The organism is Streptomyces sp. NBC_00086, assembly GCF_026343255.1.
In the GTDB taxonomy this organism is placed as follows: Bacteria; Actinomycetota; Actinomycetes; order Streptomycetales; family Streptomycetaceae; genus Streptomyces.
In genome coordinates, this window is sequence record NZ_JAPELZ010000001.1 from 7621376 (window position 1) to 8080902 (window position 459527).

The 459527-nt window shown below is 72.7% G+C and carries 394 protein-coding genes and 8 pseudogenes (2 of these 402 running past the window's edge); 195 read left to right on the forward strand and 207 right to left on the reverse strand.

The annotated features are described in order from the left end of the window. A protein-coding gene (locus OG276_RS34495; RefSeq protein WP_266911507.1) for a GNAT family N-acetyltransferase crosses the window boundary here: on the forward strand, positions 1 to 405 show its 3' portion. Its footprint begins 465 nt before the window's first position; only the last 405 of its 870 coding nucleotides appear in the window; the start codon falls outside the window, past its left edge; its stop codon occupies positions 403 to 405. Positions 406 to 552: 147 nt separating this feature from the next. Here the strand turns inward: OG276_RS34495 and OG276_RS34500 are convergent, their stop codons facing one another. From OG276_RS34500 to OG276_RS34510, 3 genes are all read right to left on the reverse strand, one after another. Continuing rightward, positions 553 to 996, reverse strand: a complete 444-nt coding sequence (locus OG276_RS34500; RefSeq protein WP_266911509.1) for a subtilase-type protease inhibitor — start codon at positions 994 to 996, stop codon at positions 553 to 555. Between the two features lie 184 nt (positions 997 to 1180). Next, positions 1181 to 1639, reverse strand: a complete 459-nt coding sequence (locus OG276_RS34505; protein WP_266911511.1) for a cyclic nucleotide-binding domain-containing protein — start codon at positions 1637 to 1639, stop codon at positions 1181 to 1183. 162 nt (positions 1640 to 1801) lie between these two features. Then, on the reverse strand, positions 1802 to 2104 hold the full coding sequence (locus OG276_RS34510; protein ID WP_266911513.1) for a hypothetical protein: 303 nt from the start codon (positions 2102 to 2104) through the stop codon (positions 1802 to 1804). Positions 2105 to 2671: 567 nt separating this feature from the next. On the opposite strand from OG276_RS34510, the gene OG276_RS34515 reads away from it, so the two are divergent. Then, positions 2672 to 5404 (forward strand): DNRLRE domain-containing protein, encoded by a 2733-nt coding sequence (locus OG276_RS34515; protein WP_266911515.1) that lies wholly within the window; start codon positions 2672 to 2674, stop codon positions 5402 to 5404. 139 nt (positions 5405 to 5543) lie between these two features. On the opposite strand, the gene OG276_RS34520 is transcribed toward OG276_RS34515, so the two are convergent. Then, the gene (locus OG276_RS34520; RefSeq protein WP_266911517.1) at positions 5544 to 6032 is read right to left on the reverse strand and encodes a DUF3224 domain-containing protein; all 489 of its coding nucleotides are present in this window, start codon (positions 6030 to 6032) and stop codon (positions 5544 to 5546) included. A 108-nt stretch (positions 6033 to 6140) separates the two neighbouring features. Here OG276_RS34520 and OG276_RS34525 point away from each other — a divergent pair, with 108 nt between their 5' ends. Continuing rightward, positions 6141 to 7199 carry a YafY family protein gene (locus OG276_RS34525; protein WP_266913360.1) on the forward strand — a complete coding sequence of 353 codons (1059 nt, stop codon included), beginning with the start codon at positions 6141 to 6143 and terminating at the stop codon, positions 7197 to 7199. Between the two features lie 187 nt (positions 7200 to 7386). Here OG276_RS34525 and OG276_RS34530 read toward each other — a convergent pair whose 3' ends face one another. Together OG276_RS34530 and OG276_RS34535 are read right to left on the reverse strand one after the other, a co-directional pair. After that, positions 7387 to 7779: a S26 family signal peptidase gene (locus tag OG276_RS34530; protein WP_266911519.1), complete on the reverse strand. Its 393-nt coding sequence runs from the start codon at positions 7777 to 7779 to the stop codon at positions 7387 to 7389. Between the two features lie 59 nt (positions 7780 to 7838). After that, entirely contained in the window at positions 7839 to 8309 is a 471-nt protein-coding gene (locus OG276_RS34535) for a hypothetical protein (protein WP_266911521.1), read from the reverse strand. 103 nt (positions 8310 to 8412) lie between these two features. Here OG276_RS34535 and OG276_RS34540 point away from each other — a divergent pair, with 103 nt between their 5' ends. Then, entirely contained in the window at positions 8413 to 8754 is a 342-nt protein-coding gene (locus OG276_RS34540; protein WP_323182391.1) for a hypothetical protein, read from the forward strand. Here OG276_RS34540 and OG276_RS34545 read toward each other — a convergent pair. The 3 genes from OG276_RS34545 to OG276_RS34555 form a co-directional block, all read right to left on the reverse strand. Continuing rightward, positions 8721 to 9266: an adenylate kinase gene (locus OG276_RS34545; RefSeq protein ID WP_266911523.1), complete on the reverse strand. Its 546-nt coding sequence runs from the start codon at positions 9264 to 9266 to the stop codon at positions 8721 to 8723. The two genes, OG276_RS34540 and OG276_RS34545, sit on opposite strands and share 34 nt — an antisense overlap. Before the next feature lie 31 nt (positions 9267 to 9297). After that, on the reverse strand, positions 9298 to 10134 hold the full coding sequence (locus OG276_RS34550; protein ID WP_266911525.1) for a MerR family transcriptional regulator: 837 nt from the start codon (positions 10132 to 10134) through the stop codon (positions 9298 to 9300). 192 nt (positions 10135 to 10326) lie between these two features. Next, positions 10327 to 10839 carry a hypothetical protein gene (locus OG276_RS34555; RefSeq protein ID WP_266911527.1) on the reverse strand — a complete coding sequence of 171 codons (513 nt, stop codon included), beginning with the start codon at positions 10837 to 10839 and terminating at the stop codon, positions 10327 to 10329. A gap of 385 nt (positions 10840 to 11224) precedes the next feature. Between OG276_RS34555 and OG276_RS34560 the strand changes: the two genes are divergently transcribed. From OG276_RS34560 to OG276_RS34570, 3 genes are all read left to right on the forward strand, one after another. Next, complete coding sequence (locus tag OG276_RS34560; RefSeq protein WP_266911529.1) at positions 11225 to 12628, forward strand: MFS transporter; 1404 nt, start codon at positions 11225 to 11227, stop codon at positions 12626 to 12628. A 306-nt stretch (positions 12629 to 12934) separates the two neighbouring features. Next, positions 12935 to 13273, forward strand: coding sequence for a hypothetical protein (locus tag OG276_RS34565; protein ID WP_266911531.1), 339 nt, complete (start codon positions 12935 to 12937; stop codon positions 13271 to 13273). A 95-nt stretch (positions 13274 to 13368) separates the two neighbouring features. Beyond that, positions 13369 to 14130: a peptidoglycan-binding protein gene (locus OG276_RS34570; RefSeq protein WP_266911533.1), complete on the forward strand. Its 762-nt coding sequence runs from the start codon at positions 13369 to 13371 to the stop codon at positions 14128 to 14130. A 158-nt stretch (positions 14131 to 14288) separates the two neighbouring features. On the opposite strand, the gene OG276_RS34575 is transcribed toward OG276_RS34570, so the two are convergent. Then, positions 14289 to 15032: an SDR family oxidoreductase gene (locus OG276_RS34575; RefSeq protein WP_266911535.1), complete on the reverse strand. Its 744-nt coding sequence runs from the start codon at positions 15030 to 15032 to the stop codon at positions 14289 to 14291. Between the two features lie 219 nt (positions 15033 to 15251). Here OG276_RS34575 and OG276_RS34580 point away from each other — a divergent pair, with 219 nt between their 5' ends. The 4 genes and pseudogenes from OG276_RS34580 to OG276_RS34595 all read left to right on the forward strand — a co-directional run bounded on the left by OG276_RS34580 (position 15252) and on the right by OG276_RS34595 (position 18438). Further along, positions 15252 to 15866 (forward strand): transcriptional regulator, encoded by a 615-nt coding sequence (locus tag OG276_RS34580; protein WP_266911537.1) that lies wholly within the window; start codon positions 15252 to 15254, stop codon positions 15864 to 15866. 11 nt (positions 15867 to 15877) lie between these two features. After that, positions 15878 to 17110, forward strand: a complete 1233-nt coding sequence (locus OG276_RS34585) for an MFS transporter (protein ID WP_266913364.1) — start codon at positions 15878 to 15880, stop codon at positions 17108 to 17110. Between the two features lie 10 nt (positions 17111 to 17120). Beyond that, a pseudogene (locus OG276_RS34590) lies at positions 17121 to 17333 on the forward strand (fibronectin type III-like domain-contianing protein); the annotation flags it as partial. Positions 17334 to 17367: 34 nt separating this feature from the next. Next, entirely contained in the window at positions 17368 to 18438 is a 1071-nt protein-coding gene (locus OG276_RS34595; RefSeq protein WP_266911539.1) for a LacI family DNA-binding transcriptional regulator, read from the forward strand. 140 nt (positions 18439 to 18578) lie between these two features. On the opposite strand, the gene OG276_RS34600 is transcribed toward OG276_RS34595, so the two are convergent. Continuing rightward, positions 18579 to 19094 carry a putative immunity protein gene (locus OG276_RS34600; protein ID WP_266911541.1) on the reverse strand — a complete coding sequence of 172 codons (516 nt, stop codon included), beginning with the start codon at positions 19092 to 19094 and terminating at the stop codon, positions 18579 to 18581. Positions 19095 to 19225: 131 nt separating this feature from the next. Then, the gene (locus tag OG276_RS34605; protein ID WP_266911543.1) at positions 19226 to 20545 is read right to left on the reverse strand and encodes an ROK family transcriptional regulator; all 1320 of its coding nucleotides are present in this window, start codon (positions 20543 to 20545) and stop codon (positions 19226 to 19228) included. Between the two features lie 297 nt (positions 20546 to 20842). Between OG276_RS34605 and OG276_RS34610 the strand changes: the two genes are divergently transcribed. Beyond that, positions 20843 to 21760, forward strand: coding sequence for an NADP-dependent oxidoreductase (locus tag OG276_RS34610; RefSeq protein ID WP_266913366.1), 918 nt, complete (start codon positions 20843 to 20845; stop codon positions 21758 to 21760). 102 nt (positions 21761 to 21862) lie between these two features. Here the strand turns inward: OG276_RS34610 and OG276_RS34615 are convergent. From OG276_RS34615 to OG276_RS34650, 8 genes and pseudogenes are all read right to left on the reverse strand, one after another. Continuing rightward, positions 21863 to 23583 (reverse strand): annotated as a pseudogene (locus tag OG276_RS34615) (discoidin domain-containing protein). A gap of 53 nt (positions 23584 to 23636) precedes the next feature. After that, positions 23637 to 24710, reverse strand: coding sequence for a DUF1996 domain-containing protein (locus tag OG276_RS34620; protein WP_266911545.1), 1074 nt, complete (start codon positions 24708 to 24710; stop codon positions 23637 to 23639). A 123-nt stretch (positions 24711 to 24833) separates the two neighbouring features. Further along, a complete protein-coding gene (locus tag OG276_RS34625; protein ID WP_266911547.1) occupies positions 24834 to 27023 on the reverse strand; it encodes a discoidin domain-containing protein in 2190 nt (729 codons plus the stop codon). A gap of 325 nt (positions 27024 to 27348) precedes the next feature. Further along, positions 27349 to 30306 carry a poly(A) polymerase gene (locus OG276_RS34630; protein WP_266911549.1) on the reverse strand — a complete coding sequence of 986 codons (2958 nt, stop codon included), beginning with the start codon at positions 30304 to 30306 and terminating at the stop codon, positions 27349 to 27351. Then, positions 30306 to 32234, reverse strand: coding sequence for an RNA ligase family protein (locus OG276_RS34635; protein WP_266911551.1), 1929 nt, complete (start codon positions 32232 to 32234; stop codon positions 30306 to 30308). The genes OG276_RS34630 and OG276_RS34635 overlap by 1 nt, the downstream gene beginning before the upstream one ends. A 91-nt stretch (positions 32235 to 32325) precedes the next feature. After that, positions 32326 to 32991, reverse strand: a complete 666-nt coding sequence (locus OG276_RS34640) for an NAD(P)-dependent oxidoreductase (protein WP_266911553.1) — start codon at positions 32989 to 32991, stop codon at positions 32326 to 32328. 194 nt (positions 32992 to 33185) lie between these two features. Beyond that, complete coding sequence (locus tag OG276_RS34645) at positions 33186 to 33668, reverse strand: hypothetical protein (RefSeq protein ID WP_266911555.1); 483 nt, start codon at positions 33666 to 33668, stop codon at positions 33186 to 33188. Positions 33669 to 33773: 105 nt separating this feature from the next. Beyond that, a complete protein-coding gene (locus OG276_RS34650; RefSeq protein WP_266911557.1) occupies positions 33774 to 35519 on the reverse strand; it encodes a VanW family protein in 1746 nt (581 codons plus the stop codon). 287 nt (positions 35520 to 35806) lie between these two features. On the opposite strand from OG276_RS34650, the gene OG276_RS34655 reads away from it, so the two are divergent. Together OG276_RS34655 and OG276_RS34660 are read left to right on the forward strand one after the other, a co-directional pair. Continuing rightward, positions 35807 to 36976 (forward strand): NUDIX domain-containing protein, encoded by a 1170-nt coding sequence (locus OG276_RS34655; RefSeq protein ID WP_266911559.1) that lies wholly within the window; start codon positions 35807 to 35809, stop codon positions 36974 to 36976. A 54-nt stretch (positions 36977 to 37030) separates the two neighbouring features. After that, the gene (locus OG276_RS34660; RefSeq protein WP_266911561.1) at positions 37031 to 37561 is read left to right on the forward strand and encodes an SRPBCC family protein; all 531 of its coding nucleotides are present in this window, start codon (positions 37031 to 37033) and stop codon (positions 37559 to 37561) included. An 8-nt stretch (positions 37562 to 37569) separates the two neighbouring features. On the opposite strand, the gene OG276_RS34665 is transcribed toward OG276_RS34660, so the two are convergent. Then, on the reverse strand, positions 37570 to 38640 hold the full coding sequence (locus OG276_RS34665) for a hypothetical protein (protein ID WP_266911563.1): 1071 nt from the start codon (positions 38638 to 38640) through the stop codon (positions 37570 to 37572). 204 nt (positions 38641 to 38844) lie between these two features. Here OG276_RS34665 and OG276_RS34670 point away from each other — a divergent pair, with 204 nt between their 5' ends. Next, positions 38845 to 39372 carry a hypothetical protein gene (locus tag OG276_RS34670; protein ID WP_266911565.1) on the forward strand — a complete coding sequence of 176 codons (528 nt, stop codon included), beginning with the start codon at positions 38845 to 38847 and terminating at the stop codon, positions 39370 to 39372. Positions 39373 to 39478: 106 nt separating this feature from the next. Here the strand turns inward: OG276_RS34670 and OG276_RS34675 are convergent, their stop codons facing one another. Together OG276_RS34675 and OG276_RS34680 are read right to left on the reverse strand one after the other, a co-directional pair. Then, on the reverse strand, positions 39479 to 40858 hold the full coding sequence (locus OG276_RS34675; protein ID WP_266911567.1) for a DEAD/DEAH box helicase: 1380 nt from the start codon (positions 40856 to 40858) through the stop codon (positions 39479 to 39481). Positions 40859 to 41060: 202 nt separating this feature from the next. After that, positions 41061 to 41555: a MarR family transcriptional regulator gene (locus OG276_RS34680; protein ID WP_266911569.1), complete on the reverse strand. Its 495-nt coding sequence runs from the start codon at positions 41553 to 41555 to the stop codon at positions 41061 to 41063. Between the two features lie 105 nt (positions 41556 to 41660). On the opposite strand from OG276_RS34680, the gene OG276_RS34685 reads away from it, so the two are divergent. Continuing rightward, complete coding sequence (locus OG276_RS34685; protein WP_266911571.1) at positions 41661 to 42029, forward strand: HGxxPAAW family protein; 369 nt, start codon at positions 41661 to 41663, stop codon at positions 42027 to 42029. On the opposite strand, the gene OG276_RS34690 is transcribed toward OG276_RS34685, so the two are convergent. Further along, positions 41947 to 42996 carry a 2-oxoglutarate and iron-dependent oxygenase domain-containing protein gene (locus tag OG276_RS34690; protein WP_266911573.1) on the reverse strand — a complete coding sequence of 350 codons (1050 nt, stop codon included), beginning with the start codon at positions 42994 to 42996 and terminating at the stop codon, positions 41947 to 41949. The genes OG276_RS34685 and OG276_RS34690 overlap by 83 nt on opposite strands. A gap of 223 nt (positions 42997 to 43219) precedes the next feature. On the opposite strand from OG276_RS34690, the gene OG276_RS34695 reads away from it, so the two are divergent. The 3 genes from OG276_RS34695 (at position 43220) to OG276_RS34705 (ending at position 44593) form a co-directional block, all read left to right on the forward strand. Then, positions 43220 to 43423, forward strand: a complete 204-nt coding sequence (locus OG276_RS34695) for a cold-shock protein (protein WP_266911575.1) — start codon at positions 43220 to 43222, stop codon at positions 43421 to 43423. Positions 43424 to 43550: 127 nt separating this feature from the next. Beyond that, positions 43551 to 44072, forward strand: coding sequence for a kinase (locus OG276_RS34700; RefSeq protein WP_266913368.1), 522 nt, complete (start codon positions 43551 to 43553; stop codon positions 44070 to 44072). A 5-nt stretch (positions 44073 to 44077) separates the two neighbouring features. After that, positions 44078 to 44593 carry a hypothetical protein gene (locus OG276_RS34705; RefSeq protein WP_266911577.1) on the forward strand — a complete coding sequence of 172 codons (516 nt, stop codon included), beginning with the start codon at positions 44078 to 44080 and terminating at the stop codon, positions 44591 to 44593. A gap of 46 nt (positions 44594 to 44639) precedes the next feature. Here the strand turns inward: OG276_RS34705 and OG276_RS34710 are convergent, their stop codons facing one another. Both OG276_RS34710 and OG276_RS34715 read right to left on the reverse strand, forming a co-directional pair. Continuing rightward, positions 44640 to 45296, reverse strand: a complete 657-nt coding sequence (locus OG276_RS34710) for a TetR/AcrR family transcriptional regulator (protein WP_266911579.1) — start codon at positions 45294 to 45296, stop codon at positions 44640 to 44642. Continuing rightward, complete coding sequence (locus OG276_RS34715; RefSeq protein ID WP_266911581.1) at positions 45293 to 45646, reverse strand: DUF1304 domain-containing protein; 354 nt, start codon at positions 45644 to 45646, stop codon at positions 45293 to 45295. Before OG276_RS34715 ends, OG276_RS34710 begins: the two co-directional genes overlap by 4 nt. 112 nt (positions 45647 to 45758) lie before the next feature. Between OG276_RS34715 and OG276_RS34720 the strand changes: the two genes are divergently transcribed. Both OG276_RS34720 and OG276_RS34725 read left to right on the forward strand, forming a co-directional pair. Beyond that, complete coding sequence (locus OG276_RS34720; RefSeq protein WP_266911583.1) at positions 45759 to 46793, forward strand: BtrH N-terminal domain-containing protein; 1035 nt, start codon at positions 45759 to 45761, stop codon at positions 46791 to 46793. Positions 46794 to 46926: 133 nt separating this feature from the next. After that, complete coding sequence (locus tag OG276_RS34725; RefSeq protein WP_266911585.1) at positions 46927 to 48672, forward strand: sodium:proton antiporter; 1746 nt, start codon at positions 46927 to 46929, stop codon at positions 48670 to 48672. A gap of 17 nt (positions 48673 to 48689) precedes the next feature. On the opposite strand, the gene OG276_RS34730 is transcribed toward OG276_RS34725, so the two are convergent. After that, positions 48690 to 49028 carry a co-chaperone YbbN gene (locus OG276_RS34730; RefSeq protein ID WP_266911587.1) on the reverse strand — a complete coding sequence of 113 codons (339 nt, stop codon included), beginning with the start codon at positions 49026 to 49028 and terminating at the stop codon, positions 48690 to 48692. A 101-nt stretch (positions 49029 to 49129) separates the two neighbouring features. On the opposite strand from OG276_RS34730, the gene OG276_RS34735 reads away from it, so the two are divergent. Continuing rightward, positions 49130 to 49399, forward strand: a complete 270-nt coding sequence (locus tag OG276_RS34735) for a hypothetical protein (protein WP_266911589.1) — start codon at positions 49130 to 49132, stop codon at positions 49397 to 49399. Between the two features lie 81 nt (positions 49400 to 49480). Here the strand turns inward: OG276_RS34735 and OG276_RS34740 are convergent, their stop codons facing one another. Beyond that, the gene (locus OG276_RS34740) at positions 49481 to 49855 is read right to left on the reverse strand and encodes a hypothetical protein (protein ID WP_266911591.1); all 375 of its coding nucleotides are present in this window, start codon (positions 49853 to 49855) and stop codon (positions 49481 to 49483) included. A 204-nt stretch (positions 49856 to 50059) separates the two neighbouring features. Here OG276_RS34740 and OG276_RS34745 point away from each other — a divergent pair, with 204 nt between their 5' ends. Together OG276_RS34745 and OG276_RS34750 are read left to right on the forward strand one after the other, a co-directional pair. Then, the gene (locus OG276_RS34745) at positions 50060 to 50419 is read left to right on the forward strand and encodes a YciI family protein (protein ID WP_266875698.1); all 360 of its coding nucleotides are present in this window, start codon (positions 50060 to 50062) and stop codon (positions 50417 to 50419) included. A gap of 66 nt (positions 50420 to 50485) precedes the next feature. Next, positions 50486 to 51715, forward strand: a complete 1230-nt coding sequence (locus OG276_RS34750) for an RNA polymerase sigma factor (protein ID WP_266911593.1) — start codon at positions 50486 to 50488, stop codon at positions 51713 to 51715. Positions 51716 to 51743: 28 nt separating this feature from the next. Here OG276_RS34750 and OG276_RS34755 read toward each other — a convergent pair whose 3' ends face one another. The 4 genes from OG276_RS34755 to OG276_RS34770 form a co-directional block, all read right to left on the reverse strand. Beyond that, the gene (locus tag OG276_RS34755; protein ID WP_266911595.1) at positions 51744 to 53228 is read right to left on the reverse strand and encodes a condensation domain-containing protein; all 1485 of its coding nucleotides are present in this window, start codon (positions 53226 to 53228) and stop codon (positions 51744 to 51746) included. A 755-nt stretch (positions 53229 to 53983) separates the two neighbouring features. Further along, positions 53984 to 54982, reverse strand: a complete 999-nt coding sequence (locus tag OG276_RS34760) for an ABC transporter ATP-binding protein (RefSeq protein WP_266911597.1) — start codon at positions 54980 to 54982, stop codon at positions 53984 to 53986. After that, the gene (locus OG276_RS34765) at positions 54979 to 57783 is read right to left on the reverse strand and encodes a hypothetical protein (RefSeq protein ID WP_266911598.1); all 2805 of its coding nucleotides are present in this window, start codon (positions 57781 to 57783) and stop codon (positions 54979 to 54981) included. The genes OG276_RS34760 and OG276_RS34765 overlap by 4 nt, the downstream gene beginning before the upstream one ends. Next, positions 57780 to 61121, reverse strand: a complete 3342-nt coding sequence (locus tag OG276_RS34770) for an FtsX-like permease family protein (RefSeq protein WP_266911600.1) — start codon at positions 61119 to 61121, stop codon at positions 57780 to 57782. Before OG276_RS34770 ends, OG276_RS34765 begins: the two co-directional genes overlap by 4 nt. Before the next feature lie 349 nt (positions 61122 to 61470). Here OG276_RS34770 and OG276_RS34775 point away from each other — a divergent pair, with 349 nt between their 5' ends. Next, positions 61471 to 62184 (forward strand): ABC transporter ATP-binding protein, encoded by a 714-nt coding sequence (locus OG276_RS34775; RefSeq protein WP_266911602.1) that lies wholly within the window; start codon positions 61471 to 61473, stop codon positions 62182 to 62184. A gap of 120 nt (positions 62185 to 62304) precedes the next feature. Here OG276_RS34775 and OG276_RS34780 read toward each other — a convergent pair whose 3' ends face one another. Beyond that, entirely contained in the window at positions 62305 to 64617 is a 2313-nt protein-coding gene (locus OG276_RS34780) for an FtsX-like permease family protein (protein WP_266911603.1), read from the reverse strand. Continuing rightward, positions 64614 to 65459 carry an ABC transporter ATP-binding protein gene (locus OG276_RS34785; protein WP_266911605.1) on the reverse strand — a complete coding sequence of 282 codons (846 nt, stop codon included), beginning with the start codon at positions 65457 to 65459 and terminating at the stop codon, positions 64614 to 64616. The genes OG276_RS34780 and OG276_RS34785 overlap by 4 nt, the downstream gene beginning before the upstream one ends. A gap of 186 nt (positions 65460 to 65645) precedes the next feature. Between OG276_RS34785 and OG276_RS34790 the strand changes: the two genes are divergently transcribed. Next, complete coding sequence (locus tag OG276_RS34790) at positions 65646 to 66560, forward strand: sensor histidine kinase (protein WP_266911607.1); 915 nt, start codon at positions 65646 to 65648, stop codon at positions 66558 to 66560. Next, the gene (locus tag OG276_RS34795; protein WP_266911609.1) at positions 66557 to 67282 is read left to right on the forward strand and encodes a response regulator transcription factor; all 726 of its coding nucleotides are present in this window, start codon (positions 66557 to 66559) and stop codon (positions 67280 to 67282) included. Before OG276_RS34790 ends, OG276_RS34795 begins: the two co-directional genes overlap by 4 nt. Positions 67283 to 67328: 46 nt before the next feature. Here the strand turns inward: OG276_RS34795 and OG276_RS34800 are convergent, their stop codons facing one another. The 4 genes from OG276_RS34800 to OG276_RS34815 all read right to left on the reverse strand — a co-directional run bounded on the left by OG276_RS34800 (position 67329) and on the right by OG276_RS34815 (position 71985). Next, positions 67329 to 67832 carry a GNAT family N-acetyltransferase gene (locus OG276_RS34800; RefSeq protein ID WP_266911611.1) on the reverse strand — a complete coding sequence of 168 codons (504 nt, stop codon included), beginning with the start codon at positions 67830 to 67832 and terminating at the stop codon, positions 67329 to 67331. A gap of 66 nt (positions 67833 to 67898) precedes the next feature. Continuing rightward, a complete protein-coding gene (locus tag OG276_RS34805; protein ID WP_266911613.1) occupies positions 67899 to 69815 on the reverse strand; it encodes a GAF domain-containing protein in 1917 nt (638 codons plus the stop codon). A 91-nt stretch (positions 69816 to 69906) separates the two neighbouring features. Further along, entirely contained in the window at positions 69907 to 71298 is a 1392-nt protein-coding gene (locus tag OG276_RS34810) for an MFS transporter (RefSeq protein WP_266911614.1), read from the reverse strand. 276 nt (positions 71299 to 71574) lie between these two features. Continuing rightward, positions 71575 to 71985 (reverse strand): NUDIX hydrolase, encoded by a 411-nt coding sequence (locus tag OG276_RS34815; RefSeq protein WP_266913370.1) that lies wholly within the window; start codon positions 71983 to 71985, stop codon positions 71575 to 71577. Positions 71986 to 72647: 662 nt separating this feature from the next. Here OG276_RS34815 and OG276_RS34820 point away from each other — a divergent pair. The 4 genes from OG276_RS34820 to OG276_RS34835 all read left to right on the forward strand — a co-directional run bounded on the left by OG276_RS34820 (position 72648) and on the right by OG276_RS34835 (position 76809). Beyond that, positions 72648 to 73619, forward strand: coding sequence for an endonuclease/exonuclease/phosphatase family protein (locus OG276_RS34820; protein ID WP_266913372.1), 972 nt, complete (start codon positions 72648 to 72650; stop codon positions 73617 to 73619). Between the two features lie 50 nt (positions 73620 to 73669). After that, positions 73670 to 74455, forward strand: coding sequence for a two-component system response regulator CseB (cseB, locus tag OG276_RS34825; RefSeq protein WP_266911616.1), 786 nt, complete (start codon positions 73670 to 73672; stop codon positions 74453 to 74455). A 15-nt stretch (positions 74456 to 74470) separates the two neighbouring features. After that, positions 74471 to 75721 carry a HAMP domain-containing sensor histidine kinase gene (locus OG276_RS34830; protein ID WP_266911618.1) on the forward strand — a complete coding sequence of 417 codons (1251 nt, stop codon included), beginning with the start codon at positions 74471 to 74473 and terminating at the stop codon, positions 75719 to 75721. Positions 75722 to 75843: 122 nt separating this feature from the next. Further along, positions 75844 to 76809 (forward strand): D-alanyl-D-alanine carboxypeptidase family protein, encoded by a 966-nt coding sequence (locus OG276_RS34835; RefSeq protein WP_266911620.1) that lies wholly within the window; start codon positions 75844 to 75846, stop codon positions 76807 to 76809. Between the two features lie 363 nt (positions 76810 to 77172). Here OG276_RS34835 and OG276_RS34840 read toward each other — a convergent pair whose 3' ends face one another. Together OG276_RS34840 and OG276_RS34845 are read right to left on the reverse strand one after the other, a co-directional pair. Continuing rightward, positions 77173 to 78369 (reverse strand): PP2C family protein-serine/threonine phosphatase, encoded by a 1197-nt coding sequence (locus tag OG276_RS34840; protein WP_266911622.1) that lies wholly within the window; start codon positions 78367 to 78369, stop codon positions 77173 to 77175. After that, positions 78366 to 79958, reverse strand: coding sequence for an ATP-binding protein (locus OG276_RS34845; RefSeq protein ID WP_266911624.1), 1593 nt, complete (start codon positions 79956 to 79958; stop codon positions 78366 to 78368). Before OG276_RS34845 ends, OG276_RS34840 begins: the two co-directional genes overlap by 4 nt. A gap of 120 nt (positions 79959 to 80078) precedes the next feature. Here OG276_RS34845 and OG276_RS34850 point away from each other — a divergent pair, with 120 nt between their 5' ends. Beyond that, positions 80079 to 80852, forward strand: a complete 774-nt coding sequence (locus OG276_RS34850; RefSeq protein WP_266911626.1) for a response regulator — start codon at positions 80079 to 80081, stop codon at positions 80850 to 80852. Between the two features lie 136 nt (positions 80853 to 80988). Here OG276_RS34850 and OG276_RS34855 read toward each other — a convergent pair whose 3' ends face one another. Together OG276_RS34855 and OG276_RS34860 are read right to left on the reverse strand one after the other, a co-directional pair. Then, positions 80989 to 81498, reverse strand: coding sequence for a DUF4383 domain-containing protein (locus tag OG276_RS34855; protein ID WP_266911628.1), 510 nt, complete (start codon positions 81496 to 81498; stop codon positions 80989 to 80991). 277 nt (positions 81499 to 81775) lie between these two features. Further along, a complete protein-coding gene (locus tag OG276_RS34860) occupies positions 81776 to 83008 on the reverse strand; it encodes a pre-peptidase C-terminal domain-containing protein (protein WP_266911630.1) in 1233 nt (410 codons plus the stop codon). A gap of 558 nt (positions 83009 to 83566) precedes the next feature. Between OG276_RS34860 and OG276_RS34865 the strand changes: the two genes are divergently transcribed. The 6 genes from OG276_RS34865 to OG276_RS34890 all read left to right on the forward strand — a co-directional run bounded on the left by OG276_RS34865 (position 83567) and on the right by OG276_RS34890 (position 89924). Continuing rightward, complete coding sequence (locus tag OG276_RS34865) at positions 83567 to 84520, forward strand: ABC transporter substrate-binding protein (protein ID WP_266911632.1); 954 nt, start codon at positions 83567 to 83569, stop codon at positions 84518 to 84520. A gap of 2 nt (positions 84521 to 84522) precedes the next feature. Further along, positions 84523 to 85485: an amino acid ABC transporter permease gene (locus OG276_RS34870; protein ID WP_266911634.1), complete on the forward strand. Its 963-nt coding sequence runs from the start codon at positions 84523 to 84525 to the stop codon at positions 85483 to 85485. A gap of 8 nt (positions 85486 to 85493) precedes the next feature. After that, positions 85494 to 86246 (forward strand): amino acid ABC transporter ATP-binding protein, encoded by a 753-nt coding sequence (locus OG276_RS34875; protein WP_266913374.1) that lies wholly within the window; start codon positions 85494 to 85496, stop codon positions 86244 to 86246. Further along, positions 86243 to 87457 (forward strand): M20 family metallopeptidase, encoded by a 1215-nt coding sequence (locus OG276_RS34880; RefSeq protein WP_266911636.1) that lies wholly within the window; start codon positions 86243 to 86245, stop codon positions 87455 to 87457. The genes OG276_RS34875 and OG276_RS34880 overlap by 4 nt, the downstream gene beginning before the upstream one ends. Before the next feature lie 170 nt (positions 87458 to 87627). Next, complete coding sequence (locus OG276_RS34885; protein WP_266911638.1) at positions 87628 to 88917, forward strand: cyanophycinase; 1290 nt, start codon at positions 87628 to 87630, stop codon at positions 88915 to 88917. Positions 88918 to 89054: 137 nt separating this feature from the next. Then, positions 89055 to 89924, forward strand: a complete 870-nt coding sequence (locus tag OG276_RS34890; RefSeq protein WP_266911640.1) for a MurR/RpiR family transcriptional regulator — start codon at positions 89055 to 89057, stop codon at positions 89922 to 89924. A gap of 62 nt (positions 89925 to 89986) precedes the next feature. Here the strand turns inward: OG276_RS34890 and OG276_RS34895 are convergent, their stop codons facing one another. Beyond that, entirely contained in the window at positions 89987 to 91309 is a 1323-nt protein-coding gene (locus tag OG276_RS34895; protein ID WP_266911642.1) for a glycosyltransferase, read from the reverse strand. A 157-nt stretch (positions 91310 to 91466) separates the two neighbouring features. Between OG276_RS34895 and OG276_RS34900 the strand changes: the two genes are divergently transcribed. The 4 genes from OG276_RS34900 to OG276_RS34915 all read left to right on the forward strand — a co-directional run bounded on the left by OG276_RS34900 (position 91467) and on the right by OG276_RS34915 (position 96497). Further along, entirely contained in the window at positions 91467 to 93506 is a 2040-nt protein-coding gene (locus OG276_RS34900) for a glycosyltransferase (RefSeq protein ID WP_266911644.1), read from the forward strand. A 210-nt stretch (positions 93507 to 93716) separates the two neighbouring features. Then, positions 93717 to 94148: an SRPBCC family protein gene (locus OG276_RS34905; protein WP_323182392.1), complete on the forward strand. Its 432-nt coding sequence runs from the start codon at positions 93717 to 93719 to the stop codon at positions 94146 to 94148. 164 nt (positions 94149 to 94312) lie between these two features. After that, a complete protein-coding gene (locus OG276_RS34910) occupies positions 94313 to 94891 on the forward strand; it encodes a fasciclin domain-containing protein (protein ID WP_266911647.1) in 579 nt (192 codons plus the stop codon). A gap of 100 nt (positions 94892 to 94991) precedes the next feature. Beyond that, entirely contained in the window at positions 94992 to 96497 is a 1506-nt protein-coding gene (locus OG276_RS34915) for a cryptochrome/photolyase family protein (protein ID WP_266911649.1), read from the forward strand. 47 nt (positions 96498 to 96544) lie between these two features. On the opposite strand, the gene OG276_RS34920 is transcribed toward OG276_RS34915, so the two are convergent. From OG276_RS34920 to OG276_RS34935, 4 genes and pseudogenes are all read right to left on the reverse strand, one after another. Further along, positions 96545 to 96775, reverse strand: coding sequence for a UBP-type zinc finger domain-containing protein (locus OG276_RS34920; protein ID WP_323182418.1), 231 nt, complete (start codon positions 96773 to 96775; stop codon positions 96545 to 96547). A 194-nt stretch (positions 96776 to 96969) separates the two neighbouring features. Continuing rightward, a complete protein-coding gene (locus OG276_RS34925) occupies positions 96970 to 97710 on the reverse strand; it encodes an SDR family oxidoreductase (RefSeq protein WP_323182393.1) in 741 nt (246 codons plus the stop codon). 27 nt (positions 97711 to 97737) lie between these two features. After that, the gene (locus OG276_RS34930; protein ID WP_266911653.1) at positions 97738 to 97917 is read right to left on the reverse strand and encodes a hypothetical protein; all 180 of its coding nucleotides are present in this window, start codon (positions 97915 to 97917) and stop codon (positions 97738 to 97740) included. Positions 97918 to 98198: 281 nt separating this feature from the next. After that, positions 98199 to 98381 (reverse strand): annotated as a pseudogene (locus OG276_RS34935) (hypothetical protein); the annotation flags it as partial. A gap of 137 nt (positions 98382 to 98518) precedes the next feature. Between OG276_RS34935 and OG276_RS34940 the strand changes: the two are divergent. Further along, positions 98519 to 99142: a GPP34 family phosphoprotein gene (locus OG276_RS34940; RefSeq protein WP_266911655.1), complete on the forward strand. Its 624-nt coding sequence runs from the start codon at positions 98519 to 98521 to the stop codon at positions 99140 to 99142. Positions 99143 to 99232: 90 nt separating this feature from the next. On the opposite strand, the gene OG276_RS34945 is transcribed toward OG276_RS34940, so the two are convergent. After that, a complete protein-coding gene (locus OG276_RS34945; protein WP_266911657.1) occupies positions 99233 to 99622 on the reverse strand; it encodes an ATP-binding protein in 390 nt (129 codons plus the stop codon). Positions 99623 to 99806: 184 nt separating this feature from the next. Further along, positions 99807 to 99980: a hypothetical protein gene (locus tag OG276_RS34950; RefSeq protein ID WP_266911659.1), complete on the reverse strand. Its 174-nt coding sequence runs from the start codon at positions 99978 to 99980 to the stop codon at positions 99807 to 99809. A gap of 288 nt (positions 99981 to 100268) precedes the next feature. Between OG276_RS34950 and OG276_RS34955 the strand changes: the two genes are divergently transcribed. The 3 genes from OG276_RS34955 to OG276_RS34965 all read left to right on the forward strand — a co-directional run bounded on the left by OG276_RS34955 (position 100269) and on the right by OG276_RS34965 (position 101461). Next, on the forward strand, positions 100269 to 100832 hold the full coding sequence (locus OG276_RS34955; RefSeq protein ID WP_266911661.1) for a hypothetical protein: 564 nt from the start codon (positions 100269 to 100271) through the stop codon (positions 100830 to 100832). After that, positions 100829 to 101155: a GNAT family N-acetyltransferase gene (locus tag OG276_RS34960; RefSeq protein ID WP_266911663.1), complete on the forward strand. Its 327-nt coding sequence runs from the start codon at positions 100829 to 100831 to the stop codon at positions 101153 to 101155. The genes OG276_RS34955 and OG276_RS34960 overlap by 4 nt, the downstream gene beginning before the upstream one ends. Positions 101156 to 101320: 165 nt before the next feature. Beyond that, a complete protein-coding gene (locus tag OG276_RS34965; protein ID WP_266911665.1) occupies positions 101321 to 101461 on the forward strand; it encodes a hypothetical protein in 141 nt (46 codons plus the stop codon). A gap of 7 nt (positions 101462 to 101468) precedes the next feature. Here OG276_RS34965 and OG276_RS34970 read toward each other — a convergent pair whose 3' ends face one another. Together OG276_RS34970 and OG276_RS34975 are read right to left on the reverse strand one after the other, a co-directional pair. Continuing rightward, entirely contained in the window at positions 101469 to 103262 is a 1794-nt protein-coding gene (locus OG276_RS34970) for a cellulase family glycosylhydrolase (protein WP_266913378.1), read from the reverse strand. A 155-nt stretch (positions 103263 to 103417) separates the two neighbouring features. Next, entirely contained in the window at positions 103418 to 103900 is a 483-nt protein-coding gene (locus OG276_RS34975) for a hypothetical protein (RefSeq protein WP_266911667.1), read from the reverse strand. Positions 103901 to 104436: 536 nt separating this feature from the next. Here OG276_RS34975 and OG276_RS34980 point away from each other — a divergent pair. From OG276_RS34980 to OG276_RS34990, 3 genes are all read left to right on the forward strand, one after another. Further along, on the forward strand, positions 104437 to 105372 hold the full coding sequence (locus tag OG276_RS34980) for a terpene synthase family protein (protein ID WP_266911669.1): 936 nt from the start codon (positions 104437 to 104439) through the stop codon (positions 105370 to 105372). A gap of 14 nt (positions 105373 to 105386) precedes the next feature. Next, the gene (locus OG276_RS34985) at positions 105387 to 106790 is read left to right on the forward strand and encodes a cytochrome P450 (RefSeq protein WP_266911671.1); all 1404 of its coding nucleotides are present in this window, start codon (positions 105387 to 105389) and stop codon (positions 106788 to 106790) included. 69 nt (positions 106791 to 106859) lie between these two features. Next, on the forward strand, positions 106860 to 109760 hold the full coding sequence (locus OG276_RS34990; RefSeq protein WP_266911673.1) for an AAA family ATPase: 2901 nt from the start codon (positions 106860 to 106862) through the stop codon (positions 109758 to 109760). Between the two features lie 154 nt (positions 109761 to 109914). On the opposite strand, the gene OG276_RS34995 is transcribed toward OG276_RS34990, so the two are convergent. Continuing rightward, a complete protein-coding gene (locus OG276_RS34995; protein ID WP_266911675.1) occupies positions 109915 to 111027 on the reverse strand; it encodes an AI-2E family transporter in 1113 nt (370 codons plus the stop codon). A gap of 108 nt (positions 111028 to 111135) precedes the next feature. Between OG276_RS34995 and OG276_RS35000 the strand changes: the two genes are divergently transcribed. Continuing rightward, complete coding sequence (locus OG276_RS35000; RefSeq protein ID WP_266911677.1) at positions 111136 to 111969, forward strand: DUF1206 domain-containing protein; 834 nt, start codon at positions 111136 to 111138, stop codon at positions 111967 to 111969. 222 nt (positions 111970 to 112191) lie between these two features. After that, positions 112192 to 113415: a phosphatidylserine/phosphatidylglycerophosphate/cardiolipin synthase family protein gene (locus OG276_RS35005; RefSeq protein ID WP_266911679.1), complete on the forward strand. Its 1224-nt coding sequence runs from the start codon at positions 112192 to 112194 to the stop codon at positions 113413 to 113415. Positions 113416 to 113418: 3 nt separating this feature from the next. Here the strand turns inward: OG276_RS35005 and OG276_RS35010 are convergent, their stop codons facing one another. Further along, a complete protein-coding gene (locus OG276_RS35010) occupies positions 113419 to 114558 on the reverse strand; it encodes a CdaR family transcriptional regulator (protein WP_266911681.1) in 1140 nt (379 codons plus the stop codon). Between the two features lie 87 nt (positions 114559 to 114645). On the opposite strand from OG276_RS35010, the gene OG276_RS35015 reads away from it, so the two are divergent. Further along, positions 114646 to 115701: a ferredoxin reductase gene (locus OG276_RS35015; protein ID WP_266911683.1), complete on the forward strand. Its 1056-nt coding sequence runs from the start codon at positions 114646 to 114648 to the stop codon at positions 115699 to 115701. Positions 115702 to 115709: 8 nt separating this feature from the next. Continuing rightward, positions 115710 to 116828, forward strand: a complete 1119-nt coding sequence (locus tag OG276_RS35020) for an acyl-CoA desaturase (protein ID WP_266911685.1) — start codon at positions 115710 to 115712, stop codon at positions 116826 to 116828. A 54-nt stretch (positions 116829 to 116882) separates the two neighbouring features. On the opposite strand, the gene OG276_RS35025 is transcribed toward OG276_RS35020, so the two are convergent. Next, positions 116883 to 117509, reverse strand: a complete 627-nt coding sequence (locus OG276_RS35025; protein WP_266911687.1) for a CBS domain-containing protein — start codon at positions 117507 to 117509, stop codon at positions 116883 to 116885. Positions 117510 to 117730: 221 nt separating this feature from the next. Here OG276_RS35025 and OG276_RS35030 point away from each other — a divergent pair, with 221 nt between their 5' ends. Beyond that, complete coding sequence (locus OG276_RS35030; RefSeq protein ID WP_266911689.1) at positions 117731 to 119446, forward strand: GAF domain-containing sensor histidine kinase; 1716 nt, start codon at positions 117731 to 117733, stop codon at positions 119444 to 119446. A 9-nt stretch (positions 119447 to 119455) separates the two neighbouring features. Here the strand turns inward: OG276_RS35030 and OG276_RS35035 are convergent, their stop codons facing one another. From OG276_RS35035 to OG276_RS35065, 7 genes are all read right to left on the reverse strand, one after another. Further along, positions 119456 to 120145, reverse strand: coding sequence for a response regulator transcription factor (locus OG276_RS35035; protein ID WP_266911691.1), 690 nt, complete (start codon positions 120143 to 120145; stop codon positions 119456 to 119458). Between the two features lie 44 nt (positions 120146 to 120189). Next, on the reverse strand, positions 120190 to 120675 hold the full coding sequence (locus tag OG276_RS35040) for a Crp/Fnr family transcriptional regulator (RefSeq protein ID WP_266911693.1): 486 nt from the start codon (positions 120673 to 120675) through the stop codon (positions 120190 to 120192). 115 nt (positions 120676 to 120790) lie between these two features. Continuing rightward, positions 120791 to 123154 (reverse strand): phosphoketolase, encoded by a 2364-nt coding sequence (locus tag OG276_RS35045; RefSeq protein WP_266911695.1) that lies wholly within the window; start codon positions 123152 to 123154, stop codon positions 120791 to 120793. 323 nt (positions 123155 to 123477) lie between these two features. After that, a complete protein-coding gene (locus tag OG276_RS35050; RefSeq protein WP_266911697.1) occupies positions 123478 to 124710 on the reverse strand; it encodes an alpha/beta hydrolase family protein in 1233 nt (410 codons plus the stop codon). Further along, entirely contained in the window at positions 124692 to 125876 is a 1185-nt protein-coding gene (locus tag OG276_RS35055; protein ID WP_266911699.1) for a serine hydrolase, read from the reverse strand. The genes OG276_RS35050 and OG276_RS35055 overlap by 19 nt, the downstream gene beginning before the upstream one ends. Before the next feature lie 98 nt (positions 125877 to 125974). Continuing rightward, positions 125975 to 126445 carry an RICIN domain-containing protein gene (locus tag OG276_RS35060; protein ID WP_266911701.1) on the reverse strand — a complete coding sequence of 157 codons (471 nt, stop codon included), beginning with the start codon at positions 126443 to 126445 and terminating at the stop codon, positions 125975 to 125977. A 190-nt stretch (positions 126446 to 126635) separates the two neighbouring features. Continuing rightward, a complete protein-coding gene (locus tag OG276_RS35065) occupies positions 126636 to 128177 on the reverse strand; it encodes a hypothetical protein (protein WP_266911703.1) in 1542 nt (513 codons plus the stop codon). 430 nt (positions 128178 to 128607) lie between these two features. On the opposite strand from OG276_RS35065, the gene OG276_RS35070 reads away from it, so the two are divergent. The 5 genes from OG276_RS35070 (at position 128608) to OG276_RS35090 (ending at position 135943) form a co-directional block, all read left to right on the forward strand. After that, positions 128608 to 129594, forward strand: coding sequence for an alpha/beta hydrolase family protein (locus OG276_RS35070; protein ID WP_266911705.1), 987 nt, complete (start codon positions 128608 to 128610; stop codon positions 129592 to 129594). Between the two features lie 17 nt (positions 129595 to 129611). After that, positions 129612 to 131168, forward strand: coding sequence for a peptidoglycan DD-metalloendopeptidase family protein (locus tag OG276_RS35075; RefSeq protein ID WP_266911707.1), 1557 nt, complete (start codon positions 129612 to 129614; stop codon positions 131166 to 131168). Positions 131169 to 131195: 27 nt separating this feature from the next. After that, a complete protein-coding gene (locus OG276_RS35080) occupies positions 131196 to 133223 on the forward strand; it encodes a family 43 glycosylhydrolase (protein ID WP_266911709.1) in 2028 nt (675 codons plus the stop codon). Between the two features lie 474 nt (positions 133224 to 133697). After that, positions 133698 to 134507, forward strand: a complete 810-nt coding sequence (locus tag OG276_RS35085) for a serine/threonine protein kinase (RefSeq protein ID WP_266911711.1) — start codon at positions 133698 to 133700, stop codon at positions 134505 to 134507. Beyond that, on the forward strand, positions 134504 to 135943 hold the full coding sequence (locus OG276_RS35090) for a serine/threonine-protein kinase (RefSeq protein WP_266911713.1): 1440 nt from the start codon (positions 134504 to 134506) through the stop codon (positions 135941 to 135943). Before OG276_RS35085 ends, OG276_RS35090 begins: the two co-directional genes overlap by 4 nt. Positions 135944 to 135995: 52 nt before the next feature. Here OG276_RS35090 and OG276_RS35095 read toward each other — a convergent pair whose 3' ends face one another. Then, positions 135996 to 136598 carry a hypothetical protein gene (locus OG276_RS35095; protein WP_266911715.1) on the reverse strand — a complete coding sequence of 201 codons (603 nt, stop codon included), beginning with the start codon at positions 136596 to 136598 and terminating at the stop codon, positions 135996 to 135998. 87 nt (positions 136599 to 136685) lie between these two features. After that, complete coding sequence (locus OG276_RS35100) at positions 136686 to 138734, reverse strand: RICIN domain-containing protein (protein ID WP_266911717.1); 2049 nt, start codon at positions 138732 to 138734, stop codon at positions 136686 to 136688. Positions 138735 to 139316: 582 nt separating this feature from the next. Between OG276_RS35100 and OG276_RS35105 the strand changes: the two genes are divergently transcribed. The 4 genes from OG276_RS35105 to OG276_RS35120 all read left to right on the forward strand — a co-directional run bounded on the left by OG276_RS35105 (position 139317) and on the right by OG276_RS35120 (position 142286). Continuing rightward, positions 139317 to 139691 carry an ATP-binding protein gene (locus tag OG276_RS35105; RefSeq protein ID WP_266911719.1) on the forward strand — a complete coding sequence of 125 codons (375 nt, stop codon included), beginning with the start codon at positions 139317 to 139319 and terminating at the stop codon, positions 139689 to 139691. 164 nt (positions 139692 to 139855) lie between these two features. Next, on the forward strand, positions 139856 to 140665 hold the full coding sequence (locus OG276_RS35110; protein ID WP_266911721.1) for an alpha/beta fold hydrolase: 810 nt from the start codon (positions 139856 to 139858) through the stop codon (positions 140663 to 140665). Continuing rightward, positions 140665 to 141930, forward strand: coding sequence for a PP2C family protein-serine/threonine phosphatase (locus OG276_RS35115; protein ID WP_266913380.1), 1266 nt, complete (start codon positions 140665 to 140667; stop codon positions 141928 to 141930). The genes OG276_RS35110 and OG276_RS35115 overlap by 1 nt, the downstream gene beginning before the upstream one ends. Continuing rightward, positions 141927 to 142286: an STAS domain-containing protein gene (locus OG276_RS35120; RefSeq protein ID WP_266911723.1), complete on the forward strand. Its 360-nt coding sequence runs from the start codon at positions 141927 to 141929 to the stop codon at positions 142284 to 142286. The genes OG276_RS35115 and OG276_RS35120 overlap by 4 nt, the downstream gene beginning before the upstream one ends. 34 nt (positions 142287 to 142320) lie before the next feature. Here the strand turns inward: OG276_RS35120 and OG276_RS35125 are convergent, their stop codons facing one another. Further along, a complete protein-coding gene (locus OG276_RS35125; protein WP_266911725.1) occupies positions 142321 to 143442 on the reverse strand; it encodes a glutamate--cysteine ligase in 1122 nt (373 codons plus the stop codon). A gap of 187 nt (positions 143443 to 143629) precedes the next feature. Here OG276_RS35125 and OG276_RS35130 point away from each other — a divergent pair, with 187 nt between their 5' ends. After that, entirely contained in the window at positions 143630 to 144952 is a 1323-nt protein-coding gene (locus OG276_RS35130) for an MFS transporter (RefSeq protein ID WP_266911727.1), read from the forward strand. 35 nt (positions 144953 to 144987) lie between these two features. Continuing rightward, positions 144988 to 146205: an anhydro-N-acetylmuramic acid kinase gene (locus OG276_RS35135; protein ID WP_266913382.1), complete on the forward strand. Its 1218-nt coding sequence runs from the start codon at positions 144988 to 144990 to the stop codon at positions 146203 to 146205. Between the two features lie 45 nt (positions 146206 to 146250). On the opposite strand, the gene OG276_RS35140 is transcribed toward OG276_RS35135, so the two are convergent. Further along, positions 146251 to 147138: a SigB/SigF/SigG family RNA polymerase sigma factor gene (locus OG276_RS35140; protein WP_266911729.1), complete on the reverse strand. Its 888-nt coding sequence runs from the start codon at positions 147136 to 147138 to the stop codon at positions 146251 to 146253. 460 nt (positions 147139 to 147598) lie between these two features. Continuing rightward, positions 147599 to 148081, reverse strand: a complete 483-nt coding sequence (locus OG276_RS35145) for a flavin reductase family protein (RefSeq protein ID WP_266913384.1) — start codon at positions 148079 to 148081, stop codon at positions 147599 to 147601. Between the two features lie 165 nt (positions 148082 to 148246). On the opposite strand from OG276_RS35145, the gene OG276_RS35150 reads away from it, so the two are divergent. The 6 genes and pseudogenes from OG276_RS35150 to OG276_RS35175 form a co-directional block, all read left to right on the forward strand. Beyond that, positions 148247 to 148402, forward strand: a complete 156-nt coding sequence (locus tag OG276_RS35150) for a DUF6131 family protein (protein WP_204357835.1) — start codon at positions 148247 to 148249, stop codon at positions 148400 to 148402. A gap of 6 nt (positions 148403 to 148408) precedes the next feature. Further along, entirely contained in the window at positions 148409 to 149476 is a 1068-nt protein-coding gene (locus OG276_RS35155) for an acyl-CoA desaturase (protein ID WP_266911732.1), read from the forward strand. A gap of 4 nt (positions 149477 to 149480) precedes the next feature. Next, entirely contained in the window at positions 149481 to 150857 is a 1377-nt protein-coding gene (locus OG276_RS35160; RefSeq protein WP_266911734.1) for a mycothione reductase, read from the forward strand. A gap of 152 nt (positions 150858 to 151009) precedes the next feature. After that, a complete protein-coding gene (locus OG276_RS35165) occupies positions 151010 to 151171 on the forward strand; it encodes a hydrophobic protein (protein WP_266911736.1) in 162 nt (53 codons plus the stop codon). A 92-nt stretch (positions 151172 to 151263) separates the two neighbouring features. Further along, positions 151264 to 151632 carry a PRC-barrel domain containing protein gene (locus OG276_RS35170; protein ID WP_266911738.1) on the forward strand — a complete coding sequence of 123 codons (369 nt, stop codon included), beginning with the start codon at positions 151264 to 151266 and terminating at the stop codon, positions 151630 to 151632. A gap of 151 nt (positions 151633 to 151783) precedes the next feature. Next, positions 151784 to 152023, forward strand: a pseudogene (locus tag OG276_RS35175) (DUF6296 family protein); the annotation flags it as partial. A 66-nt stretch (positions 152024 to 152089) separates the two neighbouring features. Here OG276_RS35175 and OG276_RS35180 read toward each other — a convergent pair. Then, a complete protein-coding gene (locus tag OG276_RS35180) occupies positions 152090 to 152872 on the reverse strand; it encodes a YhjD/YihY/BrkB family envelope integrity protein (protein WP_266911742.1) in 783 nt (260 codons plus the stop codon). Between the two features lie 474 nt (positions 152873 to 153346). Here OG276_RS35180 and OG276_RS35185 point away from each other — a divergent pair, with 474 nt between their 5' ends. Further along, positions 153347 to 153649, forward strand: coding sequence for a hypothetical protein (locus tag OG276_RS35185; RefSeq protein WP_266911744.1), 303 nt, complete (start codon positions 153347 to 153349; stop codon positions 153647 to 153649). Here OG276_RS35185 and OG276_RS35190 read toward each other — a convergent pair. Then, positions 153606 to 154112, reverse strand: a complete 507-nt coding sequence (locus tag OG276_RS35190; protein WP_266911746.1) for a MarR family winged helix-turn-helix transcriptional regulator — start codon at positions 154110 to 154112, stop codon at positions 153606 to 153608. The genes OG276_RS35185 and OG276_RS35190 overlap by 44 nt on opposite strands. A 99-nt stretch (positions 154113 to 154211) precedes the next feature. Here OG276_RS35190 and OG276_RS35195 point away from each other — a divergent pair, with 99 nt between their 5' ends. Next, positions 154212 to 155708 carry an MFS transporter gene (locus tag OG276_RS35195; protein WP_266911748.1) on the forward strand — a complete coding sequence of 499 codons (1497 nt, stop codon included), beginning with the start codon at positions 154212 to 154214 and terminating at the stop codon, positions 155706 to 155708. 176 nt (positions 155709 to 155884) lie between these two features. Here OG276_RS35195 and rpsR read toward each other — a convergent pair whose 3' ends face one another. The 4 genes from rpsR to rpmG are packed head-to-tail and all read right to left on the reverse strand — an operon-like array spanning position 155885 to position 157768. Continuing rightward, a complete protein-coding gene (gene rpsR / locus OG276_RS35200; protein WP_266911750.1) occupies positions 155885 to 156124 on the reverse strand; it encodes a 30S ribosomal protein S18 in 240 nt (79 codons plus the stop codon). Positions 156125 to 156173: 49 nt separating this feature from the next. Further along, on the reverse strand, positions 156174 to 157316 hold the full coding sequence (locus OG276_RS35205; RefSeq protein WP_266911752.1) for a GTP-binding protein: 1143 nt from the start codon (positions 157314 to 157316) through the stop codon (positions 156174 to 156176). After that, on the reverse strand, positions 157313 to 157561 hold the full coding sequence (locus OG276_RS35210) for a type B 50S ribosomal protein L31 (protein ID WP_266911754.1): 249 nt from the start codon (positions 157559 to 157561) through the stop codon (positions 157313 to 157315). Before OG276_RS35210 ends, OG276_RS35205 begins: the two co-directional genes overlap by 4 nt. A gap of 42 nt (positions 157562 to 157603) precedes the next feature. Continuing rightward, positions 157604 to 157768 (reverse strand): 50S ribosomal protein L33, encoded by a 165-nt coding sequence (gene rpmG, locus OG276_RS35215; RefSeq protein ID WP_266911756.1) that lies wholly within the window; start codon positions 157766 to 157768, stop codon positions 157604 to 157606. A 69-nt stretch (positions 157769 to 157837) separates the two neighbouring features. On the opposite strand from rpmG, the gene rpmB reads away from it, so the two are divergent. The 5 genes from rpmB to OG276_RS35245 all read left to right on the forward strand — a co-directional run bounded on the left by rpmB (position 157838) and on the right by OG276_RS35245 (position 162516). Further along, positions 157838 to 158074 (forward strand): 50S ribosomal protein L28, encoded by a 237-nt coding sequence (gene rpmB / locus OG276_RS35220; protein WP_266911758.1) that lies wholly within the window; start codon positions 157838 to 157840, stop codon positions 158072 to 158074. Beyond that, the gene (gene rpsN, locus OG276_RS35225) at positions 158074 to 158379 is read left to right on the forward strand and encodes a 30S ribosomal protein S14 (RefSeq protein ID WP_266911760.1); all 306 of its coding nucleotides are present in this window, start codon (positions 158074 to 158076) and stop codon (positions 158377 to 158379) included. Before rpmB ends, rpsN begins: the two co-directional genes overlap by 1 nt. Positions 158380 to 158786: 407 nt before the next feature. Then, on the forward strand, positions 158787 to 161153 hold the full coding sequence (locus OG276_RS40895; protein ID WP_323182394.1) for a pectinesterase family protein: 2367 nt from the start codon (positions 158787 to 158789) through the stop codon (positions 161151 to 161153). 125 nt (positions 161154 to 161278) lie between these two features. Then, positions 161279 to 161806 (forward strand): SigE family RNA polymerase sigma factor, encoded by a 528-nt coding sequence (locus tag OG276_RS35240; protein WP_266911762.1) that lies wholly within the window; start codon positions 161279 to 161281, stop codon positions 161804 to 161806. After that, positions 161803 to 162516, forward strand: coding sequence for a hypothetical protein (locus OG276_RS35245; protein ID WP_266911764.1), 714 nt, complete (start codon positions 161803 to 161805; stop codon positions 162514 to 162516). The genes OG276_RS35240 and OG276_RS35245 overlap by 4 nt, the downstream gene beginning before the upstream one ends. 86 nt (positions 162517 to 162602) lie before the next feature. Here OG276_RS35245 and OG276_RS35250 read toward each other — a convergent pair whose 3' ends face one another. Together OG276_RS35250 and OG276_RS35255 are read right to left on the reverse strand one after the other, a co-directional pair. Beyond that, positions 162603 to 163154, reverse strand: a complete 552-nt coding sequence (locus OG276_RS35250; RefSeq protein ID WP_266911766.1) for a YceI family protein — start codon at positions 163152 to 163154, stop codon at positions 162603 to 162605. 164 nt (positions 163155 to 163318) lie between these two features. Continuing rightward, a complete protein-coding gene (locus OG276_RS35255) occupies positions 163319 to 164059 on the reverse strand; it encodes a hypothetical protein (RefSeq protein WP_266911768.1) in 741 nt (246 codons plus the stop codon). Positions 164060 to 164407: 348 nt separating this feature from the next. On the opposite strand from OG276_RS35255, the gene OG276_RS35260 reads away from it, so the two are divergent. After that, the gene (locus OG276_RS35260; RefSeq protein ID WP_266911770.1) at positions 164408 to 165745 is read left to right on the forward strand and encodes a serine hydrolase; all 1338 of its coding nucleotides are present in this window, start codon (positions 164408 to 164410) and stop codon (positions 165743 to 165745) included. Positions 165746 to 165773: 28 nt separating this feature from the next. On the opposite strand, the gene OG276_RS35265 is transcribed toward OG276_RS35260, so the two are convergent. Together OG276_RS35265 and OG276_RS35270 are read right to left on the reverse strand one after the other, a co-directional pair. Continuing rightward, positions 165774 to 167105 carry a chloride channel protein gene (locus tag OG276_RS35265; protein ID WP_266911772.1) on the reverse strand — a complete coding sequence of 444 codons (1332 nt, stop codon included), beginning with the start codon at positions 167103 to 167105 and terminating at the stop codon, positions 165774 to 165776. Further along, entirely contained in the window at positions 167102 to 167659 is a 558-nt protein-coding gene (locus tag OG276_RS35270; RefSeq protein ID WP_266911774.1) for a potassium channel family protein, read from the reverse strand. Before OG276_RS35270 ends, OG276_RS35265 begins: the two co-directional genes overlap by 4 nt. 705 nt (positions 167660 to 168364) lie before the next feature. On the opposite strand from OG276_RS35270, the gene OG276_RS35275 reads away from it, so the two are divergent. The 3 genes from OG276_RS35275 to OG276_RS35285 all read left to right on the forward strand — a co-directional run bounded on the left by OG276_RS35275 (position 168365) and on the right by OG276_RS35285 (position 172140). Next, a complete protein-coding gene (locus tag OG276_RS35275; protein WP_266911776.1) occupies positions 168365 to 169210 on the forward strand; it encodes a YhjD/YihY/BrkB family envelope integrity protein in 846 nt (281 codons plus the stop codon). Between the two features lie 111 nt (positions 169211 to 169321). Next, entirely contained in the window at positions 169322 to 170638 is a 1317-nt protein-coding gene (locus tag OG276_RS35280) for a hypothetical protein (protein WP_266911778.1), read from the forward strand. A 161-nt stretch (positions 170639 to 170799) separates the two neighbouring features. Further along, a complete protein-coding gene (locus OG276_RS35285) occupies positions 170800 to 172140 on the forward strand; it encodes a DUF2252 domain-containing protein (RefSeq protein WP_266911780.1) in 1341 nt (446 codons plus the stop codon). A 48-nt stretch (positions 172141 to 172188) separates the two neighbouring features. Here the strand turns inward: OG276_RS35285 and OG276_RS35290 are convergent, their stop codons facing one another. Beyond that, positions 172189 to 173811, reverse strand: coding sequence for an arabinogalactan endo-1,4-beta-galactosidase (locus tag OG276_RS35290; RefSeq protein WP_266911782.1), 1623 nt, complete (start codon positions 173809 to 173811; stop codon positions 172189 to 172191). 64 nt (positions 173812 to 173875) lie between these two features. Then, positions 173876 to 175897 (reverse strand): beta-galactosidase, encoded by a 2022-nt coding sequence (locus OG276_RS35295; RefSeq protein ID WP_266911784.1) that lies wholly within the window; start codon positions 175895 to 175897, stop codon positions 173876 to 173878. A gap of 226 nt (positions 175898 to 176123) precedes the next feature. Here OG276_RS35295 and OG276_RS35300 point away from each other — a divergent pair, with 226 nt between their 5' ends. The 4 genes from OG276_RS35300 to OG276_RS35315 are packed head-to-tail and all read left to right on the forward strand — an operon-like array spanning position 176124 to position 180364. Continuing rightward, positions 176124 to 177443, forward strand: a complete 1320-nt coding sequence (locus OG276_RS35300; protein ID WP_266913388.1) for an ABC transporter substrate-binding protein — start codon at positions 176124 to 176126, stop codon at positions 177441 to 177443. Then, entirely contained in the window at positions 177440 to 178372 is a 933-nt protein-coding gene (locus OG276_RS35305; RefSeq protein WP_266911786.1) for a carbohydrate ABC transporter permease, read from the forward strand. The genes OG276_RS35300 and OG276_RS35305 overlap by 4 nt, the downstream gene beginning before the upstream one ends. Beyond that, positions 178369 to 179310, forward strand: a complete 942-nt coding sequence (locus tag OG276_RS35310) for a carbohydrate ABC transporter permease (RefSeq protein WP_266911788.1) — start codon at positions 178369 to 178371, stop codon at positions 179308 to 179310. The genes OG276_RS35305 and OG276_RS35310 overlap by 4 nt, the downstream gene beginning before the upstream one ends. A 28-nt stretch (positions 179311 to 179338) precedes the next feature. Next, positions 179339 to 180364, forward strand: a complete 1026-nt coding sequence (locus OG276_RS35315; protein ID WP_266911790.1) for a LacI family DNA-binding transcriptional regulator — start codon at positions 179339 to 179341, stop codon at positions 180362 to 180364. 32 nt (positions 180365 to 180396) lie between these two features. Here the strand turns inward: OG276_RS35315 and OG276_RS35320 are convergent, their stop codons facing one another. Continuing rightward, positions 180397 to 181164, reverse strand: coding sequence for a hypothetical protein (locus OG276_RS35320; RefSeq protein WP_266911792.1), 768 nt, complete (start codon positions 181162 to 181164; stop codon positions 180397 to 180399). A gap of 165 nt (positions 181165 to 181329) precedes the next feature. Here OG276_RS35320 and OG276_RS35325 point away from each other — a divergent pair, with 165 nt between their 5' ends. Together OG276_RS35325 and OG276_RS35330 are read left to right on the forward strand one after the other, a co-directional pair. Further along, on the forward strand, positions 181330 to 182211 hold the full coding sequence (locus tag OG276_RS35325; protein WP_266911794.1) for an intradiol ring-cleavage dioxygenase: 882 nt from the start codon (positions 181330 to 181332) through the stop codon (positions 182209 to 182211). A gap of 154 nt (positions 182212 to 182365) precedes the next feature. After that, positions 182366 to 183265, forward strand: coding sequence for a serine hydrolase (locus OG276_RS35330; protein WP_266911796.1), 900 nt, complete (start codon positions 182366 to 182368; stop codon positions 183263 to 183265). Between the two features lie 76 nt (positions 183266 to 183341). Here the strand turns inward: OG276_RS35330 and OG276_RS35335 are convergent, their stop codons facing one another. Then, complete coding sequence (locus OG276_RS35335) at positions 183342 to 183824, reverse strand: MarR family winged helix-turn-helix transcriptional regulator (protein WP_266911798.1); 483 nt, start codon at positions 183822 to 183824, stop codon at positions 183342 to 183344. A 113-nt stretch (positions 183825 to 183937) separates the two neighbouring features. On the opposite strand from OG276_RS35335, the gene OG276_RS35340 reads away from it, so the two are divergent. Both OG276_RS35340 and OG276_RS35345 read left to right on the forward strand, forming a co-directional pair. Further along, complete coding sequence (locus OG276_RS35340; protein ID WP_266911800.1) at positions 183938 to 184249, forward strand: DUF1330 domain-containing protein; 312 nt, start codon at positions 183938 to 183940, stop codon at positions 184247 to 184249. 137 nt (positions 184250 to 184386) lie between these two features. Further along, positions 184387 to 184908, forward strand: a complete 522-nt coding sequence (locus tag OG276_RS35345; RefSeq protein WP_266911802.1) for a cupin domain-containing protein — start codon at positions 184387 to 184389, stop codon at positions 184906 to 184908. Between the two features lie 84 nt (positions 184909 to 184992). On the opposite strand, the gene OG276_RS35350 is transcribed toward OG276_RS35345, so the two are convergent. From OG276_RS35350 to OG276_RS35360, 3 genes are all read right to left on the reverse strand, one after another. Further along, the gene (locus OG276_RS35350) at positions 184993 to 185499 is read right to left on the reverse strand and encodes a DinB family protein (RefSeq protein WP_266911804.1); all 507 of its coding nucleotides are present in this window, start codon (positions 185497 to 185499) and stop codon (positions 184993 to 184995) included. Between the two features lie 98 nt (positions 185500 to 185597). Further along, entirely contained in the window at positions 185598 to 186203 is a 606-nt protein-coding gene (locus OG276_RS35355; protein WP_266911806.1) for a hypothetical protein, read from the reverse strand. A gap of 265 nt (positions 186204 to 186468) precedes the next feature. Further along, positions 186469 to 187161: a hypothetical protein gene (locus OG276_RS35360; RefSeq protein WP_266911808.1), complete on the reverse strand. Its 693-nt coding sequence runs from the start codon at positions 187159 to 187161 to the stop codon at positions 186469 to 186471. Between the two features lie 241 nt (positions 187162 to 187402). Here OG276_RS35360 and OG276_RS35365 point away from each other — a divergent pair. The 3 genes and pseudogenes from OG276_RS35365 to OG276_RS35375 form a co-directional block, all read left to right on the forward strand. After that, a pseudogene (locus OG276_RS35365) lies at positions 187403 to 188374 on the forward strand (glycosyl hydrolase); the annotation flags it as partial. Positions 188375 to 188461: 87 nt separating this feature from the next. Then, positions 188462 to 188881 (forward strand): DUF5990 family protein, encoded by a 420-nt coding sequence (locus OG276_RS35370; protein ID WP_266911810.1) that lies wholly within the window; start codon positions 188462 to 188464, stop codon positions 188879 to 188881. 276 nt (positions 188882 to 189157) lie between these two features. Beyond that, positions 189158 to 190375, forward strand: a complete 1218-nt coding sequence (locus OG276_RS35375) for an acetylhydrolase (RefSeq protein ID WP_266911812.1) — start codon at positions 189158 to 189160, stop codon at positions 190373 to 190375. A 44-nt stretch (positions 190376 to 190419) separates the two neighbouring features. Here OG276_RS35375 and OG276_RS35380 read toward each other — a convergent pair whose 3' ends face one another. From OG276_RS35380 to OG276_RS35405, 6 genes are all read right to left on the reverse strand, one after another. Further along, positions 190420 to 192477, reverse strand: a complete 2058-nt coding sequence (locus tag OG276_RS35380; RefSeq protein WP_266911814.1) for a glycosyl hydrolase family 8 — start codon at positions 192475 to 192477, stop codon at positions 190420 to 190422. Between the two features lie 512 nt (positions 192478 to 192989). Next, complete coding sequence (locus OG276_RS35385) at positions 192990 to 193337, reverse strand: VOC family protein (protein WP_266911816.1); 348 nt, start codon at positions 193335 to 193337, stop codon at positions 192990 to 192992. A 49-nt stretch (positions 193338 to 193386) separates the two neighbouring features. Next, positions 193387 to 194670, reverse strand: coding sequence for a 3-phosphoshikimate 1-carboxyvinyltransferase (gene aroA, locus OG276_RS35390; RefSeq protein ID WP_266911818.1), 1284 nt, complete (start codon positions 194668 to 194670; stop codon positions 193387 to 193389). Between the two features lie 138 nt (positions 194671 to 194808). Further along, positions 194809 to 198777, reverse strand: coding sequence for an AAA domain-containing protein (locus OG276_RS35395; RefSeq protein WP_266911820.1), 3969 nt, complete (start codon positions 198775 to 198777; stop codon positions 194809 to 194811). A gap of 184 nt (positions 198778 to 198961) precedes the next feature. Beyond that, positions 198962 to 200686, reverse strand: a complete 1725-nt coding sequence (locus tag OG276_RS35400; RefSeq protein WP_266913390.1) for a methyltransferase — start codon at positions 200684 to 200686, stop codon at positions 198962 to 198964. A gap of 195 nt (positions 200687 to 200881) precedes the next feature. After that, positions 200882 to 202096, reverse strand: coding sequence for a 4-hydroxybenzoate 3-monooxygenase (locus tag OG276_RS35405; RefSeq protein WP_266911822.1), 1215 nt, complete (start codon positions 202094 to 202096; stop codon positions 200882 to 200884). 668 nt (positions 202097 to 202764) lie between these two features. On the opposite strand from OG276_RS35405, the gene OG276_RS35410 reads away from it, so the two are divergent. From OG276_RS35410 to OG276_RS35425, 4 genes are all read left to right on the forward strand, one after another. Beyond that, positions 202765 to 203127, forward strand: coding sequence for a transglycosylase family protein (locus OG276_RS35410; RefSeq protein ID WP_323182395.1), 363 nt, complete (start codon positions 202765 to 202767; stop codon positions 203125 to 203127). Positions 203128 to 203777: 650 nt separating this feature from the next. Further along, complete coding sequence (locus OG276_RS35415; protein WP_266911824.1) at positions 203778 to 204206, forward strand: hypothetical protein; 429 nt, start codon at positions 203778 to 203780, stop codon at positions 204204 to 204206. Positions 204207 to 204582: 376 nt separating this feature from the next. Continuing rightward, positions 204583 to 205392 carry a polysaccharide deacetylase family protein gene (locus OG276_RS35420; RefSeq protein ID WP_266911826.1) on the forward strand — a complete coding sequence of 270 codons (810 nt, stop codon included), beginning with the start codon at positions 204583 to 204585 and terminating at the stop codon, positions 205390 to 205392. Between the two features lie 466 nt (positions 205393 to 205858). Then, positions 205859 to 206596, forward strand: coding sequence for a CAP domain-containing protein (locus tag OG276_RS35425; protein ID WP_266911828.1), 738 nt, complete (start codon positions 205859 to 205861; stop codon positions 206594 to 206596). Positions 206597 to 206686: 90 nt separating this feature from the next. Here the strand turns inward: OG276_RS35425 and OG276_RS35430 are convergent, their stop codons facing one another. From OG276_RS35430 to OG276_RS35470, 9 genes are all read right to left on the reverse strand, one after another. Beyond that, complete coding sequence (locus tag OG276_RS35430) at positions 206687 to 209917, reverse strand: AMP-binding protein (protein WP_266911830.1); 3231 nt, start codon at positions 209915 to 209917, stop codon at positions 206687 to 206689. Then, positions 209877 to 213242 (reverse strand): amino acid adenylation domain-containing protein, encoded by a 3366-nt coding sequence (locus OG276_RS35435; protein ID WP_266911832.1) that lies wholly within the window; start codon positions 213240 to 213242, stop codon positions 209877 to 209879. Before OG276_RS35435 ends, OG276_RS35430 begins: the two co-directional genes overlap by 41 nt. Further along, positions 213239 to 218986: a non-ribosomal peptide synthetase gene (locus OG276_RS35440; protein ID WP_266911834.1), complete on the reverse strand. Its 5748-nt coding sequence runs from the start codon at positions 218984 to 218986 to the stop codon at positions 213239 to 213241. Before OG276_RS35440 ends, OG276_RS35435 begins: the two co-directional genes overlap by 4 nt. Before the next feature lie 135 nt (positions 218987 to 219121). Further along, positions 219122 to 222223 carry an amino acid adenylation domain-containing protein gene (locus tag OG276_RS35445; protein WP_266911836.1) on the reverse strand — a complete coding sequence of 1034 codons (3102 nt, stop codon included), beginning with the start codon at positions 222221 to 222223 and terminating at the stop codon, positions 219122 to 219124. 899 nt (positions 222224 to 223122) lie between these two features. Beyond that, on the reverse strand, positions 223123 to 223656 hold the full coding sequence (locus OG276_RS35450) for a hypothetical protein (RefSeq protein ID WP_266911838.1): 534 nt from the start codon (positions 223654 to 223656) through the stop codon (positions 223123 to 223125). Positions 223657 to 223658: 2 nt separating this feature from the next. Then, positions 223659 to 224201 (reverse strand): hypothetical protein, encoded by a 543-nt coding sequence (locus OG276_RS35455; RefSeq protein ID WP_266911840.1) that lies wholly within the window; start codon positions 224199 to 224201, stop codon positions 223659 to 223661. 98 nt (positions 224202 to 224299) lie between these two features. Beyond that, positions 224300 to 225079 (reverse strand): PIG-L deacetylase family protein, encoded by a 780-nt coding sequence (locus OG276_RS35460; protein WP_266911842.1) that lies wholly within the window; start codon positions 225077 to 225079, stop codon positions 224300 to 224302. Between the two features lie 105 nt (positions 225080 to 225184). Continuing rightward, the gene (locus OG276_RS35465; RefSeq protein WP_266911844.1) at positions 225185 to 227074 is read right to left on the reverse strand and encodes an ABC transporter ATP-binding protein; all 1890 of its coding nucleotides are present in this window, start codon (positions 227072 to 227074) and stop codon (positions 225185 to 225187) included. Positions 227075 to 227459: 385 nt separating this feature from the next. After that, entirely contained in the window at positions 227460 to 228725 is a 1266-nt protein-coding gene (locus OG276_RS35470; protein WP_266911846.1) for a peptidoglycan-binding protein, read from the reverse strand. A gap of 358 nt (positions 228726 to 229083) precedes the next feature. On the opposite strand from OG276_RS35470, the gene OG276_RS35475 reads away from it, so the two are divergent. Further along, a complete protein-coding gene (locus OG276_RS35475; RefSeq protein ID WP_266911848.1) occupies positions 229084 to 229542 on the forward strand; it encodes a GNAT family N-acetyltransferase in 459 nt (152 codons plus the stop codon). 158 nt (positions 229543 to 229700) lie between these two features. On the opposite strand, the gene OG276_RS35480 is transcribed toward OG276_RS35475, so the two are convergent. From OG276_RS35480 to OG276_RS35525, 10 genes are all read right to left on the reverse strand, one after another. After that, entirely contained in the window at positions 229701 to 230114 is a 414-nt protein-coding gene (locus OG276_RS35480) for a rodlin (RefSeq protein ID WP_266911850.1), read from the reverse strand. A 177-nt stretch (positions 230115 to 230291) separates the two neighbouring features. Further along, positions 230292 to 231323, reverse strand: a complete 1032-nt coding sequence (locus OG276_RS35485) for a phosphotransferase family protein (protein WP_266911852.1) — start codon at positions 231321 to 231323, stop codon at positions 230292 to 230294. Positions 231324 to 231502: 179 nt separating this feature from the next. Beyond that, a complete protein-coding gene (locus OG276_RS35490; RefSeq protein ID WP_266911854.1) occupies positions 231503 to 233290 on the reverse strand; it encodes a S8 family serine peptidase in 1788 nt (595 codons plus the stop codon). A 147-nt stretch (positions 233291 to 233437) separates the two neighbouring features. After that, complete coding sequence (locus OG276_RS35495; protein ID WP_266911856.1) at positions 233438 to 236224, reverse strand: AAA family ATPase; 2787 nt, start codon at positions 236222 to 236224, stop codon at positions 233438 to 233440. A 104-nt stretch (positions 236225 to 236328) separates the two neighbouring features. Further along, positions 236329 to 237231 carry an ectoine hydroxylase gene (thpD, locus tag OG276_RS35500; RefSeq protein ID WP_266911858.1) on the reverse strand — a complete coding sequence of 301 codons (903 nt, stop codon included), beginning with the start codon at positions 237229 to 237231 and terminating at the stop codon, positions 236329 to 236331. Between the two features lie 73 nt (positions 237232 to 237304). Continuing rightward, on the reverse strand, positions 237305 to 237721 hold the full coding sequence (locus tag OG276_RS35505) for an ectoine synthase (RefSeq protein WP_266911860.1): 417 nt from the start codon (positions 237719 to 237721) through the stop codon (positions 237305 to 237307). 35 nt (positions 237722 to 237756) lie between these two features. Beyond that, on the reverse strand, positions 237757 to 239025 hold the full coding sequence (gene ectB / locus OG276_RS35510; protein WP_266911862.1) for a diaminobutyrate--2-oxoglutarate transaminase: 1269 nt from the start codon (positions 239023 to 239025) through the stop codon (positions 237757 to 237759). A 107-nt stretch (positions 239026 to 239132) separates the two neighbouring features. Further along, positions 239133 to 239693 (reverse strand): diaminobutyrate acetyltransferase, encoded by a 561-nt coding sequence (gene ectA, locus OG276_RS35515; RefSeq protein ID WP_266911864.1) that lies wholly within the window; start codon positions 239691 to 239693, stop codon positions 239133 to 239135. Between the two features lie 327 nt (positions 239694 to 240020). Then, the gene (locus tag OG276_RS35520; protein ID WP_266911866.1) at positions 240021 to 241496 is read right to left on the reverse strand and encodes a branched-chain amino acid ABC transporter substrate-binding protein; all 1476 of its coding nucleotides are present in this window, start codon (positions 241494 to 241496) and stop codon (positions 240021 to 240023) included. A gap of 4 nt (positions 241497 to 241500) precedes the next feature. Continuing rightward, entirely contained in the window at positions 241501 to 243501 is a 2001-nt protein-coding gene (locus OG276_RS35525; RefSeq protein ID WP_266911868.1) for a hypothetical protein, read from the reverse strand. Positions 243502 to 243750: 249 nt separating this feature from the next. On the opposite strand from OG276_RS35525, the gene OG276_RS35530 reads away from it, so the two are divergent. Further along, positions 243751 to 244383 (forward strand): pyridoxamine 5'-phosphate oxidase family protein, encoded by a 633-nt coding sequence (locus OG276_RS35530; RefSeq protein ID WP_266911870.1) that lies wholly within the window; start codon positions 243751 to 243753, stop codon positions 244381 to 244383. 59 nt (positions 244384 to 244442) lie between these two features. Here OG276_RS35530 and OG276_RS35535 read toward each other — a convergent pair whose 3' ends face one another. The 3 genes from OG276_RS35535 to OG276_RS35545 form a co-directional block, all read right to left on the reverse strand. Then, positions 244443 to 245663: a lipase family protein gene (locus tag OG276_RS35535; RefSeq protein ID WP_266911872.1), complete on the reverse strand. Its 1221-nt coding sequence runs from the start codon at positions 245661 to 245663 to the stop codon at positions 244443 to 244445. Between the two features lie 187 nt (positions 245664 to 245850). Further along, positions 245851 to 246516, reverse strand: coding sequence for a TetR/AcrR family transcriptional regulator (locus OG276_RS35540; protein WP_266911874.1), 666 nt, complete (start codon positions 246514 to 246516; stop codon positions 245851 to 245853). A gap of 204 nt (positions 246517 to 246720) precedes the next feature. After that, a complete protein-coding gene (locus OG276_RS35545) occupies positions 246721 to 247251 on the reverse strand; it encodes a DoxX family protein (RefSeq protein ID WP_266911876.1) in 531 nt (176 codons plus the stop codon). 243 nt (positions 247252 to 247494) lie between these two features. Between OG276_RS35545 and OG276_RS35550 the strand changes: the two genes are divergently transcribed. Beyond that, positions 247495 to 247971, forward strand: coding sequence for a hypothetical protein (locus OG276_RS35550; protein ID WP_266911878.1), 477 nt, complete (start codon positions 247495 to 247497; stop codon positions 247969 to 247971). 22 nt (positions 247972 to 247993) lie between these two features. Here OG276_RS35550 and OG276_RS35555 read toward each other — a convergent pair whose 3' ends face one another. Next, positions 247994 to 248365, reverse strand: a complete 372-nt coding sequence (locus tag OG276_RS35555) for a hypothetical protein (RefSeq protein ID WP_266911880.1) — start codon at positions 248363 to 248365, stop codon at positions 247994 to 247996. A 93-nt stretch (positions 248366 to 248458) separates the two neighbouring features. After that, complete coding sequence (locus OG276_RS35560; protein ID WP_266911882.1) at positions 248459 to 250108, reverse strand: phospholipase D-like domain-containing protein; 1650 nt, start codon at positions 250106 to 250108, stop codon at positions 248459 to 248461. 225 nt (positions 250109 to 250333) lie between these two features. Between OG276_RS35560 and OG276_RS35565 the strand changes: the two genes are divergently transcribed. From OG276_RS35565 to OG276_RS35580, 4 genes are all read left to right on the forward strand, one after another. Then, positions 250334 to 250507 (forward strand): CsbD family protein, encoded by a 174-nt coding sequence (locus OG276_RS35565; protein ID WP_266911884.1) that lies wholly within the window; start codon positions 250334 to 250336, stop codon positions 250505 to 250507. A 304-nt stretch (positions 250508 to 250811) separates the two neighbouring features. Then, a complete protein-coding gene (locus OG276_RS35570; protein WP_266911886.1) occupies positions 250812 to 251840 on the forward strand; it encodes a D-alanyl-D-alanine carboxypeptidase family protein in 1029 nt (342 codons plus the stop codon). Positions 251841 to 251881: 41 nt separating this feature from the next. Beyond that, positions 251882 to 252076 carry a hypothetical protein gene (locus OG276_RS35575; RefSeq protein WP_266911888.1) on the forward strand — a complete coding sequence of 65 codons (195 nt, stop codon included), beginning with the start codon at positions 251882 to 251884 and terminating at the stop codon, positions 252074 to 252076. 400 nt (positions 252077 to 252476) lie between these two features. Beyond that, the gene (locus OG276_RS35580; RefSeq protein WP_266911890.1) at positions 252477 to 252965 is read left to right on the forward strand and encodes a DUF6328 family protein; all 489 of its coding nucleotides are present in this window, start codon (positions 252477 to 252479) and stop codon (positions 252963 to 252965) included. Here the strand turns inward: OG276_RS35580 and OG276_RS35585 are convergent. The 17 genes from OG276_RS35585 to OG276_RS35665 all read right to left on the reverse strand — a co-directional run bounded on the left by OG276_RS35585 (position 252947) and on the right by OG276_RS35665 (position 271036). Beyond that, positions 252947 to 253504, reverse strand: coding sequence for a DUF5133 domain-containing protein (locus OG276_RS35585; protein WP_266911892.1), 558 nt, complete (start codon positions 253502 to 253504; stop codon positions 252947 to 252949). The two genes, OG276_RS35580 and OG276_RS35585, sit on opposite strands and share 19 nt — an antisense overlap. 224 nt (positions 253505 to 253728) lie before the next feature. Continuing rightward, the gene (locus OG276_RS35590) at positions 253729 to 254577 is read right to left on the reverse strand and encodes a class II glutamine amidotransferase (protein WP_266911894.1); all 849 of its coding nucleotides are present in this window, start codon (positions 254575 to 254577) and stop codon (positions 253729 to 253731) included. Positions 254578 to 254718: 141 nt separating this feature from the next. Then, on the reverse strand, positions 254719 to 255813 hold the full coding sequence (hypE, locus tag OG276_RS35595) for a hydrogenase expression/formation protein HypE (RefSeq protein WP_323182396.1): 1095 nt from the start codon (positions 255811 to 255813) through the stop codon (positions 254719 to 254721). Then, entirely contained in the window at positions 255806 to 256948 is a 1143-nt protein-coding gene (hypD, locus tag OG276_RS35600) for a hydrogenase formation protein HypD (protein WP_266911896.1), read from the reverse strand. The genes hypE and hypD overlap by 8 nt, the downstream gene beginning before the upstream one ends. Beyond that, entirely contained in the window at positions 256945 to 257250 is a 306-nt protein-coding gene (locus OG276_RS35605) for a HypC/HybG/HupF family hydrogenase formation chaperone (protein WP_266911898.1), read from the reverse strand. Before OG276_RS35605 ends, hypD begins: the two co-directional genes overlap by 4 nt. Then, entirely contained in the window at positions 257219 to 259630 is a 2412-nt protein-coding gene (hypF, locus tag OG276_RS35610) for a carbamoyltransferase HypF (RefSeq protein WP_266911900.1), read from the reverse strand. The genes OG276_RS35605 and hypF overlap by 32 nt, the downstream gene beginning before the upstream one ends. After that, positions 259630 to 260544 (reverse strand): hydrogenase nickel incorporation protein HypB, encoded by a 915-nt coding sequence (gene hypB, locus OG276_RS35615; protein WP_266911902.1) that lies wholly within the window; start codon positions 260542 to 260544, stop codon positions 259630 to 259632. Before hypB ends, hypF begins: the two co-directional genes overlap by 1 nt. Positions 260545 to 260547: 3 nt before the next feature. Then, complete coding sequence (locus OG276_RS35620) at positions 260548 to 260961, reverse strand: hydrogenase maturation nickel metallochaperone HypA (protein WP_266911904.1); 414 nt, start codon at positions 260959 to 260961, stop codon at positions 260548 to 260550. Positions 260962 to 261193: 232 nt separating this feature from the next. Then, complete coding sequence (locus OG276_RS35625) at positions 261194 to 261736, reverse strand: hydrogenase maturation protease (protein WP_266911906.1); 543 nt, start codon at positions 261734 to 261736, stop codon at positions 261194 to 261196. After that, complete coding sequence (locus OG276_RS35630) at positions 261733 to 263145, reverse strand: hypothetical protein (protein ID WP_266911908.1); 1413 nt, start codon at positions 263143 to 263145, stop codon at positions 261733 to 261735. The genes OG276_RS35625 and OG276_RS35630 overlap by 4 nt, the downstream gene beginning before the upstream one ends. After that, positions 263142 to 263834: a DUF6084 family protein gene (locus OG276_RS35635; RefSeq protein WP_266911910.1), complete on the reverse strand. Its 693-nt coding sequence runs from the start codon at positions 263832 to 263834 to the stop codon at positions 263142 to 263144. Before OG276_RS35635 ends, OG276_RS35630 begins: the two co-directional genes overlap by 4 nt. Beyond that, positions 263831 to 264517 carry a DUF5947 family protein gene (locus OG276_RS35640; RefSeq protein ID WP_266911912.1) on the reverse strand — a complete coding sequence of 229 codons (687 nt, stop codon included), beginning with the start codon at positions 264515 to 264517 and terminating at the stop codon, positions 263831 to 263833. Before OG276_RS35640 ends, OG276_RS35635 begins: the two co-directional genes overlap by 4 nt. After that, positions 264514 to 265056 (reverse strand): hypothetical protein, encoded by a 543-nt coding sequence (locus OG276_RS35645; protein WP_266911914.1) that lies wholly within the window; start codon positions 265054 to 265056, stop codon positions 264514 to 264516. The genes OG276_RS35640 and OG276_RS35645 overlap by 4 nt, the downstream gene beginning before the upstream one ends. Then, on the reverse strand, positions 265053 to 266837 hold the full coding sequence (locus OG276_RS35650) for a nickel-dependent hydrogenase large subunit (RefSeq protein WP_266911916.1): 1785 nt from the start codon (positions 266835 to 266837) through the stop codon (positions 265053 to 265055). The genes OG276_RS35645 and OG276_RS35650 overlap by 4 nt, the downstream gene beginning before the upstream one ends. A 72-nt stretch (positions 266838 to 266909) precedes the next feature. Beyond that, positions 266910 to 267983: a hydrogenase expression protein HypE gene (locus tag OG276_RS35655; protein WP_266911918.1), complete on the reverse strand. Its 1074-nt coding sequence runs from the start codon at positions 267981 to 267983 to the stop codon at positions 266910 to 266912. Between the two features lie 98 nt (positions 267984 to 268081). Next, the gene (locus tag OG276_RS35660) at positions 268082 to 269920 is read right to left on the reverse strand and encodes an enoyl-CoA hydratase-related protein (RefSeq protein WP_266911920.1); all 1839 of its coding nucleotides are present in this window, start codon (positions 269918 to 269920) and stop codon (positions 268082 to 268084) included. A gap of 756 nt (positions 269921 to 270676) precedes the next feature. Continuing rightward, on the reverse strand, positions 270677 to 271036 hold the full coding sequence (locus OG276_RS35665) for a PRC-barrel domain-containing protein (protein WP_266911922.1): 360 nt from the start codon (positions 271034 to 271036) through the stop codon (positions 270677 to 270679). Between the two features lie 229 nt (positions 271037 to 271265). Here OG276_RS35665 and OG276_RS35670 point away from each other — a divergent pair, with 229 nt between their 5' ends. The 5 genes from OG276_RS35670 to OG276_RS35690 all read left to right on the forward strand — a co-directional run bounded on the left by OG276_RS35670 (position 271266) and on the right by OG276_RS35690 (position 276543). Continuing rightward, positions 271266 to 271508, forward strand: coding sequence for a hypothetical protein (locus tag OG276_RS35670; protein WP_266911924.1), 243 nt, complete (start codon positions 271266 to 271268; stop codon positions 271506 to 271508). Between the two features lie 54 nt (positions 271509 to 271562). Continuing rightward, the gene (locus OG276_RS35675) at positions 271563 to 274016 is read left to right on the forward strand and encodes a SpoIIE family protein phosphatase (RefSeq protein WP_266911926.1); all 2454 of its coding nucleotides are present in this window, start codon (positions 271563 to 271565) and stop codon (positions 274014 to 274016) included. A gap of 163 nt (positions 274017 to 274179) precedes the next feature. Then, positions 274180 to 275025, forward strand: coding sequence for a SigB/SigF/SigG family RNA polymerase sigma factor (locus OG276_RS35680; protein WP_266913396.1), 846 nt, complete (start codon positions 274180 to 274182; stop codon positions 275023 to 275025). A 194-nt stretch (positions 275026 to 275219) separates the two neighbouring features. Beyond that, entirely contained in the window at positions 275220 to 275942 is a 723-nt protein-coding gene (locus tag OG276_RS35685) for a hypothetical protein (protein WP_266911928.1), read from the forward strand. Beyond that, entirely contained in the window at positions 275929 to 276543 is a 615-nt protein-coding gene (locus OG276_RS35690; protein ID WP_266911930.1) for a Fic family protein, read from the forward strand. The genes OG276_RS35685 and OG276_RS35690 overlap by 14 nt, the downstream gene beginning before the upstream one ends. A 5-nt stretch (positions 276544 to 276548) precedes the next feature. Here the strand turns inward: OG276_RS35690 and OG276_RS35695 are convergent, their stop codons facing one another. From OG276_RS35695 to OG276_RS35710, 4 genes are all read right to left on the reverse strand, one after another. After that, positions 276549 to 277094 (reverse strand): ATP-binding protein, encoded by a 546-nt coding sequence (locus tag OG276_RS35695; protein ID WP_266911932.1) that lies wholly within the window; start codon positions 277092 to 277094, stop codon positions 276549 to 276551. A gap of 22 nt (positions 277095 to 277116) precedes the next feature. Then, positions 277117 to 277473, reverse strand: coding sequence for an STAS domain-containing protein (locus OG276_RS35700; protein ID WP_266911934.1), 357 nt, complete (start codon positions 277471 to 277473; stop codon positions 277117 to 277119). A gap of 64 nt (positions 277474 to 277537) precedes the next feature. Beyond that, positions 277538 to 277900: an STAS domain-containing protein gene (locus OG276_RS35705; protein WP_266911936.1), complete on the reverse strand. Its 363-nt coding sequence runs from the start codon at positions 277898 to 277900 to the stop codon at positions 277538 to 277540. 2 nt (positions 277901 to 277902) lie between these two features. Beyond that, entirely contained in the window at positions 277903 to 278082 is a 180-nt protein-coding gene (locus tag OG276_RS35710; RefSeq protein WP_266911937.1) for a CsbD family protein, read from the reverse strand. Between the two features lie 183 nt (positions 278083 to 278265). Here OG276_RS35710 and OG276_RS35715 point away from each other — a divergent pair, with 183 nt between their 5' ends. Next, complete coding sequence (locus tag OG276_RS35715) at positions 278266 to 278589, forward strand: plasmid stabilization protein (RefSeq protein WP_266911939.1); 324 nt, start codon at positions 278266 to 278268, stop codon at positions 278587 to 278589. Positions 278590 to 278712: 123 nt separating this feature from the next. Here OG276_RS35715 and OG276_RS35720 read toward each other — a convergent pair whose 3' ends face one another. Both OG276_RS35720 and OG276_RS35725 read right to left on the reverse strand, forming a co-directional pair. Continuing rightward, positions 278713 to 278952 carry a DUF6213 family protein gene (locus OG276_RS35720; RefSeq protein ID WP_266911941.1) on the reverse strand — a complete coding sequence of 80 codons (240 nt, stop codon included), beginning with the start codon at positions 278950 to 278952 and terminating at the stop codon, positions 278713 to 278715. Between the two features lie 37 nt (positions 278953 to 278989). Further along, positions 278990 to 279145, reverse strand: a complete 156-nt coding sequence (locus OG276_RS35725; protein WP_266911943.1) for a DUF6131 family protein — start codon at positions 279143 to 279145, stop codon at positions 278990 to 278992. 364 nt (positions 279146 to 279509) lie between these two features. Between OG276_RS35725 and OG276_RS35730 the strand changes: the two genes are divergently transcribed. Further along, positions 279510 to 280841, forward strand: coding sequence for an MFS transporter (locus tag OG276_RS35730; protein ID WP_266911945.1), 1332 nt, complete (start codon positions 279510 to 279512; stop codon positions 280839 to 280841). Between the two features lie 40 nt (positions 280842 to 280881). Here OG276_RS35730 and OG276_RS35735 read toward each other — a convergent pair whose 3' ends face one another. Together OG276_RS35735 and OG276_RS35740 are read right to left on the reverse strand one after the other, a co-directional pair. Then, a complete protein-coding gene (locus tag OG276_RS35735; protein WP_266911947.1) occupies positions 280882 to 281298 on the reverse strand; it encodes a GNAT family N-acetyltransferase in 417 nt (138 codons plus the stop codon). 274 nt (positions 281299 to 281572) lie between these two features. Then, positions 281573 to 282058, reverse strand: coding sequence for a hypothetical protein (locus OG276_RS35740; protein ID WP_266911949.1), 486 nt, complete (start codon positions 282056 to 282058; stop codon positions 281573 to 281575). A 50-nt stretch (positions 282059 to 282108) separates the two neighbouring features. Here OG276_RS35740 and OG276_RS35745 point away from each other — a divergent pair, with 50 nt between their 5' ends. Then, the gene (locus tag OG276_RS35745; protein WP_266911951.1) at positions 282109 to 282237 is read left to right on the forward strand and encodes a hypothetical protein; all 129 of its coding nucleotides are present in this window, start codon (positions 282109 to 282111) and stop codon (positions 282235 to 282237) included. A 27-nt stretch (positions 282238 to 282264) separates the two neighbouring features. On the opposite strand, the gene OG276_RS35750 is transcribed toward OG276_RS35745, so the two are convergent. Together OG276_RS35750 and OG276_RS35755 are read right to left on the reverse strand one after the other, a co-directional pair. Further along, entirely contained in the window at positions 282265 to 283563 is a 1299-nt protein-coding gene (locus OG276_RS35750; protein ID WP_266911953.1) for a putative Ig domain-containing protein, read from the reverse strand. A 133-nt stretch (positions 283564 to 283696) separates the two neighbouring features. Next, the gene (locus OG276_RS35755; RefSeq protein ID WP_266911955.1) at positions 283697 to 284590 is read right to left on the reverse strand and encodes a LysR family transcriptional regulator; all 894 of its coding nucleotides are present in this window, start codon (positions 284588 to 284590) and stop codon (positions 283697 to 283699) included. Positions 284591 to 285086: 496 nt separating this feature from the next. Between OG276_RS35755 and OG276_RS35760 the strand changes: the two genes are divergently transcribed. The 9 genes from OG276_RS35760 to OG276_RS35805 all read left to right on the forward strand — a co-directional run bounded on the left by OG276_RS35760 (position 285087) and on the right by OG276_RS35805 (position 306470). Then, a complete protein-coding gene (locus OG276_RS35760; RefSeq protein ID WP_266911957.1) occupies positions 285087 to 293609 on the forward strand; it encodes a type I polyketide synthase in 8523 nt (2840 codons plus the stop codon). A 115-nt stretch (positions 293610 to 293724) separates the two neighbouring features. Continuing rightward, positions 293725 to 298272, forward strand: coding sequence for a type I polyketide synthase (locus OG276_RS35765; protein ID WP_266911959.1), 4548 nt, complete (start codon positions 293725 to 293727; stop codon positions 298270 to 298272). After that, entirely contained in the window at positions 298262 to 298612 is a 351-nt protein-coding gene (locus tag OG276_RS35770; protein WP_266911961.1) for an acyl carrier protein, read from the forward strand. Before OG276_RS35765 ends, OG276_RS35770 begins: the two co-directional genes overlap by 11 nt. A gap of 6 nt (positions 298613 to 298618) precedes the next feature. Continuing rightward, positions 298619 to 299494: an alpha/beta fold hydrolase gene (locus OG276_RS35775; protein WP_266911963.1), complete on the forward strand. Its 876-nt coding sequence runs from the start codon at positions 298619 to 298621 to the stop codon at positions 299492 to 299494. Beyond that, positions 299491 to 300666 carry a glycosyltransferase gene (locus OG276_RS35780; RefSeq protein ID WP_266911965.1) on the forward strand — a complete coding sequence of 392 codons (1176 nt, stop codon included), beginning with the start codon at positions 299491 to 299493 and terminating at the stop codon, positions 300664 to 300666. Before OG276_RS35775 ends, OG276_RS35780 begins: the two co-directional genes overlap by 4 nt. Next, positions 300663 to 302720: a class I SAM-dependent methyltransferase gene (locus OG276_RS35785; protein WP_266911967.1), complete on the forward strand. Its 2058-nt coding sequence runs from the start codon at positions 300663 to 300665 to the stop codon at positions 302718 to 302720. The genes OG276_RS35780 and OG276_RS35785 overlap by 4 nt, the downstream gene beginning before the upstream one ends. After that, positions 302717 to 303769, forward strand: coding sequence for a galactokinase (locus OG276_RS35790; protein ID WP_266911969.1), 1053 nt, complete (start codon positions 302717 to 302719; stop codon positions 303767 to 303769). Before OG276_RS35785 ends, OG276_RS35790 begins: the two co-directional genes overlap by 4 nt. Before the next feature lie 77 nt (positions 303770 to 303846). Beyond that, complete coding sequence (locus tag OG276_RS35795) at positions 303847 to 305154, forward strand: alkaline phosphatase family protein (protein ID WP_323182397.1); 1308 nt, start codon at positions 303847 to 303849, stop codon at positions 305152 to 305154. A 47-nt stretch (positions 305155 to 305201) separates the two neighbouring features. Next, on the forward strand, positions 305202 to 306470 hold the full coding sequence (locus tag OG276_RS35805) for an MFS transporter (RefSeq protein WP_266911971.1): 1269 nt from the start codon (positions 305202 to 305204) through the stop codon (positions 306468 to 306470). A 10-nt stretch (positions 306471 to 306480) separates the two neighbouring features. Here the strand turns inward: OG276_RS35805 and OG276_RS35810 are convergent, their stop codons facing one another. Next, positions 306481 to 307773 (reverse strand): MFS transporter, encoded by a 1293-nt coding sequence (locus OG276_RS35810; protein ID WP_266911973.1) that lies wholly within the window; start codon positions 307771 to 307773, stop codon positions 306481 to 306483. Between the two features lie 94 nt (positions 307774 to 307867). Here OG276_RS35810 and OG276_RS35815 point away from each other — a divergent pair, with 94 nt between their 5' ends. After that, positions 307868 to 309937 (forward strand): prolyl oligopeptidase family protein, encoded by a 2070-nt coding sequence (locus tag OG276_RS35815; RefSeq protein WP_266911975.1) that lies wholly within the window; start codon positions 307868 to 307870, stop codon positions 309935 to 309937. Between the two features lie 87 nt (positions 309938 to 310024). Here the strand turns inward: OG276_RS35815 and OG276_RS35820 are convergent, their stop codons facing one another. Next, positions 310025 to 310411: a peptidoglycan-binding protein gene (locus tag OG276_RS35820; RefSeq protein WP_266911977.1), complete on the reverse strand. Its 387-nt coding sequence runs from the start codon at positions 310409 to 310411 to the stop codon at positions 310025 to 310027. 265 nt (positions 310412 to 310676) lie between these two features. On the opposite strand from OG276_RS35820, the gene OG276_RS35825 reads away from it, so the two are divergent. Together OG276_RS35825 and OG276_RS35830 are read left to right on the forward strand one after the other, a co-directional pair. Beyond that, entirely contained in the window at positions 310677 to 311465 is a 789-nt protein-coding gene (locus tag OG276_RS35825; protein WP_266911979.1) for a helix-turn-helix domain-containing protein, read from the forward strand. Then, positions 311462 to 312406, forward strand: coding sequence for an XRE family transcriptional regulator (locus OG276_RS35830; protein ID WP_266911981.1), 945 nt, complete (start codon positions 311462 to 311464; stop codon positions 312404 to 312406). The genes OG276_RS35825 and OG276_RS35830 overlap by 4 nt, the downstream gene beginning before the upstream one ends. A 95-nt stretch (positions 312407 to 312501) precedes the next feature. Here the strand turns inward: OG276_RS35830 and OG276_RS35835 are convergent, their stop codons facing one another. Continuing rightward, positions 312502 to 313206 (reverse strand): TetR/AcrR family transcriptional regulator, encoded by a 705-nt coding sequence (locus OG276_RS35835; RefSeq protein WP_266911983.1) that lies wholly within the window; start codon positions 313204 to 313206, stop codon positions 312502 to 312504. A 129-nt stretch (positions 313207 to 313335) separates the two neighbouring features. Here OG276_RS35835 and OG276_RS35840 point away from each other — a divergent pair, with 129 nt between their 5' ends. The 11 genes from OG276_RS35840 to OG276_RS35890 all read left to right on the forward strand — a co-directional run bounded on the left by OG276_RS35840 (position 313336) and on the right by OG276_RS35890 (position 325037). Further along, the gene (locus OG276_RS35840) at positions 313336 to 315018 is read left to right on the forward strand and encodes an amidohydrolase (RefSeq protein WP_266911985.1); all 1683 of its coding nucleotides are present in this window, start codon (positions 313336 to 313338) and stop codon (positions 315016 to 315018) included. A gap of 88 nt (positions 315019 to 315106) precedes the next feature. Next, positions 315107 to 316789, forward strand: a complete 1683-nt coding sequence (locus tag OG276_RS35845; RefSeq protein ID WP_266911987.1) for an ABC transporter substrate-binding protein — start codon at positions 315107 to 315109, stop codon at positions 316787 to 316789. Continuing rightward, complete coding sequence (locus OG276_RS35850) at positions 316786 to 317766, forward strand: ABC transporter permease (RefSeq protein ID WP_266911989.1); 981 nt, start codon at positions 316786 to 316788, stop codon at positions 317764 to 317766. The genes OG276_RS35845 and OG276_RS35850 overlap by 4 nt, the downstream gene beginning before the upstream one ends. Beyond that, the gene (locus OG276_RS35855) at positions 317763 to 318671 is read left to right on the forward strand and encodes an ABC transporter permease (protein WP_266911991.1); all 909 of its coding nucleotides are present in this window, start codon (positions 317763 to 317765) and stop codon (positions 318669 to 318671) included. The genes OG276_RS35850 and OG276_RS35855 overlap by 4 nt, the downstream gene beginning before the upstream one ends. Continuing rightward, on the forward strand, positions 318668 to 319642 hold the full coding sequence (locus tag OG276_RS35860; protein ID WP_266911993.1) for an ABC transporter ATP-binding protein: 975 nt from the start codon (positions 318668 to 318670) through the stop codon (positions 319640 to 319642). Before OG276_RS35855 ends, OG276_RS35860 begins: the two co-directional genes overlap by 4 nt. Before the next feature lie 77 nt (positions 319643 to 319719). Then, positions 319720 to 320520 (forward strand): ABC transporter ATP-binding protein, encoded by an 801-nt coding sequence (locus OG276_RS35865; RefSeq protein WP_266911995.1) that lies wholly within the window; start codon positions 319720 to 319722, stop codon positions 320518 to 320520. A gap of 328 nt (positions 320521 to 320848) precedes the next feature. After that, positions 320849 to 321649, forward strand: a complete 801-nt coding sequence (locus OG276_RS35870) for an ABC transporter substrate-binding protein (RefSeq protein ID WP_266913400.1) — start codon at positions 320849 to 320851, stop codon at positions 321647 to 321649. Continuing rightward, positions 321646 to 322446 carry an amino acid ABC transporter permease gene (locus OG276_RS35875; protein WP_266911997.1) on the forward strand — a complete coding sequence of 267 codons (801 nt, stop codon included), beginning with the start codon at positions 321646 to 321648 and terminating at the stop codon, positions 322444 to 322446. Before OG276_RS35870 ends, OG276_RS35875 begins: the two co-directional genes overlap by 4 nt. A gap of 28 nt (positions 322447 to 322474) precedes the next feature. Next, on the forward strand, positions 322475 to 323287 hold the full coding sequence (locus OG276_RS35880; RefSeq protein WP_266911999.1) for an amino acid ABC transporter ATP-binding protein: 813 nt from the start codon (positions 322475 to 322477) through the stop codon (positions 323285 to 323287). A 212-nt stretch (positions 323288 to 323499) separates the two neighbouring features. Beyond that, on the forward strand, positions 323500 to 324627 hold the full coding sequence (locus OG276_RS35885; RefSeq protein ID WP_266912001.1) for a mechanosensitive ion channel family protein: 1128 nt from the start codon (positions 323500 to 323502) through the stop codon (positions 324625 to 324627). 158 nt (positions 324628 to 324785) lie between these two features. After that, entirely contained in the window at positions 324786 to 325037 is a 252-nt protein-coding gene (locus OG276_RS35890; RefSeq protein WP_250740005.1) for an EF-hand domain-containing protein, read from the forward strand. A 29-nt stretch (positions 325038 to 325066) separates the two neighbouring features. Here OG276_RS35890 and OG276_RS35895 read toward each other — a convergent pair whose 3' ends face one another. The 4 genes from OG276_RS35895 to OG276_RS35910 form a co-directional block, all read right to left on the reverse strand. Further along, on the reverse strand, positions 325067 to 326305 hold the full coding sequence (locus tag OG276_RS35895; RefSeq protein ID WP_266912005.1) for a cytochrome P450: 1239 nt from the start codon (positions 326303 to 326305) through the stop codon (positions 325067 to 325069). Positions 326306 to 326329: 24 nt separating this feature from the next. After that, positions 326330 to 327724, reverse strand: coding sequence for an NAD(P)/FAD-dependent oxidoreductase (locus OG276_RS35900; protein WP_266912007.1), 1395 nt, complete (start codon positions 327722 to 327724; stop codon positions 326330 to 326332). Continuing rightward, entirely contained in the window at positions 327717 to 327983 is a 267-nt protein-coding gene (locus tag OG276_RS35905; RefSeq protein ID WP_266913402.1) for a ferredoxin, read from the reverse strand. Before OG276_RS35905 ends, OG276_RS35900 begins: the two co-directional genes overlap by 8 nt. A 108-nt stretch (positions 327984 to 328091) precedes the next feature. After that, positions 328092 to 328748 (reverse strand): hypothetical protein, encoded by a 657-nt coding sequence (locus tag OG276_RS35910; protein ID WP_266912009.1) that lies wholly within the window; start codon positions 328746 to 328748, stop codon positions 328092 to 328094. A gap of 135 nt (positions 328749 to 328883) precedes the next feature. Between OG276_RS35910 and OG276_RS35915 the strand changes: the two genes are divergently transcribed. Genes OG276_RS35915 through OG276_RS35925 form a run of 3 tightly spaced genes read left to right on the forward strand, consistent with a single transcriptional unit; the run spans position 328884 to position 330555 of the window. Continuing rightward, positions 328884 to 329351, forward strand: a complete 468-nt coding sequence (locus tag OG276_RS35915; RefSeq protein ID WP_266912011.1) for a hypothetical protein — start codon at positions 328884 to 328886, stop codon at positions 329349 to 329351. After that, the gene (locus OG276_RS35920) at positions 329345 to 329587 is read left to right on the forward strand and encodes a helix-turn-helix transcriptional regulator (RefSeq protein ID WP_266912013.1); all 243 of its coding nucleotides are present in this window, start codon (positions 329345 to 329347) and stop codon (positions 329585 to 329587) included. The genes OG276_RS35915 and OG276_RS35920 overlap by 7 nt, the downstream gene beginning before the upstream one ends. Further along, positions 329584 to 330555: an NAD(P)-dependent alcohol dehydrogenase gene (locus OG276_RS35925; protein ID WP_266912015.1), complete on the forward strand. Its 972-nt coding sequence runs from the start codon at positions 329584 to 329586 to the stop codon at positions 330553 to 330555. The genes OG276_RS35920 and OG276_RS35925 overlap by 4 nt, the downstream gene beginning before the upstream one ends. A 185-nt stretch (positions 330556 to 330740) precedes the next feature. Here OG276_RS35925 and OG276_RS35930 read toward each other — a convergent pair. The 6 genes and pseudogenes from OG276_RS35930 to OG276_RS35955 all read right to left on the reverse strand — a co-directional run. Beyond that, positions 330741 to 331388: pseudogene (locus tag OG276_RS35930) on the reverse strand (VanW family protein); the annotation flags it as partial. A 328-nt stretch (positions 331389 to 331716) separates the two neighbouring features. Further along, the gene (locus tag OG276_RS35935; protein ID WP_266912017.1) at positions 331717 to 332964 is read right to left on the reverse strand and encodes an MFS transporter; all 1248 of its coding nucleotides are present in this window, start codon (positions 332962 to 332964) and stop codon (positions 331717 to 331719) included. After that, positions 332961 to 334346, reverse strand: a complete 1386-nt coding sequence (locus OG276_RS35940; RefSeq protein WP_266912019.1) for a GH1 family beta-glucosidase — start codon at positions 334344 to 334346, stop codon at positions 332961 to 332963. The genes OG276_RS35935 and OG276_RS35940 overlap by 4 nt, the downstream gene beginning before the upstream one ends. Positions 334347 to 334427: 81 nt before the next feature. After that, entirely contained in the window at positions 334428 to 334997 is a 570-nt protein-coding gene (locus tag OG276_RS35945; RefSeq protein ID WP_266912021.1) for a DUF305 domain-containing protein, read from the reverse strand. Then, a complete protein-coding gene (locus tag OG276_RS35950) occupies positions 334973 to 336343 on the reverse strand; it encodes a DUF1996 domain-containing protein (protein ID WP_266912023.1) in 1371 nt (456 codons plus the stop codon). Before OG276_RS35950 ends, OG276_RS35945 begins: the two co-directional genes overlap by 25 nt. 93 nt (positions 336344 to 336436) lie before the next feature. Beyond that, the gene (locus tag OG276_RS35955; RefSeq protein ID WP_266912025.1) at positions 336437 to 338152 is read right to left on the reverse strand and encodes a discoidin domain-containing protein; all 1716 of its coding nucleotides are present in this window, start codon (positions 338150 to 338152) and stop codon (positions 336437 to 336439) included. Positions 338153 to 338525: 373 nt separating this feature from the next. Here OG276_RS35955 and OG276_RS35960 point away from each other — a divergent pair, with 373 nt between their 5' ends. After that, positions 338526 to 339518, forward strand: a complete 993-nt coding sequence (locus tag OG276_RS35960) for a LacI family DNA-binding transcriptional regulator (RefSeq protein ID WP_266912027.1) — start codon at positions 338526 to 338528, stop codon at positions 339516 to 339518. Positions 339519 to 339530: 12 nt separating this feature from the next. Here OG276_RS35960 and OG276_RS35965 read toward each other — a convergent pair whose 3' ends face one another. The 9 genes and pseudogenes from OG276_RS35965 to OG276_RS36005 all read right to left on the reverse strand — a co-directional run bounded on the left by OG276_RS35965 (position 339531) and on the right by OG276_RS36005 (position 349659). Next, on the reverse strand, positions 339531 to 340370 hold the full coding sequence (locus OG276_RS35965) for a PaaX family transcriptional regulator C-terminal domain-containing protein (RefSeq protein WP_266912029.1): 840 nt from the start codon (positions 340368 to 340370) through the stop codon (positions 339531 to 339533). Between the two features lie 63 nt (positions 340371 to 340433). Then, complete coding sequence (locus tag OG276_RS35970; protein ID WP_266913404.1) at positions 340434 to 341177, reverse strand: Asp/Glu racemase; 744 nt, start codon at positions 341175 to 341177, stop codon at positions 340434 to 340436. A gap of 106 nt (positions 341178 to 341283) precedes the next feature. Further along, complete coding sequence (locus OG276_RS35975; protein ID WP_266912031.1) at positions 341284 to 342198, reverse strand: fumarylacetoacetate hydrolase family protein; 915 nt, start codon at positions 342196 to 342198, stop codon at positions 341284 to 341286. A gap of 125 nt (positions 342199 to 342323) precedes the next feature. Further along, positions 342324 to 343436, reverse strand: a complete 1113-nt coding sequence (locus OG276_RS35980) for a cupin domain-containing protein (protein ID WP_266912033.1) — start codon at positions 343434 to 343436, stop codon at positions 342324 to 342326. Further along, positions 343433 to 344455: a carbon-nitrogen hydrolase family protein gene (locus tag OG276_RS35985; protein ID WP_266912035.1), complete on the reverse strand. Its 1023-nt coding sequence runs from the start codon at positions 344453 to 344455 to the stop codon at positions 343433 to 343435. The genes OG276_RS35980 and OG276_RS35985 overlap by 4 nt, the downstream gene beginning before the upstream one ends. 20 nt (positions 344456 to 344475) lie before the next feature. Continuing rightward, complete coding sequence (locus OG276_RS35990) at positions 344476 to 346767, reverse strand: FAD-dependent monooxygenase (RefSeq protein ID WP_266912037.1); 2292 nt, start codon at positions 346765 to 346767, stop codon at positions 344476 to 344478. Beyond that, positions 346758 to 347234: a thioesterase family protein gene (locus OG276_RS35995; protein WP_266913406.1), complete on the reverse strand. Its 477-nt coding sequence runs from the start codon at positions 347232 to 347234 to the stop codon at positions 346758 to 346760. Before OG276_RS35995 ends, OG276_RS35990 begins: the two co-directional genes overlap by 10 nt. An 87-nt stretch (positions 347235 to 347321) precedes the next feature. Further along, positions 347322 to 348974 (reverse strand): annotated as a pseudogene (locus OG276_RS36000) (AMP-binding protein); the annotation flags it as partial. 193 nt (positions 348975 to 349167) lie between these two features. Continuing rightward, the gene (locus OG276_RS36005) at positions 349168 to 349659 is read right to left on the reverse strand and encodes an ATP-binding protein (protein ID WP_266912039.1); all 492 of its coding nucleotides are present in this window, start codon (positions 349657 to 349659) and stop codon (positions 349168 to 349170) included. Positions 349660 to 349969: 310 nt separating this feature from the next. Here OG276_RS36005 and OG276_RS36010 point away from each other — a divergent pair, with 310 nt between their 5' ends. Beyond that, positions 349970 to 350929: an alpha/beta hydrolase gene (locus OG276_RS36010; protein ID WP_266912041.1), complete on the forward strand. Its 960-nt coding sequence runs from the start codon at positions 349970 to 349972 to the stop codon at positions 350927 to 350929. Between the two features lie 390 nt (positions 350930 to 351319). On the opposite strand, the gene OG276_RS36015 is transcribed toward OG276_RS36010, so the two are convergent. Then, positions 351320 to 352327: a LacI family DNA-binding transcriptional regulator gene (locus tag OG276_RS36015; RefSeq protein WP_266912043.1), complete on the reverse strand. Its 1008-nt coding sequence runs from the start codon at positions 352325 to 352327 to the stop codon at positions 351320 to 351322. A 114-nt stretch (positions 352328 to 352441) separates the two neighbouring features. After that, positions 352442 to 354019 (reverse strand): carboxylesterase/lipase family protein, encoded by a 1578-nt coding sequence (locus tag OG276_RS36020; RefSeq protein WP_266912045.1) that lies wholly within the window; start codon positions 354017 to 354019, stop codon positions 352442 to 352444. Positions 354020 to 354266: 247 nt separating this feature from the next. Between OG276_RS36020 and OG276_RS36025 the strand changes: the two genes are divergently transcribed. Both OG276_RS36025 and OG276_RS36030 read left to right on the forward strand, forming a co-directional pair. Further along, a complete protein-coding gene (locus OG276_RS36025) occupies positions 354267 to 355160 on the forward strand; it encodes a PQQ-binding-like beta-propeller repeat protein (RefSeq protein WP_266912047.1) in 894 nt (297 codons plus the stop codon). Between the two features lie 32 nt (positions 355161 to 355192). Beyond that, complete coding sequence (locus tag OG276_RS36030) at positions 355193 to 355549, forward strand: hypothetical protein (RefSeq protein ID WP_266912049.1); 357 nt, start codon at positions 355193 to 355195, stop codon at positions 355547 to 355549. Positions 355550 to 355646: 97 nt separating this feature from the next. Here the strand turns inward: OG276_RS36030 and OG276_RS36035 are convergent, their stop codons facing one another. Next, the gene (locus OG276_RS36035; RefSeq protein ID WP_266912051.1) at positions 355647 to 356369 is read right to left on the reverse strand and encodes a phosphatase PAP2 family protein; all 723 of its coding nucleotides are present in this window, start codon (positions 356367 to 356369) and stop codon (positions 355647 to 355649) included. Between the two features lie 851 nt (positions 356370 to 357220). Here OG276_RS36035 and OG276_RS36040 point away from each other — a divergent pair. From OG276_RS36040 to OG276_RS36060, 5 genes are all read left to right on the forward strand, one after another. Then, a complete protein-coding gene (locus tag OG276_RS36040) occupies positions 357221 to 358474 on the forward strand; it encodes an MFS transporter (RefSeq protein ID WP_266912053.1) in 1254 nt (417 codons plus the stop codon). Between the two features lie 230 nt (positions 358475 to 358704). Then, positions 358705 to 359631: a 5'/3'-nucleotidase SurE gene (gene surE, locus OG276_RS36045; protein ID WP_266912055.1), complete on the forward strand. Its 927-nt coding sequence runs from the start codon at positions 358705 to 358707 to the stop codon at positions 359629 to 359631. Positions 359632 to 359735: 104 nt separating this feature from the next. Next, positions 359736 to 361385, forward strand: a complete 1650-nt coding sequence (locus OG276_RS36050; RefSeq protein WP_266912057.1) for a carboxylesterase/lipase family protein — start codon at positions 359736 to 359738, stop codon at positions 361383 to 361385. 468 nt (positions 361386 to 361853) lie between these two features. Beyond that, a complete protein-coding gene (locus OG276_RS36055; protein ID WP_266912059.1) occupies positions 361854 to 363245 on the forward strand; it encodes a hypothetical protein in 1392 nt (463 codons plus the stop codon). 17 nt (positions 363246 to 363262) lie between these two features. Further along, positions 363263 to 364720 (forward strand): hypothetical protein, encoded by a 1458-nt coding sequence (locus OG276_RS36060; RefSeq protein ID WP_266912061.1) that lies wholly within the window; start codon positions 363263 to 363265, stop codon positions 364718 to 364720. A 36-nt stretch (positions 364721 to 364756) separates the two neighbouring features. On the opposite strand, the gene OG276_RS36065 is transcribed toward OG276_RS36060, so the two are convergent. Next, complete coding sequence (locus tag OG276_RS36065; RefSeq protein ID WP_266912063.1) at positions 364757 to 365539, reverse strand: lysophospholipid acyltransferase family protein; 783 nt, start codon at positions 365537 to 365539, stop codon at positions 364757 to 364759. A gap of 75 nt (positions 365540 to 365614) precedes the next feature. On the opposite strand from OG276_RS36065, the gene OG276_RS36070 reads away from it, so the two are divergent. Further along, positions 365615 to 365902, forward strand: coding sequence for an acyl carrier protein (locus tag OG276_RS36070; protein ID WP_266912064.1), 288 nt, complete (start codon positions 365615 to 365617; stop codon positions 365900 to 365902). Positions 365903 to 365940: 38 nt separating this feature from the next. On the opposite strand, the gene OG276_RS36075 is transcribed toward OG276_RS36070, so the two are convergent. Next, positions 365941 to 366876 carry an ion transporter gene (locus tag OG276_RS36075; RefSeq protein WP_266912065.1) on the reverse strand — a complete coding sequence of 312 codons (936 nt, stop codon included), beginning with the start codon at positions 366874 to 366876 and terminating at the stop codon, positions 365941 to 365943. A gap of 209 nt (positions 366877 to 367085) precedes the next feature. On the opposite strand from OG276_RS36075, the gene OG276_RS36080 reads away from it, so the two are divergent. After that, positions 367086 to 368414, forward strand: coding sequence for a CoA transferase (locus OG276_RS36080; protein ID WP_266912067.1), 1329 nt, complete (start codon positions 367086 to 367088; stop codon positions 368412 to 368414). 135 nt (positions 368415 to 368549) lie between these two features. Here OG276_RS36080 and OG276_RS36085 read toward each other — a convergent pair whose 3' ends face one another. Continuing rightward, positions 368550 to 370574 (reverse strand): putative Ig domain-containing protein, encoded by a 2025-nt coding sequence (locus OG276_RS36085; RefSeq protein WP_266912069.1) that lies wholly within the window; start codon positions 370572 to 370574, stop codon positions 368550 to 368552. A 587-nt stretch (positions 370575 to 371161) separates the two neighbouring features. Here OG276_RS36085 and OG276_RS36090 point away from each other — a divergent pair. Further along, on the forward strand, positions 371162 to 374002 hold the full coding sequence (locus OG276_RS36090) for a LuxR family transcriptional regulator (protein WP_266912071.1): 2841 nt from the start codon (positions 371162 to 371164) through the stop codon (positions 374000 to 374002). 136 nt (positions 374003 to 374138) lie between these two features. Here OG276_RS36090 and OG276_RS36095 read toward each other — a convergent pair whose 3' ends face one another. The 3 genes from OG276_RS36095 to OG276_RS36105 form a co-directional block, all read right to left on the reverse strand. Beyond that, on the reverse strand, positions 374139 to 375584 hold the full coding sequence (locus tag OG276_RS36095; RefSeq protein ID WP_266912073.1) for a glyceraldehyde-3-phosphate dehydrogenase: 1446 nt from the start codon (positions 375582 to 375584) through the stop codon (positions 374139 to 374141). An 81-nt stretch (positions 375585 to 375665) separates the two neighbouring features. Beyond that, positions 375666 to 376325, reverse strand: a complete 660-nt coding sequence (locus tag OG276_RS36100; RefSeq protein ID WP_266913408.1) for an NADPH-dependent FMN reductase — start codon at positions 376323 to 376325, stop codon at positions 375666 to 375668. 131 nt (positions 376326 to 376456) lie between these two features. Further along, entirely contained in the window at positions 376457 to 377224 is a 768-nt protein-coding gene (locus OG276_RS36105; protein WP_266912075.1) for a 3-hydroxybutyrate dehydrogenase, read from the reverse strand. A gap of 162 nt (positions 377225 to 377386) precedes the next feature. Between OG276_RS36105 and OG276_RS36110 the strand changes: the two genes are divergently transcribed. Continuing rightward, on the forward strand, positions 377387 to 378100 hold the full coding sequence (locus OG276_RS36110; RefSeq protein WP_266912078.1) for a hypothetical protein: 714 nt from the start codon (positions 377387 to 377389) through the stop codon (positions 378098 to 378100). 71 nt (positions 378101 to 378171) lie between these two features. Here the strand turns inward: OG276_RS36110 and OG276_RS36115 are convergent, their stop codons facing one another. After that, positions 378172 to 379146 carry a LysR family transcriptional regulator gene (locus OG276_RS36115; protein WP_266912080.1) on the reverse strand — a complete coding sequence of 325 codons (975 nt, stop codon included), beginning with the start codon at positions 379144 to 379146 and terminating at the stop codon, positions 378172 to 378174. Between the two features lie 71 nt (positions 379147 to 379217). Here OG276_RS36115 and OG276_RS36120 point away from each other — a divergent pair, with 71 nt between their 5' ends. Further along, positions 379218 to 380054, forward strand: coding sequence for an NAD-dependent epimerase/dehydratase family protein (locus tag OG276_RS36120; RefSeq protein WP_266912082.1), 837 nt, complete (start codon positions 379218 to 379220; stop codon positions 380052 to 380054). Between the two features lie 83 nt (positions 380055 to 380137). Here OG276_RS36120 and OG276_RS36125 read toward each other — a convergent pair. Beyond that, positions 380138 to 380884, reverse strand: a pseudogene (locus tag OG276_RS36125) (class I SAM-dependent methyltransferase); the annotation flags it as partial. 99 nt (positions 380885 to 380983) lie between these two features. Next, positions 380984 to 381730 (reverse strand): GntR family transcriptional regulator, encoded by a 747-nt coding sequence (locus OG276_RS36130; RefSeq protein ID WP_266912086.1) that lies wholly within the window; start codon positions 381728 to 381730, stop codon positions 380984 to 380986. Between the two features lie 294 nt (positions 381731 to 382024). Here OG276_RS36130 and OG276_RS36135 point away from each other — a divergent pair, with 294 nt between their 5' ends. From OG276_RS36135 to OG276_RS36155, 5 genes are read left to right on the forward strand one after another with little or no spacing between them, the layout of a single operon-like run. Further along, a complete protein-coding gene (locus OG276_RS36135; protein ID WP_266913410.1) occupies positions 382025 to 383158 on the forward strand; it encodes an ABC transporter substrate-binding protein in 1134 nt (377 codons plus the stop codon). Further along, on the forward strand, positions 383158 to 384066 hold the full coding sequence (locus OG276_RS36140; RefSeq protein ID WP_266912088.1) for an ABC transporter permease subunit: 909 nt from the start codon (positions 383158 to 383160) through the stop codon (positions 384064 to 384066). The genes OG276_RS36135 and OG276_RS36140 overlap by 1 nt, the downstream gene beginning before the upstream one ends. Continuing rightward, entirely contained in the window at positions 384054 to 385097 is a 1044-nt protein-coding gene (locus OG276_RS36145; RefSeq protein ID WP_266912090.1) for an ABC transporter permease, read from the forward strand. The genes OG276_RS36140 and OG276_RS36145 overlap by 13 nt, the downstream gene beginning before the upstream one ends. A 5-nt stretch (positions 385098 to 385102) precedes the next feature. Next, the gene (locus OG276_RS36150; protein ID WP_266912092.1) at positions 385103 to 386236 is read left to right on the forward strand and encodes an ABC transporter ATP-binding protein; all 1134 of its coding nucleotides are present in this window, start codon (positions 385103 to 385105) and stop codon (positions 386234 to 386236) included. Next, the gene (locus OG276_RS36155) at positions 386233 to 386898 is read left to right on the forward strand and encodes an HAD family phosphatase (RefSeq protein WP_266912094.1); all 666 of its coding nucleotides are present in this window, start codon (positions 386233 to 386235) and stop codon (positions 386896 to 386898) included. The genes OG276_RS36150 and OG276_RS36155 overlap by 4 nt, the downstream gene beginning before the upstream one ends. Positions 386899 to 387001: 103 nt before the next feature. On the opposite strand, the gene OG276_RS36160 is transcribed toward OG276_RS36155, so the two are convergent. The 3 genes from OG276_RS36160 to OG276_RS36170 form a co-directional block, all read right to left on the reverse strand. Then, positions 387002 to 387625 carry an HD domain-containing protein gene (locus OG276_RS36160; protein ID WP_266912096.1) on the reverse strand — a complete coding sequence of 208 codons (624 nt, stop codon included), beginning with the start codon at positions 387623 to 387625 and terminating at the stop codon, positions 387002 to 387004. A 79-nt stretch (positions 387626 to 387704) separates the two neighbouring features. Next, a complete protein-coding gene (locus tag OG276_RS36165; RefSeq protein ID WP_266912098.1) occupies positions 387705 to 388196 on the reverse strand; it encodes a hypothetical protein in 492 nt (163 codons plus the stop codon). Positions 388197 to 388260: 64 nt separating this feature from the next. Then, complete coding sequence (locus OG276_RS36170; protein WP_266912100.1) at positions 388261 to 388647, reverse strand: cupin domain-containing protein; 387 nt, start codon at positions 388645 to 388647, stop codon at positions 388261 to 388263. A gap of 176 nt (positions 388648 to 388823) precedes the next feature. Between OG276_RS36170 and OG276_RS36175 the strand changes: the two genes are divergently transcribed. Next, positions 388824 to 389594, forward strand: coding sequence for a GntR family transcriptional regulator (locus tag OG276_RS36175; protein ID WP_266912102.1), 771 nt, complete (start codon positions 388824 to 388826; stop codon positions 389592 to 389594). A 22-nt stretch (positions 389595 to 389616) separates the two neighbouring features. On the opposite strand, the gene OG276_RS36180 is transcribed toward OG276_RS36175, so the two are convergent. Both OG276_RS36180 and OG276_RS36185 read right to left on the reverse strand, forming a co-directional pair. Next, entirely contained in the window at positions 389617 to 390210 is a 594-nt protein-coding gene (locus OG276_RS36180; protein ID WP_266912104.1) for a phosphonate degradation HD-domain oxygenase, read from the reverse strand. Next, complete coding sequence (locus tag OG276_RS36185) at positions 390207 to 391316, reverse strand: TauD/TfdA family dioxygenase (protein WP_266912106.1); 1110 nt, start codon at positions 391314 to 391316, stop codon at positions 390207 to 390209. The genes OG276_RS36180 and OG276_RS36185 overlap by 4 nt, the downstream gene beginning before the upstream one ends. A 335-nt stretch (positions 391317 to 391651) precedes the next feature. Between OG276_RS36185 and OG276_RS36190 the strand changes: the two genes are divergently transcribed. Then, entirely contained in the window at positions 391652 to 392725 is a 1074-nt protein-coding gene (locus OG276_RS36190) for a DUF2330 domain-containing protein (protein WP_266913412.1), read from the forward strand. 18 nt (positions 392726 to 392743) lie between these two features. On the opposite strand, the gene OG276_RS36195 is transcribed toward OG276_RS36190, so the two are convergent. Continuing rightward, positions 392744 to 393493 (reverse strand): phosphatase PAP2 family protein, encoded by a 750-nt coding sequence (locus OG276_RS36195; protein WP_266912108.1) that lies wholly within the window; start codon positions 393491 to 393493, stop codon positions 392744 to 392746. A 200-nt stretch (positions 393494 to 393693) separates the two neighbouring features. Further along, complete coding sequence (locus OG276_RS36200) at positions 393694 to 394746, reverse strand: zinc-dependent alcohol dehydrogenase family protein (RefSeq protein WP_266912110.1); 1053 nt, start codon at positions 394744 to 394746, stop codon at positions 393694 to 393696. Positions 394747 to 394873: 127 nt separating this feature from the next. Between OG276_RS36200 and OG276_RS36205 the strand changes: the two genes are divergently transcribed. Together OG276_RS36205 and OG276_RS36210 are read left to right on the forward strand one after the other, a co-directional pair. Next, the gene (locus tag OG276_RS36205) at positions 394874 to 395011 is read left to right on the forward strand and encodes a hypothetical protein (RefSeq protein ID WP_266912112.1); all 138 of its coding nucleotides are present in this window, start codon (positions 394874 to 394876) and stop codon (positions 395009 to 395011) included. 50 nt (positions 395012 to 395061) lie between these two features. Beyond that, the gene (locus OG276_RS36210; protein ID WP_266912114.1) at positions 395062 to 395445 is read left to right on the forward strand and encodes a VOC family protein; all 384 of its coding nucleotides are present in this window, start codon (positions 395062 to 395064) and stop codon (positions 395443 to 395445) included. 66 nt (positions 395446 to 395511) lie between these two features. Here OG276_RS36210 and OG276_RS36215 read toward each other — a convergent pair whose 3' ends face one another. The 3 genes from OG276_RS36215 to OG276_RS36225 form a co-directional block, all read right to left on the reverse strand. After that, positions 395512 to 396219 (reverse strand): DUF4232 domain-containing protein, encoded by a 708-nt coding sequence (locus OG276_RS36215; protein WP_266912116.1) that lies wholly within the window; start codon positions 396217 to 396219, stop codon positions 395512 to 395514. 274 nt (positions 396220 to 396493) lie between these two features. Then, positions 396494 to 397279: a RimK family alpha-L-glutamate ligase gene (locus tag OG276_RS36220; protein ID WP_266912118.1), complete on the reverse strand. Its 786-nt coding sequence runs from the start codon at positions 397277 to 397279 to the stop codon at positions 396494 to 396496. Beyond that, complete coding sequence (locus tag OG276_RS36225; RefSeq protein WP_266912120.1) at positions 397276 to 398241, reverse strand: RimK family alpha-L-glutamate ligase; 966 nt, start codon at positions 398239 to 398241, stop codon at positions 397276 to 397278. The genes OG276_RS36220 and OG276_RS36225 overlap by 4 nt, the downstream gene beginning before the upstream one ends. Positions 398242 to 398685: 444 nt before the next feature. On the opposite strand from OG276_RS36225, the gene OG276_RS36230 reads away from it, so the two are divergent. The 7 genes from OG276_RS36230 (at position 398686) to OG276_RS36260 (ending at position 405111) form a co-directional block, all read left to right on the forward strand. After that, positions 398686 to 400377 (forward strand): sensor histidine kinase KdpD, encoded by a 1692-nt coding sequence (locus tag OG276_RS36230; RefSeq protein WP_266912122.1) that lies wholly within the window; start codon positions 398686 to 398688, stop codon positions 400375 to 400377. After that, complete coding sequence (locus OG276_RS36235; RefSeq protein WP_112451677.1) at positions 400374 to 400775, forward strand: roadblock/LC7 domain-containing protein; 402 nt, start codon at positions 400374 to 400376, stop codon at positions 400773 to 400775. The genes OG276_RS36230 and OG276_RS36235 overlap by 4 nt, the downstream gene beginning before the upstream one ends. Continuing rightward, entirely contained in the window at positions 400772 to 401134 is a 363-nt protein-coding gene (locus OG276_RS36240) for a DUF742 domain-containing protein (protein ID WP_266912125.1), read from the forward strand. Before OG276_RS36235 ends, OG276_RS36240 begins: the two co-directional genes overlap by 4 nt. Before the next feature lie 37 nt (positions 401135 to 401171). After that, a complete protein-coding gene (locus tag OG276_RS36245) occupies positions 401172 to 401822 on the forward strand; it encodes an ATP/GTP-binding protein (RefSeq protein WP_266913414.1) in 651 nt (216 codons plus the stop codon). Continuing rightward, on the forward strand, positions 401819 to 403057 hold the full coding sequence (locus OG276_RS36250; RefSeq protein WP_266912127.1) for a cytochrome P450: 1239 nt from the start codon (positions 401819 to 401821) through the stop codon (positions 403055 to 403057). The genes OG276_RS36245 and OG276_RS36250 overlap by 4 nt, the downstream gene beginning before the upstream one ends. Beyond that, positions 403054 to 404289, forward strand: coding sequence for a cytochrome P450 (locus tag OG276_RS36255; RefSeq protein ID WP_266912129.1), 1236 nt, complete (start codon positions 403054 to 403056; stop codon positions 404287 to 404289). Before OG276_RS36250 ends, OG276_RS36255 begins: the two co-directional genes overlap by 4 nt. Before the next feature lie 90 nt (positions 404290 to 404379). Further along, positions 404380 to 405111, forward strand: a complete 732-nt coding sequence (locus tag OG276_RS36260; protein ID WP_266912131.1) for a hypothetical protein — start codon at positions 404380 to 404382, stop codon at positions 405109 to 405111. Positions 405112 to 405502: 391 nt separating this feature from the next. On the opposite strand, the gene OG276_RS36265 is transcribed toward OG276_RS36260, so the two are convergent. The 3 genes from OG276_RS36265 to OG276_RS36275 all read right to left on the reverse strand — a co-directional run bounded on the left by OG276_RS36265 (position 405503) and on the right by OG276_RS36275 (position 407916). Continuing rightward, positions 405503 to 406225: a zf-HC2 domain-containing protein gene (locus tag OG276_RS36265; RefSeq protein ID WP_266912133.1), complete on the reverse strand. Its 723-nt coding sequence runs from the start codon at positions 406223 to 406225 to the stop codon at positions 405503 to 405505. Then, positions 406222 to 406803: a sigma-70 family RNA polymerase sigma factor gene (locus OG276_RS36270; protein ID WP_266912135.1), complete on the reverse strand. Its 582-nt coding sequence runs from the start codon at positions 406801 to 406803 to the stop codon at positions 406222 to 406224. The genes OG276_RS36265 and OG276_RS36270 overlap by 4 nt, the downstream gene beginning before the upstream one ends. A 114-nt stretch (positions 406804 to 406917) precedes the next feature. Continuing rightward, positions 406918 to 407916, reverse strand: coding sequence for a DUF1996 domain-containing protein (locus OG276_RS36275; protein WP_266912137.1), 999 nt, complete (start codon positions 407914 to 407916; stop codon positions 406918 to 406920). Positions 407917 to 408135: 219 nt separating this feature from the next. On the opposite strand from OG276_RS36275, the gene OG276_RS36280 reads away from it, so the two are divergent. After that, complete coding sequence (locus OG276_RS36280; RefSeq protein WP_266912139.1) at positions 408136 to 409416, forward strand: tetratricopeptide repeat protein; 1281 nt, start codon at positions 408136 to 408138, stop codon at positions 409414 to 409416. Positions 409417 to 409431: 15 nt separating this feature from the next. Here the strand turns inward: OG276_RS36280 and OG276_RS36285 are convergent, their stop codons facing one another. Continuing rightward, positions 409432 to 409734, reverse strand: coding sequence for a putative quinol monooxygenase (locus OG276_RS36285; protein ID WP_266912141.1), 303 nt, complete (start codon positions 409732 to 409734; stop codon positions 409432 to 409434). Between the two features lie 107 nt (positions 409735 to 409841). On the opposite strand from OG276_RS36285, the gene OG276_RS36290 reads away from it, so the two are divergent. After that, positions 409842 to 410594 carry a DUF1838 family protein gene (locus tag OG276_RS36290; RefSeq protein WP_266912143.1) on the forward strand — a complete coding sequence of 251 codons (753 nt, stop codon included), beginning with the start codon at positions 409842 to 409844 and terminating at the stop codon, positions 410592 to 410594. A gap of 75 nt (positions 410595 to 410669) precedes the next feature. Here the strand turns inward: OG276_RS36290 and pip are convergent, their stop codons facing one another. Next, positions 410670 to 411629, reverse strand: a complete 960-nt coding sequence (pip, locus tag OG276_RS36295) for a prolyl aminopeptidase (RefSeq protein ID WP_266912145.1) — start codon at positions 411627 to 411629, stop codon at positions 410670 to 410672. Positions 411630 to 412063: 434 nt separating this feature from the next. Between pip and OG276_RS36300 the strand changes: the two genes are divergently transcribed. Beyond that, positions 412064 to 413830, forward strand: a complete 1767-nt coding sequence (locus OG276_RS36300; protein WP_266913416.1) for a S8 family serine peptidase — start codon at positions 412064 to 412066, stop codon at positions 413828 to 413830. 250 nt (positions 413831 to 414080) lie between these two features. Further along, entirely contained in the window at positions 414081 to 416852 is a 2772-nt protein-coding gene (locus OG276_RS36305; RefSeq protein ID WP_266912147.1) for a LuxR family transcriptional regulator, read from the forward strand. A gap of 21 nt (positions 416853 to 416873) precedes the next feature. Here OG276_RS36305 and OG276_RS36310 read toward each other — a convergent pair whose 3' ends face one another. The 4 genes from OG276_RS36310 to OG276_RS36325 all read right to left on the reverse strand — a co-directional run bounded on the left by OG276_RS36310 (position 416874) and on the right by OG276_RS36325 (position 419491). Further along, positions 416874 to 417794, reverse strand: a complete 921-nt coding sequence (locus tag OG276_RS36310; RefSeq protein ID WP_266913418.1) for a glycoside hydrolase family 19 protein — start codon at positions 417792 to 417794, stop codon at positions 416874 to 416876. A 173-nt stretch (positions 417795 to 417967) separates the two neighbouring features. Further along, entirely contained in the window at positions 417968 to 418378 is a 411-nt protein-coding gene (locus tag OG276_RS36315; protein WP_266912149.1) for a rodlin, read from the reverse strand. 330 nt (positions 418379 to 418708) lie between these two features. After that, the gene (locus tag OG276_RS36320; protein WP_243333056.1) at positions 418709 to 418900 is read right to left on the reverse strand and encodes a DUF5302 domain-containing protein; all 192 of its coding nucleotides are present in this window, start codon (positions 418898 to 418900) and stop codon (positions 418709 to 418711) included. Between the two features lie 147 nt (positions 418901 to 419047). After that, the gene (locus OG276_RS36325; protein ID WP_266912151.1) at positions 419048 to 419491 is read right to left on the reverse strand and encodes a MarR family winged helix-turn-helix transcriptional regulator; all 444 of its coding nucleotides are present in this window, start codon (positions 419489 to 419491) and stop codon (positions 419048 to 419050) included. Positions 419492 to 419634: 143 nt separating this feature from the next. Between OG276_RS36325 and OG276_RS36330 the strand changes: the two genes are divergently transcribed. From OG276_RS36330 to OG276_RS36340, 3 genes are all read left to right on the forward strand, one after another. After that, positions 419635 to 421182 carry an MFS transporter gene (locus tag OG276_RS36330; RefSeq protein ID WP_266912153.1) on the forward strand — a complete coding sequence of 516 codons (1548 nt, stop codon included), beginning with the start codon at positions 419635 to 419637 and terminating at the stop codon, positions 421180 to 421182. 274 nt (positions 421183 to 421456) lie between these two features. Then, a complete protein-coding gene (locus OG276_RS36335) occupies positions 421457 to 422059 on the forward strand; it encodes a HutD family protein (RefSeq protein WP_266912155.1) in 603 nt (200 codons plus the stop codon). 352 nt (positions 422060 to 422411) lie between these two features. Continuing rightward, complete coding sequence (locus OG276_RS36340; RefSeq protein ID WP_266912157.1) at positions 422412 to 425807, forward strand: CARDB domain-containing protein; 3396 nt, start codon at positions 422412 to 422414, stop codon at positions 425805 to 425807. Between the two features lie 12 nt (positions 425808 to 425819). Here OG276_RS36340 and OG276_RS36345 read toward each other — a convergent pair whose 3' ends face one another. Further along, positions 425820 to 427703 (reverse strand): glyoxal oxidase, encoded by a 1884-nt coding sequence (locus tag OG276_RS36345; RefSeq protein WP_266912159.1) that lies wholly within the window; start codon positions 427701 to 427703, stop codon positions 425820 to 425822. Between the two features lie 277 nt (positions 427704 to 427980). On the opposite strand from OG276_RS36345, the gene OG276_RS36350 reads away from it, so the two are divergent. Further along, entirely contained in the window at positions 427981 to 428589 is a 609-nt protein-coding gene (locus tag OG276_RS36350) for a DUF4360 domain-containing protein (RefSeq protein WP_266913420.1), read from the forward strand. Positions 428590 to 428634: 45 nt separating this feature from the next. Here OG276_RS36350 and OG276_RS36355 read toward each other — a convergent pair whose 3' ends face one another. Further along, positions 428635 to 428994 (reverse strand): DUF6204 family protein, encoded by a 360-nt coding sequence (locus tag OG276_RS36355; RefSeq protein ID WP_266912161.1) that lies wholly within the window; start codon positions 428992 to 428994, stop codon positions 428635 to 428637. Positions 428995 to 429278: 284 nt separating this feature from the next. Here OG276_RS36355 and OG276_RS36360 point away from each other — a divergent pair, with 284 nt between their 5' ends. Next, on the forward strand, positions 429279 to 429488 hold the full coding sequence (locus OG276_RS36360; protein WP_266912163.1) for an acyl-CoA carboxylase epsilon subunit: 210 nt from the start codon (positions 429279 to 429281) through the stop codon (positions 429486 to 429488). 95 nt (positions 429489 to 429583) lie between these two features. Here OG276_RS36360 and OG276_RS36365 read toward each other — a convergent pair whose 3' ends face one another. Then, positions 429584 to 431224: an FAD-dependent monooxygenase gene (locus OG276_RS36365; protein WP_266912165.1), complete on the reverse strand. Its 1641-nt coding sequence runs from the start codon at positions 431222 to 431224 to the stop codon at positions 429584 to 429586. A gap of 286 nt (positions 431225 to 431510) precedes the next feature. Between OG276_RS36365 and OG276_RS36370 the strand changes: the two genes are divergently transcribed. The 7 genes from OG276_RS36370 (at position 431511) to OG276_RS36400 (ending at position 436820) form a co-directional block, all read left to right on the forward strand. After that, the gene (locus tag OG276_RS36370) at positions 431511 to 432632 is read left to right on the forward strand and encodes a SchA/CurD-like domain-containing protein (RefSeq protein ID WP_266912167.1); all 1122 of its coding nucleotides are present in this window, start codon (positions 431511 to 431513) and stop codon (positions 432630 to 432632) included. A 110-nt stretch (positions 432633 to 432742) separates the two neighbouring features. Next, a complete protein-coding gene (locus OG276_RS36375) occupies positions 432743 to 433189 on the forward strand; it encodes a cupin domain-containing protein (RefSeq protein ID WP_266912169.1) in 447 nt (148 codons plus the stop codon). Beyond that, on the forward strand, positions 433186 to 434469 hold the full coding sequence (locus OG276_RS36380; protein WP_266912171.1) for a beta-ketoacyl synthase: 1284 nt from the start codon (positions 433186 to 433188) through the stop codon (positions 434467 to 434469). Before OG276_RS36375 ends, OG276_RS36380 begins: the two co-directional genes overlap by 4 nt. Next, positions 434466 to 435701 carry a ketosynthase chain-length factor gene (locus OG276_RS36385; RefSeq protein ID WP_266912173.1) on the forward strand — a complete coding sequence of 412 codons (1236 nt, stop codon included), beginning with the start codon at positions 434466 to 434468 and terminating at the stop codon, positions 435699 to 435701. Before OG276_RS36380 ends, OG276_RS36385 begins: the two co-directional genes overlap by 4 nt. An 18-nt stretch (positions 435702 to 435719) precedes the next feature. Further along, entirely contained in the window at positions 435720 to 435977 is a 258-nt protein-coding gene (locus tag OG276_RS36390; protein ID WP_250743221.1) for a phosphopantetheine-binding protein, read from the forward strand. 1 nt (position 435978) lies between these two features. Further along, positions 435979 to 436458, forward strand: a complete 480-nt coding sequence (locus tag OG276_RS36395; protein ID WP_266912175.1) for an SRPBCC family protein — start codon at positions 435979 to 435981, stop codon at positions 436456 to 436458. 20 nt (positions 436459 to 436478) lie between these two features. Continuing rightward, the gene (locus OG276_RS36400; RefSeq protein WP_266912177.1) at positions 436479 to 436820 is read left to right on the forward strand and encodes a TcmI family type II polyketide cyclase; all 342 of its coding nucleotides are present in this window, start codon (positions 436479 to 436481) and stop codon (positions 436818 to 436820) included. A gap of 99 nt (positions 436821 to 436919) precedes the next feature. Here the strand turns inward: OG276_RS36400 and OG276_RS36405 are convergent, their stop codons facing one another. Then, positions 436920 to 437972, reverse strand: a complete 1053-nt coding sequence (locus tag OG276_RS36405; RefSeq protein ID WP_266912179.1) for a LacI family DNA-binding transcriptional regulator — start codon at positions 437970 to 437972, stop codon at positions 436920 to 436922. Positions 437973 to 438235: 263 nt separating this feature from the next. Here OG276_RS36405 and OG276_RS36410 point away from each other — a divergent pair, with 263 nt between their 5' ends. Beyond that, positions 438236 to 439072: a serine protease gene (locus tag OG276_RS36410; RefSeq protein WP_266912181.1), complete on the forward strand. Its 837-nt coding sequence runs from the start codon at positions 438236 to 438238 to the stop codon at positions 439070 to 439072. Between the two features lie 18 nt (positions 439073 to 439090). On the opposite strand, the gene OG276_RS36415 is transcribed toward OG276_RS36410, so the two are convergent. The 4 genes from OG276_RS36415 to OG276_RS36430 form a co-directional block, all read right to left on the reverse strand. After that, positions 439091 to 439711 carry an RDD family protein gene (locus tag OG276_RS36415; protein ID WP_266912184.1) on the reverse strand — a complete coding sequence of 207 codons (621 nt, stop codon included), beginning with the start codon at positions 439709 to 439711 and terminating at the stop codon, positions 439091 to 439093. Between the two features lie 282 nt (positions 439712 to 439993). Continuing rightward, positions 439994 to 440647 (reverse strand): fasciclin domain-containing protein, encoded by a 654-nt coding sequence (locus OG276_RS36420; protein ID WP_266912186.1) that lies wholly within the window; start codon positions 440645 to 440647, stop codon positions 439994 to 439996. 90 nt (positions 440648 to 440737) lie between these two features. Beyond that, on the reverse strand, positions 440738 to 442351 hold the full coding sequence (locus OG276_RS36425; RefSeq protein WP_266912188.1) for a molybdopterin-dependent oxidoreductase: 1614 nt from the start codon (positions 442349 to 442351) through the stop codon (positions 440738 to 440740). Between the two features lie 266 nt (positions 442352 to 442617). Further along, positions 442618 to 442857 carry a chaplin gene (locus tag OG276_RS36430; RefSeq protein WP_266912190.1) on the reverse strand — a complete coding sequence of 80 codons (240 nt, stop codon included), beginning with the start codon at positions 442855 to 442857 and terminating at the stop codon, positions 442618 to 442620. A 461-nt stretch (positions 442858 to 443318) separates the two neighbouring features. Here OG276_RS36430 and sigK point away from each other — a divergent pair, with 461 nt between their 5' ends. The 4 genes from sigK to OG276_RS36450 all read left to right on the forward strand — a co-directional run bounded on the left by sigK (position 443319) and on the right by OG276_RS36450 (position 446566). Next, a complete protein-coding gene (sigK, locus tag OG276_RS36435; protein WP_243333252.1) occupies positions 443319 to 443843 on the forward strand; it encodes an ECF RNA polymerase sigma factor SigK in 525 nt (174 codons plus the stop codon). Continuing rightward, complete coding sequence (locus OG276_RS36440; RefSeq protein WP_266912192.1) at positions 443840 to 444586, forward strand: anti-sigma factor; 747 nt, start codon at positions 443840 to 443842, stop codon at positions 444584 to 444586. Before sigK ends, OG276_RS36440 begins: the two co-directional genes overlap by 4 nt. A gap of 186 nt (positions 444587 to 444772) precedes the next feature. Beyond that, the gene (locus OG276_RS36445; RefSeq protein ID WP_266912194.1) at positions 444773 to 445237 is read left to right on the forward strand and encodes a hypothetical protein; all 465 of its coding nucleotides are present in this window, start codon (positions 444773 to 444775) and stop codon (positions 445235 to 445237) included. A 108-nt stretch (positions 445238 to 445345) separates the two neighbouring features. Further along, a complete protein-coding gene (locus OG276_RS36450; RefSeq protein WP_266912196.1) occupies positions 445346 to 446566 on the forward strand; it encodes an MFS transporter in 1221 nt (406 codons plus the stop codon). Positions 446567 to 446671: 105 nt separating this feature from the next. Here OG276_RS36450 and OG276_RS36455 read toward each other — a convergent pair whose 3' ends face one another. Next, entirely contained in the window at positions 446672 to 447403 is a 732-nt protein-coding gene (locus tag OG276_RS36455) for a PepSY domain-containing protein (RefSeq protein ID WP_266912198.1), read from the reverse strand. 132 nt (positions 447404 to 447535) lie between these two features. Between OG276_RS36455 and OG276_RS36460 the strand changes: the two genes are divergently transcribed. Then, positions 447536 to 448213 (forward strand): response regulator transcription factor, encoded by a 678-nt coding sequence (locus OG276_RS36460; protein ID WP_266912200.1) that lies wholly within the window; start codon positions 447536 to 447538, stop codon positions 448211 to 448213. A 136-nt stretch (positions 448214 to 448349) separates the two neighbouring features. After that, positions 448350 to 449717, forward strand: a complete 1368-nt coding sequence (locus OG276_RS36465) for a cell wall metabolism sensor histidine kinase WalK (RefSeq protein ID WP_266913424.1) — start codon at positions 448350 to 448352, stop codon at positions 449715 to 449717. A 1-nt stretch (position 449718) separates the two neighbouring features. Here the strand turns inward: OG276_RS36465 and OG276_RS36470 are convergent, their stop codons facing one another. From OG276_RS36470 to OG276_RS36480, 3 genes are all read right to left on the reverse strand, one after another. Beyond that, positions 449719 to 451689 carry a bifunctional metallophosphatase/5'-nucleotidase gene (locus OG276_RS36470; protein WP_323182398.1) on the reverse strand — a complete coding sequence of 657 codons (1971 nt, stop codon included), beginning with the start codon at positions 451687 to 451689 and terminating at the stop codon, positions 449719 to 449721. 98 nt (positions 451690 to 451787) lie between these two features. Then, positions 451788 to 452501, reverse strand: coding sequence for a TetR/AcrR family transcriptional regulator (locus tag OG276_RS36475; RefSeq protein ID WP_266912202.1), 714 nt, complete (start codon positions 452499 to 452501; stop codon positions 451788 to 451790). 141 nt (positions 452502 to 452642) lie between these two features. Continuing rightward, a complete protein-coding gene (locus tag OG276_RS36480; RefSeq protein WP_266912204.1) occupies positions 452643 to 452837 on the reverse strand; it encodes a hypothetical protein in 195 nt (64 codons plus the stop codon). Here OG276_RS36480 and OG276_RS36485 point away from each other — a divergent pair. The 3 genes from OG276_RS36485 to OG276_RS36495 all read left to right on the forward strand — a co-directional run bounded on the left by OG276_RS36485 (position 452836) and on the right by OG276_RS36495 (position 457032). Next, positions 452836 to 453327, forward strand: coding sequence for a GNAT family N-acetyltransferase (locus OG276_RS36485; RefSeq protein WP_266912206.1), 492 nt, complete (start codon positions 452836 to 452838; stop codon positions 453325 to 453327). The two genes, OG276_RS36480 and OG276_RS36485, sit on opposite strands and share 2 nt — an antisense overlap. A gap of 729 nt (positions 453328 to 454056) precedes the next feature. Beyond that, positions 454057 to 456063 (forward strand): peroxidase, encoded by a 2007-nt coding sequence (locus OG276_RS36490; protein WP_266912208.1) that lies wholly within the window; start codon positions 454057 to 454059, stop codon positions 456061 to 456063. 9 nt (positions 456064 to 456072) lie between these two features. After that, positions 456073 to 457032: an aldo/keto reductase family oxidoreductase gene (locus tag OG276_RS36495; RefSeq protein WP_266912210.1), complete on the forward strand. Its 960-nt coding sequence runs from the start codon at positions 456073 to 456075 to the stop codon at positions 457030 to 457032. A gap of 19 nt (positions 457033 to 457051) precedes the next feature. Here OG276_RS36495 and OG276_RS36500 read toward each other — a convergent pair whose 3' ends face one another. Then, the gene (locus tag OG276_RS36500) at positions 457052 to 457942 is read right to left on the reverse strand and encodes a triacylglycerol lipase (protein WP_266912212.1); all 891 of its coding nucleotides are present in this window, start codon (positions 457940 to 457942) and stop codon (positions 457052 to 457054) included. Between the two features lie 127 nt (positions 457943 to 458069). Here OG276_RS36500 and OG276_RS36505 point away from each other — a divergent pair, with 127 nt between their 5' ends. After that, positions 458070 to 459347 carry a CdaR family transcriptional regulator gene (locus tag OG276_RS36505; RefSeq protein WP_266912214.1) on the forward strand — a complete coding sequence of 426 codons (1278 nt, stop codon included), beginning with the start codon at positions 458070 to 458072 and terminating at the stop codon, positions 459345 to 459347. A 29-nt stretch (positions 459348 to 459376) separates the two neighbouring features. Here OG276_RS36505 and OG276_RS36510 read toward each other — a convergent pair whose 3' ends face one another. Then, positions 459377 to 459527 carry the 3' portion of a glycosyltransferase family 2 protein gene (locus OG276_RS36510; RefSeq protein ID WP_323182399.1) on the reverse strand. It continues 758 nt past the right edge of the window, so only the last 151 of its 909 coding nucleotides appear in the window; its start codon lies off the right edge, out of view — the gene reads right to left on this strand; the stop codon is at positions 459377 to 459379.

Genomic DNA, 459527 nt, shown 5'->3' on the forward strand with positions numbered 1-459527 from the left:
CCCTTCGGGCAACTCGCCGCCTACGACCGGAGGTTCTTCCCCGAGCCGCGCGACGCCTTCCTCGCCGCCTGGGTGGGCCTGCCCGGCCGCACCGCCCTCGCGGCGGTCCGGGACGGCCGGGTCGAGGGGCTCGGTGTCGTCCGGCCGGGCAGCGGCGCCTCGCGGATCGGCCCGCTCTACGCAGCCGACCCGGAAGTCGCCGCAGCCCTGCTGCTGCGGCTCGCGGAGCGGACCCCCGACGGTACGGTCGCCGTGGACGTACCGGACGCCCATCCGCGAGCCGCCGCCCTGCTGGGCGGACTGGGCCTGACCCCGACCTTCGAGACCGCCCGGATGTACACCGGCCAGGAGCCGGACCTCGACCTGACCGGCATGTACGGGGTCACGAGCCTGGAGCTGGGCTGATCCGCGGGCTCGGGTCTCGGATCTCGGATCTCTCGGGTCTGCGGCTCGGGCCCCGGCCCCGGCCCCGGCCCCGGCCCCGGCCCCGGCTCAGGCCCTGGCCCCGGCCCTGGCCCCGGCCCCGGCCCCGGCCCCGGCCCCGGCCCCGGCTCAGATGGTGAAGGCCGTGCCGGTGCTGTTCCACAGGGCGCAGGGGTTCGCGTAGGTGTAGGAGTAGTTCATCCGGCGGCCCTGCCACACGCCTTCGGCGGTGACGGTCAACGGGTTCCACTCCCTGGTACACGCCGCGTCGGGGCGCGGCTCGGCGAGTGCGTCGAGGTCGGCGGAGTGGGCCTGTAATTCGGCGCACGCCGCATCCGGGTCCGGGTGGGTGCCGCCGGGCCGGGGTGCGCAGACCAGGGTGACCGCGCGCAGCACCGTACCGCTCGCCGCGTCGTCGCCGTCGGTGACGCTCAGGACGAGCGCGGACGGGGCGTAGAGGCTTTCGCCGCCGGTGGGTGCGGCCCCTGCTATGCCCGAGCCCGTCAGGGCGGTGAGGGCCGTGAGCCCCATGGCGGCGGACGACAGTCCCAGGGTCCTGGTGACGGATCGCATGTCGAACACTCCTCGCGTCGTTGCGTCGGATAACGGACGCGAGTCTTGCCCATGCGGAACCGGAACGCCCGTTCGCACCTCTACTTCTCGTCACTCAGTGCGTACGCATGACCGCAGACCGCAGCGTTCTGCGGCGGCTGACCTGTGGGGGAGTGGTCGGCGGAATCGGCCCGAACCCGCCAGATCAGCTCGCGGCGAGGCGGGGGGCGTACGTGTCGAGGAGGCGGGTCCGGGTCTGGTGCAGCCGCAGCGCGAGCACCCGCCCGACCCAGTGGCCGAGGGCGGACCCGAAGGCCGGATCGGCGTCCATGAGCATCCGTACGGTCGTGGCGTCGAACTCGTACGCGCGGACCGGCGTCATGGCCTCGGCGGCCAGCTGCCACACGTACGGCGGGAACAGCCACGACCAGCCGACCAGTTCTCCGGGGCCCAGGCTCTCGATGGGGGTGGGCCGGCGGCCCGGTACCGGGATCTCCAGGGTCACCGTGCCGGAGCGCACGATCCAGAAGGAGTCTGCCCGGGTGCCCTCGTCGAAGATCCGCGCGCCCTCGTGGAAATTGACCTCGCGGGCGTGCGACATCAGCCGTCCCCTGTGTTCGGTCGACAGGACGGCAGCGATCCGGATGGGGGAAGGTGTGCTCACGACGGCCTCCGATCGGGACCCCCCGCTCCCCCCAGTGTCGCCGACGCCGGAACGAATCCGAGGCGTCCGTCTCCGGAGAATTGTCCGATTTTCGGCGACGTAAACCCCGCAGACCGTGAGAGCGGCCAGCTCGCGGCCTGCGGGTTCCCGACCGATCCCCGGCTACTCCTCTGCGCCGGCCTCCAGACAGGCCAGCTCCATGGCGTCGAGGACCGCCTCGTGGCTGCGCCCGCTCAGCTCGGAGACGTTCTCGATCTGGGCCGTCGCCCAGGCCGCCAGGGTCATCACCAGCACGCGGAGCCCGTCCGTTCCGTATTCCGCGAAGATCTCGTCGGCGGCGGCCATCGCCTCCTCGGGCACCTGCTCCGGTGGTTCGAGCCCGGCAAGGCCGCGCAGCAGGGTCAGGGTGCGGCGGGAGATCTCGGGGGTCATCCTCGCCAGCCGCGTGTCTTCTTCGTCGTTCATCCCGCTCCGCCCCTCCGGTCCCGCGCCCGCGCCCGCGTACGTCCCCGGGCGTGCGCTCCTGCCCGTGCCTGTGCCGTTCCCCCAGGGCACCGTAGAGGGGCGCGGGCCCGGGTGTGGCGGCAATGGCGAGAACGGGCCCGGCGTCCCATGTTCCGGACGGGTGGAGGGGAGGGGCGCGGGTGCGGCCGGGTCGGCCCTGCGGGGCGGTGTCCCCTACCCGCCCTTCGCCCGTTCCCCGGGCTCTGCCCGGACCCGGTCCTCAAACGCCGGACGGGCTGGGAATGCCGCTGCGCGGCATCATCCAGCCTCGCCGGCGTTTGGCATTGCCCCGCGCAGCGGCGTATCGGCGGGCCCGGCCCCGCCCCGCCCCGCGAGGCGCGGCCACGGCCCGCCCGGTGCGATTCGGCATCCGATGGGTCAAGTGCGGTGAACGGAGCCGGGATTCCGCCTAAGGTGCCGGTGGCCACGGGTGTGGAGGTCCGTACGATGGTTTCCGGCCATTGCGTGGGCCACAATCCGCACTCCGCACTCCGTTTTCCGTTTTCGTTTTTCCGAACTGGGGGGTTCATGCGTAGATCCAGAGGGCTGGCCGCCGCTCTCACCTTGGCGCTGGCCGGCACCTGCACGGCCATGGGCCTCGGCCTCGTAGAAGAGGCCGCGGCCATCACCCCGCCGGTGGCCTTCACCGCCGACGAGCTGCCCACCTGGCAGGCCAACGGTGTCGTCTGGGCCCTGGCCGAGGCGGGCGACCAGGTCTTCGTCGGCGGCACCTTCTCCGCGGTGCGCCCGCCGGACGGCGCCGCCGGAACCGAGCAGGAGGCGGTGAACTTCGCGACGCTCGACGCCGCGACGGGCGCCCCGACCTCCTGCAAGCTGTCCTTCACCGTGGGCTCCGGCACCGCCACCGTCCGCGCGCTCGTCCTCTCGCCGGACAAGGCGACCCTGTACGCGGGCGGCTACTTCGGCGCCGTGAACGGCACCGCGGTCTCCAGCCTCGCCGCCATCGACGTGGCGACCTGCACCGTGAAGACCGGCTTCCGGCCCGCCTTCGCGGCCACCGTCCGGGCCCTCGCCGTCACCGGCGACACCGTGTACGCGGGTGGAGACTTCCTCACCGTCGCGGGCCAATCGCGCGAGCGGTTCGCCGCCGTCGACGCGGCCGACGGCACGCTGAAGCCCTTCACCGCGAACGCCGACGAGCCGGGCCGGGCCATCGAGCTCACCCCGGACGGCGAACACGTGGTCCTGGGCGGCGACTTCTTCACCTTGGGCGGTACGAACAGCCATGCCCTGGCCGTCGTCGACGCGACGACCGGCGCCGTCACCAAGGCGTACCCCGGGTTCGTCGAGACCAACTCGGTGATCAAGGACATAGCCACCGACGCGACCGGCTTCTACACCGCCAACGAGGGAACGGGCGGCGGCGTCTTCGACGGCCGGATCGCGCTGAACCTGAGCGACTTCGGCCAGCGCTGGCGCGACACCTGCCTCGGCGCGACCCAGGCCGTGCTCCCGTACCAGGACGTGCTCTACAGCGCCTCGCACGCGCACGACTGCTCCAGCATCGGCGAGTTCCCGGACGGCCAGCGCCACCACCTGCTCGCGCAGCCGACCACCGCGACCGGCAAGCTGGGCTGGGCTCCCGACACCAACGACGGCATCGGCGAGGGCATCGGCCCGCGCGTGATGGCGGTCGGCGCCAAGGCCGGCGTCAAGTACCTCTGGGTGGGAGGCGAGTTCACCACCGTCAACGGTGCGGCGCAGCAGAGCCTGACGCGCTTCGCCTCCACCGGGGACACGGGTGCGCCCAGCGTCCCGGTGGCGAGCGCCGTGAGCTTCAAGCCCGGTGAGGTGCAGGTGCGCTGGCGCACCAGCCTCGACCTGGACGACGGCACGCTGACGTACAAGGTCTACCGCAACGGTGCGGCCACGCCGATCGCCACGGTCGCGGCCGACTCGCTGTTCTTCCGCCGCCCGCAGACCTCCTGGACCGACACCACCGTCACCGCCGGCCAGTCCTACACCTACCGGGTGACCGCCACCGACGCGGCCGGCAACGTCAGCGCCCTGTCGGCCACGGCGAGCGTGACGGTGCCGAACTCGCCCGACGCGTACCCCAACGCGGTCCGCACGGACGGAGCGCAGCTGTTCTGGCGCTACGACGAGTCGGCCCTGCCCTTCGTCGCCGACTCCTCGGACGGCGGCAACCAGAGCGGTGTGCACTTGAACGCCCCCGCGCTGCGCCAGACGCCCGGCGCGGTCACGGGCGCGAGCACGGCCATCGGCTTCGACGGCACCGACACCCAGGTGTACGGGGACCGCCGCCAGTCGGTCGGCTCGACGTACAGCATCGAGACCTGGTTCAAGACGAACACCACCAGGGGCGGCAAGCTCTTCGGCTTCGGCAACAACCAGGCCCGCGGCAGCAGTCAGTACGACAAGCACATCTACATGACCAATGCCGGCCGGCTCGTCTACGGCGTCTACAGCGGCGGGACCCACACCGTCACGACCGCCGCCGCGTACAACGACAACCAGTGGCACCACGTCGTCGCGACCCAGGGTCCGGGCGGCATGACCCTGTACGTGGACGGAGCCCAGAAGGGCACGCTGGGCTTCACCGCGCACGAGAACTTCGCGGGCTACTGGCACGCGGGCGGCGACAGCCTCGGCGGCTGGCCGGACCGTCCGATCAGCGAGTACTGGGCCGGTCAGCTCGACGAGACAGCCGTCTACCCGACGGTCCTGAGCGCGGCCCAGGTGCAGAACCACCACACCCTGGCCTCCGCCCCGGCCGACTCGGTCGTCGAGGTCCAGGCCGCTGAGGACACGTACGCCAACGCGGGCGCCCCGGGCACCAATTACGGGACGTCCGGCTCGCTCGCGGTGCGCGGAACCTCGTTCTACGCGAGCTACCTGCGGTTCAACCTGCCCGCCGCGCCCGCCGGCACGGTGCTCAAGTCGGCCACGCTGAGCGTGAAGACCAGCACCATGACCGGCGCCGGTACGACGGACACGGTGTCCGTGCTCCCGGTCACCGGCTCCTGGACGGAGGCCGGGACCACGTACGCCAACCGCCCGGCACTCGGCGGTCCGGCGCTCGGCAGCTTCGCGGGCGTCCCGGAGGGATCGGCCGTCCAGACGACCGGCCTGGACAAGACCGCTGTCGCGGGGGCGCTCGGCAGCGCCTACGGCCTGGCGCTGAGCAGCGCCGGGACGGACGCGCTGTGGCTGTGGTCCTCGGAGGCCGCGGCCAACGAGGGGAGCCCGAAGCTGACGCTCACCTTCGGCGCGCCGTAGCCGGAGCGGGTCCTACGTGCGGCGGCCGGAGCGGTTCCTACGCCCGGCCGCCGTGGCGTTGGGCGCGGTGGGCTCGGGCCGTGGCCCTGGGGACGGCGGGCATCGCCCTGATGTCCGACCGCCCGGGCCGGCGGCTGCGCTACGCCGACTGATCCGCGGCCGCGGGCTTGGCCGCATCCGCATCCACATCCGCATCCGTGAACGCGTAGTCGAAGGCGTACTCCACCGAGGTGTCGCCGTAGCGGTGGGCGAAGGAGCCCGAGCCGCCGAGACCGGTCAGGCCGCCGGTGCCGGAGCCGGGGACCACGGTGAAGCGGCACCGGGTACCGGTGGCGTCGAAGCTGCCGCGTTCCTCCAGGACGAAGGCGCCTTCGCGGCCGTCCACGGTGCCGGTGACCAGCTCCATGCCGCTGAAGGTGCCGGCGCTCTCCCCCGTGTAGGCCACGGTGTAGGCACAGGTCGTCTCGGGGGCGGTGAGGGCGCCGGTGAAGGCGTTGGTGACCGTGGCCTGGGCCAGGCGGGGGAAGACGCCTTGCGGGCCGACCGGGTGCTCCTCCCAGTCCTTGAAGGTGAAGCCGTTGGCGGTGGGTGCGGGCGTCGCCGTGGTGGTGTGCGTGGGCGTGGGCACGGGGGTCTCCTGGTGTGGGTTCGGCGTTCTGCGGGCCATCGGCCCGTCCGTGCACAGCCTGGGCGGCATACCTGCCATCTCCTGTCAGGTATGCCGGACAATGACCACATGCGCGCCGACCGGCTCCTTTCCCTCCTCCTGCTGCTCCAGAACCGCGGCCGGATGACCGCCCCCGAGCTCGCCGCCGAACTGGAGGTCTCCGTCCGTACGGTGTACCGGGACGTCGAGGCGCTCGGCGCCTCCGGGATCCCCGTCCACGCCGACCGCGGGCCGGCCGGCGGATTCCGCCTCGTCGACGGCTACCGGACCCGGCTCACCGGCCTGACGGACGCCCAGGCCGGCTCCCTGTTCCTCGCCGGCGCCCCCGGCCCCGCCCGCGACCTCGGCCTCGGCGCGGACCTCACCGCCGCCCAGCTGAAGCTCCAGGCCGCCCTCCCCGCCGAACTCGCCGGCCGGGCCCGCCGGATCCAGCAGCGCTTCCACCTCGACGCGCCCGCCTGGTTCCGCGACGCCGACCCCGTACCGCACCTCGCGCAGATCGCCGAGGCGGTCTGGGAGCAGCGGATCCTGAGCACCCACTACCGCCGCTGGAGCGGCGCCGTCCACCGTGCGCTGTGGCCGCTCGGACTGGTACTCAAGGGCGGTATCTGGTATTTGGTCGCCCGGGCGGCGGGGCCGGTGGCGGTGGAGCCCGGGGAGGCCGGGACCGCTCCCGTCCTCACTCCCGTCCTCGCGCCCGTTCCCGCTCCCGCTCCCGAGGAGACCGGGAGCTCCGTGCGGACCTACCGGGTGGGGCGGTTCCTCGCCGTGGAGAGCTCCGGGGAGCACTTCGAACGCCCCGACGGCTTCGAACTCGCCGCGTACTGGGAGGAGTCAGCCCGCCGCCTGGAGGCGGCCACGCGCCGCAGCACCGCCGTCGTACGGATCTCCCCGCGCGCCCGGCGCCTGCTGCCGATGTGGTTCGGGGCGGCGGGCGTCCGCGCCCTCGCCACCGCGGGTCCGCCCGACGCGGAGGACTGGGAGGTCGTGGAACTCGCCGTCGAGTCCGGCTCCGTGGCCGTCGGCGACCTGCTCCGCCTCGGCGCGGACGCCGAGGTGCTCGGCCCGCCGGAGCTCCGCCGGGCCCTCGCGGACGCGGTGGCCGAGCTGGCCGGGCGGTACCGATGAGAACCGCTTGCGCCCTGCCCGGCGGCCCGGCGAGGATCCACGGCATGACGATGCGAAAGGGCGTTCTGCACCCGGGCCCCTGAGCCCCCGACCGCCGGGTCGCCAGGGCCCGGCCGACTGTGTGGACGCCTGGCTGGAAGAGGTCGCGCAGGAGCGTACGGGCCAGGCTTACGGCGGACGAGGGGCCCTAACCGGGGCCCCGTGTGCCGGATGCTCCGGGCGCCCCCGCCGACCCGGCCGCGCGGACCTTGGCCGCCGCTCCGGGGCGGGGCACGTCGTCCACCGCGAGGCAGATGCCGAAGACGCGGTCGTGGCCGGTCCAGCCGTTGACTCGGCCGCGGTTGTTGGAGGTCTGGACCCGGCGGCGCGCGGTGTCCACGGCCGTGACGAGGTGCAGGTACACCGTGCCGGACACCCGGGCCAGCACGATGTCGCCCGGTTCGAGCAGGGCCGGTTGCGCCGGGGCGACCCGGACGCGTTGCCGGCTGCGGACGAGCGGGACCATGGACGTGCCGGTGGGCCGGAACTCCACCGTCGCGCCCGCGCGGACACGGTCTGCCTGGACGTCGAGCATTCCCATCGGGCGAGTGTGCCCCGGAGCCGTGCCCGGCCGGTACCGGATTTCGCCGGTGGCCTGCCTCAGGGCGCCGGCGGCGGCTCGACCTCCAGGAAGCGGCGGCGGCGGGGGCCGCGGTAGAGCAGGCAGACCCAGCCGAGCCGTTCGAGCGCGGCCGCGCAGGCCGTGAGGCGTTCCTGTTCCTCCTCGGCCGCGCCACCGCCCGGCGGGCCGAGCCAGGTCACCTCGACGCGGCCGTCCCCGGACGCGGCGGGGCCCACCCGGTACCCGGTCCGGGTGCGCGGCCCGTCCGGGTCCCGCGGATCCCGTGCCGACGGCGGGATGCCCGCCGCCTCCAGTACGAGGGCCACCGCGCGCGGCATCAGCCGGAGCTCCCACGGGGCGGGAACTCCGGCGCCCGACGGGCCGCCCACGAGCCGACGGATCTGCAGCAGGCCCTCGTAGGCGGTACGGAGCTCCGCCGCGCGTCCCGCTGCGGTGTGTGCGGGGCCGTCGCCGTCCGCCGGTTCGAAGCCCTGCCCGGGTGTGTTCACGTACGGCTGCCCCCTCGTCCCGTCCGCTTCTGAGTACCTCAGACCCAACGACCTGAGTATCCGGCCCGATTCCCGGGACGGCCTCCGCTGATCGAATGGGGGCATGACCTCCGAGACCGCCACCGGCACCGTGACCGCCACCGCGCCCAGCGCGAGCCGCCCGCGCATGCAGCAGCACGTGACCACCGCCGGCTCGGCGCTGGCCGTGGCCCTGGTCCCGCTCGTGGTCGGGGTCCTGGTGGCCAAGGGGCTCGCCGCGGACCCGCACGCACCGGTCAACGCCCTGATCACCGGCGGCGGCCAGCGCGCCGGTCTGCCGCGGGCGGAGTGGCGCCGCCGCGGGCACGCCACGATGCGCCGGCTGCGCACGGCCCGGCGCGGAACGGTCCGGGGCGCCGTACGGGGCCGTGCCTACGTGCTGGGCGGCCGCCCGGCCGGTCGCTGAGCCCGCAGCCAGGTTTCGGCGGCCTTCGGGGAGCGCAGCCGTACCACCCGCAGCGGAGCGAACCGCGGGTCGCCGGCCAGCCCGCCGATCTCCGCACGCCGGGCCCCGTACTGGGACCAGGCCCACCACGCGGGGTGGTCGGCGAGGACCCACTCCCGCCACCGCTCCCGGTTGCCGCCGAACAGCCGCTCCCGCAGCAGGCTCCGGCGCAGCGAGCGCAGCAGCACCCGGCGCATGACGGTACGGCGCGGCTGGTCCAGCCACACCACGGTGTCGGCCCGCCGCCACAGGACCTCGCGCGCGGCCTCGGGCCCGTGGGAGTCGAGGATCCACCGGTCGCCCTCCGCGATCCGCGCGAGGTCGGCGACGTAGGACGGGCTGACGGCCCACCCCGGCCCGGAGAAGTGGAGCTCGTCCATCTCGTGGTACGGCAGCGCGAGCAGCCGCCCCAACTCCCGGGCCAGGGTGGACTTGCCGGCTCCGCTGATGCCGACCACGAGAACGCGTTGCATCAGCGGATCCTAAACGGTGGGGCGCCCGGACTCAGGCGCCGAGCGGCTCCTGGAGTTCGGTGACCCACTGGTCCCGGTCCTCTGGGCAGGCCAGGGACACCTCACGGGCGTAGCCGGCGGAGCGCTCCCCGTTCGCGTCGATCCACTGGGCCAGGGCCTGCGAGGTCGGCAGGACGGAGTCCATCGAACCCCGGTGCACGACCGTCGCCGCCCGCTCGACGGCGGGCAGCACGACGATCCGCACCTCGCCCCCGAGGTCCTCCGCGCGCACGGAGGAGGCCACCGGCAGCCCGGCATGGACCAGGACGGAGCCCGGCCGCTCCGCGTCGCCGGCGTCCTCGTAGTACGCGATACCCGGGGCGGTCGGCGTGACACCGGCGGCCTCGACGAGGCGGCACAGCTCGTCGTAGAGCGGGCCGATGACCGGGCCGATGTCCTGCCCCTCGTAGCTGCCCGCGACCCCGCTCAACTCGGCGAGGCGGACGGGCGGAAGGCTCTTCACGACGATGTCGATGGAAGACATGGTTCCCTCGTTCTCGATGATCCGGAGCCTCGTCTCGACCTGGGTCAGCCGGGCCGCCGCGGCGGCCATGGCCGATTCCAGTTCCGCCTGCCGCAGCCGCAGCATGCCGCGCAGCTCCTCCGCGCTCACCAGCTCGTCGAGTATCGACCCCACCTGTTCCAGGCTGAAGCCGAGCTCTTTGAGCGCGATGACACGGTTGAGGCGGGCGAGCTGCCCGGCCTCGTAGTAGCGGTAGCCGCTGGCGGGGTCGACACGGGCCGGGTGCAGCAGTCCGAGGGCGTCGTAGTGACGCAGCATGCGGACCGATACCCGGCCGTGCTTGGCGAAGTCTCCGATGGTGAACATGACGCCTTCCAGTGCAGGCCCTGACACGGTGTGAGAGTCAAGCGCGCCCAGAATATGCGGCCATCGGGCCAGGTCAGAGGCTCAGGTCTGCCGCTCAGGTCTGCCGTTCAGGCCAGCGGATCGGGCCAGCGGATCGGGCCAGCGGATCAAGGCCGGCGGCTCAAGGCCGGCGGCTCAAGGCGGTGGATCGGCTCACCGGGCGGCCTGGCGGACGCAGAGGTCCACGATGGAAGGCGGCAGGGAACCCTCCGCTGCCGCGCACAGCTCGTCCGTGCGGGGCAGCGGCGGTACGGGGCTCCGTGCGGGGCGGACGGGCCGGGCGGCGGCCGTCTTGGGCGGGTGCGCGCGGCGCGGCGCGGCCGGCTTCGAGCGCCGCTCGGCCGCCGGGCGGGGTGCCTTGGCGGCGGGCCGGGAGCGTTCGTCCGCGCCGTCCCGGTCGGCGCCGTCCCCGTCGGCGCGGTCGGAGTCGGCGCGGTCGGAGCCGGCCCTCGCCGGGAGTTTGCCGAGGGGCAGCGCCTCGGCGGGGAGCCCGACCGGATCGGCTGCGGGGGACGCGTCGGCCGGCCGGCCGAGCTCTGGAGCGTCGGCGGGCGGTACGGGGCCGCGCGCGGGCACGTCGGAGACCCGCGGGCCGCCGACCGACACACAGCCGGCGCTCGCGAGGAGGGCGACGAGGGAGAGGGGCAGGACCCGGCGCAACTGCATCGGACCACCATGCCGCACGGGCGGGCGGGCCGGTTTCCGCGCTCGCGCGTGGGACCGCGCGCACCACGGGGAGGGGCGGAGGGGAAGGCGCCGCGGGCGCCGCCGAAACGGTCCTGTGGGCCCACTGCGATCGTTTCTGCCGCGACGGGAGGTTCACCGGTCCGGGAGAACGCGCACGTGGACGGGGGTGGACCTGGCGCGGAAATCCGGACAAGGTTCGGATGGGAACGACAGTGCGGATGCCGGGGGAGGCGCGACCCCCGGTGCTCCGCGTTGCCGTGCCGGTTCCCCGGACCGGCCCCGCCCGACCGGCGGGAACGCTCCGGTGGGCCGCCCGCTGCCCGCCCGCCTGCCTGCCTGCCTGCCCCGTACGGAGTCCCGCCCCATGACCGAAGCCCCCGCGCCCGGCAACGAACCCCAGTCCCCGGAGCCGAAGCACCCGCCGGGCCACGCACACCACCCCGGATCGGGTTCCGGTCCGGACCCGGCCTCGGCTCCGGCCCCCGTGCCGGCTCCGGCCCCCGTGCCGGACCCGGCCCCCGTGCCGGACCCGGGCTCGGGTCCCGACTCCGTCGCCGGGTGGCGCGGATGGGGAGCCGTCGGGGCGGTGGCGCTCGGGATCTTCTGCCTCATCACCTCCGAGTTGCTGCCCGTGGGCCTGCTCACCCCCGTGGGCGCCGACCTCGGTGTGTCCGACGGCACCGCCGGGCTCATGGTCACCGTGCCGGGGCTGGTCGCGGGGCTCTGCGCGCCCCTCGTCACCGTCGGCGCCGGCCGCCTCGACCGGCGGTGGGTGCTGGTCGTGCTGATCGCCCTGATGGCCGTCGCCAACCTGATCGCCGCCGTGGCGCAGGACTTCGGGGTGCTGCTGGCCGCCCGGCTGCTCGTAGGGGTCAGCGTCGGCGGCTTCTGGGCCATAGCCGGCGGCCTCGCCGTCCGCCTCGTCCCCGCCCACCACGTAGGCCGGGCCACCGCGCTCGTCTTCGGCGGAGTCCCCACCGCCTCGGTGCTCGGAGTCCCCGCCGGCACCCTGCTCGGCGAACTCGGCGGCTGGCGCTTCGCCTTCGCGGCCGTGGGCGGGCTCGGAGTCCTCACCCTGGCCGCACTGCTCCTGCTGCTCCCGCCGCTGCCCCCGACCCGGACCATCACCTTCGCCCAGCTCCCCGCCCTGCTGCGGCGCAACCGCGCGGTCCGGGCCGGGGTCGCCGTCACCTTCCTGGTGGTGACGGGGCAGTTCGCGGCCTACACGTTCGTACGGCCGATCCTGCAGGACGTGTCCGGGGTGAACGCCGCCTACGTGAGCACCCTCCTCCTCGGGTACGGAGTCGCGGGCGTGGCGGGCAACTTCCTGGCGGGAGCGCGCGACCCGTACCGCACGCTGTTCACCGTCAGTGCCTCCCTCACCGTGATCCTGGCGTTGATCGCCCTGGTGCCGGGAGCGGTCGCCGGGACGGTGCTCCTGCTGGCCTGGGGGCTGGTGTACGGCGGGGTCTCGGTCAGCCTCCAGAGCTGGATGATCAAGGCCGCACCGGACGACGCGGAGGCCGCTTCCTCGCTGATGGTGGCGATGTTCAACCTGGCGATCGCCGCGGGCGCGTTGTCCGGCGGTCTCGCGGTCGACGGCATCTCGGTTCCCGCGGCCCCGCTGGCCGGAGCCGCCCTGATGGCCCTGGCCGCCGTCACCGTCCGGGTCACCTCGACCTCCCGCACGGCCGCGCACGCGGTCATGGGCGCGGGCGCGCCGGCCGCCGCCGGTGTTCGCGACGCTTCACCTGCCGACCGGCGGTAAAGGCAGCAGCGGCGATGGGGTCGACGGGGTCGATGGGTCAGCGGTGCGACCTGGGGCCGGAGTTGACCGTCCGCAATCCGGACGGTCGACCACCCGGCCTGGCAGGGGAACCTTTCCCCACGGGATGATTCCGGTGAAGAGGTCATGCCCAGACGGGGCGGATGGGGTGGATCGGACATCCGGCTTGACCTGGGGCATCTCCTGGAGAAAGAGTGCGCCGGTCGAACACAGTCATCCGGACCGACCTGCCCGCGACGTCCGGACGGCCGGCACCACCGCACGAGCCGCACCTCGGAGACACCGCACATGCCCATACCCGCCCGCTCCGCCCGATCCGCCCGGCGGCGCCCGGACGGCTCGTACCTCCGGCTGACCGGTACGGACCCACGGTGCGGCAGCTTCGCCGTACCGGCAGTGCCGACCGTGGAGCCGGAGGGCGTGAAGGCGGACACGGGCCCGGTCGGGGGCGCTCCCGAAGGCCCCGGCCCCGGCCTTGAGCCCGGCCCCGGCCAAGGCGTGGGCGGTCCGCGCCGCGCGCCCTCCCCGACCCGCGCGGGCATGACCGCGCCCCCGGCGATCGGCGGTGCCCGTGTTCCGGCCGCCGGCGTCGGACCGGTCCTGGCCGCCCGGCGGCGCAGGGCCTGACCGGCCGGGTACGGGGGCCGACACCGCACCGCCGCGCCGGTCCCCGTACCCACCGGGAGACAACCGTGTTCCCTGACCTCGATGAGAGTGGGCTCGTGCCCGACGACGACCGCTTGCTCGTACGCCCCTACGTGGCCCCCTCGGGCCCGCTGCCCGGTTCCTCCGGGCCCGCCTGGCCCGAGGAGTCCGGGCGGATGACCGTACCGACGCGCTTCGGGCCGCCCGCCGAGGCGCCCGGGTCTCCTCGCGTACCCGTGTGGGAATCCGTTCCCTCACGGCAGGCCGTACCCTCGGCGGCCCCCGCCGGCGAACGGCGCGGCAGCCGCCTGCCGTTGCTCGGACTCGCCCTGCTCGCACTCGGGGCGGCGGGGGCCCTCGCGTTCCTCCTGCGCGGCCCCGACCGGGAGCCGCCGCGCGCCGTGGTCCCGCCGGGCCTGTCGGTGCCGGTCCTCCCCGCGCGCAGCCCGGGGGCGGGCGAGGAGTCCGCCCCGGCCGTGGAGTCCGTACGCCCGCCCGAGCCCGCAGCCCCGTCGGCGACGGCTCCGACCGGCGCCGTCCAGCCCCCTGCCGGCCCTTCGGCGGATCCGAGCCGGGACCCGAAGCCGACGGGCCCGGCGCGCAGGCGCCCGACGCCGGACGGGGACGGGACCCTGCGCCCGGGTGACCGCGGTGCCGAGGTGCTCGCCCTGCAGGAACGGCTCCACGCGCAGGGGTTCACGTACGTCTCCCTCACCGGGGTGTACGACGAGCAGACCCGGCGCGGAGTCCACCAGCTCCAGCAGAACAGGAGCATCAAGGGCGACCCGCCGGGCATCTACGGACCGGCCACCCGCGCGGCCTTCGACATCGAGGACTGACGGCCACCACATGGTCATGGCTCGTGACCGGATGCCCCCGGGCGCGGTGAGAGTGGCGACCGACGCACGTTCCGTCATCGGCGTGGCGCGCGAGGTGCCGGGCGCCACCGACTGGCTGCCCAGCACCTCCGCTCGAGTTCCTCGCCGCCGGAGCGGGTTCAGCGCCCGCCGGCGACGCGCATGACCGTACCGGTCGTGTACGCGGCGTCCGCGGACAGCAGCCAGGAGATCGCCGCGGCCACCTCCGCCGGCTGCCCGGCCCGGCCGAGCGGGATCTCGGCCGCCGCGAGCGCCGGGCGGTCGGGGTCACCCATGGCGGCGTGCATGTCGGTGTCGATGATGCCCGGGGCCACGGCGTTGACCCGGATGCCGTCCGGGCCCAACTCCTTGGCGAGGCCCAGGGTCAGGGTGTCGGTGGCGGCCTTCGTCGCGGCGTAGTGCACGTAGCGGCCGGGACTGCCGAGGGTGGCGGCCGCGGAGGAGACGTTGACGATCGCCCCGCCGCCCGACTCGGCCATGTCGCGGGCGGCCCGGCGGCAACAGAGCAGGTATCCGAGGAGATTCACGTCGAGCACGCGCCGCAGGTCCTCGACCCGGATGTCGGCGAGGCGGCCCGGGGTGCCGGTCACTCCGGCGTTGTTGACCAGTCCGGTCACCGCCCCGAGCTCGGCTCCGGCGATGTCGAAGAGCCGCTCCACGCCGCACTCCTCGGAGGTGTCACCGCGCACGGTCACACACCGGCCTCCGGCCTCCCGCACAAGCTCGGCGGTGGCCTCGGCCGCCGCCTCGTCGCGGAGGTAGCCGAGGACGAGATCGTGCCCATCCGCGGCGAGCCGGACGCACGTGGCGGCGCCGATACCGCGACTGCCTCCGGTGACGATGGTGACCGGACGACGTGACATATGAGCCTCCTGCGTGATGCATTACCCCGTGTCGTGCCCACACCTGGGATCGCCGCAGGCTAACACCGCGACCTGTCGGACCAGCGAAAACGAACTCCGGAGCCTGCTGTCGGGGCTCGTGCCGGATGCCCCGTTGCCCTGTCAACAAGGCCTCGGTGAATGGCTGTTGGCTTCACAACATCTCTTTTGAAACAACTCTTGTAGGTCTACGCTCAGCCCATGGTCGCTTCCCCTGCCGCATCCGACGAGTCATCGGGACAGGACATCGAGCTCGACACGGCTGCCCTGCGCGTACTCGCCCACCCGTTGCGTCTGAACGTCCTCACCCTCCTGCGCGAGCGCGGTCCCTCCACCGCCACCCGGATTGCCGACGAACTCGGCATCAACCCCGGCGCGGCCAGCTACCACCTGCGGCGCCTAGGGGCGGGCGGGCTCATCGTGGAGGAGCCAGGGCGCGGCACCGGACGCGAGCGGTGGTGGAAGTCCGCCCATCGCCAGTCGATCCACGATCCCGCGTCCGCGCCCGCCGAACAGCGCGAGGCCGGGCGTGCGTACGCGCAGGCGGTCGCCCTCGCCGCGGCGGATCGCTTGCGCAGGGCCGCGCACGAGGTACCGCTGCTGCCTAGGGAATGGCTCGACGTCGCCACGTACAGCGACTTCCTCCTGTACCTGACCCCGGGCGACGTGGACCGGATGCGGGCCGAGATCTTCCAGGTGATCTCGCGATATCGCCATGGAGCGGACGAGGCGCCCGAAGGGTCCTCTCCGGTGGCGCTCCAAGTGCAGGCGTTTCCGGTACCGGGTACGGCCCAGCCGTCGGCGTCCGGCGCGTGAACGCGCACGGCATGGCGGCGTCCGTGTCCGCGCGGCCCGCCCACCGGGACGCCAACGTCCTGCGCTGGCTCGGCGCGTACACCGCTTCGGTCGCGGGCGACGTCGTGTACTTCCTCGCGCTGTCCTGGGCCGCCGTACGCGTCGGGGGGCCGTCGCAGGTGGGCCTGGTGGTCGCTGCCGGGGCGCTTCCCCGTGCGGTGCTCATGCTCGGCGGTGGTGTGGTGGCCGACCGGTTCGGGCCGCGCCGGGTTGCCGTCATCAGTGACGCGGTCCGCTGTGCGGTGATCATCGCGGCTGCCGCGGCACTTGCGTCGGCATCGCCGAACCTGTGGTTGCTGGTCGCTGTCGCGTTGGTCTTCGGCGTGGTCGACGCGGTGTTCATGCCGGCGGTGGGCGCGCTCCCGCCGCTCATCACGGCACCCGCACAGCTCGCCAGGGTCCAGGGGATGCGCGGGCTGTCGATCCGGCTGAGCAACACGGTCGGGCCCCTTCTGGCAGCAGCCGTTCTGGTGATCGGCGGTGCGGCCGGTGGGTTCACGGCCGCAGGCATCCTCTTCGCCCTCTCGCTCGCGACCCTGCTCACCGTGCGGACCGCTCCTTCGGCGCAGGCATCTCAACGCGCCTCCGCCTGGCGCGAGCTGGGTGACGGACTGCGCTACGTCCGCCGCCACCGGATGCTCGTCCCGCTGGTCGCGCTGATCGGGCTGGGCGAGATGTGCTTCAGCGGACCGGTGGCCACCGGCTTGGTACTCCTGGCCGACGAGCGCGGCTGGGGCGCCTCGGGCATGGGCTGGATCGCGAGCGCGTTCAGCATCGGAGGCGCGGCCTCGGCCTTGCTGCTCACCGTCTCGACCCGGATACCGTGCGCCGGGCGGGCGATGTGCGCGGCGCTGCTCGTCACTGCCGCGGGAGCGGCCGCCTTGGGGCAGGTGTCCTCGCTGTCCGTCGCCGTCGCGCTCGGTTCCCTGATCGGGCTGACCAGCGGGTTCACGGCCACCGTCACCGGCGCGCTGCTCCAGACGGCGACGGAGCCCCGCTACCTCGGACGGGTCACTTCCGTGACGACCCTGTGCACGCTGGGCCTTGCCCCCGTGCTCTTCCCCGCGGTCGGCGTCACGGTGGAGCTGTGGGGAGCGGGCGTGCTCTTCCTCGGATGCGGCGCGATCTGCCTGCTCGCAGCAGCACTGGGCCTCGCCGTCCCCGTGACCCGACGAGCCGAACTCCTCGTGCCCAAGTCCGAGTAGCCCGAGGCCGTCGACCGTTGATCCGGTGCGCCGGCTCGCGGACGGGGCGGCGGCGGAGGCGGACCCGGGGGAGCGGGTGACGGCGTACGTACGGATCCCCGCGCGGGCCCTCCGGCACTGGTCCCCGCAGGCCGGGGGCTGGACGGCGGAGCCGGGGCGGTTCACCGTCCCGGCCGGTCGCAGCGCGGGCGACCTGCCGCTCCGGGGGGCGATCGAGGTCTGAGTGAGGTGTGAGCGCGGGCGGCTACAGTGCCGCCATGGACGCAGCGAGCACGGCCACCGGTACGGCCACGGGCACAGGCACGGCCACGGGCACCGGCACCGGCACGCCCCCGACCCTGGAGGACGTGGCCCGCGCCGCCGGGGTGTCCCGGGCCACGGTGTCCCGCGTGGTGAACGGGGTCCGCAATGTGGACCCCGCCATCCAGCAGGCGGTCCAGCAGGCCGTCACCGCGACCGGGTACGTGCCCAACCGCGCGGCCCGATCCCTGGTGACCCGGCGCTCGGGTGCGGTGGCGCTGGTGGTCTCGGGCGCGGGAGCGGACACCGGCCGGGTGTTCCAGGACCCCTTCTTCGGGCGGGTGGTCAGCGGGGTCGTACGGGCCCTGCGCCCGCGCGGTGTGCATCCCGTGCTGCTGTTCGCCGACGGCGAGGCGGACCGCGCGCAGGTGCTCGCGTACCTCACTCAGGGCGGCGGCGACGGGGCCCTGCTCGTCACCACCGACGGCCGCGACCCGCTGCCCGGCCTGCTCGCGCGCGCCGGGCTGCCCACGGTGCTCTTCGCCCGCCCGGCGCCCGGGATCCCGTTGGACTGGGTCGACCTGCGCCACCGCGAAGGCGGGGCGCTGGCCGCGCGGCACCTCCTCGCCCGGGGCTGCCGGCGGCTCGTCGCGATCGGCGGACCGGCGGACGTCCCGGCGAGCCGGGACCGGTTGGCGGGCTTCCGGGAGGCGCTGGCCGGAACGGCGGTACGGGTGGCCGAGGCGGACTTCACGCTGGACGGCGGCGAGCAGGCGATGCGGGCCCTCCTGGCCGAACGCCCGCACCTGGACGGGGTGTTCGCGGCGAACGACCTGATGGCCCAAGGGGCCTGCCTGGTGCTGCGCGAACACGGCCGGCGGATCCCGGAGGACGTGGCGGTGGTCGGCTTCGACGACTCCGGCGCGGCGGTGGCATCCAGGCCCCGCCTGACGACGGTCCGCCAGCCCGTGGAGGAAATGGCGGCGGAGATGGTCCGCCTCCTCCTCGACCGCGTGTCCGGCACGGCGGCGACCGATCCGGTGGAAGTGCTCTTCGACCCGGAACTGGTGGTCCGCGACTCGGCGTGATCGCCGACCGCCGACTCCCGACGTGCTGAGCGGGTTCCTCGGTGTGCTCGGTCGCGGCCGGCGGGCTGGGATCCGGCGCCCTTGGGCGTCCACGGTAAGGGGCTTCCCGGGTGGTGCGGGTGGTGCCCGGGCGGGCGGGCTCAGCAGTCGAAGGCCGACCAGCAGATGTCGTTGCGCAACCTCTGGTCGTCGAGCACGAGTTCGCGGATCGCCTCCGGGAGCTGGTCGCGCTGCCACCGGCACTCCTGGCGCCCGGCGGCCTCGCCCTCGGCTGGCGGTGCGGCAGCGCGTGCCGCCTTGATCGCATAGGCGGCCGCCCCGAGTTCGTGCGCGGCGACGTGGGCGACGGCCCCGGCCTGGCCGGCGGCGTAGGCGGCGTGCCGTGCCGCACCGCGCAGGTCCCTGGCCGCGCCCATCGCATGGCCGCCCGCCGCGCGTGACTGCGTCATCGTGACCTCGCCGCGCACCCACGCGCGGGCGTGCTCGATCGCCTGACGCGGTCGCGGATCCTCGGGCCGGGCAGCCTCGAACAGGCCGAGGACGTGCTCCGCGCAGGATGCCGCCCACAGGGCGAGGAGGTGGTGGTCCGGATCGGTGAGGGTCCCGCCCCGGCGGATCGTCACGAAGCGGGGGTCCCGGATCTTCGGGAGGATCATGGTGGGCGCTCCTTGGCCTGGCCGGCCGCCAGAGTACGCCGGGCAGGTCCGCGAGCGCCCGGCTTCGCCCGCCATCCGATGCCGCCCACCCTGCCCCGCACGGCACCCCACCGCACAGCCCCGCCCCGCCCCTAGCCCCGCCCCGCCGTCGGCGCTGAGCCCCCGCGGGTCTGCAAGGACGTCTGCCAGCCCGGGGCTTCCGCCGCGGGCTCCGGCGGGGTGCGGCGGCCGCCCGCGGCGAAGAAGGCCGCCAGGGGGAGGGTGGCCGCGCCCACGGTGACCGCGTCGGGGCCCAGTGAGCCCATGTCGATGGTGACCCGGGCCGCCGGATGGCGCAGCGAGTAGCGCTTCGCGTGTTCCCGTACCGCCGGGAGGATGTGCGGGCCCAGCAGCAGGCCGGCCCAGCCGCCGATGAGGATCCGCTCCGGCTGGAAGAGGTTGATGACGTCCGACAGGCCCGCGCCCAGGTACTCCGCGGTCTCGTCGAGCACGTCGAGTGCGATCGCGTCCCCGCCGCCGGCCGCCGCCAGCAGCGCTGCCAGGGCGTCCTCCTCGTCCCCGGCGACGGCCTCCCCGCCGCCGCCCCGCTCCGCCCACCGGGCCAGGAGCGATTCCGCTCCGGTGTAGGCCTCCAGGCAGCCCAGCGCCCCGCAGCGGCAGCGACGCCCGCGGACCTGCACCGTCAGGTGGCCCCACTCCAGGGGTGCGCCCCCGGTGGTGGCACCGTCCGGGGAGCCGTCGGTGATCAGGCTCGCTCCGACGCCGGAGCCGAAGAGGACGACCACCGCGTCCCGGGCCCCGCGCCCCGCGCCGAACCACATCTCCGCCTGGCCGAGCGTGCGCGCCCCGTTGTCGATGATGTACGGGACCTCGGGCGGCACGGCTCCCGTCGCGCGCAGCAGCGCCTCCAGCGGGACCGCGTCCCAGCCGATGGTCTGCCCGTGGACCACGGTTCCGCCCGGCGCGTCGCGGTCGACGATGCCGGGTACGCCGATGCCGACGCCCAGGAGCCGGTTCGTCCCGACCCCGGCCCGCTCCAGGACGGTGGCGATCCCGCTCCGTATGTGGTCGACGATCGGGCCGACGTCGTAGCAGCCGCGCGGCTGCAACGGGAGCTCGGCACGGGCCAGTTCGGTGAGGGTGAGGTCGAACAGCTCGACCCTGACCCGGGTTTCGCCCACGTCGATGCCGATCATGTGCGCGCTGCCGGGCGATACGCGCAGCAGCGTACGGGGTCGGCCGCCGTCGGAGTCGACGATGCCGGCCTCCTCCAGCAGTCCGTCCACGACGAGTTCACCGACCACGTTGCTGACGGATCCGGAGCTCAGCCCGGTCGCGGGGCCCAGTTCCTGCCGGCTCATGGGTCCGCCGAAGTACAACTGCTGCAGCACGGCGCTGCGGTTGCCCCTTCTCAGGTCCCGCACCGTACGTCCACTGCGCCCCGTCGTCATGTGGCTCCTTCCGCCCTGACACCGATCGCAACATACCGTCGCACAACCCTTTCCCGAGATTTAATTCACATTCTAAATTAAGATCTGGAAAGAGCGGAGTCGCCGAGCATCCGATTGGCGCCGCCCGAGCGTGCCACGCGCCTCACCGCCCGCCTGGCCGCCCGCGCCCGCTCCGCCGCGCCGCGCCCGCCCCTCCTCCCGGGGCGGGCGCGGCTCTTCGTGGTGGGATGGGGCCCGGGGGGCACGCGACCGGCTCACGGAGAGGCGAGAGGTATGTCCGAGGACCAAGAGGGCACCATGCGGGCGATGACGTACGACACGTACGGCGGAGTGGAGGTGCTCTCCGAGACCCGCATCCAGGTGCCCAAGGTCGGCCCCGGCGAGGTCCTCGTCCGGGTCCGCTGCGCCTCCGTCAATCCCGTCGACTGGAAGATCATGTCGGGCGGGCTCGACGGCCTGATGGACGTCGTGTACCCCGTCGTCCCCGGCTGGGACGTGGCCGGGACGGTCGAGTACGTGGGCATCGACACCCCCGAGTTCACCGCCGGCGACGAGGTCGTCGCCTACGCCCGCAAGGACTACGTGCACGGCGGCACCTTCGCCGAGTTCGTGACCGTGCCCGTACGGGCCCTCGCGCCCAAGCCCGCCTCCCTGACCTGGCAGCAGGCCGCGGGACTGCCGCTGGCCGGCCTCACCGCGTACCAGCTGCTGACGCGCCTGGACACCGGCAAGGAGGACACCGTCCTCGTGCACGGAGCAGCGGGCGGCGTCGGCTCCCTGGGCGTGCAGATCGCCCGCGCGCTCGGGGCCCGCGTCATCGGCACCGCCTCCGCCCGCAACCACGACCGGCTGCGCGAGCTGGGCTGCGAGCCGGTCGAGTACGGCGACGGCCTCGCGGACCGGGTCCGCGCCCTGGCGCCCGACGGGGTCACCGTCGTCGCCGACTTCGTCGGGGGAGTCCTCGACACCACCCTGGCGGTCCTGGCCGAGGGTGGCCGGCACGCCTCCATCGCCGACCACACCGTGCTCGGCTCCGGCGGCCAGTGGATGTGGGTACGGCCCGTCGGCGCCGACCTCGCCGAGCTGGGCCGGCTGGCCGACGCCGGACAGCTCACCGTCACGGTCGCCGAGACCTTCCCGCTCGCGGAACTGCCGGCCGCCTTCGCGCTCAGCCGGGAAGGACACACCGCCGGGAAGATCGTCCTGGAGGTCTGAGCCCCGCGGGGAGCCTGCGAAGAACGCAGAACCGCGCGCCACCCGGTTCAGGTTCGGGCGGCGCGCGGAGCGTGCGGGGCGTGCGGGGCGTCGGGCCAGGGATCAGGCGTAGACGCCGAAGTGGAACAGGGCGTAGCCGTAGCCGGTGCCCCGCCCCGTCAGTTCGAGCCGTACGTACCGGCCCGACGCGGAGATGTCGAAGTCGTCGATGCCGCCGTCACCGTTCGAAGTGGCGTAAGCCGTCCTCCAGTTCCGGCCGTCGTCCGACACCTTGATGGTGTACGCCTTGCCGTAAGCGGTCTCCCACACCAGCTGGGCGTGCTTGAGCTGCTTCACCGACCCCAGATCGACCTGGAGCCACTGGGCATCAGACCAAGTCGTGGCCCAGCGGGTGGTGTTGTTGCCGTCCGTGGCCAACTGCGGACCGCAGGGGCAACCGCCGTAGCCGTCGTTCTGGAAGGTCGAGGCGGTCGTGGGCCGTTTCAGCGCCACGTTCGTGCCCGGCACCGGCGGCGGGACCACCTTCACCGAGCGCTGCTCGACGCCCACGTTGCCGCGGCCGTCCTTGGCCTTGACGTAGAGCTTCCACGCGCCCGTCTTCGCGGGGGCCGTGACCTTGAGCGTCCCGTTGCCCAGGTGGGTCGACGGAACCGAGATCAGTCCGCCGCCCCCGTCCACGTACTTGCTGCCCCAGAGCACCTCGTACGCGAGCCGGTCGCCCTCGGCGTCGGTCGCCGGGGCCTGGATGGTGATCTCCTTGCCGGCCGGAACGGCGCCCGGGTCGGGGACGGAGGGGACGGACACGGTCGGCGGGAGGTTGTCGCCCGCCGTGCTGCCCGCGTAGGCGCGCTTGACCGCGTAGTACATCTTGCGGCGCTCCCCGGCCGGGGTCAGGTTGAACCAGTGCCCGCCGAAGTCGTATTCGGTGCCGTAGTGGAACACGGTGGCGCCCAGGGCCACGCCCCCGTGCCCGGTGACACAGTTCCAGGCGTGGGTGTAGCCGTCGGCCTTGGCCTGGTCGCGGGGCTCCAGCGGGACGCCGTTGGAGTCGTGGGGAACCTCCCACTCACCCGCCGGACCGGTCTCCGTGATGATGTAGGGCTTGGTGTAACCACCCTGCTGCCACGCCTCTTGACCCCGCAGGCCTCCTTGTAGGCGTTGACCGCATAGAGGTCCAGGTCCGGGGAGTTGCGCTTGTAGTACGTCCAGGCACCCACCCAGGCGTCGGTGGAGGTGACCGGGTGGTTGGCGTCGATGCGGTGGATGGCCTTCGCCACGTCGTTCACGTAGGTCGTGTACGCGTTGCGCTGGTTCTCCAGCTCGGTGCCGGAGTAGCAGTTCTGCAGGCCGAGCACCGACTCGTTGCCGACGTTCCACATCAGGACGGCCGGGTTGTCGCGGTAGGTCTGCACCCACTTGGTGAACTCGGCCAGCATGTTGTTCTTGTACGTCGTGTCCGTGACGTAGTTCGTGCAGCCGCCGCTGCCCGGACCGCCGCCGGGCTGGAGCCAGAAGCCGGCCACGACCTTGATGTTGTTCGCGTTGGCGGCGTCGAACAGCTGGGCGCTGCTGCCGTCGGTGCCCCAGGTGCGGATGGTGTTGGCGCCCAGCGACTTCACGTCGGGGAGCAGGCGCGCGGCATCGGCGGGGGAAGGGCCCCAGGTGACGCCCTTGACGAGGTACGGAGAACCGTTCACGGTCAGCCGCCAGTTGCCCTGGGAGCCGGTCACCTTGACCACGCCGGCGGCGGCCTGGGCCGGGCCGGCGGGGACGAGGGTGGCAGCGCCCGCGAGCAGGGCGGCGGTGGCCACCGTGCTGCGCATGCGGGTGAGCATGCAGGAACCTCCTTGGGAGAGGGTGGGGGGAAGCGCAGTGCCTACGGGAGGCGGCCGTCGGGGCCGAGCACGGTGCCGGCCTCCGGGTGGTACTGGTCGAAGCCGCGGTTGTTGCACTGCAGGCCGCCCTTGATGCACTGGTCGACCATGGCCTTCAGCGTGCGCTCGTCCCACGCGTTGAAGAAGTCGTAGTGGAAGGAGTGGCCGGACCCGCTGGCCAGCCTGACCTGCGACATGTCCCCGCTGACCGGGAAGGCCATCTTGAACTCGACCATCGGGACCGCGACCGGGTGGGAGGCCGGGCAGACGTTGTCGTTGTTGCCGGGCTTGGTGACCGGGTAGGCCATGTGGGCCTTGTGGTCCGGTGTGTCGAGGTTCTTGCCGTCCCAGCAACTGGGCGACTGCATGCGGATGTTGAGCTGGGTGCCGGCCGGGCAGTTGGCCGGGAACTCGGTGTTCTTGAAGCTGTTGCCGCACTCCCAGCCCTCGACCCAGCCCTTGTGCCCGCGGAACTCCGCCGCGGTCTGGGTCGGGCTGCCGACGAGGAACCGCAGACCCTTGGGGAAGGGGCGCACGCTCGTGTAGTCGGTGACCCCGGTCTTGTAGTAGATGACCTGGGGGCCGGTGGGCAGGACCTTCTGGCTGCCGTTGAAGAGCGTCGGCATCCAGTAGCCGGACAGGTCGCCGACCGCGGTGCAGGCCGTGCCTCCTGCGCTGAGCGAGGCGGTGGTGCTGTTGGCGTTCGTGCCGGTGTTGCCCATGAAGGTGTGGTCGTGGGAGGCGCCGGGCCGGCCCGCGTAGACGATCGGGTCGTCCGGTGCGGTCTTGGTGACCGAGCAGTTGGCCTGGAACTCGTGGAAGTACCGGTCCGGCGGGTTGTTCCAGGACGGGGTCACACCGGTGACCTGCGGAACGGCCGGGATGTAGCCGTCACCGTCGGGGTCGTCGCCGCCGGCGAGCGGGGCCGCGGCGGCATGGTTCATGTTCGTGTGGGCGGTGCCGGCGTCGGGTGTCGCCTGCGCGGTGAGCGCCGTGGCGCCGAGACCGGCGGCAGCGGTCACGGCGATGGCCGCCGAGACCAGGAATGCGGACAGGGTCCGCGGTCGGAGATTCATCGTCCAGCTCCTTCTGAGGGACGGAGGGCGAGGGAGGCCCGAGATGGGAGAGCGCTCTCTCGGATGGCCCGGAAAACGCGGGGCGGCCGGCAGCCGCCCCGCGAACCGGGGGTCAGGGGTGGATCAGGGGAAAGAGACCACGGTGGAGGGAACGGTCGAGGTGCCCGAGGTCGGCGCGCCCGTGTTGTTGATGACGTGCTCGTACTGGCCGTTGCCGCCGAGCGAGACCACGAGGATGTCGTGGAACTTCACGCCCGGCTTCACCGGGACCTGGAAACCGTGGTCCTGGCGGATCGTCGGGTCGACGTTGTAGTAGCAGTAGCTGCCCAGGCCCCAGCCCTCGTGGGTGTTGACCGAGTCGGCGACCTTGTAGGCGGCGAATCCCTTGACCGAACCGTTCTGGATCGCGGCCTGGTTGGGGGCGTCGTACGCCTTCTCGTTCTGGAAGAAGATCGTGCGGCCGCGCTCGCCGTTCCACTGCACGTCGTACTTGTTGAAGTGCTCGACGAACAGGCCGGTGGCCAGTACGTCGTCACCGTTGACGCGGAACCCGTAGTCGGAGCGGTTGGTCTCCCAGCCCACTCCGTCGCCGTGGTCGGCGCGCCAGATCCAGGTGTGGTCGACGATCGTGTCGTGGTTGTTGATCACCATGCCGACCGTGGCCTTGCCGGCGCCGGCGCCGCCGACGCGGATGAAGACGTCCTGGACCGTGGTCGGGTTCGCCGCGTGGTCCGTGGTGGTGCCGGCCGGGCCGACCTCCAGCAGGCTGGGGGAGTTGACCTGGCCCGCGTCGACCAGGAAGCCGGCGAGCTTCACGCCGTCGACGTCGGCGACCTTCATCGCCGTCACCCCGTTGTCCGGGATGATGGTGGCGAGGCCGAGGCCCAGGACGACCGTGTCCGCGCGGTTGACCTGGATGGTCTGGTCGACGTGGTAGACGCCCGGGGTGAAGAGCAGGTGCAGGCCCTGGGACAGCGCCTGGTTCATCGTCGCGGCGCTCGTGCCGGGCTTGACCACGTAGAACTGGCTCAGCGGGATGGAGGAGCCCTGCGGCGCCCCGGTGCCCCAGGAAGTGCCGCGCGCGTTGACGCGCTTGGCCGGGACGAACACCTTGTACTCGGAGCCGGCCAGGTACAGGAACGGCTTCTCGCGGGAGACCGGGGTGGTGTCGAGGGTGGTGTAGCGCGGCTCCGGGAAGCTCTGCGCGGGAGCGCCCTGGGTGCCGGAGAAGACCTGGTTCCAGACGCCGTTGGACCAGCTGCCGATGGAGCTGTCGCGGGTGTACCACTGCTGCTGGGAGTAGTTGCCGACCTGGCCGTCGATCTTCGAGTCGGCGATGTAGCCGCCCGAGGCCCAGCCGTAGCCGTTCGGGGCGAGGTTGAGGCCGCCCTTGATGTGCATCCGGCGGAACGGCGCGGCCTGCGAGACGGCCCAGCGGTTGGTGCCGCTGACCGGGTTGATGGCGAGGTTCTCGGCCGAACGCCAGAAGTTCTGGGTGGCGTTGCCGCCGAACCAGCCCGCGTCCACGGTCACGTCGCCGTTGATGGTGGTGTCGTCCGGGTTCAGCCCGAGGCCCGAGATCGAGGTGTAGAAGCCGATCTGGGCGTTGAGGCCGTTGTAGGTACCCGGCTTGAAGAGGAACTGGTAGCGCCCGGAGCCGAACTGCGCCGACTCCTGCTGGGCGAAGACCTCGTCCAGCTTGGCCTGGATGTTCGGCGTGGACGGGTCGAAGACGATCACGTTCGGGCCGAGGTCACCGCCGCCGGGGAGGGTTGGGCCGGTGCCACCGGTGGTTCCGTAGACCTGGAACTCCCAGAGCGAGTAGCCGTATCCGGTGGTGCGCTGGGTGCCGTACACGCGGACGTAGCGGGCGTTGCCGGTGATGTCGTGGGTCTGGACGCCGCCGGTGGAGTTGGCCGTGGAGTAGGCCGTGGACCAGTTCGTGCCGTCCGGGGACAGCTCGACGCGGTACGCCTTCGCTGCGGCGGTCTCCCAGCGCAGGACGACCTGGCTCAGCTGCGCACTGGCGCCGAGGTCGACCTGTATCCACTGCGGGTCGGAGAACTGGCTCGACCAGCGGGTGCCGTTGTTGCCGTCGACGGCGGCGGAGGCGGGGGTGCCGGCGCCCTCGGTGGAGGACGCGGTGGCGGGCTTGCCCTGGGAGAGGAGCGTCGGCGCGGCGGTCGCCGCGGTGCCCGGCAGGAGCACGAGGAGCGCCGCGACCAGGGCGGCCGCCAGGGAGGCGACGCTCAGCCGGGACGGCCGCGAGGGGCGACGCGATGGGTGGGGAGGGTGGGAGGAGAGGAGGGGCATGCGGGGCTACTCCTGACGTTGTGGATCCGGGGGGATCGAAGCGTGAGTGAACTGCCCGGCGCCGGGGCCGTCAAGGGTTTGCACGTTCATGAACTGAAGATCCAACGGTGTGTCAAACCCGCATCAGGCCTGTGAACTTGAGGTTTCTTCAATCCTTGTGAAAAGTGTTGACGAAAAAACTTCACAGGACTCTACTGAGGCTCTGACCGCTCCGTCTCGCCGTGCCCGCTACGGGGAGGCGGAGCTCAGGCCGAGAGTCTTCGCTGCGTTCGGAGAGTGGGGCCCGATGGCCGGCCCGGTGTTGCCGCGCGTTCGTTACTTGTCGTCAGGAGAGGTCGGGGACGCTGCCACAGTCGGCCCAGGCCACCTCGGTGCCGGGGAGCGTCGCCGACCAGGGTGCGGTGATCGCCGCGAGGGTGCTCGGGTCCGGCGGCGTGTGGCCGAGGCCGATCGCGTAGCGGGCCAGGGTCGGTGTCCGCTCGAAGGGCCTGGGCCAGGCGTGTACGTCCACGAGGCCCGTCTCCGCCAGGGCGCCGAGCAGGGCGCGCAGTCGGCCGCGCGTGCGGCCCAGGTCGTCCTCGAAGTCGCCGGGCCGGGAACCCGTCACGGTGACCACGGCCCAGGCGGCGTGCCGTCGGTGCGCGGGCGCAGGGGCGAGGGGAAGCTCCGCCGTGGGGCTCTCCTCCAGCGCCTCCCACGCGGCGAACAGCTCCCGCGTCAGCAAGTCGGCGGTTCCCGGGCCGACTTGGGTGGTGCAGCTGCGCACCGGGGCGGAGGGGGTCAGCACGGTGACGGCCTCCTCGCCGCCCGCGCCGGCAGTCGGCCCGTTGGCCGGGGCCAGGCCCACCGGGGTGCGCCAGTCCCAGGCGGCCCAGGTGGCGAAGAAGGTGCGCAGCAGGGGACCGGGGGACAGGCCCGGGGCGGAGCGGACCGTGTGGGCGGCCAGCACGGACCAGGCGAGTCCCGGCAGGCCGCCGAAGGGCGCCGAGTCCAGACCCCGGGACCGGGCCCAGGCCTTGACCTCCCGCGCCAGGCGGGCGAACGCCGCGTGCTCCGGGCCCACGAAGGCCCGTACCGCATCGGCGTCGCTCACCGCACTCAGCGCCACCGCCGCGGCCTCGCCGAGCCGCGACCTCAGGGCGACCGCCCGGCCCGGCGGCACCGGACCGGTGGCCACCACCACCAGGTCCACGTCCAGCCCGGCCGCGCGCAGCCGCAGCCCCGGCACCCGGGCGCCCGTCACCTCGCGGAGCCGCTCCGCCTCGGGGAGGGCCGAGGCCACCCGAGCCCGTACCTCCGCCAGGGCGACGGTGCCGGGCAGGGCCACGACGAGGTCCAGATCCGCGTCCGGCAGCGCACACCCCATCCGGCGCGAGCCGGCCACGTGCACGACCCCCTCGGGGAGGGCCGCCGAGATCCGCGCCGCGAGGGCCTCGGCGTTGGCCTCGGCCCAGGCCCCGGCCTTGATGGAGCCGGAGCCGGAGCCGGAGCCGGAGCCGGAGCCGGAGCCGGAGCCTGCGCCGGAGCCCCCGCCCCCCGCCGATTCCCCGCCGCCCGGGCGGCCCGTCCGGGCGCGTGGGGGTTCGGGTGCCCAGGTGACCTTGCCGGTGCCGAGTTCCACCGTTGCCCGGACCTGCATCGGGCCGTCGCCGCGGCGGGACAGGACGGCGAGCGAGGCAACGCGGGCCGACCGGGCACCGCCGAGGCGTGCCGCGAACTCCCGCTCCGCACGCCGGGGATCGGGGCTGTGTCCGAGCGTCAGGTGGGGAGTGAACCCCTCGGCGCGGCCCCGGCAGCCCGGGAAGCGCGCCGCCAGGGTCCGCCGGAGCTCCTGCCACGGGGCGTCGCCGGCCGCCGCCGGGTCCAGCCACAGGGTCGGGCCGAAGCCGTACACGCCCTCCAGCCGGGCCGTGAACGCGGCCGATCGCGCGGCCACTTCGGCCAGCAGGGGCAGTGCCTCCTCGAAGGAGGACTCCGGTACGAAGCCGAAGAGCAGGTTCACGTGCGCCGGCCAGCGCTCCGCCTGCGGGTCGTGTGCGCGACGGACCGCCTCCACCGCCTCGTCCTGCGGCGCCAGCCACGCCACCGCCGTCCGCGCGGTGGCACGGACGTCGAGCACCGCGTGCCCGTACCCTTCGCCGACCTCGTCTCCGTCGGCCGACGGCTCGAAGTCCAGGGTGGCCTCGACACCGTAGTGGTCCGAGACGAACAGCCCGTCCGCTGCCGGGGAGTCGCCGCGCAGGGCGGCATGAGTCACGCGAACCGCGGCCGAGTGCAGCAGGATCCGGTCCAAGCGGCCGGCCCGACCCGACAACGACCCCACCGCGGCCAGCGGGTTGGCGACCGGATCGAAGGTGGGGGTCCCGTCCCCGACCCCGTGCACCTCGGTCCACACGTCCCGCAGACCCAGCGCCGCCGCCGGACCCTCGGCCCCCGACCGGCCGTCGTTGAAGTCGCCGAGCAGGGCCACGTCGGCCGCCTCGATTCCCGACAACCCTTCGGAAATCCTGACCAGTTCGGCCGCCCGGCGGTCCTCGCCCCGCTCGGTGTGATCGCTCGTCAGATGTGTGGCCGCGACCACCAACGGCCCGCCCGCCGTGTCCACGGTCACGGCGACGACCGCCTTGTGCGGACCCAGTACGTGAACTCCCGCCTCCCGCACCGGAAGGCGGCTCAGTACCAGCAGTCCGCTCTCCGCCACGTCCCGGCCGCGCGGGTCCGCCGCGACCGTGTACCCGGCGCGGACCCACGGCTCGGCGAGCAGCATGCCGAGCAGCTCGGGCTCCACCTCCTGGAGCGCGATCACATCGGCGTCGGCCACCGCGAGGTCGGCGAGCAGCAGCGGCCTGCGCCGTGCGGTGGCGATGCGCGGGGCGTCGTAGCGGTCCCAGAGCGTGTTCCAGGTCAACAGGCGTACGCGCGAAGGCTTCGGTGCGCGGGTGTCCCCCTCGGGGGCTGCCCGCCACGCGCCGTCGCCGGACGCGTCCCAGGCGTACCGGGTGCGTGCGGTGAAGAACGGCGCCCGCAGCAGCCTGGGGTCGCGGACCCGCCCGGCCGCGGTGCGGTCGATGATGTCGACGCCCGTCGCCCGGTCCCACACCAGCTCGCCGTCGGCTTCCACGAACAGCACCCGGTGCCAGGGGATGTCGCCCCCGGGCACGAAGGCGGGCAGCGGGATCCGCTTCGGCGCCGCACCGCGCTGCAGCAGTCCCAGAGTGAACCGGGCGGGATCGAAGCGGGGATCCCAGCGGACCTGGTGGTAGAGCTCCTCGCTGGTACGCATCAGCCCTCCTCTCGGGTCGCCGTACGAGACGTCGTGAGGGCCGCCGTACGGGTCGGCGTACGGGCCGCCGTACGGGCCGGCGCACCGATCGTGCCCGCCGTGTCCTCGACGGCTCCGCCCGGCCCGATGTACCACGTGCGGTGCGCCTCACCGGGATACGGCGGAGCGAACCGCCGCAGCTGCGAGGCCAGCACCTGTTCCGGTACGGGGTGCGCGCGCGTGGAGTTGCGGCGCATCAGCTCCGCCTCCTCGACCAGCAGCACGGCGTGGGTGACGAGCGCGTCGCGCCGCCGGGCGACCGTGCCGGCCAGACCGCGCTGCTGGGCCGTGAGGGAGGTCGCGTCCCACACCACCGTGCCGCCCCGTCGCGCGGCCGAGGCGAGTGCGGAGTCCAGCCGGTCCAGGCCCTCGCGGAGCACGTCCGCGTTGTCCCGCTGGTCCGCCCGGGCGCCCCTGGCGCCGCGCAGGTCGTCGAGACTGATGTAGGCCTCCACCCCCGGGAGGTTCCGGGCGTAGGTGCTCTTGCCGCTGCCCGAGGGTCCGCAGAGCTGTACGAGCCGGGGGAAGGAGGCGCCGTCGCGCCACCGCCAGGTCGCCGCGACCGCCTCCTCGGCGCCGGTCAGCTTGCCCTGGCCGTAGGCGAGGCGGGCTTCGGCCCAGCAGCGGTCGGCGGCGTCGGCGTCGCCGTCACCACCGCCCGCGCCTATGCCGGCCGCGGCGAGGGCCTCGTGGAGCCCGGCCCGCAGGGGCTCCAGCGGCGCGGGCCCGAGCAGCCCCGCCTCCTCGGCGTGCAGCGCGGACCACTCCACGCACTCCGCGGGCCCGTCGCCCCGCTCGCCGCCTTCGCCGGATCCAGGCGGCCCGACACGACCCCCGGACCCGGAGACCGCCCCCGCCAGCGCGTGCAGCACCCCCAGATCGGCCGCCTCCGCCATCCGTACGAGCCCCGCCCGCCGTTCCGCGTCCGGGTAGGGGAAGGGCTTGCGCAGCGCCGGGCAGAGCCCGACCAGGTCCGCGACCCGCCGTGCGGTGGCCATGGCGAGCGGCCCCGCCGCCAGCCGGGATGCGAGCGCGGCGCGCGGTACGCCGTGCAGGGCCGCCGCCAGGATCCCGGCCAGCCGCTCCTCGCCGGACCTGCGCACGCCCAACCCGTCGATGCGGTCCGCGACTTCGGCGACCAGCTGCTCGACTCGGGCCGCCTCGACCGCGGTCTCGGCCCCCAGCGCCGTGTCCGCCCCCACCGCGCGCAGCAGCCCGGCCGCGTCCGGATCCGCGCCCGACCGGGCGTCCCAGAGGGCGGCCGCCGGACCGAGCCCGTTCGCCACCACCTGGGCGTACATCCAGTGCGTGTCCGTCTGCACGTGCCCGCCCCGCACCCATTTGGCCACGCGGTGCCCGAACTCGGCGCGTTCGAAGCCCTCCGTCGTGCGGACGACGTACCCCTCCTGCCGCGTCGTGTCGAGCCGCAGGCGGCGCAGCGCGCGCTCGTCGAAGACACCGCGCCACAGGACGCGCGGTCCCGGGACCCCGAGACCGCGCAGGAAGAGCACCGTCCGGTCCCAGTCCAGGCAATGGTCGCCGTCCCACACCGAGAACCCGTAGAACCACGCGTCGAGTTCCTCGTACGCGAGCGAGTGCCGGGCGTAGACGTTCTCCCCGCACACCCGCCAGCCGGCGGGGATCCCCGGGCCGATACGACTCTGCAGGCCCTTCACCCAGGCCCGCGAGGGATGGTGGCCCGAGTCGAGCGAGCGCGCGTGCAGGCCGTCGGCGTAGAGGGTGGTGTTCTCGCCGTCGAGCTTCTCGGTGACCACGACCTCGCGCCCGGCGAACCCGGCCAGCAGGCCGGGTCCCGTGGTCCGCACGTCGTCGGACGTCGCACCGGGGGACCAGGGCAGGTGCGGAGTCCGGGGGTAGTGCGTGCGCATGATCCGCTCCCTGCGGCCGAGGCTGGTGCACGGTCACTCTAGGGAGGCGGAACCGGCCCGGACCAGCGAATATCTCAGGACCCGACGGTGATCAGTACCCGACGGTGAAGCGCTTGCCCGGGTGCGCGTCGCGCTCGATCTCGTCCAGCAGGGCGACCGCGAAGTCCTCCGTGGAGATCAGGCTGTTTCCGTGGTCGTCCACGACCAGGTCGTCGAGCCCCAGCCGGTACGCGCCCGTCCGGGTGCCCGGCTCGATCGTGGCGGCGGGGCTGAGGCTGGTCCAGTGGACCTCCTCCACCGGAACGGTCCGCAGGAAGTCGAGGGCGTCCCCGTGGGCGTGCATGACGGCGACGATCGGCGCCGGAATCCCGGCCTGGTCCCAGACCTTCGGTCCGCCGGGGGTGCGCAGGGAGCCGGCCCCGCCGACGGTGACCACGCGCGGCCGGGGCCCGTCCGCACCGAGGGCCTGCACACCGCCGATCAGCGCCTTCGCCGCGCCGACCAGCGTGCCGGGGTCCCCGGAGCCCGGACCGTAGGCGCTGACCACCACGTCCTGCCCTGCCGCGGCCTGGGTCACGGACGCGGGGTCGAGGACGTTGCCGCGGACGACGGTGACGTCCGCGGAGCTGGCGTCGGACTCGGCGAAGTGTGCGGGATCGCGCACGACGGCCGTGACCTCGTGCCCGCGCCCGAGGGCTTCGTGCAGCACGCGGGATCCGACGGTGCCGGTCGCGCCGAAGAGAGCGATCTTCGCCATGGCCACTCCTGGAGGTGGGGGCTGGAGGGCCCCGGTCGGGGTCCGCCGGGCCCATCCAAGCGAATCCCGCCTCCCGGACCCGGCAGCGCCACGCGGTCTGTGACACGTGGGCAGTGACAGGCGGTCAGTGACACGAGGTCCGCGACAGGCGGTCAGCGAAACGCGCTCAGTGGAACGCACTCAGTGAAACGCGCTCAGTGGCACAGCGCCACGATCGCCGGATCCACCGTCCCCCGGGCCGCCGCGCACAGCGGCGCCATGTCGTACGACCGGATCGGCGCGGGCTTGGAGCGACGGGCCTTCGCGGCGGGAGCCGCGGGCTTCTTCGGCGCGGCCCGCCGGGGCCGCTCCGGCCGGTGTCGCGGCGCGGCGGGCTTCACCCGGCTGCGCGCCCGGGCGGCCGGCGCCGCGGGCGCGGCGGGCCGTGGAGCAACAGCGGCCCCGGGCAAGGCAATCGGGGGCTCCTCGGGCACCGGATCCGTATCCTGCACGACCTGCGGCAGCGACCCCAGCGGCCAGGCCTCGGTCGCCGGTCCCGGCAGGCCCGTCCGCAGCCCGGTCGGTGCGGGCCGCGCTCCGGTCACGGGAACGGTCCCCGGACCGGTGGCCGGGGCCACGGTCACACATCCGGTCACACACCCGGCCGCCACGGCCAGCGCGACGATGATCAGGGGCACCCTCGGTCCCCGGCGCGACTCCATCCGCCCACCCTGCCCGACGAACGCCCGCTCACCCGCACGCACTCACCCGCACGGGTGGTCCGGACTCCCCGACAGGAGGACTCAGCCGCAGGTCACGCTGTCCCTCGGGGTGTAACGGGTCTTCATCGTCTCCCGCTTGACCTCTTGCCCGCCCTTCACGAACACCCGGTCGACGGCGACGTCGAAGCCCTCCAGCGGGGACTGCGGTTCGCACTTCGGGCCGTTGTCCGTGCGGGTGGCGGGCGGCTTGACGTTCGTCCGCGGACCCTTGGCCGCGCGGATCTCGTCGTACCGCTTCGTGCCCAGGAAGGTGATGGTGATCGAGGTGTCGGTCGCCTCGGCCCGGATGTACAGGGCCTTGCCCGAGTCGTTGGCGAAGCGCAGGTCCAGGCTGCCCCACGCCACGGTGGCCTCGCGGCCCTCCGGATAGCGCTCGATGTAGAAGGAGTGCGCTCCGTACTCGACGGGCTTGACCCCGGAGAAGAACATCGCGTTGAAGACCGTGGTGGCCACCGCCGAAACGCCGCCGCCCGCGGCCTTCTCGTACTGGCCGTTGTTGATGATCAGGCCGTCGACGAAACCGTTCTCCTTCGTGCGCTCGCCGACCCGGCGGTTGAAGCTCCAGGTCTCGTCGGGCAGCACGAGCGAACCGTTGATGAGCTCCGCGGCCCGACCGATGTTCGTCGTGCGGTACGGGGCCTTCTCGAAGCCGACGGTGAAGGAGGACACCTCCTCCTTGATGCCCAGCTGTCCGACCGTGTTCGCGGTCAGCTTCGGCTGGACCTCCTCCGTGGCGACCTCGCCCGTACGCTCCGCCGCGCCCGTCCGCGTCAGCAGCGTCAGCACGGCGGCGGACAGGCCCTCTACGGCGACCCGGCGTCCGGCCCGGCCCTCCTCGGCGACGGAGACCGCGCCGGCGGAGTCCGTACGAAGCTTCGCCTCCACGGGTCCGGGCGTGGCCCGGCGCAGCGGACCGGCCAGCTGCGGGTCGGCGAGCAGCGCCTTGGAGTCGAGGCGGGGCGCGAGGCGGCCCTGCCCGTCGTCCTTGAGGGTGAGGTGCTTGGCGAGGACGGCCGGGCCGACGGGTATGCGCTTGCCCTCCACGGTCAGGGTGACGGGCGCGGACACCGCGGGTTCGGCGAACTCCTTCAGGGCCCGCTGCGTCTCCTGCTGCCCGACGCGGGGCTCCGTGGTCCGTACGGGCAGCACGACGGGCTGCCCGTCCGCCGGCCGGGTGTAGGACGAGCGGAGCACGCCGAGGGAGCCGTCGACGTCGAGGTCGGTACCGGTGACCGGGGCCACCGCCTTGGCCTTGCCCTTCTCGAAGGAGACCGAGCCCTCCCGGGCCTCCTGCCGGGTCTTCGCGCCGAGTTCGTCCAAGGCGGCGCGGGCCGCCCTCTCGTCGAGCCGGACCGCGGGCTCAACGTCGGGATCACCGGAGGAGAACAGCCGGCCGATCACGCTGACGGGGTCGGCGCCGGACCGGGCGGCCCGGTCGACGGTGGCGCCGGTGTCCAGGGACAGACCGAGGCTTGCCGGCTGCGCCTGCTCGGTCCGCTCTCCTATCCGCAGTGCCAGCGGGGCCGCGGCGGACGGGCCGAGCTCACGGTTCAGGGTCTGCCGGGCCTCGGCGCGGCTCATCCCGCCTATGTCGATGCCGCGCACCTTCGTACCGGAGGCCACGTCGTCGCCCGCCAGCAGCAGACCCGCGGCGTACAGCCCACCGAAGCCGAGGACCGCGACGCCGCCGGCCACGCCGGCCACGCCCGGGACGGTCCACCGTTTGCCGGTGGCCGCCGGGGTGCCCGTACGGGGTGCGCGTCGCATGTCTGGGTCTCTCCTCGCTCCGGTGACGTGGTCGGACCGGCGGTTTTCATGCCGCCAGTCCGCCCGGGGAACGTAGCAAGATCCGTGTAACCAGGTAATAAGGAGGTATAGGGGTGGCAAAGGGGAATGTGTCGATCTCCGTAACCCGGGGGCCGTCCGCGCTGTTGCACAGCCCGCGGGACCACCCGTGCGGAACGCCCCCGCGAGGCCCGCCCGATGACCGCGCGTCGCCCGCGCGACGGCGCCGCACGACGCCCCCGCGGTGCCCCTACGGTGAATGGAGTCCGATGCCGCAGCTGACCGACGAGGACGTGACGCAGGACACGGGCGCATCCCCGGCCACACCGGAGGCCCGGTCCCACACCCAGTCCGGGGCCGAGGCCGGGGCCCGGTCCGAGGCTTCGGACCAAGCCGGGGCCCAGTCCGAGGCCCAGGCTCAACCCCCGGCCCAGGCCCAACCCCCGGCCCAGGCCACCCGTCCGGGCACCTGGATGACCCCGGAGGAGTACGGCGCCTCCCGCGCCACGCTCTGGACCGGCGCGGTCGTCCTCGTCACCGATGCCGACGGCCGCGTCCTCGTCCAGAGCGTCGACTACCGCCCCGACCGGCTGCTGCCCGGCGGCGCGGTGGACGCCGGCGAGGCACCGGCCGCGGCGGCCGCCCGCGAGATGTACGAGGAGCTCGGCGTCGAAGGCCGCTACCCGCGCGGCCTCGCCGTCGACTGGATCCCGGCCGACGCACCCGGCATGCCGCCCGGGATGGGCTTCCCCGGCGAGATCCTGCACGTCTTCGACGGCGGCACCTGGACCCGGGACCGCATCGACTCCGTCCGCCTCCCCGCACAGGAGATCACCGGCATCCACTTCGCCGAGCCGGCCGAGCTGCCCGCCCTGATGGACGCGGGAGACGCCCGCCGCGCCCTGTCCGCGCTGCGGGCCCGGATCAACGGAGGCGGCGCCGCCCTGCTGGAAGACGGCCGCCCCACCGCCCCCACCGCGCTCGACCGGCTCGGCGTCCTGCGCAGCCGCCGCGTCCCGCTGCACGGCACCTGGCACCCGGGTCCCGTCCCCGGGCACCTGACGCCACGGGACCCCGCAGGCTGGCTCTTCGCCCCCGACGGGCGCGTCCTGCTGCTCGTCGCCCGCGCCACCGGCGCCGCCCACCTCCCCTCCCCGACGGCGGGCCGCACCGCGGCCGCGCTCCCGCTCGGGTACCGGTACGCCGACCAGGGCGCCCACCCGCGCACCGCGGCCCGGCTCACGGCGCTGCCCCCGGGCCCGGACCCGGCGTACGCCCGGCTGCTGGCCACCCCCGAACAGGTCCGCGAACTCAGCGACTGGGGCCCGGCGGGCCACGAGGAACTCGCCGCCGTGTACGCCGCCCGCGCCCACCTGTCCCTCCCGCAGCCGCCCCGCACCCCGCCGACGGAACTCCCCGCGGAGGGCTGCCACTGGTGAGCGCAGAGCGGCTCAATCCCCGGTCCGCGGGCCCCGGTCCCGCAGCATGAGGGAATGAGCGAGACTGCGATCACCTACACCGTGTACGTCCAGGCCGACCCCGCGCGGGTGTGGCAGGCCCTGACCGAGCCCGCGTTCACCCGCCGCTACTGGGGACTCGACTTCGAGACCGACTGGCGGGTGGGCTCGACGATGGACTGGGTGGAGCGCGGGGCGCGGACGAGCGATCCGGAGCAGGTGGTGCTGGAGTGCGTACCGGAGCGGCTGCTCTCCTACACCTGGCACACCTTCACCCCGCAGTGGGCCGCCTCCGTGGGCATCGGCGAGGAGCTGCGCGCCGAACTGGCCCGCGAGCGGCGCACGAAGGTGACGTACGAGATCGAGCCGGTCGGCGACACGCTGGCTCGGCTCACCATCCTCCACGAGGGCTTCGAACCGGGCGGCACCCTCATCGGCATGTGCGGGCGCGCCTGGCCGATGCTCGCGTCCAGCCTCAAGACCCTCCTGGAGACCGGAGCCCCCCTCCCGGAGCAGGGCCACGCGAACGACCAGGGCTCCGGCGGCTACGAGAGCCACGGGGGCTGAGCGCCGGCTCAGGTCCGTGACGGAACGGTGCAGCTCGGGCGTCCGTCGGGGATGTCCTTGCTGTCGTCGTACGGGTCGACCACCGGCCACGGCAGCTCGGCGGCGGCCGCCTCCTTGGAGAAGTAGGGGTGGACGTAGCCGTCGACCGTGCCGCAGTCGTGGTTGCCGAGCTGGCGCCGGTACCCGGCCGGGACCAGCTTCCCGGCCGTCACGCCGGGGGAGTCGGACACGCCGTAGAGCAGCACCAGCTGCCTGCGTACGACGACCCGCGCCACCTCCTCCGTGCCCGGCGCGGGCCCCGGCTCCGCGCGCGGGGCCACGCGCCGCAGGGCGTAGACGAAGGTGTAGTCGGCGTGGATCCTGAGCTGCCCCGGATTCCCGCCGGCTTCGAAGGACATCCGGCCGCGCACCCTGATGCCGCCACGGGCCGGCGTGAGCACGGCGGGGTCGAAGCGGGTGAACAGCTCGGTGGGGTCGGCGTCGGGGAGCCCCGGTTCGCGCAGGTGCGCCGACAGCTCGGCGCGGGAGGACTGCTGGGGATCGAGCAGCTCCAAGGCCTCGGCGGGCCATGCGCCCCGCAGCACCTCCGGATCCAGATTGGCCGCGACCACGAACTCCCGGGCCCGGCGCAGTCCGTCGGAGACCTGCTCCTGCGGGATCGAACCGACCGCCGTGGCCGCGGGCAGCGGGAGCTCCTCCTGTTCGGTCGCCCAGGTGCGGGCGGGCGAACCGCGCAGCGGCAGGCTCGTGGTGGCCGGCCACTCATCGGGCCAGGCCTGCTCGTCGAGCGCGGCGGCGTAGGACTCGCTCGCGGTCCGTTCGTCCGGAGCGAGCACCAGCCACGCGGTGACACCGGCGAGCGCCAGGGCGGCGGCGGCTCCGACGGCCAGGCGTCTGACGCGCCCCCGGTGCCGGCCGGCGTGGAAGGCCGCTTCGTGATCGTCGCGGTACCTGCGGTCCTCGCGGTACCTGCGCTCCTCGTGCTCCTCGCGGTACCTGCGCTCCTCGCGGTCCTGATCCTGGTTCTCGCCCTGGATGTCCGCGCGCAGTCGTGTGAAGAATTCCGCCGGTTCCGTCATGTCAGGCCCCCGCCCATGCTCTTGACTCCGGTCCATCTCACAGGGCGTCACCGATGCGGCACAAGCCGGATCGAGATCGTGATGGTCCTGTGACCTGCGCAGATGTGGGCCGACTGCCCCCGGTGGAGGCGCCGTTGCCGTCCCGCACGGGCTCGATGCCACCCTGACAACGTGTCGTTCACCCGCGTCGTGTGGAATGGCAGCATGGGGAGAAGCGAGTACCAGATACGCCAAGGCGGCCCGGAAAGCCGGACCGAGGGGACGACGGGCACGGTGGCGGTGAACACGCCGCCCGAGCACTGGCGCTACGCCCGGCACTTGGAGTCCCTGGCCGCCGTTTCCGGTCAGCCCGCCGAAGCCGAGGCCGTGGCCGCCGTCCTGCGCGACCCGGACCTCGTGATGGCCGAGAGCGCGGTGGTCACGCACCTCGACCGGCGGGCGGCCGGACTGCTGGCCGACGAGGCCTTTCCGGCCTGGGCGCAGGCCGTCGGAGCCGCCCTCGACGGCCGCACCTTCGCCGCCCGCCGACTGCGCGAGTGGACCCTGCTGAAGGCCGTCACCCGGGGCGAGCCCTGGTCCGCGGCGGAACTCCTCGCCGCCTCCGACTGGTGTCAGCGCACGGCGGCCCAGTCCCTGCACGCCGACGAGGCCCTACGCCTGCTCGCCGCGGGCGCCCGCACCCGCCGGGTCCGCAACGCGGCGGCCCAGCGGCTGCTGCGGCGGGCCGCCTGAGCCCGTGACCTTCCGGGATGCGCGGAGGGCCGGAACCGCATCCACGGTCCCGGCCCTCCCGTCGTACGGGTGCGTGCCCCGTCGTACTCCGCCTACTTCGTGCCGCCTACTTCGTGCCGCGCCGCACCCGCGCCGCCGCACGGGCCTCGGCGGCCTGCCGGGCCTCGATGGTCTTGCGGGACTCCTTGCCCTTGCCGGGCCGCCCGGGCCGCGTGCCGATCCCGCGGAAGCCGAGGTCCGAGCCCGAGGGCCGGCCCTTGGCGTCGGTGGCCGCGGCGCCGGCCAGCGGCACGCCGGAGGGGGCCTTCGCGCCGGTGATCCGGCTCAGCGCGGCCTCGCCGGAGCGGACCTGGGTGATGGTCGGCCGGATCTTGGCGTCGGCCATCAGCCGGACGATGTCGCGCCGCTGGTTCGGGGTGACCAGGGTGACGACCTTGCCGGACTCGCCGGCCCGCGCGGTGCGGCCGCCCCGGTGCAGGTAGTCCTTGCTGTCGGCCGGCGGGTCCACGTTGACCACGAGGTCGAGGTCCTCGATGTGGATGCCGCGCGCGGCGACGTTGGTGGCGACCAGGACGTTCAGCAGGCCGTCCTTGAACTGCCCGAGCGTCCGGGTGCGCTGCGGCTGCGACTTGCCGCTGTGCAGGCCCTCCGCGCGCACGCCCATGGCCCGCAGGTGCTTCACGAACTGGTCGACGCCGTGCTTGGTGTCCAGGAACATCAGCACCCGGCCCTCGCGCGCCGCGATCTCGGTCGCGGCCGAGACCTTGTCGGCCGCGTGGATGTGCAGCACGTGGTGGTCCATCGTGGACACCGAGGCCGACTGCGGGTCCACGGAGTGGCCGACCGGGTCCTTCAGGTACCGCTGCACCAGCTGGTCCACGTTGCGGTCCAGGGTGGCCGAGAACAGCATGCGCTGGCCGGCGTGGTGGCACTGGTCGAGGATCTCGGTGACCTGCGGCATGAAGCCCATGTCGCACATCTGGTCGGCCTCGTCGAGGACGACGACCTTCACGCGCTCCAGGTGCACGTCGCGCCGGCCGATGAGGTCGCTGAGCCGCCCCGGGGTGGCCACCACGATCTCGGCTCCGGTGCGCAGCGCGCCCGTCTGCTTGCCGATGGACAGTCCGCCGACGACCGTGGCCAGGCGCAGCTTCAGGGCCTGCGCGTACGGGGCCAGGGCCTCGGTCACCTGCTGCGCCAGCTCGCGGGTCGGTACGAGGACCAGCGCGAGCGGCCGCTTCGGATCGGCCTGCTGCCCCGCCGTACGGGCCAGCATGGCCAGCCCGAAGGCGAGCGTCTTGCCCGAGCCGGTCCGCCCGCGGCCGAGGATGTCGCGGCCCGCCAGGGAGTTGGGGAGGGTCGCCGCCTGGATGGGGAACGGCTCCGACACCCCCTGGTCGGCCATCGTCGTCACCAGCTCAGGGGGCAGGCCGAGCTCCGAGAAGGACTCCACCGGCGGCAGCGCCGGCGTGGTCGTCCGGGGCATTGAGTACTCGCCCTGGGGGCCGAGGGTCCGGGGGGTCTTCCCGCCGCCCTTCGCACCGCCCTTCGGGCCTGCCTTCGCTCCGGGCTTGATGCCGAAGCGCCCATGAGGTGACGGGTTCTTCATGCAGAACCTTCCGTGAGACGCACAAGATGATCGGGAGTGCGACGCGAACGTCGCCAAAAGGCAAATTTTACCATCGGGGCTACGGGGTCACCGGCCCGAGTTCCCCGGCCCGTACCCGGTCCAGATGGGCGGTGACCTCGGCCGTCGCCCGCCCGAACCAGTCGGCGATGACGGCGATCTCGTCAGGGGTGTATTCGGCGAAGACCGCGCCGAGCCGGGCGTAGAAGGGCTCGTAGACGGCGAAGATCCGCGCGGCGGCGGCCGGCTCCGCGACCACCCGTACCCGGCGGCGGTCGGCGGGATCGGGCTGCCGGCTCGCGTACCCGGCGCGCTCCAGACGGTTGAGCACCCCGGTCACCGCGCCGGTGGTGAGGTTGGTCAGCTCGGCGAGGTCGCCCGCACCGAGCGGGTCCTTTCCGGCGCCCAGGATGTGGCCGAGGCAGGTCAGGTCGGTGACGTTCAGCCCCAGGAGCTGCGCCACCTCCTGCTGGCCGACGATGCCGAGGGCGACGTACCGGTCCATGCGCGACAGCGCCTCCTGGACCGTGGCCGCGGGGCGGGGCTTGCCCTGCACGCGGTTACTCCTTAGCATCTAAGTTACTTAGCTCGTGAGGTAAATGGCTTTCTCCGTAAGAGAACGCCTTGCGAGCCTACTGAACCGACGAAGCAGGGGAGAACGATGAGCGCTCACGGCCACGTGGACCTCGGCCACACGGTGGCGGGCTGGACCGGCACCGCGATCGCCCTGGTGGGAAGCACGGTCGCGGGCGCGGCCCTGTGCGCCTCTTGGGCGCCCGGCATCTGGATCGGCCTGGGGGTCGTCGTGGCGGCGGGGGTCACCACCTGGCTCCTGCACCTCGCCGGCTGGGGCAAGCCGAGCGGTCCCCGGCCGGAGGGTCAATGGGACTGGCGGGTCCGCGACACCGTCGCGCGCACGGGCCACGCCGACTGCCTCGGCTGCCGGGTCAGCGGGCCGCGGCGAGGTGCCGCAGCAGCCCTCGGCTCTCGATCCGCCGCGTCGTTGCCCGCTGTGGATGGCAGCGCATGAACATCCGGGTGAAGTGCTCCCCGTAGTGGATCACCTCGGCCTCCCCGGCGCCGCCCCCGCCCCGCTGTGACCGCGTCGGGTCGAGGGGGCGGATCCGGGCGCCGAAGCGCGGCTCGTGGAAGTAGGCGAGGGCGTACCGCTCCCGGTCCGCGAGCCGCACCCGGTGCGGCGTGGACAGCAGCGCGCCGCCGGTCATGAACTGGAGGATGTCCCCGGGGAAGACCGTCAGCACCCGCGCCACTGGCCGTACGGGGGTCCAGCCGGGCCGGTCCTCGGCGAAGCCCGCCGTGCTCTCGCCCGGCAGCCAGTTGCGCGGGCGGTGTTCGCCCGGCACCGGGGGTCGTACCCAGAGCCCGCCCACCTCGTCCTGGGCGGCGATCACCAGGAGTCCGTAGTCGGTGTGGGCGCCGATCCCGCGCTCCGCGGTCCGCTCCGCGGCGGGGAAGCGCAGCACCCGCATGTGGTGCCAGCCGTCGCGGGTCGGCCCGGCGAGCCGGTCGATGCCGGCCGGTCCGAGGCCGAGCCCGAGGGCCACGAGCCGCAGGAGCCGTTGGCCGAGCCCGCCGACACCCGCCAGGTAGGCCTCCATGGCCGCGCGGTAGCCGGGGGAGGGCCAGGGGACCGGACCGTGGCAGGGCAGGCCGGCGGCCGATGTTGGAGCGATGTCGGGGGTGATGGTGAAGATCTCCGAGGCGTCCGGCCGGCCTGCCGTCACCTCCTTGCCCGAGGCGGTGTACCCGCTGTAGGAGGTGTCGTTGACGCACGCGGCCTTCTCCGCCGCCGGCCGGGCGAAGAACCGCCGGCTCGCCGCCAGCGCGGCCCGCGTGCGGGCCTCCTGTCTCCCGTCGGCGGACACTTGGAAGATCCCGTCGCGCTGCCAGGCGCGGACCATCGCCCCGCCGAGCATGATGTCCGCCGTCGTTCCCGTGATCCGAGCCGGCACCCGGAACGTCGCGAGCTCGCCCATGTCCGTCCCCTCTCGAAGACTCCTTCGGAGCGCCCCGCCGAGAGCCCTTCCAAGGGCCCGTGCGAAGGCCTGCTCCCCCGTTTCACGGACGCGACGGAGAAAGGTTCGAATATCCGCAAGCACCCCGGTTGGCCGCGCTTGGCGTGTGTTCGACCCGATCAATGGGCAGGATCGGGTCCGGCCGCGTGTGCGGCCGGTGGAACGTTGTGAAGGATCAGTACAGATGGCAACTGGCATCGTGAAGTGGTTCAACTCGGAGAAGGGCTTCGGCTTCATCCAGCAGGACGACGGCGGTCCCGACGTGTTCGTGCACTTCTCCGCCATCCAGTCCAGCGGCTTCAAGGCGCTGGAGGAGGGGCAGAAGGTCGAGTACGACGTCACGCAGGGGCCGAAGGGTCCCCAGGCGGAGCGGGTGGTCACCCTCTAGCGCCGCTTCACGAGCCCGGCCCGTGACGTGGGCCCCGCCGGACTTTCCGGCGGGGCCCACGCACGTGACCGGATCTTCCGGCGGGGCCCACGCACGTGAAGGGCGTACGGGTAGCGTGAGCCGGATGATGACCGGCACGCCGGACACCCGGCTGATCGTGCTGCGCGGCAACTCCGCCGCGGGCAAGTCCTCCGTGGCGGAGGGCATTCGCGACCGCCACGGGCGGGGCCTCGCGCTCGTGGGCCAGGACAACCTGCGCCGCGTCGTCCTGCGCGAGCGGGACACCCCCGGCGCCGCGAACATCGGACTCATCGGCAGCGTGGCGCGCTACGCGCTGGACCACGGCTTCCACGTGATCGTCGAGGGGATCCTCTACGCGGACCGCTACGGCCCGATGCTCGACGCCCTGCGCCGGGCCCACCGCGGGCCGACGCACTTCTACTACCTCGACGTGCCGTTCGAGGAGACCCTGCGACGGCACGCGCACAAGCCGCAGGCCGCGGAGTTCGGCGAGGCGCAGATGCGCGAGTGGTACCGGCCCCTCGACCTGCTGCCCGGCGACTGGGAGAGCGTCATCGGGGCGGAGCACTCGCTGGAGGACACCGTCACCCGGGTCATGTCCGAGACCGGGCTGGGTGTGGAGGCGTGAACCCTTTGACCACTGCGCGTTCCCCGTGGCGCGGGCGGCTTTGGGGCCTGGCCGCCGTGATCGGCTCTCTGGTCGGCCTCGCCCTGCTCTCGCAGTCGGTGTACTCGCTCTTCTACGGGTCGGAGGGCTCGTGCGAGGAGAACAAGGCGGCCGCGCGCATGGCCCAGGTCTCGACCGCGGCGCCCGCCGCCGCGGCCGGGACCACGCCCGTGCCGGAGCGGACCCGTCTCGAGTGCATGGACGACAGCGGCGAACCCTGGATCGCGGCGGACAGCGCCTACGCGTACGACGCGGACGCCCGGTCGTTGGCCACCCGCTACTGGGAGACCGCGAGTGAAGAAGGGTGGAAGCCGACGGGTACCCGGGCGAAAGCCCCGGACGAGTTCCGGAGCGGTCTCGGAATGTGCTTCCGGAAGGAGGTGGCCGGCGAGCCGGCCCTGCTGCGGGTGGGGGCCGACGGGCCGTCGCGATTCGTCGCGACCGTCGAATCCGCACTGGACGGATCCGCGATGTCCTGCTGAACCACCGACGGAGTGCGGGGCGCCGAGGCTCGTCGGCTTCCGCGGATCACCCCGCCCGGTGCAGGGCTACGAGGAGCAGCCAGATCCGGTCCGCCAGCTCGGCCGGGTCCGCCGGGCCGGCGGGGAGGGCGCCGTGCAGCCAGTCCGCGAGCACGGCGGTGAAGGTGGCCGCCACGGCCGAAGCGACCAGCTCGGGGCGCGGGGCGCCCACCGCGGCTCGCTCGGCCCGGCTGCGCTCGCGCAGCTCCCGGTACAGGCGTTCGCCGAGCGGGCCGCCGCCGCCCGGCAGGAGCAGGGCGCGGTAGAGCGGGGCCCGGTCGGCCGCGCCCCCGAGGAAAGACGCCAGCGCGGCCGGGGGCCGGGCCGGGGGGAGCGCCGACGGATCGGTCTGCCAGGCGTGCAGGGCGTCGACCGCCGCGTGCACGACGTCGGCGCACGCGTCCACCGCGAGCGCGGTGAGGTCCTCGTAGTGCAGGTAGAACGTGGCCCGGCCGACGCCCGCCCGGCGCACCACCATGGAGACGCCGACCTCGGCGAGCGGCCGGTCCGCGCACTCGGCGAGGAGGCTCTCGCGCAGCCGGGCCTTGGTGCGGGCGGTGCGGGGGTCGGTGCGGGGGGCGGTATCGGCATCCGCGGCGGCGTGCCCGCCGGCGGCCGCGCCCGGTCCGGCGGGCGGCCGCCCGTCCTGCTCGCCGGAGGTCATCGGGCGAGCAGCGCCGCGCCCAGGGCGAGGGCGCCGGGCAGGGCCTGGGCGAAGAGGATGCGGCGGTTGGCGGTCGCGGCCCCGTACACCCCGGCGACGATCACGCAGACGAGGAAGAAGATCTGCGTGGCGAGCGAATCGATGACGAGGGACCAGACCAGGCCGGCGGCCAGGAATCCGTTGTAGAGGCCCTGGTTGGCGGCGAGCGGGGCGGTCAGGCGGGCCGTGTCGGCGTCGAAGCCGTGCAGGGCGCGGCCGGGCGGTCGCTGCCACAGGAACATCTCCAGGACCAGGATGTACGCGTGCAGTGCGGCGACGAGGCCGATGAGGATCGTTGCGACCGTGTGCACGGCCACCTCCCTGGGGGCGGGGTGAGCGGAGAGCGGCCCCTCCGACTTCCTGGACAACTGTACAGGAAGTCGCGTCGCAGCCTGCGGTCCGCGGCGCGGCTACGCTGACCGCATGACTGCGCACGTATATGAAGACTTCGCCCCCGGAAGCCACCGCGAGGCCACGCTGATCCGGCACGCGCTCGGCAGCGTGCACGAAGAGGCCCTGGTCGCGGGCCTGGCGGGCGGTATCGGCTTCATGTACTTCGTGTTCGAGTACGCCGGCCGGCCGCCGATGCCGACGATCGTCGCCCAGGCCCACCCCGACCCCTGGGTCCAGGTCGCCCTCGGCCGCCTGCGCATCCCCTACGAGGCCACGCGCAGCGCCAAGCCCCGCTGGCACCGGGTCGAGGCCGCGCTCGACGCCGGGGCCCCGGTGCTCTGCACCGTCGACCGGTCCGCCCTGCCCTGGCACGGCCCCGCCCCGATGGCCGAGCTGGCCGCCGCCGATCCGTATGTGGTGGCCCTGGTCGGCTACGGCGGGGACACCTTCCACGTCGACGACCCGGCGGCCGCCCTGGACGGGGCCGGGGGTCCGTACGCGATCGGCCGCGAGGAGTTCGGCGCCGCCTGGTCCGGACACAAGAAGGGCCGCCATCAGATGGTGGTGACCACCGGGAAGCCCGCCGGCGAGCCCGACCTGGACGCGGCGATCGCCGCCACCGTCTCCCGCCTCACCGGGCCGGTGCTCGGCAACCACTTCGACGTCAACTTCGGCTTCTCCGGCATGGAGAAGTTCGCCGCGCAGTTGCGCGACACCAGCACCAAGACCGGCTGGGAACGCCGCTTCGCCACGCCCGAGGCCTTCGCGCTGGGCACGCAGCGGCTCTCCGCCTGCCTGGAGGAGGAGTGGACCGCCCCGGGCGCCACCCGGCCGCTCTACGCGGACTTCCTCGACCTCGCCGGACACGGGGAGGCGGCCGGGCTCTTCCGTGACTCCGGGAGGCAGTGGTCGCGGCTCGCGGAGCTGGCCCGCGCGGCGGACCCCGAGGCGGACGCCGCGGGACGGCGGGAGCTCTTCGACGCCTGCGCCGAGCTCGTGGACGGCGCCCTGGTGCTGGAGCGGCAGGCGGTGGCGCTGCTGCCGCAGGCGGCGCCCGCCGAGTAAGGGCCGCGCGGGGCGGCGTGGGGCCGCGTGGGGCCGCGTCAAAAGTTGAGTCGCTCAATTTTTGACGCGGTGAAACCTCTGGGCGTACGGTGGACAAATCGTCCCCGAGCACCCCTAAGGCCCTGTACCGCGCATGGAAATGACCCTCGTCTCGATCGTCGGCGTCAGCAGCATCGTCGCCGTCGCCGCCTTCTCGAAGCGGCTCGGCCTCGCCGCCCCCCTGAGCCTGGTGGTCGTCGGCATCGCCCTCAGCTTCGTACCGGGCGTGCCGGCGCTCGCTGTCGAACCGGAGTGGGTCCTCGCGGGCGTGCTGCCACCCCTGCTCTATTCGACGGCCGTGAACATGCCCGCGTCTGACTTCCGCCGCAACATCAAGGCCATCAGCGGTCTCGCGGTCCTGCTCGTGGCCGTCACCACCCTCGGGGCGGGCTGGCTCTTCCACTGGCTCATGCCCGGCCTCGGCTGGCCCGCCGCCTTCGCCCTCGGCGCCGTCGTCAGCCCCACCGACGCGGTCGCCGCGACCTCCATGGGCAAGCAGCTCGGCCTCCCGTCACGGCTGCTGACCATGCTGGAGGGCGAGGGACTCGTCAACGACGCCTCCGCCCTGGTGCTGCTGCGCTCCGCGATCGCGGCCATGGCCGGAACCGTCTCCCTGGCCGGGGTCGCCGGGAACTTCCTCTTCTCCGTGGCCCTGGCCACCGCCGTCGGCCTCCTCGTGGGCCTCGTCAACGTCCGGGTCCGGGCGCTGCTCAAAGACAGCCTGCTGAACACGGCGATCTCCTTCGTCGTGCCCTTCGTCGCCTTCCTGCCGGCCGAGGAGTTCCATGCGTCCGGAGTCCTCGCCGTGGTCGTCGCGGGCCTGGTCACCGGCCATCAGGCCCCGCGCTTCCTCAGCGCCCAGGACCGGCTGGCCGAGGCCATGAACTGGCGCACGCTCGCCTTCCTGCTCGAAAGCGCGATCTTCCTGCTGATGGGGCTCGGCCTCAAGGGCCTCCTCGACCAGGTCGCCGCGGACGGGCTCAGCGCCTGGCGCGCCCTGTTCATCGGCCTCGCGGCCGCCGCCCTGGTGATCGTGGCGCGCATGGTGTTCGTCGCCCCGCTCATCGCCTCGCTGCGCAAGGACGCGCAGCGGGCCGCCGAGAAGAAGCCCCGGCTCGACTGGCTGATGGACCGGCTCGGCGCCCCGGAGTCCGAGCAGCAGGTCAATCCGCTGCGCCCCCGCAGGGAGCTGACGCCCCGCCGCAGGGAGCAGATGAAGGACCGCGTCACCCGGGCTTCGGCCGACGCCGACTTCAAGGTCAACGAGAGCCTCGGCTGGCGCAGCGGCGTGGCCCTGGCCTGGGCCGGGATGCGCGGGGCGATCACCGTCGCCGCGGCCCAGACCCTGCCCGAGGACACCCCGTACCGCCCCCAGTTGCTGCTCATCGCCTTCGTGGTCGCCACCACCACGCTGCTGCTCCAGGGCCTGACCCTGCCCGCCGTCATCCGGAAGGTGAAGGTCTCCGGCGACGATCCGGTCCGCTTCCGGGAGGAGTACGGGCGGCTGCTCGACGAGGTCGCCGCCGCGGGCCGCGCCGCGCTGGACGAGCCGGGCCTCGTCCGGGGCGACGGCAGCCCGTACGCGCCGGAGGTCCTCGCCAAGGTCCGCGAGGACGCCCGGCTGGAGCGGGGGGACGGGCACGCGAAGGGCCCCGCGTTCGACGGCGCGCGCGAACAGTACGTGGACCTGCGGCTCGGTGTGATCGCCGCCTCGCGGGACGCCGTCCTGGCCGCCCGCTCGACCGGGATCTACAGCTCGCAGGCCATCAACCAGGCCCAGCAGGGGCTGGACCTGGACGAGGCCCTGTTCCAGCGCCTGGGCGCGGCCACCCGGCACTGACGCCCACGCTTCCTCGATCAGAGACGGGCGTCGAGGAACACCCGGAACTCCTCGGCCGTCATCGGCCCGGCCTGGGTGGCCACCGGCTCGCCGGCCGTGATGAGCACGGCCGTCGGGGCCCCCGTCACCCCGTACCGCTTGGTCTGCGCGGGGCAGCGGGTGATGTCCACGCGGACCGCCGTCAGCCGGGTTCCGTACTCCTGCGCCAGTGCGGCGACGACCGTGTCCATCGCGCGGCAGGGCTCCAGGGCCTTCGGCCAGCTGCCGCAGAAGTAGGCGAGCACCGGCCCGTCCGTCATGCCCAGGATGAAGTCGAACTCCTGGTCCTCCAGTGGCTGGTGTACCCGACGTGCCATGGATGGTGCTCCGCTTCGTGTGCCGTGCGATCCGAACGGCTCCCATCATCGCCGCTCGGCCCGCCGGGGCGTTGTCAGTGCCGTCTGTGAAGCTGACCGGTATGGACGACAGGATGCTCCGGCGCCGGGTCTACGGCGCCGACCACGACGACCCCGACCCGGGTCCGCTCCCGGGGCACGCCTACGGAGAGCTTGTGGGCGGTCCCCTCGACGGGCTGCTCCTCGACATCACGGGCTGGAGCGGTCCGCAGCTCGCCGAAGAGGCCCGGCTCCCCACGGAGATAGGGCGTTACGGGCCCGGCGGCCGGGCCCACTACCGGCGCCGCCCCGCCGATCCCGGTCACTGGGACTGGACGGGCGACAGCCGCTGACTCCGCGGGCGGCGGAAGGCAAGCGGCCGGCGGTGGGCATGCGGCGGGCGGTGGGGTGCCCGCCCGGGCGGCCCGGCGGCCTCAGCCCGTCGCGTTCCGGCTGACCTTGCGGGCCCACAGCACCAGCGGGACCTGGAGCGGCAGCCGGCCCAGGGTCACGGCCCGCAGGGCGGGGGAGCGGTGGCGGGCGTCGGCGGCCATCTTGACGTTCGCGGGGAACACGCCGACGAAGAACGCCGCCGTCGCCAGGGCCGCGACCTTGCGGGTGCGCGGGTGGGCGACACCGGCCGCGAGCGCGAGCTCCGCCACGCCGCTCGCGTACGTCCACTGGCGCGGGGTGCCGGGCAGCGAGCGCGGCACGGTCGCGTCGAACTGCTTGGGAGCGACGGCGTGCGCCACCGCCGCGCCGGCCAGGAGACCGGCGAGGAGGAGCGGTGAGGAGGGTACGCGCGGCATCGGGGATCCTCTCGGAGGGGCCTGGGCCCGGCGATCCTACTCGCCGGTAGCTCCGGGTGGGGCGGCGACCGGAATCTCCGTCACCGTGCGCGCCCCGAAAGTCGCTGAAGATTTTTCCGGGAAGCTGTCGATCCCGGCGTCTCCCGTTCGACGCAGGGGTGAGAGGCGGGGAAGGGCCCCGTCCTCCACCACCGAGGAGTCACCATGCCGCGCTTCCTTTCGCTGATCCGCATCGACGAGCAGAACCTGACCCCCGACACCCCCTTCCCGGCCGACTTCAACGACCGCATGGGCGCCCTGATGGAGGAGATCACCAAGGCCGGGGTCATGCTCGACACCGCCGGTCTGCTCCCCACCTCCGAGGGAACCAGGGTCACCTGGTCCGGCGGGAAGCTCAGCTACACCGACGGGCCCTTCACCGAGACCAAGGAGGTCGTCGGCGGGTACGCCCTCATGCAGTGCAAGGACAAGGACGAGGCGCTGGAGTGGACCAAGCGCTTCCTGGAGATCCACCCCGAGAACTGGACGGTCGGCGCCGAGCTCCGTCAGCTCGACGGAAGCTGACGGCCGCCGCCGCGCGCCGTTTGCCCTGCCTCGTCACGGCTGCTCTGATGGGTAGCCGTGACGGCAGTGAGTACGACCCGAGCGGTCGAAGCGGTGTTCAGGATCGAGTCCGCGCGGATCATCGCGGGCGTCGCCCGGATCGTGCGCGACGTCGGCATCGCCGAGGAGATCACCCAGGACGCACTGGTCGCGGCGCTGGAGCAGTGGCCGGCCTCCGGGGTGCCCGACAAGCCGGGGGCCTGGCTGATGGCCACCGCCAAACACCGGGCCATCGACCTCGTCCGCCGCAAGGAGACCTACGCGCGCAAGCTCGCCGAGGTGGGCCGCACCCTGGAGGACGTCCCGCCGCCGGAGGAGGAGGGCGCGCTCGCGGACCCCGAGTCCATCGACGACGACCTGCTCCGGCTCATCTTCACCGCCTGCCATCCCGTCCTCGCCACCGAGGCCCGGATCGCGCTGACCCTGCGGCTGATGGGCGGACTGACGACCCAGGAGATCGCCCGCGCCTTCCTCTGCCCCGAACCGACGGTCGCCCAGCGGATCGTCCGGGCGAAGCGGGCGCTCGCGAAGGCGGGGGTGCCCTTCGAGGTCCCGTACGGAGCCGACCGCGAAGAGCGCCTCGCCTCCGTCCTGGAGGTCATCTACCTCGTCTTCAACGAGGGCTACTCGGCCACGGCCGGCGACGACCTCGTCCGGCCCGCCCTGTGCGAGGACGCCCTGCGCCTCGCCCGCGTCCTGACGGGCCTGATGCCCAAGGAACCCGAGGTGCACGGCCTGGCGGCGCTGCTGGAGTTCCAGGCCTCGCGGATCGCCACCCGCACCGGCCCCGACGGGGAGCCGGTGCTGCTCGCCGACCAGAACCGGTCCAAGTGGAACCGCCTGCTGATCCGCCGCGGCGTCGAGGCCCTGCACCGGGCGGGCGCCGGCCCCTACTCCCTCCAGGCCGCCATCGCCGGCTGTCACGCCGACGCCGTCCGCTACGAGGACACCGACTGGCGGACGATCGCCGCCCTCTACGGACGGCTCGTCCGGCTGATCCCGTCACCGGTGATCGAGCTCAACCGGGCCGTCGCCGTCTCGATGGCGGAGGGCCCGGCGGCGGCGCTCCCCCTGGTCGACGCCCTGACGGCGGAACCGGCCCTGCGCTCCTACCATTTGCTGCCGAGCGTACGGGGAGACCTGCTGGAGCGCCTCGGCCGCCCGGCGGAGGCCCGGGCGGAGTTCGAACGCGCGGCCTCGCTCACGCGCAACGCCCGGGAACAGACCCTGCTGCGCGCCCGCGCGGCCCGCCTCTGAGGCCCGCCGCCGTCGGACGCGACCCGGGTCAGCCGCGGCGGGCGAACGCCGCCACGTCGAGCGGCGTCCGCGCGGGCCGGCGCGGCGGGGTCAGCGCGATGGGACGGCGCAGCGAGCCGTGGCGGGCGATCTCCCGGACCGTCTCGCGCAGGGCCTCAAGGAATCCGTCCATGGTGCGGCGGGCGGCGGGAGTGTCCGAGTAGATCGAGTTCATGTGCAGCCCGTCCGCGTCCCGCTGGAACCAGGAGCAGGCCCCGTTGGCCTGGGCCGACCACACGTGGGAGGTGGGCCGCCAGTCCTCGTGGCGCTCGGCACCCGGGCACTTGCGCATGTCGATGTACGAGAAGAAGTTCACCGGGTACGGCCAGGAGCGGGCGGCGAACTCACGGGGAGCGAGCAACTCCCAGGCCCGCACGAACGGCACGTCGATATGGCCGATCATCTCGTTGAAGCCGGCCCGCACCGAGGACATGACCTGCTCGAAGTCCCGGCCCGGCGAGGCGTCGAACTCGATCGGCATGGTGTTGACGAACCAGCCCACCGAGTTGCCCCACCCGGCCCGGCCCCGCTCGCTCACCGGCATGAACCCCCGGTAGACCCCCGGCCCGCCCGCCTCGCGCAGACACACCGCGACGGCGGCCAGCACCCCCATGAACGGCTTGCCGTCCACCGCCAGGCAGGCCTTCTCGAAGACCTCCGCCTCGGCGGCGTCCAGCAGCGGGGAGGCCTCGTTCACGATCGAGTACATCCGGCCCGGCTCCACACCCAGTTCGAGCGGGAAGCGCGGGAAGAACTCACCGCCGCCGCTCGCCATGAACTCCTTCCAGTAGCCGAGCCGTTCGTCGTCCGCGTCGATGGAGAGATAGCGGGCGCGCTGCTCCTCGGCGAAGTCGAGATAGCTCGGCGCGGGCGCCGGGTCGGGCAACTCGCCCCGGCACAGGGCCTCGTAGCCGTGCTCGACCTCCTGGACCACGATCGGCATCGACATGCCGTCGCAGACGATGTGGTCGAAGGCCAGGTAGACGGTCGCCGAGTCCTCGCGCAGGACGGCGCCCATCGTGAACAGCGGCCAGGACAGCGTGTCGATGCTCCGCTTGAACCGCTCCACCAGGAAGCCGGTCACCTCTTCGGTGCGTTCGAAGTCGGCGACCTGGACGGTGTCCAGGGCCAGTTCGGCGGCGGGGATAGGAGCGCACGCCAACTCGCCTGCCAGGCGGCGGAATTCGCAGCGCAGCACCTCGTGGCGGCGTACGAACGCCAGCAGCGAGCCGGTCAGGGCCTCCTCGTCCAGCGGGCCCTCGACCTCGAAGGTGACGGCGATCCACGACGCGGTCGGGTCGTCGGCCGCGCGGCTCTCCTCGGCGACGGTGAAGTGCTTGTCCTGGTTGAAGGAGGCCCTCCTGTCCGCCGCGCCGTCCGGGCCGGGGGACTGCACCCCGGCCGTGGACCGCAACCGCCACTCGACGACCCGGCCGGGTGCCATGTGGTTCATCTCCAGAGGAAACTGCCGCATTCCGTCATCCCTTCGACCCCCGAGTCAACCCCGAGCGCCTAACGACACCCGGGCCACGGAAGTGACGCGCGCCGGGAGGTTCACCGGCAGGCGCGCCGTGCGGACCGGGCGTACGTGCGGGCGAACGGCTGCGGCCCGGGGCCCCGCCGGGTTCACCGCAAGCGGTGCGGGAGCGCCCGCAGACCCTTCGGACGCGGGGCTTCCCGTGCGACGGGCAGCCCGGTCACCCACGGCTCGACCGACCTCACAAAACCCTTCTCTCGCCCGGCCCGCACTCTGGCAGACTCGGCCCATGACCAGCGATCCCGTCGTCTGCGAGGTCCCCGACGGCCTCGGTCTCATAGAAGTCACCGGGTACGACGACGTCAGCGTGCTCCTCCTCGGGGGCCGGCCCGTCGTGCTGGAGGGCAGCGACTTCTGCGGCAGCGTCGGCTGGCTGGCCTCGCGCGCCACCGGCCCGGGCGCTCCCATCACCGCGGAGACCAAGGCGCTCACCGCATGGCTGGCCGCGCCGGAGCTCGCCGTCGACCCGCTCACCGGGAACTTCCTGCCGCCGGACCCGGAACGGCTGCGGCCCCTGCTGCGCCTCCTCGCCCCCGGCCGGTACACGATGACCGCCGCCGCGGCCCCGCAGCCGCTGCGCGTGGTCCACCCGCGCGCCGAGCAGGTCGAGAGATGGTACGCGGACGAGGAGCTCACCCACGGGCCGAACGGGGCTCCGAAGAGACTGATCCGGGAGCGCTCCCCGGGGTGTCTCAGCCCGCGGCCGGTTCCTGCACGCCGCCGCCGTCCGCCGCCGCGGCGGCCGCGTCGTCCGGGCGCAGTTCGATGTGGTCCGAGGCCAGGTCCACCGCCACCCGGTGTTCCATGCCCAGGGCCTCCAGGAACTTGTGCGGGAGCTGTACGCGTCCCGTGCGGTCGAGCATCACGTACTCGCGCTCGCTCACCGACTCGGCGCCGTGCTCGTCGGTGACCGTACGGCGCAGCACCTCGCTGCTGGTGCGGCCGTCGCGCATCGCCACCGTGCGCCGGACCTCGCCCGCGACGAGCGGGTCGTGGGTCACGATGACCACGGTCGCGCCCAGTTCGCGGTTGACGGTGCGGAAGGCCTCGAAGATCGCCCCGCCCGTCTCGGAGTCCAGCTCGCCGGTCGGCTCGTCGGCGAGCAGCACCGCCGGATCGTTGGCCATCGCCACCGCGATGGCCACGCGCTGCTGCTGGCCGCCGGAGAGCTCGGCGGGGCGGTGGTTCGCCAGCTCGCCGATCTCCAGCGCTTCGAGGAGCTCGCCGGTCCGGACCGCGTGGCGCTTGGCGGCCGCGCGCCGGCTGCCCTTCAACTGCATCGGCAGGGCGATGTTCTGCGCCGTCGTCAGGAAGGGCAGCAGGTTGCGGGCCGTCTGCTGCCAGACGAAGCCGACCGCCTCGCGCCGGTAGCGCAGCCGGTCGCGCGCCGACATCTCCAGCAGGTCGTAGCCGCCGACGCTGGCGGTGCCGGCCGTGGGCACGTCCAGTCCCGCGAGGATGTTCAGGAGCGTGGACTTCCCGCTGCCGGACGCTCCGACCAGGGCCATCAGATCGCCCTGCGCCACGGTCAGTTCCAGTCCCTGCAGGGCCTGCACCTCGACCCCGTCCGTGCTGAAGATCCGCACCAGGCGGTCGCAGGCGATGGCCGTGTCCGCGCCGTGGCGGCGGGGCTCGGCGGCGGCCAGGGCCTGCCGCTGCAGCTCCTCGTAGGTGGGCTGATCGCTGTTCACCGCTGGTCTCCCGCTCTCAACTCGGTCGTGATCTGTCGCCTGCCGGAGATCGCCGCCTCCGCGAGCACGGCCCCCGCGACGAGGGCGGCCAGGCCCAGTGCCTGGGTCAGTACGGGCGTGATGAGGACCTGCAGACCGGCCGGCACCCGGGTGCCGACCAGCGTGGACAGATCCACGGCCGGGCCCAGCAGCGCGACGGCGCCCGCCGCGAGCAGTGCGCCGCCCAGCGCGGCGGCCAGGGCCAGGGGCACCGACTCCACCAGGATCAGCAGGACCCCCTGCCGGGGCCGCAGCCCCATGGTGCGCAGCCGCGCGAGCAGCGCGGCGCGGTCGGGGGCGGCCCGGACCAGGGTCAGCAGGACCGCCAGCAGCGCGAAGCCCGCGGCTGCGACCAGCGAGGCCCAGAACAGCCGCTCGGCGGAGCGCTGGAGCGGGTCGGAGCCCAGTTCGGCGGCCGTGGCGGAACTGGTGCGGACGCGGTAGCGCTCCGCGGCGGCCGCCGGGTCCGCGGTGCGGACCACCCGCTCCAGCCGGTGCTGGTCGACCGCGCCGAGCGCGAGCCAGGTGTTGGGCAGCCCCATCTGCGGTATCGCCGCCAGTACTTGGGCGGCGGGCAGCACCACGGTGGTGGACTTCGCGCCGGGCCGGGCGGGGGTGCCGTCGACCACTCCGACGGTCGTGAGCTTCAGCTCCCCGCCGTTTTCCAGCCGCAGCCGGTAGTCGGAGGTGTCGTCGTCGGCGAGGTCCCGGCTGATCAGCGCGGGCACCGTCGCGCCCGAGGTGCCGGCGGCGCCCTTCGCCAGGAGCGCGGGATCGAACCCGCCGCTGCCGGCCGCCGCGGACAGCTTCGCGTACTCCACCGGGTCCGCGACGACCACGGAGATCTGCGAGCTGCCGTTCTTGGTGCCGTAGAGGAACACGTTGTCGTCGCTCCACACCTTCACCGAGGACCGTACGCCGGGCAGCGCGGCGGCCGCCGCCGTCAGGGACTCCGGGAGCGTGCCCCCCAGCGCCGAGACCTGTGCGTCGCCGCCGACGGCCGTACGGGCCGCCTCGAAGCGCGCCTCGGCCATCGCGGTCAGCACCGTGGCACCGAAGCCGCCGGTGGTGACCGCCAGCAGCAGCGCGATCAGCGGCAGTACGGACGGACGGGTCCGGCCTCCGGTGCCCCGGGCGGCGCGCGCCAGCCCGAGGAAACCGATCAGCCCCGGGCCCCGCCCGGACGCCCGGGCCAGCGCCCCGACCAGGGCGGGCTGGACCCGGGCCAGCAGCAGGCCGCCGCAGAGGGCGAGCAGCAGCGGGGCGGTGACCAGCAGCGGATCCACACCGGCGCCGGCCGGGGCGACCCCGCGGGAACGGACCTCGAACACGGCGGCCGCGGTCGCAGCCAGGGCCAGCAGCTCGGCGACCAGCCGCCGCCGGGGGCCCGGCCGGCGCTTCGGCGACAGCAGCACGAAGGCCCGTACGGGAACGGCCAGCAGCGCCAGGAGCGTTGCGGCCGAAGCGGCCAGCAGGGTGCCCGCCGAGCGGGGCGTCGGCAGCAGGATCACGGCGAGCGCCGTCGCGAGCGCGGCGGCGGGCAGCACGGTGACGGCGCTCTCCGCGAGCAGCCGGCGCACGATGCCCGCGCGGGAACCGCCGCGGGCCAGCAGGAGCCGCAGTTCGGCCTCCCGCCGGTCACCGGTCAGTCCGGCGGCCAGGCAGAACACCACGAACGCCACTCCGGCCACCCCGGCCGGGCCCATCGCGGCGAGCGGCGCGGCGGCCTGGCGCCGGGCCTCGGCCTGGGTGAACAGCTCCGGGAGGCGGGAGTTGATGCGCAGATCGCTCCGGTGGGTCTCCCGGCTCAGGCGGGCCGCGGTGGGGCCGGTCACGTAGGAGGCGACGGCCTTGGCGGTGGCGGGGAGCCGGTCGGCCCGCAGGGTCGCGGTGTCCACCGGGATCCGCCAGAAGTCCTGGGTGTGCCCCTCGCTCCATAGGACGAGCCGGTCGAGCACCTCCGGGCCGACGAGGGCCCCGGTGAGCCAGAACGACTGCGGCGGACGGCTCGGGGTCTGGGTGAGGCAGGCGCGGGTGAGGCAGGCGAGGTCGTCGATCCAGTAGTCCTCGGCTTCGTCGTTCGCGGCGTACAGGCCGACGACCTCCGCCTTCATCGTGGTCAGGGCCTGGCCGGTGGTGGTCTCCAGCACCATGCCGAGCCGGACGCCGAGCGTCTTCGCCGCGCTCTGCGACAGCGCGACGGGCACGGGACTCCCGGGCGCGCCGCCGGCGGCGCCCGGCCAGCGCCCTTCCACCAGCCGTACGTGCTCGGAGGCCTCGCGCAGGTGGTACAGGGCCAGTTGGGGCGGGATCCCGTCGGGGGCGGCCAGGCGGGGGGTCGCCAGGGAACGGCCACCCGCGACGACCCCGTGGACGGGACCGGCGGCGGCGACCCCGATGCTCGGGGCGGTACGGGAGACCAGGGTGGCCAGTACCTCGTCCAGGTCCTGCGGGCTCTGCTCCCCGTAGCGGGGTCGCGCGCTGACGTAGAGGCTGGTCTGACTCGGCCCGCGCGACTCCAGGAAGGAGCGCAGCGCCTGGTCGGTGCCCCGGTCCATGGCCCGCGGCAGGGCCGCGGAGAGCAGGACGGCGACGAAGGCCAGGGCCGCACCGAGCAGGGCGCTCAGCGGGGTGGCGCGCAGCCGGGTCCGCACCCAGGGCGCGGGCGGGGGCACGGCGTGCGGGGCGGACCCCTGCGGTGCCCGCGCGCCGGTCCCGTCCGGGGCGCGCCGGTCGGCGTTGGTCGCGGCCGGCCCGGTCATATGTCCTCCACGTGCCGCAGCCGGTCGGCCGGCTTCGAGCGGTTCTGATTGCGCCGGCCGCCGAAGACCGCCGACAGCAGCGGTACGGCGGCGATCGCGGCGGCGAGCAGCAGGGTCCGCGCCGCGGGCAGGTCCACGAGGACCTCGGGCACCGGGCGGCCGGCGGCCGGGGTGAGCACGGTCAGCGGTACGACGAGGTGGACGATGACCACGCCCAGCCCCAGCCCGACCGCGGTGCCGAGCCCCACCAGCACGCAGCTCTCGGCGGTGGCCGACCGGGCCAGGTCCCGGCGCCGGGCGCCCAGCGCCATCAGCACCGAGAACTCCCGGGCCCGCTCACGGGCGGCGGCCGCGGCGGAGGCGGCGAATCCGATCGCCGCGAGCACCGCGCAGGCCACCGCGAGTGCGGCCAGCGCCCCCTGCGGGCCCGCGCTGAGCGGATCGTCCAGCAGGGTCGCGGCCACCTCCTCGCGCAGGTGCACCTGCTGGGAGCCGGCGCCCGCGCGCAGTTCCGCGGCGGCGCGGGCCGGTGCGGGGTCGTCGGCGGAGGCGGCCGGCAGCCACCACTCACCGGGCGTCGGAAGCTCCCGGCCGGCCGCCGCGAGCAGCCTGCCGGCGGTGGCCAGGTCGACGGCGATCGCGGTGTCGCCGGCCACGGGCAGCGAGTCGATCGCGGCGGTGACCCGTACCGGGAGGGTGACCTCGTCCAGCTTGACCGGCACCAGATCGCCTACGGCCCCGCCGATCGCGGACAGGTAGGCCCGGGTGGCGATCCCCGGAATCTCGGCGGCCGGCGCGGGCCCCGGGGTCAGGCCGGCCTGGACGCCGCCGCGTTCGCCGGAACCGTCCCGGTAGCGCAGCTTGAGCAGGGTCGGGGCGCCCGGCGCGGGCTCGGAGCCGGTGGGCAGTTCGGCGGCCGGGGAGCCGTCGGCGAGCTTGGGGGCAGACAGTTTCCAGTCGGGTGCGGGCCCGGCCACCGGCGCGGCCGCGCCGTCCCGGGTCTGCGCGACCGCGAGGCCGCGTACGGTCAGCTCGTCGAAGACCTTGACCGCGGTACCGGCCTCGGCGGGGCCCGGATCGGCGTTCGGGTCGGTACCGGGGAGCGGTCCCTCCCGGTCGTACGAGAACACGAGCCCGGCCAGCCTGAGCGGGGTGGCGGCCGACCCGATGGGGGCTCCGAGCATCGTGCCGATGTGCACCGACACGGTGGTGTCACCGCTCTCCGGGAGCTGCACCATCGCGGCCCGGTAGGTGATGCCGAACCGGTCGCGCAGCAGCAGCCCGAGCCCGGGTCGGCCGCCCGCGCCGCTGGAGCGCACGGAGACCGAGAGGTCGATGCGCTGCGGATCGCCGGGGAGGGGGACGCCGGTGGCGATCGGGGAAGCGGCGGCGCCGGGGGAGGCGGCGGGGACCAGCGGGGTGAACAGCTCCCGCATGCCGCGCCCGTCGCGCAGGTCGGCCCGCAGGGCGAGCCGGTCGGCGGCGGCCGCCGCGTCCAGCGCCATCAGCTGGCCGGTGCGCCCGCCAGGCAGGGCCTGCTGGGTACGGAGTACCGGCAGGACGCGCTCGCCGCCCGGCAGCGCCGCGTACCGGCCGCCCCGGCCCAGCGGGGGCAGGCCGCTGTCGGATATCAGCAGGCCCCCGGCGGTGGTGAAATCGGCCTGGTCGCGCTGGGACTCGGACCACGCGGTGTGCTGGCCCAGGGCCAGGACCCCGCTGGAGACGGCGAGTACGAGCAGCAGCACCGGCCCCGTGGCCCGTCCGGGCCGGCGGGCCAGCTGCCAGCCGACGAGCGCCGGACCAAGACCCCGGCCCCGGGCGGCGATCCGCGCGCCGAGCCGCGCCGCGAAGGGCAGCAGCCGCAGCACCAGCAGGGTGCCCGCGCACAGCGCCAGCGTCGGGGCGGCGACCAGGACCGGGTCCACGCCGAACAGCCCGCCGGAGTGCGCGGCCGGGCCCGCACCGCCGGCGCCGTAGCGGGAGAGCTGCTGGTAGGCGAGCGCGGCCAGGGCCACCAGCGCCAGGTCCGCGCCGGAGCGGGCGGCGCCGGCGACGAGTGCCTGTCGGCGGCCGGTCCGGTGCAGGGCGGCCGCGGCGGCGCCCCGCAGGACGACCGGGAGGGTGGTGAGCACGACGCACCCGAGGGCGCAGGCCGCGGCGACGGGCCACAGGAGCCAGCTCCGGGTGACCGTGAAGGGGACGTGCGCCAGCGAGCCGTAGCCGCCGAGCAGGCGCAGCAGCGGCGGGGTCAGCAGGGGCGCGAGGAGGGCGGCGGGCAGCGCCAGCAGCAGCGACTGCGCCGCGGTGAGGACACCGAGCCGGCCGCGGGAGGCGCCGCGCGCGGCGAGCAGGGCGCGCTCGCCCTCCTGCCGCTCCGTCAGCAGGTGCGAGACGAGCAGCAGCGCCGCACCGGCGAGCACGGCCAGCTGCAGCGCGCCGACCAACAGGGTGGAGCGGGCGACGGTCAGGCCCGAGCCCAACTCACCGAGCAGCGCCGGCAGCTCGGTGGAGTGCCGGAGCCCGGAATCCCGCTGGAGCGCTTCCAGGGCCTTCGCGGACCGGCCGCGGACCGCTTCGGCCGTCGCGGCGTCCACGGAGGAGAAGTCCGCGGTGAGGAGCACGGCGCGGTTGTCCTGGGCCAGCCCGCCCGCGGTGAAGGCGGAATCGTCCACCAGCAGCGGCCCGTAGGTGGCGAATCCGGCGACCTGGAGGCCGCGCGCACCGAGCGGGTCGAGCCGCCAGTACGGGGAGTCCGGTTCGGCCGCCCGGTAGACGCCGGTCACCAGCACGGTCAGCGGGGAGCCGCCGTACCGGTCGTCGAGCCGCACCTGTGCGGGGAGCGCTCCCTCGGCCAGCCCGAGCCGGTCCAGCGCCGTCTTCGGCACGGCCACGGGAACCGGGGCGCTCCGGTCGGAGACCGGCCCCGCGACGGGCTGGGGCCAGGTGCCCGCGAGGAGTCGTACGCGCTCCTTGGCGAAGGTCGCCAACAGCGTCAGGTCGGCGTCCTTGCCGGGGGTGTGCGGGCCGGGCAGCCCGTACGACCGGCTGCGCGCCACGCTCTCGGTGCCGGTGGGGAGGGGACCGAACAGCTCGCGCGCGAAGCCCCGTACGGCCTCGTCGTCCTTGGCGCGGTCGGCCGTCGGGTGGGAACCGGTGACCAGGACGGTGCCGCGCGTGAGACCGGGCCCCTGGAGGGCCTGGCGCAGGCCGGCGTCGCCGACTCCACGGGTGAAGGCGAAGAGCGCGGTGAGCACAGTCGTGGTGATCAAAACGGTGAGCAGTACGGCGGCTGCGAGCGGCAATCGCCCGCGCAGCCGGCGCACGACGAAGCCGAGCATGTGCCTGTTCCTCCCCCGCACCGGACTGGTGTCCCCGGATACCGGACGATGCTGCCAGATTCGAACAAGCAGTGGAAGGGGCTTGCGTGAATAGTGCAACGGATGAACAAATCGTGGGGGCGGGACCGCAAGAAGGCTGTTCTCGGCCTTCATCCGCTCATCCGCTTGGAGGGGGAACCGCAGCATGACGCAGGACCAGGAACGGCGACAGGAACCGGAGCAGGGGTCGGGAGCGGGTGCGGGACGGGCGTCGGAACTGGTGTCGGAGCTGGTGCCGGGACGGGCGTCGGGACGGGCGTCGGGACAGGCGTCGGGAAGCGAACCGGGGCCGGGTGCCGGGGCGCCGCCGATGGTGGTCGTGGACGACGTGCGGCGCAGTTTCGGGACGGGGCAGCAGGCGGTGCACGCCCTGCGCGGAGTGTCCTTCGAGGTCCGCCGCGGCGAACTCACCGCGCTCAAGGGGAGGTCCGGTTCCGGCAAGACCACCCTGCTGAACCTGGTCGGCGGCCTCGACACCCCGACCGGCGGCAGCGTCGCCCTCGACGGCACCGATCTGGCCGGCCTCGACGAGGACGGCCGCCTCGCGCTGCGCCGCGACCGGATCGGTTTCGTGTTCCAGTCCTTCGGCCTGATCCCCGCCCTGACCGCCGCCGAGAACGTCGGGGTCCCGATGCGGCTGCGCAAGATACCGGCGAAGCAGCGCGAGGAGCGGGCCCGTACCCTGCTCGCCCTCGTCGGCCTCTCCGAGCACACCCAGCAGCGCCCCGGCGAACTCTCCGGCGGCCAGCAGCAGCGGGTCGCCGTCGCGCGGGCCCTCGCGAACGAGCCCGACCTGATCATCGCCGACGAGCCGACGGGCCAGCTCGACTCGGACACCGGCCGGCAGATCATGCGGCTGCTGCGCGCGGTGGTGCGCAGCGAGGGGGTCACGGCGCTGGTCGCCACGCACGACCCGGCGCTGATGGAACTGGCGGACCGGGTGGTGGAACTGCGCGACGGGCGCATCGTGGAGGCTTCGGCGCAGGACGCCGCGGCTGCCGGGGAGCCGGCTGAGGCACCGTAGGCCAGGTAGCCAGGTAGCCAGGTAGCCAGGTAGCCGGGTAGGCCCGGTCGGCTCGCAGGCGCCGTTAGCCCCGCAGGCCCCGCGGGGCTGGGCCCGGCGGGGCGGGGCGGTCGGCGGGTCCTACTCGGTGTGCAGGGCCGCGGCGATGGTCATCCGGGCCGCCGAGCGGGCCGGGATCAGCGCGCCCAGGACGGCGATCGCGACCCCCGCGCAGAGCATTCCGGCGAGCTGTGGCGCGTGCCAGACGTCCTTCATCGACTCGGGGAAGGCGACGATGCCCACGTTGTCCACGACGAGCCGGTGCGCGACGATCCCGAGGGGAATGCCGAGCAGTCCGCCGGCCAGCCCGAGTCCGGTCACCGAGGTCACCGTCATCGTGACCACCTGGCGCGGGGTCATGCCGATCGACTTGAGCATGCCCAGGTCGCGGCGGCGGTCCCGGGTGTTCAGCAGCACGGTGTTGAAGACGCCGAGCGAGGCGACGAGGGCCAGCATGACCGAGAACACCGAGGAGAAGCCGACGACGGTGGTGGTGGCGGCGTTCACCTTGGCGGAGTCCACCACCTCGGCGCGCAGTCCGGGGTCGGCCGCGTCGACGGTGTCCGCGTAGGCACGGGCGTCCGCCCCGGGGGCGAGCCGGACGGTGTACTCGACCGGGCGGCTGTCCGGGGCGAGCTGACCGAGGGTCTCCCACGTGGATTCCAGGGAGCGCGCGTCGCTGTCGATCAGCTGGCCGACGACGGTCGCGGCCGCCCGCTTTCCGTTGGCCTCCAGGGTGACCCGGTCGCCCACCGCGAGCCCGCGTTCGGTGAGGAAGCCCGGGCCCGCCGCGATCTCGCCGGGTCCGCTGGGCGGCCGGCCCTCCACGAACGCGGCACCGGCGGGGGACAGGCTCCCCCGGTAGAAGGTCCCGAACGCGGGCTGCGTGTGGCCGACCAGGCCGACTTGGATCAGCGCCCGGGCCTGCAGCTCCTGTGCCCCCAGTGACCGCAGCCGCTCCTCGATCTGCGCGTCGCTCAGCAGCGGCTCGACGGGGTTGTTGCCGTGGCCCCCGACCTGGACGTGGACCACCGTTCCGCCGGGGCCGCGGCCGGTCTGCGCGTACGAGACCATCGTGCTGGTCAGACCGGTCGCGAGGGTCACCGTGGTGACCCCGAGGACGATGGCCGCCATGGTCATGAAGGCGCGGCCGGGGCGGGCGAACGGGTGCCCGAGGCCCATGCTGACGGAGCGCGGCAGTCGCGAGGCGGCCAGGAGGCGCTGGACGCGCAGCCCGCGCCCGGTGCGGGGCGCACCGCCCGCGCTGATGGCCTGCGCGGCCGACAACCGGTGCGCGCGCAGGGCCGGTACGAGCGCGGTCAGCGCGACCAGGGCGGGCATCCCGGTCAGGCACGCGACGCTGAGCCAGGGCGAGACGGTGCCCACGCCCGCCATCCCCGTCTCGATGCCGGAGAAGGCGATCTGCAGGATGGGCGCGGCCAGCGCGTTGCCCAGGAGGGTGCCCAGGACGCAGCCGGCCACGGCGGGGACCGAGACCATCGTGAGGTAGACGGCGACGACCTGGTTCGGCGTGAAGCCGATGGCTTTGAGCACGCCGATGTGCCGGTTTCCGGAGACCACGGCGCCGCTGACCACGTTCGCGACGATCAGGGCGGAGACGAGCAGGCCGAGGACGCCGAAGAGGGCGATGAAGGGCAGATAGGCGTCCGCGCGGGCGGAGAAGGCCTTCTTGAGGGTGAGGTAGGTCTGCGCGGCCGTCAGCGAGTCCGCGGGGAGTCCGTCCGTGGCCCGGGCGAGCGAGTCGCGCAGGTGCGCACCGGTGGACGGGTCGGTGAAGCGGTACAGCATCTGCGTGGACGTGGGATGGAGGGCCGCGGCCTGCTCGGGCGTCACCCAGGCGGCGGCCGATCTGCTCATGCTCGTCGCGAAGCCGACGACGGTGAGCGTCGGGCGCCCGGGCACCTCCAGCTTCGTGCCGAGGAGGTCCGCGTACGGGGTTCCGTCGACCGCCCAGTTGACGACGATCTCGCCGGGGCCCTGCGCCCAGTGCCCCATCAGGACGTCGACCCGGTCCACCGGTCCCGCCGGATCGGCGCGGCCCACCACGGTGAGGGGGCCGGCCGGCATCCAGAGCCAGCTGTCGGGCACGTCGACGACGGCCTGAGGGAACGGGCCCGCAGCGGCGGCCACACCGGGGCGGTGCGCCGTCTGCGCGAGCTGGGTGTCGGAGACCTTCGCCGGGTCGTACGTGGCCACGGTGTGCGCGCCGCGCTGCGCGGTGTACGCCTTGTCGAAGGGGCCCGAGGCGGCGGCGAGCAGACCGAGCGCGAGCAGGACGGTCGTGGTGGAGCAGAGGACGACGAGTCCGATGACGAAGGTCTGGACCCTGCGGCGCTTCACGGCTGCGCGGGAGGCGCGCCACACGGCGCTCATGCGGAACGCTCCACGGTCTCGCGGTCCATGGCCTGGCCGTCCACGGTCTCGCGGTTCACGGCCTGGTGGTCCTCGGTCTGGCCGTCCGCGGTTTGGTGGTTCACGGTCTCGCCGTCCACGGTCTGGTGGTTCACGGTCTCGCCGTCCAGGGCGCGTTCGCGGGCTATGCGGCCGTCGGCCATCTCGACGAGCCGGCCGGCGCAGCGGGTCGCCAGGTGCGGGTCGTGGGTGACGATCAGCAGGGTCTGGCCTATCTGGTTGAGGTCGATCAGCAGGTCCATCACCTGCTCGCCGGAGCGGCTGTCGAGGGCGCCCGTCGGCTCGTCGGCCAGGAGCAGGGCCGGACGGTTCATCAGGGCGCGCGCCACACCGACGCGTTGGCGTTCGCCGCCGCTGAGCGTCGTCGGGTAGTTGTTGCGGCGGTCGGCGACCCCGAGCTCGTCGAGGAGCTCCAGGGCGCGGCGGCGGGCCTGGCGCGCCGAGGTGCCGGTGAGCTGGGCGGCCAGTGCGACGTTGTCGAGGGCCGGCAGGTCGTCGATGAGGTTGAAGAACTGGAAGATCATGCCGACGTCGCGGCGCCGGTAGAGTGCGAGGCCGGTCTCGGTCAGGCTGCCGAGGTCCTGGCCGTTCACGCTGATCGTTCCGGCGGTCGGCCGGTCCAGGCCGGCCACCATGTTGAGCAGCGTGGACTTCCCGCAGCCGGAGGGGCCCATCACGGCGACGGCTTCGCCCCGGCGGATCTCCAGGGACAGGGCGTCGAGCGCCAGGGTGTCGCCGTACTCCTTCGATACGCGGTCCAGTCGGACGACGCTCCGGTCGGCGCTGTCGTGATGAGGTGTCATGGCACGAACCTAGAAGGCCGGTCGGAGGCGCTGCGTCACCCCCCGGATGTAAACGGCGAGCGGGGTCATCCTGGGGATGTACGCGGGACCGAACCGGGAGAGGGATGTGGACTACACGGGGTGCCTGCGAAGGTCGGGTGGAAGAATCTTGGAAAGAGGATCATGGTCGGGGGAGGGGGAGTTGCTGTGACGACGGGATGGGGCGTCGCTGCCGTGGTGTGCGCGGTGTGCGCGGTGTGCGTGGTGTCGGCCGGGTTCGGGCTGACCGTGGCGCTCCTGCGGGCCCGCGCGGCGCACCGGGCGGCGATCGAGGAGCGCGGCTGGCTGCTGGAGCGGGAGCGGGAGACCGCGGCCCGCACCGCGGTGGACGCGGAGCGGGCCCGGATAGCGGCGGAGCTCCACGACATAGTCAGCCACAACGTCAGCCTGATGATCGTCCAAGCCGGTGCCGCCCGCGAGGTGTTGGCGACGATGCCGGTGGAGGCGGCGGCTGCCATGGCCGCCGTGGAGAAGGCCGGGCGCACGACCATGACCGAACTGCGGCACCTGCTGGGCCTGCTCGCGCCCGCCCAGGACGGAAATGACGAACCGTATGGGGCCAGGGCCGCTGAAAGACGAGATCCTGTGGCGGAGTTGGCGCCGCAGCCCAGTCTGAGCAGACTCAGCCCGCTCATCGACCGGATAGCCTTCGCCGGGCTGCCGGTGGAGGTCCGGATATCCGGCGACCCGCGGCCGCTGCCCGCCGGGATCGACGTCACCGCCTACCGGATCATCCAGGAGGCGCTGACCAACGCACTCAAACACGGGGACGGGGTGAAAGCCGAGGTGACGGTGAGGTACGCGGACCAGGCGCTGAGGGTCGAGGTGCTCAACAGCGGACCGAGCGTCCTGTCCGGGGACCGAACGGCCGGGCAGGCGGGGGAGCACGCCCCGGCTGCGTCCACAGGGCTCACCGCGTCGCGCCCGAAGGCGGACGGCGCCGGGCACGGGCTGGTCGGGCTGCGCGAGCGGGTCGCCGTGTACGGCGGGGACTTCGACGCACGCCGCCGCCTCGGTGGCGGCTACCGGGTCCGAGCCCGCCTCCCGCTGGAGCGGCCGTGACCACGCACGCCCCGGCCGCCGAGCCGGACCCGAGGGCCGCCTCGGCCACCTCGCCCCGGGTGGTCATCGCCGACGACCAGGAACTCGTCCGCACCGGATTCCGCATGATCCTCACCGCCCGCGGGATCGACGTGGTGGGGGTGGCCGCCGACGGGGTGGAAGCCGTCTCGGAAGTGCGCCGTCTGCGCCCCGACGTCGTCCTGCTCGACATACGCATGCCCCGGCTGGACGGACTGGAGGCCGCCCGCCAGATCCTCGCCGCGGCCCCGGAATGCCGGGTGATCATGCTGACCACCTTCGACCTCGACCAGTACGTCTATGCCGCCCTCGCCGCCGGAGCCAGCGGGTTCCTGCTGAAGGACGTCACCCCCGAGTACCTGGCCAACGCCGTACGGCTCGTCGACACCGGCGACGCGCTGCTCTCCCCGTCGATCACCCGCCGACTGGTGGAGCGCTGTGCCTCGGCATCGGCCGCGCGCGGCGGCGGGGCTCCGGCGTCGCACCCCGACCTGGACGCCCTCACCCCGCGCGAGAGGGAGGTGCTGACCCTCATGGGTCACGGCCTCTCCAATGCCGAACTGGCCCGGGAGTTCACGCTCAGCGAGGCCACCGTGAAGACCCATGTGGCCCGGATCTTCGCCAAGCTGAGCCTGCGCGACCGCGCCCAGGCGGTGGTCCTGGCCTACGAGACGGGCCTGGTCACCCCGGGGGCGGTGGCCTAGGGAAGTCCAGCACGGTTCCGCGCGAACTTACCCGGCCCCACTCGGGTCACGGCAACTCGCGTGTGAGCCAGACATGCTCACCGCGGTCGTCGGTGGCGACGTGATGCCGCTCGAAGCCGATCTTCTCCAGGACACGGAAGGACGGTGTGTTCCATGTGCCGACGGTCGACCAGAGCCGCTTCCGCCCGGTCGCGATGGCGGCATCGACCACGGCCCGGGCGGCCTCGGTGGCGTAGCCGTGGCCGTGCGAGCTCTGGAACAGCTCGTACGCGATTTCCGGCTCCTCCAGGGTGGAGCGGCCGATGATCAGTCCGCAGTAGCCGATGAAGTCGCCTTCTTCACGGCGTTGGACGGGCAGCAGAGCGATCCCCGTGGTCTCCGTCGCGGCGAGCAGCTCCGTGATGGCCGTCTGGGTCTGTTCAACCGTGCCCACCCCCTTGCCGCGTTCAGCCACCAGGTCGCGGAGCTGGGCGGCGTCCGACTCGGCCCACGGCCGCAGTATCAGCCGTTCGGTCTCCAGGTGGTACGCCATCGTCTCGTACGTAGTCATGCTCCTCACTCTGCCCCACGGATCACCGCGCACCACGGGCGGAGTACAGGGGGCGAGTCTTTCGGATCAGGCCGTGGGCGGGACGGAGTTCGCCAGGAGGTGCAGGCGCAGAGCGAGTTGGAGCTCCAGAGCGCGGGCGGGGCTGTTCCAGTCCTCGCCCAGGAGTCGGCCGATCCGGTCGAGGCGCTGCACGACGGTGTTCACGTGGATGTGCAGCGCGTCCTTCGCCTTGGAGAGGCTCGCCCCGTGGACGTAGTAGGCCTGCAGGGTGCGGACCAGCTCGGTGCCCCGCTGGGCGTCGTAGTCGATGACGGGGCCGAGCACCCGCTCGACGTACCCGCCGACGTCACCGTGGTCCCCGAGCAGCAGGCCGACGAAGCCCAGATCGGGCAGGGCGGCCCCGTGGCCGGTGTGGCCCAGCGCGTGCAGGGCCCGCAGGCAGCGCACGGCCTCGGCGTACACGCCCGGCAGGCCGCCCGGGTCGCCCGCCGGCCCGGCGGAGCCCACGGTGACGGGCGTGCCCACCGCCTGCCCCAACTCCGCCGCCAGGGAACGCGCGAGGTCCCCGGGCCGCTCGGCCGGGGTGAGCAGGACGACGTGGCCCTCGTGCAGCCCGGCCAGGCCGCCCCGGTCGCGGGCGCGGCGCGCCGCCTCCGCGGACAGCCGGGGCCGCAGCGCCGCGTCGCAGTGCAGCACCAGCAGGGAGTGCGGGCGCGCGAGGTCGACGCCGAGTTTGCGGGCCCTGATCGTCCGGCTGCCGGTGTGGGGGGTGTGCCCCGCGCTCCGCGGGGTCAGCAGGTCGCTGAGGAGCTCACCGCGCACCCGGTCCTCGGCGTGGGCCACCGAGCGGCGCAGCAGCAGGAGGAGCGCGGTGACCAGGCCGGTGCGTTCGAACAGCCTCCGGTCGCTGTCCGACAGCTCCGCCCGGCCCGTCAGCGCGATGCTGCCGAGGAGTTCGGGCCCGGCCAGGACCGCGCAGACCCACACGCCGTCCACCGGCACGGCCCGGCCGCCGGCACGGGAGGCCGCCACCCCCTGGGCGGGCGCGCCGATCGGTTCGGTGGCGACCCGGGCCAGCTCGGTGCCGTCGGCGTCGTGCACCACCAGTCCGCCCCGCAGCAGCGCGGCCACCTCCCGCGCCACATCGGTGACGTCCCCGCCGCGCAGGACCAGATCGGTGAGCCGGTCGTGGGTCTCGGTGGCCAGCCGCGCAGCTTCGCTGTGGGCCCGGGCGGTCTCGGTGGCCGCGTTCAGTTCGACCAGCGCCGTACGCGTCTCCTCCAGCAGCCGCGCCCCGTCGATGGCGACGGCCGCGTGGTCGGCCAGCGAGGAGAGCAGTGCCACCGCGTCGGGGGCGAAATCGCGGACCGACCGGTCGGCGGCGTAGAGCACCCCGATGACCCGCGAGGCGACGCGCAGCGGCACACCGAGAATGCCCCGCAGCCCCTCCTCGCGCACCCCCGCGTCGATGGTGCTGGTGTGCCGGAAGCGGTCGTCGGCGCGGTAGTCGGCGCTGGCGTAGGGCCGGGCCGTCTGCGCGACCAGCCCGCCGAGCCCCTCGCCCATGCCCAGGCGCAGCTGCTGGAAGGCGGCGGAGACGGAGCCGTCGGTGACCCGCATGAACGTATCGCCCACGACGGGGTCGTTGAGCGTGAGGTAGGCGCAGTCCGTACCGAGCAGGGTCCGGGCCCGCCGCACGATGGCCCGTAGCACCGCGTCGAGATCGCGCAGCGCCGCGAGGTCGCCGGCCGTGTCGAAGAGGGCGGTGAGCTCCGCCTCGCGCCTGCGGTGCTGGTCGAGGGTGCGCCGGATGTCGAGGGCCACCCGGGTCGCCTCCTCCACGAGGGCCTGCTCGACGGCTCCAACGCCGGCGGTACGGGCCTGCGCGCCGGGCCGCGCGAAGTGCTCGGCGGGCGCGCCCTGGGCGAGCAGGTCCAGGAGCTGCCGCAACGCGGGCGCGGTGGGATCGTTCACGGGGGCCATGCTGACAGCCCTTCGGTACGGGAGGGCGAGCGGGTCCGCCCGCCCGACCGGACGTACCGGTCACGGCGGGCGGCCCGTGGCGCGGGCGGGCTCAGGCGGGATCGGACACCTTGGCGGCGTACCCGCTTCCCGCGGACACCCCTGCCGGCGCCGCTGCCCCCGCCTTGGGAACGGACAGGTCGCGGCCCCGGGTCTCGCGGGCGAACAGGACCGTGAGGGTGGTGACGAGGGCGGCCGCGGACAGGTAGACGGAGACCGGCACGGAGGAGCCGTAGTCCTTCAGGAGCTCGACGGCGATGATCGGGGCCAGCGCCCCCGCGATGATCGAGGCGAGCTGGGAGCCCATCGAGGCGCCCGAGTAGCGGACCTTGGTGTCGAACATCTCCGAGATGAAGGCGGCCTGCGGCCCGTACATGGCCCCGTGCAGCAGCAGTCCGGCGGTGACGGCGAGGGTGATGACGGTGAACGACTCGGAGTCCACCAGCACGAAGAACGCGAACGCCCACAGAGCCATGCCGACCGAACCGATCAGCGTCACCGGCCGGCGCCCGATCCGGTCCGACAGGGCGCCCCAGGCCGGGATGGTCAGGAAGTGCACGGCCGAGCCGATGAGCAGCGCATTGAGCGCGGTGGTCTTCGGGAGCCCGAGATGGGTGGTGACGTAGACGAGGAGGAAGGAAGTGAGGACGTAGTACGAGATGTTCTCGCCGAACCGGGTGCCGATGGCGACCAGCACCTGCCGCCAGTCCTTGCGGAACACCTGGACGACGGGTGCCTTCTCCTCCTCACCCCGGCCTGAGGCGGCTGCCTCGGCCTGCGCCGCGAGGAAGACGGGCGACTCGGACACGGATATGCGGATCCACAGCCCCACCATCACGAGGACCCCGGAGAGCAGGAAGGGGATCCGCCAGCCCCAGGCGAGGAACGCCGCGTCCGACTGCACGCCGGCGAGCAGCGCCAGCACCCCGGTGGCCAGCAGGTTCCCCCCGGGCGCCCCGGACTGCGGCCAGGAGGCCCAGAACCCGCGGTGCTCGGCCCCGCCGTGCTCGGACACGATCAGCACGGCCCCGCCCCACTCGCCGCCCAGCGCGAACCCCTGCACCAGCCGCAGCGCGGTCAGCAGGATCGGCGCCCCGACCCCGATGCTCGCGTGGGTGGGCAGCAGCCCCATCGCGAAGGTCGCCCCGCCCATCATCAGCAGACTCAGCACCAGCAGCTTCTTGCGCCCGACCTTGTCCCCGAAATGCCCGAAGACCACGCCGCCCAGCGGCCGGGCGAGAAACCCGATGGCGTAGGTGAGGAAGGCGATCAGGGTGCCCGTGAGCGGATCGGCGGTGGGGAAGAACAGCTTGTTGAAGACCAGGGCGGCGGCGGTCCCGTAGAGGAAGAAGTCGTACCACTCGATGGTGGTCCCGATGAGACTGGCGGCGACGATCCGCCGTATTCCGGATGGAGCCTTCGGATCGGCTGCGGTGGAGGCCATGTGAACCACTTCCAGGATGTCTGCGGGGACGTCGGGTGTGGCCACAACGTAGAAGTCCGCAGGTCAGCGGTATATGTGGCGCGCCATCACAATCAACCCCACCTGAGTGTGCAGCGCCACCATACGGCCCGAACCGATCCCCTTGGCCCCCTCCGGAAGCGGGCGGGAAGTCCCTGTCGGAATTGCAGAGTTGCGCCTGATCTATCCGAGAGGGGGGTACCAGGCCCATGGGCTGCTGCTCCGGGGGTCGAGACGTTCTCGTCCTGGTTGATGTGGTCAAGATCGAAGGACAACGTCCAGGTGTTGCTGGACCGGCGTGAAGAGTCCGTACGGGATGTACTGCGGGATCTCCGACAGGGTCACCCACGCAACCTCAGCGATTTCGTCATGGTCCGCCACGTGCGCGGCTCCGCCGGCCACCTTGCAGGCTGTGTAGGACACTTGCCGATTGGTGAGGGGATGGATCCGCTCGCCCAGCCGAACAATGGGGACCACGTCCAGGCCGGCTTCCTCCTTTGTCTCGCGGACGGCGGCTTCGTCGCACGACTCACCCGGTTCGACTTTGCCCGCTGGGAATTGCCACAAGAGTTGACCCTCTGCAACTCGTCGCCGTACGAGCAGTACTCGACCCTCATGAACCACAACGGCCCCGGCAACCCGATGCTGAGGTGGAGCATTGCCCTTCAGTGACGTCTCTCGATCACTCACGGCAGCCGCCGTCGCCCGGGGCGGGAGGCTTTGAGCGTCGGCGGGATGCCAGGGCTTGGTGACCTTCGCGAGCTGACGTGGACCACACTGCCCGGGCACAGCACCAGTGCCCGGGGTTCGAGCTTGTGGTCCTTGACCGAGCCGTATCCGATCCGTTTGGTGGGCAGCAAGGCGTGCGGAACGGAGCAGGAGGGGCAAGGAGCCTTGGGGAGGGTCGCCATGTCACCAGGATGGCCCCATTGGTCCCGGCGCGGCAGGGAGCGCACGAGCGCGTACCGTGGCACGTGGGTGAGCAGCTTCCTGCCGCCCATCTTGATTATTGAGGCCGCGCCCAGATGATCCCAGGCTGATGGCGCCGGTGCCCGGCCTGCCGGGACCCACGCTGGCTGTGGTGACAGTTCGGCAGGTCCGCCGGGTGTCGCGATATGAGGCCCTAGCCGGCATTCGAGTGCGATGTTGAAGCCGGCGCGGATGTGCCGATACCTACCTGAAACACAGCCGTGCGGTGCTCGAAGCGGGGCCCTGATCGGCTGGAAGTGTGACGGCGCGAATCTGTGGCGGTACCCGATCCCCGGTGTACGTGATGCCGGGAGGCCGTTGTCGTGCTGAGCACTTCGAACCGTACCGGGCCCACTGTCGAGGTGGGGTCCGGCGCCGGGCCACGGGGCGCCGAAGGGGCTCGTGGGCGCCGTAGCGCCAGGGGCCGACGAGGGTGGCTGGTCGCCGCCGCCGCGCTGTGCGGGGCCCTGGTCATGGCGCTGCACGCCCACGTCCCGAACGGGTTCGGGAACCTGGGTAGTTTGTTCCAGACGTTCCTGCCCTGGGCCGGGCTGAGCGTCCCCGCGCTGCTGGCGCTGGCGGCGGTGAGACGTTCACGGCTCGCGGCGGTCGCCGTACTGGCGCCCGCGGTCGTCTGGGTCTCCCTCTTCGGCGGGATGCTCACCGACAAGCGCGCCGCGGGCGGGGACCTCACCGTGGTCAGCCACAACGTCGACGAGGAGAATCCCGACCCCCTGCGCACCGCGCAGGCCCTCGCCGGGTCGGGCGCGGACGTGCTCGCGCTGGAGGAGCTGTCCACGAAGGCGACGCCCGTGTACGAGCGTGAGCTGGCCGCCCGCTACCCGTACCACTCGGTGCACCTGGGCGTCGGGTTGTGGAGCAAGTACCCGCTGCACGGCGTGGAGCCGGTGCCGATCATGCCCTGGACACGCGCCGTACGGGCCACGGTCGACACCCCGAGCGGGCCCGTCGCCGTGTTCGCCGCCCACCTCGCCTCGGTACGGGTGACCCCGAGCGCCGGTTTCACCACCGCGCGCCGCAACGAGTCGGCCGGGAAGCTGGCCGAGGCCGTACGGGCCGAGGTGCTGCCCCGGGTCGTCGTGATGGGCGACTTCAACGGGACGGCCGAGGACTCGGCACTGGGGCCGGTGACCGCACCGCTCCGCTCGGCGCAGCGGGAGGCCGGGGCCGGCTTCGGATTCACCTGGCCCGCCTCGTTCCCGATGGTCCGCATCGACCAGATCCTGGTGAAGGGGGTGAGCCCGGTCTCCTCGTGGACCCTGCCGGCCACCGGCAGCGACCACCTGCCCGTCGCTGCCTCCGTCCGGCTGTGACCGGGGCCGCACGGTCCACGCACTGACTACGATGGCCGGAATGTATGTCCATGTATGAGCGAGTAGGTGGCGTGTTGGAAACCCGGGTCCCCGACCCCGTACCCGTCCCAGTCAACGTACTCGTCGTCGAGGACGACGCCACCATCCGCCGCGCTGTCCAGCTGTCCCTGGAGCGCTACGGCTACCAGGTCGCGGTGGCCGCGGACGGACTCGGCGGCCTGGAGGCGTTCCGGGCCGGCGGGCACGATCTGCTGATCCTGGATGTGATGCTGCCGGAACTGGACGGCATCGGGCTGTGCCGCCGGATCCGCGAGGAGAGCCTGGTCCCGGTCCTGATGATGTCCGCGCGCGGTGACGCCCTGGACGTGGTCGCAGGGCTGGAGGCGGGCGCCGACGACTACGTCGTCAAACCCGTCGACACCTCCGTCCTCGTCGCCCGCATCCGTACGCTGCTGCGCCGCGCGACCTTCCGGCCGGCCGAGCCCGAGGCGGGTTCGGCGGAGTCGGAGGCCCCCTCCGCTGACGCCCAATCTCCCGCGAAGGCCGCCCGGGTACTGGCCTTCGGCGACCTGACCGTTGACACGCTCGGCCTGGAGGTGCGCCGGGGCGGGCGGGCCGTCCCGCTGACCCCCACCGAGCTGCGCCTGCTGTTGGAGTTCGCCGCGGCTCCCGGCGCCGTGCTGGACCGCCGCAGGCTGCTGCGCGACGTCTGGGACTACGGCTGGGAGGGCGACACCCGGGTCGTGGACCTGTGCGTGCTGCGGCTGCGCAAGAAGATCGGCGCCGACCGGATCGAGACCGTCCGCGGCTTCGGCTACAAGCTCGTCCGCACCTGAGGGGCCGGTCGGCACATGGCATTCCTCAACCCGCGCGCCCTGCGCTGGAAGATCGCCGCGCTGACCGCGGCCGCCTGCTGCGCGGTGGCCGCGGTGATCGGCGTACTCGTCCACCAGGCGATGGCCGAACGCGGCGAGCGCACCGGCCACGACCGCATCGCAGCCCGGATGGCCGCCGCGGAACGCGAGTACACCCGCACGGGCACGGCGCCGCTCGACGTCGAGGTCCTGACACCGGGGCAACTCGCCGAGCCGCTCGCGAGGGCGCTGGCCGGCAAGGACAAGAACGGCCTGTACGCGACCTGGTACGACCGCAAACCCCCCAACTGGTACTGGCTGTGGGCGGCCATGCCCGTCGAGGGTGATCGGGTGCTGGTCGCCCGGACGGACATGAGTGCCGAGGTGCGCGGCCTCCAGCTCCTGGACCGCAGCATCATCAAGGCCGTGCTGGCCGCCCTCCTGGTCGTCGTGCCGCTCGCCGCCCTGGCCACCGAGCCGATGAACCGCAGGCTGCGCCGTGGCTCTCGTACCGCCAGGGCCATCGCCGCCGGCGACCTCGACGCCCGGATCGGCCCCGGCGGCCGGGCCCGGGACGAGATCACCGAGATGTCGGCCGCCATGGACGAGATGGCCGCGGCCCTGCAGCTGAAACTGGAGGGCGAGCGGCGTTTCACGGCGGACGTCGCGCACGAACTGCGCACCCCGCTGATGGGCCTCTCCACCGCCGCCGGGCTGCTTCCGGAGGACGACGAGGTGGCCGGACTCGTACGCGACCGGGCCCGGGCCCTGAACGGGCTGGTCGAGGACCTCCTGGAGATCTCCCGGCTCGACGCCGGGGGCGAACAGGCCCGGACCGATGCGGTGCCGCTGGGCGAGCTGGTCGCCGATGTCGTCCGCCGGACGCAGACGCCGACCGTCGTCACGGTCGGGGCCGCCCACGTCGTCGAGACCGACCCGCGCAGGGTGGAACGGATCGTGGTCAACCTCGTGACCAACGCGCACCGCCACGGAGCGGCCCCCGTCGAGGTCACCGTGACCGGCGCACGGATGGTCGTAAGGGACCACGGCCCGGGGTTCCCCGCCGCGCTGCTCGACGAGGGCCCGCAGCGTTTCCGTACGGGATCGGCCGAGCGGGGTCGCGGGCACGGTCTCGGGCTCACCATCGCGCTCGGGCAGGCCGGCGTCCTCGGGGCCCGGCTGACGTTCGCGAACGCCCCGGACGGGGGCGCGGTCGCCACCCTCGACCTGCCTCTCGGACCGGACTGAAACAGAACCGCAACAGGACCTCATGGCGGCGGAAGCAGGGGCGCACCGGTCCGGAAGCACGTCTCCTCGAAGGTGAATTCGGGTGCGGGAACCGCACTCGTTTCCTTCTGGAGGTGCCCCTCATGTCCGCCACCCGCCGCCGCTCCGGCTTGCGCAGGTCGCTCGTCCTCTCGCTGTCCGCCGCCGTCCTGGTGACCGGTGCGGGCACCTGGTACGCCTTCGGCGGCAACGAGTACCCCAGCCCGAAGGCTGCCCTCGTGACCTCCCTGGCCAGGTCGATGGACCTGCCGTGGCCGACGGAAGGCCAGGCGAGCGCGGAGGTCGAGGGGATCGGCAGCCTCGGCACCAAGGGCGAGCAGACGCCGGTACCGATCGCCAGCGTCACCAAGGTCATGACCGCTTACGTGATCCTCGCCGGCCACCCGATGCCCGGCGACGCACCCGGCGCGAAAGTGATCGCCGACCAGCAAGCCGCCGACGAATCGTTCTCCGCGACCGAGTCGACCGCTCCCGTCGTGGCCGGGCACGAATACACCCAACGCCAGCTCCTGGAACTCCTGATGCTGCCCTCCGGCAACAACGTCGCCAGGCTCCTGGCCCGCTGGGACGCGGGCGGCCAGGAAGAGTTCGCCAGGAAGATGAACAAGGCCGCCGCGGAACTCGGTATGGACCGCACCACCTACACCGGGGCCTCCGGTATCGAGTCCAGCACGAAGAGCACAGCGGCCGATCAGCTGAAGCTGGCCCGCGCCGTCATGAAGAACGAGGCCTTCCGTCAGATCGTGGCCACGCCCGCCGTCACGGCCCCCGGCGTCGGCGTGCAGATACACAACAGCAACAAGCTTCTCGGGCAGGACGGGGTCATCGGGTTGAAGACCGGCTCCTCCACCCCGGCCGGCGGCAACCTCATGTGGGCCGCCACCCAGGAGGTGGCGGGCGTCCCCCGCCTCATCCTCGGAGTCGTCCTCCACCAGCGGGCCGACACCAACCCCACCGCCGGCATGGCCGCCGCCTTCGACTCCAGCCGCACCCTGATCACCGCCATCCGCGCCGCCCTCCCGCAGGCCCTCGCGGCACAGACGCCGTAGACCTGACCTGACCTGACCTGACCTGACCTGACCTGACCTGACCTGACCTGACCTGACCTGGCGCAGCCGCAGCCGCCCGCGCTGGACCGGCCGCGCTGCGGGCGTCGAACAGCGGTATATGCCCGTTTTGGCTCGTCGACTGGATTGCCGACCGTACGGAGATCCGACCCTGTGGCGGGCGGCAAGACGATCACGGTGTTCATTCCGCTCCCTGTTGCCGCCTGAACCCAGTGCTTCCTCGCTGGCGGATGACTCGAACGGACATCCGTCGACCGGGTGCCATGGCGCCCGGTACGGAGCCGGTGCGCGAGGTGGTGGCCGACTTGAGGCGGCGTGAGCCGCCCCGCCGAGGCGGGGCGGGCCTCAGCCTCGGGACCCCCAGCCGAGGCGGAGTACAGCGAGGTCGTCGGTGTGTCTTCCGGCGTTGAGCGCTCTGGTCTGGCGGATGAGGCTGTCCAGGTGCGCCGCGGGGTCCGCGGACGGTGTGGTGTTGATCAGGGGCAGGAGCCCCTCGATGCCGAGCCGGCCGTCGGCGTCGCCGTTGTGCCCTTCGGTGAGGCCGTCGGTGTAGAGGGTGAGCGCTCCGCTCTCCGGGAGTGGAATGAGCGTGGCGGGCCAATCGCGGTGGCCGGGCATGATGCCGAGCGCGATTCCGTGCGCGGCGGTCACCTCCCGGGTCCCCTCCGCGGTGGTGAGGAGCGGTTCGTGGTGCCCGGCCAGGTGGAGGGTGGCGGTGGCGGCCTTCTGGTCGAGAGTGAGGAGCGTGCAGGTGGCGAACAGCGGCTGGTCGCCGCGCTCCGCCACCAGCAGGCGCTCCATCAGGTGCAGCAGATCGGTGCCGCGGTGGCCGGCCAGGACGAGCGAGCGCCAGGCGATGCGCAGGCAGACGCCGAGGGCCGCGGCATCGGGACCGTGGCCGCTGACGTCGCCGACCACGGCGTGCAGCAGCCCTCCGTCGCCCTCGACGACGTCAAGGAAGTCGCCGCCGAGCAGAGCCTGTTCGACGCCGGGCAGGTAGCGGGTGGTCACCACGACGGCCGAGGTCTCGAGGAGGGGCCGGGGCAGCAGGCCCCGTTCCAGACGGGCGTTCTCCTCGGCGCGCAGTCGGGCCGACTGGGCTTCGGCTGACGCGCGTTCGGTGTGGCTGCGGTAGACGGCGTAGCGGACGGTGCGGCGCAGCAGGTCGGCTTCGACCTTGCCCTTGACGAGGTAGTCCTGGGCACCGGCGGCCATCGCCTCGGAGCCCGCCTGTTTCTCGGACAGGCCGGTCAGCACGATCACCGCGGTGTGCGGGGCCATGGCGCGGACGGTGGTGACGGCGTCGGTGCCGGACACGTCGGGCAGGTGCAGGTCGAGGAGGATGCAGTCGACGGTGCGGGCCGCGAGAGCCGAGTGGGCGTCGGCCAGCGAGGTGCTCGTGGTGAGCTCGAAGCGCAGCTCGGTGTCGTGGAGGAGCTCCTCGACGAGCAGGGCGTCGGCCTCGTCGTCCTCTATGAGGAGGATGCGGTAGACCGGTTCGGTCACGGCCAGGCCGCCGGTGTGGGGGAGGGGCGCGGTCACGGCGCCGGCTCCACGCCGGCCCGGGTCGCTTCCGCGATGGCCGACGGGGCCGGGGGCGGTTCGGGCGCGAGGGTGAAGGTGATGCGCGTCCCGTCCCGGTACTCCGGGTCGACGGCGATGGTACCGCCGTGGAACTCGACGATCTTCTTGCACATCGCCAGGCCGATTCCGCTGCCGGGATAGACGTCCTTGGTGTGGAGCCGCTGGAAGATCACGAACACCTTGTCGGCATACTCGGGTTCGATCCCGATGCCGTTGTCGGTCACCGTGAACCGCCACAGCTCCCCTTCCCGGACCGCGCCGACACGGATCTCCGGTGCCAGGTCCGGGCGGCGGAACTTCACCGCGTTGCCGATCAGGTTCTGCCAGAGCATGCCCATCTGGGTGGGATCGGCGACCAGGGAAGGCAGCGGATCGTGCGTGATCGATGCGCCCGACTCCTCGACGCCGAGGCTCAGGGCGGACAGGGCCCGTTCCATGACCGCTTCGAGGTCGACCTTCTCGGGATTGTGGTGGACGCGGCCCACCCGGGAGAAGTCGAGGAGGTCGTTGATCAGGGTCTGCATCCGGTTGGCGCCGTCGACGGCTATGGCGATGTACTGGTCCGCCTTGGCGTCGAGCTGCCCTCCGTAGCGCCGCTGGAGCAGCTGCGTGAAGCTGGAGACCTTGCGCAGCGGCTCTTGCAGGTCGTGGGAGGCCACGTACGCGAACTGCTCCAGCTCGGCGTTGGAACGCTGGAGGTCGGCGGTCTGGGTGTCCAGGCGCCGCCGGGCCTCCTCGCTGAAGGCCAGCTCGCGCACGAGCTGACGGCGCATGAAGTCGATCTCGCCGCTCAGTCGCCGCAGGTCCGCCGGACCGGCCGAGCTGATGGGGTGGTCGAAGTCACCTCCGGCGACGGTGCGGGCGTCCGCCCCCAGCTGCTCCAGCGGCCGGTTGATCCCGCGGCGCAGGCCTTCGAAGACGAGGACGGCCATGAGGGCGACCACGGCCGCGATCGTCGCGAACAGCCAGTTCCGCAGCCTCATGGTGGCGGCGAGATCGGCTCGGGTCCGGTCCCGCTCCGCGAGCAACTGTTCCTGCTGGCCGGCCATGGCCTGACGCAGGGCGTCGAACGACGTCTTGGCCTCCGCGGCGCGTGCGGTGGCCAGGGGTGAGGGTGCCCCGGACGGCGAGGCGGCGATCGGACGGGCGATCCTCTCCTGCCATGTGGAGACCGCGTCCTGGAGCGCCTTCAGGTCCGCGAGCGCGCGGCCGTCGCCGTCCAGGAGCCGCGCGAGTTCCACGGCGTACACGTCCTGATCGGTGAGCCCCTGCTGATAGGGCTGGAGGAACTCCGGGGTCCCGGTGAGGCCGTAGCCGCGGATGCCGGTCTCCTGGTTGAGGAGGGCCGATTCCAGGCGGAAGGAAGTGGTCAGCGCGGGCACCCGCACGTCCACGAGTTCCTCGCTGATCGATGCCGTCCGCCCCAGCACCCACGCCCCGGTCACACCGAGCAGGGCCAGCACCGTCAGCGAAGCGGCGACCCCGACGCGGAGCCACCGCCGGGTCGTCCACGCGGAGGACCTCCGCGCACCCGACGGTGTCAACATGCCGGTCATCCTCTGATTCCCCTCCCGAGACAGCCGCCTTGAACAGGGCGCAGCGCACACTGTAGAGGGCCTTGACAACAATTGTTGTCGCACGCCGGATCAGGGCCTAGGGTTCGGGGTATGCCCGGCACCAACTTCCACCTGCGGACCACCCCGAAGGAGACGGCCGCCGTCGCCGACGCGGCCGTGGCCGACCTCACCCGTCGCCTGGCGCTCGGTCTGCAGAAGGACCTCTCGGATCCTGCGGCGGACGACCGCGCGCAGGCCCTGGTACGCCTGCATGTACTCGACCACCTTCAGCGGGCCGTGGAACGACTGCAGCGCGGAGCGGCCACGGACGCCGCGCGTGCGGGAGCCGGATACCCCCAAATCGGCCGCGCATGCGGCGTGACCCGTCAGGGAGCCCGCCGCCGCTGGCCCGGGCTCTTCAACCACACCGACGATGCACCCACGGAGCAGATGACGATGAACGACCCCGCCCGACCGTTCGATGTGCTGCTGGTGGAAGACGACATCGCGGACGCCATGCTCATCGAGGAGGCGCTCTCCGAGCGCGGGGCCCGCAATCTCGTCCAGGCCACAGACGGTGTCGCGGCCCTGGAGCACCTGCGCGACCCCGACAGTCCGCGCCCCGACCTCATCGTGCTCGACCTGAACATGCCCCGCATGAACGGCCGCGACCTGCTGCGCATCCTGAAGAACGACGCCGACCTCCGGACCATCCCCGTCGTCGTCCTCACCACCTCCTCCGCACCCGACGACGTCGTCGGCGCCTACACCAGCCACGCCAACGCGTACGTGACCAAGCCGGTCAACCTGGAGGAGTTCGAGCAGGCCGTCCAGAGCATCGATGCCTTCTATCTGGACACCGCCACGCGCCCGCACCGCGCCTGACCGGCCGCATCGCCTGATGTCGCGCCGTCCAGGAACCGCAGGAGCTCGGTGGTATCGGCTCTGGCGCTGGATCGCCGCGAAGGTGTACCCGGTCGACGGCCGGGTCGCCCCGCCGGCCGCCGGCCGCCGTACGCGGTCAGTCGACAGCGATGGCCCGGCTGGCCTGGGGATCCCGGCCGCCTTCATGCCGGGGATGACGGCGCTGCCAGTACGGATTGTCGTGGGGGAGCTTGCTGGAGACGCGGCCGTACATCCCGAAGGTCATGACGATCAAGCCCATGACGAAGCTGAACATCACGTTCGTCATGCCGAATCCCAGGATGTTGGCGCCTTTGTCGAGGATGAAGATGTGCGCGAACCCACTGAGCAGGAACAGCGCTCCCACCGTGATGTTGAGGGTGGAGGCGAAGTTGCCGCCGATGACGGCGCCTGCGGCGAGCGCGAGCCCGACGACGACGGAGATGACGCTCAGGGTGGTGTTGGTGGTCAGGCCCGCGATCGTCTCGCCTTGCGTGTCGAAGGGGCGGAGGGCATCGGCGAAGCCGAGCACGCCGAACGCGATCAGGGTCAGCCCGCAGAGAAGGGCGCCATAGCGGTAGACGGTTGCCAGCCTGTGATCGACTGAGAGTTCGTCGCTCAGCTTCATCCGGGCTCCTCAGCTGGTGTGGACGGGATGCTTCACTTCTCGAAGGCTCCTTCGGATCGTTTCGGGTGAGCGACACCTCCGGCGAGGTGGCCGGTCCAGCCGAACGTATCCGCAGCCCGAGTCGACGGGCGACTTGCACCGTTTATGCACAATTTCGGGGTCGCGCCTTCCCCGCCTTCTGGTGTGGCGGAGCCGATGTGCAGAGCCGCCCACCACGGGCTCGGGCAGGCGGCGGATGCCGGAACCGGAGAGGGAAGGCTCCGGCACCCGCCATGTCTCAGCTCTTCGTCAGGGTGCAGGTGTACGGAGAGCTGCCCGAGCTTTGGTATGCGTCGAGCTCGAGGTAGTAGGTGCCGCTTCCGGCGGCGGTTCGGGTGAAGGTGAGGGACTCGTCCATGCCCACTCCATCGTTCACGGACCGGTCGATGGTGCTCCCGCCCGAGTCGAGCAGGTAGAGGTCGGCGTCATAGGCTCCGTCCGGAATGGTGCACTGGATGGCGACCCGCTCGCCGGCCGAGAAGGAGACGCGGAAGTAGTCGCGATCGGTGGTCGACTTCATGCTGCCGGTGAGTGAGGCGGGGTAGGTCAGGGCGCCGGCGTCGTCAGCGGTGGCGCGGGTGTCGTTCGTTTCGGTTTCCGCCAGGGTGTTCGCGCCTCCGGGTGGGGTGCAGCCGGTCTGCGGTGTGCCGGTGTACAGGTTGGGGTCGGCGACTCCGTTCGTGACGCTGCGGAGGTAGTAGCCGCAGGTGGGGCGGTTCCTGAAGTCGTAGGTCTGCCCGGGTCCCAGGCGCCAGATCTTGTAGTTCGAGAAGGTCAGGGGCTTGCCGGACGCAGCCTGCTCCGGCTGGTGGTCGCCCAGGACGACGTAGGCCTCCTTGCCGTAGAGGGTGGCTGTTCCGTTCTTGTCGAGGAGCAGTGAGCTGCCTTCTTCGACTCCTACGCCCCAGGCTTTGCCTCCGGAGGTCCGGCCGTCCTTGATGGCGCGGGCGACGAAGGCCATGGTGCGGCCCATCCGGTCGCGGGTGGTGAAGTGGGAGTCGTTGATGACGCCGCCGTAGTTCGCCCAGTCGAACATGCCGGTGGTGAAGGTGATGTAGCTGTCGTACGGGTTGGCGAGGGCTTCCGCGCTGGTGACGCTGCCCTTGCAGGCGTCGTAGACGACGGGGCTGTTGATGTGGTGGCCGGCGCTGCCGCCGCCCGAGCCGCCGCCCTTGGCCACGACGGACTCGACGGACGCCTCCAGCGCGCTGCCCTTCCAGGCGGCGTAGCGGCACTGGTCGCCGCCGGCGAAGTAGACGAACTCGGCGTTGCGGATATCGGTGTTGACCTGGCTGTTGTTGCCGTCCGCGGCGGCGGTCAGGGTCCAGGTCGTACAGGAGTTGACGCCGGGTAGCGCCATCGCGGCATCGCATTCGGGGGTGGTGCTGCCCGAGGTGGGGGCGGAGCCGGCCAGGACGACGACGTCCAGGCTTCCGGTGCCGCCGCGGACGGCGTCGATGGCAGCGGACATGGAGCCAGGGATGATCTTGCCGTCGCCGTTCATGGTGAAGGCAGGGCCCTGCCATGACGTGCGGCTGACGTCCGAGCCGCTGCCCAAGCGGACCCGTGTGGCGGCAGCCTGCGCGCTGGAGGTCGAAGTGAGCGTGGCGGCAAGTGTGAGCAGTGCTACGGCAGTCGAGGCCGGCGAGGCGTGCCTGAACCGTGTGCCCATGGCTTCTCCAAGGGGTGGGGGAGGGGTTGGTGAATCTGCAGGGGGCAGGGCGTGGCGACGCCCTGAGCGGCGCTTGTGGGAGGTGCGCCGTCCTGTAGGGGGATGCAGTAGCGGAACTTACAAGCCGAGCCGAATGAACGGTAGATGTAGAGCGTGAATCACCCTTCCCTTCGGAGGAGTGGGTGATTTGGTCAGTTCAACGGCCCGCGCTGCGTGGTCTCGTGGCAGAAGGGGTGCCCGTTACCGCAATGTAAGGAGCGATACATCTAGCCATCAGGCGAGCGATTCTGTAATTTCCGTGTTGTAGTCGACGGCGAACACCCCGTCGGCCCCGAAGACCGGAGAGGCATACGCCTGATGAACACCCGTCTGTCCCGAAACCTGATCACGGCGCTGACGGCCGCGACCGCGCTGGCCACGCTCACTTCTTGTTCGGACCCCGCTGCCGACACCGCCGAGGCCACCGGCGGACAGCCGGCCACCATCGCCGGGGTAGCGGTCACGAAGGACACTGCGCTGCACGAGGCACTGCCCGACGCGATCAAGAAGGCGGGCACCGTCCGCGTGGCCACGGACGTGCCGTACGCGCCGTTCGAGATGTTCGTGGCCGAGGGCAAGCCGGAGCTCACCGGCCTCGACTACGACCTGGGGCAGGCGCTGGGGGCCAAGCTGGGTGTGACGTTCGCCTTCGCGCCCCAGAAGTTCGACGGGATCGTGCCGGCCATCCAGGCCGGAAAGTTCGACGCGGCGATGTCGGCGATGACGGACAACAAGGAGCGCCAGGCGGTCGTCGACTTCGTCGACTACTCGGTCTCCGGTTCCGGGATCATGGTGGTCAAGGGCAACCCCGAGAAGATCACCACCCTCGACGACCTGTGCGGCAAGAAGGTTGCGGTGCAGGCGGCGACCAATCAGCTCGACCTCCTCAAGGAACACCAGGCCAAGTGCAAGGCCGACGGTAAGAGCGAGATCGACATCCAGACCTTCCCCAAGGACTCCGACGCGCAGCTCGCCCTGCGCTCCGGCAAGGTCGTCGCCCAGGTGCAGACCAAGCCCGCCGCGGGCTGGACCGCCAAGACCGCCGACGGTGGCAATGCCTTCCAGGTCGTGGATGACCCGGCCGCATCGGGCGGCTACGGGGCCTCGCCGAACGGCATCGCGGTCTCCAAGAAGCTGCCCCGGCTCAGCGACGCGATCCACAAGGCCTTGCAGGCTCTGATCGACGACGGAACCGTCACCAAGATCTTCGACAAGTACGGTGTCGCATCCATCGCCGTCAAGGAGGCCACCAAGAACGCGGCGGTGGACTAGAAATGACGACCACCACAGCCCCGGCGGACATCGACCGCCCGGCCCCCGAGCAGCTCACCGTCGTGCCGCTGCGCCATTACGGCCGCTGGATCGCCGCTGTTGCGGCCATCACCGCACTCGTCGGTGTCGCCGGATCACTGGCGAAGAACGGCAATCTCCACTGGGAGATCATCGGCCGCTTCCTCTTCGCCGACCTGATCTTCTCCGGACTCGTCACCACCCTGTGGCTCACCGTGGCCGCCATGGCCCTCGGACTCGTCCTCGGCACGCTGGTCGCAGTGATGCGGCTGTCGTCCAACCCGGTTCTCTACGGCATGTCCTCACTGTTCGTCTGGTTCTTCCGCGGCACCCCCCTGCTGGTCCAGATCATCTTCTGGGGATACGCCGCCGCCCTCTACCAGTACGTGAAGATCGGCATCCCGTTCACCAGCGTCACCTTCTTCCAGGTCGAGACGAACTCCCTCCTCACCCCGGCCATCGCAGCCCTGCTGGCCCTCGGCCTCAACGAGGCCGCGTACGCCTCGGAGATCGTCCGGGCCGGCATCCAGTCGGTGGACCCCGGCCAAACCGAAGCGGCGCACTCCCTCGGCATGCGGCCCGCCCAGACCATGCGCAGGATCGTGCTGCCCCAGGCCATGCGGGTGATCATCCCGCCGATGGGCAACGAGACGATCAACATGCTGAAGATGACCGCCCTGGTGTCGATCATCTCGGCGCACGACCTGATGTCCAACATCCAGGACGTGTACGCGCAGAACTACCAGGTCATCCCCATGCTCGTCGTCGCCAGCCTCTGGTACCTGGGACTGGTCACCCTGCTCGGCATCCCGCAGGCATGGCTGGAGCGCCGCTACGGCCGCGGCTCCGACCGCGGCGGCCACATCTCACCTCTCCGCCGCATGTTCGCCGGCGCACCGGCCGAGCCCGCCCGCACGAAGAAGAACACCAAGGAGGCGGCCGCGTGAACGTTCCCATGGTCCGCGCCCAAGGCGTGCGCAAGCACTTCGGGAAACTCGAAGTCCTCAAAGGCATCGACCTGACCGTCGAACGCGGCCAGGTGTGCTGCCTGCTGGGCCCCTCCGGCTCAGGCAAGTCGACGTTCCTGCGCTGCATCAACCACCTCGACCGCGTCGACGGCGGGAAGCTCGCGGTCGACGGCGATCTGGTCGGCTACCGCCAGAGCGGATCGCGGCTCCACGAACTGCGCGAGAAGGAAGTCGCCGCGAGGCGACGCGACATCGGCATGGTCTTCCAGCGCTTCAACCTCTTCCCGCACATGACCGCGCTGGACAACGTCATGGAAGCCCCCGTCAACGTCTGCAAGACCGCCACGTCGCAGGCCAGGGACGAGGCCCACCATCTGCTGGAACAGGTGGGCCTCGGGGACCGGGCCGGCCACTACCCGGCCCAGCTCTCAGGCGGGCAGCAGCAGCGCGTCGCCATCGCGCGAGCCCTGGCGATGAAACCCAAACTCATGCTCTTCGACGAACCCACCTCCGCCCTCGACCCGGAATTGGTCGGAGACGTCCTGGACGTGATGCGCCGGCTCGCGGCAGACGGCATGACCATGGTCGTGGTCACCCACGAGATCGGCTTTGCCCGCGAGGTCGGTGACACCGCCGTCTTCATGGACGACGGCGTCGTCGTCGAATCCGGTGACCCGCGCCAGGTCCTTGTCGAACCCCGAGAGGAACGCACCCGCGCGTTCCTCTCGAAGGTCCTGTGACCGCCCCCTCACGGGAGCAGCTGCACACCAACACGCTGCTTCCGTACGCCGAAGCGCGCCTGGAAGGCTACCTCGCCGACCTCGCCGGCCTGGTCGCCATCGACTCGGGCTCCTACAGCCCGGCCGGCGTGAACCGGATGGCCGACTGGACCCAGAACCGGCTCATGCGGCTCGGATTCGACGTGGAGCGCGTCGCTCCCGACCCCACCCACGGGCACCCCGTCGGCGATGTGATCCTCGCCCGCAAGCTGGGCGACCTTCCGGTCGAGCAGGGCGGACGGTGCCTCCTGCTCGTCGCGCACCTCGACACCGTCTTCGACGACGGAACCGCCGCAGCGAGGCCTTTCCACCTCGACGGCCACACGGCGCGCGGCCCCGGTGTCAGCGATGACAAGGCCGGCCTGCTGGCCGGAATCACCGCTCTCGAGATCCTGGAAGAGACTCGGGCAGGGCAGTACGCCGAACTCGTCTTCCTCGCCACCCCGGACGAGGAGATCGGCTCGCCGGCGAGCCGCCCCGTGACCGAAGCAGCGGCCCGTGGAGTCCACTACGCGCTGGCCCTGGAGTGTGCCCGGGAGAACGGCGACCTGGTCATCGCCCGCAAAGGTGTCGCCGACTTCCGGGTGAGCGTCACCGGCCGGGCAGCGCACGCCGGCATCGAGCCGGAGCGCGGAGCGAACGCCGCCTTGACCGCCGCCCACCTGGTCGTGGCCCTGCAGTCCCTCAACGGCCACTGGGACGACGTCACCGTCAACGTCGGTGTCGTACGGGCCGGCAGCCGCACCAACATCGTCTGCCCGGAAGCCGAGCTGCGCGTCGAGGTCCGCTCGGCCACCGCCGCCGGACTCGCAGCGGCCCACCGTGCGATCGAGTCCGCAGCCGCACGGCCCGCCGTCTCCGGCACCACGGCGACCGTCGAGCAGCTGGACCTGTGCCCGCCCATGGAGGACACACCCGCCTCACGCCGCATGTTCGACCAGGCCAGACGCATAGCCGCAGGCTTGGGAATCAGCCTGTCGGGCGCGGCGACCGGGGGCGTCGGGGACGCCAACTTCATCGCGGGTCTCGGCGTGCCCACCCTGGACGGCCTCGGCCCGGTCGGCGGCGCCGACCACGCCCCGGAGGAATGGCTGGACACCTCCACCGTCCCGGCCCGCGTCGCTCTCCTGGCCTCCCTGATCGCCGACCTCGGCGACAGCCGCACCGGCTGACACCCCCCGACGTCCCGTACCGGTTTGATCGCGCCATTGCCCGGTACGGGACCCAGCCCCGGCAGCCCCTCCCACCACGCACCGGGCTGCCGGCCCGCGCCGGGACCGCAGCAGCCACCCGCCGCTGCGGTCCCGGCCACCACCCGATCCCACCTACTGGAGGCATCCCCATGCCCGTCCCGACCGGAGCCCGCCGTACCGCACTGGCGGGCAGCACCGCTCTCCTTCTCGGACTCACCCTCGCCCCGGCCGCCCACGCCCACACCGCCGCGCCGGCCGGCGGCCGCGGCTCGCTCGTCCTGATCGGCGGCGGCCTCAAAGCCGACAACACGCAGGTCTACGGCGAGATCATCAAGCGCGCAGGTGGAGCAAAAGCGCGCATCGGTGTCCTCACCGCCGCCTCGATCCCCGCCAGCCAGGACCCCGAGGCGGGCGACCCGGAGAACTGCAGCAACTCCGCCTGCAACGGCGCCTACTACGCCGGACTCTTCAAGCACCACGGTGCCGCCGACGCCCAGTGGATCCCCATCGACCTCGACCACATCACCAATGCCGACTCCGACGAGGTCGTGCGGCAGGTCAACTCCATGACCGGCTTCTTCTTCGGCGGCGGCGACCAGTTCCGCTACGTCACCACCCTGCTCCACGGCTCCGCACACACCGACTCGAAGGTGCTCGCCGCCATGAGGGCGAAGCTCGCCGCCGGGGCGGTCGTATCCGGATCCAGCGCCGGAGCGCAGATCGCGGCCGGAGCCGACATGGTCACCGGAGGAGACTCCTACGAAGGACTGCGCGACGGCAGCAGCCCGGGCTACTTCGAGGACCCGGCCCGGCTCGGATACCTCCCCGAAGGCGGCTTCGGCTTCCTCCGCTCAGGACTCATCGACACCCACACCGGTACGAACGGACGCGAAGGCAGGGCCCTGCGACTCGCCGCCGACACGGGACACGACCGCGTGTACGCACTGGAAGAGAACACCGCACTCGTCGTCGACGATCCCAGCACCCCCCGCGAGCGACTGCGCGTCCTGGGCCCGCAAGGCGTCGCCATCCTCGACCTCCGGCAAGCCCGAACCCACAAGAACCCACAGGCCGGATGGGCCCTGACAGGCGCCCGCTACACCTACCTCTCCAACGGCGACCGCTACGACCCCCACCGCTGGCACATCCAGCCCGCCAGCGGCAAGCGGCCCCTGATACCGCTGACAGCCTCACCGATACCCGCCAACTCGGACGTCTTCTACTCCCCGGCCAACCCCGCGGGCGTCCCCTACTCCTTCCTGAACACCGCCCGCGCCCTGGCCACCACGACCCAGCGCACCACCACGGCCGGCACCTTCGAGAGCGGCCCCCGATTCACCGTCACCTTCACCAAGCAACCCGGATTCACCGCCTGGACCAGCGACGGCGCAACCGCGCACACCGTCACCGGCCTGCGGATAGCCGTCGCTCCGGAGTGACTCTGCCCTGACGCACTCCGGTCGACAGGGGCCGGCCGGAATCCTGCGGTGCCGGCCGGCCTCACCTGCTCACGCTCGACACTAAGCTCGACCTCGACCCACCCCAGCACCCACGCATACGAAGGAAGACCCAGCGCATGGCCCCTGGCACGCTCGCCGACGAGATCCGCCTCAAGCTGGGCGACGCCAGCCCTGCCGAACGCAAGGTCGCACGCGTGCTACTCGCCGGCTATCCCGCAGCCGGTTTCGAAACCATGGCCGTCCTCGCGGAACGCGCCGCCGTCAGTACCCCGACCGTCCTGCGCTTCATCAACCGGCTCGGCTACCGCGGCTTCCCCGATTTCCAGACCGCTCTCCGCGCGGAGCTCGACGAACGCAACGCCTCTCCCCTCTCCCTCTACGAGGCAACCGACTACGGCCGCAGCCAAGGCGGAATCGAGGACCTCTCCCTCCTCCAGCGCGGTAGCAACGTCTTCAGCGCCGCTGTGGCCCAGACCCTCGCCGAACTGCCCCCGCACGATCTCGAACACGCGATCGCACTGCTCTCCGACGGTAAACGCCGCATCACCCTGGCCGGCGGTCGGTTCACGAACCTCTTCGCCCAATACCTCGGTCTGCACCTCATGCAGGTACGCGACGACGTCCGCTTCCTGCCGGACCGGGACGTCGAACGGACCGCGCAGCTCGCAGCGGTGAACCGACGTGATGTCTTCGTCCTGTTCGACTACCGGCGCTACGAGCCGGACAAGGTCTCCATGGCCGAACTCGTCCAGGAACAGGGCGGCAAGGTCATCCTGTTCACCGACGTATGGCTTTCACCCGCGGCCCCCCACGCACAGGTGGTCCTGCCGAGCCAGGTCGCCGCACCCTCCCCCTACGACAGCCTCGTCCCCACCCTCGCCATCATCGAAACCGTCGTCGCCGGCGTGCTCACCGCCCTCGGTGAAGGCGCCCGCCAGCGGATGCAGCACGGAGAGGACACCGCCCGCCGGATGGGTCTGTACTGAATTCCACAATCCTCCGGCCAACTCGTCCTGGCCTCCTCGTCCGTCTCCGGGCCGGGGGAGGTTCAGGTCATCACATGGATCAGTCTGCTGGCCGCTTGCGCGGGGCCGCGTGAGCGCACGTGCCGGCACAGTTCATCGAGGGCGTGCCGGGGTGCGTCCAGGAGCGTGGCGACGGCACGGCCCGCCCTGCCAGCGTCCAACCCGTTCGGGTCGAGACACAGGGCCGCCCCCGCCCTTTCGGCATCGTGAGCGATGGAGAACTGGTCGCTGGAGAAGGGGAGGAGGAGAGCGGGCACGCCGGCGGCCAGGCACTCGGTGAAGGAGTTGTTGCCGCCGTGGTGGACCATCGCATCCACTCGTGCAAGCAGCGCTTGCTGCGGTACGGTCGCCGCGACCGAGACCCGAGGGCCGGCCAGGGAGGCCAGCGCACCAGCACGGTCCCCGGCGGCGAGGATCACCGAGGTGTCCTCGCACTCGGCCAGGATCCCCCGGGCCACTGCCTCCAGTACGTCATGCCGGGCCGAGAGGAATGTTCCCAGCGCCACCAGCACCACACGTCGGCCCCCCTGCCTCAGCCTGCGCAGTTCGGACTCCCAGAAGGGACCGGGCCCTGCCGGTTCGGCGCGAGTGAAGTGCCCGCTGAAAACGTACTCCGGGCCTTCGGGGCGCGGGGGGAGCCAGTCCAGGCGCGGATAGTGCAGAACCACTGCTCGGGGCGAACAGAGCGAGAACGCCCTCCTCGGTACCGGCCGGTGCGGTGCGTGAAGGGAGATGAACCGTGCGAAGAGCGCGGTGAAGGAGCGGTCGTTCACCAGTGCTTCCCGGCGCAGCGCGTTCAGCCCGGCGGCCGCCGGCCTTACAGCGTGCGGCCACGCATACGGCACTCCGAACAGCGCGTCCGGCGCGGCCGGCAGATAACTGGGATGCCCCGGGCAGAACGTCGCGTACGGCAGGTCCAGGCAGTGCAGCGCGAGGGTGACGGAGTAACTCAGCTGGTCCACCACGTACCAGTCCGCCGGCCGCCGGGCGTGCAGTGACCGCAGGTCCTCCAGCACCCGCGCTGGTTCGGCGAGCATGTCGACCCTGCGATGGCGGGCCTGAACCAGCAGCGCGGGAACAGCCCCGGCGAGCGTGGCATCGAGGAACTCCTCCAAGCGCCGCGACTCGGCTTGACCCTGCACAGTGCTCCGGGCGATTCCGGTGTTCGCGTTGCGCGTGACCGTCAGCGGGGTGAAATCCACCCCCGCTGCTTCAGCCAGAGGTGCGAACGCTTCGGCGCAGGCGAAAGTGACCTCCGCCCCCGCTGTACGGAGCTCTCCCGCCAGCACGGACAGCGGGGCCGCGTGCGAGTGGAACGGTGGAGCGATCACGGTGACACGCGGCACGAAGGCCTCACTTCCGGCAGAGGACTGTCCTGCCCTCTTCGGTCGGAGGCGCGCATCCGGAGGCAGCACGGTGGCTGGTTGCCCCCTCCTTCGCATCCAAAGCCGTGAACGCGGCGGAATCAGCGGTGACCATCCGCCCGAGCGAGAGCAGCGCCCCATGGACGCAACCACCCCGCAGGAAGGGCCCGACCCCTTTGTCGTGGCCCGACAGGGCTTCTGGGACACCGAAGAAGCGCCGCGGACACCCGCGACATTCGGAACACTGGCCTCCTTCCTCAACGCCGAGTACCGCCCGTGGCACGACGACCATCCGGCGGACCCCCTGCCAGATCCCGGCGACAGGAAGACGGCCCTCCTGCGTCGCACCCTGCGCCTGTGTGGGTCCGTCGACCCCGAAGAACTCCTGGCCGCCACCCTGAACGCGGACCAGCGGCTGCGCAGCACCGTCACGGAAGCCTGGCCGCTGTCGCTACGTCGTCACGGAACCGAGTCCGTCCGCCGCACACTCACCCGGGAAATCCTGGACTGTACCGACCCCGAAACCTTGGCTCACCTGATCGACCTGGCCACCGCGGGTCGGCTCCACATCATGGATGCAGCCGGGTGGGCTTCCCTCGCCCGACGAAGCCCCTTGAACAACAGGCCGGCCAGATTGGCCCTGTGGCGCCACCTCGCGCTCCAACCCCCGTGTCGGCATCTGCTCCCGAAGCCCGATACCGCGACCGAGGCCTACGAACGGCTGCTCCTCACGGCCGCCACAGGCGAGCGCCTCGTCGAACCTCCTGCGCTGCCGCACGCAGCCGGCCTGCTCGTGGTTCAGTCGATGCTGCTCGGTGAGATGGACACCCCGGGAGAGGGGAGCAGCGGAGGTCTCGGAGTCCTCCTCGCGGGCCTGGGCGATGCGCTCGCGCGGACGGAGCGCATCGATGCCGTCATCACCCTCGTGACGAAGGATGCGCGTGAGCTCCTGGCCGAGCCCACCCTCCTGCGAGGTCGGGGACCGGGACACTGGACGCTCAGCTTGCCCACTGACCCACACGCCACTACCACTCCAGGGATGGGACCAGTGGGCGACGCAAGTGCGCTCACCTGGTGGACGCGCATGCTCCTCGAAGGGCTCGGAAGGCGGCCCGACCTTGTCCATGTCAGGTACGCCGACGACAGATCCCTGGCAGTCGCCGAAGCAGCGCGCGAGCTCGGCACCCGACTGGTCTTCACCGCGACACCCGACCCGCACCGCCGTGTCAGCGAGCGGCACGCCGGACGAACGGTCACCGGCGACACCCCAATGGAGGACCTGCGCCAAGACCTGCACCGCGTCTTCGCGGCCGACAGGCTCGTGGATCGCGCCGACGCCGTCATCGGCATCCCGGGCCGCGGCGGAACAGCCGAGTTGGTCCGCTACCTTCCCCAACTCGCAGCCGTACGCGGTGGTCGAGGACCGATCGCGCCACCGGAGGGGATCACCGCCTATCAGCCCGCCGTCCACGAACCCCAGAGATGCGAGCGCCTGCTGGAAAGGCTCTTCGAGACCGCACTGCCCGCAGCGCTCGAAGCTGACGAGCGCGGACAGCCCATCCTGCTCACCGTGGGGCGCCTTCACCCGCTCAAACAGCAGCACGTGTTGGTGCAGGCATGGATCGAGTCCGGACTGCATCTCCGCTCGACGCTCGTGCTCGTGGGCGGATCCCCTCGCGCGGATCGGGCGGATTCGGGAGAGCGCCAAGTGCGGAAGGCGATCGCCGATCTCGTAGCGGCGACCCCGGCGGCGTCTGCGCGGCTGGCCATGGTGGCAGCGATGCCCAACACCGAAGTCCGCCGTCTGGAGCGGGCGCTGGCCCGCTCTGGAACTAGGGGCCGGGCCTACTACGTCTGCCCGAGCGCGAAGGAGGAGTTCGGCATCGCCGTGCTCGAAGCCATGGATGCGGGCCTGCCGGTCGCAGCCACGAGCCGTGGCGGAATTCCTCACTATGTGGAGGACATGGTCAACGGTCTACTCCTGGATACCTCTTCGTCCAAGGGCTTGACTGAGGGGCTGGAGGCACTGCTGTCCCTGAAGCCTGCGGTTCTCGACGCCATGGCGCGCCGGGCTCGGGCAACGGTTCGTGCGAGCTACTCGATCGACGCCGCGGCGTCCGCCTTCGCCTCCGTCTACGCCGAATTGCCCGGCATCAACACCGCCGTTCCCAAGACATGACCGCTCCGGTTCCGAGGGAAGCCGCGGAGGTCGTACATGTATCACTCAGCGGACGTGCCCCACAGCTCTCCGTGACGTCGCGCTCCCCAGGATGCAACCATCCGAGCCGGATGCATCCGGTGCCGGACCGCGGAGCGAAGAGTAGATGCAGTCTCGAAACGCTCCGGCAGAGACGGAGGCGGGAGAAAGGGGCGAAAGACAGTGATCACGGTGCAGCGCAGTTTCATCGTCGGAGTTCCGCTCGAAGACCTTGTCGCCTACCTTGCGGACTTCGGCCATGCCCAGGACTGGGACCCGGGCACCGTACGGTGCGTCCGGACCGGCGAAGGGCCGGTGCGGCCCGGGGCCACCTGGCACAACACCTCTCGTTTCCGCGGGCGGACCACTGATCTGGTCTACGTCCTGGAATCCCGCGAGACGCACCAGCTCGTTTTCGCGGGGACGAACAAGACCGTGGTCGCCAGGGACGTCATGAAGTTCGAGCCCCGATCGGCCACCGAAACCCGGCTCACCTACACCGCCTCCCTGCGGTTCAAGGGCCTTGCCAGAGTCGCCGAACCCTTCCTGCGCTCGGAGTTCGAGGCGCTCGCGGACAAGGTCGCGGAGCGACTGCCCATCGCGGCCGAGGCCCGACACGGGTGACGGACCCCCCCCATCCGTGCCGCTTCCGAGCGATGAAGATCCCGCGGGCTCCTGGACCAATCGGTCCTGTCCCCGGTGACGAACCCATAGTGAAGGCGCTCTGCGCCGCGAGGCGCCGCCCCAGCGAACGACAGAGCGCGAAGATCCCTTCGGAGGAGGAAGCCATGGCTATCCAAAACGTCCGCCGCACCGCCGCACTCGCGGCAGCAGCGTTCGCTCTCCCCCTGGTTCTGGGCGTGGCAACCCCGGTATTCGCCGACTCCCAGCAGGCGGACCCGTACGGGCCGGCCTGCGCATCGGTCCCCAAGGAGGGCTCCGGCAGCCTCGCCGGCATGGCCAAGGACCCCGTGGCCACCGCGGCGTCCAACAACCCGGCCCTGTCGACGCTGGTCACGGCCGTCAAGAAGGCCGGCCTGGTCGACACCCTGAACAACGCCGAGGGCATCACCGTGTTCGCTCCGACCAACGAGGCGTTCGCGAAGATCCCGAATGCCGACCTGGACAAGATCCTGGCCGACAAGGCGGAACTGACCAAGATCCTCACCTACCACGTGGTGGGCGAGAAGATCACACCGAACCAGCTCGCCAAGGGCTCCTTCAAGACCCTCGAGGGCGGTTCCCTGACGACTGCCGGATCCGGAGAGAGCTTCACCGTCAACGGCACGGCGAAGATCGTCTGTGGCGACGTCCAGACCGCCAACGCCACGGTCAACATCATCGACACCGTCCTCACGCCGATGTGACCCGACTGCCTGCGAAGAGGACGGTGAGCGTGAGCGTACGAAGGTGTGGATCGGTCGCGTCGTTCGCCGTCGGCATGGTCCGAGTTGGTTGGATGCGGGCATGAGTTCAGTGCACTGGCTGTTCGGAGACCAGCTCGGCCCGCACTTCACCGCCACCGCCGGCGGCGGGACGCCGAGGAACGTCCGGTGGCTGCTGATCGAATCCCGCGCCGTTCTGCGGCGGCGCCGGTTCCACCGGGCCAAGGCCCATCTCGTGCTCAGCGCCATGCGCCACCGGGCCGCGGACCTGGGTGAGCGAGCCCAGTACGTCAGGGCGGAGACCTACCGGGAAGGGCTGATGCAGGCCGTCGGTGACGCACCGGTCTCCGTCCACCACCCCACGTCCCGTGCCGCCCTCGCCCTGGTGACCTCGCTCCCGCAGGTCACCGTCCACCCGGCCCGCGGCTTTCTGGTCGGACACCGGGAGTTCGCCGACTGGGCCGCGCGGCAGCAGGGCCGGCGGCTCCTGCAGGAAAACCTCTACCAGCACACCCGACGCACCCACGACATCCTCATGGAGGGAGACGGGCCGGCGGGCGGGCGGTGGAACTTGGACCACGACAACCGCGAGCCACCGCCCCGCGGCCGGACCACGCTCGGCGCGCCGCCTCCGTACCGGCCCCGGGAGGACGAGATCGACGAAGGAGTCCGGCGGGACCTGGACCGCTGGGAGCGGGAGGAGGGCATCACCTTCGTGGGGCGCGACGGCCCCCGCCTCTTCCCCGCGAGCCGCCGCGAGGCCCTGGCCGCGCTCGACCACTTCGTCACCCACCGGCTCGCCGACTTCGGCGCGCACGAGGACGCCATGCTGGCCGCCGACCCCGTGATGAGCCACAGTCTGCTGTCCTCCTCCCTCAACCTCGGCCTGCTCGACCCGTGGGAGTGCGTGAGCCGGGCGGAGGAGGCCTTCAGGGCCGGGCTGGTACCGCTCAACAGCGCCGAGGGCTTCATCCGGCAGGTGTGCGGCTGGCGCGAGTACGTGTGGAACCTCTACTGGCACCTCGGCGAGGACTACCGGCACCGCAACGAACTGCGCCACACCACACCGGTCCCGGCATGGTTCGCCGAGCTGGATGCGGACGCGGTGGGGGCCCGCTGCCTGTCTACGGTGCTGGCGCAGGTTCGGGATACGGGGTGGACGCACCACATCCCCCGCTTGATGGTCCTCGGCAGCCACGCCCTGCAGCGGGGCTGGGACCCGGCTGAGGTGACGGACTGGTTCCACCGGTGCTTCGTGGACGGCTACGACTGGGTGATGCTGCCCAATGTGGTGGGCATGTCCCAGTACGCGGACGGCGGGCTGATGACCACCAAGCCCTACACCTCGGGCGGCGCCTACATCCACCGGATGAGCGACCTGTGCGAGGGCTGCCGGTACAGGCCCACGGACCGCAGTGGCGAACGGGCCTGTCCCTTCACCGTCGGCTACTGGTCCTTTCTGAATCGGCATCGCGCAAGGCTGGAGGGCAATCCCCGCATGGCCCGAGCCGTGAAGGGCCTGGACCGGCTCGGCGACGTCGAGCAGGTGATCCGGGCGCACCGCGCCGTCGGCGACACACCCCCCTGAGCCGATCTGGTCGTCGGCCGGCAAAGCTGTGGGGGAACCGGCCACTGCTATCCCCCGGGCACGTGAACGAGGAAGACCTCGTCCACGAAACACCACGCCCAGGCCTCGTCGGGATCCATCGACAGGACCACGGGGTGTCCCGTCTGCGCATGATGGGCGTACGCGTGGCGCCCTCGCGAACTGTCGCAGCATCCAACGTGCCTGCACGTCGCACACCACCGCAGCCGGGCCCAAGTCCACCCGCGTTCGCGGCACTCCGCACACACTCCCACAGGTATCGCCGGCCGGCTGGGCAGCGCGGCGAGGTGGGAACACGTACGTTCTTCGAGACGGCCGCCGTCAGGCGATACCGCCCATGAGGAGAGTGGTCGTCGCAGACTCTCGCGGTCGGCGCCGATGTGATCCAACTCGTTTCCTTTCCTCTCCTCGGCCCACGGGGGCACAGGCTGGCTGAGCGTGTTCACCGCGGCCCTCAGGCTCTTGCTCCGCGGTCGGCTGCTTCCGCGAGTTGGCCGACCATCGCATGGACGGCCGCACCGGGGTCGGCTCCCGTCGGCAGGGCAGGCGCGCTCCCTGTCACCGGCCTGTCCGAGAAACCGGTTTCCAGGTGCGGGAGCCGGAAATCGAGCACCTGTAGACGCCGTGCGCGCCCTTCACGCGCCACGACACCGAGCCAACAACTCAAAGCGGTCTTGGACGCCGCGTAATCGGCCGTTCCCAGCATCGGCCGGTCCACGATCGCGCCCGTCGCGGCGGCCAGGAAGCCTCCCTCCGCCACGCAGGCAACCGCCCCGCGCAACACCGCTGCGGGGCACAGGAAATTCACGCTGAACACATGCTCGGCCACCGCATCAGGTACGTCCTCGGCCCGCCCGAAACCGGCTACCCCCACCAAAACGAGCACCCCGTTCAGCGCACCCAACTCTTGCAGGGCCCAAGGCGCGAGAGCGGCGCAGCCGTCGAGGTCATATGCGTCGATCAACCGAGCGGGACCGCCGAGAGCCTCGGAGCAGGCGGCCAATCGCTGCTCATTCCTCCCTGCCAGGGCTAGGAGGGCACCCCGGGCGTGGAGCTCTTGAGCAGCGAGGTGGCCGAGCGCCCCTGTGGCGCCCACGACCAACAGCCGTGCTCCCTCAATCCCCTTAGCGGTCATGGCCGTACCAAGGGGCCTTTGCGCGCCCCGGCCTCCCGGGCAGCCCATTCGCGCCGGCATGCCCAGCGAGTCCGATGCCGCACGCGATCACAACCCGGCGATCCGGGCTGCGAAGAAGCCCGCCACCAGGACTGCGCCGAAGGCTATCAATCCCAAGAACAGCCAGGGGTGCTCCCAGAGGCCACCGTCTGGCCGCTCTTGATGCGCCTCGGCGGTGCAGCCTTCACCTGATGGGGTTTCCTCCGGCGTGACACCGTACGAGTTCATGGTGCCTCCTCGACTCAGTGCTTTCCTTCGCCCCTTCCATATTTCTGCGACGGTCCGCCTCGCGCCTCTCGCATCGTTTGTGCACCGTCTGGCGAGGTGAGCCGTAGATCGGACGGTCGTTTCCAGCGACGGCGGGGCGGACGGTCGAAAGCGCGCCCGGGGGCCTGAGACCCGACCCGGCAGCCAGCCTTCGCGACGCACGCCTACGCCTGCGCTCCGGTACGGCGACGGCCGGGTAGATCTGGGCGAAGGCCCGAATCAACGGACAGCCTGAGTCCGGTGTACGGGGCTTCAGGGTCGCGGCGCCGTTGCACGAGAGGGACGAGCAGGGCGATGCCGACGAGCATGGCGAGGAGTTCGGCCTGCCACACGAGTGTGTTGCCGGTGGGCTGGGTGTGGTCGAAGGCGGCGATCCAGGTGTTTGCCCAGGCTTCCCACGGTGTGTGGAAGTCCCGGTACCGGCCGCTACCTGGCGAGCGAGTACAGCATGGAGCCGGTGCGCCCGTGGTGCGAGGGGAACGAGGGAGTCCTCGCGGGCGTTGGTGTGAGGGTGGGAGCCGCACCGGGGGTCCTATTTCCGAAGGTTTCGAGGGGAGCGCTCATGAGCACGGCGAAAGACTTGTTCCTCATCGCCATGGACGAACGGCCCGGGGTCGGCGTCGGGCAGGGTGACTTGTCGCTCGCGCTCGCGGGCGCCGAACTGATCGATCTCCTCGCGGTGCAGGCCGCTTCTCTGGACGGCGACTCCATCGTGCCGGGCGGTCCGTGCGAGCCGCATGACGAACTCGTGGCCGAGGCGTCGGAGGCGCTCATTCGGCAGGCGCCCTACGAGGGGGTCGAAGACTGGTTGTGGCGCCGTGGCCGCGAGCTGTCCACGGCCTACCAGACCGCCCTCGAAGCGGCCGGCCAGCTGACACGGGGACGGCGCGCCCTGCTGCCCTTCGGAAACGACCGCCTGGAAGTCGCCGAGACGCCCGTTCGGCGCCGGGCCCGAAGCAGGTGGGAGGCGGGTGAGCCCACTCTCGTCGCCCTCGCCTCGGTCGTGGGTATCGAGGCGAGCCGCTCCGAGGACGGAGGCGAGCGCGCGAACGAGCCGGTCGTCGAGGACGAAGCGGTGACCACCGTGCTGGCGATCGTCAGCGATGCGGTGACGGAGCTCGAAGCCGTGAGACAGCGGCGTTCCATCGAGAACGCGGCCTTCGCCAATGTCTGGCGTGTCCCGTAGGCATACGCCCCGGCCCGGTGCCATCCAGGGAGCTGTCCGATGTGACCGATCCCTGGATGGCAGGGCTTCGCGTACGGCGGCGCCGTGGTGCTACCGGTCGAGGAGGGCGCTGACGGTCTTGCCGCCGGTCGGGTGGCGGGTGACGGCGGTGGCGCGGGCGAGGTGGTTGACCATGGGCCAGCCGAATCCTCCGGCCCCACCGTTCAGATCAGGGCAGCGCATGCGCGGGGCCCGCGGACTGTCGTCGTGGACGGCGACCTCGACGGCGCCAGGGTGCGCGGTCAGGTCCAGGGTGCAAGTGCCACCGCCGTGCCGCAGGGCGTTCGTGACGAGCTCGGAGACGACCAGGATCACGGTGTCAGCTGCTTCGGCTGCGATCACCGGCAGGAGGTCGTGCAGGAAGTGGCGGGTGGTTTTGCGTGCGCCGGCGACCGATGCCGTGGCGCAGGCGGGTGCGACGGTGATGCGCATCGTGTTCATCGGGTCTCCCGGGTCGTTGGTCGTCGCTGCGCGCGGTCCAGTGGGCGCTCGGCCGGTTCCCGGGGGACCGCGGGAACCAGGCCGGCGCTGACCGCGCCGCGGCCTGATCCCTCGTTGGGGGCGGCTGTTGAGCGGCACCACGTTCGAGGGCGCTCGCCGGAGCCGGGCGGCCGTACCGGAGCTGCTACTGGTGGGGTACGTGGTTCAGCCGAGGGGTCCGGGTACGGCGATGGGCTGCCGGCCCCCGGCGCCGCCGGCCGGGGAAGGGGTTGCGTCGTGCGGGGACGCTGGGGGCCAGGGCGAGGAGGGCGATGACCGCGAAGGCCGCGCCGATGATGATCAAGGTGATGAGGGTCATGTTCCTGCCTTCCGTCGGCTTCTGACTGCCTGTAGCTACTTGGTGTTACCGAATCCCGGACAACTAAACACGCTGGGTGATGTTTGGGTGGGGGAGGCGGGGCATACGCCGTGGCGGAACGCTTCCTACTGCTTGGAGTGATGACCATGTCCGGTGACGAGAAGACTCAGGCCAAGGGCGACGCCCGCCAGGCCAAGGAGAAGATCAAGGACGTCTTCAAGGACTGACCAGCACACCGCGGTGTTACGGGGGGCAGGCCCGGACCAGGGTCTGCCCCTTTCCGTTTCCGTGCGACCACCTCGGTGCTGCCTCCTGAGCGCGGCGCGCGGGGCCGACGGACCGGCGCTGCTGGAGGTGACCACACACCGGGACCTCGCCCACCTCTCCCGCCTCGACGACCTCGGTACGGAGCGCTGGGACGCGCTGTTCGGACCGCGCGGCTTCTACTCGGCGAGCCCGTGGCTCCGCCACGCGCAGGCCACGGCCGCCACCGCGCCGTACTACTTCACCGCAGCCGACGGACCCGAATGGGTCGGCGCCCTGCCCGCCTACCAGCTGGAACAGGACACCCCCTACGTCTTCTGCAGTCCTGGCACGGTGGTCGACTTCCTGTACCGGCAGGCCACCGGGGACGACGCCCTGTGGGCGGCGGGATTGATGCCGGCCCTGGCCTGTGGCGGCCGCAACCCCTCCCACACCAAGGCAGGCGTGGCCGCAGGGCTCGGCCCGCGCCGGCAGCGCGAAGCGGTGGAGGCGGTCGTCGAGGCGGCGGAACGGCAGGCATGGGCGACGGGGATGGAGTCGGTCTCCTTTCTCTACGTCGACGAGGACGACGAAGTGCGGCCCGGGTGACCACCGCCCACCGCGACGGTGCGCTGATCGGTTTCGTCCTCACCTTCACGCACGGCGGCGAGATGTACGCACGGCAGGCGGGCTTCGACTACGAGGCGCAGGGGAAGCTCCCGGTCTACTTCGGGCTGGTCTACTACGAGCTCCTGCGCATCGCGCTCGCCGAAGGGATATCCCACCTCCACTACTCCACGGGATCCGACCGCGTGAAACTCTCCCGCGGCTGCACCCCCCGGCGCCAGTACGCCTACCTCAAGGCCCGCCGCCCCGAGCAGGCGGAACACCTGGCCCGCCTCGCCCGGCTCGCCGGCCCCGGGCACGACTGAGCCCGGGGCCCGGGGCCCCGATTCGTTGTGGCGGATGCCGTCCCCCCAAGCCGGGGCCGGCGTCCGCCCCGAGACCGCTCGTCGGGCTGCCTCAGGGGAGTCGGGCTGCCTCATCGGACAGGGGAGTGCTCCGGGACCGCCCCCGCATACGGCTCCCGCGGCACGGTGCAGCAGACGTACAAGGCGGCCTTGAACGGCTACGCCGTCAGCCTCTCCGACATGGTCGCGTACGCCTGCACGGCGGTCCGTGAGGCGGCCCGGGACGGCGCCGAGCGCCACCACCGGAACCCGCTCCCCACCGTGTGACCCCGGGCTATCCGAGGCCGGCCGCTGCCGCCCATCGGCCGAGTTCCTGCTGTACGGCCGTACGCTGCCCGGCCGTCGCCGGGGCCGCGCTGATCAGCGCGAAGTGCAGGCCTTCGGCGGCGCCGGACAGGAGGATGCGGCGGGCGTTCGTGCCGCCGGGCTCGGGGGCGATGGCGATGGCTCCGGTGGTTCCGGGGCCGGTGACCGTGCCGAGGTCCGAGACGACCGTGGTCGTGGCGGGATCGAAGCCGGCGGGCAGGTGCAGTTCCGTCGGCGCGCTCGCGTTCCCGCCGCGCCACACCAGTACTCCGTACGGCAGCTCGGAGCCGGTCAAGCGCGCCAACTCCGGCATGCCGGCGGGTATCTGGCTCCAGGTGACAGTGGTACCGGCGTCGCGCGAGCGGTCCTCGTAGAGGAAGGCGAGCGTGTGGCCGGCGACCGCGGTCGGGTACAGCCGGTCCAGGAGTCGCGCGTCCTGACGCAGCACCGGGGTGCCGCTGTCGTCGAGGCGTACGGCGGACAGGTCCTCGTCGTTCCAGGCGTCGCCCGTGGTCCGGATCTTGCCCGGGTTGTCGTTCATCGCCTCGTGGTGGCGGCCGCTGTAGATGTCCCACTGCCACTGGTTCGCGGACAGGACGGGTCCGGCCGCGGCCGGGTTCTGCCACCAGGCACGGCCGCCGAGTCCGCTGTCGAGCGCCTGGTACTGGCCCTTGCCCACGGACGGGGCCTTGTCGGACGAGGTGCCGGTCAGTGGATGGCCGAACTCGCTGACGATGGCCGGGGAATCGAGAGCGGTGGACTTGTTGCGCACGGAGTTGAAGTCCGCGGTGTACGCGCCGTCCTTGGCCTTGGACAGGTTGAAGAAGCCGGACATCCGCGCCTGGTCGTAGAAGTGCGTGTTGAACACGTACCGCGGCCCCAGGGTTCCGACGCCGCCGAGGCCACCGGTCTGCTTCATGAAGGCGAGGTTGGAGTTCCAGAACATGTTCGGCTCGACGAGGGCGGGTTTGCCCTGCCAGCCCGCCGCGTCCATGCGCGCCCGAAACTTCTCGTAGAACGGCCAGAGGCGTCCCTGCTCCCAAGCGGCGCCGTCCTCGCCGCTCGCGTACTGCCCCGCGTAGGGCTCGTTGTACGGGTCGAACCCGGCGACCGCGGCGAACTCCGTGGCGTCGAGATGAGCCGCGAGGTACGTCATGGTCGCCTGGGCGGTGTCTAGGAAGGCGTCCTGGATGCCGTTCCGGTTGATCCAGAAGTCGCGCATGGCGCTCTTGACCGTCTGGTTCTGGGTGATGTTCTGGCCCCAGTGGGCGCAGATCCCGCAGAACTCCCTCGGGTAGCCGCCCGCCTGGACCACCCAGCGCGGTGCGCCGTCGCCCGAGTACCAGCTGTCCTTGTCGAAGACGTACCGCGAGAAGAGGTCCTGGTGGAAATCGGGGTACACGCGCAGCCCGACGGCCAGGAACTCCCGCATCTGCGCCGTCGCCCGGCTCAGGTAGACCTCGTCGACCTGCCCCCGGGCCGGCTCGGCCGCTGCCCACGACAGGAGGAAGCGGACGGAGTTCGCTCCGCCCAGCTCGCGCAGGGCCCGTGCCGACTTCCGTGCGTCCTCGACGCTCGCGAAGGGCAGCCCGCCGTTCTCGGCCAGCTTGGTCTCGCCGGAGACGTTGAACCCGCGCAGGACCACCTCGCGCCCGTAGCCGTCGACGAAGTGCGTTCCGCTGACGGTCACTTCGGCCGCCCGTGCGTCGTACGGGACGGACCCGGCGGCGTGCGCCGGGGCTCCCGCGTACAGAGAGGACATGGCGAGGACGGCGAGTGCCGCACCCCACGCCCGTCGGCCGGAGCCGTACGGCTGACGCTTCGCCTGGGTCATCATGGGCCGTACTGTCATTGGTATCTGATGAACCGTCAATCACTTGGGCGCGCTGACCGCGCTGGAGGCCTCCGGGGGTCCCGTCAGGGAGATGGGGAGTCGGTCGTGCGGGCGATGCCGTCGGGGCGGCCGTCGATCCACGCGTGTCGCGCCGCGTCGCGAGCGGCGGGGGGACCGCCGGGGGGACCGCCGGGGTGTCGGTTACGGGTGCGGACGTTCTCCACGACCGCCCAGCCCCTGCCGCCGTCGAAGGTTCTGAACTCGACCAGGTGGTGGTCGAGGTGTCCAGTGATCATCACTGCCATGAGGGACAGGTACTCTCCCCGGAGGTCGGGGGTGAGCTCGCCCTCCTGCGGCCCTCCCAGGAGGACCTGCTGTTCCTCGGCCAGGAGCGTGCAAGTGGTCTGGACGGCTCGGACGAGTGCCTCGAACCGCTCCCCGCCCAACCGCGTCCGTAAGAACTCCAGATGGGCGCCGAGGACGTCGGCCTCCCGGCCGCCTTCCGACCCACCGGGATCCTCCTGCGCTCCAGGTCCTCCAGGGTCCGGCGGATGGTTCTCGGTCATGCTTCCGCCCTTCCCCCAACGGCCGCTGCCCTGTGCAGTGTAGGCAGGGGCCCGCGCTCCGACGGCGCTCTTCGGCCACCCGGCCGGCCCCGGCAGCCTTCTGCGCGGCGTCCCTGCCCAGGCGCCCCGAACGCAATCGACTATGCCAATTGCACATTCAAAAGGAATGCGATTTCGGCAATTCCGGGATGGATTACCCGCGTTCACTCTCCCAACGTTGACAGCGTGCTGCGCCTTGAGGGTAAATGAGTTCACAGGTGGCCTGATGTGGTCGCAGGTAGGCTGGATCAGGCCACTCCGTGACCGGTTCATTCCACCCGTCACCTGGTGTGGCCGTGGCGATGTCGCAGTAGAGGGGTGTTTGGGTCGCGGGTGTACAGCGTGGTCGTGTAGTGAGCGGGTATTGACGCATCCGATTCTTCCGTGGGGGATCAATGGCCCAGCTCAGTTCTTTTTCCGTCCCCGAGTTCCACCTTCCGTTCGGAAACTCCAAGCATCCCGGGGCCGCCCGGGCGAACGCCGAGGCGACCTCGTGGGTGTTGCAGCACGAGCTCGTGACCGCGGCAGCCGAGCAGTTCTCGGGCATCGGCGTGGGCCACCTGGCCGGCCGGGTGAGCGGTGACGTCCCCTACGAGCGGGTCCTCTTGCTCGCCGAGTGGATGGCCTGGTCGTTCGTCCTGGACGACCAGCACGACCACCTCATCAGGGCGGGAGAGGTCGCGGCCTGGCGGCCCGTCACCGACGCGATCACCGGCTATCTGCGAACGGGGCGGATCGAGACGTCGGCAGCGGGCCGAAATCCGTTGGTGACGGGATTCGTCGACCTGTGCGACCGGATCCTGGCCGGCATGTCCGAGGGGACCGCGGCCCGGTACCGCACCCATGTCCCCCTCATGCTGCACTCCTTGGACCAAGAGGCGGGCAACCGCGCCGCCGCGCAGCGCCCGGGGGTCCAGGAGTACGTCCTCATGCGCCGCCACAGCTCCCAGATCCTTCCGATGATGGACATGGTGGAGGCCGGGCTCGGGATCGACCTCCCCCAGAACGTCCACGACCTCCCCGAGTTCCAAGCCCTCGCCGCGAGCGTGCTCGACGTCATCTCGTGGGGCAACGACGTGTTCTCCCTGCCGAAGGAGCACGCCTGTGGGGACACCAACAACCTCGTCTCCCTCGTCTCCTTTTGGGAGAGGTGCTCCCTCCCTGACGCCGTCCAGGCGGTCGAGGGACGCATTCAGGAGCGCATCGAGCAGTATCTGACCGAAGAACAACGTCTGATTCAGGCCGTCAACGCGCTCCCCGGGACGGAACCGTCGCTGGTTGACGCCGTCTCCCGCTGCGTGCGCAGTTACGAGGACTGGATGATCGGCGCCGATCTGTGGCAGCGTTACGAGTGCACGCGGTACAGCGACGAACGGTTCGCGGCCGGACTGGAGTCTGCGTACACCCGCCCGGATCTTGTCTCCGCGGCGTGACGGAAAGTCAGTTCATGGCAACTGAAGCGCATTCCGGTCCCGAGGTCCATGCTCCGGTCGCCCCAGGGCGGTTACCGCTCTTGGGCCACGCACTGCAACTGTGGCGCCGGCCGATCGCGTTCCTGGAGTCGCTCCGGGAACACGGCGACATCGTACGGCTCGACATCGGCACCTGGCCCGTCCACGTCCTGACGAGCCCGGAGCACGTCCACTCCGTACTGGTCCAGCAGGCGCAGCAGTTCGGCCGGGGCAGGATCTTCGACAGGCTCCGCCCGGTGTTCGGCAACGGGATCGTGACCACCGACGGCGATTTTCATCGCAAGCAGCGCCGGATGATGCAACCCGCCTTCCACCGCAACCACATCGCCGAGTACGCCGAGGTGATGTGCCGGCGGGCGGAGGCGATGTCCGCGTCGTGGACGGCCGGCCGTGAGATCTCCATGGTCACGGAGGCGCGCGGCTACGCGATGTCTTCGGTCGCCGAGATGATCTTCTCGGGGGAACTGAGCCGGCCCGCCGTCGACGAGGTGCACCGCTCGCTGCCCATCGTCCTGGAGGGCATGCTCGTGCGGGCGGTCATGCCCAAGTCGCTGGACCGGCTGCCCATTCCGTACAACCGGCGGTTCGACGGCGCGGCCGCCCGGCTGCGCCGGACCATCGACGAGGTGATCGAGCAGTACCGCGCCGAGGAGCCGGCCGAGCGGGGTGACCGCCACGACCTGCTCTCCTTGCTGATGGCGGGCGTGGACTCCGAGACCGGCTCGACGATGGATGCCGAGCAGGTGCGGGACGAGGTCATCGCCATCATGCTCGCCGGCACCGAGACCTCCGCGACCACCCTGTCCTGGATCTTCCACGAGATCGGCCGGCACCCCGAGGTGGAGGCGCGCATCCACGCCGAAGTCGACTCGGTGGTGGGGTCCAGGCCCGTGCGTCCCGAAGACATACCCGCGCTGACGTACACGCACGACGTCTTCCAGGAGGCCCTGCGCCTGCATTCCCCCTTGCTCTTCACCCGCAGGGCCCTGGCCCCCCTCACCCTCGGCGGAATCTCGATCCCGGCCGGCGCGGAACTGGCCTACAGCCCGTACGCGTTGCACCGGGACCCCGTGCTTTTCCCCGACCCCGGCGTCTTCGACCCGGACCGCTGGCAGAAGGGGGCGAAGGAGCGGTCCCGTACTCACAGTTACGTTCCGTTCGGGGCCGGCCAGCACAAGTGCATCGGCGATTCCTTCGCGGTGGCGGAGATCCTGACCGCGGTGGCGACCGTCGCCTCGCGATGGCACCTGAAGCCCGCCCCGGGCATCACCGTGCGCGAGCTTCCCGCAGGGATCCCGCAGCCCAGCGAACTGCCGATGATTCCCGTGGCGCGGAAGATACAACACTCTTCTCATACGAGTGAGGAGATACCGCAATAGTGTGCTGAAACAACATCAACTCCTCCTCCGGCCCGTACACTCTGCCGCACGTGCTAGAGGGGGCAAAGGATGTCGCAGGTCACGGAACCGAGAAGCTGGAACACTCAGCCCCTGCTGGAGCGGGAGGCGGAAGTCCGCGCGATCCAGCGCGCGGTGGACGTACTCTGCGGCATCTCGGGCAACGGCCCGGCCAACCGCAGCGGCGGTGTTCTGACCTTCGCCGGGTCGGCCGGCATAGGAAAGACCACCCTGCTGAACGAGGCCCGCCGCCACGCCGCCGACCGCTCCTGCACCGTGCTCTTCGCGCGCGGCGGCGAGCAGGAGCGGCAGGTTCCGTTCCACGTGATGCGCCAGCTCATCCAGCCGGCCCTCGCCGCCATGAGCGAGGACGAACGGCGCGACGCGCTCGGCAACTGGTACGGCATCATCGCCCCCGCGCTCGGGCTGACCGCCGCCCCGAAGGGGCCGACGGGGCCCGACCCGCAGGGCGTGCGCGACGGACTCGACTGGGTGGTCACGCACCTGGCGGTACGCAACGCCCCCGTCGTGCTGATCGTCGACGACGCGCACTGGGCGGACGCGGAGTCCCTGAGCTGGCTCACCTCCTTCGCGGCGCGCGCCGAGGAACTGGCCATGCTGATCTTGGTGGCCTGCCGGCCCGACGAGATCCCCGCCGACGCCGGCGCGCTGCGCGCCCTCATGGGACGCCAGGGGGCGCGCCCGCACGAGCTGGCACCCCTGACCACGAGCGCCGTCGCGCGCATCGTGCGTGACGCCCTCGGCGAGAACGCGGACAACGTGTTCTGCCGCGAATGCTGGGCGATCACCGGCGGAAACCCCTTCGAGGTGGTCGAGCTGGTCATGAAGGGCCGCGACCGCGGGATGAAGCCGTACCAGGGCAACATCCCCCAACTGCGCGACCTGGCTTCCGCGGTCAAGGGCAGCGGCCTGATCGACCGGCTCGAACAGCTCGGCCCGTCCACCGTCCGGCTCGCATGGGCCGCCGCCGTGCTCGGCACCGCGGTCCCCCTCGGCATCGTCGCCGGCGTGGCCGCCCTCGGTGAGGCGCAGGCCGCCGAAGCCATCGACCGGCTGCGGGCCGCACGCATCCTGACCGTCCTCACGGGCGTACGGCGCAAGGAAGTCGTGGAGTTCTTCCACCCGCTCATCGCCACCGCCGTGTACCGCTCGATTCCGCCCGGTGTACGCGTGGGCATGCACGGGATGGCCGCCCAGGCCGTGATCGACGACGGGCAGGGTTCCGCGGCCGCCGCCCGCCACCTGCTGGAGATGCACCCCGAGGGCGACCCGTGGGTCGTACAGCAGCTGCGCCAGGCGGCGCGAGAGAGCTTCTCCGCGGGTGCTCCTGATGCCGCGCGCCGCTACCTGGCACGTGCCCTGCGCGAGCCCCCGGAGGTGGAGGACCGCGCCGAGGTCCTGTTCGAACTCGGATCCGCCAACCTCCTGCACGAGCCCGCGACGACGATCAACCAGCTCAGGGCCGCGCTGGAGGAGCCCAAGACCGACCAGGCCCTGCGCGAGGCGATCACGTACCGGCTCGCCCAGGCACTCGGCCACACGGGTCAGCTGGGTCTGGCGGCGGGGCTCCTCGCGGACGAGGCCCGGCGTGCCACGAGCTCCCGTACGCGGCTGCGCATGCAGGCCGAGCAGTTCAAATGGAACGCTGTCAGGTTCGACGAGGAGAACTCGCCCGCTCGTTCCCGGCTCCTCGCCCAGTTCGCCAAGCGGCTCACCGGTCGGGGTCTGCCCGAGCGGCACATCCTCGGTCTGCGGGCCTGGGACGCCGCGATGCGCGGCGAGCCCGCCTCCACCGCCCTGGAGTACGCGGAGCAGGCGCTCGACGGGGGCATGAGCTGGACCGACCAGGACTTCGGTTTCGAGGTGCCCGCCGTCCTCGCGGTCACGCTCATGTACTGCGACCAGCCCGGCCGGGCCGAGGACCTCTTCAACACGGCGATCGTCGAGTTCGAGGGGAAGGGCTGGCGCGGCGCACACCTGTCGTTCGTCTACACCCTGCTCGGCTACGTCCGCTACCGGCGCGGGCAGCTCGCCGAGGCCGAGGACTTCGTACGCAACGGCCTGCAGATCGCCGACCGCGTCGGCACCGGGATCCCGGCGCAGTGGTACGCGATCGGTACCCTCATCGAGACCCTGCTCGCCCGGGGGAACACCGCCGAGGCCCAGCGCATCGCCAAGGCCTACAAGCTGGCCGACGGCTTCCCGCAGGCCGTGGTCTATCCCGATCCGCAGGCCGTGTGGGGCAAACTGCTCCTGGCCCAGGGCAGGATCGAGGAGGCGGAGCACCACCTCACCGCAGCCGGCCGGCGCCTGGATCTGCGCGGAACGCGCAATCCCTCGTGGAGCCCCTGGCAGCTGGACTTGGCGCTCGCGCAGGCAACGCACGCGCCCGAGCAGGCACGGGCCACGGCGGCCGAAGCGGTCGCACGGGCCCGCGCGTTCGGGACGTCCAGCGTGATCGGACACGCCCTGCGCGTCGCGGCCGCGGCCACGGACCCGTCCCAGGCGGCGGGCCTGCTGCAGGAGGCGGTGGAGCACCTCGAACAGTCTCCGGCCGCCTGCGAACTCGCGCACGCGCTCATCGACCACGGCATGGCCCTGCACGCCATCGGCGCCCCGCACCTGGCGGCCCAACAGACCTACCGGGGCATGGAGGTGGCCGCCGACTGCGGCGCCGAAGGGCTCGTGAGCCGGGCCAGGACCCAGCTGGCCTCGGCAGGTCTGCGGCCTCGCCGGTTGCGCACCTCCGAGCAGGACACCTTGACCGTCGCCGAGCTCACGGCTGCCCGCCACGCCTCGGACGGGATGGACAACAGGGCGATCGCCGCGGCGATGCACACCAACGCCCAAGCGGTGTCCGAGCTGTTGTCCGCGGTCTTCACGAAACTGGGCACCGACCGGCTCGGACTGCACCGGGCGCTCGGAGCCTGATCGCACGGCCGGCCCGGCGGGGAGCCCGGGCCGGCGTCGGTGTCCCCGGTGCGGACCGGCGGCCGTCTGCACGTGAATCCCGTGATCACCGCCTGGCACGACGGGCGTGCACGACGGGGTGCTCGACGGGGTCGACACCCGTACACCCGGGTCGCTACGAGGGAGCGGCGGCCGGGGTCGAACGGTCGGTCTCCGGGCCGGCCGGCGGCTCGACGAGCTGCTCGCGCAGGTACCTCCACACCACCGCGAGCAGCGCCGCGGCGGGAACCGCCAGCAGGCTGCCGACCACTCCGGCGAGACTGCCTCCCAGGGTCACCGCCAGCAGGACCACCGCCGCGTGGAGCCCGAGACCGCGGCTCTGGATCATCGGCTGGAAGACGTTTCCCTCCAGCTGCTGCACCACGACGATGATCACCAGCACGATCAGCGCGTCCGTCAGACCGTTCGAGACCAGCGCGATGAGCACCGCGACCAGGCCGGCGAACAGGGCGCCCACGATCGGCACGAACGCGGACACGAAGGTCAGCACCGCCAGGGGCAACACCAGGGGAACACCGACGATCCACAGCCCCAGCCCGATGAAGACGGCATCGAGCAGACCGACGAACGCTTGCGAGCGAACGAACGAACCGAGGGTCTCCCAGCCGCGCTCGGCGACCACGGGGACGTCGGTGGCGAGCCGGCCGGGGAGTTGCCGGGTGAGCCACGGCAGGAACCGCGGGCCGTCCTTGAGGAAGAAGAACATCAGGAAGAGGGCCAGGACGGCGGTGACCAGGCCGCTGAAGATGGTGCTCACGCCGGTGACGACCGTGGACACCGTGGTGCCGATGCTGTGCTGGACGCGGTCGACCGCGGTGTCGAACGCCGCCGTGATCTGGGCGTCGCCGATGTTCAGCGGCGGCCCGGCAGCCCACCCGCGCAGCTGCTGGATCCCCTTGACCACGCCGTCGCCCAGCTCGCCGGCCTGCGACGCCACCGGCACGGCGATCAGCGCCACGACACCTGCGGCGACCACGAGGAACAGTACGGTCACCAAGGACGCGGCCACGGCCGGAGGCCACCCGCGCCGGCGCAGGAAGGCGACCAGGGGCCACGTCAGCGTGGTGAGCAGCAGGGCCACGACCAGCGGCCAGAGCACCGACCACATCCGGCCCAGGAGCCACAACGTCACGGCAGCCATCACGAGGACCAGCAGCAACTGGGCACAGACCCGTGCGGACGCTCGTAGCGCGGACGCCGTCTTTCTCGAACTCAGCGTGTCAGACATGGGCTCACCCTATGGAACACCCAACACCCAACGCCCCACGCCCCACGCCGCCGGCCCCGGCCCCGATGGGCAGGGCATGGAGCGGGGAATGCGGGGTACTCGCGGGGCATGACGGCTGGCGGAGCGGTACGCGAGGGTGTGGAGACCGCTTCGAGCGGCGGCAAGGCACGGGGGGTGCTGGCCCGGTGCGGCCTGGGGACGCGTGGGCTGCTCTACGTGCTCATCGGCGTACTCGCGGTGCGCGTCGCCTTCGGTGTGAACGGCGGCGGGTCAGCGGACCGGACGGGCGCACTGCAGGAGCTCGCGGACAAGCCCTTCGGCGGTGTCCTCGTATGGGCCGTCGGCATCGGGCTGGTCTGCATGACGCTGTGGCGGCTTTCGGAGGCGGCCCTGGGTGCGGCCGGCCCCGACGGGGACAAGCCCGGCAAGCGGCTGGCCGCGGCGGCCCGGGCCGTGTTCTACGGGGTCGTCGCGTTCTCCGTGCTCTCCTTCGCCGCCGGTACCGGCGGGGGCGGCCAGTCCGGCGACGAGCAGTCGCGCGATGTGACGGCCCGGGTGCTGGATGTGCCCGGTGGTCCGTGGTGGGTGGCGGCAGCGGGCGCGGGGATCGCCATCGGCGGTGTCGTGATCGCCGTACAGGCGGCGCGGCGCACCTTCCGCAAGCACCTGGCGATGGAACGACAGCCCGAGGGGGTCCGTACGGCGGTCGAGGTCCTCGGGGTGGTGGGCGGTGTGGCGCGCGGCGCCGTCTTCGCCGCGGCCGGCGCCTTCGCCGTGCACGCCGCCGTGAGCTACGACCCGGCGAAGGCGAAGGGGGTCGACGACACCCTGCGTGCGTTCACCCAGACCCCCGCGGGCCCGTGGCTGCTCGTGGTGGTCGCCGTCGGGCTCGTGCTGTTCGGGTTGTTCTCCTGGGCCATGGCCTGTTGGCGCCGGGTCTGAGCCTGCCTGCCCGTACGGGACGCAGGACTTCGGCGACACCCGCTGATCCGGTACCTCCCGCCGCGCGACCGAGCGGGCCGCGGGCGCATGGAACCGGCGGCACGGGACACACGTATGCCAACCGGCCCGAACGCGAAGGCAGTCGGGCCGACCGTCCTTGCGTCCACCGCGCTGACATTCCCGCCCGCCATGTTCCCCCTCGCGTTAAGTCCAGGAGATCCGATGTCCCGTACGAAAGAGTCGGCCGGTCCGGTCGCGAGCACTACCCGGTCGCCGGGGGCGCCGTCGGCAGAGGTGCGGGTGGCGCGGCTGCGGCGGCGCCTGGAACGGCTGATAGGGATCGCGGCCACCGAGGGCAACGCGCTCACCCCCTTGCGCAACGGGGACGAGATCTTCGCGGCGATGCTCCGCGGCATCCGCGGTGCCCGGTACACGGTGGACATGATGACGTTCGTGTACTGGAGGGGCGAAATCGCCCGCGACTTCGCCCGGGCACTCGCCGAGCGGGCCCGCGCCGGAGTGCGGGTGCGGCTGCTCCTCGACGGCTTCGGTAGCCGTCTGATCGAAAGGGAGCTGCTGGACGACATGGAGCGGGCCGGCGTGCAGGTGGCGTGGTTCCGCAAGCCGCTGTACCTCTCACCGCTCAAGCAGAACCACCGCTGTCACAGAAAGGTCCTCGTCATCGACGAGGAGACCGCGTTCACCGGCGGGGTCGGGATCGCGGAGGAGTGGTGCGGGAACGCGCGCGACACGCATGAATGGCGCGACACGCACGTCGAGGTCCGCGGACCCGCCGTCGACGGGATCGCCGCCGCGTTCGCGCAGAACTGGGCCGAGTGCCACGACGAACTCTTCGACGACCGGGACCGGTTCGTCGACCACCGCCCACAGGGTGACGCGATCGTCCAGGTCGTGCGCGGCTCGGCCAGCTTCGGCTGGCAGGACATGCAGACGCTGATGCGCGTCATGCTGGAGTCCGCCGAGGAGCGCTTCCGCCTGGCCACCGCCTACTTCTCACCGGACGCGTACTTCGTCGAGCTGCTCTGCGCCACCGCCCGGCGCGGGGTCGAGGTGGAGATCCTGCTCCCGGGCCCGCACACCGACAAACGAGTCTGCCAGCTCGCCGGCCAGCACCACTACGCGGAGCTCATCGCCTGCGGAGTGAAGATCTACCAGTACCAGCCGACGATGATGCACGCGAAGGTCATCACCGTCGACCGCGTCGCCGCACTGATCGGGTCCACCAACTTCAACCGCCGCTCCCTCGATCACGACGAGGAGGTCATGCTCGCGGTGCTCGACGAGCAGGTCACCGGCGTCCTCGACGGACACTTCGACGAGGACCTGGCCGTGAGCGAGTTGATCCGGGAAGGGCGCTGGAAGCGACGCTCCGCCCTCCAGCGAGCCCGGGAACTCGCCGTGCAGCCGGTGCGCCGCTTCCTGTGAGCGTCAGGTGACCCGAAGACCGACCGCCAGGGTCAGTTCGAGGACCCGCTGCGGCGATGCGAGATCCGGAAACAGCTCCCGCAGCTGCGACATCCGGTACCGGACCGTCTGGGGATGGACGAACAACGCCGCCGCCACCTCGTCCCGCCTGCCCTGGTGCAGCAGCCACGCCCGCAACGTCTCCTCCAGCCGCCGTGCGGTCGCGACGGGCAGGGTCCGCAACGGTGCGAGGGATCGGGCGCGCAGGTCCGCGAACGCGTCCGCGTCGGCGCTCAGCACCAGCTCGGGCAGGTGGTCCTCGGTATCGCGGATATCAGGGGAGAGGGAGCGCGCGCGTACGGCGCGTGCGTACGAGGCGGACGCACGAGTCCAGGGCCGGGCCGGGCCGACCACGGCGGTGCGTTCGGTCAGCTGCCGCAAGAGATGTGGTCGGTCGGCATCGGGGACGAGCAGTACACCGGTGTCGTCCGGCAGATCATCGAGGACGAGGGTGCTCGGGTCGAGCGCGCGGTAGGCGGGGCGGGCCTGGGCGGCGGGCAGCAGGACCGCGGTCAGGGAAACCGGAGGCTGCCATCCGGCCCGTTGAACGGAGGCGAGCAGTACGTCCGGGCCGGCGTCGGCGAGGAGGTCGCGGGCCAGGTGTTCCAGGTGGCGTTCGTGGGCCCTGCCCCGGGCGGCCAGTTCGTCGGCGTGGCCCGCTGCGCTCGCGGCGGAGAGCTCGTCGATGTAGGCGAAGGTCAGCTCGGCGAACTTGGCGACCTCGGCGGCCGGCAGACCTGCGGGTACGGCACCCGCTGCCAGGCATCGCCAGGCCACGCGGGCACCTACGCGGTAGGCGCTGAGCAGGGCGTCCATCGAACGGCCGTCGCGCACCTCGCCGCGGCCCAGCTCGTAGGCTGCGTCACCGCCGTCGCCGCCCGTGGCGTTCCCGCTCGCGAGGTCCAGGTAGTGCCCCAGGGCGGTGCGGACGGATCGGCGGATGGTGGCGCCCATGCGGCCCGAAAGGGCGTTGGCGTAGGGATGGACCTCGTCGATGATCGCCTGGACGACCTCGTCGGCGGTGGTCTTCAGCGCGGCCCGCAATGCGGTGACCGTCGTCTCGTCCAGGGTCAGCTCGCTGGCCCTCCGGATTGCATGACTCACGTTTTTGTTCCCTGCGAACAATTCAGCCGACCAGATTTACGTCCTGCGGTCAGGACTTTACCCCCTGAGGCATACCAAGCTGGGGCCATGACGAGTACAGCCCTTCGCAGCAGGGCGTGGAAACTGCTGGAGATGGTCACGACGCCGCTGCTGCCGTCGGACTACCTCGACCTGGTCAGCCCGCTGCGTGCGGGCGCCGACCTGCGTGGGCGCATCGAGGCCGTGCACCCCGAGACGGATGACGCCGCGACCATCGTGATCAGGCCGGGACGGGGCTGGCGCGGCCACACGGCCGGTCAGTACGTGCGGATCGGGGTCGACGTCGACGGGGTGCGCCTGTGGCGTGCCTACTCCCTCACCTCGCCGACCAACCGCCAGGACGGCCGCGTCACGATCACCGTGAAGGCGATCCCGGACGGCAAGGTCAGCAACCACCTGGTCCGCACGGCGAAACCGGGCACGCTGATCCAGCTCGACCAGCCGACCGGTGACTTCGTGCTGCCCCAGGTCAAGCCCGCCAAGGTCCTGTACCTGACGGCCGGCAGCGGCATCACGCCCGTGATGGGCATGCTGCGCGACATCGAGTTCGACGACGCCGTCATGGTCCACTGCGCGCCGCAGCCGCACGACGTGATCTTCCGCAGCGAGCTGCACGACCTGGTCGCGGACAAGAAGCTGCGGCTCACCGAGGTGCACACCGACACGGACGGCATGCTCGACATCGCCCGTCTCGACGAACTCGTGCCCGACTGGGCCGAGCGCGAGACCTGGGCTTGCGGACCCGCGGGCCTGCTCGACGCCGCCGAAGAGCACTGGGCCGCGCACGGCGTACGAGAGCGCCTGCACACCGAACGCTTCCGGCCCGGCATCGTCGTCACCGGCGACGGCGGCGAGGTCACCTTCAGCGCCACCGGCAAGACCGTCGACGCGGACGGCGCCACGCCGTTGCTGGACATCGGCGAGGAGGCCGGCGTTCTCATGCCCTCCGGGTGCCGCATGGGCATCTGCTTCGGCTGCGTCACGCCGCTCAAGGCGGGCGCCGTCCGCGACCTGCGCACCGGCGAGATCACCGAGGCCGAGCCGGGCGTCCTCATCCAGACCTGTGTGTCCGCCGCGGCGGGCCCCTGCGACATCGAACGGTAGGACCACCCTTGACCGCAACCGACCCCACCGCCCACCTGACCGCGGAGCAGATCGAGGAGCTCGGCCGCGAGCTCGACGCGATCCGCGACGAGGTGATCGCCGGCCGCGGCGAGAAGGACGCCGCCTACATCCGCAAGGTCATCTCGGCGCAGCGCAAGCTCGAGCTGGTCAGCAGGGGCGTGCTGCTGTTCTCGATCTTCCCGCCCGCGTGGCTGATCGGCACCGCCGGCCTGTCCGTGGCGAAGATCATGGACAACATGGAGATCGGCCACAACATCCTGCACGGCCAGTGGGACTGGATGCGGGACCCGAAGATCCACTCCACCACCTGGGAGTGGGATCACGTCTCGCCGTCCGAGCAGTGGAAGCACTCGCACAACGAGCTGCACCACACCTACACCAACGTGATCGGCAAGGACAACGACCTCGGCTACGGCATCATGCGCGTCGACGAGGACCAGCGGTGGCACCCGTTCCACCTCGGCCAGCCGCTGTGGAACTTCCTCAACGCCTGCTTCTTCGAGTACGGCATCGCGGCGTACGACCTGGAGCTCGGCAGGAACCTGAGCAAGCGCCGCCGCAAGAACCCGGAGTTCCGCGCGCGGGCCAAGGCCGTGGGCCGCAAGATCCGCAAGCAGGTGCTCAAGGACTACGTGATCCACCCGCTGCTGTCGGGCCCGTCGTTCCTCCCCACGCTCGCCGCCACGTTCACCGCGAACCTGGTCCGCAACATCTGGACCCACTCGGTGATCATGTGCGGGCACTTCCCCGAGGGCGTGCAGGTCTTCGAGCGCCGGTCGATCAAGGGCGAGACGCGCGGCCAGTGGTACCTGCGCCAGATGATGGGTTCGGCGAACATCAGCGGCAGCAAGGCCATGCACTTCATGACCGGCAACCTGTCGCACCAGATCGAGCACCACCTGTTCCCGGACCTGCCGAGCAACCGGTACGCCGAGGTCGCGGTGAAGGTGCGCGCACTGTTCGACAAGTACGAGCTGGAGTACGTCACCGGGCCGCTGCCCAAGCAGGTGTTCTCCGCGTGGCACAAGGTCTTCCGGCTGTCGCTGCCGAACAAGAAGCCCAAGGTCAAGACGCCGGACCGCGAGCGGGAGCTCGTCGCGGCCTGATTCCCGGTACGGGTTCGGTGGGCGGGGCCGAACGGTCCGCATCCTCATCCTGGATCAGAGGGGTGCGTCTCCGGTGCCGCGGTCCGGTGGAATGCGAGTGCGGGAGTCCGTGGAGCGGGCCGTGAGCCGGTCGATGACCGCGACCACGCCGTCCAACTGTCCGGCGAGACGGAGCGCGACGGGGATCTGGCCGCTCATGGGCAGTCGGCCGTCCAGGGTGACGACCCCGTCCACCACGCGCACGCGCACGGCGTCGGCGTCGATGCCCATCGTGTCCGTCAGCACCTCCTCGACCAGCACCCGGCGTATCTCGCGGTCCGGGCGCAGGAACACACGCAGGAGGTCCCGCCGGGTCACGATGCCGACCAGACGGTCCTCATCGTCGATGACCGGCAGTCGCGTCACGCCCCGTCGGGTGATGAGGCGGGCGGCCTCGGTGACCGTCTGCTCGGCGTGGACCGTGACGGCCGGCGCGGTCATCAGGTCCTGGGCGGTGAGACGGTCCTGGGTGAGCAGGTCGGACCGCGAAATGACGCCGAGGACGCGTTCGTCCGCGTCCACGACCGGCACGCCGCCGATGTCGTGTTCGACGAGCAGCGCGGCCACGTCCGCGCACTGAGTACCCCCGAGGACGGAGACGACCTCGTCGGTCATCAGGAAGCCGACCTTGGCGTGCTTCATCTGTGGCCCTCCTGTCGCCTTCGGCCAGTGAGCACGCCGTGCGGAGCGCCCTCACCAGCCACCATCCGCCGCGTACGCCCGCGGTGCGAGGGCCGAACGGGTCCTGTGTCAGGACTGACCAGACCCCGGCGCTGTGCGGTCGCCGAGGCGGTGCTTGGCGGCCAGGGGACTACGCTGAAGTCCGGGCGGGTGCGCAGAGCCCCTCGCCGCCGGAGGTGTCCATGGTCGGGGACGATCGAGATGCGTCGGCGAGCCGGATTCCGCAGCCGAGGCTGGACGCCCTCCAGGCGGAGATCACCGACGCGCGGGGTACCCGTGACCGGCTGAAGGGGCTGCTGGAGGCGGTCATGTCGCTGGGGCAGGAGCTGGACCTGGCCCAGGTGCTGCGCGGGATCGTGGAGGCCGCGGTCGTTCTCGTGGACGCGGAGTACGGCGCGCTGGGGGTGGTGGGGGACGACGAGAAGCTCGCGGAGTTCATCCCGGTGGGCATCGGCGACCGGCTCCGGGCGCGGATCGGATCCCTTCCCACCGGACACGGACTGCTGGGCGAGCTGGTCAGGCACCCCCGGCCGCTGCGCCTGCGAGACCTTTCGCAGCATCCGGCCTCCGCCGGTTTCCCGGAGCACCACCCACCGATGCGCTCCTTCCTCGGCGTACCGATCCGGGTCCGGGACGAGGTGTTCGGCAACCTCTACCTGACGGAGAAGCGGGGCGGGAAGGCCTTCGACGCGGACGACGAAGAGGTCTTGTCCACCCTCGCGGTCGCCGCCGGCGTCGCCGTGGACAACGCCCGCCTGTACGAGGAAGTCCGGCTCCGGGAGCGCTGGTTGGCGGCCAGTTCCGATTTCACGAGCGCCCTCCTGTCGGGCTCCTCCGAGATCGAGGTGCTGGAGGGCATGCTGGAGCGGGCCCGCGACATCATCTCGGCCGAGATGTGCGTCTTCTACCAGGTGGGGCCCGGCGGCGAGCTGCGCGGCTCCCTGGCCTTGGGGGAGGGGGCCGAAGCGCACCGCGGGATCGTGCTGCCCGGCGGCGAGGGGATCCTGGCCGCGGTCGTCCCGGCGCGGGACGGACTGGTCACCCTGGCCGATGTGGCCACCGACGCCCGGATCGCGGCGCAGCCGGACGTCTGGACGGGCTTCGGACCGGCGGCAGCCGTCGCGGTGGGCACCAGGGCGAAGCTGCGCGGGGTACTGATGCTGGCGCGGCGTACCGGCCGGCGGGCGTTCGCCGCGGCCGAGGTCGCGCCCCTGCCCGGCTTCGCCGGGCAGGCGGCCCTGGCGCTCGAGCTGGCCGACCGGCGCCGGGACACCGAGCAGGTGAGCCTGCTCGCGGACCGCGACCGGATCGCCCGCGACCTGCACGACCTGGCGATCCAGCGGCTCTTCGCGACCGGGATGACCTTGCAGAGCGCGCAGCGCTTCGTCGAACACCCCGAGGCGTCCGAGCGGCTCAGCCGGTCGATCGACGACCTGGACGAGACCATCAAGATCATCCGTACGACCATCTTCGGACTCCGTGACCACGAGGCGGCGGGCAGCGCCCCGAGGCTCCGGGTCCGCGCGGTGCGGGCCGTGGGCGAGGCGGCGGCGGTGCTCGGGTTCGTGCCCGCGCTGCGCATGGAGGGGCTGATCGACACCGATGTGCCGGGCCCGGTCGCCGACGACGTGGTGGCCGTGTTGGGGGAGGCCCTGACCAACGTGGCCCGGCACGCCAGGGCGGCGCGGGCGGAAGTCGGGATCGTCCTGGCGGAAGGCGTACTGGCCGTGACGGTGAGCGACGACGGCGTGGGCGTCACGGACGGTGGCCGTCGGAGCGGTCTGCGCAACCTCGCGGAACGCGCCGAGGCTCACGGGGGCGGACTGTCCGTCTCGCCGCGCCCCAACAGCGGCGGAACGCGTCTGGACTGGCGGATCCCGATCAGACGGGCCCAGTGACTGCGGGCCTCAGCGGCCGGTCTCGTCGTGCTCGCGCACCTCGGCGGCGATGACGGCGGCCTGTACGCGGCGTTCGACGCCCAGCTTGGCGAGGAGCCGGGAGATGTGGTTCTTGACCGTCTTCTCGGACAGGAAGAGGCTTTTGCCGATCTGACGATTGGTGAGGCCCTCGCCGATGAGCTCCAGCACGGCACGCTCGCGCTCGGAGAGGACCGTCAGCCGTTCGTCCCCGGGCGGTTTCCCGGCGGTCGGGTTCCGGAGCGAACTCATCAGGCGCGCGGTGGTCGCCGGGTCGAGCATCGACTGGCCCGTCGCCACCGTCCGTACGGCGGTGACCAGGTCGGAGCCCTTGATCTGCTTCAGGACGTACCCTGCGGCGCCGGCCATGATGGCGTCGAGCAGGGCGTCCTCGTCGTCGAAGGACGTCAGCATGAGGCAGGCGAGATCCGGCATGCGCGAGCGCAGCTCGCGACAGACGCTGATGCCGTCGCCGTCGGGCAGCCGGACGTCGAGCACGGCCACGTCGGGCCTGAGCGCGGGGCCCCGGGCCAGGGCCTGGGCAACCGTCGCCGCTTCGCCCACCACCTCGATGTCCGGCTCGGAGTCCAGCAGATCGTGCAAGCCGCGCCGGACTACCTCGTGGTCGTCGAGGAGGAACACCCGGATGGGCGCCGGGGCGGGAGCTGGTCCATCGGACATCCACGCCACACCCTCGGGTCGGGATACGTCTCGGGTCGATTGTCTCAGATGCGGCTTCCGCTGCCGTGGGGTGCGTAAAGGTCGAGGAGCCGGATGAGGGCGGATACGAGCCGGTGGGCGAGCACCTGGCCCACCCATTGCCACATCGCGGAGGCGAGCGCGGGGTCGCCGTCCATCAGCTCGCGCACGGCGGCGGCGTCGAACTCGTCGGTACGGACCGGCGTCATGGCCTCGGCGCCGAAGTGCCAGGTGTAGGGGCGGAACAGCCAGGACCAGCCGACGAGCTCGCCCGGACCGACCGTCTCGACCACCGCGGCCTGCCGGCCGGGTACGTGCACGTCCATGCCGACGTTCCCCGACCGGACGACCCAGAAGTGGCCGGTGTGCCCGCCCTGGTCGAACATGCGCGCGCCGGCGGGGAAGTCCGCCTCGTGGGCGAGGGCCAGCAGGCCGTCGCGCTGGTCCGGGGAGAAGGCGTGGTCGAAGCGGCTGGGGGAGGAGGTGAGCCGGTGAGAGGAAGTGGTGCTCATGGCGGTTCTCCGTTCGGGTCCGCCTCCACTCTCCGCCGGTGGCGACGACCCGGGAAGGGCCGATCGGTACCCTCTGCGACCCGGGCGGCCCACCCGTCCCACCCGGGCGGGGCGATCAGTGGGGCCAGGACCAGTCGGCGACTTCCGGCAGGTCGGTTCCGTGCTCGCGGATCCAGCCGTGGTGGCGGATGCGCTGGTCGACCATGGCCTGGCGCAGGCCCTCGGCGCGGCCGGCGAGGCCGGGGACGCGGTCGATGACGTCCATGACGAGCCGGTACCGGTCGAGGTCGTTGCGCACGACCATGTCGAAGGGGGTGGTCGTGGTCCCGGACTCCTTGTAGCCGCGGACGTGCAGGTGGGCGTGGCCGGTCCGGCGGTAGGCGAGGCGGTGGATCAGCCACGGGTAGCCGTGGTACGCGAAGACCACCGGCTTGTCGGTGGTGAAGAGGGAGTTGTACTCGGTGTCGGTCATGCCGTGCGGGTGTTCCTCGTGGGGCATCAGCCGGGCGATGTCGACGACGTTGACGACGCGGACGGCCAGCGAGGGGAGGTGCTCGCGGAGCAGGGCCGAGGCGGCCAGGACCTCCATGGTGGGCACGTCCCCGGCACAGCCGAGCACGACGTCGGGCTCGCGGGAGCCGTCGTCGGTCCCCGCCCACTCCCAGACGCCGGCGCCGCGAGCCACGTGCTCGCGGGCCGCCCCGATCGACAGCCAGTCGAAGCAGGGCTGCTTGCCCGCGACGATCACGTTGACCCGGTCACGGCTGCGCAGCGCATGATCGGCCACGACGAGCAAGGTGTTGGCATCCGGCGGGAAGTAGACGCGTACGACTTCAGGGCTCTTGTTGAGGACGTGGTCGACGAATCCGGGGTCCTGGTGGGAGAAGCCGTTGCTGTCCTGGCGCCAGACGTGCGAGGTGAGCAGGTAGTTGAGGGAGGCGATGGGCGCGCGCCAGCTCAGCTCGCGCGAGCTCTTCAGCCATTTGATGTGCTGGCCGACCATGGAGTCGACGATGGGGGCGAAGGCCTCGTACGTGGAGAACAGGCCGTGCCGGCCGGTGAGGAGGTACCCCTCCAGCCAGCCCTGGCACACGTGCTCGGAAAGGATCTCCATGACCCGGCCGTCCCGGGAGAGGTGCCGGTCGGTGGGTTCCGTCAGGCCCTGCCAGGCCTTGCCCGTCACCTGGTACAGGTCGTCGAGGCGGTTGCTCGCCGTCTCGTCCGGCCCGACGACCCGGAAGTCCCGCCGCCCCGCCGTGCTGCTCATGACCTGCGCGAGATAGCGGCCCAGGACGCGGGTCGGCTCGTGCAGGGTGCTCCCCGGCTTCTCGACGGGCACGGCCCACGCGTCGAGCTCGGGCAGGGGGAGCGAGCGCAGCAGCCGCCCGCCGTTCGCGTACGGGCTCGCCCCCGGACGGCGCTCACCCTCGGGGACGCAGGCCAGTACGGAGGAGACCGGACGGCCATCGGTGCGGAAGAGCTCCTCGGGCCGGTACGAGCGCATCCAGCTTTCCAGCTGCCGCAGGTGTTCGGGGTTCTCACGGACCCCCGCCAGTGGCACTTGGTGCGCGCGCCAAGTCCCCTCGACGGGTCGGCCGTCGACGGTCGCGGGCCCCGTCCAGCCCTTGGGTGTCCGGAGGACGATCACCGGCCAGTTCGCGCGCCCGCCGCGCGGATCGGTGCCTGCGGCCCGTGCTTCCCGCTGGATCGCGTGGATGCGGTCGACGGCCTGGTCCAGTGCGCCGGCCATGGCTCGATGGATGAGGGCCGGGTCGCTGCCGGAGACGTAGAGGGGGTCGTGCCCGTAGCCGCGCAAGAGCGTGTCGAGCTCGGCCTCGGGGATCCGTGCCAGCACCGACGGGTTGGCGATCTTGTAGCCGTTGAGGTGGAGGATCGGCAGGACGGCTCCGTCGTGGACCGGGTCCAGGAACTTGTTGGAGTGCCAGGAGGCGGCCAGCGGCCCGGTCTCGGCCTCGCCGTCGCCGATGACGCAGGCCACCAACAGGCCGGGATGGTCGAAGGCGGCACCGTACGCGTGGGCCAGCGAATAGCCCAGTTCGCCACCCTCGTGGAGGGAGCCCGGTGTCTCGGGCGCGACGTGACTCGGCACGCCGCCCGGGAAGGAGAACTGGCGGAACAGCTTGCGCATACCGTCCGCGTCGCGGCCGATGTCCGGGTAGGTCTCGGTGTACGTGCCCTCCAGCCAGGAGTTGGCGAGGACGGCCGCACCGCCGTGGCCGGGCCCCCAGACGCACAGGACCTCAAGCGAACGCTCCTTGATCACCCGGCTCAGGTGGGTGTGGACGAGGTTCAGGCCGGGCGCGGTGCCCCAGTGGCCGAGGAGCCGCGGCTTGATGTGCTCCGGCCGCAACGGCTCGGCGAGCAGCGGGTTGTCCATGAGGTAGATCTGGCCGACGGCCAGATAGTTCGCGGCACGCCAGTGCGCGTCCAGCTCCGCGATCCGGTACGTGGTCGTCATGAGTGTTCCCTCTCACCGCAGTCCGGGTCGTACGCCGTTTGAGCCGATGTGTGAACCGTGCTCTTACGGGGCCGGGGGCGGGAAGGGCAGGACCGGTCCCCGAATGGGGGCCGGTCGGCCCCTTCTGCGCTCTGGGCCGGGCGGGGAGCGTGGGCGATGCGAGAACAGGGCCGTGTCAGGGTGCTCGTCCCGAGGAGGCGGACAGGTGCAGGGCACCGAGGCCGGGGCGCGGCACCATCCCGCCGTCGTCTGATCGGGGGAGGAACGACACCCCACCGGACCCGCTGGTGCGGGCCCGGTGGGGTGGGGTGGGGCGGAGTGCTTCAGCCAGCCTGGGCGAACTCGTTCGCGAGGCGGGGGATGTAGTCGGCGAGGGCCGGGGCCCAGCAGCCGTAGGTGTGGTCGCCCTTGCAAGTGGGTGACAGGGAGCTGCCGTTGCCGTAGTTGACGAAGCGGTTCGGGATGCCCAGCTGGTTCAGGCGGTTCGCGACGTTGGTGGAGGCGACCGCCGTCTTGCCGTCGATCAGACCCTGGTTTCCGGTGTAGAGGGTGACCCCGGTGTTGGCGAGCTTGCCCAGGTTGGCGAGCGAGGCGGGGTTGACCTCGTTCCAGATCCGGTCGTTGAAGATCGCGTACGGCGAGCCGAAGATCGCGTCGCTGTCCACCACCGGCCCGTACCCGGTGCAATCGCCGGTGCCCGAGGTGGTGGAGGCGCACCAGGCGCCGGTCAGGTTGAGCTCCGTGGCCAGCACCGCGGCACGGACCTCCCACAGGCCGAAGTCGATGCCCCCGGACAGGGAGGCGACGTGCCCGAACAGGTCGGGGCGGGCCTGGGCGTAGTGCAGGGCCCCGAAGCCGCCCATGGACAGGCCGACGACCGCACGGTGGCTGCGGTCGGGCAGGGTCCGCAGGTTGGCGTCGATGAAGGGGACCACCTGCTGGAGGTGGAAGGTCTCCCAGTTGGCGGCGCCCTCGGCGGTGTTCTGCATGTGCCAGTTCGCGTACCAGCCCTTCAGGCCGCCGTCCGGTACGACGGTGATCGTCCGGTCGTCCCGCAGGGCCGGGGCCGCGGCGGCGTCGTCCACGGTGCCGCTGCCGCCGTGCAGGAAGTACGTCACCGGCCAGCGCTTGCCCGGCTCGGTGGAGTAGCCGCTCGGCAGGAAGACCCGTACCTTGTGCCGGCCGGAGAGCTGCGGCGTGGTGACGGTGAGGGTGAAGTCGGTCTCGGAGCGCACCTCGGTGGCTCCGGCGACCTGGGTCAGACCCTGCCCGTCGGTGAAGGCCGGGATCGTGGGGGCGTCGGCGAAGCCGGCGGCGTGGGCCGCGGAGCCGGTGAGGGCGGTCGCCGCGACCGTCGCCACGGCGGCGGCGGTCAGCGCGGTGGCCCGTAGCGCGGCGCGGAAGCCGGTCGCGCCGGTGAGCAGGGATCGCACAGAGGTTCTCTCTTCTGTGAGGCTGGTCTTGTCGCGGGTCAGGGGCAGGGCCATGGCCGGGGTCGGGGTCAGGTCCAGGGTTAGGGTCGGGGGCAGGGTCAGGGTCAGGACGGCGTCTCGCACAGGGCGCTGGTCAGGGTCTTGTACATCTGCGCGCCCGGGATGTTCGTGACGAGATGCGCGTTGGTCACGACGGAGGCGTGCCGTCCGTCCTCGGTCACGAGCGTCTGCGAGTAGTAGCCGGGGACGGCTCCGTCGTGTCCCCAGGCCGTGCCGCCGCAGGGCAGGGCGAACTTCAGCATCCCGAGGCCGTAGCCGTTCCCCGAGCCAGGCTGCCCGAGCTCGAAGGCCTTCTCCATCTCGGCGAGGTTCGCGGGCGAGAGCGCAGTGCCGTCGACGATCGCCCGGAAGAAGGTGGTCATGTCCTGCAGTGTGGAGATGACGGCGCCCGAGGCATAGAAGGTGGACGGTTCGAACGCCGTCCCGTCCAGCCAGAAGAAGAACGAGCCGATCCGGGTACCCCGGTAGCCGTGGATCGCCGGGCTCGGCACTGCGCGGTCCGTGGGGGCGGGGAAGCGGGTGTGGGCCAGGCCGAGCGGCTGGATCACCTGCTGGGTGACGGCCTGGTGCAGGGGCAGCCCGGTGATCTTCTCGACCAGCATGCCGAGGATCTCGTAGTTGGTGTTCGAGTACTGGAAGGCGGCGCCCGGCTGGGAGGCCGGGGCGAAGCGCAGCCCGTCCTTCACCAGGGCCGCGAGCGTGTACGAGCCGTCCGGTCGGGCCTGCGCGAGCGGGAGGCCGTTCACCGGTATGCCGCTGGTGTGCTGGAGGAGGTGCCGGATGGTGATCCGGTTCCCGTCGTAGCCGTTGACGGAGACCACACCGGGCAGGTGCTGCTCGATGGGGTCGTCGAGGCCGATCCCGTTCGCCTCCGTGAGCTTCAGTACGGCGACGGCGGTGAAGGTCTTCGACTGGCTTCCGATGCGGTAGTACTCGTCCGGGCCGATCGGATCGTTGGTGTTGATGGTGGCCGTGCCGGTGGAGAGGCTCCACGAGGCGTCGCGGGTCCCCGCGTACACGCCCGCCCCGGGACCGCCGCCCGCCTTGAGCTCGTTCAGGGCCGCGAGGGTGGCGGAGTGGTCCGCGGTGGCCTGGGCCGGGGTCTGGGCTTGGGTCTGTGACGGCGTCTGTGCCTGTGCCTGTGCCTGTGCGGCTGTGGGCACCGCCAGGAGCGCACCGGCCACACCGAGGACGAGTGAGAACCGTAATGCGGTCAGCTTCAACTTCATCGGACCTGCTCCTCGTGGAGGGAATCGTCTGCCGGAAGTACGGGCATCGCTGGAATCGCTGGAAGGGAAGGGGCTTCGCCGGGCGTCGCCCATCGGGCTCAGGACCAGCTCTGGTACGGAAGGCTGTTGCACGTCCAGGTCCGCAGGCCCTGGGAGCTGTCGTCGATGCAGCGCGAGGTGTGCTGGTTCTGGAAGCGGACGGTGCCGTCGCCCCAGACCGTGACCCACCAGCTCTGCTCCGGGCTGGAGTTGCAGGCCGCGGTGTGGAAGCTGCTGTTGGTGTTCTCGATGCAGCGGCCGGTGTTGATGTTCATCAACTGGCGGGTCCCGTCACCCCAGACGTGCACGCTCCACCGCTGCGGATTCGATCCGTTGCAGCTCCAGACGCGGAAGCCGTTACTGGTGTCGTCCAGGCACAGGCCCGTGGCCTGGTTCTGGAAGGACTGGACGGCGTCGTTCGTCCTCGCCTGGCCGGCAGGGCCGGAGGTGGCGGCCAGAGCGCCGGTCGCCGGGGTGAGGGAGGTGAGGGCAAGGGCCCCGCCGAGCAGAAGCGTTGTCGTGACGCGCATGTGATCCGTCGTCTCCTTCGGGTCCGTGGAACTGGCCGGGCCACAAACTAGGAGCCGGGGCAGGGGCAGGACACCCGGAACCATCCGGAGTGACAGCGGGGGGCACCGTCCACGAACGCTTCCGCGTCCGGCGGGACGCCGGTGTCTTCACCACCCTGCCGGAATGCTCCGGCCCGGCCGCCGACCACTGTCAACTGATCGCGGGTCCTGGGCCGTTGAGCCACGCCCACTGGGCCCAGTCGGTGAAGCCGGTCTGCCAGGTGTGGTAGACGCCCGCATGGCTGGTCCCGAAGACCTCGATGCGGCCGTCGGCGTTGGTGGTGGCGGTGATGTCCGTGCCGCCGGTGCCGACGGTGACCCAGTCGCTGAAGGGGGCGTTGATCCCGGTCTGCCAGGAGTGGACGGCGATCTCGTTGCTGATGGCGAAGACCTCCACCCGGCCGTCGGCGGTGCGCTCGCTGGTGAGCTTCGAGTTGGCCGGGCCGCCCGTTCTCACCCAGCCCGACCAGGAGGTCGGGCTTTCCTGGAATCGGTGGAAAATGGCCTCCGGTCCGGAGGCGAATACCTCAAGGCGCCCGTCGGCATTGTGGTCCACCGTCAGATCGTGGCCGCCGCCTCCGAAATGTTCCCATGCGGACCAACCACCGTTGGGGGCGAGCTGGTACTGGTGCTCGAAGACCGTGCTGTTGAGAGCGAATACCTCAAGGCGCCCGTCGGGGGACTTCTCCATTTCCAGACGGGCGTCCACGGGACCACCGCCGGTGAATTCCCAGCCCGACCAGCCGGCGTTCGGCGCGGTCTGGTACCGGTGGTACAGGCCCTTCGGGCCGGAAGCGAAGACCTCGATACGGCCGTCGGCATTCGTTCCGGCGGCGATGTGCCGACCACCGGTGCCGAATCCCTGCCAGCCGGACCAGTCCCCGGACGGGCCGGTCTGATAGATGTGCTGGGCCGTGTCCGCGTTGATCGCCAGCAGCTCCAGCCGACCGTCGGCGTTGGGCACGATCGTCATCTGCGCGTTTCGCGGACCGCCGAGCGGCCGCCAGGCCGACCAGCCGCCGTTCACCTCGGTCTGCCAGGCGTGGTACACCCCGTCAGCTCCGGCCGCGAAGGTCTCCAGCCGGCCGTCGGCCGACCGTGCCGACACCACGCGGCCCGTATCGGCCGGGCTGACGGCGTGGCGAGAAGGAGCCTCGGCAACCCTCTTGTAGCGGTACGGCTTGGCCGTGAACTGGCCCCCGCTCGTGGTGTAGTTGATCGGCCGCTCATATCGGACGGACCCTGCCCCGCCCATCTCCTCCATGGTGAAGAAGCGGGTGTGCGCTTGGTTGGCCCAGCCGGCGAACAGCACGACATGTCCCGCGTCGCCGCCGGTTCCCGGCCCGAGCGTGCCGACGGCGTCACCGGGCTTCAGGTCCTCCCAGGCGATCGGGTCCAGGAACTCGGACAGGGTGACCGTACTGGGAGACGAGGGCAAGTGCAGTGCCATGGAGACGAAGCCCGAGCAGTCGGTGCGGTAGTGCCTGCCTTCCAGGTCCGGGTGGGAGTCGCCCTGGTTGTAGTAGACGTTCAGGTCCACCCAGTGCTGGGCACGGACAAGGATCTCGTCGCGGGTGATCGGGCCGCCCACGTCCGACTGGATGGTCTGGGCGGAGCGGAGGCCGATGCCGTTGCCGGCGGCACTGGCACCGGATCCCGTCGCGAGGACGTTCGCGCTCGCGAGGGATATCACAGCCGAAAGTCCACCGGCGGCTCTGAGAAGCGCTCGGCGGGAGGGATGGTGTGCGCTCACAACGGGCTCCTGATCGGTAGCGGTACGAGGCACTTACGGAAAAGGGGGACCCGCCGCGGTCGCGCCGGGTCACGGTGTGATCGCGCCGAAAGCTACCGAGAGGGACACGGCCCGGGGATCCGGAGAGTTACGGATGGTCACCCGCGGCCCCTCCCGCTAAGGCTCGACGCTTTGACCGTCAGGCCCGTCAGGCCCGTCAGGCCCGTCAGATGCGGAAGCGTTCGTGGAGTGGCCTAGAGGACGCGAGCCGGTTCTGTCAGTCCGTAAGGTTCCGGATACTCCTCCCGGGCCGGGGTCGCTAGCTTCCAAACCGCCGGTGCCGCTGGGGCGGCAGCCGGGTCACCAGCCAGCTCGCCCACAGGAGGCCACCTTGACCACGCAGCACCCCACCCGCAGGAGCATCCTCAAGTCCGCCGGCGGGCTTTCCGCCGCGGTGGCCCTGGGGGCCGGCGGCGTTCTCGCGTCGGCGTCGGCGGCCTCGGCGGTCGGCGACGGTCCCGACCTGCACATCACGGAACGCAACGAGCAGGATCACCGGATGTGGTACTACCGGTTCCAGACCTCCGCCATCGGCGGCTGGACCCCGGCCGTCAACGTGCTGCTCCCCGACGGCTACCACACCAGCGGGCGCCGCTACCCCGTCCTCTACCTGCTCCACGGTGGCCTGGAGGACTTCATCACCTTCGACCGGTTCCACGACATCCGGGGTCTGACCGCCTGGAAGGACCTCATCGTCGTGATGCCCGATGGCGGTCGCGCCGGCTGGTACTCCAACGCGGTGAGCTCCAACATCGGAGCCCGGAACTGGGAGCACTTCCACATCGGGCAGCTGATCCCCTGGATCGACGCGAACTTCCGCACCTACGCCGAGTACGACGGCCGTGCCGTCTCCGGGTTCTCGATGGGCGGCTTCGGCGCCCTGAAGTACGCGGCCAAGTACTACGGCCACTTCGCCTCGGTCAGTGCCCACTCCGGCCCGGCCAACCTGCGCGGGGGCAATGGCGACCTGGTGACCCACTGGGCCAACGCCTCTTCCGCCGCCGTGGAACTGAACGGCGGCAGCATCTACGGCGTGCCCTTCTGGGACCAGGCCCGGGTCAGCGCGGACAACCCGTGCGAGCGCATCGAGAGCTACCGGCACAAGCGGGTCTTCCTGGTCGCCGGCACCAGCCCCGAGGACATCCAGGGTTACGCCAACGAGACACTGGTGCTCGCCACCCAGCGGGAGTTCAAGTGGAACCTCGACCGCGTGGGAATCCCCTACGAGCAGCATGAGGTGGGTGGCGGCCACTACGTCCGCCGGAATCTGCTGCAGGACGACATCAACGGCATCATCGACCGCCTGCGCAAGGCGTGACGGGGGAACCTCGCGTGATGTCCGTCCTTTCCCGAGGCGAGTCCGGGCAACTGCCCGGCCGGGTGCTCGGGCTTCTTCTCGCGCTGACCGTGATCCTCGCACCGGGGCTCGCCGTCGCCTCACCGGCCGGGGCGCAGACCGCTCCCTCCCCGGTCTCGGCCCGAGCCGCCGATCTCGCCGCCTGCCCGGCGGCCGGCGACATCACCCAGGACTACAGCTGGGAGCACAACGGCATCGACATCGCCAACGACCGCGGCACCCCGATCTACGCGGTCGGCGACGGCGAGGTGACCATCTCGGGATACGAACCCGGCTACGGGCAGTGGATCCGCATTCTGCACCCCGACGGCACCATCACCGAGTACGGCCACATGTACCAGCGGGATGTCCAGGAGGGCGACCGCGTCAGTGCCGGGCAGCAGATTGCGCTGATGGGCAGCGAGGGCCAGTCCAGCGGGCCTCATCTGCACCTTCGGGTCTGGGGGAACGCGGGCGCGTCCGTGCGTGTCGACCCGATTCCCTACCTGGCGGAACGTGGCATCAACATGCCCTGTGTGCCCGGGAGTGGGCCTGGTCCTGGGCCGTTGGTGTATCCGGCGGAGTCGGGTCGTGTGGTGTCGGCGCGGTCGGTGGACGGGCGTCTTGAGGTGTTCGCGGCCGGGGCTGATGGTGTGCATCATGCCTGGCAGGAGAGTGTCAATGGTGCTTGGTCGGCGTGGGAGTTCATCGCCGGGCCGAAGGGTGCGGAGTTGGCGATCGGGCCGAATGCCGACGGGCGGCTGGAGGTGTTCGCGATCAACGGGCAGATTCTTCAGCACCGTTACCAGCGGCAGCCGTCCGGTGGTTGGTCGGGTTGGGAGAACTTCGGCGAGGGTGGCCGTGACGTCGCCGTGGGCTCGAATGGCGATGGACGGCTTGAAGTTTTCGCTTCCGGCCCCCAGGCCGTGTTCCACCGGTTCCAGACGGCGCCCAATGGTGGCTGGTCGGGCTGGGAGGGAACGGGCGGTGGTCCGGGGGAGAGTCGTATCGAGTTGGCGAAGGCGCCGGACGGTCGGCTTGAGGTGTTCGCTCTGAACGGTGAGGTGTTCCGGCATCTGTATCAGGAGTCCGTGAATGGTGGTTGGTCCGCCTGGCAGGACTTCGGTATCGGTGGTCATGACCTGACCGTCGACCACAACCAGGACGGTCGGCTTGAGGTGTTTGCTTCCGGGCCGGTCGGTGTCTTCCACCGGTATCAGACCGGTCCTGCCAGTTGGTCGGGTTGGGAGGGGACCGGTGGTCTTGCGAACGCGCAGTTGACGAGTCAGCGCGCGGTGGACGGGCGGGTCGAGGTGTTCGCTCTCAACGGCAGTGATGCCCAGCACATGTGGCAGACCGGGGTGAACAGTCCGTACCACGCGTGGGAGTCCTTCGGCGGCGGTGGCACGGAGATCACCGCGGTAGCCAATGCGGACGGTCGGATCGAGGTCTTCGGGACCAATCCCACCGGGGTCTACCACCGCTGGCAGACCGGCTTCTCCGACTGGTCCCAGTGGGGCTGGCTCAAGGACACCGCCGGCCCCGCGATCAACTGACGGCAAACGTTCCTCTGGAGCCTTCTCGTGCATCCGTTCAGCAGGCGTCACCTGCTGCGCGCGGCCGGAGCGGGAGCCCTCGTGCTCCCGCTCTCGGGCCGTGCCGCAGCAGCGGCCTCCGTCCCGGGTACGGCGTCCCAGTGGGTGGGCGCCGGTTCCTTCACCCACGTCTACGACCCCTCCACGCCGGGCCGGCGCCGCTACCTCAACGACCACACCCTGATCCGGGCGAACGGCCGGTGGCACCTGTTCAGCATCGTCGGTGACAGCGCGGCGACCGGCGAGGCACCGGACAGTGCCGCGGAGGTCTCCTTCGCGCACGCCTCGGCGCCATCCCCGTACGGCCCCTGGACCACCCACGCCGACGCGCTGACCGTCGACCCGGGCTACCACGGCGAGGAGCACCTGTGGGCCCCGCACGTCATCGAGGCCGGCGGCAGGTTCTGGATGTTCTACGCGGGCGGCGGCGCGAGCGGCGCCGCGATCAGCCTCGCCACGTCGGACGACCTGTTCACCTGGACGCGCGAGCCGTCCGGCCCGCTCTTCCGCGGGATCGCGGCCCGCGACCCGATGGTGCTGCGGGCCGGCGGCGAGTGGGTCATGTACTACACGGAACTCTCCAGCCCGGGCGGCCGGCACCTCGTGGCCCACAGGCGCTCCGCCGACCTGGTGCACTGGAGCGAGCCGGGCGTCGCATTCGCCGACGCGACCACGGCCACGACCGTCTCGGTCACCGAGTCGCCGTACGTCGTCGAACGAGACGGCTGGTACTACCTGTTCATCGGTCCGAGGGGAGGCTACGAGGGTACGGACGTGCTGGCGTCCCGGGATCCCTTCCACTTCGACCTCGCCGGGTACGCGGGCCACGTGGCCGGTCACGCGGTGGAGGTGATCACCGACGGGGAGGCCTGGTACGCCGGCGCCGCGGGCTGGTTCCGCCACGGGCTGCACGTGGCGCCCCTCCAGTGGAGGGACACACCACCGCCGTGGCAGAGCGCGGACAACCCGGTGGCCGGACTCGATGCCGCCGGCCGCCTCACGGTGTTCGCGCTCGACGCCTCCGACCACTCGATGCTCCGGCGCGTCCAGCTCGACGCGGACACCGACACCTGGTCGCCGTGGGAGACGTTCGGCGGGCCGGCCGGTGCGGTGCCCACGCTCGGCCGCAACGCCGGCGGCGCGCTCGAGGTGTTCTCGCTCGCCCCGGAGGGAGCCAACCTGCACCACCGGGCCCAGCGGCCGGACGGCGGCTGGTACGACTGGGAGGAGTTCGGCGGGCCGGCCGGCGCGGCCCCCGCCGTCGCCCGCGGCGCCGACGGCAGGCTGGAGGCGTTCGCCCTGAGCCCCGGCGGCGCGTCCGTCGCCCGGCGGAGGCAGGCGGCACCGGAATCCCGGGCCTGGGACCCGTGGGAGGTGGGCTTCGGCGGCGCAGCGGGCGCGCCACCGGTGGTCGCGGCCAACGCCGACGGCCGCCTGGAGGTCTTCGCCCTCGCTCCCGGCGGCGCCGGGATCTTCCACCGGTGGCAGGAGACCCCGGGCGGCACCTGGACCCCCGCCTGGCAGCGCTTCGGCACCGCGTCCGGCGCCGCGCCGCGCGTGGCCGGGGACGGCAGCGGCCGGCTCACCGTCGCCGCGATCGGACCGTCGGGCGTGGGAACCTTCAGCCGGCGGCAGTCCGTGCCGAACGGAGGCTGGGACGAATGGCTGCCGATGTTCGGCTGGAGCGCCGCCGCCCCGGCGTTCGCCGCCAACGCGGACGGCCGCCTGGAGGCGTTCTCGCTGGCGCCCGGTGGCGCCCGGCTCAGTCACCGCTGGCAGACGGTCCCCGGTGGAAGCTGGCATTCCGGCGGGGAGTTCGGGGAGCCGGGGATCAGGCTCGCCGCCACGCCCGCCGTCGCGACCGATCCCACCGGGCGCACGCACGTCTTCGCCGTCACCACCGAAGGCGGGATGCGCACCCGCGTCCAGGACCGGCCGAGCGGAGGGTGGCGGCCGTGGACCGCCTTCGGCGACCGGAGGATCGCACCCGTCGTATCGGGCCGTCCCGCACTCTGAACCCGGAGTGCGGATCGCGCCAAGTGAAAGGGGCGAAAGGGCGGTTCCGCAGGGCCGTGACCCCCCGGGCACGGTGACCTTCCCCACCCCGGCAGGTCCCGTACGCGACGTCCGCGACCGGGGGCGCAGGGCCCGATCCCGCACGGACGCCCGCGGGGGCGGTACGCCGCGCTCACACGCCGCGGCACGACAACTTCCCCTGAACCGCTCGCCAGAGAGTCGAAAACGACCCCAAACCGCCATCGCCGCACGAAGGTCGGAGTGACCGGGGACACAGGGGGAGCCGCCCGCGAGGAGAGGGCCGGCGAACCTCCCGGCAAGAGGATCGGAGAGCCTCCCGGGGCAGTCGTTGCGGGGTGTCCGGCCGGACGGGCCGCCCCCGCCGAAGTGGCCGAACTGCGCCGATGAACTCCCTTGAGAGATGAGTATTGTTCCACTTGTCGGTCCGGCACGACGCGTGGAACGGGGGGAGCGGTGAGCGGGGTAGTCGTCCATCTGCCGCAGGGGTGCAGTGGCACCGACGGCGGCGAACCGTACGGCGATGCGGTGACGTTACGGCTCGGACCGGGCGAAGTCGCCCGCTTCGGACGCGGATCCGCGAAGATTCCCGTGGAACTCCGCCTGGCCGACGCCGCGATCTCCCGGCTCGCCGGGGAGATCCGCGTGACCGACGACCACTGGCAGTTGACGAACCACAGCGCCACCCACAGCTACCTCGTGGAGAACCCGGAGGGCGCCGGGGAGTACCTGCGGGTCCCGCCCCGCCGGGTCGGGGCACCCGTCCCGTTCGAGTTCTCGCGCGTCGTGCTGCCCACCCGCAGCGACGTCCCCGTCTCCTTCCAGGTGTTCGCTCCCGATCACGTCTACCTGGACCCGGAGGCCATGGGCGCCCCCTGGGGCCGCCTCACGGTCACCGCCTACTCGCTGGACGAGACGGCCACCTACTTCCTCGTCCTCCTCGCGCTCTGCGAACCGCGCCTGCGCGACCAGTCCCGCGTCGCGGTCCCCACCACCCCCCAGATCGTCGAACGGCTCAGGGGCCACGTCGCCTGCGCCACCCTGACCGCGCGAGCGGTCAGCTCGCACATCGACTACCTCGCCGAGGAGAAGCTGCGCATCGGCGCCTCGGACCCGCGCGAACCCGGCAAGGGCGACCGCCGCAACGGCAAGCGGGAGGAGATCGTCGGGCTCGCCCTGCGGTTCGGGCTCGTGCGCGAGGAGCACCTGACGCTGCTGCCACCCCTGACGGGGGCCGGCGGGCGGGAGCGGCAGACCGCGCGATGACGACGCCCCACACGCTGCGCGACGTCACGGAATGCGACGGTACGGACCTGCTCCCGCCCGGCCACCGGGTGCGGGGCTGGACGATCACCGGCCTGATCGGGGCCGGAGGCTGGTCCACGGTCTACGCCGCACGACCCGCCGACACGTACCCGGACCGGACCGGCCGGGCCCCCGCGCACCCGTCCGCGGCACCCGCCGACATCGCTCTCAAAATCATGCCGACCGCCGGGTACGCCCCGCGCCAGACACGCAGGATCGTGGAGTCCGCCCGCCGGGAGGTTGAACTGGGACGCAGGGCCGGGCACGCGCGGCTGATCCGCCTGCTGGACTCCTTCGTCCTCGAGGCACCGGACCGCCCCGCCCTGGACGGCGCGATCGTCCTGGTCATGGAACGGGCCGCGGGCAGCCTGCGGGAACTCCTCGACGCCGGGGTGGCCGAGGCCGACCGCGCCCGGCTGATCGCGGGGATCTGCGAGGGACTCGCCCACCTCCACGGTTCGGGTTGGGTCCACGCCGACCTCAAGCCGGAGAACGTCCTGCTGGACGGCGGCCGTTGCGTGAAGCTCTCGGACTTCGGGCTCGCCACCCAGATGACGGGAACGTACGGGTACGCGCCCCCCATGGGCACCTTGGACTACCTTCCGCCCGAGCGCTGGCGGGCACCCCTCGGGGAGCTGGGCGTGAAGGTCCGCCCGAGCGCCGACATCTGGGCCCTGGGCATCATCATCCACGAGGTGTTCGGCTCCGGCGCCTCCCCGTTCTCCGGCGCCACGCCCATGGCGCGCGGCGCCGCCGTCCAGGAGTACGGCGAAGGGCGCGCGCCGCTGCGCATGGACCAGGCCGTGCCGCCGTTCTGGCGCGAGCTCGCCGCGGACTGCCTCGCCCCGACCCACGCGGCGCGCGCCCCGCACACCGCCGAGAGCCTGCTCGCCCGCATCACCGCCGAACAGCAGGGGCGCGGGAGGGGCGCGCGACGGCTGTGGGGCCGGGCCCGCGCCGCGATCCTCACCACCGCTTTGTGCGGGATCGCCGGTACGACCCTGTGGTCGGACGCGGCACGGTCGGGCTCCGCCGCGCTGGACGGCCCGGAGGGCGCGGCGGCCGGCACGATCCGCGTGTTCAACGCGGAGAAGGGCTGCCAGGAGCGGGCCGACCGGGAACCGCAGTGCAGTCTGGGCCTGGCGATCGATCCGATGCGCCCGTACGCCGCGGACAACGTCGTGCCGACCCGGGTGTGGCACGGCGACGTCCTGGCCGTCGACTGCCAGTTGCCCGACGGCCGGGCCATCATCGACGAGGCGGACCTGCAGTCCACCCGCTGGTTCCTCGTCCGCCTCCCATCCGGCTCCACACCCCCCACGGCCTGGCTCCCCGCCGTCCGCACGAAGGACCGCCCGGCGCTGCAGGGGTGCCCGCCCCCCGCGGCCGGGAGCTGACGCTCCCGGCCGGCACATCGGAAAGCCGCAGGTCCAGGCCGAAAGAGACGACCTAGGCCGCCCGCCTGCGGCGCAGGAAGATGCCGACGGCCGCTCCGGCCAGGGCCGTTGCCGCCACTCCCGCCGTCGTCCACCAGACGGCGGGACCCGTGCCGGGTTCCGCCGGAGTCTCCGAGGCCGTCGCAGGTGTCGGCGTCGGGGGCTGAGCCTGCGTCCCGGTCGGCGCGGACGACGGCTCGGCGGGGCGGGTGCCCGGGGTGCCGGTGGTCGGGGCCGGGTCCACCACCGGTACGCCGACTTCGAGTTCGCCGTGCCCCAGGGCGGGGAAGCCCACGTCCACGCTGACCTTCCAGGCACCGGGCGGCAGGGACTCGGTCGTGGTCCAGCCGGCCGGCGTCGCCGCGGGATCGCGCACCAGCCGCCAGGGCCCCAGCGTGCGGGCGCCGTCGGCGCTGACCGCGTTCACGGTGGCGGCGACCGCCTCTTCGACGGCGTCGCCGTCGTTCTCCCAGGTGACGTCCGCGGTGACGTGGCCATCCCGCTGCCCTGTGACCACCACCTTCACGGTGTCGCCGTGGGCGTGCGCCACGGCCGGGGACAGCAGGATCAGGCCGACGGCGGTGAGGACTGCCTGGAAAGCGATTCGTATGCGCATCGTGGCGTGCTCCGGGTGGGGTGAGGGGCGGCGGACGGCCGCACGGTGCGGCCGTCCGCCGGAGGGCACTTCAGGGGGCTGTCTGGGTCAGCCGGCCTTCTGCACGGTCCAGACCTGCGGGGCCCGGCCGTCCGTGCGCTGGAGGTCGAGCAGCCAGTTCCCGTAGTAGGGACGGCTGCTCACGGTCAGCGCGAAGCCGCCGCTCGGGTCGGTGACGCTCACCGCGCCACCGCGGGTGGTCAGCTTCCAGCTCTGTGCACCGGTGCGGCCGCAGGGCTGCTGCGCGATCCACATGCCCGCGGCGGGAGTACCGCCCGGCTGCAGGCACTTGCCGGAGACCGCGGAGCGGATGCGGACCAGTCCGCCGCCCGCGTCGTCGAAGTACCACTGCTGCTGCGCGTACCCGTTGGAGCGGGCCCCGACGAGCACGGTGCCGTCGGCGCTGCGCCCGCCCCACACCTCGGCGGCCATGCCGGTGCTGCCGTTCCCGAGCAGGTACCGGGTCCCGGGGGTGGTCGCGCCGCCGCCCGTGCCCTTCGTACGGAAGGACGCGGCCTTGCCGGCTCCGCTGTCCCGGCCGGCGCTGTCGCGGACGGAGACGGCGACCGTGTAGGAGGTGTCGGGCCGGAGGTTGTAGACGCGCAGCACCGGGGACTGGACCCAGCCCAGGTGCTTGCCGTTCAGCAGGACCTGGTACCAGGCTGCTCCCTCGACCTTGGGCCAGCTCACGACGGCGGAGTCCGACTGGACCTGGCCGACCGTCACGGCCGGTCCGCCCGTGGGCTTCTTGGTCGGGCTGGGCGACGGCTTCTTGGTCGGCGAGGGGCTGGGGTTCGGACCGGGGTCGGTGCCGCCGCCGCCCTTGTTCTTCATCAGGAACTGGTTGTCGGCGATGTTCCAGTGCGTGGCCAGGTAGCTGCCGGCCCTGGGGCTGGTGTGGAAGTAGTCGTCGTGGTTGCAGTCCAGGATGTTCTCGGAGGCCTGGTTGGTGCAGATGTTGCGCATCTGCGGGTAGTACGGGGTGTCCGAGTAGCACATGACGTCGAACTCGTCGGTGCAGTGCGCTCCGCGGCTGGTGTTCGGGGCGCTGTTGTTGACCGCGCCCAGGTTGTGGCCGAGTTCGTGCGCCGCGGTGTGGCCGCCCCAGCAGCCGGAGTCCGTACGTCCGTACGAGGGACCGAAGTTGCTGATGTTGGCCTGGCCGGGCCGCTCGTCGCCGTTGAAGGTGCCTATGCCGCAGTAGACCTTGGTGTCCGCGAAGATCATGTACTTGCGGTCGCGACGGTCGAGCCCCTTGCCGGCGAGCGCGGCGTTGGTCGCGCTGAACTCCGCGAGCGCGGAGTCCGGGAGCTCGATGTTGAGCACGGTCGGTGTGCAGTCGGCGGCCGTCACGTAGCGGATGTGCCGGACCCCGCCGGTCTCCTGGGCGCTGGCGGCGTAGATGAGGTCGGCGTCGGCGGCCCATTTGCGGAACGACGCCACGTAACTTGCGTAGCGGTCACGGCCGGGGCCGTGGACGTACACGACCTGGACGCGGTTGCCCGTGCTGCCGTCCCCGTCGCACTGGACGGTCTGGCCCGCGGGGCCGGCGGCGACGGCCTGACCGGCGGTCGAGGGCGCGGGCGCAGCGGACTTGTCGGCCGCGCGGTCGGCGTCGGCCGCGGGCGCGTCCTGAGGACGCGCGCCTCCTTCGGCGGCCGCCGGGTCGTCGGCGGCGGGACGGGCCGGGTCGGCCGCGGGCGCCGAGGCCTTGACGGCGGGCGCGATGTCCTTCGTTATGTCGACGCCCTTGGGCGGGGCGTCGGGACCGTGGGTGCACAGACCCGCGCCGGTCCGGTAGACCCCGGCACACCGGTCGCCCTTCGGCGCGGGGGCGAGGCCGTCGTAGACCATGCCGCGCGCGCTCTCGTTGGCGGGCGCGGCCGCGAGGGGTTCGGGCTCCTGGTCCCGGGCGGGCGCGGAGGCCGGTGCGGCGGCCTCCGTACCGGCTTGTACGGACACGGCCCGGGCGTCATCCCCCAGTCCCGAGTAGGCGATGCCGGCGGCGATCACCGCCGCCGAGGCCATGGCGGCGGTGAGGAGCATCAACCGCCGCGGCTTGCGGCGGTGTTCACGCCGTCTGCGTCGTTCTGTCATGGGCACCTCAAGTGAACGTCGGATGAGTGGGTGCGCGGAAGCCTGCCAGACGAATGCCGCGGAGAATTCGGACAAAGAGGGGCGCGGTTCGAGAAATCGTTCCGTTACCTGTCCGTCAGATCTGATGAACACTCAAGAGCTAATGAAATAAAGCTAGTTACGCGCGTCACGCGCTAATGGTCCAGGCCTTATCGGGGGCAGTCGTTATCTAATCGAGATAACAAGTGGGGTCCTATTGACGGGAATTCAGTCAAGGATTCACCTAATTACTACCTGTCGAATTCCTGTGGTCACGACCCGTGAGGAAGGGGCTGCCCGGTCGGCCCGGCGCAACACGGAGGCGCGCTCCACGGCGCACTGACGGAGCGTCCGGGCTCGCGGCGGACGTCAATCGAGCGACGTACACCGTGCCGTTCACGCTGACGGGCGCGCTCGGCGAAGCCGCCTCCTGTCGGTGCGCACCCGGCAGGCCCACAGGACGCACCCGGTCCGGTCTCCTTGGCGCTGCCCGCAGAGTATGTGGGCCCTGAACGGGATTGGTGGCGGAGAAGAGGGCAGACGCCAGGTGTGAAAGGAGGGGCGATGTCAGGTACAGCGCGTCGGAGGGCCGGTCTGAGATGTGAAGAGGCCCGGCTGATCGCCCGCGACGTCCTGTCGGCCGACGGCTTGGGGGAGTGCCTGGTGGACGACGTGCTGCTGGTGGTTTCCGAGCTGGTGTCCAACGCGGTCCGTCACGCCGGCGGGGTGACCGATTTCCACGTCCGGCGTCTCCAGGACTGCGTGGCGGTCGACGTGTCGGACGCGTCGACCCTGTGCCCCCGCGTGCCGGACAAGCCGGTCGGGATGCCGGGAGGATTCGGCTGGCTGCTGGTCAACCGGATCGCCGACCGTACGGAGACCCTCTGCGGCTTCGGCGGCAAGACGATCACGGCGTTCATCCCGCTGACCGCCGCGTGAAGAAGCGCGCGTTCTGCCGTCCTGCCCGGTTCGACGGTCCCGGCTGCACGGTTCGCGTGAGCTTCCCGTGAGGTTCGACTGGGCTCCGCGTGAGCTTCGAGTGGGCTCCGCGTGAGCGATGTCGTCACGCGGACCACCGGGCGCGGTCTGGGAGGATGCGCCCCATGGATGTAAGGAGCAGGAATCACGTGACGGTGACCGGGCGGGCCGGTGGACCGGTGGTGGTGCTCGCGCACGGGTTCGGGTGCGATCAGAACTTGTGGCGTCTCGTGGTGCCGGCCCTGGAGAAGGACTTCACCGTGGTCCTCTTCGACCACGTGGGTTCGGGCAGGTCGGACCTGTCGGCGTGGAGCCGGGAGCGCTATTCGACGCTGGACGGCTACGCCGAGGACGTACGGGAGCTGTGCCGGGAGCTCGCCCTCGGGCCGGTGACGTTCGTCGGGCATTCGGTGAGCGCGATGATGGGTGTGCTCGCCGCGGCGCGGGAGCCGGAGGCGTTCGCCGGTCTGGTCCTGCTCGCTCCCTCACTGTGCTTCATCGACGATCCGGCCGCCGGCTACCGGGGCGGGTTCAGCGCCGAGGACATCGAGGAGCTGCTGGAGTCGCTGGACGCGAACTATCTGGGCTGGTCGGGGGCCATGGCGCCGGTGATCATGGGTAACCCGGAGCGTCCGGAGCTGGGTGAAGAGCTGACCAACAGCTTCTGCCGCACCGATCCGGAGATCGCGCGGGTCTTCGCCCGGGTGACGTTCCTGTCCGACAACCGCGAGGACCTCGCGAAGGTGACGGTTCCCACTCTGGTCGCGGAGTGCTCCAGTGACGCGATCGCTCCGCCCGGAGTGGGCGCCTTCGTGCAGTCGCGGATTCCCGGCAGCCGGCTGGTCACCCTGAGCGCGACCGGCCACTGCCCCCAGCTCTCCGCCCCCGAAGAGACCGCCGCGGCGATCGGCGCGTTCGCCGGAGCGGCCCGATGATGTGCAAGACCGACGACGCGGAAGAGGAAAGCCCCACAGGAGAACGCGGACCGGCGGACGAACAGGCGCGGTTCTCCGCCCTGCTGGAGGACAGCGCCGAGGATCTGTACGAGCACGCGCCGTGCGGATACCTGTCCACGCTGATGGACGGCCGGATCGCGAAGGTGAACGCCACCCTGCTCAACTGGCTCGGCTACGGACGCGGCGACCTGGTGGGCCGCAAGCACTTCTCCGACCTGCTGACCGTCGGCGGCCGGATCTACCACGAGACCCACTTCGCCCCGCTGCTGCGGATGCAGGGCGAGGTCAACGGCATCGCCCTGGAACTGAAGGCCGCCGACGGCTCCCGTCTGCCCGCCCTGATCACCTCGACGGTGAAATCGGGCGACGACGGGCAGCCGCTGCTGATCCGCACCACCGTCTTCGACGCCCGCGACCGCCGGGCCTACGAAGCGGAGCTGCTGCGCGCCCGCAAGGAAGCCGACCTGGAGCGCGATCGCCTGAAACGGCTGAACGCCACGCTGCAGAAGACGCTGCTGCCGCCGACGCTGGGACGCGTACCGGGCCTGGACGTGGCCGCGCACTACCACGTCGCCTCCGCCGACGAGGTCGGCGGCGACTTCTACGACCTCTTCCCCCTGGCCGCCGGCGCCTGGGGGTTGTTCCTGGGCGACGTGTGCGGCAAGGGCGCAGCCGCCGCGGCCGTCACCTCCCTGGCCCGCTACACGCTGCGCGCCGCAGCCGTGTACGACCCCGACCCGGTCGCCGTCCTCGGCAACCTCAACACGGTCCTGAACCACGAGTACAACGGCACCGATCCGCGCTTCTGCACGGTCGTGTTCGGCCTGCTCACCCCCGACAGAGACCGGGGCGGCTTCCGCATCACCCTGGCGAGCGGCGGACATCCACCCGCCCTCTTGATGCGTGAGGACGGAACCGCCGACTACCTGCCCACCCCCGGCGGGCAGCTCATCGGCGTCCTCCCCGACGCCCACATCGCCGCCACCACCGTGCACCTCGCCTCCGGCGACACCCTGCTCCTGCACACCGACGGCCTCACCGAAGCCCACACGGCCGGAGGCGGCGGCGACCGCTACGGCGACGACGCCCTCCTCGGCTTCGGCCGCGCCCTGGCCCCCACCACCGCGACAGACGTCATCGACGCGGTCCGGTCCCTGCTCGACACCCTGGGCACCGGCGTGGACGACGACGTCGCCGTCCTGGCCATCCACGTGCCCCGACCCACCAGTGAAGAGCAGCCGTGACCCAGCCCTTGACACTCCGCACCCGCACCAGCACCGCCGGAACGGTCGTCGAGCTGGCCGGGGACCTCGATTACCACACCGCACCCGAGGTCCGCGCCGCCCTGCCGGCACTCGAGCTGCGCCCGGGCCAGCAGCTCACCCTCGACCTCGGCGCCGTCACGTTCTGCGACTCCAGCGGCATCACCGCGCTCATCGCCGCCCGCAACCACGCCCTGGCGGCCGACGCGACCATCGCGCTGGCCGCGGTCCCCGAACGCGTCAGCCGGATCTTCCGCATGATCGGCCTGGAGCAGGTCTTCGCCACCCACCCCACCGCCGAGGCCGCCGAAGCCGCCTGGCGGCCCACCACGAGCTGACCTCCCCGGAGCGGCATCCGGTCGCCCGCCCCGCTCAGGCGCGGACTCCGGCGGTGATCTCCGCGCAGCGGGTGGCCACGGCGCCGAGCGCACCCTCCGTACGCAGCAGCCCGCGCTGGACGCGCGCCCCGTTGCCGTGCTCCAGGAGACGGGCGATGCCCTCCCGGACGCGTTCGTCGTCGCCGTGGTCGGCCAGGGCTTCGCGTACGTGGGCGTGGAGCGCCCCGACGGCCACGGCGGGCGACGTCTCGCGCATCGTGCGGGGGTCGATGAGCGGGCCGTCCAGCCCGGAGCGGCCGGCGCGCCAGGCTGCCAGCCGCAGCAGGCCCGTACCGATCCTGGCCGGCGGCTGTCCGTCCCGCCAGGCGCGCGCGGCGGTCTCGACCAGTCCGCGTACCAGGGCCGCCAGGAGGACCGGAGTCGACGCCTCCAGGCAGACGTCCGCGACCCTGACCTCCACCGTCGGGTAGGCGGCGGACAGCCGGGCGTCGAAGTACATCATCCCCTCGTCGCGCAGCACGCCGGTGCCGAGCATGGCGTGCACCTGTTCGTGATAGCGGTCGGCGGACCCGAAGAGGTCCGTGGGCCCGGCCGACGGCAGCCGGTTCCAGACCCGGCTGCGGTAGCTGGCGTACCCGCTGTCCTCGCCCTGCCAGAACGGAGAGTTCGCGCTCATCGCGGTGAGTACGGGCAGCCAGGGGCGGATCCGGTCCAGGACGGCGACGCCCTCCTCGTCCGACTCGACCGACACGTGGACGTGGCAGCCGCAGGTCAGCTGCTCCTGCGCGGTCAGACCGAACTGCTCGCCGACCCACTCGTACCGCTTGCCCGTGCTCAACGAGGGCCGGACCGGCAGCGGCGAGGTGCCGAGGGCCGCGACCAGCGCCCCTGCGGACGCGGCGTGCCGGGCGGCTTCCCCGCGCCAGCGGGTGATCTCCTTCTGGAGCTCGCCCATCTCGGTCACCGGCTTGGTGGCGAACTCCAGCTGTTCCTCCTGCAGCTCCTTCTCAAAGGCGTGCCCCTGCGGTTCGTCGCCCCCCGCAGGCCGTACGACGGACCGGTCCGCAGCCGCGAGCACGGCCCCCGAGAGGGCCCGCGGCTCACCGGTGCGGGCGTCCACCAGCAACAGCTCTTCTTCCACGCCTACGCTTCGCATGCCGCCGCCCGCCGATCCGCTGTTCACACCGATCCGTGGCTCACATCGATCCACTGCTCACATCGCCCCGCACCTGCCCCGCCCCACCCCGACCATGCGGGCACTGATCAGGGCGGTCTGCCTGCGCGTTCGCGGCAGATGGCTGACGGAACTTGTGGAGCGGCCACACGCTCAGCAGGCTTGCCCCATGCTCTCACCCGCCCCCGGACCGGTCCGCTCCCCTGTGGGAGCGGACCGGCGGGCCCGTTCCCGCCGGGCGCTGCTCGGCGGCTGCGTCGGCAACTTCATCGAGTGGTACGAGTTCGGCGTCTACGGCTACCTCGCCACCGTCATCGCGGCGCACTTCTTCACTCCCGAGGGCGGCAGCGCGGTGGAGGGGCTCGTCAAGACGTACGCCTCCTTCGCCCTCGCGTTCTTCTTCCGGCCCGTCGGGGCTGCGGTGTTCGGGCGGCTCGGTGACCGGATCGGCCGTCGGCCGACGCTCGTCCTGGTCATCTGCCTGATGACCGGCGCCACGACGCTCATCGGCGCGCTCCCGACGTACGCGACCATCGGCGCGGCCGCGCCGTGGCTGCTGACGCTGCTGCGGATCGTGCAAGGGCTTTCGGCGGGAGGGGAGTTCGGCGGAGCGGTCTCGGTGATGACGGAGAGCGTGCCGCCGGGCCGCCGGGGGCGGTACGGGGCGTGGCAGTCGTTCACGGTCGCGCTCGGCCTGCTCGCGGGCGCTGCTACGACGGCGCTCCTGGCGACGGTACTGACCCCCTCGGAGCTGAACGCCTGGGGCTGGCGGGTGCCCTTCCTGCTGACGCTGCCGCTCGGGCTCGCCGCACTGTGGCTGCGCGTGCGCCTGGACGAGACGCCCGCCTTCGTCGCGGCCGTCACCCCGGCGGGCGGACCCCCACGGCGACCGCCCGCCGGGGAGACGGTCAAGGCCGTCGCGCTGGGCGCCGGGCGGGTCATGGGCTGGTCGGCGGCCGGGTACACCTTCCTGGTGGTCCTGCCCTCCTACCTCCAGAACACCCTGAACGCGACCTTCCAGCAGGCCCTCGTGGCGACCGTGCTGGCGAACCTGGGGTTCGCGGCGACCATCCTGCCCGCCGGCGCGCTCAGCGACCGGCTCGGGCGGCGGACGGTGATGCTGGCCGGAGCCCTGCTGGTGGCCGTGCTCGCACTGCCGCTGCTGAACCTGGTCCAGGACCCGGGCGCACCGGTGTACGCGAAGGGGGCCGCGCTCTTCGCCGCGGGCGCCGCCGTCGGGCTGATGGCCGGACCAGGCCCCGCGATGCTGTCCGAGATGTTCCCGACCACGGTGCGCTACACCGGGCTGGGGCTCGCGTACGCGCTGTCCAACGCCGTGTTCTCGGGATGTGCGGGGCTGATCATCACCAGGGCCGTCGCGTGGACCGGGGACGCCGACATCCCCGCGTACTACGCCGCGACCGCCTGCGCGGTCAGCGTCGCCGCGCTGCTGACCCTGCGCGGCGACGACCACGAGCGGGCGCTGCGGTGAGCGGCCCGCCGGCGGGCGTCCGCAGGGCGGGCGACCTGCGCGTGGTGGGGCTGATGTCGGGCACCTCGTACGACGCCATCGACGCGGCCGCCGCGGACCTCGCCCTGGACGGGGACACGCTGGTGCTCACGCCGCTCGGCATGATCAGTACCGCGTACGAGAACGGTCTGCGGGCGGAGCTGGCCGGGGCGCTGCCACCCGCCGCGACGGACTTCGCCACGGTGTGCAGGCTCGACACGCGCATCGGACAGGCCTTCGCCGCGGCGGCCGTACGGGCCGACCTCGAACTGTGCGGCGGCCGGAGCGATCTGACGGCCTCCCACGGGCAGACCGTGTACCACTGGACCGGGTCCGGCCGCGTGTACGGCACGCTCCAGATCGGCGAGCCGGCCTGGATCGCCGAGGCCACGGGCCGGCCGGTCGTCTCGGGTTTCCGTACGCGGGACGTGGCCGCCGGGGGACAGGGTGCGCCGCTGGTGAGCGTCTTCGACGTCATGTGGCTGCGCGGGCGGCCGGGCGTCCCCGTGGCGCTCAACCTGGGCGGCATCGCCAACGTGACGGTGGTCGCGGACGGGGCGGGCGGCGCACCGCTGGCCTTCGACACCGGACCCGCCAACGCGCTGATCGACGCGGCGGTACGGGAGCTCGCAGGGGGTGGCGCCCCGGGCGGGGCGCCGTCCATGGACGTGGACGGCGTGCTCGCCGCCCGCGGCACCGTGCACCCGGGGCTGCTGCGGAAACTGCTGGACGAGCCGTACTACGCCCTGCCCGCACCGAAGACGACCGGCAAGGAACTGTTCCACCTGCCCTATCTGCGCGCGGCCCTGGACACCTGCGGGCCGCTGTCCGCCGAGGACGTCGTCGCCACCCTGACCCGGCTCACGGCACGGACCGTCGCCGACGCCGTCCGGCCCTTCGGGCCGACGGAGGTGATCGCATCGGGCGGCGGCACCCGCAACCCGGTGCTGATGCGGTGGCTGCGGGAGGAACTGGGCGGGGGCGGCGCGGGCGCGGCGCTGCGTACGTCGGACGAGCTGGGGCTGCCGTCCGGCACGAAGGAGGCGTACGCCTTCGCGGTCCTGGGCTGGCTCACCGCGCACGGTCTGCCCGCGACCCTCCCCTCCTGCACCGGCGCCCGGCACCCGAGCGTCCTCGGTTCGCTCACACCCGGCGCGGTGGGCCGGAGCCTGCCCGCGCCGCTGGCGACGGCGCCCGACCGCCTGGTCGTCCGCGCCCCGCGCACGTCCAGGTGAGCAGGGCGCCACTACCGCACGAGCATCGCGCGCGGCGCGGACGGCCTACACGGAGTCGTCAGGGACGCCGTCGTCGGTCAGAAGACCCGTCCTCAGCCGTTCCGTGATCCGGCTCAGCAGCCGGGAGACGTGCATCTGGGAGAGGCCGAGCCGGTCGCCGATCTCGGACTGGGTGAGTTCCTCGCCGAAGCGCAGGGCCAGGATCCGGCGATCGCGGTCGCTGAGGGTCGTCAGCAGGGGCTTGAGGGTTTCCAGGCATTCGATGCGGTCGTACGCGGCTTCCTCGACGCCGAGCGAAGACGTCAGCGGCGACGCGTCGGAGTCCTCGCCGAGCGGTGCGTCGAGGGACCCGGCGGTGTAGCCGTTGCTCGCCTGGAGGCCCTCGGCCAGCTCGCTGTCGGTGATCCCGAGGCGGTGTGCCAGCTCGTGTTCGGACGGCCGGCGGCCCAGCCCCTGTTCGAGGGCGTCGTAGGTCCTGGCGATGTCGAGCCGGAGTTCCTGCAGACGCCTGGGGACCTTCACCGACCAGCTGGTGTCACGGAAGAACCGCTTGATCTCACCGGTGATGGTGGGGATCGCGAACGTGGCGAACTCGGTCCCGCGCTCCACGTCGAACCGGTTGATGGCCTTGATCAGGCCGATCGTGCCGACCTGGATGATGTCCTCCAGCGGTTCCCTGCGCGCGCGGTAGCGGCGGGCCGCGTACTTCACCAGGCTGAGGTTCAGCTCGACGAGGGTGTTGCGCACGTACGAGAACTCGGCAGTGCCCTCCTCCAGGGTGCCAAGACGCCGGAAGAGCGAGGTGGACAGGGTCCGGGCGTCCGTCGTGCTCACGCCGACCAGGTTCTCGGGGAGGTTCTCGGGGAGGCCGAGGAGGTCCGGGAGGAGCCCGGTATGGAGGGGGTCCGCCGTGTCGCGGGTGGTGGGTGACATGTGAAACCTCTGACGGATGGGGCTGAAGCCGGCAGGCGCAGCGGGGACCGTCGTCGTCTTCCCGATGGCTATATACCCCCTCACGGGGAGGGCTGACCCTTTCCCCGCGCAGGGATCCCGTAGGGGGTCTCGGCACGCCGTCCCCCGACAGCCACGGGGCCGGGCCGCGGCCGCCCGGGGCTCCGCCGCGACGGCCGTCGGCAGGCCCGTGCACGGTGCCGAAGATCCTCGTGTGTTCCTCCGAAGATCGGCAGGCCCTGGGTAGGCCTCCGCTGTCCGGGCAGTCGCCAGTCGTTCCGTCCACCGACGCGATCCGCCCAGCGGGGATCACCGCGTCCGATCCCCGGAGGTGCCCGATGCCCGACACGGTCCTGACCAGCGCAGACGCCCGGGCGCGGCTGATCGCCTTGCCCGGTGTGCACCGACCGCAGTCCGATACGAGGCTGCCGGCCGCCGGCCATCAAGCAGGGTGCCCCGGTGAGATGTCGGCGATATCGCTGAACCGGAGCAGGGGCGGCTCGTCGCGCCGCCCGGGCGGGCTCTGCTCCACCGGGTCGAGCAGGAAGCCGACGTGGTCCCCGTCGCCCTCCACGTGCCCTCGTACCCGGCCGACGAACCAGGCGAGGCAGTCCGCGAGGACCGGTGCGGACCCTTCTCCGGGCCGCCAGTCCACCCGCTCGAACTTGTCCACGTCGTCGCCGGTCCGCCCGCCGAACCAGTCCGCCGTGGGCCTCTGCTCGCGGCGCAGCACGTGGACCGCCACGTGCGAGGCGCGGCGTGCGACGCGGTACGTCCGGTTGGACGTGGAGATCCACACCATGAAACGGGGCGGGTCGATCGAGCACTGCGAGGCGAATCCCACCAGGCACCCGGCCCGTTCTCCGTCGGCCGCCGCCGTCACGACGTACATCGCGTAATCGAGGACGTCGGTGAAGCCGTCCATTCCGGGTCCGGTCACGGAAAGCTCCTTGGATGAGCGGCGGAATTTCCTCCGCAGAAGTTCGGGGCCGATCGACAGCTAAGGACGGATTTCCCGGGTAGACGCGATCCAAAGCGCCACGGCGGATCAACCGTTCCGTCGAATTCCCCACATGAGAACGAGGCCACCATGATTTTCGCCGGACTCATCCTCCTGCTCATCGGATTCCTGACCGGAATCTCCATCCTGTGGACCATCGGGATCATTCTGCTCGTGGTGGGCGCGGTGCTGTGGATTCTGGGCTCGGTCGGTCACGCGGTCGGCGGACGTCGCCACTACTGGTAACCGGCCATGAACTCTTTGGAGAAGGTGCGACCCCCGCCCGCAGGGGCGGAAACGGGGAGCGACTTCGCCCGGCTGTCCAGGAAGATCCAGGCGGCCGGCCTGATGGGCCGGCGCCCGGGCTACTACGCACTGCGCATCACCGTCGTGACGACCCTCTACGCCCTCGGTTGCACGGCCTTCGTGCTGATCGGGGACAGCTGGTGGAACCTGATCACCGCCGGATTCCTGGCCTTCGTCTTCGGCCAGGTGGCTCTGCTGGCGCACGACGTCGCGCACCGGCAGGTCTTCCGCCTGCGCAGGTCCAGCGAGGTGTCCGGGCGGCTCGCCGGGAACCTCGGCATCGGGATGGGATACGGCTGGTGGCAGGACAAGCACAGCCGGCACCACGCCAACCCCAACCACGAGGACCTCGACCCCGATCTCGATCCGGACATCCTGGTCTGGACACAGGACCAGGCCCGGGCCTCCAAGGGGCTACCCCGGCTCCTGGGACGCTCCCAGGCGTTCCTGTTCTTCCCCCTGCTCACGCTGGAGGGCTTCAACCTGCACGTGTCCGGGATCCGGTCCCTGGCCGACGGCGCCCTGAAGGACCGGGCGTGGGAGGGCACCCTCCTCTTCACGCACCTCGCGGTCTATCTCGGCGCGCTGTTCCTGGTGCTGCCGCCCGGCAAGGCGATCGCGTTCCTGGTGGTCCACCAGTGCCTCTTCGGCATCTACCTCGGATCCATCTTCGCCCCGAACCACAAGGGCATGCCGACCCTGCGGGGCGCGGACCGGCCGGACTTCCTGCGCCGCCAGGTGCTGACCTCCCGCGACGTGCGGGGCGGCCGGTTCACCGACATCGTGCTCGGCGGCCTGAACTACCAGATCGAGCACCACCTCTTCCCGAGCATGCCCAGCCCGCACCTGCGCCGGGCCCAGGTCATCGTCCGCGGCCACTGCCAGGAGCTCGGAGTGAGCTACCTGGAGACCAGCCTGATCAACTCCTACCGGCAGACCCTCGCCAGCCTCCACCACGCCGGCGCCCCGCTCCGTCAGCCCCGCGTGCGGCAGGTCCGCACCACCGAGACGTGACCCGATGCGGCACCACGATCTCGTCGTCATCGGTGCGGGATCCGGCAACGCCGTCATCGACGATTCCTTCGCCGGTCTCGACGTGGCGATCGTCGAGGAGAAGTGGTTCGGCGGAACCTGCCTGAACGCGGGCTGCATCCCGAGCAAGATGTTCGCCTACGCCGCCCACGTGGCCCGGACCGTAGGCGAAGCCGGTACGTACGACGTCGGCGCGGAGCTGCTCGGCGTGCGCTGGCGGGCTCTGCGCGACCGGGTGTTCGGGCGCCTGGACGCCGACCGCGAGGAGGGCCGCCGGGGGCGCCGGGAGTCGGACTCCGTCACCGTGTACGAGGGAAGGGCGCGCTTCACCGGCCCGCGCGAACTGCGGATCGACCTCGCGGACCTCGGCGGCGGCTTCGTCGACATCAGCGCACGGCAGCTCGTCATCGCCGCCGGCGGCCGCCCACTGGTGCCTCCGCCCGTCCTCGACTCCGGGCTGCCGTACGAGACGTCCGACACCGTCATGCGGATCGACGCGCCGCCCCGCCGCCTGGCCGTCCTCGGCGGTGGCTACATCGCGGCCGAGCTCGCGGAGGTGTTCGCGGCGGCCGGCAGCTCCGTGGTCATCGTGGAGAAGGAGGACCGGCTGCTCGGCCCCCAGGACGAGACGGTCGCCGAACGGTTCACCGAACTGGCCCGTTCCCGCTACGACCTCAGACTGGGCCGGGAAGTGACCGCGGTGGGCGGCCGCCCGGGCGCCCTACGGCTGACCTTGGACGATGCCTCCACGGTCGAGGCGGACACGCTGCTGGTCGCCGCGGGCCGCGTGCCCAACAGCGACCGGCTGAACCTCGACGCCGCGGGCGTCGCCACCCACGGCGACGGCCGCATCGTCGTCGATGCGCACCAACGCACCACCGCGCAAGGGGTCTTCGCGCTCGGTGACATCTGCACACCGGTGCCGCTCAAGCACGTGGCGAACCGCGAGGCGCAGGTCGTCGCCCACAACCTCCGCCACCCCGACGACCTGATCGCCGCCGACCACGACCTGGTGCCCGCGGCCGTCTTCACCAGCCCCCAGATCGCCTCCATCGGCGCCACCGGCCAGGACTGCCGCGACCGGGGCCTCAACCCGCTGGTGGGGGAGGCCCGGTACGCGGACATCGCCTACGGCTGGGCGATGGAGGACACCACCGGCTTCTGCAAGGTGCTCGCCGAACGCGGCACCGGCCGCCTGCTCGGCGCCCACCTCATGGGCCCGCAGGCCGCCACCCTCATCCAGCCCCTCGTCCTGGCGATGACCCTGGGAATCGACGCGCGCACCCTGGCCGGTTCCCCGTACTGGATCCACCCGGCGCTCACCGAGCTCGTGGAGAAGGCCCTCCTCGACCTCGGCCTGTGAACGCCGGACGGGCGCGAGGGTTCCGCTGCGCGGAGGGGAACGGGCCGGGGGTGAAATCCTGCGCGCCTGTGGTACCGGTGACGACGCATTCACGAATTCGCCTGTGTGAGCGGGCGGGAGCGGGGCAGACGGCCTTTCGGAGGTCGATAATCATGGTTCCCCTTCTTCTCGTTCTGCTTCTGATCCTGGTTCTCGTCGGTGCGGGTTTCGCACTGAAGATCCTGTGGTGGGTGGCCATAGCCGTACTGGTGTTGTGGCTGCTCGGTTTCGTCGCCCGACCCAAGGGCGGCAGCGGTCGCTGGTACCGCTGGTAGCGGGCCGGAGAGTTCCCCCGCAGTACGTACGGAGAAAGGACGGCGGCAGGGAATCGCCTGCCCGCCTCCCCTACCGGAGGAGTTGTTTTCGCGTGACTGAACATGTGTGGAGTTACAAGTCGACCGCCGGTCACCTGGCCGGTGTCGATCTGACCGGCTACAAGGTCGAGGCGACCGACGGCGGCATCGGCAAGGTCGACAAGCACTCCGACGAGGTCGGTGACGCCTATCTGGTCGTGGACACCGGCGTGTGGATCTTCGGGAAGGAGGTCCTGCTGCCGGCGAGCACCGTCGTGAGCATCGTCCCGGAGGAGCGGAAGGTCTTGGTCGACCGGACGATGGGCCAGATCAAGAACGCGCCCGAGTTCCACCGGGACAAGCACCTCACCAACCCCGGGTACCGCGAGGAACTGCGGACCTACTACGCCACCAGCAGCCCCTTCGGCATCCCGCCGGCCTGATCGGATCAAAGGCAGTGGGCCCGGACTCCCAGAGTCCGGGCCCACTGCCATGAGCCCACGATCGGCGCCATCGGTCCGGCAGGGGGAGGATGAAACGGAAGGACTCATTGCGACTGCCCCGCGCCGGTACCGGCGCAGAGGGGAGAGGGTGATGGGACGGACGGATCTGGTGCGAGCGTACGAGTTGGTGTTCCCCGGCGTGACCGAGGGCGGCCAGGACGTCGTGCGGGTGACCGTCACGGACCGGACGGGGCCGGGAGGCCACCCGGTCTACGAGGACGCCACGGGCATCATCCAGGCGGAGATCAGCAACCGGTCGGAAGTGCGCGTGCTGGCCACCGGGGCCGGTCAGGAACCGGCTCACGGGGTCACGGCCCGGCCCTTGTCCGGGTGATCCGTCACCTGGCCGGCGCCCGTATCCCGCCGGTGAAGGACCCCGGCCGGCCCGCCTCCCGCCTCACTGCCCGGGTGCCACCGGAGGCGCCCGGCGCTGCAGCTCGTCGTGGAGGAACCGGCCTACGAGCGCGCCCCCGAAGACGACCACGCCGACGCCGACGAGCCAGGTCTGGATGACGAGGACGGTTCCGAAGGGGCCGTAGGTGACGGCGCTGGAGGCGATCAGCGGTGAGAAGACGAGCCGGGAGAAGACCCGCAGGCCGAGCAGCCCGAACATGGTGGCCACGGCCCCGGGGAGCAGGGCGGTCCACGGGACCCGGCCGCCGAGCAGCAGGTGCTGGGACCACCAGAAGAAGAGGGTTCCGATCGCGGCCGTGACGAAGCCGCGGGCCGGGGAGTCGCGCCACGGCGGGGCGATCGCCGAGAGGAAGAGTGCCCCCACCAGCACGCTCAGCCACAGCACGTGACGCCAGCGGGCCCACCAGCGGGACGGGGGCAGGTCCCAGACCCGTTCGTAGCCGCTCTGCAGCATCGTGCCGAAGGACAGGCCGAACACGGCGAGCAGCGCGAGGCCGAAGGCCGTCGTGGTCCGCCACGCCTGGCCGGGCAGGGCGAAGAGCCGCTCGATCTCGGCCCTGGCGGCCGGAGAGACGCCGAGACCGTCTCCCAGCCACTGCGCGAACCCCTGCCCGCTGCGGGTGTCCGCCGCGGACACGACGATGAGCAGGGGCACCAGGGTCAGGAACCCGAGCGCCGCGAAGCCGAGGGAGCGTTGCCACAGGTCCACGTCCCGGACGTGCACCCAGCGGCGTCCGGCCCGCGCGCGCCGGGCCGCGCTGCGCATCCGTCCCAGGGGCGACAGCCGACGGGTCCTGCCGGACCCGGTCATCTCACCGGCGCGCGCCCGGGCGTCGTCGGCGGCTGCGGTGACCGGGACGGGCGGGCCGGGGATGGGGCGATGGGCATGGGCATGGCCGCTCCAGGTGTTGCTTTCACGGTAGAACCCTCCCGACCGGGAATCCACCGCAGCACGTCGTCCACGTGTCCGGGCGAGGCCGGCGGGGCTCCGGCCTGCGTCTCATACTTCCTCGGCGATCCATTGCGCGAGGGGCAGCAGGATCCGAGTATGGGCCGATCCCCACCGCACAGCCTGTCCCCGGTGTGGATGGGCACCAGCGGGTCTGGCTCCCCGGCAGGACCGGTGGTGACGTGGGTTCGGCCGACATGGCACCACCCCACCCATCGAGGAGCACGCCTTGAGCGCCACCACCCGGGAACACGACCTCTGCAGGGGCACTCCCTGAACGCCTCGCCGCAGGTGCTGGACGCCCTTGCCCGGGCCCTGCGGCTGGAAGAGACCGAGCGCCTGCACCTGCACAACCCGGCCCGGACGGCCCAGGGCCCCGGTCGGCGCCGACGGCCCGCCCCGAAGCGGGTGACGCGGGCCACCGGGCAGCTGCTGGAGGCACTGGCTCACGTTCCGGCGATCGTGACCGGCCGCCGCGGTGACGTCCTCGTGGTCGCCACCACGGAGGCCGGCTCACCCGCGCGGACGGCGCTGGCCCTCCTCGCCCACGTCACGCCGGAGGATGAGCCGGCGGCGCCGCGTCCTGCTCGCTGAGGTGGGTGTCCATGGCGGAGTTCAGGTCGGCCATGAACGAGTCGAACTGCTCCAGGAGCTGCGGCGGGTAGTGCGACATCGTGGTGTCCAGGCGGTGGGCGAGCGGGCCGAAGAACTCGTCCGCCCGTTCCTGGATGTGCGTGCCACTGCGCAGGGTGATGACGCGCCGGTCGGAGTGTTCGCGGACGCGGGTGATGTGCCCCGCTGCTTCGAGACGGTTCAGGAGCGCGGTGGTGGCCCCCGTGGACAGGGGGATGCGTTCGCTCAGCCGCGCCGGCGACAGGGGAGTGCCGCGCTCTTCCGCGGCGGCGATCTCCAGTACGGCGGTCGCGTCGGTCGAGTGCAGGCCCAGCCAGGCGGCGAAGCGCCGACTGAGTTCGGCGTAGTGGCGGCCGTGAATCCTCAGCGATTCCATCAGCCGCTCGTGCTGCGCCGCGACGTCGTCGCGCTGCGCTTCCTCCATGGAGGCCCTCCGCCCTTCTCTCCTGCCGCGTGCTCCGCCTCGGCGGTCTGCTTTTGACAACCTACCGTCACCACTTTACCTTCACGGTGGAACTATTCCATGATGGAGGTATCTGGCGTGCATGATCCGTCCCCCACCCCCGACGAGACCACCGAGCCCTACCGATGGCGGTGGCTGATCCTGGTGGTGATGCTCGTCGCGGAGATCATGGATCTCCTGGACGCCTCGATCGTCAACGTCGCCGGTCCCGACCTGGAGAGGTCCCTCGGGGCCGGCTCCGTCGGCCTGCAGTGGGTGATCGGCGGCTACGCGCTCACCCTGGGCGCCGGACTCGTGCTGGGCGGCCGGCTCGGCGACCGCTACGGGCGGCGCCGCATGTTCCTGCTCGGCCTGGCCGCCTTCACCGCCACCTCACTGCTGTGCGCGCTGGCGCCGAACATCGGGTCGCTGATCGCCTTCCGGCTGCTGCAGGGCGCCGCCGGGGCGATGCTCCTGCCCCAGGGGCTCGGCCTGCTGCGGGAGAACTTCTCGGGTCGCGAGCTCACGAAGGTCTTCGGGATCTTCGGGCCCGTCCTGGGGCTCGGAGGCATCATCGGCCCGGTCCTCGGCGGCTTCCTCATCGAGGGCGACTTCTTCGGCCTCGGCTGGCGGTCGGTGTTCCTGATCAACCTGCCCATCGGCATCGCGGCCCTGATCGTCGCCGCGAAGTGCGTGCCGAAGAAGGCCGGTGACCGGACGGTGAGCATCGACATGGTTGGTGCGGCGCTGATCGTCATGGCCTGCACCTTCCTCGTCCTGCCGCTGAACCAGGGGCAGGAGGACGGCTGGCCGTTGTGGACCTGGCTGTCCATGGCCGCCTCGGCCATCGCGTTCGCCCTCTTCGCGCTGCAGCAGCGCCGTACGGCCGCGGCGGGCCGCGAGCCGCTGGTCACCCCCGGCCTGCTGCGCAAGCCCGCCTTCAGCGTCGGGCTCGGCGCCATCGCCCTGTTCTTCGCCGGGCTCGTCGGCACGCAGCTCGTGCTGACCCTCTACCTGCAGATCGGCCGGCAGTTCACCGCCGGCGACGCGGGGCTCGGCAACCTGCCGCTCGCGGTGGGCACGGCCATCGGCGGTGCGGTCAGCGGCGCCGTCCTCGCCGACAGGATCGGCCGCAAGGTCCTCCAGATCGGCCCGCTCGTCCAGCTCGCCGGCGCGGCCCTGCTCTGGTTCGAACTCGACGGCCTGAGCGCCGCCTCGTTCTCGATCTGGGACATCGCCCCGGGCGTGGCCGTCTCGGGCATCGGCGCGGGCATGGTCATCGCCGCCCTGTTCAGTTTCATCCTGGCCGCCGTGGACGACGACGAGATCGGCTCCGCCTCCGGAGTCCTGTCCGCGGTCCAGTCCATCGGGGGCTCCCTCGGTGTCGCCGTGTTCGGCTCCGTGTTCTTCGACCGGGCCAAGGCCGGCGAGTTCACCGGCGGCTTCCACTACGCCCTGGTCGTCCAGGCGTGCCTGCTGGTCGCGTTCCTCGCCATCACCTTCCTGCTGCCCCGGCAAGGACGCCCCGAGGGCGAGCACCACGGCGTCGCCACCGACACCCCGCAGGTCGCCGTGTGAGCCACCGACCGGAAGCTGCCGCCACCTTGACGGCAGCTTCCGCGCGGAACGCGGTGCCGATGAAGACGAGTTCGCCTCGGTCGTACGCGTGCGTGGCCGCTCAGCCCTCGGGGCGGAGCAGGGTCGCTCAGACCGATGCGTGCGCGCGGTCGCCGCCGCGCAGTGCGTGCGAGGCCCTACCGGCTGCTGCCGTACGGGAGCAGGGCCATCTCGCGGGCGTTCTTGATCGCGGCGGCGAGCCGTCGCTGCTGCTGCGCCGTGACCCGGGTGACGCGACGGCTGCGGATCTTGCCGCGGTCGGAGACGAACTTCCGCAGCAGGTCGGTGTCCTTGTAGTCGATGTACGTGATCTTTGCCGCGTCCAGGGGGTTGGGGCGGGACTTCAGCGGCTTGTGCGGGGCTTGGCGGCGGGCCATGAGGGCTCCTTGAGCGGTGTGTGCGGTCGAGGTGCTGGTCGGTGGGGCGTCAGGAGACGGGGTCGAGGAGCGAGTCGAAGGCGGCCGGCAGTCTCCGCCACTCCTCGCGCCCCGAGGCGTACTCGGCGTCCGTGAGCAGGCAGGACTCCAGGAGCCGCTCCAGCCCGTCGCGGTCGAGGCCGGGCGAGGTGAAGACGAGGTGCTGGCAGCAGTCGCCGTGCTCCGGATGCCAGTCGAGCGAGGCGGCCGCCCTGCGCATCGGCGGCACCAACTCCCAGGCGGCGTCCGGGAGGGAGGCCAGCCAGGGCCCGGCGTTCTCCACGCACAGCGCGCCGCCCGCGGCGTCCCAGGCCAGCAAGGTGTCGGGCCGGTCGGCGAGCCAGAACCGGCCGCGGCTGCGGGCAGCGGCGCAGCAGAGGTCCTCCAGGGCTTCGTAGAGCCGCTCGGGATGGAAGGGGCGCCTGCGGTGCCAGACGAGGGTGGTGACTCCCGCCTCCTCCGCCTCCTGCGGCAGCAAGGCGCAGGCCGGGTGCTGGGCGGCGGCTGCCGTCTCCACGTCGAAGCCGGCGAAGGCGACCTTGGCCAGTTCCCCGGATCCGGCGGACACCCGGCGGGCGGTCGGATGGAGTTGGGCCAAGAGGGCAAGGTCCTCCTCGTCGGCGTCCTTGCCGTCCACGAGGGCCAGTACGGGGGCGTACTCCAGCTGCCGGGCCCAGGTGTCCCCGACCGTGCGCCGGTCCGAGGCGGCCGCCGCGAGGCCCACATCCGCCAGATCGTCGCCGTTGACGAGATACGGCAGGACGAGCGCGGGGTCCACCGCGGTGATCACGCCGGTGAGATCGAGGTCGTCGCCGCCGTGCCCGGCGACGACCTCGGCCATCGCCTTGGGCTCGACGGAGTCCCACAGCTCGACGACGGCCAGGCGCGTCATTCCGCTGCCGGCCAGCCGTTCGAGCTCGGGGACCAGGTCCTCGCGGAGCGCGCAGCAGGCGCAGTCGTTGAAGAGCGGCGCCTCACCTCGTGACAGTTCGCCCGAGGCGTCGCGCACGATCCGCAGCACGGTGCCGGTGGGCGCCGTGGCCAGGTCGTGGTGGAGCGCGACACTGCCGGGCACGGACCGGAGCAGCCGGTCCACGACCTCCTTGCGGGCGTCGGAGTGCAGCCCGCCGATGATGACGACGGGCAGTCTCACTTGCCGCCCCCGTAGCGGCGCTCGAAGCGCTCGACGCGGCCGGCGGTGTCCAGGACGCGGGCGGTGCCGGTGTAGAAGGGGTGGCTCCGCGAGGAGATCTCCACGTCGATGACGGGGTAGGTCTTGCCGTCCTCCCACTCCACCGTCTTGTCGCTGGTGGCGGTCGAGCGGGTGAGGAAGGCGAAGTCGGCGGCCTTGTCGCGGAAGACGACGGGTCCGTAGGCGGGGTGGATTCCAGGCTTCATGGCGTGTCTTTCAGGCAGGGGTCGGGGGAGCGGGGACGGGGTTCAGCGCTCTTCGCGGAAGTCGACGTGCCGGCGGACCACCGGGTCGAACTTGCGCAGCACCATCCGGTCGGGATCGTTCCGCCGGTTCTTGCGGGTGACGTAGGTGTAGCCGGTGCCCGCGGTGGAGCGGAGCTTGACGATCGGGCGTACTTCGGTGCGTGCCATGGGGCTACTATACGGGAATGGAAATCATTTCCAATAACGATCCCCGTTCAGAGACAGGCAGGTAACCCCTTGTCCGCCCACTGCCAGCTGACCGGCGCCCAGCCGGGCTTCGGCAACGCCATCTCCCACTCGCACCGGCGCACTTCCCGCCGCTTCGACCCCAACATCCAGAGCAAGCGGTACTGGCTTCCCGGCGAGGGGCGCCATGTCCGCCTCAAGCTGAGCGCCAGGGCGATCAAGACCATCGACGCGATCGGTGTCGAGGCCGCGGTGGCACGCATCCGCGCCCGTGGGGTGAAGGTCTGATGGCGAAGCAGAGCAAGATCGCGCAGAACGAGAAGCGCAAGGCCGTCGTCGAGCGCTACGCCACCCGGCGGGCGGAGCTGAAGGAGATCATCCGGAGGCCGTCCTCGACGGATGCCGAACGGGGAGCGGCCGTGGCCGAGCTGCGCAAGCAGCCGCGCGACGCGAGCGCGACCAGGGTGCGCAACCGGGACGGTGTCGACGGGCGGCCCCGCGGACACCTGCGGAAGTTCGGACTGTCCCGCGTGCGGATGCGTGAACAGGCGCACGCCGGTTTCCTGCCCGGAGTCACGAAGTCGTCCTGGTAGAGCGTGCGCGGCCGACGGAAGCGAACGGGCCCACATCTCGGGTGGGATGTGGGCCCGCGACGAGACCGGCGGACGAGTGGGGTGAGTACGCCGAGGCGACCTTCTCACCGTGCAGGTAGGAGTGCGGTTCGGGGGCCGCGGTCGGACAACTGGCCCTGGGGAGATCGAGGTCGTCCGCTGCGGCACGCGCGGCATCGAGGGCTTTGCCGCCGCCCGCGCCGACGATGAGGGCGAACTCGGCGCGGCTGCTTCCGCCACCGAAGCGGTGGACGACGTACTCGATTCCGGCAGCCCGGAACGTCTCCCGCCAGGTTGGGCGGACCTTTCGGCGGGGTGCACGGCAACCTTTCGGGCTCCGGCGGCAACTGAGGGGTGAACAGTGCATCTCGTCCCAAGGAGCCACCCCCATGTCCGCTTCCCCCCACCGCCGCGCCACAGGGCGCCGAAGGCTCGTCCTGGCCGGCGCGGCCACCCTGGTCGCCGCCGGTCTCGGCGCCGTACCGCTCGTCGTGAAGGCCGATGCCGTGGCACCCGCCGACCTCGCCCACGGCGTCCTGCCCGCCCGGGACGGCTGGGCCGCGAGCGGCTCGGGCACCACCGGCGGCCGGGACGCGGCCGCGGCGCGCGTCTTCACCGTCTCCACCCGCGCCGAGCTGGCGAAGGCCCTGGCCGCGACCCCGGCCGACGCCCCCAGGATCGTCCGCGTGAAGGGCCTGATCGACGCGAACACCGACGACAACGGGAAGCGCCAGAACTGCGCCGACTACGCCGCGGGCACCGGCTACTCGCTCGACTCTTACCTCAAGGCGTACGATCCCGCGGTCTGGGGCCGTACCAAACTGCCGTCCGGCGCCCAGGAGAACGCCCGCAGGGCGGCCCAGGCCAAGCAGGCCGCCCGCATGGTGTTCACGGTGCCGGCGCGGACCACCGTCATCGGAGTGCCCGGCACCGGAGCGGGGATCACCGGCGGCAGCCTGGTGGTGAAGAACGCCGACAACGTGATCATCCGCAACCTCGCGCTCACCGACGTCCGGGACTGCTTCCCGCAGTGGGATCCGACCGACGGCTCCACCGGCAACTGGAACTCCGCCTACGACGCCGTCAGCCTGCGAGGCGCCACCCACGTCTGGGTGGACCACAACAGCTTCTCCGACCTCCCGCACCCGGACTCCGCCGACCCGGTCCGCTTCGGCCGCCACTACCAGGTCCACGACGGCGCCCTCGACATCACCAACGCCTCCGACCTGGTCACCGTCGGATACAACAGGTTCGCGCACCACGACAAGACGATGCTGATCGGCAGCAGCGACCAGGACACCAAACTGCGGGTGACGCTCCACCACAACGTCTTCCAGGGCGTGGTCCAGCGCGCCCCGCTCGCCCGGGTGGGCCGGATCCACCTGTACGACAACTACTACGACACCACGGCGTCCGAGGGTTACGCCCACAGCTACAGCGTCAACTCCCGTGCAGGCGCCCAGGTCATAGCGCAGAACAACCACTGGAAGCTCTCCTCCGACCGGAAGACCTCCCAGCTGTTCAGCGGCGACGGCACCGGAGCGATCGCGGGCAGCGGCAACCTCGTCGGTGGCGCCCCCGCGGACCTGGTCGCCGCCTACAACGCCGCCCACCCCGGGAAGAAGATCAAGACCACCGTCGGCTGGAAGCCCACCCTCACCGCCGGACTGGAGCCCGCCGCCGGACTGCCGAAGAAGCTCGCGGCGACGGCGGGCGCCGGCGTCCTCACCGAGACCGGAGGCCAGGGGCCCACCCCGTCCGCTTCCGCCCCGTCGGCTCCGGCGCCGTCCCGTCCCACCGGCGGCCGTACGCTGACGGTCGCCGCCGACGGATCCGCCGCCCACCGTTCCGTACAGTCCGCCGTCGACGCCGCCGCGGCGGGCGACACCGTCCTCGTGGCGCGCGGCACCTACCGGGAGACGGTGAACGTCCCCGCCTCCAAGCGCGGGCTGACGCTCAAGGGCGCCACCGGCAACGCCGAGGACGTCGTCATCACCTACGACAACGCCTCCGGCACACCGAAGCCCGGAGGCGGTACGTACGGAACCGCGGGCAGTGCCACCGCGACCTTCTCGGCGAACGACATCACCGTCACCGGTGTCACGGTGGAGAACACCTGGCAGAGGTCGGCGCACCCGGGCGTCAAGGACACCCAGGCGGTGGCGCTCAACGCGTCCGGCGACCGCCAGCAGTACCTCAACTCGCGTTTCATCGGGCACCAGGACACCGTCCTGAACTGGGCACCCTCGGCCACGGGCCAGTACCGCCAGTACTTCCGCCACTGCTTCGTCGCGGGCGACGTCGACTTCGTCTTCGGCAACGCCACCGCCGTCTACGACCACGTCAACATCACCTTGCGCGACCGGGGCGCCGCGGCCGGCGGCCACAACGGCTACCTCGCCGCACCGAACACCGACTCGGCCAAGCCGTACGGGATCCTCATCACCGACAGCACGATCAGCAGCCCCGCCCAGCCCCGGACCTACTACCTCGGCCGCCCCTGGCACCCCGGTGCGAGCGCGGTCGGCCAGCTGGTCGTCCGCAACACGAGCCTGCCCGCGGCCGTGAAGACGGAGGGGCCGTGGACCGACATGGGGGGCTTCTCCTGGAAGTCGGCCCGGTTCGCCGAGTACGCCAACACGGGCCCCGGCGCCGGAACCGGCCCCAACCGGCCCCAGCTCGGCCCGGACCAGGCGGCACGCCACACCGCCCGCGCCTACCTGGCCGGGACCGACGGCTGGAACCCGACCGGCTGACGGGCGCCACCGTGCTGACCGGACCAGGGCGGACGGAGGCGTCCGAACGATCACCCGAACGGACTGCTACTCTCCGGTACCTTCCTGAGATCGCCCCCGCCGCACCGAGAGGCCGTACCGAGGCCATGACCGAAGACGAGGCGGCCGCGGACTTCCACGCGTTCTTCGAACGCCACCACGCCGAACTCTCCCGCCTGGCCCACCTGCTGACCGGTGAGGCGGACGCCGCCGACGACCTCGCCGCGGACGCGATGGTCGCGCTCTGGCACCGTTGGGACAGGGCCCGCCGCGCCGACAGCGCGGCGGCCTACGCCCGCGGGATCGTCGCGAACCTCGCCCGCAGCCGGATCCGGAGCACGGTGCGCGAGCGACGGCGGGTCCTGCTGTTCTGGTCGCACCGGCCGGAGCGCACCGACGGGCCGGACATGGCCGCCGTCATGGACGTACGGGCCGCGCTGGACAGGCTGCCGTTCCGCAAACGCGCCTGCGTGGTGCTGCGGTACGCCTTCGACCTCTCGGAGAAGGACACCGCGGCGGCGCTCGGGATATCAGTGGGTACGGTGAAGAGCCAGACCTCGAAGGGGACGGCGGAACTGCAGCGGCTGCTCGGTGACCGGGCCGCCGACGAGCTGGTGGGAAGGGGAAGCCGGTGACCGACGAGCTGCGCGGACTGCTGCGGGAGAGCGCCGAAGCCCACCAGCCCGACCGGGCCCGCATGCTGGCCCGGGTCGAGCGCGGCACCGCCCCTCTGCCGCGGAACGGAGAGCGTGTCCGCGTCCGCGTCCGGGCCCTGTCCTGGCCGAAGATCGCCCTCGCGACCCTGGCCACCGCCGGAACCCTGACGGTGAGCGCCCTCACGGTGGTCAGCGCCGTGCACGCCCCGGACCCGCCACGGAACCCGACGGCCGCCGCCCCGTCCTCCGCCCCGTCCTCCGCCGACCGCCCGGCGCCGCCGGTGGAGGGCAGCCGGACCGAGGACGGTCCGCTGTGGGCCGACGGCTCGGTCGACCCCCACAGCAACAGCTACTGGGCACAGAGCAACGTCACCCTCAAGACGAGGGAGCCGCTCACCTCGCTCGTGGTCGAGCTGCGCATCGCCCTCACCCAGGGGGTGCGGGACACCGGTAGCTGGCGGACCCGGCCCGCCGCGGACTTCGACCTCTCCGCCCGCCGGGAAGGCGGCTTCCTCGTCTACCGGTGGACCCTGAAGCCCGGCAGGACGGTCCCGTCCGGCGAGCACGTCTTCGCCGGCCAGTACGACCACGCTCCCGGCGGCCGCGACGCGAAGGACGACACGTACCGGATCGATGCCGCCACCGGCGTCGCGGCAGGCGGAGCAGCCGTGTGGGGTGGGTTCGCGTAGGACCTACCGCGGGGACGGCGCACGCGCGCCGTCCCCGCAGCGTTCCCGGCGCCCTGGTCCTTCAGGCCGCTGACCGGCGCGGGTCGTCACGCTTGCTTGATCGCGGACAGCTCGAACTCCAGGATCACCTTGTCGCCCACCAGGACGCCGCCGCCCTCCAGGGCCGCGTTCCAGGTGACGCCGTAGTCCTTGCGGCTGATCGGCACCGAGCCCTCGAAGCCCACCCGAAGATTGCCGTAGGGGTCCGTGGCGCTGCCCTGGAACTCGAAGTCGACGCTGAGGGGACGGGTGACATCCTTGATCGTCAAGTCCCCGCTGACCTGGAAACGCGTGTCGTCGAGCTGCCGTACGCCGGTGGACGCGAAGGTGATGTCGGGGAAGTTCTGCGCGTCCAGGAAGTCATTGGTACGCAGATGGCCGTCGCGCTGCTCGTTGTGGGTGTCGATGCTCGCGGCCTTGATGCGCAGCGACGCCGACGACTTGGAGGGGTCATCGCCGTCCAGGTGGGCGGTGCCCTCGAACTCCGTGAAGACACCCCGCACCTTGGTCACCATCGCGTGCCGGGCCACGAAGCCGATCTGGGTGTGGGCAGGGTCGAGCACGTAGGTGCCGGTCAGCGAGGGGAGGTTCTCGTTCATGAAGCCTGCTCCACTGGTGCGGGGGATGGAAGGGACGCACCGGCGGCGCGGCACGTCACGTTAAACGCCTCCATGGCCCCGGGGCTTTGCGCCGCGCCACACCTCACCCGATCGGCCCGGCCCCTGCGCGACCGGGGCGGCCGGTAGGGGCAGCGACGGCGCGGTCACTGGAGTCGGGACACGTCGACCGAGTCGGCGGGGGCGGGGGGCTCGGCCGGTACGGGCTCGTCGAAGGCGGAGAAGGATGCCTCGACCCGCTTGTCGGGCGCTTCGGTGCCCTGGATCCGCAGGAGGTACGGCTTGTCCTCGGTGGAGACCTGGTACGTGCCCGTCTCGTCGTCGCGGCGGCTCGTGACCGTGATGGCCGGACGGCCGTCGACGTCGGTCCGCGATCCCTTGGCCAGCTGTTCGTGTGCCGGCTTCGAGGAGAACTCCTTCTTGAAGAAGTCCAGATCGCACACTTCGGCGAAGCCCCGCAACAGGGAACTGTCCGTAGTGCCGTGCAGATAGCGGCCGTTGACGAGCGCGATCGCGTCATCGGCCGCGAAGCCCGGTATCTGGGACCGCAGAAGGGCATCGTCGAGCCTCATCCACACGTCGTCGCCGCGTTTGATGATGTCGGCCCTGCCCGAACTGCCGGGAGGCTTGACGCTGCCGACGCAGTTGCCCCGCTCGTCGAACCGGAGGTCCAGATCGGTGGTGCCCGACTTGTCGGTCACCTTGGCCACCATGCGCATGGACGTGACGCCGGACATGGCCTCACGAGACGCGTCCGCGATGGCCTGGGGGCTCTTGTCGGCGATGTCGTTGTCATCGGCCGCGGCAGGTCCCGCGCCCACGAGGATCAACGAGCAGACGGCTCCGGCGGCCGCGCAGCGGGCCGCGGCTGCCCGGGGTACGGACATCCGGCCTCACCTCCCTCTGGCCGCCTCCGGAGGGCATTCGCCAGTGCCGTGGCCTCCGGCGCGGCCGTCACCTGATCAGCGTAGGTCCGCACCGCGGCGGGCGCAGTCCGGGCGGCCGCCGGCACGGGCCGGCCGGACCGCGCCCGCCGCGTCCGACGGGAGGGTGGCCGGCAGGCTCTGACCAGGTCCGGCCCGCGGCCCTTCCCTTGTCGGCCGGCCCTGCGTAGCTTCGCCGCAGCCGGGCGGCACCGCCCGGCAGCATCGACACGGGGGAGAGCGATGAGAGGCATACGCAGAACACGCGCCAAACACACCACACGCGTCACACGCACCACACGGGGCCGCCTCGTGGTGGCCGCCGCGACCGTCCTGGTCGTGGCCATGGGCCTGCCGTCCACGCCGGCCGCCGCACACGACAGCCACGAACCCCTGCTCTCCGCCATGCGCGCGGAGGCGGGGACCGCCGTCGGCGGCGACGGCATCCCCGGGGTGATCGCCCGCACCTACAAGGACGGAGTCTCCTGGACCGGTACGGGAGCCACGGACGCGGGAACGCCCGTACGAAACCCGGACAGTCCCTTCCGGGCCGCCTCGATCACCAAGACCTTCACCGCGACGACCGTGCTCCAGCTCGTCGCCGAGGGCAGGGTCAGCCTCGACGACGACGTCTTCGGCCTGCTGGGACCGGTCTTGAAGACCAACCTCGTCGCGGGCTGCAACCCGAGCACCGGGCAGTGCTTCAACCCGCCGCCCGGCAGCCCGCCCATCACCGTACGCAACCTCCTCCAGCACTCCAGCGGCGTCTTCGACTACCTCGGCGACCTGGGGGTGCTGGCGAGCGCCGGCAGCAGCTTCCCCAACCTGCCCGACTACCCCGCCCAGCAGCTGGTCGACGAAGGGGCCTCCCACGGACCGCAGTTCGCGCCGGGCTCCGGGATGCACTACAGCAACACCAACTACGTCCTGCTCGGCATGGTCATCGAGCGGGTGACCGGACATCCGTGGGCCGACGAGGTCACCCGCCGGGTCATCCAGCCGCTCGGCCTCACCCGCACCGTGCTCCCCGGATCCGCGTCCACCCTGCCGACGCCGCACGACCAGTTCTTCACGAACTACCTGCGACCGCGCGGGTTGTTCGGCCACTTCTCCCGTCCGGCCGCCGACTGGAACCCGTCCATCGGCGGTGCGGCCGGAGCAGTCGTGTCCACCAGCGGTGACCTGATGACCTTCATCCGCGCCCTGCTCACCGGCCGGCTCCTGCCCCCGGAACAGCTCGCGCAGATGATGACCGACCTGAACCCCACCGGAGCCGGAACCCCCGGCTCCCAACTCCCCGGCGTGCCCTGCGACCCGGCCCGCGCCTGGCCCGAGTGCATCGTCAACCCGGCGATCAGCACGGTCAGTTCGGGCGACAAGGCCACTCCCGGCTACTGGTACGCGAGCCGCCCCTGGAAGGCCGTCCAGGCCGACTACGGACTCGGGCTCACCCGCCGCACGATCACCTGCGAGAACGGTTCCACGGTCGTCCTGTACGGGCACAACGGCGGCGGATTCGGCTCGCTGAGCTACCTCTACTCCACGGCGGACGGCTCCCACGCCCTCGTGCTCAACATGAACGGAGACTGGCCGCTCTGGGAGCTGTACAGCCTGAACGGCATGCTGGCGGCCGAATTCTGCACCACCTGACAGGCGCCTGACGCTCTCCCGGCGTCCGCTACGCCACGCCGGGCCCGGGAGGCAGCAGCTCGGTGACGATGAAGGCGACCACGGCCGCCAGGATCACGATGGGCATCATCGCCGAGCTGCCCAGCAGCAGGATCACCAGCACCACGCTGCTCACCGGCAGCCGCAGCGTGGTGGCCGAGGCCGCCGCCATGCCGGCCGCCATCGCGGGTACGACCCCCAGGCCCGGCAGGGGTGCGAGCAGGACGCCCGCCGCCGCTCCGAGGAAGAGCGCGGGGAACACGGGGCCGCCTCGCAGGCTGCCGAGGCAGAGCAGGTAGGCGGCGCCCTTGAACAGCAGGACGGCGAGCAGTGCGCCGACGCCCCAGGCGTGCGGGTCCGCGGCCAGCTGGGCGAGTCCGGCCTGGCCCGACAAGGCGACGTCGCCGGGTGAGCGCCCGGTGATCAGTGCGTAGAGGGCGGCGCAGGCCGCTGCGCCGAAGGCGCACAGGACGGTCCGTACGAGGGGCCGTGCCGCGATGTACCCGGCGATCGCCCGGGCCCCGGCCAGCAGCCGGTGCAGTACGGCGCCGAGGGCCACGGCGATGAGCACCGCCCAGAGCACGTCCGCCACGTCCAGGCGCGGGAACGGCACGGAAAGCTTCAGGGAGAGATTCCCCGTCGTCAGTCCTGTCCATCGTCCGAGACCGGTGAAGACCAGGGCCCCGGCCCCGCTGGACAGCAGAGCCGGGAGCATGACGGCGAACAGCTGTGGCCCGCCCACGCCCGCCACCTCGATCAGCAGCACCGCGGCGATCAGCGGGTTGCCGAAGATCGCGGAGATGGCCGCAGCGGCTCCGGCCGCGCCCAGGAGCACGGTGCTCTGCGGGGTCGCCGGTGCCCGTGCGAGATCGCGGAACATCAGGGCCAGGCCGCCGCCGAGTGCGATCAGCGGGGCCTCCGGCCCCAGAACCGCGCCGAAGGGCAGGCTCGCCACCGCGGCGAGCAGCACTCCGGCCAGGGTGGCCGGCGAGGCGCCTCCCGTGTGCAGTCCGGACGCCGGGACGTGGCCGCCACCTCCGGGCAGGTGCGTGACGACGAGGCCGACCGCGGTTCCGGCGACGAGCAGCAGGGGGAGCGGCCACCACCAGGGCGGGGTGTCCCAGCCCATCGCCTGGGGGAGGTCCGCCCACAGCGCGTGCTCCAGTTCGTGCAGCATGACGAGGAACCAGAAGGCGGCGAGGGACACCGGGATGCCGACGAGGGCGCACAGGGCGAGCGCCTTGAGGTAGCCGGGGCTGCGGAGGATGTCCCGCAGGACGTCCGCCTCCTTGGGCTGCGTCCCGGCGACGGACGGGTCGGGTCGAGGGCGCGGCTGCGTCACGGGTTCTCTTCCCTTCCCCTCGATGACCTTCGCATCCCGATCCTGACGGCGCCGAAGAGGACTTTGGCGATCACTCCCACGACGATCAGGTCGGCGATCATCTGCGCGGTGGTCAGGGCGCGGCCGGCCTGGGTGGTGGGGGCGATGTCCCCGAAGCCCACGGTCGCGAACACCGTCACCGTGAAGTACAGCGCGTCGGTCCGGCTCAGGGGCTCAGAGAACGACTGCGGCACCTCCTTGGCGAGCAGGAAGTACGACGCGGCGAAGAGGAGCAGGAACAGCGGCACTGCGGTGGCCAGTGCCTCGATGGCGCGCAGCCGGGGGTACTCCGCATGGGTGATGGCGGCGACCTGCCAGGCGACCAGACCGCCGAACAGCGCGAGGCCGAGTACCAGGAGCGCGACGGTGAGGACACCGAACCCACGCTCCAGGGGGGCCAAATAGAACAGGGCGGTCAGCAGGACGACCGACGCGGCCGAGCGGAGCAGGCAACCCGCCAGCAGCCTGCGGCGGCGTCGTCGCGGTGGGAGCCCGCCACTCCCGTCGTCGCTCATGACCACTCCTCGCAGCGGACCGGGATCTTCCCGCACATCCCCGGGCGGGCAGGGCTCTGCAGTCATTCCAGCATCCGTCGCGGCGGCCTGCATCTCCTGCATCTCCTGCGTCTCCCGCACCTCTCACCTAGGGCCAGATACGAGCCGCTGTGGGAGAGGTCGGCCTCGACGACGGTGGCCGCTCCGGCACCGACCATGCCCCAGGGCTGCAGGAGCACGGCGAGCCAGGCCGCCGACCATGCGGTGGCCTGGTCCATCCGGGACGCGAGCGAGCCGCCACCGGAGGAACCGGACCGGGAAGGTGCCGGGGCGGCGGGGGCAGCGGCGGCAGCTGGGGCATGAGGGCGGCCGCGGCGCCGGTGCGCGCTGTAGAGGACGAGACCGATGCCGATCGCCAGTTTTGCCGCGTGCGCGGCATCGGAGGGCGGCGACCGGGGCGGGGCGGTTCGCCACCTGTGAGGAGGAGCCCGATGAAGAACAGGTCAAGCAGCATGTCCGCCGCACACCCCGTGCCGGATCGACCGTTCGTCAGGTGTCAGGGAGGCGGCGCTCATACGCTCACCGTCGCTCTCCACGCGGTCGGATGCAAAAGATGTGAGCGGATGGGTGCCACTCCCCGTCATATGCCGGATATGGGCCATTTCGGCATCTCTCGTGGAAGGGTGGTCGCAGCCGTCGCGAACCGTTCCTCGTGAGGAGTCCACCGTGTCTGAACCAGAGGGCAGGCCGCGCCGGCTCACCATGCCCGGTTGGATGCGCAGGCACGCGCCGTTCCTGAGCCGGATCCTCGAACAGCTCGCCGCCGTCAACGTCCTGGACTGTGCGACCAGGCTGGCCGCACAGGCATTTCTCGGTGCGCTGCCCGCGCTCGTCGTCATCGGCTCCCTCGCCCCCGACTGGCTAGGGGAGCAGGTGGCCTCCTCCCTCCGTACGACCCTGGGGCTCCAGGGCGCCGGGGTGGACCAGGTGCGGGAGGTGTACTCCGCCACCGGCGGCACGGTCTCGGTGAGCGGGGTGGGAATGGCGGTGACGCTGCTGTCGGCGACCGCGTGGAGCCGGGCCATGCAGATGACGTGCGAGCGGTCCTGGCACCTGCCCAAGGCCAAGGCCCGGCTCGCCGCCTGGCGGTGGCTGGCCTGGCTCACCGTCTGCCTGGGCGTGGTGCTGTTCCAGGGGGCGTTGCAGGACGCCTTCGGCGCGGGTCTGGTCGGGGGGTTCTTCCTCGCGCTGGCGGGCAACACGCTGCTGTGGTGGTGGACCCAGCACCTGCTGCTCGCGGGCCGGATTCCGTGGTTGCCACTGCTGCCCGGTGCGCTGTTCGTCGCGTCCGGGGTGCAGTTGCTCTCCTGGTGGTCGAGGATCTACCTGCCCCACGCCGTGGAGCGCGGCCTGCGGCAGTTCGGAAACCTCGGTCCGGTCTTCGTCCTGCTGTCCTGGCTGATCGTCTACTTCATCGTCGCCACGGCCGCCATCGCCATCGGGTACGTGGTGGCCCGCGAGCCCCTGCCGACGCGCTGGCTCCGTACGCCCGCGAGCTCCCCGGCGAGGTGACGGAGAACGGCTGCCGATCCTCCTCGGTGGGCGCAACTGAACGCGCGGACCCGCCGTGCTACGTGTCCAATGGCCGGGACCCGGTCTTTTGCCCGTCCCCCAGGGAGCGCCATGGGTGTGCCGCCCGATCCGTCAGATGTGCCGCCCGCACCGGCCGGGAAGGGCGGAGGGGGTGCCCGGCGGATCCTGACGCGTACGCTTTCGGCCGTACTGATCACGCTGACGTGCATCTTCGTACCGGTCTCGCTCCTCACGGTCTGGGTGCACGACATCGTGCTGGACACCGACCGGTACGTGTCCACGGTCACCCCGCTCGCCTCCGACCCGGCGATCGAAGCGGCCGCCGCGCACCGCATCACCGAGGCGGCCGGCGTACGGGTCGACGGGGCCCAGGTCACCTCCGACCTGGCGGCCTGGCTCCAGGCCCAGGGGCTGCCGGCCCGCGTCGGCACGGCGGTCAAGGCGCTGGGCCCGCAGCTGGACTCCGCCGCCGACGCGGCCGTCTCCAAGGTGGCGACCCGGTTCGTGGAGAGCGACCGCTTCGAGAAGCTCTGGACCACCGCCAACCGGGCCGCGCACTCCGCCGTGGTGCGGGCGCTGACCGGTGAGGGCCGTGGCGCGCTGGAGGTCGAGGGCGGCACCGTCACGCTCGACATCGGGGATGCCGTGGAGAAGGTCAAGCAGGACCTCGTGAAGGCGGGGCTCGCCCCGGCCGCGAAGATCCCCGAGGTCGACAAGCAGATGGTGCTCTTCCAGTCCGACGAGCTGGCGAAGATCAGAGGCGCGGTCCGCCTCCTCGACGTCCTCGGCAACTGGCTTCCTGTCCTCACGGTGGTCCTCGGCGCCATCGGGGTGCTGCTCGCACGGCGCCGACGCAGGGCGCTGGTGACCACCATGCTGTGCGCGGCCGCCGCTTGCCTGATCCTCGCCATCGGGCTCGCCGTCGCCCGCCGCTACTACCTCGACCACCTCCCGGAGCAGGTCCAGTCGCCCGCGGCCGCGGCGGCGATCTTCGACACGCTCGTACGGTTCCTGAGGGTCAGCCTGCGCACCGCGATGGTCCTCGGGGTCGTGGTGGCCCTCGGCGCCTACCTGTCCGGTGCCGGCCGGCTGCCCCGCGGTGTGCGCGGTACGGCGGAGCGCGCGGCCGACTCCGCGGCGGGCTGGGGAGCCGCCCACGGAGTGCACACCGGCCGGGTCGGCACGTGGGTGCAGGCCCACCGGCGCCCGCTCACCGTCGGAGTGCTGCTGCTCCTCGCCCTCGTGTTCGCCCTGTGGAACCACCCCACGGTGCTCACGGTCCTGCTCCTGGCCCTCATCCTGCTCGCACTGCTCGCCGTACTGGCCCTGCTGGCGGCCGGCGGTCGGGTGGGCCCGAGGCCGGACGGGCCGGGGGACGGCAGCAGGCCACCCGCACCCTCCCCGTAGGCAGGGCGGTCATCCGCCGGTTCCCGTGGAGCGTGACCGGGTCGTCGGGATCCGCCGGGTGAAGAACATCGCGATGAGTGCGGTGAGTGCGGTGAGTGCGGTGAGTGGGGTGAGTGCGGTGAGTGCGGTGAGTGCGAGGACGGCGAGAAAGGGAGTGGAGCATGACTGGTCCGGCCGAGAGGGCGCGACGTGGGCGCGATGCCCGCAAGCAGGTCGGGCGGGCCTCGCTCGGGCAATGGACCGAGGCGACGGACCGGCCCGATCCCATCGGTGTGCTGGAGCGGCAGGCCGCCGACCGGGTCGCCCGCCTGCTGCCGATCCGCTACGGGCGGATGGCGGCCTCCCCGTTCGCGTTCCTGCGCGGCGCGGCCGCCGTGATGGCCGCAGACCTGGCCGCCCAGCCGAACACCGGCTTGAACGTCCAGCTCTGCGGCGACGCGCACCTCCTGAACTTCGGCCTCTTCGCCTCGCCGGAGCGGGCGCTGCTGTTCGACCTCAACGATTTCGACGAGACCCTGCCCGGCCCCTTCGAATGGGACGTCAAGCGGCTCGCCGCCAGCACGGCCGTGGCCGCCCGAGACAAGGGCCACGGCGACGACCGCGCGTGGCGGACGGCCCTCGCCGCCGCGCAGGCGTACCGCCTGGCCATGCGGCGGCTGGCCGAGCAGGGTGAACTGGCCGTCTGGTACGAGCGGTCCGACACGGCGCAGGTGCTCCCGCTGATCCGCGAGGCCAAGCTGCGAAGCCGGGTCGAGGCGAGCTTCGCGCGCGCCCGTCGGCGCACCAGCCTGCAGGCCCTCGCCAAACTGACCGAGATCCGGGACGGCCGCCGCCGCATCATCCACGACCCGCCACTGCTCGAACCCCTCGAAGAAGCCGGGATGCGGGCCGTCGGCAAGGTTTTCAGCGAGTACCGCAGCACGCTCCCCGAGCAGCGACGCCTGCTCCTCGACCGCTATCAGGTGGTCGACGCGGCACGGAAGGCCGTCGGCGTCGGGAGCGTCGGCACCCGCTGCTTCATCGTCCTGCTGAACGGCCGCGACGAGCAGGACCCGCTGTTCCTGCAGATCAAGGAGGCCGGACGCTCTGTCCTGGAAGACCATCTTCCCGCCGACAGCCATGGCCACCACGGCCACCGCGTGGTCGCGGGGCAGCGACTCCTGCAGTCCGCCTCGGACATCTTCCTCGGCTGGATGAGCGGACCGGCCGGGCGCCACTTCTACGGCCGGCAGCTGCGCGACATGAAGGGGTCGGCCGCCGTGGAGACCATGACCCCCGGCATGCTCCGCCGGTACGCCGGGCTGTGCGGCACGGCCCTGGCCCGCGCCCACGCGCGCTCCGGAGACCGCATCGCCATCGCCGGCTACCTCGGCAAGGCCGACACCTTCGACCGCGCTGTCGCCTCCTTCGCACTCCAGTACGCCGACCGCACCGTCCGCGACCACGCCGCGCTCACCGCCGCCATCGCGGACGGCGCCGTCACCGCCACCCGCGGCATCTGAGCGGGGGCGCGGCCGCGGACCGGTGATCGTCCGCCGCTCGGGAGCCGATCAGCGGTGGGAGAACCAGTTCGCCGCCGGCAGCAGCTTGCTGTCGTAGTCGAACAGGGCCTGGTTCTCCCAGCCGTTGCCGGATCCGGGATCGGCCGGGTCCCATCCGTTGCCGGCGACGGCGGTCCAGGCCGGCTCCCAGTAGACGACACCGAGGCCGCGGGCGTTCGGTACCGCCTCGACGATGTTCATCACGTCCCGGAGCCAGGCGGACTGCCCGGTCGTGCTCGCCGGGTAGCCGGTGACGAGCTCGGCCGTGGTGTCGATGATGTTCTCGTGGGAGTCCTCGCTGTCGAGCCGGAAGGGGTAGGCGGTCTCGACGACCAGCACCTTCTTGCCGTAACGGGAAGAGATGTCATCCAGGTTGGCCTGCAGCGAGGACAGCGCGCCGTGCCAGTACCCGTAGAAGGACAAGGCGATCACGTCATAACTCACGCCCTGCGCGGCGGCGTTGTCGAACCACCAGCGGTACAGGGAGTTGTCGCCGCCGTGCGCGAGGTGCAGCGCCACCTGGGTGGAGGAGGAAACCGCCTTGGCGGCCGAGGCGCCCGACTTCAGCAGCCCCGCGAGCTGCTGCCAGTTGTCCGTCGACCCCTCGGGCCAGAGCATGCTGGTGTTGGTCTCGTTGCCGATCTGCACCAGGTCGGCGGTGGTGCCCTGCGCCTTCAGGGCGTTCAGCACGTCGTACGTGTGCTGGTAGACGTCCGTCGTGAGCTGGGCGTACGAGTGCCCGGACCAGGCGGCCGGCTTGGTCTGGGCGCCGGGGTCGGCCCAGATGTCGGAGTAGTGGAAGTCGACGAGGAGCTTCATGCCCTGGGCCTTGATCCGCCTGGCCGCCGCCAGGACGTGGGCCTTGTCGTTGTAGCCGTCGGCCGGGTTCACCCACACCTTGAGCCGGCCGTAGTTGGCGCCGGCGGACTTCAGGATCGTCAGGGCGTCGCCGGCGGTGCCTCCGCTCGTCCGGTAGACACCGCCCAGGTCCTCGCTCTTCTCCAGCGAGGAGACGTCGACCCCCTTGACCGCGAGCCCGGTCGAACCGGCGGTGAACGCCAGGTCGTCGACGTTGAGCCAATTGCCCGCATTGGCATTGGAGTTGATGCTGACCGTGCACCCTCCGCCACCGGTCACCTTCACCGAGGTCACGAGGCGTATCCAGGCACCGCCGGAGGTCGGCGGCAGGTCGGTGCGTTGCTCGGCGGAGCCGCAGTCGCGCAGGGCGAGATAGGCGGAGCTCTGGCCGCCACTGGAGCGGACCCAGGCAGTCAGCGTGTAGCTGCCCGCGCCGAGGCCGGACAGGGACTGGCGGGTCTCCACCTTGTACGCGGAGGAGGACCAGTGGGTGAGCCGGTATCCGCCGCTGCGGCCGCCGGACTCGGTGAACGAGGCGGCGCTCTGGCCGGTCGTCGAGGACGCGGTCCAGCCGGCCGGCGTGGCGGTGCCCGTGCCGTCGGCCTCGAAGCCGGTGTTGGCCAGAGTGGTCGCCGCCCGCGCGGTCTGGGCGGGCAGCGGGGTCAGGAGCAGGGTGGCGAGCGCGGTGACGGCGGCGGCCCGCAGCCAGGTCCCTCTCGGTGCGTACCGCTCTCTCAGCAGGTTCCGCGGGGGCGTGCTTCGTACGGTGTGCATCGTCGATGTCCCTTCGACGGCGGCTGCCGCGGGGCGGGAGCCCCGCGGGGATTCGTGGGTGCGGTCAGGCGTCCAGTCGCACGACGCGGACCGCACCGGCCGGGACGGTGAGCTTCCCGCTCACCGGCCCGGCACCGAGGAGCTCGGTGCCGGAGCTCTCCAGCGGCACCTCGGCCTCCTGGTCGGAGTGGTTGAGGGCGAAGAGGTACCGGCCGCCTTCCCCGCTGCGGCGCACGACCTCCACGTCACGGGGGAGCGCGTCGTGCGCGCCGATCCCGGCGTCCTCGCAGGCGGCGGCGGTGATCGTGCCCAGCGAGGCCGCGTCAAGCCGGGTGGAGACGTACCAGGCGGTGCCCCGGCCCAGCCGGTGCCGGGTGACCGCGGGCCCGCCGCAGGCCGGTCCGTCGGCGTACGTCCATACGGTCTCGGCCCCGCGGGGCACGACGAACTCGGTCCACACGTCGGCGCTGAGCGAGGCGCCGCCCGGCCCGTCGATCCGTACGGCCTCGCCGTCGAGCAGCGGCGACCATTCCTCGACGGTCAGACCGAGCACGTCGCGCAGGGCGCCGGGGTAGGGCCCGGGGTGCACGGCGTCGTGCTCGTCGACGATTCCGGAGAAGTAGGAGACGACGAGGGTGCCGCCGTTCTCGACGTACGCGCGCAGGTTCCGTCCGGCGGCCTCGGTGGCGAGGTAGAGCGCGGGAACGACCACCAGCGGGTAGGCGGACAGGTCGGCCTCCGGGTGGGCGAAGTCGACCGTCAGGTGCCGGTCGTACAGCGACTCGTAGAAGGCGTCGGCGCGCTCGCTCGCCTCGTGGGCCCCGCTCGGGCGCCATTCCAGGCTCTGCGCCCACCAGGAGTGCCAGTCCCACAGCACCGCGACGTCCGCAACCGTCCGGGTGTCGCGGACTTCGGCGAGCTTGCCGAGGTCGGTGCCGAGGCGGACCACCTCGCGCCAGATCCGGGTGTCGGTGCCTCCGTGCGGGAGCATCGCGGAGTGGAACTTCTCGGCGCCGCGCCGGGATTGGCGCCACTGGAAGAACATGGCGCCCTCGGAGCCGCGGGCGACGTGGGCGAGTGAGTTGCGGGCCATCTCGCCGGGGCGCTTGGCGGGGTTGCGGGGCTGCCAGTTGACGCCGCTGGTGGAGTGTTCGAGGAGCAGCCAGGGGGCGCCGCCCGCGACGGATCGGGTGAGGTCGGCGGCCATGGCGAGGTTGACGTGGGTGCGCCGGCCGTCGGTGATCAGGTAGTGGTCGTTGGTGACGAGGTCGACCTCGCGGCCCCAGGCCCAGTAGTCGATCGAGTCGCACTGGCTGAGCGCGGTCATGAAGTTGGTGGTGACGGGGATGCCCGGCGCGAGCCGGTGCAGGATGTCCCGTTCGGCCACGAAGTTCTCGCGCAGGGTGGCGTCGGTGAAGCGGCGGTAGTCGAGCTGCTGCGCCGGGTTGCCGACGGTGGGTGTGGCGCGCGGCGGGTCGATCTGCTCGTACGCGGTGTAGCGCTGGCCCCAGAACGCGGTGCCCCAGGCTTCGTTGACCGCGTCGAGGGATCCGTGCGCGGTGCGGAGCCAGTGGCGGAAGTGGGCGGCGCAGCCGCGGCAGTAGCAGGCGCTGACGGGGACGCCGTACTCGTTGTGCACGTGCCAGAGCGCGAGCGCGGGGTGGTCGCCGTAGCGGCGGGCGAGCTCGGTGGTGATGCGGGCGGCGGCCTCGCGGTAGGCGGGGGAGCTGTGGCAGATCGCCCCGCGCGAGCCGAAGGAGTACCGCACGCCCTCGCGGCTGACCGGCAGCGCCTCGGGGTGGGCGCGGTAGAACCAGGCGGGCGGCGCCACGGTGGGTGTGGCCAGGTCGACCCGGATGCCGTGCTCGTGCAGCAGGTCGAGGAGCCGGTCGAGCCAGCCGAAGTCGTACCGGCCGGGGGCGGGTTCCAGCAGGGCCCAGGAGAAGATCCCGACGCTCACCAGGGTGACGCCGGCCTCGCGCATCAGCCGGACGTCCTCCTGCCACACGCTCTCCGGCCACTGTTCGGGGTTGTAGTCCCCGCCGAACGCGAGCCGGTGCAGGCCCTTCGAAGTGGTCTGCGGCATGGGTGTCTCCTGGGTGTCGGGGCTTGAAAGTCTCACAGAACTGGGAACGTTCACACAATGGCTCGCTCCATGTCAACGCAAGATAACCGTAGGGGAACAACCATTGACAAGTGTCCGGAGTGTTTCCCTACTGTGAACGCTCACAGACGCATGATTGGTCTCCCCGCCTGAGGGTGAGGCCCTTTAGGTCAGGGAGAAGTGCCCCATGCCCCACGCGACGTACCGCATGCCCCACGCGACGTACCGCGGCCTCGCCGCCGCGATCGCCGTCCTCCTCGGCGCCACCGCACTCACCGCCTGCGCATCCTCCGACCCCGCGGACAAGGGCGGCGCCGCGGCCGATTCGGGCCCCGTCGCGCTCACTTACTGGGCCTGGGCGCCCAACTTGGACAAGGTGGCCGAGCTCTGGAACCAGAAGAACCCGAACATCAAGGTCACGGTCCAGAAGCAGGCCTCCGGGGACGACCTGGTCACCAAGATCATCACCGCGGCCAAGGCGCACCAGGCCCCCGACCTCGTCCAGGCCGAGTACCAGGCCCTGCCGACCCTCGTCAGCAACGACGCCCTCGCGGACATCTCCAAGGAGGTCGCCGGCGCCAAGGAGGCCTTCGCCCCCGGCCTCTGGCAGCAGACCACGCTCGGCAGCGACGCCGTGTACGCGGTTCCCCAGGACTCCGGGCCGCTGATGTTCTTCTACCGGACCGACCTGTTCCAGCAGTACGGCCTGACCGTGCCCACCACTTGGGAGGAGTTCGCCGCCACGGCCAAGGCGCTCAAGGCCAAGGCCCCCGACAAGGCGCTGACCACCTTCTCCTCCAACGACCCCGGCCTGTTCGCCGGTCTGGCCCAGCAGGCGGGAGCCGGGTGGTGGACCACCGAGGGGCAGAAATGGAAGGTGGGCATCGACGACGCGGCCACCAGGAAGGTCGCCGACTTCTGGGGCGGCCTGGTGCAGGACGGGGCGATAGACAACCAGCCGATGTACACCCCCGCATGGAACAAGGCGTTGAACACCGGCGAGCAGATCGGCTGGGTCAGCGCCGTATGGGCCCCGGGCGTCCTGACCACCGCCGCCCCCGAGACCAAGGGCAAGTGGGGCATGGCCCCGCTGCCCCAGTGGGACGCCTCGAAGCCCGCGACCGGCAGCTGGGGCGGATCCACCACGGCCGTCACCACCGACTCGAAGCACAAGGCCGCCGCGGCCAAGTTCGCGACCTGGCTGAACACGGACCCGCAGGCGCTGGCCGCGCTGGTCAAGGAGAGCGGCATCTACCCGGCCGCCACCGCCGCCCAGACCGGCGGGGCGCTCGCCAAGGCCCCGGACTTCTTCGCCGACCAGCCCGACTTCTACACGAAGGCCGCCGAGATCGCGAAGACCACCGCCCCCGCCGCCTGGGGCCCCAACGTGAACGTGGCCTACACGGCCTTCAAGGACGAGTTCGGCAAGGCAGCCAAGGCCAAGTCGGGCTTCGGCGCCGCCCTCACCGCCATGCAGGGCGCCACCATCGCGGACCTGAAGAAGCAGGGCTTCGAGGTCGCCCAGTGACACAGGCCCCCACGGGCGTGCGCCGGTCGTACGGGGCCAAGGCGGCCCCGTACGGCTTCCTCCTCCCGGCAGCCGTCCTCTTCGTGCTCTTCTTCGCACTGCCCATCGGCTACGCGATATGGCTCAGCTTCCACCGGATCGAGGTCAAGGGCCTCGGCCTCGGCAAGGGAGCCAAGGACGAGGTCTGGGCCGGCCTGTCGAACTACACCGCCGCCCTCACCGACTCCGAACTCGGCCACAGCGCCCTGAGGATCCTCGGCTACGGAGCGATCGTCGTCCCCGTCATGCTGGGCCTGGCCCTGCTGTTCGCCCTTCTGCTGGACTCCGAGCGGGTCCGGGCCCGCTCCGTCTCGCGCCTGGCGATCTTCCTGCCGTACGCGGTCCCCGGGGTCATCGCGGCCCTCCTGTGGGGGTTCCTCTACCTGCCGGACGTGAGCCCCTTCTCGTACCTGCTGGAAGCCCTCGGGCTGCCGCAGCCGGACCTCATGGACGGCGGACCGCTCTACCTGGCCATGTCCAACATCGCGGTCTGGGGCGGCACCGGCTTCAACATGATCGTGATCTACACCTCGCTGCGCTCCCTTCCCCCGGAGGTGTTCGAGGCGGCCAGGCTCGACGGCTGCTCGCAGCTGCAGATCGCGCTGCGCATCAAGATCCCGATGGTGGCGCCCTCGCTGGTGCTGACCTTCTTCTTCTCGGTCATCGCCACCCTCCAGGTCTTCAACGAGCCGACCACGCTGCGGCCGCTCACCAACGGCATCCCCACCACCTGGAGCCCCCTGATGAAGGTCTACAACGACGCCTTCGTCGGCGGGAACATCCACGCCGCCTCGGCCACCGCCGTGGTCCTGGCCCTGGCGACCTTCCTGCTGTCCTTCGCCCTCCTCAGGGTCTCCAACCGCCGCACGAAGCAAGGAGCAACCCGATGAGCGGGCTCGCCACCCCGGCGCCGCCGCGCAAGGCCGCCACCACCGCGGGCCGTGCCGCCGGCACCACCCCCGGCACCACCCCCGGCACCTCCCAGGGACCGCCGCGCCCGCGCCGCACCGCGCTGCTGCCGACCGCCGCCCTGGTGCTGGGCGCGCTGTACTGCCTGCTGCCCGTCGCCTGGGTCCTGGTCGCCTCCACGAAATCGGGCGCGGACCTCTTCTCGACCTTCACGTTCCTGCCCGGCGACGCCCTCGGCGACAACCTCGCCGGCCTGGCCGCCTACCGCGACGGGCTCTACTGGCGGTGGATGGCCAACTCGGTCTTCTACGCGGGCCTGGGCGCCGTCCTGTCCACGGTGGTCTCGGCGTTCGCCGGCTACGCCCTGGCCGTCTACCGCTTCCGCGGCCGCGAGGCCTTCTTCAACACGATCCTGACCGGCGTCCTGATGCCCCCGGTGATCCTCGCCATCCCGCAGTATTTGCTGATGGCGCAGGCCGACCTGACGGACACGTACCTCTCCGTCCTGCTGCCGCTGATCCTCTCCCCGTACGGCGTCTACCTCGGCCGGATCTACGCCGAGGCGGCCCTGCCCATGGAGCTCGTCGAAGCGGGCCGGATGGACGGCGCGGGCGAGTGGCGCATCTTCCTGAGGATCGCGGTCCCGATGATGTCCCCGGGGCTGGTGACGATCTTCCTCTTCCAGTTCGTGGCCATCTGGAACAACTTCCTGCTTCCGTTCATCATGCTCGGCGACGACGAGAAGTTCCCCGTGACCGTCGGCCTGTTCACCCTGCTGAAGCAGGGCGCGGGCCAGCCCGCCCTCTACACCCTGGTGATCACCGGTGCCCTCCTCGCGATCGTCCCGCTCGTCGCCCTCTTCCTGGTCATTCAACGGTTCTGGAGCCTCGACCTGCTCTCCGGCGCCGTAAAGTCCTGAAGCACAGGGGATGGAGGGAAAACACAGCATGAGCACAGCAGCGAGCAGGCGTCGCCCGGCGACGATCCACGACGTGGCGGCCGAGGCGGGCGTATCGCGCGGTACCGTCTCGCGTGTCCTCAACGGCGGGCACTACGTCAGCCCCACCGCGAAAGCGGCCGTCGACGCCGCGATCCGCAAGACGGGCTACGTCGTCAACCGGCACGCCCGCTCGCTGATCACCGGCAAGTCGGGCTCGGTGGCCTTCCTGCTGACCGAGCCGCAGGAGCGGTTCTTCGAGGACCCGAACTTCAACGTGCTGCTGCGGGCCTGCAGCCAGGCGCTCGCCGCCCAGGACGTGCCCCTGCTGCTGATGATCGCGGGCACCGAGGACGAACGCCGGCGCAACCTGCGGTACATCGAAGCCGGTCACGTGGACGGAGTCCTCCTGATCTCCAGCCACTACGGCGACCCGGTCGTGGCCCGGCTGCACCAGGCGGGCGTCCCGGTCGTCGCCTGCGGCAGACCGCTCGGCCAGACCGCCAAGATCGGCTACGTCGCCGCCGACGACCGGGACGGCGCCCGCGACATGGTGCGCCACCTGTACGAGTCGGGCAGGCGCCGGATCGCCACCGTCACCGGCCCGCTCGACACCCCCGGCGGCGTCGAACGCCTCGCGGGCTACCGGGAGACCCTGTCCGAGTACGGCCTGCCCGTCGACGAGGCCCTGATCGTCACCGGCGACTACAGCCGCGCGAGCGGCGAGGAGGCGGCGCGCCTGCTCCTGGACCGCGCCCCGGACCTCGACGCCGTCTTCGTGGCCTCGGACCTCATGGCCCAGGGCGTCCTCGACACCCTGGCCCGGGCGGGCCGCCGGGTCCCCGAGGACATCGCGGTGGGAGGTTTCGACGACTCCCCGGCGGCGCTCTCCTCCCGCCCCTCGCTGACGACGGTCCGCCAGCCCTGGGACCGGATCAGCTCCGAGATGGTGCGGATGCTCCTCGCCCGCATCGCGGGGGAGGAGCCGGCCGCGGTCATCCTGCCCACGGAGCTGGTCCACCGAGAATCGGCGTAGGGCGTCCCTTCCGGCTCCTGCCCGGCGGCACGCTATGAGGGGGCCGGGGCGTCGTCGGTCGCGTCGGGGGAGCGCAGCAGGCGCAGGAACGCCTTCACGCCGGCGATGATCTCCTGGTTGTCGGTGAGGCGGTTCACCGTGGACTCGAACTCCCTGCCCAGGGCCGTGATCCTGCGGTTCGTCTCCTCGGTCCGCTCGTAGGAGCTCAGGGCCAGCGCGTCCATGGTGCGGCGCAGTTCGGCGAGGGCCCGGTACTGCTCCTCCGCCTTCTCTTCCAGGGCCCGTGTCCCGGCCTCGGCCCGGCCCAGCCGGGCCTGCAGTTCGACGACGTCGTCCCGCGGGTACGTGACGTCCTTCAGGAGGGTGCCCAGGCGCCGCCGGAGCTGGCCGAAGTAGGCACCGGCCGGCCGGAAGAGGGTGCTCAGCAGGAAGAACGCGGCGAACCAGTAGCCCGTGAACTCGCCCGTCGCCCAGGTGACCGCGAGGACGACCGCGGCCGTCAGGACGTGGCCCGCGATGGCCGCGCGGAGCATGGTGCGGGCGATGCGCGCGGCCTCGGCGTCCCGGGCCGGGGAGACCTCGATGCCTTTCTCGCGGCTCACCTTGATCTCGGCGAGCACCGCATGGGCGCGGAAGTACAGGTTCCAGGGCAGTGTGAGCAGGAGCAGCAGCCACAGGAGGCTGAGCGAGCCCGCCCCGACGGCGAACACCACCGCGGTCGGCGCCCCCGTCGCGTAGGCGAAGACCAGTGCCGCGACCGCCGTCACGACGGCCGCCGCCACCCCCAGAGACCTGCTCATGCCCCCGCCTTCCGCCCGCACGCCCGGACCGCCCATGCTCCTCCGACCGGTCCGGGCCGGCATGAGTAGGCGTACTCAGGTTCGCGGAAGCGGCCGGGTGAGTCCACAGCCGTGCCACAGGCCAGGGACAGTGCGCGCCTGGGGAGGCCGCCTAGCGTGCCGGACATGGATGAGAACAGCATGAACAGGCGACGCGTACTGATGCTCGGCGGTGCTGCCGTCGGCGCGGCCGGAGCCGCGCTGGTCGGCTGCGGGAGCTCCGGCGAGACCACCGCGGCTCCTTCCTCCTCGGCCTCCGCCTCCTCGTCGGGCGCGGTGTCCTCGGGGACGGGGCAGTGCGTACTGATGTCCAACGTGACCGAGGGGCCGTACTACCTCGATGGAGCTCTGGTGCGCAAGGACATCGGGGAGGGCAAGAAGGGTGTGCCGCTCACCGTGCGGCTGACGGTGCAGGACACCACCGAATCGTGCGCCCCCGTCGCGGGGGCGGCCGTGGAGATCTGGCACTGCGATGCCTGGGGCTACTACTCCGGCTGGACCACCGCCAATCCGGGCGGCAAGGCGCCGGCCGAAAGCGAGGACACGAGCGGCGCCGACGACAAGACCTACCTGCGCGGCTACCAGATCGCGGGCGAGGACGGGGTGGTCGAGTTCACCACCATCTTCCCCGGCTGGTACACGCCACGCGTCACGCACATCCACCTCAAGGTGCACACCGGCGGTGCGGCGGCGGACGGCTCCTACGAGGGCGGCAAGGTCAATTACACCGGCCAGCTCTTCTTCGACGACAAGTACGGGGAGGCCGTGTACGCGCTGTCCCCGTACGCGCAGCACAGCGGCACCCCCACCAAACTCGCCGACGACATGGTCTACGGCGGCGGCGGAGCGAGTGACGGGCTGATGACCGTCACCGGCGACACCACCCAGGGGTACGTCGGCACCCTCACCCTCGGCATCGACCCCGACGCGGAGAACGCGGGAGGCGGAGCCCCGGGAGGCGGAGGCCAGCCGCCGAGCGGCGCGCCCGGCGGAGGCAACGCCCCGTAGGGCCGGGCCGGATCCTGCGGGGGCCCGGCGCCGGGGCGGCCGGCTCCGGGGTGCGCGCCGCCATGGAGCCGGGCCCCGTGTGGCACCGGGCTTCACAGGAGATCGAGAGGTGGCTCCCATGTGATCCCCATGCTGCCCTCCTAGCTTCGGCTTCATGGCATTGCATAGATCACCTTCGCGAACCCGCAGTCGGCTCGCGACGTTCGCAACCCTGGCCCTGCTCGTAGGCGGAATCACCTTCGCCCATGCGCGTTCGGACCCGCAGGACGTCACGCTCGCGCGTGCGGCCTCCACGGCGGCAACCCCGGTGCCGACCGCATCACCCACCCCATCTGCCCAGGTGAAGGTCGAGGAGGCGGTCCGTGAGGTGCTGGCGGGAGCGCAAGGGAACGCGGCCGTCGCCGTGCTGGACCCGTCCACCGGTGCGAGTGCCCAGGTCGGCGCCGCACACGGTTTCGTCACCGCCAGCATCGTCAAGGTGGACATCCTTGCCGCGTTGCTCCTGCAAGCCTCGGACGCGGGGCGGGTACTGACCGCCCAGGAGCAGCGCTGGGCCACCGTGATGATCGAGAACAGTGACAACGCGGCGGCCAACGCATTGTGGGATGCCATCGGCGGCGCGGACGGGCTGGCGAAGGCCAACCTGCGGCTCGGCCTCACCGAGACGACGCCGGGCCACGGCGCGTACTGGGGATTGACGCAGACGACGCCCGCCGACCAAGTGCGCCTGCTCCAGGCGGTGTTCGGCGAGGACTCGGTGCTTTCCGCCCATGCCCGGGCGTACTTGCGCGGGCTCATGGGCTCGATCGCCCCCGACCAGGACTGGGGGATATCGGCGGGCCTGGACGCATCCGGGTCCGTGCACCTGAAGAACGGCTGGCTGGCGCGCAGTGAGAGCGGCCTGTGGGTGGTCAACAGCATCGGCCGGGTGGAGGCGGACGGCCACACCCTGCTGCTCGCGGTCCTCTGCGACGGTCAGGCCTCGCAGAAGGCCGGCATCTCCCTGGTCGAAGACCTCGCCGAGCGGACGCGGGCCGCCGTCACCGACGGGTAGTCGCGCCCGGAGCCGCGGCGAAGGCGTGCTGCCGCCCGGGCGGTACCACGACGACGTCGCCGCGCTCGGCCGCCTTTCACTGGTTGGCGTCGCGGATCTTCCTCAGGATCGGAATCATCACGGAGATCTCTTCGGCCGTCAGCACGTCGTGAATGTGCCGCTGGGTCGACATCAGGGCCAGGTTCCCCCGGGCGCGCGCCTCCTTGAGGCCTTCAGGGGTCGGCATGACGAGAGTGACGCGCCGGTCGGTCGGATGGGCCCCCCGCGTCACCAGGCCGCGCTTCTCGGCCGTGTCCAGCAGACGTGTGGTTCGCGTCGTGCTGGTCGCGAGGGCCCGCGTGATGTCGACGGTGCGCAGGGAGTGCCCGGGGGTGCGTGCGAGGCGGAACAGCAGGTCCGAGATCGACGCTTCGAGGTCGCCGCCCGGGCTGACTTCCCCGTCGATGCGCCTGGTCACGGCCAGGTACGCCTCGCGCAGCATCCCGTAGGCCTCCCAGCGGGGGTCGCCGAAGAGCTCGTCCATCGCGTCAGCGGTCGAGCCGTCCGTTGTTCCGTCCATCGCTTTCACCACCTTGCCGTCCGTGAATCTTCCTTGCGGAACTGTCCCGATCGGTAGTAAATTCGGGACTGTCCCGACCGGGACGATGTTGCCACAGTCGCGAGGAGATTCCCATGACCGCGTACGCGCTCTTCGACAACATCGAGGTCACCGACCCGGTTGCGCTGTCCGAGTACGCCGGGCGCGTGCGCGCGGTGGTGGAGCGCCACGGCGGCCGCTACCTCGCCGTCGGAGGCCGAATCGACCCGGTGGAGGGAGAGCCGATGCTGACCTACCCCGTCCTCATAGAGTTCCCCGACCTGGCCGCCGCCCGCGGCTGGTACGACGCTCCCGAGTATCAGGAGCTCAAGGCCCTGCGGCAGTCGGGCTCCAAGGCGAACGCCACCCTCTTCGAGACCGGTCCTTCCGAGCTCCTCGAAGCCTGAACGACTGCCCTGCGGCGTCGTGCGACAGGTGGGGGAAGACGACCACGAACCCCGCACGCCGGCGTGAGGGCCTGATCTTCCACCGGCCGTCCGACCAAGCGCCGGAATGCCGAAACCGAACCACAGGAGCGAGCACGATGTCGTACCCGCAGCACCCGCAGTACCCCGAAGCCCGTTACCAAGGGGACAGGGGCGAGGTGAACGCGTCCTTCCGCACCGCCGACACCCCGCCGGACCTCGTCTCGCCCGGCGGTGACGCCTACCGCTACCTCGCCACGCACGCGTCGACCGGCGGCGACTACGGCCTGTACAAGGTGGATCTGGCGGCAAGGGCGGCCGGCGCCAAGACCCACTTCCACAAGGCGATGTCGGAGTCCTTCTACGTCCTCTCCGGAGAGCTGGAGCTCTTCAACGGCGAGAAGTGGGTGACGGGCCGCACCGGTGACTTCCTGTTCGTTCCCGTCGGCGGTCTGCACGCCTTCAAGAACGTGACGGACGAGCCCACGTCGATGCTCATGCTCTTCGCCCCGGGTGCCCCGCGCGAGGAGTTCTTCGAAGGAGTCGCGGAGATGGCGCAGCGCGGCAGCGAGGAACTCAAGGAGTTCCGGGTGCGGCACGACAGCTACTTCGAGGAGGACTTCGAGGGGCGGGCGGTGTAGCGGTCACCCGCGGCGCGCCCACCATCCCCACCACGGCACGGGGAGGGTTGGTGGGCGAGGACCGCGCCGACTCAGGTCACAGCACTAGCTGCCGGTCGTGCCGTCGAGCATCTCGCGCAGGATGTCCAGGTGGCCGTTGTGGCGGGCCGTCTCCTCGGTGAGGTGGAGGAGGATCCAGCGCAGGTCGACGTGGCGGCCGTCGCGGATGGGCCGCTGGGCCTGCTTGTCCAGGTCGTTCCCGGCGACCAGCTCGCGGTAGCGGGCGCTCTGTTCCGCGTACTCGTCGAGCAACTGCGTGAGCGGGAAGTCGACGGCGATGCGCATCTCGCGGTCGGGGTCCTCGTCGGTCCAGGGGCCGTGGTCCTCCTCGCCGAGGAAGACCACCTGGAACCAGTAGTACTCGACCCAGCGCAGGTGGTTGATCAATCCGCTGAGGGTCATCAGCGGCGAGCCCGGCAGGAGTGCCTTGCCGGCGTCTTCCGCGGAGACGCCTGCGCACTTGGCGAGGGCGGTGCTGCGGGTGTAGTCGAGGAACGTGGTGAGCTGCGTGCGCTCGTCCCACGCGGGCGGCGTGTCGTCGATTCTTGTCATCGCGCGAAGGATCCCTGATCAGCGCGATGCGTGTCGAGGCATTTTCCGACGGGTCCGCACCGCTCCTCCCGGCCCGGTCCTCTTCCCCGCTGCGCCCGTCAGGGCTTCAGGCCCGCCCGCCTGAGGGCGATCTCGGACAGGTCGGCGATGACTTGCGGGTCGCCGCGGCGCCAGGCATCGGCGAGGCCGCCGGCGGGGGTGGGGACCGTGGAGAGGGCGCGCGGCGGTCCGGTGAGGGCGCGCAGGGCGAGCAGGTCGGCGCCTCCGGGTGCGTCGAGGAGGTCCCGGATGGTGGCGCTGCGGCGGATCCAGCGCACGCGCAGGGGAAGCCACAGCAGCAGGATGAAGGCCACGGGGAGGACGATCAGGGCGACTGTGGCCAGCGTGGCCACCTGGCTGACGACGTCCTGCAACGACTGGCCCGCGTCGGCGAGTCCGGTGCCGGCGTCGGCCGCCGACCGGAACGGCTTCCTCAGGAGGCCGCCGACGAGCGGCACGTCGGCGGCGGTGTCGCCGGCCTCGGCGAGGGCGCCGGCGAGGCTTTCGCCGGAGCTCTCGACCTTGCGTCCGGGCTCGGCCAGCCGCATGATCGCGCCGTGGACGGTCAGGGCGAACGTCACCGTGGCGGCGATCAGCAGGACGGCGACCAGGTCCGCGAGGATCTGTCGGTTCCGCCGTGCCGGGGTCTGGGCGTAGAGAAGCATGGGCTGCTCCTGTTCCGGTGCTGCCGGCAGGGGTCGGCCGGTCACTCGACCGTATGCCGGACAAGGCCGTCACGGGGGTGTCCGTCGGTATGCGGCCGTCACACGTTGCCGGGTTGGCGCAGTGCGGGTGCGGGTGCCCGTGCCTGTGCCGTGACGTCACCGGTGGACCGGTGCTCCCGGCTCGTCCGGACGCCGTTCGCCTGTCGTGGCCGCGGCAGGTCCCCGGGGGATGCCTGCGTGACCGGATTTCCTACGGGCCCCGGGGTCAGTCCTCGCCGGGAACGGCGGCGAACACCGGGCCGCCCACGGCCCGGGCCAGGCGATAGCTCCTGAGCTTCCGGTCGAAGCGGGCGCGGCTGCCCGGCAGGGCTCCGCGGAGGTCGGCGATCAGCGCGCCGTCCGGCACGCGGGCGGCGAGGCGGGCGACCACCGGGTCCGGACTGCCGCGGAGTTCGGCCGCGAGGTGCACCGGCAGTTCGGGGCCGTCGAGGTGCAGGAGGTCCCAGAAATCGTCGGCGTAGGGCTGGACTCCCTCCTCGAAGCCGGTCTCCTCGACCAATTCCTCCGCCGTGCCGATCAGCCGGTCGAGCCAGTGCGGCAGCGAATCGGCCTCGACGTGGAGGCCTCCCTCGCGGTACTGCATCAGGACCTGACCCCACCGGCCGTCGGCCTCGATGTCGACCCAGGTGACGCCGCCGCCCCCGTCGTCGGTGACCAGCCAGTGGGGGTGCGGCAGGCCGTGGTCGCCGGCCTGGCGGGGGTGGCCGGTGAGCGTGAACTCCACCGGCGGAACGGCGAAGCCGCCGAGCCGGCCCAGCAGTTCGCGGGCCTCGGCCGGAACCGGTACGGGCCAGCGTCCGAAGTCGGCCGCCGCGACGCCGGGTTGTACCGCGAGGTCGAACGGGACTCGGGCCGCCAGCTCCCGCAGCCGCTTCAGGAGGGTGTCACCGGAGATCACCCGGCCACGCTACCGGAGCGGGCCCCGGCAGCGGGAACCGTGGGCCCGGCCGCACACCACCGGGCGCCCGTGTCCAGTGCCTGCCCGGTGTGCCGGTAAGGCTTCATCCGTTCGGGTCAAGCGGGGGCGGGTGGGTGCGGCGAATGGCCCAGCATCGGGACACTGGACAGGCCGTGCATCGGATCAGATGCCTAACGTCGCTGCCAGACACATCGGTGCTCGCGCAGCTTGTGGAGGTGCCATGTCCCGTCGACGCAGCTTGCTGGCGGGGGTTTGCGCGACTACGGTCGCCATCGGTCTGCTCCTGACCGGGGGCGCCCAGGGCGTCCAGACGCCGCATCGTGAGGACTCCGGGACGAGCGCCGGCAGTGAGATCGCGGTGGGTGCCTACCTGCACTACGGATCGCCCGGCGTCGAGCGGATGCAGGAGCTCTCGCGCTGGCTGGGGGGTACGGAGCTGCGCGCCGGGCACACCTACCTGCCGGGCGACACCTGGGCGAACATCGAGGGGGCACCCGATTCCCTGCGCACCTGGGCGCGGTGGCGCAACGAGAAGGCGGACCGGCTGTTCGTCCTGAACGTGCCCATGCAGGAGCGCAACGAGGCCCGCCTTGCCGACGCCCGCGTCGCCGAGCTGATCCGCACCGGTGCGCGGGGCACGCACGACCACCACTTCCGGCGGCTGGCCCAGCGTCTGGTCGACCTCGACGTGCCGGACACGGTGATCGTGCTCGGCTGGGAGATGAACGGCTTCGACTACACCCACCGGTGCCGGCCCGACCCCGAGAACTGGAAGAAGTACTGGCGGCGCATCGTGGTCGCCATGCGCTCCGTCGAGGGGCAGGACTTCCGCTTCGACTTCGCCCCCAACCGTGGCGGCGACGCGATCGCGTGGACCCGGTGCTACCCGGGTGACGACGTGGTCGATGTCGTCGGGATGGACTCGTACGACCAGGAACCCGGCCGGACCTTCGACGAGCAGGTCGCCCAGCCGTACGGGCTGCGGCATCAGGTCGACTTCGCCAGGGCCCACGGCAAGGACATCTCGTACCCCGAGTGGGGGCTGTTCCGGCACGGAGACAACGCCGAGTACGTGCGGCGCATGCTGGAATGGATCGAAGAGCACAGGCCGCTCTACCACAGCATCACGGACTTCTGCCCGCACGGGGTGTGGCAGTGCGGGCAGAATCCGCGCTCCTCGCGGGTGTTCCGGGACTTCCTTTCCGGTGGGCAGAGCCGACGCTCCGACCCCTGAAGCCCTGGCCGAGGAGGGCGGAGGATGCGTGGCAGGGTGGTGCGTATGCCATCACTCTCGCTTCGTATCGTCGGCCGCGATCTCCCGGGTCGTGAATGCGGCGGATACCGGGACGTCCATGTCGCCGTGCAGCGCGGGCGCGAGCCCGAAGGAGCTGTTCCCGGGGACGCCGCGGAGGCGGTCTGGGAGTTCACCGTGGAGGTGGTCGCCGCGCCGGACGGGGCTCGGGACTATCGCGGGCCCCACGTCCACGGACGGCGCGGGGGCCGGTTCCTGTACCTGACGTGGGGAGAACTGCCGCACGGCGGAGCGTTCACGATGTTCCGCCGCGCCAAGCTGATGCTCGACGATCTCCCGCCGCAGCTCGTCGAACGGGGCGCAGCCGAAGGGGAGCTGGGACTGACGGACCGCTGCGGGATGCCCGTGTGCGCCGCGGTGCGCCCGCCCGGCATCATCTGGAGCTGAACTGAACTGAACTGAACTGAGCTGAACTGAACTGAGCTGAACTGAGCTGAGCGAGCTGATCTGAGTGGACGCGGGCTCGCGCCGCGCAGGGCGCCCGGCTACCGGACGCCATCGCGGACCGCATCGGCCCAGGGACGTAAACCCGGGGGTCTAGGGCCTCGCCCGTTGTACATCGGTGAGCCGATGCCGTGCGAGACGGCCCGTGACAGCGTTCCCCTGTGCCCACGGACCGTCCGTCGAGGCACGGTTGACGATGCGTCAGCAAGGGGAGGGTCCATGACCACCACACCGTTCACCGACCGCGAGGGCGTGACGCGCCGCCGCGTCCTGGGAGCCGCGCTCGCCGTCGGCGCCGCCGTGCCGCTGGCCGCCACCGGCCCCGCGTGGGCCGCCCCGGCCGCGACCGCCCAGGCCTCGCAGCGGCTCACGCTGCCCGCGCCGACCGGGCCGCACCCCGTGGGCACGGTCCAGCTGCACCTCGTCGACCGGTCGCGCCCTGACGCCATCGCGGACCCCGGAAACTTCCGTGAGCTGATGGCCACCGTCTGGTACCCCGCCCGGGACGTCCGGCGGTACCCGGTGGCGCCCTGGATGCCGGCCGGGGCCTTTCAGGCGTTCGTCGACGACGCCGGGTTCGGTGATCTGGCCTCCCTGGGGCCGCTCACCGCCGGCCATGTGGGCGCTCCGGTGCACAGGTCGGACCGGCGGCTGCCCGTCGTCGTGTTCTCGCACGGCGCGCACAGCCACCAGGGCGACCACACCGTCGTGGTCCAGGAGCTCGCCAGCCACGGATACGCGGCCGTCACGATCGCTCACCAGTACGACACGTACACCGAGTTCCCGGACGGCCGGGTCACCGTTCCGCTCCAGGACCGGGATGCGCCGACGCTGCCCGGGGACTTTGCCGCCGACCTGCGCTTCGTCCTCGACTGCGTCGAGCAGATGGCCGCGGGGTGCAATCCGGACGTCGACCGCAAGAGGCTGCCGGCCGGGCTGCTCGGCTCACTCGACCCGCGGCGCATGGGCGCCTTCGGCTGGTCGAAGGGCGGTACGGCCACCGCCTGCGCCACGCTCGCGGACGAGCGCATCCGGGCCGGGCTGAGCCTCGACGGCCCGATGCAGATGAATCCGCCGCTGGCCGGCGACCTGGACCGGCCGTTCATGATGATGTCCGCCGAGTTCGGCCGGGCCACGGATCCCGCGGTCGCCGCGTTCTGGTCGCACCTGCGGGGGTGGCGGCTGGACATCCGGGCAGAGGGGGCGGCTCACATCTCCTACGGCGACAACGAGGCGCTGTTCCCGCAAGTGGCGAAGCTGTACGGATGGACCGGGCAGCAACTCCAGGACGTGATCGGCACCCTGGACCCCGAGCAGGCGGTGAGGATCCAGCAGGCCTACCCGCTCGCGTTCTTCGACGAGCACCTGCGCCGCCGTCCGGGGCACCTGCTCGACGGGCCGTCCCCGGCCTTCCCGGCAGTGACGTTCCTTCCCTGACCGGCCCGACCCGGTGGGGACGGGCCGGTCAGTGCGTCAGGGGGTTACGGGACCCAGTGGTTGCCGGAGGCGGTGATCATGACCTGGAGCTGGATGCTCGCCGAGAAGTAGCTGCTGGTGTCGATCGGGGCGCCCAGCATCTTGTTCCACAGCGCGTCCAGCCAGGCCTGGCTCGACGGGTCGGTCATGGCCGCGAGGGCGAAGGGGGCGAAGTACGCCGCCTCGCTCCCGGAGGAGATCTGGGTGCCGTCGAGCTTGTAGCCGATGGCGATCTTGTTCGGGTCTCCGCCCGTCTTGCCCTTGATCCAGCTGTTGAGCTTCTGTGCCGACGCGAGGGACTTGGCGTCCCCGCTGGTCACCGCGTCGTCCGCGATGCGCCACGGGGTCCGGCAGGCGTTCCACCAGTAGGCGCCGTCGTTCGGGTCCTCAAGGACCTGACCGGGGGCGGGCTTGGGGGTGGTGTTGGTGTTGACGACGAAGTCGGGCAGGAGGCCCGTGTTCGGCGCGTAGGACGCCTGCAGGTTGGTGATCTGGTTCTGGTGCGCGGTACGGGCCGTGTCCCAGGCCGCGTCCCCCGTCGCCGTCCGGAAGGCCCGGAAGTGGTCGACCATCCAGTCCGAGGTGCGGGAGATGTAGTAGTACTGGTCGCCGGAGCTGCTCCAGTCGCCCAGCTTGAGCAGGTGGGTGGACGGGTTGAGCTCGTCCTTCTTGATCGCGTTGATGTGCTTGATCGCGAGCGCCTTGTAGTTGTACGTGCCGGCGCTGCCCCACTGCTTGTCGGCGAGCAGCAGCCCGTACGCGACGTCCATGTCGCCGTCGGTCGCGCCGTCACCGCCGTTGACGCTCCGGCAGGCGGTGTCCTGCTCGGCGGCGAGCAGATCCGGGTTGACCGCCGAGGGGTGGTCGATCGTCCACTTGGTCAGACCGTCGAAGATCTTCTTCGCGTCCGGGTCGGCGCCGGCCATCGTCGCGGCGATCACCATGCCGTACCCCTGCGCCTCGGCCACGTACGGGTGGTCGGCGTCGGGGGAGATGACCTGGTACCAGCCGTTGCCGCAGTTCTGCCGGACGAACGCGGACTTCCAGGCGGTGTAGTAGTCGATGGTCTTCTGGTCGAGCGTGCCCTGGGCGCCGGTCGGCTTCAGGGTCCCGGCCGCGTAGGGCCGGGCGTGGCTGCCGAACGGAACCGCCGGACCGGAGCCACCCGCGGGCTGGGTGGTGACGCTGAGCGTGTTGCTCGCCGCGGATGCGTTGCCCGCCGCGTCCCGCGCCTTGACTGTGTAGCCGTAGGCGGTGGAGGCCGTGAGGCCGGTGTCCGTGTACGAGGTCCCGGTGGCCGTCGCCACGCGCGCGGCGCCCCGGTAGACGTCGTAGCCGGTGACGCCCACGTTGTCGGTGGAGGCGTTCCAGGCGAGCGAGACGCTGTTCGCGGTGGTGGCCGTCGAGCGCAGGCTGCCCGGAGTGCTGGGCGCGGTGGTGTCGGAGCCGCCGGAGGCGGGGGAGCCGTAGACCTCGAACTCCCAGAGGGAGTAGCCGTAGGCGGTGCCGCGGGCGGTCCCGTACATCCGGACGTAGCGCCCGGTGCCGGTGACGGTCAGGTCGTCCGTCGCGCCGTCGCCGGTGCTGGTGGAGTGGACGTCGGTCCAGTTCGTCCCGTCAGCCGAGGTCTGGATCTTGTACGTCTTGGCGTACGCGGCCTCCCAGCTGAGCTTGACCCGGCTGATGGTGTGGGCCGCTCCGAGGTCGATGCGTATCCACTGCGGGTCCACGCCCTCCACGCTGGCCCAGCGCGTCGCGGCGTTGGCGTCCACGGCCTTGCCGGCCTGGAAGCCGCTCGCCTCCACCGAGGAGGCCGTCACCGGCTTGCCCTGCGAGACCAGGACCGGGGCGGTGTCACCCGGGCCGAGGGGCGTGACGGAGACGGCGGCGGTGGCGCCGAAGGCCGCCGTGGCCGTGGTTGCGGCGGCCGTCGAAGTGGGGGCGCTGAGGGCCGTGAGGCCCGCCACGGAGGCGGCGAGGGCGGCGAAGGCCGCAAGCGGGCGGTGCCACTGGGGGCGGCGCCGGTCTCTGTGCGCGGAACGTTGCTGATGTGCTCGTGACATCGGGCGTCCTCGGGTGAGTGCTGCGCGAGTGGGGGGAGCGGCCGATCCGGAGCACCGGCCAATGGTTAGGAATATTTCCTAACCATTGGCCGGGAGAGTAGAAACGGAACGGGGTGTCGCGCAAGACCCTGGGCACGATCCGTCAGTGCAATTTGCATCCACGTACTGGTCGCCCCCGCTCCTGGGTGCGCTGCAGTTCGTCCAGTTCGGCGGCCCGGCCCCGCTGAGGCCCGACGATGGGGCGCCCAGGCCGCCAGGGAATCCGCCCTCTGCGACGTCACCCGGTTCTGTGGCGGCTGGTGCTGGCCGGGGCCGCAACCATGGGCGTGGCCGGGCCGGACGGAGCGTCGGTCTACGCGCTGGTCGATGCCGGCCCGCACCGTCCGCCCCTAGCGGCCTTGACGGCCGTCCAGCGCGAAACGCCGGGCCGGCCCGTCGGCAGAGCGGCAGTCACCGCCGACGATTCTCGCCGAGCCCGCCGCGTTCGCGTTTCGCGCGCTGGCGCGCCTGCGTCAGCGGTGGCCCAGTACGTTGACCACCCGTCCGCTCGGGTCGCGGACGAAGAACCGCCTCACGCCCCACTCCTCATCCTGCAAGGGGTACACGATCTCGGCGCCGCTCTCCCGCATGACCGCGTACGCCGCATCCACGTCGTCCACCTCGATGCTCATGTCGGGGGCGACGGGTGCGGTCTTGTCGCTGGTCATGACGCTGATCTGCGCTGCCGGGCTGGACGGGGAGGCGAGGGTCATGATCCAGCCGTGGTTCATGACCTCCTCGAAGCCCAGGAGGCCGTAGAACTCCCGGCTCTCCTCCGCGGCCTCCGACCGGATGTTGGGCACGACACGGCGAACGGCCATCGACGACTCCAAGTGAGAACGAACGTGTCTCCATGCCTCCCCAGGAGTACTACGCCAGGTCCGCCGCCGCAGGCACTTCCGCGACACGCCCTTCCCACCCCGCACGCAGGGCCGCGAACGCCTCGTGGAAGCCGGGGAACGTCTTCCGTACGCACCCGGGGTCGTCGAAGGTGATGCCCGGCGCGCGCAGCGAGGCGACGGCGAAGGACATCGCGATGCGGTGGTCGTGGCGGGTGGCGATCTCGACCGGCCGCACGGCGCCCGGGACGATCTCGATCCAGTCGGGCCCGGTCGCGACTTCGACCCCCATCGCCCGCAGGTTCTCGGCGCAGGCCTCCAGCCGGTCGCACTCCTTGACCCGGGTGTTGCCCACGTCCTCGATCCGGACCGGCCCGTCGGCGAAGGGGGCGAGGGCCGCCAGCGTGGGCATGGTGTCGGAGATGTCCCGCATGTTGACCGTGATCCCGCGCAGTTTCCCGGTGCCCGACACCGTTGTGCCGGCATCGCCGACGCGCACTCCTGCCCCCATCCGCCGCAGAACCTCGACGAACTGCAGATCTCCCTGGAGCGCGCCCCGGCCCAGGCCGGGGACCGTGACCTCCCGGCCCGTGAGCGCCGCGGCGGCGAAGAAGTAGCTCGCGGTGGAGGCGTCGGGTTCGATCGCGTACTCGGCGGCCCGGTAGCCGCCGGGGCGCACGTCGAAGACCTCTCCGTCGGGCGACGGCCCGCGGTCCACCGTCGCCCCGAAGGCCGCCATCATGGCCAGCGTGATCTCGACGTACGGAGCCGAGACCAGGCGGGTGACGGTGATGCGCAGCCCCTCGCGGGTGAGCGGTCCGAGCATCAGCAGTGCGGTCAGGTACTGAGACGACTCGCCCGCGTCCAGGGTGAGTTCACCGCCCTTGACGCCGTCGGCCGCGATGCTCAGCGGATGGTGCCCCTCGGCCTGCTCGTGCCGGACGTCGACCCCCAGTGCACGCAGCGCACGGGTCAACGGGGCCACGGGACGGCGGCGCATCTGGTCGGAGGCGTCGAAGCGGTAGTTGCCGTGCCCGGCCGCCACCAGCGTCGGCAGGAACCGCGCGGTGGTCGCGCCGTCGCGGCAGTAGACGTCGGCCACCTCCCGCAGCGGGCCGGCCGGCCGCCCCTCGACGAGCCAGCGGCCCGGCGCGTGCTCGACGCGGTAACCGAGGGCGGCGAGGCCTTCGGTGAAGCCCTCGGTGTCGTCGGAGTGCAGCGGTCGCAGCAGGGTCGAGGTGCCCTCGGCCGCGGCGGCCAGGAACAGGGCCCTGGCGGTGAGGGACTTGGACCCGGGGATGTCGACGATCGTCACGGCGGAAGCTCCGGTGCGGGTAACGGGGGAACGGTTCGCGCACCGGATACTGCCACGCCGGATCCGCCCGCCGCGTGAGGTCTCACCCGTTGGACGTGCGGTGCCCGCCGCGCGTGGGCGAGTGCGGCCCGGCGGCGGTCACTCGGTGTCCGGTGGCCAGGTGCCGCGGTCGCGGAGGTGGTGGAATTCCGTGAGTTCGGAGGCGAGGACGTCGAAGTGGGGGAGCGGGGCCCACAGGCTGCGCTCGCCGATGACGTAGAGGCGGCGCTTGGCGCGGCTCGCGGCGACGTTGAGCAGGTGCGGGGTGCGGGCCGCCCACTCGCGGGCGCCGGGGCGGCCGCCGCCGAGCACGAGGACGACGACGTCGGCTTCCTTGCCCTGGGCCCGGTGGACCGTGGCGCAGCGCTCCTCGATCAGTGGGGACGTCCAGCCCGCACGGCCGCGGCAGACCTTCTGGCATTCGGCGACGAGGGCCCGGAAGGGGGCGATGACGCGCACGCGCTCGACGTCCACTCCGTGCCGGTGCAAGTGGTCGAGGACGAACTCGAAGGCCCGGCGGTCGCGTTCGCCCCACGGGGCGTCGGAGGGGCGGGCCGGGTCGTCGGTGTTGAGCCAGCGGCTGGGCAGCAGGCCGCCCCGCTCCGCATCGGGGAACGCCTTGGGCTCGGTGCCGTAGACCATGAGGCCGCCGTACGCGACCTCGTTGCTGACCGTGAACATCGGTTCCTCGCAGCGGCGGTGCACGCGCAGCGGTGAGCCCACCCAGACCTGCTCGTCCTCGGTGTCCGGGGCCGGCAGGTAGGTGCCGTAGCGGTTGGTCCGGTCGGCGACGGCCTGGGCCGAGGTGGCCGAGGGCAGCCAGTGCTCGTCGACGCCGTGGGCGCGCAGCAGCCGGCGCTGCAGGGCCGTGGGCATGGTCACGACGGGTTCGAGCTGGAGCGGATCACCGACCAGAACGGCACGGCGGGCGCGCCACAGTGCCCCGGCGGCGGCCTGCGGGGTGGCCTGCCCGGCCTCGTCGACGAGGACCCAGCCGATCGACTCCCGGCCGAGGCGGGCGAACATGCTGCCCACGGAGGAGAACGTGGTCGAGACGACGGGCACCAGGAGGAAGAGGGTCTGCCAGGCGTGCTCGACCTGTTCGTCGGGGACGGGCCCGTTGGTCCCGGCCATGAGCTCCATGAGGAGCTGGAGGTTGCCGCGGACCTTCTTCGCGGCCCCGGCGGCGAAGGCGCGGTGCAGGTCGAGGGCGCGCAGGAACAGGTCGCTGCGCGCGGTGGACCACGCCTCGTCGGACCAGGGCGAGCCCAATTCCTGCTCGGACTCGTCGAGTTGGGGCCAGCCGAGCGGCAGGGAGGGCAGGGTGCGCGCCGCCTCCCGCAGTTCGCGGTGGCGATCGTCGAGTTCGGCCACGGCAGCGCGCAGTTCGCGGCGGGAGCCGTCGGCTGCCTGCCGGGCGTGCCGGAGGGCGGTGGCCGCGGCGGCCTCCCGCTCGCTCGTCGCCCGTTCGTACGCGTGGGCAGCGGTGAGGCCGGCCGCGGCCTCGTCGACGGCGGCGCCGGACCGGGCGTGCCGGGCAGCGGCCAGGGACTCTTCGCGCGCGGCCGAGGCGACCTGTTCCAGGGAGTCGTGGAGCGCGGCGCGCTGCCGGACGAGCAGGGACGCGATCTCGGCCTGGGTGTGTTCCTGCTGCCGTTCGGCGGCCTGCCGCTCGGCCGGGCTCTGCAGCAGGCGGCGCAGCCCGCCGCGCAGTCCCCGCTCGGGGGCTGGGGGCGCCTCGTGGCGGACGCTGAGCGCGGTCACGTACTCCCTCTGGTGCGCGGCCTGTTCACGGGCGGCGGACAGCTCCGCGCGGACGTCCGCCAGCTCCTGGCGGGCCCGCGGTACGAGCTCGGAGGCCGCCCCGTATCCGGCCTCGGCCGCCATCGTGGCCGCCCGGGCGGTGGCGGTGGCGGCAGCGGCCCGGTCCAGGACCCCCGTGGAGGCGGCGACCTGCCGGTCGGCCCGGGACACGGCGGCCTCCAGGTCCGCGATCCGCTGCCCGGCCGACGGGGACCCGACGGCCGCCAGGGCCCCGGCCAGCCGGGCGCGGCCGGCACGCAGCCGCTCGACCTCGGCCCGGGCGGTACGGAACCCTGCGACGGCGTCGGTCCACGAGGGCACGGGCAGGGCGGGCCCGGCGGCCGCAACCTGGTCCGCCGGGGTGCCGGGACCGCGGCCACCGGGCTGAGGCCTGGGCGCAATCCAGTCGCTCAGGACCTCCCGCATGCCCCGCAGCGGCGGAAGGCCGGCGGCCGAGCGGGCGTCGATCTCCTCCTGGGGCAGTTGCCCCCACCAGAACCGGCTGCCGAACTCCTTGCGGTTGCCCTTGTTGCCGAGCACCGCCGCGACCAGCCCCCAGGCCGGCCCGCCGAGGAGCGCGGAGGCGAGGTCGGAGAAGTGGTCGGGTCCGCCGTGCCAGTGCTCGCCGAGCGCGCCGATGCCGGGCAGCTCGGCGGTGATGTTCTCCACGGCGCCGTTGTTGGAGGAGGCGACCACGATCTCGAACCCGGTCAGCCGCGGGTCGAGCCGCGCCACGAAGCGGGGGCGCTTTCCCTGGCGGTCCAGGCCCCGCCACGGCGGACCGGTGAACGCCTGGTCGGGCCGGTCGAACGTGGCCAGCACCGCAGCCCGTTCCACGACCAGCGCGGCGACCAGGTCGCGCAGCATCGTGGTCTTGCCCGTGCCCGGCGGGCCGTTCACGGAGAACATCCCGCCCGCGGTCCCCGCCCGGTCGGCGAGCATGCGGTCGACCGCGAACTGCTGGCTCAGGGCGAGCGGGAACCGCGCCGGCGCGGGCCAGCGGCCGGCCGGAACGAGCTCCGGAGCCACCCCGTCCAGGACGACCCCGCGCTCTTGGCGCACATCGGTCCGGGCCCCCACGTCCACGGCGTCGAGCTCGGTCAGGTACGCCTCCAGCGCCGGACCGAGCCCCTCGCCCACGGCCGCGGACACCCGGGCCAGATCAGGCGGAAGCAGACTGTTCAGGAACGGCGCCGTGGCAGTGGGCTTCGCCTTCGGGTCCGCGGGCCGGCGGACCAGCCTGCTGCGGACCCGGACCACCTGGGGCCGCAGGTGGTCCCGTACCCCGCACAGGTCGGCGATCTGCGCCGTCAGGGCGACCAGATCCACGAACCCGAGCGCACGGGGACCGGTGTCGGCCCCGTGCTCCGCCGACGCGTCGGGCGACGCGCCGGGACCGTCGGCCGGCGCACGCTCGGGAACGCCCCCGGTGCCGTCCGGCCGCCCGGACTCCTCTTGCTCCCCGGCAGGTCGGCGGGCGGCGACCCAGTTCGCGGCGCGGCGGACCAGGGGCTCCGCGGCGCCCTGCAGCGCGGCGCCGACGACCTCGCCGAAGAGGGCCCCGACGGCTCCGACGGCGGCGCCGCCCAGGATCTCGGCGAGCAGCCGCTGCCAGCTCCCGTCGCCGGCCTCCGGCCCACCCGCGCTGCCCGGCCGGCGCTCGTACGCCGCTCCGGTGGCCGGCGCGGCGGGACCGTAGGGGATCGCGGTGGCGGTGAGCTCGTCGATCGCGGTGCCGAACGCCTCGTCGAGCTCCTCGAAGCCGGTCAGCCACCCCGGTGCGGACGGCCCCGGATCGAACAGCCGGCCGGTCGCCCAGGCGCACGCGGAGACCACGGACGTGTCCTCGACGGGCCGGCCCTCGTCGTCCAGCACCAGCGCGAACATCGCGCTCTGGCCCGACAGCACCAGCTCGCTCTGCGGTACGCCGGGATCGGGATCGGTCCCCGCGGGCAGCACCGCGATCATGGCCTGGCGGAGCAGCTCCAGGTCGAATACCCCGCAGTAGACCTCGTGCCGCCACGTCCAGCGGTACGGTGCCCGGCGCGCCCCCGTCTGCGGATGGTCCGGATCCCACGGCAGGAGCGGGGCCACCCGGCCCGGCTCCGGAGTCAGGTCGATGACGTACTCGTCCCGCTGCCCGGAACGCGCGGAGGGGCGTTGGCGGGGCAGCGCCGGGATGGTCGGCGGACTGAACAGCTCGATCGCGCGCCAGCACTCCAGCAGAGCCTGCCGCCGACGGTCCTGCGCGTGTCCGCTCCGCACCCACTGCCCCCGTGTCCCCGCGCGGCCCCCCGGCCGCTGCCCTGAAGATCAGCCGCACCGCCGAATCTACCGGACCGTCAGCGCGCGAGGTCCCGGTCAGCGGGTCCTGCGGCCCCGGAACGCACAGGAACACAGGGCACGTTCGCCCGATAGGGGGGCGACCGTGACCCGCACGGGGGCTCGCCTACGGGGCCTTGCGCGCGTGCAGGACGTACGCCTCCAGGGGGAGGGGGGTGTGGTCGAGCAGCTCCAGTCCGGCGTCGGCGAGCAGGCGGGCGTAGTGCTCGCCGCGGCGTTCGCGACCGCCGACGTTGCACATCATGTGGAGGTCCCAGGCCGTGGCCAGCGAGGGGGAACCGTCGGCGGGCAGCAGCCGCTCGATGATCAGCAGGTCGGCGTGGGCGGGCATGGCGCGGGCGCAGTGGCGCAGGATCTCCCGGCACTGGTCGTCGTCCCAGTCGTGCAGGATGCGGGAGAGGACGTACACGTCGCCGCCGTGCGGTACGTCCGCGAAGTCGCCGCTGCGGTAGTCGCAGCGGGCGCCGCAGCCCGCGGCGTCGAGCGAGCGGCGGGCCGCCTCGACGGCGTGCGGGCGCTCCAGGAGCGTGCCCCGCAGCCCCGGGTGTGCGGTCAGGATGCGTCCGAGGAGTTCGCCGTTGCCGCCGGCGACGTCGACGACGGTGCGCGGGGTGGACGCCTGGGCCGCGGCGGTGATCACGGGGTGGGCGGGCAGCGGTCGGAACATGCGCGAACTGGCGGCCATGGAACGGTCGAAGAGGTCGGCGAGTTCGGGATCGCGCGCGAAGTGGTCGAAGTGGTTCTCGCCGAAGAGGTGGTCGAAGGCGGGCTGTCCGGTCCGTACGGTGTGGTCGAGTTCGGCGAAGGACCGGTAGAAGGGGCCCGCGTACATGAGGGCCAGCGGCCGCATCGTGTCCGGTGAGTCCGCGCGGAGCAGGGCTCCGAGCCGCGTGAGACGGAAGCTTTCCTCTTCCCCGGCGGCCTCGGCTCCGGTGTCCGTGGTGTCCCCGGCCACGACGCCGAGCATCGTGAGGTAGCGCAGGAGCGTGGCCAGGTTCTCGGGTCGGGTGGCGGTACGCCGGGCGAGCTCCCGGGTGCCGGTGGCCTCGTACGGGTCCATGGCGTCGGGCAGGCCCAGCCGTGCGAACGCGCCGAGCGCCTGGGTGGTCCATGCACCGGTGAGCAGGCGCAGGAGCGTCTCGGCGGGCCGGTCCGGGTCCGGGCGCTCCCGGGGGTCAGCGCGGAGGTGGTCGGCGAGGGCGTCCCGGTGGTCGCCGGGCGTGTAGAGCTCCAGGCGGCGGTAGCCGCACTCTCCGGTCGCGGGGGTGGTGAAGTACAGGACCGTGCCGTCCTCGTGCGGGTTGTACCCGCCGCCGTCGGGGCGTGCGCCGTGTCGGGCGAGCACCGCGCACAGGCCGCGCAGCACCAGGGGGTCCGGGTGCTCCAGTTCGAGGGCCAGGTGGGCCTCGTGACCCCGGGCGCGTTCGTACGCGGCGATCGCTTCCAGGCCCGAGTGCGCGGGCACCGTGAGGGCGAACACCTCGACCGCGCGGTGCTCTCCGGCCGGGCCCTGGACGCGGGGACGCAGGATGCGGACGTCGAGCTCGGCCAGGTCCCGGCGGTGGCGCCGGGCCAGCCGTTCGCGCACGACGACGCTGGGCTGGGACGGGGTGTCGACGGCGAGCCCGCAGTCGGCGAGTCGGCGGCGCAGGTCCTGCGGGTCGGTGGGGAAGAGCAGCAGGCCGGCGTGGGCGAAGCGGCAGTGCGGGGCCAGGGACTCCAGTTCCGGGCCGTGCAGACCGGGCAGCAGGAGGGACAGCACGGTGGTGGTGTCGTGCTCCCGCACGAAGGCGACGGCCGCGCGCAGGCGGGCCGTGTCGTCGGGAAGCATCGTTTCGCCCCGAAGCGGCGGTCCGGCGGGGCGCGTCGCGTGGTCGGGGAGGGTCGTCGTCATCGCAGAGGTTCCTCGGGCGGTGCTGGGGCGGGTGCTCCGGCGGAACGGAGCATGGTGGACCGGCTGTGCGGTGGTCGCGGGAGAGAGGGAGGGCGGTGCGGGGAAGAGGGGCGGTGCGGGGAAGAGGGGCGGTCACATGCCGACGTAGTTCTCGGCGAACCAGTCCTGGTGGGTGCGGGAGGTGCGCAGGGAGTCGAGGCGGGCGCGCCGCAGGGAAGCCTGGAAGAACGATCCGCCTGACTGGTCCGGGGCCGGGATCGTGTGCAGCAGCCCCGTCATCCACTGGGTGAACTCCTGCGCGCGCCAGATGCGCGCCAGGGATTGCGCCGAGTAGCGGTCGAGGGCCGTGCCGTCTCCCGTGGCGAGGGTCTCGGCGAGCGCTCCGGCCAGGATCTCCGCCTCCAGTACGGCGAGGTTCGCGCCCTTCGCGGCGGCCGGCGCGGTCAGGCTCGCGGCGTCTCCGGCGAGCAGGAGCGAGCCGTGCCGCAGCGGTTCGACCACGTCGCACGCGAGGTCGACGACGCCGCGCTCGATGATCGGCCCCCTGCGCAGCGGACCGTGCTCCGCAGCGCGCATCCGCAGGTCGAGTTCGTCCCAGATCCGCTCCTCGGACCAGGCGTCGGCCGGGGCGCCGCGCCGGCACTGGAGGTAGTACCGCGTGACCTGCGGGCTGCGCGCCATGTGGCCGGCGAAGCCGCGGTCGTGGACGGCGTACCCGACGGCGTCGATGCTCGGCGGAGCTTCGGCGAGCAGACCGAGCCAGCTCACGCCCAGGTCGTGGTGGTGGCGGACCGCGTCGGGCGGCAGCGAGCGGCGGGACGCTCCGTGGCGGCCGTCGCAGCCGGCGACGTACCGGGCGTCCCATCGGGCGGGGCGGCCGTCCGGCTCCCGGGCGGTGACGTACGGCCGGGGGCCGTCGGCGTCGTGGACCGCCAGCGCCTCGGTCGCGAAGTGGATCCTGCCACCGGCGTCGAGGTAGTGCGTCAGGAGGTCCGTGACCAGGTTCTGCTGCGGATAGACGGTGTGCTGCTCGGCCCGTCCCAGGGAGCCGTAGTCGAGGCGGAAGCTGCCGTCCCCGGTACGGAACTCGCACACACCGTGGGTGCGTCCGTGCCGGTGCAAGCCGTCGGCGAGGCCGTGGCGGTCCAGGATCCGTACGGTGTTCGGAGCGAGGAAGCCGGCCCGGGCCCGGGTCTGGACGTGTAAGCGGTCGGCGCGCTCGAGAACGACGCAGTCGATCCCGGCGGCGAGCAGGAGGTTGGCGAGCACCAAGCCGGCGGGGCCGGCGCCGAGCACGAGCACATCGGCCGATGCCCGTAATCCTGGAAGATTCTGACTTTCTGTCATGGCGCGGGAATCATAGGCACGGAAAATCATGAGGAAGATCACGAGTAACCCGCATGCAGCAATAGGGTGAAAATCGTCAGAAAACCCGTCGGTGCCCGTGGGGGGTGGGTCGGAGGGCTCCGGTCGGCCCGGCCGGGGGGTGGGCGGGACGTCGTGAGTGCTGGGAAAAAGCTTTCGCCTTGGCCGTTTGGGCCGCGCGGAACGGGCCATAAGCGGGACAGGGAGTCCGCGGCGGTGAGCGGCGTGGGACTCCCGAGCGGCCCGAGCCGCGTAGTGGCTTTCCCCCCCTCGCCACTACGCGGCCGGGACGCCGGCCCGCACGACGTGCACCACCCGTGCGGCTGTGTGCTCTCCGAGCTTCCGCTCCCTCGGGCCTCCGTGTTGGCTTCCGTCGCGGCCATCGGAATCCTGCCGTGGGGAGCATCGATGGGATCTGGGCGCCCGGTCGGCGAAGCGGCAAGGCCTCGATCCGGCCGCTATCGGAGGGTGATCGCGCCTGTGTGAGGGCCGTAGAGCGTCCGTTCGGGTGGCGTTGCCCCCTCGCCGGTGGTAAGTGCGCCTGGAAGTACACCGGTCCGTGCTGTGCTGTGGCCACGACCCGAACACGGTCGTACGCGGGCCCGCCCGCTGTTCGCGGCAGGTCTGGCCCCAACAGCGAAGGAGGACTGATGTCGAGCTATCCGAAGGACCGGCGAAGGCGGAGCAGGTTCGGTCAACTGCTCGTCCTGGTCATGGTGTTGGCAGTTCCGCTCTTGGATGCTTCCGGGGCTCACGCCGCCGCGGTGCACTCCAAACAGGGCCCCGACTGGGATGCCATCGCCCGGTGTGAATCCGGAGGCAACTGGCGTGCGAACACAGGCAACGGCCACTACGGCGGATTGCAGTTCACCCAGTCGAGCTGGAAGGCGGCGGGAGGCCGCAAGTACGCACCACGCGCTGACCTCGCCACGAAGGCGGAGCAGATCGCGGTGGCGAGGAGGCTCGCCAAGATCCAGGGAATGGGGGCCTGGACCTGCGCACGACGCCGCTGACGGGAGCGCTCCAACAGAGCGGCTCCGCAGCTCTGTTGGAGCTGTGTCGACCGGACGCCCGCCAGGTCGGCTCTTGGTGCTCCATCGTCGGTGGTGCCATCGCTAACTCACCGCTCGGGGGAGGTAGTTCACCAGCCGTCATCGTCGGCCCATCGCGTGTCCCGGAGCCGGTGACCGGTGCACGTCGGATGGCGAGGCCGTCGACCGGTTCGACACCCGGAAGTTCCGCGAACGGCTTCCCCGGCGCGATGAGTTTCCCGCGCGGCGCCCGCTGCCGATCAACACGTACGGCATGTATCGGACTGCCGTGTCCACCAGCAGGCGCCAGTGCGCGCAGGCGCCCGCCTGCCCCGTTGTACGGCTCCGGCCGACGGCGTCGGCCGACGGCTCCGGTACGTGCCGAGCCCGTCGGCACGGGCCGGGTTGCCCCGGTCGGGGCGGCCCCGTCCCGACCGGGGCTGCCGTATGCGCGAGGTCTGTGGAATCGGCACCGTCGGGCTGGCCGTGCACCGTGGTTGACCTGCGGTTTCATTCGGAATTCCGAGGGTGTGGGGGTGCGGTGTGCGGATGCGGGCCCGGGGGGCCTGTGTCAGCTTGGTACGAGTGGGGGCTGGACCGGGGGGCGTCTTCCCCGAAGGGGTGCATCACAGATGAACCGACTTCTCGCCACGGCCGTGAGCACGGCCGCCGCAGCGCTTCTCGTGGGCGGTGGGGCAGCCTCGGCCTTCGCCGCAGGGCCCACCGACGACGCGACCACGAAGCTGTGCAGCAGTCTGACCGAACTCAAGGCCGACAACGCGAAGTTGCGCACGCTCGACCCGGCGACAGCCACCAAGGACCAGATCAAGGACGCGCACAACGCCGTCCAGGAAGACTGGAAGACCGTCGCCGAGTCCACGGCGCAGTTCAACGCCGCCCAGAAGGACGCGGTCAAGTATGCCGCCGACGACGTGAAGAAGACGTACGAGGACCTGCCCGGCGACACCACCGGCGCCGAGGTCCTCGCCAAGCTCACCCCGGACCTGCAGAAGCTCGACACGGCCGTCGCGAGCGCCCAGACCGGCCTGCAGTGCGGCTGACCCGGAGGTAGCACCGGGCCGGGCGCGGCACGGGCACCCCGCTCCGCCAGGAGCGGGCACCCGGTGCCGCCGGCCGGTCACGCAGAGTGCGGCCGAGGAGGTCGCAGGCCCGTACGCGGGTCGGTGGCGGGCAGTGGCCCGAGTTGTCCGACAGCAACGCCGGCTCCCCAGGGGAGCCGAAGACAGGACCCGGCCGGGGACGAGGAGGCCCCGGCCGGGTCCTGCTGCGCACCGGCGCTGGAGCGGGTCGTACGTCCCGTCCGCGCCGGGCCTCCGTATGGGCCGATCGGGGGAGGACGGCGCCGCATCGGACGGCCTAGCCTGGACCGGCAGGAGTGGGAGACCGGGGGGCCGAGTCCGAAGGAAGAGCGCCTCCATGGGCATCACCCGCAGTTCCGCAAGCCGTCTTCGTGCGGGATCCGTCGTCGCGGCTGCCGCCGCCCTCGTCCTGTCGGCGGCCGCCGGCGCATCCGCCTTCGCCGCCCCGAGCGGCCCGGCCGCCCCGGCCGACGGATCGGCCGGGCGGTCCGCGGCGGGCCCCGCGTCAGCCGTGAGCGCCTACGGCCCGGCTCAGGTGCCGCTGGGGATCTCCCGGCTGGCGCAGGGCCCCGGTCACGACATCGCCATCACCATCGACGACGGTCCGGATCCGCGCTGGACGCCCCAGGTCCTCCAGGTGCTGCGGGAGAACCACGTCAAGGCCACCTTCTGCATGATCGGAACCCGCGCGCAGCAGTACCCGGACCTGGTGCGGGCGGTCGCCGCCGAGGGGCACAGTCTCTGTGACCACTCGGTCGACCACGACGTGACCATGGACCACAAGCCCGTCGCGTACCAGCGGCAGCAGATCATCGATGGCAAGTCCATGATCGAGCAGGCGGCGCCGGGGGTCGCCGTCCGCTACTACCGCGCTCCCGGGGGCGCCTTCACCCCGGACAGCCGTGCGATAGCCGCCGCGAGCGGGATGCGGCCGCTGGGCTGGAGCGTGGACCCCAAGGACTGGAGCAGGCCGGGCCTGCCGGCGATCGTCGCCACCGTGGAGGGAAGCCTGCCCGCGCAGCCGACGGTCCTCTTCCACGACGGGGGCGGAGACCGCAGCGAGACGGTCGCGGCGCTCAAGGAATACCTGCCGTGGCTCACGGCGCGGGGCTACACCTTCACCTTTCCGAAGCTCGCCACCCCGTAGATCCGCGATGCGCGGGTACCCGCTCGACGAGTGCGGCGCGGCGATGGCAACGCCGTGCGGTTCCTCCTCCGGGCCGTGATATGCATCACGACCCGCACGGCCCGCACGGCGCCTCGGTGGCCTCCTCGGTGATCCTGCACCTCGCGACATTTCGCGCTATGTCACTGTTTGGCCTTGACATGCCGTACTCCACCAGAAATGGAATCTGACCCTCCGGTTTTCTCGTCGCCAACAGGGCTGACGGGGAGGGATTCTGTCGGCGGGCCAGGCGGGTGCCGGAGTGGCGGCGACGGGGGAATGCACGATCTTCCGGCCGTTTCAAGCCATGGCCCGAGCGTCCCGCGGGGCTGAGCGGCGGTCGCTTGCCAGGCCGTCGGAGGGCTTCTAAGAATGGCGACTCCTCCGGTCCTCCGGCGCCCGTGCGGTCCGGCGCCGGGAGCTTCGCGATCACCGAGTGAGGTCCCGCATGAAGAAGCACCGTAAGAAGACGCACCAAAGGAAAATAGCCGTCGCCGTCGGAGTACTGGCCCTCGTGGCCGTCCCCACCACCGCCATGGCCTGCCTCGACCCCCAGGCGACCGGCCCGATGCGGCCCGTCGCAGCCGAGCAGCAGGGCGGTCCCTGGGACGCCGACTCCCACGGCGACCTCCATGGAGACTCCTACGGCGACCCCTACGGAGACCCTGGCGCGCAGCAGCCCGTCGAGGTCCCGGTTCAGCCCGGCGGCCCCGCCGAGATCGTCGAGCAGCCGGCCGTCCAGCCCCCGGTCGTCCAGCCGCCCGCCGAGCCGGCCGGGACCCCCGCGCCCTCGGACTCCGCGGCACCCTCCGGTGCGGTGGCCGAGGTCCTCGCGCTCGTCAACAAGGAGCGGGCCACGGTCGGGTGCCCCGTGCTGACCGTCAACGCGAAGCTGACGAAGGCCGCGCAGGACCACAGTGAGGACATGGCCGCCCACTCGCAGATGTCCCACACCGGCTCCGACGGCTCCGACCCGGGTCAGCGGATCACCCGCGCCGGGTACCAGTGGAGGACGTACGCCGAGAACGTCGCGTACGGCTACGACACCGCCGCCAAGGTCATGGACGGCTGGATGAACAGCCCGGGGCACAAGCGGAACATCCTCGACTGCAACGTCAAGGAGATCGGCATCGGCCTCGCGCAGCCCGGTCACTACTGGACACAGGACTTCGGCGCCACCCGCTGATCCGGATCCCCCTGATCCGGATCCCCTTGCTCTCCGAAGGCGGCGCTGCCGGCGCCGGTCAGGGACTCCCCGACCGGCGCCGGCAGCGGGTCATCCGCAGGCCGCGGTCAGTGCCGCGGTGAACTCCGCGGCCAGTTCGGTGATCACCGGGAGGTCGAAGGCCAGCGCGTTGTACTGCAGCCAGCACCGCAGGCCGCCGTCCGGCTGCTCGACCACGGTCAGCTCGGGCACCCCCCGGTCGCCGCCCGGCAGCGGCCAGGGGACGGTGCTCCCGCGCGGCAGTTCCCAGGGTGCGCAGGCCAGGCCGGGCAGTTGGGCGGGCGCGGCCCACGCCTCGTAGCGGAGCCAGGCCGCGAAGGGCACGGACGGACTGAACTCGGCGAACGGGTACAGCTGGTGGTCCAGTGCCTCGCTGTAGACCGCCCGCAGCCGGTCTACCAGCTCGGCGAAACCAGGTCCGCCGCTCGCGTCCACACGCAGCAGCAGCGACTGGACGAAGCAGCCCACCGTCCGCTCGGCTTCCGGGCGCGGGCGGCCGGGCACCGGGGTCATCACCACCAGGTCGGGGCGGCCGCTGCGGCTCGCCAGCAGTCCGGTCCAGGCCGCCGTGACGGCCAGGAAGGGAGTGGCGCCCAGCTCGGCAGCCCGGGCCCGCAGGGCTTCGGCCAGTGCGGCCGGTACCTCGAACTCGTGCGCCTGGGTGAGCACTTCGTCCACCGCGCGGCGGCCGGCGAACTGCTCGACGGCCTCCGGCGCCCCGGCCAGCGCGGCCTGGAAGTGGGCCCGTGAGGCCGGCCAGTGCGCGTTCGCCCAGTCCACCAACTCCTGGTAGCCGGGGCCCGAGCGGGCCGGTGGCGCCGACCGGCCCCGCCGCAGTGCCGAGTAGAACACCCCGAGGTCGGCCAGCAGCACACCGACCGACCAGCCGTCGGAGACCATGTGGTGCACCGCGACCAGCACCACGTGGTCGGTCTCCGACCGGCTGACCACCAGAAGGCGCGCCATCGGGTCGCGGGCCAGGTCGGTGAGACGGTCGCGCTCGACCAGCAGCAGGGCGTCGACCTCCGCGTCCGTGGCCCCCGGGGCCCGGGTCAGCGTGATCCGCACCCGGGGCTCCTCGTCCAGCACCGCCCGTACGACGCCTTCCCCCGCCGCCTCGAACCGGGTCCGCAGCGCCGGATGGCGCCGGACCGCCTCGGTGAGCGCCCGGCCGAGGGTCTCCGGTTCGAGCCGGTCGGTGACCCGGAACAGTGCCGTCACCGCGCCGGCGTCCCGCCCGGGGGCCTCGGCCATCCAGCGGAAGAAGTTCTCCTGCTGCGAGGTGAGCGCGACGGCGTGCGGCTGCGCACGGAGCGCGGCCAGGTAGGGGGTCACGGCCGTTTCCGTCCCGGTAGCTTCTCCGGCAGCTTCTCCGGCAGCCCCGCCGTCAGCGGCATTCCGCCGCCGGTCGGGGTGGTCCAGCCAAGCGGCCTGGGAGCGCAGCGAGGGCCGCTCGAAGACCAGGGCGGTGCTCGCCCGGACCCCGAACTCGCCGCTGATGCCGGTGGCGAGCTGGACGGCCCGGAACGAGTCGCCGCCGAGCGCGAAGAACTCGGCCGCCACGTCGGTGACCGGCCGGCCGAGCAGGCGCCGCCAGAGTCCGGCCAGCCGCAGTTCCGTAGGGGAGGACGGGGCGACCGCGGTACCGGTGGACTCCGCGGGTGCGTCGAACAGCGGGCGGAGCCGGTGCTTGAGCACCTTGCCGCTCGGATTCCTGGGCAGGTCGCCGGCGAGCAGGATCCGGACCGGCAGTTCGGGCCGGCTCAACCGGGCGCTGAGGAACAGCCGGAGCTCGTCCAGGTCCAGACCGGCGGGCCCGGCCACCACGACCGCCACCGGGACGGCGCCCATCACGGGGTGCGGGAGGCCGAGCGCGGCCGCGTCGGCGACCGCGGGGTGCTCGTGCAGGACCTCCTCGATCCGCAGCGTGGAAACCTTCAGCGCACCGCTCTTGATGACGTCGCTCTCCCGGTCGACCAGGTACAGGTAGCCGTCCGGGTCGAGGCGGCCGACATCGCCCATCCGTACCCAGCCGTCCTGGAACACCCGGGAGCTCTCGGCAGCGGCCCCCAGGTAGCCGCGGGGCGGTCCGGGCTGGCGCAGCCAGACCTCGCCGGCCTGCCCGGCGGGCAGCGGCAGCCCGTCCGCGTCGAGGATCCGGAGGTCACCGGGGTTCGCCGGGCGGCCCAGCGAGCCGGGGCGGCGGGTGTCGACCACGGTGGAGATCTGCGCGGGCGAGGCCTCGGCGGAGGTGTAGGTGTTGACCAGCGTCGCGCCCGGCAACGCCGCGGCCAGCGCGGCCGCCACCGGTACGGGCAGTGCGGCGGCGGAGGAGTTGACCAGGCGCAGACTGCTCAGGTCGTACCGTCCCGCGGTGCCCGCGTTGACCAGTTCGATCGCCATCGAGGGCACCAGGAAGGCGGTGCCGATCCCGAACTTCTCGACCGCGCCGCCGAACCGGTCCGCGTCGAAGCGCGGCAGGCTGAGCAGCGTGGGCGCGGCGGTCAGCGCGCCCAGCAGCATCACCTGGCCCGCGTTGGTCCCGATCGGGAAGGCGTGCAGGGCGTACCGCGAGTGTGCGTAGGCGCGGCGGCGGGGGCGGGCGTCCAGGCCCGCGGTCAGGTTTCCGTGCGCGGCGAGCACGCCCTTGGGCGCGCCGGTGGTGCCGGAGGTGCCGATCACCTGGGCCGGGTCGGCCGGGCCGACCCGGTGCGGCGGACCGGCCGGCGGCTCGGGGTGCGCCGCCAGCAGGTCGTCCAGCCGCAGGTCCACCAGTCCCGGAATGGTGGGCAGGCCGCCTACGCGCTCCTGACCCTCTCCCTCTCCCTCGTCGTCACCGTCCCGCAGGACCGTGCCGGCTCCGGCCAGTGCGGCCAGGGCGGCGGCATCGGCCTCCGACAGGTCCTCACGGACCGGGACCGGTACCCCGCCCGCGTACTGGACGGCGAGGAAGCCGACCGCGTACCGCTCCCAGCGGGCGTTGGAGAACCGCAGCACCACCCGGTCCTGCGGTCCGACCCCGGCGGCGGCCAGCCCGACGGCGGCGCGCAGCGCCTCCTCGCGCCAACGGCCGTAGCTGAGTTCCCCGCCGCCGACGACCTGCAGCGCGAGGTGGTCGGGGTGTTCGGCGGCCCGCGCGTCGAGGAGCTCCGGGACGGTCGTCGCGGCGGGTGGCAGGGTGGTGGCGATGGCGGGCTCCGGTGTGATTCGTGGGGAGTGTTCAGGGACGGGGCGGGCAGGATCAGTCCAGGTGGGCGGCGGCCTCCTCCTCGCTGAGGGCATCGATCTCCGCGACCAGCAGGGCCTCGATCCGGGCCGCCAGGGCTGCCGGGGTGGGGCTCTCGAAGACGTCGCGGATCGACACGTCGAGACCGACGCCGGCCCGGATGCGCGCGGCGACCCGGGTGACCAGGAGCGAGTCCCCGCCGAGGGCGAGGAAGTCGTCCAGTACGCCGACCTTCGGTAGGCCGAGCACCTCCTGCCAGAGCTCGACCACCAGGGCCTCCGCATCGCTGCGGGGCGCCACGTATCCTGCGGCGCCGCCCGCCGGGTCCGGGTCGGGCAGGGCCGTGGTGTCGAGCTTGCCGTTGGTGGTCAGCGGGAGGGTGTCCAGCAGCAGCACGGAGTCCGGCACCATGAAGGCCGGCAGCCGCAGCGCCAGGAACTCGCGCAGTTCGCCCGCCCCCGGCGCGGCTTCGGACCGGTGTCCGGCGGCCGGCCGAAGGACGGCGTACGCGATCAGCCGGCGGCCGTCGCGGACCAGCACGGCCACCCGGCCGACCGCCGGATGGGCGGTGAGGGCGGCCTCGATCTCGGCGGGCTCGATCCGGTATCCGCGGATCTTCACCTGACCGTCGGCGCGGCCGAGGAACTCCAGCTGCCCGTCGGCGCGCCACCGGGCGCGGTCGCCGGTGCGGTACATCCGGCCGTCCGGGGCGTCGGTGAACGGATCCGGGAGGAACGCCTCCGCGGTGAGGTCGGGCCGGGCCGAGTAGCCGCGTGCGAGGCCGCTGCCGCCGATGTACAGCTCGCCCTCGGAGCCGGCGGGCAGCAGGCTGCCGCGCTCGTCCAGGAGGTAGAGCCGCACCCCCGGCAGCGGACGCCCGAGCGGCGGGCGCCGATCGGCGGCGGACCCGCGACCCGGGCGGGCAGCTACGTCGCCGCCGGGACCGCCGGCGAGCTCGCCCGCGGTGACGATGACGGTGGCCTCGGTCGGGCCGTAGGTGTTGACCAGCCGGACGGCGTCACCGTGCAGCTCCCGCCACTGGGCGAGGGCGACGGCCTGCGCCTCGGACCCCCCGAGGACCACCAGGCGCAGCGCCGGCGGCCACGGGGTCTGCTCACCGAGGGACACCAGCTCCTGCCAGTACGCGGTCGGCAGGTCGAGTACGGTGACGGACCGTCCGGCCTCGCTGCGCAGCAGGTCGGGCAGCATCCGGCCGCCGCCGGGGAGCAGGACGACACAGGCGCCCGCGGTGAGGGCGGGCCAGATCTCCTCGGCATGGGTGTCGAAGCCGATGGAGGCGAACTGGACGATCCGGTCGCCCGGCCGGAGCCGGTAGCCCTCCGGTCCGGCCATCCACCGGACGCGTTCGGCCAGGGAGGCGTGCTCGATGGCGACGCCCTTGGGGGTGCCGGTGGAACCCGAGGTGTAGAGCACGTACGCGAGGCCGTCCGGGGCGCTTCCGGGCAGCGGGGTCCCCGCGGGAGCCGTGCGCCCCGGCTCGATGCCCGCGGGCCCGGCCTGCCCGGTCTCGGTCCTCGGATCGCCGGCCTTCTGTACGGGGACATCCGGTGCCGGGACTTCCCGTACCCGGACGTCCAGTACCGGGACTCCCAGGTCCGGACGCTCGCCTCCGGTGAGCAGCAGGGCGGCCTCCGCCTCGCCGAGCATCAGCCGCTGGCGCTCGTCGGGGTGCGCGGGGTCCAGCGGCAGGTAGCCGGCGCCGGCCTTCCAGATGGCCAGCAGGGCGGTGACCAGTTCGAAGGAAGGCTCGATCCGGACGCCCACGGCGCGGCCGGCCACCGGGCCCAGTCGGCGGGCCAACTCATCAGACGAGCGGTCGAGTTCGACGTACGTGAGGACGCGGCCGGCACACTCCAGAGCGGGGGCGTCGGGATGGGCCGCGACCTGACCGGCGAAGCCGAGCAGGATCGGGAGCGCGTCCTCGGCGACGGCGGGTCCGGCGCCGAGAGCGAGCAGCGCGGCGCGCTCCTCGGGGGCGGGCAGCCAGTCGCCGTGCAGCGCGACCTCCACGTCCACGACGGCCCGGGTGAGCAGGTCGCGGACCCGGCGCGCCAGGGCCTCGACCGTGGCGCGCTCGAAGAGCTCCCGGTCGAAGCAGAACGACAGCGTCATCCCGCCGTCCGGGGTGCGCCAACTGTCCAACAGCAGATCGGTCTTGGCCCGGTCGAAACCGGAGTCCATGTCCGCCGTCCGGACGCCCGTGGGCAGCAAGGTCCGCTCGTCGGCGCCGGCCAGCTCGTATTGGCTCTGGTGGACGAACACCGCCTGGTAGAGCGGGCCGACGCCGGGCAGTACGGGCAGTCCCAGTTCGGCGGCCACCCGCTCGACCGGGATGTCCTGATGGTTCAGCGCGGCCATCGTGGCGGAGCGCACCCGGCGCAGCACCGTACGGAAATCGGGCTCGCCGGTGAGGTCCGCGCGGATCACCCCGGTGCGGGAGAAGTAGCCGAGCAGGGCCTCGTGGGCGGTCTCGTTACGGCCTGCCAGCGGGGTGCCGACGGCGAAGTCGTAGCAGCCGCTCCAGCGGGCCAGCACGCTCTGGTAGGCGGCGAGCAGCACCATGAAGGGGGTGCAGCGCTGTTCGCGGGCCAGGGCGTCGAGTCCGGCGACGAGGCCGGGGTCGAGGGCGAGGTCGGCGAAGCCGGCCGGGTGCGTGGGCTCGGCGGGTCTGGGGTGGTCCAGCGGCATCCGCAGGGCGCTGACACCGGCCAGTCGTTCGCTCCAGTGATGGACAGCCTGCTCGGCCGCGCCGCCGTCCAGCCTGGTCCGTTCGGCGAGGGCGAACTCGCCGAACTGGAGCTTGAGCTCCGGCAGTTCGGCCCGCCCCTCGCCGATCTCCTCGCGGTACAGCGCGAGCAGTTCGCGCCACAGCACGGTGAAGGACCAGCCGTCGGAGACGATGTGGTGGACCACCACGCTCAGGGCGTGCTCCTGCTCGCCGGCGCTGACCAGGACGACCCGCAGCGGCGGGCGCTCGCCCAGGTCGAAGGGGGCGTTGACGAAGGGGGCGCAGGCCGCGGTGAAGGACTCCTCGGCGGTGTCCGGTATCGGGACCAGGGTGAGTACGACCTCCCGTACGGGCTCCACGAGTTGGACGGGATGCTCGCCGTCCAGGGCGAACCGGGTGCGCAGCACCTGGTGCCTCTCGGTGAGCCGGGTGAGGGCCGCGCTCAGGGCCCGCGGGTCGATCGGACCGCTCCAGCGCCGGTTCAGGTACATGTTGAACCCGGCGTCCTCGGGAGCGAGTTGCTGGAGGAACCAGAGGCGGCGCTGCTCGTCGGTCAGCGGATGGCGGGCGATCGGGGCCGGGGCCGGAGTCGGGGCCGGAGTCGGCGTCGGAGTGGGGATCGGGGAAGTCATGCGTTCGTCTCGCCTTTCGCGCGGGCCCGCAGGGTCTCCAGGCCGATCAGGTCGTCGGACTCGGCGTCCGGGACCTCCCGGTCGAAGCGGGCCAGGACGGGGATGCAGAGGCTGATCAGGACCAGAGCGGCCATGGCGAGGCCGAACACCAGGTAGAGCAGGCCGATGCCGCGCCCGTCACCGGTGCCGATGAGCGCGCCGACGCTGGAGGCCAGCGCGCCGCCCTCGTCCATCAGGGGCTGGAGCAGCTCGGGGCCGGCCGGGGCGACGAGGGCGAAGCCGATCGGCAGGGTGGACCAGGCGACCAGGGTGTTCACCGCGATCACCCGGCCGTGGAAGCGCATGGGCACCTTCGTCTGGATGACCGTGGCGTAGATGCCGTTGAGCAGCGCCAGACCGTAGGTCATGCCGAACGCGCCCGCGGCGACCACGGTCACCGAGGGCCGCAGGCCGGTGACGACGCAGGCGGCGGCGAGACCGAGGGTGGCGAACAGGACTCCGCGCAGGCGCATCCGGCGCGGGCCTCCCCAGACCAGCAGGGTGAGGCCGCCGAGGACCGCGCCCAGGCCGGCCGCGGTGGAGACCCAGCCGGCCGCGGCGGTCGAGGAGAAGGAGAGCACCAGCGGGGTGATGAGCAGGAAGAGGGGTGAGAGGAAGATGTTCAGCGCCGCGAACCAGAACAGCATGGCTCTGAAGTGGCGGCTGCCGAGGGCCCGTTGGAAGCCGGCCCGGATCTCGGCGCCGACGCTCTCGCGGCGGGTGGCGGCCATCACGTCGGGGAAGCGCACCGCCAGGGTGACCCCGGTGGCGATCAGGTAGCTGACGACGTCGAAGACCAGGATGCCGCCGAGGCCGATCACGTGCAGGATGCCGACCGCGATGAGCGGTACGAGGAACTGGGCGAGGCCGAGGGCCATCTGGACCACACCGTTGGCGCGTCCGAGGAAGCGCTTGGGCACCAGCTGCGGTACCGCCGAGCCCCAGGCGACGCGCTGGAAGGCGAGTGCGGCGGAGAGCAGGGAGATCATCACGTAGCAGTGCCAGATCTCCAGCGAGCCGCTGAGGTAGAGCACCAGCAGGGCCGCCTGGGTCAGGCCGGCCGCGACGTCGCCCCACAGCATCACCCGGCGGCGGTCGCCGCGGTCGACGATGGCGCCGGCCAGCGGGGCGACCACGATGCCGGGCACCAGGCCGAAGGCGGCGAGCATGCCGAGCTGGAACAGCGAGCCGGTCTGCAGGTAGATCCAGATGGGCAGGGCGAACTCGGTGAGCGCCGAGCCGATCATCGAGAGCTGCTGGCCGGTGGCGATGGCCAGGAACCGGCCCATGGTCGGGCGGACGGGGCGGCGCTCGCGTGCCCTGCGGGATGCGCCCGGCTTCCCGGGCGCCGGCTCGGGTTCCGGAACGCGTCCAGGCTCGGGTGCCGGAACGTGTCCAGGCTCGGGTTCCGGAACGTGTCCCGGCGCGAGAGCCGGATCCGTTCCGGTGGTGTCGCGGGAGAGGCCGGCCAGCCACCAGGTGGCGTCGGCGGTGGGCCCGTGCCGCGCCTCCTCGCCGGCGGCGATCGAGCGGTGCACCCCGGTCAGGATGTCGGCCAACTCCTCGGCGCGGTACTTGAGGTAGAAGTGCCCGGCCTCGTCCAGGACCACCACGGCGGCGGTCCCGGTGATCCGGTGCCACTCGCGGAACCGCTCCTGGTAGAACTCGGTCGCCGGATCGCGGTCGCCGCAGACGGCGATCACCGGCGCCGAGATGGCGCCGCCCTCGCTCTCGTACAGTTCGCCGAAGTAGCGCTCGGCGCCCTTGGTGCCGACCCGGCGGTTGTGCACGATCAGCCGCAGCTGCTCCTCGTCGACCTCGTCCACGTCCAGGCCCGCCGAGGCCAGGGCGTTGATCATGCCCTGGTCGCTGCGCAGGCGGGCGGCCAGCTCGGCGAAGCGCTCGGCCATCGCGGCGCCGCGGCCCTTCGGGCGGGCGAAGGGGAAGATCCCCCCGAGGTGGACGGCGTCGATCTCCCGGCCGGACGCCTCCACCCGGCGGGCGATCTCCACGGTCAGCCGGACGCCGACCCCGCAGTGCCCGTAGAGCACCAGAGGTCCGGCCACGTTCGCGACGATCTCCTCGGCGCAGAGCCGGGCGACCTCGTCGATGTCCATCGCCTCCTCGCCCAGCTCGTGGCCGGGGACGGCGATGGAGTGCAGGGCCCAGTCCGCCGGCATGGCGTCGGCGAGCGGCTTGTAGATCAGTGCGCTGCCGCCGCCGTAGGGGGCGCAGACGACGGTGGCGGCCGCCTTGCGGCGCTCGGGGGTGAGCAGGTGCAGCAGCCGGCGCGGTCCGCGGTCCGCCTCGGGCGTGGCCACCAGTTCGGCGAGCCGGCGGACCGTCGGGTACTTGAAGAGGTCCATCACGCCGACCGGGGTGGCCAGGTCGGGGAAGGCCCGGCGCATCCGGGCCACCACCTGCGTGGCGAGCAGGGAGTGGCCCCCGAGCTCGAAGAAGTCGTCCAGTGCGCCGACCCGGGGGAGGTCCAGCAGGTCCGCCCACATGGCGGCGATCACCTGCTCGGTCCCCTCCTCGGGGTCTACGTGGCCGCCTGCGGACGGGCCGTCCGCAGGCGCCGGCAGCGCCTTCCGGTCGACCTTGCCGTGGGCGAGCAGCGGCAGCCGCTCCAGCACCACGTAGCGGGCCGGAACCATGTAGTCCGGCAGCACCTCGCCCAGCACGGCGCGCAGTTCGGCGGCGGCCGGAGGTTCGCCGCCGGCGGGGCGTTCCAGGTAGGCGACGAGGTTCTGCTTGACGCCCTCGCCGCGGGCCATGACCAGCGCCTGGGTGATCCCGGGCAGCGCGGTCAGCGCGGCCTCGATCTCGCCGGGCTCGACCCGGTAGCCGCGGACCTTGATCTGGTCGTCGCCGCGGCCGAGGTACTCCAGGGTTCCGTCCGCGCGCCAGCGCGCCAGGTCGCCGGTGCGGTACATCCGCGGGCCGCCGGTCGCCGCACCCCCTGGGCCCGCGCCGTACGGGTCGGCCGCGGACGGCTCCGCTCCGGCCGCTTCCGCTTCTACCGGTTCCGCTACGGCCGGTTCCGCTCCGGCGGGGGCGGCGTACGGATCGGGCAGGAACCGCTCGCCGGTCAGGTCCGGCCGCCCGAGGTAGCCCCGGGCCAGCCGGTCCCCGCCCAGGTACAGCTCACCGGTGACGCCCGGCGGAACGGGGTTGCGGGCTTCGTCCAGCACGTAGCAGCGCGCGCCGGCGAGCGGGCTGCCGATCGGGGTGCTGCCCGGCGCGTTCAGGCCGTCGGCGGTGACCTCGTGGACGGTGATCCCCACCGTCGCCTCGGTCGGCCCGTAGTGGTTGAACACCGCGCAACGGCCCAGTGCGGCGATCCCAGCCGCCCAGGACCAGCTGCTCGCCTCGCCGCCGAGGACCAGCGTACGGCGCGGCAGGAGCCGCTCCAGCGGTACGTCGGCGGTCAGCGCGGCCAGGTGGGAAGGGGTCATCTTCAGGTGGTCGATGCCGGCCCGCTCGATCTCCGCGGCCAGTTCCACGCCCGCGATCCGGCGCGGCAGCAGGTGCACCCGGCCGCCGGTCGTGAGCGCCAGGTAGAGCATCGTCATGCTGAAGTCGAAGGAGAGCGACTGAAGCAGCCCGAAGGAGCCCCCGGGCTCGATCCGCAGCCGATCGCCCGCGCCCGCCAGGTAGTTGAGGATCTGGCGGTGCTGCACGGCGACGCCCTTGGGTGCTCCGGTGGAGCCCGAGGTGTAGATCACGTACGCCAGGTGGTCGGCGCCCGAGACCTCCTCCAGCGGCGTTCCGTCCCACTCCGCCGCGTCGTCCGCGTCGCCCCCGTCACCGTCGCCGATGTCGGCGCCTGTGTCGCCGGTCAGCAGATCGACGGCCGGGTGGTCGCCGAACCGCGGTCGCAGCACGGCGTCGGTGATCAGGACCTTGGCTCCGGAATCGGCGACCAGGCGGGCGAGCCGCGCGGGGGGCTGCTCGGGGTCGAGCGGCAGGTAGCCGCCACCGGCCTTGAGCACGGCGACCAGGGCGACCGCCAGCTCGGGGGACTGCTCCAGGCAGACGGCCACCCGGTCGTCCGCACCCACGCCCAGCGCCCGCAGGCGCCGGGCCATCGCGTTGGCGCGCCGGTCGAGGCCGCCGTAGGTCAGCGTGCGGTCCTCGAAGACCAGTGCGGGCGCCTCGGGCGTCCGGGCCGCCGCCTCGGCCAGCGCCTGTGTGAGCGTGGCGGGGCCGTCCACCGGTAGCGCGGGGCCGGTGGCCCAGGTCTCCAGTACGGCCGTCCGCTCGGCCGCGCCGAGCAGCGGGAGCCGGTCGACCGGCAGTGCCGGATCGGCGACGCCGGCGGCGGTCAGCAGCTCGAACCGCTCGGCGAGGCGCTCGACGGTGCCGGCGTCGAAGAGGTCGGTGCGGTAGGTGAACAGACCGTAGAGGCCGCCGTCCGGTTCCTCGCGCATGTAGAGGGCGAGGTCGGCGTGGGTGGTGGTGGCCTCGTAGCCGAAGCCCTCGGAGTCCAGGCCCCCGGCAGGGGTGGTGGCGCGGTCGCCGTAGTTCTGGAAGGCGAAGGTGGTCTGGAAGACGGCGGCGCGGCTGACGTCGCGTTCCACCGCGAGATCGCCCACCATCTGCTCGAACGGCACCTCCTGGTGCGCGTACGCGTCGAGCGTGGTCTCGCGGACCCGGCTGATCAGCCGGCCGAAGTCGAGCCCTTCGGAGAGCCGGGCGCGGATCGGCAGCATGTTGACGAAGGCGCCGACCACGCCTTCGAGTTCACGGTGGAGACGGCCGGCGACGGCGGAGCCGACGGCGAAGTCGCGCTGGCCGGCGTGCCGGCCCAGCAGGGCCTGGAACGCGGCCATCAGCACCATGTACGTGGAGGCCCCGTAGGCGCGGGCCAACTCGCCTATCCCGCTGCATAGTTCGGGGCTCCAGTGGAACTCGGTGGCGGCCCCGTCGAAGGTGAAGAGCGGCGGGCGGGGCCGGTCGGTGGGCAGCTCCAGGGCCGGGACGCCGTCGAGCTCCCTGAGCCAGTGCTCGCGGGAGGCGGCGAGCTGCCCGTTCGCCAGACGGGCCTGCTGCCAGGCCGCGTAGTCACCGAACTGGACCGGCAGGGTTGGCAGTTCGAGAGAGGCGCCGTGGGCGTGGTGGGCGTAGAGGAGGTCGAGCTCGCGGTTGAGGAGGTCGATCGACCAGCCGTCGCAGATGATGTGGTGCATCACCAGGGCCAGTACGTGGTCGTCCTCCGCGATCCGGACCACCAGGGCGCGCAGCAGCGGACCGGTCTGCAGGTCGAAGGGTTCGGCGATCATCGCCCCGAGTTCGGCGGCGGCGCGTGCCTGCGGATCCGGGTCCGCGACGGCGTCCAGGTGCTGGGCGGCGAACGGCGCCGGCTCGGCGACCCGGACCTCGGCGGTGCCGGCCTCGGTGGTGCGGAAGGTCATCCGCAGGCTCTCGTGCCGGGCCACCAGGCCGGTCAGCGCGGCGTCCAGCGCGGCGCGGTCGAAGGGGCCTCGGAGCCGGCGGGCCGGCGCCAGTGTGTATGCCGTGGAGCCGGGGGCGAACTGGTCCATGAACCAGAGCCGTTCCTGGCCGCTGGAGAGCGGCGGTGCGCTGCCCGTCGGGCGGGGGTCCACCACCCGGGCGGGGGCCGAGGCGCCGCGCAGCCGCCGGCTGAGGAGGGCGCGCTTGACTGCGGACCAGTCGGCGGGCAGGTCCTGGGTATCCGTCATCGAGTTCCTGTTCGGGCATGCGGAGGGGGAATCGGAGGATGGGGGAATCGGAGGGCGGGGGAATTCGGAGGGTGCGGGCGCGGCGGGGGCCGGGCACGGCCGAGTGGGCCGTGCCCGGTGTACGGGGCGCGGGGCCTACAGGCGTTCGCGGACGGCGGCGGCGATGCCGGCCGGGGTCGGAACGTCGAAGAAGACGTCGAAGTCCAGTTCCACGCCGAGCGCGTCACGGATCCGGGAGGCGATCTGGATCACCGTCAGCGAGTGCCCGCCGAGGTCGAACAGGTCGTCCTCGGGGCCCACGTCGGGGAGGTTCAGCACCTCGGCCCAGATCCGGCGGACCGTTCCGGTGGTCTCGTCACCGGCATCGGCTGCCCGTGGCGCCGGCGCCGCCTCGCGCGGCGGTACCGGCAGGGCCCGCCGGTCCAGCTTGCCGTTCGGGGTGAGCGGCAGGCGCTCCACGGTGAGCCAGCGCTGCGGCGCCATCGCGGCCGGCAGCGTGCGCAGCAGATGTTCGCGCAGATCGGAGGGGGCGGGCGCCGGGGCGCCGGCGGCCGGGACCAGGTAGCCCGCCAGGAACGGCTCGCCGTCCTCCTCGGTGCGGACGGCCACGGCGGCCTGGGCGAGGGCCGGGTGCTCCAGCAGGGCGGACTCGATCTCGCCGAGTTCGATCCGGTGGCCGCGGATCTTGACCTGGTCGTCGATCCGGCCGAGGAAGTCGAGCTCGCCGTCAGGCGTCCGGACGGCGCGGTCCCCGGTGCGGTAGAGCCGGGCTCCGGGCGGGCCGAACGGGCTCTGCACGAAGCGCTCGGAGGTGAGTTCGGGCCGGCCGAGGTAGCCGTGAGCGACCCCGTCCCCGCCGATCAGCAGCTCTCCGGGGATGCCGAGCGGGGTGGGCCTCAGCTGCTCGTCGACGATGTAGACCTGGGTGTTGGCGATCGGGGTGCCGATCCTGACGTGGCCGGGATCGGCGGGGAGCTCGGAGCAGGTGGACCAGATGGTGGTCTCGGTGGGCCCGTACACATTGAACAGCCGGGCGGTGCGCGCCCGCAGTTCGCGGGCGAGCGGCAGCGTCAGCGCCTCGCCGCCGGCCAGGCCGGTGACGGCGGCGAGGGCGTCGGTGGCGCTCCCCGCCGCGAGCATCACCCTCCATCCGGACGGGGTGGCCTGTACATGGGTGACGTCCTCGGCGCCGATCAGCGCGAGCAGGCCTGGTCCGTCGACGGCGAGGCCGTCCGGGGCCAGGACCAGGCGGCCACCGGTGATCAGCGGCAGGTAGAGCTCCAGCGCGGAGATGTCGAACGAGAGCGAGGTCAATCCGAGCCAGGCGTGCCGGGGGCCCGAGTCGAGCCGGTCGGCGAAGGAGGTGAGCAGGTTGACCAGTGCCCGGTGCCCGACCGCGACGCCCTTGGGGCGGCCCGTGGAGCCCGAGGTGTAGAGGACGTACGCCACATCGTCCGGACCGGGGGCGGCGCCGTGGTCGGCGTCGGGTGCGGCCTCGGCCGGGTCCTGCGCCGACGGCGCCGGGAGCCGTAGGACCGCTGGAGCGGCGGCGGCGACCAGTGGCGCGGGCTCGCGGTCGGCGAGCACCAGAACGGCTGCGGAGTCGCGCAGGACGAGGGCGAGGCGCTCGGCCGGATAGCCCGGGTCCAGCGGCAGGTAGGCCGCGCCGGTGGCGAGGACGGCGAGCAGCGCGGCGGGCAGGTCGGCGGTACGGTCCAGGTGGACGGCGACCAGGTCGCCGGGTCTGACGCCGCCGGCGCGCAGTGCTGCGGCCAACTGGTCTGTACGGGCCAGTAGTTCGCGGTAGCCGAGGTGGCGGCCGGCAGCGCTGACCGCGATCGCCTCGGGGGTGGCGGCGGCCTGGGCGCGGATCAGGTCGAGCACGGTCCGGTCGGTCGGATAGGGGCGGGCCGTGGCGTTCGGCCCGGTGGTGACGGCCCGGAGCTCGGCGGCGTCCAGCAGCGGCAGGTCCAGCAGCCGGGCACCGGGGTCGGCGACCGCCCCGGCGAGCAGGGTGTTGTAGTGGCCGGCGATCCGGCGGGCGGCGTCCGGGGCGAGCACGGCCGGGTCGTACTGCAGGCTGAAGTCGAGGCCGCCGCTCAGGGCGTCGCCGCTCTTGGGGGCTTCGACGATCTGGAGGTGGAGGGTGTTGCGGGCGGTGCGGTGGTGCACGGCCCAGGCGATCCGGGCACCGGTGCCGGCGAAGTCCGGGTCAGGGCCGCGCCGGCGGTAACCGAGGGAGACGGCGGTCAGGCCGACGCGGGGGCTCAGCCCGGAGACGGCGGCGCCGAAGGGCACGCCGCGGTACGGGTAGCCGGCCCGCAACTCGGCCCGTACGGCGGCGGCGAAGGCCGTGAAGGTCTGTGAGGCATCGGCCGCGGGCGCGTGGACGGGCAGTTCATTGACGAACAGCCCTACTTCCCCGGTGAGTTCGCGCGTCCGAGTGGAAAGCGGAACGGACACCGGAACCGCCTCGCCGCCGTACCGGCGCAGCAGCCCGTGCAGGGCCGCGAGCAGGAACTCGAAGACCGTGGTGCCGCCGAGGGCGGCCGTGGCGGCCAACTCGCGTGCCTCGGCGCCGTCGAGACTCCACTCGACCGTCTCGCCTGCCCCGGCGACGGTCGGGGTGCGCGATACACCGGGCAGCACCGGGTCGGTGGCGGCGGCCCAACGCGGCCCGTACCACTCGGCAGCCCTCCGTACGGTGGCCGGATCCTCGGCCGGTGAGGCGGGTGCGGTGGTCGAGGGAGAGGGAAGGGGCGCCGCGCCGTACGCGGCTGCGAGGTCCCGGGTCAGCACGTCCTTGGAGTTGCCGTCGAAGACCGAGTGGTGCGCGGTGACCAGCAGTTCGGCACTGCCGTCGGAGCGCCGGTGCAGGGTGAAGCGGCTGAGCGGGCCGGTCTCCAGGGTGAACGGACGGGCAGCCTCCTCCTCCAGCCGCTTCTCCAGGTCGGCCTCGTCTTCGGGCGCTTCGAGCTGCACCAGTTCGGGCTGCTGCGCCGCGGGTTCCTGCCACACCCGGCCGTCACACTCGACCAGCCGCGCGGCCAGAGCCGGATGCCGCCCGATGACGGCGGCCACCGCGCGGACCAGGGCCGCCGTGTCGATCCGGTCGAAGGAGATCCGCACCGGCATGTGGAACGCCTCGCGGGCCAGTCCCAGCCGCTCGGTGAGCCAGACGCCCTGCTGGGCCGGCGAGGCGGGTCTGCGGTCGGGCAGGGGGAGGACTTCGGACATTCAGCGGCTCACTTAGGACGTCGGAGCAGGGTGGAGGTGCAGCACGGGTGAGCGTGCGGACGCGGCATCGGGTGCGGGCTACCGCACGTCGGGGCTTCGGGACCCAACGGCGGGCTCAGGCAACCTGGTTCGGTGAAATGCGGGCCACCGTGCATCCGGTCCTCCCCCGGGGACCGGCCGACGGCCGTGAGTGGTCAGGACCGCCGGACGTCCCGGAACCCCCAGGAACGTCTGGCTGTTCGGGCCCCCGCCCGATGAAGACAATTGGTCCAGACCTGTCGAGAGATTCGCACAACGCCCAATCACCGTCAAGGGCCGTCGGGGGCTGGAAACGGTCGTCGCCGGCGTGTCGATCTGTCCCGGGGCTCGCCGAAAGATCCGTGATTGATCGCCCCTGACGGATCATCAATCTCGATGCTGTCAGCGGCAGATCGGCTGAATCTGGTCGGTCGGGGAGGCGTGGACGCCTCCGGCACGGAACGTGACGGGGGCAGGCGGTTGCGGCACCGGTCGGATGGGTCCCCGCATCACTCGAAGGTGGTCCAGGGGAGACGGGGCAACGATCCGGCCCGGTGCCGGACGGGGCTGGCGGCTCGGTTGCGGCAGGCGGGCCCAGGTGCACCGCGTCCGGGGTTCGCAGGGACGCGAATGCGCCGGCGAACGTGGAAACCAACAGTTCACCGGGGCGAGCGTCCCGCCCTCCCGAGCGGGTCCGGCCTCGTGCGCCGGTGCACGGCCGGCCCCGGATGTACGGCCCGCAACCCCTCCGGGCGGGGCATCCGCCCCTGCAGGAATGCGCGGAACCGCGCAGTCGCGGCTGTCGTGGGTCCACGGGTCCGACTCGCGTGCCGATGGGGCGCTGGTTACGCTGCGTTGAAAGCGGCGGGCGCTCCGGCGGGCTACCCGCCGACGCGCACGTCGTCGCAGGGCGCGGGAGCCGGCGCCCCGGCCCGCTGCGCGTCCTTCCAGTGGGCGGCCTCCCCGTCCACGCCGCGCTTCGCCGGCGCTACGTAGCCGACCCACGGCCCCTGGCCTTCGTTGTCCATGGTCTCGACCCCCACCACGTACCGCCGGCCCGGCTCCAGGACGGCGTACAACTCCGGATCCACGGTGGCGTAGCGGCCCGGGGAGCCGCCGCTCTCGATCCCTTGGGTGACCGTGAACGACTCGGGAGGGGCGCCCTTCAATCCCTTGAGTACGCGTACCTGACTGGACAGGTACGAGCTGCCGTCCGCCTCCCATGCCCGGGTGTTCTTCACCGTCTCGACCACGGCCATCACCGGGAACTCATCGGCGACCACGGGGTCCTTCGTCAGGTCCGCACCACAGGACGCGTGCCCGGAGCCTTCCGTCCCGGCGACCGAGTACCAGCCGCCACCGGCGAGCAGCAGCCCCCCGGTCAGGCCCGCCGCGGCCCACATCCGTGGACTCATGATCAGCCCCACAGCTTCTTGTAGTTGGCCTTGTCCACGGCCTGCGGTACGTCGAAGTCCTCTTGGACCTGGGGCCACATCAGCGAGTTCGTCGTCTCGAAGTCCTTGTGGCAGGGGCCGAGCGCATGCCCCAGTTCGTGGGCGGCGACACTCCGGCGCTTCTTCGCCGAATACGACGACATCTTCGCCTTGTTGAAACGGATGTAGTCCGTCCACGCCGGTGCGGCGTTGTAGCTCCAGATGCCGGCCGCGGTGCTCTTGGAGTCGTTGAAGTCCTGGAAGTCGAGGTCGTTGACCGTGCTCGTGGTGTCACCGACGATCTTGATCTTCGCGCCGGAGTACTGCCAGGCCGCGATGGCGTGCTTGATCTCCGGGTCGTACTGCGAGGAGTCGGTGTACCGGATCTCGCCCTCGTCGACGGAGCTCCGGGACTTCGATTCGGACTCCGGCTTGACGCACGGCGCCGGATCGACGGCATGCGCGGTACCGGGCGCGAGGAGCAGCAAGGAGGCGGTCGCCGACAACGCGACGAGGAACCTGTTCACCTCACCCACGGTAGGGGACCGCCGCGCGGGAATGATCGTTTCGCCGGGCCGTCGAGGCGGATCGTCCCCGGCGGCCCGGCCGCGTTCTCAAGAGCGACCTACGGGTGGTCGCACCGGCCGTCCGGCAGGGGCGATGCGCCGAGGCGGGTGTAGTACTCGGTCGAGATGATCGACTCCCGTACCTCTTGGGGGAGACGGGCGAGGATTCCGGGCAGGGGCCGCTCTCGGGCGGCCTCGCTGCGGTGGGAGAGGATCGCCGCCCACTTCTGCGTGAGGAAGGCGCTCACATCGACCGTCGCCGTGATGTGTCCGTCCGGTACGGACAGCACCTTCTTCCCCACCCGCGACAACAACGGGCCCAGCTCGCCCACCCCCGAGTCGGGGTGGGTGGCCGCGTACAGGGTGGCGGGCTGCCAGGGGGCGCCCGCGTCCGGGTAGTGGTGTTCCAGGCCCGCGGCGTGGAAGGCCAGGACGGCCGCTTGATGGGTACGGACGTGATCGGGATGGCCGGTCAGCTGGCCGTACGCGTCATGTGTCAGAACCAGCTGCGGCCGTACGGCACGGATGTGTGCCACGAGCATCTCCACGACCTCGTCGATGGGTGTGTCACACAGCCTCGGCCGGCCCGGGGCGGACTCCGGAACGCGTGCGTCGGCGTAGCCGAGCATCCGCGGCTCTCCAGCGCCCAGGACCTGGAGGGCATCGGCGAGTTCGGCGGCCCGGTGGCTGTCGCGGGACCAGGTCGCGGTGACGACCGCGGTGTCGAAACCGGCGGCGGCGTGCTGCGCGAGCACTCCGCCGGCGAGCAGCGATTCATCGTCCGGGTGGGCGAACACTCCGAGGAGGGAGGGCCGGTCGGGGGTGGGTGAGGGGGGCATGGGCGTGGCGCCTTCTTCCGGGGTGCGGGGTGCGGGGTGCGGGGTGCGGCGTGCGGCGTGCGGCGTGTCTGGGCTCGGCGGGTGGGGCTGGGCGGGCGCGGCCGGTCAGCGGTCCTGGGAGAGTGCGAGGAGTTCGGCGAAGGTTCCGCCGCCGTGGACGAGATCGTCGTAGCGGCCCTGTTCGGAAATGCGGCCGCCTTCCAGCACGATGATGTGGTCCGCGATCTTCGTGTTCTCCAGCCGGTGCGTGACCATGATGGTGATCCGGTCGGCGGCGATGGCCTTGATCCGCTCGAAGACCAGGTGCTCGCCGCGCGGGTCCATCTGCGAAGTCGGCTCGTCCAGGATCAGCAACTCGGGCTTGCGGTACAGGGCCCGGGCGCACGCTTCGCGCTGCCACTGCCCGCCGGAGAACTCGACGCCTCCCCAGATGTCGCGGGCCTGGAGGCTGTCCAGACCGTGAGGGAGGTCTTCGACGGCTTCGCGCAGGCCGACCGCGTCGATGGCCTCCCACACGGGTCCGTCGTCGTGGGTGCGGGGCTGGCCGAGGGTGATGTTCTCGCGCACCCGCAGCGGCCACTTGGCGAAGTCCTGCGGCACCAGGCCGGTGAGGCGCCAGACGGTGTCCGGGTCGGTGTCGGCGAGGTCGCTTCCGTTCCAGGTGACCTTGCCCTTGTCACAGAGGTAGATCCCGGTGATCAGCCGGGTCAGGGTCGACTTTCCGGAGCCGTTCGCTCCGACGATCGCGAGGATCTGGCCGCGTTCCAGGGTGAGGGAGACGCCGTCCACCGCGGGCTTGTCCTTGCCCGGGTATTGGTAGACGACCTCGTCGAGCCGGATCCGCTCCACCGGGCCGGTGATCTCGCGCGGCCCGCGCCGGGGAGCACGGGCGGCGGCCTCGTCGAGGAAGGACTGCATGTCGGTGAGGTAGAGGCTGGTGTGGAAGACCGCGGCGCCGTTGATGATGACCTGGGAGAGCGCGGCGAGCGCGGTCTGGACGGCGATGACGGCCGTGGCGGCGATGGCGGGTTCGATCCGGCCGGTCACGGCGAGCCAGGCGAGCGCCCCCCAGGTCGCGAGGAGGAAGACGCCGCCGGCCAGCGCGGCGAGCAGGGAGATCCGCAGGGTGCGGGGCGCGGCGGCCAGGTTCCGCCGGTCGCAACGGTCGGACAGGGCCCGGTACCAGTAGACGAGGTAGTCGGTCATCGAGTTGGCGCGGACCTCGTCGCCGTACTGGGAGGCCGTGGCCCACCAGCGCATCATCCCGCGGACGTTGCGGTCGCTGATGTTGGCGTAGTGGATCTCGTAGTCCACGCGGGCGGTCAGGACGGCGCCGATGCCGGCGGGCAGCACGGCGAGGAGCAGCAGGGGCAACATCATCACGTTCAGCAGGGACAGGACGCTGCCCGCGGTGACCAGGCGGATCAGCGAGGACATGAAGCGCTGGGCGTCGGTGACCATCACGTGGGTGCGGACCACCCCCATCTCGGCCGCCTCCTGCCGGTCGGAGAAGCCGTCCCCCGCGTAGGCCACGGCCTCGACCCGGCAGACCGCCTCGACCAGAGTGCTGTCGGTCTCCGAGGTGAGCAACGGGGTGATCCGCCGCTCGGCGTACGTGGCCACGGCCCCGGCGACCCGGTTCATCGCGGCGGCGAGCGCGACGACGAGCAGCGCGGGCAGGGCCCCCTGGAGGCGGTCGGCCGCACTGCCTGCGCCGAGTACGGGCCCCATCGCGCGGGCGGTGGCGGCCAGCAGTACCGCGGCGGACACGCCCGTGACGACCTGGCATCCGATCAGGAGTCGCACGGCCCGCCGGTCGGTCCGCCAGGACAGGCGGCCGATCCGGGCCAGGACGGACGGGAGCGTGGCGCACATCGTCCGGAAGGAGACCTCGGCGAGCGGATTGACGGCGAACTTCCCGCCGTAAGTGATCTCCGCCGGGGGCGGAGGGGGCGGAGCGCCGGCCGCTTTGGTGTGTGCTCGGGATGTGGTCATCGGGGCCCCCTGGGTCGCCGGTCGGACGCTGTCGTGAGCTCAACGACGGCCCCAGGTTTTCGAACACACGTCTTTCGGTCGGCCCTGGAATCCCGGAATGACGGGCGCGGGGGAGCGTGCGAACTACACCGACCCGTCTCCCATAACGGCACTGCCACCCAAGGGGGTTGGCCGAATCGCCGAGGTTCCCGTGCGCCGCACGGCAACGGGCGCGCCGGCCCGCATCGGGCCGGGCCCGCTTATAAGGTGCAGGGTTTCCCGTACGCCGAGAACCCCTGCGGAGCCGGCAGGAACCCACTGCCGTGGCTGGGCAGGTCCCCCCTTCCCCCGTGCCGTGGACGCAGTGGGGAAGGGGAGAGGGGGCAGGGGGGAAGGGACGGGCAGGTCAGCGGCCGGTCGTGGCGAAGAGGCGGCGCCAGGTCTCCGGGCCCGGGTAGCCGTCCGCCTCCGCGCCCCGCCAGCCCTGTGCCCGCTGGAAGGCTTCGACGTTGCGCCGGTCGCTCTCGGACCAACGGGGGCCGGGGCCCTCGGAGTAGTGCCGCCCGTAGCCGCGCTCGACCAGACGGCGGCCCAGCCGGGCCACGTGGTCGTTGGACTGACCGGGGCGGAAGTACTGCCCGCCGGGGAAGGCGGAGCCGGTCGTGGACCCGTCGCCCCCGGAGGGGATGTTCCGCCCCTTGCCGCCGGTGAGCAGGGTCCAGGTCGCCGGCCCCGGGATCCCGTCGGCCTCGGCGCCGCGCCACCCCTGCGCCTCCTGGAAGGCCTTGGTGGCGGCACGGTCCGCGGAGCCCCACACCGGCCCGGGGCCGGAGGCGTAGAAGCGGCTTGCGCCGCGCGCCACGAGCATCTCGCCGAGCCGGGTGACGTGGGGACCGTTCGCCCCGGGGCCGAAGGCGCCCGCCCCGGGGAACGCGCCGGAGTCCTCCTCGCCGCCGCCCTCGCGCAGGCCCGTGTAGCGGTAGGCCACGTAGCGCGAGGAGTTGTTCCAGTACGCGTACGGGTTCGTGCGCTTCAGGGTGTGCGGGCGGGTCTGCTCATAGGCGGTGTAACGGCTCATGGACGCATCGGTCCAGCCGCCGAAGAGCACCACATGGGATCCGGCGCCCGGGTCCGACGGGTTGTGGAACAGCAGCATGTCGCCGGGCCGCAGCTCGGACTTGGATATGCGCTGCCCGAACTGGTCCAGGCTGCCGGTCCACTGGTTGGAACCGAGGCCCCAGGCCATCGAGACGAAGCCGGAGCAGTCCGTCCGGTAGCCGTTCCGGTAGGCGTTCATGCTGTACGGGACCTGCGCGTCGACCCATTGCTGGGCCCGGCGCATGATGTCCGCCCGAGTGGTGGCGGTGGCCCCCGGGGCGCTCAGGCGCCCCGCCGAGTCCCGCACCAGGGGGCCGGTCGGTCCCTGGGGAGTGGACTGCGCGCCGTCGGGCGAAGGGGCGCGCCCCGTTTCGACGGCCTGTGCGGCCGCGGCTGTCCCCGGTGTGACGGCGAGGCCGCACGCTCCGGCGACGGTGGCGACGGCCAGTGCCCGGACCCGCCCGCGCGGCGTGTGCCGGGCGGCGGTGGAGCGGCGATCGGAACGGCACCCCGGGCAGGGGCAGTCCGCCGCCGGCGGTATCTCGGTGAAGTCGATCGGTGGCATGAGGAGCATGAGCGGCAAATCCCTCAGTACAGGGGCATAAGTGCCCAAGTCGATCATGCTCCATGGCGGGCCGGGAGGGGCTCAAGTCCTCCGGAGCGGTGTCCGGCATGTCGGACGGGGCACCGGGCCGTGGCGGGGGTCGATGCAAGGGCGTTGGGCACCGGGCACTCGGCGCTGCGGCGCTGCGGCGCTGGGCGCTGGGCGCGACGTGCGGGCGCGGCGGGCCGTCCTCGGCGCCGACGGTCCCGGAAGTGGACGCCGCGTCCCCGGGTGGGCGCGGGCTTCGACATTCGGGCGATGCCGCAGATCGGTGGGGCCGGGCATGATCCTTGGTCGAAGACCCTTACCGACGACGAAAGTGCGCATCATGTCGACCACCATCACCGTCCGCGCGGTCCGCGACGCGGACTTCCCGCAGTGGCGCGCCCTGTACCGCGGCTACGCGGACTTCTACCGGGTCGAGCAGACCGAGGAGGCCGCCGAACGCGTGTGGACGTGGATCAACGACCCCGCCCACGAGGTGAACGCCCTCGTCGCCGAGGACGTGGACGGCCGGCTGATCGGCCTGGCGCACTACCGCCCGTTCGCCCGCCCCCTTTCGGCCACCACCGGCGGGTACCTGGACGACCTGTTCGTCGACCCCGCCCGGCGCGGCTCCGGCGCCGCCGATCAGCTGCTCACGGCCTTGGGTGAGATCGCTGCCGAACGCGGCTGGAGCGTCGTCCGCTGGATCACGGCCGACGACAACCACCGCGCCCGGTCCAAGTACGACCAAGTGGCGACTCGTACGATGTGGGTCACCTACGACATGGCTCCGGCCAGCTGATCGAAGCGATTCGCGCGGGGCCCGGACGACCTGGGGCCTGAACGGTCTGGGGCCCGGACGGCCGACGGCCCGGCCGCGGAGCGCTCGTGCGGGCGTCCGCGGCCGGGCCGGGCCAGTCGGTCAGTCAGTCAGTCATTCAGCCAGTCAGGGGCGGGCCGTCAGCTTCCCTGCGACAGGTTGCCCGACAGGACCGGGATGTTGTCCAGGATGTGGGAGAGCGCCTCGTCGCCCTTGGCCTGGGTGGAGTTCTCGGTGCACTGCTGGTTCTGCGGGTTGGACAGGACGTTGATGTCCTGGACGCCCACGTTCGCGAGGACGGCGACGAGCGACTGCGCGTTGACCTTGACCGGCAGACCGATGCACGGCTTGTTCAGCGTGCCCTGGACCGCGGAGAGCTGGGGGCTCATCGCGCCGTGGGTCTTCTGGTTGCCGTAGGCCTGCACGGCGCCGTTGCCGTTGACGGTGTTGATCCCGTTGTCATTGCCGATGGCCATGGCCGGAGCGGCCATGGCGCCGCCGGCGCCGATCGCGGCGGCGGTGGTGACTGCGGTGACCATCATCTTCTTCAGCATTACCTGGAGATCCTTCGTTGGAGCGGGGTGGTACCCGTCGGTCATTTCGCCCTGGCAACGCCTGAGACCTTGCAGATGTGGCGCTAAGTCACCCGTTTGGCTCGACCCGCTCTACGGCCTGACGGGCGGCCCGGCCGGCGGGCGGGTGGACGAGCGGGTGGACGGGCGGGTGGACGGTCAGACGGGCGGAGCCTGCCTCAGGAGGTCCAGCGCCGTCGCCAAGTCGGCGGCGGCCAGGTCGGTGAGGGGCGCCCGCGCCTGCGGGTCGTAGCCGCGGGGGACGCCTTCGACCAGGACGATCAGCGCCAGGTAGGCGCGGTACATCGCGATGCGCAGGCGTTCGTCGGCCGTGAGCGGGCCGGAGCGGTAGCCGGACAGGAAGGCCGGGTCCCGGGTGATGTCGTCGAAGAGCGCGGTGGACACCAGGTCGGCGAGCGGATCTCCCCAGAACGCCCGTTCGCCGTCGATGATCCCGGTGATCTCCAGGCGTCCGTCCCGCTCGGCGAGCAGGATGTTGCCCTCCCACAGGTCGAAGTGGACCAGCGAGGGGGCCGTCACCTGGTCGAGGAGCCGGCCCCGCTCACGGACGAGGCCGAGGACGAGGCCGGGGTCGACGGGCAGCGGGGCGCCGAACCGGCGGGCGTCCGCGCAGACATCGGCCAGCATGCCCTCGAAGGCGATCCGCCAGCTCGTGCCGGCGCCCGCCGGCGGGTTCCCGTACGGATAGCCGAAGGAGGAACCCCGTACGCGGTGGAGCCCGCGGACGAGGCGGCCGAGGTCGGTGCGCAGTCTTGCCTGGTCCGAGGAACCGATCCCGGCGCGCAGCCGGTCCCAGGGTTCGCCCTCCAGGTGTGTCATCAGGAGGTAGTCGGCGCCGATCGCACTCCGGTCGAAGCCGGTCGCCACGACTCCGGGCACCGGCAGGCCGGGCACCGTCGAGGCACGCCGGTAGAACTCGGCTTCGGTGCGCATCAGCGCGTTCTCGTAGGTCATGAGCGGTGTGCCCGCCGGCGGTGCGACCTTGAGCACGACCGGCCGCTCTCCCGGGCCGGGGTCCCGCGGTCCGCCGGGCCGGGCGGCCAGGGTGAGCAGGTGGACCGAGTTGAAGGTGCCGCCGGCCAGCTCCCGGTGGCGCAGGACCCTGGTGTCCGGGTCCTGGGCGTGCGCGACCGCGCGCGTGATCTGTTCGTCGGTCAGGGTCCGCTGCATCGCGGGTGTCCTCCGGTCCGGAGCGTCTGACGGATCCACTGGGGAGAGCGCTCTCCCGTGGCGTGAACCTAACGCGCCGCCTCTGCCGGGGTCAAGGAGCCGTCGCCACTCGACCGGCATGCGCGCGACCCGGACCTCCCCGGGGAGGGGGAGGGCCGGGTCGCGCGGGACGGGACGGGTCAGGAGGCGAAGCAGAGGGACTGGCCGGTACCGAAGCCGTAGCAGTCGATGCGGCGCGAAGCGGTGGCCGTCAGGCCGGAGTTGTCGGTGACGGTCAGCTCGGCGGTGTAGCTGCGCTGTCCGGCCGGGTAGCGGTGGGCGACGGTGGCTCCGGTGCCCGTGGCGGCGTCGCCGAACTTCCACTTGTACGAGGCGATCGAGCCGTCGGAGTCCTTGGAGCCCGAGCCGTCGAAGGAGCAGTCCTGGTACCAGCAGGACACCGAGAACGCCGCGGTCGGCGGGGTGCCCGTCGGAGGCTGCGTGGTCCCGGCGGTGACGGGCTTGGTGACGGTGGCCGTGCGGCCGGAGTCGTCGGTGACGGTCAGCTTGACCGAGTAGGTGCCGGCGGCGGAGTACTCGTGGGACGGCTTGACGCCCTCACCCTTCGCACCGTCGCCGAACTCCCAGGCGTACGAGGCGATCGAGCCGTCCGGGTCCTTGGACGCCGAGGCGTCGAAGGCGCAGGAAGCGGCCGAAGTCGAGCACTGGGCGGCGAAGTCCGCGACCGGCTCACCGGGCTGGGTGGGAGCGCCGAGCTTGGTCACGTTCAGGAACTTGTTGGGGGAGCCCGAACCGGCCCCGGTCACCACACCCGACTGCGCGTTGTCCACCAGCGCGTCGCGCACCTGCTGCGGGGTGGCGTCGGGGTGCGCCGAGAGGTAGATCGCAGCCGCTCCCGCCGTGTGCGGAGTGGCCATGGAGGTGCCGCTCATCGTCTGGGTGCCCCCGCCCATCTTGGTGGAGACGATGGAGCCGCCGGGGGCGAACAGGTCGAGGCAGGAACCGTAGTTGGAGAAGCTGGAGCGGGCGTCGTTGCTGTCCGTGGAGCCGAGGGTGATGGCCGCGGGCAGGCGCGCCGGGCTGGTGTTGCACGCGTCCTTGCTGTCGTTGCCCGCGGCGACGGCCACCGGCACGCCCGCGTTGATCACGCCGGCCACGGCGTCGTCGAGCGCACGGTCGGCGCTGCCGCCCAGGGACATGTTGACGACGGCCGGCTTCTTGGCGTTCCTCGCGATCCAGTCCATGCCGGCCGCGATCTGCTCCGTGGACCCGGAACCCTGGCAGTCGAGCACCCGCACCCCGACCAGCTTCACGTTCTTGGCGACGCCGTATGCGCTGCCGCCCACGGTCCCCGAGACGTGCGTGCCGTGTCCGTGGCAGTCGGCGGAGTCCGCGTCGTTGTCGATGAAGTCGTAGCCCGAGGAGGCGCGGGAGCCGAAGTCCGAGTGCTGCCGGTAGAGGCCGGTGTCCGCGATGTACGCGGTCACCCCGCTGCCGTCGTTCGGGTAGGCGTAGGAGCCGTCCTTCGCTCCGTCGACGCGGTCGATGCCCCAGGACGGCGGGTTGGGCTGGGTCCCCGACACGCGGAAGACGGTGTCGGCCTGGACGTAGCGCACGCCCGGCGCGGCCGCGAGCCGCCGGGCCTGCGCCGGGGTCGCCTTCACGGAGAAGCCCTTGAGGGCGGCCGTGTACAGCTGACGGACCGCCCCTCCGTGGCGGTCCGTCAGCGTCTTCGCCTCCCCGGCGGTCTCGGCCGTGGCGGTGGCGCGCAGGGAGGGCGCGCCGTCGAGGACGACGAGGTACCGGCCGCTCACGGTGTCCGCCGCGCCCTCGCCGAGGACCCGGCCCTCCGCGGGTCCGGCGTGGGCCTGGGTGGCGGCGCCGAACAGGCCGAGGACGGTCGCGGTGGCGGCACCGAGACATATGGCCCCGAGCCGGGTGCTTCTTGCCGCACGCTGTGCACGCATCCAACTGCTCCTACTGATCGGGTTCCTGGATGCCACGGCGTGGGGGCCGGGGCACGGGGATCACCCTCGTGACACCGGGGGAGCACGGCAATCCGTACCCGGGTCCGTAGGAGTACCTATTCGCAGCCGTCACGCGCGCCCCGGGCGCTACGGAGTACGTACCTCCGTGCGGCTGCTGACCTTCAGCTTCCGCAGCACCTTCGCCACGTGCTGCTCCACCGTGCGCGGCGAGAGGAACAGCAGCTCGGCGATCTCCCGGTTGGTCCGGCCCGAGGCCACCAGCCGGGCCACGTCCGCCTCCCGCGGCGACAGTCCCTCGCCGTAGCCGCCCCGGCCGCGCCGGGCCGCCGCCACGTGCCCGCTGCCGCGCAGCGCCCGCCGGCAGCGGGCCGCCTCACGCACGGCTCCGATGCGCTCGAACTCGGCGGCCAGGAGCGCCAGTTCGTCGGCGTCCGGTACGCATTCCAGCGCGGCCTCCACGGCCTGGGCCGCGCTGTGCGGCCGGCGCAGCGCGGTGAACTGGGCAGCCGCCCGGCGGTAGTGCGCCGATGCCTCCTGCGGCTGACCGGCCGACCGGGCCACGGCCGCCCGGCACAGCGGCAGCGCCGCCAGCGCCAGGGGGTGGTCGCGTCCCGCGATGGCCTGCGCGTACTCCCCGGTCAGTCGTCCCGCGTCGGCGATCCGGCCCGCCCGGACGTACGCGTCCACGCCGGCCGCCGCCAGGTCCGCGGCCCAGCCCCAGAGCCCCTTGTGCCGGACGCGCGCGAGTCCCCGGTCGGCCTCGGAGCAGGCCGCGCCGGCCCGGCCCCGCGCGAGGTGGATGCGTACCGCCGCCGCGCCCGCGGCGGCCAGGACCGGCGAGGCCGCGTTGTGCGGATCGTCCAGAGCGGCCGCCGCGAGGTGCTCGGCCGCCTCCTCCCACTCCCCGTGCGCGGCGCCCAGGAGCCCCAGGACCAGGCGCGCCTCCGACTCGATGCCGTAGGCGCCCTGGGCCGCCTCCCAGACCTGCCGGGCGCGCTCGCCGAGCCCCTCCCAGCGCCCCTGGCTCCACTCCAGGCGCAGCACGGTCGCGTCGATGATCCCGCGCAGGTACGGGGCCCCGCACGCGGCGGCTATGCGGTCGCCCTCCCGGCGGAACAGGTCGGCCTCCGGGTCCTTGCCCAGCCAGGCCGCGGCGTCGGCGAGGTTCCCGCACATCCGCGCGAGCTCCAGGCGGCCCGCCCGGTCCGCCGCGCCGGCGGCGAGCAGGGCCTCCGCCTCGGCGCGCACCGCCCCCTCGCCGAGGGCCATCCGCAGGACGAGGTGGTTGCCGCGCACCGCGAGCCGCAGCGCCTCGTCCCCGTGCGCGGCGGCGATCCGCTCCGCGCGGCCGATCCACTCCTGGTAGACCGCGTACGGTTCTTCGCCCCACGTCGGCATGGCGAGTCCGGCCATGCCCCGGGCGGCGCGGGCCGGGCGTTCGCGGAGCTCGGCGACGGCGCGGACGGTGTCCAGCCGGCCCTGGCGGTGGTCGCCGGCCTGGTTGTTCAGCAGCAGCCCGAGGTTGAGCCGGATGTCCCCGCGCACGGCGTCGGGCAGCGCCCCGCCGTCGTCGACCACCCGGCGCAGCAGCCGGGCGGTGCGCCGGTGGGTGAGGCCGATCGTGGCCGCGCGGCTGAGCCGCAGGGCCAGGCGCGCGCAGTCCTCGGCCGGCAGCCCGGGATCGTCGAGGAGCCCTTCGAGGAGTTCCACGGCGAGCGCCGTGTCGCCGATCTCCCGGGCGTGCTCGGCGGCGTCCTCCGCGTAGCGCCGCCAGGCCTCCACGGCGCCGGCCTGCCGGGCGTGGTAGGCCAGCCGTACGAGTGGCGGCGCGGGCAGCGCGGCCAGCGCGGTGACGGCACGCAGGTGCAGGCGCCGCCGGTCCGGGCCCAGCAGGGCCTCGTACACGGCCTGTTGGGCCAGTCCGTGCCGGAATCCGTACCGGTCCTCGCCCCAGTCGTGGAGCACTCCGGCCCGCAGCGCGGCCCCCACGGCCGCGGCCCCGGCCTCCTCGTCGAGCCCCGCCACGGCGGTGACCAGGGCCTCCTGCGCCGGATCGCGCAGCACCGCGGCCGCGTGGACGACCGCGAGGGCCGGCGCGTCCAGTCCGGCGGTCCGATCGGCCATCGCCTCCTGGAGCAGGGCGGGCACGGCCGTCGGAGCGCCCGGACCCCGCACGAACTCCTCCAGCACGAAGGGGATCCCGGCGGTCCGCTCGTGCAACTCGTCCGCCAGCCGCGCGGATACGGGCCCGCCCGTGAGCGCGGCGGCCAGGGTGCGCACCTCGCCCGCGTCGAGCGCCTCCAGCCGCATCAGGAGGGACTCGTGACCGGCCGCCCGCCGGTAGGCGCGCCCCAGCGGCAACCCGGGGGCGGGCAGGTCCTCCCGCCGGTAGGTCAGTACGACGGCGAGCCCCGGCGGCGGATCCTCGATCAGGAACCGGATCAGGTCGCGGGTGCCGTCGTCGGCCCAGTGGAGGTCCTCGACGACGAGCACGGCCGGGCACACGGCGGCCAGCAGCGCTCCCACCGCGCGGAAGATCCGGTGCGTGGCGGCGGCCGGGTCGTGCAACGGCTCGCAGGGCGGGGGAAGCCGCTCGGCGAGCTCCGGCAGGTACGGCCGCAGGGCCCCGCACACGGGGCTGAGCCCGGCCGGCACGGCGTGGGCGAGGGTACGGAGCACATCGAACAGCGGCCCGTACGGGAACGGTTCGCGCAGCGGCGGACAGCTCCCCGACAGCACCCGCGCCCTGAGGTCCGGTCTGCGCGCGAGCACCTCGCGCACGAGCCGCGTCTTGCCGATCCCGGCCTCGCCCTCGATCAGCACCACGGCGGGCGGCCGGGCCAGCGCCGTACGCATCGCCCGAATCTCCGCATCCCGTCCGACCAGCACCGATGCGCCCATCCCCGCAGTCATGCGGGTGGAGTCTACGCAGCACCGCAGACCCCCGGTAGGGGTCCGCCCATCACCCCCGCCGGGTAGCCGACCCGGCCGGGCAAGCGCCGGGTCGGCCGGACGTGTCAGCTCACCGGGGTGAAGTCCCGCGAGGCGATGTATCCGGGGCGGCGCACCGGGGCGGCGAAGGGCTTCGACGGGCGGTTCTCGACGCTGTTGAAGACGAGGAACACGTTGCTGCGCGGGTAGGGCGTGATGTTGTCACCCGAACCGTGCATCGCGTTGCAGTCGAACCAGGTGGCCGAACCCGCCTTGCCGGTGAAGAGCTTGATGCCGCAGGCCGAGGCGAACTGGGTCAGCGCCTCGTCCGACGGGGTGCCCGCGTCCTGCATCCGGAGGGACTTCTTGTAGTTGTCCTTCGGCGTCGCACCGGCGCAGCCCAGGAAGCTCCGGTGGGAGCCGGGCATGATCATCAGGCCGCCGTTGGTGGAGTGGTTCGGCGTCAGGGCGATGGACACCGACACGGTGCGCATGTGCGGCAGGCCGTCCTCGGCGTGCCAGGTCTCGAAGTCGGAGTGCCAGTAGAAGCCGCTGGCGCCGAAACCGGGCTTGACGTTGATGCGGGACTGGTGCACGTACACCTCGGATCCCAGGATCTGCCGCGCACGCCCCGCGACGCGCGGATCGGCGGCGAGGGCCGCGAACACCTCGCTGATCCGGTGGACTTCGAAGACGGAGCGCACTTCCCGTGACTTCGGCTCCACGATGGACCGCTCGTCGGCGAGCGTCGAGGGGTCACGGAGCAGCCGGTCCATCTCGGCCCGGTAGACCTCCGTCTCCTCGGGCGTGATGAGTTCCTCGACGGACAGGAAACCGTCGCGCTCGTAGCTCTCCAGCTCGTGGGCCCATATCGGGCCCGGCGTGCCGGGATCGGACCAGACGACGGGGTCCACGCGGCCGCTGAGCACCTCCTCGGAGCCCCGGGTCGGATACAGGTCGTTCACCGTGCGTATGGATGCGGAGGTCATGGCGGTGCCTGCCTCTCCCTTCTCTTCCGTGTGAGTGCGTGTGCGAGTGCGAGTGCGCGAGCGTGTGGGTACGTCAGCCGTGGTCGGGCCCGGGTTCGGGTTCGGTGAGCAGCGGGTACACGCCGTTCTCGTCGTGGTCCTCCCGGCCCGTCACGGGCGGGTTGAAGACGCACAGGCAGCGGAACTCGTGCTTCACGCGCAGGGTGTGCCGCTCGTGGCCGTCGAGGAGGTACATGGTTCCCGGCGTGATCGTGTACGTCAGACCCGTCTCGTCGTCCGTGAGCTCGGCCTCTCCCTGCGTGCAGACCACGGCCTCCACGTGGTTCGCGTACCACATGGACGTCTCCGTGCCGGCGTACAGGACGGTTTCGTGCAGGGAGAAGCCGACGCGTTCCCTGGCCAGGACGATGCGCTTGCTCTCCCAGGTGCCGGAGGCCGCCTTGACGTGGCGGTCGGTTCCCTCGATGTCCCGGAACGAGCGGACGATCATGTTGGTGCCCTTCGTGGTGTGTGGCGGAGTGCTGGTCAGGCGGTTTCGCGGACGGAGCGGGCGAGGATGTCGAGGCCCTCGTCGAGTTCGTCGCCGGTGACGGTCAGGGGCGGGAGCAGCTTCACGACCTCGCCCTGGGGGCCCGAGGTCTCGATGAGGAGACCGTGCTCGAAAGCCCTCCGGGACACCGCGGCCGCGCGCTCCTTGTGGGCGAACTCCACGCCCCAGACCAGCCCGCGGCCCCGGTACGTCGCGCCCAGCCGGGCGTGTTCGCCGCACAGCTCGTGCAACGCGCCCTCGATGCGCGCGCCCTGCATGAGGGTCCGCTCGCGCAGGACGCCGTCGCCCCAGTACGTCTCCAGGGCGGCCGTCGCGGTGACGAAGGCCGGGTTGTTGCCGCGGAAGGTGCCGTTGTGCTCGCCCGGCTCCCACAGGTCCAGCTCGGGCTTGAACAGGCACAGGGACATGGGGAGTCCGTAGCCGCTGATGGACTTCGACAGCGTGACGATGTCGGGGGTGATGCCCGCCTCCTCGAAGGAGAAGAACTCGCCGGTCCGGCCGCAGCCCATCTGGATGTCGTCGACGATCAGCAGCATGTCGCGGCGTCGGCACAGGTCGGCGAGGGCGCGGAGCCATTCCGCGCGCGCCACGTTGATCCCGCCTTCGCCCTGGATGGTCTCGACGATGACCGCGGCCGGGTGGTTGAGGCCGGATCCCTGGTCCTCCAGCAGGCGCTCGAACCAGAGGAAGTCGGGGGTCCTGCCGCCGAGGTAGTTGTCGAAGGGCATCGGGGTGCCGTGGACCAGGGGTATGCCGGCGCCGGCCCGTTTGAAGGCGTTGCCCGTGACGGCGAGGGAGCCGAGCGACATGCCGTGGAAGGCGTTGGTGAAGGACACGACCGACTCGCGCCCCTTGGCCTTCCGCGCCAGCTTGAGCGCCGCCTCTACGGCATTGGTCCCGGTGGGGCCCGGGAACATCACCTTGTAGTTCAGTGCGCGGGGTTCGAGGACGTGGGACCGGAAGGTCTCGAGGAAGGCCCGCTTGGCGGTCGTCGCCATGTCGAGCCCGTGCGTGATGCCGTCGCGCTCCAGGTAGTCGAGCAGGGCGCGCTTCAGGACGGGGTTGTTGTGGCCGTAGTTCAGGGACCCGGCGCCCGCGAAGAAGTCCAGGTAGCCGGAGCCGTGTTCGTCGTACAGCCGGCTTCCCGTGGCGCGCTCGAAGACTACGGGCCAGGCGCGGCAGTAGCTGCGCACCTCGGACTCCAGGGTCTCGAAGACGGACAGGACCGGCTCGGTCATGGTCAAGGGGACTCTCCAATGAGCGTGGGGTGGTGTGTGCCGCGCGTTCGGCGCGAGGCCTTCGGTGCGAGGCATCGGTACGAGGCTTCCGGTACGAGGCGTTCGGACCGGGATCAGAAGTGCAGCGGCCCGATGCGGTGCAGGACCTCCGGGGCGTAACCGCGGTCCGGGAACTCCTCCGGGGCGAACAGCACCTTGCGCGTGAGCGTGGCGCCGTGCCGGGCGGCGTACGAGGCGAAGAGCCGCTCCGACGCGAGGTTGCCGGGGGAGATGGTGGTCTCCAGGAAGCTCAGTCCGTGTTCTGCCGCCACCCGGGCGGAGAGGCCGTCGAGCAGGTCCGCGGCGATGCCCAGGCCGCGGACGGATTCGTCGACGGCGATCTGCCAGACGAGCAGGGTTCCGGGGCTCTCGGGGCGCAGGTATCCGCTGACGAATCCGACGGGACGCCCGGAGGAGTCGCGGGCCACCGCGGACGTGCCGGCGAAGTCACGGCACCAGAGCAGATAGCTGTAGGCCGAGTTGAGGTCCAGCGTCCTGGAATCGCGGGCGAGGCGCCACAGCTGGCGGCCGTCGCTGGGGCGGGGGCGGTCGATGTGCGTGGTGGAGGTGGTCGAGGCGGTCGGTACGGACGGTGTGGTCTTCCGGTAATGGGCCAGTTCTGCATGAGCAGTCATGCGGGCCGAAGCTACCGAGGGTTGGAGCGGATTGCACGGGGCCAAGGGGTTACGGGGCGGATGTCTTTCGTGATAGATGGAGATGCCCTGCGGAGGGCTCGGAAGGTCCGGCGATGCGGCCGATGTGTCGTGGCATATGCCGATATCTTCACCCCACCCCCGGTTTTATAACGAGCCGGTAACGTCTTTGCCCTGTCTCACGTTTTCCCCTCGAGTGTGATGTCTTCCTCGGCCGGTCGGGGGTTTCGTTCGCTGCTGCGCGGACATAGGCGACAGGCAGGGCCCGGGGTGAGCCCTGCCCGGATCGGCCCGGAGCGGCCCGGCGCGTCATTGCCCCTGCGGTGGTTTGCCCTCCGCCGCGGACACTTCTACGAACTCCACCTGGCCCTTGGCGTTGAGGCGGAGGACCGGGACGGCCTTGTTGCGCGGATCGCCGTTGTTCTGGAAGGAGATGAACCCGCTGGCCCCGGCCACCTGCTGGGTGCCGTCCATCTGGTGGAACATCCGGGCCACGGCGTCGCCGGCCACCTGGCCCTGCCAGCGGGCGGCCATCTGAATGCCGTGGGCCGCCGCGAGCACCGCGTCGTGGCCCATCAGGGCCCCGCCGTCCCCGCGGGGGTCGTTCGGGAACCACTGGTCCATCAGCCCGCCCGGCTGGAAGTTCTTCGCGGAGGGCGCGGACACGGTCTGCGGCGCCGCCCGGTACATGTCGGGGTGGGCGAGGCCGGTGTAGAGCACCTCGATGCCCGTCTCCGCGGCGCGGGCGAGCTGCTCGGGGCTCAGGTTGGTCGTGTCGTCCCCGGTGAACACGGTGAACCGCTGCTCGGTGCAACTGCGGTTGGCGAGCGCGTCGAGGAAGCGGGTGAGCTGCAGGCCGCGGCCCGCGAAGTAGACGAGTTGCGGGCGCTGCTGGCACAACTGGCCCGGCATGTAGCGCAGCTCGTTCTGCCAGGCGCTGCTGACGGAGGAGTCGTACGTCATGCTCTCGGCGACGAGCTTGTGCGTGTCGTCCTGGAACGCCTTGGTGAAGGCGGAGCCGAGGGTGGCGGAGTAGAGGTCTCCCCGCGCCACGTCCTGGATGACGACGCCGGTGGTGACGCCGCGCCGCTTGAGGTAGCCGGCGCCCGCGTACGCCTGGTCCTCGTTGGTGGGTGCGATCCGGACGAAGCCGTTGATGTCCTTGATGTCCGAGGCGGTCATGGTGGCGCCGACCATGGCGATCCCGTGCTCGGAGAATCGCTTGATGGCCGAGAGGTTCTCGTTGGTGCTGGGGCCGAGGCCGGCCACCGCGACGAGCCGGTCCGGGGAGTCCTTCAGGGCGATCAGCTCGTCGACGGTGTGCTTCCACTGCGCGGACTTGCTGCCCGGGTTGGCTATGAGCAGCCGGATCTTGGGAACGGCGGCCAGGTCGCCCTGGTTGTGCCGGTACTGGGCGAGGTAGGCGCCCTGGAGCTCGTGGCGGACGCCTTCGGCGGAGTTGCTGTCCGCGGCGGTCGTGGTGAACGAGGTGAAGTAGGCGACGCTGACGTACGGCTCCTTGTCCGCGTTGGCGAGGACCCGTCGGTTCTCCACCTCGATCTTGGCGCTGACGGCATCGAGGTGCGGAGCGAAGACGTAGGAGCCGTCGCTCACCCCGACGCACTCGTCGTCGGGACCCCGTTCCACGACCCCGTCGGCGCACCTGGCCTGACGCTCCTGGAGCCAGCCCACGCCCAGCCAGAGCGCCGCGACGAGGGTGACGGCCGCCGCTGTGGCCAGCGCGACGCGGCGGACGACGTGCAGGGGCCATTCGAGTCTGGGCATGCGCTCAGCCCTCCCAGCCCGCGGTCTGGGGATCGCGCCAGAGCCGGTACCGTTCGGCCTCGTTGAACAGGGCCACGATGTCGTTCCTCCGCAGTTGGGACAGCTGGGTGTAGCCGTCGGCGATCAGGTTCCCCAGTCGCATGGCGGGGTCGGCGAGCGGATCGCTCCACACCCAGCGGGTGGTCACCAGGGTGTGGATCACGGACTCGGTGTCCATCACCCGCCCGGGCCGGCGCGGGACGATCCCGGAGAGGAGCTCCAGCGGCCCGCTGCCGGCGGGGAGACGGTTCGGGGCGGAGGTGATCGCGTCGAACTCGGAGATCCACTGCGCGGCCGGTACGGCGGTGAAGCGCCGGGTCAGATGGGCGGTGACCTCCTCGGTCCGCCCACGGGCGAGCTGGTGGTACATCTCCTGCACCGGCTTGCCCTCGCCGCGGTAGTGCTCCGCGAGGAGTTCGTGCGCGGCGTCCCACCCCTCGGGGCGCGCGGCCAGCCGCCACAGGAGCAGCCGGCGCAGCCACGGGTGGAGTACGGGAACCATGGCGACGGGCCCGGTCAGCAGCCAGCGCGCCCGGATCTCGCCGAACAGGGAGTCGTCGGGGCTGAGCAGCCGCGTGGCCACGGAGAAGTCCCGGGCGGCGGAGCAATCGGCCAGGGCCGCACGCTGTGTCCCGTCGAAATCGCGCAGGAGATGGCCCAGGGCGGTGTCGGCGAGGGTGGCGGAGCTCTCCCCGGTGCGCAGCGGCCGGTCGGGCAGGGTGCGCAGCCAGCGGTCCTGCTGGGGGCCCGAGTCCGGGAGCGGACCGGCCTGGCGCAGTACGTCGAGCACCTGGTGGACGGCGCGCGGCAGCCCTCCGGTGAGCCGGTGCACGAAGGGGGTGAGGCGGGTCAGCGGGGCCAGGTCGCTGTTCCCGCCGAGCTGGAGCTCTATCCGGATCCGCACCTCGTCCAGATTGAGGTCGCGCAGGCGCAGCGGGTACCACCAGCTGTCCTCGCTGTCGCGGGGCGGCCGGTGGGCGTGCCAGTCGGCCAGCGAGGCCCGGTCGGGGCCGCGCAGCTGCCAGGGCCAGGAGTCCCCGGTGGCCGGACCCCAGCGGGGCAGCCAGCGGTTGGAACTGGCGACGACGGTCAGCGGATCGCTGGCGTGCCCCGCCACGACGGTCTGGTCGTGCCGGGAGCGCAGTAACAGGTCCAGGAAGTGGCGCCCGTACTCCGTGTGGGAGTTGTCCAGGAGCAGCAGGTAGGAGCGGGGCATGAAATTGCGGGCGGTGTTGCGCCTGAGATCTTCCAGGAAGGCCGAGAAGAGGACGAGGTCGAGCCGCTCCTGTTCGTTCTCGTCGCCCTCGTGACGCCACAGGTTGAGCTCCACGAGGGCTTCCATGGGGTCCGCGCTGCGGGTCATGGGGTGGCGTCCGTACCAGTGGGCCCCGGCCGTGAGCCGGCTGCCCAGCCGGCCGCCGAGCAGGCCGGGCACGGTGCGGCGGCCGCGCCGCAGGGCGTCCTGGAAGAGGGCGAGCGCGGCGCTGGAGGCGCCCTCGGGCATGCCGACCGCACCCATGCCCACCTCGAAGAAGGCGGCCAGGTAGTCGCCGTGCCGGGCCTCGTTCTCCTCCTGGAACCGGTCCAGCTGGCGCTGCACCGCGCGCCGCCCCTCCGCGAGGTTGCGCATGCGCAGCTCCTGGTCGGAGGCGAGCAGGCCGAGGCTGAGCAGCGGGAAGTGGGAGCGGCCGTAGCGGGGCAGCTTGCGTTCGAGCTGGCGGGCCAGGAGGCCGAGTGCGTAGCGCGGCAGCAGGGACTGGGCCCCGCCGAAGTTGACGAAGGCGAAGGGATAGTCGGGCCCGAAGCGCTCCATCAGCGCGCTGTGCGCCTCGCTGGCTCCGCTGCCGGCCGGGCCGAGGAGCATGGTCAGGGGCCGCTCGGCCGCCGGGTTCTCCTTCAGGCACGCGTCGACCAGCGACAGGATGCCGCTGCGGCCCCGCAGGCCCATGCCCGTACCCGGCTCCATGACGTGTGATCCCCCCCAGGACTGCGCTTAGAGGAGTAGAGCCTGCCATCCGGAGCCGGAGTCAGACAGGGGTTTCCGCTCCTTGATTCCATTCCGCTACGCGGGACCGGTGTCCGGGTCGGTGGGCATCGGGCGTCCGGGCGGGTGGGGGCCGTGCATCCGGGCTGCGGGCTGCCCTCTGCCACGGACGCCCGTGGCATAGTCGCAGCAGGGCGGCGCACCGGCCGTCCGCGAAGACGGGGGCGGGCAGTGGACACACGGGCGTTCGAGGAGATCAGCACCGAGGAGGAGCTGCGCGAGCTGCTGGGCGAACCCACCGCCGTGGCGCTCGGCAAGGAACGGCAGACCCTCCACGACCACCACAAGCAGTGGCTCGCCCGGTCCCCGCTCTGCCTGATCTCCACCTCCGCCGCCGACGGCACCTGCGACGTATCGCCCAAGGGCGACCCGCCCGGTTTCGCCAAGGTCCTCGACGACACCACCCTCGTGATCCCGGACCGCCCCGGAAACCGCCGGGCGGACGGCTACCGCAACGTCCTCACCAACCCCCACGTCGGTCTGCTCTTCCTGATCCCGGGCCGCGGCGACTCCCTGCGCGTCAACGGCCGGGCCCGGCTGCTCCGCGAGGCGCCCTTCTTCGACGACCTGACCGTCAAGGGACACCGCCCCGCGCTCGCGCTCCTCGTGGAGGTCGAACAGGTCTACTTCCACTGCTCCCGGGCCTTCGTACGCTCCGCCCTGTGGAAGCCGGAGACCTGGAACCCCGAGGCGGCCCCGTCCAGGGCCAGGATCTCGAAGAGCCTGGAGCGTACGCACGAGTCCCTGGAGGAGCTGGAGCGCTACTACGGGCCCTCGTACGACGAGAAGAACATGTACATCTGAGGGAGAGGCAGCGGCCCCGTCAGGCTGTGCCGACGGGGCCCGTGGCGTGGTGCCGCCGCTCAGAACACGCAGCTCGCGGCGAGCGGCGCACCGGCGCGACGGGCGTCCATCCAGGCGATGGCGTCGTCCAGCGGGCCGTCCTCGATGGTGTGGCCCTGGTCGGCGTAGTACTTGAACTCCAGGCTCACGCCCTTGTCGCACAGTTCCCGGGCGAGCGTCTGGTTGAGGTTGCTCAGCACGTCGTTTCCGCCCTGCGGCAACAACACCGGCACCTTGACGGTGACTTCACCGGTGGCGCTGGCCTTGAGGGCGGCGTTGAGCGGTGCCAGATCGGCGCCGGGCCGCAGGATGTCGGTGGCGGGTGGGAGATCGGAGTCCCCGCCCATACAGGGTTGTGTCCAGATCCGGTCCGCCGCGGCCAGGCCCGCGGGGGTCAGGAGTTCGGCGGGCTTGACCGCCGGGTCGGCCGCCGCGGCCCCGTTGAGGAGCGTCAGCAGGATTCCGGTGTAGGGGGTGGCGGTCTCGTTCTGAGCGGCGAACAGGGCGGGCATCCACTCGAATCCGACCGCCGGCGCGTTGGCGACCACTCCCTTGAGATCGACGTCGGGGGCGTACTCGGCGGCGTAGTGCGCGCTCCACAGTGCCGCGTGCCCACCCTGTGATCCGCCGTAGACGAGTGTGGTCGCACCCGATCCCGGGTCGATCCCGCGAGCGGCGCGGAGTGCGTCGAGAGTGGCGTACGCGGCGGACTTGCCGTTGAGGTAGGGATGTCGGACCCCGGTCACCCCCAGGCCGATGTAGTCGGGCTGTACGACGACGAACCCGCGCGCGAGGAGCTTCCCGACCGGACTGGAGTCCTGCAGCCCGGCGAAGGCCGGGATGCGGGAGGGGGCGCACGCCGAACCGATGCCCATGGTGCCGTGGTTCACCGCGGCCACGGGTCGCCCACCGGCGGGTGCCGGCCCGTCGGGAACGCTCACCAGCCCGCTCGCGGCCACGGGCTTGCCATCGGTCCCGGTGCTCAGGTACATCACCAGGAAGGTGCGCGACGGCAGTGTCAGCTTCGCCTCCGGTGTCGTGTACGGGCGTTGGCGGATCACCGTGCCGGGTTTGCCCGGGGGCAGTGGGTTCGGCGGGTCGTAGAACGCGTCGCCCTCGGGCACGGACGGCGACGCGGTCATCCGCCGCTCGGGGCCCTGTGGCGCGCCGCCGCGGGTGCAGCCCGACAGGGTCAGTGCCGCGGCGATCGCACCGATGACGGCCCAACGGAAAGCCCGCACCAACCTCCCTGCGGCACAGCTGTGTTCGCCCTGCGGGTCCGGCCGACCGCGCGCCGGGAGGGGGGTCGCTCGCACGGTTCCGGGAGGGTGGCTCAGGCCGTGCGTCAAGGACGGTCTCCTTTGCGTACGCGGCCGCCGTGCGGCGCCGCCGGATGGAGGCTCTCGTACCGGGTTGCGGCGCTGTTCCTCAGGGGGGCGGCGGTGGGTGATCCTCGCCGTCCGGCTCCCCGGGCGGTGGGGTGACGTTCACGACCAGGGCGACGATGGTGTCGATGACGCCCCCCATGTCCACGTCGGGGTCGAGCAGCCACTGGTGCTGGATGCCGTCGGCGGCGGCCAGAGCGAGCCGGGCGATCGCGTCGGGGGCGATGCCGGGGCGGATGCGGCCCTCGCGCTGCAGTTCGGCGAGGCCGTCGCGCAGGGCGGCGAGGATGTCGCCGTCGCGGACCTGGAAGAACTCGCGCGCCGGGTGGCCGGGGAAACCGGACGCGGCCGCCATGCTCACGTACAGGCGCACCAGACCGGCCACGTCGCCGCTGCGGCGCAGGGTGGCGGCCATCGGCGAGATCGGGTCCGCGCAAGGTTCCCGGGCCGTCCGTTCCTTGGCGATCCGGTCGCGTTCGGCCAGGGCGCTGATCAACAGGCCTTCGCGCGAGCCGAAGTAGCGCAGGACGCCGGCCTGGGACATGCCCACGCGGTCGGCGATCTCCTTGATCAGCGCGCCCTTCTCGCCGATCATCGCGAAGACCTCCAGCGCCACCGCGAGGATCTCGTCGCGGCGCACGACCCCCTTCGCGTAACGGCCGCGCGGTGTACGGATGTTGTCGGGCGGTGCGGCACGCTCCGGGTCCATGCGCGAAACGCTAGTCCAGTTCACTTTTGACGTCTACGCATCCCGCATCCCGCATCCCGCAGCCCGCGGCCCGACCAGCTTCAGCGCGCGCCCGCTCCGTGTGCCGCGCCGAGGATTCCCGGCGGGCCACCGACGTGCACTACACGCAGGCCGGCCTGGCCACGTCCGCCGTGGGCGGGCCACGTCCGCCGTGGGCGGGCCGGATCAGTCCTCGTCGCCTCCGGCCGGGGGCGCCATCGCGGCGACCCGCCGGTTGACGACGACGGTGGCCGCGACCGCACTGAGGGCGAACGCCACCACGATGACGGCGGGACGGTCGAGCCGGTGTCGGCTGACGTGGTCGAGGGAGATCCGTCCCGGCCCCGTGACGCCGAGCGAGGCGGCGACGGTGCCGAGCAGGGCCGGGTACTCGAAGCCGCCTCCTTGGGCGAAGAAGCCGGCGGGAGCGTGGACCGAGACGGCCCCTGCCATGGCTCCGGCCGCGGCGGCGCCGGCCGCAGGGGTGGCCAGACCCAGCGCGAGCAGGGCACCGCCACCCGCCTCGCCGAGCCCGGCGGCGATGGCGCTGCGCCTGCCCGGAGTGAAGCCCATGTGCTCCATCGCCCGGGCCGTGCCCTCGATGCCGCCACCGCCGAACCAGCCGAAGAGCTTCTGCGTGCCGTGTGCCATCAGGACACCGCCTGCCGCGAGGCGCAGGGAAAGCAGTCCGAGGTCCTTGCGGAGCGTGAAGTGCATGGGGCGGCCTTTCGGCAGGAAGGGGTCGGCTCGACAGGAACGGTCGGCGCAATGTGTTCCACGCCTTCCGCGCCGCCACACTCACCGTGGAGCCGTCGTGCGGATCTCCCCGAACGGGGGCACGCTGAAGGCATGAACGGCCAGGACGCCTCAGGTCGGCAAGGGGGCCCGTCGGGGCAGCCTCCACAGTGGGGACCCGAGTGGGGACCCCCGCCGCCACCCCCGCCGGCCAAGCGGAGACCGGTGAAGGGTCTGCTCACGCACGCGGCCGCCGCCGTCATCGGCCTCGTCATCGGGACAGGCATCGGTTCGAGCGGCGCGGACAACTCCGGTGGCAAGAGCGCCACGCCGTCCCCGACGGTCACGGCCACCAAGACGGTGACCGCGACCGGGACAGCAGCCCTGCCGGCAAGGCAGGCGCCCACCTCCACGCCCACCCCCACGCCCAGCACGGTCGAGAAGGCGCCGGCCGGCGAGATCCCCGGCGACGGGACGTACGTGGTCGGCAAGGACATCAGGCCCGGCACCTACCGGACCGCCGGCGCCGAAGAGGACGATGCCTTTCCGAACTGCTACTGGGCTCGGCTGAGCGGAACGTCAGGTGAGCTCAAGGAGATCATCGCCAACGACAACAGCGAGGGGCCGACGACCGTGACGATCTCCGCGGCCGACAAGGCCTTCAAGACCACGGGGTGCCAGACCTGGAAGAGGACCGGCTGACGGGGGTCGCGGTCTTCGGCGTCTACTCCTGCTCCTCGATCCCGATGGTCTCCTCCAGCTCCCGGTGAGCCTTGCTCGACGCTCCCTCCCGCTCCTCCAGCAGTACGCGGCCGATGGCGTCGAGCTTGCGCTGGATCGCGTGCTCGGCCCGGCGTTCGGAGTTCTTGAGCAGGGCGAGCAGGAGCAGGGACACCGCGGCCATGGCGTCACCGGCGAGGTGCTGCCATTCCACGGGCAGGTGCAAGAGGTGCACGACGATGAAGACCGCCACCAGGAGGACGCACAGGACGGAGAAGAGCGCTGAACTCGTGAAATTGGACGCGAGTTCCGCCAGTTTCTCGAAGCGGCCGAGCCGCCCTGATCTGCCCTTTTCCGAGGGGTGCTCCAACGTCATGCCCGGCGCCTGCCCGGCGACGGCCGGCTGAAACGTCTGCCGTGCGCCGGCCGCCGGCCGACGGTGTTCCATCCGCCGGGCATGGGTGTCACGTCAGAATTCGCCGCGGAGCCGCATGCGGAGGGGGCGGCCGTCGGGGTCGACCAGGACGTGGTGCAGCGGGGTGGCGAGCAGGCGCCGGACGGTCGGCAGCTGCGGAGCGACGTAGCGGCGCAAACGCCCCGCAGGACGCGGGCCGCGCCGCCCGGCCGTGTGCCAGGCGTCCAGCGCCGCGGCGGCCTCGCCGAGCCGGTCGAACGCGGTGGACGGGTCGCACAGAGCGTCCTCCACCGGCGTTTCCTCCCCGGGGGACCCGCCCCGCGCCCCGAGCCCGACCCCCTCGTCCGCGTCGAGGTGCTCGCGCATCAGCTCCAGGCGCAGCTCGCGGGCGAAGGAGCGGGCCCCGTCCCCCAGTCCGCCAGGGTCGCGGGGCTGCCTCGGATCGGCGGCCCGGTCCAGGACGGTGCAGCTCAGCTCGGAGTCGTGCGTCCACGAGCGCAGGTTGACGTTGTCGGACCCGACGGCGGCCCAGACGTCGTCGATGACGCACACCTTGGCATGCACGTAGACCGGGGTCCCGGCATGGTTCTCCAGGCCGTACACCGCGACCCGGTCTCCTCCGGCCCTGCGCAGCTCCTCCAGGGCGGAGACCCGTCCGATCATGTTCATGGGTCCGGTGAGCAGGCCGTCCTGCTCCGGTACGGAGGGGATGACGGCGGCCAGCCGCAGCCGCGGACGCGCGCGCAGTGCCCGGGCGAAGCAGTCCACCACGCGCGGGGACCACAGGTACTGGTCCTCGACGTAGATCAGGGTCCGGGCCCGGAGCAGCGCCTTGAGGTAGCCCCGGGCGATGCTGCGCTCTCCGTCGGGGGCGAAGGGATAGCCGCGCAGCAGACGGTTCGGATAGGTGCGCAGCACCTGGACGGCGTGCGTGCCGCACGGCGGGGGATCGGGCCCCTGCGGCGGCAGCTCGTCCGCGCTGGTGTCCTCGTCCGCCAGCAGTTCCCGCAGGCGCATCAGCGGACTGCGGCTGAGCGGCGCCGGATCCTCCCAGCGCTCGCGGAAGACGGCTTCGACGTCGCCGACGACGGGCCCGCTCAGGGCGAGCTGGACGTCGTGCCACGGGGGGTGCGGGCCGTACCGGGGCGCCAGGGGCAGCGATTGGCGGTCGCCGCGGTGGTCGGCGTCGTCGTTGCGGTTGTGGCAGAGGTCGATCCCGCCGACGTACGCGACATCGCGCTCCGGTCGGCCGCGATGCCGCAGCACCACCATCTTCTGGTGGTGCGAGCCTCCGGGCCGCACCCGCAGGTCGAGCAGGCACTCACCGCCCGCTGCTGCCAGGTCCTCGCTGAGGGAACGGTTCTCCGCCGCGCTGAACCGGAAGCCGTCCAGGTGGGAGCGCCACAGCAGGCCCTTGACGACGACTCCGCGCTCGGCCGCCGCGCCCAGTACGGCCGCGACCTCCGTACCGGGTCCGCGGAGCCGCTCGTCGGGATCGCCGCGCCAGTCGGTGAACAGGAGCAGGTCGCCGGCGCGCATCGCACGGATCCGCACGAGGAGCTCGGCGAAGTAGGTGGCGCCGTGGACGAGCGGCCGGGCTTCGTTGCCCTCGGACCAGGCCGCCCCGTCCGCCCGGCGGTGCTCCAGCCGGGTGGCGGTATTGCCGCGTTCTCCAGGTGCCAGGAGCCAATCCGAGGTGGGCACAGTAGGGCCTCCACTCCGACGGGTACCCGCTTCCCACCCTTCCACTCGGGACGGGGGCCGCACTGCGCGCAAGGCCACCTCGTGCCGGCGGCTCGAACGGTCCGTAGCGCGATGTCCGTAGCGCGATCGCAGTAGCGCGATGGGCGCGCGGGCGAAAGGTTTACCGGACGGGCATGCGGACAGACGCAGCACGTCAGACGATCGCCAACGATCGGAGTGAGAACCGTGTCGGGTGAGCAGAAGATGAAGGCCAAGAAGGAACAGGCCAAGGGCAAGGCCAAGGAAGCGGTGGGCCGCACCGTCGGCAACGAGCGCCTGACCGCCGAGGGGCGTGCCGAGCAGATGAAGGGCGATGCCCGCCAGGCCAAGGAGAAGGCCAAGGACGTCCTCAAGGACTAGCGCGGCAGGTTGGTTCCACCAGCACTGAACGCGTACGGCCACGGCCTCTTCGCCCGGAAACGGACGACGGAGGCCGTGGCCGTAGTGGTGTGCGCTCCGATGTGGTGTGCCCTCCGATCCTGGCGAGGACGGATGTGGAACTGATACACGGTGGAGCGCCTGCCGCCGGACAGCTGCCGGGGTTCCGATGCGTTGAGCGGCCATGCTCCGGTGTGTGCCCCTCCGCTGCCGGGTGACCTGGGGCCCGGACCGTTCCGGGCACGGCGGGGCACCTGCCCCCGCTGGAACCCGATCCGGGAGTGTCATGTCTGTCCACGCGTTCCTCCGACGGTCCGCCGAGCTGCCCGGGCGGGGTCTGCTCGCGGCCTCCCGGGCCGGTGACGCCGCCGTCGCCGCCGCCCGTCGCGCGGTGTCGACGGCGCCACTGCCCTGGCCCCACGAGGGCCAGGCGAGCGTGGAGGTGGAGGGGTTCGGCAGCCTCGGCACGGTCGGCGAGCAGATACCGGTGCCGATCGCGAGCCTCACCAAGGTGATGACCGCCTACGTGGTCCTGCGCGAGCACCCGCTCGGTCCGGGGGACCCCGGGCCCGTGGTCCGTGCCGACCGGGCCGCCGCCCGCGAGGCGGGCTCCACGATCGAATCGGTGGTGCCCGTCAAGGAGGGGCAGGAGTTCCCCCTGAGACAGTTGCTGGCCTACATGCTGATCCCTTCGGGCAACAACATCGCCAGGCTCCTCGCCCGCTGGACCGCGGGGTCCGAGGCGGCCTTCGTGCGCTGGATGAACGAGGCGGCCGCGGACCTGGGCATGGCCCGTACGACCTTCACCGGCTCCTGCGGTATGGACACGGGGAACACCAGCACGGCCACCGACCTGCTCGTCCTGGCCCGTACGGTCATGCGGGACGAGGCGTTCCGGACCATCGTCGCCACCCCCTCGGTCCGCCTCCCGGGCGGCCGGGGCGAGGGGCTCACCACCAACCGGCTGCTCGGCCGGCACGGCGTCGTCGGACTGAAGACGGGCACCAGCACCCCGGCCGGGGGCAACGTCCTGTGGGCCGCGTACAAGAACGTCGACGGCACCCGCAGGCTGGTCCTCGGCGCCGTGCTCGCCCAGCGGAGCGGCTGCTCCCCGGTGCGCGCCCGCGCGGCGGTCTGGGCCCACAGCCGCCGACTCGTCGAAGCCGTCCAGCGCGCCCCGCTCGACGCCCTCGCAACGCCCCGGCCGTCCGTGCCGCCGGCGCCCCCGTCCCCGAAGCCGCCGGCCCGCGTCGCGGGGCGGGGTGCCGGGCGGGGAGGGGCGGTCGCACTGACTGGTCGCGGTCGAGCGGGGTAGGCGCTCGGAAGGGGCGAATGGCGACGACCGAGGAGACAGCCATGAGCGACCACGGACAAGACGCCGGACGCAGGCCGGTGCTGCTGCCGGACGAGGGCGCCATGGTCGACGAGCACGGGCGCCCGCCGGGAGCTCCGTCGCGGACGGGTACCGGTTCCAGCTCGCCGCCCTCCGACCCGGAACGCGTCGAACGGGCTGCCGCCGGGGAAGCCGGACCGGGCGCGCCCGGCCGGTGAAGCGTGCACGTGGAGGGGCTGGGCCCTGGTCCATCGGCTCGGCAGCGGTGTACGGATCCGACACCGGCGCCGGGCGGCAAGAGCATCCACACCGGTGTCCGGCCGGTCCCGCCGGACTGCTCGCCGCGGGGCCGGCATCCGGGATTGGGCCGGGCGGGAGCGGGCAGGCGCCGGAGTGAAGACACCGTCCGAGACGAGCCGGAGGGTCACCATGACGAACCCGACCGCAGCGCACACGCCCAGGCCTGTCCCGATGCCGCTCCCGAACCCGGAGCCGATGCCCGAACCCCGGCCGGCGCCCCCGACCAGGTAGCCGGGCGGCCGGGTCCCGCGCCGCGGACATGATGCCGGGGTGCGGGGGCAGACGAGTGCCCGGGGATACCTTTCAGGGAGGCGTTCGATGGCGCACGGTACGGACCAGGACGGCCGGGACGAGTCCCCGGAAGAACGAGCGGACCGGCAGTGGCAGGAACTCGTCCAAGAGATCCGGGTCGCCCAGACGGGCGTCCAGATCCTGTTCGGATTCCTGCTGACGGTGGCCTTCGCCCCCGTGTTCGCGGGGCTCCCGCAGACCGAGAAGACGATCTACGTCGTGACGGTCGTCCTGGGCTCCCTGGCGACCGGCGCCCTGATAGGTCCCGTGGCCTTCCACCGTCTCGTCTCGGGGCGCAGGATCAAGCCCGAGGCCGTCGAGTGGGCCGCGCGCCTGACCTTCACCGGCCTCCTCCTGCTCCTGGCCACGAGCACCTCGGCCCTGCTCCTCGTGCTCAGGGTCGCGACCGACAACGCCCTCGCGACGTGGCTCGTCGGCGGGGTGTTCGTCTGGTACGTGCTCTGCTGGTTCGTGCTGCCCCTGTGGGCACGCGTCCGCTACACCGCCCAACGCTGACCCGAGGACCCCGAGGGGGTCCCTAGTGCTGTGGCGGCGAGCTGTTCCTCCGCCGCGGTGATGGCTTCGAGGGCGGTGGGTCTGCCCATCAGTACGCACAGGGTGTACGCGGTGTCGTCCATGGCCCGCAGGGCCGCCGGGTCATGGGGCGAGGCCGCGAGCCGGGCCTGGCAGCCGCGCAGCCGGGTCAGTACCTCCTCGATCCGGGCGGGGTTCGGCGCGAGCCCGGCAGCGCGGGGGCCGGCCGGCGTTCCGCGGGTGCGGGCGGCCTCCACGGCGCGGCGCAGAGCGCGTTCGAGGCGGGCGGGCAGGGCGGCACCGCACGAGGTGGCGGTCATCGCGGACGCCAGGTCCTCGACGGAGACGTCGGCCAGGTCCGCGGCCGTAGCGAGGATGCGCAGCGCGTCACGGGCCGAGCAGGGGGTCGTGGCCATGAGCATCCCGACGGCCCAGTTGCCCGCCGCCACCGGGTGCCCGTGCGCTCGGGCGGCGGCGGCGGCCTGTCGGGTCGGTGAAATGGGTTCTCCGGGTGTCGGCACGGGGTTCCTCCGGTCCGGTTCGGTGGGGACGATGCGGGGGTCCGCGTAGGGACGCTATGCCCCGCCGTCTGAGCACGGGCCGCGCGGCGCGCTGGTTCAGGGATCGAACAACTGCCATGACCCGTGCGGCCGACCGACCCGGCCGTTCGGCGCCCCCGGCCTCGGCCCGCCGCCACCGCCGCCACCGCCGCCACCGCCGCCACCGCCGGGCTCCGGCGGGGCCGTCAGCCGAGCGCCGGTGCGAAGGGCAGGTAATCCCGTTCCGTGTCGGACGGGATCACCGTGTAGCTGGCCTCGGGAAGTTCGTTCCACACGCCGGGCAGGTCCCCCAGCGGCTCGGAGACCACGATGCGGGAGTCGTCGGAGATCTCGCGCAGGTACTCCACCTCGGGGTGGAGGTGGCGTACGGTCTCGGCGCGGCTGCTGTAGAAGAGCGACCGGGAGGCGCCCTGGCTGGAATACCGGAAGGCCCAGAGCCGCTCGCCGTCGCTGATGGCCAGGGTCATCTGGAGCGGTTCCGCGACGCCGTGCTCCTTGCCCAGCCGCTCCACGAGCCCGGCCATCCTGGCCACCGCCCCCGGGACGTCCTGGTCGAGCCCGAAGGTCACCGCCAGGTAGAACATCACCTCGGAATCGGTGGACCCCTCGATGGAGGAGAAGAGGGCCGGGTCAACGGCCAGGCAGAGGTCGCGCTGCAGCCGCTCGAAGTCCGCGATGGCCCCGTTGTGCATCCACAGCCACCGGCCGTGACGGAACGGGTGGCAGTTGGTCTGCTGGACGGCCGAGCCCGTCGACGCGCGCACGTGCGCGAAGAACAGGTGCGATCGCACGTGGGCCGCGAGCTCGCGCAGATTGCGGTTGTTCCAGGCCGGTGCGATGTCCCGGAAGACCGCCGGTGTGCCGTCCCCTTTTCCGGCGTGTCCGCTGTACCAGCCGAGGCCGAAGCCGTCGCCGTTCGTCGCCTCGACGCCCATCCGGGCGTGGAGGCTCTGGTTGATGAGCGAGTGCTCCGGGCGGTAGAGCACGGCGTCGAGCAGCATGGGCGAACCCGAGTAGGCGAGCCACCGGCACATGCGCAACCATCCCTTTCAGGGCCTCGTTCCGAGCCTAACCCCGCGGGCGTCCGCGGTCCTGGGCCCACTGTCCGGTCCGCCTCGTGACGGGCCCGGGAAGGGGCCCGTCACGAGGCGGCCGCCACCGCGGCGGGGTGCCGCTCAGCAGATCCGCGGCAGCTGCTCCCCGAGCGGCAGGTCCACCACGCGGGTGCCGCCCAGCCGGGTGCGGGCCACGACCATGCCCGGGTGGGCCTCCACGGCCTCGCCGATCACGGTCGCCCCGCGGCCCAGCGGATGCGCCCGCATCGCGTCGAGCACGGCCTCGGCGTGCTCGCGCGGTACGAAGGCCACCAGCTTGCCCTCGTTGGCCACGTAGAACGGGTCCAGGCCGAGGATCGAGCAGGCGTTCGCGACGGCCGGGGGCACGGGCACCCGGGCCTCGTGGACGAGGACGCCGGTACCGGAGGCCGTGGCGATCTCGTTGAGCGCGGCGGCCAGACCGCCCCGGGTGGGGTCGCGCAGGACGTGCAGGTCCGGGGTGACCGCGAGCATGCTCCGTACGAGCCCCCCCAGCGGCGCGCAGTCGCTCTCCACGTCCACCCCGAATTCCAGGCCTTCGCGGACGCTCATGATGGCCACGCCGTGCAGCCCGATCTCACCGCTGACGATCACCACGTCGCCGGGCACGACCCGCTGCGCGCGCAGGTCCACCCCCGCCGGGATGATCCCGATGCCCGCGGTGTTGATGTAGACGCCGTCCCCGTGCCCGCTCTCCACGACCTTGGTGTCCCCGGTGACCACCTCCACGCCCGCGGCGCGGGCCGCGTCGCCCATCGCGCGGGCGACCCGCGAGACGACGGACATCTCCACGCCCTCCTCCAGGATGAACCCGCAGGAGAGGTAGGCCGGTTCGGCCCCCGACATGGCCAGGTCGTTGACCGTGCCGTTGACCGCGAGGTCACCGATGCAGCCGCCCGGGAAGAACAGCGGGCGCACGACGTAGGAGTCCGTGGAGAAGGCCAGCCGCACGCCCCCGAGGGAGAGCGCGGCGGAGTCCCCGAGCTGGGCGAGGGCGGGGCCGCCGAACTCCGGGAGGAAGAGGTGCTGGACGAGCTCGGCGGACAGCGCGCCGCCTCCGCCGTGGCCCATCACCACCCGGGGGTGGTCGCGCAGCGGGGCCGGGCAGGTCCAGCCGTTGATGTCCAGGGGTGCGGTCTCGGCGGGTGCCGTCCTGGCGGGTGCGGTCTCAGCCAACGGGGCTCGCCTCCAGCGGCGTCGTCGGGGCGGCCGGCGCGGCCTGGAGGTCGAGCCGGCGGTAGAGGTAGTACGCGGCGCAGGCGCCCTCGCTGGAGACCATCGTGGCGCCGAGGGGGTTACGCGGCGTGCACAGCGTGCCGAAGGCCTCGCACTCGTGCGGTTTGATGAGCCCCTGGAGCACCTCGCCGCTGCGGCACTCGGCGGGTTCCCGCGTGGTGATCCCGGTGACCGAGAATCGGTGCTCGGCGTCGAACTCCCGGTAGCGCTCCGACAGGCGCCAGCCGCTGTCCGGGATCACCCCGATCCCGCGCCAGGCCCGGTCCGTCACCTCGAAGACGTCCTCCAGCATGGCGAGGGCGGCGGGATTGCCCTCGGGGCGGACGGCGCGCTCGTAGGCGTTCTCCACGGTGTGCTCGCCCCGTTCGAGCTGGAGCACGGTCCGCCGTACGCCTTCGAGGATGTCCAGCGGCTCGAAGCCCGTGACCACGATGGGCACTTGATACCGCGCCGCGAGCTCCGGGTACTCCGCCATCCCCATCACGCTGCACACGTGCCCGGCGGCGAGGAATCCCTGCACCCGGCAGCTGGGGGATTGCATGATGGCCTCGATGGCCGGGGGGACCCGCACGTGCGAGACCAGCAGGCTGAAGTTGGGGATGCCGAGCCGCTTCGCCTGGTGGACCGTCATCGCGTTCGGCGGGGCGGTGGTCTCGAAGCCGATGCCGAAGAACACCACCTCCCGGTCCGGGTTCTGCCGGGCGATGGTCAGGGCGTCGAGCGGAGAGTAGACCACCCGTACGTCGCCACCCTCGCTGCGGACCCGGAACAGGTCCCGGCCGGTCCCCGGCACCCGGAGCATGTCTCCGAAGGAGCAGAAGATCACGCCCGGCCGGGAGGCGATCTCCAGCGCCTTGTCGATGACCTCCAGCGGGGTGACGCAGACGGGACAGCCCGGCCCGTGAATCAACTCCACTTGATCAGGGAGGAGTTGGTCGATCCCGTGCCGGATGATGGTGTGGGTCTGGCCGCCGCACACCTCCATCAGCGCCCAGGGCCGGGTCACCGTGGAGTGGATCTCGTCCAGGAGCCGCCGCGCGAGGGCGGGATCCTGGAACTCGTCGATGTACTTCACCGCGGACCTCCCTCGCCGCCATCGCCACCGTCGGCGGCATCGGCCGCGAGCTCCCACGGGTCGCCGAACTCCTCCTGGAGCATGCCGAGTTCCGCGAACAGCTCAAGAGTCTGCTTGGCCGACTCCTCGTCGAGACGCTGCAGGGCGAAGCCCACGTGGACGATGGCGTACTCGCCGACCCGGAGGTCGGGCAGGTACTCCAGGCACACCTCCTTCTGTACGCCGCCGAAGTCGACGGTGGCCATGCGGGTGCCGTCCTTGTCCGCGATGTCAAGCACTCTGCCGGGTACCGCCAAGCACATGGGCCTCTCCTCGCTGTGGGGGGTCGGTGGCGCCGCGGGCGGCCGCCACCATGAGCTGACCGAGTGCCAGCCCGCCGTCGTTCGGCGGGACCTGGCGGTGCCGCAGTACGGTGAAGCCGCGCTCGCGCAGCGCGCGGGCGCATGCCGAGGACAGCAGGGTGTTGGCGAAGACCCCGCCGGTCAGCGCCACCGTGTCCAGTCCGTGCCGCTCGCGGGCCAGGACGCACAGGTCGGCGACGAGCGCGGTGGCGGCGTCGTGGAAGCGGGCCGCGATCACGGACGGATCCACCCCTGCCCGCACGTCGGAGACCACCGACACCAGCAGGGGCGCCGGATCCGCGGTGACGGGACCCTCGCCGCCGGGAGCGGGGGAGTCCAGGGTGAAGGCGTACGGACCGGGGCCGGGATCCGCCGCCGCTTGCCGCACCCGTCCCGTCGCCCGCAGTGCGGCGGACTCCAGCTCCATGGCGGCCTGGGCCTCGTACCCGGATCGCTGGCAGATGCCCGCCAGTGAGGACACGGCGTCGAAGAGGCGTCCCATGCTGGAGGTCGGCACGCAGTTCAGGCCGAGCTCCAACTGCCTTGCCAAGAGCCGGAATTCATCCTCCGGGCAGCTGATCGCGCAGGGCAGGTCCGGATCCCAGGCGATGCCCGCCGCCCGCAGGTGCGACAGGGCCATCCGGTACGGCCGGTGCACCGCGGCGTCGCCGCCGGGCAGCGGCACGTAGGCGAGGTGGGCGAAGCGGGTGTACCCGGCGTAGTCGGCGAGGAGCACCTCGCCGCCCCACACCGCGCCGTCGTCCCCGTAGCCGGTGCCGTCGAACGCGACGCCGATCACCCGGCGGGCGCCGTCCAGGCCGTGTTCGGCCAGCGCCGACGCGATGTGCGCGTGATGGTGCTGTACGCGCACCAGCGGCCGGCCCCCCGCGTTGCGGACGGCCCACCGGCCCGACCGGTACCCGGGATGACGGTCGGCGGCCAGCAGGACGGGCGCGACCCCGGTGACGGACTCCAGCTGTCCTCCGGCCCGTTCGAAGGCCATCTGGGTCGCCAGGTCGTCCATGTCGCCGATGTGCGCGGACAGCCAGGCCCGGCGGCCCTCCCCGAGGCAGAGGGCGTTCTTCAGATCGCCCCCCGTCGCCAGCGTCGCGGGAACCGGAAACGGCAGCGGCAGCGGCAGCGGGGCGTAGCCGCGCGAGCGCCGGACCAGCAGCGGGGCGCCGTCGCAGACCCGCACCACGGAGTCGTCGCACGGCACGTGGATGGGCCGGTCGTGCGTGAGCCAGCCGTCGGCGATCCCGGCCAGCCGCTCCAGGGCCTCGCCCTCCTCGGTGACGATGGGCTCGCCCGCGAGGTTCCCGCTGGTCATGACGAGCAGGGTGGGCCCCGGGGGATCGCCGGGCAGCCCGAACAGCAGGTGGTGGAGCGGGGTGTACGGGAGCATGACGCCGAGGTCGGGGCTGCGCGGAGCGACCTCCTCGGCCGCTCCGGGGACCCCGGCCCGCCTGCGGAGCAGCACGATGGGCCGGACGCCGCCGGTGAGCAGGGCACGCTCCTCCGGGCCGATGTGTGCCAGCCGCTCGGCCGCGGCGAGGTCGCGCGCCATCACGGCGAACGGCTTGTCACCGCGGGACTTGCGCCGGCGCAGCTCCGCCACGGCCTCCGGACGGGTGGCATCGCAGGCCAGGTGGTAGCCGCCGAGCCCCTTGACCGCCAGGATCGCGCCCCGGGCCAGCATGCGGCGTGCTTCGGCGACCGGATCCGTACCGGTGAGCTCGTACCGGTCCCGCCCGCCGTCGGCGACCAGCAGCCGCAGCCGGGGACCGCAGGCCGGGCAGGCGACGGGCTGCGCGTGGAAGCGCCGGTCGGCCGGATCGGCGTACTCGCGGGCGCAGTCGGGGCACATCGGGAAGCCGGCCATGGTGGTGTGCGCGCGGTCGTAGGGCAGTCCGGTGACGATCGTGAAGCGGGGACCGCAGTGCGTGCACGTGATGAAGGGGTGGCGGTGGCGGCGGTCGGCCGGATCCGCCATTTCCGCGAGGCAGGCGGCGCACGTGGCCGTGTCCGGGGAGACCAGGGTCCGGGACGGGCCGCCGCTCCGGGAGGCGATGATCGCGAATCCGGCGCCGCCGACCACCGGCACCTCGCAGTGGTCCACGGTGTCCACCACGGCCAGTGGCGGTGCGTCCGCCGCGAGGCGCTCGCAGAACGCGGAGACGGCGGCGGCCGCCCCCTCGATCTCGGTCACCACTCCCTCGGGCGTGTTGGTGACGTGCCCGGCCAGACCGAGTCCCGTCGCGCGGGCGTAGACGTACGGCCGGAAGCCGACGCCCTGCACCACGCCCTGGACGGTGACCCGGCGGCGCTGCACGGACTCCATCAGCGGATCTGCCCGTGTGCCCGCGCCGCCGCCGGAGCGGGTGCCGGCGTCGTCGCGTGGCCCGGGCCGTGGTCGTGGTCATGGCCGTGCCCGTGCCCGTGATCGTGCCCGTCCCCGGCCAGGTGCGGGTGGTTGTGGCTGTGGCTGTCGCCGTGCCCGTCCCCGTGTCCGTGGATGTGGCCGTGGCCGTGGCCGTCGTCCGCACCGCCGCTCTGCGGCGCAGCGCACGCGCGGGCCATCACCGGCGTGTGCGCCGCGGCTCCCGCTCCGACCGCCTGCGCCCGGTCCAGCAGGAGGCCGAGGCCCTCGCCGGTGCGGGCCGAGGTGAGGACCACCTCCACCCCCGGATTCACCTGCTGGACGTTCGCGCGGAAGGCCGCCTCGTCGAACTCGACGGCCCGCGCGATGTCGGTCTTGGTGACGAGGACGAGCTGGGCCAGCCCGAAGGCCGTCGGGTACTTCAGCGGCTTGTCCTCGCCCTCGGTCACGGACGCGAGGACCACGCGCAGTGACTCCCCGAGGTCGTAGGAGGCCGGGCAGACCAGATTGCCGACGTTCTCGACGAAGAGCAGCCGTGTGTCCTCCGGCAGCCAGCCGTGCAGGTGGCGGCCCAGCATCACGGCTTCCAGATGGCAGAGCCCGTCGGTGAGCACCTGCTTGACCGGCGCGCCCGAACGGGCCAGCCGGACGGCGTCGTTCTCGGTGGCCAGGTCGGCGGTCAGCGCGGCCACGGCCACCCCGCGTTCCCCCGCGAGCAGCAGTTCCCGCTCCAGCAGCGCGGTCTTGCCGCTGCCCGGACTGGACAGCATGTTGACCACCGTCGTGCCGCGGGCGGTGAGTTCGGCGCGCAGGGCCTGCGCGGCCCCGTCGTTCTTGGCGAGTACCGCCTGTTGCAGGTCGACCACTCGGCACATGGGTCAGGCCTCCTCGGAGATCGGGGCTCGGCAGGGGGCCAGGGCGGCCGCGGCACCTTCGGTGGACGGCGCGTCCTCCCAGGTGACCGTCAGGATGCGGAGCTCGCGCCCGGAGAGCAGCTCCACCTCCGTGGCCCTGCCGCACGTGGGACAGCACAGGTCGGGGGGCATCCCCACGGCCCAGTCGGCCGTGCAGGCGCCGCAGCGCGCGCGGGCCGGCACTGACCGGACGACGAGCTCGGCCCCTTCCAGGACCGTTCCGGCGCAGGCCAGTTCGAAGCAGAAGCCGAGTGCGTCCGGGACCACTCCGGCCAACTCGCCGACCTGGAGCTCCACTCGGCTCACGGTGCTGCCGGCCTCCGGGGCCGCCTCTTCCACCTGGCCCACGACGGCCATGGCGATCGACATCTCGTGCATCGGATTCGGTCTCCGTCCTGCCGGGGCTCATTACACCGGCAGGACCGGGGCGGCACGGCCGGGCACGCCGGGAGCCCGTACGCCCCGTACTCCATTCGGAGGCCGGGGCGTACGCGTTCACATGCGGCGGATGCGCAAGTAGCGCCTGATGTCGGGCAGGACCTGCTTGAGGACGGCGACCAGGGCCAGGGCGGCTGCCCCGCCGACGACGACCTTCTTCATGGGGTGCTCCTCAGTTCTCGGCGGTTCGGGTCGTCCCTCTCGGGTGTGTGTACGGCTCCTCCTGCGCGAGCAGGTCCAGGAGCGCGCGCACGGCCTCCGGCACGGCGTCGGCGACGGGCGCGCTCAGCCCGATGCCCTCCTCGACGCAGGCGGGTTCGCACCCGAGGACGAGCACGCGCCGGGGCGCCTCGGCGCCGGTTCCGGCGCACAGGGTGTCCAGCAGGGCGAGGACGGTGGCGGGCGACATGTCGTGGCCGTCGAGGGAGGCCCCGCCCGGGGGAGCGCCCACGTCCTCCTCGCCGACCTCGATCAGGTACAGGGTGCCGGGGGCCCCGCCGCGCGCGGTGGCGTCGACGAGGACGACCGTGTCGTAGCCGTCCAGCAGCTGGTAGGCGAGGTGGACCCCGCGGACTCCGAAGTCCACCGCCTCCACGTGCTGCGGCAGGGGGTGCGCCGACAGGGCCCGCAGGGTCTCCACGCCGAAGCCGTCGTCGCCGAGGAAGACGTTGCCGATGCCCGCGATCAGGGTGCGGCCGCTCACCCCGGCCCTCACGTCCGCTCCTCGGGGGCCACCTCGTCCGGCTGGAAGTACAGGAACCGGCCCTGTTCCCGGCGGATGTCGGCGCCCGGATCGCCCTCCACGGTGACGGCGAGGTGCACCCCTCCGTCGACATCGTGCAGGACCGCCTCCACCTGGGCGGTGCGGCCCTGGAGGAACAGGTCCTGGGCGTCGGTCCGCCGCAGCCCCGGGCGCAGCACCACACGACTTCCGACGCCCACCCGGACGCCGTCGACCGTCACGTGCTCGGGTACGGGCGCCGCGGAGTCCGCACCGGCCGGGTCCCACCAGGGCGTCCCGGGCCGGAACAGCTCGTCCGCGTCCGGCGCGGCGGCCTCGCCGGTGATGTCGCGCAGGCCCCGTACGGCCCCGTGCAGTCGCTCCAGTACCTCTGGCGGCATCGAATCGGCCAGCTCGATCACGGCGGCCGCGCGGGGATCCGTCCCGCGGGCCTCCCGCTTCTCCTGGTCGGTGAGGGCCGCGGTGCGCAGGGCGAGGATCTCGTCGATCTCGGTGGCGTCGTACATGGCCCCGGCGCTCTCGGGGGCGATGGCCGGGTGGTCCTCCAGGATGATCGGGGAGGACAGGACCACGTCCGTGCGGCCCGGCTCGCCCGCCAGGACGGGCCAGGTGTGGCGGTTCTCGCAGCCCGCGACCGCCCCCTTGGCCCACTCGGGCGGGTCGGTCATCGACAGGAAGGAACCGGAGCCCAGCGCCAGCAGGAGGTGGGCTGCGACCAAGGAGCGGGGCAGCGCCTCCTCCCGGGTCACGGACGGATCCGCCGGGGCCCACGGGCTGGTGTTCTCCACCACGGCGGTCAGCTTCGACACCCGGTACGGGCCTTCGAGTTCGGCGGTGCGCAGGCGCAGGACCCCGTCGATCCGCTCCGTACGCCTCACCAGGCGGCCGACCGTGCGTCCATCGGCGTCGAGGACCGGCTCGGCCTCCTCGCGGGCGGGCCGGGAGAAGGGGAACACGGCCTCGGCGTCCGCCAGTTCGGCAACGGTCACGGACAACTCGACCCGTTCCTCGGTCCCCTCGTCCCAGGGGACCAGTACCCGGTCGGCCAGCTGGAGTTCGGCCACGTCCTCGAACGAGCCGTCGGCTCGGGCACGTTGGACCGTACGCCGCTGCGCGTGCAGGAAGCGCAGCTCCACGCAGAGCGTCGCCGCGCGCCGGGGCTCCAGCAGGATCTCGGTCCGCTGGAAGGAGTGCTCCCCGTGGGCGGGGGCCCAGGCGGGCGGCACGAGCACGCCGAACTGCCAGCGCATCCGGTTCTTCGCCGCGGAGGCCCGGTACGGGTAGAGGACGTACCCCTCGAAGAGGACGGCGTCGGCCACCTGCCGGGCCGTGGCGAAACGGGAGTCCGGGGCGCCGGCGGGGGCCGGGGCGGTCGTGGTCACGGCGCGGTCCTCTCGGTCACGAGCGGCGGCGGCGCCCCCAGCCGGAACGGGGCGGGCGCCGGCCCGGCCGCGGTGTCCAGGAGGGTGCGCACGGTGGCCTCCCAGGAGGGGAGCGCGTGCCGCGAGCGGAAGGCGAGCAGGTCGGCCATCGTGTCGGCGGGCAGCCGCAGCCAGCCGCACCCGGGGAAGTGCTGCTCGACCATCTCCCGCCACACGGCCACGGGCATCCGGTACGAGGCCTCGCGGTCCCAGGGCACCGGTTCGACGTGGAAGCCGCCCGCGCCGGTGAAGGCGGTCCCCGAGAACAGCATCAGCATCGGGACCTCACCGTCCCGGAGCGCCGCGAAGTACCGGGTCGCCGCGATGTCCATGTCGTAGCTGCACGGCACCACGAGGTCGATCTCGGTCTCCCCGGTGAAGCTCGGGACCATCACCGCGACCTGCGCGAACTGCACCGGCTGGAGGGTGGATCCCCAGCGGGAGGGCTCGCCGAACAGGTCGGCGAGACCATCGGCCTCGGCCGGTCCGTAGCGGCGCTTGGCCGGCTCCACGCGGAGCTGGCAGCGCAGGGCGACGGCGTGCACGCGCACCCCGGGCGAGGCGGTGAGCCGCAGCCGGAACACCAGGGTGGGTCCGGCGGCGTACGGATCGGCGCGCACCCCGGTGCAGGCGAAGGCGAAGTCCGTCACGGCCGCCGCCCCGCTTCCACCGGATCCACCGGATCCACCGGATCCAGCGCTTCCGCCGGGGCGAGCACCCGGGCCCGCCGCTCCACCCGCTCGAAGAACACGCGCAGTGCCTCCCGGGCCTCCGCGCCCCCGTCGAAGCCCTGCCAGAGCATCCGCATCCGGCCCACCAGCTCGTAGCAGATGTCGATGGGGACCAGGTGGCAGGTGGTACGGCCCTGCGCGCGGTGCAGCAGCAGGGCCTCCACGTCGGGTTCCAGCAGGCCGGCCAGCCGCCCGGCGCCGAGCACGTGCTGCCAGGTCTCGGCGTCGAGTTCGCTCTCGGTGGCTCCGGCGGGGCTCGGGTAGAGGGCGACCAGCCGGTCGAGTGCGGCGTTGCGGAACAGGAAGGCCACCCCGACGGGGATCTGGAGAGCCTCCCAGGCCCCGTCGCCGAGCGGATGCTCCGGGTCGGTGAGGTAGCGGTCGGGCACGGCGCGGAACCGGCCGGTGGCCGCCCCGGGCCGGTCGAAGAGCAGTGCGCAGGCGGTGCACGCGCAGACCAGGGCCCGCCGCTCGGTCTCCACCAAGTGGCGGTGCGCGTCCTCGGCGACCGCCACCCCGCACAGTTCGCAGGTCTCGGGGCGCGGCGGGCGCGCGCCGGCGAACCGGCGCAGGCCGCGCGCGGCCGGGGCGGGCGCCGTCACCGGACCCGTGCCGGGGTCTGCGGGCGGGCGCCGATCTGCAGGAGGGCCGGGGCGGGAGCCGCCTTCTCCACCTCCACGGAGGTCACTTCGGGCGCGAAGGCCGCCAGGGCGTCCGCCACCCCGCGCGGCACTCCGGTGGAGTCGGCGTCCGCGCCGCCGCAGCCGCAGCCGCCGCCGGCGGGGACGCTCAGTCGCAGGACCCCCGAGTCCGCGTCGAAGCCGATCAGCTCGGCGGCGTCCGGCGCGGACCGCAGCGCCCGCCCGATCCGGACGCGCACGTCCTCGGGGTTCAGGTCGTGCAGGGCCAGCAGGCTCGCGACGAGCTCGTCGTCCAGCAGCGGGGCCAGGCCGTGCTCGCCGAGCCGCTCGGTGATCCGGGCGAGCCCCGCCCCGTAGAACTCCATGAGTCCGCGGACCAGTTCCTCGGCGGCGGCGCAGGCCGCCCGGTCGCCCGTGGCGGCGAGCCGGTCGAGGACCTCGTCCACCCGGCGCCCGGCCTCCCGGGCGTCGACCGCGACGCCCGTGCGTGCGGCGCTCATCCGCCCAGTCCGCTCAGGCCGGTGGGGACGTGCATGTTCTTGACGGTCTTGCCGCCGCCGACGTACATGTGCACCCCGCACGGCAGGCACGGGTCGAAGCTGCGGACCGCCCGCATGATGTCGATTCCCTTGAAGTTCTCCGGGGTGTTCTCCTCGAAGATGGGGGTGTTCTGCACGGCGTCCTCGTACGGCCCCGGAGTGCCGAAGGTGTCCCGGGTGCTGGCGTTCCACGGAGTCGGCGGATACGGGTGGTAGTTGGCGATCTTCCCGTCGCGGATCACCATGTGGTGCGACAGGACGCCCCGTACGGCCTCGGTGAAGCCGACGCCGACCGCCTGGTCCGGCACCTCGAACTTCTCCCAGGTCTGGGTGCGTCCTGCACGCACCTCCGCGAGGCCCTTCTCGGCGCAGTGCAGCGCGATGGCGGCCGCGTACGCCTGGAAGTAGGTGCGGGCCCGGTTGCGCTCCAGGGCGTTGCTCCACTTGGGGATCCGCCACTCGAAGGTGGTCTCGGGCTTGGTCATCGTCTTCGGCAGGTTGATGACCACGCTGTGCCCGGTGGCCTTGACGTAGCCGACGTCCACCAGCCCGGACAGCGCCGTGGACCAGAGCCGGGCGATGGGGCCGCCGCCGGTGTCGAGGGCCAGGTGATCCTTGCCGTCGAACCAGCGCGGCGACATGACCCAGCTGTACTTGTCGTCGAAGTTCCGCTTCTGCGGGGCCGGGATGGTGTGCTGGTTCCACGGGTGGCGCGGGTCCACCGGGTTGCCGAGCGGGTCGTGCGTGACGAACTGCTCCTGCCCCTGCCAGTCGTCGTAGTACGAGCTGCCCAGCAGGATGCGGATGCCCAGATTGATCTCGGTGAGGTCGTTGGTGACCAGCTTGCCGTCCACCACCACGCCCGGGGTGACGAACATCTTCCGTCCCCAGTCGGTCATGTTGGCGTACGTGAAGTCGCAGTACTCGGGGTCGTTGAGGGCGCCCCAGCAGCCCAGCAGGACGCGTCGCCGGCCCACTTCCTCGTAGCCGGGCAGGGCCTCGTAGAAGAAGTCGAACAGGTCGTCGTGCAGGGGGACCACCTTCTTCATGAACTCCACGTACCGCATCAGGCGGCTCATGTAGTCGGTGAAGAGCTGGACCGAGGCGATGGTGCCGACGCCGCCCGGGTAGAGCGTGGAGGGGTGCACGTGACGGCCCTCCATCAGGCAGAACATCTCCCGCGTGTAGCGGCTGACTTGGAGGGCCTCGCGGTAGAACTCGCCCTCGATGGGGTTGAGCGAGCGCATGATGTCGGCGATGGTGCGGTAGCCGTGCTCTCCCGCGTGCGGGGCGGCGGTCCGCTCGGCCAGCTCCAGGACCCCGGGGTTGGTCTCGCGGACCATCTTCTCGCAGTAGTCGACCCCGACCAGGTTCTCCTGGAAGATGTTGTGGTCGAACATGTACTCCGCGGACTCGCCGAGGTTGATGATCCATTCGGCGAGGTGCGGGGGCTTCACCCCGTAGGCCATGTTCTGCGCGTACACGGAACACGTGGCGTGGTTGTCGCCGCAGATCCCGCAGATGCGGCTGGTGATGAAGTGCGCGTCACGGGGGTCCTTGCCGCGCATGAAGACGCTGTAGCCACGGAAGACCGACGAGGTGCTGTAGCACTCGGCGACCCGCTTCTGCTTGAAGTCGATCTTCGTGTGGATGCCGAGACTGCCCACGATCCGGGTGATCGGATCCCATGCCATCTCGACCAGGCCGCTGCCGTCGCCGGCCGCTTTCGTCTTCGGTTGCATCGTGTGCCGTGACCCTTCGTCAGCGCGGGTGGAGGAGGTGTGCGGGGTGGGCGGGGGCAGAACGGCCCGGCTTCACCAGGGCGGGCGGTAGCCCGTCGTGAGCTTCTCGCCGGTGTGGCGCCACTTGGGCTCCTGGTCGACGGTGTGCAGGGTGATCGCCCGGAGCCTGCGGATCACGGCGCCGTACGCGCCGCTGGCCTTGGTGGAGACCTTGGCCCCCGGCGGTTCGTCCATGAACGGCATGAACTTGTCGGGGAAGCCCGGCATCGTGCAGGCGATGCAGATGCCGCCCACGTTCGGACAGCCGCCGATGCCGTTCATCCAGCCGCGCTTGGGCACGTTGCACTTGACCACCGGGCCCCAACAGCCGATCTTCACCAGGCACTTGGGGGAGTCGTAGGTCTCCGCGAACTCGCCCTGCTCGTAGTAACCGGCCCGGTCGCACCCCTCGTGCACCGTGTTGCCGAACAGCCACGTGGGCCGCAGCTTGTCGTCCAGCGGGATCATCGGGGCCGAGCCGGCCGCCTGGTAGAGCAGGTAGGTCAGGGTCTCGGAGAAGTTGTCCGGCTGGATCGGGCAGCCCGGCACGCACACGATGGGGATACCGGCGTGCGACTTCCAGTCCCAGCCCAGGTAGTCGGGCAGGCCCATCGCACCCGTCGGATTGCCCTCCATCGCGTGGATGCCGCCGTACGTGGCGCAGGTGCCGATGGCCACCACGGCGAGGGCCTTGGGCGCCAGCCGGTCGATCCACTCGCTGGTGGTGATGGGCTGGCCGGTCGCCGGATCGTCGCCGAAACCGCACCAGTAGCCCTCGGACTTGATCTTCTCGTTGGGGATGGAGCCCTCGACCACCAGAACGAACGGATCGATCTCGCCCCGCTCGCCCTTGAAGAACCACTCGATGAACGTGTCCGCGCCCCCGACGGGACCGCACTCGAAGTCGATCAGCGGCCAGTGCACGGCGATCCGGGGCAGCCCGGGCAGCGTCCCCGTCACGATCTCCTCGATGCTCGGCTGCATCGCGGCGGTCAGGGACACGGAGTCGCCGTCACAGCTCAGGCCCGCGTTGATCCAGAGGATGTGGATCAAGGGGTCGTCCGCCGGCGGGTCGTCTGCCACCGGGGCCGGAGTTGCTGCGTCCATGCGGAGGCCTCCTTGGGGAGGGGGAGGGGGAGGAGCGGCGGCGGGGCCCGCGAAGGGGGCCCGTCACCGCGAGGGGCTCATCGGCCCCACCTTTCTTGCTAGCACCCGCCGGGGAGGGGTGCCTCGTCATGTACACCCGGTCCGGTGACGGAGCCCGGGGACGAACCCGGTGACGAGGCCGGGGACGAGGCCGGGGACGAGCCCGGTCGAGCGGACGGCGGCGCGCCGTGCCGGGCCGGTACGGAGCGCGTCAGGTGCGGCGGGGTCGTGTCCGGGCGCACCTTGCCCACGAAGGCCCGGCGCAGCGCGTGGTACGGGGCCTGCGGGTCGAAGAAGGTCCGCCGCATCCGCTCCAGCTCGGCCGCCCGGTAGGAGGCCAGCGGCCGCCGCTCCTCGTCCAGCTCCCGCCGCGCCTTCTTCACGGCGATCCGGGAGGCGGTGGCGGGGTGGCCGGCGAGCCGGGCGGCGAGGGCCGAGGCCCGGTCCGCGAACTGCGCGGGCGGGCAGGCGACCGTCCGGTCGACCAGGCCCAGCCGCCGGGCCGCCCCGGCGCTCAGCGGCAGGGCCTGCGCGGTCAGGTGCTCCGCACCGGCGGAGCCGATCCGGCGCGGCAGGGTGTACGTCCAGAACTCCGATCCGTACAGGCCCATCAGCCGGTAGTGCGGATTGAGGACCACACCGGAGCGGCACCACACCTCGTCGGCGGCCAGGGCCAGCACGGCGCCTCCGGCGGCCGCGTTGCCGCCCAGCGCGGAGATCACCAGCCGGTCGGTGGTGGTCAGGACGGCCTCCACCAGGTCGTCCATGGCGTTGATGTTGGCCCAGGACTCCTCGGCGGGATCCGCGGCGGCCTCGATGACGCCCAGGTGGATCCCGTTGGAGAAGAAGTCCCGTCCACCGCCGAGCACGAGCACCGAAGTCGGCCGGGCGCAGGCCGCACGGTAGGCGGCCAGCAGGCGCCGGCAGTGGGCGGTGCTCATCGCGCCGCCGGGGAAGGAGAACGACAGGAACCCGGCCCCGCCCTCCTCGTGATAGCCGATGTCGGACCAGGTGCGGGGCCGGGGGCCCCGGCCGGCTTCCGCCGGGGCGGCCGGCTCCGGCAGCTCCGGCAGCTCCGGGAGCAGGTCCCCGAGCGCGAGGGCGGCGGGGAGTTTGGGCGCGGCCGGCTGCCCCGGGGAGCGGTGGGCCCGCAGCTCCGGGATCCACACGGCTCCGTCGACGGTGGCCCGGCAGATCGCCCCCGCCCTGGTCGCCAGCAGTTCGCCGGGCCGGCCGCGCAGCCGGTCCTCCGGATGGCCGCCGTGCAGGTACCAGGCGCCGCCGAGCAGCTCGTCCCGTACACCGGGCCGGGAGTCCGCCGCGCGCAAGGTGCGCAGCACCCGCTCGGTACCGTCCCGCTGCCAGTCGATCCGCCGGTGCTCCTGGCGCAGCAGGGGGCGGGCCAGGCCCTCGGTCTGCGGCTCGGGGACGTACGTTCCGCCGGCGTAGCGGTCCACGGCGAGCAGGACGGCCTCCAGGGCCGCGTCGGCCACCTCGCCCCGGTACCAGGTGCTCTTCGACCCGTCCGGGTCCGGCCCGGGGCACTCCACCGAGGCCCACACGTCGCCGGCGTCCATCTCCGCGTTGGCCTGCAGGACGGTGACGCCCCACCGCGGGACCCCGTCCAGTACCCCCCGGTCGAGCGAGGAGGGACCCCGGTCCCCGACCGGACCGGGGTGCACGATCAGGCAGGTGTGGGCGGACCACACCTCCTCCGGTACGGCCGAGGTCAGCATCGGCGCGACGATCAGCTCGGGGCGGTGGTGCCGGACGGACGCCGCCAGATCGGCCTGGGGGAGCGCCAGCTCCACGGCGACGCTGTGGCCGCGATCGCGCAGCTCGGCGTGGACCCGCTGGGTGAGACTGTTGAAGGCGCTCGCGACGAGCAGGACGTGCACGGGGACTCCCTGCGACGGACCGGTGCCACGGCGCGGAGTTGCCCGGCCGGATCGGCGGTGCGGGGCCGGCGCGTGACCGGCCGCCAGAGATGCTTCGCCACGTCCGCCGGTGAGCGCGCGCACCCCGCTGCCCTTGTCACCCGTACGCGCTTTCCGGCAGGGCCGCTCGGCGGCACCGTGCGGTCCACGTGACCCGGGTCAGGGGCGGGGCGGTCGCCTGATCCCGTGCTGGGCAGCCGCGCGGGTCCCGCTGTGGTCCGGATGTCTACGCCTCGGCGCCGGGGGTAGGCGCGGGATGCTGCGCGTGCTGCCGTGAGGCGGCGGACCGCGCGGCCCGCACCAAGGACCGTGCACGGCCGGAAAGCCTGCCGCCGGTTCCCGGACGAACGATCGGACGCATCGTGACGAACGCGAAGAGCTGCACGCCCCAGCGGGTACCGGGCGCGGCGGCGTCCATGGGGACGCCGCCCAACGACCCGGTGCCGCCCAGCCCGACCCCGACGCCGGGCCCCGGCCCGGGACCGCAACCCGGGCCCCTGCCGGGCCCGGTACCGGCACCCGGCCCGGATCCGGTCCCGCCGGCGCCTCCGCAGCCCGCGCCGGTCCCGTCGCCCGTACCGCGGCCCGAGCCGCATCCCCGGCCGGGGCCCCTCCCGGGACCCGTGCCGGCGCCCGAGCCCATCACCTGAGCCCGGCCACCCGGCCCCGGGCCCGCCACCTCGGGGCAGGCCCGGGCCCACTGAGGGGTCGGCGGACTCACATGTGGGGCTGGTTGTAATACCGGGCGAACTGCTCCAGATAGCTGGGTCCGGTGTCGTACTCCGAAGCGTCGAATTCCGGTGCGTCCTTGATCTGTTCCTTGCTCCGGTCGACGTGGACGGTCCGTGTGGCCGTGTCGATCCGGGTGATGACGCCGGCCGGCAGCAGGACGTGCTTGCCGAAGATCCACATACCGGTGTCCACGACGATGAGGGACGCGCCGACCTCCTCGGAGTGCTTGTCGACCTTCCCGATGCCACCGTCGGTGGCCTCCACCTTGTACCCGACGAGGTCGATCCCCTTCGAGTAGCCCGTGGTGTCCTCGTGACCCCAGACCCAGATGTCGTGCGTGCTCATGGTCGGCCCCTCTCCGTGCGTACCGTCCGTCCTTGACGACGGAGTGCGACCCCCGTCGCAGCCATGAGGCCGAGGCCGCACCCCGCAGTGGGCGCCTACCCAGCCGGGCGCGGCCGACGCAGGACCGTGCGCGTGCCACCGGTTTGCGCGGCCCGGAGCGGGGCAGCCGTTCGAGCGGGGCTGCCGCGGCCCGCGGGGCTCCCGTAGAGCTCTGGCGAGGAGGACGGCCATGGACGAGCAGGGTGGAGCGGGCGGAGTGCCGCTGGAAGGCGGCCGGAAACCGGACCGGCACCGCACGGCGCGGGCGGGCCGCCGCGAGGACGGGGCGCGGGCCGACCGCCCCGACGACGGGACCACGTCCGCGGCCGACACGGACGAAGCCAGCAGGCTGGACCGTCCGCAGCAGCCCGAGAAGCCGGGCGGGAAGACGAGCCGGAAGGGGACGAGGTGGGTGGGCCCGCGTGATGCGTGAGGGCCGCCGGACCGCATCCGGGCGGGCGGGGAGAGGGCGTGCCATGCTCAAGGAGTGAAGGGCGATGCCGCACCCGTGGGTGAGGGCGCCGCACCCGAGGTGGTGGCGCTCGCCAGGGTCGTGGCCAGACTCCGGTCGGAAGTCGTCGACCTCGAAGGCGTCGCCGTGACCTCGGCGGTGGTCGAGCGGGCCAAGGGCGTACTCATGGCCCAGGCGGGCGTCAGCGCCGAATCGGCCTACGAGCTGCTCCTCGAACGGGCGGGCCGGCGCGGCGGTTCCGTCCTGGAGGAGTGCTGGATCACGCTGGGGCAGGTCCGCGTGCGCCGGTCGCAGGGGACCGCGAGGATCTCCCTGCCCACGGCCTCGGCCGCGCGTACCGGGAAACAGCCGAGCACCTCGGCGCTGAGCCGTCGCCGCCATCTCGTGCGTCGCCGCCACGACCGTGGCGGCGAGCTGAACGGCCTGCTGGCGCGGCTCGCCGACGGTCTGGCCGCGGCGCACGGCGGCGATGACATCGCGGAGCTGCTGGTGACCGTACTGGGCGGGGCCACCGACGTGGACGCGGTGATGATCTACACCGTGGCCGCCGCCGGGAGCCTGGATCTGGCCGGCAGCGCCGGAATCGACGGGGCGCTGGCCGAGCAGTGGCGCCACATTCCGCCGCTGAGCGGGGTCGCCGCCCTCGAAGCGATCGCCGGCCGCCGTGCCCTCTGGCTGGAGGACCCCGAACAGGACGCCCGGCGCTATTTGCTGATCGGGGACCCGCCGGAGCGGTGGCCGGCGCGCGCCTGGATCCCCTTGCCGGACGACGGGCCCGCGAGGGCGGCCATCGGGTTCCTGCGCACCCGGGCGGGCCCCTTCGCCGCCGACACCCGGGCGTTGCTGCGCCAGGCCACCCGGCTGTGCGCGGGGCCGCTGGGGGCGCCGGAACGAGCCCGCGACCCGGAGGGCGAGGGAGCGGCCGGTGGAGACTACGCGGCGACGGTCCAGCTGATCCTGGACACCATGGCCGGACCCGCGACCCTGCTCACCCCCCTGCGCTCGGAGACGGGTGAGGTGGAGGACTACCGCATCGACGCGGCGGCGCCCGAATCCGTGGACGTGGCCGGCCGGCGCGGCAAGGAGCTCGTGGGCCGCCGGATCCTGGAGACGTACCCCACCGTGGCGGGCACCGACCTCTGGGAGGGGTACCTCAAGGCGCTCACCACCGGAACCAGGTACGAGGGGGAACCCTTCACCTACGAGGAAGTGGTCGCCGGGGTCCCCCGGCAGTCCGTCTACTCGGTCCGGGCGTCCAGACTCGGGGACCACCTGGTGGTCTCCTGGGTCTGCCATGACGGCAGCCAGCGCGAGATCCGCAGGCTGGCCGACATGCAGCGCCTCGGCAACCTCGGCTGGGCGGGCTGGAACCTGGTCACCGATACCGTCACCTGGTCCGATCAGGTCTATGCGATCTTCGACCGGGATCCGGGCCGGGGGCCGGTGCCACTGGAGGAACTTCGGGGTCACGTAGTCCCCGACGACCTCCACCAGCTGAGTGCCGCCGTCGAACGGCTGCTGAGCGAGGGGGAGGCCGTCGACCAGCCGTTCCGGATCACCACCGGGCGCGGAGTCCGGCACCTGCGGATCGTCGCCGAGGCCCAGACGGACGCCGACGGCACACCCGTCGAGGTGCACGGCTTCTTCCAGGACCTGACCGCACAGCACGACGTCGAACTCGCCCTGCGCGACAGCGAGCGGGCCGTCCTCCTCCAGCAGGGCATGCTGCAGGCCGAACGCGCGCTCGCCGCAAGCCTCCAGGACACGCTGCTGCCGATCCCCGAACAGTCGCTGGAACTGGCCGGCCTGTGCATCGACGTGGCCTACGTCCCCGCCGACAGCGGGATCAACGTCGGCGGCGACTGGTACAGCGCCATCGAACTCCCCGACGAGAGCGCCCTGTTCGTCATCGGAGACGTGGCCGGCCACGGGCTGGCCGCCGTCGGGACCATGGCTCAGCTCCGGTTCACCACCAAGGGCATGGCCGTCACCGGCTCGCCCCTGCCCGACGTCCTGAGCCGGCTCAACACCCTCCTGCTGCACACCGGTTCGGAGCCGTCGGGCAGTGCCACCGCCACCATGGTGATGGCCCGCTACCAGCCCTGGGACCGGCGGCTGATCTGGGTACGGGCGGGCCACTTGCCGCCCCTGCTCATCCGCGGCGACCGGGCGGAGTTCCTCGAACAGCCCCGGGGCGCCCTTCTCGGGGCGACCTTCGAAGCCTCGTACGAGCAGGCCGCCATCGACCTGCTGCCCGGCGATCACCTGCTCTTCTACACCGACGGGCTCGTGGAGGAGCCGGGCGAGGACATAGGGGCCGGCCTCGACCGTCTCGCGGAGACGGCGGTGCGACTCCTGCGGGAGGGCCGCGGCGAAACCCTCGCCCGCACCCTCGTCGCGTGGGGCACGGCCCACCGCGACGACATCTGCGTTCTGCACGTCCACGTACCGGACGGGGATGTTCCGTAGAAGGGGGGTCGGTCTTCCCCGATGGGGGTATATCCCTCTCGGAAAGACCACGACGGTTCCCGCTGCCCCGCTCCGGGGCGGCCGGTGCCCACCAACCCGTCGGAGGAAGCTCATGGCACCCGTTTCCAGCGACACCACGGATCCGCTCCGCATCGACCTCCGCATGGACCTCCGCACCGGGACGCCCGATGTCCCGGAGGATCCGCTCACCGTCAGTACCGGGGAGGCACGGACCCTGTCCTTCGCGCTCTTCCGGCGGCTGAAGCAGCTGAGCGAAGGGACGCCGGAATACTCCTACGTGCGCAATACGCTCGTCGAGCTCAACCTCAGCCTGGTGAAATACGCGGCACGCCGGTTCCGCAACCGCTCCGAGCCGCTGGAGGACATCGTCCAGGTCGGCACGGTGGGCCTGATCAAGGCCATCAACCGGTACGACGTCGAGCGGGGGGTCGAGTTCGCCACGTTCGCCGTTCCCACCATCACCGGCGAGATGAAGCGGTTCTTCCGTGACACCAGCTGGTCCGTGAAGGTCCCGAGGCGCCTCCAGGAACTCCGGCTCGACATCGCCAAAGCGCACGACGCGCTCGAACAGCGGCTGGGACGCCACCCCACCGACCTGGAGCTGGCGGAGCACCTCGGCATCACCACGGAGGCACTCGACGAGGGCCGCCGCGCGGCCAACGGCTACGTCGCGGGCTCTCTGGACGCCCCGCTGGGGCCCGAGGCGGACGGCGGGTCCCGGGGGTGGCCGCTGGGGGAGGAGGAGGCGGCGTACGACCGCATCGAATGCCTGGAGACGCTGAAGCCGCTGCTCGCCACGCTCAGTGACCGTGACCGGCTGATCCTCTCGCTGCGCTTCGGTCAGGAGCTGAACCAGTCCGAGATCGGCGATCGGCTCGGCCTCTCCCAGATGCACGTCTCACGGCTGCTGAGCCGCATCATGGCCAGGCTGCGGACCGGGATGCTGGAGGACGCCGACGACGAGCACGAAGACGGCGACGCGTGCTGATCCCGGTCGCCCGCGACGGCGGCGCGCCCAGACGCGTGGCCGAGCCGGCTCCGGCACGGAAAGGCGTTCGACAGCCCGGGCCCGGTGGGCCGAGAATGACGAGCCCGTCACAGCGGACGAGCCCATCACGGCGGACGAAAGAACGGCCTGCACTGACGTACGACCTGCATACCCTGCCCCTGCCCGAGAACCTCGTGCCCCCCGCCGTTGATCCGGGCCTGCGCCACTGGGAGGGCCTCGACCCGGACCTCCACCCGTTCACCTGGGACGAGGACGAGGAGGCCCGCCTGCGCGCGCTGGTGTGCGAGTGGGTGCCACCCGTGCTCTCCGGCATGAGGGGCGGCTGGGCGGGCGAGGACTGGTGCGCACGCCAGGTGGACGCGATCATCCGGGAGCGGTACGGGAACTGGGCTCAGGGGTGGAACTGGTGCTACCGGTACGGCGGGCCCATCGGCAGCTGGGTCGACGGGAAGGGCTCGGTGACGACGCCCGATGAGACGGCGACGCGCGTCGTGGGCGCGCTGCTGGAGTGGCGGGAGTGGCTGGAGAGCATGGCGTTGCGTTTCGCAGAGTTGGCGCCCGTGCCGGAAGCGTCTGCCGAGGACCGCAGCTGGCACCTGGAGCGGGCCTGCGTCCGGCTCGTGACGGTCGCGCTGGGCCCGGAGGCGGAGGCCGGTTGGCAGCGGCAGGCCGCGCGAATCCTGCACTGGTTCCTCACCACCACCGGCATGGGGCAGGCCGAGGCCGAGCAGGCGGTCGACCGCGCGATCGGCGGCCGGTTCAAGAGCTGGGTGGACCCGGGACGAGCGCTGATCGAATCCGTCGGCGAGGACCTCGCCGTCGGCCTCACCGGCCGTGCGCCCTACCGGGACCACCGTGAGCGGGCGGACCTGGAGGACCTCCATGACCGCCGCTGACAGCCTCGCCACCTGGCTGCGCGTGCGCCGCGAAGCCGACTGGCACCGAGCACCCGTCCTCGTCCTGCGGGAAGGGCCGACCGCTCGTGACGGGTTCCGGGCCTGGTGCGAGGGGCCGGTCCGCCGGCGCGATCCCGTCCGAGCCGAGCGCCTTCTCCTCGCCCACGCCCTGGCCCGGGCCGATGCCGCCCGCCGGGCCCCGCTGGACTTCGCGCTGCTGGCCGGTTGGCAGCGCCGTGTCCTCGGCGTGGATCGGGCGCCGTTCCGTACGGCCGACGCCTACGCGAAGGCCGGCCGCGAGCGTTACGCCCTGACCTCACGGACCGGGGCCGACTTCGCCGACTGCCTGCGCGAGGCGACCGATCCGGATCTCCCGCCGGCGGCCCGCGCGGCCCGGGCCTACCTCGACGTGGCGTTCTTCCACCCTTTCGCCGACGGCAATGCCCGGGCGGCCCTGCTGACCCTGGTCCACGTGCTGGCACGCGAGGGCATCGTCCTTCCCGAGGTCGAGCCCCTGCAGACGACCCGCTACGCGGACGACGCGGCGGGCGCCGCCGACCTGGCCGCGCTCATCGGCGTACTCAACCGCCGGCGGTCCTGAGATCCTCAGGACGGACCGGGCGGTCGGGAGGGCCACGGCGGGGTCCGCCCGTGTGGTTCCCGGGGCGGCGCCCCGTGCTCCCGCAGGGCCGGTGGAGTGGCGACCTCCACCCATACGCACTTCCCGCCGTCGACCGGATCCGCCCCCCACGCGCGGGCCAGCCGCTTCACGATGAGCAGCCCGTGGCCGCCCGGGCGTGCCGGGTCGGTGGGGAAGCGGTAGGCCGGTAGGACCGGGCTGGAGTCCGTGACCTCGATGCGGAGCCGTTCGGCGGTGCAGTGCAGCAGCATCGAGCTCGGCCCGCCCGCGTGCATACAGGCGTTGGCCACCACCTCGGACACCAGGAGCAGCACGTCGTCCGCGGCTTCGGCGGTCTCGTCGCCGCCCTCGTCCTCGCCGCCGTTCCCGCTGCGGTTCCCACTGCCGGTCTCCGGCAGCCACTGCCACTCGGTCAGTGCCCGGCGGGTGAAGTCGCGGCAGCGTCCCACGAGATCCGTGGTGCCGTGCAACAGGAGACGCCGGGTCCACTCCGGTGACCGGCGCTCGCTCATCCCTGCTCCTCCGCTCAGCGCGCTAGCGACTCGCCAGAGCCGCCTGCACATCGGGGTGCTGCGGGAAGAGCCCGTCGGCGCCGGTGACGTGGAACATCCGTGCGACCGGCTTGCGCAGGCCGATCAGCTCAAGGGTGCCGCCCGTTTCCCGGGCGGCGAGGCGGTTGTGCAACAACACGTTCAGTCCCGTGGAATCGCAGAACGCCAGAGCGGTGACATCGACCAGCAGGCGTCGCCCGCCATCCGCCCGGGCGGCTTCGAGAGCCTCGCGCAAGGGCTCGGCGGTGTCGTGGTCGAGCTCTCCGGCCAAGGTCAGGACCGTGGCCCCGTCGAGGGGGCGAACGTCGACCGCGAGGCGGTCATCCTCCTCGGAGGGCATCGCATACCGCCTTCCCCCGGTGGAGTTCGGGTCTCGACACCGGATACGTCTCGCGCCTACCCCGTCAGGGGTCGCCAAACCCGGGCGGGAGGGTGTCGATGGGGAAGAGCGGGAGGGACCCGGTGATATCCAGCAGCCGTAGCATCTGGGCGTTCGGCGCGGCCAGGCGCAGCGTGCGGCCGGACTCCACGGCCTGCATGCGGGCACGGAGCAGCAGGTTCAGTCCGGCGGAATCGCAGAACGTGAGTCCGCTGAGGTCGACGACGATGTCGGCGGGCCCGCCGACGCGGGTCACCGCTTCGAGCAGCAGGGCGCGCACCTCGTCGACCCGGCTGAGGTCCATCTCGCCCGACAGACGGACCACGGCCGTCTGCCGGGCGGGGGGAGGCGGTCCGGCGGGATCGTGCGCGCCGTGCTCGTGCGGCATGCTCAGCCGTGCCCCTTGGCCTTCTTCATCTTGTCCGCGGCGTCGGAGGTCATTTCCTCGGCCTTCCCGGCCATCCGCTCGGTGCTTCCCTCCGCCTGCATGCGCTTGTCGTCCATCGCGCTGCCGAGGTTCTCCTTGAGCTTGCCCTTGGCCTGCTTCGCCTTGCCCTTTGCCTTGCCCATGACGGGTTCTTCCTTCCTGAGGGGGTACTGCTGCCACCATGCGTCAGGGGACGGTGGCCTGCAATATGTGACGAATTGCCCGCCTTTCGGCCGTCTGGGGAGCCGGGAGTCGGCGAGGAATGCGGTACGCGGCCCCGGGTAAGCGCCCGGTAGGTCGTACGCCCCCCAGACCGAGGAGTGATCATGCCTCGTGGTTCCAGTGCCAAGCGGGAACGCCGGTACGAGCACATCAAGGAGAGCGCCGAGAAGCGTGGCGAGAGCGCCGCGCGGGCGAAGGAGATCGCCGCGCGGACCGTCAACAAGGAGCGGGCCCGTGCCGGGGAGTCCGAAACGGCGAGCAAGAGCTCCATCGAGGACATCTCCTCGGCCAGGCGCGGCGGGCTGCGTTCGCACCGGGGTGCGCAGGGGCCGACGTACGACCAGCTCTATGCGGAGGCCAGGCGGCGTGATCTGTACGGCCGTTCCTCCATGGACAAGGCCGAACTGAAGCGCGAGCTCGGTTACTGACGGCCCGGCTCCGTCCCTCGCGCCTCGCCGTTCCCCGTGACCTTCGCGCGGGGAACGGCGGCTGTTCTCGGGGTCTGTGGCGCGGCGACTCCGCGGCTCCGCGACTCTGTGACTCCGCGGGCTCTATGACGGGCGTGGAGCGGCCGACCTGAAGCCGATGCATTCGACGTCGATCTGGTCGGCGAGTTCGGTCAGTACGCCCGCCAGGTCCTGGACGGTCTCCTCGTCGCCGCGCATCTCGCCGGTGTGTTCCGATTCCAGCCAGTCGGCTGCGAGGCTGCGCAGGAGCCCGGTGACGTGATCCGCGGGAATCAGAAGTGCGCCGTCGTCCGCGGGGATCAGCGGTATGGACATCTGGATCATGGAACCGTCTCCCGTGGGGCGTTCGTGCGCGGCCGCGCTACCCATAGTGCCGTCGTCCTCCGACCGCGTGTCCGACGGAACCGAGCACCCATAGGACGACCCCGATGACGACGAGGATGATCCCCAGCGTCCAGAGGATCGAGATGCCGAGGAGGTAGCCGATGATCAGTAGGACAATGCCGAGCGCGATCATGTTGTTCTCCCGTCTCGCAGGCTTCTTCTGCCCCGATCCGGTGCCGGAATGCAGGAGGTGGCGGCCCGGTCCGGCGAGGGGGAGGCGGGGGCGCGCCGCAGCCCGTATTTCCTGCCGGCATTCGAAAGTATCTTGACGTCAAGATTGATCTCGGGCAGGCTTCCGCTGGTATCTCGACATCGAGATACTTTCGCGGGGGCTCGGAGGCAGCGGGATGCGGCGGCGCGGTACGGGGATCCGGAAGGGTTCGCAGGGGTGGCGGGGGCGGCCGGGGCAGAGGCGGGAGCGCGAGCGGGAGCGGGGTCAACGGCTCGGACTGGTCGCACAGTTGCGGAATCCGCCCGGGGGCCGGGACGCGCGGATCATGCTGCTCGCCCAGCTGCTCGACCGCACCGGCACCGGCGTGTGGGCCGCCTCCTCGGTCCTCTACTTCACCTTCGTCATCGGCCTGGACACCGGGAGGATCGGCCTCCTGCTCGGCGCCGCGGCCGTGGCGGGCATTGCCGGATCGCCCCTGGCGGGACACCTGGCGGGCCGCTTCCCGGTGCGGTCCCTGCTGATCGGCTGTCACCTGCTGCGCCTCGGAACCCTCGGCGCGCTGCTCGCGGTCACCCGCTTCGACGTCCTGCTGCCGCTGGTCGCCGTCACCTACCTCGGCGACCGGGCAGCCAAGGCGCTGGAAATGCTCTTCGCCACACGGGTGGCGGGCGAGCGGCGCGGCACCTACCAGGCCCTGTCACGCAGTACGGCGAACGCCGGCTACGCGGTGGGCGCGGGGATCGCCGCCGCCGGTCTCGCGGTCGGGACGTCGGAGGCCTACCAGGCGCTGATCCTGGGCAACGCGCTGTCGTTCCTGGTGGCCGCCGCGCTGGTCTGGCGCACCCGCGAACCGCGAGCGGAGGGGCGTGTGGCCGCGGGCGCGGGGGATATGGCGGCGACGGGGGGTGCGTCGCCCGGGGGCGGGGGTGCGGCGATCGGGAGTGCGGTGCCCGGGAGTGCGTTGGCCGGGGGTGCGTTGCCAGGGGGTGCCGCCGCGCCCGGTCGGACGGGGGCGCCGAGCCCCTGGCGGGACCGCGGCTACCTGCGCTTCGTCCTGCTCGACATCCCGATGAACCTCGACGACTCGGTCCTGGCCGTCGGTCTGCCGCTGTGGCTCGTGGCCCACACCGACGCACCGCACGCCCTGGTCCCGGCCTTCCTCGTCATCAACACCGTGCTGGTCGTCGTACTCCAGCTCCGCGTCTCGGCCAGGTTCGAGGAACCCCGCCGGGCCGCGGCGGCGGTCTCCGTGTACGGGCTGACCATGCTCGCGTGCTGCGCACTCCTGGCCCTCACCTCCGGGGCCGGGGCGGTCACGGCGACGGTGGTGCTCCTCGCCGCGGCGGTCCTGGTCACGCTGGCGGAACTGCTGCGGTCGGTGAGCTCCTGGGAGCTGGCGGTCTCGCTCGCCCCCGAGGAGGCGCGGGCGTCGTACCTGGGAGTGGCGGGCATGGCGCAGTCCGTCCAGAAGTCCGCCGGCCCGCTGCTCCTGACCGGGCTGGTGATGACGGCCGGGCCCGCGGGCTGGCTGGCCCTCGGCGCGGGGATCGCGGCCCTGTCGATGGTCCAGCGCCGCGCGTCCCTCCGCCGCGTGGACTCCGTACTCGCCCCGCCCGTCTCCACGGCACCCTCGGCGTCGGCCGCGCACGCGGGCTGAAACCGCGTACCCCGGCGCTTGGGCATGGGGGCAGGTCTGGTCAGGTCTGGTCGGCCGGGCCGTCCATCGTCCAGGCGGAGTGGTGTGCGGTGAATCCGATGCGCGAGTAGTAGTTCGCGGCCGCCGGGGCCGCCAGCAGGATCAGCTGGGCCTGGGGTGCGGCCTCCCGGGTGGCGCGGATGAGGTCCTTGCCCACCCCCTTGCCCTGGTAGGCGGCGTCGACGGCGAGATCGCTGAGGTAGGTGGAGTACGCGCCGTCCGTGATCGAGCGGGAGATCCCGATGAGACGGCCGTCCTCGTCGCGGGCGACGATGACCAGGTTGGCGCCCGCGAGCATCCGGGTGAACCGCCGGGTGTCCTCCACGGGACGGCGTTCGGCGAGGGTGGACGCCCGGTACAGGGCGGCCGCCTCTTCCACGTCGAGGGCGCTGCCGATGACCTGTTCACACTTCCACATGCTGGTACCGGTCCTTGCCGAGTTCTTCGAGTCGGGACGTGCGGTGGTTCCGGTGGGCGAGGAACCGCCGGGGTCGAGGAGGCCTGCGGGGATGGTGACCGCGCGCTTCGCCAGGGCGCCGGCCAGTGGGACCTTTGTACGCCAGTTCCGTCGGCGGCCGCCTGTACCAGCCGGTACGCGTGCTCGCGTCCCGCGCCGGTCGGCGATGAGGCCGGAGGCCGGGGCTTGCTGGTGGCGAGCGATCGTCAGGGCGTCCGACCCCGGTCGGCGGCGGTCACATGACCGGCGGATCGGCCAGGAGGACGACCCGATCGGCCTCGACGTCGAAGCCCAGCACCGGATGGCCGTAATCGCCCTCCGGATCCATCAGTACCGGCTTGCCCAAGAGTCGCCCGATCTCCCGCAAGAAGCCGCAGAACACGTCCAGTCGCTCCTGGCCCTGCAACTCCCGCAGGTCAACGTCGAAGTCGATGGCGCCATCGTCAAGGAAACGGAAGATCGCCAGCACGTCGGCAGTCGGCCAGACCCGCAAGGTCGGGCACTCGGCGTCCGCCGGGCGGGACAGCACGGCCTCCGCCCGAGGCACCGGAAGCACCATCTCGCCTTCGGAGTACCGGCACTTCCAGCCCCTCGCCTCGACGAGGTCGAGAACCGTCTGCCAGTCCTCCACCGAGCAGCCCGGGACACGCACGTCAGGCAGCGACCCCATCAGGTCCGGGTCGAAGAAGCAGCTCACGTCATCCCACAGAAGATCAGCCACACCGCCATGCTGCCGCAGCCCCAAGTTCCTCGACTAAGGAGGGCCCCCACGTGGTGACCCTGGCGGTGGCCATGGTCGCCCAGGTGTGGCGCCCGCTCCTGTTCTCGGCCATGATCCTGCGCACGCACGCCAACCTCGTCGTCGCCTCCGACCGGGAGGCGGCGTCGAGGCTGGGGTGACCCGGCGAAGTGCGGATCCGGCCGCCTTCAGAACCAGGTGAGGGTGAGGGGGAAGGTGGTGGTGGCGGTGGTCGGGGTGGTGTCGGTGGCGGTGATGGTGATCTGGATGGTTCCGGTGGCCCAGGGTTTGCCGGTGATGCGGCCGGTGGTGGTGTCGAGGGTCAGGCCCCAGGGGAGTCCGGTGGCGGTGTAGCGGACGGGGGCTTTGCCGCCCGTGGTGGTGAGCTGGATGGTGCAGTTCTGGTTGAACTTGCAGCTCTGCGGGCCGGGGTTGGTCAGCTTCAGCTCGGCCGAAGTCGGAGTCGGGGTCGGGGTGGGTGTGGGTGTGGGTGTCGGGGTGGGAGTCGGCGTAGGTGTGGGGGTCGGCGTCGGCGTGCCGCCGCAGCCCGGGGTGGCCTCCGGGGGTAGGGGGACGCGCCACATTTGGGTGTCGTTCTCCGAGCCGACGAGCAGGGTGGTGCAGTCGAGGTAGGTCACCGTCTCGCCCTGCGACTGGGCGGGCAGGGCCACGTCCGCGAGCTTGGTGCCCGCGGTGTCGTACACCGAGGCCGTGTTGGCCCCCAGCGGCCCGCCGCTGCGCAGGGTGTACGAGGCCCCCGACAGGGAGAACGCGCCGTCGGTGGCGAAGACCGGGCCCGGCCGGACGGCGGTCAGGGTGCCCGGTTGCCCCGGCACGGGCGGCAGCGGAGCCTGGTACAACTGGCCTGCCGCGCCGATGAGTTTGCTCGCGATGTGGATCCGCCCGGTGACGGGATCGGCGAGCAGGGATTCGGCGTCGTGCTTCCCGTCGGCGTAGGTGAAGCGGTACGTCACGGGCGTCACCGAGGCGTTGGCGAGCTGGTCGGGCTCGGCGAAGGAGTGCACGGTGATCTCGGCGCGGCCGCTGAAGTTGTCGCCGATGTCGCCGACCAGGATCGTGGGGCGGCCCGCGGAGTCCTTGCCGATGGCCAGCCCCTCCCAGTCGGTGTTGCCGACCCCGGAGACCGTGTACGTGGCCTTGAGCAGTCCGGTGGCGCCACTGCAGTCGATGGCGAAGACCTGGTTGGTGTTGCCGCTGTCGTTGACGGCGTAGAAGACGCCGGGGTGTTTTCGGCTCATGGCGAGCCCGCTGAGCTCGGCCAGGCCTCCCGGGAGGGTGCACTGGCGCTCGGGAGCCGCGGCGGCGCCGGCAGCGCGGGAGAGGTGTGCGGACACAGGCGTCAGGGTGGACGCGTCGGCGGGCCCGGCGGCGGGTCCGGTCAGCCAGGCCGCGGCCGGCAGGGCCGCGGCGAGGACCGCCGTGGCCAGGGCGGCGGCCCGCGGGGGTGTGAGGAGTCGTCGTAACATGCCCACCATGTGAGGGGGTGTCAGGTTCTGGCGCCAGGGTCAATCGGCGTCCCTTTGAGCATCGTTCAATGCCGGACGGGCATGTCCCGGCCGTCGGGAGGGGCTCTTCGGCCGTCCTGTCCGGACCGTCCGGTCACCGGGAGGGCTCGCGTACGGGGGCCTTGTGCCGGGCGTGGGCGATGAAGGCGCGGGCGGCCCGGCTCAGCGGCCGGCGGGCGTGTGCGATGCCCACCGGGCGCAGGAGCGGTGGGGTGAAGGAACGTATCTCCGCCCTGCTTCCGAAGGCCCTGGCGACCACGTCGCGGTACCAGATGAGGGAGCCGCGGCCGTCGGTCACCCCCGTCACCCAGCCGAGGCGTTCGTCCACCTCCAGGCAGGGCACCGGGCGCACGCCCAGACAGCTGAACATGGCCTCCATCTCGGTGCGCCGGCCGGTCCCGGGCGTGGGCAGCACCATGGGCAGCCCGTCGAGTGCGCGGAACGGCAACGGGTCGGGCAGCGCGGACCCGACGGGGGAGATGAGCACGACCTCGCGCTCCTGGATGTGATGGGTGGAGAGTTCCCCGTCGAGGGGGAGGTCCACCAGTGCCAACTCGGCCCGGCCCTGAGTCAGTTCCTGGATCAAGGCCTCGCGGCTGTCGTACTGGTGGAGCCTGACGTCGAGGCCGGGATGCCGCTCCGTGAAGGTGTGTACCAGCTCGGAGGCCAGATCGAGGGCCAGGGTGGGCGTGGTGACCATGGACAGGGCGGCCCTGGCGCCCAGCCCGTGGGGAGTGCCGATGTCGTCGATGGCCTCCACCGCATCGAGCACGGTGCGGGCCAGCCGGACGACCCGGGCCCCTTCCGGTGTGAGGTCCACCCCCCTTCCCCGGCGGGCGAGGAGATCGACGCCGAGGTCGCGCTCCATGGCTTGGACGGCGCGGGACAGGGCGGACTGGGCGACGAACACGGAGGCCGCCGCGCCGGTGATGGAACGGCAGTCGGCGACGGCGACGAGGTAGCGGAGCTGGGCGAGGGTGGGGGTCATGACCGGAAGGTAACCGGGCAAGGGTGTACCTGTAAGACCGCGTCGGGTGAACAACCACCAGACTTCGCAAAGGTGTTCATGCCGGACCGGTGGCATCTCATACCCATGCGGCATGAGCCCGGGCGGCCGAGGCACGCCGGCCTGGTGTCCGGGGGCGGGCCGCCCTGGCGCAACACCGCAGGTCATGGCCCCGGCGGCAGCGTGCCGACGGCGTGTCCGGGGGGCGGTGCGGGTGGTCGGTGGCCGTCCTGACTGCGAAGTGAACGGCTCCGGATGACCGTTGACAGTGCGGGGCCGTCACCGCACGATGCATCCCGGCACCAGGGAATTTGACCAACGCTCAACCCTGTCCCGCCGCATCGCCCGGCCGTTTCGCGCGTCGCCCACCTCGGATCCCCGGCGGGAGGGCGCCTCGTCCGCCGCCTTTCTCCCACGCCTTCCCCGGTCTTCCCTCCCGCACTGCGCCATGTCACACAGCACTGGAAGAGGAGCGTCCGTGTCCCCCCAGCCCGAGCCGTCCCCCCAGCCCTCGCGTGCCCTCCCGCCCCACCAGCCCCCGCCGGCTCCGCGCCCTGCGCCGCCTTCACGCAGCCCGCGGCCTCCGCGACCGGCACGGCCCGCACAGACCGCACAGACCGCACCTTCCGGGCGATCGGCGCCGGCGGCCGCGACGACAGGGAGGTCGGGGGAGAAGTCCGCGCCGCTGGGGGAGCGGACCGAGCCGTCGGGCGCGGAGCGGCCCGAGTCGTCGCCCACCGAACGGCACGAACAGCACGAACAGCACGAACAGCACGAACGGCCCGGGCGGCTCCGCGCCGCCGACCGTGACCTCGTCGTCGCGCTCAGCCCGTTCGAGGAGCCCAACCCGCGGATCGTCACCGCCGCCGAGCGCGCCGGAGCCCTGGGCCTGCTCGACCTCGGCCGGGACGCCGGGGCCGCGCGGAGCGCCATGGCCGAGATCGCCCGCCGCCTCGGAGCCGGCCGCTACGGGGTACGCGTGCCCGCGGGCTGCACGGTCGGGCCCGAGGAGCTGCCGGCCGAAGTGGACACGGTGCTGCTCGCCGACCCCGCGGGCCACACCCCGGAAGGGGTGGCCGGCTGGGCGGCCGCCGACGGGAGGCCTCGGGTGTGGGCGGAGGTCACCGATCCGGCCGAAGCCGCGGCCGCGGTGGCCGCCGGGGTGAAGGCGCTCGTGGCCAAGGGGCACGAGGCGGGAGGCCGGGTGGGCGGGACCACCACCTTCGTACTCCTCCAACAGCTTCTCGCCGACCCCGGGTTCGGGCTGCCCGTTCGGGCGTACGGAGGGATCGGGCCGCACACGGCGGCCGCGGCCGTCGCGGGCGGAGCCGCTGGCGTGCTGGTCGACGTACAACTGGCCCTCACACCTGAGGGGGAGGTCGCACTGCCCGCCGAAGTGGACGCGGCCGTACGGGCCATGGACGGCTCCGAAACCAGACTGCTGCAGGGCCACAGGGTGTACACGCGCCCCGACCTGACCCCGCCGCAGGGGCCTGTGGCCACCCTGCTGGGCGCCCGGGACCTGCGGACACAGCTGCTCCCGGTCGGGCAGGACGGGGCCTCGGCGGCCCGCCTGGCCGCCCGCCACCGGACGACCGGAGGCATCCTCCAAGGCATCCGGTCGGCCGTCGCGGGACATCTGGCGGCCGTCGTACGGGCCCGGCCGCTGGGGGGCGGCCACGGCCCGGGGCGACCGCTCCCGGTGGCGCAGGGGCCGATGACCCGGGTCAGCGACCAGGCGGCCTTCGCCGAAGCGGTGGCCGCAGGCGGCGGGGTCCCCTATCTGGCGCTCGCCGTCATGGAGGGGCCGCAAGTGCGCCGGCTCCTCGCAGAGACCGCCGAGCGGCTCGGGGAGCGGCCCTGGGGCGTGGGAATGCTCGGCTTCGCCCCGGCCGAGCTGAGGGCCGAGCAGCTCGCGGCCGTCGCCGAGGTGCGCCCGCCGTACGCGATCATCGCGGGCGGCACCCCGGGGCAGGCGGCCCCGCTGGAGGCCGCCGGAACCCGGACCCATCTCCACGTGCCCTCGCCCGGCCTGCTGGAGCGGTATCTCGCCGACGGGGCACGGCGGTTCGTGTTCGAGGGGCTGGAATGCGGGGGACACGTCGGGCCGCGCGCCTCCTTCCCCCTGTGGGAGGAGCAGATCGAGCTGCTGCTCTCCTGCCCCGAACCGGCCGCGCTGGACGTGCTGTTCGCGGGCGGAATCCACGACGCCCGATCCGCCGCCATGGCCGCGGCGGCCGCGGCACCGCTGGCCGAACGGGGTGCGCGCATCGGGGTGCTCATGGGCACCGCGTACCTGTTCACCGAGGAGGCGGTGGCCGCGGGCGCGGTCCTGCCCCGCTTCCAGCGGGCGGCGCTGGAGTGCGCGGACACCGTACTGCTGCACACGGCGCCGGGACACGCCACCCGCTGCGCGGTCACCCCGTACGTGGACACCTTCGAGGCCACCCGCCGGCGGCTCGCGGAAGGCGGCGCCGAACCGCGCGAGGTGTGGGAGGAGCTGGAGCGGCTCAACCTGGGAAGGCTCCGGATCGCCAGCAAGGGCCTGCGGCGCGGGCCCGACGGTTCCGGGCTGGAGCCCGTGGGCGAGGAACAGCAGGGATCCGAGGGGCTGTTCATGCTGGGCCAGGCCGCAACCCTGCGCACCGGCACCACCACGATCGCCGCACTCCACGCCGAAGTCACCCAGGGTGCGACCGAGTTGCTGCGGCAGCGTGCCCAGGAGCTCGCCGGTCCCGACCCCGAAGGTGATGCCGCGGACGCGATGGCCGGCGGCGCCGCCGCACCGGCCGAGCCGCTGGACGTCGCCGTCGTCGGCATGGCCTGCGCCTACCCCGGCGCACCGGACCTCGCCGCCTACTGGGCGCGGATCCTGGACGGGAGCGATGCCGTGACCGAGGTCCCGGCCGAACGCTGGGACCCGGCGCTCCACTTCGACCCCGACCCGGCACGGGCCGGTGAACGCACCCCGTCCCGCTGGGGCGGCTTCCTCGGCCCGATGGCCTTCGACGCCCTCGCGCACGGCATCCCGCCGGCCTCCCTGGCCGGGATCGAACCGGTACAGCTGCTCGCCCTGGAGATCTCCGCGCGGGCCCTGGCGGACGCCGGGTACGGCAAGGGCCGGGAATTCGACCGGTCCCGGACCTCGGTCGTGTTCGGCGCGGAAGCCGGCACCGAGCTGGCGGGCGCGTACGGGCTGCGCGCGCTCTACCCCGGATACCTGGGCGAGATCCCACCCGAGCTGGACGAGCAGCTCCCGCGGCTCACCGAGGACTCCTTCCCCGGTGTGCTCGCCAACGTCATCGCGGGCCGGGTCGCCAACCGGCTCGACCTCGGCGGCGCGAACTGCACGGTCGACGCCGCATGCGCCTCCTCGCTGGCCGCACTCGACCTCGCCTGCCGCCAACTGCGCGACAAGGACAGCGACATGGTGCTGTGCGGGGGCGCCGATGTGCACAACGGCATCAACGACTACCTGCTGTTCTCCTCCGTCCGCGCCTTGTCCCCGGGCGGCCGCTGCCGGCCCTTCGACGCGGCCGCCGACGGGATCGCCCTCGGGGAGGGGGTCGGGGCGCTCGTACTGAAGCGGCTCGCCGACGCGGAACGGGACGGCGACCGCGTGTACGCCGTGATCAAGGCGGTCGGCGCCGCCAGCGACGGACGCTCCCTGGGCCTGACCGCCCCCCGGCCGGAGGGACAGCGCAGGGCCCTGGACCGGGCCTACGCGCGGGCCGGGATCAACCCCGCCGAGGTCGGCCTCATCGAGGCGCACGGCACCGGCACCGTGGTCGGAGACACCACCGAACTGGCGGTACTGACCTCCCTGTTCACGGAATCGGGCGCCGCCCCCGGAGCCTGCGCGCTGGGTTCGGTGAAATCCCAGATCGGGCACACCAAGTGCGCGGCCGGGCTCGCCGGACTGATCAAGGCCGTCAGGGCGGTCCACTCGGGCGTACGGCCGCCGACCCTGCACCTCGACGCACCGGTCCCGGCCTGGAGCGCGGAGGCCAGCCCCTTCTCCTTCGACGCCGGGGCCCGGCCGTGGGCGGTGCCCGCCGAACGGCGCATCGCCGGGGTGAGCGCCTTCGGGTTCGGGGGCACCAACTACCACGCGGTGCTGACCGGTTACGCGGGAGCCGAGGAGCCGCGGCACGGACTGGAGGAATGGCCGGCCGAACTGTTCTGCTTCCGGGGCGAGGACCGGCGGGCGGCGGGCCGGGCGATGGCCCGGCTGGCGGCCCGGCTGGAGGAGAACGACGCGGCCGGGCGCCCGTGGGCGCTGCGCGACCTCGCCGCCGAGGCCGCGGCCGGAGCGGGTGCGGTGCGGGTCGCCGTCGTGGCCGCCGACCTGGACGAGCTGGCGGACCGCCTTGAGCGGGCACGCGCCTTCACCCCGGGCGCGGGGGTCCACGTACGGGAGGAATCGGCGGCGCCCGGACAGGTGGCCTTCCTCTTCCCCGGCCAGGGCAGCCAACGTCCTGGCATGCTCGGTGAGTTGTTCACCGCCTTCCCGCCGCTCCGGGAGCTGCTGGACGCGGCGCCGAGCACGGTGATCTCCGCGATGTTCCCCCCGGCGGCCTTCACCGCACAGGGGCGGACCGCCCAGCGCGCCGCGGTCACCGACACCCGGGTGGCCCAGCCGGCCCTCGGGCTGGCGGGCTCGGCGGCGCACATGCTGCTCGGGGAACTCGGTGTGCGGCCGGACTGCGTGGCCGGGCACTCGTACGGCGAGCTCACCGCACTGTGGGCGGCCGGGGTGTGGGACCAGGAGAGCCTGCTGCGGCTGAGCGCGCGCCGGGCCGAAGCCATCCTCGCGGCCGCCGGGACGGATCCGGGGGCGATGGCGGCGGTGACCGCCGCGCCGGAGGAGGTGCGGGAGATAGCCGCGCGTGCCGGGTGCGTGATCGCCAACCACAACGCGCCCCGCCAGTGCGTGATTTCGGGTCCCTCCGCCGCCGTTGCCGAGGCGGTGACCGCCCTGCGGGAGGCGGGCTTGTCGGCGACGCCGCTCCCCGTGGCCTGCGCGTTCCACAGTGAGGTCGTGGCCGGCGCGGCCACGGCCCTGGCCGAGGAACTCGCCGGGACGGAACTGGCCGAGGCCGCCGTCCCGGTCTGGTCGAACACGACGGCCGCCCCGTACCCGTTGACCGCCGACGCGGTACGGAATCTGGTGGCCCGTCAGGTCGGCGAGCCGGTGCGGTTCGTGGAGCAGGTGGAGCACATGTACGCCGCCGGAGTACGGACCTTCGTGGAGGCCGGGCCGGGCCGCGTCCTGTCCGGCCTGGTCGGCCGCATCCTGGGCGACCGGCCGCACACGGTGGTGCCGCTGGACGTGCCGGGTGAGCACGGGCTGCTCCGCCTCGTCACCGCCCTGGCGGAACTGGTCGCGGCGGGCGTCCCGGTGGCACCCGAAGCCCTGTTCCGCGGCCGAACCTCCCGGCTCCCCGAGCGCGCTCCACGCCGCCCGGGCTGGCTGGTGGACGGCCACCTGGTCCGCACCCGGGACGGCAACCCCGTCCCCGGTGGCCTCCGCCCGGCCCGCCGGGTCCACGTCGCGGTATCCGAAGGAAAGGGAGCCCATCAGATGGCGCAGCCGAAGAACGGCACCGGTCAGGTGGGGAGTTCCGCCGAGCCGGGGGCCCACGCGAACGGCGCCCCCGCGAGCCTGCCGACCCCTGCCGGGGGCGGGCACTGGCTGCCTGCCGAGGCCGGTTCGGCTTGGAGCCCCGCCCGGGAGGCGGCGATGGCGGACGGCCGCGAGAACGGCCGCTTCACGAGCAACGGGCACGGCGCCGCCCCTGACGGGGGTGGGCCTTGGCCGGCCGGCGGGGTGGCTGGTACGGGTGGCCAGGCAGGGGGCTTCGACCCGGCGGGGGGTGCGGTCGCGGGGCGCGTGGAGTCTCCCTTCGCGGGGCCGGGGAGTGGGGGTCCCGTCGGGGGTGGTCCTTGGTCGCAGGGCGCGGGCGCGGGCTCTGGCGCAAGTGGATCGGGCGCCGGCGTTGCGGGGCCGGGGAGCGGCGGTCCTGCCGGAGGCGGACACCGGTTGCCGGGTGGGGGGCCGGGTGTGGGTGGCTCGGGTGGCGGTTCCGGTCCGGTGGGAGGCCCGATGGGCGGCTACGCGGACGCGCGCAACGGCCGGGCCGGGACTCCGGCGGCCGAGGGGACGCCGTTCGTCCCCGGGAGCGGTGGTCCCGTGGTCGGTTCGGTCGTGGGGGGTGCGGATGGCCGGCGCCTCTGGACCGCGAACGGCGGCCCGGGCGCAGGTCTTGAGCTGCCGACGGGCCCGGCCACCTGGGCGGGGGCTCGCACCGGTCAGCCGGCCGAGCACGCCGCACCTGCCCCGGCGGACCGCCGTGAGGAGGCGGTCCTGGAGTACCTTCGCGGTTCGCGCGAACTGGTCCAGGCGCAGCGGGACGTGATGATCGGCTACCTGGCGTCGACCGCGACGGCCTTGCCGTGGGGCGGCCCGGACCAGGCTCCGCCCGGGCAGTTCGCCGTCACCGGCCCTGCCCGCGCGATCCCGTCCTCCCCCCTCGGTGCCACCCCTGGCCCCGTGGACCCCCAGGGCGTGGGGGCGACCCCGGACCGGGGTCCCGGACAGGGGTTCGCGGCCCCGCGGGGAGCGGAGGGGGCTCCGGGGGTGTTGCAGGGCGCAGCTCCGGCTGCCTTCTGGTCCGAGCCCCGGCCGGACGGGCGAAGCCTGCCCGGAGGTGCCGACGGCGCCTGGTCCGGGGCCCATGCCGCGGCCCCGACGGGCGCGGATCCCGGTGCCGGGGGGTCGGGCTCGTGGCCGGCGGGAGCTGACGGCGCAGCCCCGGGCGCCGGACTGCCCGGCGGACGGGGGGCGACCCCGGGGATGCTCGCGGACGCAGCCTCTCCGTATGCGCGGGGCGAGTCCCGGTCTGACGGTGCGGGCCTGCTGGGGGGTGCCGACGCCTTCCGGCCCGCCGCTCAGGTCGGGAGCGACGGAGCAACTGGACCGTGGCCGACGGCTCCGGGTGGGCCGGCGTTCGACGGCGTGGCCCCGGGTTCCGGGATGCCCGGCGGTGCGGCCTCCGGTTCGGGGATGCCCGGGGGTGTCGCCCTGGGCAACGGGATGCCCGGCGGTCCGACCCCGGGGTCGGCGACACCCGGCGGCGTCCCGGGAGACGGCCTGTCCGCGGGTGACGAGCGTCGGGGTGCGGGCGACAGCGGGGGCGCGGCTCGTGGGGGGCCGCGGTCCGCCGAGGAGGTGATGGACGTGATCGTGGAGATCGTCCACACCCGGACCGGGTACCCGCGGGACATGCTCGCTCCCGAGCTGGACCTGGAGGCGGACCTGTCCATCGACTCCATCAAGCGGGTCGAGATCATCGGCGCCCTGGCCGACCGGATCGGCCTGCCCCAGGATGCGGGCGGCTCCGCCGATTCCGCGATCGAGGAGCTGTCCCGGATCAAGACCCTGCGCGGCATCGTGGACTGGGTCTCCGGCCACACCGCCCACCCCGAGCCGCCGGCCGTCGAAGCGGAGGCCCCGGCAGCCGCAGCGGCCCCGCCCGCGCTCGGCCGGCTCCGAGTGGAGCTGCACGCTCTGCCGCCCGCACCCGGGGACCCGGAGGCCCTGCGAGGTCTGCGGATCGGGGTCGTCGGGGAGGCAGGAGACGGCCAGGGCGTCGTGCCCGCTGTCCTCGGAGCCCTCCGGTCTCACGGGGCGGACGTACGGCAACTCGCCGAGGGGGAAGCAGGGTTCGACGCGGTCCTCGACCTGTCCGCCCTGCGGCCGGGAGCGGAACCCGTCCTGCCCGAGTCCTTTCCCGGGCTGCAACGGGCCCTGACCGGCGGTGTGCACCGGCTCCTGATGGTCACCGTCCGCGGTGAGTCCGCCGGAGCGGGAGTGCACGGCTTCGCCCGCAGCGCCTCCCTCGAATACCCGGGCAGGCTGATCCGGGCCGTGGAGGTCCACTCCAAGGAGGACCCGGAGCGGATCGCGGCGCAGCTCCTCGCGGAGCTGAGCTGCGACCCGGCCGACCCGGCCGACCCGGCCCATGCCACCAGGTCTGCGGAGGCCCCCGCCTCCATCGCCTACACGGCCGAGGGCCTACGGGTCACCGCCCGGCCGGTACCCGCACCGCTCGCCCCCGGCGACGGGACGCCGCCCCTCGATGCCGGCTCGGTGGTCCTGCTCACCGGCGGGGCCCGCGGGATCACCGCCCGGACCGCCCTGGCGCTGGCCCGGGCCACCGGATGCCACGTAGAGCTGATGGGGCGTACGCCTCAACCATCTTCAGAGGCAGATGAGTTCGGGCACGCCACCGATCGGGTCGCCCTGCGCGCCGCCCTCATCGCCACCGGCCTGCGCACCCCCGCGGAGATCGAGGCCGCGGCTTCGCGGATCCTCGCCGAGCGCGAGGTACGGGCCACCCTGGAGGCCCTCGCGAGCGTGGCCGCGTCCGTCGGCTACCACTGCGCGGACGTCACGGACGAGCAGGCGGTACGGGGCGTCGTGGCCGCCGTACGGGCCCGCCACGGCCGGCTGGACGGGATCGTGCACGGAGCCGGGACGCTGAACGACGGGCTGCTCCGCGACAAGCAACCGGCCTCCTTCTCCGCGGTGTTCACCACGAAGGTGACCGGTGCGCGCCACCTCGCCGCCGCCGCGGCCGAGCACGGCGCGGCGCCCGCACCCCGCTTCCTGGCCCTCTTCGGCAGCGTCGCGGGCGTGTACGGAAACCGGGGACAGACCGACTACGCCGCCGCCAACGACGCCCTCGACGGCCTCGCGCACATCTGGGCGGAGGACTTCCCGGGCCGGGTGCTCTCCCTCGACTGGGGCCCCTGGGCCGCGGAGGCGGGCGGCATGGTCAGCCCCGAACTGGCACGCGCGTACACCCGCCGGGGCATCGCGCTCATCGACCCGGAGGCGGGCGGCGCCGCGTTCCTCGCCGAACTCGCGCACGGGACCGACGTACAGGTGGTCCTGATGGCGGCCGACGGGCACGAGGGGGGTGAGCGGCGTGCCTGACCGCCATCGACAGGGCCAAGGCCAAGGCCAGGGTCAGGGCCAGGCGGGCGGATGGGGCGCCGGCCAGCGGCGGCATCACCGTGGCCCGCGGCCCACCGACGCGGCGATCGTCGGGATGGGCGCCGTGTTCCCGGGCGCCGCGGACCTGGCCGCCTACCGCCGCAACCTGCTGGCCGGTACGGACTGCATAGGCGACGTCCCGCCCGGGCGCTGGGACCCCGAGGTGTACTACGACCCGGGCGGCGCCGCCGGACCGGTCTCCGGCGACCGGTTCTACTGCCGGCGCGGAGGCTTCGTGGACGGGCTTGCCGCCTTCGATCCGACCCGCTTCGGCATCATGCCGGCCACGGTGGAAGGGGCCGAACCCGACCAGATGCTGGCCCTGCACGCCACGGCCGAGGCCATCGCCGACGCGGGCGGCGAGGGCCGCCTGCCGGCGGACCGCTCGCGGATCGGGATCGTACTGGGCCGTGGCGGCTTCATGGGCGTGGCCACCGCCCGGCTCGACCAACGGGTACGTACCGCACACCAGTTGGCGCAGACCCTGCGAGAGCTGGCGCCCGAGCTCGGCGAGCGGCGGATCGCCGCCGTGCGCTCCGCCTTTCAGGAGGCGCTGGGCCCCGAACGGCCCGACGCCTCGATCGGACTCGTGCCGAGCTTCACGGCCGCCCGTACCGCCAACCGGCTCGATTTCCACGGACCGGCCTACACCCTGGACGCGGCCTGCGCTTCCTCCCTGCTGGCGGTGGACCAGGCGGTGGGGCTGCTGGCCGGCGGGCGCTGTGACGCGGTGATCGCCGGAGCCGTGCACCACTGCCACATCGCCACCCTGTGGAGCGTGTTCACGCAGCTGCGCGCCCTGAGCCCCAGCGAGCGGATCCGCCCCTTCGACCGGCGCGCCGACGGAACCCTGCTGTCCGAGGGCACCGGGGTGGTGCTGCTGAAGCGGCTCGCCGACGCGGAGCGGGACGGCGACCGGATCTACGCGGTGATCCGCGGCACCGGCGTCGCCGGGGACGGCAGGGCGGCGAGCCTGATGAGCCCGCTCGTCGCGGGCCAGGTGCGGGCGCTGGAACGGGCCTGGCGGGAGGCGGGTCTTGATCCGCGGGCACCCGGCGCGCTGGGGCTGCTGGAGGCGCACGGTACCGGAACCCCGGTGGGGGACACGGCCGAACTGGACACGCTGGCGCAGGTGTTCGGCTCGTACGCGGGTGCCGGGATGGGGGGCGCGGCCGGTCTCGACGCCGCCCTCGACCTCGACGGCGGGAACGCGATCGGCTTCGGCTCCGTGAAGTCCATGCTCGGCCACACCATGCAGGCCTCCGGCATGGCCGGGCTGATCAAGGCCGCGCTCGCGGTGCACGAGGGGGTGCTGCCGCCGACCCTGCACCTGGAGGAGCCGCACCCCGGCCTGGCCCGGACCCGGATGCGACCGGTGACGGCGGCCCGGCCGTGGGAACGCGGGCCGGCGCCGCGCAGGGCCGGTGTGAACGCCTTCGGCTTCGGCGGCATCAACGCGCACGTGGTGCTGGAGGAGGCTCCCGGCGCCGCGCGCCGAGCCGAGCCCTCGGGGCGTACGACGCCCTCGCGGCCGGCAGCGCCCGTACGCCGGTTCCTGCCGCTGGGCGGCGCGGCCGCGCCGGTGGGGGCGCCCGCGCGGGAGGAGGTACTGCTCCTGGCGGCATCCGACACGGCGGAGCTGACGGCCCGGCTGGCGTCCGGCGCCCCGGCATCCGGTGGAGACGGTCCCTGCCGGCTCGCCGTCGTGGGTCCCACGCCCCAGCGGCTCGCGCTTGCCGCGAAGGTGGTGGCGCGCGGCCGGGCGTGGCGGGGGCGCGGCGAGGTGTGGTTCACGCCCGAGCCGCTGGGCGGCCGGCTCGCCTTCCTGTTCCCCGGCCTGGAGCCGGAGTTCGCCCCGGCGCTGGACGACGTGGCGGACCGGCTCGGGCTGGAGCGGCCCCGGCTGACCCGGGGCGAGGAACTGACGGAGCGGGCCCTGGACGCCATCGCGACGGGCCGTTTCCTCGCCCGGGTGCTGCCCGAACTCGGCATCCAGGCAGACGTGCTGGCGGGCCACAGCCTGGGGGAGTGGGCGGCGATGGTGGCCGCCGGGATGTACCGGCAGGACGCGGCCGACACCTTCCTGGACTCGCTGCGCCCCGGCTCGGTGAAGGTGCCGGACCTCGTCTACGCGGCGCTCGGGTGCGGAACCCGGCGGGCGGAAGCCGCGCTGCACGGACTGGACGGGGTGGTGGTCAGCCATGACAACTGCCCGCACCAGTCGGTCGTTTGCGGTGCTCCCGCCGAAGTCGCCACCGTCCTGGAACGGTTGAAGGCCGAGGGCGTTCTCGGACAGGAACTCCCCTTCCGCTCCGGCTTCCACACGCCTATGTGGGAGCCCTACCTGGGCCAGGTCCGCGCCGCCTTCGCCCGACTGCCGCTCCAGCGCGGGACCTTGCCCCTCTGGTCGGCGACCACCTGCGCGCCGTTCCCCCCGGAACCCGAGGCCGTACGAGAGCTGGTGGTCCGCCATCTGCTGGAACCGGTCCGGTTCCGCGAGTTGACGCTCCGGCTGTACGAGGACGCGGGCGTTCGGGGCTTCGTCACACTGGGGCCGGGCAGTCTGCCGGGCTTCATCGAGGACACCCTGCGCGACCGCCCCCACTACTCGGTGGCGGCTTCCTCCCCCCGGCTCACCGGCCTCGCCGCCCTGCGGCGCACCTGCGCCGCCCTGTGGACCGAGGGGCACGCCCCGCGCTGGGACCGACTGGCCCCGGACGGAACGGGTGGACCGGCCCGGACCGCCAACGGACGTGCTGCACCTGTCGGCCCACCGGCAGTGCCGACCGCCGGGCGCGGAGTGCTGCTGGACCTCGGCTCGCCGCTGGTCCGCCTCGGCGAGGCCGCACGCGCCACCCTGTCCGGCCTCCTGCCGCAGGCCACCACCCCGATCGCCGCCCCCACCCAGACCACCACCACCCCGACCGCCCCGCTGCCCGCGGAACCCCGCCCGGTCCTCCTCTCTTCCCTGGACGCAACCCCCACCGAAGGACCGACCGAGACGCAAGCCGCGACGCAGACCGGGTCCCGGCCGCAGACCCACACCCTGCGCCTCTCCCTCGCCACGCTGCCCTACGTCCGGGACCACTGCGTCTACCTCCAGCCCGACGCATGGCCGGAGGACTCCGACCGGTTCCCCGTGGTCCCCATGACGACGATGCTGGAGCTGGCGGCCGAGGCCGCACTGCGGGACGCACCCCCCGGCCTGGCCGTCATCGGCTACGAGCGGGTACGCGCCATGCGCTGGCTCCCCGTGGAGCCGGCCCTCGACGTGGAGGTCACCGTACGGCCCGCCGGGTCCGGCCGCGTGCGCGTCACCCTCGGGGAGTACGCCGACGTGTTCGTACTGCTCGGAGAGGGCTACGAGGCCCTGCCCGGCCCCGACACCACCCCGCTGCGCGAGCCCCGGCCGGCCCCCGTCAGTGCCGAGGCCCTCTACCGGTACCGGTGGATGTTCCACGGCCCCCGCTTCGCCGGGGTGCACGAGGTGCGGTCCGTCGGAGAGGACGGCATCCGGGGCGTGCTGCGGGCGCTGCCCGACCCGGGGGCACTGCTCGACGCCGCCGGGCAGCTCTTCGGGCACTGGATGCAGTTGCGGCTCCCCGTGGACCGGCTGGTGTTCCCGGCCACCGTGGACGCCATCCGCTTCTCGGGGCCGCCGCCCGCCCCGTACGAGCTCGTCGGGGCCACGGCCCGGATCCGCGAGGTGCGCGATGTCACCGTGCGCGGCGACCTCGAACTGCTCCGGGCCGACGGCCGGGTGTGGGCCCGGATCGACGGCTGGACGTACCGCCGCTTCGGCGCCGACGAGCGGGTCTGGCCGATGAAGTTCACCCCGGAGGTCTGCGGCATCGGCGAACCCCGCCCCGAGGGCTGGTGCCTGGCCCGCCGCCGCTGGACCGACCCCGCCTCGCAGGAGCTGGTCATGCGCCGCTACCTCGGCGCCGCCGAGCGCGCGGCCTACGAGCGGCTCGCGCCGCGCGCCCGGGTGCCTTGGCTGCTGGGCCGGATCGCCGCCAAGGACGCGCTGCGCCACCTGCTCTGGGACGGCGGGGCCGGGCCGGTCTTCCCGGCCGAGGTGCCGATCGGCAACGACCCGGCCGGGCGGCCCTTCGCCGGGGGCGCCCTGGCCGGGGGAGTCCACCTGACCATCGCCCACAAGGACCGGATCGGGGTCGCCCTCGCCCACCACGGCCTGCCGGTCGGCATCGACGTGGAACAGGTGACCACCGACCCGGACGCGCTCATCCGCGTCGCCCTGGCGCCGGGCGAACTCGCCCTCGCCGAGCGGCTGGCGGCCCAGGAGGGCACCGGACTCCCGGCCGCGCTCACCGCCCTGTGGTGCGCCAAGGAGGCGGCCGCCAAGGCCGCCGGAACCGGACTCGGAGGCCGCCCGCGCGACTGGCGGACCACCGGCGACCCGGGCTCCGGCGAGCTGACAGTGCTCTCCCCGGACGGGCAGCCGTATCCGGTCCGCACCACCCTGCTCGTGCTCGCGGACGAGCCACTCGCCCACCCCGACCACGTGGTGGCCTGGACCGACCGTCCCGCGATTCCGTCCCCCGTCCCCTTCCACCTCACGGAGACCAGTCATGGCAGCTGACATCCTCGCCGAGATCACCGGCATGCTCGTGGAGATCGTCGGTGACGAACACCTCCTCGCGGACGAGGTCACGATGAAGACGACGTTCAACGAGGACCTCGCCCTGGAGAGCATCGAGTTCGTCGCCCTCGCCGAACTCCTCCACCACCGCTACGGAGCCCAAGTCGACCTGATGGGCTTCCTGTCCGAGAAGGACATGGACGGCATCCTCGCCATGTCCGTGGGCGAACTCGTCACGCACATCGGCCGGATCACCCACGCCTCCCTCACGCACGCCACCCGCACCCATGCCTCAGCGGGTGCCGCCCGCGCCGCCGCCCCGGCCGGATCGGACGGCTGATCCGCCATGGCCTTCGTTCCCGCGGGCGCCGTCCGCTTCCACGTCCAGCAGCTCCCGGCCACCGCGCACGCGGCCGGCCCCGACGCCGCCGACCGCCCCGTGGTCGTCTTCCTGCACGGGCTGGTCGTCGACAACCTCTCCTCCTTCTACTGCCCCCTGGCCGTCCCGGTGGCCCGGGCCGGGTACGAGGTGGTCCTCTACGACCTGCGCGGCCACGGCCGTACCGAGCGCCCGGACACCGGCTACGACAGCCGCACCGCCGTACGGGACCTCTTCGCCCTGCTCGGCGCACTCGGCCTCGGGCAGCGTCCGGTGCACCTGGTGGGCAACAGCTACGGCGGCACCCTGGCACTGCACGCCGCCCTCGCCCGGCCCGACCTGGTCGCCGGCCTCACCCTGCTCGAACCCCCGCTCAGCGGGGCATGGGTGGACAACATGGTGGACACCCTGTCGGCGGCCGCCCTCGGCCTGGAGGACAGTGCGGTACCCGCCGAGCTGCTCACCCTGCGGCTGCGCAAGGCGGCCAACCTCACGGCCATCGCCGACGACCTGCTCAACCGCACCACCCTCATCGACGACATCGCCGCGAGCCGCACCTTCACCCCGGGCGACTACGCCGGACTGCGCTGCCCCGTCCTGATCGTCTGCGGCGAGCACTCCGAACTGGTCCCGGGTGCAATGGAATTGGCCCGCCACGCCCCGCACGTGACCGCCGTCGAGATCCTGCCGGGCCTGGGGCACGACGTGCTGAAGGAGAACAGCGGAGCACTGCGAGCGGCCGTACTCGCCCACCTCGACGCGACGGCCACGGCGGGGGCACTCACGGGGGCATCGGCATCGAGATCGACGGTACGGCCGCGGGCGGGAGCGCTGGTCCGATGAAGGTGCTCTTCACGGTGCCGCCGCTCGCGGGGCACGTCAATCCGACCGTGGCGGTCGGCGCCGAACTGGCCGCCCGCGGCCACGAGGTCGCCTGGACCGGCCCGCCCGGGGCGCTGGCCCGGCTGCTGCCCGAGCACGCACGGATCCTCTCCGCGGGCGCCGAAGCGGGCGGCGACTACGCGATGCTGCACACCCGCTGGCGCGATCTGCGCGGAGTCGGGGCGCTGCGGTTCCTCTGGGAGGAGGCGCTGGTCCCCCTGGCCAGGGCGATGCTCCCCGGCGTGGTCCGGGCGGCCGGCGCCTTCCAGCCGGACGTGCTCGTCGCCGACCAGCAGGCCCTGGCCGGTCCGGTGGCCGCGCGGCGGCTCGGGATTCCCTGGGTGACCTCCGCCAGCACCTCGGCCGAACTGACCCTCCCCTTCGCGGACTTCCCGAAGGTCGGCGAGTGGGTGGCCGCGCAGATCGCCGGCCTGCTGGCGGAGTGCGGGGCCGAGCCGGAGCCGGCCGGAGCGGCGTGGGATCCACGGTTCTCGGAGCAGCTGGTCCTGGTGTTCTCCAGCCGCGAACTGGTGGGGGGAGACGGGAAGTTCCCGCCGCACTACGCCTTCGTAGGCCCGGCCTTCGGGTCCCGGCCGTCCGTACCCGGCTTCCCCTGGGAGCAGCTGGATCCGGAGCGGCGACGGGTGCTCGTCTCACTGGGAACCCTCAACCAGGAGGCCGGGGGCCGGTTCTACGGCGCGGTGCTGGGCGCCGCCGAACGACTGCACAAGGAAGTCCAGTTGGTCCTGGCGGCCCCCGCCGCCCTGGTCGGGAAGGTCCCCGGGAACGTCCTGCTGCGCGACAGCGTGCCGCAGCTGGATCTGCTCCGACACCTGGACGCCGTGGTCTGCCACGGCGGCCACAACACCGTCTGCGAGGCCCTCGCGCACGGGCTGCCGCTGGTCGTCGCCCCGATCCGCGACGACCAGCCGATCGTCGCCCGCCAGGTCGTGGAGGCCGGGGCCGGGGTTCGGGTGCGCTTCGGCAGGACCCGGGCCGAGGAACTGCGCGACGCGCTGACGGCCGTACTGGACGATCCCGGCCACCGCCGGGGCGCCCGGCGGATCCAGGCCTCATTCGCCGCGGCCGGCGGGGCAGCCGCCGCGGCCGACCGGTTGGAGGAACTCGTATGACGCGCTCCCCGCTCCCTTCCCCCGCCCGGATCCGCCGCACCGCGCGCCCGCTGCTGTCCGGCGTCCGGTGGACCTCCGTCCTCCTGCTCGCCGCCCTCGGCGCGGGCACGGTGCGCGCGGCCCGCCGCCTGCGGGCGGTCCCGGTACTGCCCATGACCGCCCCCGCGGACGCCGGGGTGCCGCGCGCCGCCGGCTGGCGGCTGCTCACAGCCGGCGGCGTCGAGCCCGACGTGGTCACCTTCCTGGCCGCCTGCGCGTACGCCGACCGGGAGGGGCTGCGGGTACTGGACCTGCTGCCCGGGGACCTGCCCACCGAGCGGGTGCTCGGCCTGCTGCGCCTGGTTGACCCGGCCGGCTACCGGCAGGACCGGCTCGGCGAGGGGCGCGGGGCCGGCTTCGCCGTGCTCGTCGCCGAGGAGGTGCTCGCCCGGGCCGGGGTGGACCTGCCGGGACCGGACGCCACGCCGGCGGAACTCATGGCCGTCGTCCGGCGCGTGAAGGAATACGCCGCCGATGCCACGGGACTGGCCATCGCACCCGCCCTGAGCTGCGGACCACCCGCCGCCACGGACGGACCGGCGCGGGCGGCCGAACTGCGGGCCCAGGGACTGCCGCCCGGGGCGCTCGCCGCCGCCCAGCTCGCCGGGCTGGCCCTGCTGGCCGGGGCCGCCGTACGCCAGGGCCGGTGGGGCGCCGCCGCGGCGGGGCTGTACTGGATCCAGCCCTACCTGGCCCTCGGCCGGTCCGGCGCGCTGCGCCCCGGCGACCTCGCCCGGGCCACGGCCGCCCGGCCCGTACGCTCCCTCGGCGCGGCCGTGCGTACGGCCGCCGCGACGACCCGTACGCCGCCACCCGGGGCCGCCGTCCCGGCGAACGGCCCGGCCGCTGCGCAGGACGCGGACCGGACCGGCATCAGGGCCGAGGGGGTCAGGGCCGAGGGGGTCCGGGCGGAGGTGGTTCGGGCCGAGTCCCTCCGGGCCGAGTCCCTCCGGGCCGAGGCGGACCGGGCCGAGTCGGTCCGCGCCGAGGCCGTCCAGGCGTACCGGGCCGACCTGGCCGCCGGCACCGACCGGTTCTTCGAACCGCGCCGCCCGGACTGCCCCTGGTGCGGCTCGCGCCGCCTCACCGTGCGGGTCCGGGTGCCCGACCTGCTCCAGGGCAAGCCGGGCCGCTTCACCCTGGAACAGTGCGGAGCCTGTGGGCACGTCTTCCAGAACCCCCGACTCTCCCCGGAGGGTCTGGAGTTCTACTACCGCGACTTCTACGACGGCCGCGGCGGCGAGGGCGCGGCCACCGTCTTCGGCCGGCTCGGCGCCGCCTACCACGGCCGGGCCGAAATGCTCCGCCCGCACACCGATCCCGTGTCCTGGCTCGATGTCGGCACCGGACACGGCCACTTCTGCAACGCGGCCCGCGCCGTCTGGCCCGACACCCGGTTCGACGGACTGGACATGGGCGACGGGGTCCGCGAGGCCGAGCGGCGCGGCTGGGTGGAGACGGGGTACCAGGGCCAGTTCCCGGAGTTCGCGGTGAAACTGGCGGGTCAGTACGAGGTGGTCAGCATGTACCACTACCTGGAGCACACCCGGGACCCGCTGGCGGAACTGGACACGGCGGCCGCCGTCCTCGCCCCCGGCGGCTACCTCACCATCGAACTCCCCGACCCCGAGTCCCGGATGGCCCGGCTGCTCGGCCCGGCCTGGCTGCCCTGGTTCCAGCCGCAGCACCAGCACCTGATCCCCTCCTCGAACCTGCGCGAAGCCCTGGCCGACCGGGGGTTCACCGTCCTCGCCGAGGAACACGGGCCGGCCCACCAGGGCAACGACTTCTTCGGCGCGGTGGCCCTGACCGCGACCCGGCTGGCTCCCGACCCGGACCGCCCCTGGGGGCCCCCGGCCACCACCGGCCGACGCGTCCTGACCGGCGCCGTACGCCTGGCCTCGCTGCCGCTCTTCGCCGCCGCGGCGGTGCTCGACGGACTGCGCACCGCCGCGGCCCGGCGCACGGACGGCGGCAACGCCTACCGGATGCTGGCCCGCAAGGACGAGCTGTGACGGGCCCCGGCGCGCGGACCGGCCCGGTCTGCGCCGCCACCGGCCCCACCACCGACCCCGCCACCGGCCGGGCTGCCACCGGCCCCACCACCGGCCAGGCAGCCACCGGCCCCGGCCCCGAGGCGCTCACCGGAGGCGACCTGGCCCGCCGGGCCACCGCCGACCCGCTCTTCCGCCTGGTCGCCTACGCCCTGGAGGCCGCCCACGGCCGCCCCCCGGCCGCCGTCTGGAGCGCCCCGTACACCTTCCACCTCGGTTCCCCGGGCCTCGTCGCGGCAGCCGGCTGGCCGGTGGCGGCCGCGGCGGCCCCGCGCGCCGACGGCCTCGTACGGCTCAGCTCCCTGGCCCACCCGGCGGACGGCTGCGACCTCCCGCTGACCCTGTCCGGGCCGCCGCCCGCCACCCCGGCCTGGGCCGCCCGCCCGTACGCACTGCTGCGCGCGCTGGCCCGGGCCGGGTACGGCCGGGGCGGCACCGACCTGCACGTGCAGGGCTCCCTCACCGCGGCCGCCGGGCTGGCCACGCAGGAGGCCGCGGACTGCGCGGTGGCGCTCGCGGTGGCCGACGTCCACACACCGGCGGGCGAGGACCCGGACCGGGTGCGGCTGGCCCGGCTGATGGCGGAGGCGCTGCCGGACGGCGACGACCCGCTGCGCCGCGGCGCCCTCTTCGCCCGGCCGGGCAGGGCCCTGCTGCTCGGCCAGGGTCCACCCCGGCCGGAGCCCCGGCGGCAACGCCAGCGGTACGTGGTCTTCGACCCGGCCGACTCGGGCGCACGCCTGGTGCTGTTGGCCCTGCGGCCGGACCCCGACGGCACGCAGGACCGTACGGCCGACCTGGCCCGGGCCGTCGGGTGCGCCCGGCGGGCCGGGGCCCTGAGCGCCTGGCAGCCCGGAGAGCGGCCCGGGCGGAGCGTTCTGGTCCTGCTGCCCGAAGCCCGGCTCGCGACGGTGCGGGCCGCGGTCGCGGAGGACTTCCGCGACCGGGGGCTGCCCGTGCCCCGGTTCCTGAACATCACCGTGGCCGGCGCGGCCCGCCGCGAGGCGTGACGCCGGCCCCCGGCCCCCGGCCATCGACCACCGCCCCCCCCGAGCACCCCACCACTCATCACGAGGAGGAACCACCCATGCCACTCCGTCCCCCGACCACACCGGGCGCGAGCGCGAGCGCAAACGCGCCCGCGACCGCTCGCGCGAGACACCGGGTCCGCTGGTCCGCCCTGATCGCCGGCATCGGCGCCCTCGGCCTGCTGGGCGCCTTCACCATCGCCAACTCCCAAGCGGCCGAAAGTGGTTCCGCGTCGTCTTCGGCCGCGGCCGCACTGCCCGCGTACGACCACGTGGTCGTCGTCGTGTACGAGAACAAGCAGTACGGCGAGATCATGGGCAGCGCCAACGCCCCCTACATCAACCAGCTGGCGAGCGGCGGCGCGAGCCTGACCGGAATGAAGGCGCTGACCCACCCCAGCCAGCCGAACTACTTCAACCTCTTCTCCGGCGCCACCCAGGGCATCACCGGGGACGGCTGCTACACCCCGCAGTCGATGACGGCGCCCAACCTCGGCCAGGAACTGATCGCGGCCGGCAAGACCTTCGCGACGTACAACGAGGACCTGCCGAGCGAGGGTTCCACGGCCTGCACCAACGGCCAGTACGCCCAGAAGCACAACCCGTGGTTCGCCTTCAAGAACGTGCCGCTGAACACCGGCAAGACCTGGGCGCAGTTCCCGCAGAACAACTTCGCGGCGCTGCCGAACCTGTCGTTCGTCGTCCCCAACCAGTGCAACGACATGCACTCCTGCTCGGTCGGCACGGGTGACACCTGGACGAAGAACAACATCGACGCCTACGCGCAGTGGGCGAAGGCCAACAACAGCCTGCTGGTGCTGACCTGGGACGAGGACAACTACCTCGGCTCCAACCAGATCGCCACCGTCTTCTACGGGGCGAACGTCAAGACGGGCACGTACTCCACGGCCTTCAACCACCACCACCTGCTGCGCACCTTCGAGGACCTGTTCGGCACGGCCACGCACGCCGGGAACGCGGCCAACGTCCAGCCGATCAGCGAGGTGTTCGCCTCGACGACCCCGACCCCGACTCCGACGCCCACCTCGACCACGACCCCCACCCCGACACCCACACCCACCCCGACCCCGACCCCGACTTCAGCCGAGCTGAAGCTGACCAACCCCGGCCCGCAGAGCTGCAAGTTCAACCAGAACTGCACCATCCAGCTCACCACCACGGGCGGCAAAGCCCCCGTCCGCTACACCGCCACCGGACTCCCCTGGGGCCTGACCCTCGACACCACCACCGGCCGCATCACCGGCAAACCCTGGGCCACCGGAACCATCCAGATCACCATCACCGCCACCGACACCACCCCAACCACCGCCACCACCACCTTCCCCCTCACCCTCACCTGGTTCTGACTCACCTGGTTCCGACTCATCTGGTCGTGAACGTGAAGGAGGCACCCGTGTACCTGTCGACCAGCCGTGCGGCGGACATCGCCGCAGACCCTCCGGCTCCGAAGGGCCCGCTGCGGGCCGTCCCCGGCACGGTGCTCGCGCTCGGCATGGTCAGCCTGGTCACGGATGTCTCCGCGGAGATGGTCACCGCCGTCCTGCCGCTGTACCTGGTGGCCGGACTCGGGATGTCCCCGCTCGCCTTCGGCGCCCTGGACGGACTCAACCAGGGCGCCACCGCGCTGCTGCGCCTCGTGGGCGGACGGGTTTCCGACCGTACGCAGCGCCGCAAGCTCGTCGCCGGCACCGGCTACGCGATCTCCGCCGTCTGCAAGGCGGCCCTGCTCGCGGTCACCACCCCCTGGTCGGTGGCGGCGGTCCTGGCCGCCGACCGGACCGGCAAGGGGCTGCGCACCGCCCCGCGCGATGCGCTGATCTCACTGTCCTGCCCGCCGGGGGAGCAGGGCCGCGCCTTCGGCGTGCACCGCGCGCTGGACACGGCCGGGGCCCTGCTGGGACCGCTGGCCGCGTTCGGCGTGCTGTGGGTGGCGGTGGACGGGTACGAGGCCGTCTTCACCGTGAGCTGCTGCCTCGCCCTGCTGGGCGTCCTGGTGCTGGTCCTGTTCGTACGGGAGAGCCCCGCGCCCGCACCGGCGGCCGGCACGCCCGCGGCCCGCACCCTCCTGCGGATCCCCGGTCTGCGGCGGCTCTGTCTGACGGCCGCCGTGCTCGGCGTGTTCACCGTCGGGGACGCCTTCCTCTACCTGCTGCTCCAGCGGCGCCTGGACCTGCCGGCCGCCTGGTTCCCGCTGCTGGCGGTGGGCACCGCGGCCGTGTTCCTGCTGGCCGCGGTGCCCGTGGGACGGCTCGCCGACCGGCTGGGCCGCCACCGGGTCTTCCTCGGCGGCCACCTGCTGCTGCTCGGCGCCTGCCTGCTGCTCCTGGCCCCGGTACCGCCGGGTCCCGCGCTCGTGTGCGCGGTCCTCGGCCTGCTCGGCCTGTTCTACGCGGCCACCGACGGCGTCCTGATGGCCGCCGCCGGTCCGTTGCTGCCCCCCGGGCTGCGCACCACGGGGCTCGCGGTGCTCCAGACGGCGCAGGCCCTGGCGCGGTTCGCCGGCTCCCTGCTCTTCGGGGCCGCCTGGACCCTGTGGGGGCCGGGTCCGGCGCTGGCCGCGGCGGCCGGCGGACTGCTGCTGGCCCTGACCGCCACGGCCCTGGCCCCGTCCGCCTTCGCGGGCCGGGGCCACGCCGCGGGGGAGGAGTCCCCCGAGGCGTGACGGCGCCGGCTCAGGCGGGTGCTCCGCTCGGCTGCGCCTCCTTCGCGGCCCGCTGCCGCAGGGAGTCCTCGTCGGTGTCCGCGTCGTAGGAGATCAGCTTCGGCAGCAGGGCGGCCAGCACCGCCACCGAGGCCACGCAGGCGAGCCCGCCGCTCCAGAAGGCCGAGCGGGTGCCGGTCCAGCCGGCCATCGCGCCCGCGCGGACCTGGCCGAGCTGCGGGCCGACGGTGTAGGAGAGCACCTCGATGCCCGCCAGCCGGCCCCGCAGCTCCTCGGGGATCGTCTGGTTCCAGATGGTGGCGCGCCCCAGCCCGCTGAGCATGTCGCCCGCGCCGGCCACGGCGAGGCACAGCAGCACGAGCCAGATGTTCGCGGACCAGCCGGCGGCCGCGATGGCCAGCCCCCAGACCCCCGCCCCGCACACCACCAGCAGCCCGTGCCGGCGTACCCGCGAGGCCCAGCCGCTGGTCAGGCCCAGCGCCAGCGAGCCGACCGCGCCCGCCGCGTACATCAGACCGAGCGCCCACACGGCGTCGAGCTCGTCGGCGAGGAAGGGGAAGATGGCGTTCGGGAAGGCGAAGAGCATCGCCGCCATGTCCACGGCGTACGTGCCGAGCAGCACGGGCCGGCTCCACGCGTACCGGGCCCCCTCGGCGATCCCCCGCAGCGAGGGCCGCTCGGCGTCCCGCGCGGGCGGAGCCGGACGCAGCCGCAGGCACAGCAGCACCGATACGAGGAACCCCGCGACGGTGATCGCGTACGCGGAAACGTGCCCGGCGTACGCCACGACCAGACCGGCCGCCGCGGGACCCGCGATGGCGCCGAACTGGTAGCGCAGCCCGTTCAGCGCGGCGGCGGCGGTGAGCTGGTCGTGCGGCACGATCCGCGCCATCAGCGAGTCCATGGCCGGCCGCTGCAGGCCGGTCAGTGCCGATACGCACGCCGCGACCACGTACAGCGGCCACAGCATGGGACTCGGCAGGGCCGCGTTCACCAGCAGGACCAGGGCGAGCACCCCGAGTCCGGCCTCGGTCAGCAGGATCATCCGCCGCCGGTCCACGGCGTCGGCGAGGGCGCCCCCGTAGAGACCGAAGACCACCAGCGGGAGCAGTTCCACCGCGCCCATCGCACCGACCGCGAGCGGCGAGTCCGTCATGTGCTTGATCTGCAGCGGCAGCGCGATCATCGCCATGAACGAGCCGAAGTAGGTGACCGTGCCCTGGTAGAACAGCACCCGGAAATCGGGGCTGGACCGCAGCGGGCCGAGGTCGGGCAGTACGGAGGCGAAACGGGATCTGCTCACGACGGGCCATCGTCCGCGCCCGCCCGTTCCCGGGCAACCGGTTTTCGGTCGACGACAGGCCGGGGCCCGTCGTCCGATCCTGCACAATCGGCGGATGAGCGATGAAGACCCCTACCTCTGGCTGGAAGACGTCACCGGCGAGGCCGCCCTGTCCTGGGTGCGCGAACGCAACGAAGAAGCGGTGTCCGCGCTGGCCTCGGACCCCGGGTTCAAGGTGCTGGAGTCGGAGGTCCGCGAGGTCCTCGACGACGACGGCAGGATCCCGTACGCGCGCCGGCGGGGACGGCACCTCTACAACTTCCGGCAGGACGCCGACCACGTCCGCGGTCTGTGGCGGCGCACCACCCTGGAGGAGTACCGCAAGGACCGGCCCGACTGGGAGCCGGTCCTGGACCTGGACGCGCTCGCCGAGGCCGAGGGGGAGAAGTGGGCCTGGGCGGGCAGCGCCGTCCTGGCCCCCGATCACCGCCACGCCCTGGTGATGCTGTCGCGGGACGGGGCGGACGCCTGCGTGGTGCGCGAGTTCGACCTGGTGGACCGGGAGTTCGTCCCGGGCGGCTTCGAGGTCGCCGAGGCCAAGACCCGGATCGGCTGGATCGACCGGGACCTGGTCTGGATCGGCACGGACTTCGGCCCCGGCTCGATGTCCGCGTCCGGCTACCCCCTCCAGGTCCGCCGGTGGCGCCGCGGCACCCCCCTCGCGGAGGCGGAACTGGTCTACGAGGGCCGGCCGACGGACCTGTCCGCCTCCGGCTGGCACGACGACACGCCCGGTTTCGAACGGGACTTCGTCCACCGGCAGATCGACTTCTGGAAGCAGGAGCTGCTCCTCCTCCCCGGGCACGGGGGAGGGGCTGGGGACGGATCCGGGGCCGGAACCCCGGATCCGGCCGGGCCCGAGAAGATCGACGTCCCGGACGACGCCAGTGCCTCCGTCCACCGCGAGTGGCTGATCGTCGCGCCCAAGTCGCCGTGGCTCGGCCACGTCGCGGGCAGCCTGCTCGCCTTCGACTTCGAGGCCTTCCGGACGGGGGACCGGGAAGCGGCGGTGCTCTTCACCCCCGACGAGCACACCGCCCTCGCGGGCTGGAGCTGGACCCGCCACCACCTGATCCTCACCACCAGCGCCGACGTCTCCTCCCGGCTGGAGATCCTGACCCCCGGGCCGGGCCCCGACGGCTGGAGCCGCGCCCCGCTGGCCGGCGTACCCCCGTTGTCCACGGCCTCCGTCACCGGCACCGACCCGGACGTGAGCGACGAGTTCTTCCTGAACGTCTCGGGCTACCTCCAGCCGTCCACCCTCTACCGGGGTACGGCGCCGGCCGGCGCCGACGAGACCCTGAAGCAGGGCCCGGCGCTCTTCGACACTGCCGGCCTGGCGGTCCGGCAGTACTTCGCGAGCTCCGCGGACGGCACGAAGGTGCCGTACTTCGTCGTCGGCCCCGAGGACCGCACGGGCCCCGGCCCCACCCTGCTCTACGGCTACGGAGGCTTCGAGGTCTCGATGGTCCCGGGCTACAGCGCCGTCACCGGCCGCACCTGGCTCGCGCGCGGCGGCACCTACGTGGTGGCGGGCATCCGGGGCGGCCACGAGTACGGGCCCCAGTGGCACAAGGCCGCGCTCGGAGCGAACCGGGTCCGGGCCTACGAGGACTTCGCCGCCGTGGCCCGGGACCTCATCGCCCGGGACGTCACCACCCCCGCCCAGCTCGGCATCGAAGGCGGCAGCAACGGCGGACTGCTCATGGGCGCGATGCTCACCCGCGACCCCGCACTGTTCGGCGCGGTCGTCGCCCACGTGCCGCTGCTGGACATGCTCCGCTTCCACAAGCTGCTCGCCGGAGCGAGCTGGATCGCCGAGTACGGGGACCCCGACGACCCGGCCGACCGGCCCCACCTGGAGGAGATCTCCCCGTACCACCAGGTCCGAACGGAGGGACCCCCGTACCCCCCGCTGCTCCTGCTGACCTCGACCCGCGACGACCGCGTCCACCCCGGGCACGCCCGCAAGATGGCCGCCCGGCTGCGGGAGGCGGGTCACCCCGTCCTCTTCCACGAGCACCTCGGCGGCGGCCATGCGGGCGCCACCGACCACGGGCAGACCGCCTACAACGAGGCGCTGGTCCACACCTTCCTGTGGGAGCGGCTGACCTCCCGGAGGTGACCTCGGGGAACCGGCCGCGTTCGCCGAACGGGTGCGAAGACCGTTCGGCGAACGGACCGGGGTACGGAGGCGCACGTCAGGTGCGGTCTACCACCAGACGCCGGCGCGCAGCTTGCTCCAGGTGTTGGGGCCGACCTCGCCGTCGACCTGGATCCCGGCCTTCTGCTGGACCGCCTTCACGGCGTTGTAGGTGGCCTGACCGAACTTGCCGTCCTCCTCCAGCCAGGTCGGGTAGCTCGTGTTGTAGTTGATCAGGCACTGCACCTGCTTGATGCGCTTGACCGCCGCGTCGCCGGTCTGCCCCGTCTTGGTGAGCGTGGTGCCGGACGTGTAGTAGTTGCAGGCGGCGGCGGCGCTCTGCCCCGAGAGCGTCGCGGACGCCGGACCGGCGGCGTTGGCGGTGCCACCGACGGCGAGTCCGCTGCCGAGGACGGTCGCGGCCAAGGTCACGATGATCGGCTTGCGAAGGTTCATTCTGCTTTCCTCCGTTGTCGAGGACCGGGTATTCGGCCCGGTGCTGGCAGCGACTCTCCTGCGCCAACATCGGCGGTGTCCAGGGAGCCCGGAGACCAGGGTCAGCGCGGGACGTCCCACGCTCTGACCTGCTGGGACGTCCAGAGCCGGGACGCTTTCGTGGGATGCCGGGAGGAGGGGAAAGATTCCGCCAATGCCCGCGAGCCACTGGTCAGCCCCCGCGCGGTGGCCCGATGCTGTGCGCTGAATCGAGGGGGAAGCCAGAGTGGCGCGTTGGAAGGAACTGCCCGCCGGGCTCGACAGCCGGGAGGGCCGGCTCGTCGCCGAGTTGCGGCGACTGAAGGACCGCAGCGGGCTGAGTCTGGCCGCCCTCGCGGCGAAGACCGGCTACAGCCGCTCCTCGTGGGAGCGGTACCTCAACGGGAAGCAGCCCGTGCCCCGCGCGGCCGTGGAGGAACTGGCCCGGCTCTGCGGGGCGGACGAGACGCGTCTGGTGGTCCTGCACGAGGTCGCCGTACAAGCGCGCCGGCTGGCTCCGGCCGCACCGGTCGAGGTAGCCGCCGAGGCGACGGGCGGTACGACGAACGCCCCGGCGGGCGGTGTGACGCCGGGGCCGGAGCCCGTAGCCGTACCGGCCCCGCGCATCGTCCGGCTGCGCACCTTCCTCGCCGGGATCGCGGCAGCCGTGGTCGTGGCCTTCGGCGCGGGACTGCTGACCGGCGGCGCATGGGCCGACGAGGCGCCGCGCGGTGAGGACGCCGGTACGTCCGGCTACCGCCGCGGAGTGGCGTACGAGTGCGGCACCGAACGCAAGGACGGCGAGCGGCGGGCCGGGCACAGCACCAGCCGCCAGATCCTGCTCGACACCAACAGCACGGGCTTCGACGTCGTCGAGGTCCAGTGCCTGCTGCGCCAGCACGGCTTCGACCCGAAGACCACCGACGGACTGTACGGCCAGGACACCAAGGAGGCCGCGATCCGGTTCCAGGCCGCGCGCGGCCTGGTCACGGACGGCATCGTCGGGCCGAAGACCTGGGCGGAGCTGCGCAAGTGACCCTGCCCGCGGAGTGCGGGCACCTCGCCGCCGAACTCAGCCGGCTGCGCCTGCGGACGGGGCTGAGCCTCGTGGACCTCGGCCGGCGCACGCCGTACAGCAAGTCCTCCTGGGAGCGCTACCTCAACGGCAAGCAGCAGCCGCCCCGGCAGGCGGTCGAGGTGCTGTGCGCCGTGGCCCGCCAGCACCCGGGCAGGCTGCTGGCACTCTGGGAGCTGGCGGACACCGTCTGGAGCGGCCGGGCCGTCCCCGCGTCCCCGCGGGCCGTCCTCGTGCCCGCCTCCGCACTCGGTGCCGCCGGATCCGCCTCCGCCCCCCGTGCTGCCGGATCCGCCCCCGCCCCTGCCGGACCCGCCTTCACCGGGCCCACCTTCACCGGGCCCGCCCCCGCCCCCGAGGGTGCTTCCGTGCCGGGAGGGCGTCGGCGGCTGGTCCTGACGGGCTCCGTCCTGGGCGGCGTCCTCCTCGTACTGACCGCGGGTCTGCTGCTGTCCCGGGGATCCGGACCGCGGCCCGCCGACGACACCGGGTCGGCGGAGTTGATGATCCGCAACCCCGGCTGCGCGGGGGCGGGCTGCGCCGGCAAGGACCCGGTCCGCATGGGATGCGGGGGCGCGGGCATGGTCACCGATCTGCGTACCGACACGGGACCCGGAGGTCGTCAACTGGAGCTGCGGTACGGGGCGTTGTGCGAGGCCGTGTGGGTGCGGGCGTCGGGCCTGCGGCCCGGGGACCGCGTCGAGTTGCTCGTGCCGGGTGTCGCCGAGCCCCAGGAGGTGCGGGCGGGCGACCTGGACGTCGGCAAGTACGTGGCGACGCCGATGGCCCCGGTGCTCCGGGGGACCGCCGGCATCCGCTCGTGCGTGACGCCGGAGCGGCCGGCCGAAGCCCGGTCCGCTTCGGCCGAGCCGGCCGCCGAAGCCCGCGTCTGCTTCGGCTGAGCCCACGGCCGAAGCCCGCGTCCGCTTCGGCTGAGCCCACCGCCGAAGCCCGGGTCCGCTTCGGCTGAGCCGCCCGGCGCGGGACCGGCTCCCCCTCAGAGGGCCTTTCCTCCCCGGAGCACCTCGACCCGGGTCTCGATCGCGTTGATCAGGGCTTCCACCCGGGCCTCGAAGATCTGCTCTTCCGTGACCTCGGCCAGCTGGGCGCCGAGCCGGGTGATGTGGGGGAAGCCCGTGGGGTCGACCAGGCGGTACTCGCGGTGCCAGGAGGACTCGTCGGCGGCCCGGACGTCCGCGTCGAACAGCAGGTAGGCGGCGCGCTGGCCGACGTAGGCCAGGAGGGAGTCGCCGACCATCCGGTAGTGGACGGCCGCCTCCGCCCCTTCGAGGCCGGCCTCCGTCACCGCGCCGAGGATCAGTTCCACGACACGGAACTCGTTGGGCCTGCGGGTGGTCCGGCTGGCCATGGTCGAGCCGACCACCGGGTACCTGAGCGCGACTTCGAGGGAACCCTCGGCGAGTGCCCGCAGCCGGTCCTTCCAGTCGAGCCCTTCGGGGATGCTGTCGAGCACCTCGCGGAGCATGCGGTCGGCGACGGACAGCAACAGCTCGTCCTTGTCGCGGAAGTGCCGGTAGATCGCGGTCGGGTCGGCGCCGAGTTCCCCGCCGAGACGTCGCACGGTGAAGGCGTCCTCGCTGCCGCGAGCCGCGATGCGCAGGCTCGCTTCGATGATCGCGTCGGGTGTGAGCTGGCTGCCCGCGCGCTTGGACCGGGCGGGTGTGTCGGATGACTTCGGCATGGTGGGGCCAGTGTAACGATGTGGAACAGAGCGAGCGCAACACCGTTGACAACATTGTTGCGCTCCCGTTCACTCCTCCTCAACGAACCAGCCGTGCGGGGCTCACCCGCCGAGCCGAAGGATGCGTCGATGGGCAACACCAGGCAGCGTGCCGACATCGTCTTCGTAGGGGGACGCGTCTTCACCGGCACCTCACCCACCCCGATCGACGCCGCCGTCGCCGTCGGAGGCGGCCGGATCATCGCCGTGGCCGACGCGGCCACCGTCCGCTCGCTCGCGGACGCCGACACCGAGGTCGTCGACCTCGCGGGAGGACTGCTCGTCCCCGGATTCCAGGACGCCCACGTGCACCCCGCGGTGGCCGGAGTCCAGATGCTCGGCTGCGACCTCAGCGAGGAGCGCACCATCGACGGCTACCTCGCGGTGGTCGCGGAGTTCGCCGCGGCCCACCCCGACGCGGCCTGGATCCGCGGCGGCGGCTGGTCGATGGACGTCTTCCCCGGGGGCACGCCGACCCGCGCCATGCTCGACGCGGTGGTCCCCGACCGGCCCGTCCTGCTCACCAACCGGGACGGCCACGGGGCCTGGGTCAACACCCGGGCGTTCGAGATCGCCGGCGTCGACCGCACCACCCCCGACCCGGCCGACGGCCGGATCGAGCGGGAGGAGGACGGAAGCCCGGCCGGCACCCTCCAGGAGGGCGCCGTGGAGCTGGTGGCACACCACGTGCCCCTCGCGACCCCGGACGAGGCGCTCGCCGGCCTGCTCGCCGCACAGGAGCACCTCTTCTCCCTCGGCGTCACCAGCTGGCAGGACGCCATGATCGGCGCCTTCCCCGGCAACCCCGACAACTACGGCGTCTACCTGCGCGCCGCCCGCGAGGGCTCCCTGCGCGCCCGCGTCGTCGGCGCCCTGTGGTGGGACCGCGAACGCGGCCTGGAACAGATACCCGACCTGGAGGAGCGCCGCCGCACCGGACAGGTCGGCCGCTTCAACGCCACCAGCGTGAAGATGATGCAGGACGGCATCGCCGAGAACTTCACCGCCGGCATGCTGGAGCCCTACCTCGACGGCTGCGGCTGCGCCACCAACAACTCCGGGCTCAGCTTCATCGATCCGAAGGTGCTCACCGCGGCCGTGTCCCTGCTCGACCGCGCGGGCTTCCAGATCCACTTCCACGCCCTCGGCGACCGGGCCGTGCGCGAGGTGCTCGACGCCCTCGCCGAGGCCCGCGAGGCCAACGGGACCAACGACAACCGCCACCACCTCGCCCACCTCCAGCTCGTCCACCCGGACGACATCGCCCGCTTCGCGAGCCTGGACGCGGCCGCCAACATCCAGGCGCTGTGGGCCGCCCACGAACCGCAGATGGACGAGCTGACGATCCCCTTCCTCGGACCGGAACGGGCCCGCCTCCAGTACCCGTTCGGCGACCTCCAGCGCGCCGGAGCCCGCCTGGTCGCCGGCAGCGACTGGTCGGTCAGCAGCCCCAACCCGCTCTGGGGCATCCACGTCGCGGTCAACCGCTCCGTACCCGACGAGGCCCCGGGCGCGACCGGGACCTTCGAACCGGCGCCGCCGTTCTTCCCCGAGCAGGCCCTGACCCTCTCCCAGGCGCTCACCGCCTACACCGCCGGCAGCGCATGGGTGAACCACCTCGACGAGGTCACCGGCACCGTCGAGGAGGGCAAGTACGCGGACCTCGTCGTCCTCGACCGGGACCCCTTCGCGCACCCCCCGATGGAGATCGCCGACACCCGCGTGCTGCGCACGTACATCGACGGCGAACTGGTCTTCGCCGCGACCGACTGAGTCGCGACCGTCCGAATCCCCACCGGCCGGGCCGCCACCGGCCGAGCGTCACCCACCCCACCGAGCTCATCCCTCAGGGAGTCAGACGATGCCATCAACCCGATCGGGATCCCCGCAGTACCCCGGCCGCCGCATCCGCCGCATCCGCAACAGCGCCGCGGCCGCCTTCGCCGCGGCCGCCGTGCTCGTCACGAGCGCCTGCGGCGGTGCCGCGCCCGACAAGGACGCGGACCGGGCCGCCGCGTACAAGATCACGGACAAGACGCCCGCCGCCGCCGGGAACGTGGACTCCTTCACCTGGTCCGTCTACGCGGAGCCGACCACCATCGACTACGCGTACTCCTTCGACTTCCCGCCCAACCAGATCCTCGCCAACGTCTGCGAGAGCCTGCTGCGCTGGAACCCCGACCTGACGACCTCCCCGGGCCTCGCGGCCTCGTACGCCAACCCCACGCCCACCACCTGGGTGTACCAGATCCGCCCCGGCGTTCACTTCCACGACGGAACGGTGCTCACCGCCGCCGACGTCGTCGCCTCCCTGAGCCGCAACCTCGACCCCGCCACCGGCAGCGTCTGGGCGAACCAGTACAAGAACGTCAAGTCCATAGACAAGACCGGCCCGATGGAAGTCACCGTCACCCTGGCCAAGCCGGACTCCACCTTCAACAAGTACCTGGCGGCCGGCCCGGGCACCGTGGAGTCCGCCGCCACCCTGGCCAAGTCCGGCAAGGACTACGGCAATCCGCAGACCGGTGTGAACTGCACCGGCCCCTTCTCCTTCGCCTCCTGGACCTCCGGCCAGTCCCTCACCCTCAAGCGGTTCGACGGGTACTGGAACCAGGAGCTCAAGGCCAAGTCCGGCGAGGTGAAGTTCGTCTTCCTCGCCGATGCCACCACCCGCGTCAACGCCTTCCAGAGCGGCGAGGTCGACGGCGGCTGGATGGTCCCGCCGAACGCCTACGCCCAACTCGGCTCCACCCAGGCCGGAAAGCTCTACTTCGGCCGCAACACCACCGTCGCCGACGAGGTCGTCGCCAACCTCAAGGGCCCCCTCGGCAACCCGAAGGTCCGCCAGGCCCTCCTCATGGCCACCGACCGCAAGGGCATCGTCAAGGCCGGCGCCGCCGGGGTCGGCGAGGTCTCCGACTCGCTCGTCACCGACAACCTGTGGGCCGACGCGCCCCCCGCGACCCGCGAAGCCCTCGTGAAGGACCTGCCGAAGTACCCGTACGACCCGGCCAAGGCCAAGGCGCTCGCCGCCGAGGCCGGCGTGAACGGTCAGGAGATCGTGATCGCGACCAGCCCGCTGGACTCGCAGACCACGATCATCACCCAGGCCATCGCCCAGGCCGCCACCGCCATCGGACTGAAGCCGCGGATCGACTCCCTGTCCGCGGAGAAGTACACGACCCTCTTCACCGACCCCGCGGCCCGCGAGGGCATCGACCTCTTCCTCACCTTCTGGTACACGTCCATCACCGACCCGCTGGACATGTTCGCCTCGCTGGAGACCGGAGCCTTCAGCAACTACGGCAACTGGTCCGACCCTGCCTTCGACGCCGCCGTCGAGAAGGCCGTCGGGGCCCACGACCCGGCGGAGCACGCGGCCGCCAACGCCGAGGCGCAGAAGATCGCCTCGCGCGAACTGCCCTGGCTGCCCCTCTACACCCTCCCCGTCAGCGTCTTCATGGGCAAGAAGATCACCGGCGTCCAGCCCTCCATCGCCTACCTCTACCACCCGTGGGCGGCCGAGATCGGAGCCAGGGGATGACGGCCGCGGCGACGGCCGCGACGGCCCGCGCCGTCCGGGTGCTGCGCAAGCTCGCCGGCATGGCGGCGACCCTGCTCGTCACTTCCTTCCTCGTCTTCTCCTCCCTCTTCCTGGCCCCCGGCGACCCGGCGAGCTTCCTCATCAAGGGACGCAGCCCCAGCCCGGAGGACCTGGCCGCGCTCCGCAGCCAGTACGGCTTCGACGAGCCCTTCCTGGTTCGCTACTGGAACTGGCTCGAAGGGGTGCTGCACGGCGACTTCGGCCGCTCGTACCTCTTCCACCAGGACGTCTCCGCGGTCATCTGGTCGCGGCTGCCCTCCTCCATGCTGCTGATCTCCGTATCCGGCCTGATGATCGCCGTGGTCGGCATCGGCTCCGGCATCATCGGCGCGCTGCGCCGGGGTTCGCGCACCGACCGCTCCCTGATGCTGCTCGTCACGGTGGGCGCGGCCGCACCCGCCTTCGTCGCCGCCCTGCTCCTGCGGTCGGTGTTCGGGGTGCAGCTGGGCTGGTTCCCCACCATCGGCAACGGCGAAGGCCTCATGGACCGGCTGCACCACGTGATCCTCCCGGCGGCGGCCCTGTCCGTCACCTTCACCGCCCTGGTGACCCGCGTGACCCGTTCGGCCATGCTCGACGAGCTGAGCCGCGACCACGTGGAGGTCGCGCTGAGCCGCGGCGCGCCACGGCGCACCGTCATCCGGCGGCACGTCCTGCGCAACGCGCTCGGACCGATCGTCACCGTCTCCGCGCTCCTGGTCTCCGGCATGCTGGTCAGCACCGCGATCGTGGAAACCGCCTTCGGAATGTCCGGCGTCGGCTCCCTGCTGGTGCAGTCCGTCGACCAGCTCGACTTCCAGGTCGTCCAGGCCATCGTGCTGCTGGTCGTGGCCGCCTTCGTCATCGTCAACGCCCTGGTGGACCTGGTCCACCCGCTGATCGATCCGCGCACGGCCGCGGCGGGGAGCGCCCGATGAGCACCCTTCCCGAAACGGGCGTCACGACCCGCACCCCGCGCACCCCCCGCACCCCGCGCACCCCCCGCGCTCCGCTCGCCCGGCTGCGCCGCCTCGGCGGCAGCCGGCTGCAGCGGACCTGCCTGGCGCTCCTCGTCCTGTTCGTGCTCCTCGCGATCCTCGGCCCCTGGATCGCCCCGTACGACCCCACCTTCGGACAGCTCGGCGACACCCTCCTGGGGCCGAGCGCCCAGCACTGGCTGGGCACCGACCAGGGCGGACACGACACCCTCTCGGCGCTCGTCGTCGCCGCCCGGACCAGCCTGGCCGGACCGCTCGCCGTCGTCCTGTTCTCCACGATCCTCGGCGTCGCCGTCGGCCTGTTCACCGCCTGGCGCGGAGGCTGGATCGACACCGCCGTCGGCCGGGTCCTCGACGTCCTGTTCGCCTTCCCCGCGCTGCTCCTCGCGATCCTCGCGGTGGCCCTGTTCGGCAAGGGGATGACGGCCCCGGTCATCGCCATGGCCATCGCCTACATGCCGTACACCGCACGCCTCGTACGGGGCCTGGCCGTCCGGGAGAAGTCCCGGCCCTACATCGCCGCCTACCAGGTGCAGGGCCACTCGCCCCTGTACGTCACCGTCCGCAGGCTGCTGCCCAACATCTCCCCGACGCTGCTCGCGCAGTCGACGGTGAACTTCGGCTACGCCCTGCTCGACCTCGCCGCCCTCTCCTTCCTCGGCCTCGGCGTACAGCCGCCCACCCCCGACTGGGGAGCCATGATCAACCAGGGGCAGGCGGCCGTCCTGCAGGGCCAGCCGCTCTCCGCGATCGCGCCGGCCGTGGCGGTCGTCCTGGTCGTGGTCGCCTTCAACGTCGTCGGGGAAGACCTCGGCGACCGGCTCGCGGGGAGGGACTCCCGATGACACTGCTCGACTACGAAGCCCTGCGCATCACCCTTCCCGCGATGGCCCGCCCCCTCCTCGACGGCGTCAGCCTCACCGTCGCGGCCGGCGAGGTCGTCGCCCTGGTCGGCGAATCCGGCTCCGGCAAGTCCGTCACCGCCCGCGCCGCCCTCGGCCTGTTCCCGCAGGGCGCCGAGATCGGCGGCCGGGTCCGCGTGGACGGCACCGACCTGGTCGGCGCCACCCCCGCGAGCCTGCGCGAGGTCCGCACCGACAAGGCGGCGATGATCTACCAGGACCCCCGGGCCGCCATCAACCCGGTGCGCCGGGTCGGGGACTTCCTCACCGAACCGCTGCGCCTGGTGCACGGCTGGACCAAGGCCCGGGCGAACGTCAGGGCCGCCGAACTGCTCGACGCGGTCGGCCTGCCCGACCCCGTACGCCACCTGAACCAGTTCCCGCACGAGCTCTCCGGCGGCATGCTCCAGCGCGTCGTGATCGCCGCGGCCCTCACCGCCGAACCCCGGCTCCTGCTCTGCGACGAGCCGACCACCGCGCTCGACGTCAGCACCCAGGCCGAGATCCTGGCCGTCCTGGGCCGCCTCCAGCGCGAACGCGGCCTCGGACTCCTCCTCATCACCCACGACATCGAGCTGGCAGCCTCGGTCAGCGACCGGATCTACGTCATGTACGCGGGCCGGATCGTCGAAACGGCGCCCGTGGCGGAACTCTTCGCCTCCCCACGGCACCCCTACACCGCGGGCCTGCTCGGATCCTCCCCGCCCCTCGAAGGCCCCCTGGCCCGCCTCACCCCCATCCCCGGCGCCCCGATGGGCCTGCTGGAGTCGGCGCCCGGCTGCGCCTTCGCATCCCGCTGCCGGTTCGCCGAGCCGGGCCGCTGCGACCGGTCCGCGCCGGAGCTCGTGCGGCACGGCCCGGCCGAGGTCGCCTGCCACCGCACCGCCGAAATCGGCCCGAAGGAGGACAGTTGAGCAACCGTCCGAGCAAAGACCCCGCCCCGGGACTTCCTCCGGGACCTCCTCCGGAACTTCCCCCCGAGCTCCTCCGGGTGAGCGGACTGCGCAAGACCTACCGGACCGGCGGGACGGAGGTCGTCGCCGTCGACGACCTGTCGTTCTCCGTACGGGCCGGCGGCGCGCTCGGCATCGTGGGGGAATCCGGTTCCGGCAAGACCACCACGGCCCGGATGCTGATCGGCCTGGAACGCCCCGACGCGGGCGAGATCCTGGTCCAGGGCCGGCCGCTGGCGGCCTCCGTACGGGGGAGGCCGGCCCGGCTGGCCCGCGCCAAGGCGGTGCAGATCGTCTTCCAGGACCCCTACCTCTCCCTGGACGCGCGGATCAGCATCGGCGCGACCGTCGACGGCGTGCTCAGACTGCACGGCATGTCCGACCGTGCGGCCCGGGCAGCACGGGTACGGGAATTGCTGGCCAAAGTCGGCCTCGGCGACCGCGAGGCCGCCGCCCTGCCCCGCCGGCTCTCCGGCGGGCAGCGCCAGCGCGCCGCGATCGCACGGGCGCTGGCCGTCGAACCCGCCGTCCTGGTGCTCGACGAAGCGGTGTCCGCCCTGGACGTCTCCGTGCAGGCGCAGGTGCTCAACCTGCTCTCCGACATCCGGCGCGACACCGGGATCGGCCTGGTCTTCGTCAGCCACGACCTGGCCGTCGTCCGCTACGTCTGCGACGAGGCGCTCGTCATGTACCGCGGCCGCACGATGGAACACCGCCCCGTGGGCGAGCTCCTCACCGACCCCGAGCACCCCTACACCCGGCTGCTGCTGGCCTCCGTACCCCGTCCGGGCTGGGACCCCGACTCCATCAGCCGGCGCCGCCGCGAACTCACCCCCTGACGGCGCTGACGGCGCTGACCGCGCCGGCGGCGGGGGAGCGACGCCGGGGCGGGGTCGTGCGAACCCGCCCCGGCCCCCGGTCCGCGCGAGGGAACGGCGGGGCCGGCGGACCGTCACCACCGGGCGTCCGAGTGATCTTGGCCGGATCGGCGCGGTACGCCGCGGCGTCCCCGGAAAGCATCGCCGAAGATCCCTCGACGGGCGCCACCCGTGGCTTACGATCTCGGCGGACGGTCCCGTCCCGTGATCGCCGCTCGCCCCGCACTCGTGGAGGTCAACCGTGTTCCGGACGGCCAGAGGAAACCGCACGCGCCCCAGCAGCCTCCGAATCCGCGTCGCCGCCGCGGCCGCGGCGGCGGGCGCGCTCCTCGTCGCGGGATGCTCCTCGGGCGGCGACGGCCCGGGCGAGGCGGCGGGCGGAGTGCCCGTCGTGGAGAAGGGCAAGCTGACCACCTGCACCCACCTGCCCTATCCGCCGTTCCAGTTCGAGCAGGACGGCAAGGTCGTCGGTTTCGACGTGGCCCTGGTCGACCTGGTGGCGAGCCGGCTCAAGGTCGAGCAGAAGATCCTCGACACCCCCTTCGAGAACTTCAAGACCGGCGCCTTCCTGAACTCAGGCGAGTGCGACCTCGCGGCCGCCGGGATGACGATCACCGACGAACGCAAGAAGAACGTCGACTTCTCCGTCCCCTACTTCGACGCCACGCAGGCCCTGCTCGCCACCAAGAAGAGCGGCGTGACCACGCTGGCCGACCTCAAGGCGAAGTCGAAGAAGCTGGGCGCGCAGGCCGGGACCACCGGCGAGAGCTACGCCAAGGCCCAGGGGTTCGACCCCGTCGCCTTCGAGAGCTCGGACGCGGTCCTCAACGGACTGCGCACCGGCCAGGTGGACGCGGTCGTCATCGACTACCCCGTGGTCCAGGGCTGGCTCAAGGACACCAAGAACGCCGCCGAGTTCACCGTCGGACAGAACATCGAGACCGGCGAGCAGTACGGCTTCTCGGTGAAGAAGGGCAACACCGCCCTGGTGGCCGCGATCGACAAGGCGATCACCGACGCCAAGGCCGACGGCACCTACAAGAAGCTCTACGAGCAGTGGATCGGCCCGCTGCCCACGACCACCCCGTGACCTCCCGGCTGACCCGGCGCCAGCGCCGCCGGGTCTCGCAGGGGCTGCAGTACGCGCTCTTCGTCGCGGTGCTGGTGCTGATCGCCGTCTCCGCGGACTGGGGGAGGCTGCAGAACCAGTTCGCCCAGAAGGACCTGGCGCTGCGGCTCTTCCCGGACATCATCACCACGGCCCTGCGCAACACCGTGATCTACACGACCTCCGGGTTCCTCCTCGGCCTCGTCCTCGGCCTGGTCATCGCCATGATGCGGTTGTCCTCCGTGGCCCCGTACCGGTGGGTCGCGAGCGTCTACATCGAGCTGTTCCGGGGGCTCCCGGCCCTGCTGATCTTCATCTTCGTGGGCGTGGCGGTGCCCCTGGCGTTCCCCGGTACGGAGATCCCCGGCGGCACGTACGGCAAGGTCGCCATCGGTCTGGGACTGGTGGCCGCCGCCTACATGGCGGAAACGATTCGGGCCGGCATCCAGGCGGTACCCAAGGGGCAGATGGAAGCCGCCCGCTCGCTGGGCTTCTCGCACGCCCGCGCCATGGTCTCGGTCGTCATCCCGCAGGCCTTCCGCATCGTCATCCCGCCCCTCACCAACGAGCTCGTCCTGCTGTTCAAGGACTCCTCGCTCGTGCTGTTCCTCGGCGTGACGCTGCAGGAGCGCGAACTGACGAAGTTCGGGCGGGACCTCGCCAGCCAGACCGCCAACTCCACCCCGATCCTGGTCGCGGGCCTGTGCTACCTCCTGGTGACCGTGCCGCTGAGCTTCGTGGTGCGCCGCCTGGAGGCCCGCGCGGACAAGGCCGTGTGAGGAAGACATGCCACAGGAGACCCCAGCGGTGGACACGACGGCCACGGACCGCCCGGAGATCGAGATCCGCGGACTGCACAAGTCCTTCGGCGCCAACCACGTCCTGCGCGGCATCGACCTCGACATCGCCCGCGGCGAGGTGGTGTGCGTCATCGGGCCCTCCGGCTCGGGCAAATCGACGCTCCTGCGCTGTGTGAACCTGCTCGAAGAGCCCAGCGAGGGCCGGGTCTTCGTCGGCGGCACGGAGGTCACCGACCTGGACGTCGACATCGACGCCGTACGCCGCCGCATCGGGATGGTCTTCCAGCAGTTCAACCTCTTCCCGCACGTCAGCGTGCTCGAAAACCTCGCTCTGCCCCAGCGCCGCGTCCTGGGCAGGGGCAAGGCCGAGGCCCGGGCCGTGGCCCTGAAGAATCTCGGCCGCGTCGGTCTCACCGACAAGTCCGATGCGTACCCGGCCCAGTTGTCCGGCGGTCAGCAGCAGCGGGTGGCGATCGCAAGGGCCCTGTCGATGGGCCCGGAAGTGATGCTCTTCGACGAGCCGACCTCGGCGCTGGACCCCGAACTCGTCGGCGAGGTACTGGCGGTGATGCGGGTCCTGGCGGGCGAGGGCATGACGATGATGGTCGTCACCCACGAGATGAGCTTCGCCCGCGAGGTCGCGGACCGGGTCGTGTTCATGGACGGCGGAGTCGTCGTCGAGCACGGACCGGCGGCCCAGGTGGTGGGGGATCCCCGCCAGGAGCGCACCAGGGAGTTCCTCAACCGGCTCCTGGACCCTGCGGCGACCGAGGCACCCGGAGCCCGCGGCGAAGGCGGGCAACCGGACGGGGACGCCTGACCACACCGATCACCGGTCCGGGCCGGGAGCCCACCTGCGCCGCCGTGTTGATCATGGTGCAGGATGGCACCTCGTTCCGTATGCGCACGCATGCGCGAACGCGGCCCCACGCACGACGAACTGACAGGTGACAAGGTGACCACACCCCTCATCCCGCGGCCCGCAGGGCCGGCCCTCGCCTCCCCGGTGCGCCGAGCGGCGGAGGACGTCCGTTGAGCCGGGACCTCGTCCTGCACGACTGGCTGATCGCCGGAATCGCGCTGGCCGCGGGCGGGCTCGCCGGGCTGCTGCTGCGCGCCCTCGTACGGTGGCTGGCCAAGCACGCCCTCAGGACCCGGTGGAGCGGCGACGACATCATGGTCGACGGGCTGCGCACCCTGGCTCCGGCGGCGGCCGTCATCGCGGGCGCCGCCGTGGCCGCCTCGACGCTGCCGCTCAGCAGCCGGGTCTCCGGGTGGGTGAACCACTCGCTGACCGCGCTGCTGATCCTCGTGGCCACGGTCGGCGTGGCCCGTGTGGTCGCCGGCCTCGTCCAGTCCGTGGCCCAGGCGCGGACGGGAGTGGCCGGATCGGCCACCATATTCGTCAACATCACGCGCGTCCTGGTGCTCGCGATGGGTGTGCTCGTCGCCCTCGAATCCGTGGGCGTGTCCATCGCACCCCTGCTCACCGCCCTCGGCGTGGGCGGTCTGGCGGTCGCCCTGGCGCTGCAGGACACCCTCGCCAACCTCTTCGCGGGCGTGCACATCCTCGCCTCGAAGACGGTGCAGCCCGGTGACTACATCCGGCTGACGAGCGGTGAGGAGGGGTACGTCGTCGACATCAACTGGCGCAACACGGTGGTCCGCAACCTGTCGAACAACCTGGTGATCATCCCCAACGGGCGGCTCGCGCGCACGAACATGACCAACTTCACCCAGCCCGAGCAGCAGTTGTCCATCATGGTCCAGGTGGGAGTGGGCTACGAGAGCGACCTGGAGCACGTCGAGCGGGTGACCCTCGACGTGGTCGACGGGGTGATGGCGGACATCAACGGCGCGGTCCCCGACCACGAGGGAGCCGTACGCTTCCACACCTTCGCGGACTCCAGGATCAACTTCACGGTGATCCTCGGCGTCGGCGAGTTCAGTGACCAGTACCGGATCAAGCACGAGTTCATCAAGCGGCTGCACAGCCGGTTCCGGGCCGAGGGCATTTCGATCCCCGCCCCCACGCGGACGGTCGCGCTCCAGCAGGAGGACGTCCGTTCCTCCGTGCCGCTCGTCGCGGTCTCGCCGGTCCCGCCTGTCCCGCACCAGCGCGAGGCGCCGGTCGACGTCCTGGCGGACGGCGTCCGCTAGCGGGCGGACCGGGACGACGCCGCATGGCCCCGCGCCCCCTCCCGGGGCGTGGGGGACACCGGCGGCGGGTGGCGGGGAGGCGGGTCATAGGCTGACCGCTCCGGGGGCCCGCCCAGCCGTGTTCCCGGTACCGAGCCGCCCGTCGAGAGGACCACGTCATGAGTGAGAAGGCCCGCAAGCTGTTCGATGCGCTCGACCTGAACAGCGACGGGGTCCTGACCAGGGTCGAGGTGATCACGGCCCTGCGCAGCAAGGGCCCGACCCTCGCCGCCCACGGCGATCTGCCCTTCTGGGCCGTGGGCGACGTGGACACCTCCTCGGCCCTCTTCGACCGGGCCAACGCGGACGGCGACGACGTACTGACCTTCGAGGAGTTCGAGCGCGAGGTCGACCGCCGCTTCGGCTGGTAGCGGCGATCGGGCCCCGGCTCAGTGCCCGCTCAGGCGCGGATCCCGTCGCAGGCGATCCGCAGGTGCCGGGGCCCGCGCAGCACCGCGTTCTGCCGGTAGGGCGGAGGATCCTCCAGCAGCCGGGGGTTCTCCAGCCGCCGGGCCAGCTCGGTCAGCGCCAGCTGGGCCTCCAGCCGGGCCAGCGGGGCGCCGAAGCAGCTGTGGATGCCGCTGCCCAGGCCCAGGTGCTGGATGTCCTTGCGGTACGGGTCGAAGCGGTCCGGGTTCTCGAAGCGGTTCGGGTCCCGGTTGCCGGAGGCCAGGATCAGCCACATCGAGGAGCCCTTGGGGATGGTGACCCCGCCGACCTCGATGTCCACCAACGGGGTCCGCTGCGGCAGCAGTTGAACCGGCGGCTCGAACCGCAGCAGCTCCTCCACCAGCGGCACGGCGAGGCCGGGCTCCTGTCGCAGGTTCGCCAGCACGTCGGGGTTGCGCAGCAGGGTCAGCATCCCGTTGGTGATCAGGTTGACCGTGGTCTCGTGGCCGGCGATCAGCAGCAGCGCCGCCGTGCTCAGCAGCTCCATCGTGGACATGGACTCGTCCGGGCCGTGTCCCACGGCCAGTTGGGAGAGCATGTCCTCGCCGGGATCCTTGCGGCGCTGCTCGATCAGCCCGGCCAGGTACATGCCCAGCTCCATGCGGGAGTCGTGGGTCTTGCGCTGCCGCTCGGCGGGATCGGCGTCCGGATCGGGGTCCAGGCTGGCTGCGAGGGTGTCGGCCCAGACGTGGAACTTGGGCTCGTCCTCGCGCGGTACGCCGAGCAGCTGGCAGATCATCGTCACCGGGAACGGGTACGCGAACTGGTCGACCAGGTCGATGTCCTCCGTGTTCCCGAGGTTGTCGATGAGACCGCTGACGATGTCCTTCAGCCCGCCCCGCATCCCGTCCACGCGGTGCGGGGAGTGCGGCGGCCCGAAGGGCCGGTTGGTCATCCGGCGCAGCCGGTCGTGCTCCGGCGGGTCCAGCTTCAGGAAGCTCGGCGGCAGCGCCGTCTCCTCCGCCTCCCCGCCCTCGGCCAGCGGGTCCCCGGCCGTGGCGGCCAGGTTGCGGGCGTCGGAGCTGAGCCGCGGATCGTGCAGCAGGCTCTGGATGTCGTAGTAGGTGCTGATGACGTAGGGGCCGGTCCCGTCGTGGAAGACGGGGGTCTTGCGCAGCTCCTCGTACAGCGGGTACGGGTTCGCGCGGCTGGAATAGTCCAGGATCTGGCTCAGGATGCCGTGGGCCATGAGGGTCCTCCGGGAACGTGCGGGTCAGTGCCCGGCGGGGGTGAAGGTGGCGATCCGGCGGTCGGCCGGCGAGTACCCGCTGAGGGTGATGGTCGGGCCGTGCGTGGGCACGGAGGGGTCGGGGAAGTCGGCCGGGATCGGCCGCTGCCCGTCCGGGCGCCGGTCCACCGTGGTGAACGGGGGCGGGAAGGGCGCGCAGGCCTCGATCTGCTTCTCGTAGAACTGCAGCCAGCGCCCGTTGTCGAAGGTGACCGCGCCGATCACCCGGCCCTGGTAGCCGTAGACCGCGGTGAACCGGCGCTCGGCCCGAGACCCCTGGGTGAACATGATCTCGCTGCCCATGGAGGGCACGCCCACGGACTTGATGTTCACGCCGAACTGCGAGGACCAGAAAGCCGGTACCCACAGGTGCGGCCGGCGGTCGGTGCTCTCGCTCAGCATGTTGTGGGCGGCGGTCTCGGCCTGCGCCACGGCGTTGCCCCAGTGCTCCAGGGAGAGGAACTGGTAGCCGAAGAGCGCGTGCGGGGAGCGGGCCACGTCGCCCGCCACGTAGATGTCGTCGGTGACGATCCCGCGGAGGTCGAAGGCCCGGCAGCCCGCGTCGCAGGCGATGCCGCGCGGACCCGCGCCGAGTCCGGAGCCGGTCAGCCACTCGGTGTTGCGCTGCGCGCCGAGCGAGACGACCACCACGTCGCATTCCAGGGTGGTGCCGTCGGAGAGGTGTGCGGCCCTGACCCGGCCGGTGGAATCGCCCTCCAGCCCGGTCACCATGATTCCGGTCCGCAGGTCCACGCCGTTCTCCCGGTGGAGTTCGGCGGCGACCGCCCCGATCACCCCGCCCAGGGCGCCGACCAGGGGGCCGTCGCCGCGTTCGGCGACGGTCACGTCCAGCCCGCGCTCCCGGCACGCCGAGGCGATCTCCGAGCCGGTGAATCCGGCGCCGATGACCAGGACCCGGCGCGGTCCGGCCGCCAGGGCGCGGGCCAGGCCCGCCCCGTCCTCACGGGTGCGCAGGGTGAAGACCCCGTCGAGCTCGCCCTCGGCCTCGTTCGGCCAGGGCCGGGCCCGGACCCCGGTGGCGATCAGGAGCCGGTCGTACGGGACCTCCTCGCCATCGGCGAGCTTGACCGTACGGGCTGCCATGTCGAGCCCGGTGGCCGCGACGCCGAGGCGCCATTCGGCGTCGATGTCGAGCCGCCGGGGGAGCAGGGTGTGGTCGGCGTCGGCCTTGCCCAGCAGCACCTGCTTGGACAGCGGCGGGCGGTCGTACGGCTCGTGGCGCTCGTCGCCGACCAGGGTCAGCGAGCCGGCGAAGCCCTTCTGCCGCATGACCTCGGCGGCGCGCAGGCCGGCCAGCGAAGCACCGACGACCACGATCCGGCCGGAGCGCCTGAGCTGGTCCAGGGCGGTGTCAACCATCGGAGGACCCCCTTGCGGTGCCGGAGGCCGCTGCTGCCGGGGTGCGTGCGGAGTGGTCGCCCGCCCGGTCCAGATCGTCCACGAGGATGGCCTGTACGGGGCAGGCGGCGGCGGCCTGGGCCACGCGCTCGCGCTGGGCCTCCTCGGCCTCGGGATCGTAGAGGAGCCCCTCGTCCCCGTGCATCGCGAAGACGTCGGGGGCGAGGAAGGCGCACTGCGCGTATCCCTGGCACCGGTTGAGATCGACGACGAGCCTCAGCAAGGTGTGGTCCTTTCGGTGCCCCCCTGTGCTTCCCGGACCAGCGTGCGCGCGGCGCCGCCGGGGGGCCCGTCCGCGGCGGCCATTGGAGTGAGGTTGTGGCGCCCGTCAGGGGGCCGGAAGGGGGGCCGGGCCGGGGCGGCCCCGGCCCGACCGCAGGATGTACAGGCTCACGGCCAGGGCCCAGGCCGGGAAGACCAGCTCGGACCAGGGCAGGGAGGAGCCCGCCACCAGCAGCACCAGGCCGGCGAGGTACCCGACCAGGGCCAGCGGGCGCGGGAACGCCCCGAGCCGGCGGCCGATGGTGGAGGTCGCGAACACGAACACGGCGGCCATCCGCATCCCGTACGTGGTCAGCAGGGTGTAGGCGAAGTGGCGGCCGAACTCCTGGGGCTGATCGGCGTCCAGCACCGTCCCGGCGGCCGCGGCGGCGCCGAACAGGCTGGCGACGAAGATCAGCCCGCTGCCCAGGAAGACGGTGGCCACGAACCGGTCCTCGGCCTCGCCGGAGTGCTCCCGCAGCGCGCCCATGAACCACAGGAAGGCGATGCCCGCGAAGGGGACGAGCTCCAGCGCGGTGGTCACCGCGTCCCGCTGCCCCGAGGTGACCTCGATCTCGGCCGCGCCGCCCCCCTCGGGCAGGCCGATCCGGGCCAGCACGATCGCCGCCGCCATGAGGACGGCGAAGAGGATCCCCGCGAGCCCGGCCGCCCGGGGGGTGCTCAGGCTCTGTCCCGGGGGCGTCCCCGGTGCTTCTGCTCTCATGCGTCCAGCAAGCCCGGGGTGCGGCCGTGGTGCCAGTGGGGCCGCGCGCCCGGGTGACACGGGGGCCGGACCCCGCCCCCGTGGGGTCGATGTAAGGAATCATTGACATGAGGTATGGATTCTTTTACCTTCGTGATGTCAAAGTTCTTTTACATGGGAGCGGGTGCGGTCGTGGCCTTCGAAGAGAAGCGCGCATGGATCATGGGGGTGGTCGCGATCGTCGGATACGCGGTCTACCTGGTCGTCGTGCTGGGCCGGTCGGGCGACGGGGTCCCCCTCGCGGAGGTCCCGTACGTCATGCCGCTGCTCTGGACGGTCGGGGGCGCCATCGCCGCCGCGATCCTCCTCAACATCGCCGTGGCGGTGGCCAAGCCGGGCGAGGCCGACGTCAAGGATCAGCGGGACAAGGAGATCGGCCTCCTCGGCGAGCACGCCGGGCAGTCCTTCCTCGCCATCGGCGCCGTGACCGCGCTGATCCTCTCGATGGCCGGCGCGGACCGCTTCTGGATCTCGAACGCCCTCTACCTCGGGTTCGTCCTCTCGGCGGTGCTCGGTTCGGCCGTCAAGCTCGCGGCCTACCGCGAGGGGTTCCAGTCGTGGTGAAGCCGACCGGCATCACGAACCGGATCAGGATCCTGCGCTTCGAACGCGGTGAGATGACGCAGGCGGAGCTGGCGGAGCGCATCGGCGTGACCCGCCAGACCGTCATCGCCATCGAGAAGGGCCGCTACTCGCCCTCGCTGGAGACGGCCTTCAGGATCGCCGGTGTCTTCGCGGTACCGCTCGAACAGGTATTCCAGTACGCAGGCAGCGCAGACGACGAAGGGACGACGCCGTGAAGGCGATCGTGCAGGACACGTACGGCTCCAGCGAAGTACTGGAGCTCAGGGACGTCGAAACGCCGAGACCGGGCACGGGCGAAGTGCTCATAGCCGTCCGGGCCGCCGGCCTGGACGCGGGGGTCTGGCACCTCATGACCGGCAAGCCCTACCTGCTGCGCCTCCTCGGCTACGGGCTGCGCGCACCCAGCGTGCCCGTACGCGGCCGGGAGGTCTCCGGGCGGGTCGAAGCGGTCGGCGAGGGGGTGAGCGCCTTCGGGGTGGGCGACGAGGTCTTCGGCATCTGCGAGGGCTCCTTCGCGCAGTACGCGACGGCCCGGCAGGACAAGCTGGCGCACAAGCCCGCCGGGATGCCCCTGGAGGAGGCGGCGGCCCTCCCCATCTCCGGGCTCACCGCCCTCCAGGCGCTGCGCGACGCGGGGCGCGTGCGGCCGGGGCAGCGGGTCCTGGTCATCGGAGCCGCGGGCGGGGTCGGAACCTTCGCGGTCCAGCTGGCGAAGGCCTTCGGGGCGCATGTGACCGGAGTGTGCAGCACCACGAAGACGGAGCTGGTGCTCGGGCTCGGCGCGGACGAGGTCATCGACTACACCCGCGAGGAGTTCGCGGACGGTGTGCGCCGCTACGACCTCATCCTGGACATCGCGGGCAACCGCGCCCTGTCCCACCTCCGGCGCGCCCTGACCCCGCGCGGAACGCTCGTGATCGTCGGCGGCGAGGGCGGCGGCCCCTGGCTGGGCGGCATGGGCCGGGTCCTGTGGGCCGTGCTGCTGAACCCCTTCGTGCGCCACGGCCTCAAGGGGTTCGTCTCCGCCGAGCGTCAGGCGGATCTGAAGATCCTGGGGCAGCACGTCGACGACGGCACCCTGTCCCCGGCCGTCCACCTCACCTGCCGGCTCGCCGAGGCCCCCGAGGCCATCGACCGGCTCCACCGGGGTGAAGCGCGCGGAAAGATCCTGATCACGCCCTAAGGCGTGGGTGCGGCGGACGTGCCCGGAGCGGTGGCCTCGGGGGACGTGCTCGGCGTGGCGGACGTGCTGGGTGCGGGGGACGTGCTGGGCGCCGCCGGCGCCGCCGGGGTTCCGGGGGAGCCCGACGGAGTGCCGGGAGGGCCCGACGGAGTCGCGCCGGGCGTGGCCGTCGGGGACTCCGGGGCGCAGACGATCTCGTCGCGCGGGGTGTAGTGCGTACGGAACGTCTCGCGGCCGACCTCGTGGCCGCCCCGGACGAAGACGCGGTCCACGGAGACGTCGAAGCCTTCCAGTGGGGTCTGCGGCTCGCAGGTGGGGCCGGTGACGGTGCGCTTCACGGGCGGCGTGATGTGGGTGCGCGGGCCCTTGGTGGCGCGGATCTCGTCGTACTGCTTCGTTCCGAGCAGGGTGATGGTCACCGAGGTGGAGGTGGAGGAGGCCCGGACCGTCACGGGGTGCCCCGAGTCGTTCTGCCAGCGCAGGTCGAGGGTGCCCCAGGCGACGGTGGCCTCGCGGCCTTCCGGGTACCGCTCGATGTAGAAGGAGTGGGCCCCGTGCTCCAGCGGCTTCAGGCCCGCGAAGAACATGGCGTTGTACATGGTCGTCGCGACCGCGGAGACCCCGCCGCCGGGGGATTTCACGTAACGGCCGTCGTTGATCATGATGCCGTCGACGAAGCCGTTCTCCTCGGTCCGCTCGCCCACCGCCTGGTTGAAGCTCCAGATGTCGCCCTGCTCGACGACGGCCCCGTTGATCAGCTCCACGGCGCGCGCGATGTTGTGCGTGCGGTAGGGCGCGGCGGGATAGGCGACGGTGAAGGTGGAGAGGACCTGCTGCCCGACGGCTGCCGGGGCGGCGGCGGTGGCGGTGGCAGGGGCAGGGGGAGGGGTAGTGGCGCCGGCCGTGGCCGTGGGCCCGGCGGTGCGGTCAGGGGCGGGCGTACCCGCGGCGGCCGCGGTACCGGCGGACAGGCCGCCGAGGCCGAGCACGGCGGCCGTCCCGGCCGATATCAGGGCGATCCGCGTGGTGGCCGTACGGCCGTGGGCGCGTCGCATGTCTCTCCCTGTCGCTTCGGAATCCGAACCACACAAGTCTGGTCCAAATCGACCCAAAAGGGTGAGAAATGTGCCCGGTCTCACGATCCGGGCACCGGAGGGCCCGCTACGGAACCGAGCGGATCCGCCTGACCAGCAGCGATCCCGCCAGGGCGAGGGCGCCCGCCAGCGCGTACAGGGCCGTGTATCCGCCGAGGTGGGTGACGACCGGGGCCGCGATCACCGGGGCCAGCACCTGGGGCAGCGCGTTGGCGATGTTGATGACGCCCAGGTCCCTGCCCCGGTCCTCGGCGGTCGGCAGCACGTCCGTGAGCAGGGCGAAGTCCACCGCCGTGTACACGCCGTAGCCGAGGCCCAGGACGAGCGAGGCCACGATGGCGCCGGTCCAGGTCTGCCAGACGGCGAGCAGCAGCGTGGCCGCGGCGATGACCAGCCCCGACCGGATGACGTAGGACTTGCGGCGGCCGCTGCGGTCGGACCGGATGCCGCTGATCACCACCGTGGCGAGCAGGGTGAGGGCGTTGAGCGCCGTGAGGATCAGGACCCCGGTGTCCGCGTCGCCCCGGTAGCGCACGGCGTCGGTCAGGTAGTAGAGCAGGTACATCGTGCTGATGGAGTACGAGAGGTTCATCAGGAACCGGGTCAGCCAGGCCCAGCCGAAATCGGGATGGCGCCGCGGGTCGATCCAGAAGCCGGTCAGGAAGCCGCGCCACCGGAAGGCCGGCCGGTCGGCGGGGGCGAGCACCGAGTCCCGCCGCATCAGTACGTACGGCACGGCCGCGAGGACCGAGAAGGCCGCGCAGGCCAGATATCCGGCGGTGATCCCGCCCGCTACGGTGGCCAGCGCCGTGCCGATCAGGATCCCGATGACCTGGGAGACGCCCAGCCAGCCGCCGACCAGCCCGCGGCGGCGGACCGGGACCTGGTCGGGTACGGCGGCGGTGAGCGCGGCGAAGGCGGCGTTGAGGGCGAGCTGCACCAGGCACCAGCCCGCGATCACCACGGCGACGCTCTGCGCGAGCCCGAGCACCACCAGGCCCGCCGCCCCGCCCGTCACCCCGGCGACCACCCAGGGGATGCGGCGGCCCGCGCGCGCCGTCGTACGGTCGGACAGCGCTCCGAAGACGGGATTGGCGACCATCGAGACGGCCGCCCCCAGCCCCGTCACCAGGGCGAGGGTGGACGCCTTGTTCTCCGGGGTGAGGAACTCGGCCTGGCGTGCCAGCAGCAACTGGAGCGGGCCGAACCAGCCGACCCACACCCCGAGGTTGGCGAGGGACAGCGCGCTCACCCACCGGCCGCCCGGCGGCGTGGCGGCCTCCGTGGCCGCCGCGGCCTTCGGCCCGGCGGTCACCTGCCGCTCTTGATCAGGTCGCGGTACCAGGCGTACGACTCCTTGGGGGTCCGGGCGAGGGTCTCGTAGTCGACGTGGACGAGGCCGAACCGCTGCCGGTAGCCCTCCGCCCACTCGAAGTTGTCGAGGATCGACCAGATGAAGTAGCCGCGGACGTCGGCCCCCTCGGCCATCGCCTCGTGCAGGGCGCGCACGTGGCCCTCGTGGTAGGCGATCCGGCGCGCGTCCTCGATCCGGCCCGTGCCCGGATCCGGACCGTCCCCGTACGAGCAGCCGTTCTCGGTGATGTACAGCGGCGGCAGCCGGTCGCCGTAGCGCTCGCGCAGGGTGGCGAGCAGCTCGCGCAGCCCGTCCGGGACCACCGGCCAGTCGAAGTCGGTGCGTTCGTACCCCTCGATCTCCCGGATGGCGAAGGGGAGGCCGGAGGGGATCTCGATCCCGCCGAAGGCGGAGGCGGCGGCCGGGGTGGGGGCGCCGACGAGCATCGGGTTGTAGTAGTTGACCCCGTACCAGTCCAGCGGTGCCGAGATCGCCTTGAGGTCCTCGGCCACCGGGCCGGGCAGCAGGGATTCCAGGCCGTCCGGGTAGGCGCCGGTCAGGATCGGGTCGGCGAAGAGGCGGTTGGTGAGGGTGTCGTACAAGTCGGCGGCGGCCCGGTCCTCTTCGCCCTCGCCGGCGGCCCATACGGGGCTGTGCGAGGCGGCTATCCCGATGTTGCGGGCGCCCGCCGCGCGCAGGGCCTGTACGCCCAGACCGTGGGCCAGCAGCTGGTGGTGGGCCGCGGGCAGGGCGTCGAACACGAGCTGCTTGCCGGGGGCGTGTTCGCCGAGGCCGTAGCCGAGGAGGGTCACCTCGGCGGGTTCGTTGATGGTGATCCACATGGGCACCCGGTCCGCCAGCCGCTCCGCGACCACCGAGGCGTACGCCGCGAAACGCTCGGCCGTGTCCCGCTCCAGCCAGCCGCCCCGTTCCTCCAGGGCGAGCGGGGTGTCCCAGTGGAAGAGGGTGGGCACCGGATCGATCCCCGCGGCGCACAGCTCGTCCACCAGCCGGTCGTAGAAGTCCAGCCCGGCCCGGTTGACGGCCCCGTGCCCGTCGGGCAGGACCCGCGACCAGGAGACGGAGAACCGGTAGGCGTCCACGCCCAGTCCACCCATCAGCGCCACGTCCTCGCGGTAGCGGCGGTAGTGGTCGGTGGCCACCTCCGCGTGCGAGCCGTCCTTGACGCGCCCCCGCTCCCGGGTGAAGGCGTCCCAGGAGGAGGGCCCCCGGCCGTCGGCGGTGGGCGAGCCCTCGATCTGGAAGGCGGAGGCGGAGACCCCCCAGCGGAAGCCGGCCGGGAAACGGGGCACGGAAGGCGTGGGCGGTACGGACGCTGTCATGCGGACTCGCTTCGGTCTCGGGGACGTTCACGGCACTTTCGGGTCCCCGGACCCGCCCTGTCAATGGAAAGTGAACAATTCTCAACTTTTACCGGAGCGTGCCGCGTCGAGCAGGGCGAGCTGTTCCGAGCCGGCCTTCTCCAGCTCACCGGCGAGCTCCCGCGCCTCCCCGGCCCCGCCCGAGGCGCGTTCACCCGCGCAGAGCAGCAGGGACTGCGCGAGGTGGGCGCGCAAGGCGGTGGCGAAGAGCCGGTCGAACTCCTCCCCCGACAGGGCTCCGGCCCTGCGCAGGGTGTCGGCGGACACCATGCCCGGCATGTCGTGCCCCTCGTGCGGGCGGGTGTCGGGCGCCCCGGACCGGGCCAGGAGCCCGCGCAGCACGGCCAGTTCGGCCTCCTGCCGGTCCGCCGCCCGCCCTGCGAACCGCGCCAGCGCCGGGTCCGCGGTGCGCGCCGGCGCCAGATCCGTCAGCAGCCGGGCCCGCTCGTCCATCGGGATCATCAGCTGGATCCAGGCGACATCGGTGGCGTTGAAGGCCGCGGCCCGCGGCGTCCCGGCCACCGGCTGCGTGCTGCAGCCGGTGACCAGGAGCGCCGCGAGCAGCAGCACCCGTACGGGCCGCCGGCTCAGAACGTACCGGCGGAGTTGCACTTGGCGCTCTGTACGACGCAGTCCTTCACGCGCTGCCCCAGGGCCGCGTTCTCCCAGGCGTTGAAGAAGTCGCCGTGGATGGAGGAGGCCATGCCCGAGGACAGGGAGAGGCCGTCCGGGTTGCCGCCGGTCGGGTAGCCGATCACGAAGGAGACGGAGGGGATGGCCACCGGATAGGCGCCCCCGCACTTGCCGTTGACGGTGGTGAAGGAGACGTGCGACTTGTGGTCGGGGCTGTCGAGGTGCTTGCCGTCCCAGCAGTCGGGGAAGACGAGCTGGTACACGAGCTTGGCGTTCGGCGCGCACACCGGCCAGTTGCCGTCGGCGCTGCGGCCGATCTCGCCGCCCTCGCCCGCGCACCAGAACTGGTTCACCGAGCCGGCCGGAGTGGGCACCTGAGATCTGGCGTTGCCCGCGATCATCCGGAAGCCCTGCGGGAACGGCACCGTGGCCGTGGGGTCGGCCAGCCGGGACCCGTAGTAGACGATCATCCCCTCGGGCTCGACGGCCTTCCCCCGCTCGTAGAGGGTCGGGATCCAGTAGCTGGAGAGGTCCTTGGCGGGGGCGCAGCTCGTCGCGGTGTGCGCGGCCAGGGACTCCGCCGTGCTGAAGGCGTCCGTACTGCGGTTGCCGAAGAAGCTGTGCATGTGCGACGCACCCGGCAGGCCCGGGGCCACGATCGGGTCGTCGGGCTTGGAATGGCTGTAGACGCAGGTGGCGTTGAACTCCGGGACCCGGACGGCGTTCGCGGGGACGGGCGCCGGGGTCATCGCCCGGAATCCGGCCAGCTGCGCGTCCCACTTCGCCTGGTCCACCTTCACCCAGCCCTGCGAGGAACCGGCGGCGAACGAGAACCAGTTGATGTTCACGAAGTCCCCGGCCCCGCTGCCGCGCAGGACCGCGAACACCGACTGGGGGCCCGCGGGATGGGCGGCCACGTCGGCGGTCCGCGTGGCCCAGCTCTGCCAGCCGCCGGTGGCGGTGATGTCGAACTGCGCGAGCAGCGGGCCCGTCACGGACCCGGTGCGCAGCTCGACGGCGCCGGCGCCCCCGACCGCGGAGGCCACCCGGGCCGAGACGGTCAGGGGGCCGGAGGCGCCCAGGTCGACGTTGTCGAAGCGCATCCAGTCACTGCTCGCCAGGTACGCGGCGTTCTGGCCGCCGCCCGTGTCGCCGGTCGTTTCGAGCTGTACGCCGGACTGCGCCGCGTACGACTCCGCCTGGACGAGCACGGTGTCGGCGGCCCGGGCGGGGGTGCTGGTCACCGTGGCTCCGAGGCTCGCGGCCAAGGCGGTGGCCAGGGCGCCCGCGAGGAGGGCGTGGAGCGTGAACCGGGGTTTTCGCATGGCGAATCCTGCCTGCCGGTGGGGGAGGGGGAGAGGGAGGGCGGAGCGGAGGAAGGGGGCCACCGGGCGGTGGACCGGGCGGCCCCCGGTGGGTCACTGGTAGACGCGCACGTAATCGACGAGCATCCGTGCCGGGAACGGCGTGGTGGCGTCCGTCGGACCGGGCCAGTCACCGCCCACCGCGAGGTTGAGGATCATGTAGTGGGGGTGGTCGAAGATCCACGGCCCGCGGGTGCGCTCCACCTGCTCCTTGTCGAGCGTGAAGACGGTCCGCCCGTCCAGGCTGTAGACGATGCCCTTGCTGGTCCAGTCGGCGGCCCAGACGTGGTAGTCGTCGGAGAAGTCCGCGTCCTGCGGCAGCTTGTACGGGCCGCCGATCCCGCCGCCGCCGTTGTAGGCGGGTGCGTGGACGGTGGAGTACGAGGTCTTCACGTCCTTGCCGAGGACCTCCATGATGTCGATCTCGCCGTTGTACGGCCACGGCCGCCCGGTCAGGAAGTCACCGCCCATCATCCAGAACGCGGGCCACAGCCCGTTGCCCTTGGGGACCTTGATCCGGGCCTCGACGCGCCCGTACGTGAACTGGAACGTGGCCCCGGTGTTCATCCGCGCCGAGGTGTACTGGCAGGTGGTGCTGCCGGTCAGCGGGTCGGGCGGGCAGCCCTTGCCGGGCGTGGCCTCCTTGCGGGCCTCCATGACGAGGTGGCCGGCGCCGTCCGTCGCGGCGTTCTGGTGGTCGGTGTAGTACTCCAGCTCACCGTTCTGTCCGGTGCCCGGGTCCGCCCGCCACTTGGCCGGGTCGGGCTTCCCGGCCGAGGGGCCGTCGAACTCGTCGCTCCACACCAGCCTCGGCGGGTTCGCGGGGTCCGGGGGCAGCGGCGGGGGAGTCACCGGGGCGCCGCCGGTGCCGTACACCTGGAACTCCCACAGCGAGTAGCCGTACGGGGTCGCGCGCTCGGTGCCGTACATCCGCACGTACCGCCCGGAGCCCGAGACGGTCAGGGTCTGTTTGAAGCCCGTGCCCGCCGTCGTGGAGTAGACCGAGGTCCAGGCGTTCCCGTCCGGGGAGACCTGGATCTGGAAGGACTTCGCGTAGGCCGGGTCCCACTGGAGGACCACCTTGCTGATCTGAGCGGGTGCGCCGAGGTCCACGGAGATCCAGCCGGGATCGGTCCAGCCCGTGGTGGGGCTGGTCGCCCAACGGGAGGCGGGATCGCGGTCGAAGGCCCTGGCCGGGACGCACTCCCAGCAGTTCCCGTCGGCCTGCGAGGAGGAGGCCGCGCCCGTCCTGCCGTACGAGAGGAGGGCGTCGCCGCCGCCGCCGGTGCCGGGGGCGCCGTAGACCTGGAACTCCCAGAGGGAGTAGCCGTATCCGGTGGCGCGCTGGGTGCCGTACATCCGCACGTATCGGCCGGTTCCGGAGACGGTCAGGTTCTGGATGCCGCCGGCGCCGGCGGTCGTCCCGTAGACCGTGGTCCAGTTCGCCGCGTCGTGCGAGACCTGGATCTGGAAGGCCTTGGCGTACGCGGCCTCCCAGTTGAGGGAGACCCTGCTGAGCGTGGCGGCGGACCCCAGGTCCACCTGGATCCACTGCGGGTCGGAGAAGGCGCTGGACCAGCGGGTGCCGGCGTTCCCGTCGACGGCGCTCGCGGGGCTGTAGCCGGGTTCGCTGCCGGAGACGGTCACCGATCTGCCCTGCGACAGCAGGGATTCGGCGGCGCGGGCGGGGGAGGCGGGGAGGGTGCTGAGGGTGAGGAGGGTGAAGGCGACGGCGAAGAGTAAGCCGAGGCGGCGCAGCGACGGAGGCACGGCGGCTCCTGGAAACGAGGGGGGAGGGGAAGTGTGGAGGGAGGCGGAGAGGGGGCTGGGGAGCGCTCCCTGAGGGGTGAGGATGGGGTGGCCCCCCAGGGCTGTCAAGGTGTCCCGTCATCCGGTGGACATATGGGCGACTTCGGTTCGTCCCCTGATGGAGCGTTCTCTCGATGCCCGCGCAACCCGCGGTGAGCCGTGCTGACCAGGCAGGATCCGGAGCGGGCCGCGACCCGGTCCGGACGCACGGGCAACCCACTGCGGAACTGCGACTGTTGACAGTCGATCAGGCTCCGGTCCACCATCGCGGGAGAACGCTCCCCCGCGAGCCGTCCGTCCGACCCGGCGGCGCCGCCGAACGGAACGGGCCGGAATGAAAAGACCCACGCTGGAAGTGGTCGCCGCCCGCGCGGGCGTGTCCCGATCGAGCGTCTCCCGTGTCGTCAACGGGGAGGCCACGGTCGCACCCGAGATCCGCGAGGTCGTCCTGCGGGCCGTGCGCGAACTGGGCTACGTGCCCAACGCCGCCGCCCGCAACCTGGTCACCCGCCGGACCCAGGCGGTCGCCGTGGTCGTCTCCGACCCGCCCCAGGGCGTGGTCTCCGACGACCCCCTCTTCTCCACCGTGGTCCGCGCCGTCAGCAGGGAACTGGAGGCCGCCGGAAAACAGGTCGTGCTCATGCTCGCCGAATCCGACCGGAGCCGGGCCCGGGTCGAGGAGTACGTGGCCGGCGGACACGTGGACGGCGTCATGCTCGTCGCCCTGCACGGCACGGACCCGCTGCCCGCGGCCCTGGCCAGGACGGGCCTGCCGGTCGCCTCGTTCAACCGCACCTGCGCCCCCGAGGTGCCGTACGTGGAGCTGGACAACGCGGCCGGCGCCGCGCTGGCCGTACGCCACCTCCTGGCACGGGGTCGGCGCCGGATCGCCACCATCACCGGACCGCTGGACCTCTTCGAGTCCCGCGAGCGCCTCGACGGCTACCGCGCCGCCCTGCGCGACACCGGCCGCCGGTCCATCGTGGCGCTGGGCGATTTCACCCGGGCCTCCGGAGCCGAGGCCATGCGGCAGCTGCTGGAGGACGACCCGGAACTGGACGCGGTGTTCGCGGCCAACGACCTGATGGCGATCGGCGCCCTGCGCACCCTGCGGCAGGTGGGCCTGCGGGTCCCCGAGGACGTGGCCGTCGTCGGCTTCGACGACATCGAGGCCGCCGCGTACACCGTCCCGGCCCTCACCTCCGTACGCAGCCCCATGGCCGACCAGGCCACGGCCACGGTCCGGCTGCTCCTGGGCCTGATCGAGGGAGGCTCCAGGGACCGGGTGGTCATGCCGAACGCCCTCGTGGTCCGCGAATCCTCCTGAGGGAGCGCTCCCTCAGGTCCCGCTCGCCCCGGACGCGCCCGTCACGTCCTGTACGTGCCGCAGGCCGGGCCCCGCCAGGACCTCGTGCAGCTGCTGGAAGACCTGCCGGGCCCCCACGGCGTTCCAGTCGGGGGGGAGCAGCTCGGCGGGCAGGCCCGGGTCGAGGTAGGGCAGCCGGCGCCACTCGGTGAGCATCGGGACGTAGTGGCGGAAGGCCTCGGCGGCGTCGATGCCCTCCTGCAGGGCGAGCTTCGCGGCGACCGGTGCGTACGCGCCGGTGAACGTGGCGTACTGGGCCTGGATCGCCGGGAAGTCCCACCAGGAGCTGACCGCTTCCGGAAGGTCGCTGAACGCGGCGTAGTCGGCGGCGGCGAACAGGTGGACGTACTCGCTGAGGCCGAGCCGGACGAGCATGTCGCGCGCGTCCTCCAGGAGCCGGCCCGGCGCCAGCCACACGCCGGGGGCGATGTTGCCGAAGCCGAGCCAGGTCAGCCTGGTGCGCAGCTGGTAGCGGTGGGCGCGCTCGGACTCCGGTACGGAGAAGACCGCCATGGCCCAGCCGTCGCCCAGGTCCGCCGGTTCGAGGCTGGCGAAGATGCGCCGGTCGCCGGCGTCGAAGACGGGATGGACGGCCGGGCTCAGCCGGTACCCGGTGGCCCCGCGGCGCTCCGGTTCGAGAACGCCCTTCTTCTTGAGCCGGGAGATGGCCGAGCGGACGGCCTGGCTCTCGACGCCGAGTTCCGACATGAGCGTGATCAGGTCGGCGACGGAGATCCAGCCGCCGCTCCCGCGCACGAAGGCCCCGTAGACCGTACTGATCAACGAGCTGGGCCTGAGGGGGCTGTCCGACATGATCACCTTCCCGTGGTGTGGGGTGGTGATCCTATCGAGGGGCGGCGGCCGGGCCGTCTCCGGTCACCCCGAGGCCGGCGTCCCCGGGAGCAGGGGAGCCTCCGCGTAGGCACCGGAGAGCAGATGACCGGCGCCGGGGGCGACGGCCGGCAGGTCGAGGGCGCGCAGCATCTGGTGGGCGGTGCAGACGGCCGCGGAGACGACCGGCTTGCCGAGCAGCTGCTCCGCCTCCTCGATGGCGCCGAGCGAGGGCATCTGCACGCAGGCCGACAGGACGACCGCGTCCGCGTCGGCGTAGTCCAGGGCGCGGGCCAGACCGGGCAGCCTGGCCGGGTCGTGGGCGGCCACGTCGAGGTTGTTCGGGATCTCCAGGGCCTGGTAGTCGAGGACCTCGATGCCCTCGTGGGTGAGGTAGTCGACGACGGTCTGCGTGAGCGGGCGCATGTACGGGGCCAGCAGGGCCACCTTCTTGGCGCCCATCGTGTGCAGCCCGTGGACCAGGGCGCCGGCGCTGGTGACCACGGGGGCGGGGGCCCCGTTCTCCACGGTGCGCCTGTGCAGGCGGTCCTCGGAGGTGCGGTGGTAGCCGAGGCCCATGCTCATGATGGCGACCAGGCAGGCGTAGCCGAGTACGTCGACCCGCGCGTCCGAGAGCTCCACGGCGCAGCGGTCGGAATCGGCGTCCATGGCCTTGAGCTGCTCGGGCGTCACATGGGTCATGCGCATCCGGCTGGAGTGGAAGGTGAAGCGGTCGTCGGGCGCGACCTCCATGCGGGCGCGCAGGATCGCCGGCACCTCGGTTTCCATGGTGACGTTGGAACTCGGGACGATCTGACCGATGCGGTAGGTACGGGGCGGCACGGGGGCTCCTCGATGGTCGGGACGGGGTGTTGGGGCAGGTGTCCGGCAGGGGTCAGCGGGCGTCGACGACGGGGTTGGCGAGGGTGCCGATGATCTCGACGGTGGCCTCGACGGTGTCGCCGGGCACGAGGAACTCGGGCGGGACCATGCCCGCCCCGACGCCGGACGGGGACCCGGTCGCGATGACGTCGCCGGGCTCCAGGGTCACGCCCGAGCTGATGTCGGCGATGAGCCGGGCGATGGGGAACAGCATGTGGCGGGTGTTGGACTTCTGCTTGGTGACCCCGTTCACCCGCAGTTCGAGGTCGAGGTTCATCGGGTCCGGGACCTCGTCGGCGGTGACCACGGCCGGGCCGAAGGGGGCGTAGGAATCCTGGCCCTTGGAGAAGAACCACTGGCCCGAGCGGCGCTGGTCGCGGGCGCTGATGTCGTTGACGATGCTGAAGCCGAAGATGTGGCCGTACGCCTCCTCCTCGGTCACCCGGAAGGCGGCCCGGCCGATGACCACGGCGAGCTCGCACTCCCAGTCGAGCTGCGTGGTGAGGTCGGCGTTGTGCAGGATCGGGGCCCCGGGGCCGGTGACGGCGGTGGCGGGCTTGCTGAACAGCACCGGACGCGGGGGCAGGTCCTTGTCGGTGTCCAGGCTGCGGCTGGACTCCTCCACGTGCTCCACGTAGTTCAGCCCGACCCCGATGATCTTGCCGGGGCGCAGCGGGGCGCGCAGGGTGACGTCCTCCAGCCGGTGTACGGCCCCGGCGGGCCGGTCCGCGGGGTCACCGGCCAGCAGCCGGGCGGCCGCCTCCCGGGCGGGGGCGCCGGCCCGGACGAAGGAGAGCAGGTCGGCGGGCAGGTCGACGCCCGCGTGCCGGGCGAGGGCCGCGAGGTCGTACACCAGGCCGTCGACCTGGGCGCCCAGGCGGTCGGCGGTGCCGGTCATCGGCGCGGTCGTGTAGGTCAGCAGTCGCATCGGTGGCTCCTGGAGGAGAGGCGAAGGGCGGAAGGGAGGGGAAGAGGGCGGAACGGAGGCGGCGCGGGGTGCGCCGCCGCACCGGGACCGGTGTCAGGGCCGGCGGTCCGGTGCGGCGACGCGGCTCAGGAGGCGGGCTGGTGCCCGCCGTTGTCCGGGTACGCCTCTTCACGGTGGAAGCCGAGGGACCGCATGACGGGGAAGTCGTTGAAGGAGAACAGGCAGGCGTCCTCGGACGGGTCGAGGTTGTGGTGCTCGTGCCAGGCCCAGGACGGGACGCAGAACACGTCGCCCTGCTTCCACTCGAAGCGCTGCCCGGCGATCACCGATACACCGCGCCCCTTCGCCGCCGTGTAGATCACCGACCCGGTGTGGCGGTGGGCCAGGGTGGCCTGGCCCGGGCGCAGCAGCTGCATGTGGGCGCTCATGGTGGGCATCACCGAGCCGCCGGTCACCGGGTTGGTGTACTCCGCGATGACCCCGTCGTACGGGGAACCCCCGGTGGCCGAGGCCAGGCCGCGCAGGGCCTCGTAGGTCTGCTCCCAGGGGTAGGCCAGCAGCGGGGAGTAGGGGCGGGTCCACTTTTCGCAGCCGTACGGGAGCAGGTTCGCGGCGTAGGTCAGGACCGAGGAGTTCACCACCTTCCCGGGCTGCTGGTACAGCTCGGGGTGGACCTCGTAGAACCCGGCGTCCAAGGCGTTGACCAGCGGGATGTCCAGGCCGTCCTGCCAGATCACCGGGGCGTCGGAGGAGTCGTTGCCGTGCTCGTGCCAGGTGCCGTTCGGGGTGATGGCGAAGTCGCGCGGGCCGACCTTCAGCTTCTGGCCGTCCACGATCGTCCACGCCCCGGTGCCCTCGTGCACGAAGCGCAGCGCCGCCGCCTGGTGCCGGTGGGCGGTCATCGCCTCACCGGGACCCATGATCTGCAGCCCGGTGTAGAGGAGGCCGGCGGCCGCACTGACGTCCCTGCGGCCGGGGTTGACCAGCATCACCACGCGGCGGCCCGCGTCGTCGGCCCGGACCAGGCCCAGCGCCTTGTGGACCAGGGGGCGCAGTTCCTCGTAACGCCACAGCGCCGGAACGGACTTGGGCTGCGGATACCAGGGCTCGATGTCGTTGGCCACCGTCCACAGCGCACCCGCCTCCAGGGCTTCGAGCTCGCCGTAGTAGGCGGTGAGTTCGGGGGTGTCGGAGACCCGGGCGCGGCCGAGCGCGGTGTCGTCCTGGTCGGTGGTCATGCGTCCTCCTCGGGGGTGGCGGTGGTCGGCAGGGCCGTGTGCGGGACGGTGAAACTGACCGGCCGGCGCGGCCGGTTGTCCACTTCGAGGCGGAAGACGTCGAAGCGGTTGTAGTGCCCGGTGATGTCGTGCATCTGCTTGGGCTGGATGCACCGGTTCAGGTCGATCTCGGCGTAGACGATGCCCTCGACGTCGACGAGCGGCTCCGTGACCGGGCGGCCGTCGGGGCCGAAGATGCCCGACAGGGCGCTGCGCGGCCGGGCGAACAGGGCCCGTACCTCCTCGTCCTCACCGGCGACCGCGTCGACGATCTCGGGCGAGACGGTGGAACAGGCCACGACGGAGAAGACCTTGCCCTCGAAGCTGTGGGCCGCGGTCCGCACGGCGATGGCCTCGGCCATGTCGTAGTCGGTGGGTGCCACGGGCAGGGCGATGTAGCAGGCAGCGTGCACCAGTTCGCCCTGGGCCAGGAGGGTGAAACGGGCCAGGGTGTTGGTGTTCTCCCCGCAGGCCAGGGCGCCGACCGGGCCGACGGGGGTCTGGTGGACGCGCAGGGAACTGCCGTCGCCGCCGGTCCAGGTGAGCTTCTCGGCCCAGGTGGGCACCAGCTTGCGGTGCACGCCGAGCAGTTCGCCGTCGGGGCCGATGGTCAGCAGCGTGTTGTAGAGCACGCCCAGGCTGTGCGGGGCGCGTTCGTTGACGCCGATGACCAGCACGACCCCGTACTGGCGGGCCGCCGCGCGCAGGGTGTCCACGTGCGGGCCGGGGATGTCGATGGACGCGCGCTGCAGGCGCTCGAACCAGGGCGAACCCTGGACCGGGTTCATCGTCCAGTTCCAGTACGGGTAGCCGGGGACGAACGCCTCGGGGAAGACGACGAGTTCGGCGCCCTTCCCGGCGGCCTCCGCGATCAGGGCGACGGCCTTGTCGACGGTGGCGGCGGGATCGAGGTAGACGGGAGCGGCCTGGACGGCGGCCGCGGTGAAACGGGGCAGGTCGTTCGGGGGACGGGTCTCCATGGGAATCTCGGCCGTTCCGTTCAGAGGGCCGGCGCGGCGACGCGCGGCAGCCATCGCTGGTGCACCGGTGCGGCGGGCCGCCGCAGCAGTTCGAGGCGGGGCGGCACCCGGTCGGTGCGCGCCGCCGGCGGCCGCGCGCTGCCGGCCCGCCAGGACCGGGCCCACGGCGCGGCCGGCCCGCGGTACCCCTGCGCCACGGCCGCGTGCAGGGTCCACAGCGGGTCGTGGAGCTGGGCGCGGCCCACCGCGCACAGGTCGGCGCGGCCCGCCAGGATCACCGAGTTCACGTCGTCGTAGGTGGAGATCGCGCCGACGGCGATGGTCGCCACCCCGGTGGTGTTGCGGATCAGGTCGGCGTACGGGGTCTGGTAGCTGCGGCCGAAGGCCGGCCGCTCGTGGGAGACGACCTCGCCGGTCGAGACGTCGATCCCGTCGGCGCCCGCCGCGGCCAGGGCGCGCGCGATGTGCACGGCGTCGGCCTCGTCGAGGCCGCCCGCGGCCCAGTCGGCGGCCGAGACGCGGACCAGCAGGGCCTTCCCGGCCGGCCACACCGTCCGTACGGCGCGCAGCACTTCGAGCGGGAAGCGCAGCCGGTTCGCGACCGGCCCGCCGTACTCGTCGGTGCGCAGGTTGGTCAGCGGGGAGAGGAACCCGGACATCAAATGGCCGTGCCCGTAATGGAGTTCCAGCACGTCGAAGCCGGCCCGGTCGGCGCGCTCGGCCGCGCGCACGAAGTCCCGTACGACCAGGTCCATATCGGTGCGGCTCGCCTCGCGGGGCAGTTGGCCGCCCTCCTCCCAGGGCAGCGGGGACGCGGCCAGGGGCCGGCCCCCGGTGGCCCGGCGGCCGGCGTGGGTGAGCTGGATGCCGAGGCAGGTGTCGGACTGGCCGTGCGCGAAGGCGGTGATCCGGCCCCAGGCGGCCTCCTGCTCGTCGGTCCACAGCCCCGGGCAGCCCGCGTCGGTGCGGCCGTCGGCGCTGACCGCCGTCATTCCGGCGATGACCAGGGCCGCGCCGCCGAGGGACTGGGTGCCCAGGTGGACGAGGTCGAAGTCGCCGGGAACTCCGTCGACGGCCGTCGACAGGGCCATGGGCGGTACGACGATCCGGTTGCGCAGGCGCAGGCCGCCGAGCCGGAAGGGCCGGAACATGGGCGGGACCGGCGCCGAGGCGTTGACGGCGGTGGTGAACTCCTCGTCGCGCACCCGCAGGTTGTCGTAGGTGACCCGGCGGCTGCGGGTCAGCAGGTTGAAGGCGAACTGGTGCGGGTCCTGACCGGTGTACCGGTCGATGTTCTCGAACCACTCCAGGCTGGCCTGCGCCGCCCGCTGCGTGGACTCCACGACGGGCCTGCGCTCGTCCTCGTAGGCGGCCAGCGCGCTCTCCACGTCGGGGTGCTCGTGCAGGCAGGCGGCCAGCGCGAGGGCGTCCTCCATGGCGAGCTTGGTGCCCGAGCCGATGGAGAAGTGGGCGGTGTGCGCCGCGTCCCCGAGCAGCACGGTGTTGCCGTGGCGCCAGGTGCGGTTGCGCACGGTGGTGAAGCGCAGCCACTTGGAGTTGTTGGGAATGAGCCGGTGGCCGTCCAGGTGCTCGGCGAGGACCTCCTCGCAGCGGCGGATCCCCTCCTCGTCACTGGCGCCGGGCGCGAGGTCCGGGCCGGCGGAACCGGCGAAGCCGCCGCGCTGCCACGTCTCCTCGTCCATCTCCACGATGAAGGTGGAACGGGCGTCGTCGTACGGGTACGCGTGCACCTGGAGCGTGCCGAAGTCGCGCTCCTCGACGATGAAGGTGAAGGCCTCGAAGACCTTGTCCGTGCCGAGCCACATGTAGCGGCCCGCGCGCTCGTCGAGATCCGTGCCGAAGGTGTCGGCGTAGGCGGCCCGGGTGGCCGAGCGCACGCCGTCGCAGGCGACCACCAGGTCGTATTCCGAGGCCAGTTGCTCCGGCGGAGGGGACTGCGTGCGGTAGCGGACGTCGATGTCCAGGGCGGCGCAGCGCTCCTGGAGGATCTGCAGGAGCCTCCGGCGGCCCAGGGCGGCGAAACCGTGCCCGCCGGAGGTGAGGGTCCGGCCGCGGTGGCGGACGTCGATGTCGCTCCAGCGGGCGAACTCCGCCGACATCGCGGCGTGCACGAAGGGATCGGCCTGCGCGATGCCGTCGAGGGTCTCGTCGGAGAAGACCACCCCGAAGCCGAAGGTGTCGTCGGGAGCGTTGCGCTCCCAGACGGTCACCTCCCAGTGCGGGGAGATCTGCTTGGCCAGGGCGGCGAAGTACAGGCCGCCCGGCCCGCCTCCGATGACTGCTATGCGCACGGGGCGCCTCCTCGGTTGTTCTCGATCAGTTCGGGGGCCTGCCGGCCCGCCTTCGTGAGGACCTCGCGGACCTCGGCGGGCCACGGGGTGGTCCCGGTCGCGCGGGCGGCGGAATGGGCGATGACCATCCGGCCGCTGGCGGCCACCGCACCGTCCGGGCCCTCGGGGCCCTCCGGGCCCGGCTCGCCGCGGACGGTGAAGGCGTAGTGGAGGGAGCTCGTGCCGACCTTGGTGACCCGCAGTTCGGTCCGTACGGCCTCGCCGAACCAGAGCCGGGCCCGGTAGTCGGCCTCGAAGTGGACCCGGGGCGTGCTGCCGAAGAGGTGCGACAGGCCCAGGCGGCGCAGCAGCACGGCCTCGGCCGCCTCGACCCAGCGGATCACGGTGGAGTGGTGGTAGTGGCCCGCCGCGTCGGTGTCGGTCCACTCGACCCGCCGCTCGACGACCACGCTCGGCAGGTCCGGCACCTGCGCCTCGGGACACCCGGCGGCGCAGCCGCCGTCGTCCGCCGCCGGGGCGCTGGGGGCGGCTTCGGCCGGTTCCCCTCCCCGGGTGCGGAGTTCGGCGCGCCGGAGCTTGCCGGTCTCCGTACGGGGGAGCTCGGCGACGAACTCCACCGCGCGCGGGTACTTGAAGGGGGCGATGGCCGCCTTGACGTGCTCCTGGAGCGTGCGCACGGTCTCCGGGGCGGCCGGGACGCCCGCGCGCAGCACCACGTACGCCTTGACGAGCATCCCGCGCCGCTCGTCGGGGACCCCGACGACGCCGCAGTCCGCCACGTACGGATGGTCGGCCAGCGCCTTCTCGACCTCGGGCCCCGCGATGTTGTAGCCCGAGGAGACGATCATGTCGTCGCTGCGGGCCACGTACCAGAAGTAGCCCTCGGCGTCGCGGACGTAGGTGTCGCCCGTGATGTTCCAGCCGCCCCGGACGTACGTGGTCTGGCGCGGGTCGTCCAGGTAGCGGCAGCCGGTGGGCCCGGTGACGGCGAGCAGGCCGGGCTGCCCGTCGGGGACGGGCACCCCGTCCGCGTCCACCACTGCGGCCCGGTAGCCAGGGACGGGCCGGCCCGTGGAGCCGGGACGGATGTCCCCGTCGGCCGCGGAGATGAACACGTGCAGCATCTCGGTGGCGCCGATGCCGTCGATGATGCGCAGCCCGGTGGCGGCGTGGAACTCCTCCCACACGGCGGCGGGCAGGGGCTCGCCCGCCGAGACGCAGCGGCGCAGCCCGGCCAGCCGGTCGGCGGCGCCCGCGGCCAGGATCGCGCGGTAGGCGGTGGGCGCCGTGAACAGGACGGTCACCCCGTGCGCGGCCACGAGCTCGGCCAGCTGCCCGGGCGTCGCCGTCTCCACGAGCAGGGTGGCGGCCCCGACGCGCAGCGGGAAGACCACCAGCCCGCCGAGCCCGAAGGTGAACGCGAGCGGCGGGGTGCCGGTGAACACGTCGTCGGGCTGCGGCCGCAGGACGTGCCGGGAGAAGGTGTCGGCGTTGGCGAGCACGTCCCGGTGGAAGTGCAGGGTCGCCTTCGGGCGCCCGGTGGTGCCGGAGGTGAAGGCGATCAGGGCCACGTCGTCCGCGGCGGTGTCCACGGAGGCGAAGACCCCGGCCTTGGCCGCGCAGCGGACGGTGAGGTCGTCCTCGCCGGGGCCGCCGTACGCGACCACGCGCGGGGCGGTGGCCCGGCCGGGGCCGGCTTCGGCGTGGGCTTCGGGGGCGGCGTCAGCGGCTGCTTCGGCCGCGGCCTGGAGTTCCTCGATGTAGCGGTGGTCGCACAGGGCGACGGAGGGGCGGCTGATCTCGCACAGTGCGGCGAGCTCGGCGGCGCGCAGCAGCGGCACCGTGGTGACGGCCACTCCGCCCGCCTTGAGCACGCCGAACCAGGCGGCGACGAGCCAGGGGTTGTTCGGGCCGCGCAGCAGCACGCGGTTCCCGGGGAGCAGGCCCAGGTCCTCGGTGAGCACCTGGGCGACCTGGTTGGCGCGCAGCAGCAGCTCGCCGTACGTCCAGCGCTCTTCGGTGGTCAGCAGACAGGGGCGGTCGGGTCCCCAGCGCTCGACGGCGTCGTCGAGGAGGCTGTGGGCGCAGTTGAGCCGGTCCGGGTAGTCCAACTCCTGGAGGTCGAAGTGGAGTTCGGGCCAGAGGTCGAACGGCGGGAGCCGGTCGCGGCAGAAGGTATCGGCGTGCGCCGAAGGGGAGAGCTCCATGGGGCGGCACCTCAATCAGGGAGCAGCGGGGGAGATGGGGCAAGTATCTCGATAAATTGGCGGCCGTCAATTCCTCGCCATATTTTTGTGAGGCGATCGTCCCCCGAGTGGCTGCGGGTCACCCCCTCGGTGGACCTGTCTCGGCCCTTTCCCCGAGCCCCCCGGTGCGCGCGGATCCGCACCGGCACTCGTGTCAGGCGGCCGGCACGCGCACCCGTACGGATTTGCCGAACTCATCGGCCTGGACGCTGAGTTGACCGCCCGCCTCGGTGGCCATCAGGTGCACGATCAGCAGGCCGCGACCGTCCTCGGCGTCCGGGTCGACCTCGCCCCGCGGGTGCGGCAGTCGCGGCAGGGACGAGGCTCCGTCGGCGACCTCCAGCTGGAGCCATCCCCCTCGCAGGGAGATCCCGACGCGCAGGCGGCCCGCGTCGGCGGCGTGCAGGACGACGTTCCCGACCAGCTCGCTCACGGCCAGCAGCAGGACGTCCGCGATCTCCGCGGAGATCTCCCAGCCGTCGAGCACCGAGCGCACGCGGGAGCGGATCAGGGGGACGGTCGCCGCGGTGGGCTCCGCGGCCCAGTGGTCGAATCCGCGAGGCCGGGAGGCGGTCGCGCAGGCCAGGGCGGTCGCGGCGGCCTGGTCGGCGACCGGCTGGATGGTGGGGGGTGCGGAGGTGGGCATGGCGTGCTCCCGGAGGGGAAGGCGACGACATTCGCGCGGTGGCTCGTGTAACTGCCGAGGAACTTGGACTGCCCGTGCTCTTGTGGTCTGCGGAAACGCGTCGCTAGAGTCGTGATTACACGTGTAACACGCTAGGCCTCCTCCCCGGCTCGCGCAAGCATTTCGGACATACGTTACGAAGCCTTGTCCGTAGTCCTCGGCGCTCGGTACTCAGTGCTCCGCGCCGAGTACTCGGTGCTCGCGCGGCCGGGGCGGGACCCCGCACCTGAACCCCTCGGGCCCCCGGGCCCAACAGATTGGAAGGGCCGCAATGACGCAATCGCTCCCCGCCGCGATCGATCCGGCGGACATGACCTGGCCGCCTCCGCCGTACCGGACCCCCGAGTCCGCCGTCGTGGACGCGGACGGGGTCCGCCGCTTCGAGGGGATCACCTACGCGACCTCGCCCGGCTACCGTCCGCGGCTGCTCGACGTCCGGGTACCCGCGGGCGAGGGCCCCTTCCCGGCGGTGGTGTGGATCCACGGCGGCGGCTGGCTGGACGGCGACCGGCGCTACCCGCCGCCGACCGTGCCCGTGGAGCTGCTGCACGGGTCGGTACTGGGGGCCGGGCTGGCCCTCGTCTCGATCGACTACCGGCACAGCCTGGAAGCCCCGTTCCCGGCCCAGCTGCACGACGTGAAGGCCGCGATCCGCTACGTCCGCCAGTTCGCCTCCGTCCTGGGCATCGACCCGGACCGCATCGGGGTCTGGGGCGAGTCCGCCGGCGGCCACCTCGCGGCCCTGGCCGGGGTCGTCGGCGCGAACACCCCGGACGCCGCCGAGCTGGAGGGCGCGCACGGAGTGGGCGCCGGCGACACCGCCGTACGGGCCGTCGTCGACTGGTACGGGGTCTCCGACCTGGTCACCCTCGCCGAGCACCCCATGCCGCCGTTCCCGCCGCTGCCCGGCGGAGCCGAGTTCCCCGACCCGTACGAAGCCCTCCTCGGCGCGTCCGTCGCCGAACGCCCCGAGCTGGCGCGTGCCGCGAGCCCCGTCACGTACGCCGTCGAGGGCTCGGACCCGCCGCCGTTCCTGCTGATCCACGGAACCCTGGACGGACTGGTGCCCTACAGCCAGAGCGAGGAGCTCGCCACGGCTCTCGCGAAGGCCGGGGGCGAGGTCACCTTGACTCCCGTCGAAGGCGCCGACCACATCTTCCTGGGCTCGCCCGACATAGACCGCATCGTCGCCGACAGCGTCGCCTTCCTCGTCCGCCACTTGACCGCCTGAACCCCGGAAAGGTCAACGGCCCGGCCCCGCACCGGCCGCCCCGACACGGGGCGCCGGGCACGGTGCCGGGCCGCTTCCGGGTGGCCGCCCGTAGGCGCGACGGACGCCGCAAGCGGGTGGAGCGGGACACGGACGCCTGGCGCCATGGCTCGTGTGATCATGTGCCGAAAGGCTCATGGCGCGTGGACGGCCACGCGCACTGCGCGCGGAACAACCGCTCTCCCGCACCTGGGGGCCGACCCCACCGTCCCGGATTCATGGACTCTCCACGGACCCGTTCGCGCACCGGCGCCAGGGGCGGACACGGTTCTGGTGGTACCGCCGCCTGGCCGACAGGTCGGAGTGGGGGGTGACGGAACGCGGCACGCCGCAGGTCGTGCCCCGCCAGGCCTACGAGGTCTCGCGCTGGATCAGGACCGCCTCTATCTCGGGCACGGGCGCCGTGGTGCCCGTCTCGATGAGCTCGTGCACGGCGTCGGCGACCATGGCCGGCGAGGCCAGGTCCAGGCGGATCGAGGTCAGCGGGGGGTCCTGGAGCGCGGAGAGGACCAGGTCGTCGGAGCCCACGACCGCCACGTCCTGCGGTACGGAGATCCCCTCGGCCCGCAGCGCGTGGAGGAGCAGGGCGGCGTACTCGTCGTTGTACGCGAACACGGAGTCCAGCCCGAGGCTCCGCCAGCGCCTCGCCAGCGCGGTCGCGGACTCCCGGGTGTACGAGAGCTCCACCGGGGTCACCGTGGCCATGTGGTGGGCGGCGACCGATTCGGCGCCCGCGAGCCGCGGCGCGGCGAACAGGCCGAGGCCGCGCTCCTGGGGCATGACCACGCCGATACGGGTCCGGCCGCGGGCGATCAGGTGCTCGGCGGCGGTGGCGCCGATCAGGGCGTGGTCGAAGCCGATGGTGTGCACGCCCGGGACGGGACGGGAGGCGAAGGCGAGGAGTCCCCGCACCCCGGCGCGCCGCAGCAGCTCCGCGGCCTGCGCGGTGAGGCGGTCGCCGTCGAGGGCGATGACGGCCGCGGGGCGCAGTTCGGCCCAGGCGCGGGCGGCGTCCAGGGAGTCGGTGAAGCGACCCGCGTGCAGGACCGCGGTGTAGCCGTGCCGGTCCAGCTCGCTGTGCAGGTCGTCGACCCAGTCGCTGACGAGGCGGCCGACCGCGGAGATCGACGAGGGCATCAGGACGAGATTGCTGCGGCCGGCCCGCAGGGACCGGGCCGCGGCGTGCGGTACGTAGCCGAGCTGCCGGGCGGCGTCGAGGACGCGCGCGCGGGCGGCTTCGCCGACGCGGTGGCCCTGGGTGTCGTTGAGGACGAAGGAGACCGTGGCGCGGGACACCCCGGCGAGGCGGGCCACGTCGGCGCTGGTCGGGGACGCCGGAACGGGAGTGTCTTTGGCCATGACGTCGATCGACGCTCCTTTTGATCGGCTCGATACCTTCCTTTCGAAGGTTACACGAGTTAGATCAAGGGAGCGCGGGTCCGCCCGGATGGGCGGACCCGGGAGGCGGAGGCGTCACCGGGGTGGGTCGAGCGCCCCCTCGTGCAGGCGCAGGGAGTCCCCGGCGAGGTCGTCGAGGGCGGTCACCACGGAGTCGAAGCGCATCGTGGTGCGGGTGTCCTTCTCGTACGGGCTCCACGTCGGCATGCCCGGATGGTTCGGGTCACCGGTGCGGACGAAGGCGATCCAGGCCTCGTGCATGGTGTGCGCGAGGCCGTCCCGGACGGCGGGGTCGAGGCCGGCCACCAGGGGTGCGTGCGCCCACTGGTCGAAGTTGGCGAAGGCGAAGGGCAGTTCGAGGCAGTGCGCCGCTCCGAGCCGGCCGTCGTATGCGGCCGCGGGGAGGTCGAACTGGTAGGCCCACACCGGGTGGCCCGCCGCTGCCCGCGCTTCGGCCAGCCGGAGGGCCGGCACCCGGAAGAGCTCGTCGGTGATGAGGTCCATCAGGACGCCGGCCGGACCGGCGCCCGGGCGCGCGTGCTCGTACGCCGCGTAGACGCCGGGGGCCGCCTCGGGGCCGAAGGTCTCCGCGATCCGGTCGGTCACCTGCTCCCGGGAGGCCGCGGCGTAGGCCTCGTTGAGGGCGAAGCCGAAGTTGGCCTCCTCCCGGGTCCAGCCGATCATCACCTCGATGCCCGCGGCGGCGCCGTGCAGCAGGGCCTGCGCCGGGTGGCGCGGCAGGGTGACTCCGTCGATCACGGGCAGGAACGGAGTGGGCCAGTACCCCCAGCGCGTGGTCAGCGCGAAGAGCCCGCCCATGGCGCCGATCAGCTCGGGCCAGGGCACGGCGCGCAGCTCGGCCAGGTTCTTGACCCCGGCGAGCTCCAGGTACGCGGCGGTGCGCTCCCGGTAGGCGTCGGGTGCGGGAAGGTCCAGGCCGAAGGGCGGGCTCATCAGGATCACCCGCCGGATCAGGTCCTGGGCTTCCGGCAGCCCGGCGAGGGCGGCCGTGGACACCGCGCCGCCCGACTGGCCCGCGACGGTGATCGAGCCGGGGTCGCCGCCGAAGGCGGAGATGTTCTCCCGTACCCAGCGCAGGGCGGCGAGCTGGTCGGTCAGCCAGTGGTTGGCGCCGGAGCCGTCCGGCCCGTCCTCGGTGTCGGTGTCCGTGTCCATGTCCGTGAGGAGGTAACCGAGCGGGCCGATGCGGTAGTTGATGCTGACGACGACCAAGTCTCCGTCGCGGGAGAAGGTCGCGCCGGAGTAGTTCGGCAGCGACCCGGAACCGGAGACGAAGCCGCCGCCGTGGATCCAGACGAGCACGGGCCGCCGGGCGTCGTCGACGGCGGGCGTCCAGATGTCGAGGGTCAGGCAGTCCTCGTCGAAGGGCGGCGCACCGTGCCCGCCGAGGACGGGGTCGCCACCCTCCATGTGCATCTGCGGGGCGCTGGGCCCGTCGGCGGTCGCGTCCCGGGTGCCGCTCCAGCCCGGATGCGGCCGCGCGGGCCGCCAGCGCGACGTGCCGACCGGGGGCGCCGCGTAGGGCACGGCCCGGAAAACGGCGAGCCCGTCCTCGATCGCGCCGCGGAGCGGGCCCGCGGGCGGATGTGCCACGGGCTGATCGGGCTGATCGGGTCCTGGGGTGGGTGCCATGAGTCGATCCTTCCTGGGCCGCGCGCCGAACGCGCGCCGACCCGCCGAGAATATGGCGTGAAATCTGCGACCGTCAATGTTTCGCGATAACCGGGCTGGGTGGGTGGGATGGGTGTGGCCCGTGCGGGGTGGATGGTCGGGCGGGGCGGATTCGGGCCGTGCGTGCCGCCGCCCGGGTGGGTGCGGCTGTCCTCCACGTCCGTCCGCCGTAGGGCGATCGCCTGGTCACCGAGCGGATGAGGCATGCGTGAAGTCGAGCCGCCCCGTCGGCCGTTGGGTTCTCACCGCGCTGCTCCTGTGGGCTGCCGTCACGGGTTGCGGCCCACAGCAGAACGGACCGACGAACACCTCGCCGAAGGCCGCCCGCGCGGTCTTCGAACCGCCGGCGAAGTTCGACGCCGAGGCCGGTGTTCCGATGCCCGAGGAGGCCACCGCCGGGCTCTTCACCCGCAAAGGGCAAGAGGCGGAGCCGGTGAAGAGTCCCGTGGCGCTTTACGGGGAGAAGGCCTACGTGGGTACGCGGGACCGGCCGCTCGTCTTCGACACCGCCAGCGGCGCCTCGACCGCCCTTGCGCCGGACGTCGCCCCGGTGACGGATCCGCAGGGCGGGTCCTTCGCGTACCCGGTGGCGATCACGGAGGGCGCGGAGCCGCTGGTCCTCGCTTCGTTCGTGGTGGAGCGGCCCGGGACCGGAACGCAGGTCGCACGAACCTCCGTGGAGCTCATGGCGGTTGACGCGGCCGCCGGACGGGTGGCATGGCGGCTGTCGTTGACCGTTCCGGAGTGGGCGAAGAACGTGCGGAGCCCGCTGAGTGCGCGCATCGTCGGTAGCTCGGGCCATGTCGCAGTCGTGGGGATCGGTGCCTTCGCGCCCTCCGCCCACACCACCTACGCCATCGACCTCGTGAGCCGTCGAGTGCTGTGGACGCGTGACCTGCTCAGGGCGGAGGTGGTCACGAAGGGCATGGTGGCGGGCATTACCGAGGACGGGATCGAGAGCGAGTACGGAGCCGTTGCCGGATTCGACCTGGACACCGGAGACCGGCGCTGGCGCGGGGAGGACGGCGAACATCCGGCCGTGGGCACCGGTGACCGCACCTCGTCGCCGTCTCGTGGAGGAGCACGTCCGACTTCGATCTGATCCGTCGCCGGCTCGTCGACCCGCTGACCGGCGTGGTCCGGCACGTCCTCCCGGAGGACTTCGGACCCGCCGAGTGTGCCTACGACGGCATCGGCGCACTCGTCTGCTTCGGGAGCCGGGACGGTCGCTCCGTGTGGGCCTTCGATGCCGCCGGCGGTGAGCTGCTGTGGAAGTTGCCGAACCGGACCGCCTACCGCATCGCGCCGCGCGTGACCGCCGTGTGGCACGGTCGGATCTACGGCAGTACGGAGAACGGCCCGGTGGCTCTCGATGCCCGCACGGGCGAGGGCCTGCCCACGTCCCCCGGCATCGCACCCTACGCGGTCAACGAGTACGTCGGCCTGGCGCTCAAGGGGACGGAGGCAGTGGCCTTCCCGGCGGTCGGGTGACCACGGCGACCCGCACGGCCGCACCCGGCCGGAACCGGCCCGCTGCGGCGGGCCGACCGGCCCGCCGGGTCGTCGGCCCGGCCGTTGCGGAGGGCGGCTAAGTCCAGAGGGTGTCGGCCGCCATGCGTTCGGCCTCCGTTTCCAGCAGGGCGGCGAACGCCCGCCACAGCAGCAGGCAGGCCCCCACTGCGGCGAGGGCGCCGGCGAAGGTGTCGCTCAGCCACTGGGCGTGCTGCCAGGTGCGGCTCCACATCATGGCGCCGGTGTAGCCCGCGCCGAACAGCCACCACCAGCGTCGGCCACCCGGCGGGAACAGCACCACCGCGGCTGCCATCACCAGGGCCACCGCGCTGAAGACCTGGCCGGAGGGGTACGAGCCGTCGTTGACCAGAACCCAGGTGTGCGGGGGTCGCGGCCGGTCGGCCAGCGCCTTGAGCGGCAGCACCAGGAGCACGTTGGCCACGATTGCGGTCGTGAAGACGAAGAGCGCCGACCGCCAGCGCCCGTACATGCACAGGCAGCCCATCAGCAGCAGCGGCACGACCGTGCCCAGTGGCCCGCCCAGGCGGTCGAGAACGGTGGCGAACCCGCTGGCGGTGTCCGAGGGCGAGCCCTCCAGCGAAGCGGCCCACGCATCGTCGAGGCCCTGGAAGAAGGGCTGTTCGTCCACGCGCAGGAGTACTCCCATCAGCACGGACAGCAGGAGGAGTGCCACGCCCCAGGCGAGGGCGTGGCGGGGCGGAGCCGCGGGGACGGGTCTCCTGGGCGGTTGGAGGGGGATCGGGGGCGGGGTGGGGGCGTGACCGAAGAAGCCGGACATGGAGGAACCTTTCGCAGCCGCCTTCCCGGCGTGGGGGCGCACGGGAAGGCGGCGGACGGGCGCGAAGCGCGGGGACGAGCGGAAGCGGGCGCATCGAAGCAGCGGCACCGAAGTGGGCGTGCCGAAGTGGGCGTGCGGAATTGGGTGTGCCGAAGCGGGCGTGCGGAAGTGGGCGTCTGGAAGTGGGCGTGCCCACGCGGGCGTACCCGGGCCGGTTTGCCGAGTCCGGCCGGATCGGCCGACCCGCACCGAGTCGGCCGAGCGTCCCAGGGTGCGCCGGCCCGAAGGCGCGCCGAAGCCGTGGTCGAGCCCCGCAGGGGTGGGCGGGCTCTGCCGGGGCGTGGTGGTGGGGTCGGCGCGGTGCGGCACGGAGTATTGCGGAAGCGTGACCGTCGCCACAAGTGCAAGAGGGTTCTCGGCCGGGCCGGACGCGTCCGTAGGCCGCATTTGGTTGGTTACACGTGATCGACCTGGACTTCGTCTAGGGGTCACGATCTGTACGGAGCTCTGCGTCAACCCTTGGCGAGACCGGTGAGTGAGTGCTACACAGTGTCCAAGCACCTGAAGTGACACGTGTAACAACATCGGGTTAACCGCACAGCAGCCCCACCGCACGGCAGCCCCACCGCACCACAGCAACCCCGCACCACAGCAACCCCGCACCGCACCGCCCGCAGGCACCGCACGCACCGCGCCGAGCAACCGCACCGCGTCAGCCGCCTCGCGCTCGGCGCGGCATTTCCAGGCGACGCCTCGTGCGCAACCGCACCCCCGGCGTCTCCGCCCTCCCCGCGCACCGCACCGGCGGTCCCCCCACGCCACCTCCCCGCTCCGTCCCCCGAGGAGTCGTCATGGCTACGAACGAGATCATCGACCCGCCCGCCCCGGCGGATCCCGAACCCTCCCGCGGACGCGGGCTCCTGCTGCTCCTGCTCGTCGCGAACTCCGCGATGATGGCCGTCTACATGGGCGTCGGCTCCGTCCTCCTGCCCACCCAGATCGCCGCGATCGCCGGCGACGACAAGGTGGCGGTACTGGGCCTCATCGGCGGTATCAGCGCGATCTTCGCCACCGCGTTCAATCCGATCGCCGGCGCCCTCTCCGACCGCAGCGGCCGCCGCAACCCCTGGGTCCTGGGCGGTGCGATCGGCTCGCTCGTGGGCCTCGCCGTCCTCGGCAGCGTCAGTACCGCGCTGCTCGTCGGGATCGGCTGGTGCCTGGTGCAGGCGACCATGAACATCTACCAGGCCGCCGTCACCGCGATCGTGCCCGACCGGGTGCCCGCAGCCCGGCGCGGTACCGCGTCCGCCCTGGTGGGACTGGGCCTGCCCATCGGCGGCACGGTCGGCGTGCTGATCGCCTCCCAGACTTCGGAGCACCTGCGCACCGGCTACCTCGTCTTCGGCGGGGTCATCGCCGGAGCCGCGCTGCTCCTCACCTCCTTCTGCCGGGACCTGCCGCGCTCGGAGCCTGCCCCGGACGCGCCCGCCGCTCCCAACGGGGCCCAGATCAAGGCCTTCCTCTCGGCGCTCGCCAACCACGACTTCCGATGGGCGTTCATCGGGCGCGCCCTGATGGTCCTCGGGTACTTCTCGGTGGTCGGCTACCAGCTCTACATCCTGGGCGACCACATCGCGCTCCCCGCGGGGCTGACCCCGCCCGCCGCGATGGCGGTGCTCACCCCCGTGTCGATGGTCGCGATGGCCGTCTCCACGGTGGTCGGCGGGCTGCTGTCCGACCGCTGGAACCGCCGCAAGGTGTTCGTCGGAGTCTCGGCCGCCCTCGCCGGGCTGGTCATGGTGGTCCCCGTCGTCAGTCCCACGTGGACGGGCATGCTCGTGTTCAGCGCGCTCAACGGCCTGGCCTTCGGATGCTTCATGGCCGTCGACACCGCGCTCGTCACCCTGGTGCTGCCCCGGGCCGAGGACGCCGCCCGCGACATGGGCGTACTGAACATCGCGAACGCCGGGCCCCAGATCATCGCCCCGTTCGTCGCCTCGGCCGTGGTCACCACCCTGGGCGGCTACACCCCGCTGTTCCTGGTCGGCGGCGCGCTCTCGCTGATCGGCGCACTGGCGATCCTCCCCATCCGCAGCGTGCGCTGATCCGGCCGGACCGGACCCCGTAAAGGTCTCCGACCTCGGGTTCCGCCCCCAACCTCCGGGCCGCCCCTCCCGGGCGGCGGCCCGGCCCGCACTCCGGCGGGCTCGCGCCGAGGGTCGCGAGCCCGCCGGGCCCCACCCCTTCCAGGCCGCCCTCACCCGATTCCGGTTCTTCCTACCCAGTTTCCGGTTTCCAGTTCCCCGTTTCCACTTCCTCTCCGAAGGAGCGTTCCTTGCAAAGCAAGCGAGTTCTGCCGTTGGCCGCCCTGCTGCTCTGCGCGCCGGCCCTCGCCGGTACGGTGCCCGCCGCCGCGGCCGAGCCGCAGGCAGGGCCGGCGCCCGCACCGGTGCCCGCGGGCCCGCTGCGGATCCTGCTCACCAACGACGACGGTTACAGCGCGCCCGGCATCCGGCTGGCCTTCGCGCGGCTGACCGCCGCCGGGCACGACGTCACCATCGTGGCGCCGCTGACCAACCAGAGCGGCGCCGGTACGAAGACGTCCAACTCCCCGTCCCTCACGGTCCGCCACCCCGAGCCGAAGGTCTGGGCGGTCGACGGAACCCCGGGCGACTCGGTGAACTTCGGGCTCTCCGAGGTGTTCGAAGGGCGAGCGCCCGATCTCGTCGTGTCGGGCACCAACTTCGGCCCGAACGTGGCCGCGCTCGCCAGCCACTCCGGCACGGTCGGCGGCGCCGTCGCCGCGCTGGACGCCGGCGTGCCCGCCATCGCCCTGAGCACCGGTGGTCTCTCGGCCCCCGACCCCGTCACCACGGTCAACGCGATGGGTCCGACGCTCGACTTCGCCGTCAAGCTGATCGACCGGCTGCGCTCGCGCGCCCGTTCCGGCCCCCTGCTGCCCCAGGGTGTCGGCCTCAACGTCAACCACCCCGTCATCGGCGCCGACGGGAAGGGCACCCCGGCCGGGGTGGCCACCACCTTCCAGGACGCGCAGGCGCTCCTGAAGGCCGACTTCACCGATGCCGGCGACGGCACTTGGAAGGTCGGCGTGACGGTGGACCTGAAGACGCCGGCCCGCGGCAGCGACGTGGAAGCAGTGGCGGCCGGGAAGATCGCCGTCAGCCCGATGAACGCCGACTGGAACACCGGACCGGTCGACTTCGCCGTCACCGCCGCCCTGCTCAACGGGCTCCGTCCGTAGGCAACCCGGCAGTCCCGCCGACCACACCAGCCGGCCTTCCGGAGGCGGGGCGGGCGTTCCGCGCCCCGTCCCGCCCCCGGACGGTCCCCGACCCAGGAGTACGGATGCAACGGCTCTCGCACCGGATCGCCCGGCTTTCCACGGCAACGGCAAGACCCTTATTCGCCACGGCACTTGCCCTCACCGCGCTGATCGCCACCGCGCTCCCGGCCGCCGCCTCTCCCGGCGGGCTTCCCGGCGGAGTTCCGGGCGGCCCGCCGGACGGCTCGCCGCGCCCGGTGGTCTCCGTCGCGCAGGGCGCGCTGCGCGGCCGCGCCCACGACGGGGCGCAGGAGTTCCTCGGCGTGCCCTACGCCGCCGCACCGGTCGGGGAGAACCGGTTGCGCGCCCCGCAGCCGCCCCCGCGCTGGAACGGAGTGCGCGAGGCCGTCGAACAGGCCCCCGCCTGCCTCCAGTTCTCGCCGTTCGGGCTGCGCGACCCCTCGGCCGTCAGCGAGGACTGCCTGTACCTGGACGTGTACCGGCCCGGCCGGGCCCGCGCGGGGGCCCGGCTGCCGGTGATCCTCTGGATGCACGGGGGCGCGTACAGCCAGGGCACCGGCACACAGTTCGGCGGTCGCACCATGGCCGAGCTGACGGGCTCCGTCGTGATCAGCATCAACTACCGCCTCGGCCAGCTCGGTTACCTGGGCCTCCCCGAACTGGGCCGCCAGAACGCACTGCGCTCCGGCTCCTTCGGCCTGATGGACCAGATCCAGGCCCTGCGCTGGACGAGGGAGAACATCGCGGCCTTCGGCGGTGACCCGGGCAACGTCACGGTCTCCGGCCAGTCCGCGGGCAGCGGTTCGGTGTGCGGACTGCTCGCCGCCCCGCCGGCGGCCGGGCTGTTCCACCGGGCCGTCCTGCAGAGCGGGCCCTGCACGCTGCTGCGCACCCCCGACGGCGCGCGGGCCGAGTCCGAGGCGCGGGCCTTCGCCGCGAGCGCGGGCTGTCCCGATCCGGTCGGGGTCGTGGCGTGCCTGCGCTCCGTTTCCGGGCAGTCGCTGGTGGACGCGGCCCGTACGCTGCCCACGTCGGGTCCCGCGTCGGGCGACGGCCTGCTGCCGCGGGATCCGGCCGCCGCGATCGCGGCCGGGGTCTGGAACAAGGTCCCGGTCCTGATCGGGAGCACCCGCTCCGAGGCGCGCCTGTTCGTCGCGCTGACCCAGCCCGCCCTGACGGCGGAGCAGTACGCGCAGCAGGTCCTCGCGGGCTACGGCGCGGCCGGGCCGGAGGTCCTCGCCCGCTACCCGGTGGCCGCTCACGGATCCCCGTACCTGGCGCTGTCGGCGGTCATGACCGATTCGACGTTCGCCTGCGAAACCGCCCGGACGGCGCAGTCGTTCGCCCGCCAGGTACCCACCTTCGCCTACGAGTTCGACGACCCCGACTCGCCGACCCTGGCGGGCGCGCAGGTCCCCGGCCTGGACGAGTCGAACGCGCACAGTGCCGAACTCGCCTACCTGCACGACTTCACGATGGGCGAGCGGCCCCTCAGCTCCGTCCAAGTCGCCCTGGCGACAAGGATGAAGCGCTACTGGGGCGCCTTCGCCCGCCACGGTGTTCCCGCGGTCGCGGGCCAGGCCACCTGGCCGGCCACCGGACCGGGCGGCACGGTACTGACGCTGGCGCCCGAGGGGGACCGGCCCGACCGGGCCTTCGCGGCCGAGCACCAGTGCGGCTTCTGGCGCGACCAGCCCGCCCGGCCCCTCTGAGCGGGAGACGAGACCCGGTGGTCCCCGTACGGGGGTGATCCGCGCGCGCGTCAACGCGCGAGCGCGGAGCTCACCCTTGGGTGATCACCGAAAGGGCGGCGGCCCGGGGGGTGCCGCCACGCCGCCGGATGCCCCGAGGGCCACGGTCCCCACGGGCATCCGGCGGTTTCCCGCGTCCACGGCGCGGGTGCGGGCCGCGCGCCGACGGGGGATCGCCGCGCGGAACGGACCGCGCGCGATGCCAGCATGCCCGTTCGGGCAACGGAACCCAGGCGAAGCCGTTGCGCAGGCACGGGAGGTGGGAACGTGACCGCTCAAGCGGTGGGCACGGCGGCTCGCTCGACGCTCGCAGGGCGCAGGCCCGCGGAGGCGCCCGCGGACCCCGCCGGGGTCGCGGACGCGTCCGGATCCGCGACCCCGGCGGGGTCCGGAGCGGGCCCAACGGGCACAGCGGCCCCAAGGGTCGCAGTGACCCGGGCGGCAGGAACCGCGGCGGTCTCCGGGCCGGCTCCGCGCCGCACGGATCCGGAGCTGCTGCTCGCGGCCTCGGTGCTGCTGGCGGACGCCGCCCTCACGGCGAAGCAGGCGGGCGCCGAGCTGACGGGCGCCCTCAGCAGCTGGCGGGTGGGACTGGAGGCGCTGCGCCGCCCCGCCTGGGCGCTCGGTACGGCCGTGTCGTGCGCACGTGCGCTGACCAGCCCGGCGGGGCTCGGATTCGGGGCCAACGGCGGAGTGGCCGGGGAACTGGCCCGGATCGCGGGAAACTTGACGTACCGCAGGCCGGCCGCCGTGGCGATGGCCGTGGACGCCTTCGCCCTGCGGATCAGGGCGATCGCCTCCGATCACCCCAATCTGGACTCGCCGCTCGCCAGGCGGCTGACCGACGCCATGGTGGCGGGGAACAGGCTGGAGGCGCTGCGCGCCACGCACGCGCTCGTCGAGCGCCTGGGAGTCACCCGGGCCCTGACCACGATGAGCCCTGTGATCATGGAACTGTCCGCGCTGCTGGGCCTGCTCGACGAGAACCCGGTCAACGACGAGTTCTCCTGGGTGACGCTGGCCGGCGGAGTGCCGGTCACCGACCCCTTCCTCGGACTGCCGAGCACCCTGCTGAAGTACCTCAACCCGGGCCCCGGCCGGGCCGAGCGGGCCGACGCGGACTCCATCCTGGACAAGGTGCTGGCCGCGTCCGGAAACGACATCGTCAGCTACGTCAACGACATCGGCGCCCTCGGCAATCACGGGCTGGTGCTGCTGCGCCGCATCGAGTGCGCGGACGGCGTCGTACGGCACGTCCTGCTGCTGCCCGGAACGAGCTTCGGCCTGCTGAGCAACAGCACCCCGCAGGACCTGGTCGGAGCGTTCGACGGGCTGCTGCGCACGGATACGACGTACACGCGCGCCGCGCGCAAGCTGCTGGTGCGGGCCGGGGTGCCGGCCGGGTCGGAGCTCATGATCGTCGGGCACAGCCTGGGCGGCATGACCGCGATGAACCTCGCCGCGGACGTGGAGGTTTCCTCCCGCTACCAGCTCACGCACGTGATCGCCGTGGGCTCGCCCATCGACGGCAAACGGCCCGCCGACCACACCACCCGGGTGATCAGCCTCGTCAACAACCACGACGTGATCCCGATGATCGACGGCCGCGGCCCCGCCTCGCCCAATGACATCCCCGCGAGCTGGGTCGAACTGGCCTGGCTGGACGAGTCGTACGACTACCCGCTGTCGCACGCTCCGCAGGCCTACTCGGACACCCTGCGCGGCCCCATGGCGCACCACCGGGAGACGGTCAACGCGCTGATCGGCGCCTACGACGGCCGCATCGTCGGCAACCAGCCCTACATGCTGCGCGACAAGTGACCCAGGGAGACAGCGAGATGACCTCCGACCACGACGGCGACTCCACGGCCAAGACCGCCCCGCGACCCCCCGAGACGGCTTGGGCCCTGGAGAACGCCGTGTTCACCGCGGCCATGGTCGCCCAGCGCCTGCCCTGGACGGACGCCGTGGCCCGCGCGCTCGGCCTGGAGCACCTGACTCGCGAAGGGGTGCGGCGCGCCCTGCTGGAACACCTGCGGCGCACCCGCTCCGGGCGCCCGGTCCGGCTGCGGACGCCCTTCGGGAACTTCCTCGTACCGCTGACCCCCGAAGCGTCCGAATCCCTCCTCGTCCGGGCGGACGAGGAGCGGGCGTTGGAGCCCGCGGTCGGGCTCACGGACGCCGGACAGCGGTACGGGCTGTCCCCGCACACGGCGCTGACCTGGGAGGGCGTCGCACCGGGAGGTGAACTGCCGACGCTCGTGACCCAGTACGCCGACGAGGCGGTCGAGGGCCGGCGCGGGGACGGCACCCTGGAGTGGCAGGCCTGGGGCCGGACCACGGCGGCGCTGGCCCGCCACCTGGTGGCGGGCGGGGCGGCCGCCGAGGACACCCTGCTGAGCGAGATCGTCACCCGGGCCGCCACGGCGGACGGCCGGGGTGCCCGCGCGGACTTCGAGGCCGCTCTGCGGCGCAGGACGGCCCGCTACCTGGAGGGCCCGGATCCGGACTCCCTGGTCGGCCGGCTGGTCGCGGCGGGAGCCTCGGCGGACACCGTGTCCGCCGCGGTTGCCCACGCGCTCGCCCTGGTCACCGGGGCCGCCACCGCCACGACCCTGCAGGCCCTGGCCCTGCACACGGTGGAACCGGCGGCCGCCCCGGAGGAGGCCGTGGCCCGGGCGCTGCGCCACTACCCGCCGGTGGCCGCCGCCGTGCACCGGGTACGCGCGCCGTTCGTCTGGGAGGGCCTCGGGATCGGCGCCGGGACCGAGATCCTGTGCGCGCCGGGCTGGCTCCCCGCGCCGAAGGGCGGCGCCGGGCCGGGCGCCTGGCCGTCCGCGCTGTGCGGGGCGCCCGGCGCGTGCGCGGCGACCCGGCTCGCGGTGCTGGTCGCCGAGGAGCTCGTCCGCGCGATCACCGCGGCCGCCCGGCCCTTCCTGGTCTCGCCGCGGCTGACGGCCGGCCGGCTGCCGGGCACCCTCGAAGCGGGCTCGCTGCTCGTCTCGCTCCGGGAACTCGCGGGCGGCCGGGGTGACGGCCGGGTGACGGTCGGCAGGCCGTCGGTCCTGCCGGTCCCGGTGCGCGGCTGTACGTCCGGGTCCTACGGGGCCCTGGCGCAGACCAGCGCGGAACGCCTGGCGGCGCACGCGGAGAGCCTCGCGGCCTGCGCCGGGGCCGAGGGCTGGGACCGGGACGAGGCGGGGGAGGGTTTCCGCATGGTCCTGCTCGACCACGCGGGACGGTGCGCGCGGGCGGCCGACGGCGTGCGCAGGGCGGCCGACCGCCTGGCGGACTGAGAGGTGGGACCCGGGCGGCGCACGGTCGCCGCCCGGCTACCAGAAGGGCGTCTCGCGCCTGCCGCGCTCCCGGTCCACCAGGGACTGCACGGCCTCCTGGGCCTGGTCGCACATCCGCCGGGCCGCAACCTTGCGCACGGAGTAGGACTCTGGCCGGGGCGGTGCGGGGATGGGCTCGCCCACGGTGATGAGCCACTTCGCCGGCAGCGGGAGGAGCGTGGTGAGCGGGAAGTAGGGGAGGTCGAACAGGCGGGCCAGGGCGGGGACGTCACCGAACTTGGGGTACGCCTCCTCGGCGCCGATCACGGACACCGGTACGACGGGAGCCCCCGCCTGGACGGCGGTGGCCGCGAACCCGGGGCTGAACGGGCGCAGCCGGTAGCGGCTGCGGAAGGGCTTCTCCAGACCGGAAATTCCCTCGGGAAACACCCCCACGAGTTCCCCGGCCTTCAGATGTTCCAGCCCGAGTGTCGGATCGAGCGGAAAGGCGCCCATTTTCCTGGCGTACGAACCGATCACCGGAAATCGAAAAGTCAGAGATGCGGCCGGAACGTTCAGGGGGCGGTTCAGAATGCGGGTGAGGGATTTGACGAGGACGAACGCATCGAGTCCCCAGGCGCCCGAATGGTTGGCCACGATCATGGCCGGCCCTTCCTCCGGGATGTTCTCCCAACCGGTGACCTCCAGGCGGAAGTAGTCCTCCATCAGCCAGTCGAGCAAGCGGTCCCAGGCGCTCTCCCCGGCTTCGCCCAGCCGCTCCTTCGCGTAGCGGAACTCGGCGGCCCCCGCCTCCATCACGTCGGTCACGCTTTCTGACACGAGTATTCTCCTTTTCCTGCCGGTCATCGGCGCCACCTTGGCGCAAGGGCCGCAATATCGCAAACAGGAGCTGTCATGACCAGTTCGGCCCCCGAATCGACCGGATCGATGATTGATCTGATCGGCGAAATCATCCTTTCGATGGGGGAGTCCTCTGCCGAGGACGTCCACGCCGGTGCCCGGATGGGGGACCTGCTGACCGACTCGCTCATGGTGGTGGAGATGGCCATGGCCCTGCAGGAGAAGCTGGACGTCAAGGTGGACGAGGAGGAACTCCGCGACGTCACCGTCGCCGAGTTCGCCGCGCTCATCGACGCCCGCCGCGGCTCCGTGGTGCCCCCGCGGGACGGCGCCGCCCGGTAGCCGGGCCCGGCCGGAGCCGGGCCCGGCTCCGGCCGGGCCTAGCGGGCGCCCGCCGAGGCGTGGGCCGGCGGAGCGGCGGTCGCCGCCGGCGCCGACGTGGCGTGTACGGCGTCGAGCTGGGTCTCCATGTCGTCGAGCGCGCTGCGCACCGCGGCGATCCGCAGCAGGAGTTCGTCGGCGGCGTCCGGCGGCGACTGCTTCGCCAGGAGCAGGGAGCGCTTCTCCTCCTTCTCGGCCTCGTCCTCCATCTCCCGCGCCTCCTCAAGGGCGTTGAGGACCACCCCGATCAGGACGTTGACCAGCACGAAAGAGCCGAAGAGCACGTAGGAGGCGTAGTAGAGGAGGCTCAGCGGGGAGATGGCCAGCCCCGCGTGGACGGCATCTCCGAGCCCTTCGAGCGTCATCAGCAGGAACAGGGTCAGTGCGGCCCGGCCGATGGACCCGTAGTGCTGCGGGTCGTGGTCGGCGAAGCAGATCCAGCCGATCATCGCGTACACGTAGACGATCAGCGCGCCCACGAACAGGAAGCTGACGGTACCGGGCAGGCTGCGGCCCACCGCGACCAGCAGGACCCGCAGCTGGGGCATGAACCGGGCGGTGCGCAGGACCCGGGCCAGCCGCAGCAGCCGCAGGAGCGTGGTGTTCTCCCGGAGGAACGGGATGAAGGCCGAGGAGACGACCAGCAAGTCGAAGATGTTCCAAGGGTCTTGGAAGAAAGCTTTCGGCCGGTCGGCGTGAGCGCCGAGGCGGAGCAGCATCTCCAGAGTGAAGGCGATCACGCAGAAGCGCTCGGCCGCCGAAAGGAGGCCGTCGTACTCGGCGGAGAAGCCGCTGTACGTCTCGGCCCCCAGCAGTGCGGCGTTGAAGAGGATCACCGCGAAAACGGTGAGCGAGAACGCGGGCGCCTCGCACACGTCGCGGCAAGGTGCGGCAAGCCTTCCACGCCAGGTGTCCACCGCGGTCGGGTCGGTCATCGTGCTCCCTCGTACGGGCCACCGGCCGCCCCCGGACCCGCACGCGCCGGCTGCGCCGCGACGGAAGACGAGGCAGCCGAGGCGATGTTCATGTTCCGGGTCGTGTAACGCCGTACGGGCGAAATCGAGACGCCCTGGCGCGCTACATCGCCCGATCGGGGACCCGACCCGCCCCGTGAGGGCCGGGGCGCGGTGTGCAGGATGGGCGTATGACGAGTCGTGATGGTGGGACCGGACAGGCATGGGCCGCCCTGGGCGGCCCGGAGGAGCTGGCGGGGCGGGTCGGCTACGAGGGGCCGAGCGGCCTGGGGGACGGGCCGCTGCCCGTACGGGAACTCGCGCGGGCCACCGTGGGCGTGTGCGCGCTGGCCGCCGCGGAACTGGCCGCCGTACGGGCCGGGGGCGGCGCCGACGACGTGGCTCCGCTGCTGGTCGACGAAGGGGCCGTGGCCACGGCGTTCGTCAGCGAGCGCCACCTGCTGGTGGACGGCCGGACGCCCGTCACCTTCGCGCCGCTGTCGGGCTTCTGGCGCGCGGCCGACGGGTGGGTGCGTACGCACGCCAACTATCCGCACCACGAGACCGCGTTGGTGCGCGTCCTGGGTGCCGGGACCCGGGAGGGCGTGGCCGCGGCGATCGCCCGGCGGCGGGCGGTGGACGTCCAGGAGGAGGTCTACGCGGCCGGCGGTCTGGCGGTGGCCGTGATGACGGAGGGCTACGGCGCGCCGCAACCCCTCGTGGAACGGACCGGTTCGGGCGGGTGCGGACGGCCCCTCGGGGCGGTCGCCGCGGACACCGGGCTGCCGATGGCCGGGGTGCGGGTCCTCGACCTGACCCGCGTCATCGCGGGGCCGGTGGCCACCCGGACCCTCGGACTGCTCGGCGCGGACGTCCTGCGGATCGACTCACCGGGCCTCCCCGAATCGGACGACGCTTACGCGGACACCGGCTTCGGGAAGCGCTCCGCCCTCCTCGACCTGGAGGAGACGGGGGACCGGGCGGTGTTCGACGAGCTGCTGGCCGGCGCGGACGTGGTGGTGACGGGCTACCGGCCGGGGGCACTGGAGCGGTACGGGCTGGGCGCGGAGGAACTGCTCGCGCGGCGGCCGGGGCTCGTGGTGGCCGAGCTGTGCGCGTGGGGCAGGCGGGGCCCCTGGGCCGGCCGCAGGGGCTTCGACTCGCTCGTGCAGGCGGGGTACGGGATCTCCACGGCCTGCGGTGACGGGCACGGCCCCGGGGTGCTGCCGGCGCAGGCACTGGACCACGGCACGGGGTACCTGGCGGCCGCCGGGGTGCTACGGGCCCTCGCGGAGGGCGGTGGCCAGGCCCTGCGGTTCTCCCTGGCGGGAACGGCGTCGTGGCTGGTCCGGGAGGTCCCGGGGGCGGGCGCCGCCGTACCGGGGTACGCCCCGCAACCGTGGCTGCGCGAGACCGCGTCGGGCTACGGACCCCTGCGGTACGCGGCCTCGCCGCTCGGGGGCCGCGGCTGGGAGCGGGGCCCCTCCCGCTGGGGGACGGACCGGCCCGCCTGGCTCTGAGCCGGGGCGCACCGGGGGCGGGTCCCGCGACGAGGCGGGGCCCCGGCCAAGGTGTCGGCCGGGGCCCCGCCGGGTGGTGCCGACCGCCTCCGGGGGTGTGGAGGCGGCGGGGGTCTATGGGTTCGGACCGGCGGCTCAGAAGTAGACGTTCCAGGTCACGCTGACCGAGGAGGACTTGCCCGCCGCGTCGGTGACGGTCAGGGTGCTGCCGCCGAACCCCCAGGTGGTGGGCGAGCCGGTGATGACACCCGTGGTGGTGTTGATGGTCAGGCCGGCCGGCAGACCCGTGGCCTTGAAGGCGTACGGCTTGGTGCCGCCGGTGGCCTGGAGGGCGAGGGTGACGGGCTTGCCGATGTAGACGGTCTGGTTGCCGGGGCTCGTCAGGACAGGGCTGGTGCCCGTGACGGTGCTGACGGTCCAGGAGAAGGTGGCCGACGCGGTCTTGCCCGCGTTGTCCGTGGCCGTCACGGTCACGTTGGAGGTGCCGGCCGTGGTGGCGGTGCCCGTGATGGCGCCCGTCGAGGAACCGATGCTCAGGCCGGCGGGCAGGCCCGTGGCCGACCAGGAGTAGGGCGCGGTGCCGCCCGCGGCCTTGACCGTGAGGTTGGCCGCGGCGCCGACGGCGGAGCTCTGGCTGCCGGGGTTGGTCACGGACAGGGCCGTACCCGCGGTCGTGATCGTCCAGGAGAAGGAGGTGGAGCCGGTCTTGCCGGCGTTGTCGGTGGCGGTGACGGTCACGTTGGAGGTTCCGGCCGTGGTGGGGGTGCCCGTGATGGTGCCGGTCGAGGAGGCGATGGCCAGCCCGGCGGGCAGGCCGGTCGCGGACCAGGTGTAGGGGGCCGTGCCGCCCTCGGCGCTGTTGCGCAGCTCGGGTATCCGGGCGCCGATGACGCCGCTCTGGGCCGAGACCGCGGCGACGGTGACGTTGCCGGGCTGCGGGGTGGTGACGACCAGGGCCAGGTTGAACCTGGTCAGGGCCTCGACCACGGGCTGGAAGATGGTGAACTTCTCACCGCTGCCCGAGGTGCAGGTGGCACTGCCGCCGCCGGAGTGCAGGCCGACGCCCTTGCCGCCGGTCGCGGTGACGTACGCGCCGCCCGAATCGCCGCCCGCGGAACAGGCGTTGGAGTACGACAGGCCGTCGATGACCACGCTTCCGTAGTCCACGCTCTGGTTGACCTTGGTGACCTCGCCGCACCGCATGCCCGTGGTCTGCCCGGAGCGGCAGATCGCGGTGCCGACCACGGCGTCGGCCGAGCCGGTGACGGCGATGGCGGTGTGGGTGGAGTCGCCCGCGACGTAAGGGGAGAGGTTCCACCCCGACTGGTCCACGTCGACGACGCCCATGTCGCCTTCCCGGGCGTTGATGCTGCTCTGCCCGTCCTTGTTGGACGTGCCCACGCGGGTCCCGTCCTTGCCGTAGGCGGCCTGGTTGGCGTCGTTGGTGCAGTGACCTGCCGTCAGGAAGGTCTTGGCGCCCCCGGTGACCCGGGTGGCGGCGAAGCCGATGGAGCACGGGCTCTCGCTGCCCGGCACCCACTTGTCGCCGCCGGTCACGTCGGCCTGCTGCCGCGGGCTGTCGGAGGTCTCCGTGACGTGGACGATGCCGCCGAGGGCGGCGAGGCGGGCCACGAAGGCGTCCGTGGAGGCGTTGCGTGCCGTCCGGTCCACCGTGACGTCGATCCGGTTGTTCCGTACGTCGGGACCCCACGACACCACACCCGCGATTCCGGACCCGATGTCGCGCGTCACGGTCCGGGCGGTGGCGGCCAGTTCGGCCCGGCTGTAGCGGGCCGGTCGGGCGACGGCGCCCGCCTCCCGCACCAGCGCCGCGTCCGCCGCAGTGGAGACGGCCGCGTTCAGGCGGCCCGTGGAGGAGTCGAACCACATGCCCGCCACCCGGTCGCCGACCCGGCCCCGGACGAGGGTGGCTGCCCGGCCGGCCGCCGCTTCGTCGGCGATCCGGTCGCGGGCCTGGTCGGCGGAGAGGTGCAGATCGCGCTGCAGGGCCTCGAGGACCCGCGGGGACACGGACGGTCCGGGCTGCGCGGCCACGGTGGCGTGTGCGGGCAGGACGCCCAGGCCGCCGAGCGCGACGACGGCCGTGACGGAGGCGGCCGTAACGGAGGCCCACTTGGACCTGATTGGCAGATTTCGCACGGAATTCCCTTCATGGGGGCGGACCGGAGGGGTAGGCCGGTACGGATGCGGGTCCCGTGGGGGAGCACGGGACCGTTTCACACCCCGGGGCCCGCATTCCGGGGAGCCGCGTCCGCGCACTCCGGGGTGGCCAACAGAGTGATCCCGGGCCGGTGTCGGGAGCATCGGAGGAATCCCTTGCTGCCGACCGCGCGGAGTACGGGGACCGCGGGCACCACGAGGGCCACTCGGCGGGGCTGACTCAACACGGCACGTCCCGCCCCGCGTTGGTTGCCGACGTCGACCGGTCGGCGCATGCCCGCCCGGCGCGGGCGGCGGCCCGCGCCGCGCGCGGAGCCGGCGTGCCGGGCCCGTCGTGCCGGGCCCGGCACGGAATGCGGCGAGCCGTCCGGACCACGCCCCCGCTCCTCCCGTGGAGGGCAGTGGTGCTCCGGGTCTGCCACCCCGCACCCGGAGCGCGGACGGCCCGCCGTCGCACCACCATCACCGGGAGCGGCACCCCTTGGCATCAGGGGAATCCCTTGATCCTCCGGCCCGGCCGCGTCCGGCGTTGTCACGGGAACCGACGCCGCCTACGGTGCCTCCTCGTGACGCCAGACAGCGATGTGGACCACCCCGCGGGCCTCGCCGACTCCGACGGCCCCGCCCACCCCGTGCCGTGCGCGGGGGCCCGGCGCGCGGTGTCGGGCGCGGCCGCCCACGCGGCCGGAGTGCTGGAGCGCGACGGGCGGGTGGCGCTCGCCGGCCCCTGGGGCGCGGGCAAGACCACCGTCCTGGAGGACGTACTGGGCACCCTGCCCTCTGGCCCCGGCCCCGGCTCCGGGCGGACGGTGCTGCGCGTCACGACGGTCGAAGAGGACCGCGACCACGTCTTCGGCGCGCTCGCCCAGATGCTGTCCCACTGCGGCGCCGCCCAGCTCGCGGCGCTCTCCGGCAGGCAGAACGAGGTGATCGACCGGATCCTGCACCGGGGCGCCGACGAACCGCTCGCCGCCTCCGAGCAGTTGCCCGCCCGCCTCGCGGTGACCGCGCTGCTCGCGTCGGACCGCTGGATCCTGGCCGTGGACGGGGCCCAGTGGCTCGACCCGGCCAGCGCCGACGTCCTCGGCTACGCCCTGCGCACCCTCGCCGCACCGGGTCTCACCGCGATCGTCACCGAACGTGTCCACGGCCGGGCGCAGTGCGCAGCCCGGCTGCTCGGCGGCCACCCCGTCCAGGTCGACGTGGACCCGCTCGACGCCGAGGAGACGGCCACCCTGCTCGACGCGCACGGCCTGCCCACCCGCTGGGCGGGCCCCCTGCAGAGCCACTGCGGCGGCCACCCCCTGCTGACCTCCGTGTCCTGTACGGCACTTGCGCGACTGCCCGCCTCGCAGCGGCACCGGCCCGCCATGGCCGAGCAGACGGTCGACGCGGCCGGAGCCTGGCTGCGCGCCACGCTGGGCGAACCCGCCCGGCACACCCTGTTGCTCGCCGCCCTGACGAGCCGGCCCTCGCTGCCGCTGCTCCTGCGGGCGGGCCGCTCCGATGCCGAGGAACACCTGGCCCAGGCCCAGGCCGCCGGGGTGCTGAGCGTGGACGCCGCGAGCGCCGTCCACTTCACGGCGACGGCCCTGGCCCGGGCGGCCGCCCGCTCCGGGGCCAGGCACTTGCGTGCGGCCGCCCACCTGACGCTCGCGCGGGCCGTCGGAGACCCGGTGCACGAGGTACGCCACCGGGCGCTGGCCGCGGACCTGCCCGACCAGGGGCTGGCCGAGGACACCGAGACCGCGGCGGCCACCGCCCGCGAGGCCGGCGAACGGGCCCTGGCCGCCGAGCTGTTCCTCCTCGCCGCCGAGCTCACCCCGCCGGCCCGGTCCGCCCTGCGCATCCGCAGGCTCTCGTACGCCGCCCAGGAGGCGGCCTGCGCCGGCTCCGTCGACATCGCCCGGCAGGCGGCCGACGCCCTGACCGCCAGCAGGGCCGAGCCCACCGACCAGGTCACCGCGCTCCTGGCCGTCGTCGACGCCCACGGCCAGGCCGTCTCCGATCTGGAGCCGCTGCTCGCGCGCTGCCGGGAACTGGCGGCCGGTCACCCCGACCTCCTCGCCGCCGTCGAGCTCCGCGCGGCCATCGCCGCCAACGTCGCGCACTCGGCCCCCGAGCGGGCCCTGCGCGCGGCGGGCCGGGCAGCCGAACTCGCCGCCGCCGGCGGCCACCGCCCCCTGCAGGCGGCCGCCCTGACCATGCGCGCCCGGATGGAGCGCGTCCTCGGCACCGCCGACGCGCCGGGCACCCTCGCCGAGGCCCTCGCCCTGGGGATACCGGCCCAGCACTCAGGCATCCGCAACAGCGCCCAGTACCTCGCCGCCCGGCACGCCGTCTTCGACGACCGGCTGGCCGAAGCGCGCGAGCGGCTCGTGGAACTGCTCGCGCTCGCCGAGCACGGGGGCGACGCCGAGGACCTGGTCGACATCTGGCGCAGCCTCGCCGAAGTCGACACCCGGCTCGGTGCGTGTTCCCCGGCGCTCGCGTGGGCCGATCAGGCCGTACGGCTGTCCACGGAGGCGGGGCTGTCCATGGGCCCCGCCTGGTACACGGCGGCGCTGACGCAGAGCGCCGCGGGATCGTTCGCGGCCGCCCTGCGCACCGCGTCCTGCGGGGCCCGCGCCTCGCAGGAGGAGGGGGACGGGCTGTACGTGTCGCGCAACCTCTGGGTCATGGGCGCGGTCCAGCTGCACACCGGGGACGTGGCCGACGCGGTGGCCTCGCTCACGGCCGTCGCCGAGGCCGAGCGGCACGTCCCCTCGGCCGACCCCGGCATGTTCCGCTGGCAGCCGGACGCCGTGGAGGCCTTCACCTGCGCGGGCCGGCTCGACCTGGCCCGGGAGCTGCTGGAGCGCACACGGTCCGTTCCGGGCCCGGCCGGGGCCGACTCGGGGCCGGGGGCGGCGCTGGACCGCGCCCACGGGATCCTGCTGGCCCGCGGCGGCGCGGTGGAGGAGGCGAGCGCCCTGCTCCACGGCACGGCGGCCGCCTTCGAACGGCTGGGGCTGCCCCTGGAGCAGGCCCGTACGCTCCTCGCCCTGGGCCGGGTCGAACGGGCCCGCCGACGCCAGGCGGCCGCCCGCGCGGCCTGGGAGGCGGCCCGGGCCGTCTTCGAGGACACCGGTGCCCGTCCCTGGCAGGAGCTCACCCGGGAGCTGCTCGACCGGGCGGGCGGATCGGCTCCGGCCACCGGCCCGGCCCCCGGCGCGGGCAGGCTGACCGATTCCGAGTCGCGTCTGGCGGACCTCATCTGCCAGGGGGCCACCAACCAGCAGGCCGCCCAGCACATGTTCATCTCGGTGAAGACCGTCGAGGGCATGCTGAGCCGCGTCTACCGCAAGCTCGGCGTCCGCTCGCGCACTCAGCTCGCGGCGGCCCGCGCCGCCGCGGCGCCGTCCTAGGGCCTGTCGTCACACTCCCGTCCGCGGGCGACGACGGGAGTGTGACGACAGGCCCTGGGACGCACGGACGCCCCCCGAGTGACCTGGGGTCGCTCGGGGGGCGTTCGGTGGATCCGGTCCTACGGGGCCTGGGGGATCAGACCGCCGGCGCCGGGTAGGTCGGGTACTCGACCCCGGAGACGTACTGGACGACCCGGACGACCTGGCAGGAGTAGCCGAACTCGTTGTCGTACCAGAGGTAGAGGATCGCGTTGTCGCCGTCGACCTTGGTGGCGCCCGCGTCGACGATCGAGGCGTGACGCGAGCCGATGAAGTCGCTGGAGACCGCGTCGGGCGCCGTGGTGAAGTCGATCTGGCGCTTCAGCGGAGAGGTCAGCGACACGTCGCGGAGGTAGTCGAGCACCTCTTCGCGGGTGGTCTCGCGGCCGAGGCGCAGGCTGAGGATGGCGATCGAGACGTCCGGGACGGGGACGCGGATCGAGCTGCCGCTGATCGGGGCCTTGAGGTCGGGCAGCGCCTTGGCCACGGCCGAGGCGGCGCCGGTCTCCGTCATGACCATGTTGAGCGGCGCGGAGCGGCCGCGGCGGTCGGCGCTGTGGTAGTTGTCCAGCAGGTTCTGGTCGTTGGTGAACGAGTGGACGGTCTCCACGTGGCCGCGCAGAACGCCGTACTCGTCCGCCATCGCCTTCAGTGGCGGGACGATCGCGTTGGTGGTGCAGGAGGCGCAGGACAGGATCTGCTCGTCCGGCTTGATCGTGTCGTGGTTGACCCCGTGCACGATGTTGGGGACGTCGCCCTTGCCCGGAGCCGTCAGGACGACCTTGTCGATACCGGGGCGCAGGTGCTTGGAGAGCCCCTCGCGGTCGCGCCACTTTCCGGTGTTGTCGATGAGGATGGCGTCCTTGATGCCGTACGCCGTGTAGTCGACCTCGGACGGGTCGTTGGCGTAGATCACCTTGATCTCGTTGCCGTTGGCGATGATCGTGCTGGTCGCCTCGTCCACGGTGATCGTGCCCTGGAACTGGCCGTGGATCGAGTCGCGGCGCAGCAGCGAGGCGCGCTTGACGAGGTCCGCCTCACCGCCGCCGCGGACGACGATGGCACGCAGGCGCAGGCCGTTGCCGGAACCGGTCTTCTCGATGAGCAGGCGGGCGACGAGGCGACCGATGCGGCCGAAGCCGTAGAGGACCACGTCGCGGCCCTCGCCGCGCTCGATCTTGTTGTCACCCGTGGCGCCGGAGACGGCGCCGGCGGTGAACTCCTCCACCGACAGACCGCGGTCGTCCGTCGCGTACGCCGCGGCGAGCATGCCGAGGTCGATCTGCGAGGGACCGAGGTCGAGGGTGGTGAGCGCCTGCAGGAACGGCAGGGTCTCGGTGACCGAGAGCTCCTCGCCGTCGATCTGGCGGGCGAAACGGTGGGTCTTGAGAATGCTCACCACGGACTTGTTCACCAGGGAGCGGCTGTGCAGGAGGATCGTGACGTCCCGCTCCCGGTGCAGCTTGCCGATGATCGGAATCATCGACTCCGCGATCTTCTCGCGGTTCTTCCAGTTGGTGAACGAGTCGTCATTGACAGTCACAGAATTATCTTTCGAGCTAGGCGGCGCTCATATGCTAACCCGCGCGCGGATCGCCCTGTCAGCCACCCCCTGAGCAGCCCGTCAGCCCTCCGCGCGCTGGGTCACGGGAGCGGTGCTCTCGTCGCCCAGGAACTCGTACCAGCGGCGCTGGAGGCACAGGTAGCGGGTGTCCGCCTCGGCGAGCGCGAGGAAGGAATCGACCGTGTCGGCCAGCCGCTCGCGCAGGCCCGCATCGGTCAGCTCGCCGTCCTCGCCGAAGGCCGAGTGCGCCATGGCGAGGCTGAACATGTCGGGGTAGACCCGGGCCCCGAGGTGTTCCAGCGGGATGCGCAGCGCCCAGAGCCCGCGGTTCCCGCCGATCGTCGACGGGGAGGCGGACACCAGCAGCGTCTGCTTGTCCTTGAAGGGCTGCGGCCGGAACCGGGACACCCAGTCGACGGCGTTCTTCAGGACGCCGGGCACGGAGGCGTTGTACTCGGGCGAGGCGATCACCAGGGCCTGCGCCGCCAGCAGCCGCTCGCGCAGGGCGGCCGCCCCCGGGGGCTGGCCGTCGGCCTGCTCGGCGTCGCCGTCATAGGTGGGCATCACGAAGTCCCCGATCCGGGCGAGGTCCGCGACGGCGCCCGACCGCTCGACCTGACCGGCGACGAGCGCGGCCAGCCGGGCGTTCACCGAGCCCTCGCGGGAGGACCCCGCGAGGACGAGGACCCGTAGCGGGTCGGCTCCGGTGGTGACGTTCAGGGGATCCGGGGCGGCCGGATCCTTCGGGAACTTCGGGCTCTGGGGCTGGTTCGCTTCGCTCACGTGCGGGACCGTACGGGACCCACCGGCGCTCCCCGCGGCGCGGCGCACGGGCTGTCACCCGGACGGGGTCAGTTGGCGCTCCAGCCGCCGTCCAGGGGGAGCGAGGTGCCCGTCACGTAGCCGGTGTGCGGACCGCACAGCCACAGGGCGGCCGCCGCGACCTCCTCGGGCTCGATGAGCCGCTTGATCGGCGACCGCGTCAGCAGCACCTCGCGGAGCACGTCCCCGGCGTCGATGCCGTGTGCGGCGGCCTGGTCCAGGATCTGCCCCTCGACCAGGGGGGTGCGGACGTAGCCGGGGCTGATGCAGTTGCTGGTCACCCCGTACGGGGCCCCCTCGATCGCGGCGACCTTGCTCAGCCCCTCCAGGGCGTGCTTGGCCGCCACGTAGGCCGATTTGTACGCGCTGGCGCGCAGCCCGTGCACGCTGGAGATGTTGACCACCCGGCCCCAGCCGGCCGCGTACATGTGCGGCAGCACGTGACGCAGCAGCAGGAAGGGAGCGGTGACCATCACCTGCTGGATCAGCGCGAAGCGCTCGGGCGGGAACTCCGTGATCGGAGCGACGTGCTGGAGCCCGGCGCTGTTGACCAGGATGTCGACGCCGGCGGGCAGGCCCCCGATGGCGTCGGGATCGGCCAGGTCGACCACGTGGGCGTGCCCGCCGACGAGGCCGGCGACGGCCTCGGCCGCCGCCGCGTCCACGTCGGCCACGTGCACGGTGACCCCGGCCTCGGCCAGGGCCACCGCGCAGGCCCGGCCGATGCCGCTGCCGCCGCCCGTCACCAGGGCGACGCGCCCCGGCAGACCGGTGGGGGAGGGAAGTTCGCTCGTCATGGCCCGAAGCGTAGGGAGAGCCGCCGGTGGCGCCCACGGCGTCGCCCCCCATACCCGGAGCCGCCCGTATGGGGGTGATCACCATGGGGGCGGACGCGGAACCGGCGGAGCCGGGCGTGCGTCACAGCGGTGCCGATCCGGCACCGGAGTACGAGGGGGACGATGATGCGTCGAGTCAGCGACAGCTACCTGCGGGTGATGAAGGCGAAGGCCGCGGTGGCCGCGGCCGTGAGCGTGGGCGCCGCCGCCGTGCTGCTCACCGGCTGCGGAAAGGCCGTCGTGGCCGACCCGGTCGATCCCGGCGGGGCACCGGCCCGGCCCACGGCGTCCCAGCCGGCCGCGCCGGCCAAGACGGACGGGACCTGCCCCGTGGTCGAGCCCACCGAACCGCAGCCGACGCCGACGCTGATCGACGGCACCCCGGCCAACACTCCCGAGGGCGAGCGGCTCGCGCAGGCCATCGGGGGGCAGGGCTACGGCGCCTTCGCCGACGTCTACTCCACCCAGATCGTGGACCACCCGGTGGGCCGGGTCGCCCTCTGCGTCACCGACCTCGCCCGCGGCCGGCTCCTCCTGGCGGCGGCGCACGCGGCGGACCCGGAAGCGGACCCGGCCCGGGCCGACCTGTACCTGAGCACGTACTCGCACCGGACTCTGCTGGCCGCCGGAGACAAGCTGATCGGTCAGAAGCTCGGCTTCCCGATCTACAGCGTTTCCGGAAGCCACGGCGCGGCGGTCGAGGTCACCTCCACGAAGGAGGGCGCCGCGTCGGCGGAGTTCAAGGCGAAGCTGGAGAAGGCCACCGGGGGCATCCCCGTCGCCGTCACGGAGGGCGAGCAGCCCGTCCTGCTGGAGGGACCGCTGACCGCTCCCTGACCGGTGCCCCTGACCGGTGCTCCTTGACGGGCGGGCCCGGATCGGCGGCGAGGCCGCCTATGGGGGCCGGCTCAGCGGCGCACCGTCCCGGTCAGGGCCTCTGCCAGGGCCGCCGCGTAGGGATGGGGACGGCGGCGGCGCGGGGACAGCACCCCGATGTGCCGTGCGGGGGAGGGGGGTTCGACCGGTACGACGGTCACGCCGTCGGCACGCCGGTCGCGCTCGCCGCTCCCGCCCGGGCCCCCGCCCGCACCCCCGCCCGGCCCCCCGTCTCCGTCCGCGGACCCGTCCCCCGGCGGCAGGGCGACCCGGGGGATCAGCGCGACGCCGACGCCCGCCTCGACGAGGGAACGTGCGAAGAAGTAGTCCGTGGTGGAAGCCGCCACCCGGAGGGCGAAACCGGCCCGCTCCGCGTACCGGCGCAAGTACGCCTCGGTCTTGAGGCAGCCCAGCACCCAGCGGTCGGAAGCGAGTTCGGCCGGAGCGACCGACGCGCGCCCCGCGAACCGGTGCCCCGGGGGCAGGACCAGCGCCAGCGGGTCCTCCATCAGCGGCAGCCAGTCGAGCGCCGCGCCGGGGCGCAGCGGCAGCGGCCCGTCGAAGTGGTAGGTCAGCGCCAGATCGGCGGCGCCCGAGCGGACCAGGGGCACCGCCTCCTCCGGCTCGGCCTCCAGGACCGTCAGTTCCACCTCCGGATGCGCGGCCACGAACCCGGCGAGCGCGCCCGGCAGGAGCCGCCGGCCGCCGCTCACGAAGGTGGCGACCGTCAGCCGCGGCCGCTCGGCGGTGACCCGGTCGATCTCGTGGCGCACCCGGTCGAGCTCCGCTGACACCGCCTCCGCCGCCTCGACCAGCAGCCGGCCCGGCTCGGTGAGCGTGATCCCGCGGGTACTGCGGACGGCGACGGGGTGGCCGAGGCCGCGCTCCAGTGCCGCGATGTGCTGGGAGACGGCCGAAGGCGTCAGGAGCAGCGCCCCGGCGGCCTTGTTGAAGCTGCCGTGCTCGGCCACGGCACGCAGGATGCGCAGCCGCTGCACATCGATCATCAGTTTTCCTTACGACGAGAACAGTATTCCGGTAGTTCTGCTGGGGACGGTACAGCGGCAGAGTCCCGGACATGAAGAAGATCCTCGTCATCGGCGGAAGCCGCTACTTCGGAAAGCACCTGGTCACCCTGGAGCGGGACGCCGGGAACGAGGTGACCGTCCTCAACCGGGGCTCCACCGCCCCGCCCCGGGGCGTCGCCCACCTGATGGCCGACCGGGAGGACGAAGCGGGGCTCCGCGCGGCGCTGGGGGAGCGCAGCTTCGACGTGGTCTTCGACCAGGTCTGCTACACGCCCCGGCAGGCGGAGACCGCCCGCCGCGTCTTCGCCGGCCGCACCGGGCGGTACGTGATGACCTCGACGATGGAGGTCCACGACCCCGCGCCGCCCACCCCCGAGGCGCGCGCCTACGCCGAGGGCAAGCGGCGGGCCGAGGAGGTCCTGGGGGCGGAGCCCGCCTTCGGTCTCGCGGTCGTGCGCACCGCGCACGTACTCGGGGGCGGCCGGGCGGAGTTCACCGGCCGCCTCGCGCACTACGTCGAGCGGATCGGCGCCGGGATCCCGGTGGCCGTGCACGAAGCCCCGTACCCCACCTCCTTCATCCACCACCACGAGATCGCCCGCTTCCTGCACTGGGCGGGGGAGCAGGACTTCACCGGGCCGGTGAGCGCCGCCTCGCACGGGGAGCTCGACGTGCTCGGGCTGACCGCGGCCGTCGCCGAACGGGTCGGACGGGCGCCGCGCCTGCGGACCGTCGCGGCCGGGGGCGAGGCCTCGCCCTTCTCCTTCGACCGGGCCTACGCGATGGACAACGGCCGGGCCGCCGCGCTCGGCTTCCGCTTCGGGCGGCTCGCGGACTGGCTCCCCGAAGCCATCGCGGAGAGCGTTGCGGCGCTCCGCGCGGGCTAGAGCGCCCGGGGATCCGCGGGGAGTTGCGCGACGGCGCCCGTGCGGCCTTCCCCACCCTCGGGCGTGCACTGATCTGCCTGCGGTGGCTTGCGCCACACGGAGATGTGCTTCGCGGAGTCCTGGGTGAACGGCGCCCCGTCCCAGCCGGCGGCGCGGCGTTCGAGTTCGAGCCCGGCGATCCGTGCCATCAGGTCGAGCTCGGCCGGCCAGGCGTACCGGTGCCGGGAGTTTTCGCGGCGGTAGCGGGCGTCGTCGCCCTCGCCGTCGCCGTCTCGGGTGAAGTGGTGCGAGACGAGGATCTGTTCGACCAGGTCGAAGGTGTCGAAGCCGAGGTGCTCCTCGGACACGTCGAACGGCACCGCGGCCTGGCCGGGCGGCAGGCGCCGCAGCGACGGCACGCCCAGCTCGATGACGAACCGGCCGCCGGGCTTCAGGTGGCGTGCGGCGTTGCGGAAGCACTCGACCTGCTCGTCCTGCGTGAGCAGGTTCGTGATGGTGTTGTAGACGAGATAGACCAGGGTGAACTCGCCTGGTACGACGGTGGTCGCCATGTCACCGATGACGACCGGCAGCGTGTTCTCGTCGGTCTTGCGCCGCAGCACCGCCGCCATGTGCTCGGACAGTTCGATGCCCACCACCGGCACGCCGCGTTCCCGGAGCGGGACGCCCACGCGTCCGGTCCCGATGGCGAACTCCAGTGCCCGGCCGTCGCCGGCGAGCTCGGCGAGGAAGTCCAGGGTCGGTCCGAGGGCGGCGGCAGAGGACTTCTCGGCCTCCTCGGCGTCGTAGCGGTCGGCGGTCTCACGGGTCCACAGCTCACTGCTCGTCACGGGCGGCCACTTTGCCGGGGGACGGAGGACGCTGTCGACGCATTTACGGTCCGGAGGCCGGCCGCGGGGTGAGGCGACTGGCCCTGGGCGGCCACGGCACTAGCGGTCCCCGGACCGCCGCTCCAGTGGAGTTGCTACTGCCGAGTTGTTCACACTGAAAGTGACGCTTCCGGCACGGTAGCGGTCGTCGGACCACTCGATGGGGCGGCCCGTGCGGGTCGCGGAGACGTGCCGCTGGCGCAAAAGCGGGCTGCCGCGGCGGATTTCCAGCAGCCGGGCGTCCTCGCTGCCGGCGGGCAGGGCGTCGATGAGGTGCTCGCCGTAGTGGGCGACGATGCCCGAGTCGTTCGCCAGCCCGTCCATCACCGAGCGGCAGTCCTCGGGCATCGCTTCGACCGCCGCCGCGACCCAGTCGGCGTAGGCCGTCCGTTCGACCATCGTGGGCTCCCCGTCGAGCAGTCGGAGCCGCAGGACGGCGAGGATCTCCGTGCCGTCGGGCAGGGCCAGCCGCCCCGCTTCCTCGGCGGTGGCCGGGCGGCGGGTGCGCGACAGGAAGCGGCTCGCGGCCTGGTGGCCGACCCCCTCGGCCCACTGGGCGAAGCTGTTGAGCTCGCCGAAACTGTGCTTGCGCTCGTGGCGCAGGACGATCCGGCGGGCCCCCTGCCGGGAACCGATCAGCCCCTCGGCGGCGAGCGTCGCCACGGCCTGGCGGACGGTCCCGCGGGAGGCCGACCAGAGCGCCGCCAGATCGCTCTCCGAGGGCAGTTGGGCGCCCACCGGGTACTGGCCGGAGAGGATCGCCCGGCGCAGCGCCTCGGCGATCTCCAGATACCGCACCGTCCCCATGTCGTCCCCGTCCCCGTCCCGTCAGTGCCGTCGGCGTAGTCGGTCTTCGTCCTGCCCGCCAGCCTAGGCATGTGGGTGTTCGAAGATCATCATGCGGGTCCGCGGTCACGATCGGATCCGGCCAATCCCGGTCTTCGTCGAGACGTGCACCGCGCGACAGGCTCCGTTCACCGTCCGTACAGTGCCCCAGGGCGAACTGGAGCCAACTTGTTCAGACAAGTGAACCACCTGCCATGGATCCAGTCTCCGGGAGAGACCGTGCTCAGTTCCTCCGCCCGTCGCGGTGCGGCCGTCCTGCTCAGTGCCGCCGTGCTCACCACGCTCAGCGCGTGCGGCGCCGCACCCGACAACGCCGCCGGCTCCGCCGGTGGCGACGGCAAGAACAAGACCCAGCCCGGCGCCGCCACCTCGGTCGCCGACTTCGGCGGCCTGGAGGGCCTCGTCGCGGCCGCCGAGAAGGAGGGCGAGCTCAACGTCATCGCGCTGCCCGCCGACTGGGCGAACTACGGCGAGATCCAGAAGGCGTTCGCGGCCAAGTACCCCAAGGTCAAGATCAACGCCGAGAACCCGGACGCCTCCAGCGCCGACGAGATCGCCGCGGTCAAGTCCCGCAAGGGCCAGACCCGCGCCCCCGACGTCCTGGACCTCGGCATCGCCTTCGCGCGCAGCGGCGCCGCCGAGAACCTCTTCGCCCCGTACAAGGTCACCGCCTGGGACCAGATCCCCGCCGCCCAGAAGGACGCGGACGCCCGCTGGTACAACGACTACGGCGGCTACGTCTCCATCGGCTGCGACGCCGCCCGCATCCCGAACTGCCCGCAGTCCTTCGCCGACCTGGCCAAGCCCGAGTACAAGGGCAAGGTCGCCCTCAACGGCAACCCGACCAAGTCCGGCTCCGCCTTCGGCGGCGTCTACGCGGCGGCCCTCGCCAACAAGGGCTCCTTCGCGGACGTCCAGCCCGGCATCGACTTCTTCGGCCGGCTGAAGAAGAGCGGCAACTTCATCCCCGTCGAGTCCACCCCGGCCACCGTCGAGAAGGGCGAGACGCCCATCTCGATCGACTGGGACTACCTGAACGCCGGCTACGCCGAGCAGTTCAAGGGCAAGGGCGTCGACTGGAAGGTGGCCATCCCCACCGACGGCGTCTACGCCCAGTACTACTCGCAGGCCATCAACAAGGACGCCCCCCACCCGGCGGCCTCCCGCCTGTGGATGGAGTTCCTGTACAGCACCGAGGGCCAGAACCTGTGGCTCAAGGGCTTCGCCCGCCCCGTGCTGCTGCCCGCCATGACCCAGGCCGGCACCGTCGACAAGGAAGCCGTCACCAAGCTCCCGCAGGTCCAGGGCACCCCGTCCTTCCCGGCCTCCACCGAGCTGGACAAGGCCAAGGCCACCCTCGCCGAGAAGTGGGACAAGGCCCTCAGCTGATGTCCGCCTCCTCCACCCTCCCCCACTCGACGGGGACCGCCGGCGGCGGCACCACCCGCCGCCGGCGGCGCGGCCCGCGCACCTGGCTCGCCGCCCTCCCGCTCCTCGTCTTCACCGGACTGTGCTTCGGCGTCCCGCTGGGCGCCATCGCCTTCGGCGCGGTCACCCGTACGGACCCGGCGAGCGGCGCCACCGAAGCGACCGGCGAGCACCTGGCCCGCTCTCTCCAGGGGCCCTACCTCGGCTCGCTCATCGGCAGCGTCCAGCTCTCCGCCCTCACCGCACTCGTGGCCGGAGTGCTCGGCGTCCTCATCGCGCAGGCCGTCGTCACCTCCCCCTCCCGCGCCCTGCGCGGGGCGACGCTGACCGCCTCCGGCGTCCTCGCCAACTTCGGCGGGGTCCCGCTCGCCTTCGCGTTCATCGCCACCGTCGGAATCTCCGGGGTCGTCACCCAGCTCGCCGACCTGACCGGCCTCGGCTGGAACCTCTACTCCTTCACCGGCCTCACCGTGGTCTACCTCTACTTCCTGACCCCCCTCATGGTGCTGGTGACCGTCCCCGCGCTGGACGGACTGCGCCCGCAGTGGCGCGAGGCCGCCCAGAACAACGGGGCGAGCGGATGGCAGTTCTGGCGCCACGTCGGCCTGCCCGTCCTCGCGCCCTCCCTGCTCGGCGGGTTCGTGCTGCTCTTCGGCACGGCCTTCGCCGCGCACGCCACGGCCGCCGCCCTCGTCGGCGGCTCCGTCCCCCTGGTCACGCTCAAGATCGCGGACGCCCTGTCCGGGAACGTGCTGACCGGCCAGGAGAACGTGGCCCTGGCCCTCGGCCTCGACATGATCGTGATCGCCGGCCTGGTCATGGCGGTCTACCTGCCCCTCCAGCGACGGAGCGCCCGATGGCTGCGATGACCCCGACGCCCACCCCGAACGACGAGGCCTCCTCGAACGACGAGACCCCCTCGGCTGCCGGTCCGGCCGTCGCCGCCCGGCACGGGGACCGGGACCGGCAGGAACCCGCGGCCCGCACGCCGCGCCGGCTGCGCCCCCGCTCCCGGCCCCGGGTGTGGCGCGGAGCCGTCCTCGCGCTCGCGGGCGCGTACTTCGTCCTCCCGCTCCTCGCCTCCTTCGTGTTCACCGTGCACGTCCCCGGCCAGGGCATCAGCTTCGAGGCGTACACCCAGCTGCTCTCCGCCGAAGGGTTCACCGAGAGCCTGCTGCTCTCGCTGGGCCTCGCCGCCGCGACCATCGCCGCGTCGCTGCTCCTCGCCGTGCCCGCGCTGGTCGCCGTACGCATCGGCTCGCCGCGGCTGCGCCCGGTCGTGGAGGTGATGTGCATGATGCCGCTGGTCGTGCCGCCCATCGCCCTGGTCACCGGTATCACCACGGTGCTGCGCTGGGGTCCCGAACACCTCTCCAGGACCCCGCTCTACCAGACCTTCCTCGCGGTCCAGAACCCGGATTTCCCCGTCGTCCTGGTCCTCGCGTACACCGTGCTCGCTCTGCCCTTCGTCTACCGCTCCCTCGACGCGGGCCTGCGCGCCGTCGACGTCCCGACCCTGGTCGAGGCCGCCCGCAGCTGTGGCGCGAGCTGGCCGTACGTGGTCCTGCGCGTGATCCTGCCGAACCTGCGGGCAGCCCTCGCCGGAGCCGGATTCCTCACGCTGGCCCTGGTCCTCGGCGAGTTCACGATCGCCTCGCTGCTCGGCTTCCAGCCCTTCGCCGTGTGGATCGTGTCGATCTCCGGAGCGCACGCCCGCATGTCGGTGGCCGTCTCCGTCCTCAGCCTCCTCATCACCTGGCTGTTGCTGCTCCTCCTCTCCCGGGCCGGCACCACCCCCACCACCGTGTCCGCCGGGCCCTCGCGCGGCTCCGGAACCTCTCGCACCTCCCGCACCTCCCGCAGTTCTCGTACCTCCCGTACCTCCGGCAAGGAGTCCTGACCCGCATGTCCCTCACCCTTCCCGAGGCAAGGAAGTCCGCGGAAAGCGAAGCGGCCCGAGGCGGAGCGCGCGTCGAATTCCGCGGCCTGCGCCGGGCGTTCGGCTCCACCGTCGCCCTCGACGGACTCGACCTCACCATCGAGCCCGGCGAACTCGTCGCCCTGCTCGGCCCGTCGGGCTGCGGAAAGACCACCGCGCTGCGCGTCGTCGCCGGCTTCGAGCAGCCCGACTCCGGCGAAGTGCTCCTCGACGGAAAGGACATCACCCGGATTCCGGCCAACCGCCGCGACGCCGGCATGGTGTTCCAGTCGTACAGCCTCTTCCCGAACCTCAACGCGCGCGACAACGTGGCCTTCGGCCTGCGCGTGCGCAAGGTCGGAGCGGCCGCGCGCCGCGAGCGCGCCGCCGAACTCCTCGACCTCGTCGGCCTGCCCGACCACGGCGACCGCTACCCGCACCAGATGTCCGGCGGCCAGCAGCAGCGCGTCGCGCTCGCCCGCGCCCTCGCCCTGCGCCCCCGCGTCCTGCTGCTCGACGAGCCGCTCTCCGCGCTGGACGCGAAGGTACGGTCCAGCCTGCGCGAGGAGATCCGTCGGCTCCAGCTCTCCCTGGGCATCACCACCGTGTTCGTCACGCACGACCAGGAGGAGGCCCTGTCCATGGCCGACCGGGTCGCCGTGCTCAACGCGGGCCGCCTGGAGCAGTGCGCCGCCCCCGCCGAGCTGTACGAGCGGCCCGCGACCCCGTTCGTCGCCGAGTTCGTCGGCACCATGAACCGGCTCCCCGGACGGCTGTCCGGATCCGGGACGGTCGAAGTGGCCGGCTCCCGGCTGCCGGTGGACGGCCCGGTGCCTTCGACCCCGGACGTCGAGGTGCTCGTACGACCTGAGAACATCACGGTGACGGCGGCAGCCGAGGGCGCGGCCACCGTCGTATCGGCCTCGTTCTTCGGGTCGGTGACCCGGCTCCACCTGGATCTGCCCGACGGCATCCGGATCAAGGCCGACCTGCCCTCGCGGGAGGCAGGAGCCCTCGTACCGGGCGCGCGGGCAGCCGTGGGCCTGGCCGAACGCCCCGTCCTCGTCGTCGCCACCGCGGCCGCCACGGCCACCGCCTCAGCCCCAGGGGAAGCTTCATGACCGGACTCGCCGCCGTCCTCTTCGACATGGACGGCACCCTCGTCGACACCGAGGTCCTGTGGTGGCAGACCACCGCGGAGATCGCCGCCGGCCTGGGTTACGCCCTGACCGACGCCGACGCGCCCGAGGTGGTCGGCCGGGCGGTGGAGGACACCGCCGCTCACCTCGTACGGGTCGCCCGCGCGGGGGACGCCGAGGAGGTGGCGCGGGCCCTGACCGACAGCTTCTTCGGCCGGGTCGAGGAGGGTGCGCCGCTGCGGCCGGGCGCGCAGCGGCTGCTGACCGCCCTGGAGGCGGAAGGCCTGCCGTTCGCTCTGGTCAGCGCCTCGCCGCGGGTGGTCGTGGACTCGGTGGTGGGCGGCTCGCTGGCCCACGTCCCCTTCGCCTTCACCGTGTCCGCCGACGACACGTCCCTGACGAAGCCCCACCCGGACCCCTACCTGGCCGCCGCCGCCCGCCTGGGCGCGGAGCCGTGGAACTGCGTGGCGGTCGAGGACTCCCCGGACGGCGCCGCCTCCGCGGAGGCGGCCGGCTGCGGGGTCCTGGTGGTCCCGTCCCTGCTGGAGGTCCCCCCGTCGGCGGTACGCACCTTCGCGCCCTCCCTCACCGAGGTCACCCCGGACACCCTGCGGGCCTGCCTGGCGGTGGCGTCGAGGGTCTGACGGGGCGGGGTCACCCGGAGTCGCGGGACCGGCGGATCAAGCCGGACATCGCCGGTCCGGCTTGATCGGGCCCGGCCCGACCCCTGGAGGGCGTCAGGTCCCTTCAGGCCTCCAGGGGGTGCGGGTCCGCCAGGATGCGTTCGGCGAGACCGCCCCGTACGGACGCGGCCGGGGAACTCTCCGGCTTGCGGGCGGCCTGGTCACGGAAGCAGGCCAGGAACTCGTCCGCGAGGCCCTCACGGGGGTACCGGGCCAGTACCTCCGCCCGGAACGCGGCGGTGAAGTCGTCCGCGTTCCGCCCGGAGATGTCCGTGCCGGTGGCCCGCTCCAGCAGATGGCCCTCCGGGTCCTCCCGCACGTCCACCGCGTCCCACATGTGCCGCACGATGACCTCGTGCAGCCGCTGCCGGCGCTCCACCGGCCAGCCGGCCCCGGCGCCGAACACCCAGGCCACGTGCCCGCCGGCCTCGTCGAAGGCGACGGTGTGGCTGTCGAACTCCGGGGCCAGCCCGATGTCGTGGAGCAGCGCGGCCACGTACAGCAGCTCGGCATCGTGCTCGATGCCCCGGTCCGCGGCGTACTTGGAGGCCCACAGGTAGGACCGCACCGAGTGGTTCAGCAGGGCCGGGGTGCAGTAGGCGGTGGCCACTTCGAGCGCGGCGGCGCAGGCGGCGGTGCCGGGGGCGGCGGGTACGGTCAGTGCTTCGCGGGACGTTTCGATGGTCATGATCCGGAGTATGCCGACCAACCTCGGTCGATCGACATCCATTTCGATCACTGAGACCCGAACCGCTCCGGCCACAGCACTAGACGGTGAGGTCGAGCAGGCTCAGGATTCCGTCCGCGTAGGCGGCCGATTCCGAGCCCGGGCGACGGGTCGCCGTGTCGCGCAGTCCGGGCAGGCCGGAGCGGATGTGCGCGGCGCACTGGCCGTACAGGCCGGCCTCGTGCGAGGAACCGTCGTCCTCGGAGCCCAGGAGGCGCAGCAGCGCCCACAGCAGGGCCTCGCGCGTCGACTGCCGGGGCGGCCCGGCGAACCAGACGGCCATCAGGACCCCGCACACCGCAGGTGCGGGCGGCCGCAGCACTCCGGTGTGGAAGGCGTGGCCCTCCAAGGCGCGGAACGCGGCCGGGTGTCCCTCGGCCGCGTCCCACAGGGTGTCCGCGAGGTGGCCGAGATGCCCCGCCGGGCGACCGCAGCCGCATTCGATGGAGTTCCAGTCGTGCCGGGCGATCTCCCGGGCCACCGCGTCGGGCACCAGCGGGCTGGTGCGGGGCTGCTTTTCCGTCGTTCTCACGGGAGAAGTATGGGATCAGGCCGGTGGCCCGTCCAGAGCGGCCCGCCCGAAGGGGACCCCGAGGTCAGCCCGCGTGCCCCTGGCAGCCGCAGCCCTTCGCCGCGGCGCGCGGCAGGCCCTCGGTGAACTCGCTCTGGGAGAACACCGCCAGGACCGTGGCCGGCTCGGCGCCGTGGTTGACCAGGGTGATCTCCTTCCCGGCCGGCAGCATCGCGAAGGTGCCCGGGGTCACCGTCTTGGCGCCACATCCGCAGGAGGCCTCCACCGCCCCGGCCACGCCCGTCAGCAGCAGCTCGGACGCCCCGTGCGCGTGCGCCGGGACCGTCCCGCCGGCCGGCACCTGGATCCGGACCGCCGCGAGCTCGCGGAAGGGACCGCCCTCGGGGTCGAGGCGCAGCGCCGGGCCGCCGGTGGTGGTGTCGGGAGTGGTGTCGATGGTCATGCCGAACATGGATGGTTCCTCTACGCGTTGGTGCGCGGCCCCGCCGTGCGGGCCGGGCCACGGCCACCGGTCCTTCCGGTCACGTTTCGAATTTAGACGACGCTCATCATCTCAATACCGGGCGGAACGTCCCGACCTCCCGGGCCTTTCGGCTCGCCCGGGCCGGGTCATGACAGGCTGGCCCCGTGAACGAGGCACCGCGCGACCCAGCACCCAGGACACCGCTCTACCTGAGGGTCGCCGGAGACCTGCGGACCGCCATCACCGCGGGCGAGTACGGGTCCGGCGCGCGACTGCCCGCCGAGGACGAGCTCGCCCGCCGCTACGGCGTCTCCAGGGGTACGGTGCGCCAGGCCCTCGCCGCCCTGCGCACCGACGGGCTCATCACCTCGCGGCGCGGCACCCGCCGGGTCGTCCTCGGAGGCGGCGCGGGGGAGGCCGGGGGAGTCGCGGAGCTCCGTAGCTTCACCCGGTGGGCCCGCTCGCTCGGCGAGGAGCCCGGAGGGCGGACCGTAACCGTGGACCGGGGCGAGGCCGACGCCGAGGAGTCGGAGCGGCTGCGGATCGACGCGGGAGCCCCCGTGTACCGCGTGCTGAGGCTGCGCACCCTGTCCGGGGCCCCCGTGATGATGGAGCGCACGACGTACCCGGAGCCGGTCGGCGCCCTGGTCGCCGGCATGCCGCCGGACACGGTCTCCTACTCCGAGCAACTCGCCCGGCACGGAGTCCTCTTCGCCGATGCCCACCACACCATCGACATCGCGGCGGCCGACGCGGACGACGCACGGCTGCTGGGCTGCCCGGAGGGCGAGGCCCTGCTGCGCGAACGGCGCCGCTCCACCGACCCGGCGGGGGTTCCGGTGGAGTGGTCGCAGGACCGGTACCTGCCGGGAACGGTGGCCTTCACCGTGCACACCTCGGCCGCCAGCGCGCTGGGCCGGCTGCTCGGCACCTGACCGGACCGTGCTCCGCCCTTGATCAGCTCGCGATCAGGAGCCCCTCCAGCAGCGGCCGGAAGTGGTCGAAGTCCGGGGTGGCCAGTTCGGGGTCCTTGGCCTGCTCGTCCCAGCGCCGCACGGCCACCGCGTCGGCCGCCCCCGGCAGCGCCTCGAACGCCCGCGCCTGCTCGGCGGTCATCGGGCCGCCCTGGACCCGCAGCGTGTGCACGGAAGCCTCCGACAGCAGGTCGAAGTAGCCGGGCTCGGCCGTGCACAGGTAGCGCTTGGCGGCCACGTGCAGCCGGACCGGCTCGGTCACCTCCGGCCCGAACCACCGGGCCAGCCAGTCGGCCCCGGTGTGGCTGTGCCGGTTGTCCTGCCCGCCCTCCATCAGGTCGCGGCCGGTCACGGTTCCGTGGAAGTGCCCGATGTCGTGCAGCAGCGCGGCCGCCACCAGGTGGGCGGGGGCCCCGGCCGCCTCGGCGAGGGCCCCGGCCTGGAGCATGTGCCCGGCCTGGGTGACGGCCTCGCCGAAGTACTCGGCGCTGCCCTCGCCCTCGAAGAGGCGGGCCAGCGCGTCGATGGCGCCGGCCCCGGGGAGGTCGCGAGGGACGGCGGTGTCGTGGGCTTTCACGCGCAGGCTCCTTCGCGGCGCAGGACGGCGAGGGTGGAGAGCAGCCCGTCGAGATCGGCGTACGTCCCCTGGAGGTGGCGTCCGCCCGATTCGGCGAAGGCGGTACGGGCGTGCAGCAGGCGGGTGTTGTCGAAGACCACGCAGTCACCGGGCGCGAGCCGGAAGTCGAGCCGCAGCTCGGGCCGCTCCAGCAGCTCGCCGAAGAGGCGGTAGGCGGCGTAGAACTCCTCCAGCACGGACGCGGGCTGGTGCAGCGTGGAGATGGAGCGGTTGTTGAAGCGGACCTCGCGGATCCGCCCGAGCGGGTCCACGCCGATCAGCGGCCGGTGGGCGCGCAGTTCGCAGTGGGCGTCGGCGAAGGCGAACTCCACCGGCACCCGGGTCAGCACCTCGAAGGCCTCCGGTTCCCGCTCGCGCAGCAGCGCCGCGGCGTGGAAGCCGTCCACCAGACCGGAGTCGCCGCCCCGGGCCTCGTTGCGCAGGCAGTGCAGTAGCTGGAGGGTCGGTACGGGATCCCGGTAGGGGTTGTCGGTGTGCGGGGTGATCAGCGCACCGGTGAAGGCCAGGTTGTTGGGGTCGGCCTCCACGCGGACCTCGAAGAGCTCCCCGTAGTTCGTCTCGCGGACGAAACCGAAGGTGCGGGCCACGTCCAGCACCATCCGGTCCCGGCACGGGACCTCCCGCAGGAGGGCGAAGCCCAGCCGGACCACGCTGTCGAGGACCTGCCCGCGGACCTCGCGCGAGCCGATGTACGCGTCCCAGCCGGCCTGTGGGATCCGCCCGTCCAGGTCCGCCGCGGCCCACAGCTTCTTGTCCGCCTCGGTCCGCCCGTCCCCGGCCGTGCGGTACGCCGGTCCGTCCGGGGCGTGGGCGTCGAGCCACCGGGCCGGGTACACGGAGCGGTGGCCGTCCGGCCGCCACACCACCTCCCAGCCGGGCCCGCCGTCGGGGGCGGGCGCCTCGCGCACGGCGCCGACGGCCAGGCCGGCGGGCAGCTCGGTGATCTGGAACAGCTTCTGGCCGGTGCGCGGGTCACGGCACTCGGCACAGGGGCAGTTGTCGCGCAGCCAGGGCGCGGGCGGGCGGGTGATCGCCGGTACGGACATCGTGGCTCCTGCCAAGCTCGGGAAAGTTGTATATACAACTCTGAGGTGCCCGCAGCGTGGCAGGGAGAGGTGACCTGGAGATGGCGCACAGGTGACCGGAACCGGATCGGGGCGGCGGCCGTCTGAGACCGGGGCTGACAGGCCCTGGGGGGCTGCCCGCGGACCAATGCGCCGCGGGCTGATGAGCGGGGAGCGTGGGGGAGACGGTGCGGGCGGCAAGGGTGAGGGCGGCGAACGTGGGGACAGCAAGCGTGCCGGCGGTGAGCGTGCGGACGGGAAGCGTGCGGACGGCGAGCGTGCGGGCGGCCGCGTGGATCAGGCGAAGGGCGGGACTCCTGCTGTTCGCGCTGCTCGCGACCCAGTTGGGGTCCCTCGTCAGCCCGGCCTACGCCTGCGGCTGCGGGGCCATGGTCCCCGACGGCAGCTCCCGGTTCGGAGTCTCCCGGGAAGCCTCCGTGGTCCGCTGGGACGGCCGGACCGAGCAGGTGGCGATGCGGTTCACGGTCGGGGGCGATGCCAAACGGGCCGCCTGGATCATGCCGGTCCCGGGGCGGGCCACGGTGCGCCTCGGCGACGGCGGGCTGTTCTCGCAGCTGGTGGACCTGACCGGACCCGAGTACCGCACCCGCACCTACTTCTGGCCCCGCCGCGGTGACTGGCCCCTCGACTCCGGCCGGGGAGACACGGCCGGGGCCGCGCCGCCCGGCAGCGGTGAGCCGCGGGTCGGCGTCGTCGGCCGGGAGCAGCTCGGCGACTTCGACGTGGCCCGCCTGACCGCCACCGACCCCGGGGCGCTGGGGGACTGGCTGGAGGCCAACGGCTTCGTGCTCCCCGACCGCCTCTCCGCCGAGCTGGAGCCGTACGTGGACCAGCGCTGGGAGTACGTCGCCGTACGGCTCGCCCCCCGCGAGCCGGGTGCCACCCTGCGCGGCACCCTGGACCCGCTCCTGATCCGCTTCGAGAGCGACCGGCTCGTCTACCCGATGCGGCTGTCGCGGCTGGCCGCCACCGCCCAGTCCCTGGGCCTGTACGTCCTGGCGGAGCACCGCATGGAACCCGTCTCCGCGATCGGCGGCAACGCGCCCGAGGTGACCTTCGCCGGGCGGATCACCCCGACGGGACCGGTCGCCGCGTTCGCGGGCGCGGAGCCGGTGTTCCTGACGGCCATCGACCAGAGCTTCCCGGTCCCGTCCCGGATCGACGGCGACCACGAACTGCGCGCCGCCGCCGCGGACGCCCCGTACCGCAGGGTCGAGTACACCGACGAGCTGCTCACGGCCGGCGGCGTACCGGTCTGGATCCTCGCGTTCGGGGGCGCGCTCGCGGTGGCCGCCCTGGCGGCCGTCCTGACCGCGCTGCGGCTGCGACGCGGCCGGACGGCCACCGTGCCGGGGAGTCCGCACGTGTAACCGGCGCGGCTCCTGCCGTCAGCGGGCGGCGGATTCCGCTTCCGCCGGCCGCCGCCGGGTGCGCGCACGCTCCGCGCCCCGCCCGGCCTCCCGGGCCAGCGCCGGGGCGCAGAGCCACCAGGCGACCAGCCCGGCCCCCGCTCCCGCCACCGCCCCGGCGGCGGTGTCGCTGAGCCAGTGCGCGTGCAGCCAGGTGCGGCTCCACATCATCGCCAGCGTGAACACCGCGCCGCCGATCCACCACGCCCGGCGCCGGGCCGCCGGGACGAGGAGCGCGCCGACGATGACGACCAGGAGCGCCGCACTGGCAGCGTGCCCGGAGGGGAAGGATCCGTGGTCGACCCGGACCAGCGGATTCTCCGGGCGCGGCCGGTCCACCAGGTGCTTGAGGCTCTGCACGACGAGCATGTTTCCGGCCATGTAGACGAGGAAGAGGAACCCTGCCGACACCCACCGTCGGCGGACGAGCAGGAAGAGCAGCAGGGCGAGCGGGACGACGGCGCCCACCGGGCCCCCGAACCAGTTCAGCAGCGTGGCGACCACGGAGGGGAACCCCTCGTGCGGTCCGCCCATCCAGGTCAGCCAGCGGTCGTCGAGGCCCTGGAAGGGCGGCCGTGCGACGTCCCTGCGGACGACGAGCGCGAGCGCGGCGGCGGATCCGAGCAGCGCGATTCCGAGGGTGAGGAGGCCGGTGCTCCTGCTGCCCGGGTCCGTCGCGGACGCGGCTGCGCCGGCTTCGAGGGGTGGGTCGACGGGGATCGTGGACATGGCTGTGCTGCCTCTCGCGGCGGGTGGAAAAAGAGGGGGAACGAGGGGAATGAGGGGAACGCGGGGAAGGGGTGGCGCGTGCAGGAGGTGTGGCTGGTCGAGGTGTGGCCACATCTCGTGCTTACACGTGTAATCAGGGAATGTAGCCATGCCTTTCCCGCACCACAACCCCCGCGCGACCGGCAGCCCTGCCGTCCGGCTCAGTTCCGCCCGCCGGCCCCCGGCCGGATGATCGTGATTCCGGGCCCCGGCGCCGTGCCCATCGCCGCCAGCGCGGCCGGCGCCCCGTCCAGCGGGATCGTGGAGGTGACCAGCAGGTCCGGCCGCAGTGCCCCGGAGCGGACCAGTTCCATCATCGGCGGGTAGGCGTGCGCGGCCATCCCGTGGCTGCCGAGGATCTCCAGCTCCCACCCGATGACCCGCTCCATCGGCAGCGCCGCGGCCCCCCGCGCCGCGGGCAGCAGCCCGACCTGTACGTGCCGACCGCGCCGGCGCAGCCCGGACACCGACGCCGCCGCCGTGGCCGCGGAGCCGAGTGCGTCGAGCGACAGGTGCGCACCGCCGCGCGTGTGCTCCCGTACGGCCTCGGCGGCGTCGCCCCGCCCCGGATCCACGCAGTGCGCGGCCCCGAAGGCCCGCGCCAGCTCCAGCGCCGCCGGCGCGGTGTCCACGGCCACCACCCGGGCCCCCGCCGCCACCGCGATCATCACGGCCGACAGCCCCACCCCGCCGCAGCCGTGTACGGCGACCCACTCGCCCGGCGCCACCCGCCCCTGCGCGACGACGGCCCGGAAGGCCGTCGCGAACCGGCAGCCGAGCCCGGCCGCGGTGTCGTACGAGAGCTCCTCGGGCACGGCCACCAGATTGACGTCGGCGTGCTCCAGCGCCACGTACTCGGCGAAGGACCCCCAGTGCGTGAACCCCGGCTGCGTCTGCCGGGCGCACACCTGGTGCTGCCCGGCGGCGCATTCGGCGCAGCTTCCGCACGCGCACACGAAGGGCACCGTGACCCGGTCCCCGGCGCGCCAGTTGGCGACTCCCGAGCCCACCGCCTCGACCACACCGGCCAGTTCGTGGCCGGGCACGTGCGGGAGCGTGATGTCCGGGTCGTGGCCCATCCACCCGTGCCAGTCGCTGCGGCACAGCCCGGTCGCCTCAACCCGTACGACCACCCCATCGGCGGCAGGCACCGGATCGGACACGTCCCGCACCTCGCCGGGCTCCCCGTACCGCTCGAACACCACCGCGCGCACGCCGACCGCCTCCAGTCGCCTGATCTGCCGGAACCGGCCCGAGCCGTCCGACCCGGGCTCTCTTGTCGGCCCCGGGCCCGGATGCGAAGCTGCCGGGACGACCACCACACACCATCAGGGGGACCCCATGAACCGCAAGACGACCCGCAAGCGCGCGACGGCCGCCGCCGTGTCCGTCCTGCTCGCCCTCACCGTCACCGCCCTCGGCGCGAGCGCGTCGGCGCACGCGGCCGCGGGCGACAAGAAGGTCGAGGTCATCAAGTAGCGCCGAAAGCGGCCGGACCGGCTCCCGGGAGGTCTCCTACACTGGCGGGCATGGTAAGCCGCATCAGTGAGCTGGTCATCGACTGTGCCGACCCCGAGCGCCTCGCCGCGTTCTGGAGCGAGGCCCTCGGCTACGTGGAGCTGGGCCGGGAGGACGACGGAAGCATCGAGATCGGGCCGCCCGGCGCCGGTTTCGGAGGTCCGCAGCCCACCCTCGTCCTCAGCCCGAACAGCGACCCGCGGCGGGGGAAGCTCCGCCTGCACATCGACGTCAACCCCGTCGACCGCGACCAGGACGCCGAGCTGGAGCGCCTGCTCGCCCTCGGCGCCCGGCCGGTCGACATCGGTCAGACCGGCGCCGAGAGCTGGCACACCCTGGCCGACCCGGAAGGCAATGAGTTCTGCCTCCTGCGCACCCGCCTGCAGCCCCTCTGAGCCGTACACGCACGGCCCACGGCCCTGCGCCCCCGGCTCGGTGGGGCCCGTCGGCTTCGGACAGGCCTAGGAAGGCTTGACGGAGGACCAGGCGGTGACGGTCACCTTGCCGTCGCAGAAGGCGAACACGCCGTCGTCCATGGCGATCTGGTGCTTCCCGGCGCCGAGTACGCCGATGACCACGGTCGGGTAGCTGTCCGGGGTCGCGCCGGACGTGCAGTAGCCGTCCGCCTCGCCCTGGACCTGCACGAACGTGAGCTTCGTCCACGCGCGGGCGCCCGGGGCCAGCACCACGTCGGCGGCGTCGGGGCCGGTGTGGGTGGTGGCCAGCGGCTTGTTCTTCTCCGGCGAGCCGTTGCCCGCCGCCGCGACCGTCGGGTACCCGTACACCTTGCAGGGGGACGCGGAGGCGTTGGTGACGGAGACGATGGCGGCCCCGGTCCCCGTGCCGGGCGGGCGGACGTCGGCCTGGTGCCCCTCGGAGACCTTGATGTCGTCGACCGTGCAGGGCTTCTTCGTCGCGCCGCCGGAGGGGGAGGCCGAGGGGGACGCGCCGCCCGTGGAGCCGCCGCTCGCGCCGCTGCTGGTCGTTCCGCCCTTGTCGCCGCCGGTGGCCGTGGGCTCGGCCGGCCGCGAGCTCGCGGTCGGCGTCGACGGGCCGCCGGCCCCGACGTCGCCGTCGCCGGTCGGCGTGCAGCCCGTCATCAGGGCTGCGGCCGCCAGGGCCGTCGCCAGAGCCGCCGCGGTCCGGCCGATGCCTGCTGTGTACTGCATTGGGTGCTCCCCGAGGTTCACGACCGGTCCCGCACCGGCACTCGCGTGCAGGAACACGTTCCCTGACCCGAGCAGGTTCCCGCTGCACGCCGCTGTGGCGGTTCCGTGACGCGCCCATGACGAACGGCCCGACACCCCGCCCCGCGACAGGCGGAACGATCCGGAGCCGCGCCCGTCACAGGATCGGCCGGAGCCCGGTTCCCAACCCGCGACGAAGGGTGCGGAGCCGACCTCGGCCGGCGAGCCCCTCGACACCGATATGCGGCTGCCGTCCTCATCTGCCCCGGCGCAGGGCCAGCTCCGCCAGGGCTTCCGGGGCGCCCGGCTGGTCGCGGATGCCGGGGAAGGCGTTGACGTCCACGATCAGGGGGGAGCCGTCGGCCGTGGCGATGATGTCCACGCCGTAGACGTCCAGGGAGTAGACCTCGCCGACCCGGCGGGTCAGATCGGCCCAGCCCTCCGGGAGCCGGGGCAGCGGCAGCGTCGGGCCGCGGCCCCGCGCGGAGAGTTCCGAACGGCGCAGGGCCGCGAAGACGCGGTCGCCGATCGCCCAGAGCTTGTGGTCCCAGCCGCTGTTCGGGGCGAAGTCCTGGACCACCACCGGCTCGTCGGGCCAGTCGAGCGCCAGCTTCCCGAGGTGCGCGGCGTCGTCGACCCGGGCCACGAGGTCCGCGCGGCGGCTGTGGCGGCTCTTGACGACCACGGGGGAGATCAGCGGCGCCCCGGCCGCCCAGGACGCGAGCGCGCCGACGGTACGGGTTCCCGCGAACGGCAGCCCGGCCCGGACCGCCAGTTCCGCCATCAGGGTGCGGTCCTGGCAGAGCGTGGTCGCCGCGGCCGAGTTGACCACCGGAGCCCCGAGCCGCTCCAGCCGCCGGGCCAGTTCCAGTCCGGGCGGGGTGTGCGCCTTGAGGAGGTACGCATCGGCCGGCGCCCCGGCCGCCGCGTCCGGCGCGCCGGGATCCAGCAGCTCCACCCCGTGGCCGGCGGCCCGTAGGAGGCCTGCCGCCGCCGAGAGCAGCGGATGCCCGGGGTTGTCCGTGATCAGGCCGATCCTCATGCGGACCCTCCCGCGGGGGCGGCCGGGGTGACGGCCGCGACGGCACCGGCGGGCGTGGCCGCTGTGGCCCCGGTGGCCTGGAGGGGGATGGACACGGCCTGCCCGGACCAGCCGGGGAGCTCGGCCCCCACTCCGGAGCCGGGCCGCGATCCGGCGCCCCGGGCGAGGCCCAGTACCGCGCGGGCCACCCGGGCCGCCGCGTCGGGGACCTGACGGAAGCTCGGGAAGTCGTTCACGTCCACCACCACCGGCCCGTCGGGGCCCAGCAGCACGTCCACCCCGTACAGGTCGAGCCCGTACACCTCCCCGACCCGCGCGCCGATCTCCGCGATCTCGGCGGACAGCGGGACGAGGCGCTCCGGGACGGAGGCGTCCGGATGCAGGGGAGAGCGGCGCTCGGTGGCGAAGAGCTCCCCGCCGACCGCGTACACCTTGAGGTCGGTGCCCGAGTTCGGCACGTACGGCTGCGCGACGAGCATGCCCTCGCCCGCCAGTTCGGGGAGCATCGCGGCCAGCCGCTCCGGCGAGGAGACCAGGTGCACGGCCCGTCCGGAGCTGCCGTCGGCGGGTTTGACGACCAGCGGGTACTGCGACGCCGGTATCTCGGCCAGCAGTTCCGGCCGGGCCGCCGCGTAGGTCGGCGGCAGCGGCAGCCCCCGGCCGCGCCCGATGGCGGCGGCCAGCGCCTTGTCCCGTACGCCCCGGATCGCCCGGGCGTCGTTGACGGTGGTCGCACCGGCCGCCGCGGCGGCTTCGAGCAGGGTCAGCCCCGGCCCACCGGACACCGTCTTGAGGACCCAGGCGTCATGGGCGCCGGCGTCCACCGCCTCGCTCATCCGCAGCAGCGAACCCCCGGGCCGCAGCACCTCCACCCGGTGACCCCAGGCCTTCAGTTGCCGGACCACCTCGTTCGGCATGCCGTCGTGGCGGTAGTGCTCTTCCACCAGGAAGCAGAGCCTCATGGACCTTCCCCATTTTTCCCGGACGTCCGCCGATCCCGTCCGGCGAGTTGTGACGTCACAGGATGTCATGGGCTGCAATGTGATGATCGGTCCGTGTACGCCGCGACTGGCAACGGCGCCTCCGGGACGGGCTTCTCCGTCCGGACGCGGTCCCGGCGCCGTCCCCTCGTCGTCCTCTCGCCGTCCTCGCGCGGTCCTCTCGCGGTCCTCCGCCGGGATTCGGGCGGGGTGCGGCGAGGGGTGCGGGCGGGGTGCGGGTGGGGCGGACGGCGAGGCTCGCCGGATTTTCCTTCCATCCAAAGCGCTACAGAAGGACCTTTACCGCTCGCGGTTGAGTGGAAAACTTGTCAGAGGCTGCCCAAAACGATCAGTAACTCTCCTATAGTGATGCCTCGTTGCCAGGAACCTTCTCCTCCATTTACGCCCGGTATGAGGCTTTGATTGATGACGGCGTCGCCCTCCCCCCTTCGCCCCTCCGCGCTGGCCCTGCTGATCACCGCAGTCGCCGGTGGCGCGCTCACCACGGCGGCGGTGGCCGCGGCCCCGTCGTCCATCGCCACCGCCCTCGGCTGGTTCGCCGGCGCGGGCGTCCTGCTGCTCGCGGTCGCGGCCTTCGCGGTGACCTGGTGCGCACGCACCTCCCGGACGCAGCGCGGCCGCATCTCCGGCCTGAGCGCCGAACTGGTCGCCCGTGACGGTCACATCGCCCGGCTGATCGCCGACGCGACCCGTGACGCGGCCGCGCGCACGGCCGAACGCTCCCGCCTCACCGCCGAACACGCCGCCGTGCTGGATCGGCTGACGGGCGACCACGCCGCCGCGCTGGAACACCTGTCGAGCGCGCACTCCGCCGAACTCGACGGACTGGCCGCCGCCCAGAACGCCTCCCGCGAGCGGCTCGGCGGCGAGCTGCGCCGTGCCGAGTCCGGCCGGGCAGCCGCCATGGCCGCGGCCGCCAACGCCGCCGGCCGGATGCAGGCCCTGGCCACGGGAATGCTCGCCGACCTGCGCGACATGGAGCACCGGCACGCCGACGAGGACGTCCTCGGCGACCTGCTCCACCTCGACCACCGCACCGCCCAGGCCGGCCGCCTCGCCGACTCCATCGCCGTACTGACCGGAGCCCGTTCGGGCCGCCGCTGGGCGAAGCCGATCGTCATGGAGTCCATCCTGCGCGGCGCGATGGGCCGCATCGGCGGCTACCAGCGGGTCAGGCTGCACTCCACCAGCGACGCCGCCGTCGCCGGGCACGCGGCCGAGGGCGTCATGCACGCCCTCGCCGAACTCCTGGACAACGCGGCCAACTTCTCCCCGCCGACCGCCGAGGTCCACGTCTACGTGGAGGAGGTGCCGTCCGGGATCGTCATCACCGTCGAGGACAGCGGCCTCGTCATGAGCGAGGTCCAGCTGCGCCGCGCCGAACAAGCCGTGACCGCCGCCTCCCTGGACCTGGCCGGGCTGTCCGGCACCCGGCTCGGCCTCGCCGTCGTCGGCCGGCTCGCCCGCAAGCACGGACTGACCGTCTCCTTCCGGCCCTCCGCCCGAGGCGGTACGGGCGCGCTGATGATGCTCCCGCAGGAGCTCATCAGCCGCACCCCCGCCGAAGCCCCCGCCGCGCCGCTCGCGGTCCCCGCGCAGGCGTCCGCCCGGGTCGCGCCGGAGGCGGCGGCAGCGTCCGAAGTCCCCGCCGCGGCCGAGCCCGAGCCCGAGGCCGTGCACGACACCGCCGCCGGTCGGGACGACACCGTCCGCGCGCAGGACCGTACGGCCGTGGACCGCGGGACCGCGGTCCCCGGCGCAGCGGACACCGGCGTCGACTCCGAATCCACCGGCGAGCACCCGCACTTCGGCGACAGCGGCCTGCCCCAGCGCCGCCGCGGCCGGACCCTGGCGGCGGCCCACCCCGAGGGCACGGACGGCGCGGCCACCGAGGCCCGTACGTCCTCGGCCCCGGACGCGGCCTCCGCGCCCGGCGGGGCGTCCCGGTCGGCCGCGCGGTTCGGCAGCTTCCGCCAGGCCGTCCGCGGCGGCGCCGCGGCACCGGGCGGCGGAGCAGCCTCAGGCGAAGCCGGCGCCCCCGGCGACGAGCAGCAGCCCGCGCACACCACAGACCCGGAAGGCAACACGCGATCATGACCGGCTTCACCACCGACGAGACGCTCAACTGGCTCCTCGAAGGCCTCCTGGAGCGCACACCGGGCGCCCGCCACGCCCTCGTGCTCTCCCGCGACGGCCTCAAGCTGTGCCGCACGCCCGAGCTCTCCGTCGACCAGGCCGACCAGCTCGCCGCGATCGCCGCCGGCATCCAGAGCCTGTCCCACGGGGCGTCCATCGAGTTCGGCGACGGAACCGGCGGAGTCCGCTCGGCCATGGCCGAGTTCTACGGCGGGATCCTGTTCATCGTCGAGGCCGGCGAGGGGGCGCACCTCGCGCTCGTCGCGAACGAGGACGCCGACGCCGGACTCGTCGGCCACAACATGTCCGAACTGGTCGAGCAGCTCGGCGAACACCTCATCGCCAGGCCCCGGGGATGAGCCGCCCCCGGCCGGGCCGGGACGACTCGCCAGACCGGCTCTACACCCTCACCGGTGGCCGCAGCCGCTCCGGATCCGACGTCTTCGACCTGGTCACCCTGGTCGTCACCGAAAGCGATCCGGTGCCCGGCATGCAGTCCGAGCACGCGGCGATCCTGCGGATGTGCCAGTTCCCGACGGCCGTCGTGGAGATCGCCGCCGAGCTCGCCCTACCGGTGTCGATCGTACGGATCCTGCTGGCCGACCTGCTCGCCACCGGACGGATCCGCGCCCGCCACCCGCGTACGGCGAACTCGGCGTACAGCTTTACCGACCCCGACATCCTGGAGCAGGTGCTCGTTGGACTCCGCAATCTCTGACGCGACGATCCCCGACGCCGCGTCGCCGGCCGGCGCAGTGCCCCTCGGGGCCGAACCGCTCCGGCCCCGCCAGGCACTGCGCAGCACGGCCGACAACGGGCTGAAGATCGTCATCGTGGGCGGTTTCGGCGTCGGCAAGACCACGATGGTCCGCTCGGTCAGCGAGATCCGCCCGCTGAACACCGAAGAGACCATGACCAAGGCCGGCGAGGCCGTGGACGACACCCAGGGGATCGCCGGGAAGAGCGCCACCACCGTGGCCTTCGACTTCGGGCGCATCACCCTCGACGCCCGCAACGTGCTCTACCTGTTCGGCGCCCCCGGCCAGGAGCGGTTCTGGTTCCTGTGGGACCGGCTCTTCTCCGGCACCCTCGGCGCCGTCGTCCTCGTCGACACCCGGCGCCTGGCGGACTCCTGGTACGCCATCGACCGGCTCGAACACCACGGCACGCCCTTCGTCGTGGCCTGCAACGACTTCGGCGGCCCCGAGCACACCCCGGAGCAGATCCGTGCCGCCCTCGACCTGCCGGACCACATCCCGCTGGTGTTCTGCGACGCCCGCTCCCGGGAGTCCAGCAAGCAGGTCCTGATCTCCCTCGTCCAGCACCTCCAGACGGCCGCGCTGTCGCACGCCCGGCCGAGCCTCCAGCCGAGCCCCCTGTCCCAGACCCCGGAGCCCACCCCGTGACCTGCCCCGCCGCCCCCGAGCACCAGCCCGTCTACCTCGGCGGCCCCCGGTTCCAGACCGACCCCGGCGAGCTCTACCGGGAGATGCGCCGCGACCACGGCGCCGTCGCCCCGGTCGTCCTCGACGGAGACGTACCGGCCTGGCTGGTCCTCGGCTACCGCGAGCTGCACCAGGTCACCAGCGACCCCGTGCTCTTCTCCCGGGACTCCGAGCTGTGGAACCAGTGGGACCGGATCCCCGCCGACTGGCCGCTGCTCCCGATGATCGGCCGCCGCCAGCCGTCGATCCTCTACACCGTCGGCGAACGCCACCGCGAGCGGGCCGCCGTCATCTCCGAGGCCCTCGAAGCCGTCGACCCCTTCGAACTCAAGGGGCACGCCGAGCGGTTCGCCGACGAGCTGATCGACGAACTGTGCGGCAAGGGCTCCTGCGACATCGTCGGCGAGTACGCCATGCTGCTGCCGCTGCGCGTCCTCGCCCGCCTCTACGGATTCTCCGACGAGCAGGGCCCCGGACTCGTCCGCGCCATGAACGACATGATCAACGGGCGGGAGGGCGCCCTGGAGGGCCAGCAGCACCTCGCCGAGTCGATGTTCGCGCTGCTCTCCGCCAAACTCGCCGAGCCCGGCGCCGACGTGGTCTCCCGGATGCTCGCCAACCGCTCCGGCTTCACCGTCGAAGAGGTCGCCCAGGACCTCATGGTCATGATGGCCGCGGGCCACCAGCCCACCGCCGACTGGATCGGCAACTCCCTGCGCCTCATGCTCACCGACGACCGCTTCGCCGCCTCCCTCGCGGGCGGCCGGCACAGCGTCGGCGAGGCCATGAACGAGGTGCTGTGGGAGGACACCCCCACCCAGAACGTGGCCGGCCGCTGGACCTCCCGCGACACCCACCTGGGCGGACAGCGCATCGCCGGCGGCGACCTCGTCCTGCTCGGCATCGGCGCCGCCAACGCGGACCCGCACGTGCGCACCGACGCCGGGGAACTGACCGGCGGCAACAACGCCTTCTTCTCCTTCGGGCACGGTGAACACCGCTGCCCCTTCCCCGCCCAGGAGGTCGCCGAGGTCATCGCGCGCACCGGCATCGAGGTGCTCCTCGACCGGCTGCCCGACGTGGACCTCGCCGTGCCCGCCGGGGACCTGGCGCGCCGCCCCTCGCCCTGGCTGCGCGGCCTCACCGCCCTGCCCGTCACCTACACCCCGACCCCCGCCCTTGGAGCCACCCGATGACGTGCCCGATCGACCACTCCGGCCCCGCGGCCATCGTCCTGGACCCCTTCGTCGCCGACCTCGACGCCGAGAGCGCCGCGCTGCGCGCCGCCGGACCGCTGGTCCAGGTGGTCCTCCCCGGTGACGTGGCCGTCTACGCGGTCACGCACCACGCCGAGGCCCGCAAGCTGCTCACCGACCCCCGGATCGTCAAGGACATCGACGTGTGGGGCGCCTGGCAGCGCGGCGAGATCCCGATGGACTGGCCGCTGATCGGCCTCGCCAACCCCGGCCGCTCGATGCTCACCGTCGACGGCGAGGACCACCGCCGGCTGCGCACCCTGGTCGCGCAGGCGCTGACCGTACGCCGGGTGGAGAAGCTGCGCGCCGGGATCGAGGCCCTGACCACCGGCATGCTGGACAAGCTGGCCGGGCTGCCGGCCGGCGAGACGGTGGACCTCAAGGCGCAGTTCGCGTACCCGCTGCCGATGAACGTCATCAGCGACCTGATGGGCGTCGACGCCGAGGAACACCCGCGGCTGAAGGCCCTGTTCGAGAAGTTCTTCTCCACGCAGACGCTGCCCGAGGAGGTGCCGCAGATGATGGCGGACCTCGGCGCGCTGTTCTCCCGCATCGTCGAGTCCAAGCGCGAGAACCCGGGCGACGACCTCACCAGCGCCCTCATCGAGGCCTCGGAGGACGGCGACCACCTCACCACCGAGGAGATCACCAACACCCTCCAGCTGATCGTCGCCGCCGGCCACGAGACCACCATCAGCCTGATCGTCAACGCGGTCGTCGCCCTGGAGACCCACCCGGAGCAGCGCGCCCTCGTCCTCAAGGGCGAGGTCTCCTGGGAGAACGTCATCGAGGAGACCCTGCGCTGGTCCAGCCCCACCTCGCACGTCCTGATCCGCTTCGCCACCGAGGACGTGGAGGTCGGTGACCGGATCCTGCCCAAGGGCGAGGGCCTGATCGTCTCCTTCGGCGCGCTCGGCCGCGACGAGGCCCAGTTCGGCGAGACGGCGGGCGAGTTCGACGCCACCCGCACCCCGAACCGGCACATCTCCTTCGGCCACGGCCCGCACGTCTGCCCCGGCGCGGCCCTCTCCCGCCTGGAGGCCCTGGTGGCCCTCCCGGCCCTCTACGCCCGCTTCCCGGACCTCACCCTGGCGGTCCCCCCGACCGAACTCCGCAACAAGCCGATCCTCACCCAGAACGACCTCTTCGACCTCCCGGTCCGCCTGGCCTGAGCTCCGCTGCCCCGCCCCCTCGGCCCACGGGGGGCGGGGCGGCGCATTTAATCGGATGTGCTTACGGGGCGCGGTTGTTAGGTTCGCCGTGTGCCGAAGCTGAATCAGATCATCGCAGTCGAAAAGGGCGTCAAGTCCAAGGCCCTCCAGGAGCTCACGCAGGCTCACCAGGACGTGCAGAAGCCCGCCCTGCTGGCCGGCATCTCCCGGACCTACCAGCCCAAGGACGAGGAGGGCGAGCAGCTCCCGCCCGAGTCCACCCGGGTCCAGATCAAGGCCGAGGACGCCCTGCGGGCGACCGCCTCGACGCTCACCCGGCTCTTCGACGTGACCGCGACGAAGGACTGGGCGAACCGGTCCGCGGTCGCGGACGTGGTGGTCGACGGTACGGTCCTGCTGCCCCAGGTGCCCGTCCCGTACCTGCTGTTCCTGGAGAAGCAGCTCACCGACCTGCACACCTTCGTGCGCAAACTGCCGGTGCTCGACGCCTCCGAGTCGTGGAACCTGGACCCCTCGACGGACGCGTGGAAGACGGACCCGGTGCGGACCATCCGCACGAAGAAGGTCCCGCGCAACCACGTGAAGGCCGAGGCCACGGAGAAGCACCCGGCGCAGGTCGAGGTGTACTACGAGGACGTGGCGGTCGGTTACTGGACCACCGTGAAGTTCTCCGGCGCGCTGCCCGCCCGGCGGGTCAACGAGCTCCTCGACCGGGTCGAGAAGCTCCAGCAGTCCGTGAAGTTCGCCCGCGAGGAGGCGAACAACACCGAGGTCACCGACCAGCGCATCGGCGACGCGGTATTCGGCTACCTCTTCCGGTAGCCCCACATTCGCCCCCCGTCGCGAACGGGGGGTGCGCGATGAGCGCAAGCTGAAACTGATGTTGAAGCTGATCATGGGGTGTCAGTTGGGGGTTCGAATCCCTCCCCCCGCACACGTGCGGGGGTGGCCCAAGCCGGCAGAGGCGGCCCCGTAAATCTCAGATTCTCGCTCCAGTCTCAGTATTCGCCGCCGAACACCGGATCGACCGAGCGCGGGCGATCATCGACGGATAGGGGTTCAAGTCCCTTCGGCGCCTCTCTCGTGGCGCTGTAGTTCAACGGCAGAACACGTCGATCTCAGAATGACCCGCGGCTCTTAAACGCCGTCGGTGTGCGCAATTGGGTGGCAAGCTGGAGCCCGGGAGCTGGACATGCTCCCGGGCTCCGTCACGTCATGCGGGCATGGGTACCGAGACGAAGGCCGTGCCCGACTCGTTCTCGACCAGGACCGCCCGGACGTCCGCCGGGTCCACCGCCGCCGAGCCGTCCAGCGCCGCGCCCTTGCCCTCGCCGTGCTCCGCGGTGCCCACCACCCAGCCGCCCGCCGTGGTGCGCGTACCGTCCCGGGAGACCACGACGATCCGGCAGCGCTCGCCCGCCCGGATCCCCGTCACCGCGGCGTGCACCCGCACCCACTTGGCCGCGGGCGTCACCTGTACGGTCATCCGCGCGCCCGTGCCCGCATCCGTCGCGGAGGCCACCTTGGTGCCCGCCGCAGGCGGCGACGGCGGAGCCGAGAGCGTCGGCAGCGGCCGGGCCTCGACCGCGGTGTTCCCGCCGCCCAGCTGCGTACCGGCCCAGAAGACGGCGGTCAGCGAGGCCGCCACGGCCAGTCCGGTGAGCGCGGTGCGGCGCCGCCGCGCCCCGTCGACCTCCTGGCGCATCTGGCGCAGGGTGCGCTGGAGCAACAGGTCTCCGCCCTGCGGCGGACCGTCGAGGAACGCCTCGGGGGGCACCTCGCCCAGCGCCGCCTCCATCTCGCGCAAGGCCGTCACCTCCTGACGGCACTGCACGCAGCCGTCCACGTGTTCCTCGACCCGGCGGACCTCCGCGTCGTCCAGGACGCCGAGAACGTACGGGCCGAGCAGTTCCTCCTCGTGCCTCTGCCCGTTCATGCCACCACCTCCTGCAGTCCGCCGGGCCGCGGAGACGGGCTGCCCGTGCGTGTGCTTTCCCTGAAGACTTCTCTGAGCGCCTTGAGCGCGTAGTGCGAGCGCGATTTCACCGTGCCGGCCGGGATGCCGAGGGCGTCCGCCGCCTCGGCGACGCTCTGCTGGCGGTAGTACAACTCCGTCAGTACGTCCCGGTGTTCCGGTGACAACCGGTCCAGGGCCCCCAGTACGGTCATCGTGTCCACCACCGCGTCGGCGTGGTCCGCCTCCACCGGCGGATGCGCCGGCGATCCGGACACCTCCGCAGGCCGCGCCGCCTTCGCCCGGTACCGGTCGGTGATGATGTTGCGGGCCACCGTGAGCAGCCAGCCGCGTACGGAGCCCTTCCCGTTCACCAGGACCTCGGAGTGGCGCCAGGCCCTGATCAGGGTCTCCTGGACGATGTCCTCGGCCGCGGCCCGGTCCCCGGTCAGCCGGGTCGCGTACGCGAGCAGGGCGTGACCGTGCTGCTCGTACACGGACTTGATCAATGCCTCGTCGGTCGAGCCCCGCCGAGTGCGGGGCCACAGTGGTCCGGCCATCTCACCCTCTCCGTCTTCCTCGCTCTTTTGGTGCGTTCGGAACACGCCGCGCACGGGCACCGGGTTCACGTGACCTGCGTCACCCGGAGGCCCGTGGCCGGTTCGCTCCGCCGCTCAGGTCCGGCAGGCGCGGCCCTGGTTGAGGCAGTTCACGACCGCGTCCATCCGCGGGCCGGTCATCACGTTCACGAACATCGCGTGGTCCGTCCCGGGGCTGTGCCGCTGTTCCGGGAAGGAGTCCAGCGCGATCGGCGCCCCCGCGGGCACGTCGTAGGCGAGGGAGATCCGCAGGCGCGGCACGGGGAAGGTGTCCTCGGGGCAGACCCCGTTCGCCGCCGGGAAGCGCAGGTGCGAGCGGTGCCCGGGACTGCTGGTGTCCAGACCGTTCCAGCAGCTCGGGAAGGTGAGCGTACGGGTGAGGCGCTCGCCCCCGGGACAGCGCGGATAGCGGGTGGTGGACCGGTCGGGGGAGCCCGAACAGCCCCAGCGGGCCCGCACGTCCGCGTCGGAGTCCGCGGTGAAGGCCACCGCGTCACCGGTCATCGCGCTCAGGAACCGGGGCATCGCCACCACCTTGCTCACCGGACTGCCGAGGAACTCCACCGACACCGCGGCCTCCGGCAGGATCGTCCCCGCGTTGCCGTGGCCCGCGGATCCCTCGTGCGGCCGGTCGCCCTGCCGGTCCGTGCGGCGCAGCACCGGCCAGTAGTACGTGGAACGGTCCCCGCCCGCGCAGCTGGTGGCGGCCGCCTCCAGGGAGGCGTCGGTGGAGAAGGCGTCCGTGGACAGGTTCCCGACGTAGCCGTGCGTGTGGTGGGCGCCGGAGCGCAGCCCCGGGGAGACGACGAGGTTGTCCTCGTTGTAGTGGCCCTCCTCGTTGCGCCCGCAATCCACCGACACCCGGCCCGTGGAGGCCTGCGGACCGGCCGCGGGGGGCTCGGCGGGCCCCGGCGGGACCTCCCGGAAGTCCACGAAGTCGGAGGGCGCGGGCCCGGCCGCACCCGCCGGCGGACGCGGCCCGCCCGCGCGCGCGGCTCCCAGTACGGCGGCGGTCAGCCCGGAGCCCAGTACCAGGCAGATCAGCAGCGTGAGCAGTCGGCGTTCGTTCCCCATGCGGGTCACGGTTGCCGCCCACCCCCGCCTGCGTCAACCGGGCGTCCGCAGGGCGGTCGCCGGGGGGTCGTCGCCCGGCCAGCGGCGCCTGGATGCCGTTGAAGGCGTTGCACGCGCGGGCCCCGCGGGCCGGGGACCGCAACCTTTGCCCCCGTTTGACTGTTCATACGGCAAAGCAACCTTCTCGAGCGACCCGCATCGCAAGGAAGGACCACCGCCGTGCCCGTTGCCAACCACCTCCTGCACCGCCTGATCAGGGAAACCGGCTGGACCTACGAAGCCCTGGCCCGGCGCCTCAACACGAGCGCGCAGGCGGCCGGCCTCACCACCGGCTACGACCGCACCTCGGTCGCCCACTGGCTGCGCGGCAGCACCCCGCGCGATCCCGTCCCCGGCCTCCTCTGCGAGATCCTCGCCGCCCGGCTGAACCGGCCCGTCGGCCCGGCCGACATCGGCATGCACCACGCCGGCATGCACCAGGCCGCCTCGCACCAGACCGCCCCGGCGCATCCGGGCGCCGACCCCGCCGGCGGCGGTCCGGCCCCCGGACTCCACGCCCTGGCGGCGGAGCTCCTCGCCACCGTGCCCGGTCTGCACCCGCACCGCAGGCCCCGTCACGGCGGCGAGACGCACCGGGTCCCCGAACAGCGCGACCGGCCCGACGCCGGGCAGGTCCCCGCCCTGTCCCACACCGAACTGCGCCGGGCCGCCGAGAACTTCTTCACCGGCCAGGTCGACGCCCTCGGCGGGGACGCCACCGCGCCCGTACTCCTCGCGTACCTCCAGAGCACCTTCCGTACGGCCCTCACCGCCACCGGGGACGAAAGGTCCCTGTCCGCCATGGAGATCGGCCACGCGGCGCGCACGGTGCTGCTCCTGGCCCGCAGTTACGCAGACCAGTGCTCCTTCGCCGAGGCGCGGCGGACCCTGAGCCGGGCCGCCTCCCTCGCGGAGCTGGCCGGGGAACCCTCCACCCAGGCCATCGCCCTGCGCATGCTCAGCCAGGACGCGCTCGACCAGAACCAGCCGGCCGTCGCCCTGTCCTACGTGCGCCGGGCGCTGGAGATCGCCCCGCGTGCGCCGGACGCCGTACGGGCCTTCGTCGCGGCCCAGGCGGCCCAGGTGCACGCGGTCCTCGGGGATCGGGCCGAGGCCCTCGCCTGGCTCGACGCCGCCGACCTGGCGCAGGGGGCCGCGGCGGGGGAGCCGGATCCCTTCCACACCTACCGCCCGGCCGCCCTGGAGTTCAAGCGCGCGGTGGTCCTCGGCCTGCTCGGAGACCATCCCGCGGCGCATGCGGCCCTGGACGCCTCGCTGGCCTCCCGCCCGGCCCAGCAGGAACGCGCGATCATGCTCACGCACGTGGAACGGGCCCGGCTGTACCGGCTCGGCGGTCACGAGCGGGAGGCTGCCGCCGAACTGCGGTACGCGCAGGCCCTCAACCGGGGCGTCCACTCCCCGCGCGCCGCCCGCGAGATCGAGCTCCTCGGTCCGGCCTGATCGGCCAGGCGCCCACTAAGCCAGCGGCGCCGCGTCGAGCTCGATCACCTCCGCGGGTCCCGCACGGAACGCCGGGCTCGCGGCGTCCGCCGCGATCATGTGCGGGGTGACGTCGTGCGCGGCGAGCGCCTCCCGCGAGGACCATTCCTCCAGGAGGGCGAACCGGTCGGGATCGCCGCTCACCCGGTGCATGTCGTAGCGGATGCAACCCTCCTCGGCGCGCACGACGGGCGCGAGGCGTTCGTAGGCGTCGATCTGCTCCAGGCCGCGGCCCGGAAGGGTGGTGATGAGGATCAGGAGTCGAACTGTCGATGGCATGAGGCGAAAGCTAGTTCGAGCGAGGCGGGCGGCGGAAAGGCTTTTCCGCCGCGCATGGCCGGTCCCCTTCTTGCCCGTTTCGGGCCGACCGCGCAGAGTGGCCGGGTATGACACCAGAAGACCTGCTGCAGGCCCTCGCCCGTACCCGCGCCTCCCTCGACGGAGCCGAGGTCACCTTCTGGTGGACGGGCGACGTCCACGCCTGGGCCCCCGGTGAGCCCTACCGACGCCTCTTCGGCTTCGAAGGGCTCAACGTGGCCCGGCTGGTGGAGGACGAAGAGCCGGGGACCTACCGGCTCCTCACCCGCGAGGCCGCGTTCTACCTGGACCCGGTGACCCGGGAGATCCTGGAGACCTGGGAGGACAAGCCCGTGGTCCACGTCTGGAACGACCCCGCGAACCAGAAGTGGCGTCCCTTCCCGGTCCCCGTGACCGAACTGGGCGACCAGGTCTGCTTCAGCCTGGAGATCCCGCTGGCCTACCCCTCCCCGCTGCCCGTCGCCCAGTACCCGGCGAACTCGGCCGAAGACACCTACCGGGCCCTGGAGCTCTTCCAGTTCTTCGCCCCCGCCTCGGTGTTCGCCACCGACGCGCCGAGCGTCCCGTCCACCATGTCCTGGACCCGGATGTCGCCCTGGCTCCCGTGGATGGAACAGGGCCCTCGTCCCGGCGGGCTCGCCTTCCACTGCCGGGGCCGCAAGCTGGCCTCCCACGCGGAGGTACCGGAGCGGACCCGCGCGTACATCGCGGCCCGCCACCCGGAGTTCGCCCACGCCCCCGAGAAGTGGACGGAGCCGAACGAGACCAGCTGGACGTACTTCCGCAGGCTCAACCCGCCGTCGGACCCGCCGAGCGCCTGAGCCGGGCAGGGTCCGGGGGTCTCGTCCGGGGGTCTCGTCTGAGGGGCGCACCCGAGGGGCACACCCGCGCGGCTCTCAGCCGCCGGCCGCGAACCGGTCGAGGGCGCCGAGCACGTGGTCGAGGGTGGCCGCTCCGCCCATGTGCCCCGCCTCCTCCACCACGGTCAACTCCACGCCGGGCCAGGCCCGGGACAGTTCCCAGGCCGTGCCGAGGGGGCCGGCCATGTCGAGCCGGCCGTGGATCAGGACGCCCGGGATGCCGGCCAGCCGGTGGGCATCGCGCAGCAGCTCGCCCTCCTCCAGCCACGCACCCTGCGAGAAGTAGTGCGAGCAGATCCGGACGAGGGCGACCCGGGCCGCCGGCGGCCGGCCGGTGTACGGCAGGGAGGCGCCCTTCGTCTCCCCGGACAGCACCGCGTCCTCCCAGGCGCACCAGTCCGCCGTGGCCTTCGCCCGCACCTCCTCGTCGGGGTCGGCCGCCAGACGCGCGTAGGCCCCGACGAGGTCGCCGTCGCGCGGGACGCCGGATCCGGCGACGAAGCGCTCCCACTCCTCGGGGAAGAACCGGCCGGCGCCGCGGTACAGCCAGTCGATCTCCGAGCGCCGGGTGGTGGTGACGGCCGCGATGACGATCTCGGAGACCCGCTCCGGGTGCCGCTCGGCGTAGGCCAGGATCAGGGTGGAGCCCCACGAGCCGCCGTACAGCAGCCAGCGGTCGATGCCGAGGTGCTCGCGCAGCCGTTCCATGTCGGCGACCAGGTGGCCGGTGGTGTTGTGCCGCATGTCGGTCGCCGGATCGCTCGCGTGCGGGGTGCTGCGGCCGCATCCCCGCTGGTCGAACAGGACCACCCGGTAGCGTGCGGGATCGAAGAGCCGCCGGGCCTTCTCGGTGCACCCCGATCCCGGGCCGCCGTGCACGACGAGAGCGGGCTTTCCGTCCGGATTGCCGCAGACCTCCCAGTAGATGAGGTTTCCGTCGCCGACGTCGAGCATCCCCTTGTCGAAGGGCTCGACCGGCGGATAGAGCTCTGCCACGTACCCGACCTCCTCATTTCCCCGTTCCGGACGGCCGTTTGCCGCCGGCCCGCCGGGGTCCGGCCACCCTACGGCGGCCCCGGCAGGGTGTGGACAAGGGTTTTCCCCGTATCGCGTTCATCGCCGCTTTGCCTACTGTCTGCCCACCGGCGATCCTCCCCGTCCGAACAGCCCCCGCGCCCACCCCACATGGCGTGAAGCTGGACGTTCGGTTCTTCGTCGGTGCCACCGTTGCCCAGCCCCGACGCTGCGGCGGGCGACGTGGTGTGCAGCAGCGGTGGCCGGGCGGGTTTGACCAGCCCGTTCCGGTCCCGCGGCCGCCGGTCAACCTCCCACACTGCACCAACCGGCCGTCCCGGCGCATCCTGTGGCGGCCCGCGAAAGGGAACACCGTGCACGCATCCAGACGACGCAGGCTCATATCCGTGGTGGCGATGTCCGTCACCCTGCTCGCCGGCTCCGCCACCACCTCTCTGGCGCTGTCCGCCGCGGATCCCGCCCCCGGCTCGCAGACCCTCCCGGCCGCCGGCGCCCCCGCCGCCGCGGCCCCCGTCGAGAACCTCATCGTCGGGTACAAGGCTTCGGCCGCCGAGGCGGGCTCCAACTCCGCCGCCGCCGCCGACGTGGCGGCCAAGGGCAAGAAGGCCTCGAAGAAGGCCGCCTTCGAGCGTCGCCTCGGCACCGGAGCCGCACTCGTCACCCTCGGCGCCCCGGCCGACGCCGCCGCCGTCATGGCCCAGTTCCGCGCCGACCCCGACGTCGCCTACGTCGAGGCCGACTCCCGCGCCTACGCCCTCGCCGTCACCCCCAACGACACCGAGTACGCGAAGCAGTGGGACCTCTTCGAGCCCACCGCCGGCATGAACGTTCCGGCGGCCTGGGACACGACCACCGGCTCCGGCGTCACGGTCGCCGTGATCGACACCGGCTACGTCGCCCACTCCGACCTCGCCGCCAACGTGGTCGCGGGCTACGACTTCATCGCCAGCTCCACCGCCGCCCGCGACGGCAACGGCCGCGACAACAACCCGGCCGACCAGGGTGACTGGAGTGCGGCCGGCGAGTGCGGCACCGGCTCCAAGGCCAGTGACTCCTCCTGGCACGGCACCCACGTCGCCGGCACCATCGCCGCCGCCACGAGCAACTCCAAGGGCGTCGCGGGCATCGCGTACGGCGCGAAGATCCAGCCCGTCCGCGTGCTCGGCAAGTGCGGCGGTGCCACCTCGGACATCGTCGACGCCATCACCTGGGCCTCCGGCGGCACCGTGGCGGGCATCCCGGCCAACGCCACCCCCGCCAAGGTCATCAACATGAGCCTCGGCGGCTCGGGTGCCTGCACCGCCACGTACCAGAACGCCATCAACGCCGCCGTCGGCCGCGGCACGACCGTCGTCGTCGCCGCCGGCAACAGCAACTCCGACGCGGCCGGCTTCTCGCCCGCCAGCTGCAACAACGTGATCAACGTCGCCGCCAGCAACCGCACCGGCGACCGCTCCTTCTACTCGAACTACGGCGCGATCATCGACGTCGCCGCCCCGGGCGGTGAGACCCGCCGCGCCACCGACACGCCCGGCACCATCACCACGCCCGAGAACGGCATCTGGTCCACCCTGAACACCGGCGCCACCACCCCCGGCGCCGAGAACTACGAGCCCTACCAGGGCACCAGCATGGCCGCCCCGCACGTCGCCGGCCTCGCCGCCCTGCTGAAGTCGGCGAACTCCGCGCTGACCCCGGCCCAGATCGAGTCCGCGATCAAGACGACCACCCGCCCGCTGGCCGGCACCTGCACCGGCGGCTGCGGCACCGGCCTCGCCGACGCCGCCGCGGCCGTGGCCGCCGTGACCTCGACCCCGCCCACCCCGGGCTTCGAGAACACCACGGACTTCGCGATCGGCGACAACACCACCGTGGAGAGCCCGGTCACCGTCACCGGTGTCACCGGCAACGCCCCGGCCACCCTCAAGGTCGGCGTGAACATCGTCCACACCTACATCGGTGACCTGAAGGTCGACCTGGTCGCCCCCGACGGCACCGTCTACACGGTGCACAACCGGACCGGCGGCAGCGCCGACAACATCAACCAGGTCTACACCGTCAACGCCTCCTCCGAGGTCGCGAACGGCACCTGGAAGCTGCGCGTCAACGACAACGCCGGCGGCGACACCGGCAAGATCGACTCCTGGAACCTGACCTTCTGAGTCCGGCCCCCTGAGTCCGACCTCCGGAGCCCGATCCGCACCGCGGCCCAACTCGGCCTGACGGGGCGATAGTACGGACCAACAGCCCGCCCGACCTCCCGATACACCGCGTATCGGCAGGCCGGGCGGGTTTTCATGTCACGTGACTGAATTCTGCGTCACAATCCGGGCCCGCCGGGCATCCGACCTCGTATTGTCGCGTCTCACAGGAAGGGCACAGGAACGGGCAAGCGAGAGGCTGGTGCTGTGCGTGGTGGTGGCGACGGGGCACGCCGACACGACCGTCGGACACGGTGAACTGATCAAGGCGGTCGACCGCGCGCTGACCACGCACGGACGCGCCCTGGTCACCGGGCCCGCCGGCTCGGGCAAGACGGAGGTGCTGCACGCCCTCACCGAGGCAGCCGCGCTGCGCCACGAGACCGTGCTGCGCCTGGCCCCCGGAGCCGCCGACCGGTGGATACCCGAAGCCTCCGCCGCCGCCCTCCTCGCCTCCGTCCCGGCCGACGCGCTGGAACGCCTCTCCGGACCGCAACGCACCGCCATCGCCCTCCTGCGGCGGGAAACCGACGCACCGCGCGTCGGCCGCGACCACGTCGCCCTGCGCCTCGCCGTCGTCGAGGTGCTGCGCACCCTCGCCGCCCGCGGCCCCGTCCTGCTCGCGCTCGACAACGCCCAGTGGCTCGACGCGGAGAGCACCGACCTGCTGCGCTTCGCCCTGCGCCTGACCCCGCCGCGGGTACGGGTCCTCGCCGCCGAATGCGTCCAGGGCGGAGCCCCGCTCTGCGAGGCCCTGTGGGGACCGGACACCCCCCAGATACGGGTGCCCCCGCTCGGCACCGACGAGGTCGCCGAGCTGCTGGTGCGCCGCGGGCTCCCGGCCCGCCTCGCCGGCCGGATCCACCAGGCCAGCGGAGGCAACCCGCGCCTGGCCCTGGCGCTGGGCCACTCCCTCGCCGAAGCCGCCGGGTCCCGCGAGGGCGGCGCCCACCACGCCGATCCGCTGCCCGTCTCCGGCCAGGCCCGCGAGGTGGCCCGCCGGCTCATCGGAGTCGTGCCCGCCCAGGCCCGGCGCACCCTGCTCTACGCCGCCCTCGCCGCGCGCCCCACCACCGCGCTGCTGCGCCGGGCCGGCCGCCTGGACGCGGAGGCCGAGCTCACCGTGGCCGAGCGGGCCGCGCTGGTCACCGTAGAAGAGGACGGCACGATCCGGTTCACGGCCGGGGCCCTGCCGACCGCGCTGGCCGCCGACGCGGGCTGGCCCGAACGCGCCGCCGGACACGCCGCGCTCGCCGCCGCCGTCGACGACCCCGTCCAGGCCGTACGCCACCGCGCGCTGGCCGTGGACGCCCCCGACCAGGCGCTCGCCGCCGAGGTCACCGAGGCCGCCGCCTCCTGCAGGCGCCGTGGCCAGCGGGCGCTGGCCGCCGAACTCGGCCTGCTCGCGGCCGACCGGACCCCCTGCCACCTGCCCGGAGAGGAGCTCGCCCGGCTCGTCGCCGCCGCCGAGGACGCGGGCTGGGCCGGCCGCGCCGACCTCGCCCGCCGCGCCACCCGCGCCGTACTCGCCCGCGACGCCTCGCCCGGCGACCGGGTGCGGGCCCGCCTCGCCGTCATCGACGCCGCCGGCCAGGCCCTCGGGGCCCTCGACGAGACCTTCGCGTACGCCGAGGCCGACGCCGAGGGCGACCCCGCCCTCCAGGCCGCCGTCCGGTTGCGGACCGCCTGGAAGCACAACCTCAGCGACGGCGACCCCGTCCGCTCCCGCGACGCCGCCGCGCAGGCCGGCGTACTGGCCCGCAGCGGCGGCGACCAGGTCGCCGAAGCCATGGCGCTGACCGTACGGGCCCGCATGGGCCGCATCCTCGGGGACCCGGACGCCGAGGAGATCCTCGCCGAGGCCCTGGCCCTGCCCGCCCCCGACGTACCCCTCGGCATGCGCAACGCCCCGCAGTACCTCGCCGTCCGCCACGCCCTCTTCGACGACCGGAACGCCGACGCCCGGCGCCAGCTGCTCGTGCTGCTGCCCGCCGTACGGCGCACCGGATCCGCCGAGGACGTCTTCGAGGTGCTGCGCAGCCTCACCGAGGTGGAACTGCGCCGGGGCAGGTGCGCGGCGGCCACCGCGCACGCCCGCGACGCCCTGGAACTGACCGTCGAGGCGGGCCTCTCGCCCGGCCCCGCCTGGTACCTCACCGCCCTGGCCGAGGCCATGGGCGGAGGCTTCGCACGCGCCGCCGGATATGCCCGGCGCGGCATCCAGGCCTCCGAGGAGGAGCACGACCAGGTCTTCCTCTCCCGCGGCCTGTACGTGCTCGGCCTGGTCGAGCTGGCCACCGGCGAGGCCGCGAAGGCCGTCGCCACCCTGCGCCGCGTGGCCGACCTGGAAGCCGCCCAGCAGGTGGTCGACCCCTCGATCCTGCGCTGGCACGGAGAGCTGGCCGAAGCCCTGGTCGCCGCCGACGCGCCCGACGAGGCCGCCGAGGTGCAGGCCAGGGCCCGTACGACGGCCCTCGCACTCGGCCGTACCAGTGTCATCGCCGCCCTCGACCGGGCCCGAGGGCTGTGCCTGTCCGCGCACGGCGACGCCGAGGCGGCCGTCGCCCTGCTGGAGGACACCGCCGAGCGCTTCGAGCGGCTCGAACTGCCCCTGGAGCGGGCCCGTACGCTGCTCGCCCTCGCCCGGGTGGAGCGCCGCCGCCGGCGGCGCGCACCCGCACGCGCCGCACTGACGGCGGCCGCCGAGGCCTTCACCCGGGCCGGTGCGACCCCGTGGGCGGAGCTCGCGCGGGAGCCGTCCCCGTCCGGATGCGAGGGCGGCGCAGGGGCCCGGCCCCTGGCCGCCCTCACGGAGGCGGAGACCCGCCTCGCGGTGCTGGTGGCCCAGGGCGCCAGCAACCAGGAGGCGGCCGCGAAGCTCTTCGTCAGCGTCAAGACCGTGGAGGCCCGGCTGACCCGGATCTACCAGAAGCTCGACGTCCGGTCCCGGGCCCAGCTGGCCACCACGCTGCGCACGCGGTGACCGAGGCCGGGCCGGCCCGGCTCAGCAGCTCAGGTTGTTCCCCGGGGTCACGCCCAGGAGCTGGGTGAAGCTCTGGTACGTGTTGATCCGGCTCTGCACCTGCGCGGGGTTGCCGCCGTTGCACTCCAGGGCGCCGTTGATGGAGCGGATGGTCTCGCCGAAGCCGGCGCCGTTGACCATGGCGGCGTGGGCGGTCATCGTGCCCGGGCCGTTCTGCGTGTTCCAGTACCAGAGCGCGGTCTTCATCGCGACGGCCGGGTCCTGCTCCACCAGGTAGGGGTTGGCCAGGAGGTTGATGCCCAGGGCGTCACCGGCCGCCTTGTAGTTGAAGTTCCAGCTCAACTGGATGGGCCCGCGCCCGTAGTAGGCGGACTGGCCGGCGGGACAGCCGTAGGGCTGGTTCGTGTCGCAGTAGTGCGGGTAGTTGGCGGTGTTCTGCTCGACGATGTGCACGAGTCCGCCGGTCTCGTGCGAGGCGTTCGCCAGGAAGGCCGCCGCCGCGCGCCGCTTGACGGTGTCGTCGCCGGTGGTGGCGAAGCCGGGGTAGGCGGACAGGGCCGCGACCAGGCCGTTGTAGGTGTAGAAGGGGTTCCGGTTCGGGAACATCTGGTTGAACTGGGCTTCGCTGACCACGAATCCGGACGGGTTGGGGGTGGTCGGGTCCGGGTTCGGGGTCGTCCCGCCTCCGCAGACGCCCTGGTCCGACCAGACGCCCCACTGGCCGGTGGTGCCGGGGGTCTCGCCCTGGGTCCACCACTTGGCCTGCCAGTTGTGGCCGCCGTACGAGGCGTTCATGCCGCCGGTGTAGACGGCCGAGGTCGCCCACGCGCCGGCGCATGCGGGCGCCGCGGCGGCGGGGGAGGAGGGGAGGGCGATCGCGAGGCCGAGGGCGACGGCCGCGGTGGCGGCCAGCGAGAGGGCGCGTCGGTGCAGGGTGCGCATCACGGAAGTTCTCCTTCAGTGGGGGGAGTTGCCGTGGGGGGCAACGGGAAGGGACAACTGCGCCCACTGAAGCGAGGATGGTCTGGACCTGTCAAGGTCTAGACCAAAACGAAGCGCCGGTGCCGCGCCCCGAAGGGCGGTGCACCGGCGCTGCGTTCTTGGGGTTTTCGGGGTCAGCTACCGGCGGAGAGGTTGCCGGAGAGGACCGGGATGTTGTCCAGGATGTGCGAGGCGGTCTCGTCACCCTTGGCCTGGGTGGAGTTCTCGGCGCACTGCTGGTTCTGCGGGTTGGACGCGATCGGGATGTCCTGGACACCGATGTTGACCAGGGCCAGGATCGACTGGGCGTTGACCTTCGCGGGCAGGCCGACGCAGAGCTTGTTCAGGGAGCCCTGGATGGCGGACATCTGCGGGCTCATGGCGCCGGCGGTCTCCTGGTTGCCGTAGAGCTGCGAGGACTCGTTGCCGTTGACCGTGTTGACGCCGTTGTCGTTGCCGATCGCCATCGCCGGGGAGGCTACGGCGGCACCGGCACCCAGAACGGCGGCGGTGGCGGCTGCGGTGGCCATGAACTTCTTGAGCATGTGGGAGATCCTTCTTCTGTCGCACTGTCGCATGAGATAGCTGCCCTCGGCGGGACGAGCTGCTCAACTGCCGTGGACACCGGGGGTTATCACCCATCACCCGAGTGGCCCAACCTTGCACTCCACCGGTGCGGTCGGACGTCGGCCGATTGACCCAACGTCGACAGGCGGGCGGATCCAGATCCCCGGGCGCGTACGTGCGCGTGCGCCCCGGGTTCGCGCCCCGTGCGCTGGGGGGTGCCGCCCCCGACCGGATCCGGACCGTGTGCGGGTCCCGGACCCCGTCGGGGCCGGCAGGGGCGGTGTCGCGCAGACGCGACGCCGCCGCGGTCAGCCGGTCTTGCGGCGGACCTTCTTGTTCTTGCCCCCGGGGTTGCCGCCGGCGCCCTGGATCTTCGCCCGGCTCTGGTGGGCCTGCTGCGACTGGGCATTGGCGGCGTTCCGCTCCAGGGCCTCCTTGAACTTCCGCTTGGCCTCCTCGGCCGGCGATTCGTTCTGCGGGGTGTCTGATTCTTCTGACATGCGTCCTCCTGGATTGTTCTGAAGCCGTTGCAGTCTGTCAGGTGGTGTTTCCCCTGGCCAACGCGTTCGGGAGATGCGGCTTCGGAGTGGCGTCCGGGGGGTGTCCGAGCGGCGTCCGGGTGGCGTCCGAGCTGCTCGGACCCGGCCTCAGGCGTCCTTCTCCAGGGTCGGCCGCAGCCGCTCCAGCAGCGCGTGGAGCGTCGCGCGCTCCGTGTCGTCCAGGACGTCGAGGGCGCCGTGCGTGGCCTGCATCTCCTCGCGCACCCGGCGGATCACCTCGCGGCCCGCGTCCGTGGCCACGACGTTCTTGACGCGCCGGTCCGCGGGGTCGGGCTCGCGGCGGACGAGCTCTCGGGCCTCCAGCCGGTCCACGATGCCGGTCACGTTCGAGGCGTCGCAGACCAGCAGGGTGGCGAGGCCGCGCATGGGGAGCGGGCCGTTCAGCTGGGCGAGGACCTTCGCCTGGGTGGAGGTGAGGCCGTGGTGCGCGGCGGCCGCCGCGAAGTCCCGCCACTGGGCGGTGCCGATCGCGGCGAGCAGCTCCAGCAGCTCCAGCTTGGTCGGGACGGCGTGGGGGGTGGTGGCGCTCATGCTCGGAGCGTACTCAAGGTGTTTCACATTATCAACCTTTTACTTGACCACCTTAACTATTGAGGTCTACCGTCTGCTGGAGTCGAAGTACTTGATGACGTCAAACATCTGCGATCTGAAGCACTGAAAAGGTCCCCCCTGCCATGAGCACCACCCCCTCCGCCACCACCCAGGCCGGCGGCCGCCAGAACGAGACGGTCATCGTCTTCGCGCTGAGCCTGGCCGCCATGGTCGTGTCGATGATGCAGACGCTCCCGGTCCCGATCCTGGGGCTGATCCGCAGCGATCTCGGCACCACCACCGCCAACGTCAGCTGGGTGACCACGGCCACCCTGCTGTCCGCCGCCGTCTTCACCCCCCTGCTGGGCCGCTTCGGCGACCAGCACGGCAAGAAGCCGACGCTGGTGGCCGTACTCGGCGTCATGGTCGCGGGCTCCGTCATCGCCGCCCTGGCGTCCTCCCTTCCCCTGCTCCTCCTCGGCCGGGTCCTCCAGGGCGCCGCCACCGCGATCTTCCCGCTCGCACTCTCGGTGCTGCGCGAAGAGGTCCGCCCCCAGAAGCTCCCCGGAGCGATGGCCCTGGTCAGCGGCACCCTCGCCTTCGGCAGCGGCCTCGCGCTCGTCGCCACCGGCCTGCTGACCTCCGGCAGCGACGCCGACTACCGCAACGCCTTCTGGATGGCCACCGGCTTCGCCGTGCTCGCGCTGCTCGCCGTCGTCTTCCTCGTCCCGGCGACCCGGCACAAGACCGGCGGCCGTACGGACTTCCTCGGCGCGCTCACCCTGGGCATCGCCCTGCTGCTGCTCCTGCTGCCGATCTCCCAGGGCCACGAGTGGGGCTGGGCCTCCGGCCGCACGCTGGGCAGTTTCGCGGGCGCCGTCGTCATGACCGCCGTCTGGGTGCTGACCGAGCTCAAGGTCCGCGAGCCCCTCGTCGACATGCGGATGTTCGTCCACCGTCCGGTCCTGATGGCCAACCTGGCCGGCATCCTCGTCGGCTTCGGCATGTTCGCGAACTTCCTGGGCGTCTCCTACCTCGTCCAGATGCCCAAGGCCCTGACCGGCTACGGCTTCGACGCCTCCATCCTGCGGGCCTCCGTGGAGTTCCTGCTGCCCGGCGCGATCGTCTCGCTCCTCGCCTCGCCCATCGGCGGACAGCTGGTCCGCCACCGCGGTCCGCGCGCCGCCCTGGCGGTCGCCGCGGCCCTCGGCGCCGCCGGCTTCGGCTGGCTGGCCCTGGACCACGGGCACAGCGCCTCGGTGATCGGCGCCGGCCTCATCGTCGGCGCGGCCGTCAGCTTCGGCTACGCGGCCATGCCGGCCGTGATCATGGCGAGCGTTCCGCACCACCAGAGCGGCATCGCCAACGGCATCAACTCGATCTCCCGCTCCACCGGCAGCGCGATCGGCAGCGCCATCGTGACCACCATCCTGGCGTCGAAGACGATCGAACACCTCCCGGCGGGTGTCCCGGCGCTCCCCGCCGAATCCGGATTCACCCTGACCTTCGCCATCGGCGCGGTGGCCTTCGGCCTGGTCGCGGTCATCAGCGGAATCGGCCTGCGCGGGGCACACGGCCCGCGCACGGCGGCCACGGGCGCCGCCGCACCGGTGGCCGGCTCGACAGGGCCCGCACCTGCGGCAACCGAGCCGACGGCCACTGCGGCATCCGCCGCGAAGGCCGACGCCTGACCGGTCCGCACCGCATCACCGCGGAGCGCTGCTCCCACCGGGCCGCCCCCGGGTCCGGCCGCACACGCGGCAGGTCCCGGGGGCGGCTTCGACCGTTCAAGAGACCGCACCCTTGACCGCTAGTGCCGTGGCCAAGGGCGTCGGCACCCTCTCCTCCCGGCCCCTGCGGCGCGACAACGGCTGCCGGCGGGCGTCCCCGCGCCGTCGTAGGCCCGAGGCGCCCGGATAGGCTCGACCGGGCCCGGAAAGGATCTCCCGGGCCCGGAAGGGTGCCATGACCAGCGAAGAACCGACCCGGATCCTGCGGGCGGCCGACCGGCCGGCGGCGCGGTGGAAGAACGGCGGGGGAGTGACCCGCGAGATCGCCGCCGGACCCGAGGGCTCCGGGATGGACGACTTCGGCTGGCGGATCAGCCTGGCGGAGGTCACCGCCGACGGCGCCTTCTCCGTGTTCCCCGGCATCGACCGCACGCTCACCCTCGCGGAGGGCGCCGGCATGGACCTCTCGATCGGCGGCGTACGACGCCTCGTGGACCGGCGGTACGAGCCCCAGCGGTTCCCCGGCGACGAGCCGACCGACTGCCGGCTGCTGGCCGGGCCGGTCGTGAACTTCAACGTGATGTACCGCCGGGGAGTGGTGAGCGCCGACACCGCCGTCGTACGGGGCGACCTCGCGCTCGCCGTCCGGCCCGGCGAGAGCCTGCTGATCGTCGCCCTGGAAGGAACGGCCGAGGTCGACGGCTCCGCCGAGCTGGGCCCGTACGACGCCGTCTTGCTGACGGGAGCGCGTGAGGCCCTGCTGCGCAGTGCCGGCCGAGCGGCGGTTGTCCGGCTCGCCCCGGCCCCGGCGGAGCCCGGCCGGACTCACCCGGCATAGCGCGCCTTCTTCGGCGGGCGCGACCCCTTCGGCCCGGATCCGGTGCCGGGCGTTCCTGTTCATGACGCGGCTCGGTGCGCGTTCTGGCCCGCTTCGTCCTGGGGGTTCCCGATCTCGCGGACCCGCGGCGTGCCCCGGACGCGGCTTTCGGCCACCTGGAGCCGGGCCGGCCCGAGGGTGATCCGAACTCCCCTCTGTGCGTGAAGCGTTGACAAAGTCGTCATCTGATAGAAACCTGTGGCGCCATGGCCGCATAACTGCGATCAGATCACTCAAAAAATTAATAACGCTACGCAAGTTTGCGGCAGGCGCGGCTGCGTCGGGCCGGTCCCCTCATGGAACAGAGGACAGCATGAGATGGAAGCAAGGCGGCCGGCTGATGGTGGCCGGCACGGTGGTAGCGGGACTGATGTCGGTCGGACTCCTGCCGGTCGGCCTCGCCGCGGCGGCGGGCGGACCCAACCTCGCCCTGGGCAAGGCGGTCTCCGCGAGCGGGTCCCTCGGCGGGTACGGGGCCCCGGGAGTCACCGACGGCAACCAGGGCTCGTACTGGGAGGGGCCCTCGGGCGCCTTCCCCACGTGGGTGCAGGTGGACCTCGGCAGCAGCGTCGCCGTCGACCAGGTGGTGCTGAAGCTGCCCGCCCCGTGGGAGACGCGCACCGAGACGCTGACCGTGCAGGGCAGCACCGACGGGAACACCTTCACCACGCTGTCCGCCTCGGCGGGACGGGTGTTCAACCCCGCCCAGTCCAACGCGGTGACCATCGGGTTCACCGCCGCGACGGTCCGCTACGTACGGGTGAGCGTCACCGCCAACACGGGCTGGCAGGCCGCGCAGATATCCGAGCTGGAGGTGTACTCCGCCGACGGCAGCGGTGACCCCGGCGATCCCGGAGACCCGGGTACCCCGCCCCCCGTCGGCGTGAACCTCGCCAAGGGCAAGCCCATCGAGGCCTCCTCCACCACCCAGTCGTTCGTCGCGGCCAACGCCAACGACGACAGCGTCACCAGCTACTGGGAGGCGGGCGGCCAGCAGTCCACGCTGACCGTGAAGCTCGGATCCAACGCCGACGTCACCGGAGTGGTCCTCAAGCTCAACCCCGACCCCGCCTGGGGCAACCGCACCCAGAGCTTCGAGGTCCTGGGCCGGGAGCAGTCGGCGAGCGGGTTCACCACCCTGAAGGCCCGTGCCGACTACGCGTTCAGCCCGGGCGGCAACCAGAACACCGTGACGGTCCCCGTCACCGGCCGCCTCGCCGACGTCCAGCTGAAGTTCTCCGGCAACACCGGAGCCGGTGGCGGCCAGGCCGCCGAGTTCCAGGTCATCGGCGCCGCCGCCCCGAACCCGGACCTGACGGTCACGGACCTCGCCTGGTCCCCGGCCGCCCCCTCCGAGAGCGACGCCGTCACGGTCAACGCGACCGTCCGCAACGCCGGTTCGGTCGCCTCCCCGGCCACCACCGTCAACGTCAGCCTCGAAGGCGCGGCCGCCGGCAGCGCCCCGGTCGGCGCCCTCGCGGCCGGAGCCTCGGTCACCGTCCCGGTCGCCGTCGGCAAGCGGCCGATGGGCAGCTACACGGTCTCCGCCGTCGTCGACCCGGCCGGGACCGTCCCCGAGCAGAACGACACCAACAACAGCCGCACGGCCGCCGCGAAGCTCGTCGTCGGCCAGGCGCCGGGCCCCGACCTGGAAACCCTCTCCCTCACCACCAACCCGGCCAACCCGGCCGTGGGCGCCCCGGTCTCCTTCACCGTGGCCGTCCGCAACCGGGGCACCGCCGCGGTGAGCGCGGGCAGCATCACCCGGCTGGTCGCCGGCTCCACCACCCTGAACGGCCCCACTCCGGCGATCGCCGCCGGTGCGACGGTCAACGTGCCGATCAACGGAACCTGGACGGCGGTCAGCGGCGGAGCCACCCTCACCGCCACCGCCGACGCGACCGGCCTCGTCGCCGAGACCAACGAGAACAACAACAGCCACTCCCGGGCCGTGGTCGTCGGCCGCGGGGCGGCGCTCCCGTACACCGAGTACGAGGCGGAGGCCGGCAGTTACACCGGCACCCTGCTGCAGAGCGACGCCAAGCGGACCTTCGGGCACACCAACTTCGCCACCGAGTCCTCGGGCCGCGAGTCCGTACGCCTCTCCTCGGCCGGCCAGTACGTGCAGTTCACCTCCACCAACCAGGCCAACTCCATCGTCGTGCGCAACTCGGTGCCCGACGCCGCGAACGGCGGCGGCGCGGACGCCACCATCAGCCTGTACGTCAACGGCAGCTTCGCCCAGAAGCTGACCCTCTCCTCCAAGCACAGCTGGCTCTACGGCAGCACCGACAGCCCCGAGGGCCTGACCAACACCCCCGGCGGCGACGCCCGCAGGCTCTTCGACGAGTCCCACGCCCTGCTCGCGCAGAGCTACCCGCCCGGCACGACCTTCCGCCTCCAGCGCGACGCCGGCGACACGGCCTCGTACTACGTCATCGACCTGATCGACCTGGAGCAGGTGGCCCCGGCGGCGTCCAAGCCCGCCGAGTGCACCTCGATCACCGACTACGGTGCGATCCCGAACGACGGCATCGACGACACGCTCGCCCTCCAGAAGGCCGTGACGGCCGACCAGAACGGGCAGATCGCCTGCGTCTGGATCCCGCAGGGCCAGTGGCGCCAGGAGCAGAAGATCCTCACCGACGACCCGCTGAACCGCGGCCAGTTCAACCAGGTGGGCATCAGCAACGTCTCCATCCGCGGCGCGGGCATGTGGCACTCCCAGCTCTACACGCTCACCCAGCCGCAGGACGCCGGCGGCATCAACCACCCGCACGAGGGCAACTTCGGGTTCGAGATCGACGACAACACGCAGATCTCCGACATCGCGATCTTCGGATCGGGCCGGATCCGCGGCGGTGACGGCAACGCCGAGGGCGGCGTGGGCCTCAACGGCCGCTTCGGCAAGAACACCAAGATCACCAACGTGTGGATCGAGCACGCCAACGTCGGCGTCTGGGTCGGCCGCGACTACGACAACATCCCGGCCCTGTGGGGCCCGGGCGACGGCATCGAGTTCAACGGCATGCGGATCCGCGACACCTACGCCGACGGCATCAACTTCGCCAACGGCACCCGCAATTCCACCGTCTTCAACTCCTCCTTCCGCACGACCGGTGACGACGCCCTGGCGGTGTGGTCCAGCAAGTACGTGAAGGACCAGTCGGTGGACATCGGCCACGACAACCACTTCCGCAACAACACCATCCAGCTCCCGTGGCGCGCCAACGGCATCGCCCTGTACGGCGGCTACGGCAACACCATCGAGAACAACCTGATCTACGACACCATGAACTACCCCGGCATCATGCTGGCGACCGACCACGACCCGCTGCCCTTCTCCGGGCAGACCCTGATCGCGGGCAACGGCCTCTTCCGCACGGGCGGCGCGTTCTGGAACGAGGACCAGGAGTTCGGCGCGATCACCCTGTTCCCGTCGAACCTGCCCATCCCGGGCGTCGTCATCCGCGACACCGACATCCACGACTCCACCTACGACGGGATCCAGTTCAAGACCGGCGGCGGGGTCATGCCCGACGTCAAGATCACGAACGTGACCATCGACAAGTCCAACAACGGCTCCGGGATCCTGGCCATGGGCGGAGCGCGCGGCAACGCCATCCTGTCCAACGTCACCATCACCGGATCCGCCCAGGGCAACATCCTGATCGAGCCGGGATCGCAGTTCCTGATCAACGGCGGCTAGCGGCAGGCGGTTTCACCGCTTGCCGAGCTTGATCCACCTCGCCGTACCGGGGACACCCTTCGCGTCGAGGAGGAACAGCATGTAGTAACCGGGCGGGGCGTCGGCCGAAGTGGCCGGCGCCCGCAGCCCGATCGTGCGGCCGCGGACGCCGGTCATCCGAAGCTCCAGATGGCGCTGGCTGGTGTTCACCGCGTGGGTGACCGTGGTCGGCGCCAGCAGTACCGCCCGCCGTACGCCGGCGGCCGTCGAGCTCTCCACGGAGAACTCCGCGTCGTGGGCGATCTCGCCCGCCGGGACCCGGTCCAGTACGGGCCGGGCGCCCCGGTGCAGGTAGGCGGGCTCGTAGATCTCGATCGAGCCGTCCATCCCGTCCTTGATGTCCGGGTCGTTGGCGATCTGCTGGAGCTCGTCCCCGGTGACCATGACCCGGCCGTCCGGCAGCACCAGGGCGTTGGAGTGGTAGCCCCGCGGCAGCCGTTGCGCCGGGCCGAGCCTCCACCGGCCGTCGGCGCCCCGCAGTTCGGTCTGGCGGAACTTCAGATCGGCCTTCGGGTTGAACGGCCCGAACCCGTAATCCCTCGTGTCCTTGGCCCCGTTGACCGTCAGCAGCGTGCCGTCCGGCAGGATCAGCGTGTCGTCCTGGGTCCGGCCGAAGGCGCGCGGCTCCTGTGTGGTCCAGGCGCCGCCCGACAGCCGGTAGGTGTTCGGGTCGAGCGGGTCCCCGCCCAGCACCAGCACCGAATCGGGTCCGCGGAACCCCGCCGGCAGCGGCACGGCGGAGCCGTAGCCCCGGAAATCGGCGGGCCGTCTGGGCAGGTCCGTACGGGACTGCGTGCGCGGGTCGAAGAGCCACTGCTGGTCCGCGTCGCGCCCCAGGCCGTAGATCATGCCGTCGCGCAGCGAGAACAGGTGCGGGTAGTCGTTGCGGAACGGCGCGTCCGAGCGCATCCGCTGGACGGAGAGGTCCAGCGGGATGTCGTACGGGCGCCAGGGCACCGGCTGCCCCGGCGCGGGGAACCGCTCCACCACCGGGGTCGGTGTCCCCGTGCCGCGCTCCGACTGGCCCGACATGATGATCTGGCGGCCGTCCGCGCCGGTCACCACCGACGGGTACCAACGGCCCACCGCCATATCGCGGTTGCGGTACCAGCCCTCGGTCCACGGGTCGAAGACGAAGGACAGCTTCGCACCGCTGCCGCCCTTCCCGCCCGTGTTGCCGCCGAACACGCCCAGCATCCCGTTGGGCAGGAAGGAGTGCCCGGCGCAGAAGAACGGCGCCGGGCGCGGGGCGTGCGTACCGTCGGGCATCAGCACGATGGGCGGGGTGACCTTTTTGAACGCTCGCGCGCCCGTCCCCTTCGCCGGATCCCACAGGTAGGCGCGGCCCGCGTTCGTCGGTCCGATCCGGTCCGTGGGCCCGGTCTCCTTGGTCGGGTCGGTCTCCACCCGGGAGAAGGAGAAGAGCAGAACCTTGCCGGTGGGCAGCTGGGCGACGTGCACGCCGAAGTCGGGGGAGGGGAAGTACTCGGCGAACCGTCCCGAAACCGCCGCTTTGAAAGCGGAGTTGGCCTCGGCCTGCGAGCCGGTGAGCGAGGCCAGGCTCGCGTCGCGCCGGGACTGCGGGTACTCCACGGCGCCCTTGGCCGCCCGGCGCAGCTCGGCGTGGGCGCGCGCGTGGCCGGCCCCGATCACGGCGGCCTCGGCCGGGTCGGTCCCCCCGGCCGTACCGGCCGTACCGGTGGCATCGGCCGCATGGCCGTGGGCGGCGCCGGTCGCCCCGCCCCCGCCGTCCGTGCCGTGTCCCGGCGCCCCGGCGGCGGCCGGTGCGGTCGCGAGCACGAGGGCGGAGACGACCGCGGTCGCGGAGAGCAGGGCGGACCGGTGCAGGCGGCGCATGGGGCTCCTCGGCGCGGGCGGTTCCGTAGGGCGCTCAGCATAGGAAATAACGGGATGAATGGGGTGATCCGACGTGCTCGACGTCCTGCCGATGAGCCGTTCGGCCCTCCGGAGTCCCTGACGAGACGTTTCTGCGGTGAAAGGGCCCGGCCATCGGAGTGAGGTCGCGCACCCGTTCCCCGACCGGCCCGGTACGGACCGATTCCATGGCCGGGTGATCAGAACACTGCGCACCGCGCTCGGCGCCGTCCTCGTGACCGGCGGCCTCCTCACCCTCCTGCCCGCTTCCGCCGCCGGGGCGGCGGGTGGCCCCGGGGCCCCCACCGCGCCGGAGGACCGGGTGACCGTCGACGTCGCCACGGTCAACGGCTCGGGGTGCCGGCCGGGCAGCGCCACCGTCGCCGTGGCCGAGGACAACTCGGCCTTCACCGTCACCTACAGCGAGTACCTGGCCATGGCGGGAGGGAACAGCGCCCCGACCGACGGCCGCAAGAACTGTCTGCTCTCCCTGGTCGTACACGTCCCGCAGGGGTTCACCTACGCCGTCGCCCAGGTCGACTACCGGGGATTCGGCAGCCTCCAGAAGGGCGCCGTCGGCACCCAGAAGGCCAGCTACTACTTCCAGGGCATGAAGCAGACCGACTCCCGCACCCACAAGTTCCTCGGCAAGCTCGACGACAACTGGCAGGCCTCCGACACCACGGGCATCGAGGCGCTGGTCTTCGCCCCCTGCGGCGAACAGCGCAACTTCAACATCAATACCGAGCTGCGCGCCGAGGTCGGCACTTCGGACCCGGCGACGACCAGCTACATGGCGCTCGACTCCACCGACGGCAGCATCAACAGCGTCTACCACTTCTCCTGGAAGCAGTGCCCGGCCCGCTGAACCGGCCCGGCTCGCTCCCCACGGGCGGCCGCGCGGAACTCCCGCTCAGGAGTCCCCTCGCGCGGCCGCCTGCCGCTGCCGCTTGCTCATCGGGGCCAGCGTGAGGTCCTGGGCCTGGGAGCTGAGCCGCTTGAAGCCGTACCCGTGCTCCGTCAGCCAGGTCTCCGCCGCGAGCTCGGCGTGAGCGGTCGCGTCCAGGATGTCCTCCTCGGCCTCGCCCTCGGCCAGGAAGCGGAAGGTGAAGAAGGGCCGGGCCGCCACGTCGTACGTGAGGTGCCCCTCGGGAGTGAACTCGGCCGTCAGCATGTCGTGCCGGTCCGCGTCCGCGAGGAGCGCGGCGCGCTGCTCTTCGGTGAGGCCGTCGAAGGACCCCCGGACGGTGATGCGGAAGGTGCGGGTGCTCATCCCGTCAGCCTAGGGGGGACTCCGAGCCGTCCGCACCGGGATTTCCGGGGGCCCGCCACTCCGACGGCCCAATCAGCGTGCGACCTCCGCGAGCCCGACGTCACCCGGTCGGTGCGGCTGCGACCTGGGGTTTCGCGCAACTGCCCGGCGTGCCGGGCGTGTCGCGCCCCGCTAGCGTCGGCAGCGTCCGGAGTCCTCGGATTCCGCGAGGGGGGTCCTGCTTTCCGCCTGTGCGAGAGGCCGAGCCGATGCTGAAGGATGCTCCGATAGCCCAGACGCCCCCGATGGCCAGCCTGATCCGTGTGGAGAAGGGCGTGGCCGCCCCCGAGGAACTCGCCGCGATCGCGGTGGTCGTCGCCTGCTTCGCCCGCCGCAACTCCGTCGGAGCCGAATCGGCCCCCGGGACGGGCACGGCCCCCGCCGGGGCCGCCCGCCGCCGGCGCCCCGCGCACCACGGCTCCGGCTGCTGGGCGGGCTGCTGGGCCTGCGCCTGACGCGGACCGGCACGGGGCCGCAGCCCCCATGAACGCCCCTGCCCCCGGCCCGCTTACGGGCCGGCGGCAGGGGGACCACTTGGCGTACGGGCCGGTCAGGACCGGCGCAGCACCGTCGACAGGGCCTCGGACAGCGCGGCCTCGGCATCGGCCACCGGACCCTGCGAACGCCACGCGACGAACCCGTCGGGGCGTACCAGCACGGCGCCCTCCGGGGACATGGCGTGCACCCCGCTCCAGTCGGATCCCTCCTCCTGCACCAGATCGGTGCCGGGGGCGCCCGGGGCCCCGATCGCGTAAGCGTCCAGCTTCACCGACAGCCGCTCGGCCACCCGGTCGGCGGCCGCCCGCCACGGCGAGCCCGCACCGCAGAGCAGCACGAAGGCACGCTCGTACAGGTCCAGCGTGGAGACCCGCTCGCCGTCGGCCCGCGTCAGCCACATGTGCGGGGCCCGCGTACCGGGGTCGCCCGTCATGCGCATCCCCTCCGGGATGACGGGCCGGTCCGGAGACCCGCCGACGAAGGCGCCGCTCGGGTACGCGTAGGCCATCGCCGTCGTCAGGACCCCGCTGCCCGGTCCGCCGCCCATCGTGGGCGGCGGCGCGTACCCGGGGTGGCTGTGCTCCGCCGAACGGGCGGAGGCGCGCTGCGCGGTCGCCACGGCCACCGGGTGCCGCTCGGCCCCGTAGGTCTCCAGCAGTCCCGTGCCCGCCGATCCGTTCAGGACCGCCGCGATCTTCCACGCCAGGTTGTGCGCGTCCTGGATGCCGGTGTTGGAGCCGAACGCGCCGGTGGGGGACATCTCGTGGGCCGCGTCGCCGGCCAGGAACACCCGACCGGAGGAGTACTGCTCGGCGATCCGTTCCGCCGCGTGCCAGGGGGCCTTGCCGCCGATCTCCACGTCCAGGTCCGGTACGCCGATGGCGGCCCGGATCTGCTCCCTGCACCGCTCCTCCGTGAAGTCCTCCAGGGTCTCCCCCTGGTCCGGGTGCCACGGCAGGTGGAAGACCCACTGGGTGTCGTTGTCGACCGGCAGCAGCGCCCCGTCCGCACCCGGCTTCATCAGGTAGCAGACGATGAACCGCAGGTCGCCCAGCACCTCGACGAGCTGCCGCGACCGGAAGGTGACGCTGACGTTGTGGAACAGCTCGCCGCTGCCCGTCTGGGGGATGCGCAACTGCTCGCGCACGGGGCTGCGCGGGCCGTCCGCCGCGATCAGGAAGTCGGCCCGCACGGTGATGTGCTCACCGGTCTCCCGGTCCTTGACCAGCGCGTTCACCCCGGTCTCGTCCTGGTCGAAGCTCATCAGCTCGGTCGAGAACCGCACGTCGGCGCCCTGGGCGCGGCTCTGCGCGGCGAGGATCGGCTCGATGTTGTTCTGGCTGCACACGCACCAGCCGGTCGGGCTGAACTTGCTGAGCGCTCCGGAGGGGTCGATGGCCTTGACCAGCCACTTGTGGTCGCCGCCGAGCAGGGACTCCGTCTGCAGGATGCCCATGTTGTTCTCCAGCGCGGACGCCGCCTGCCGGATGGCGCCCTCCGCCCCGGCCACCCGGAACAACTCCATGGTCCGGGCGTTGATACCGCGCCCGCGCGGGTGGTCGGAGGTGCCGGCGTGCTTCTCCACTACCAGGTGCCTGATGCCGTGACGGCTCAGGAACAGCGAGGTGGACAGACCCACGAGGGAGCCGCCCACGACGAGAACCGGTACGCGAACATCTGCCGTGTCTTCCATCAGCTGCGAGCTCCTGAATTCTGTGTGGGGGGATTGCACTCTTTTATGCCCCCGATCGTCGGCCAAGCCCAGGAGATACGCCGGTTGTCACCCGCTTGATCCGGAGATGTAGCGGTACGTCCCCACCCGGATGACGATGAGCGACAGCGGTTCCCCCGAAGACACGCCAGCCTGCCGTCCCCGCGACGGCCGCCGGTCCGGGGCGGCCACCGCCGATGACGGACGAGGGTCCGTACGCGATGAGAATCCCCGCCCTCCCCCAGGGCCCTCACGAAGGAGTGAGCAGATGACGACCACCCTGTCCGAACGGGTGTCACAGTCCGCCTTCGACGGATCCATGCTCAGGGTCGTCCTGCTGATGGACCTCCACGAAGGAGCCCAGCAGCGGTTCTTCGAGGCGTACGAGCAAATGCGCCACGACATCGCGTCGGAACCGGGGCACATCAGCGACCAGCTCTGCCAGTCCTTCGAGAACCCTTCGCAGTGGCTCATCACCAGCGAGTGGGAGAGCGCCCCGCAGTACCTCGCCTGGGTCAACAGCGAGCACCACGCCGAACAGGTCCGCCCGCTGGGCGCCTGCGCCCGCGCCATGCGCCCGCTCAAGTACACCGTCCTGCGCGAGACCGGCCGCGGCTACCAGGACGCGCAGCGGCCCACGGGCGCCCGGCTGCAGGAAGGGCCGCGGCTCGGCGCCGACATCGTCCGCCACGCCCTGACCTTCACGGTCAAGCCCGGCAGCGAGAAGGAGGTCGCGGCCCTCCTCTCCAGCTACGCCTCCCCGGCGGCCGACGTCGACGGCCACACCCGGCTCTGCCGCACCACGCTGTTCATGCACGGCAACCGGGTCGTGCGTACGGTGGAGGTCCGCGGGGACCTGATGTCAGCCCTGCGGCACGTCTCCGAGCAGCCCGAGGTACGGGCCGTCGAGGAGGCCATCAACCCCTACCTCGAACAGGACCGCGACCTCGGCAACCCCGAGTCCGCCCGGATGTTCTTCATGAAGGCCGCGCTCCCGGCGGTCCACCACGTCGCCGCCCGCGAGGCCGGCGCCGCGGACCGCTCCGACGTACGGCGTCACGCGCTGTTCTACCCGGCCAAGCCCGGCTGCGGACCGGCGCTGGCCAAGTTCCTCGCCCGGCAGGACGAGGAAGCGGCCCACCGGTCCGACGCCCCGACCGTGAGCAGCAGCATCTTCCAGCGCGACGACATCGTCGTACGCCTCATCGACGTGCGCAGCCCGCACGGCGCCGGGCTGGAAACCGCCTTCGGCGTCCGGGGACCGCGCAAGGCGGCCGTCCTCGCCCGCCTGATGGCCGGGCCCGTCAGCGGGTCCGAGGGGGCCGCCGAGTCCGCGGTCCGCCACACCATGAGCCTGATCACCGACCGCCGGGCCCCCGCCGAGGGCTGATCCGCAGCGGCACCCCCCAGCCGGCCCATCCGGCCCCCCGGACCGCACACCCCGGACCCCCCACCCACCAGCCCCGTCCAGGCTCCCCACCGCCAGGAGGAACCCCCGCCATGACCAGACAACGCCCACCGCACATCGTGGACCTCAGCGAGACGCAGCCCAACACGAGGCGCGGCGGCGACCTGAGGGCCGTCCTGACACCGACCTCGGTGGGCTGCACCAGCGGCTTCATGGGCCTGGCCGTCATGGCGCCGGGCGAACACATCGCCGAGCACTACCACCCGTACTCCGAGGAGTTCGTGTACGTGGTCGCCGGTGAGCTGGAGGTCGACCTCGACGGCGAGGCCCACCCGCTCCTCACCGACCAGGGGCTCCTCGTCCCGATGAACGTGCGCCACCGCTTCCGCAACGTCGGCGGCACCGAGGCCCGCATGGTCTTCCACCTCGGACCGCTGGCCCCGGACCCCAAGCTCGGGCACGTGGACACGGAGGAGGCCGTCAACCCGGAGGGCTCCGCCTGGGAGCGGCCCCCGGACCGTGCGGGAGCGGTCTCGTGACCCGCCGACGCGTGGCCGTCACCGGGGTCGGCGTCGTCGCCCCCGGTGGGATCGGCACCTCCGCCTTCTGGGAACTGCTCTCCAACGGCCGTACGGCGACCCGCGGCATCACCCTCTTCGACCCGACCGGTTTCCGCTCCCGGATAGCCGCGGAGGTCGACTTCGACCCCGCCGCACACGGCCTCGGTGCCGAGGAGGCGGCCCGCGCGGACCGGTACATCCAGTTCGCGCTGGTCGCCGCCGCCGAAGCCGTGCGCGACGCCGGACTCGACCTCACCACGGACCAGGCCTGGCGCACCGGAGTCTCCCTCGGCACCGCCGTGGGCGGCACCACCCGCCTGGAGAACGACTACGTGGCCGTCAGCCAGTCGGGCGACTGGTGGGACGTGGACCACCGGCTCGCCGGGGCCCACCTGCACCGCGCCTTCACCCCGGCCACCCTGGCCTCCGCCGTCGCGGAGAAGACGGGAGCGCGCGGACCGGTCCAGACCGTCTCCACCGGCTGCACCTCCGGACTCGACGCCATCGGCTACGCCTTCCACTCCATCGCCGAGGGCAAGATGGACGTCTGCATCGCCGGCGCCTCCGACTCACCCGTCTCGCCGATCACCGTGGCCTGCTTCGACGCCATCAAGGCCACCTCGCCCAACAACGACGACCCCGCCCACGCCTCCCGGCCCTTCGACGCCGACCGCGACGGCTTCGTCCTCGGCGAAGGCGGCGCCGTCCTGGTCCTGGAAGAGCTGGAACACGCCCGCGCGCGCGGCGCGACCGTCTACTGCGAGATCGGCGGCTACGCCACCTTCGGCAACGCCCACCACATGACGGGGCTGACCACCGAGGGCCTGGAGATGGCCCGCGCCATCGAAACCGCCCTCGCCCAGGCCCGCACCGACGCCCGCGAGATCGACTACGTCAACGCGCACGGCTCCGGGACCAAGCAGAACGACCGCCACGAGACGGCGGCGGTCAAGAAGGTCCTGGGAGACCACGCCTACAAGACGCCGATGACCTCCATCAAGTCCATGGTGGGGCACTCCCTCGGCGCCATCGGGGCGATCGAACTGGCCGCCTGCGTCCTGGCGATGACCCACCAGGTCGTCCCGCCCACGGCCAACTACGAGACCCCCGACCCCGAATGCGACCTGGACTACGTCCCGCGCGTCGCCCGCGAGCGCAAGCTGCGCAACGTGCTCTCCGTCGGCAGCGGCTTCGGCGGCTTCCAGTCCGCGGTCGTCATGACCCGCCCCGACGAGCGCAAGGAGGAGGTGGTCTCGTGAGCGTCCGTACGGTCATCACGGGCATCGGAGTGGTCGCACCCAACGGGATCGGCGCCGAGGCCTTCTGGAAGGCGACCGAGTCGGGCGCCTCCGTCCTCGGCCGCGTCACCCGGGAGGGCTGCGAGCACCTCCCGCTGCGCGTCGCCGGCGAGGTGCGGGGCTTCGACGCGGCCTCGATGGTCGAGGAACGCTATCTCGTCCAGACCGACCGCTACACCCACCACGCCCTCGCCGCGGCCGACCTCGCCCTGGAGGACGGCCGCCTCGGCCGGGCCGACTACGAGGACGACCCCTTCTCCGTCGGCGTGGTCACCGCCGCCGGGTCGGGAGGCGGCGAGTTCGGCCAGCGCGAGCTGCAGCACCTCTGGGGCCAGGGCCCGCGCTACGTCGGCCCGTACCAGTCGATCGCCTGGTTCTACGCGGCCAGCACCGGGCAGATCTCCATCCGCCGGGGCCTCAAGGGCCCCTGCGGGGTCGTCGCCGCCGACGAGGCGGGCGGACTCGACGCCTTCGCGCACGCCGCCCGGGCCATCAACCAGGGCAGCAAGGCCATGCTGGTCGGAGCCACCGAGGCGCCCCTGGCCCCGTACTCCATCGTCTGCCAGCTCGGCTACGAGGCCCTGAGCACCCACGAGGACCCGGAGCGGGCCTACCGGCCCTTCACCGAGAAGGCCTGCGGCTTCGTACCCGCCGAGGGCGGAGCGATGTTCCTGGTGGAGGAGGAGCAGGCGGCCCTGCGCCGCGGCGCCTCCGTACGGGCCCTCCTGGCGGGACACGCGGCGACCTTCACCGGCCCGCACCACCCCGAACGGGCCGAGGCCTCCGCCGAGGGCCTGGCCCACGCCATCAAGGGCGCCCTGCGGGAGGCGGGCTGCGCCCCCGAAGAGGTCGACGTGGTCTTCGCCGACGCGCTCGGCACCCCGGAAGCCGACCGGGCCGAGGCGGCCGCGATCCTCTCCGCCCTCGGAGCGCACGGGCGCAAGGTGCCGGTCACGGCGCCCAAGACCGGGACGGGCCGGGCCTATTGCGCGGCACCCGCCCTCGACACCGCCGCCGCGGTCCTCGCCCTGGAACACGGCATCGTCCCGCCCACGCCGAACGTCTTCGACGTGTGCCACGACCTCGACGTGGTGACCGGCAGCGCCCGCCCGGCGCAGCTGCGCACCGCGCTCGTACTGAGCCGGGGCCTCATGGGCTCCAACGCCGCGCTCGTCATCCAGATCCCCTCCTAGAGACAGAAGGAGCCGCTCATGTCCGAACGACTGACCGTCGAGGAGCTGGCCGCCCTGATGAAGTCCGGGGCCGGCATCACCGTGGACCCGGCCGACATGAAGAACCGCCCGGACTCCCTGTTCGACGACTACGGCCTCGACTCGCTGGGTCTGCTCGGCATCGTCGGGCTGCTGGAGAACCAGCGCGGCCGGGCCCTGCCCACCGACGCGGACCGCTGCAAGACCCCCAAAGAGTTCCTCGACCTCGTCAACACCAGCCTGATGACCGGAGCTTGAGATGGCAGGACACACCGAGAACGAAATCGTCGTCAAGGCGCCCATGGAGACCGTCTGGGAGATGACCAACGATCTCCCCAGCTGGCCCGGGCTGTTCAGCGAGTACGCCTCGCTGGAGGTCCTGGAGGAGGACGGGCCCACCACCCGCTTCCGCCTGACGATGCACCCCGACGAGAACGGCACCGTCTGGAGCTGGGTCTCCGAACGCACCCCCGACCCCGTCACCCGCACCGTGCGCGCCCGCCGCGTCGAGACCGGCCCGTTCGAGCACATGAACATCCACTGGCAGTACTTCGAAGTCCCCGGCGGCACCCGGATGGTGTGGACCCAGGACTTCGCGATGAAGCCGACGGCACCCGTCGACGACGCCTGGATGACCGCGAACATCAACCGCAACTCCAAGGTCCAGCTGCAACTGATCCGGGACAAGATCGAACAGCGCGAACGCGAGAGCCGCACGCCCGCGGCCAGTCGCGTCTGAGACGAAAGGCAGCACACCGGATGCACCGCGCTCTCATCGTGGCCCGCATGGCGCCGCAGTCCGCCCCCGACATCGCCGAGCTCTTCGCGGCCTCGGACGCGGGCGAGCTGCCGCACCTCGTCGGGGTCACCCGCCGCAGCCTCTTCCAGTTCGGCGACGTGTACATGCACTTCATCGAGTCGGACCGGCCCCCCGGCCCGGCCATCGCCGACGTCACCGGCCACCCGGAGTTCCGGGAGCTCAGCGACCGGCTCACCGCCTACGTCAGCCCGCACAACCCGGAGACCTGGCGCAGCCCCAAGGACGCCATGGCCCAGGAGTTCTACCGCTGGGAGCGTCCGGCCGGCTCCCGTACCGGCTAGCCGTACGGAGCGACCCCGCGCGACCGGCAGGCCTCGGGCCCCGCACCCACCAGGGTGCGGGGCCCGCCACCATGCCACCGGCCCGCGGGAACCGATCCCTCAGGCCGAGCCGCGCACCACCAGCGAGGTCGGGGTGATCACGGATCCCGGTATCCGGTGCGAACCGTGCGCCGGGTCGAGGGACCGCAGCAGCAGCCGGACCATCAGGCGCCCCATGCCCTCGATGTCCTGGCGTACGGTCGTCAGCGGCGGATCGGCGCCCTCCGCCACCAGCTCGGCATCGTCGAAGCCGACCAGCGCCACGTCCCCCGGTACGGACCGGCCGTTCGCGCGCAGCACGCCCAGCGCGCCCGTCGCCATCAGGTCGTTCGCGGCGAACACCGCGTCGAGATCCGGGCAGCGCTCCAGCAGCTCGGCCATCGCCCGGGCTCCGCCCGCCGCGGTGAAGTCCCCCTCGGCGACCAGCGCCGGATCCGCGTCGAGCAGTACGTCCCGGTACCCGTCCAGCCGGTCGGTCGCCGATGTCTGGTCGAGCGGCCCGGCGATGTGCGCGATCTGCCGCCGCCCCCGGGACACCAGGTACCGTACGGCCTCGCGCGCGCCCCCGCGGTTGTCGGCGTCGACGTACGACAGCGGACCGTACGGAGCCGCTCCGTCCGCATGCCCGGTCCAGGCTGGCCGCCCGCCGTAGACGGTGGGCATGCCGATGCGGCGCGTGATCGCGGGCAGCGGGTCGTCGGTGTGCAGCGAGAACGCGAGCGCGCCGTCGACGTGGCCGCCCGCCAGGTACCGCTCGATCCGGCCGTAGTCCCCGCGGTGCTCGACCAGGAGCAGCACCAACTGCGTGTCGTGCGCGGTCAGTTCTCTGCTGATGCCGCGGACCTGGCGGGAGAAGAAGGGGTCGGAGAAGATCCGGATCTCCGGCTCGGCGATGATCACGGCGACCGCGCCGGTGCGCCGGGTGACCAGCGCGCGGGCCGCGTGGTTCGGCACGTAGCCGAGGTCCAGGACGGCCGCGCGGACCTTGTCCACGAGGTGCGCGCGGACGCCGTCGCCGCCGTTGACGACCCGGGACGCGGTGGCCCTGGACACCCCCGCGCGCGCCGCCACCGCTTCCAGGGTGGGCCGGCCGGCGGGAACCTGTTCGGCCACGGGCGCTCCTCGTGCGTGTACCGGGGGCGGCAGCCCGGGCCCTGGGGGTCCCGGCCCTGTCGGACAGAGGGTAACCCGTACCGAGGGAAAGGCTGAGAGCGCTCTCCCGGGCTGTCGTCGGTCGCTGTGGGCCGGACGGCGGCCGCTCCTCCCGGAGGCTTGAACTGCCAAGGCCCTCTTGTGGGTTGAGCCACGGCTCTTAACAATGCGCATGACAACCGAAGGATCTTCGGTCGCATTGTCACCCAGAGGGGAACCCCCACATGAACAAGCCTCTCGCCGGCGCCGCGTTCGCCCTGCTCCTCACCGGAGCGGCGGCCTCGCCGGCCGTGGCCCAGGCACCCCGGGACACGGTCGCACAGGCCGTCGCGGTCAACTTCGCCGGCACGGTCGCGCTCAGCAACTGCTCCGGCTCCGTCGTCCGCGTGCCGAACTCGCTGCCCACCGACCCCGCGCTCGTCCTGTCCAACGGCCACTGTCTGGAGTCCGGCATGCCGGCGGCCGGACAGGTCGTCAAGGACAAGGCGTCCAGCCGCTCCTTCTCGCTGCTCAACGCCTCGGGCTCCAAGGTCGCGACGCTGCGCGCGAGCAAGATCTCGTACGCCACGATGACCGACACCGACATCTCGATCTACCAACTGACCAAGACCTACGCGCAGATCAGCAGCCAGTACGGCATCAGCGCGCTCACCCTGAACGACGCCCACCCGGTTCAGGGCACCGCGATCAAGGTGGTGTCCGGATACTGGAAGCGAACGTACAGCTGCAACGTCGACGGGTTCGCGTACCGCCTCAAGGAGGGGGAGTGGACCTGGAAGGACTCCCTGCGCTACACCTCGTCCTGCAACACCATCGGCGGCACCTCCGGCTCCCCGGTGATCGACACAGCAACGGGCAAGGTGGTCGCCGTGAACAACACGGGCAACGAGGACGGCGGGTCCTGCACGATGAACAACCCGTGCGAGGTGTCCGAGAGCGGCGCCGTGACGGTCCGGCAGGGCATCAACTACGCGCAGCAGACCTACACCATCGTCCCCTGCGTGGGCCCCGGCAACACGATCGACCTGAACCGCCCCGGCTGCACGCTCCCCAAGCCGTAGCGAACGCGTCGGGCCGTATCAGCCCTTGGGCACCACGATGACGACGGTGCTGCACACCTTGTCGGCGAAGGTCTGCTTCTTCTCGTCCCACAGCGGCCACAGGTAGCCGATGTAGCAGGAGATGCTGTCGAGGAAGTGCGCGAGCTTGCGGACGAAGGCCATGCCGAAGCCGAGGACGTTGCCGTCGGCCTCGCGGCGCAGGCTGATCCCGACGACCTTCTTGCCGATCGTCTGGCCGGTCGTGCCTTCCTTGTAGAGCTGGAAGATGCCCATGCCGATGGTGTAGAGCCAGCCGATCAGGAAGAAGACGCCAGGCCCGGAGGCGCCGCCGTCATCGCTCAGGGCGAGGTCGATGAAGCCGATGGCGTACATGGGGACCACGGTGATCAGGAAGTCCAGCAAGAACGCACCGACGCGCAGGCCCCAGTGCGCCAGCGGCGGCATTCCGGTGCCGGGCATGGGAGGCATGCCGGCCGGCGGGTACGCACCGTACGGCTGCTGCGGGGGGACGCCGCCGACGGGCTGCTGCGGGTAGCCGTACTGCGGGGGGACGCCCTGCGGCGCCTGCTGCGGGTAGCCGGGCTGACCCTGCGGGGGCTGCTGCTGGCCGTAGGGGTTGTTCGGGTCGCCGAAGCTCATGGCGAAGTCTCTCCAGGGGTGTGACGGGGACGAGCGGCCCGGCGGAGGGACGTGAAAAGAGCGGGTTGCCCCCCTGCGCAGCCGCGAACTTGCGGGGGCCATCGTGTTAGTAACATCGGCCGCTTGTCCAATCCGTTGTCACATGTGCCGACCAGGTGACGGACCGGTAAGCACGGCATGGAGTCCCGGACCCTGAGGACGGGTCCGGGACTCCGGGGGCCACTTCGCTGACCGCTTCTACAACGACCGGTGCCCCTGCGGGTCACCGGTGCGGCGTGACGGCTACTTCGGCATCAGGACGGTGTCCACGATGTACACGGTGGCGTTGGCGGTCGGGACGTTGCCGCAGACCACGTTGGACGTGCCGTTGACCTTGTAGGACTCGCCCGAGCCGGTGGTGGTCACCTTCCCGGTCTCCAGCGTGGCGAAGGAGCCGTTCTCCAGCTGCTTCGGCGTCAGCTTCTCGCCGACGACGTGGTACGTGAGGATCTTGGTCAGCGTGGCCTTGTCGGCGAGGACCTTGTCGAGGTCGGCCTTCGGGATCTTGGCGAAGGCGTCGTTGGTCGGCGCGAACACCGTGATGTCCTTGGCGTTGTTGAGCGTGTCGACCAGGCCGGCCTGCTTGACGGCGGCGACCAGGGTGGACAGTGCCGGGTTGTTGGACGCGGCGGTGGCGACCGGGTCCTTGGCCATGCCGTCGAAGCTGCCCGCGCCCTCCTTCGGGACACCGGCGCACGCGGCACCGAAGGGCCCGTCCATCGCCACGGGCGCCGAGACGTCCGCGGCGGGGGAGGAGGCGTCCGCGCTGGCTTCGGCGGAGGAACCGGCGGCCGCGTCCTTGCCCGAGTCGGAGTCGGAGCAGGCGGTCAGCGCGAAGGGCAGTACGGCCGCCGTGGCCACGGCGAGGGCGGTACGGCGGAAACGAAGGGCGTTCATGGTGTTCTCCAGAGAGTGGGTTGGTGCATGAGGAAGGGAAGGAAAGAGGGGAAAGGTGCGTGAAGTGGTCTGAAACAGGCGCCGCTTCGGTCAGTCGACCGTGACGAACACGCCGTGCCGGCCGCTCGCGCCGTCCGGGATGGTCCGGGTCCGCACCTCGGTCTGGACCTCGCCCCGGCCGTCCGTGGCCCGGACGGTCAGCCGGTGGCCGCCCTGCGCGGCCTTCCAGTCGAAGGACCACTGGCGCCAGGTGTCGGTGGTGGCCTGCGCCGCGAGCGAGGCCTCCTGCCACGGCCCGTCGTCGACCTGGACCTCGACCCGCCGGATGCCTCGGTGCTGGGCCCACGCCACCCCGGCCACCGTCACGGTCCCGGCCGGGATCCGGGCGAAGGGCTTGGGGGTGTCGATCCGGGCCTGCGTCTTGATCGGCGCCCGGCGGGCCCATCCGCGCTTGACCCAGTAGGGGTCGTAGGAACCGAAGGTGGTGAGCTCGATCTCCCGGATCCACTTGCAGGCGGAGACGTAGCCGTAGAGACCGGGGACGACCATCCGGACCGGGAAGCCGTGATCGAAGGGGAGCGGCTCGCCGTTCATGGCGACGGCCAGCATCGCGTCCCGGCCGTCCATGACCTCCTCGACGGGGGTGCCCAGCGTCATCCCGTCCACCGACCGCGCGATCAGCTGGTCGGCCCGGCCGCCGCGCGACGGCGCTTGCACACCTGCCTCGCGCAACAGGTCCGACAGGCGTACGCCGAGCCAGCGCGCGGAGCCCGCGTAGGGGCCGCCGACCTCGTTCGACACGCAGGTCAGGGTGATGTCGCGTTCGATCAGCGGGCGTTGGAGGAGCTCGTCGAAGGAGTAGGAGCGCGGGCGGGAGACGCCCTTGCCGTGGATGCGCAGCCGCCAGGTGTCGGCGTCCACCTTGGGGACCACGAGCGCGGTGTCGACACGGTAGAACTCCTTGTTCGGTGTGGTGAAGGCGCTGACCCCGGGAACCCGCAGGGCCGCCCCGGCCGGGATCGGCGGGGCCGGCGAAGCGGGGGCGGGCAGGCTTACGGCCGCGCGGGAGGCGGTGGCGCCCTGGCCGCGCCGGCCGGTCAGGGCCCGGCCGAGGGCGCCCGCGCCGGTGGAGGCGGCCGCCGTGATGCCGGCCGCGAGGAGGAAGCCCCGGCGGTTCCAGGCGGGGGGCGGGTCCTCGGAGCCGCCCCCCGACGCGCCGTCCCCGTCGGCGGGGTGGGCGGTCGGCCCGCCCACCTTCCCCACCAGCAGGTACAGCACCAGCGCCCCGGCCGTTGCCCCCACCAGCGAGGGCAACGCGTCCGCCGCCCCGGCCGCGTCGGGCCGGCTGAGCGCCGCCGCCGCGCCGAGGACCCCGAAGGCCAGTACGCCGGCCGCCCCCGTGCGGCGGTGGCGCAGGGCGAACATCCCCAGCAGGGCCGCCAGGAGGCCGACGGTGGCGAGGATGCCGAGCTGGAGGACCAGCTTGTCGTTCTCGCCGAAGGTGCGGATGGCGAAGTCCTTGAGCGCCGCCGGAGTGCGGTCGATGGCCGCTCCGCCGATCACCGTGACCGGTCCCGCCTGCGGCCGGACCAGGGACGCGGCCAGCTCGGCGGTGGCCAGTGCCGCGTACCCCGCCAGCAGGCCGCTCGCCGCGGCGAGGGCGCCGCGCTCGACTGTCCTTCGGTTGATGCTCACGAACCTCATTCGGCGCCGGACCCCTTCCGGATGGGCCGGTCATCCGATCACGTGAAGATCCGTCGGTGTGTTGACCTTTGTGCGGGGGTCGTACGGCCTCGCTCCGTACGGCCCCCGTACGCGGGCGGCGGCGCCGACGGCCACCGCCCGCGCGGGTCCTCCGGGGCCCGGCGGCGCTCAGGAGCGGCGACCCACTCCCCGCCGGCCCGGAGGACCACCGGCCCGCCGACGCCCCGTAGCCGGCGGCGGGCCGGAGACTGCGGCCCGGGTGTGCGTCAGGCGTTGACGCAGGTGTTGCCGAACGCGGGGTTGAGCAGCCCGATCACGCTGATCGAGTTCCCGCACGCGTTGACCGGGATGTGGATGGGGATCTGGATCAGGTTGCCCGAGCCGACCCCCGGGGAGTGGGCGGCGATGCCCTGGGCTCCGGCGTCGGCCGAGGCCGCCGAGGCCCCGCCCACGAGAAGGGCGCCCGAAGCGAGGGCGAGTGCGGCACTCTTGAGGACACGCGACACGAAGGATCTCCTTGCTGGGTGTGCGGCGGCGGACTTCGGGGCTCGGCCCCGTGACCCGCCGCGCGGCGGGTCCTGGATCGGACCCGCAGCCCTCCTTCGGCCCGGACCCCCGGCGCGGTTTGGTCCCGGGGCGCCGGTTCCCCCGAACGGATGCCTTTCGCCTGCATGCGAGCCAATCCGCGCGCGGGCCGGCTCCGAAGACAGGGTGAGACAGCAAGGACCCGGCGCGCACCGCGACCTCGGCGGACGGGGAACAGGTGCGCCTGCCACGAAGGATCGTTCATGCGATGGATGGACCGGCGAGAACCACTCGCGGCCGCGGTGTGCCCGCCCGGGCCCGGCCTTACCCGGGGGCCGCTCAGGTGAACCCCGAGAAGCAGCGCTTCCCCGGACCGGGCCCGGGCGGCGGCACCACACCCGGCACCGGACCCGGATCGGCCGCGGCCGAACTCGCGGAGCTGATGGCACGCGTCGCGCAGGGAGACCAGGACGCGTTCTCCGCGCTGTACGACGCCGTGGCCGGAACCGTCTTCGGCATCGCCGTCAAGGTGGTCCGCGACCGGGCGCAGTCGGAGGAGGTCGCCCAAGAGGTGATGATCGACGTGTGGCGCCAGGCCGCCCGCTACCGCCCCGACCAGGGGAGCGTCATGGCCTGGGTGGCCACGATCGCCCACCGCCGCGCGGTCGACCGGGTCCGCTCCGCCCAGGCCTCGGCCACCCGCGAGCACGACGTGGGCGTACGCGGCCAGGAACGGCCCTTCGACGAGGTGAGCGAGCAGGTGGAGACCCGGCTCGAACGCGACCAGGTCAAACGCTGCCTGCGCCGGCTGACCGAGCTCCAGCGCCAGGCCGTCACCCTCGCCTACTACCAGGGGCTGACCTACCGTGAGGTCGCCGAGACCCTCCAGACTCCTCTTCCCACGATCAAGACCCGGATGCGCGACGGACTGATCCGCCTGCGCGACTGCATGGGGGTGACCACGTGAAGCACGACGAAGAACTGCACACCCTCACCGCGGCCTACGTACTGGACGCGCTCGGCCCGGGTGAACAGGAGGCCTTCTCCCGGCACTTGACCCGCTGCGCGCCGTGCTCCGGGGACGTGGCGGAGTTCTCCGCCACGGCCGGCCGACTGGCCTCGGCCGTGGCCCTCGTGCCCCCGCCGCAGCTGAAGGCCGAGGTCCTCGCGCGCATCGAGACCGTCCGCCAGCTCCCCCCGAGGGTCGGCGTCCGCCGGGCGGCCGGCTTCCTGGACCGGCTCCCGCGCAGGGCCGGCGCCTTCGTCGTCGCCGCTTCCCTCATCGGGGCCGCCCTCTTCGGCGGCGCCGCGCTCCACGAGAGCGGGCAGGCGGACCGGGCCCGGCAGGAGGCCCGCCAGACCGAGGCGCGCAGCCAGGAGCTGCGGGCCGTGGTCACGGCCCCGGACGCCCGTACCGTCCACGGCCGCACCAGCGGCGGAGCCGCCGCGACGGTGATCACCTCCGCGGCCCGTGACCGGGCGGTGTTCCTCGCCGACCGGCTGCCGGCCGCCGGAGAGGGCCGCACGTACCAGCTCTGGCTCGCCGACGGCGACACGATGCACCCGGCCGGCTTCCTCGCCGGCGACGGCGCGGCCGTCCTGGACGGCGACCTCGGCAAGGCCACGGCGGTCGGCCTGACGCTGGAGCCCGCCGGGGGATCGGCGCAGCCGACGACCAGCCCCCTGCTCCTGCTCGCCCTGCCGGCGTAGGGCGTACGCCGCACCCGGGCGGGTGGCAGGGAGCGAAGGCTCCCGTCACCCGCTCGCCGGGGCCCCGGGCCGTCCGAGCCGCGTCGCCGCGTGGCCGCGTGGCCGCGTTGTGCGTTACGCCGACGCGGCCCGGCGCCTCCTGGAAACCAGTGCCGGAATCGTGCAGCGCCGTGGCAGCATCGACGGATGATCAATGCTGAGGACCTGGTCGGCAGGCACCTGCTGAAGGTGACGACGTCCTGGCACCACTACCAGGAGACCGAACCCACCCTCCTGCACATGTGGCTGCACATGGACGATCTCGGCCCCGTCCGGTTCCACACACCGGGCGACGGGCTGTCCATGGAGATCGACCAGCCCCACGGCCCCTACGGCATGGACGAATACGGCCACACCACGGTCGAGGACGACCTGCCCGACTTCCCCATGACCCGGTTCATCGGACAGCGGATCCTCTCCGTCCGGGAGATCCGCCACCAGCACGGCGCCTACGACTTCGCCATCGGCATCACCGTCGAATTTCCCGGGGGCACCATCCGCGTCCTGAACCTCGCGGACGAGATCGTCCTGGCCCATGACCGGCACCTCGGTCCGGTCGAGGCGCATCTCCACGAGGCGCCGACGCCCACGGGCCGGGACGCCTCGCCGTGAGCCGGCACGAAGAGAACGTCCGCGGGCCGTGGTGGGACTGGGGCTCTTGCTATAATCAATAAGTCGGCCTTCGGCGCCCCGGGTTTGTGGCGCGCGAAGGCTTTTTTCATGCCTTCTGACACATCTGCCTCCGGCACACCTCCGACCACCTACCGTGACCTGCTCCGCAACCGTGAATTCGTCGGCCTGTACGTCAGCTTCACACTGACGGTCGCCGCGAGCACCTTGTCGGGCTTCGCGCTCGGCACGCTGGTCAACCAGCAGACCAAGTCCCCGTTCCTGACCGCCGTGAGCATGTACGGCGCCACCTTCGCGACGGTACTCGGTGCGCTGACGCTGATGTCGGTCGCGGACGGAAGCCGTCCTCGCCGGACCCTCGTCGTGCTCCAGTGCGGCTCGCTCGTAGGTGTGGCCGCACAGGCGGTTCCAGGGCTGCCGCTCACCGCTCGGTTCGGTCTGCTCCTTGTACTGGGGTTCTTCCAGTCCCTGGGAACGGGCGCACGGATGGGGCTGCTCGCCGAGGTGGTGCCGATCTCCGCCTATGCACTGGCACGTTCGCTGATGAACATCGCCTCGGGAGGCATGGCCATCCTCGGCTACGCCATCGGCGCGGTACTGCTGCGGTACCTGAGCCCGCAGGAGGTCTTCGCCGTCGCGACAGCCTTGACCGGCGGTGGACTGGTCATGGTGGTGGTGACGGTCCGGGAGCGCTCGATCCGTCCGACCCGTCGCCCTGGACTGCGCCGGACCTGGACGACGAACACCGAGCTCTTCTCCCACTCCGGCCAACGCACGCTGCTGCTGAACCTGTGGGTCCCCAATGGCCTGATCGTCGGCTGCGAGGCCCTGTTCATCTCCTACGCCCCCCATCACGCCGGCGTCTTCCTCGCCGCCGGATCGGCAGGCATGCTCCTCGGAGACCTTGCGGTCGGGCGGCTGTTCACCTCCGAGCAGCGACGCCGCCACGCATTCGCCCTGCGACTGCTGCTCGCCGCCCCCTACCTGCTGTTCGCCGTCCACCCGCCCGTGCTGGTGGCGACCGCCGCGGTGTTCATCGCCAGTGCCGGCTTCGCCGCCACCCTGCCGCTCCAGGAGCAGCTTCTGGAGTTGACCCCTGATCCGGTCCGTGGCCAGGTCCAGGGAGTCGAGTCCGCCGGCCGGATGACGTGGCAAGGCATCGGAGCCGCGATCGCCGGCGGCATCGCCCAGCACGTCACTGCCGGCACGGCCATCACCTTTGTGGCCGCCGTCTCCATCGCCATCAGCGTCTTCTCCCGGCCCTACGTGGTCCGCGCCCGAGCCGTCCGCGCCCAGGCGGCCCACGCATAGAGTTCCCACGACGGTGCCGGCGGCGGGCGCGGCCAAACGCGCCCGCCGCGTCCTTCTCCTCGTGGACAGCGTCCGGGGCACGGAGGAGCGTGCGCCCGTCCCCGCTCAGCGGGCCGCCCCGGCACCCTTCCCCGCGACCGTGTTGCTCGTGACCGCGCCGTCGGCGCCGGCCAGGGTCACGACGTGCCTCACCCCGTCGGAGCCGAGGACCACGACGCGCCAGGCGCTCCCGCCGCCCTCCTGGGCGACCACGCGCAGGGCTTCGGCCTTGCCGCCGGGCACGGCGGCCTCCGCCTTCTCCAGGGCCTGGGCCGCCGGCAGGGCGGGCAGCGGTACGGGGGACCGGTCGCGCCCTTCCGCGACGAACCCCTCCTCGTCTTCGGGCGTTCCCGGCTTCACGAGGCCGTCCGGCGGGAAGACCCCGCGCTCGCCCTTCTGCCCCCGCAGGCCGGGCTTCCCGGGCTCGCCCGGCTTCCCGGGCTCGCCCGGCTTCCCGGGGCGCGCGGGAAGCGGAGCCGTCATCTCGCCGCCCCCCTCCCGCACGACGTCGAACCGGTCCCACATCCGCTCCGCGCGCGTGCGGCGGACGTCGTGGTCGTGGCCCGCCACCGCCGTCACCGCGGCCCCCGCGCCGGCGGACGCCACCACCACGAGCCCGAGTGCCACCCAGCGCCCCCGGCCCTCACGGGCGAACCGGGTGTAGCGGGCGATCCGGGCGCCGCGCCCCGCCGCCTTGCCGGCCGGGTCGCCGCCACCCTCGCTGCTGCCCTCGCCGCCGCCCTCGACGGGAACAGTGGCCGGGGGGTACTCGGGCGGCTGCGGACTGGACTGAGTCATCTGGATGCTCCTCGCGTTCTCCGGACGGCGTGCCCGGCTCGGCCGATCCTGCGAGCAGGATGCTGAAGCCCCGCTGAAGCGAGCTGAAGAACCCTTCAGCAAGCCGGCGGCGCGACCTGAGAACCTTGCCCCATGCGCGTACTGGTGGTCGAGGACGAGCGGCGGCTGGCCGCCGCCCTGCAACGTGGTCTGCGGGCCGAGGGCTTCACTGTGGACACGGCACACGACGGCCCGCAAGGCCTGTGGATGGCCGGGGAGCACGACTACGACGCCATCGTGCTCGACATCATGCTGCCGGGCCTCAACGGCTACCGGGTCTGCGCCCGGCTGCGCGCGGCCGGCTGCGAGTCCGGCATCCTCATGCTCACCGCCAAGGACGGCGAGTACGACGAGGCCGAGGCCCTGGACACCGGCGCCGACGACTTCCTCTCCAAGCCGTTCTCCTACGTGGTCCTCGTGGCCCGCCTGCGGGCCCTGATCCGGCGCACCGGCCGCCGCAGCCCGCAGGTCATGGAGTTCGGCGACCTCCTGGTCGACCCGGCCCGCCGGCGTTGCACGCGCGGCGGCGTCGAAGCCCGGCTGACCGCGCGCGAGTTCGCCGTCCTGGTGCACCTCGCACGCCGGGCGGGCGAGGTCGTACCCAAGCGCGACATCCTCGACCACGTCTGGGACGCCGCCTACGAAGGGGACCTCAACGTCGTCGAGGTCCACGTCAGCGCCCTGCGCCGGAAGATAGACGCGCCCTTCGGCCGGGCCGCGGTGGAAACCGTCCGGGGCGCCGGCTACCGGCTGGCGGCCGACGGTGGCTGAGCCCGACGAGTCCCACGACTCCCGCGAGCCCGACGACTCCCGCGAGCCCGACGGGCCCTACGACTTCCACGACCTCGACGAGGACCGCGGCCGCCCCCGCGCGGCGGCCCACCGCCCGCGCGAGCTCGCGTACCGGCTGCGCCGGGCCGCGTCCCGGCTCCGTCCGAGGTCCGTCCGCGCGCAGGCCACCCTCGGTGCCTCCGCCGTGGTGGCCCTGGCCCTCGCAGTGGCCTCCTTCGCCCTGCTCGGGGCCCTGGAGACCAACCTGACCAGGAGCGCCCAGGAGGACGCCGAACGGCAGGCCGCCAAGGTGGCCGCGCTGGCGTCCACCGGGCAGCTGGACCTCGTACCGCCCCCGGGCCGCGGGACCGGCTTCTTCCAGGTCGTCGACGCGCGGGGCCGCGTGCTCGCGGCCAGCCCCAACCTCAGCGGCCGCCCCGCCCTCGTCCCCGAACCACCCGTCGCACCCGGGACGGTCCGCGACACCTGGAAGGGCGGCCGGGTCCGCGAGGAACACCGCCAGCGCGTCGTGCAGGTCACCACCGTCACCGCGAAGGGCCTGGTCACCGTCTACGCCGGGACCTCGCTCCGGGACGCCGACACCGCCGACGCGACCATCATGGCGGTGCTGGCCGTCGTGGTCCCGCTGCTCGTCCTGGTCGTGGCCCTGATCACCTGGCGGGTCACCGGCTGGGCCCTGCGCCCCGTGGAGGCGATCCGCGCCGAGATGGCCGAGATCGGCGACCGCGAACTGCACCGCAGGGTGCCCGTTCCGCCCACCCGCGACGAGGTGGCCCGGCTCGCCGTCACCATGAACGCCACCCTGGACCGGCTGGAGGCCGCCGGCATCCGCCAGCGCCGCTTCATCGCGGACGCCTCGCACGAACTGCGCAGCCCCATTACGGTGCTCCGCACCCAGCTGGAGGTCGCGCAGGCCCACCCCGACCCCGAACTGTGGGGCGAACTGGTCAGCGGCGCGCTGGAGGACACCGTACGGCTCCAGGACCTGGCGGCCGACCTTCTCCTGCTGGCCCGCCTCGACACTTCGGAGCCGCCGCCGGCCGCCGCCGTCGACCTCACGGAAGTGGTCCGCGAAGCGGCCCGTACGCGCAGGGGCGCCCGCGTCCCCGTGCACGCCGACATCGCACCGGGGATCGCGGTCCGCGGCAGCACGATCTGGCTGTCGCGGCTCGTCACCAACCTGCTGGACAACGCGGACCGCCACGCCGAGCAGCAGGTCACCCTCATCCTGCGCACGGACGAGTCCCGGGGCGAGGCCGTCCTGGAGGTCACCGACGACGGATCGGGCATCGTACCCGCCGACCGCGAGCGGGTCTTCGAACGCTTCACCCGGCTCGACGACGCCCGCGCCCGCGACGAGGGCGGCACCGGTCTGGGCCTGGCCATCGCCCGCGACATCGCCCTGCGCCTCGGTGGCACCCTCGCCGTCCGGGACTCCCCGAAGGGGGCCCGCCTGGTCGCCACGCTCCCGCTGGGCCCCTGACTCAGCACACCGGCCGGCGCCCCGCGTCCCGCGCGGCCTCCTCCTCCGCCGCGACGGGCGCGGGCAGCCCCGGCACCGGCTCCGGCGGGGGCACCAGCAGGCCCGTGCTGCCCGGGGGGTCGAAGAGCGGGGCGGGCTTGACGGTGACCCGGCCCGTGGAGACGGCCTCCAGGGTGCCGAGGGCCGACACGTACGCCGGGAAGCTGTCCGTGTCCCGCCGGTGGCGGGCCGGCTCCCGGTAGTCGCCGAGGGCCGGGTAGCCGTCCTGCCCGGTGAGCGTGTACGAGGTGGTCACGATCCGGTACGAGGCCTCCGGCCGCAGCGGGACCCCGTCGACGAACACGTCGTCCGGCGCCACCCGGTCCCCGACGGGCCCCGATGCGTCGAAGGAGTAGCGGACGTTGTCCGACACCGCGAGCGGTGCGTACGTCAGCACGCCGGAGACGTCCAGCGCCCACTGCTGCTCCAGGGCTTCGTGGAGCCGGCGCCCGCTCACCTCGGCACTGACCAGGGGGCATCCGTAGCCGACGGCCCGCCAGGCGCGCTCGAAGCCGACCGGGTCGTCCAGGGCGGGACCGGCGAGCAGATCGGTGTTGATCACGCTGCGGCCCATGCGCGGGGCGACCGCGATGAGCGCCAGGTCCGCGCCGGACCGGGCGGGCCGGGGACTGGTGTCGAAGGAGTCGGGCGCCTGTCGGGCGGCCCACAGTGCCCAGTCGGCGACGAGGTTGCCCATGGTGGATTCCCCGGCCGGGGAGAGCCGGCGGCTGAAGGAGGCGCGCTGGCGTCCGATGGCTCCCGCCCCGCGCCGCCGCGCGTAGCCGGCCCAGTGGTCGACGACCTCCCCCAGCACCGGATCGGGGTCCACGTCGCGGGTGTTGGGGTGGTTGACGGAGCTGGTGAGCGCGCGGACGACCGTACCGGTGTCCGCGTCGAGCCGCAGGGTGATCTCGCCGATGATCTGGCCGTGGCAGCCGGCCTCGACGAAGGGCCGCGGCCGTCCGTCGGGCCCCGGGAGCATCATGTTGAAGGCGCAGTGCCAATGCCCGGTGACGATCGCGTCGATGTCCGGCGACACGCGCAGCGCCAGCTCATAGGCCGGACCGCTGGGTTCGCTGCCGGAATCGAAGTCGCTGCCCGCCACCGCCCCGTCGTGCATGCTCAGCACGATGGCGCCCACCCCGAGCGCCTTGAGCCGGGCCGCGCAGAGGTCGGCGGAGGCGAGCTGGCCGAGGGTGGTCAGGCCGGGCTGGAAGGAGTTCCCGAACCCCTCGGTGCCGTCGACCGTCAGGTGGATGAACCCGATCGGCAGCCGCCGCCCGCCCGGCGCGTCCACCCACTCGATGTTGTACGGGGGGAGCACGGTCTCCCCGCTCGCCGCGGACACGGCGTTGGCGCTGTAGTAGCGGAAGTCGGCGCCGTGGAAGGGGGCGCCACTGGAGTCGGGGAAGGTGTTGGTCAGTCCCGCCCCGTCGTAGGGGACGCCTTCCTCCATGTGCCGGCGCAGGAAGCCGGGCGTGCGGTCGAACTCGTGGTTCCCGGCGGTCGCGAAGTCCAGGCCGAGCCGGTTCAGTGCCTCGATGGTCGGCTCGTCGGCGAGGGTGAAGGCGGGGAACTCCCAGCCGGAGAAGAGGTCGCCCGGGGCGAAGAAGAAGGAGTTGGCCCGGCCGGCCCGCAACCGGGCCAGATGGGTGGCCATGTAGGCGACCCCGCCCACCGCGTACGTACGGCCGCCCGCGCCGGTGATGAGCGCGTCCCGGTCCGGGGGAGCGGACAGGTACCCGTGCAGGTCGGTGATGTGCAGCAGCTGTACGTCCACGTACCCGGCCGCGCTCGCGGAGTCGTGCGCCGCGCCGGTGGCGGCCGAGGCGGTACCGGTGAGCGCCTTGACCCCGACGCCCCCGGCGACCCCCGCGGCCCGGGCCAGGAAATGGCGCCGCCCGAACTCTTCCACCAGCGTCCCCGATCCCACGGGCGGGCCAACTCCTGCCCGCACGGCAGCAGTCTGTGCCTGACCGGTGAGCGTCCATGGCAAGGCGTCCCGTCACCGGGGCGAAATTCCGGGAAACTTCACCCTGTCGACGAACGGCCCGCCTGCGGCGGCTGCGAAGCGGCGTACCGGGCCAGGAAGAGGTCGACTCCCGAGGTGACGACGCGAGTCAGCTCCGCCAGGTCCGTCCCGGTGCCGGGTGCGAAGGTGTCCACCAGTTGCGGGAGGCCGGTGGTGGTGGCGACGAGCTGTCGGACGGCGAGTTCGGGGTCGGGGACGGCGAGCCTTCCGCGTCGGGCGAGTTCGGCGCAGGCCTCGACGAGGGGCTTGTCGTACCCGTCGTACGTGACCCGGAACCAGAGCCGGCCGAGCTGCGGGAAACGCTCGCCCTCGCCGATCACCAGGCGGCGCAGCCGCATGATGTCGGGGCGCAGCAGGAGCGCGGCCCGGTCCCGGGAGAGGGCGATGAGCGCGGCGCGCAGATCGGCGGCTTCCGTGAGGGCGGAGCCGTCGGGTTCGAGGCCGGCGCAGGCCTGGCGCACCATGCCGCCGATGACGGCGAGGAACAGCCGCTCCTTGGTGCCGAAGTGCTTGTAGACCGTCGCCTTGGAGACCCCGGAACGGCTGGTGATCGCGTCCATGGAGGCGCCCGCGTACCCCTCGGCGAGGAACTCCGCGGCGGCCGCGTCGGTGATCGCCCGTCGCTTGCGCCGGACCGCCTCGGAGGAAGCGGGGACGGCGGGGAGGACCGGGATGCCGAATGCGTCGGTGGCGTTCGCCGTCTCGGCTTCCATGGGGGAGTCCTTCGTACCTGCGGGGGAGGGCGTGGGGCGGCGGCGATGGCGCTGCGTGCCGGGGCCAGTGTAGGAACTGAACCGTTCGGTACGCACAGCCTGCCCGGCTCCGGCTCCGGCTCCGCCCCGCCCCGGCGCGCGTCAGCCCTGCGCCGCGCCGCCCTTCATCTCGACCTCGGCCGAGCCTGCCTCGGCGGCGGCGGCGTCGTCGGAGGCCTTCGCGAGCGTCGCGACCAGTGTCTCCGCCGAGTCCGCCGCCTTCTTCTGACGTTCCCCCGGGTGCCCCGGGAAACTCGCGGGCGCCCGTCCGAGCAGCCTGTATATCCTGCCCGGCATGCTGCGACTCGAACGCCTGCGGGCCGATCACGAGGTTGCCCTGCTGGCCTTCGAGCGGGACAACCGGGCGTACTTCGCCCGTTCCGTACCGGACCGCGGGGACGCGTACTTCGCGGAGTTCGCCGCCCGCCACCGCGCGCTGCTCGCGGAACAGGACACGGGCGCGTGCCGGTTCCACCTCGTGCTGGACGCCGCCGGAGAGCTGATCGGGCGCGTCAACCTGGTGGACCTCGCGGACGGCGCCGCCGACCTCGGCTACCGGATCGGCGAACGGGCGGCGGGCCGCGGCGCGGCCACCGCCGCCGTCCGGGAGGTCTGCCGGCTCGCCGCCACGGAGTACGGGCTCGGCGTCCTCACCGCGTCGGCGGCCCTGGACAACGCGGCCTCGGCGGCGGTGCTCCGGCGGACCGGATTCACGGTCGTGGGGGAGACCGTCCTGGACGGCAGTCCCGGGCTGACCTACCGGCGCGAGCTGACCGCCGAGGGCTGACCGCCGGCAGCTCCGCCCGGGGCTGCCGGCGGTCCTGGTGCGTACGGGTGACGGTCCGACAGCGACGCATCACCCCATCGGTGGCCCCGGCGCGCGCGCACGGCGTTGATCACCGAGTGTGTTGATCACTGGCAGCGGGTGCGCTGCCCGTCGGCCCCCGCACTGAGGAGTCCCCGGCCCCCATGGCTGTCGCCGTCGTCCTTTCCTTCTTGTGCGCCGCCGTCATCGCGAAGGGCGCCGCACAGCTCGCCCGTTGCGCGGCACGCCGCCGCAGGCCGCCGGACGTGGGTCCCGCCGCCGTTGCCGCCGCGGGAGCGGCCTGCTCCTTCTTCGTCCCCACCCAGGCGTTCCCGATGGCGAGTTCCCCCCCGGGACCCGGCCGTCGTCGCGCGCAAGGGCAACCACCCCGAAGCCGCCCGCGACCCGGTCACCGGCACTCTCCTCGGCCTGCTCCCCGCCGGCCCCGCGGTCGCGCACGAAGCCCCGTACGAACCGGATGCCGCGCGGCCGGACCGTACGCCGCCCCCGAGCGGGTGCGCGGCGAGGTCAGCGCGGAGCAGCCGTGGCTCGTCGACGACGCCGCGGTCACCGATGCCACGCGTGTGCCCCGCGTCGCCCCGCTGATCAAGCCCGCCGCCGCAGTGCCCGCCGCGCCGCCGCGCTGAACACGGCCGTCCTCCTGTATTCGATTCCCCCTCCCCGCCCCCCACCGCCACTTGGAGCAAGCCGATGGCCCTCGCCCCGTCGCCGCCCCCGGGCTGCCCCCACACCGGACCCGCCCGCAGGACCGTGGTCCAGGCGGCGGCCCTCGCCGCCGCCGGAGTCGCCACGGGCCTCGCGCCCACGGCCCGGGCCGCCGAAGCCCCGGCCGGCCCGGCGGCCGGCCCGGCCGCCGAGCCCGCGCGCGGGGACACCGAGCCCGCGCCCCTCCCGCTGCGCACCGACCGCAACTCCCAGGGCGACATCCTCGCCGGGTTCCGCAAGGACCACGCCTGCTTCCTCTTCCTCCACTTCCGCGACGCGGACAAGGCCCGGCACTGGCTGACCGGCCTGCTGCCCTCGATCTCCACCACCGAGGAAGTGGCCCGCTTCAACCGGGCCTTCAGCAGGGCCCGCCGACGCAGCGGCGGCATCGACCCCGACTCCATGGCCACCCGGTGGACCGGCCTGAGCCTGACGTATCCGGGGCTGCTCCTGTTCGCGGGCAAGGAGCCCTTCCCCGCGGCGCCGGCCGGCTCCAGCGCCGAGGCCTTCACCCAGGGCTCCGCCGCCCGCGCGCAGCAGATCGGCGACACCGGAACCAGCGCCCCGCAGTCCTGGCTGTTCGGCTCGCAGGAGCCCGGCCGCGAGGTGCACGCCGTCCTCACGCTCGCCGCCGACCAGCCCGAACGCCTCGCCACCGCCGTCGCCGAACACCGCGCGGGCGCGGCCAAGGCCGACGCGACGGTCCTGTTCCGCCAGGACGGGGCCACCCTCCCCGGCGAGCTCCGCGGGCACGAGCACTTCGGCTTCCTCGACTGCATCAGCCAGCCCGGTGTACGGGGCTTCGACGAGCCCGACCCGGCCGACGCCTCCTGTGTGCTCGGCAAGCCCGGAACCCGGCTGATCCCCGCCGGCGAGTTCGTCGTGGGCGCCGAGCGGGTGGGCAAGCGCCCCACGGGCCTGCCCGCCTGGGCCACCGGCGGCGCCTTCCAGGTGGTACGCCGCCTCGCGCAGGACGTGCCCGGCTGGTGGACCCAGGTCGCCCTGCGCCTCGCCGACCTCCAGCGCGCCGGCGCCGCGCCCGCCGACGCCGGCCGGGAATGGCTCGGAGCCCGCCTGATGGGCCGCTGGCCGGGCGGCATGCCGGTCGCGCTGTGCCCGGCCGCGGAGGAACTGCCCGTGCCGGGCAAGCACCCCGACGCCGGACTCGACTACAGCCAGGACCCGCAGGGCTGGCGGATGCCGCTGTTCGCGCACATCCGCAAGGGGAACCCGCGCGGCGGCCTGATCCTCACCCCGGGCCGTCCCCCCGTGGCCCAGGCGGAGCTCGACGCGCGGCGCCTGATGCGGCGCGGAATCCCGTACGGCTCCGTCTACAAGCCCGACTCGGGCGGTGAGCACGGCCCGGAGGCCTCGCGCGGGCTGGTCTTCGTCTGCCACCAGTCGGACCTGGTGGGGCAGTTCGAGCTCGTGATGCGCAAGTGGGTGAACGATCCCGACTTCCCGGCCGGCCGCAACCCGCGCACCGGCTGCGACCCGGTGCTCGGCCCCGATTCGCCCATCGCCTTCGAGACCCCCTCGGCGGACGGCACCGGCAGCCGGGCCAACACCCTCCACTTCGGTCGGTTCGTGCGCACCGAGGGCTCCGTGTACGCCTTCAGCCCCTCCCTGCCCGTCCTGCGGGCCCTGGCCGGGGGAGAACTCGACGATTCCATCGAGTTCCACACCGGCTCCGTCCTGCGCCCCGGCGAGACCCTCGACGCGGGAACGGTCCGGCTCTCACTCGACAGCACCGGCGACCTCGCCCTGCTCGATTCCGACGGCCGTCGTACGTGGCACACCGACACCGCGGGCTCCGGCCACGACGCCGTCCTCACCCAGGACGGCGAACTGCTCGTCCGCAAGGCCGACGGCAGCCGGGCCTGGTCGAGCGGAACCACGGGCCACCCCGGCGCGCGCCTGCTGCTGCGCCCCACCGGAGAACTGGTGATCCTGGCGGGGGAGAAGGTTCTGTGGAAGGCCTCCTCCTCGTAGGGTGATCGCATGGCGATCACGGCACCAGTCACAGGCGACACCCGGCTGATCTACGGCTGCATGGCTCTCGGCGGGAGCTGGGAGCCCGGCCCGTACCAGGCCGAGGACATCGACGCGGCCGAGGCGGCGATCGAGGCCGCCCTCGACAGCGGCATCACGATGTTCGACCACGCGGACATCTACCGGCACGGAAAGGCGGAAGCCGTCTTCGGCGAGGTGCTCGCCCGCACCCCCGGCCTGCGCGAGCGCATCACGCTGCAGACCAAGTGCGGCATCCGGCTCGCCGAAGGCGACCGCCCCGGCATCTACGACCTGCGCGGCGCGAGCATCGTCCGCCGCGTGGAGGAGAGCCTCACCCGGCTGCGCACCGACGTCATCGACGTCCTGCTCCTGCACCGGCCCGACCCCCTGGCCGACCCGGCGGACACCGCCGAGGCGCTCACCTCGCTGCACCGCCAGGGCCTCGTACGGCAGTTCGGCGTCTCCAACATGAACGCCGCGCAGTGCGCCGCCCTGCAAAAACACCTCGATGTCCCGCTCGTCGCCAACCAGCTGGAAATGAGCCTGCAGCGGCGGGACTGGCTGGAGGACGGGGTCCTCGTGAACACCCCGGCCGCGGCCGCCGTCGGCTTCCCGGCCGGCACCGTCGAGTACTGCACGGCCAACGGAGTCCGCCTCCAGGCCTACGGGGCGCTGGCCCAAGGCCGCTTCACCGGGCGGGAGTCGAGCGTCGGGGAGCACGCGACCGCCGAGCACCTGCGCGCCCTGGCCAAGGCCAAGGACACGACACCGGAGACGATCCTGCTGTGGTGGCTGCAACGCCACCCGGCCCGGATCGCCCCGGTCATCGGCACCGGCCGCCCCGAACGCATCCGGGCCTGCCGCGACGCCGCGCTGCGCGCCCCGGACCTCGGCCACGAGGAGTGGTACTCCCTGTGGCTCACGGCCCGGGGCGGGCCGCTTCCCTAGCCCTGCCCGGTCGGCGGGCCTAGCCGGGCGATCCGACCGCGCACACCAGGATCGGGGTGGCGCGGCGCGGGTCTAGGGCGTTGCGGACCAGGTGCCAGACGTTGAGGTCGTAGGCCTCGCCGATGTGGCCCACCGGGTCGAAGGGGCAGAAGTCCTGCACGTACTGGTTCTTGACCCCCGGTTCGCGGACGAACGCGGTCTCGGTCGGGGTCACCAGCTCGTCGTAGCGCGAGGTGATGATGGTGTAGGCGATCCCGGGCTGGGCCACCGGACCGTTGTTCAGCGCCAGGATCGCGGGACCGCCGGGCACCTCGTCGGCGAGGACCGGGATGCCGATGGTGGTCACGATCTTCTCCATGGTCGCCCGACCGATCAGCTTGTCGCCCAGGTCCAGCAGCCCGGCGGCGTTCGTGCCGTGGGTCGGGGGAGCGATGGCCACGACCGCCTTGATGTGGGGCTGGATGCCCTGCATCTTGGCGAGGTAGAGGGCCTGGAGCCCGCCCTCGGAGTGGCCGACGACCGAGACCTTGTCCGCGCCGGTCGCGCCGCGCACCTTCTCCACGTACTCCTTGATCTCCAGGTTGGACACGGCCACCGGCTTGAGGCCTCCGACCAGCGGGAAGCCGTCGTAGGCGCCGTAGGTCAGGGCGAAGGTGCAGTAGCCGCGGGCGGCGAGGTCGAGCTGGAGGAAGTTGAGGTCCTCGTACCAGGTGGCGAAGGTGCCGTGGAGCAGGACCACGGGCTCGGGGTGCGCGGCGCTCGGCCGGCAGGAGAAGTCGTTGACCCCGCCTCCCGTGGCGCCCTCGGTGGCGGCGTGCGCCGGGAAGGCGGCGCCGAGCATGAGGGCCAGCGGGAGAGCGGCTCTGGCGAGCAGGGTGCGGGTGCGCGACGCACGGGTACGGGGGGCCATACGACATCTCCTGACGGGGGGCGTGCACTGGTCGGACTGCACAGAATGCTCCGGCGCACGGCCGGTGTCCCCTGGCGGTACGCGCAGAATGCTTCCTCCCGCGTTTGTGCACGGTGACAATGCGGGGATGGACGACGCGGGCGGGACGGCGGGCGCGGCATCGGACGCGGCATCGGGCATGGCACCGGACGGGGTGCCGGACCGGGCGCCGGACCGGGCGGCTGGTGGGGAGTCCGGAGCCGCTCCGGGGCTCGCCGCCGCGCTGCTGCCCCGGATACCGGAGATGGCGGCCGAGACCGTCGCCCGGCTGACCGCCGACATCCCCGCCTACCGGCTGCTGCCCGACAGCGTCCTGGGCGGAGACCTCGTCGCGAACACCGAAGCCGTGCTGAAGCTGTTCTTCACCACCGTCGCCGAAGGGCGGGCGCCCACCGAGGCCGAGCTGGCCGCCCCCGTCGCCTGGGGCGCCGAACGGGCCCGGGACGGGGTCCCCCTGGAGGCGGTGCTACGGGTCTACCCGCTCGGCGCCCGCCGGGCCTGGGAGCTCGCCGTGGCCGGCCCCGACCCCGTCGCCGACCCGTACGCCCTGGTCACGGGCCTACTGGCGTTCCTCGGCGAGGTCATGCCCAAGGTCGCCGAGGCCTACCTGCGCGAACAGGCCGACCTCGACTGGGAGCAGCGCGAACACGGCCGCAACCTCGCCGGAGTCCTGCTCGCCGGCCGCCCGGCACGCCGCGCGGCCGAACGGTACGGACGCACCCTCGCCGAACGCTACGAGGTCGTGGTCCTGCGGCTCCCCGAGGCACCCGACGGTGCGACGCACCGCATCCTGCGCGCCCTGCGCTCCGAACTGGACGGCAACCCCGAGGTGCTGGCCACCTTCAAGGGCGAAGGCGGCGTCCTCCTGGTCCCCTTCGGCCCGGACGGGACGGACGGCGCGACCCGGCGGCTGCTCGCCCGCCTCGACACCGCCGCCGAACTGCGGTGCACGGCCGCGGCCGCCGTCGCCGAGGACCACGCGGCGATCCCGCGGGCCCAGGCGGAGGCCTCCGAAGTGCTTACCCTGGCCGAGGACTTGGGACGACCGCCGGGCCTCTACCGACTGGCCGACCTTGCCGTCGAGTACCAGCTCGTGCAGCCCGGCCCCGCCCGCGACGCCCTGGCCCGGGTCCTGGCGCCGCTCGACGACCAGCCCCATCTGATCGCCACACTGCGGGAGTTCATCGCGGCCGGCTACCGGCGCGCCGAGGCCGCCGAAGCCCTCACCGTCCACCGCAACACCCTGACCTACCGCCTGGGCCGCATCCGGCTGCTGACCGGCCACGACGCCACCGACCCCACCGGCGCCCGCCACCTCGCGGCCGCCCTCACGGCGTACGGCGCGGCCCGCCGCAGCGGCCCCTAGTCGGACGTCCCAGTCCTTCACCCGGTCCTTCAGAGGACCGGCGGCCGCCCGGCGGCCGTCAGCCGCGCCACGGTGCGCCAGCGCATGGGCCGCCGCAGCTGGTCGTGCCGGGCCGCCCACCCTTCGCGCAGCCCCTGGAACGAGTCCCGCAGTCCGCCGCCCCGCAGTCCGCGCAGGGCG

Excerpts from the sequence above, each read along its gene's own strand:
- OG276_RS35250 (WP_266911766.1), bottom strand. The coding sequence starts at position 163,154 with ATGAACGAGAACCTCCCCTCGCTGACCGGCACCTACGTGCTCGACCCT.
- OG276_RS35840 (WP_266911985.1), top strand. The coding sequence starts at position 313,336 with ATGGGCAACACCAGGCAGCGTGCCGACATCGTCTTCGTAGGGGGACGC.
- OG276_RS35505 (WP_266911860.1), bottom strand. The coding sequence starts at position 237,721 with ATGATCGTCCGCTCGTTCCGGGACATCGAGGGAACCGACCGCCACGTC.
- OG276_RS34890 (WP_266911640.1), top strand. The coding sequence starts at position 89,055 with ATGGCCCCTGGCACGCTCGCCGACGAGATCCGCCTCAAGCTGGGCGAC.
- OG276_RS35355 (WP_266911806.1), bottom strand. The coding sequence starts at position 186,203 with ATGCTTCTCTACGCCCAGACCCCGGCACGGCGGAACCGACAGATCCTC.
- OG276_RS35195 (WP_266911748.1), top strand. The coding sequence starts at position 154,212 with ATGATGGAGGTATCTGGCGTGCATGATCCGTCCCCCACCCCCGACGAG.
- OG276_RS34625 (WP_266911547.1), bottom strand. The coding sequence starts at position 27,023 with ATGCCCCTCCTCTCCTCCCACCCTCCCCACCCATCGCGTCGCCCCTCG.
- OG276_RS35295 (WP_266911784.1), bottom strand. The coding sequence starts at position 175,897 with ATGCCGCAGACCACTTCGAAGGGCCTGCACCGGCTCGCGTTCGGCGGG.
- OG276_RS35695 (WP_266911932.1), bottom strand. The coding sequence starts at position 277,094 with ATGAGCGAGCGCCGGTCACCGGAGTGGACCCGGCGTCTCCTGTTGCAC.
- OG276_RS35850 (WP_266911989.1), top strand. The coding sequence starts at position 316,786 with ATGACGGCCGCGGCGACGGCCGCGACGGCCCGCGCCGTCCGGGTGCTG.
- OG276_RS35035 (WP_266911691.1), bottom strand. The coding sequence starts at position 120,145 with ATGTCCGATGGACCAGCTCCCGCCCCGGCGCCCATCCGGGTGTTCCTC.
- OG276_RS34640 (WP_266911553.1), bottom strand. The coding sequence starts at position 32,991 with ATGGCGAAGATCGCTCTCTTCGGCGCGACCGGCACCGTCGGATCCCGC.
- OG276_RS34580 (WP_266911537.1), top strand. The coding sequence starts at position 15,252 with ATGGTCGCTTCCCCTGCCGCATCCGACGAGTCATCGGGACAGGACATC.
- OG276_RS36325 (WP_266912151.1), bottom strand. The coding sequence starts at position 419,491 with ATGAGCGCCACCACCCCCCACGCCGTCCCGACCAAGCTGGAGCTGCTG.
- OG276_RS34630 (WP_266911549.1), bottom strand. The coding sequence starts at position 30,306 with ATGCGTACCAGCGAGGAGCTCTACCACCAGGTCCGCTGGGATCCCCGC.
- OG276_RS34725 (WP_266911585.1), top strand. The coding sequence starts at position 46,927 with ATGGAAATGACCCTCGTCTCGATCGTCGGCGTCAGCAGCATCGTCGCC.
- OG276_RS35255 (WP_266911768.1), bottom strand. The coding sequence starts at position 164,059 with ATGTCCGTACCCCGGGCAGCCGCGGCCCGCTGCGCGGCCGCCGGAGCC.
- OG276_RS35400 (WP_266913390.1), bottom strand. The coding sequence starts at position 200,686 with ATGCTTCCCGACGACACGGCCCGCCTGCGCGCGGCCGTCGCCTTCGTG.
- OG276_RS36275 (WP_266912137.1), bottom strand. The coding sequence starts at position 407,916 with ATGGGGAACGAACGCCGACTGCTCACGCTGCTGATCTGCCTGGTACTG.
- OG276_RS36145 (WP_266912090.1), top strand. The coding sequence starts at position 384,054 with ATGGCTGCGATGACCCCGACGCCCACCCCGAACGACGAGGCCTCCTCG.
- OG276_RS35460 (WP_266911842.1), bottom strand. The coding sequence starts at position 225,079 with ATGCCCCCCTCACCCACCCCCGACCGGCCCTCCCTCCTCGGAGTGTTC.
- OG276_RS36105 (WP_266912075.1), bottom strand. The coding sequence starts at position 377,224 with ATGACGAGCGAACTTCCCTCCCCCACCGGTCTGCCGGGGCGCGTCGCC.
- OG276_RS35280 (WP_266911778.1), top strand. The coding sequence starts at position 169,322 with ATGGGTGTGCCGCCCGATCCGTCAGATGTGCCGCCCGCACCGGCCGGG.
- OG276_RS36335 (WP_266912155.1), top strand. The coding sequence starts at position 421,457 with ATGACCAGCGAAGAACCGACCCGGATCCTGCGGGCGGCCGACCGGCCG.
- OG276_RS34775 (WP_266911602.1), top strand. The coding sequence starts at position 61,471 with ATGGTGGTCGTGGACGACGTGCGGCGCAGTTTCGGGACGGGGCAGCAG.
- OG276_RS35345 (WP_266911802.1), top strand. The coding sequence starts at position 184,387 with ATGTCGTACCCGCAGCACCCGCAGTACCCCGAAGCCCGTTACCAAGGG.
- OG276_RS36340 (WP_266912157.1), top strand. The coding sequence starts at position 422,412 with ATGAGATGGAAGCAAGGCGGCCGGCTGATGGTGGCCGGCACGGTGGTA.
- OG276_RS35780 (WP_266911965.1), top strand. The coding sequence starts at position 299,491 with ATGAAGGTGCTCTTCACGGTGCCGCCGCTCGCGGGGCACGTCAATCCG.
- OG276_RS36050 (WP_266912057.1), top strand. The coding sequence starts at position 359,736 with ATGCAACGGCTCTCGCACCGGATCGCCCGGCTTTCCACGGCAACGGCA.
- OG276_RS35000 (WP_266911677.1), top strand. The coding sequence starts at position 111,136 with ATGACGGCTGGCGGAGCGGTACGCGAGGGTGTGGAGACCGCTTCGAGC.
- OG276_RS35735 (WP_266911947.1), bottom strand. The coding sequence starts at position 281,298 with ATGTGGAAGTGTGAACAGGTCATCGGCAGCGCCCTCGACGTGGAAGAG.
- cseB (WP_266911616.1), top strand. The coding sequence starts at position 73,670 with ATGTATGAGCGAGTAGGTGGCGTGTTGGAAACCCGGGTCCCCGACCCC.
- OG276_RS35900 (WP_266912007.1), bottom strand. The coding sequence starts at position 327,724 with ATGGTTGACACCGCCCTGGACCAGCTCAGGCGCTCCGGCCGGATCGTG.
- OG276_RS35030 (WP_266911689.1), top strand. The coding sequence starts at position 117,731 with ATGGTCGGGGACGATCGAGATGCGTCGGCGAGCCGGATTCCGCAGCCG.
- OG276_RS34850 (WP_266911626.1), top strand. The coding sequence starts at position 80,079 with ATGCCCGGCACCAACTTCCACCTGCGGACCACCCCGAAGGAGACGGCC.
- OG276_RS35350 (WP_266911804.1), bottom strand. The coding sequence starts at position 185,499 with ATGACAAGAATCGACGACACGCCGCCCGCGTGGGACGAGCGCACGCAG.
- OG276_RS35105 (WP_266911719.1), top strand. The coding sequence starts at position 139,317 with ATGTCAGGTACAGCGCGTCGGAGGGCCGGTCTGAGATGTGAAGAGGCC.
- OG276_RS36215 (WP_266912116.1), bottom strand. The coding sequence starts at position 396,219 with ATGCAGTACACAGCAGGCATCGGCCGGACCGCGGCGGCTCTGGCGACG.
- OG276_RS36480 (WP_266912204.1), bottom strand. The coding sequence starts at position 452,837 with ATGCCGGGCAGGATATACAGGCTGCTCGGACGGGCGCCCGCGAGTTTC.
- OG276_RS35420 (WP_266911826.1), top strand. The coding sequence starts at position 204,583 with ATGGGCATCACCCGCAGTTCCGCAAGCCGTCTTCGTGCGGGATCCGTC.
- OG276_RS35440 (WP_266911834.1), bottom strand. The coding sequence starts at position 218,986 with ATGACGGATACCCAGGACCTGCCCGCCGACTGGTCCGCAGTCAAGCGC.
- OG276_RS34585 (WP_266913364.1), top strand. The coding sequence starts at position 15,878 with ATGGCGGCGTCCGTGTCCGCGCGGCCCGCCCACCGGGACGCCAACGTC.
- OG276_RS35580 (WP_266911890.1), top strand. The coding sequence starts at position 252,477 with ATGGCGCACGGTACGGACCAGGACGGCCGGGACGAGTCCCCGGAAGAA.
- OG276_RS35620 (WP_266911904.1), bottom strand. The coding sequence starts at position 260,961 with ATGCACGAGATGTCGATCGCCATGGCCGTCGTGGGCCAGGTGGAAGAG.
- OG276_RS35145 (WP_266913384.1), bottom strand. The coding sequence starts at position 148,081 with ATGGACGGCTTCACCGACGTCCTCGATTACGCGATGTACGTCGTGACG.
- rpmG (WP_266911756.1), bottom strand. The coding sequence starts at position 157,768 with ATGGCACGCACCGAAGTACGCCCGATCGTCAAGCTCCGCTCCACCGCG.
- OG276_RS35650 (WP_266911916.1), bottom strand. The coding sequence starts at position 266,837 with ATGCAACCGAAGACGAAAGCGGCCGGCGACGGCAGCGGCCTGGTCGAG.
- OG276_RS34565 (WP_266911531.1), top strand. The coding sequence starts at position 12,935 with ATGCCCATACCCGCCCGCTCCGCCCGATCCGCCCGGCGGCGCCCGGAC.
- hypF (WP_266911900.1), bottom strand. The coding sequence starts at position 259,630 with ATGGAGTCCGTGCAGCGCCGCCGGGTCACCGTCCAGGGCGTGGTGCAG.
- OG276_RS34860 (WP_266911630.1), bottom strand. The coding sequence starts at position 83,008 with ATGTCCGCTGCCATCGACGCCGTCCGCGGCGGCACCGGAAGCCTGGAC.
- rpsN (WP_266911760.1), top strand. The coding sequence starts at position 158,074 with ATGGCGAAGCAGAGCAAGATCGCGCAGAACGAGAAGCGCAAGGCCGTC.
- OG276_RS35495 (WP_266911856.1), bottom strand. The coding sequence starts at position 236,224 with ATGACTGCGGGGATGGGCGCATCGGTGCTGGTCGGACGGGATGCGGAG.
- OG276_RS34740 (WP_266911591.1), bottom strand. The coding sequence starts at position 49,855 with ATGCCGCGCGTACCCTCCTCACCGCTCCTCCTCGCCGGTCTCCTGGCC.
- OG276_RS35110 (WP_266911721.1), top strand. The coding sequence starts at position 139,856 with ATGGATGTAAGGAGCAGGAATCACGTGACGGTGACCGGGCGGGCCGGT.
- OG276_RS36160 (WP_266912096.1), bottom strand. The coding sequence starts at position 387,625 with ATGACCATCGAAACGTCCCGCGAAGCACTGACCGTACCCGCCGCCCCC.
- OG276_RS35670 (WP_266911924.1), top strand. The coding sequence starts at position 271,266 with ATGGACGAGCAGGGTGGAGCGGGCGGAGTGCCGCTGGAAGGCGGCCGG.
- OG276_RS36370 (WP_266912167.1), top strand. The coding sequence starts at position 431,511 with ATGACGACCACCCTGTCCGAACGGGTGTCACAGTCCGCCTTCGACGGA.
- OG276_RS36150 (WP_266912092.1), top strand. The coding sequence starts at position 385,103 with ATGTCCCTCACCCTTCCCGAGGCAAGGAAGTCCGCGGAAAGCGAAGCG.
- OG276_RS35405 (WP_266911822.1), bottom strand. The coding sequence starts at position 202,096 with ATGACAGAAAGTCAGAATCTTCCAGGATTACGGGCATCGGCCGATGTG.
- OG276_RS34830 (WP_266911618.1), top strand. The coding sequence starts at position 74,471 with ATGGCATTCCTCAACCCGCGCGCCCTGCGCTGGAAGATCGCCGCGCTG.
- OG276_RS36450 (WP_266912196.1), top strand. The coding sequence starts at position 445,346 with ATGCCTTCTGACACATCTGCCTCCGGCACACCTCCGACCACCTACCGT.
- OG276_RS35410 (WP_323182395.1), top strand. The coding sequence starts at position 202,765 with ATGTCGAGCTATCCGAAGGACCGGCGAAGGCGGAGCAGGTTCGGTCAA.
- OG276_RS36345 (WP_266912159.1), bottom strand. The coding sequence starts at position 427,703 with ATGCGCCGCCTGCACCGGTCCGCCCTGCTCTCCGCGACCGCGGTCGTC.
- OG276_RS34610 (WP_266913366.1), top strand. The coding sequence starts at position 20,843 with ATGCGGGCGATGACGTACGACACGTACGGCGGAGTGGAGGTGCTCTCC.
- OG276_RS35710 (WP_266911937.1), bottom strand. The coding sequence starts at position 278,082 with ATGGGCAAGGCAAAGGGCAAGGCGAAGCAGGCCAAGGGCAAGCTCAAG.
- OG276_RS34785 (WP_266911605.1), bottom strand. The coding sequence starts at position 65,459 with ATGACACCTCATCACGACAGCGCCGACCGGAGCGTCGTCCGACTGGAC.
- OG276_RS36225 (WP_266912120.1), bottom strand. The coding sequence starts at position 398,241 with ATGAGGCTCTGCTTCCTGGTGGAAGAGCACTACCGCCACGACGGCATG.
- OG276_RS34695 (WP_266911575.1), top strand. The coding sequence starts at position 43,220 with ATGGCAACTGGCATCGTGAAGTGGTTCAACTCGGAGAAGGGCTTCGGC.
- OG276_RS35855 (WP_266911991.1), top strand. The coding sequence starts at position 317,763 with ATGAGCACCCTTCCCGAAACGGGCGTCACGACCCGCACCCCGCGCACC.
- OG276_RS36080 (WP_266912067.1), top strand. The coding sequence starts at position 367,086 with ATGACGAGTCGTGATGGTGGGACCGGACAGGCATGGGCCGCCCTGGGC.
- OG276_RS36505 (WP_266912214.1), top strand. The coding sequence starts at position 458,070 with ATGGACGACGCGGGCGGGACGGCGGGCGCGGCATCGGACGCGGCATCG.
- OG276_RS36185 (WP_266912106.1), bottom strand. The coding sequence starts at position 391,316 with ATGTCCGTACCGGCGATCACCCGCCCGCCCGCGCCCTGGCTGCGCGAC.
- OG276_RS36375 (WP_266912169.1), top strand. The coding sequence starts at position 432,743 with ATGACCAGACAACGCCCACCGCACATCGTGGACCTCAGCGAGACGCAG.
- OG276_RS34685 (WP_266911571.1), top strand. The coding sequence starts at position 41,661 with ATGAGCGCTCACGGCCACGTGGACCTCGGCCACACGGTGGCGGGCTGG.
- OG276_RS34870 (WP_266911634.1), top strand. The coding sequence starts at position 84,523 with ATGACGACCACCACAGCCCCGGCGGACATCGACCGCCCGGCCCCCGAG.
- OG276_RS35815 (WP_266911975.1), top strand. The coding sequence starts at position 307,868 with ATGAGCGATGAAGACCCCTACCTCTGGCTGGAAGACGTCACCGGCGAG.
- OG276_RS34970 (WP_266913378.1), bottom strand. The coding sequence starts at position 103,262 with ATGTCCTCTCTGTACGCGGGAGCCCCGGCGCACGCCGCCGGGTCCGTC.
- OG276_RS36070 (WP_266912064.1), top strand. The coding sequence starts at position 365,615 with ATGACCAGTTCGGCCCCCGAATCGACCGGATCGATGATTGATCTGATC.
- OG276_RS40895 (WP_323182394.1), top strand. The coding sequence starts at position 158,787 with ATGTCCGCTTCCCCCCACCGCCGCGCCACAGGGCGCCGAAGGCTCGTC.
- OG276_RS35370 (WP_266911810.1), top strand. The coding sequence starts at position 188,462 with ATGCCATCACTCTCGCTTCGTATCGTCGGCCGCGATCTCCCGGGTCGT.
- OG276_RS35240 (WP_266911762.1), top strand. The coding sequence starts at position 161,279 with ATGACCGAAGACGAGGCGGCCGCGGACTTCCACGCGTTCTTCGAACGC.
- OG276_RS36390 (WP_250743221.1), top strand. The coding sequence starts at position 435,720 with ATGTCCGAACGACTGACCGTCGAGGAGCTGGCCGCCCTGATGAAGTCC.
- OG276_RS35975 (WP_266912031.1), bottom strand. The coding sequence starts at position 342,198 with ATGCGACTGCTGACCTACACGACCGCGCCGATGACCGGCACCGCCGAC.
- OG276_RS35485 (WP_266911852.1), bottom strand. The coding sequence starts at position 231,323 with ATGCAGCGGACCCTGACCGACGAACAGATCACGCGCGCGGTCGCGCAC.
- OG276_RS34515 (WP_266911515.1), top strand. The coding sequence starts at position 2,672 with ATGCGTAGATCCAGAGGGCTGGCCGCCGCTCTCACCTTGGCGCTGGCC.
- OG276_RS35435 (WP_266911832.1), bottom strand. The coding sequence starts at position 213,242 with ATGACTTCCCCGATCCCCACTCCGACGCCGACTCCGGCCCCGACTCCG.
- OG276_RS34805 (WP_266911613.1), bottom strand. The coding sequence starts at position 69,815 with ATGGCCCCCGTGAACGATCCCACCGCGCCCGCGTTGCGGCAGCTCCTG.
- OG276_RS36075 (WP_266912065.1), bottom strand. The coding sequence starts at position 366,876 with ATGACCGACCCGACCGCGGTGGACACCTGGCGTGGAAGGCTTGCCGCA.
- OG276_RS34915 (WP_266911649.1), top strand. The coding sequence starts at position 94,992 with ATGAGTTCAGTGCACTGGCTGTTCGGAGACCAGCTCGGCCCGCACTTC.
- OG276_RS35520 (WP_266911866.1), bottom strand. The coding sequence starts at position 241,496 with ATGCCCAGACTCGAATGGCCCCTGCACGTCGTCCGCCGCGTCGCGCTG.
- OG276_RS34730 (WP_266911587.1), bottom strand. The coding sequence starts at position 49,028 with ATGGCACGTCGGGTACACCAGCCACTGGAGGACCAGGAGTTCGACTTC.
- OG276_RS35665 (WP_266911922.1), bottom strand. The coding sequence starts at position 271,036 with ATGAGCACGCACGACATCTGGGTCTGGGGTCACGAGGACACCACGGGC.
- OG276_RS36460 (WP_266912200.1), top strand. The coding sequence starts at position 447,536 with ATGCGCGTACTGGTGGTCGAGGACGAGCGGCGGCTGGCCGCCGCCCTG.
- OG276_RS34560 (WP_266911529.1), top strand. The coding sequence starts at position 11,225 with ATGACCGAAGCCCCCGCGCCCGGCAACGAACCCCAGTCCCCGGAGCCG.
- OG276_RS34945 (WP_266911657.1), bottom strand. The coding sequence starts at position 99,622 with ATGAACACGATGCGCATCACCGTCGCACCCGCCTGCGCCACGGCATCG.
- OG276_RS34735 (WP_266911589.1), top strand. The coding sequence starts at position 49,130 with ATGGACGACAGGATGCTCCGGCGCCGGGTCTACGGCGCCGACCACGAC.
- OG276_RS35755 (WP_266911955.1), bottom strand. The coding sequence starts at position 284,590 with ATGACCCCCACCCTCGCCCAGCTCCGCTACCTCGTCGCCGTCGCCGAC.
- OG276_RS35415 (WP_266911824.1), top strand. The coding sequence starts at position 203,778 with ATGAACCGACTTCTCGCCACGGCCGTGAGCACGGCCGCCGCAGCGCTT.
- OG276_RS36040 (WP_266912053.1), top strand. The coding sequence starts at position 357,221 with ATGGCTACGAACGAGATCATCGACCCGCCCGCCCCGGCGGATCCCGAA.
- OG276_RS36255 (WP_266912129.1), top strand. The coding sequence starts at position 403,054 with ATGACGTGCCCGATCGACCACTCCGGCCCCGCGGCCATCGTCCTGGAC.
- OG276_RS36015 (WP_266912043.1), bottom strand. The coding sequence starts at position 352,327 with ATGGCCAAAGACACTCCCGTTCCGGCGTCCCCGACCAGCGCCGACGTG.
- OG276_RS36110 (WP_266912078.1), top strand. The coding sequence starts at position 377,387 with ATGATGCGTCGAGTCAGCGACAGCTACCTGCGGGTGATGAAGGCGAAG.
- OG276_RS35915 (WP_266912011.1), top strand. The coding sequence starts at position 328,884 with ATGTCAAAGTTCTTTTACATGGGAGCGGGTGCGGTCGTGGCCTTCGAA.
- hypB (WP_266911902.1), bottom strand. The coding sequence starts at position 260,544 with ATGTGCCGAGTGGTCGACCTGCAACAGGCGGTACTCGCCAAGAACGAC.
- OG276_RS36365 (WP_266912165.1), bottom strand. The coding sequence starts at position 431,224 with ATGGAAGACACGGCAGATGTTCGCGTACCGGTTCTCGTCGTGGGCGGC.
- OG276_RS35140 (WP_266911729.1), bottom strand. The coding sequence starts at position 147,138 with ATGTCACCCACCACCCGCGACACGGCGGACCCCCTCCATACCGGGCTC.
- OG276_RS36355 (WP_266912161.1), bottom strand. The coding sequence starts at position 428,994 with ATGAGCACCCGCACCTTCCGCATCACCGTCCGGGGGTCCTTCGACGGC.
- OG276_RS35860 (WP_266911993.1), top strand. The coding sequence starts at position 318,668 with ATGACACTGCTCGACTACGAAGCCCTGCGCATCACCCTTCCCGCGATG.
- sigK (WP_243333252.1), top strand. The coding sequence starts at position 443,319 with ATGGCACGCGTCGCGCAGGGAGACCAGGACGCGTTCTCCGCGCTGTAC.
- OG276_RS36410 (WP_266912181.1), top strand. The coding sequence starts at position 438,236 with ATGAACAAGCCTCTCGCCGGCGCCGCGTTCGCCCTGCTCCTCACCGGA.
- OG276_RS34985 (WP_266911671.1), top strand. The coding sequence starts at position 105,387 with ATGGCAACTGAAGCGCATTCCGGTCCCGAGGTCCATGCTCCGGTCGCC.
- OG276_RS35715 (WP_266911939.1), top strand. The coding sequence starts at position 278,266 with ATGCCTCGTGGTTCCAGTGCCAAGCGGGAACGCCGGTACGAGCACATC.
- OG276_RS34900 (WP_266911644.1), top strand. The coding sequence starts at position 91,467 with ATGGACGCAACCACCCCGCAGGAAGGGCCCGACCCCTTTGTCGTGGCC.
- OG276_RS36010 (WP_266912041.1), top strand. The coding sequence starts at position 349,970 with ATGACGCAATCGCTCCCCGCCGCGATCGATCCGGCGGACATGACCTGG.
- OG276_RS34845 (WP_266911624.1), bottom strand. The coding sequence starts at position 79,958 with ATGTTGACACCGTCGGGTGCGCGGAGGTCCTCCGCGTGGACGACCCGG.
- OG276_RS35655 (WP_266911918.1), bottom strand. The coding sequence starts at position 267,983 with ATGGACGCAGCAACTCCGGCCCCGGTGGCAGACGACCCGCCGGCGGAC.
- OG276_RS36035 (WP_266912051.1), bottom strand. The coding sequence starts at position 356,369 with ATGTCCGGCTTCTTCGGTCACGCCCCCACCCCGCCCCCGATCCCCCTC.
- OG276_RS34800 (WP_266911611.1), bottom strand. The coding sequence starts at position 67,832 with ATGACTACGTACGAGACGATGGCGTACCACCTGGAGACCGAACGGCTG.
- OG276_RS35285 (WP_266911780.1), top strand. The coding sequence starts at position 170,800 with ATGACTGGTCCGGCCGAGAGGGCGCGACGTGGGCGCGATGCCCGCAAG.
- OG276_RS35940 (WP_266912019.1), bottom strand. The coding sequence starts at position 334,346 with ATGACAGCGTCCGTACCGCCCACGCCTTCCGTGCCCCGTTTCCCGGCC.
- OG276_RS34650 (WP_266911557.1), bottom strand. The coding sequence starts at position 35,519 with ATGCGACGCGCACCCCGTACGGGCACCCCGGCGGCCACCGGCAAACGG.
- OG276_RS35450 (WP_266911838.1), bottom strand. The coding sequence starts at position 223,656 with ATGAGTCCACGGATGTGGGCCGCGGCGGGCCTGACCGGGGGGCTGCTG.
- OG276_RS36205 (WP_266912112.1), top strand. The coding sequence starts at position 394,874 with ATGAACCGCAAGACGACCCGCAAGCGCGCGACGGCCGCCGCCGTGTCC.
- OG276_RS35095 (WP_266911715.1), bottom strand. The coding sequence starts at position 136,598 with ATGCGCATACGAATCGCTTTCCAGGCAGTCCTCACCGCCGTCGGCCTG.
- OG276_RS34540 (WP_323182391.1), top strand. The coding sequence starts at position 8,413 with ATGACCTCCGAGACCGCCACCGGCACCGTGACCGCCACCGCGCCCAGC.
- OG276_RS35155 (WP_266911732.1), top strand. The coding sequence starts at position 148,409 with ATGAACTCTTTGGAGAAGGTGCGACCCCCGCCCGCAGGGGCGGAAACG.
- OG276_RS36395 (WP_266912175.1), top strand. The coding sequence starts at position 435,979 with ATGGCAGGACACACCGAGAACGAAATCGTCGTCAAGGCGCCCATGGAG.
- OG276_RS34675 (WP_266911567.1), bottom strand. The coding sequence starts at position 40,858 with ATGCCCCGGACGACCACGCCGGCGCTGCCGCCGGTGGAGTCCTTCTCG.
- OG276_RS34600 (WP_266911541.1), bottom strand. The coding sequence starts at position 19,094 with ATGATCCTCCCGAAGATCCGGGACCCCCGCTTCGTGACGATCCGCCGG.
- OG276_RS35325 (WP_266911794.1), top strand. The coding sequence starts at position 181,330 with ATGGATGAGAACAGCATGAACAGGCGACGCGTACTGATGCTCGGCGGT.
- OG276_RS34950 (WP_266911659.1), bottom strand. The coding sequence starts at position 99,980 with ATGACCCTCATCACCTTGATCATCATCGGCGCGGCCTTCGCGGTCATC.
- OG276_RS35820 (WP_266911977.1), bottom strand. The coding sequence starts at position 310,411 with ATGAACCTTCGCAAGCCGATCATCGTGACCTTGGCCGCGACCGTCCTC.
- OG276_RS35315 (WP_266911790.1), top strand. The coding sequence starts at position 179,339 with ATGAGCACAGCAGCGAGCAGGCGTCGCCCGGCGACGATCCACGACGTG.
- OG276_RS34500 (WP_266911509.1), bottom strand. The coding sequence starts at position 996 with ATGCGATCCGTCACCAGGACCCTGGGACTGTCGTCCGCCGCCATGGGG.
- OG276_RS35425 (WP_266911828.1), top strand. The coding sequence starts at position 205,859 with ATGAAGAAGCACCGTAAGAAGACGCACCAAAGGAAAATAGCCGTCGCC.
- OG276_RS34525 (WP_266913360.1), top strand. The coding sequence starts at position 6,141 with ATGCGCGCCGACCGGCTCCTTTCCCTCCTCCTGCTGCTCCAGAACCGC.
- OG276_RS34780 (WP_266911603.1), bottom strand. The coding sequence starts at position 64,617 with ATGAGCGCCGTGTGGCGCGCCTCCCGCGCAGCCGTGAAGCGCCGCAGG.
- OG276_RS34940 (WP_266911655.1), top strand. The coding sequence starts at position 98,519 with ATGAGCACGGCGAAAGACTTGTTCCTCATCGCCATGGACGAACGGCCC.
- OG276_RS36300 (WP_266913416.1), top strand. The coding sequence starts at position 412,064 with ATGTCCGTCACCCTGCTCGCCGGCTCCGCCACCACCTCTCTGGCGCTG.
- OG276_RS35680 (WP_266913396.1), top strand. The coding sequence starts at position 274,180 with ATGGACCTCCGCACCGGGACGCCCGATGTCCCGGAGGATCCGCTCACC.
- OG276_RS35730 (WP_266911945.1), top strand. The coding sequence starts at position 279,510 with ATGCTGCTCGCCCAGCTGCTCGACCGCACCGGCACCGGCGTGTGGGCC.
- OG276_RS35270 (WP_266911774.1), bottom strand. The coding sequence starts at position 167,659 with ATGAGCGACGACGGGAGTGGCGGGCTCCCACCGCGACGACGCCGCCGC.
- OG276_RS35785 (WP_266911967.1), top strand. The coding sequence starts at position 300,663 with ATGACGCGCTCCCCGCTCCCTTCCCCCGCCCGGATCCGCCGCACCGCG.
- OG276_RS35465 (WP_266911844.1), bottom strand. The coding sequence starts at position 227,074 with ATGACCACATCCCGAGCACACACCAAAGCGGCCGGCGCTCCGCCCCCT.
- OG276_RS34530 (WP_266911519.1), bottom strand. The coding sequence starts at position 7,779 with ATGGGAATGCTCGACGTCCAGGCAGACCGTGTCCGCGCGGGCGCGACG.
- OG276_RS35765 (WP_266911959.1), top strand. The coding sequence starts at position 293,725 with ATGGGCGCCGTGTTCCCGGGCGCCGCGGACCTGGCCGCCTACCGCCGC.
- OG276_RS36115 (WP_266912080.1), bottom strand. The coding sequence starts at position 379,146 with ATGATCGATGTGCAGCGGCTGCGCATCCTGCGTGCCGTGGCCGAGCAC.
- OG276_RS35895 (WP_266912005.1), bottom strand. The coding sequence starts at position 326,305 with ATGGCCCACGGCATCCTGAGCCAGATCCTGGACTATTCCAGCCGCGCG.
- OG276_RS36445 (WP_266912194.1), top strand. The coding sequence starts at position 444,773 with ATGATCAATGCTGAGGACCTGGTCGGCAGGCACCTGCTGAAGGTGACG.
- OG276_RS36475 (WP_266912202.1), bottom strand. The coding sequence starts at position 452,501 with ATGGAAGCCGAGACGGCGAACGCCACCGACGCATTCGGCATCCCGGTC.
- OG276_RS36290 (WP_266912143.1), top strand. The coding sequence starts at position 409,842 with ATGACACCAGAAGACCTGCTGCAGGCCCTCGCCCGTACCCGCGCCTCC.
- OG276_RS35320 (WP_266911792.1), bottom strand. The coding sequence starts at position 181,164 with ATGAGCAGGTCTCTGGGGGTGGCGGCGGCCGTCGTGACGGCGGTCGCG.
- OG276_RS35980 (WP_266912033.1), bottom strand. The coding sequence starts at position 343,436 with ATGACCACCGACCAGGACGACACCGCGCTCGGCCGCGCCCGGGTCTCC.
- OG276_RS35570 (WP_266911886.1), top strand. The coding sequence starts at position 250,812 with ATGTCTGTCCACGCGTTCCTCCGACGGTCCGCCGAGCTGCCCGGGCGG.
- OG276_RS34670 (WP_266911565.1), top strand. The coding sequence starts at position 38,845 with ATGGGGAGAAGCGAGTACCAGATACGCCAAGGCGGCCCGGAAAGCCGG.
- OG276_RS35575 (WP_266911888.1), top strand. The coding sequence starts at position 251,882 with ATGAGCGACCACGGACAAGACGCCGGACGCAGGCCGGTGCTGCTGCCG.
- OG276_RS35115 (WP_266913380.1), top strand. The coding sequence starts at position 140,665 with ATGTGCAAGACCGACGACGCGGAAGAGGAAAGCCCCACAGGAGAACGC.
- OG276_RS36140 (WP_266912088.1), top strand. The coding sequence starts at position 383,158 with ATGTCCGCCTCCTCCACCCTCCCCCACTCGACGGGGACCGCCGGCGGC.
- OG276_RS35160 (WP_266911734.1), top strand. The coding sequence starts at position 149,481 with ATGCGGCACCACGATCTCGTCGTCATCGGTGCGGGATCCGGCAACGCC.
- OG276_RS35055 (WP_266911699.1), bottom strand. The coding sequence starts at position 125,876 with ATGAAGTTGAAGCTGACCGCATTACGGTTCTCACTCGTCCTCGGTGTG.
- OG276_RS35845 (WP_266911987.1), top strand. The coding sequence starts at position 315,107 with ATGCCATCAACCCGATCGGGATCCCCGCAGTACCCCGGCCGCCGCATC.
- OG276_RS34930 (WP_266911653.1), bottom strand. The coding sequence starts at position 97,917 with ATGAACTCGTACGGTGTCACGCCGGAGGAAACCCCATCAGGTGAAGGC.
- OG276_RS35045 (WP_266911695.1), bottom strand. The coding sequence starts at position 123,154 with ATGACGACCACGTACCGGATCGCGGAGCTGGACGCGCACTGGCGTGCC.
- OG276_RS36240 (WP_266912125.1), top strand. The coding sequence starts at position 400,772 with ATGAGCCGCCCCCGGCCGGGCCGGGACGACTCGCCAGACCGGCTCTAC.
- ectA (WP_266911864.1), bottom strand. The coding sequence starts at position 239,693 with ATGACTGCTCATGCAGAACTGGCCCATTACCGGAAGACCACACCGTCC.
- OG276_RS34765 (WP_266911598.1), bottom strand. The coding sequence starts at position 57,783 with ATGACCGGGCCGGCCGCGACCAACGCCGACCGGCGCGCCCCGGACGGG.
- OG276_RS35545 (WP_266911876.1), bottom strand. The coding sequence starts at position 247,251 with ATGCACTTCACGCTCCGCAAGGACCTCGGACTGCTTTCCCTGCGCCTC.
- OG276_RS35015 (WP_266911683.1), top strand. The coding sequence starts at position 114,646 with ATGACGAGTACAGCCCTTCGCAGCAGGGCGTGGAAACTGCTGGAGATG.
- OG276_RS35960 (WP_266912027.1), top strand. The coding sequence starts at position 338,526 with ATGAAAAGACCCACGCTGGAAGTGGTCGCCGCCCGCGCGGGCGTGTCC.
- OG276_RS35605 (WP_266911898.1), bottom strand. The coding sequence starts at position 257,250 with ATGTGCTTGGCGGTACCCGGCAGAGTGCTTGACATCGCGGACAAGGAC.
- OG276_RS35525 (WP_266911868.1), bottom strand. The coding sequence starts at position 243,501 with ATGGAGCCGGGTACGGGCATGGGCCTGCGGGGCCGCAGCGGCATCCTG.
- OG276_RS35125 (WP_266911725.1), bottom strand. The coding sequence starts at position 143,442 with ATGCGAAGCGTAGGCGTGGAAGAAGAGCTGTTGCTGGTGGACGCCCGC.
- OG276_RS35540 (WP_266911874.1), bottom strand. The coding sequence starts at position 246,516 with ATGGACCCGGAGCGTGCCGCACCGCCCGACAACATCCGTACACCGCGC.
- OG276_RS35025 (WP_266911687.1), bottom strand. The coding sequence starts at position 117,509 with ATGAAGCACGCCAAGGTCGGCTTCCTGATGACCGACGAGGTCGTCTCC.
- OG276_RS34995 (WP_266911675.1), bottom strand. The coding sequence starts at position 111,027 with ATGTCTGACACGCTGAGTTCGAGAAAGACGGCGTCCGCGCTACGAGCG.
- OG276_RS35770 (WP_266911961.1), top strand. The coding sequence starts at position 298,262 with ATGGCAGCTGACATCCTCGCCGAGATCACCGGCATGCTCGTGGAGATC.
- OG276_RS36210 (WP_266912114.1), top strand. The coding sequence starts at position 395,062 with ATGGTAAGCCGCATCAGTGAGCTGGTCATCGACTGTGCCGACCCCGAG.
- OG276_RS34975 (WP_266911667.1), bottom strand. The coding sequence starts at position 103,900 with ATGACCGAGAACCATCCGCCGGACCCTGGAGGACCTGGAGCGCAGGAG.
- OG276_RS35725 (WP_266911943.1), bottom strand. The coding sequence starts at position 279,145 with ATGATCGCGCTCGGCATTGTCCTACTGATCATCGGCTACCTCCTCGGC.
- thpD (WP_266911858.1), bottom strand. The coding sequence starts at position 237,231 with ATGACCTCCGCATCCATACGCACGGTGAACGACCTGTATCCGACCCGG.
- OG276_RS34620 (WP_266911545.1), bottom strand. The coding sequence starts at position 24,710 with ATGAATCTCCGACCGCGGACCCTGTCCGCATTCCTGGTCTCGGCGGCC.
- OG276_RS34690 (WP_266911573.1), bottom strand. The coding sequence starts at position 42,996 with ATGGGCGAGCTCGCGACGTTCCGGGTGCCGGCTCGGATCACGGGAACG.
- OG276_RS35060 (WP_266911701.1), bottom strand. The coding sequence starts at position 126,445 with ATGCGCGTCACGACAACGCTTCTGCTCGGCGGGGCCCTTGCCCTCACC.
- OG276_RS36060 (WP_266912061.1), top strand. The coding sequence starts at position 363,263 with ATGACCTCCGACCACGACGGCGACTCCACGGCCAAGACCGCCCCGCGA.
- OG276_RS35340 (WP_266911800.1), top strand. The coding sequence starts at position 183,938 with ATGACCGCGTACGCGCTCTTCGACAACATCGAGGTCACCGACCCGGTT.
- OG276_RS34755 (WP_266911595.1), bottom strand. The coding sequence starts at position 53,228 with ATGCGGCAGTTTCCTCTGGAGATGAACCACATGGCACCCGGCCGGGTC.
- OG276_RS35490 (WP_266911854.1), bottom strand. The coding sequence starts at position 233,290 with ATGCGTGCACAGCGTGCGGCAAGAAGCACCCGGCTCGGGGCCATATGT.
- OG276_RS35310 (WP_266911788.1), top strand. The coding sequence starts at position 178,369 with ATGAGCGGGCTCGCCACCCCGGCGCCGCCGCGCAAGGCCGCCACCACC.
- OG276_RS36005 (WP_266912039.1), bottom strand. The coding sequence starts at position 349,659 with ATGCCCACCTCCGCACCCCCCACCATCCAGCCGGTCGCCGACCAGGCC.
- OG276_RS35690 (WP_266911930.1), top strand. The coding sequence starts at position 275,929 with ATGACCGCCGCTGACAGCCTCGCCACCTGGCTGCGCGTGCGCCGCGAA.
- OG276_RS34855 (WP_266911628.1), bottom strand. The coding sequence starts at position 81,498 with ATGAAGCTGAGCGACGAACTCTCAGTCGATCACAGGCTGGCAACCGTC.
- OG276_RS35795 (WP_323182397.1), top strand. The coding sequence starts at position 303,847 with ATGCCACTCCGTCCCCCGACCACACCGGGCGCGAGCGCGAGCGCAAAC.
- OG276_RS36170 (WP_266912100.1), bottom strand. The coding sequence starts at position 388,647 with ATGTTCGGCATGACCATCGACACCACTCCCGACACCACCACCGGCGGC.
- OG276_RS34660 (WP_266911561.1), top strand. The coding sequence starts at position 37,031 with ATGAGCGAGACTGCGATCACCTACACCGTGTACGTCCAGGCCGACCCC.
- OG276_RS36020 (WP_266912045.1), bottom strand. The coding sequence starts at position 354,019 with ATGGCACCCACCCCAGGACCCGATCAGCCCGATCAGCCCGTGGCACAT.
- OG276_RS36490 (WP_266912208.1), top strand. The coding sequence starts at position 454,057 with ATGGCCCTCGCCCCGTCGCCGCCCCCGGGCTGCCCCCACACCGGACCC.
- OG276_RS34720 (WP_266911583.1), top strand. The coding sequence starts at position 45,759 with ATGACTGCGCACGTATATGAAGACTTCGCCCCCGGAAGCCACCGCGAG.
- OG276_RS35470 (WP_266911846.1), bottom strand. The coding sequence starts at position 228,725 with ATGCTCCTCATGCCACCGATCGACTTCACCGAGATACCGCCGGCGGCG.
- OG276_RS35750 (WP_266911953.1), bottom strand. The coding sequence starts at position 283,563 with ATGTTACGACGACTCCTCACACCCCCGCGGGCCGCCGCCCTGGCCACG.
- OG276_RS34910 (WP_266911647.1), top strand. The coding sequence starts at position 94,313 with ATGGCTATCCAAAACGTCCGCCGCACCGCCGCACTCGCGGCAGCAGCG.
- OG276_RS36420 (WP_266912186.1), bottom strand. The coding sequence starts at position 440,647 with ATGAACGCCCTTCGTTTCCGCCGTACCGCCCTCGCCGTGGCCACGGCG.
- OG276_RS35480 (WP_266911850.1), bottom strand. The coding sequence starts at position 230,114 with ATGCTGAAGAAGATGATGGTCACCGCAGTCACCACCGCCGCCGCGATC.
- OG276_RS36425 (WP_266912188.1), bottom strand. The coding sequence starts at position 442,351 with ATGAGGTTCGTGAGCATCAACCGAAGGACAGTCGAGCGCGGCGCCCTC.
- OG276_RS35950 (WP_266912023.1), bottom strand. The coding sequence starts at position 336,343 with ATGCGAAAACCCCGGTTCACGCTCCACGCCCTCCTCGCGGGCGCCCTG.
- OG276_RS35290 (WP_266911782.1), bottom strand. The coding sequence starts at position 173,811 with ATGCACACCGTACGAAGCACGCCCCCGCGGAACCTGCTGAGAGAGCGG.
- OG276_RS35475 (WP_266911848.1), top strand. The coding sequence starts at position 229,084 with ATGTCGACCACCATCACCGTCCGCGCGGTCCGCGACGCGGACTTCCCG.
- OG276_RS35210 (WP_266911754.1), bottom strand. The coding sequence starts at position 157,561 with ATGAAGCCTGGAATCCACCCCGCCTACGGACCCGTCGTCTTCCGCGAC.
- OG276_RS34655 (WP_266911559.1), top strand. The coding sequence starts at position 35,807 with ATGCCGCAGCTGACCGACGAGGACGTGACGCAGGACACGGGCGCATCC.
- OG276_RS35590 (WP_266911894.1), bottom strand. The coding sequence starts at position 254,577 with ATGTGCCGGTGGCTCGCCTACTCGGGTTCGCCCATGCTGCTCGACGCC.
- OG276_RS34810 (WP_266911614.1), bottom strand. The coding sequence starts at position 71,298 with ATGGCCTCCACCGCAGCCGATCCGAAGGCTCCATCCGGAATACGGCGG.
- OG276_RS35970 (WP_266913404.1), bottom strand. The coding sequence starts at position 341,177 with ATGGAAACCGAGGTGCCGGCGATCCTGCGCGCCCGCATGGAGGTCGCG.
- OG276_RS36270 (WP_266912135.1), bottom strand. The coding sequence starts at position 406,803 with ATGGCCGGACCACTGTGGCCCCGCACTCGGCGGGGCTCGACCGACGAG.
- OG276_RS35165 (WP_266911736.1), top strand. The coding sequence starts at position 151,010 with ATGGTTCCCCTTCTTCTCGTTCTGCTTCTGATCCTGGTTCTCGTCGGT.
- OG276_RS36455 (WP_266912198.1), bottom strand. The coding sequence starts at position 447,403 with ATGACTCAGTCCAGTCCGCAGCCGCCCGAGTACCCCCCGGCCACTGTT.
- OG276_RS35090 (WP_266911713.1), top strand. The coding sequence starts at position 134,504 with ATGACGACGCCCCACACGCTGCGCGACGTCACGGAATGCGACGGTACG.
- OG276_RS35720 (WP_266911941.1), bottom strand. The coding sequence starts at position 278,952 with ATGATCCAGATGTCCATACCGCTGATCCCCGCGGACGACGGCGCACTT.
- rpsR (WP_266911750.1), bottom strand. The coding sequence starts at position 156,124 with ATGGCCCGCCGCCAAGCCCCGCACAAGCCGCTGAAGTCCCGCCCCAAC.
- OG276_RS36235 (WP_112451677.1), top strand. The coding sequence starts at position 400,374 with ATGACCGGCTTCACCACCGACGAGACGCTCAACTGGCTCCTCGAAGGC.
- OG276_RS35040 (WP_266911693.1), bottom strand. The coding sequence starts at position 120,675 with ATGAGCACCACTTCCTCTCACCGGCTCACCTCCTCCCCCAGCCGCTTC.
- OG276_RS34595 (WP_266911539.1), top strand. The coding sequence starts at position 17,368 with ATGGACGCAGCGAGCACGGCCACCGGTACGGCCACGGGCACAGGCACG.
- OG276_RS35075 (WP_266911707.1), top strand. The coding sequence starts at position 129,612 with ATGTCCGTCCTTTCCCGAGGCGAGTCCGGGCAACTGCCCGGCCGGGTG.
- OG276_RS35300 (WP_266913388.1), top strand. The coding sequence starts at position 176,124 with ATGCCCCACGCGACGTACCGCGGCCTCGCCGCCGCGATCGCCGTCCTC.
- OG276_RS35555 (WP_266911880.1), bottom strand. The coding sequence starts at position 248,365 with ATGACGTTGGAGCACCCCTCGGAAAAGGGCAGATCAGGGCGGCTCGGC.
- OG276_RS35180 (WP_266911742.1), bottom strand. The coding sequence starts at position 152,872 with ATGCGCAGCGCGGCCCGGCGCGCGCGGGCCGGACGCCGCTGGGTGCAC.
- OG276_RS36495 (WP_266912210.1), top strand. The coding sequence starts at position 456,073 with ATGGCGATCACGGCACCAGTCACAGGCGACACCCGGCTGATCTACGGC.
- OG276_RS36320 (WP_243333056.1), bottom strand. The coding sequence starts at position 418,900 with ATGTCAGAAGAATCAGACACCCCGCAGAACGAATCGCCGGCCGAGGAG.
- OG276_RS36360 (WP_266912163.1), top strand. The coding sequence starts at position 429,279 with ATGGCCAGCCTGATCCGTGTGGAGAAGGGCGTGGCCGCCCCCGAGGAA.
- OG276_RS34545 (WP_266911523.1), bottom strand. The coding sequence starts at position 9,266 with ATGCAACGCGTTCTCGTGGTCGGCATCAGCGGAGCCGGCAAGTCCACC.
- OG276_RS35375 (WP_266911812.1), top strand. The coding sequence starts at position 189,158 with ATGACCACCACACCGTTCACCGACCGCGAGGGCGTGACGCGCCGCCGC.
- OG276_RS36315 (WP_266912149.1), bottom strand. The coding sequence starts at position 418,378 with ATGCTCAAGAAGTTCATGGCCACCGCAGCCGCCACCGCCGCCGTTCTG.
- OG276_RS36310 (WP_266913418.1), bottom strand. The coding sequence starts at position 417,794 with ATGCGCACCCTGCACCGACGCGCCCTCTCGCTGGCCGCCACCGCGGCC.
- OG276_RS34510 (WP_266911513.1), bottom strand. The coding sequence starts at position 2,104 with ATGAACGACGAAGAAGACACGCGGCTGGCGAGGATGACCCCCGAGATC.
- OG276_RS34745 (WP_266875698.1), top strand. The coding sequence starts at position 50,060 with ATGCCGCGCTTCCTTTCGCTGATCCGCATCGACGAGCAGAACCTGACC.
- OG276_RS34770 (WP_266911600.1), bottom strand. The coding sequence starts at position 61,121 with ATGCTCGGCTTCGTCGTGCGCCGGCTGCGCGGGCGATTGCCGCTCGCA.
- OG276_RS36330 (WP_266912153.1), top strand. The coding sequence starts at position 419,635 with ATGAGCACCACCCCCTCCGCCACCACCCAGGCCGGCGGCCGCCAGAAC.
- OG276_RS35645 (WP_266911914.1), bottom strand. The coding sequence starts at position 265,056 with ATGAGCGCCGCACGCACGGGCGTCGCGGTCGACGCCCGGGAGGCCGGG.
- OG276_RS34635 (WP_266911551.1), bottom strand. The coding sequence starts at position 32,234 with ATGCGCACGCACTACCCCCGGACTCCGCACCTGCCCTGGTCCCCCGGT.
- OG276_RS34925 (WP_323182393.1), bottom strand. The coding sequence starts at position 97,710 with ATGCCGGCGCGAATGGGCTGCCCGGGAGGCCGGGGCGCGCAAAGGCCC.
- OG276_RS36485 (WP_266912206.1), top strand. The coding sequence starts at position 452,836 with ATGCTGCGACTCGAACGCCTGCGGGCCGATCACGAGGTTGCCCTGCTG.
- OG276_RS35130 (WP_266911727.1), top strand. The coding sequence starts at position 143,630 with ATGCTCTCACCCGCCCCCGGACCGGTCCGCTCCCCTGTGGGAGCGGAC.
- OG276_RS36415 (WP_266912184.1), bottom strand. The coding sequence starts at position 439,711 with ATGAGCTTCGGCGACCCGAACAACCCCTACGGCCAGCAGCAGCCCCCG.
- OG276_RS35910 (WP_266912009.1), bottom strand. The coding sequence starts at position 328,748 with ATGAGAGCAGAAGCACCGGGGACGCCCCCGGGACAGAGCCTGAGCACC.
- OG276_RS35985 (WP_266912035.1), bottom strand. The coding sequence starts at position 344,455 with ATGGAGACCCGTCCCCCGAACGACCTGCCCCGTTTCACCGCGGCCGCC.
- OG276_RS35430 (WP_266911830.1), bottom strand. The coding sequence starts at position 209,917 with ATGCCCTCAGCGAGGAGGAGGCCGCCGCCCACCTGGACTGATCCTGCC.
- OG276_RS35890 (WP_250740005.1), top strand. The coding sequence starts at position 324,786 with ATGAGTGAGAAGGCCCGCAAGCTGTTCGATGCGCTCGACCTGAACAGC.
- OG276_RS36400 (WP_266912177.1), top strand. The coding sequence starts at position 436,479 with ATGCACCGCGCTCTCATCGTGGCCCGCATGGCGCCGCAGTCCGCCCCC.
- OG276_RS36130 (WP_266912086.1), bottom strand. The coding sequence starts at position 381,730 with ATGGGGACGGTGCGGTATCTGGAGATCGCCGAGGCGCTGCGCCGGGCG.
- OG276_RS35835 (WP_266911983.1), bottom strand. The coding sequence starts at position 313,206 with ATGCCGAAGTCATCCGACACACCCGCCCGGTCCAAGCGCGCGGGCAGC.
- OG276_RS35380 (WP_266911814.1), bottom strand. The coding sequence starts at position 192,477 with ATGTCACGAGCACATCAGCAACGTTCCGCGCACAGAGACCGGCGCCGC.
- OG276_RS35330 (WP_266911796.1), top strand. The coding sequence starts at position 182,366 with ATGGCATTGCATAGATCACCTTCGCGAACCCGCAGTCGGCTCGCGACG.
- OG276_RS34700 (WP_266913368.1), top strand. The coding sequence starts at position 43,551 with ATGACCGGCACGCCGGACACCCGGCTGATCGTGCTGCGCGGCAACTCC.
- OG276_RS35700 (WP_266911934.1), bottom strand. The coding sequence starts at position 277,473 with ATGCCCTCCGAGGAGGATGACCGCCTCGCGGTCGACGTTCGCCCCCTC.
- OG276_RS36120 (WP_266912082.1), top strand. The coding sequence starts at position 379,218 with ATGAAGAAGATCCTCGTCATCGGCGGAAGCCGCTACTTCGGAAAGCAC.
- OG276_RS35335 (WP_266911798.1), bottom strand. The coding sequence starts at position 183,824 with ATGGACGGAACAACGGACGGCTCGACCGCTGACGCGATGGACGAGCTC.
- OG276_RS34555 (WP_266911527.1), bottom strand. The coding sequence starts at position 10,839 with ATGCAGTTGCGCCGGGTCCTGCCCCTCTCCCTCGTCGCCCTCCTCGCG.
- OG276_RS34875 (WP_266913374.1), top strand. The coding sequence starts at position 85,494 with ATGGTCCGCGCCCAAGGCGTGCGCAAGCACTTCGGGAAACTCGAAGTC.
- OG276_RS35445 (WP_266911836.1), bottom strand. The coding sequence starts at position 222,223 with ATGTCCGAAGTCCTCCCCCTGCCCGACCGCAGACCCGCCTCGCCGGCC.
- OG276_RS35705 (WP_266911936.1), bottom strand. The coding sequence starts at position 277,900 with ATGCCGCACGAGCACGGCGCGCACGATCCCGCCGGACCGCCTCCCCCC.
- OG276_RS36220 (WP_266912118.1), bottom strand. The coding sequence starts at position 397,279 with ATGAGGATCGGCCTGATCACGGACAACCCCGGGCATCCGCTGCTCTCG.
- OG276_RS36500 (WP_266912212.1), bottom strand. The coding sequence starts at position 457,942 with ATGGCCCCCCGTACCCGTGCGTCGCGCACCCGCACCCTGCTCGCCAGA.
- OG276_RS36285 (WP_266912141.1), bottom strand. The coding sequence starts at position 409,734 with ATGCCATCGACAGTTCGACTCCTGATCCTCATCACCACCCTTCCGGGC.
- OG276_RS34665 (WP_266911563.1), bottom strand. The coding sequence starts at position 38,640 with ATGACGGAACCGGCGGAATTCTTCACACGACTGCGCGCGGACATCCAG.
- OG276_RS35150 (WP_204357835.1), top strand. The coding sequence starts at position 148,247 with ATGATTTTCGCCGGACTCATCCTCCTGCTCATCGGATTCCTGACCGGA.
- OG276_RS35775 (WP_266911963.1), top strand. The coding sequence starts at position 298,619 with ATGGCCTTCGTTCCCGCGGGCGCCGTCCGCTTCCACGTCCAGCAGCTC.
- OG276_RS36155 (WP_266912094.1), top strand. The coding sequence starts at position 386,233 with ATGACCGGACTCGCCGCCGTCCTCTTCGACATGGACGGCACCCTCGTC.
- OG276_RS34575 (WP_266911535.1), bottom strand. The coding sequence starts at position 15,032 with ATGTCACGTCGTCCGGTCACCATCGTCACCGGAGGCAGTCGCGGTATC.
- OG276_RS35005 (WP_266911679.1), top strand. The coding sequence starts at position 112,192 with ATGTCCCGTACGAAAGAGTCGGCCGGTCCGGTCGCGAGCACTACCCGG.
- OG276_RS36230 (WP_266912122.1), top strand. The coding sequence starts at position 398,686 with ATGACGGCGTCGCCCTCCCCCCTTCGCCCCTCCGCGCTGGCCCTGCTG.
- OG276_RS34550 (WP_266911525.1), bottom strand. The coding sequence starts at position 10,134 with ATGTTCACCATCGGAGACTTCGCCAAGCACGGCCGGGTATCGGTCCGC.
- OG276_RS35100 (WP_266911717.1), bottom strand. The coding sequence starts at position 138,734 with ATGACAGAACGACGCAGACGGCGTGAACACCGCCGCAAGCCGCGGCGG.
- OG276_RS34990 (WP_266911673.1), top strand. The coding sequence starts at position 106,860 with ATGTCGCAGGTCACGGAACCGAGAAGCTGGAACACTCAGCCCCTGCTG.
- OG276_RS35190 (WP_266911746.1), bottom strand. The coding sequence starts at position 154,112 with ATGGAGGAAGCGCAGCGCGACGACGTCGCGGCGCAGCACGAGCGGCTG.
- OG276_RS34710 (WP_266911579.1), bottom strand. The coding sequence starts at position 45,296 with ATGACCTCCGGCGAGCAGGACGGGCGGCCGCCCGCCGGACCGGGCGCG.
- OG276_RS34835 (WP_266911620.1), top strand. The coding sequence starts at position 75,844 with ATGTCCGCCACCCGCCGCCGCTCCGGCTTGCGCAGGTCGCTCGTCCTC.
- OG276_RS34865 (WP_266911632.1), top strand. The coding sequence starts at position 83,567 with ATGAACACCCGTCTGTCCCGAAACCTGATCACGGCGCTGACGGCCGCG.
- OG276_RS36265 (WP_266912133.1), bottom strand. The coding sequence starts at position 406,225 with ATGAACGGGCAGAGGCACGAGGAGGAACTGCTCGGCCCGTACGTTCTC.
- OG276_RS34885 (WP_266911638.1), top strand. The coding sequence starts at position 87,628 with ATGCCCGTCCCGACCGGAGCCCGCCGTACCGCACTGGCGGGCAGCACC.
- OG276_RS34605 (WP_266911543.1), bottom strand. The coding sequence starts at position 20,545 with ATGACGACGGGGCGCAGTGGACGTACGGTGCGGGACCTGAGAAGGGGC.
- OG276_RS35965 (WP_266912029.1), bottom strand. The coding sequence starts at position 340,370 with ATGTCGGACAGCCCCCTCAGGCCCAGCTCGTTGATCAGTACGGTCTAC.
- OG276_RS35385 (WP_266911816.1), bottom strand. The coding sequence starts at position 193,337 with ATGGCCGTTCGCCGTGTCGTGCCCAACATCCGGTCGGAGGCCGCGGAG.
- OG276_RS36195 (WP_266912108.1), bottom strand. The coding sequence starts at position 393,493 with ATGTCCACGATCCCCGTCGACCCACCCCTCGAAGCCGGCGCAGCCGCG.